The organism is Promicromonospora vindobonensis (genome assembly GCF_042685865.1).
GTDB classification, from domain to species: domain Bacteria; phylum Actinomycetota; class Actinomycetes; order Actinomycetales; family Cellulomonadaceae; genus Promicromonospora; species Promicromonospora vindobonensis.
Genome location: NZ_JBHUOG010000001.1, coordinates 511,820 through 955,737, shown reverse-complemented (window position 1 = coordinate 955,737; position 443,918 = coordinate 511,820). Strand labels below are relative to the sequence as shown.

General features: G+C 71.4%; 443 protein-coding genes, 6 tRNA genes, 1 pseudogene and 1 riboswitch (1 of these 451 cut by a window edge). Of the genes and pseudogenes, 239 read left to right on the top strand and 211 right to left on the bottom strand.

From position 1 onward, the window contains the following. The 6 genes from rsfS to ACFS27_RS04545 form a co-directional block, all read left to right on the top strand. Positions 1-327, top strand: the 3' portion of a protein-coding gene (gene rsfS / locus ACFS27_RS04570; protein ID WP_377180663.1) for a ribosome silencing factor. Its footprint begins 111 nt before the window's first position; only the last 327 of its 438 coding nucleotides appear in the window; the start codon falls outside the window, past its left edge; the stop codon is at positions 325-327. After that, positions 324-989, top strand: a complete 666-nt coding sequence (locus tag ACFS27_RS04565) for a histidine phosphatase family protein (protein WP_377180662.1) — start codon at positions 324-326, stop codon at positions 987-989. Before rsfS ends, ACFS27_RS04565 begins: the two co-directional genes overlap by 4 nt. Positions 990-1,082: 93 nt before the next feature. Continuing rightward, positions 1,083-1,155, top strand: a tRNA-Ala gene (locus tag ACFS27_RS04560). 227 nt (positions 1,156-1,382) lie between these two features. Further along, entirely contained in the window at positions 1,383-1,703 is a 321-nt protein-coding gene (locus ACFS27_RS04555) for a DUF6506 family protein (RefSeq protein ID WP_377180661.1), read from the top strand. Positions 1,704-1,759: 56 nt separating this feature from the next. Then, entirely contained in the window at positions 1,760-2,146 is a 387-nt protein-coding gene (locus tag ACFS27_RS04550) for a VOC family protein (protein WP_377180660.1), read from the top strand. A 138-nt stretch (positions 2,147-2,284) separates the two neighbouring features. Then, a complete protein-coding gene (locus ACFS27_RS04545; RefSeq protein ID WP_377180659.1) occupies positions 2,285-2,656 on the top strand; it encodes a nuclear transport factor 2 family protein in 372 nt (123 codons plus the stop codon). Between the two features lie 21 nt (positions 2,657-2,677). Here the strand turns inward: ACFS27_RS04545 and ACFS27_RS04540 are convergent, their stop codons facing one another. The 3 genes from ACFS27_RS04540 to ACFS27_RS04530 are packed head-to-tail and all read right to left on the bottom strand — an operon-like array spanning position 2,678 to position 5,845. Continuing rightward, positions 2,678-4,189 (bottom strand): multicopper oxidase family protein, encoded by a 1,512-nt coding sequence (locus ACFS27_RS04540; protein WP_377180658.1) that lies wholly within the window; start codon positions 4,187-4,189, stop codon positions 2,678-2,680. 26 nt (positions 4,190-4,215) lie between these two features. Next, positions 4,216-4,641, bottom strand: coding sequence for a hypothetical protein (locus tag ACFS27_RS04535; protein ID WP_377180657.1), 426 nt, complete (start codon positions 4,639-4,641; stop codon positions 4,216-4,218). Next, entirely contained in the window at positions 4,634-5,845 is a 1,212-nt protein-coding gene (locus tag ACFS27_RS04530; RefSeq protein ID WP_377180656.1) for an FAD-dependent oxidoreductase, read from the bottom strand. The genes ACFS27_RS04535 and ACFS27_RS04530 overlap by 8 nt, the downstream gene beginning before the upstream one ends. A gap of 65 nt (positions 5,846-5,910) precedes the next feature. Here ACFS27_RS04530 and ACFS27_RS04525 point away from each other — a divergent pair, with 65 nt between their 5' ends. Both ACFS27_RS04525 and ACFS27_RS04520 read left to right on the top strand, forming a co-directional pair. After that, on the top strand, positions 5,911-6,396 hold the full coding sequence (locus ACFS27_RS04525; RefSeq protein ID WP_377180655.1) for a MarR family winged helix-turn-helix transcriptional regulator: 486 nt from the start codon (positions 5,911-5,913) through the stop codon (positions 6,394-6,396). 40 nt (positions 6,397-6,436) lie between these two features. Further along, positions 6,437-7,006, top strand: a complete 570-nt coding sequence (locus ACFS27_RS04520) for a GNAT family N-acetyltransferase (protein WP_377180653.1) — start codon at positions 6,437-6,439, stop codon at positions 7,004-7,006. Between the two features lie 20 nt (positions 7,007-7,026). Here ACFS27_RS04520 and ACFS27_RS04515 read toward each other — a convergent pair whose 3' ends face one another. Then, complete coding sequence (locus ACFS27_RS04515) at positions 7,027-7,380, bottom strand: winged helix-turn-helix transcriptional regulator (RefSeq protein ID WP_377180652.1); 354 nt, start codon at positions 7,378-7,380, stop codon at positions 7,027-7,029. Positions 7,381-7,491: 111 nt separating this feature from the next. Here ACFS27_RS04515 and ACFS27_RS04510 point away from each other — a divergent pair, with 111 nt between their 5' ends. From ACFS27_RS04510 to ACFS27_RS04495, 4 genes are all read left to right on the top strand, one after another. Further along, a complete protein-coding gene (locus ACFS27_RS04510; RefSeq protein ID WP_377180651.1) occupies positions 7,492-8,331 on the top strand; it encodes an NAD(P)H-dependent oxidoreductase in 840 nt (279 codons plus the stop codon). A 64-nt stretch (positions 8,332-8,395) separates the two neighbouring features. Next, the gene (locus ACFS27_RS04505) at positions 8,396-9,022 is read left to right on the top strand and encodes a superoxide dismutase (RefSeq protein ID WP_377180650.1); all 627 of its coding nucleotides are present in this window, start codon (positions 8,396-8,398) and stop codon (positions 9,020-9,022) included. A 112-nt stretch (positions 9,023-9,134) separates the two neighbouring features. Continuing rightward, positions 9,135-9,207: transfer RNA gene (locus tag ACFS27_RS04500), tRNA-Ala, on the top strand. A gap of 273 nt (positions 9,208-9,480) precedes the next feature. Beyond that, positions 9,481-10,113 (top strand): GyrI-like domain-containing protein, encoded by a 633-nt coding sequence (locus ACFS27_RS04495; RefSeq protein WP_377180649.1) that lies wholly within the window; start codon positions 9,481-9,483, stop codon positions 10,111-10,113. Positions 10,114-10,137: 24 nt separating this feature from the next. Here the strand turns inward: ACFS27_RS04495 and ACFS27_RS04490 are convergent, their stop codons facing one another. After that, positions 10,138-10,521, bottom strand: coding sequence for a VOC family protein (locus tag ACFS27_RS04490; protein ID WP_377180648.1), 384 nt, complete (start codon positions 10,519-10,521; stop codon positions 10,138-10,140). Positions 10,522-10,650: 129 nt separating this feature from the next. Here ACFS27_RS04490 and ACFS27_RS04485 point away from each other — a divergent pair, with 129 nt between their 5' ends. Further along, positions 10,651-11,283, top strand: coding sequence for a DUF6518 family protein (locus ACFS27_RS04485; RefSeq protein ID WP_377180647.1), 633 nt, complete (start codon positions 10,651-10,653; stop codon positions 11,281-11,283). Here ACFS27_RS04485 and ACFS27_RS04480 read toward each other — a convergent pair. After that, positions 11,269-11,898 (bottom strand): TetR/AcrR family transcriptional regulator, encoded by a 630-nt coding sequence (locus tag ACFS27_RS04480; RefSeq protein ID WP_377180646.1) that lies wholly within the window; start codon positions 11,896-11,898, stop codon positions 11,269-11,271. The two genes, ACFS27_RS04485 and ACFS27_RS04480, sit on opposite strands and share 15 nt — an antisense overlap. A 106-nt stretch (positions 11,899-12,004) precedes the next feature. Between ACFS27_RS04480 and ACFS27_RS04475 the strand changes: the two genes are divergently transcribed. From ACFS27_RS04475 to aztD, 3 genes are all read left to right on the top strand, one after another. Next, the gene (locus tag ACFS27_RS04475; protein WP_377180645.1) at positions 12,005-12,433 is read left to right on the top strand and encodes an alpha/beta fold hydrolase; all 429 of its coding nucleotides are present in this window, start codon (positions 12,005-12,007) and stop codon (positions 12,431-12,433) included. Beyond that, on the top strand, positions 12,372-12,893 hold the full coding sequence (locus ACFS27_RS04470) for an alpha/beta fold hydrolase (protein ID WP_377180644.1): 522 nt from the start codon (positions 12,372-12,374) through the stop codon (positions 12,891-12,893). Before ACFS27_RS04475 ends, ACFS27_RS04470 begins: the two co-directional genes overlap by 62 nt. Before the next feature lie 146 nt (positions 12,894-13,039). Continuing rightward, a complete protein-coding gene (gene aztD / locus ACFS27_RS04465) occupies positions 13,040-14,350 on the top strand; it encodes a zinc metallochaperone AztD (protein WP_377180643.1) in 1,311 nt (436 codons plus the stop codon). A gap of 147 nt (positions 14,351-14,497) precedes the next feature. On the opposite strand, the gene ACFS27_RS04460 is transcribed toward aztD, so the two are convergent. After that, positions 14,498-15,664: an epoxide hydrolase family protein gene (locus tag ACFS27_RS04460; protein WP_377180642.1), complete on the bottom strand. Its 1,167-nt coding sequence runs from the start codon at positions 15,662-15,664 to the stop codon at positions 14,498-14,500. Between the two features lie 88 nt (positions 15,665-15,752). Here ACFS27_RS04460 and ACFS27_RS04455 point away from each other — a divergent pair, with 88 nt between their 5' ends. Further along, positions 15,753-16,724, top strand: coding sequence for a helix-turn-helix transcriptional regulator (locus ACFS27_RS04455; protein ID WP_377180641.1), 972 nt, complete (start codon positions 15,753-15,755; stop codon positions 16,722-16,724). 69 nt (positions 16,725-16,793) lie between these two features. Next, the gene (locus tag ACFS27_RS04450; protein WP_377180640.1) at positions 16,794-18,290 is read left to right on the top strand and encodes a mannitol dehydrogenase family protein; all 1,497 of its coding nucleotides are present in this window, start codon (positions 16,794-16,796) and stop codon (positions 18,288-18,290) included. A 75-nt stretch (positions 18,291-18,365) separates the two neighbouring features. Here the strand turns inward: ACFS27_RS04450 and ACFS27_RS04445 are convergent, their stop codons facing one another. Beyond that, positions 18,366-19,298: a sugar-binding transcriptional regulator gene (locus ACFS27_RS04445; protein ID WP_377180639.1), complete on the bottom strand. Its 933-nt coding sequence runs from the start codon at positions 19,296-19,298 to the stop codon at positions 18,366-18,368. A gap of 189 nt (positions 19,299-19,487) precedes the next feature. On the opposite strand from ACFS27_RS04445, the gene ACFS27_RS04440 reads away from it, so the two are divergent. The 10 genes from ACFS27_RS04440 to ACFS27_RS04395 all read left to right on the top strand — a co-directional run bounded on the left by ACFS27_RS04440 (position 19,488) and on the right by ACFS27_RS04395 (position 32,088). Then, positions 19,488-20,837 (top strand): ABC transporter substrate-binding protein, encoded by a 1,350-nt coding sequence (locus ACFS27_RS04440; RefSeq protein WP_449301508.1) that lies wholly within the window; start codon positions 19,488-19,490, stop codon positions 20,835-20,837. After that, positions 20,834-21,781, top strand: coding sequence for a carbohydrate ABC transporter permease (locus ACFS27_RS04435; RefSeq protein WP_377180637.1), 948 nt, complete (start codon positions 20,834-20,836; stop codon positions 21,779-21,781). The genes ACFS27_RS04440 and ACFS27_RS04435 overlap by 4 nt, the downstream gene beginning before the upstream one ends. Before the next feature lie 2 nt (positions 21,782-21,783). Beyond that, on the top strand, positions 21,784-22,653 hold the full coding sequence (locus ACFS27_RS04430; RefSeq protein ID WP_377180636.1) for a carbohydrate ABC transporter permease: 870 nt from the start codon (positions 21,784-21,786) through the stop codon (positions 22,651-22,653). Between the two features lie 406 nt (positions 22,654-23,059). Further along, the gene (locus ACFS27_RS04425; RefSeq protein WP_377180635.1) at positions 23,060-25,393 is read left to right on the top strand and encodes a family 43 glycosylhydrolase; all 2,334 of its coding nucleotides are present in this window, start codon (positions 23,060-23,062) and stop codon (positions 25,391-25,393) included. 169 nt (positions 25,394-25,562) lie between these two features. Beyond that, positions 25,563-26,846 (top strand): ROK family transcriptional regulator, encoded by a 1,284-nt coding sequence (locus tag ACFS27_RS04420; protein ID WP_377180634.1) that lies wholly within the window; start codon positions 25,563-25,565, stop codon positions 26,844-26,846. Further along, on the top strand, positions 26,843-27,655 hold the full coding sequence (locus tag ACFS27_RS04415; RefSeq protein ID WP_377180633.1) for an ABC transporter permease: 813 nt from the start codon (positions 26,843-26,845) through the stop codon (positions 27,653-27,655). Before ACFS27_RS04420 ends, ACFS27_RS04415 begins: the two co-directional genes overlap by 4 nt. Next, on the top strand, positions 27,652-28,458 hold the full coding sequence (locus ACFS27_RS04410) for an ABC transporter ATP-binding protein (RefSeq protein ID WP_377180632.1): 807 nt from the start codon (positions 27,652-27,654) through the stop codon (positions 28,456-28,458). Before ACFS27_RS04415 ends, ACFS27_RS04410 begins: the two co-directional genes overlap by 4 nt. A gap of 64 nt (positions 28,459-28,522) precedes the next feature. Next, positions 28,523-29,542 (top strand): aliphatic sulfonate ABC transporter substrate-binding protein, encoded by a 1,020-nt coding sequence (locus ACFS27_RS04405; protein ID WP_377180631.1) that lies wholly within the window; start codon positions 28,523-28,525, stop codon positions 29,540-29,542. A gap of 4 nt (positions 29,543-29,546) precedes the next feature. Beyond that, the gene (locus ACFS27_RS04400) at positions 29,547-31,079 is read left to right on the top strand and encodes a sulfatase-like hydrolase/transferase (protein WP_377180630.1); all 1,533 of its coding nucleotides are present in this window, start codon (positions 29,547-29,549) and stop codon (positions 31,077-31,079) included. Between the two features lie 214 nt (positions 31,080-31,293). Continuing rightward, positions 31,294-32,088, top strand: a complete 795-nt coding sequence (locus ACFS27_RS04395) for an endonuclease I family protein (RefSeq protein WP_377180629.1) — start codon at positions 31,294-31,296, stop codon at positions 32,086-32,088. 20 nt (positions 32,089-32,108) lie between these two features. On the opposite strand, the gene ACFS27_RS04390 is transcribed toward ACFS27_RS04395, so the two are convergent. Next, positions 32,109-32,513, bottom strand: a complete 405-nt coding sequence (locus tag ACFS27_RS04390) for a PIN domain-containing protein (protein ID WP_377180628.1) — start codon at positions 32,511-32,513, stop codon at positions 32,109-32,111. After that, complete coding sequence (locus ACFS27_RS04385; RefSeq protein WP_377180627.1) at positions 32,506-32,760, bottom strand: type II toxin-antitoxin system Phd/YefM family antitoxin; 255 nt, start codon at positions 32,758-32,760, stop codon at positions 32,506-32,508. The genes ACFS27_RS04390 and ACFS27_RS04385 overlap by 8 nt, the downstream gene beginning before the upstream one ends. A gap of 179 nt (positions 32,761-32,939) precedes the next feature. On the opposite strand from ACFS27_RS04385, the gene ACFS27_RS04380 reads away from it, so the two are divergent. Beyond that, positions 32,940-33,428, top strand: a complete 489-nt coding sequence (locus tag ACFS27_RS04380; protein WP_377180626.1) for a nitroreductase/quinone reductase family protein — start codon at positions 32,940-32,942, stop codon at positions 33,426-33,428. A gap of 3 nt (positions 33,429-33,431) precedes the next feature. On the opposite strand, the gene ACFS27_RS04375 is transcribed toward ACFS27_RS04380, so the two are convergent. The 3 genes from ACFS27_RS04375 to ACFS27_RS04365 are packed head-to-tail and all read right to left on the bottom strand — an operon-like array spanning position 33,432 to position 35,465. Continuing rightward, positions 33,432-34,241 carry an anti-sigma factor family protein gene (locus ACFS27_RS04375; RefSeq protein WP_377180625.1) on the bottom strand — a complete coding sequence of 270 codons (810 nt, stop codon included), beginning with the start codon at positions 34,239-34,241 and terminating at the stop codon, positions 33,432-33,434. Further along, complete coding sequence (locus tag ACFS27_RS04370) at positions 34,238-34,762, bottom strand: sigma-70 family RNA polymerase sigma factor (protein ID WP_377180624.1); 525 nt, start codon at positions 34,760-34,762, stop codon at positions 34,238-34,240. The genes ACFS27_RS04375 and ACFS27_RS04370 overlap by 4 nt, the downstream gene beginning before the upstream one ends. A 19-nt stretch (positions 34,763-34,781) precedes the next feature. Further along, a complete protein-coding gene (locus tag ACFS27_RS04365) occupies positions 34,782-35,465 on the bottom strand; it encodes a YceI family protein (RefSeq protein WP_377180623.1) in 684 nt (227 codons plus the stop codon). Positions 35,466-35,910: 445 nt separating this feature from the next. Here ACFS27_RS04365 and ACFS27_RS04360 point away from each other — a divergent pair, with 445 nt between their 5' ends. Continuing rightward, positions 35,911-37,131: a hypothetical protein gene (locus ACFS27_RS04360; RefSeq protein ID WP_377180622.1), complete on the top strand. Its 1,221-nt coding sequence runs from the start codon at positions 35,911-35,913 to the stop codon at positions 37,129-37,131. Here ACFS27_RS04360 and ACFS27_RS04355 read toward each other — a convergent pair. Together ACFS27_RS04355 and ACFS27_RS04350 are read right to left on the bottom strand one after the other, a co-directional pair. Then, the gene (locus ACFS27_RS04355) at positions 37,121-37,621 is read right to left on the bottom strand and encodes a hypothetical protein (RefSeq protein ID WP_377180621.1); all 501 of its coding nucleotides are present in this window, start codon (positions 37,619-37,621) and stop codon (positions 37,121-37,123) included. The genes ACFS27_RS04360 and ACFS27_RS04355 overlap by 11 nt on opposite strands. Continuing rightward, positions 37,618-38,163 carry an RNA polymerase sigma factor gene (locus tag ACFS27_RS04350; protein WP_377180620.1) on the bottom strand — a complete coding sequence of 182 codons (546 nt, stop codon included), beginning with the start codon at positions 38,161-38,163 and terminating at the stop codon, positions 37,618-37,620. Before ACFS27_RS04350 ends, ACFS27_RS04355 begins: the two co-directional genes overlap by 4 nt. Positions 38,164-38,335: 172 nt before the next feature. Between ACFS27_RS04350 and ACFS27_RS04345 the strand changes: the two genes are divergently transcribed. Further along, positions 38,336-38,713 (top strand): hypothetical protein, encoded by a 378-nt coding sequence (locus tag ACFS27_RS04345; RefSeq protein ID WP_377180619.1) that lies wholly within the window; start codon positions 38,336-38,338, stop codon positions 38,711-38,713. 29 nt (positions 38,714-38,742) lie between these two features. On the opposite strand, the gene ACFS27_RS04340 is transcribed toward ACFS27_RS04345, so the two are convergent. The 4 genes from ACFS27_RS04340 to ACFS27_RS04325 all read right to left on the bottom strand — a co-directional run bounded on the left by ACFS27_RS04340 (position 38,743) and on the right by ACFS27_RS04325 (position 42,157). Continuing rightward, the gene (locus ACFS27_RS04340; protein ID WP_377180618.1) at positions 38,743-39,408 is read right to left on the bottom strand and encodes a class I SAM-dependent methyltransferase; all 666 of its coding nucleotides are present in this window, start codon (positions 39,406-39,408) and stop codon (positions 38,743-38,745) included. A gap of 53 nt (positions 39,409-39,461) precedes the next feature. Continuing rightward, on the bottom strand, positions 39,462-40,025 hold the full coding sequence (gene def, locus ACFS27_RS04335) for a peptide deformylase (RefSeq protein WP_377180617.1): 564 nt from the start codon (positions 40,023-40,025) through the stop codon (positions 39,462-39,464). 207 nt (positions 40,026-40,232) lie between these two features. Continuing rightward, positions 40,233-40,961, bottom strand: coding sequence for an AAA family ATPase (locus ACFS27_RS04330; protein WP_377180616.1), 729 nt, complete (start codon positions 40,959-40,961; stop codon positions 40,233-40,235). Positions 40,962-40,984: 23 nt separating this feature from the next. Next, complete coding sequence (locus ACFS27_RS04325; protein ID WP_377180615.1) at positions 40,985-42,157, bottom strand: UDP-N-acetylglucosamine--N-acetylmuramyl-(pentapeptide) pyrophosphoryl-undecaprenol N-acetylglucosamine transferase; 1,173 nt, start codon at positions 42,155-42,157, stop codon at positions 40,985-40,987. Positions 42,158-42,362: 205 nt separating this feature from the next. On the opposite strand from ACFS27_RS04325, the gene ACFS27_RS04320 reads away from it, so the two are divergent. The 3 genes from ACFS27_RS04320 (at position 42,363) to ACFS27_RS04310 (ending at position 47,562) form a co-directional block, all read left to right on the top strand. Beyond that, a complete protein-coding gene (locus ACFS27_RS04320) occupies positions 42,363-45,047 on the top strand; it encodes a polymorphic toxin-type HINT domain-containing protein (protein WP_377183591.1) in 2,685 nt (894 codons plus the stop codon). Between the two features lie 8 nt (positions 45,048-45,055). Continuing rightward, positions 45,056-45,520, top strand: a complete 465-nt coding sequence (locus tag ACFS27_RS04315) for a hypothetical protein (RefSeq protein WP_377180614.1) — start codon at positions 45,056-45,058, stop codon at positions 45,518-45,520. 800 nt (positions 45,521-46,320) lie between these two features. Continuing rightward, the gene (locus tag ACFS27_RS04310) at positions 46,321-47,562 is read left to right on the top strand and encodes an ISAs1 family transposase (protein WP_377180613.1); all 1,242 of its coding nucleotides are present in this window, start codon (positions 46,321-46,323) and stop codon (positions 47,560-47,562) included. Positions 47,563-47,719: 157 nt separating this feature from the next. Here ACFS27_RS04310 and ACFS27_RS04305 read toward each other — a convergent pair whose 3' ends face one another. After that, on the bottom strand, positions 47,720-48,304 hold the full coding sequence (locus tag ACFS27_RS04305; RefSeq protein ID WP_377180612.1) for a hypothetical protein: 585 nt from the start codon (positions 48,302-48,304) through the stop codon (positions 47,720-47,722). Positions 48,305-48,403: 99 nt separating this feature from the next. Beyond that, positions 48,404-48,808, bottom strand: a complete 405-nt coding sequence (locus ACFS27_RS04300) for a hypothetical protein (RefSeq protein ID WP_377180611.1) — start codon at positions 48,806-48,808, stop codon at positions 48,404-48,406. A gap of 78 nt (positions 48,809-48,886) precedes the next feature. Between ACFS27_RS04300 and ACFS27_RS04295 the strand changes: the two genes are divergently transcribed. Further along, positions 48,887-49,270: a helix-turn-helix domain-containing protein gene (locus ACFS27_RS04295; protein ID WP_377180610.1), complete on the top strand. Its 384-nt coding sequence runs from the start codon at positions 48,887-48,889 to the stop codon at positions 49,268-49,270. 34 nt (positions 49,271-49,304) lie between these two features. On the opposite strand, the gene ACFS27_RS04290 is transcribed toward ACFS27_RS04295, so the two are convergent. From ACFS27_RS04290 to ACFS27_RS04265, 6 genes are all read right to left on the bottom strand, one after another. Then, positions 49,305-49,892 carry a ClpP family protease gene (locus tag ACFS27_RS04290; protein ID WP_377180609.1) on the bottom strand — a complete coding sequence of 196 codons (588 nt, stop codon included), beginning with the start codon at positions 49,890-49,892 and terminating at the stop codon, positions 49,305-49,307. Beyond that, positions 49,889-50,518, bottom strand: a complete 630-nt coding sequence (locus ACFS27_RS04285; protein ID WP_377180608.1) for a ClpP family protease — start codon at positions 50,516-50,518, stop codon at positions 49,889-49,891. The genes ACFS27_RS04290 and ACFS27_RS04285 overlap by 4 nt, the downstream gene beginning before the upstream one ends. Before the next feature lie 114 nt (positions 50,519-50,632). After that, positions 50,633-51,376, bottom strand: a complete 744-nt coding sequence (locus tag ACFS27_RS04280; RefSeq protein ID WP_377180607.1) for a fumarylacetoacetate hydrolase family protein — start codon at positions 51,374-51,376, stop codon at positions 50,633-50,635. 45 nt (positions 51,377-51,421) lie between these two features. Beyond that, positions 51,422-52,792, bottom strand: coding sequence for an MFS transporter (locus ACFS27_RS04275; protein WP_377180606.1), 1,371 nt, complete (start codon positions 52,790-52,792; stop codon positions 51,422-51,424). A gap of 145 nt (positions 52,793-52,937) precedes the next feature. After that, on the bottom strand, positions 52,938-53,738 hold the full coding sequence (locus ACFS27_RS04270; protein ID WP_377180605.1) for an IclR family transcriptional regulator: 801 nt from the start codon (positions 53,736-53,738) through the stop codon (positions 52,938-52,940). A gap of 70 nt (positions 53,739-53,808) precedes the next feature. Beyond that, positions 53,809-54,915 carry a D-2-hydroxyacid dehydrogenase gene (locus ACFS27_RS04265; RefSeq protein WP_377180604.1) on the bottom strand — a complete coding sequence of 369 codons (1,107 nt, stop codon included), beginning with the start codon at positions 54,913-54,915 and terminating at the stop codon, positions 53,809-53,811. 95 nt (positions 54,916-55,010) lie between these two features. Between ACFS27_RS04265 and ACFS27_RS04260 the strand changes: the two genes are divergently transcribed. Continuing rightward, positions 55,011-55,952, top strand: coding sequence for an NAD(P)-dependent oxidoreductase (locus ACFS27_RS04260; RefSeq protein WP_377180603.1), 942 nt, complete (start codon positions 55,011-55,013; stop codon positions 55,950-55,952). An 80-nt stretch (positions 55,953-56,032) separates the two neighbouring features. On the opposite strand, the gene ACFS27_RS04255 is transcribed toward ACFS27_RS04260, so the two are convergent. Together ACFS27_RS04255 and ACFS27_RS04250 are read right to left on the bottom strand one after the other, a co-directional pair. Then, positions 56,033-56,767, bottom strand: coding sequence for a hypothetical protein (locus ACFS27_RS04255; RefSeq protein WP_377180602.1), 735 nt, complete (start codon positions 56,765-56,767; stop codon positions 56,033-56,035). Positions 56,768-56,857: 90 nt separating this feature from the next. Further along, positions 56,858-57,625 carry an IclR family transcriptional regulator gene (locus tag ACFS27_RS04250; protein WP_377180601.1) on the bottom strand — a complete coding sequence of 256 codons (768 nt, stop codon included), beginning with the start codon at positions 57,623-57,625 and terminating at the stop codon, positions 56,858-56,860. Between the two features lie 165 nt (positions 57,626-57,790). On the opposite strand from ACFS27_RS04250, the gene hutH reads away from it, so the two are divergent. The 5 genes from hutH (at position 57,791) to hutI (ending at position 65,418) form a co-directional block, all read left to right on the top strand. Next, positions 57,791-59,470, top strand: a complete 1,680-nt coding sequence (gene hutH / locus ACFS27_RS04245; RefSeq protein WP_377180600.1) for a histidine ammonia-lyase — start codon at positions 57,791-57,793, stop codon at positions 59,468-59,470. Between the two features lie 85 nt (positions 59,471-59,555). Beyond that, positions 59,556-61,229: a urocanate hydratase gene (locus ACFS27_RS04240; protein WP_377180599.1), complete on the top strand. Its 1,674-nt coding sequence runs from the start codon at positions 59,556-59,558 to the stop codon at positions 61,227-61,229. Beyond that, positions 61,226-62,662: an allantoate amidohydrolase gene (locus ACFS27_RS04235; protein WP_377180598.1), complete on the top strand. Its 1,437-nt coding sequence runs from the start codon at positions 61,226-61,228 to the stop codon at positions 62,660-62,662. The genes ACFS27_RS04240 and ACFS27_RS04235 overlap by 4 nt, the downstream gene beginning before the upstream one ends. A gap of 44 nt (positions 62,663-62,706) precedes the next feature. Continuing rightward, positions 62,707-64,140: a formimidoylglutamate deiminase gene (locus ACFS27_RS04230; protein ID WP_377180597.1), complete on the top strand. Its 1,434-nt coding sequence runs from the start codon at positions 62,707-62,709 to the stop codon at positions 64,138-64,140. A gap of 90 nt (positions 64,141-64,230) precedes the next feature. Next, entirely contained in the window at positions 64,231-65,418 is a 1,188-nt protein-coding gene (gene hutI / locus ACFS27_RS04225) for an imidazolonepropionase (protein WP_377180596.1), read from the top strand. A gap of 101 nt (positions 65,419-65,519) precedes the next feature. Here hutI and ACFS27_RS04220 read toward each other — a convergent pair whose 3' ends face one another. From ACFS27_RS04220 to ACFS27_RS04205, 4 genes are all read right to left on the bottom strand, one after another. Continuing rightward, the gene (locus ACFS27_RS04220; protein ID WP_377180595.1) at positions 65,520-67,370 is read right to left on the bottom strand and encodes a glycoside hydrolase family 35 protein; all 1,851 of its coding nucleotides are present in this window, start codon (positions 67,368-67,370) and stop codon (positions 65,520-65,522) included. A gap of 93 nt (positions 67,371-67,463) precedes the next feature. Then, positions 67,464-68,804, bottom strand: coding sequence for an ABC transporter substrate-binding protein (locus tag ACFS27_RS04215; protein WP_377180594.1), 1,341 nt, complete (start codon positions 68,802-68,804; stop codon positions 67,464-67,466). A gap of 64 nt (positions 68,805-68,868) precedes the next feature. Beyond that, positions 68,869-69,798 carry a carbohydrate ABC transporter permease gene (locus ACFS27_RS04210; RefSeq protein ID WP_377180593.1) on the bottom strand — a complete coding sequence of 310 codons (930 nt, stop codon included), beginning with the start codon at positions 69,796-69,798 and terminating at the stop codon, positions 68,869-68,871. Positions 69,799-69,801: 3 nt separating this feature from the next. After that, entirely contained in the window at positions 69,802-70,671 is an 870-nt protein-coding gene (locus ACFS27_RS04205) for a carbohydrate ABC transporter permease (RefSeq protein WP_377183589.1), read from the bottom strand. Positions 70,672-70,851: 180 nt separating this feature from the next. On the opposite strand from ACFS27_RS04205, the gene ACFS27_RS04200 reads away from it, so the two are divergent. The 3 genes from ACFS27_RS04200 to ACFS27_RS04190 all read left to right on the top strand — a co-directional run bounded on the left by ACFS27_RS04200 (position 70,852) and on the right by ACFS27_RS04190 (position 73,408). Next, entirely contained in the window at positions 70,852-71,889 is a 1,038-nt protein-coding gene (locus tag ACFS27_RS04200; protein WP_377180592.1) for a LacI family DNA-binding transcriptional regulator, read from the top strand. A 174-nt stretch (positions 71,890-72,063) separates the two neighbouring features. Beyond that, on the top strand, positions 72,064-72,798 hold the full coding sequence (locus ACFS27_RS04195; protein ID WP_377180591.1) for a phosphatase PAP2 family protein: 735 nt from the start codon (positions 72,064-72,066) through the stop codon (positions 72,796-72,798). A gap of 10 nt (positions 72,799-72,808) precedes the next feature. Then, positions 72,809-73,408, top strand: a complete 600-nt coding sequence (locus ACFS27_RS04190; RefSeq protein ID WP_377180590.1) for a DUF998 domain-containing protein — start codon at positions 72,809-72,811, stop codon at positions 73,406-73,408. A 16-nt stretch (positions 73,409-73,424) separates the two neighbouring features. Here ACFS27_RS04190 and ACFS27_RS04185 read toward each other — a convergent pair whose 3' ends face one another. Both ACFS27_RS04185 and ACFS27_RS04180 read right to left on the bottom strand, forming a co-directional pair. Beyond that, positions 73,425-75,038 carry a glycerol-3-phosphate dehydrogenase/oxidase gene (locus ACFS27_RS04185; RefSeq protein ID WP_377180589.1) on the bottom strand — a complete coding sequence of 538 codons (1,614 nt, stop codon included), beginning with the start codon at positions 75,036-75,038 and terminating at the stop codon, positions 73,425-73,427. Positions 75,039-75,081: 43 nt separating this feature from the next. Continuing rightward, positions 75,082-75,711, bottom strand: coding sequence for a TetR/AcrR family transcriptional regulator (locus ACFS27_RS04180; protein WP_377180588.1), 630 nt, complete (start codon positions 75,709-75,711; stop codon positions 75,082-75,084). Positions 75,712-75,775: 64 nt separating this feature from the next. On the opposite strand from ACFS27_RS04180, the gene ACFS27_RS04175 reads away from it, so the two are divergent. The 4 genes from ACFS27_RS04175 (at position 75,776) to sigJ (ending at position 80,495) form a co-directional block, all read left to right on the top strand. Beyond that, the gene (locus tag ACFS27_RS04175) at positions 75,776-77,407 is read left to right on the top strand and encodes an FAD-binding oxidoreductase (RefSeq protein WP_377180587.1); all 1,632 of its coding nucleotides are present in this window, start codon (positions 75,776-75,778) and stop codon (positions 77,405-77,407) included. A gap of 90 nt (positions 77,408-77,497) precedes the next feature. Beyond that, entirely contained in the window at positions 77,498-78,415 is a 918-nt protein-coding gene (locus ACFS27_RS04170) for a diacylglycerol kinase family protein (protein ID WP_377180586.1), read from the top strand. Between the two features lie 503 nt (positions 78,416-78,918). Next, positions 78,919-79,533, top strand: coding sequence for a carboxymuconolactone decarboxylase family protein (locus tag ACFS27_RS04165; RefSeq protein ID WP_377180585.1), 615 nt, complete (start codon positions 78,919-78,921; stop codon positions 79,531-79,533). After that, positions 79,533-80,495 carry an RNA polymerase sigma factor SigJ gene (gene sigJ, locus ACFS27_RS04160; RefSeq protein ID WP_377180584.1) on the top strand — a complete coding sequence of 321 codons (963 nt, stop codon included), beginning with the start codon at positions 79,533-79,535 and terminating at the stop codon, positions 80,493-80,495. Before ACFS27_RS04165 ends, sigJ begins: the two co-directional genes overlap by 1 nt. Here sigJ and ACFS27_RS04155 read toward each other — a convergent pair. Next, complete coding sequence (locus ACFS27_RS04155) at positions 80,485-81,246, bottom strand: IclR family transcriptional regulator (protein WP_377180583.1); 762 nt, start codon at positions 81,244-81,246, stop codon at positions 80,485-80,487. The genes sigJ and ACFS27_RS04155 overlap by 11 nt on opposite strands. A 323-nt stretch (positions 81,247-81,569) precedes the next feature. On the opposite strand from ACFS27_RS04155, the gene ACFS27_RS04150 reads away from it, so the two are divergent. The 4 genes from ACFS27_RS04150 (at position 81,570) to ACFS27_RS04135 (ending at position 86,520) form a co-directional block, all read left to right on the top strand. Further along, positions 81,570-82,835, top strand: a complete 1,266-nt coding sequence (locus ACFS27_RS04150; protein ID WP_377180582.1) for a cytochrome P450 — start codon at positions 81,570-81,572, stop codon at positions 82,833-82,835. Between the two features lie 65 nt (positions 82,836-82,900). Then, a complete protein-coding gene (locus ACFS27_RS04145; RefSeq protein ID WP_377183587.1) occupies positions 82,901-84,529 on the top strand; it encodes a Re/Si-specific NAD(P)(+) transhydrogenase subunit alpha in 1,629 nt (542 codons plus the stop codon). Beyond that, positions 84,526-85,935 (top strand): Re/Si-specific NAD(P)(+) transhydrogenase subunit beta, encoded by a 1,410-nt coding sequence (gene pntB, locus ACFS27_RS04140; RefSeq protein WP_377180581.1) that lies wholly within the window; start codon positions 84,526-84,528, stop codon positions 85,933-85,935. Before ACFS27_RS04145 ends, pntB begins: the two co-directional genes overlap by 4 nt. A 171-nt stretch (positions 85,936-86,106) precedes the next feature. After that, complete coding sequence (locus tag ACFS27_RS04135; RefSeq protein ID WP_377180580.1) at positions 86,107-86,520, top strand: hypothetical protein; 414 nt, start codon at positions 86,107-86,109, stop codon at positions 86,518-86,520. Between the two features lie 17 nt (positions 86,521-86,537). Here the strand turns inward: ACFS27_RS04135 and ACFS27_RS04130 are convergent, their stop codons facing one another. Beyond that, positions 86,538-87,959, bottom strand: coding sequence for a hypothetical protein (locus ACFS27_RS04130; RefSeq protein ID WP_377180579.1), 1,422 nt, complete (start codon positions 87,957-87,959; stop codon positions 86,538-86,540). A gap of 83 nt (positions 87,960-88,042) precedes the next feature. Here ACFS27_RS04130 and ACFS27_RS04125 point away from each other — a divergent pair, with 83 nt between their 5' ends. Beyond that, entirely contained in the window at positions 88,043-89,335 is a 1,293-nt protein-coding gene (locus ACFS27_RS04125; RefSeq protein ID WP_377180578.1) for a glycosyltransferase, read from the top strand. Positions 89,336-89,343: 8 nt separating this feature from the next. Here the strand turns inward: ACFS27_RS04125 and ACFS27_RS04120 are convergent, their stop codons facing one another. After that, positions 89,344-90,759 (bottom strand): hypothetical protein, encoded by a 1,416-nt coding sequence (locus tag ACFS27_RS04120; RefSeq protein ID WP_377180577.1) that lies wholly within the window; start codon positions 90,757-90,759, stop codon positions 89,344-89,346. A gap of 179 nt (positions 90,760-90,938) precedes the next feature. On the opposite strand from ACFS27_RS04120, the gene ACFS27_RS04115 reads away from it, so the two are divergent. Genes ACFS27_RS04115 through ACFS27_RS04105 form a run of 3 tightly spaced genes read left to right on the top strand, consistent with a single transcriptional unit; the run spans position 90,939 to position 95,348 of the window. Further along, positions 90,939-92,381, top strand: coding sequence for a condensation domain-containing protein (locus ACFS27_RS04115; RefSeq protein WP_377180576.1), 1,443 nt, complete (start codon positions 90,939-90,941; stop codon positions 92,379-92,381). Further along, positions 92,378-93,898 carry a hypothetical protein gene (locus ACFS27_RS04110; RefSeq protein ID WP_377180575.1) on the top strand — a complete coding sequence of 507 codons (1,521 nt, stop codon included), beginning with the start codon at positions 92,378-92,380 and terminating at the stop codon, positions 93,896-93,898. The genes ACFS27_RS04115 and ACFS27_RS04110 overlap by 4 nt, the downstream gene beginning before the upstream one ends. After that, positions 93,879-95,348 carry a hypothetical protein gene (locus ACFS27_RS04105; protein WP_377180574.1) on the top strand — a complete coding sequence of 490 codons (1,470 nt, stop codon included), beginning with the start codon at positions 93,879-93,881 and terminating at the stop codon, positions 95,346-95,348. The genes ACFS27_RS04110 and ACFS27_RS04105 overlap by 20 nt, the downstream gene beginning before the upstream one ends. Positions 95,349-95,450: 102 nt before the next feature. Here ACFS27_RS04105 and mqo read toward each other — a convergent pair whose 3' ends face one another. The 8 genes from mqo to ACFS27_RS04065 form a co-directional block, all read right to left on the bottom strand. Then, positions 95,451-96,938: a malate dehydrogenase (quinone) gene (gene mqo, locus ACFS27_RS04100; protein WP_377180573.1), complete on the bottom strand. Its 1,488-nt coding sequence runs from the start codon at positions 96,936-96,938 to the stop codon at positions 95,451-95,453. Between the two features lie 124 nt (positions 96,939-97,062). Then, positions 97,063-97,740 (bottom strand): maleylpyruvate isomerase family mycothiol-dependent enzyme, encoded by a 678-nt coding sequence (locus ACFS27_RS04095; protein WP_377180572.1) that lies wholly within the window; start codon positions 97,738-97,740, stop codon positions 97,063-97,065. 52 nt (positions 97,741-97,792) lie between these two features. Continuing rightward, positions 97,793-98,311 (bottom strand): pyridoxine/pyridoxamine 5'-phosphate oxidase, encoded by a 519-nt coding sequence (locus ACFS27_RS04090; RefSeq protein WP_377180571.1) that lies wholly within the window; start codon positions 98,309-98,311, stop codon positions 97,793-97,795. Between the two features lie 132 nt (positions 98,312-98,443). Further along, positions 98,444-99,004 carry a TetR/AcrR family transcriptional regulator gene (locus ACFS27_RS04085; protein ID WP_377180570.1) on the bottom strand — a complete coding sequence of 187 codons (561 nt, stop codon included), beginning with the start codon at positions 99,002-99,004 and terminating at the stop codon, positions 98,444-98,446. Between the two features lie 90 nt (positions 99,005-99,094). Then, positions 99,095-99,313, bottom strand: a complete 219-nt coding sequence (locus ACFS27_RS04080; RefSeq protein ID WP_377180569.1) for an SCO4848 family membrane protein — start codon at positions 99,311-99,313, stop codon at positions 99,095-99,097. A gap of 44 nt (positions 99,314-99,357) precedes the next feature. Beyond that, complete coding sequence (locus ACFS27_RS04075) at positions 99,358-100,563, bottom strand: GNAT family N-acetyltransferase (RefSeq protein WP_377180568.1); 1,206 nt, start codon at positions 100,561-100,563, stop codon at positions 99,358-99,360. Positions 100,564-100,701: 138 nt separating this feature from the next. Further along, positions 100,702-101,337, bottom strand: a complete 636-nt coding sequence (locus ACFS27_RS04070; protein ID WP_377180567.1) for a GNAT family N-acetyltransferase — start codon at positions 101,335-101,337, stop codon at positions 100,702-100,704. 110 nt (positions 101,338-101,447) lie between these two features. Next, complete coding sequence (locus tag ACFS27_RS04065) at positions 101,448-101,987, bottom strand: GNAT family N-acetyltransferase (RefSeq protein ID WP_377180566.1); 540 nt, start codon at positions 101,985-101,987, stop codon at positions 101,448-101,450. 86 nt (positions 101,988-102,073) lie between these two features. Between ACFS27_RS04065 and ACFS27_RS04060 the strand changes: the two genes are divergently transcribed. The 4 genes from ACFS27_RS04060 to ACFS27_RS04045 all read left to right on the top strand — a co-directional run bounded on the left by ACFS27_RS04060 (position 102,074) and on the right by ACFS27_RS04045 (position 106,174). Continuing rightward, on the top strand, positions 102,074-103,462 hold the full coding sequence (locus ACFS27_RS04060; RefSeq protein ID WP_377180565.1) for a DHA2 family efflux MFS transporter permease subunit: 1,389 nt from the start codon (positions 102,074-102,076) through the stop codon (positions 103,460-103,462). Between the two features lie 19 nt (positions 103,463-103,481). Beyond that, the gene (locus tag ACFS27_RS04055) at positions 103,482-104,429 is read left to right on the top strand and encodes a siderophore-interacting protein (RefSeq protein WP_377180564.1); all 948 of its coding nucleotides are present in this window, start codon (positions 103,482-103,484) and stop codon (positions 104,427-104,429) included. A gap of 234 nt (positions 104,430-104,663) precedes the next feature. Continuing rightward, complete coding sequence (locus ACFS27_RS04050) at positions 104,664-105,623, top strand: hypothetical protein (protein WP_377180563.1); 960 nt, start codon at positions 104,664-104,666, stop codon at positions 105,621-105,623. Positions 105,624-105,757: 134 nt separating this feature from the next. Then, positions 105,758-106,174 (top strand): VOC family protein, encoded by a 417-nt coding sequence (locus ACFS27_RS04045; RefSeq protein WP_377180562.1) that lies wholly within the window; start codon positions 105,758-105,760, stop codon positions 106,172-106,174. Positions 106,175-106,276: 102 nt separating this feature from the next. Here ACFS27_RS04045 and ACFS27_RS04040 read toward each other — a convergent pair whose 3' ends face one another. The 3 genes from ACFS27_RS04040 to ACFS27_RS04030 all read right to left on the bottom strand — a co-directional run bounded on the left by ACFS27_RS04040 (position 106,277) and on the right by ACFS27_RS04030 (position 110,875). Next, on the bottom strand, positions 106,277-107,200 hold the full coding sequence (locus tag ACFS27_RS04040; RefSeq protein WP_377180561.1) for an NADP-dependent oxidoreductase: 924 nt from the start codon (positions 107,198-107,200) through the stop codon (positions 106,277-106,279). 76 nt (positions 107,201-107,276) lie between these two features. After that, positions 107,277-108,266 carry an SMP-30/gluconolactonase/LRE family protein gene (locus ACFS27_RS04035; RefSeq protein ID WP_377180560.1) on the bottom strand — a complete coding sequence of 330 codons (990 nt, stop codon included), beginning with the start codon at positions 108,264-108,266 and terminating at the stop codon, positions 107,277-107,279. Between the two features lie 122 nt (positions 108,267-108,388). Further along, positions 108,389-110,875, bottom strand: coding sequence for an ATP-dependent DNA ligase (locus tag ACFS27_RS04030; protein WP_377180559.1), 2,487 nt, complete (start codon positions 110,873-110,875; stop codon positions 108,389-108,391). Positions 110,876-110,976: 101 nt separating this feature from the next. On the opposite strand from ACFS27_RS04030, the gene ACFS27_RS04025 reads away from it, so the two are divergent. After that, the gene (locus tag ACFS27_RS04025; protein WP_377180558.1) at positions 110,977-111,300 is read left to right on the top strand and encodes a glutaredoxin family protein; all 324 of its coding nucleotides are present in this window, start codon (positions 110,977-110,979) and stop codon (positions 111,298-111,300) included. A gap of 78 nt (positions 111,301-111,378) precedes the next feature. After that, entirely contained in the window at positions 111,379-112,269 is an 891-nt protein-coding gene (gene ku, locus ACFS27_RS04020) for a non-homologous end joining protein Ku (RefSeq protein WP_377180557.1), read from the top strand. Positions 112,270-112,322: 53 nt separating this feature from the next. Here the strand turns inward: ku and ACFS27_RS04015 are convergent, their stop codons facing one another. After that, positions 112,323-112,928, bottom strand: a complete 606-nt coding sequence (locus ACFS27_RS04015; protein ID WP_377180556.1) for a hypothetical protein — start codon at positions 112,926-112,928, stop codon at positions 112,323-112,325. A gap of 134 nt (positions 112,929-113,062) precedes the next feature. Here ACFS27_RS04015 and ACFS27_RS04010 point away from each other — a divergent pair, with 134 nt between their 5' ends. From ACFS27_RS04010 to ACFS27_RS03995, 4 genes are all read left to right on the top strand, one after another. Beyond that, entirely contained in the window at positions 113,063-114,733 is a 1,671-nt protein-coding gene (locus tag ACFS27_RS04010) for a metallophosphoesterase family protein (protein WP_377180555.1), read from the top strand. Positions 114,734-114,743: 10 nt separating this feature from the next. After that, positions 114,744-115,490 (top strand): metal-dependent transcriptional regulator, encoded by a 747-nt coding sequence (locus ACFS27_RS04005; protein ID WP_377180554.1) that lies wholly within the window; start codon positions 114,744-114,746, stop codon positions 115,488-115,490. Between the two features lie 78 nt (positions 115,491-115,568). Further along, a complete protein-coding gene (locus ACFS27_RS04000) occupies positions 115,569-116,798 on the top strand; it encodes an MFS transporter (RefSeq protein ID WP_377180553.1) in 1,230 nt (409 codons plus the stop codon). Positions 116,799-116,844: 46 nt separating this feature from the next. Beyond that, positions 116,845-117,504 (top strand): vitamin K epoxide reductase family protein, encoded by a 660-nt coding sequence (locus tag ACFS27_RS03995; RefSeq protein WP_377180552.1) that lies wholly within the window; start codon positions 116,845-116,847, stop codon positions 117,502-117,504. A 154-nt stretch (positions 117,505-117,658) separates the two neighbouring features. Here ACFS27_RS03995 and ACFS27_RS03990 read toward each other — a convergent pair whose 3' ends face one another. Continuing rightward, complete coding sequence (locus tag ACFS27_RS03990) at positions 117,659-118,990, bottom strand: alkaline phosphatase family protein (protein ID WP_377180551.1); 1,332 nt, start codon at positions 118,988-118,990, stop codon at positions 117,659-117,661. A 125-nt stretch (positions 118,991-119,115) separates the two neighbouring features. Here ACFS27_RS03990 and leuS point away from each other — a divergent pair, with 125 nt between their 5' ends. Then, positions 119,116-122,055: a leucine--tRNA ligase gene (leuS, locus tag ACFS27_RS03985; protein ID WP_377183585.1), complete on the top strand. Its 2,940-nt coding sequence runs from the start codon at positions 119,116-119,118 to the stop codon at positions 122,053-122,055. 79 nt (positions 122,056-122,134) lie between these two features. Here leuS and ACFS27_RS03980 read toward each other — a convergent pair whose 3' ends face one another. Further along, positions 122,135-123,907, bottom strand: coding sequence for a helicase HerA-like domain-containing protein (locus ACFS27_RS03980; protein WP_377180550.1), 1,773 nt, complete (start codon positions 123,905-123,907; stop codon positions 122,135-122,137). Between the two features lie 93 nt (positions 123,908-124,000). On the opposite strand from ACFS27_RS03980, the gene ACFS27_RS03975 reads away from it, so the two are divergent. After that, on the top strand, positions 124,001-124,894 hold the full coding sequence (locus ACFS27_RS03975) for a DegV family protein (protein ID WP_377180549.1): 894 nt from the start codon (positions 124,001-124,003) through the stop codon (positions 124,892-124,894). A 111-nt stretch (positions 124,895-125,005) separates the two neighbouring features. Here the strand turns inward: ACFS27_RS03975 and ACFS27_RS03970 are convergent, their stop codons facing one another. Then, positions 125,006-125,884 (bottom strand): alpha/beta fold hydrolase, encoded by an 879-nt coding sequence (locus tag ACFS27_RS03970; RefSeq protein WP_377180548.1) that lies wholly within the window; start codon positions 125,882-125,884, stop codon positions 125,006-125,008. Between the two features lie 248 nt (positions 125,885-126,132). On the opposite strand from ACFS27_RS03970, the gene ACFS27_RS03965 reads away from it, so the two are divergent. From ACFS27_RS03965 to holA, 6 genes are all read left to right on the top strand, one after another. Next, entirely contained in the window at positions 126,133-127,296 is a 1,164-nt protein-coding gene (locus tag ACFS27_RS03965; protein ID WP_377180547.1) for a helix-hairpin-helix domain-containing protein, read from the top strand. Next, positions 127,293-129,677, top strand: coding sequence for a ComEC/Rec2 family competence protein (locus tag ACFS27_RS03960; RefSeq protein ID WP_377180546.1), 2,385 nt, complete (start codon positions 127,293-127,295; stop codon positions 129,675-129,677). Before ACFS27_RS03965 ends, ACFS27_RS03960 begins: the two co-directional genes overlap by 4 nt. Before the next feature lie 169 nt (positions 129,678-129,846). Further along, entirely contained in the window at positions 129,847-130,638 is a 792-nt protein-coding gene (locus ACFS27_RS03955; RefSeq protein ID WP_377180545.1) for a hypothetical protein, read from the top strand. Between the two features lie 10 nt (positions 130,639-130,648). Continuing rightward, the gene (locus tag ACFS27_RS03950; protein ID WP_377180544.1) at positions 130,649-131,338 is read left to right on the top strand and encodes a hypothetical protein; all 690 of its coding nucleotides are present in this window, start codon (positions 130,649-130,651) and stop codon (positions 131,336-131,338) included. Then, a complete protein-coding gene (locus ACFS27_RS03945) occupies positions 131,338-132,171 on the top strand; it encodes a neocarzinostatin apoprotein domain-containing protein (RefSeq protein ID WP_377180543.1) in 834 nt (277 codons plus the stop codon). The genes ACFS27_RS03950 and ACFS27_RS03945 overlap by 1 nt, the downstream gene beginning before the upstream one ends. A gap of 78 nt (positions 132,172-132,249) precedes the next feature. Further along, complete coding sequence (gene holA / locus ACFS27_RS03940; protein ID WP_377180542.1) at positions 132,250-133,257, top strand: DNA polymerase III subunit delta; 1,008 nt, start codon at positions 132,250-132,252, stop codon at positions 133,255-133,257. A gap of 68 nt (positions 133,258-133,325) precedes the next feature. Here holA and rpsT read toward each other — a convergent pair whose 3' ends face one another. Next, positions 133,326-133,586: a 30S ribosomal protein S20 gene (gene rpsT / locus ACFS27_RS03935; protein ID WP_357467959.1), complete on the bottom strand. Its 261-nt coding sequence runs from the start codon at positions 133,584-133,586 to the stop codon at positions 133,326-133,328. Between the two features lie 234 nt (positions 133,587-133,820). Here rpsT and ACFS27_RS03930 point away from each other — a divergent pair, with 234 nt between their 5' ends. Continuing rightward, the gene (locus ACFS27_RS03930) at positions 133,821-134,945 is read left to right on the top strand and encodes a calcium:proton antiporter (protein ID WP_377180541.1); all 1,125 of its coding nucleotides are present in this window, start codon (positions 133,821-133,823) and stop codon (positions 134,943-134,945) included. Positions 134,946-134,949: 4 nt separating this feature from the next. Here ACFS27_RS03930 and ACFS27_RS03925 read toward each other — a convergent pair whose 3' ends face one another. From ACFS27_RS03925 to ACFS27_RS03910, 4 genes are all read right to left on the bottom strand, one after another. Next, positions 134,950-135,504: a type II toxin-antitoxin system PemK/MazF family toxin gene (locus ACFS27_RS03925; protein ID WP_377180540.1), complete on the bottom strand. Its 555-nt coding sequence runs from the start codon at positions 135,502-135,504 to the stop codon at positions 134,950-134,952. Positions 135,505-135,566: 62 nt separating this feature from the next. After that, complete coding sequence (locus tag ACFS27_RS03920; RefSeq protein WP_377180539.1) at positions 135,567-135,998, bottom strand: type II toxin-antitoxin system PemK/MazF family toxin; 432 nt, start codon at positions 135,996-135,998, stop codon at positions 135,567-135,569. A gap of 59 nt (positions 135,999-136,057) precedes the next feature. Then, the gene (locus tag ACFS27_RS03915) at positions 136,058-136,846 is read right to left on the bottom strand and encodes an alpha/beta fold hydrolase (RefSeq protein WP_377180538.1); all 789 of its coding nucleotides are present in this window, start codon (positions 136,844-136,846) and stop codon (positions 136,058-136,060) included. A 29-nt stretch (positions 136,847-136,875) separates the two neighbouring features. Next, positions 136,876-137,151: a DUF1905 domain-containing protein gene (locus tag ACFS27_RS03910; protein ID WP_377180537.1), complete on the bottom strand. Its 276-nt coding sequence runs from the start codon at positions 137,149-137,151 to the stop codon at positions 136,876-136,878. 90 nt (positions 137,152-137,241) lie between these two features. Here ACFS27_RS03910 and ACFS27_RS03905 point away from each other — a divergent pair, with 90 nt between their 5' ends. After that, on the top strand, positions 137,242-137,874 hold the full coding sequence (locus ACFS27_RS03905; RefSeq protein ID WP_377180536.1) for a TetR/AcrR family transcriptional regulator: 633 nt from the start codon (positions 137,242-137,244) through the stop codon (positions 137,872-137,874). 107 nt (positions 137,875-137,981) lie between these two features. On the opposite strand, the gene ACFS27_RS03900 is transcribed toward ACFS27_RS03905, so the two are convergent. Further along, positions 137,982-138,722, bottom strand: a complete 741-nt coding sequence (locus ACFS27_RS03900) for a maleylpyruvate isomerase N-terminal domain-containing protein (RefSeq protein WP_377180535.1) — start codon at positions 138,720-138,722, stop codon at positions 137,982-137,984. A gap of 100 nt (positions 138,723-138,822) precedes the next feature. Next, positions 138,823-139,377 (bottom strand): DJ-1/PfpI/YhbO family deglycase/protease, encoded by a 555-nt coding sequence (locus ACFS27_RS03895; RefSeq protein WP_377180534.1) that lies wholly within the window; start codon positions 139,375-139,377, stop codon positions 138,823-138,825. 121 nt (positions 139,378-139,498) lie between these two features. On the opposite strand from ACFS27_RS03895, the gene lepA reads away from it, so the two are divergent. The 4 genes from lepA (at position 139,499) to ACFS27_RS03875 (ending at position 144,999) form a co-directional block, all read left to right on the top strand. Further along, positions 139,499-141,379, top strand: coding sequence for a translation elongation factor 4 (lepA, locus tag ACFS27_RS03890; RefSeq protein WP_377180533.1), 1,881 nt, complete (start codon positions 139,499-139,501; stop codon positions 141,377-141,379). Continuing rightward, positions 141,379-142,728, top strand: a complete 1,350-nt coding sequence (gene hemW / locus ACFS27_RS03885) for a radical SAM family heme chaperone HemW (RefSeq protein ID WP_377180532.1) — start codon at positions 141,379-141,381, stop codon at positions 142,726-142,728. The genes lepA and hemW overlap by 1 nt, the downstream gene beginning before the upstream one ends. Positions 142,729-142,857: 129 nt before the next feature. After that, positions 142,858-143,955: a hypothetical protein gene (locus tag ACFS27_RS03880; RefSeq protein WP_377180531.1), complete on the top strand. Its 1,098-nt coding sequence runs from the start codon at positions 142,858-142,860 to the stop codon at positions 143,953-143,955. Positions 143,956-144,048: 93 nt separating this feature from the next. Next, on the top strand, positions 144,049-144,999 hold the full coding sequence (locus tag ACFS27_RS03875; protein WP_377180530.1) for a hypothetical protein: 951 nt from the start codon (positions 144,049-144,051) through the stop codon (positions 144,997-144,999). A 125-nt stretch (positions 145,000-145,124) separates the two neighbouring features. Here ACFS27_RS03875 and ACFS27_RS03870 read toward each other — a convergent pair whose 3' ends face one another. The 4 genes from ACFS27_RS03870 to ACFS27_RS03855 all read right to left on the bottom strand — a co-directional run bounded on the left by ACFS27_RS03870 (position 145,125) and on the right by ACFS27_RS03855 (position 149,802). After that, positions 145,125-145,661, bottom strand: coding sequence for a DUF4870 domain-containing protein (locus tag ACFS27_RS03870; protein ID WP_377180529.1), 537 nt, complete (start codon positions 145,659-145,661; stop codon positions 145,125-145,127). Between the two features lie 24 nt (positions 145,662-145,685). Beyond that, on the bottom strand, positions 145,686-146,549 hold the full coding sequence (locus ACFS27_RS03865; RefSeq protein WP_377180528.1) for a DUF3097 domain-containing protein: 864 nt from the start codon (positions 146,547-146,549) through the stop codon (positions 145,686-145,688). An 81-nt stretch (positions 146,550-146,630) separates the two neighbouring features. Next, a complete protein-coding gene (locus tag ACFS27_RS03860; RefSeq protein WP_377180527.1) occupies positions 146,631-149,522 on the bottom strand; it encodes a helix-turn-helix transcriptional regulator in 2,892 nt (963 codons plus the stop codon). An 88-nt stretch (positions 149,523-149,610) separates the two neighbouring features. Further along, the gene (locus tag ACFS27_RS03855; RefSeq protein WP_377180526.1) at positions 149,611-149,802 is read right to left on the bottom strand and encodes a hypothetical protein; all 192 of its coding nucleotides are present in this window, start codon (positions 149,800-149,802) and stop codon (positions 149,611-149,613) included. Positions 149,803-150,152: 350 nt separating this feature from the next. Here ACFS27_RS03855 and hrcA point away from each other — a divergent pair, with 350 nt between their 5' ends. Genes hrcA through ACFS27_RS03840 form a run of 3 tightly spaced genes read left to right on the top strand, consistent with a single transcriptional unit; the run spans position 150,153 to position 153,112 of the window. Beyond that, positions 150,153-151,172: a heat-inducible transcriptional repressor HrcA gene (hrcA, locus tag ACFS27_RS03850; protein ID WP_377180525.1), complete on the top strand. Its 1,020-nt coding sequence runs from the start codon at positions 150,153-150,155 to the stop codon at positions 151,170-151,172. Positions 151,173-151,212: 40 nt separating this feature from the next. Continuing rightward, positions 151,213-152,334 carry a molecular chaperone DnaJ gene (gene dnaJ, locus ACFS27_RS03845; protein WP_377180524.1) on the top strand — a complete coding sequence of 374 codons (1,122 nt, stop codon included), beginning with the start codon at positions 151,213-151,215 and terminating at the stop codon, positions 152,332-152,334. A gap of 10 nt (positions 152,335-152,344) precedes the next feature. Beyond that, positions 152,345-153,112 (top strand): 16S rRNA (uracil(1498)-N(3))-methyltransferase, encoded by a 768-nt coding sequence (locus ACFS27_RS03840; RefSeq protein ID WP_377180523.1) that lies wholly within the window; start codon positions 152,345-152,347, stop codon positions 153,110-153,112. An 82-nt stretch (positions 153,113-153,194) separates the two neighbouring features. Here ACFS27_RS03840 and ACFS27_RS03835 read toward each other — a convergent pair whose 3' ends face one another. Both ACFS27_RS03835 and ACFS27_RS03830 read right to left on the bottom strand, forming a co-directional pair. Beyond that, complete coding sequence (locus tag ACFS27_RS03835; protein ID WP_377180522.1) at positions 153,195-154,028, bottom strand: OmpA family protein; 834 nt, start codon at positions 154,026-154,028, stop codon at positions 153,195-153,197. Beyond that, a complete protein-coding gene (locus tag ACFS27_RS03830; RefSeq protein ID WP_377180520.1) occupies positions 154,025-155,536 on the bottom strand; it encodes a helix-hairpin-helix domain-containing protein in 1,512 nt (503 codons plus the stop codon). Before ACFS27_RS03830 ends, ACFS27_RS03835 begins: the two co-directional genes overlap by 4 nt. Before the next feature lie 247 nt (positions 155,537-155,783). Between ACFS27_RS03830 and ACFS27_RS03825 the strand changes: the two genes are divergently transcribed. The 14 genes from ACFS27_RS03825 to ACFS27_RS03760 all read left to right on the top strand — a co-directional run bounded on the left by ACFS27_RS03825 (position 155,784) and on the right by ACFS27_RS03760 (position 170,906). Beyond that, positions 155,784-156,134, top strand: a complete 351-nt coding sequence (locus ACFS27_RS03825) for a histidine triad nucleotide-binding protein (RefSeq protein ID WP_377180518.1) — start codon at positions 155,784-155,786, stop codon at positions 156,132-156,134. Positions 156,135-156,306: 172 nt separating this feature from the next. Further along, the gene (locus tag ACFS27_RS03820) at positions 156,307-157,371 is read left to right on the top strand and encodes a PhoH family protein (protein ID WP_377180516.1); all 1,065 of its coding nucleotides are present in this window, start codon (positions 156,307-156,309) and stop codon (positions 157,369-157,371) included. After that, the gene (gene ybeY, locus ACFS27_RS03815; protein ID WP_377180514.1) at positions 157,368-157,820 is read left to right on the top strand and encodes an rRNA maturation RNase YbeY; all 453 of its coding nucleotides are present in this window, start codon (positions 157,368-157,370) and stop codon (positions 157,818-157,820) included. The genes ACFS27_RS03820 and ybeY overlap by 4 nt, the downstream gene beginning before the upstream one ends. Further along, the gene (locus ACFS27_RS03810) at positions 157,817-159,223 is read left to right on the top strand and encodes a hemolysin family protein (protein ID WP_377180512.1); all 1,407 of its coding nucleotides are present in this window, start codon (positions 157,817-157,819) and stop codon (positions 159,221-159,223) included. Before ybeY ends, ACFS27_RS03810 begins: the two co-directional genes overlap by 4 nt. After that, positions 159,220-160,188, top strand: coding sequence for a GTPase Era (gene era, locus ACFS27_RS03805; protein WP_377180511.1), 969 nt, complete (start codon positions 159,220-159,222; stop codon positions 160,186-160,188). The genes ACFS27_RS03810 and era overlap by 4 nt, the downstream gene beginning before the upstream one ends. A 701-nt stretch (positions 160,189-160,889) precedes the next feature. After that, the gene (locus ACFS27_RS03800; protein ID WP_377180510.1) at positions 160,890-161,999 is read left to right on the top strand and encodes a cytochrome P450; all 1,110 of its coding nucleotides are present in this window, start codon (positions 160,890-160,892) and stop codon (positions 161,997-161,999) included. Positions 162,000-162,105: 106 nt separating this feature from the next. Continuing rightward, positions 162,106-163,632, top strand: coding sequence for a class I adenylate-forming enzyme family protein (locus tag ACFS27_RS03795; protein WP_377180508.1), 1,527 nt, complete (start codon positions 162,106-162,108; stop codon positions 163,630-163,632). Next, positions 163,629-164,390 (top strand): crotonase/enoyl-CoA hydratase family protein, encoded by a 762-nt coding sequence (locus ACFS27_RS03790; RefSeq protein WP_377180506.1) that lies wholly within the window; start codon positions 163,629-163,631, stop codon positions 164,388-164,390. Before ACFS27_RS03795 ends, ACFS27_RS03790 begins: the two co-directional genes overlap by 4 nt. A 264-nt stretch (positions 164,391-164,654) precedes the next feature. After that, the gene (locus ACFS27_RS03785; protein ID WP_377180504.1) at positions 164,655-165,119 is read left to right on the top strand and encodes a hypothetical protein; all 465 of its coding nucleotides are present in this window, start codon (positions 164,655-164,657) and stop codon (positions 165,117-165,119) included. A 132-nt stretch (positions 165,120-165,251) separates the two neighbouring features. Continuing rightward, positions 165,252-165,974 carry a hypothetical protein gene (locus tag ACFS27_RS03780; protein WP_377180502.1) on the top strand — a complete coding sequence of 241 codons (723 nt, stop codon included), beginning with the start codon at positions 165,252-165,254 and terminating at the stop codon, positions 165,972-165,974. Beyond that, positions 165,971-167,350 (top strand): hypothetical protein, encoded by a 1,380-nt coding sequence (locus ACFS27_RS03775; RefSeq protein WP_377180500.1) that lies wholly within the window; start codon positions 165,971-165,973, stop codon positions 167,348-167,350. The genes ACFS27_RS03780 and ACFS27_RS03775 overlap by 4 nt, the downstream gene beginning before the upstream one ends. Before the next feature lie 29 nt (positions 167,351-167,379). After that, entirely contained in the window at positions 167,380-168,120 is a 741-nt protein-coding gene (locus ACFS27_RS03770) for an ABC transporter ATP-binding protein (RefSeq protein ID WP_377180498.1), read from the top strand. Continuing rightward, positions 168,120-169,295 (top strand): ABC transporter permease, encoded by a 1,176-nt coding sequence (locus tag ACFS27_RS03765; RefSeq protein WP_377180496.1) that lies wholly within the window; start codon positions 168,120-168,122, stop codon positions 169,293-169,295. The genes ACFS27_RS03770 and ACFS27_RS03765 overlap by 1 nt, the downstream gene beginning before the upstream one ends. A gap of 36 nt (positions 169,296-169,331) precedes the next feature. Further along, the gene (locus ACFS27_RS03760; RefSeq protein ID WP_377180494.1) at positions 169,332-170,906 is read left to right on the top strand and encodes an alpha/beta hydrolase family protein; all 1,575 of its coding nucleotides are present in this window, start codon (positions 169,332-169,334) and stop codon (positions 170,904-170,906) included. Between the two features lie 38 nt (positions 170,907-170,944). Here ACFS27_RS03760 and ACFS27_RS03755 read toward each other — a convergent pair whose 3' ends face one another. After that, complete coding sequence (locus ACFS27_RS03755; protein WP_377180492.1) at positions 170,945-171,664, bottom strand: 4'-phosphopantetheinyl transferase family protein; 720 nt, start codon at positions 171,662-171,664, stop codon at positions 170,945-170,947. A 303-nt stretch (positions 171,665-171,967) separates the two neighbouring features. Here ACFS27_RS03755 and ACFS27_RS03750 point away from each other — a divergent pair, with 303 nt between their 5' ends. Both ACFS27_RS03750 and leuA read left to right on the top strand, forming a co-directional pair. Beyond that, entirely contained in the window at positions 171,968-174,046 is a 2,079-nt protein-coding gene (locus ACFS27_RS03750) for a DUF7937 domain-containing protein (protein WP_377180490.1), read from the top strand. Positions 174,047-174,328: 282 nt separating this feature from the next. Next, positions 174,329-176,155, top strand: coding sequence for a 2-isopropylmalate synthase (gene leuA, locus ACFS27_RS03745; protein WP_377180488.1), 1,827 nt, complete (start codon positions 174,329-174,331; stop codon positions 176,153-176,155). A gap of 65 nt (positions 176,156-176,220) precedes the next feature. Here leuA and ACFS27_RS03740 read toward each other — a convergent pair whose 3' ends face one another. Next, positions 176,221-177,810, bottom strand: coding sequence for a serine/threonine-protein kinase (locus ACFS27_RS03740; protein WP_377180486.1), 1,590 nt, complete (start codon positions 177,808-177,810; stop codon positions 176,221-176,223). Positions 177,811-177,918: 108 nt separating this feature from the next. On the opposite strand from ACFS27_RS03740, the gene ACFS27_RS03735 reads away from it, so the two are divergent. Continuing rightward, positions 177,919-178,899, top strand: coding sequence for a hypothetical protein (locus tag ACFS27_RS03735; protein WP_377180484.1), 981 nt, complete (start codon positions 177,919-177,921; stop codon positions 178,897-178,899). A 130-nt stretch (positions 178,900-179,029) separates the two neighbouring features. Here ACFS27_RS03735 and ACFS27_RS03730 read toward each other — a convergent pair whose 3' ends face one another. Both ACFS27_RS03730 and ACFS27_RS03725 read right to left on the bottom strand, forming a co-directional pair. Further along, complete coding sequence (locus tag ACFS27_RS03730) at positions 179,030-179,551, bottom strand: SRPBCC family protein (RefSeq protein WP_377180482.1); 522 nt, start codon at positions 179,549-179,551, stop codon at positions 179,030-179,032. After that, the gene (locus tag ACFS27_RS03725; protein ID WP_377180480.1) at positions 179,548-179,928 is read right to left on the bottom strand and encodes an ArsR/SmtB family transcription factor; all 381 of its coding nucleotides are present in this window, start codon (positions 179,926-179,928) and stop codon (positions 179,548-179,550) included. The genes ACFS27_RS03730 and ACFS27_RS03725 overlap by 4 nt, the downstream gene beginning before the upstream one ends. Before the next feature lie 124 nt (positions 179,929-180,052). On the opposite strand from ACFS27_RS03725, the gene ACFS27_RS03720 reads away from it, so the two are divergent. From ACFS27_RS03720 to ACFS27_RS03690, 7 genes are all read left to right on the top strand, one after another. Further along, entirely contained in the window at positions 180,053-181,675 is a 1,623-nt protein-coding gene (locus ACFS27_RS03720) for an FAD-dependent oxidoreductase (protein ID WP_377180478.1), read from the top strand. Continuing rightward, positions 181,672-182,295 (top strand): TetR/AcrR family transcriptional regulator, encoded by a 624-nt coding sequence (locus ACFS27_RS03715; RefSeq protein ID WP_377180476.1) that lies wholly within the window; start codon positions 181,672-181,674, stop codon positions 182,293-182,295. Before ACFS27_RS03720 ends, ACFS27_RS03715 begins: the two co-directional genes overlap by 4 nt. A gap of 37 nt (positions 182,296-182,332) precedes the next feature. Further along, on the top strand, positions 182,333-183,472 hold the full coding sequence (locus tag ACFS27_RS03710) for an amidase family protein (protein WP_377180474.1): 1,140 nt from the start codon (positions 182,333-182,335) through the stop codon (positions 183,470-183,472). Between the two features lie 73 nt (positions 183,473-183,545). After that, a complete protein-coding gene (locus tag ACFS27_RS03705; RefSeq protein WP_377180472.1) occupies positions 183,546-184,052 on the top strand; it encodes a DUF4383 domain-containing protein in 507 nt (168 codons plus the stop codon). 9 nt (positions 184,053-184,061) lie between these two features. Further along, on the top strand, positions 184,062-184,835 hold the full coding sequence (locus ACFS27_RS03700; protein ID WP_377180470.1) for a metallophosphoesterase family protein: 774 nt from the start codon (positions 184,062-184,064) through the stop codon (positions 184,833-184,835). A gap of 92 nt (positions 184,836-184,927) precedes the next feature. Then, positions 184,928-185,446, top strand: a complete 519-nt coding sequence (gene uraD, locus ACFS27_RS03695; protein ID WP_377180468.1) for a 2-oxo-4-hydroxy-4-carboxy-5-ureidoimidazoline decarboxylase — start codon at positions 184,928-184,930, stop codon at positions 185,444-185,446. A gap of 16 nt (positions 185,447-185,462) precedes the next feature. Next, on the top strand, positions 185,463-186,668 hold the full coding sequence (locus ACFS27_RS03690) for an amidohydrolase family protein (protein ID WP_377180466.1): 1,206 nt from the start codon (positions 185,463-185,465) through the stop codon (positions 186,666-186,668). Here the strand turns inward: ACFS27_RS03690 and ACFS27_RS03685 are convergent. Next, positions 186,665-187,636 (bottom strand): DUF2332 domain-containing protein, encoded by a 972-nt coding sequence (locus tag ACFS27_RS03685; RefSeq protein ID WP_377180464.1) that lies wholly within the window; start codon positions 187,634-187,636, stop codon positions 186,665-186,667. The two genes, ACFS27_RS03690 and ACFS27_RS03685, sit on opposite strands and share 4 nt — an antisense overlap. Positions 187,637-187,747: 111 nt before the next feature. Between ACFS27_RS03685 and ACFS27_RS03680 the strand changes: the two genes are divergently transcribed. Beyond that, complete coding sequence (locus ACFS27_RS03680) at positions 187,748-188,227, top strand: nucleoside deaminase (RefSeq protein WP_377183582.1); 480 nt, start codon at positions 187,748-187,750, stop codon at positions 188,225-188,227. A gap of 56 nt (positions 188,228-188,283) precedes the next feature. Here ACFS27_RS03680 and ACFS27_RS03675 read toward each other — a convergent pair whose 3' ends face one another. Beyond that, positions 188,284-189,258 (bottom strand): hypothetical protein, encoded by a 975-nt coding sequence (locus ACFS27_RS03675; protein ID WP_377180462.1) that lies wholly within the window; start codon positions 189,256-189,258, stop codon positions 188,284-188,286. A 185-nt stretch (positions 189,259-189,443) separates the two neighbouring features. Here ACFS27_RS03675 and ACFS27_RS03670 point away from each other — a divergent pair, with 185 nt between their 5' ends. The 4 genes from ACFS27_RS03670 (at position 189,444) to ACFS27_RS03655 (ending at position 192,499) form a co-directional block, all read left to right on the top strand. After that, positions 189,444-190,199: a cytochrome d ubiquinol oxidase subunit II gene (locus ACFS27_RS03670; protein WP_377180460.1), complete on the top strand. Its 756-nt coding sequence runs from the start codon at positions 189,444-189,446 to the stop codon at positions 190,197-190,199. Positions 190,200-190,263: 64 nt separating this feature from the next. Continuing rightward, positions 190,264-190,887 (top strand): hypothetical protein, encoded by a 624-nt coding sequence (locus ACFS27_RS03665; protein WP_377180458.1) that lies wholly within the window; start codon positions 190,264-190,266, stop codon positions 190,885-190,887. A gap of 65 nt (positions 190,888-190,952) precedes the next feature. Continuing rightward, positions 190,953-191,699 carry a DNA repair protein RecO gene (gene recO / locus ACFS27_RS03660; protein WP_377180456.1) on the top strand — a complete coding sequence of 249 codons (747 nt, stop codon included), beginning with the start codon at positions 190,953-190,955 and terminating at the stop codon, positions 191,697-191,699. Then, complete coding sequence (locus tag ACFS27_RS03655; RefSeq protein WP_377180454.1) at positions 191,699-192,499, top strand: isoprenyl transferase; 801 nt, start codon at positions 191,699-191,701, stop codon at positions 192,497-192,499. Before recO ends, ACFS27_RS03655 begins: the two co-directional genes overlap by 1 nt. 639 nt (positions 192,500-193,138) lie before the next feature. On the opposite strand, the gene ACFS27_RS03650 is transcribed toward ACFS27_RS03655, so the two are convergent. The 5 genes from ACFS27_RS03650 to ACFS27_RS03630 form a co-directional block, all read right to left on the bottom strand. Next, the gene (locus ACFS27_RS03650) at positions 193,139-194,188 is read right to left on the bottom strand and encodes an iron-siderophore ABC transporter substrate-binding protein (protein WP_377180452.1); all 1,050 of its coding nucleotides are present in this window, start codon (positions 194,186-194,188) and stop codon (positions 193,139-193,141) included. Between the two features lie 120 nt (positions 194,189-194,308). Beyond that, the gene (locus tag ACFS27_RS03645; protein WP_377180450.1) at positions 194,309-195,100 is read right to left on the bottom strand and encodes an ABC transporter ATP-binding protein; all 792 of its coding nucleotides are present in this window, start codon (positions 195,098-195,100) and stop codon (positions 194,309-194,311) included. Then, positions 195,097-196,131, bottom strand: coding sequence for a FecCD family ABC transporter permease (locus tag ACFS27_RS03640; RefSeq protein WP_377180448.1), 1,035 nt, complete (start codon positions 196,129-196,131; stop codon positions 195,097-195,099). Before ACFS27_RS03640 ends, ACFS27_RS03645 begins: the two co-directional genes overlap by 4 nt. Continuing rightward, positions 196,131-197,177, bottom strand: coding sequence for a FecCD family ABC transporter permease (locus tag ACFS27_RS03635; protein WP_377180446.1), 1,047 nt, complete (start codon positions 197,175-197,177; stop codon positions 196,131-196,133). The genes ACFS27_RS03640 and ACFS27_RS03635 overlap by 1 nt, the downstream gene beginning before the upstream one ends. Before the next feature lie 47 nt (positions 197,178-197,224). Continuing rightward, positions 197,225-197,785, bottom strand: coding sequence for a hypothetical protein (locus ACFS27_RS03630; protein ID WP_377180444.1), 561 nt, complete (start codon positions 197,783-197,785; stop codon positions 197,225-197,227). A gap of 306 nt (positions 197,786-198,091) precedes the next feature. Here ACFS27_RS03630 and ACFS27_RS03625 point away from each other — a divergent pair, with 306 nt between their 5' ends. Then, complete coding sequence (locus ACFS27_RS03625) at positions 198,092-198,835, top strand: helix-turn-helix transcriptional regulator (RefSeq protein ID WP_377180442.1); 744 nt, start codon at positions 198,092-198,094, stop codon at positions 198,833-198,835. A gap of 26 nt (positions 198,836-198,861) precedes the next feature. On the opposite strand, the gene ACFS27_RS03620 is transcribed toward ACFS27_RS03625, so the two are convergent. Then, complete coding sequence (locus ACFS27_RS03620) at positions 198,862-200,274, bottom strand: glycine--tRNA ligase (protein WP_377180440.1); 1,413 nt, start codon at positions 200,272-200,274, stop codon at positions 198,862-198,864. A 147-nt stretch (positions 200,275-200,421) separates the two neighbouring features. Between ACFS27_RS03620 and ACFS27_RS03615 the strand changes: the two genes are divergently transcribed. From ACFS27_RS03615 to amaB, 7 genes are all read left to right on the top strand, one after another. Then, positions 200,422-201,408 carry a metal ABC transporter substrate-binding protein gene (locus tag ACFS27_RS03615; RefSeq protein WP_377180438.1) on the top strand — a complete coding sequence of 329 codons (987 nt, stop codon included), beginning with the start codon at positions 200,422-200,424 and terminating at the stop codon, positions 201,406-201,408. 8 nt (positions 201,409-201,416) lie between these two features. Then, entirely contained in the window at positions 201,417-202,229 is an 813-nt protein-coding gene (locus tag ACFS27_RS03610; RefSeq protein WP_377183580.1) for a metal ABC transporter ATP-binding protein, read from the top strand. Beyond that, positions 202,226-203,161: a metal ABC transporter permease gene (locus tag ACFS27_RS03605; protein ID WP_377180436.1), complete on the top strand. Its 936-nt coding sequence runs from the start codon at positions 202,226-202,228 to the stop codon at positions 203,159-203,161. The genes ACFS27_RS03610 and ACFS27_RS03605 overlap by 4 nt, the downstream gene beginning before the upstream one ends. Further along, positions 203,161-203,559 carry a Fur family transcriptional regulator gene (locus tag ACFS27_RS03600; protein ID WP_377180434.1) on the top strand — a complete coding sequence of 133 codons (399 nt, stop codon included), beginning with the start codon at positions 203,161-203,163 and terminating at the stop codon, positions 203,557-203,559. Before ACFS27_RS03605 ends, ACFS27_RS03600 begins: the two co-directional genes overlap by 1 nt. Positions 203,560-203,754: 195 nt before the next feature. Further along, entirely contained in the window at positions 203,755-204,972 is a 1,218-nt protein-coding gene (locus ACFS27_RS03595; protein ID WP_377180432.1) for an NAD(P)/FAD-dependent oxidoreductase, read from the top strand. A 16-nt stretch (positions 204,973-204,988) separates the two neighbouring features. Continuing rightward, complete coding sequence (gene hglS, locus ACFS27_RS03590) at positions 204,989-206,398, top strand: 2-oxoadipate dioxygenase/decarboxylase (RefSeq protein ID WP_377180430.1); 1,410 nt, start codon at positions 204,989-204,991, stop codon at positions 206,396-206,398. After that, entirely contained in the window at positions 206,395-207,930 is a 1,536-nt protein-coding gene (gene amaB, locus ACFS27_RS03585; protein WP_377180428.1) for an L-piperidine-6-carboxylate dehydrogenase, read from the top strand. Before hglS ends, amaB begins: the two co-directional genes overlap by 4 nt. 85 nt (positions 207,931-208,015) lie before the next feature. Here the strand turns inward: amaB and ACFS27_RS03580 are convergent, their stop codons facing one another. Then, positions 208,016-209,110, bottom strand: coding sequence for a helix-turn-helix domain-containing protein (locus ACFS27_RS03580; protein WP_377180426.1), 1,095 nt, complete (start codon positions 209,108-209,110; stop codon positions 208,016-208,018). Positions 209,111-209,466: 356 nt separating this feature from the next. On the opposite strand from ACFS27_RS03580, the gene ACFS27_RS03575 reads away from it, so the two are divergent. The 4 genes from ACFS27_RS03575 to ACFS27_RS03560 are packed head-to-tail and all read left to right on the top strand — an operon-like array spanning position 209,467 to position 212,882. Further along, entirely contained in the window at positions 209,467-210,234 is a 768-nt protein-coding gene (locus ACFS27_RS03575; protein ID WP_377180424.1) for an ABC transporter ATP-binding protein, read from the top strand. Continuing rightward, the gene (locus ACFS27_RS03570; protein WP_377180422.1) at positions 210,231-211,040 is read left to right on the top strand and encodes an ABC transporter permease; all 810 of its coding nucleotides are present in this window, start codon (positions 210,231-210,233) and stop codon (positions 211,038-211,040) included. The genes ACFS27_RS03575 and ACFS27_RS03570 overlap by 4 nt, the downstream gene beginning before the upstream one ends. Before the next feature lie 10 nt (positions 211,041-211,050). Then, positions 211,051-212,280, top strand: a complete 1,230-nt coding sequence (locus ACFS27_RS03565) for a sensor histidine kinase (protein WP_377180420.1) — start codon at positions 211,051-211,053, stop codon at positions 212,278-212,280. Next, a complete protein-coding gene (locus ACFS27_RS03560; protein WP_377180418.1) occupies positions 212,277-212,882 on the top strand; it encodes a response regulator transcription factor in 606 nt (201 codons plus the stop codon). The genes ACFS27_RS03565 and ACFS27_RS03560 overlap by 4 nt, the downstream gene beginning before the upstream one ends. Before the next feature lie 22 nt (positions 212,883-212,904). Here the strand turns inward: ACFS27_RS03560 and ACFS27_RS03555 are convergent, their stop codons facing one another. From ACFS27_RS03555 to ACFS27_RS03545, 3 genes are all read right to left on the bottom strand, one after another. Next, entirely contained in the window at positions 212,905-214,737 is a 1,833-nt protein-coding gene (locus ACFS27_RS03555) for a serine/threonine-protein kinase (RefSeq protein ID WP_377180416.1), read from the bottom strand. 129 nt (positions 214,738-214,866) lie between these two features. After that, on the bottom strand, positions 214,867-216,087 hold the full coding sequence (dusB, locus tag ACFS27_RS03550; protein WP_377180414.1) for a tRNA dihydrouridine synthase DusB: 1,221 nt from the start codon (positions 216,085-216,087) through the stop codon (positions 214,867-214,869). 119 nt (positions 216,088-216,206) lie between these two features. Continuing rightward, positions 216,207-217,667: an alanine/glycine:cation symporter family protein gene (locus ACFS27_RS03545; RefSeq protein WP_377180412.1), complete on the bottom strand. Its 1,461-nt coding sequence runs from the start codon at positions 217,665-217,667 to the stop codon at positions 216,207-216,209. A 214-nt stretch (positions 217,668-217,881) separates the two neighbouring features. Between ACFS27_RS03545 and ACFS27_RS03540 the strand changes: the two genes are divergently transcribed. Together ACFS27_RS03540 and ACFS27_RS03535 are read left to right on the top strand one after the other, a co-directional pair. Beyond that, positions 217,882-219,318, top strand: coding sequence for a basic amino acid/polyamine antiporter (locus ACFS27_RS03540; RefSeq protein WP_377180410.1), 1,437 nt, complete (start codon positions 217,882-217,884; stop codon positions 219,316-219,318). 49 nt (positions 219,319-219,367) lie between these two features. Next, positions 219,368-220,630, top strand: a complete 1,263-nt coding sequence (locus tag ACFS27_RS03535; RefSeq protein ID WP_377180408.1) for an arginine deiminase — start codon at positions 219,368-219,370, stop codon at positions 220,628-220,630. 97 nt (positions 220,631-220,727) lie between these two features. On the opposite strand, the gene ACFS27_RS03530 is transcribed toward ACFS27_RS03535, so the two are convergent. Both ACFS27_RS03530 and ACFS27_RS03525 read right to left on the bottom strand, forming a co-directional pair. Further along, on the bottom strand, positions 220,728-222,512 hold the full coding sequence (locus ACFS27_RS03530; protein ID WP_377180406.1) for a glycoside hydrolase family 13 protein: 1,785 nt from the start codon (positions 222,510-222,512) through the stop codon (positions 220,728-220,730). A 65-nt stretch (positions 222,513-222,577) separates the two neighbouring features. Continuing rightward, positions 222,578-223,630: a LacI family DNA-binding transcriptional regulator gene (locus tag ACFS27_RS03525; RefSeq protein ID WP_377180404.1), complete on the bottom strand. Its 1,053-nt coding sequence runs from the start codon at positions 223,628-223,630 to the stop codon at positions 222,578-222,580. A 181-nt stretch (positions 223,631-223,811) separates the two neighbouring features. Here ACFS27_RS03525 and ACFS27_RS03520 point away from each other — a divergent pair, with 181 nt between their 5' ends. From ACFS27_RS03520 to ACFS27_RS03510, 3 genes are read left to right on the top strand one after another with little or no spacing between them, the layout of a single operon-like run. Next, entirely contained in the window at positions 223,812-225,035 is a 1,224-nt protein-coding gene (locus ACFS27_RS03520; RefSeq protein ID WP_377180402.1) for a sugar ABC transporter substrate-binding protein, read from the top strand. Between the two features lie 2 nt (positions 225,036-225,037). After that, positions 225,038-226,603, top strand: coding sequence for an ABC transporter permease subunit (locus ACFS27_RS03515; RefSeq protein ID WP_377180400.1), 1,566 nt, complete (start codon positions 225,038-225,040; stop codon positions 226,601-226,603). Further along, positions 226,603-227,508, top strand: a complete 906-nt coding sequence (locus ACFS27_RS03510) for a sugar ABC transporter permease (RefSeq protein WP_377180398.1) — start codon at positions 226,603-226,605, stop codon at positions 227,506-227,508. The genes ACFS27_RS03515 and ACFS27_RS03510 overlap by 1 nt, the downstream gene beginning before the upstream one ends. 84 nt (positions 227,509-227,592) lie before the next feature. Here the strand turns inward: ACFS27_RS03510 and ACFS27_RS03505 are convergent, their stop codons facing one another. The 5 genes and pseudogenes from ACFS27_RS03505 to ACFS27_RS03485 all read right to left on the bottom strand — a co-directional run bounded on the left by ACFS27_RS03505 (position 227,593) and on the right by ACFS27_RS03485 (position 231,367). After that, on the bottom strand, positions 227,593-228,810 hold the full coding sequence (locus ACFS27_RS03505) for a type II toxin-antitoxin system HipA family toxin (RefSeq protein ID WP_377180396.1): 1,218 nt from the start codon (positions 228,808-228,810) through the stop codon (positions 227,593-227,595). Positions 228,811-228,910: 100 nt separating this feature from the next. Continuing rightward, positions 228,911-229,057: pseudogene (locus tag ACFS27_RS03500) on the bottom strand (helix-turn-helix transcriptional regulator); the annotation flags it as partial. Positions 229,058-229,190: 133 nt separating this feature from the next. Continuing rightward, on the bottom strand, positions 229,191-230,483 hold the full coding sequence (locus tag ACFS27_RS03495; RefSeq protein ID WP_377180394.1) for a deoxyguanosinetriphosphate triphosphohydrolase: 1,293 nt from the start codon (positions 230,481-230,483) through the stop codon (positions 229,191-229,193). A 108-nt stretch (positions 230,484-230,591) separates the two neighbouring features. Next, on the bottom strand, positions 230,592-230,765 hold the full coding sequence (locus ACFS27_RS03490; protein ID WP_377180392.1) for a DUF4236 domain-containing protein: 174 nt from the start codon (positions 230,763-230,765) through the stop codon (positions 230,592-230,594). A 149-nt stretch (positions 230,766-230,914) separates the two neighbouring features. Further along, complete coding sequence (locus ACFS27_RS03485; protein ID WP_377180390.1) at positions 230,915-231,367, bottom strand: VOC family protein; 453 nt, start codon at positions 231,365-231,367, stop codon at positions 230,915-230,917. A gap of 43 nt (positions 231,368-231,410) precedes the next feature. Between ACFS27_RS03485 and ACFS27_RS03480 the strand changes: the two genes are divergently transcribed. Beyond that, complete coding sequence (locus tag ACFS27_RS03480; RefSeq protein WP_377180388.1) at positions 231,411-232,292, top strand: AraC family transcriptional regulator; 882 nt, start codon at positions 231,411-231,413, stop codon at positions 232,290-232,292. A gap of 54 nt (positions 232,293-232,346) precedes the next feature. Then, the gene (gene dnaG, locus ACFS27_RS03475; protein WP_377180386.1) at positions 232,347-234,311 is read left to right on the top strand and encodes a DNA primase; all 1,965 of its coding nucleotides are present in this window, start codon (positions 232,347-232,349) and stop codon (positions 234,309-234,311) included. 3 nt (positions 234,312-234,314) lie between these two features. Here dnaG and ACFS27_RS03470 read toward each other — a convergent pair whose 3' ends face one another. The 3 genes from ACFS27_RS03470 to ACFS27_RS03460 form a co-directional block, all read right to left on the bottom strand. After that, on the bottom strand, positions 234,315-235,295 hold the full coding sequence (locus ACFS27_RS03470) for an NAD(P)/FAD-dependent oxidoreductase (protein ID WP_377180384.1): 981 nt from the start codon (positions 235,293-235,295) through the stop codon (positions 234,315-234,317). An 85-nt stretch (positions 235,296-235,380) separates the two neighbouring features. Next, complete coding sequence (locus tag ACFS27_RS03465; protein ID WP_377180382.1) at positions 235,381-236,826, bottom strand: MDR family MFS transporter; 1,446 nt, start codon at positions 236,824-236,826, stop codon at positions 235,381-235,383. 100 nt (positions 236,827-236,926) lie between these two features. Next, positions 236,927-237,478 carry a MarR family winged helix-turn-helix transcriptional regulator gene (locus ACFS27_RS03460; RefSeq protein WP_377180380.1) on the bottom strand — a complete coding sequence of 184 codons (552 nt, stop codon included), beginning with the start codon at positions 237,476-237,478 and terminating at the stop codon, positions 236,927-236,929. Positions 237,479-237,580: 102 nt separating this feature from the next. Here ACFS27_RS03460 and ACFS27_RS03455 point away from each other — a divergent pair, with 102 nt between their 5' ends. The 3 genes from ACFS27_RS03455 (at position 237,581) to ACFS27_RS03445 (ending at position 239,610) form a co-directional block, all read left to right on the top strand. Next, the gene (locus ACFS27_RS03455; protein ID WP_377180378.1) at positions 237,581-239,014 is read left to right on the top strand and encodes an FAD-binding oxidoreductase; all 1,434 of its coding nucleotides are present in this window, start codon (positions 237,581-237,583) and stop codon (positions 239,012-239,014) included. A 117-nt stretch (positions 239,015-239,131) separates the two neighbouring features. After that, positions 239,132-239,455: a hypothetical protein gene (locus tag ACFS27_RS03450; protein WP_377180376.1), complete on the top strand. Its 324-nt coding sequence runs from the start codon at positions 239,132-239,134 to the stop codon at positions 239,453-239,455. Beyond that, a complete protein-coding gene (locus ACFS27_RS03445) occupies positions 239,452-239,610 on the top strand; it encodes a hypothetical protein (protein WP_377180373.1) in 159 nt (52 codons plus the stop codon). Before ACFS27_RS03450 ends, ACFS27_RS03445 begins: the two co-directional genes overlap by 4 nt. A gap of 251 nt (positions 239,611-239,861) precedes the next feature. Here the strand turns inward: ACFS27_RS03445 and ACFS27_RS03440 are convergent, their stop codons facing one another. The 12 genes from ACFS27_RS03440 to ACFS27_RS03385 all read right to left on the bottom strand — a co-directional run bounded on the left by ACFS27_RS03440 (position 239,862) and on the right by ACFS27_RS03385 (position 250,298). Next, positions 239,862-240,161, bottom strand: a complete 300-nt coding sequence (locus ACFS27_RS03440) for a hypothetical protein (RefSeq protein ID WP_377180371.1) — start codon at positions 240,159-240,161, stop codon at positions 239,862-239,864. Between the two features lie 3 nt (positions 240,162-240,164). Continuing rightward, the gene (locus ACFS27_RS03435; protein ID WP_377180369.1) at positions 240,165-240,953 is read right to left on the bottom strand and encodes an N-acetylmuramoyl-L-alanine amidase; all 789 of its coding nucleotides are present in this window, start codon (positions 240,951-240,953) and stop codon (positions 240,165-240,167) included. A gap of 3 nt (positions 240,954-240,956) precedes the next feature. Then, the gene (locus ACFS27_RS03430; protein WP_377180367.1) at positions 240,957-241,316 is read right to left on the bottom strand and encodes a hypothetical protein; all 360 of its coding nucleotides are present in this window, start codon (positions 241,314-241,316) and stop codon (positions 240,957-240,959) included. Between the two features lie 5 nt (positions 241,317-241,321). Further along, positions 241,322-241,891 (bottom strand): hypothetical protein, encoded by a 570-nt coding sequence (locus tag ACFS27_RS03425; protein ID WP_377180365.1) that lies wholly within the window; start codon positions 241,889-241,891, stop codon positions 241,322-241,324. Positions 241,892-241,894: 3 nt separating this feature from the next. Next, complete coding sequence (locus ACFS27_RS03420) at positions 241,895-242,125, bottom strand: hypothetical protein (RefSeq protein WP_377180363.1); 231 nt, start codon at positions 242,123-242,125, stop codon at positions 241,895-241,897. A 10-nt stretch (positions 242,126-242,135) separates the two neighbouring features. Then, a complete protein-coding gene (locus ACFS27_RS03415) occupies positions 242,136-242,993 on the bottom strand; it encodes a hypothetical protein (RefSeq protein ID WP_377180361.1) in 858 nt (285 codons plus the stop codon). Beyond that, complete coding sequence (locus ACFS27_RS03410) at positions 242,990-244,135, bottom strand: DUF5047 domain-containing protein (protein WP_377180359.1); 1,146 nt, start codon at positions 244,133-244,135, stop codon at positions 242,990-242,992. Before ACFS27_RS03410 ends, ACFS27_RS03415 begins: the two co-directional genes overlap by 4 nt. Next, positions 244,135-245,583, bottom strand: coding sequence for a hypothetical protein (locus tag ACFS27_RS03405; RefSeq protein WP_377180357.1), 1,449 nt, complete (start codon positions 245,581-245,583; stop codon positions 244,135-244,137). Before ACFS27_RS03405 ends, ACFS27_RS03410 begins: the two co-directional genes overlap by 1 nt. Beyond that, positions 245,583-248,384 carry a phage tail tape measure protein gene (locus tag ACFS27_RS03400; protein ID WP_377180353.1) on the bottom strand — a complete coding sequence of 934 codons (2,802 nt, stop codon included), beginning with the start codon at positions 248,382-248,384 and terminating at the stop codon, positions 245,583-245,585. Before ACFS27_RS03400 ends, ACFS27_RS03405 begins: the two co-directional genes overlap by 1 nt. 205 nt (positions 248,385-248,589) lie before the next feature. After that, on the bottom strand, positions 248,590-249,090 hold the full coding sequence (locus ACFS27_RS03395) for a DUF7426 family protein (RefSeq protein ID WP_377180351.1): 501 nt from the start codon (positions 249,088-249,090) through the stop codon (positions 248,590-248,592). Continuing rightward, entirely contained in the window at positions 249,090-249,881 is a 792-nt protein-coding gene (locus ACFS27_RS03390) for a phage tail tube protein (RefSeq protein WP_377180349.1), read from the bottom strand. The genes ACFS27_RS03395 and ACFS27_RS03390 overlap by 1 nt, the downstream gene beginning before the upstream one ends. A 3-nt stretch (positions 249,882-249,884) precedes the next feature. After that, positions 249,885-250,298 carry a phage tail terminator protein gene (locus ACFS27_RS03385; RefSeq protein WP_377180347.1) on the bottom strand — a complete coding sequence of 138 codons (414 nt, stop codon included), beginning with the start codon at positions 250,296-250,298 and terminating at the stop codon, positions 249,885-249,887. Between the two features lie 54 nt (positions 250,299-250,352). Here ACFS27_RS03385 and ACFS27_RS03380 point away from each other — a divergent pair, with 54 nt between their 5' ends. After that, a complete protein-coding gene (locus tag ACFS27_RS03380) occupies positions 250,353-250,565 on the top strand; it encodes a hypothetical protein (protein WP_377180345.1) in 213 nt (70 codons plus the stop codon). Here the strand turns inward: ACFS27_RS03380 and ACFS27_RS03375 are convergent. The 42 genes from ACFS27_RS03375 to ACFS27_RS03170 form a co-directional block, all read right to left on the bottom strand. After that, positions 250,562-250,900, bottom strand: a complete 339-nt coding sequence (locus ACFS27_RS03375) for a hypothetical protein (protein ID WP_377180343.1) — start codon at positions 250,898-250,900, stop codon at positions 250,562-250,564. The two genes, ACFS27_RS03380 and ACFS27_RS03375, sit on opposite strands and share 4 nt — an antisense overlap. Next, a complete protein-coding gene (locus tag ACFS27_RS03370; protein WP_377180341.1) occupies positions 250,897-251,211 on the bottom strand; it encodes a hypothetical protein in 315 nt (104 codons plus the stop codon). Before ACFS27_RS03370 ends, ACFS27_RS03375 begins: the two co-directional genes overlap by 4 nt. Then, positions 251,208-251,639, bottom strand: coding sequence for a hypothetical protein (locus ACFS27_RS03365; RefSeq protein ID WP_377180339.1), 432 nt, complete (start codon positions 251,637-251,639; stop codon positions 251,208-251,210). The genes ACFS27_RS03370 and ACFS27_RS03365 overlap by 4 nt, the downstream gene beginning before the upstream one ends. 193 nt (positions 251,640-251,832) lie before the next feature. Next, positions 251,833-252,159 carry a hypothetical protein gene (locus ACFS27_RS03360; protein WP_377180337.1) on the bottom strand — a complete coding sequence of 109 codons (327 nt, stop codon included), beginning with the start codon at positions 252,157-252,159 and terminating at the stop codon, positions 251,833-251,835. 2 nt (positions 252,160-252,161) lie between these two features. Further along, entirely contained in the window at positions 252,162-253,181 is a 1,020-nt protein-coding gene (locus ACFS27_RS03355) for a major capsid protein (RefSeq protein WP_377180335.1), read from the bottom strand. A gap of 18 nt (positions 253,182-253,199) precedes the next feature. Further along, complete coding sequence (locus tag ACFS27_RS03350; RefSeq protein ID WP_377180333.1) at positions 253,200-253,820, bottom strand: hypothetical protein; 621 nt, start codon at positions 253,818-253,820, stop codon at positions 253,200-253,202. Between the two features lie 64 nt (positions 253,821-253,884). Continuing rightward, positions 253,885-255,048: a phage minor capsid protein gene (locus tag ACFS27_RS03345; protein ID WP_377180331.1), complete on the bottom strand. Its 1,164-nt coding sequence runs from the start codon at positions 255,046-255,048 to the stop codon at positions 253,885-253,887. Between the two features lie 3 nt (positions 255,049-255,051). Then, positions 255,052-256,590, bottom strand: coding sequence for a hypothetical protein (locus ACFS27_RS03340; protein WP_377180329.1), 1,539 nt, complete (start codon positions 256,588-256,590; stop codon positions 255,052-255,054). Positions 256,591-256,592: 2 nt separating this feature from the next. Then, a complete protein-coding gene (locus ACFS27_RS03335) occupies positions 256,593-257,840 on the bottom strand; it encodes a PBSX family phage terminase large subunit (RefSeq protein WP_377180327.1) in 1,248 nt (415 codons plus the stop codon). Beyond that, a complete protein-coding gene (locus ACFS27_RS03330; RefSeq protein WP_377180325.1) occupies positions 257,837-258,340 on the bottom strand; it encodes a hypothetical protein in 504 nt (167 codons plus the stop codon). Before ACFS27_RS03330 ends, ACFS27_RS03335 begins: the two co-directional genes overlap by 4 nt. Before the next feature lie 237 nt (positions 258,341-258,577). Continuing rightward, positions 258,578-259,432, bottom strand: coding sequence for a hypothetical protein (locus ACFS27_RS03325; RefSeq protein WP_377180323.1), 855 nt, complete (start codon positions 259,430-259,432; stop codon positions 258,578-258,580). After that, positions 259,429-259,959 carry a hypothetical protein gene (locus ACFS27_RS03320; RefSeq protein ID WP_377180321.1) on the bottom strand — a complete coding sequence of 177 codons (531 nt, stop codon included), beginning with the start codon at positions 259,957-259,959 and terminating at the stop codon, positions 259,429-259,431. The genes ACFS27_RS03325 and ACFS27_RS03320 overlap by 4 nt, the downstream gene beginning before the upstream one ends. After that, complete coding sequence (locus ACFS27_RS03315; RefSeq protein ID WP_377180319.1) at positions 259,956-260,111, bottom strand: hypothetical protein; 156 nt, start codon at positions 260,109-260,111, stop codon at positions 259,956-259,958. The genes ACFS27_RS03320 and ACFS27_RS03315 overlap by 4 nt, the downstream gene beginning before the upstream one ends. After that, positions 260,108-260,638 carry a hypothetical protein gene (locus tag ACFS27_RS03310; RefSeq protein WP_377180317.1) on the bottom strand — a complete coding sequence of 177 codons (531 nt, stop codon included), beginning with the start codon at positions 260,636-260,638 and terminating at the stop codon, positions 260,108-260,110. The genes ACFS27_RS03315 and ACFS27_RS03310 overlap by 4 nt, the downstream gene beginning before the upstream one ends. After that, a complete protein-coding gene (locus tag ACFS27_RS03305; protein WP_377180315.1) occupies positions 260,635-260,898 on the bottom strand; it encodes a hypothetical protein in 264 nt (87 codons plus the stop codon). The genes ACFS27_RS03310 and ACFS27_RS03305 overlap by 4 nt, the downstream gene beginning before the upstream one ends. Beyond that, positions 260,895-261,557: a DNA methyltransferase gene (locus ACFS27_RS03300; protein ID WP_377180313.1), complete on the bottom strand. Its 663-nt coding sequence runs from the start codon at positions 261,555-261,557 to the stop codon at positions 260,895-260,897. Before ACFS27_RS03300 ends, ACFS27_RS03305 begins: the two co-directional genes overlap by 4 nt. Next, positions 261,554-261,997, bottom strand: coding sequence for a hypothetical protein (locus tag ACFS27_RS03295; protein WP_377180311.1), 444 nt, complete (start codon positions 261,995-261,997; stop codon positions 261,554-261,556). Before ACFS27_RS03295 ends, ACFS27_RS03300 begins: the two co-directional genes overlap by 4 nt. Next, positions 261,994-262,473 (bottom strand): hypothetical protein, encoded by a 480-nt coding sequence (locus ACFS27_RS03290; RefSeq protein WP_377180309.1) that lies wholly within the window; start codon positions 262,471-262,473, stop codon positions 261,994-261,996. The genes ACFS27_RS03295 and ACFS27_RS03290 overlap by 4 nt, the downstream gene beginning before the upstream one ends. A gap of 10 nt (positions 262,474-262,483) precedes the next feature. Then, positions 262,484-262,954, bottom strand: coding sequence for a hypothetical protein (locus ACFS27_RS03285; protein WP_377180307.1), 471 nt, complete (start codon positions 262,952-262,954; stop codon positions 262,484-262,486). Continuing rightward, complete coding sequence (locus tag ACFS27_RS03280; RefSeq protein WP_377180305.1) at positions 262,951-265,470, bottom strand: bifunctional DNA primase/polymerase; 2,520 nt, start codon at positions 265,468-265,470, stop codon at positions 262,951-262,953. Before ACFS27_RS03280 ends, ACFS27_RS03285 begins: the two co-directional genes overlap by 4 nt. Continuing rightward, complete coding sequence (locus ACFS27_RS03275; protein WP_377180303.1) at positions 265,467-267,206, bottom strand: DNA cytosine methyltransferase; 1,740 nt, start codon at positions 267,204-267,206, stop codon at positions 265,467-265,469. The genes ACFS27_RS03280 and ACFS27_RS03275 overlap by 4 nt, the downstream gene beginning before the upstream one ends. A 24-nt stretch (positions 267,207-267,230) precedes the next feature. Next, positions 267,231-267,920 carry a hypothetical protein gene (locus ACFS27_RS03270; protein ID WP_377180301.1) on the bottom strand — a complete coding sequence of 230 codons (690 nt, stop codon included), beginning with the start codon at positions 267,918-267,920 and terminating at the stop codon, positions 267,231-267,233. A 47-nt stretch (positions 267,921-267,967) separates the two neighbouring features. Next, positions 267,968-268,807, bottom strand: a complete 840-nt coding sequence (locus tag ACFS27_RS03265; protein WP_377180299.1) for a hypothetical protein — start codon at positions 268,805-268,807, stop codon at positions 267,968-267,970. Beyond that, positions 268,804-269,166 carry a hypothetical protein gene (locus ACFS27_RS03260; protein WP_377180297.1) on the bottom strand — a complete coding sequence of 121 codons (363 nt, stop codon included), beginning with the start codon at positions 269,164-269,166 and terminating at the stop codon, positions 268,804-268,806. Before ACFS27_RS03260 ends, ACFS27_RS03265 begins: the two co-directional genes overlap by 4 nt. Beyond that, on the bottom strand, positions 269,163-269,402 hold the full coding sequence (locus ACFS27_RS03255) for a hypothetical protein (RefSeq protein WP_377180295.1): 240 nt from the start codon (positions 269,400-269,402) through the stop codon (positions 269,163-269,165). Before ACFS27_RS03255 ends, ACFS27_RS03260 begins: the two co-directional genes overlap by 4 nt. Then, positions 269,399-269,563: a hypothetical protein gene (locus ACFS27_RS03250; protein ID WP_377180293.1), complete on the bottom strand. Its 165-nt coding sequence runs from the start codon at positions 269,561-269,563 to the stop codon at positions 269,399-269,401. Before ACFS27_RS03250 ends, ACFS27_RS03255 begins: the two co-directional genes overlap by 4 nt. Positions 269,564-269,727: 164 nt before the next feature. Next, positions 269,728-269,961 (bottom strand): hypothetical protein, encoded by a 234-nt coding sequence (locus ACFS27_RS03245; RefSeq protein ID WP_377180291.1) that lies wholly within the window; start codon positions 269,959-269,961, stop codon positions 269,728-269,730. A 108-nt stretch (positions 269,962-270,069) separates the two neighbouring features. Continuing rightward, entirely contained in the window at positions 270,070-270,231 is a 162-nt protein-coding gene (locus ACFS27_RS03240) for a hypothetical protein (RefSeq protein WP_377180288.1), read from the bottom strand. After that, a complete protein-coding gene (locus ACFS27_RS03235; RefSeq protein WP_377180286.1) occupies positions 270,231-270,524 on the bottom strand; it encodes a hypothetical protein in 294 nt (97 codons plus the stop codon). Before ACFS27_RS03235 ends, ACFS27_RS03240 begins: the two co-directional genes overlap by 1 nt. Next, on the bottom strand, positions 270,521-270,841 hold the full coding sequence (locus ACFS27_RS03230) for a hypothetical protein (protein WP_377180284.1): 321 nt from the start codon (positions 270,839-270,841) through the stop codon (positions 270,521-270,523). The genes ACFS27_RS03235 and ACFS27_RS03230 overlap by 4 nt, the downstream gene beginning before the upstream one ends. Next, complete coding sequence (locus ACFS27_RS03225; protein WP_377180282.1) at positions 270,838-271,173, bottom strand: hypothetical protein; 336 nt, start codon at positions 271,171-271,173, stop codon at positions 270,838-270,840. The genes ACFS27_RS03230 and ACFS27_RS03225 overlap by 4 nt, the downstream gene beginning before the upstream one ends. After that, positions 271,170-271,355 carry a hypothetical protein gene (locus ACFS27_RS03220; protein WP_377180280.1) on the bottom strand — a complete coding sequence of 62 codons (186 nt, stop codon included), beginning with the start codon at positions 271,353-271,355 and terminating at the stop codon, positions 271,170-271,172. Before ACFS27_RS03220 ends, ACFS27_RS03225 begins: the two co-directional genes overlap by 4 nt. Further along, positions 271,352-271,570 (bottom strand): hypothetical protein, encoded by a 219-nt coding sequence (locus ACFS27_RS03215; protein ID WP_377180278.1) that lies wholly within the window; start codon positions 271,568-271,570, stop codon positions 271,352-271,354. The genes ACFS27_RS03220 and ACFS27_RS03215 overlap by 4 nt, the downstream gene beginning before the upstream one ends. Continuing rightward, a complete protein-coding gene (locus ACFS27_RS03210; protein ID WP_377180276.1) occupies positions 271,567-271,692 on the bottom strand; it encodes a hypothetical protein in 126 nt (41 codons plus the stop codon). The genes ACFS27_RS03215 and ACFS27_RS03210 overlap by 4 nt, the downstream gene beginning before the upstream one ends. After that, complete coding sequence (locus tag ACFS27_RS03205) at positions 271,689-271,994, bottom strand: hypothetical protein (RefSeq protein ID WP_377180274.1); 306 nt, start codon at positions 271,992-271,994, stop codon at positions 271,689-271,691. The genes ACFS27_RS03210 and ACFS27_RS03205 overlap by 4 nt, the downstream gene beginning before the upstream one ends. A 1-nt stretch (position 271,995) precedes the next feature. Beyond that, entirely contained in the window at positions 271,996-272,358 is a 363-nt protein-coding gene (locus ACFS27_RS03200; protein WP_377180272.1) for a hypothetical protein, read from the bottom strand. Beyond that, entirely contained in the window at positions 272,355-272,918 is a 564-nt protein-coding gene (locus ACFS27_RS03195; protein ID WP_377180270.1) for a hypothetical protein, read from the bottom strand. The genes ACFS27_RS03200 and ACFS27_RS03195 overlap by 4 nt, the downstream gene beginning before the upstream one ends. Beyond that, positions 272,915-273,109: a hypothetical protein gene (locus ACFS27_RS03190; RefSeq protein ID WP_377180268.1), complete on the bottom strand. Its 195-nt coding sequence runs from the start codon at positions 273,107-273,109 to the stop codon at positions 272,915-272,917. Before ACFS27_RS03190 ends, ACFS27_RS03195 begins: the two co-directional genes overlap by 4 nt. After that, positions 273,109-273,246 carry a hypothetical protein gene (locus tag ACFS27_RS03185; RefSeq protein ID WP_377180266.1) on the bottom strand — a complete coding sequence of 46 codons (138 nt, stop codon included), beginning with the start codon at positions 273,244-273,246 and terminating at the stop codon, positions 273,109-273,111. The genes ACFS27_RS03190 and ACFS27_RS03185 overlap by 1 nt, the downstream gene beginning before the upstream one ends. Before the next feature lie 78 nt (positions 273,247-273,324). Further along, positions 273,325-273,549, bottom strand: a complete 225-nt coding sequence (locus ACFS27_RS03180) for a helix-turn-helix domain-containing protein (protein WP_377180264.1) — start codon at positions 273,547-273,549, stop codon at positions 273,325-273,327. Then, on the bottom strand, positions 273,549-274,322 hold the full coding sequence (locus tag ACFS27_RS03175) for a phage antirepressor KilAC domain-containing protein (protein ID WP_377180262.1): 774 nt from the start codon (positions 274,320-274,322) through the stop codon (positions 273,549-273,551). The genes ACFS27_RS03180 and ACFS27_RS03175 overlap by 1 nt, the downstream gene beginning before the upstream one ends. Positions 274,323-274,387: 65 nt before the next feature. Beyond that, positions 274,388-274,660 carry a helix-turn-helix domain-containing protein gene (locus ACFS27_RS03170; protein WP_377180260.1) on the bottom strand — a complete coding sequence of 91 codons (273 nt, stop codon included), beginning with the start codon at positions 274,658-274,660 and terminating at the stop codon, positions 274,388-274,390. 193 nt (positions 274,661-274,853) lie between these two features. Between ACFS27_RS03170 and ACFS27_RS03165 the strand changes: the two genes are divergently transcribed. After that, a complete protein-coding gene (locus tag ACFS27_RS03165; RefSeq protein ID WP_377180258.1) occupies positions 274,854-275,075 on the top strand; it encodes a helix-turn-helix domain-containing protein in 222 nt (73 codons plus the stop codon). Between the two features lie 54 nt (positions 275,076-275,129). Here ACFS27_RS03165 and ACFS27_RS03160 read toward each other — a convergent pair whose 3' ends face one another. Both ACFS27_RS03160 and ACFS27_RS03155 read right to left on the bottom strand, forming a co-directional pair. Further along, positions 275,130-275,354, bottom strand: coding sequence for a hypothetical protein (locus ACFS27_RS03160; RefSeq protein WP_377180256.1), 225 nt, complete (start codon positions 275,352-275,354; stop codon positions 275,130-275,132). A 152-nt stretch (positions 275,355-275,506) separates the two neighbouring features. Continuing rightward, complete coding sequence (locus ACFS27_RS03155; RefSeq protein WP_377180254.1) at positions 275,507-276,742, bottom strand: tyrosine-type recombinase/integrase; 1,236 nt, start codon at positions 276,740-276,742, stop codon at positions 275,507-275,509. Positions 276,743-277,020: 278 nt separating this feature from the next. Between ACFS27_RS03155 and ACFS27_RS03150 the strand changes: the two genes are divergently transcribed. Next, positions 277,021-277,716, top strand: coding sequence for a lytic polysaccharide monooxygenase auxiliary activity family 9 protein (locus tag ACFS27_RS03150; RefSeq protein ID WP_377180252.1), 696 nt, complete (start codon positions 277,021-277,023; stop codon positions 277,714-277,716). A 188-nt stretch (positions 277,717-277,904) separates the two neighbouring features. Here ACFS27_RS03150 and ACFS27_RS03145 read toward each other — a convergent pair whose 3' ends face one another. The 3 genes from ACFS27_RS03145 to ACFS27_RS03135 all read right to left on the bottom strand — a co-directional run bounded on the left by ACFS27_RS03145 (position 277,905) and on the right by ACFS27_RS03135 (position 281,476). Continuing rightward, entirely contained in the window at positions 277,905-279,470 is a 1,566-nt protein-coding gene (locus tag ACFS27_RS03145) for a hypothetical protein (protein WP_377180250.1), read from the bottom strand. 141 nt (positions 279,471-279,611) lie between these two features. Next, positions 279,612-280,544, bottom strand: a complete 933-nt coding sequence (locus ACFS27_RS03140; protein ID WP_377180248.1) for an aldo/keto reductase — start codon at positions 280,542-280,544, stop codon at positions 279,612-279,614. Between the two features lie 59 nt (positions 280,545-280,603). Continuing rightward, entirely contained in the window at positions 280,604-281,476 is an 873-nt protein-coding gene (locus tag ACFS27_RS03135; RefSeq protein ID WP_377180246.1) for an aldo/keto reductase, read from the bottom strand. Between the two features lie 118 nt (positions 281,477-281,594). Here ACFS27_RS03135 and ACFS27_RS03130 point away from each other — a divergent pair, with 118 nt between their 5' ends. Continuing rightward, positions 281,595-282,464: a LysR family transcriptional regulator gene (locus tag ACFS27_RS03130; RefSeq protein WP_377180244.1), complete on the top strand. Its 870-nt coding sequence runs from the start codon at positions 281,595-281,597 to the stop codon at positions 282,462-282,464. A 129-nt stretch (positions 282,465-282,593) separates the two neighbouring features. Here ACFS27_RS03130 and ACFS27_RS03125 read toward each other — a convergent pair whose 3' ends face one another. After that, positions 282,594-283,481 carry a helix-turn-helix domain-containing protein gene (locus ACFS27_RS03125; protein ID WP_377180242.1) on the bottom strand — a complete coding sequence of 296 codons (888 nt, stop codon included), beginning with the start codon at positions 283,479-283,481 and terminating at the stop codon, positions 282,594-282,596. 130 nt (positions 283,482-283,611) lie between these two features. On the opposite strand from ACFS27_RS03125, the gene ACFS27_RS03120 reads away from it, so the two are divergent. From ACFS27_RS03120 to ACFS27_RS03095, 6 genes are all read left to right on the top strand, one after another. Beyond that, positions 283,612-287,103, top strand: a complete 3,492-nt coding sequence (locus tag ACFS27_RS03120) for a DUF5107 domain-containing protein (protein ID WP_377180240.1) — start codon at positions 283,612-283,614, stop codon at positions 287,101-287,103. A gap of 97 nt (positions 287,104-287,200) precedes the next feature. Next, complete coding sequence (locus ACFS27_RS03115; RefSeq protein WP_377180238.1) at positions 287,201-288,514, top strand: ABC transporter substrate-binding protein; 1,314 nt, start codon at positions 287,201-287,203, stop codon at positions 288,512-288,514. After that, positions 288,511-289,452, top strand: a complete 942-nt coding sequence (locus tag ACFS27_RS03110; RefSeq protein WP_377180236.1) for a carbohydrate ABC transporter permease — start codon at positions 288,511-288,513, stop codon at positions 289,450-289,452. The genes ACFS27_RS03115 and ACFS27_RS03110 overlap by 4 nt, the downstream gene beginning before the upstream one ends. A gap of 1 nt (position 289,453) precedes the next feature. Then, entirely contained in the window at positions 289,454-290,344 is an 891-nt protein-coding gene (locus tag ACFS27_RS03105) for a carbohydrate ABC transporter permease (protein ID WP_377180234.1), read from the top strand. Next, positions 290,341-292,425 (top strand): alpha-galactosidase, encoded by a 2,085-nt coding sequence (locus tag ACFS27_RS03100; protein ID WP_377180231.1) that lies wholly within the window; start codon positions 290,341-290,343, stop codon positions 292,423-292,425. Before ACFS27_RS03105 ends, ACFS27_RS03100 begins: the two co-directional genes overlap by 4 nt. Before the next feature lie 2 nt (positions 292,426-292,427). After that, the gene (locus ACFS27_RS03095; RefSeq protein ID WP_377180229.1) at positions 292,428-293,351 is read left to right on the top strand and encodes a hypothetical protein; all 924 of its coding nucleotides are present in this window, start codon (positions 292,428-292,430) and stop codon (positions 293,349-293,351) included. A gap of 14 nt (positions 293,352-293,365) precedes the next feature. On the opposite strand, the gene ACFS27_RS03090 is transcribed toward ACFS27_RS03095, so the two are convergent. Both ACFS27_RS03090 and ACFS27_RS03085 read right to left on the bottom strand, forming a co-directional pair. Beyond that, positions 293,366-294,715: a carboxylesterase family protein gene (locus tag ACFS27_RS03090; protein WP_377180227.1), complete on the bottom strand. Its 1,350-nt coding sequence runs from the start codon at positions 294,713-294,715 to the stop codon at positions 293,366-293,368. A 105-nt stretch (positions 294,716-294,820) separates the two neighbouring features. Beyond that, complete coding sequence (locus ACFS27_RS03085; protein WP_377180225.1) at positions 294,821-295,684, bottom strand: EamA family transporter; 864 nt, start codon at positions 295,682-295,684, stop codon at positions 294,821-294,823. Between the two features lie 172 nt (positions 295,685-295,856). On the opposite strand from ACFS27_RS03085, the gene ACFS27_RS03080 reads away from it, so the two are divergent. Further along, on the top strand, positions 295,857-296,603 hold the full coding sequence (locus ACFS27_RS03080; protein WP_377180223.1) for a sugar phosphate isomerase/epimerase family protein: 747 nt from the start codon (positions 295,857-295,859) through the stop codon (positions 296,601-296,603). After that, positions 296,600-297,733: a Gfo/Idh/MocA family protein gene (locus ACFS27_RS03075; RefSeq protein WP_377180221.1), complete on the top strand. Its 1,134-nt coding sequence runs from the start codon at positions 296,600-296,602 to the stop codon at positions 297,731-297,733. Before ACFS27_RS03080 ends, ACFS27_RS03075 begins: the two co-directional genes overlap by 4 nt. Before the next feature lie 42 nt (positions 297,734-297,775). Here the strand turns inward: ACFS27_RS03075 and ACFS27_RS03070 are convergent, their stop codons facing one another. Next, on the bottom strand, positions 297,776-298,417 hold the full coding sequence (locus ACFS27_RS03070) for an NADPH-dependent F420 reductase (protein WP_377180219.1): 642 nt from the start codon (positions 298,415-298,417) through the stop codon (positions 297,776-297,778). A gap of 81 nt (positions 298,418-298,498) precedes the next feature. Between ACFS27_RS03070 and ACFS27_RS03065 the strand changes: the two genes are divergently transcribed. Continuing rightward, complete coding sequence (locus ACFS27_RS03065) at positions 298,499-299,176, top strand: TetR/AcrR family transcriptional regulator (protein WP_377180217.1); 678 nt, start codon at positions 298,499-298,501, stop codon at positions 299,174-299,176. Between the two features lie 10 nt (positions 299,177-299,186). Here the strand turns inward: ACFS27_RS03065 and ACFS27_RS03060 are convergent, their stop codons facing one another. Continuing rightward, positions 299,187-299,990, bottom strand: coding sequence for an SDR family NAD(P)-dependent oxidoreductase (locus ACFS27_RS03060; protein WP_377180215.1), 804 nt, complete (start codon positions 299,988-299,990; stop codon positions 299,187-299,189). Between the two features lie 88 nt (positions 299,991-300,078). On the opposite strand from ACFS27_RS03060, the gene ACFS27_RS03055 reads away from it, so the two are divergent. Next, positions 300,079-300,978, top strand: coding sequence for a LysR family transcriptional regulator (locus tag ACFS27_RS03055; protein ID WP_377180213.1), 900 nt, complete (start codon positions 300,079-300,081; stop codon positions 300,976-300,978). A 23-nt stretch (positions 300,979-301,001) separates the two neighbouring features. Continuing rightward, entirely contained in the window at positions 301,002-301,760 is a 759-nt protein-coding gene (locus tag ACFS27_RS03050; protein ID WP_377180211.1) for a class I SAM-dependent methyltransferase, read from the top strand. Positions 301,761-301,782: 22 nt separating this feature from the next. On the opposite strand, the gene ACFS27_RS03045 is transcribed toward ACFS27_RS03050, so the two are convergent. Beyond that, positions 301,783-302,754, bottom strand: coding sequence for an NAD(P)-dependent alcohol dehydrogenase (locus ACFS27_RS03045; protein WP_377180209.1), 972 nt, complete (start codon positions 302,752-302,754; stop codon positions 301,783-301,785). A 143-nt stretch (positions 302,755-302,897) separates the two neighbouring features. On the opposite strand from ACFS27_RS03045, the gene ACFS27_RS03040 reads away from it, so the two are divergent. From ACFS27_RS03040 to ACFS27_RS02975, 14 genes are all read left to right on the top strand, one after another. Continuing rightward, entirely contained in the window at positions 302,898-303,947 is a 1,050-nt protein-coding gene (locus ACFS27_RS03040) for a CobW family GTP-binding protein (protein WP_377180207.1), read from the top strand. Between the two features lie 69 nt (positions 303,948-304,016). Further along, positions 304,017-305,213, top strand: a complete 1,197-nt coding sequence (locus ACFS27_RS03035) for an MFS transporter (protein ID WP_377180205.1) — start codon at positions 304,017-304,019, stop codon at positions 305,211-305,213. A gap of 341 nt (positions 305,214-305,554) precedes the next feature. Continuing rightward, positions 305,555-306,625: a LacI family DNA-binding transcriptional regulator gene (locus ACFS27_RS03030; protein WP_377180203.1), complete on the top strand. Its 1,071-nt coding sequence runs from the start codon at positions 305,555-305,557 to the stop codon at positions 306,623-306,625. Beyond that, the gene (locus ACFS27_RS03025) at positions 306,622-307,590 is read left to right on the top strand and encodes a carbohydrate ABC transporter permease (RefSeq protein WP_377180201.1); all 969 of its coding nucleotides are present in this window, start codon (positions 306,622-306,624) and stop codon (positions 307,588-307,590) included. Before ACFS27_RS03030 ends, ACFS27_RS03025 begins: the two co-directional genes overlap by 4 nt. A 4-nt stretch (positions 307,591-307,594) precedes the next feature. Next, complete coding sequence (locus ACFS27_RS03020; RefSeq protein ID WP_377180199.1) at positions 307,595-308,434, top strand: carbohydrate ABC transporter permease; 840 nt, start codon at positions 307,595-307,597, stop codon at positions 308,432-308,434. A gap of 38 nt (positions 308,435-308,472) precedes the next feature. After that, positions 308,473-309,750, top strand: coding sequence for an ABC transporter substrate-binding protein (locus tag ACFS27_RS03015; RefSeq protein ID WP_377180197.1), 1,278 nt, complete (start codon positions 308,473-308,475; stop codon positions 309,748-309,750). 51 nt (positions 309,751-309,801) lie between these two features. After that, positions 309,802-310,974, top strand: coding sequence for an ADP-ribosylglycohydrolase family protein (locus ACFS27_RS03010; RefSeq protein WP_377180195.1), 1,173 nt, complete (start codon positions 309,802-309,804; stop codon positions 310,972-310,974). Then, positions 310,971-312,362 (top strand): ADP-ribosylglycohydrolase family protein, encoded by a 1,392-nt coding sequence (locus ACFS27_RS03005; RefSeq protein WP_377180193.1) that lies wholly within the window; start codon positions 310,971-310,973, stop codon positions 312,360-312,362. Before ACFS27_RS03010 ends, ACFS27_RS03005 begins: the two co-directional genes overlap by 4 nt. Continuing rightward, positions 312,359-313,294, top strand: a complete 936-nt coding sequence (locus ACFS27_RS03000) for a ribokinase (protein ID WP_377180191.1) — start codon at positions 312,359-312,361, stop codon at positions 313,292-313,294. The genes ACFS27_RS03005 and ACFS27_RS03000 overlap by 4 nt, the downstream gene beginning before the upstream one ends. Then, positions 313,291-315,342, top strand: a complete 2,052-nt coding sequence (locus ACFS27_RS02995; protein WP_377180189.1) for a formylglycine-generating enzyme family protein — start codon at positions 313,291-313,293, stop codon at positions 315,340-315,342. The genes ACFS27_RS03000 and ACFS27_RS02995 overlap by 4 nt, the downstream gene beginning before the upstream one ends. Further along, on the top strand, positions 315,339-316,547 hold the full coding sequence (locus ACFS27_RS02990) for a CaiB/BaiF CoA transferase family protein (RefSeq protein ID WP_377180187.1): 1,209 nt from the start codon (positions 315,339-315,341) through the stop codon (positions 316,545-316,547). Before ACFS27_RS02995 ends, ACFS27_RS02990 begins: the two co-directional genes overlap by 4 nt. Beyond that, a complete protein-coding gene (locus ACFS27_RS02985; RefSeq protein ID WP_377180185.1) occupies positions 316,544-317,392 on the top strand; it encodes an HpcH/HpaI aldolase/citrate lyase family protein in 849 nt (282 codons plus the stop codon). The genes ACFS27_RS02990 and ACFS27_RS02985 overlap by 4 nt, the downstream gene beginning before the upstream one ends. Before the next feature lie 30 nt (positions 317,393-317,422). Then, positions 317,423-318,025 carry an AAA family ATPase gene (locus tag ACFS27_RS02980; RefSeq protein WP_377180183.1) on the top strand — a complete coding sequence of 201 codons (603 nt, stop codon included), beginning with the start codon at positions 317,423-317,425 and terminating at the stop codon, positions 318,023-318,025. A gap of 261 nt (positions 318,026-318,286) precedes the next feature. After that, positions 318,287-319,765, top strand: coding sequence for an HNH endonuclease (locus ACFS27_RS02975; RefSeq protein WP_377183578.1), 1,479 nt, complete (start codon positions 318,287-318,289; stop codon positions 319,763-319,765). Here ACFS27_RS02975 and ACFS27_RS02970 read toward each other — a convergent pair. Beyond that, on the bottom strand, positions 319,738-320,436 hold the full coding sequence (locus tag ACFS27_RS02970) for a CPBP family intramembrane glutamic endopeptidase (protein ID WP_377180181.1): 699 nt from the start codon (positions 320,434-320,436) through the stop codon (positions 319,738-319,740). The two genes, ACFS27_RS02975 and ACFS27_RS02970, sit on opposite strands and share 28 nt — an antisense overlap. A 40-nt stretch (positions 320,437-320,476) precedes the next feature. Further along, positions 320,477-321,439: a zinc-binding dehydrogenase gene (locus tag ACFS27_RS02965; protein WP_377180179.1), complete on the bottom strand. Its 963-nt coding sequence runs from the start codon at positions 321,437-321,439 to the stop codon at positions 320,477-320,479. A 273-nt stretch (positions 321,440-321,712) separates the two neighbouring features. Between ACFS27_RS02965 and ACFS27_RS02960 the strand changes: the two genes are divergently transcribed. Genes ACFS27_RS02960 through ACFS27_RS02950 form a run of 3 tightly spaced genes read left to right on the top strand, consistent with a single transcriptional unit; the run spans position 321,713 to position 323,385 of the window. Further along, positions 321,713-321,835, top strand: a complete 123-nt coding sequence (locus tag ACFS27_RS02960; RefSeq protein ID WP_377180177.1) for a hypothetical protein — start codon at positions 321,713-321,715, stop codon at positions 321,833-321,835. Positions 321,836-321,885: 50 nt separating this feature from the next. Continuing rightward, positions 321,886-322,539, top strand: coding sequence for an NADPH-dependent F420 reductase (locus ACFS27_RS02955; protein WP_377180175.1), 654 nt, complete (start codon positions 321,886-321,888; stop codon positions 322,537-322,539). A 57-nt stretch (positions 322,540-322,596) separates the two neighbouring features. Continuing rightward, on the top strand, positions 322,597-323,385 hold the full coding sequence (locus ACFS27_RS02950) for an isocitrate lyase/PEP mutase family protein (protein WP_377180172.1): 789 nt from the start codon (positions 322,597-322,599) through the stop codon (positions 323,383-323,385). 29 nt (positions 323,386-323,414) lie between these two features. Here ACFS27_RS02950 and ACFS27_RS02945 read toward each other — a convergent pair whose 3' ends face one another. Further along, positions 323,415-323,621, bottom strand: a complete 207-nt coding sequence (locus ACFS27_RS02945) for a tautomerase family protein (RefSeq protein ID WP_377180170.1) — start codon at positions 323,619-323,621, stop codon at positions 323,415-323,417. 135 nt (positions 323,622-323,756) lie between these two features. Between ACFS27_RS02945 and ACFS27_RS02940 the strand changes: the two genes are divergently transcribed. The 9 genes from ACFS27_RS02940 (at position 323,757) to ACFS27_RS02900 (ending at position 336,704) form a co-directional block, all read left to right on the top strand. Then, positions 323,757-324,653, top strand: coding sequence for an aminoglycoside phosphotransferase family protein (locus tag ACFS27_RS02940; RefSeq protein ID WP_377180168.1), 897 nt, complete (start codon positions 323,757-323,759; stop codon positions 324,651-324,653). A gap of 108 nt (positions 324,654-324,761) precedes the next feature. After that, on the top strand, positions 324,762-325,181 hold the full coding sequence (locus ACFS27_RS02935) for a CBS domain-containing protein (protein ID WP_377180166.1): 420 nt from the start codon (positions 324,762-324,764) through the stop codon (positions 325,179-325,181). Between the two features lie 3 nt (positions 325,182-325,184). Then, the gene (locus ACFS27_RS02930) at positions 325,185-326,363 is read left to right on the top strand and encodes an FUSC family protein (protein WP_377180164.1); all 1,179 of its coding nucleotides are present in this window, start codon (positions 325,185-325,187) and stop codon (positions 326,361-326,363) included. 95 nt (positions 326,364-326,458) lie between these two features. Then, entirely contained in the window at positions 326,459-327,064 is a 606-nt protein-coding gene (locus tag ACFS27_RS02925) for a flavodoxin family protein (RefSeq protein ID WP_377180162.1), read from the top strand. Between the two features lie 85 nt (positions 327,065-327,149). Then, positions 327,150-327,392, top strand: coding sequence for a hypothetical protein (locus ACFS27_RS02920; RefSeq protein WP_377180160.1), 243 nt, complete (start codon positions 327,150-327,152; stop codon positions 327,390-327,392). A gap of 97 nt (positions 327,393-327,489) precedes the next feature. Next, positions 327,490-327,906 (top strand): CBS domain-containing protein, encoded by a 417-nt coding sequence (locus tag ACFS27_RS02915; RefSeq protein ID WP_377180158.1) that lies wholly within the window; start codon positions 327,490-327,492, stop codon positions 327,904-327,906. Between the two features lie 114 nt (positions 327,907-328,020). Further along, positions 328,021-329,328 carry a cytochrome P450 gene (locus ACFS27_RS02910; protein WP_377180156.1) on the top strand — a complete coding sequence of 436 codons (1,308 nt, stop codon included), beginning with the start codon at positions 328,021-328,023 and terminating at the stop codon, positions 329,326-329,328. A gap of 56 nt (positions 329,329-329,384) precedes the next feature. Next, positions 329,385-329,816 carry a DUF6098 family protein gene (locus tag ACFS27_RS02905; protein WP_377180154.1) on the top strand — a complete coding sequence of 144 codons (432 nt, stop codon included), beginning with the start codon at positions 329,385-329,387 and terminating at the stop codon, positions 329,814-329,816. Positions 329,817-329,882: 66 nt separating this feature from the next. Next, positions 329,883-336,704 (top strand): DUF2341 domain-containing protein, encoded by a 6,822-nt coding sequence (locus ACFS27_RS02900; protein ID WP_377180152.1) that lies wholly within the window; start codon positions 329,883-329,885, stop codon positions 336,702-336,704. A gap of 76 nt (positions 336,705-336,780) precedes the next feature. Here the strand turns inward: ACFS27_RS02900 and ACFS27_RS02895 are convergent, their stop codons facing one another. After that, entirely contained in the window at positions 336,781-337,998 is a 1,218-nt protein-coding gene (locus ACFS27_RS02895) for an MFS transporter (RefSeq protein WP_377180150.1), read from the bottom strand. Positions 337,999-338,057: 59 nt separating this feature from the next. On the opposite strand from ACFS27_RS02895, the gene ACFS27_RS02890 reads away from it, so the two are divergent. Both ACFS27_RS02890 and ACFS27_RS02885 read left to right on the top strand, forming a co-directional pair. Beyond that, complete coding sequence (locus tag ACFS27_RS02890) at positions 338,058-338,657, top strand: TetR/AcrR family transcriptional regulator (RefSeq protein WP_377180148.1); 600 nt, start codon at positions 338,058-338,060, stop codon at positions 338,655-338,657. Positions 338,658-338,733: 76 nt separating this feature from the next. Then, the gene (locus ACFS27_RS02885) at positions 338,734-339,825 is read left to right on the top strand and encodes an NAD(P)-binding domain-containing protein (RefSeq protein ID WP_377183576.1); all 1,092 of its coding nucleotides are present in this window, start codon (positions 338,734-338,736) and stop codon (positions 339,823-339,825) included. 57 nt (positions 339,826-339,882) lie between these two features. On the opposite strand, the gene ACFS27_RS02880 is transcribed toward ACFS27_RS02885, so the two are convergent. Both ACFS27_RS02880 and ACFS27_RS02875 read right to left on the bottom strand, forming a co-directional pair. After that, positions 339,883-340,110 carry a ferredoxin gene (locus tag ACFS27_RS02880; RefSeq protein ID WP_377180146.1) on the bottom strand — a complete coding sequence of 76 codons (228 nt, stop codon included), beginning with the start codon at positions 340,108-340,110 and terminating at the stop codon, positions 339,883-339,885. Positions 340,111-340,124: 14 nt separating this feature from the next. Continuing rightward, positions 340,125-341,132: a fatty acid desaturase family protein gene (locus ACFS27_RS02875; RefSeq protein ID WP_377180144.1), complete on the bottom strand. Its 1,008-nt coding sequence runs from the start codon at positions 341,130-341,132 to the stop codon at positions 340,125-340,127. A gap of 246 nt (positions 341,133-341,378) precedes the next feature. Beyond that, positions 341,379-341,444: riboswitch (guanidine-III (ykkC-III) riboswitch) on the top strand. A 10-nt stretch (positions 341,445-341,454) separates the two neighbouring features. Between ACFS27_RS02875 and ACFS27_RS02870 the strand changes: the two genes are divergently transcribed. Then, positions 341,455-341,769 (top strand): DMT family transporter, encoded by a 315-nt coding sequence (locus ACFS27_RS02870; RefSeq protein ID WP_377180142.1) that lies wholly within the window; start codon positions 341,455-341,457, stop codon positions 341,767-341,769. Here the strand turns inward: ACFS27_RS02870 and ACFS27_RS02865 are convergent. The 8 genes from ACFS27_RS02865 to ACFS27_RS02830 all read right to left on the bottom strand — a co-directional run bounded on the left by ACFS27_RS02865 (position 341,753) and on the right by ACFS27_RS02830 (position 349,325). Further along, a complete protein-coding gene (locus ACFS27_RS02865; RefSeq protein ID WP_377180140.1) occupies positions 341,753-342,565 on the bottom strand; it encodes an ABC transporter ATP-binding protein in 813 nt (270 codons plus the stop codon). The two genes, ACFS27_RS02870 and ACFS27_RS02865, sit on opposite strands and share 17 nt — an antisense overlap. Then, a complete protein-coding gene (locus tag ACFS27_RS02860) occupies positions 342,562-343,614 on the bottom strand; it encodes a FecCD family ABC transporter permease (RefSeq protein WP_377180138.1) in 1,053 nt (350 codons plus the stop codon). Before ACFS27_RS02860 ends, ACFS27_RS02865 begins: the two co-directional genes overlap by 4 nt. Next, positions 343,611-344,654 (bottom strand): FecCD family ABC transporter permease, encoded by a 1,044-nt coding sequence (locus ACFS27_RS02855; protein ID WP_377180136.1) that lies wholly within the window; start codon positions 344,652-344,654, stop codon positions 343,611-343,613. The genes ACFS27_RS02860 and ACFS27_RS02855 overlap by 4 nt, the downstream gene beginning before the upstream one ends. 10 nt (positions 344,655-344,664) lie before the next feature. Further along, complete coding sequence (locus ACFS27_RS02850; RefSeq protein ID WP_377180134.1) at positions 344,665-345,696, bottom strand: iron-siderophore ABC transporter substrate-binding protein; 1,032 nt, start codon at positions 345,694-345,696, stop codon at positions 344,665-344,667. 153 nt (positions 345,697-345,849) lie between these two features. After that, positions 345,850-346,656 (bottom strand): helix-turn-helix transcriptional regulator, encoded by an 807-nt coding sequence (locus ACFS27_RS02845; RefSeq protein WP_377180132.1) that lies wholly within the window; start codon positions 346,654-346,656, stop codon positions 345,850-345,852. Between the two features lie 43 nt (positions 346,657-346,699). Further along, positions 346,700-348,124 (bottom strand): copper resistance CopC/CopD family protein, encoded by a 1,425-nt coding sequence (locus tag ACFS27_RS02840; RefSeq protein ID WP_377180130.1) that lies wholly within the window; start codon positions 348,122-348,124, stop codon positions 346,700-346,702. A 58-nt stretch (positions 348,125-348,182) separates the two neighbouring features. After that, on the bottom strand, positions 348,183-348,770 hold the full coding sequence (locus ACFS27_RS02835; protein WP_377180128.1) for a DUF305 domain-containing protein: 588 nt from the start codon (positions 348,768-348,770) through the stop codon (positions 348,183-348,185). A 99-nt stretch (positions 348,771-348,869) separates the two neighbouring features. Continuing rightward, positions 348,870-349,325, bottom strand: coding sequence for a DUF6153 family protein (locus ACFS27_RS02830; protein WP_377180126.1), 456 nt, complete (start codon positions 349,323-349,325; stop codon positions 348,870-348,872). 120 nt (positions 349,326-349,445) lie between these two features. Here ACFS27_RS02830 and ACFS27_RS02825 point away from each other — a divergent pair, with 120 nt between their 5' ends. Both ACFS27_RS02825 and ACFS27_RS02820 read left to right on the top strand, forming a co-directional pair. Next, positions 349,446-350,363 (top strand): alpha/beta fold hydrolase, encoded by a 918-nt coding sequence (locus ACFS27_RS02825; protein WP_377180124.1) that lies wholly within the window; start codon positions 349,446-349,448, stop codon positions 350,361-350,363. 25 nt (positions 350,364-350,388) lie between these two features. After that, positions 350,389-351,249, top strand: a complete 861-nt coding sequence (locus ACFS27_RS02820) for an EamA family transporter (RefSeq protein ID WP_377180122.1) — start codon at positions 350,389-350,391, stop codon at positions 351,247-351,249. A gap of 20 nt (positions 351,250-351,269) precedes the next feature. Here the strand turns inward: ACFS27_RS02820 and ACFS27_RS02815 are convergent, their stop codons facing one another. From ACFS27_RS02815 to ACFS27_RS02800, 4 genes are read right to left on the bottom strand one after another with little or no spacing between them, the layout of a single operon-like run. Then, complete coding sequence (locus tag ACFS27_RS02815; RefSeq protein ID WP_377180120.1) at positions 351,270-352,172, bottom strand: GntR family transcriptional regulator; 903 nt, start codon at positions 352,170-352,172, stop codon at positions 351,270-351,272. A gap of 2 nt (positions 352,173-352,174) precedes the next feature. Beyond that, positions 352,175-353,230 carry a 4-hydroxythreonine-4-phosphate dehydrogenase PdxA gene (pdxA, locus tag ACFS27_RS02810; protein ID WP_377180118.1) on the bottom strand — a complete coding sequence of 352 codons (1,056 nt, stop codon included), beginning with the start codon at positions 353,228-353,230 and terminating at the stop codon, positions 352,175-352,177. After that, on the bottom strand, positions 353,227-354,486 hold the full coding sequence (locus ACFS27_RS02805; protein ID WP_377180116.1) for a four-carbon acid sugar kinase family protein: 1,260 nt from the start codon (positions 354,484-354,486) through the stop codon (positions 353,227-353,229). The genes pdxA and ACFS27_RS02805 overlap by 4 nt, the downstream gene beginning before the upstream one ends. Then, the gene (locus ACFS27_RS02800; RefSeq protein WP_377180114.1) at positions 354,483-355,463 is read right to left on the bottom strand and encodes a 2-keto-3-deoxygluconate permease; all 981 of its coding nucleotides are present in this window, start codon (positions 355,461-355,463) and stop codon (positions 354,483-354,485) included. Before ACFS27_RS02800 ends, ACFS27_RS02805 begins: the two co-directional genes overlap by 4 nt. A 198-nt stretch (positions 355,464-355,661) precedes the next feature. Between ACFS27_RS02800 and ACFS27_RS02795 the strand changes: the two genes are divergently transcribed. From ACFS27_RS02795 to ACFS27_RS02780, 4 genes are all read left to right on the top strand, one after another. Beyond that, complete coding sequence (locus ACFS27_RS02795; protein WP_377180112.1) at positions 355,662-356,825, top strand: VanZ family protein; 1,164 nt, start codon at positions 355,662-355,664, stop codon at positions 356,823-356,825. Between the two features lie 175 nt (positions 356,826-357,000). After that, positions 357,001-358,194 (top strand): sensor histidine kinase, encoded by a 1,194-nt coding sequence (locus ACFS27_RS02790; protein ID WP_377180109.1) that lies wholly within the window; start codon positions 357,001-357,003, stop codon positions 358,192-358,194. Beyond that, a complete protein-coding gene (locus ACFS27_RS02785) occupies positions 358,191-358,796 on the top strand; it encodes a response regulator transcription factor (protein ID WP_377180107.1) in 606 nt (201 codons plus the stop codon). Before ACFS27_RS02790 ends, ACFS27_RS02785 begins: the two co-directional genes overlap by 4 nt. A 28-nt stretch (positions 358,797-358,824) precedes the next feature. Beyond that, the gene (locus ACFS27_RS02780; RefSeq protein WP_377180105.1) at positions 358,825-359,484 is read left to right on the top strand and encodes a hypothetical protein; all 660 of its coding nucleotides are present in this window, start codon (positions 358,825-358,827) and stop codon (positions 359,482-359,484) included. A 55-nt stretch (positions 359,485-359,539) separates the two neighbouring features. On the opposite strand, the gene ACFS27_RS02775 is transcribed toward ACFS27_RS02780, so the two are convergent. The 4 genes from ACFS27_RS02775 to ACFS27_RS02760 form a co-directional block, all read right to left on the bottom strand. Next, positions 359,540-360,430 carry a VOC family protein gene (locus ACFS27_RS02775; RefSeq protein ID WP_377180103.1) on the bottom strand — a complete coding sequence of 297 codons (891 nt, stop codon included), beginning with the start codon at positions 360,428-360,430 and terminating at the stop codon, positions 359,540-359,542. Positions 360,431-360,501: 71 nt separating this feature from the next. Further along, entirely contained in the window at positions 360,502-360,996 is a 495-nt protein-coding gene (locus tag ACFS27_RS02770; protein ID WP_377180101.1) for an NUDIX domain-containing protein, read from the bottom strand. Between the two features lie 434 nt (positions 360,997-361,430). After that, positions 361,431-361,506, bottom strand: a tRNA-Asn gene (locus tag ACFS27_RS02765). A gap of 53 nt (positions 361,507-361,559) precedes the next feature. Next, a complete protein-coding gene (locus tag ACFS27_RS02760) occupies positions 361,560-362,129 on the bottom strand; it encodes a hypothetical protein (protein WP_377180099.1) in 570 nt (189 codons plus the stop codon). A gap of 30 nt (positions 362,130-362,159) precedes the next feature. On the opposite strand from ACFS27_RS02760, the gene ACFS27_RS02755 reads away from it, so the two are divergent. The 13 genes from ACFS27_RS02755 (at position 362,160) to ACFS27_RS02695 (ending at position 372,852) form a co-directional block, all read left to right on the top strand. Then, the gene (locus tag ACFS27_RS02755; RefSeq protein ID WP_377180097.1) at positions 362,160-362,459 is read left to right on the top strand and encodes a toxin-antitoxin system YwqK family antitoxin; all 300 of its coding nucleotides are present in this window, start codon (positions 362,160-362,162) and stop codon (positions 362,457-362,459) included. A gap of 93 nt (positions 362,460-362,552) precedes the next feature. Then, the gene (locus tag ACFS27_RS02750; protein WP_377180095.1) at positions 362,553-363,674 is read left to right on the top strand and encodes a M15 family metallopeptidase; all 1,122 of its coding nucleotides are present in this window, start codon (positions 362,553-362,555) and stop codon (positions 363,672-363,674) included. A 218-nt stretch (positions 363,675-363,892) separates the two neighbouring features. Beyond that, positions 363,893-366,607, top strand: coding sequence for a pectate lyase family protein (locus ACFS27_RS02745; RefSeq protein WP_377180093.1), 2,715 nt, complete (start codon positions 363,893-363,895; stop codon positions 366,605-366,607). Between the two features lie 168 nt (positions 366,608-366,775). Next, complete coding sequence (locus ACFS27_RS02740) at positions 366,776-367,456, top strand: hypothetical protein (RefSeq protein ID WP_377180091.1); 681 nt, start codon at positions 366,776-366,778, stop codon at positions 367,454-367,456. 42 nt (positions 367,457-367,498) lie between these two features. Then, a complete protein-coding gene (locus tag ACFS27_RS02735) occupies positions 367,499-368,515 on the top strand; it encodes an SRPBCC family protein (RefSeq protein ID WP_377180089.1) in 1,017 nt (338 codons plus the stop codon). A 33-nt stretch (positions 368,516-368,548) separates the two neighbouring features. Continuing rightward, the gene (gvpJ, locus tag ACFS27_RS29740) at positions 368,549-369,058 is read left to right on the top strand and encodes a gas vesicle protein GvpJ (RefSeq protein ID WP_449301505.1); all 510 of its coding nucleotides are present in this window, start codon (positions 368,549-368,551) and stop codon (positions 369,056-369,058) included. Further along, entirely contained in the window at positions 369,048-369,806 is a 759-nt protein-coding gene (locus ACFS27_RS02725; RefSeq protein ID WP_377180087.1) for a GvpL/GvpF family gas vesicle protein, read from the top strand. The genes gvpJ and ACFS27_RS02725 overlap by 11 nt, the downstream gene beginning before the upstream one ends. A gap of 2 nt (positions 369,807-369,808) precedes the next feature. Further along, positions 369,809-370,057 (top strand): gas vesicle protein GvpG, encoded by a 249-nt coding sequence (locus ACFS27_RS02720; protein WP_377180085.1) that lies wholly within the window; start codon positions 369,809-369,811, stop codon positions 370,055-370,057. Between the two features lie 2 nt (positions 370,058-370,059). Then, positions 370,060-370,413 (top strand): gas vesicle protein GvpO, encoded by a 354-nt coding sequence (gene gvpO, locus ACFS27_RS02715; protein WP_377180083.1) that lies wholly within the window; start codon positions 370,060-370,062, stop codon positions 370,411-370,413. 19 nt (positions 370,414-370,432) lie between these two features. After that, positions 370,433-370,867 carry a gas vesicle protein gene (locus ACFS27_RS02710; protein WP_377180081.1) on the top strand — a complete coding sequence of 145 codons (435 nt, stop codon included), beginning with the start codon at positions 370,433-370,435 and terminating at the stop codon, positions 370,865-370,867. Then, positions 370,857-371,771 (top strand): gas vesicle protein, encoded by a 915-nt coding sequence (locus ACFS27_RS02705; RefSeq protein WP_377180079.1) that lies wholly within the window; start codon positions 370,857-370,859, stop codon positions 371,769-371,771. Before ACFS27_RS02710 ends, ACFS27_RS02705 begins: the two co-directional genes overlap by 11 nt. Next, on the top strand, positions 371,768-372,091 hold the full coding sequence (gene gvpK / locus ACFS27_RS02700) for a gas vesicle protein GvpK (protein WP_377180077.1): 324 nt from the start codon (positions 371,768-371,770) through the stop codon (positions 372,089-372,091). Before ACFS27_RS02705 ends, gvpK begins: the two co-directional genes overlap by 4 nt. After that, complete coding sequence (locus ACFS27_RS02695; protein WP_377180075.1) at positions 372,088-372,852, top strand: GvpL/GvpF family gas vesicle protein; 765 nt, start codon at positions 372,088-372,090, stop codon at positions 372,850-372,852. The genes gvpK and ACFS27_RS02695 overlap by 4 nt, the downstream gene beginning before the upstream one ends. Here the strand turns inward: ACFS27_RS02695 and ACFS27_RS02690 are convergent. Beyond that, complete coding sequence (locus ACFS27_RS02690; protein ID WP_377180073.1) at positions 372,846-374,192, bottom strand: mechanosensitive ion channel; 1,347 nt, start codon at positions 374,190-374,192, stop codon at positions 372,846-372,848. The two genes, ACFS27_RS02695 and ACFS27_RS02690, sit on opposite strands and share 7 nt — an antisense overlap. A gap of 207 nt (positions 374,193-374,399) precedes the next feature. Beyond that, a tRNA-Ile gene (locus ACFS27_RS02685) sits at positions 374,400-374,473 on the bottom strand. Positions 374,474-374,633: 160 nt separating this feature from the next. On the opposite strand from ACFS27_RS02685, the gene ACFS27_RS02680 reads away from it, so the two are divergent. Continuing rightward, entirely contained in the window at positions 374,634-375,872 is a 1,239-nt protein-coding gene (locus tag ACFS27_RS02680) for an RtcB family protein (protein WP_377180071.1), read from the top strand. A gap of 67 nt (positions 375,873-375,939) precedes the next feature. Beyond that, complete coding sequence (locus tag ACFS27_RS02675; RefSeq protein ID WP_377180069.1) at positions 375,940-376,521, top strand: potassium channel family protein; 582 nt, start codon at positions 375,940-375,942, stop codon at positions 376,519-376,521. 74 nt (positions 376,522-376,595) lie between these two features. On the opposite strand, the gene ACFS27_RS02670 is transcribed toward ACFS27_RS02675, so the two are convergent. The 7 genes from ACFS27_RS02670 to ACFS27_RS02640 form a co-directional block, all read right to left on the bottom strand. Continuing rightward, positions 376,596-377,093 (bottom strand): DUF3145 domain-containing protein, encoded by a 498-nt coding sequence (locus ACFS27_RS02670; RefSeq protein ID WP_377180067.1) that lies wholly within the window; start codon positions 377,091-377,093, stop codon positions 376,596-376,598. A 277-nt stretch (positions 377,094-377,370) separates the two neighbouring features. Continuing rightward, complete coding sequence (gene def / locus ACFS27_RS02665; RefSeq protein WP_377180065.1) at positions 377,371-377,856, bottom strand: peptide deformylase; 486 nt, start codon at positions 377,854-377,856, stop codon at positions 377,371-377,373. A 162-nt stretch (positions 377,857-378,018) separates the two neighbouring features. Then, positions 378,019-379,263 (bottom strand): beta-ketoacyl-ACP synthase II, encoded by a 1,245-nt coding sequence (gene fabF, locus ACFS27_RS02660; RefSeq protein ID WP_377180063.1) that lies wholly within the window; start codon positions 379,261-379,263, stop codon positions 378,019-378,021. A 130-nt stretch (positions 379,264-379,393) separates the two neighbouring features. Continuing rightward, entirely contained in the window at positions 379,394-379,642 is a 249-nt protein-coding gene (locus tag ACFS27_RS02655) for an acyl carrier protein (RefSeq protein WP_357465474.1), read from the bottom strand. Between the two features lie 128 nt (positions 379,643-379,770). Further along, positions 379,771-380,772 carry a beta-ketoacyl-ACP synthase III gene (locus tag ACFS27_RS02650; RefSeq protein WP_377180060.1) on the bottom strand — a complete coding sequence of 334 codons (1,002 nt, stop codon included), beginning with the start codon at positions 380,770-380,772 and terminating at the stop codon, positions 379,771-379,773. Beyond that, positions 380,769-381,755 (bottom strand): ACP S-malonyltransferase, encoded by a 987-nt coding sequence (locus tag ACFS27_RS02645; RefSeq protein WP_377180058.1) that lies wholly within the window; start codon positions 381,753-381,755, stop codon positions 380,769-380,771. The genes ACFS27_RS02650 and ACFS27_RS02645 overlap by 4 nt, the downstream gene beginning before the upstream one ends. Before the next feature lie 119 nt (positions 381,756-381,874). Beyond that, the gene (locus tag ACFS27_RS02640; RefSeq protein ID WP_377180056.1) at positions 381,875-383,149 is read right to left on the bottom strand and encodes a PucR family transcriptional regulator; all 1,275 of its coding nucleotides are present in this window, start codon (positions 383,147-383,149) and stop codon (positions 381,875-381,877) included. 99 nt (positions 383,150-383,248) lie between these two features. Here ACFS27_RS02640 and ACFS27_RS02635 point away from each other — a divergent pair, with 99 nt between their 5' ends. Further along, the gene (locus ACFS27_RS02635; RefSeq protein WP_377180054.1) at positions 383,249-383,941 is read left to right on the top strand and encodes a hypothetical protein; all 693 of its coding nucleotides are present in this window, start codon (positions 383,249-383,251) and stop codon (positions 383,939-383,941) included. Between the two features lie 101 nt (positions 383,942-384,042). Here ACFS27_RS02635 and aceE read toward each other — a convergent pair whose 3' ends face one another. Then, positions 384,043-386,793 (bottom strand): pyruvate dehydrogenase (acetyl-transferring), homodimeric type, encoded by a 2,751-nt coding sequence (gene aceE, locus ACFS27_RS02630; RefSeq protein WP_377180052.1) that lies wholly within the window; start codon positions 386,791-386,793, stop codon positions 384,043-384,045. A gap of 438 nt (positions 386,794-387,231) precedes the next feature. Here aceE and ACFS27_RS02625 point away from each other — a divergent pair, with 438 nt between their 5' ends. From ACFS27_RS02625 to ACFS27_RS02615, 3 genes are all read left to right on the top strand, one after another. Continuing rightward, on the top strand, positions 387,232-387,639 hold the full coding sequence (locus ACFS27_RS02625; protein WP_377180050.1) for a DUF3052 domain-containing protein: 408 nt from the start codon (positions 387,232-387,234) through the stop codon (positions 387,637-387,639). 23 nt (positions 387,640-387,662) lie between these two features. Beyond that, positions 387,663-388,151: a peroxiredoxin gene (locus tag ACFS27_RS02620; RefSeq protein WP_377180048.1), complete on the top strand. Its 489-nt coding sequence runs from the start codon at positions 387,663-387,665 to the stop codon at positions 388,149-388,151. Positions 388,152-388,228: 77 nt separating this feature from the next. Continuing rightward, a tRNA-Val gene (locus ACFS27_RS02615) sits at positions 388,229-388,305 on the top strand. Between the two features lie 130 nt (positions 388,306-388,435). Here ACFS27_RS02615 and ACFS27_RS02610 read toward each other — a convergent pair. Together ACFS27_RS02610 and ACFS27_RS02605 are read right to left on the bottom strand one after the other, a co-directional pair. Next, positions 388,436-389,230 (bottom strand): MerR family DNA-binding transcriptional regulator, encoded by a 795-nt coding sequence (locus tag ACFS27_RS02610; RefSeq protein WP_377180045.1) that lies wholly within the window; start codon positions 389,228-389,230, stop codon positions 388,436-388,438. 93 nt (positions 389,231-389,323) lie between these two features. Then, on the bottom strand, positions 389,324-392,158 hold the full coding sequence (locus tag ACFS27_RS02605) for an AAA family ATPase (RefSeq protein WP_377180043.1): 2,835 nt from the start codon (positions 392,156-392,158) through the stop codon (positions 389,324-389,326). A gap of 234 nt (positions 392,159-392,392) precedes the next feature. Here ACFS27_RS02605 and ACFS27_RS02600 point away from each other — a divergent pair, with 234 nt between their 5' ends. Further along, entirely contained in the window at positions 392,393-393,235 is an 843-nt protein-coding gene (locus tag ACFS27_RS02600) for an alpha/beta fold hydrolase (protein WP_377180042.1), read from the top strand. A 170-nt stretch (positions 393,236-393,405) separates the two neighbouring features. Then, entirely contained in the window at positions 393,406-394,266 is an 861-nt protein-coding gene (locus tag ACFS27_RS02595) for an alpha/beta fold hydrolase (protein ID WP_377180041.1), read from the top strand. Positions 394,267-394,420: 154 nt separating this feature from the next. Here ACFS27_RS02595 and ACFS27_RS02590 read toward each other — a convergent pair whose 3' ends face one another. After that, entirely contained in the window at positions 394,421-394,837 is a 417-nt protein-coding gene (locus ACFS27_RS02590; RefSeq protein ID WP_377180040.1) for a CoA-binding protein, read from the bottom strand. A 74-nt stretch (positions 394,838-394,911) separates the two neighbouring features. Next, positions 394,912-395,841 (bottom strand): AraC family transcriptional regulator, encoded by a 930-nt coding sequence (locus tag ACFS27_RS02585; RefSeq protein WP_377180039.1) that lies wholly within the window; start codon positions 395,839-395,841, stop codon positions 394,912-394,914. A gap of 150 nt (positions 395,842-395,991) precedes the next feature. On the opposite strand from ACFS27_RS02585, the gene ACFS27_RS02580 reads away from it, so the two are divergent. Continuing rightward, entirely contained in the window at positions 395,992-396,744 is a 753-nt protein-coding gene (locus ACFS27_RS02580) for an SDR family NAD(P)-dependent oxidoreductase (protein WP_377180038.1), read from the top strand. Positions 396,745-396,852: 108 nt separating this feature from the next. Here the strand turns inward: ACFS27_RS02580 and ACFS27_RS02575 are convergent, their stop codons facing one another. The 3 genes from ACFS27_RS02575 to ACFS27_RS02565 all read right to left on the bottom strand — a co-directional run bounded on the left by ACFS27_RS02575 (position 396,853) and on the right by ACFS27_RS02565 (position 400,084). Continuing rightward, positions 396,853-397,641: a CPBP family intramembrane glutamic endopeptidase gene (locus tag ACFS27_RS02575; RefSeq protein WP_377180036.1), complete on the bottom strand. Its 789-nt coding sequence runs from the start codon at positions 397,639-397,641 to the stop codon at positions 396,853-396,855. 33 nt (positions 397,642-397,674) lie between these two features. Beyond that, positions 397,675-399,459, bottom strand: coding sequence for an amidohydrolase (locus ACFS27_RS02570; RefSeq protein WP_377180035.1), 1,785 nt, complete (start codon positions 399,457-399,459; stop codon positions 397,675-397,677). Positions 399,460-399,574: 115 nt separating this feature from the next. Further along, positions 399,575-400,084, bottom strand: a complete 510-nt coding sequence (locus ACFS27_RS02565; protein ID WP_377180034.1) for a small multidrug efflux protein — start codon at positions 400,082-400,084, stop codon at positions 399,575-399,577. 393 nt (positions 400,085-400,477) lie between these two features. Here ACFS27_RS02565 and ACFS27_RS02560 point away from each other — a divergent pair, with 393 nt between their 5' ends. The 4 genes from ACFS27_RS02560 to ACFS27_RS02545 all read left to right on the top strand — a co-directional run bounded on the left by ACFS27_RS02560 (position 400,478) and on the right by ACFS27_RS02545 (position 405,509). After that, positions 400,478-401,404: an ABC transporter ATP-binding protein gene (locus ACFS27_RS02560; protein WP_377180032.1), complete on the top strand. Its 927-nt coding sequence runs from the start codon at positions 400,478-400,480 to the stop codon at positions 401,402-401,404. Then, complete coding sequence (locus ACFS27_RS02555) at positions 401,401-402,261, top strand: ABC transporter permease (protein WP_377180030.1); 861 nt, start codon at positions 401,401-401,403, stop codon at positions 402,259-402,261. The genes ACFS27_RS02560 and ACFS27_RS02555 overlap by 4 nt, the downstream gene beginning before the upstream one ends. A 412-nt stretch (positions 402,262-402,673) precedes the next feature. Further along, complete coding sequence (locus ACFS27_RS02550; protein WP_377180028.1) at positions 402,674-404,467, top strand: alpha/beta fold hydrolase; 1,794 nt, start codon at positions 402,674-402,676, stop codon at positions 404,465-404,467. Positions 404,468-404,594: 127 nt separating this feature from the next. Beyond that, positions 404,595-405,509: a CPBP family intramembrane glutamic endopeptidase gene (locus ACFS27_RS02545; protein ID WP_377180026.1), complete on the top strand. Its 915-nt coding sequence runs from the start codon at positions 404,595-404,597 to the stop codon at positions 405,507-405,509. A 130-nt stretch (positions 405,510-405,639) separates the two neighbouring features. Here ACFS27_RS02545 and ACFS27_RS02540 read toward each other — a convergent pair whose 3' ends face one another. Continuing rightward, positions 405,640-406,155 carry a carboxymuconolactone decarboxylase family protein gene (locus ACFS27_RS02540; RefSeq protein ID WP_377180024.1) on the bottom strand — a complete coding sequence of 172 codons (516 nt, stop codon included), beginning with the start codon at positions 406,153-406,155 and terminating at the stop codon, positions 405,640-405,642. Between the two features lie 204 nt (positions 406,156-406,359). Here ACFS27_RS02540 and ACFS27_RS02535 point away from each other — a divergent pair, with 204 nt between their 5' ends. The 11 genes from ACFS27_RS02535 (at position 406,360) to ACFS27_RS02485 (ending at position 416,214) form a co-directional block, all read left to right on the top strand. Then, on the top strand, positions 406,360-406,941 hold the full coding sequence (locus tag ACFS27_RS02535; protein WP_377180022.1) for a TetR/AcrR family transcriptional regulator: 582 nt from the start codon (positions 406,360-406,362) through the stop codon (positions 406,939-406,941). 288 nt (positions 406,942-407,229) lie between these two features. Beyond that, positions 407,230-408,795 (top strand): MFS transporter, encoded by a 1,566-nt coding sequence (locus ACFS27_RS02530; protein ID WP_377180020.1) that lies wholly within the window; start codon positions 407,230-407,232, stop codon positions 408,793-408,795. A gap of 428 nt (positions 408,796-409,223) precedes the next feature. Then, entirely contained in the window at positions 409,224-409,979 is a 756-nt protein-coding gene (locus ACFS27_RS02525; RefSeq protein WP_377180018.1) for a helix-turn-helix domain-containing protein, read from the top strand. Positions 409,980-410,085: 106 nt separating this feature from the next. Beyond that, complete coding sequence (locus ACFS27_RS02520; protein WP_377180016.1) at positions 410,086-410,829, top strand: GOLPH3/VPS74 family protein; 744 nt, start codon at positions 410,086-410,088, stop codon at positions 410,827-410,829. A 110-nt stretch (positions 410,830-410,939) separates the two neighbouring features. Beyond that, positions 410,940-411,308, top strand: a complete 369-nt coding sequence (locus ACFS27_RS02515) for a MerR family transcriptional regulator (RefSeq protein WP_377180014.1) — start codon at positions 410,940-410,942, stop codon at positions 411,306-411,308. A 126-nt stretch (positions 411,309-411,434) separates the two neighbouring features. Further along, positions 411,435-413,297 carry a carboxylesterase/lipase family protein gene (locus ACFS27_RS02510; protein WP_377183574.1) on the top strand — a complete coding sequence of 621 codons (1,863 nt, stop codon included), beginning with the start codon at positions 411,435-411,437 and terminating at the stop codon, positions 413,295-413,297. A 218-nt stretch (positions 413,298-413,515) separates the two neighbouring features. Continuing rightward, on the top strand, positions 413,516-413,680 hold the full coding sequence (locus ACFS27_RS02505) for a hypothetical protein (RefSeq protein ID WP_377180012.1): 165 nt from the start codon (positions 413,516-413,518) through the stop codon (positions 413,678-413,680). After that, positions 413,680-414,438, top strand: coding sequence for a DsbA family oxidoreductase (locus ACFS27_RS02500; protein ID WP_377183572.1), 759 nt, complete (start codon positions 413,680-413,682; stop codon positions 414,436-414,438). The genes ACFS27_RS02505 and ACFS27_RS02500 overlap by 1 nt, the downstream gene beginning before the upstream one ends. A 119-nt stretch (positions 414,439-414,557) precedes the next feature. Next, positions 414,558-415,310, top strand: coding sequence for an alpha/beta fold hydrolase (locus tag ACFS27_RS02495; protein WP_377180010.1), 753 nt, complete (start codon positions 414,558-414,560; stop codon positions 415,308-415,310). A 125-nt stretch (positions 415,311-415,435) separates the two neighbouring features. Beyond that, the gene (locus ACFS27_RS02490; RefSeq protein ID WP_377180007.1) at positions 415,436-415,933 is read left to right on the top strand and encodes a DUF2975 domain-containing protein; all 498 of its coding nucleotides are present in this window, start codon (positions 415,436-415,438) and stop codon (positions 415,931-415,933) included. Next, on the top strand, positions 415,933-416,214 hold the full coding sequence (locus tag ACFS27_RS02485) for a helix-turn-helix domain-containing protein (protein ID WP_377180005.1): 282 nt from the start codon (positions 415,933-415,935) through the stop codon (positions 416,212-416,214). Before ACFS27_RS02490 ends, ACFS27_RS02485 begins: the two co-directional genes overlap by 1 nt. 61 nt (positions 416,215-416,275) lie before the next feature. Here the strand turns inward: ACFS27_RS02485 and ACFS27_RS02480 are convergent, their stop codons facing one another. Beyond that, positions 416,276-416,839 carry a TetR/AcrR family transcriptional regulator gene (locus tag ACFS27_RS02480; RefSeq protein ID WP_377180003.1) on the bottom strand — a complete coding sequence of 188 codons (564 nt, stop codon included), beginning with the start codon at positions 416,837-416,839 and terminating at the stop codon, positions 416,276-416,278. Between the two features lie 220 nt (positions 416,840-417,059). Between ACFS27_RS02480 and ACFS27_RS02475 the strand changes: the two genes are divergently transcribed. Continuing rightward, the gene (locus ACFS27_RS02475) at positions 417,060-417,509 is read left to right on the top strand and encodes an LIC_13387 family protein (RefSeq protein ID WP_377180001.1); all 450 of its coding nucleotides are present in this window, start codon (positions 417,060-417,062) and stop codon (positions 417,507-417,509) included. Between the two features lie 120 nt (positions 417,510-417,629). Continuing rightward, a tRNA-Met gene (locus ACFS27_RS02470) sits at positions 417,630-417,703 on the top strand. 84 nt (positions 417,704-417,787) lie between these two features. Here the strand turns inward: ACFS27_RS02470 and ACFS27_RS02465 are convergent. Both ACFS27_RS02465 and ACFS27_RS02460 read right to left on the bottom strand, forming a co-directional pair. Next, complete coding sequence (locus ACFS27_RS02465) at positions 417,788-418,672, bottom strand: cation-transporting ATPase (RefSeq protein ID WP_377179999.1); 885 nt, start codon at positions 418,670-418,672, stop codon at positions 417,788-417,790. A 129-nt stretch (positions 418,673-418,801) separates the two neighbouring features. Beyond that, the gene (locus tag ACFS27_RS02460; protein ID WP_377179997.1) at positions 418,802-419,725 is read right to left on the bottom strand and encodes a sugar-binding transcriptional regulator; all 924 of its coding nucleotides are present in this window, start codon (positions 419,723-419,725) and stop codon (positions 418,802-418,804) included. A gap of 174 nt (positions 419,726-419,899) precedes the next feature. Here ACFS27_RS02460 and ACFS27_RS02455 point away from each other — a divergent pair, with 174 nt between their 5' ends. From ACFS27_RS02455 to ACFS27_RS02425, 7 genes are all read left to right on the top strand, one after another. Further along, complete coding sequence (locus tag ACFS27_RS02455) at positions 419,900-421,333, top strand: sulfatase family protein (protein WP_377179995.1); 1,434 nt, start codon at positions 419,900-419,902, stop codon at positions 421,331-421,333. 68 nt (positions 421,334-421,401) lie between these two features. After that, positions 421,402-422,385: a tripartite tricarboxylate transporter substrate binding protein gene (locus tag ACFS27_RS02450; protein ID WP_377179993.1), complete on the top strand. Its 984-nt coding sequence runs from the start codon at positions 421,402-421,404 to the stop codon at positions 422,383-422,385. Further along, positions 422,378-422,893: a tripartite tricarboxylate transporter TctB family protein gene (locus tag ACFS27_RS02445; protein WP_377179991.1), complete on the top strand. Its 516-nt coding sequence runs from the start codon at positions 422,378-422,380 to the stop codon at positions 422,891-422,893. The genes ACFS27_RS02450 and ACFS27_RS02445 overlap by 8 nt, the downstream gene beginning before the upstream one ends. Positions 422,894-422,954: 61 nt before the next feature. Then, positions 422,955-424,451, top strand: a complete 1,497-nt coding sequence (locus ACFS27_RS02440; protein WP_377179989.1) for a tripartite tricarboxylate transporter permease — start codon at positions 422,955-422,957, stop codon at positions 424,449-424,451. A 179-nt stretch (positions 424,452-424,630) separates the two neighbouring features. Next, the gene (locus ACFS27_RS02435) at positions 424,631-424,768 is read left to right on the top strand and encodes a hypothetical protein (protein ID WP_377179987.1); all 138 of its coding nucleotides are present in this window, start codon (positions 424,631-424,633) and stop codon (positions 424,766-424,768) included. 191 nt (positions 424,769-424,959) lie between these two features. After that, positions 424,960-425,583, top strand: a complete 624-nt coding sequence (locus tag ACFS27_RS02430; RefSeq protein ID WP_377179985.1) for a class I SAM-dependent methyltransferase — start codon at positions 424,960-424,962, stop codon at positions 425,581-425,583. Between the two features lie 364 nt (positions 425,584-425,947). Further along, complete coding sequence (locus tag ACFS27_RS02425; RefSeq protein WP_377179983.1) at positions 425,948-427,126, top strand: NUDIX hydrolase; 1,179 nt, start codon at positions 425,948-425,950, stop codon at positions 427,124-427,126. A 123-nt stretch (positions 427,127-427,249) separates the two neighbouring features. On the opposite strand, the gene ACFS27_RS02420 is transcribed toward ACFS27_RS02425, so the two are convergent. Continuing rightward, the gene (locus ACFS27_RS02420; RefSeq protein WP_377179981.1) at positions 427,250-427,558 is read right to left on the bottom strand and encodes a hypothetical protein; all 309 of its coding nucleotides are present in this window, start codon (positions 427,556-427,558) and stop codon (positions 427,250-427,252) included. Positions 427,559-427,761: 203 nt separating this feature from the next. Further along, entirely contained in the window at positions 427,762-428,595 is an 834-nt protein-coding gene (locus ACFS27_RS02415) for a CPBP family intramembrane glutamic endopeptidase (protein WP_377179979.1), read from the bottom strand. Positions 428,596-428,773: 178 nt separating this feature from the next. Here ACFS27_RS02415 and ACFS27_RS02410 point away from each other — a divergent pair, with 178 nt between their 5' ends. Then, complete coding sequence (locus ACFS27_RS02410; RefSeq protein WP_377179976.1) at positions 428,774-429,364, top strand: uracil-DNA glycosylase family protein; 591 nt, start codon at positions 428,774-428,776, stop codon at positions 429,362-429,364. A 61-nt stretch (positions 429,365-429,425) separates the two neighbouring features. Here the strand turns inward: ACFS27_RS02410 and ACFS27_RS02405 are convergent, their stop codons facing one another. Next, on the bottom strand, positions 429,426-430,043 hold the full coding sequence (locus ACFS27_RS02405) for a VOC family protein (RefSeq protein WP_377179974.1): 618 nt from the start codon (positions 430,041-430,043) through the stop codon (positions 429,426-429,428). 119 nt (positions 430,044-430,162) lie between these two features. Here ACFS27_RS02405 and ACFS27_RS02400 point away from each other — a divergent pair, with 119 nt between their 5' ends. Then, on the top strand, positions 430,163-431,155 hold the full coding sequence (locus ACFS27_RS02400) for a squalene cyclase (RefSeq protein ID WP_377179972.1): 993 nt from the start codon (positions 430,163-430,165) through the stop codon (positions 431,153-431,155). A gap of 766 nt (positions 431,156-431,921) precedes the next feature. On the opposite strand, the gene gdhA is transcribed toward ACFS27_RS02400, so the two are convergent. From gdhA to ACFS27_RS02375, 5 genes are all read right to left on the bottom strand, one after another. Further along, positions 431,922-433,259, bottom strand: a complete 1,338-nt coding sequence (gdhA, locus tag ACFS27_RS02395; RefSeq protein WP_449301527.1) for an NADP-specific glutamate dehydrogenase — start codon at positions 433,257-433,259, stop codon at positions 431,922-431,924. Positions 433,260-433,430: 171 nt separating this feature from the next. Then, positions 433,431-434,066 carry a helix-turn-helix transcriptional regulator gene (locus ACFS27_RS02390; RefSeq protein ID WP_377179968.1) on the bottom strand — a complete coding sequence of 212 codons (636 nt, stop codon included), beginning with the start codon at positions 434,064-434,066 and terminating at the stop codon, positions 433,431-433,433. A gap of 25 nt (positions 434,067-434,091) precedes the next feature. Beyond that, entirely contained in the window at positions 434,092-434,553 is a 462-nt protein-coding gene (locus tag ACFS27_RS02385) for a group III truncated hemoglobin (protein WP_377179966.1), read from the bottom strand. Between the two features lie 89 nt (positions 434,554-434,642). Beyond that, positions 434,643-435,521: a zf-HC2 domain-containing protein gene (locus ACFS27_RS02380; RefSeq protein WP_377179964.1), complete on the bottom strand. Its 879-nt coding sequence runs from the start codon at positions 435,519-435,521 to the stop codon at positions 434,643-434,645. After that, the gene (locus ACFS27_RS02375) at positions 435,518-436,066 is read right to left on the bottom strand and encodes an RNA polymerase sigma factor (RefSeq protein WP_377179962.1); all 549 of its coding nucleotides are present in this window, start codon (positions 436,064-436,066) and stop codon (positions 435,518-435,520) included. Before ACFS27_RS02375 ends, ACFS27_RS02380 begins: the two co-directional genes overlap by 4 nt. A 112-nt stretch (positions 436,067-436,178) precedes the next feature. On the opposite strand from ACFS27_RS02375, the gene ACFS27_RS02370 reads away from it, so the two are divergent. The 3 genes from ACFS27_RS02370 to ACFS27_RS02360 are packed head-to-tail and all read left to right on the top strand — an operon-like array spanning position 436,179 to position 437,558. Further along, positions 436,179-436,655, top strand: a complete 477-nt coding sequence (locus ACFS27_RS02370) for a hypothetical protein (protein ID WP_377179960.1) — start codon at positions 436,179-436,181, stop codon at positions 436,653-436,655. Then, positions 436,645-437,391 carry a cytochrome b/b6 domain-containing protein gene (locus tag ACFS27_RS02365; RefSeq protein WP_377179958.1) on the top strand — a complete coding sequence of 249 codons (747 nt, stop codon included), beginning with the start codon at positions 436,645-436,647 and terminating at the stop codon, positions 437,389-437,391. Before ACFS27_RS02370 ends, ACFS27_RS02365 begins: the two co-directional genes overlap by 11 nt. Next, positions 437,331-437,558 (top strand): hypothetical protein, encoded by a 228-nt coding sequence (locus ACFS27_RS02360; protein WP_377179956.1) that lies wholly within the window; start codon positions 437,331-437,333, stop codon positions 437,556-437,558. The genes ACFS27_RS02365 and ACFS27_RS02360 overlap by 61 nt, the downstream gene beginning before the upstream one ends. Positions 437,559-437,608: 50 nt before the next feature. Here the strand turns inward: ACFS27_RS02360 and ACFS27_RS02355 are convergent, their stop codons facing one another. From ACFS27_RS02355 to ACFS27_RS02345, 3 genes are all read right to left on the bottom strand, one after another. Further along, complete coding sequence (locus tag ACFS27_RS02355; RefSeq protein WP_377179954.1) at positions 437,609-439,339, bottom strand: L-aspartate oxidase; 1,731 nt, start codon at positions 439,337-439,339, stop codon at positions 437,609-437,611. 76 nt (positions 439,340-439,415) lie between these two features. Then, positions 439,416-440,192, bottom strand: a complete 777-nt coding sequence (locus ACFS27_RS02350; RefSeq protein WP_377179952.1) for an SDR family NAD(P)-dependent oxidoreductase — start codon at positions 440,190-440,192, stop codon at positions 439,416-439,418. Between the two features lie 127 nt (positions 440,193-440,319). Next, positions 440,320-440,970: a biliverdin-producing heme oxygenase gene (locus ACFS27_RS02345; RefSeq protein WP_377179950.1), complete on the bottom strand. Its 651-nt coding sequence runs from the start codon at positions 440,968-440,970 to the stop codon at positions 440,320-440,322. Between the two features lie 114 nt (positions 440,971-441,084). Here ACFS27_RS02345 and ACFS27_RS02340 point away from each other — a divergent pair, with 114 nt between their 5' ends. The 4 genes from ACFS27_RS02340 to ACFS27_RS02325 all read left to right on the top strand — a co-directional run bounded on the left by ACFS27_RS02340 (position 441,085) and on the right by ACFS27_RS02325 (position 443,702). After that, positions 441,085-441,432, top strand: coding sequence for an ArsR/SmtB family transcription factor (locus ACFS27_RS02340; protein WP_377179948.1), 348 nt, complete (start codon positions 441,085-441,087; stop codon positions 441,430-441,432). Positions 441,433-441,471: 39 nt separating this feature from the next. Next, complete coding sequence (locus tag ACFS27_RS02335; RefSeq protein WP_377179946.1) at positions 441,472-442,371, top strand: alpha/beta fold hydrolase; 900 nt, start codon at positions 441,472-441,474, stop codon at positions 442,369-442,371. 53 nt (positions 442,372-442,424) lie between these two features. Further along, positions 442,425-443,012 carry an NADPH-dependent F420 reductase gene (locus ACFS27_RS02330; protein ID WP_377179944.1) on the top strand — a complete coding sequence of 196 codons (588 nt, stop codon included), beginning with the start codon at positions 442,425-442,427 and terminating at the stop codon, positions 443,010-443,012. 225 nt (positions 443,013-443,237) lie between these two features. Further along, the gene (locus tag ACFS27_RS02325; RefSeq protein ID WP_377179942.1) at positions 443,238-443,702 is read left to right on the top strand and encodes a hypothetical protein; all 465 of its coding nucleotides are present in this window, start codon (positions 443,238-443,240) and stop codon (positions 443,700-443,702) included. Positions 443,703-443,918: the final 216 nt, after the last annotated feature.

Below are 443,918 nucleotides of genomic sequence, written 5' to 3'. Positions count from 1 at the left end.
ACCGACGTGTTCCTCATCGCGTCCGGCGCCAGCGAACGACAGGTCTCGGCGATCGTCGACGCCGTCGAGGAGTCGCTCTTCAAGGAGGGCGTCAAGCCCATCCGGCGCGAGGGCAAGTCCGAGGCCCGCTGGGTGCTGATCGACTTCGGCGACGTCGTCGTGCACGTGCAGCACGCCGAGGACCGCACGTACTACGCGCTCGAGCGGCTCTGGAAGGACTGCCCGGCGATCCAGCTCCCCGAGGACGCGCGGGGCGGCGGCGACACCGGCGAGTACAGCGACCCCGACGACGGCGCGATCCACCTGGCCGGGGACACGCGCCGGTGACGGCGGGCACGATCGTGCTGCTGCGCCACGCGCGCACGGCATACAACGCGGGGCTGCGCCTGCAGGGCCAGATCGACATTCCCCTCGACGAGGTCGGACGCTGGCAGGCGGAGCAGGGCGCCACGGCGCTCGCGGCATCGCACAAGGGGTCCCTCGTGGTGGCCAGCGACCTGCAGCGAGCGCGGGACACGGCCGTCGCCTACGCCCGGCACGTCGGCCTGGAGGTCGTCACCGACGCCGGGCTCCGTGAGCGCTCGTTCGGCATCTGGGAGGGCCTGACCGACACCGAGATCGCCGAGCGCTGGCCGGAGGAGCACGCGGTCTGGCGGAGCGGCGGCGAGCCCCCGGCCGAGGGCGTCGAGCCGAAGGACGTCGTCGCCCGGCGCATGGAGGAGGCGGTGCTGCGGCACGCCGAAGCGCTGAGTGCGGGGGAGACGCTCGTCGTGGTGTCGCACGGGTCGGCGATCACGCAGGCGGTCATCCGGCTGCTGGGGCTCGACCCGGCGACGTGGCGTGGGCTGCACGGCCTGCACAACGTGCACTGGTCGCACCTGCGTGCGTCCGGGCCGGGCGCGACGCCGGAGTGGCGGCTCGTCGCGCACAACGTGGGGGCGGGCTACCCGCTCGACACCTGGCAGTCCGGGCCGGAAGCACGGCAGTGACGGAACCCTCGGGGTTTTGATTTGGTCCCTGGCGTCGGTCTGCATAGACTAACGACGCTCGCCCAGCTGGAGATGGTTGGGGGAGACCAATTCGGGGCTGTGGCGCAGCTGGTAGCGCACCTGCATGGCATGCAGGGGGTCGGGGGTTCGAGTCCCCCCAGCTCCACCGATGTGATGACGCGGGACATCGTTCACAGATGTCTCGCGTCATTGTCATAGAGGGACCAGTTGTTGCGGGAGTTCGGCCATCGGCTGGGCTCCCGTTCGTCGTTGCGCCGGCAGGTGCGGTCCGGGCCGATGTGCCGGCCGAGCGGGTGGACGCCCCCGCCGTGCGGCGCTTGCGCAGGGGGCGCACCCTCTCCACGATGGGAGTCTCCGACGAGAGGGGACCCGATGGCACATTGGGCGTTCGTCTACGAGCACCCGGGCAGCGACCCGGTCAGGGACCGGCACCGTCTCGGTGGAGGCGGTCAGGACACGGAGCTGATTCCGGTGCCCACGGCGTCGGATGCTGCGGAGATCGCTGCCGACCTCGTCCGTGAGGGGGTGAGCCTGATCGAGCTGTGCGGCGGCTTCGACACCGCGACGGTCGCTGCTGTCGTCGCGGCCGTCGACGGCCGCGCGGCGGTGGGACACGTGACCTACTCGGTCGAGTCGCTCGCCGCCGGCGCGCGCTATGCCGAGGAAGCGGCGGGTGGCGGCGCGAGCCGATGATTTCCGGTGCGTACGGGAGTCGGCCCTGGAAACCGCTCCGACGGAAGGAACCCACGATGGTCACCACGCTCCGCAGCTTCAGCGGCTTCTCGGTGGACGACGCCGACGCCGCACTCCACTTCTATCGCGACACCCTCGGCCTGCCCGCGCGTGAGAACGCCATGGGTGGTCTCGACATCGACCTCGCCGAAGGCGCGTCGGTGTTCGTCTACCCCACGGGGGACGCGCACGCGCCGGCGTCGTACACCGTGCTCAACCTGGTCGTACCCAACATCGACGAGGCGGTGACGGAGCTGGAGTCGGCGGGGGTGAGCCTGATCCGGTACCCCGAGTTCGACCAGGACGAGCGCGGCGTCTCGCGAAGCACCGACCCGAGCAAGGGGCCGACGATCGGCTGGATCGCCGACCCCGCGGGCAACGTCATCGCACTCATCCAGGACTGATCAGACCCTGGTCCAGCAGCTCGGGCCGGTCCACCGCGTTCGCGGGTCCTGGCTGACCCGGCGGTTCACGCTGATCCGGCGGTTGACCGGCGCGAGCCGTCGTGCCTATCGTCCACAGCGGGTGAGGGGAGTGAAGCCGTGGACGTCAACGAGCTGCTGGACCTTGAGCACCAGGGGTGGAAGTCCCTGTGCGACAGCACGGGTGCGGACTTCTACGGGTCGGTCATGACCGAGGACGGAGTCATGGTCCTTGCCAACGGCGTGGTCTTCGACCGGCCGGCGGTCATGGCCTCCCTCGACGCCGCACCGCCCTGGCGGACGTACGAGATCACCGATGAGCGGCTGATCCGGCTCGGCCCCCGCGACGCGATCCTTGTCTACACGGGCCGTGCCTACCGGGACGGCGACGAGCCGGCGTTCGTGGCCCTGATGTCGAGCGTCTACACCCGTCAGGGCGATGCGTGGAGGCTCGCGCTCTACCAGCAGACGCCGGTGCCGCAGGCCGGCTGACCCGGGTCGGGCCGCCGGCGGTCAATGGCTGTGCTGCACGCCGAGGTCCCCGGGCTCCTGGCTCGGCTCGACGACGACGAACTGCCCCATCATGCCCTGGTCCTCGTGCCAGAGCAGGTGGCAGTGATACATGTACGGAACGTCGGGGTCGGCGTAGCGCGTGAACCGCAGGCCCAGCCTCAGCCGGACGTCCGGCGGCAGGTAGACGGTGTCCTTCCAGCCGGACAGCTCCGGTGGCGGCGGGCTGCCGTCGACGGCGAGGACCTGGAACTGGACGTCGTGGACGTGAAAGTTGTGCGGCTGGCGGTGGCCGTTCCACACTTCCCAGAGCTCGGTCGTGTCGACGGTGACGACGTCGTCGATCCGGTTCATGTCCATCGACTCGCGGTTGATCCGGTTGTTGCGCAGCTCGAACTCCCGGGTCTCGGCGACGGAAGCCTCGTCGAAGGGGGCGATGGTCGCGAGCCGCGCCGGCAGGGCTGCCGACGGGTCGAGACGTCCGGCAGCGTCCAGCAGCAGGACGTCGAGCGTGTCGGCGGCGCCGGTGCTGCGGCTGCGGCCGTTCGAGAGGCCGAGGTCCTGGGGGTACGAGCGCAGGGTCGTCGTTTCGCCTGGGTCCATCCGGACCACGATCTCGGCACGCTCGCCGGGAGTGAGCCGCACACGCTTCAGCGCGACGGGTTCCCGGAGGAGTCCGCCGTCACTGGCGATCATGGAGAACTCCCGGTCGTCGGAGAAACCGAAGGAGTAGCTGCGCGCCGTCGAGGCGTTCAGCAGCCTGAGCCGGGTCAGCTGGGACGTGACCTCGAGGATCGGGCCCGCGGTGCCGTTGACCAGGACGGTGTCCCCGATCATGCCGTTGTCCCGGCGGGAGGTGTCGACGAGGCGGCCTCGCCGGTCGAAGGACTTGTCCTGCACGATCACGGGGATGTCGTCGATGCCGTAGCGACGGGGCAGGGGGAGCGCGGACTCGGTGTCGTCGTCGAGGATGAACAGCCCACCGAGGCCGCGGTAGACGTGCCGTTCCGTCGCGCCGTGCGGGTGGGGGTGGTACCAGAGCGTCGCGGCGGGCTGGTCGATCCGCCAGCGCGGCGACCACGTCTCACCTGGCTCGATCATCTGGTGCGGGCCGCCGTCGGCCGCGGCAGGCAGGTGCATGCCGTGCCAGTGCAGGGTGGTGGCCTCGTCGAGCTCGTTCGTCACGTCGATCTGGACGGACTCACCACGTCGAGCGCGCAGCGTCGGCCCGAGAAGCGCCCCGTTCAGGCCCCACGTCTCCGCGTCGCCGCCCGGCACGATGGCCGACCGCCCCACCTGGGCGGTCAGGTCGAAGACCGTGACGCCGTCACGGCGGACCGGCTCGGCCAGCGGCGGTACGTGGAGCCGGTTCCGGAAGTCGACGCGGCCGACGGTGCTGATCGCTCCACGGGGATCCAGGGCGTCGCATCCGGTGAGCGTCATGGTGGCGCCCGTGCCGATGCCGAGGGCAGCGAGCCGGAGAAAGTCGCGGCGGTCGAGCCGGTGCGGGTTCATGCGAGACCTCGTCTCGTCGTGGGCGGTCATGTGGCGGTCGGCTGCCGTCGGCCCGGCTCGGACGAGGGCCGTCGGAGCACCATGACCACGAGGGCCAGAGACCCGATGACGATGGCGACCCCGAGGGGAAGGTGGGCCACGAAGATGCCGGAGTAGCCCACCTGGAGCTGGAAGAACTCTGCGACGAACAGGGACGTCGCCAGCCACGGCGCCCAGACGGTGCGCCGGTCTCTGTGCCACCACAGGACTCCGAGGGGGATCAGGAGCAGCGAGACGGTGAGGAGGATCGACGCATTGGTGCCGTGCAGGTCGATGGCGACACCGGCACCGTCAAGACTCCATCCGGCGAGGACGGGCTGAGCGCAGACGAGTGCGAGATGGAGCAGCGACACGACGACGAGAAGCACGTGGATGGTTCGCCATGTACGGCGGAGGGTGGTGGGCTCAGGCACCTTCCGCCTCCGAGCGTGCCGGGTGCGGGCGGTCCGGCAGTGCGGGGACGCGGTAGCCGTACTGTTCGGCGGCGGCCTTCGCACCCATACGCAGGAAGAAGCCGAGGGTGAGGTCCCGGAAGAGACTTCTGGTCGTCGACGCCACCTTGCGGTCGCCGATCTGGCGCCCGAAGCGCACCACCTTCTCGGCGTGGGACTTGCGCTCGCGGACGAAGCCCTCGAAGGCGGCCGCGGGGGTGGGGGCGTCGCGCAAGAGGCCGGCCAGGACGGCGGCGTCCTCGATGGCGAGGCTCGCGCCCTGCCCACTGGACGGGCTGACCGCGTGTGCTGCGTCACCGATGAGGCACGTGGTGCGGGTCGACCACGTCGCGAGCTCCGGCAGGTCGTAGATCGGCCAGGCCCCCACGGACGCGTCGGCGGCGTCCAGGACCGCCCGGACCGGGGCGGGGTCTTGGGCGTGCAGCTTCCGGATCGTGGCCATCCAGGAAGGCTGGTCGAGGCCGTCGAGCTCCGCCCTCGCCGGCTCGTCGGCTCGCGGAACGTTGGTGAACCAGTAGGCGACCAAGTCCTTGACAGCATGGCCGAAGAACGCTCGGTGGCCGAAGTGCATCTGCTGGCGCGCGCTGTCGGGCAGGTCGACCGTCGCCCAGCCACCACAGTCCACGATGCCGGTGTAGGCGGGCGTGGCCGCGTCCGGCCAGGTGAGCCGCCGGACGGCCGACCAGACGCCGTCGGCGCCGACGATGGCGTCGGCTCTGATGGTGCGTCCGTCGGTGAACACCGCCTCCACCCCGTCCGGGTGCTCGTGGACCGCGCCGAGGTGGGCACCGAACAGGAAGGGCGTGCCGGTCTGCTGCGCGCGGCGGGCGAGCTCCCCGTGCAGGCGGGCGCGCCGGAGCACGACGCTGCGTGCGCCGTAGCGCGCCAGGTCGTCGTCACCGGCCAGCTCGGCGATCTTGCGCCCGCGTGCGTTGTGGAAGTCGATCCCGGACAGCTCGAACCCGCCGGCCGCCTCGGGGACGTCTCCGTGGCCGATCGCGTCGAGGGCGTTCACGCCGTTCGGGGCCAGGGTCAGGAACGCACCTCCGGCGTCGTCGAAGCTGGGACGTGACTCCGCGACGACGACGTCGTCCAGGCCTGCCCGGTGCAGTGCGAGGGCGAGTGCCGATCCGGCGATGCCGCCGCCGACAACGAGAACTCTCATGGCGTTCCACTCCTCTCATAAGTTCGTTCGCACGAACGAACGAAATGCCAGAGTAGCGTTGTGCCATGAGCTGGTCAACGCACGAGGATCCCGCCCGGGCCGAGGCGCTCGGGGCTCTTGCCGACTCGGGTCGGCGCCTGAGCACGGCGATGATCCTGTTCCACACGAACCTCTCTCGGCGGGTGGGGCTCGGCGTGACGGAGGAAAAGCTGCTGGAGCTTGTCCGCAGGTACAGCAGCCCGTCGGTCGGTGACCTGGCCGAGTACGCGGGGATGGCGAAGAACTCGGTCAGCGACGTGCTGGACCGGTTGGAGGCCAAGGGGTTCATCGTCCGTGAGCCGCATCCCAGCGACGGGCGGAAGGTCGCGATCGTCGCAACGGACGAGGGTGCTGCGCGGATCGGCCAGCACTTCGTCGGCATGATGGGCCGCCTCGACGAGCTCAACGCCGGCTACTCCACCGAGGAGGTGGCCCTCATCGCGGAGTATCAGCGACAGGCCGCCGAGATCCAGGTGGCCGAGGCCCGGGCGCTGGCAGAGGGCGCCGACTGAGCTACGGCGCGGCGGGCGCTCCGGGCGGTACGCTCGCCCCGTGCTGGACGGACGGGCAGGCGACCACGAGCTCGGGTTCCGCCGGACGGAGCGCGGCGACCTCCGGCAGATCCAGGCGTGGCTCCGGCACGAGCACGTCGCTCGGTACTGGGCTCATGACACGAGCGACGCGGCGATCGAGCGCGACTTCGCGGGCAGCGTCGACGGTACCGAGCCGTCGGAGGACTTCGTCGTCGAGTACGGCGGCAAGGCTGCCGGGCTCGTGCAGCGCTGCCGGATCCACGACTACCCGGACGGCTTCACGGAGCTCGTCGAGCTCGTCGACGTGCCACCGGGCGCGCTGACCATCGACTACTTCATCGGCGAGCCGGCCATGGTCGGTCGCGGCCTCGGCAGCCGGCTGATCCAGGAGTTCACCGCGGTGTGCTGGCGGGACCACGTGGATGCCCCGGCGATCATCGTCCCCGTGTCGGCGAGCAACGTCGCGTCGTGGGGCGCGCTCCGCTCGGCGGGCTTCACCCGCATCGCCGTCGGGCACATGGAGCCGGACAACCCGCTCGACGACGGGCAGCACGTCGTGTACCGCTGTGACCGCCCTGCCGGAGCCTGACCCGGTCCCCGGTTCAGGCCTCAGTCCACGGGTCGCGGGTACGCGTCGCCCCAGGCGTTGAGCCACCCGACCACCTGGTCGAGGGACCTGCCGAGGTCCGTGAGGGAGTACTCCACACGGGGCGGAACCTCCGCGTAGACGGTGCGGACGACGATGCCGTCCGCCTCGAGGTCGCGGAGCACACGCGTCAGGGTGCGCGGCGTCACCGTGCCGAGGCGACGCTGGAGCTCGCCGAAACGGTGGGTGCGCTCGAGCAGGTACTTGACGGCGCTGAGCTTCCAGGCGCCGCCGAGCACGGCCATCGACACCTCGACAGGGCAGACCTCCATGGCCCGCTGGACGGGGGAGCGCAGGGTCTCGGTGCCGGTCGTCATGGCTCCATAGTATCCAAACCGACAGTATGTGTCATCGATGTGCGTACTTGTGGTATGCGTACCAGGTTTCTAGCGTAAAACGTGTACTGCTCGACGTCGAAGGAGAAGCACATGCATGCGCTGGTCGTCACCGCTCACCCCAGCCCGCGCTCGCTGGTCGCGGAGCTGGCCTGCGTGACCCGCTCCGCGCTGGAGGAATCCGGCTACTCCGTAGAGGCGTCCGACCTCTACGCCATGGGCTGGGACCCCGCGGTCCGCCTGGAGGACTACGGCGACGTCGCGGACACGGGTGAGACCGTCTCGGCACGGTCGAAGCGCGCGTACGAGACCGGGACGCTCGCGCCCGAGATCGTCGCCGAGCAGGACAAGGTATGCCGGGCCGACCTGGTGGTGCTGCTCTTCCCGATGTGGTGGCACGGCATGCCCGCCATGCTCAAGGGCTGGTTCGACCGGGTGTTCGTCAACGGGTTCGCGTTCGGCCTCCAGGACGATGCGGGCCTGCCGCGCAAGTACGGCGACGGCGGCCTCGTCGGGCGGAGGGTGCTGGCGGTCATCACGGCGGGGGACCGGGCCGAGTCGTTCGAGCCGCGCGGTCTGAACGGCGACCTCGAGGAGCTGTTCTTCCCGTTCCTGCACGGGACCGCCTGGTACGCGGGCATGGAGCCGCTGCGGCCGCACCTGGTGTCCGGCGTCGACCGGCCGGGCTGGGAGGACCGGGCTGACCAGGAGATCCAGCGGCTGCGCGATCGGATCGCCGGCCTGGACGCCGAGGTGCGGATCCCGTACCGCGCGCTGGCCGACGGCGACTACGGGCGCGACCGGAAGTTGCGAGTCGAGGTGCTGCCGGGGGAGCGTGGGCTAAGGATCCATGAACGCCGCGTCGGCGAGCGAGAGCCCGGCGAGCAGGGGCCCGCCGAGCACTGTGTCGACGATCACCGTCTCGCCTCGTGACGTTCGTTGACCTCAACTGTGGTTGAGGTTCTAGCGTCGGTAGCAAGCGATGAGAGGACGACCAATGCCCGTCTACACCCTGCCTGAACTGCCCTACGACTACGCGGCGCTCGAGCCGCACATCAGCGGGCGCATCATGGAGCTGCACCACGACAAGCACCACGCCACCTACGTGGCGGGCGCCAATGCCGCGCTCGACGCGCTGGCCGCAGCCCGGGAGAGCGGCGACCTCGCCGCGGTGAACCTGCACGAGAAGAACCTCGCGTTCAACCTGGGCGGGCACACCAACCACACGGTCTTCTGGCACAACCTCTCGCCCGACGGCGGCGGCGAGCCGGACGGAGAGCTCGCGGCGGCGATCGCCGACCAGTTCGGCGGCTTCGCGGCGTTCAAGGCGCACTTCGGCGCCGTGGCCACCGGCATCCAGGGATCCGGCTGGGCGGTGCTCGGCTGGGACAGCATCGGCCAGCGCCTGCTGGTGTTCCAGCTGTTCGACCAGCAGGCGAACGTGCCGCTGGGCGTCACCCCGCTGCTGATGCTCGACATGTGGGAGCACGCGTTCTACCTGGACTACCTCAACGTCAAGGCGGACTACGTCAAGGCGTTCTGGAACCTCGCGAACTGGTCCGACGTCGCGAGCCGGCTCGAGCGCGCACGTGCCGCCACCGGGAGCCTCATCACGGCGGTGTGACGCTGGGAACGTCCGCCCTGGCGGGCAGCGTCCGGCGGGCGGCGGCCCGCTTTGGTCCAGCGGGCCGAATCGGTCTAGACTGGCGGCGCTCGCCCTGATGGGCGGACGTTTCGGGGCTGTGGCGCAGCTGGTAGCGCACCTGCATGGCATGCAGGGGGTCGGGGGTTCGAGTCCCCCCAGCTCCACCGAGGTGATGAGTCGGGACATCGTTGATAGATGTCCCGGCTCATTGCTTTGTGACGGCATCGACTGCGGCCGGGCCTGGAGTCGTCGCCGCACCATGCCATCTTGCGCGTGCCATGCCATCTTCCGCGGTTCGACCGGCTGTCCGGGGGAAGATGGCGTGGCGCGCAGAGGATGGCGTGTGCGGTCGGGTGCAGCGGGCTTATGCTCCTGCGCAACATGCAGCTGCGGGCTGACGGGAGGGTCGTGGCTCGCCGGGCGGGCCCAGGTGACGAATGTCTGACAAGGCCGACTTCAAGAAGAGCCTCGACTCCTACCACGCCAAGCGCGGCCAGTTCCGGATCCTCGACGTGCCCGACCTGCAGTACCTGATGATCGACGGGCACGGGGACCCGAACACCTCGCCCGTCTTCACCGAGGCGGTCGAGACGCTCTACCCGCTGGCGTACACCCTCAAGTTCGCCGGCAAGCGGGAGCTCGGCCGCGACGCCGTCGTCATGCCGCTGGAGGGGCAGTGGTGGGCGGAGGACATGGACTCGTTCACCGCCGCGCGGGACAAGTCGCGGTGGAGCTGGACCCTGATGATCATGCAGCCGGACTGGATCGACCAGGACCTGTTCGGCGCCGCCATCGACCAGGTCCGGGCGAAGAGCAGCCCGGCACGGCTCGACGACGTCCGCCTCGAGCCGCTCTCCGAAGGGCGCTGCGTGCAGACGCTGCACGTCGGCACGTTCGACGACGAGGCTGACGTGCTCGCGCGGATGCATGACGAGTTCATCCCCGGCAACGGGCTCCGGATGGTCGGCAGGCATCACGAGATCTACCTCAGCGACCTCCGCCGGGTCGCACCCGAGAAGCAGCGGACGATCCTCCGGCAGCCGGTCAGCGGCGGGACGGCCGGCCCGTGAGCCGCTGACGGTGGTGACAGGTCCTCAGGCTGGGAACACGCAGAACTCGTTGCCCTCAGGGTCGGCCAGAACCACCCAGCTCTCGTGCCGGCCGACCTCGCTCGCACCCGCAGCGACCAGCCGGGCCACCTCGGCGTCCCGGTCGGCTGCGTGCACGTCGAGGTGCACGCGGTTCTTCACCGTCTTCGGCTCGGGCACCCGGTTGAAGAAGTAGCGAGGGACGCGGCCCGGCGCCTCCACCAGCACGGAGGGGTCGTCCTCGACGTCGTGGACGCCCATGGCGCGCAGCCGGGCCAGCTCCTCGTCGTCGTAGGGCGCCACGGTGTAGCCGTCCAGCACCTCTGCCCAGAACCGGGCCAGCGATGCGGGGTGATGGCAGTCGAAGACGACGTCCCTGAGCACGGCCATGTCCACGACGTTAGCCTCGGTGGCCGCATCGGACCTACCTGATCTGCGGGTGCTGAGTCCACCCTGGGGATGACGCGGTCCGACCAGGGGCCGATGCCCCGGGAGGCGCCGGCTCGTTAGGTTCCTGGCATGATCACGGCACCGAGCACCCAGACGTCGCCCGCCCCGTCGGGCACCTTCCTCCGGGCCATCCGCCTCGGGGCCGTGGTGCTCCTGAGTGTCCTGCTCGGCGGGGCGACCTCCTGGGCGCAGGGATCCCTGCCCAGCGAGCTCAGCTCCTTCGCGAACTCGGCCAGCGGCTGGACGGTGCTGACCGCTCTGCTCGTCTTCTGGTCGCGGGCGCGCACGGCGCCTGCCGCCCTGCTGGGCGCCGTCAGCTTCGTCCTGCTCGTGCTCGGCTATGCGGTCGCGTCGCAGCTGCGGGGGCTCTGGTACGACCCGCTCTTCTTCTCCGCCGTGGGTCTCGCGGCCGGCCCGCTCGTCGGGATCGCCGCGTCGTGGCTGCGCGCGACCGGCGTCCGGGCGGCCCTCGGCGTGGCGATCCTCGCGGGCATCGGTGTCGGCGAGGGCGTCTACGGGCTCACGTTCGTGCGGGAGACGACCAGCCCCGTCTACTGGTCGGTGATCGGCGTAGCCGGCCTCGCGCTGCTGGTCGGCCTGCTCGTGCGCCGGATCCGTGGCACGCTGCCGGTCGTGCTCGCGACCGGCGGCACGGCGGTCGTCGCGATGGCGTTCGTCGTCGCCTACTCAAGCCTGGGCTGACGGCGCCTCGACCGGGTCCCCGACCATCCGGTCGAGGAGCCGGTCGAGCAGCTCGTCCACGCGCTCCACCGAGCCGTCGTCGACGAGGAGCGTCTGGGCCAGCCCGCTGGCGCCGGCCACGATCAGCTCGGCGTCCAGCTCGGCCGCGCGCCCGGCGGACGGCGCCACGTCCCCGCGGGCCCGCCGCAGCTGCTCTGCGATGGCCCGGGCGAGGAAGCGCGGCGCGCCGAGCGTGTCCTCCGCGCCGACGTCGGGGCTGGTGAGCGCCGCGGCGTGGAACGTGTTGAGGACGATGGTGTCCCGCCGCCGGTCGGCGTCCGCCGGGAGCAGCTCCGTGAGGATCGCGCGGATCACCTCGCGGGGGGCGGGCTCGGTGCCGAGGGTGCTGAGGCGACGGGTGAACCGCGCGCCGGCATCGGCAACCACCGCCTCGTGGGTGGCGAGCAGGAACTTCCGCTTGGTGCCGAAGTAGTACTGCACCAGCCGCACCGAGATGCCGGCCTCGGCCGCGACGGACTGGAAGGTGGCAGCTGCCAGGCCGTCCCTGGCGATGACCCGGCGTGCGGCGCTCGTGATCTGCGTTCGCCGCTGATCGTGGTCGGCCAGCTTCGGCATGCGGTCCCGCTCTCTCGTGTGCGCGACCCGTCCGGGCCGTCTTCATGGTACGTCCGAACCATAATAAATGATATGTTCGTACCACCAAGACAACGGAGGTGGCGCGATGGCCCGGATCGGACGGTTCAAGAGCGACGAGGCGCGGGAGGCATACCTGCGCACCTACGACGCGATGGCGGAGCTCTGGCCGGCACCTGCGGTGCTGGCCGACGTCCCGACCTCGTTCGGGTCCACGCACGTGCGCCGGTTCGGCTCAGGTGGCGGCGTGCCGCTCGTGCTGCTGGCCGGTGTGCTCGGCAGCAGCCTGCACTGGCACTCCGTGGTCGAGGACCTGGCACGGGATCGCACCGTCTACGCGCTCGACACGATCGGGGCGGCGGGGCGCAGCGTGCAGACCGCCCCGCTGACCCGGGACGCCGACTACGGCACCTGGTTCGCGGAGGTGCTGGACGGGTTGGGGCTGGACCGGGCTCATGTGCTGGGGGGAGTCGTCGGGCGCCTGGCACGCGACGCTGGCGGGCCTGCACGCGGCTGACCGGGTGGCGAGCGTCTCCCTGATCGAGCCCAACGGGGTGATTGCGAGGACGCCGTGGCGCGCCCTGCTGAAGGTGATCCGGTTCGGCGGGAACACGACCGACGAGGGCTGGCGAAAGATGGCCGAGTGGCTCACGCCCGGCGTCACCATGACCGACGTCGAGCGTGCGACCGCCAAGGCGAGCCAGGGGTACCGGATCGCGGCCGGCTGGGCGCGGCCGCTCAAGGACGCCGAGCTGGAGTCGTTCGCCCCGCCGCTGCTGGCGATCTACGGCGGTGCGTCGGTGGTCTCGGACCCGGTGGCGGCGCGGCGGCGCCTCGCCGAGCGTCTGCCGAGCGCCGAGGTCGAGGTCTACCCCGGGACAGGGCACGGCGTGCGTGGACAGGTCCCGGACGAGGTCATGGCCCGGATCGTGGAGTTCCTGGCCCGGCACGACACGGCGGTGCGGCTCGATCGCTGACCCTTCGGAGCGGTCGGCGCACGCGGCGTCGTCGGCCATGTTTGAGAATCATTCTCATCTCTGGTTCACTCTACCTCGGTAGCGAGAATGATTGTCATTCTAGAAGGAAGGAGCGGGCGGCTGTGACCAGGCCGCCCGACCAAACGATGAGAAACCACACCACGCGCGCCGCGGCAGGCCTCGGCGCAGCACTCTCCCTGCTCCTGCTGACTGCTTGTGCGGCAGAGGACGGGGCCGCGTCGGGCGCTGCCTCGGAGTCCGCCTCGGCAGGGGCCGACGACCACGAAGCGCCCGACGCCACCGAGGCCCAGGCGCGCACGCCGCGCGTCGCCGTCACCTACCAGGGCGGTGTGCTCGTCCTGGACGCGATGAGCCTCGAGCCGGTCGGCGACATCGAGCTGGAGGGCTTCAACCGCCTCAACCCCGCCGGTGACGAGCGTCACCTGATGGTCTCGACGGCAGGGGAGTTCCGCGCCCTCGACCTGGGCACCTGGGCCGAGGCGCACGGTGACCACGCGCACTACTGGACCGCCGAGCCGACGCTCACGGACGTGGCCTACGAGGCGGCGAAGCCCGGCCACGTCGTGGTCCACGAGGGGCGCACGGCGCTGTTCGACGACGGCACCGGCCTGGTCCGCGTGGTCGACTCGGAGCACGTGGCCGACGCCGACGCCGCCGCCCGGGAGTACACGACGCCGTCGGCCCACCACGGGGTGGCGGTCGAGCTGACCGACGACACGCTCGTCGTCTCGGAGGGCACGGAGGAGGGCGCCAACGGCATCCGGGTGCTCGACGGCGACGGCGAGGAGATCGCCGCGTCCGACGACTGCCCCGGCGTGCACGGTGAGGCGGTCGCCGCCGACGAGGCGGTGCTGATCGGCTGCCAGGACGGTGCGCTGCTCTACACGGACGGCAAGATCACCAAGGTGGACGCGCCGGACAGCTACGGCCGCATCGGCAACCAGGCCGGCACCGAGGCGTCGCCGGTCGTGCTGGGCGACTACAAGACGGACAAGGACGCCGAGCTGGAGCGGCCCACGCAGGTCTCGCTGATCGACACGCGGAACGGAGAGCTCGACCTGGTCGAGCTGCCGTCGTCGTACACCTTCCGGTCGCTCGCGCGCGGCGACGACGGCGAGGCGCTGGTGCTGGGCACGGACGGCCAGGTGCACGTGATCGACCCCGAGTCGGCGAAGCTGACGAAGTCGATCCCGGTGATCGACGAGTGGGAGGAGCCGGTCGAGTGGCAGGAGCCGCGGCCCGCGATCCTCGCCCTGGACGGCTCCGTGTACGTCACCGACCCGGCGACCGACTCGATCCACGCGGTCGACGTCGAGTCCGGCGAGGTGTGGAAGTCGGCCGACCTGGGCGTCACGCCCAACGAGCTCAACGGCGTCTCGGGCAACGAGCCCCACACCCACGAGCACGAGGGTGAGCACGAGGACGAGGACCACTGACACCTGGCACCACCGGACTGCCGGCTGGTACCGCCTGACGAGGCGCTTCCCCGCTGGCCGGACTCGTCGAGACCTGGATCTCGGCGAGCCCGACCAGCGGGGAAGCGCCTCTCTCAGTGCCCGGCGGACGTCAGTGCCCGGCGGATCTCAGCGCCCGGCGAAGAAGGCGCGCAGGTCCTGGACCACCAGCTCCGGCACCTCCATGGCCGCGAAGTGGCCGCCCTTCGGGTACTCGGCCCAGTGCTCGATGCGCGCATTGTCGCGCTCGGCCAGCGACCGGATGGTCTGGAAGTCGTCGGCGAAGACGGCGACCCCGATCCGGCCCGTGCTCACCACGGGCTCGGCGCCGGTGCGCTGCTCGGTGTAGTGGTAGCGCACCGCAGTGGCCGCCGTGTTGGTGAGCCAGTAGAGGCTCACCTGGGCGAGCACCTGGTCGAGGGAGACCAGGCTCGTGCCGTTGCCGAAGTTCTCGAACAGCTCGCTGTAGGCGAGCTGGCCGACCGGCGAGTCGCTGAGCCCCGCCGCCACCGTCTGTGGGCGGGAGGCGTTCATCGCGTTGTACCCGCCCACGCTCTGGAACCACTGCATGTGCGCCAGTGCCGCGAACTCCTTGGGACCGAACCCGTCCATCTCGCCCTCCGCTCCCGAGGGGAACGAGAAGAGCTGCAACAGGTGGGCGCCGAGGAAGCCATCGGGGTCCAGCACCGCGAGCTCCCGGCCGATCAGGGTGCCTGCGTCGCTGCCGTGCGTGCCGTAGGACTCGTAGCCCAGCCGGCGCATCAGCGTGTCCCAGGTGCCGGCGACGCGGGCCATGGTCCAGGCCCCGCCGTCCGCCGGTTCGCTGAGCGGGGTGCTGAAGCCGAACCCCGGGATCGACGGGATGACGACGTGGAAGGCGTCCTCCGCGCGGCCACCGTGGGCCACGGGATCGGTGAGCGGCTCGATCAGGTCGAGGAAGTCGAGGAACGAGCCAGGGTAGGTGTGGGTCAGGACCAGGGCGCGCGCGCCCGGCTCGGCCGAGCGGACGTGCAGGAAGTGCACGGTCTGACCGTCGATCTCGGTCAGGTACTGCGGGAACGCGTTGGCGCGCTCCTCGACGGCCCGCCAGTCGAACGTGGTGCGCCAGTGCTCGACGGCGTTGCGCAGATAGGACTCGGGGGTGCCGTACTCCCAGGAGTCGCCGGGCGCGGGCGGGGCGAAGCGGGTGCGGGCGAGGCGGTCGGCCAGGTCGTCCAGGTCGGCCTGCGGGATGTCGATACGGAACGGCCGGATCTCGGTGGTGGTGGGCTCTGGGGTGGTGCTCGTGGTCTCCATGTCTCCGACACTATGGCGGGTTCAGGAACGGTTCTTTCCTCTATTCTGGCTTGTGTTCGAGGAGTTCTCAGCGGCACGAGGAGCCACCATGACCACGACGGCAGGGCGCCTGCTCGCACTCCTCGGGCTGCTGCAGTCCCGTTCGGAATGGTCCGGCGCCGAGCTCGCGGCCCGGCTGGACGTCACCGGCCGCACTGTGCGCAACGACGTCGCGCGCCTACGTGACCTCGGCTACCCGGTCGACGCCGTCCGCGGGCCCGGCGGCCGTTACCGCCTCGGCGTGGGCGGCAAGCTGCCCCCGCTCCTGCTCGACGACGAGGAGGCGGTGGCCGTGGCGGTCGGGCTGCGGACCGCGACCGCCGTCGGCGGGATCGAGGAGAGCAGCGCCCGCGCGCTCGGCAAGCTGGAGCAGGTGCTGCCCGACCGGCTGCGCCGGCAGGTCGCCGCGCTGCGCGACGCCACGAGCACCGGGCCGGTGAACACGGACAGCAACGTCGAGGACCCCGCCGTCGACCCGGCGCTGCTCACCGAGCTGGCCGCCGCGATCCGCGACCACCAGGGGCTGCGCTGCTGGTACCGCGAGGAGCCGCGGGAGGTGGAGCCGGTCCGGCTCGTCGCCTGGCAGCGCCGCTGGTACCTCGTGGGGCGGGACGTCGGCTCGGGCCGGTGGCAGCCGTTCCGCGTGGACTGGCTGGAGCTGCGCACTCCGGGCGGACGGCGGTTCGCGCCCGGCGACCCGCCCTTCGACCTCACCGAGTTCGTGGTCCGCGAGGTGGCGCGGACCGGCTGGGCGGTGCACGCCCGGATCCTCGTGCACGCACCGGCCGCAGAGGTGCTCGCCCGGATCAACCCGGCCGTCGGCACCGTCGAGCCGCGCGACGACGGCACGTGCGTGCTGGTCACCGGCGGGGACAGTCTCGAGACGGTGGCGGTGTGGATCGGCATGCTGGGGCTCGACTTCACGGTGCGGGAGCCGCAAGGGCTGGTCGACCACCTGGCGGAGCTGTCGCGGCGGTACGCGGCGGCGGTCTCGCCGAGCCCGGCCCGCGCTCATCTGTGACTGCACCTACGCTCATCTGTTAATCTGACGACTGGATCAACGGAGTCTGAAGGGCAGCGGAGGAGCACGATGACGGCACTCGACGATGCGACCGTGGGCAGCCTGGTGGCGTCCGCGCCGGCCGGTGCGGAGCTGGCGGTGCCCACCTACGACCGCACCCGGCTCACCACCGGGATCGTCCACCTGGGGGTGGGCGGCTTCCACCGGGCGCACCAGGCCATGTACCTCGACCGGCTGATGGCGGCGGGCAAGGCGACGGACTGGGCGATCTGCGGCGTCGGCGTGCTTCCCGGCGACGCACGGATGCGCGATGCGCTGGCCGCGCAGGACGGCCTCTACACCATGGTCCTCAAGCACCCGGACGGGCGCCTGGAGGCGCGCGTGATCGGGTCGATCAAGGAGTACCTGCTGGCGCCCGACGACCCGGAGGCGGTGCTCGAGAAGATGGCGTCGCCCGAGGTGCGCATCGTGTCGCTCACGGTCACCGAGGGCGGGTACAACATCCACCACGTCACGGGCGAGTTCGACCTGGACAACCCGGCGGTCGCCGCGGACCTGGCCGACGGCGCCGTCCCTGCGACGACGTTCGGGCTGGTCACCGAGGCCCTGCGCCGGCGGAGGGACAGGGGCGTGCCGCCGTTCACCGTGATGAGCTGCGACAACATCCAGGGCAACGGCGAGGTGGCGCGGCGCGCGTTCACCACGTTCGCCCGGGCCAAGGACGCGGAGCTCGCGAGCTGGATCGAGGGCGACGTCGCGTTCCCGAGCTCCATGGTCGACCGGATCACGCCCGTCACCACGGACGCCGACCGTGCGATGGTGGCGACACGCTTCGGCATCGACGACGCCTGGCCCGTGGTGGCCGAGCCGTTCGAGCAGTGGGCGCTGGAGGACAGCTTTCCCACCGGCCGGCCCCCGTTCGAGGACGCCGGCGTGCAGGTGGTGGCCGACGTCGAGCCCTACGAGCTGATGAAGCTGCGCCTGCTCAACGCGAGCCACCAGGCCCTGTGCTACGTGGGCTACCTTGCCGGCTACCGGTACGCGCACGAGGTGGCCGGCCGGGACGTGTTCGCCCGGTTCCTGCGCGGGTACATGGACACGGAGGGCACGCTGACGCTGGAGCCCGTGCCCGGTATCGACCTGGACCTGTACAAGCGCACGCTGATCGAGCGGTTCGCGAACCCGCACGTGGCCGACACCCTCGCGCGGCTGTGCGCCGAGTCGTCGGACCGCATCCCGAAGTGGCTGCTGCCCGTGGTCCGGCACCACCTCGCGAACGGCGGGCCGATCGAGCACGCTGCGCTCGTGGTCGCCTCCTGGGCCCGCTACGACGAGGGCGTCGACGAGGCCGGCGAGCCCATCGAGATCGTCGACCGCCTCGCGGACCGGCTGCACCGGGCGGCGCTCGCGCAGCGCACCGACCCGCTGGCGTTCCTGCGTGACCGCGAGGTGTTCGGCGACCTGGTCGACGACGAGCGGTTCACCGCCGCGTACGCGGCCGCGCTCGCCTCGCTGCACGCCAAGGGCGCCGAGGCCACGGTAGAGGCCCTGGTAGCCCGCTCCTGACCCCTTTGCTGTGGGCGTGATCGTTGCGACTACGCGTCCGTTTTAGGCGCAACGATCACGCCCACAGCCAAGGGGTCAGTCGGGGAGGAGGGTTTCCAGGGCGGTTGCCGCCGTGTCGTCCACCACCAGGGTGTTGGCGACGCCGCCGTGCACCGCTGCTACCAGGCCCGGCGCGACGGCGGCGCCGTAGCCGATGACGATGACCTGGGGCGTCGCGGCGAGCTGCTCGAGGGTCACGCCCACCACCCGCTCGTCGAGGCTCGTCCGGACGGGGCGGCCCTCGGAGTCGAACAGGCGGCCCGAGCACTCTGCGATGGCGCCCGCCTCGGTGGCTGCCTGCTGCTCCTCGGTGCTGATCTGCGGGAACACCGTGGAGGTGCGCTCGGACCAGTGCCCGACGGCGACGACCGCGACGTCCAGGTGGTCGGCCCGGGCCAGCGCGTCCGCGATCTCCGGCTGGCGGCGCATGCCCGCTGCGGTGGCGGCGTCGGCCACGAGGAGCGGCGACCAGACCGGCCAGGTGCGCACGCCAGGCATCTGCTCGAAGGTGTTGATCAGCGCCAGGGAGTTGCCGCTGCCCTCGACGGGCAGGGCCCCGACCAGCTGGACGACGTCGCACTGCGGGAGCTGTCCGATGTGCCGCACCGCTGCTTCCACGGTGCGCGACCAGGAGACGCCGACCGTCGCGCCCTCGGTGATGTGCGCGCGCGCCGCGCGGGCGAGCTCGACGGCGACGTTCTCGCGGGTGGCCCTGGTGTCCTCGCCGCTGGCCGCGATCAGGATCTCGCCCACGCCGAGCCGGGCGGCGAGCCGGGCACCCCGCTCGCCGTCGACCCGCGGCGGCGTGATCTCGATCCGGACCACGCCCTGGTCGCGCGCCTGTGCGAGCAGGCGGGCCACCTGGAACCGGGAGATGCCGCGGTCCCGGGCGATCTCTACCTTCGACTTGCCGTCGAGGTAGTAGTCCGTGCTCACCTCGACCAGGAGGTTCGACTCGTTCTGGGTCACCTGCGTCCTCACTCCCGCAGGCGATGGCGGGAACAGTTGAGCGACTATTGAGCGGAGGGTCTTGCTCACCTGAGCATACCCAACTAGTCTGCGGTTGCAGATGAGCAAGTCGATATTCTCAAATGAGCACGGCGCAGATGCTGTGCCGAGGAGAGGACGAGGATGTTCCGACCTCCGAGGGGTACTTCGGTGAGAGCGAGGCTGGCGGCCGCAGCGGCCGCCGTCGCGCTGGCCCTGACCGGCTGTGCCGGTGCGGGCGCCGTGGGCGGTGGCGACGGCGAGACCATCGTGGTCGCGATCGTGTCCAACCCGCAGATGCAGGACGCGATCTCGCTGCAGGACGAGTTCCGTGCGGCCCACCCCGGTGTGGACGTGCGGTTCGTGTCGCTGCCCGAGAACGAGGCCCGCGCGAAGATCACGGCCTCCGTCGCCACCGGCGGCGGTGAGTTCGACGTCGTCATGATCTCCAACTACGAGACGCCCATGTGGGCAGAGAACGGCTGGATCGAGAACCTGCAGCCGTACATCGAGCGCACCGACGGGTACGACGCAGAGGACTTCGTCCCCAGCGTCCGCGAGGCGCTCTCGAGCGACGGCGACATGTACTCCGTGCCGTTCTACGGCGAGTCGTCGTTCCTGGCCTACCGCACCGACCTGTTCGAGGAGGCGGGGCTCGAGATGCCCGCCAACCCGACGTGGGACGAGGTGCGCGAGCTGGCAGGGGAGCTGCACGAGCCGGCACAGGACTTCTCCGGCATCTGCCTGCGTGGCCTGGCCGGCTGGGGCGAGAACATGGCCCCCATGACCACCGTGCTGAACACGTTCGGCGGTGGCTGGTTCGACGCCGACTGGAACGCGACCCTCAGCTCGCCCGAGAGCCGCGAGGCCATCGAGACGTACATCGACACCCTGCAGACCTACGGGCAGCCTGGCGCGGCGACGTCGGGCTTCGGTGACTGCCTCACGCGCTTCGCCCAGGGCCAGTCGGCCATGTGGTACGACGCGACCTCCATGGTCTCGGCGGTCGAGGACCCCGCGTCGTCGACCGTGGCGGGCAACGTCGGCTACGTGCCGGCGCCGGTCTCGGAGACCGAGTCGGCGGGCTGGCTCTACAGCTGGTCGCTGGCGATCCCGTCCACGAGCGAGCACAAGGACGCCGCCTGGGACTTCGTGTCCTGGATGACCGACAAGGACTACATCGAGCTCGTGGGCGAGGAGATCGGCTGGGAGCGGGTGCCCCCGGGCAGCCGGCTGTCCACCTACGAGATCCCCGAGTACGCCGAGGTGTCGCAGGCCTACGCCGACGCGACCCTGGAGTCGATGAACGGGGCCACCCCGCAGGCCACGATGGCGCACGAGGTGCCGTACCCGGGCATCCAGTTCGTCGGCATCCCCGAGTTCCAGGACCTGGGGACCCGGGTGGGCCAGCAGATGTCCGCCGCCATCGCAGGGCAGGTCACCGTGGACGAGGCCATCGCGCAGTCCCAGCGCTACGCCGAGACCGTGGCGGAGACCTACCGGGCAGAGGAGGGGCAATGAGCACCACGACCGTCGACCGGCTCGAGGGCGCACGCCGGGATGCTCGCAAGGCCGCGTCATCGCGCCCGATCAGCCGTGCGGAAGCGTGGCGTCGTCGCGGCCCGCTGCTGCCCGCGCTGATCTTCACCGTCATCGTCACGCAGCTGCCGTTCCTCCTGACGATCTGGTACTCGCTGCACTCGCGGAACCTGCTGCGACCCGAGTCCGACCTGTTCGTGGGGTTCTCGAACTACCTCGACATCGCGCGCGACTCCACGTTCCGGCAGACCGCCCTCAACTCCGTGGTCATCACCCTCGGCTGCGTGCTGGTGGCGATGGTCCTCGGGATCGTGCTCGCGCTGCTGCTGGACCGCCCGTTCTTCGGGCGCAGCGTGGCCCGCACCATGCTCATCACGCCGTTCCTCGTGATGCCGGTGGCGACGTCGGTGCTGTGGTCGATCGCCCTGCTGAACCCGACCTACGGCCTGTTCAACTGGACCCTCGGCCTGTTCGGCATCGAGGCGGTCGACTGGACGTCGACCTACCCGGTGATCGCCATCCTGATGGCCCTGGTGTGGCAGTGGACGCCGTTCATGATGCTGCTCGTGCTCGCCGGCCTGCAGGCGCAGCCGAAGGACGTGCTGGAGGCGGCCTCCGTCGACGGCGCGAACACCTGGCTCACCTTCCGGCTCATCACGCTGCCGCACCTGCGCCGGTACATCGAGCTGGGCGTGCTGCTCGGGATCATCTACGTGGTCAACACGTTCGACCAGATCTACCTCATGACGGCGGGCGGGCCCGGTACGGCCAGCGCCAACCTGCCGTTCTACATCTACCAGCGTGCGTTCCTCGGGTTCGACATCGGGCAGGCCGCCGCCATGGGTGTCGTCGTCGTGATCGCCACGATCATCGTGGCCTCCGCCGCGCTGCGCCTGATCTTCCGTAGCTTCGAAGTGAAGGAGTGACCATGTCTGTCGCTACCCCCGTGGTCGCCTCCCGCACGACCGACGCTCGGCGGGAGACGAACCGTCGCTTCTCGGGCGGCTTCCTGACCACCGTCACCTGGCTGCTGGCCATCGGGTTCTTCTTCCCGGTCGCCTGGATGGCCATGACGGCGTTCAAGCAGGAGAACCAGGCCGCCTCCGACCCGCCGACCTGGTTCTTCACGCCGACGCTCGACCAGTTCCGCGCCGTGCTCGAGGGCGGCTCCATGGTCTACGTGGGCAACTCGGTGATCGCCACCGGCGTCTCCACCGTCCTGGTGCTGCTGCTCGGCGTCCCCGCCGCGTACGCGCTCTCGATCCGCCCGGTGCAGAAGGTCAGCGACGTGCTGTTCTTCTTCATCTCCACCAAGATGCTGCCGGTCGTGGCCGTCATCGTGCCGATCTACGTGATCGCGGGCCAGCTCAAGGTGCTCGACAACATCTGGACCCTCGTGGTCCTGTACACCGCGATGAACCTGCCGATCGCGGTGTGGATGATGCGGTCGTTCTTCATCGAGGTGCCCGGCGAGGTGCTCGAGGCGGCGGCCATCGACGGCGCGGGGCTGATGCGCACCATGCGGTCCGTGCTCCTGCCGATGGTGGCGCCCGGTATCGCGGCGACGGCGCTCATCTGCGTGATCTTCGCGTGGAACGAGTTCTTCTTCGCGCTCAACCTGACGGCGTCCCAGGCGGCGACCGTTCCGGTGCTCATCGTGTCGACCATGACGAGCGAGGGCCTGTTCCTGGCCCGGCTCAGCGCGGCGGCGCTGTTGGCGTCGCTCCCCGTGATCCTCGCGGGCTGGATCGCGCAGAAGCAGCTGGTGCGCGGCCTCTCGATGGGCGCGATCAAGTAGCCCGCGCGGCGCCGCGCGAGCGCGGCGGGCGAGCGCGGCGGGCCAGCGCCGCGTGGTCGGTAGAACGTCAGGAGATCGGTAACTCGGGTTGCCGATCTCCTGACGTTTTGCCGATCACCTTGACCGGCAAGTACCCTACTTTTTCTGTCGGGTACTTGCCGGAGAAAAACTGTCCTCGTTCGATGGGGGCGGGGCGGGGTGCGCCATCACAGGTGGCCCGGCACCGCCGTCCGCGCGACTGCGCGACGGCCCCGTTCGAGAGGAGCCGGCCCTCATGCGCCTTGGATCAGATCGATGGAGATCAGGTCGACGGAGTCCAGACCGACCCAGCACGGCACGACGCTCGCCAGGACGGATCCGGAGCGGATGGGTCGCTGCGGTCGCTGCGACGGTCCTGGCGGCGGGGATGGTCCCGGCGCAGGGCGCCGACGCGCCCCCTGCGGCTGCACCCACAGCGGCCGCACCCACGGCGGCCGCACCGGCAGACGGACCGGCCGACGTGCCGGCCGGCGCCACCACGTACACGAACCCGGTGTCCGCCGGGGTCACCGACACTTTCCCCGACCCCGCGGTGATCCGCGGCAAGGACGGCGCCTGGTACGCGTACGGCACGCAGAACCCGGTGTTCAACAGTGCGGGCGAGCCGGGGGAGCGGATCCTGCCGATCCTGCGCTCCGAGGACCTGGCGCACTGGGAGTACGTGGGCGAGGTGATCGACGCCGACGACGTCCCGGCCACGTGGCGGGCGAGCTCCCGCGCCTGGGCCCCCGACATCCGCTACCTCAACGGCGAGTACGTGCTGACGTACGGCCTGTCCACGGGCGGTCTCGCGGTGGCCACTGCGCCGACGCCGACCGGCCCGTGGGCCCACCGCGACGAGCTGCTGGTCCCCTCCGCGCCGATCGCCGGCTGCCCGACGGGCAACATCGACCAGGCCCTGTTCACCGACGACGACGGCACCCTCTACCTGTACTGGGGCAGCTACGACGTCGTCTGCGTATCGGAGCTGAGCGCTGACGCCACCGAGCTCACCGGCCCGGTCACCCAGGTGGCGCAGGGCCGCCGGATGGAGGGCGCGTTCGTGGTGCGGCACGACGACCTCTACTACCTGATGTACTCCGACGCGGGCTGCTGCGACGGATCGTTCAGCGGGTACACCGTCAAGGTGGGCCGCGGCGAGAGCCCGCGCGGCCCGTTCGTGGACGACGACGGCACGGACCTCATGGCCGAGTCGAGCAAGGGCGGCTACGTCCTGACGTCGAGCGGCAACGGGTTTGCGGGGCCTGGCCACCACTCGGTGCTCACGGACCTGGCCGGCCAGGACTGGATGGCCTACCACGCCATCCCGACGGACGACCCCGACTTTCCGCCGGTCGACACCCGCAACGGCGTGCTGAACCTGTCGAAGCGGCCGCTCATGATCGACCGGCTCGACTGGATCGACGGCTGGCCGGTCGTCAACGCGGGCGCCGGCCCGTCGTCGGGGCCGCAGCCCGCCCCGGTGACCTCCGGCACGGTCAGCACGACGTTCGCCGACGGCACCCTCGACGGCTGGTCCGCCGACGGCGACGTCACCCTCGCCGAGGAGGCCGACGCGGGCCCGTATGCACGGCTCACCGGGGCGTCGTCCCTCGCGAGCACCGCGGGGCACGACGGCGACCTGCGCGCCCAGGCGGACCTGCGCGTCGCCGGCGCTGCCGGCGCCGTCGGGCTGACCCTCGGGGAGGGCGCGCGCCGTGCTGTCGCCTGGGTCGACCGCGGCGCGGGCGAGCTGCGCCTCGAGGTCGGGCGCGGCGACCGCACGGTACGGACCACCACCGCCCTGCCGGACGGCTTCCCGTACGGGGACTGGAACGTCGTAACCCTCGACCGTGACGTCCGGTCCGGCACGTTCACCGCGACCGTCTCCGCCGACAACCTGAAGGAGCCGCTCGGCACGGCGACCCTTGCGGTGCCTGCGCACCCGTCCAGCAGCAAGGGGAGCGCAGCGGCCCCCGTCGGCGTGACGGCCAGGGGCGGGGCCGACGCCGACAACCTCAGCCTCGTGCCGGCGGCCCGGCCGGTGACCGAGCGCGTCGCCGACCCCGAACCGGGTGCGCCGCTGCCCGGCAGCTCCGACGAGTTCGACGGCGTCGTGCCCGGCGAGGACGGCTCGGGCTGGTCCTGGGTGCGTGGCCCGGCCGACGGCGTCCGCCTGGCTGACGGTGCCCTCACCTGGCCGACCCAGAGGGCGGAGCTGCACCTCGGCACCAACTCGGCCTCCGTGCTGACCCGCGACGCGCCGGAGGGCGACTACCTGGTCGAGACCAAGCTCCAGCTGGACGGCGTCGGGGTGAACAGGCAGGCCGGCCTGGTCCTGTACGGAGACGACGACCAGTTCGTGAAGCTGGTGCACTCCCAGCTCGGGCTCTCCCGCAAGCCGGGCAGCGTCTCGCAGCAGCTGGAGTTCACCAAGGAGGGTCCGCGCCCGACCACCACGCCGCCGAGGGCGGTGGCCGCCGGACCCATGTGGGGCGCCGCACCGGGCGAGACCACGTGGCTCCGGCTGTACGCCCACGAGGACGTCGCGAACGGTGAGCACGAGGTGCGCATGGCCTCGAGCACCGACGGGAAGACGTGGCGGTGGGGCGGCGTCTGGACTCTGCCCAACGACAAGGACCTCCGCATCGGGCTGGTAGCGATGAACACCCCTGGCGCCACGGCGAACTTCGACTACGTCCGCACCTACAAGATGCCGTAGCCCCCGCCCACCCCGGAGTGCTGGGTATTTGTCGGACCGAGCCGTGTCGGCCAACAGATACCCAGCACTCAACGAGGCCGGAGGGGGTTTTGTGGGAGAGCGGCCAAAATGACGCGGCTTTCTGCCGGGTCGTTGACGGAAAAATTGAGAGGTCCTTATGGTCGCTGGTATGTCGACGACGACACCCGGTAGTACCGCGAGACGCGCCCATGAAGGCCGCGTCCTCGGTGCGCTGCGCGACGGACCGCTGAGCCGCGCCGACCTGGCCCGGCGCGTCGGGCTCTCCAGGACCACCCTCTCCGAGACCACCGCGGAGCTCCTGCGGCGCGGCGCCATCGTCGTGCTCGACACCGACGCCGCCACCCGCAGGGGCAGCGGCCGGCCCGCCGAACGGCTGGCCCTCGACCCCGGGTCGGGCCAGTACCTCGGCGTCGACTTCGGCCACCGGCGCGTCCGCGCCGCGGTGGCCGACGCGACCCGCGAGACCGTCGCCTCCGGCGTCGAGCACTACGACGACGACACCGTGGGGGCCGAACGCCTCGAGCTCGCCTTCGGGCTCATCGACCGGCTCGCCCGCGAGCACGGACTGCACTTCGGCGAGCTCCAGGCGGTCGGCATCGGCGTCGCCGGACCGCACGGCGGCCGGCGCCCCGACAGCGAACAGGTGCCCTGGGTACGCCGCACGGCGCCCGACGGCGTGCACGCCGCGTTCGCCGAGCGGTTCGGCGCGCCCGTCGTCGTCGACAACAACACTCGCCTCGCGGCGCTCGCGGAGGCGGTGTCGCAGCCCGAGAGCGCGAGCGACCTGCTGTACGTGCGCCTGTCGGACGGCGTGGGCGGCGGTCTCGTCGTCGGCGGGCGGATCGGCACGGGGGCGCACGGGTACGCCGGCGAGCTCGGCCACGTCTCCGTGGACCCGGCGGGCACCAGGTGCCGCTGCGGCAAGCGCGGCTGCCTCGAGACCGTCGCGTCGGTGCACGCGGTCCTCGCCGCCTGCCGCGAGAAGGGCGTCGAGGTCGAGACCCTCGACGACCTCGCAGCTGCCGTCGCCACCAGCGATCCCGTGGTCGAGGGCGTGCTGCGCGACGTCGGCGCGACCGTAGGGCGCGTGCTCGGCATGGCGGCCCTGACGCTGGACCCGGACGAGATAGTGATCGGCGGCGAGATCACGCGAGTCGCCCCCGTGATCGTCGAGCAGGCCGCCGCCACCCTGCGCTACGAGCTGCACCCGCTGCCTACCGGCGACTCGCTGGTGGTGCGCGCCGGGCGGCTGCGCGACACCGACGGCGCGCTCGGCGCGCTCGCCGCCGCCTTCCATCTTTCCCCGCTGCTGGCCGGATATCCCGAGCCGGAGACCACCCATGCCCCCGGAGAGCTGCGCGGGTCGTTACGCGGGCCACGGCCCGGTACCCCGCCAGAAACTCTGCACGCACGTATGAGGAGAGCCCTGTGACAGCGTCGACCGTGTCGACTCCCACCCCGACGAAGAACGGGTCACCACCCCGTCGTCGCGCTGGGAAAAGAACAACCCTGCTCGTCCTCAACTCCGTCTCGGTGGTGGGCGGTATCGGGATCTGGTGGTTGCTCGCGCTCAGCGGGCTCCAGCTCCCGACGCCGCCGGAGGTGCTCGTCAAGGGCATCGAGCTCTGGAGCGACGGCACCCTGATGGAGGACCTGACGGCCAGCCTCGGCCGCGTCCTCGCCGGGTTCCTGCTCGGTTCGGCCGCCGCGATCCCGGTCGGCTTCCTGATGGGCTGGTACACGCCGGCCCGGGGCCTGTTCGAGCCGTGGATCCAGTTCTTCCGCACCATCCCGCCGCTCGCGCTGCTGCCGCTCGTGCTGGTGCTGATGGGCATCGGCGAGCTGCCGAAGGTGTTCGTCATCTTCCTTGCGGCGTTCCTCGCGTGCGTCATCTCGACGTACCAGGGCGTGGTCAGCGTGGACCGGACGCTCATCAACGCGGCCCGGGTGCTCGGCGCGAAGGACGGCACGATCTTCCTGCGCGTCGTGGTGCCCGCATCGTCGCCGTTCATCCTCGTCGGCATGCGGGTCGGCCTCGGCTCGGCGTGGGCGACCCTCGTGGCCGCCGAGCTGCTCGCCGCACAGGCGGGCCTCGGCTTCCGCATGCAGCAGGCCCAGACCTACTACGACCTCGCGACGATCTTCGTCAGCATCGTCGTCATCGGCATCCTCGGCCTGGCGATGGACAGGCTGCTGCTGCTGGCGGAGACCAGGCTCACCGGATGGCAGGAGCGACGATGACCACCACGCAGGACACCCCGAGGACCATGACAGACACCGCGAAGATCTCCGTCCGAGACACCCGTAAGACGTTCGCCCTGAAGGACGAGGAGTTCGTCGCGCTCGACAGGGTCTCCCTCGATGTCGCCGACAACGAGTTCGTGACCGTCGTCGGCCCGTCCGGCTGCGGCAAGTCCACCCTCATGAACATCGTCGCGGGCCTGGAGACGCCCACGTCCGGCGAGGTGCTCGTCGACGGCAAGGACGTGACCGGCCCGGGGCCGGAGCGCGGCGTCATCTTCCAGCAGTACGCGCTGTTCCCGTGGCTGACCGTGCGCAAGAACGTCGAGTTCGGGCTCAAGGTGGCCGGCCTGCCCGCCGCCGAGCGCCGGGAGCGCGCCGAGCACTACGTGCGGCTCGTCGGCCTGGAGCAGTTCGCGGACGCGCTGCCCAAGACGCTCTCCGGCGGCATGAAGCAGCGCTGCGCCATCGCCCGCGCCTACGCGGTGAACCCGTCGATCCTGCTCATGGACGAGCCGTTCGGTGCGCTGGACGCCCTGACACGTGTGCGCCTGCAGGAGCAGCTGCTCGACACCTGGAGCACCGAGAAGCGCACGGTCCTGTTCATCACGCACGACGTCGACGAGGCGGTGTTCCTCGCCGGCCGTGTCGTGGTCATGGCCGCTCGCCCCGGCCGCATCCAGGAGGTCATCGACGTCGACCTCCCGTACCCGCGCACCGAGGACGTGCGCCTCAGCCCTGAGTTCGGCGAGCTGCGCAACCGCGTGTGGCGCGCTGTCTACCACCAGACCGCCGGCCACTAGTCCCCGAACCGGCCCCCGAACCCGGCCCTGCCCAGAACCCAAGAACCAGTTCTAAGGATCCCCCATGCGACTTTCCAGGCCAATCCCCAGCAAATCTCTCGGTGCGGCGCTCGCCGGCCTCGCCCTCGTGCTGTCCGTGGGTGCCTGCTCCTCCGGCGGCGCCGCCGGCGGGGGAGAGGGCGGCGACACCATCGAGGTGAACTTCGGCTACATCCCCGACTTCAACGGCACCAGCCTCCTGGCGATCGCCGAGGACCAGGGGCTGTGGGAGAAGCACGGCATCGACGCCACCACGTCGTCGTTCACGAACGGGCCGCTGCAGATCCAGGCCCTCGGTACCGGTGACCTCGACTTCGGGTACATCGGCCCCGGCGCGTTCTGGCTGCCGGCCTCCGGGCAGGCGAAGCTCGTCGCGATGAACACGCTCGGCCGGGCGGACCGCGTCGTCGCGCAGCCCGGTATCGAGTCCGTCGAGGACCTCGAGGGCAAGACCGTCGCGGTGCCGGAGGGCACGTCGGGCGACATGATCCTGACGCTCGCCCTCGAGGAGGCGGGCATGACCAAGGAGGACGTCGAGCTCGTCCCGATGGAGCCGCCGGCCATCGTGGCCGCGCTGTCGTCAGGGCAGGTCGACGCCGCCGGCCTCTGGTACCCGTCGCTCGCGACGGTCAAGGAGCAGGTGCCCGACCTGGTCGAGCTCGCGGACAACACCGACTTCGAGGAGACCGTCGCCTTCCCGACGGCGTTCGTCGCAGGCAACGACGTCGTGGCCGACGACGCGGAGAAGGTCGACGCCGTGCTCAAGGTGCTGCGCGAGGCCATCGCCTACCGGGCGGAGAACATGGACGAGACCATCGAGCTGACCGCCGACTTCAACAACCTCGACGTGGCCGACGTCGAGGCGGACGCCGCGAACGTCGAGGTCCTCGACCTGGCGGAGCTCGACAAGATCACCGAGGACGGCACCGTCGACACGTGGCTGTCCGGCATGAACGAGTACTTCGTCCAGGCGGGCACGCTCGACGCACCGGTCGACCCCGCCGAGTACTACACGGGCGACCTGTTCCTCAAGGCAGGTGAGTGACCCGGTGGCAGACGCAGCGACCGAACAGGGCCCCGAGGCGACGCCACGGCGGAACGTCCTGTTCCTCATGACCGACCAGCACCGGGCCGACACGCTGGGCGCCTACGGCAACTCGCACGCATCCACGCCGGTGCTGGACGAGCTGGCCCGCACCGGCACCCGGTTCGACCGGTGGTACACGCCGACGGCGATCTGTACGCCGTCGCGGGCGAGCCTGCTCACCGGGCAGGCACCGTTCCGGCACCAGGTGCTGGCCAACCACGAGCGCAACGTGGGCTACCAGGAGGACCTGGCCGACGGCACCTTCACCTACGTGGAGGCGCTGCGGGAGCACGGGTACAACACCGGGCTCGTGGGCAAGTGGCACGCGGGCACCGTGAAGAACGCCGCGTACTTCGGGTTCGACGGGCCGGACCTGCCGGGCTGGCACAACCCGGTGGAGAACGAGGACTACCTGGCCTACCTGGCCGAGCACGACCTGCCGCCGTACGAGATCAGCGACCGGGTGCGCGGCACGCTGCCCAACGGCGGGCCGGGCAACCTCCTGGCGGCGCGGCTGCACCAGCCGGTGGAGGCCACGTTCGAGCACTACCTGGCGACCCGCACCATCGAGCTGCTGGAGAAGTATGCGGACGACTACCGCAGCGGAGCGCGGCCGTTCTTCCTCGAGCTCAGCTTCTTCGGGCCGCACCTGCCGTACATCGTGCCGGACGAGTACTTCGACATGTTCGACCCGGCCGACGTCGAGCTGCCGGCCTCCATCGCCGAGACGTTCGAGGGCAAGCCGCCGGTCCAGGCCAACTACAGCGCGCACTGGACGTTCGACACGATGCCCATCGAGGTGACGCGCAAGCTGATCGCCGTCTACTGGGGGTACGTGACGCTCATCGACCAGCAGATCGGCCGCGTCATGGACGCGCTCGAGCGGCTGGGCCTGGTGGACGACACCGCCGTGTTCTTCACGTGCGACCACGGCGAGTTCACCGGGGCGCACCGCCTGCACGACAAGGGTCCGGCGATGTACGAGGACATCTACCGCACGCCGGGCCTGCTGCGGGTACCGGGCGGGCCGGCGGGCCAGGTGCGGACCGAGTTCGTGAGCCTGCTGGACTGCACGGCCACGATCCTCGAGCTGGCCGGGATCGACCCGAAGCCGGCCATCGACTCGCGCAGCCTGCTCCCGCTGGTCGAGGGGCGCGAGGTCGAGTGGGAGCAGGACATCGTGTGCGAGTTCCACGGGCACCACTTCCCGTACCCGCAGCGCATGCTGCGGGAGGACCGGTACAAGCTGGTGGTCAACCCGGACTCGGTGAACGAGCTGTACGACCTGCAGACCGACCCGGACGAGCTGACGAACGTCTACGACCGGCCCGCGACGGCGGAGGTGCAGCGCCGCATGATGGGCCGGCTGTACCGGCTGCTCCGCGACCGCGGCGACAACTTCTACCACTGGATGACCACGATGTACGACGTCGGGGAAGTGGACCACGACCCCACCCAGTCGGGCCTTGACGAGACGACGTACGCCGCGCGCTAGGTCCCTTGTTGTGGGCGTGATCGTTGCGGCTACGTGCCCGGTTTAGGCGCAACGATCCCGCCCACAACAAAGTGCTGCGTGGGGTGAAAGCACGTCATAGGCGGAGATTTCACCTAGTGTTTACCAATGGTGGCGGACATCACATCCTTCGCATGTCAGTGTGAATCGCGCACCGTGGCCCGCAGGGGGTCGCGGGCTGACACGGAGGTCGACGATGCGCACACGTCTCGTACGGGCTTGGGGGAGCGGGCTGTCCGCACTCGTGGTTGCCGCAGGGGTGCTGGCGGCGCCCGGCGCGGTCGCGCAGGACGGCGCTGACGTCCCCGCCGGTTACTACGACAGTGCGGAGGGCCTGACGGGTGAGGCGCTGAAGTCGGAGCTGAACGACATCATCAGCGTGGGCGACCAGCTCTCGTACAGCGAGGTGTGGGCAGGGCTCCAGGCCTCGGACGAGGACCCCGCCGACCCGAACAACGTCGTCCTGCTGTACAGCGGCGAGTCGCGTGCCAAGAACCTCAACGGCGGCGATGTCGGTGACTGGAACCGGGAGCACGTCTGGGCCAAGTCGCACGGCGACTTCGGCACGGCGACCGGCCCGGGCACGGACCTGCACCACCTGCGGCCCACGGACGTCCAGGTCAACAGCATCCGCGGCAACAAGGACTTCGACAACGGCGGCAGCCAGGTCAGCGGCGCGCCGGGCAACTACACCGACTCGGACTCCTTCGAGCCGCGCGACGAGGTGAAGGGCGACGTCGCGCGCATGATCCTCTACATGGCGGTGCGCTACGAGGGCGAGGACGGGTTCGCCGACCTGGAGCCGAACGACTCGGTCAGCAACGGCTCGGCCCCGCTGCACGGCCGGCTGTCCGTGCTGCTCGACTGGCACGACGCCGACCCGGTCTCCGCGTTCGAGGCCCACCGCAACGACGTGATCTACGAGCAGTTCCAGCACAACCGGAACCCGTTCGTCGACCACCCGGAGTGGGCGGCCGCGATCTGGGGCTGACCGGGGTCGGGGTGTCCGGGTCAGATAGTCGCGACGTCGATGAGGTCCTCGAGCCCGATGAAGTCGTCCGGGTTGCGTGTGATCACCGGAAGGCCCTCGGTGAGCGCGACGGCGGCGATCAGCAGATCGGCGAGTCGGCGCCGGGGTTTGCGTCCTTGGGCTACGGCCGCGGCGTAGACCCTGGCGTAGCTGCGGGCGGCTTCGATGTCGAACGGGATCGGGTCGAACGCGGCCTCGGTGCGCTGGAGCCGGTCCTGACGGCGAGCACGTTCGGTCGTGTCGGCGGCAGCCGCCGGCGCCGCGGCGAGCTCCGCGAGGGTGATTACGCAGATCGCGACTTCGACGGGCAGGTCGACGGCCGGGATGTTCTCCAGGTCGATCACTACCGACGTGTCGAGGAGCCCCTGAGGTAGGCGCTCAGCCACGGGGTGCGATGTCCTGGTCCACGTACTCGTCGATGTCGGCTCGGACCGAGTCCCAGTCGAGCTTCGGCGCATGCCGGAACATCTCCACGGCGGCCTGGGCGGCGATGAATCGCTGACGGCGCAGCGGGCGCAGCTCGCCGACCGGGTGCCCGTTGCGGCTCACGATGAAGGTGTGTCCATCATCGAGGGCGCGCATGATGCGCCCGCTGTCGTTGCGCAGCTCTCGCTGGCTGATCTGCTCCGCCATGCAACGAATGTAGCATGGCGTGCTACAGCCGGCGAGCGGAGCGACTCGACGATCAGTCTCTTCGTGGGTCTCTGGCCTCCGGCCGGGTGCGCTCCCTATCCTGGTGATGAAGGGTTGCCACCGCTCAGCGAAGGCGGAGCGCCGGGTGGCCGACCCGCACCGAAGGCCGGAGGCTCAGCGTGTCGAACGAGCACAAGTCAGTCGAACGCAACTCTGCTCCGCGGGTTCCACCACGGTGGTTCGTCCGCACCGCATGGGCGGTCCACCGTGCTCTCTACCGCGTCACCGGCGGCAAGGCCGGCCTCCGTCGGCCCCGGGCGCACAGCTGGGGCATGATGCGCGTGACCACCACCGGACGTCGTACCGGGTACGAGCGCAGCGTGATCCTCGCCTACATCGAGGACGGCTCGAACCTCGTCACGATGGCGATGAACGGCTGGGCCGACGGCGACCCGGACTGGTGGCTCAACCTGCAGGCCCACCCGGACGCCACCGTCGACCTGGCCGACGGATCGCGCTTCGTGCGCGCGCACCGCGCTACCGGCGCCGAGCGGGAGCGCCTCTGGGACAGGTGGCGGGAGACCGACCAGAACCTGGACGCCCACGCGGCGCTCCGCTCGACCGAGACCGCGCTGGTGGTCCTGGAGCCGCGGCCCGACCCCGGGTGACCGTCACAGCGTCGCCGACGCGAGTGCCTCCTCCTGTCCGTCGAGAGTGATCTCGATCCGGTCCACGTCGGTCAGCGGTACTGCCGACGACGCGTCGAGGCCCGTCGTCGTGCCGCCCGACCAGGACCAGGTCCCCGCCGTCGTCCGCACGCCGTCCCGGCCGACGAGCACGAGCTCGTACCGGATCGGCTCCGCAGGCGTGTAGCGCCCCTCGGGCTGCTGCCCTGGCTCGGGCGGGTAGTGGCAGCTCCACCGCAGGCTCGTGCCCCAGGTGGTGGGCGTGACGATCAGCTCGGCGCGCATGTCGGCGTCGCCGACGGGGCGCAGCTCGATCGTCCGGGCACCGGCTGCGACGCTGGCGGACGGCGGCGTGCCTGCGCCGTCCGGCCCTCCGAGCAGGTTGCTCCCTGCCAGCATCGATCCGCCGACGGCCCCGACGGCCACCAGGGCCGATGCGGCGACGGCGGTCAGCGACCGGCGTCGGGCACGGGACCTGCGTGCCGCGCCGGCGAGGCTCGCGAGCGAGATCACGGGAGCAGGTTCGGGGCCGTCACCGTACGGTGCGGGCTCGCCGCCGTCCGGCACCTCGGTACGAGGTGCTTCGGCGACGAGCGCCTCCGCGTGCGCCGGAGTCAGGGTGCTCAGCAGACCCGGGATGCCGGCGAGCTCCGCGACGGCGGAGCGGCACGTGTCGCACTCGGCCAGGTGTCGCTCGTAGGCCCGGCGGTCGCTCGGGCTCAGGGCGCCGAGCACGTACGCGGCGTCCCACTCGGCGTACTGGTCGCCGCCGTGTCCTGGGTCTGCCGGGATCATGACGTGACTCCTTTCTCCTGCAGGGCCAGGCGCAGCGCGCGCAGCCCGTAGTGCAGGCGTGACTTCACCGTCCCGGGCGCGATGCCCAGCTCGGCCGCGAGCTCGGCCACCGAGCGGCCGCCGTAGTAGGCGCCCACGACGACCGCCCGGTGCGCCGGCGAGAGGGACACCAGCGCGTCGGCGACGAGCCAGGAGTCGAGCACGGCCTGCGTCGTGTCCCGTTCCTCACGGTCGGGTACGTGCCCGGTGGCGCGCTCGCGGGTGCGCCGGGCGCTGCGGAGGTGGTCGACGGTGAGGTTGCGCGCGACCGTGAACAGCCAGGCCCGCACCGACTCCTCGGACCGTTCGAGCACCTCGGGGTGCCGCCATGCGCGCAGCAGCGTCTCCTGCACGACGTCGCGCGCCTCCTCCTCGTCGCCCGTGCGGCGCACGACGTACCGGTACAGCGCACCGGCGTGCGTGTCGTGCACCGCGGCGAGGAGCTCGTCCTCGGCGCCGGCGGGCGAGTCGCCTCTGGTCACGGTCCGGTCGCCTCCGTCGTTACTGCTCGGGCTGGAGCTGCAGCGAGAACTCGATGCTGCCCTCATCCTCCACCGTCACGAAGCCGAGCGACGGCGCCTCGACGCCGAAGTCCGCGAAAGTGACCGGGACGCTGCCGATGACCTGCACGGGGTCCCCGCTCGTCGCGTCTCCGGCGACCTCCGCCTCGACGGTCGCAGCCTGCGTCACACCGTGGATGGTCAGGTCGCCCGTCAGCTCCACGGCGGTTGCGCCCTCCTCGATGGGGGCCGGCTCGGTGAGCACGAAGGTCGCCGTCGGATAGGTGCCTGCCTCCATCGCCTCGTCCCGGAAGTACGCGTCCCGGTTGGCCTCGTCGGTCGCCACGCTCGCGATGTCCACCTCGACGTCGGCCTCGCTGATGGCGCCGTCGGCGACGGTGACCGAGCCGGTGACGTCCTCGGTGCGCCCCGTGACCGTGACGTCCTCGCCCTGCAGCACCTCGTCGACGCGGTACCCGGCGAACGACCCGTCGCCGACCGTCCAGGTGCCTGCGGCCGCTTCGGCGTCGGGCAGCGGGACTGCCGACTGCTCGAGGGCGGGTGCCTCGGCCGCTGCCTCGTTCGCCCAGTCCGCGTACAGGCCCGGCCCGAAGATCGCCGCCGCCGCACCGATCACGACCACCCCGGCGCCGACACCGACCGCCACCTTTGTCCCTCTGCGCACGCTCCGCCCCTCTCGTTCGCAGGCCGACCCGCTGCCGGCCTCTGCCCCTCACTACGGGTGAAAGGGGAGATCGGTTCAATCGGGCGGGGAACCGGGGCGCGGCCCGGTCGAGCCCGACCGGCGTGAACACCTACTCCGCGGAACGTGTTGCTGTCGGTAGAAGCTGTCTACCTACAGCAACACAGCTCGCCCGCAACGGCTCACCTCGGGCGCCTCGCGGGCTGGCACAACCACTGCCGTCCGTGCCCGTCTGGCCTCCTCTCACATGTGCAGTCGCAGCGGTTGGTGCCGAGTCCATTCAGATCGGTACCGCACGGGGTGAAAGGGCCTGCTCCTGGTCCGTACCGGTGCGACGATCGAATCAGGCCGCAGCATCCCCGGTCGCGGCGACGACGCCGAGGCCCCGGACGACCGCAGCACGGTGGCGCTCAGCCCGGGAGGCATCATGCGTCGTTCCACAGCCGCGATCATCGTGACCGGCGTCCTCCTCGCGGGTGCGGCCGCGCCACCTGCGTCCGCGGCTCCGGGGGATCCGGCACCCGGATGGTCCACCCGGCCGGGGGAGACCCACCGCGACGTCGCGGTCGCCGGGTCTGGCCGGGTGTTCAGCGTGAGCCTGCCCGAGACCGGCACGCTGGACCATTCGGCTCTTGAGCACGGCTACCAGTCCGACTGGTCGCGCATCGAGGTACCACCCAGCTCCCAGGGCGGCGTGATCGCGGGCCCGGGCGACTACGCGATGGCGGTCACCGGAAACGTGTCCCGGGTGTTCAACGGCACGAGCTGGAACGACCCCGTGACGATCTCCCCCGAGATCTGGCGGTCGAAGCTGGTGAGCAACAAGGACGGCGACGCCGCCCTGCTGTGGAGCGGCGGCAGCGGACTGCCCTTCCTGAGCCGCCTGGAGCGGGGCGGGAGCTGGGTGACGGGCCGCGTCACGGGGGCTCCCGCCGACGTGCCGCGCGACGTCGCCATCAACAACGCCGGCAAGGTCACGGTGGTCTGGGCCGCCCCGACGGGTGCGTCGACGGCGGAGATCCGGCGGACCGTGCTCCGACCCGGGGGAACCAGCTGGTTTGCCTCGCGGCGGATCGGCACCGTGAACACCGCGCGGCCGCCGCTCACGCTCGTGGCCGAGGGTGAGGGGCGGGAGACGGTGCTTGCCGGCAACAAGCTGTGGTGGCAGGAGACCGTCACAGAGAAGCCGACCTACCAGTTCCGGACCAGCGTGCGCGCCAAGCTCGCCACCGGTGACACGGCCACGCGCCTGGTCTGGGCCGAGGAGGCGAACACGGAGCACCAGTTCTACACCCGGGCGGCCGGCACCAGCTGGGGTCCCCGGGTAATGCTGTGGGAGCACCCCGGTCCTGCGGATGACTGTGACCAGGGCAACGAGGTCGGCGTCGGCATGGTCCCCGGCGGGCGGGCCTACATCGCCACGGCCATCCGGAGCGAGGTCGGCGAGACGACCGAGGTCTGCGGTGGGCCGTACGCGGCGTTCCAGGCCGTCGACCGGTGGAGCAGGGTCCTGGGCGCCTCGGGCCTCTTCTACTCCAACGCGGGCTCACCGTTCCAGATCGCGACGGGGACGGCGGGTCCCATCGTGCTGGAGTACGAACCGGGCGACTGGTACGTGGACTGGCGGATGCGGTTCTTCAGCCGCTGAGCCCCGGCTGTTCGGAGTCGCCGTCGGCCAGGATGCGTTCGCGGCGTAGCAGGGCGGCTCGCCGGGCGTGGGCCCGGACGAGCAGGACGACGGAGAGAGCCACGAACACCGCCACGACGGCGGCCACGCCCCAGGCCCCGGTTCCGCGCTGGGCGACCACGACGACGAGCAGGCCGCCGACCAGCACCGAGGCCGCCAGACCGATCCACGCGGCCACCACGCGGTCGGCCGCGAACAGCGGGACCCGTGACCGCAGCAGCCAGGCCCCGTAGCCGGCCCAGACGAGGCAGAACACGGTGAGCAGAGCGAACGCCACCTGGGTTCGAACCGGCAGGTCCGGCTCCGTCCACCACAGCGCCCCGATGAATACTGCGCCGGCCAGGCCGAGCACCAGCGTTGCCACCGCCCGCACGCGAGCCCGCACCGACAGCGTCCCGCCGAGCCCGGCGACCACCTCCCGTGCGGAGGCACGGGGTTCCTCGTTCGTCATGTCCGCTCACCCTCTTCCTGGACGTGCTCGCGGAGCATGCGCCGCGCACGATTCAGCCGTGACTTGATGGTTCCGGCCGGGACCCCACAGATCTGCGCGCAGTCCTGGACGGAAAGGTCTTCGAGGTAGTGCAGCACCAGGACTTCGCGCTCCAGCACCGGGAGCCGCGCGAGACGGGCGACCATCTCCGCCCGGTCCGCCAGGCCGTCGACGGGGTCCCGCGCGCCGTCGTCGGACCGGTCAAGGTCGCTCTCGAAGTCACCGACCAGATCGTGCCGGTCGGCGTACTGGCCGCGCAGCCGGTTCAGTGCCGCTCGGCGCACGATCGTGAACAGCCACGGGGCAAACCGGTCGGGCTCGCGCAGCCTCGGCAGCGCTCGCACGACGGCGACCCACGCCTCCTGTGCCACGTCGTCGGCACGCTCGGCGTCGAGCATCCGGCGTACGTACGACCACACAGGCCTCTGCCACCGCGCTACCAGCTCTTCCAGCGCGGACCGGTTACCCAGCTGAGCCCGGACCACCAGCAGCTCGTCGCTCATCTCGCCTCCTCTCACCTGTGCAGTCGTGCGGACGCGCTATGAGGTTCACGGGGCCTGCGTCGTTACACGCTCCCAGGGTCCGGACGCCGTGAAGTGCGAGCACACCGACGAACCCGCCGACCCGGACGGCTACTACTCGATGATCGGCGCGGGGCACCCGTAGGGTCCGCTCATGCTTCGAACTCGATCCGTGGTGAGGGCAGTGGTGGCGCTCGGGGTGGCCGCGGCGGTGGGCCTGGCGCTGCCCCCGCTCTCGCTGGCCCTCGACGAGGGGGCAGTGCCTCCTGCGTCGTCCCTTCCTGCGCTGCCCGACGGCGCGCGGGTGACCGCTGAGGAGATGGGCTGCGGCTCCGGGGGCTGCTGGGTGGAGCTGACGGTCGACGCACCGGCCGGCATGTCGGGCGGGGAGCTGGCGGCCGCGGTGCTACCCGGCCGGACGGAGTGTGCCTTCCGGAGCGTGCTGGACCTGCGGCGGGTGTGTACCGGGGCGATGGACGTAGAGGCCGGATCGGTGCAGTTCTACGTGCAGTACGAACGGTGGGTGCACTAAGTGCTGGCAGGGCAGCCGTCGTCCGGCGGTCACGCCCGATGGAACTCCGCGCGCCAGATTCCGGGCCGGCTCGGGGCTCTCGGGACGGGGAGCTGCTCGATCGACACGGCCGACAGCCCTTCCGCGCCGAACGCCTCGATCTCCTGCCGGGTCAGCGGCCAGGGCGGGCCGTCGTCGTCGCCCTGTTCGGCGATGGCCTGGACGGCGAGCAGGGTTCCGCCCGGCGCCACCAGCGAGCGGACGCCGGCGGTGAGCCCGTCGCGGACGCTGCGGTTCACCGCCTGGACGGTGTAGATCTCGACGACCAGGTCGAAGGCGCCGGTCCACTCGCGCGGCAGGTCGAGCAGGTCTCCGACGGCGTAGGTCACCGCTGAGCCGGGGTTCCGGTCGCGGGCCGCGGCGACAGCGGTGGGGGAGATGTCGAACGCCGTCGTCTCGTAGCCGATCCGCGACAGGTGCTCGGCGTCGGCGCCCAGCCCGCACCCGACGACGACGGCTGTGCCGCTCGCTGTGCCCGAGCTGGGGGCGCCTGCCCAGGTGGCCAGCGCCGGGTGTGGTTCGTCCCGGTCCCACGGCATCGTGACGTCCCCGTCCTTCGCGGACGCCCAGAGCCGCTCGAACCAGCCGGTCGGGTCGGACGGGTCGGCGTTGCCGAGCAGAGCGGTCTCGGACTGCCATGCACGGGGTTCGGTCATGGCGCCGACCCTAATCAGGCGCGGGTTCGTTCACAAGAAAACCGCTGGTGGTCTCAGGCCGACGGCGGCCGGTGGTGGTCGAGATAGTTCTGGGCGGTGGTGAGGCTGGTCAGGTCGGTCATGCGGTCGAGGTACACGACGCCGTCGAGGTGGTCGATCTCGTGCTGGACGACCCGGGCGGGGTAGCCGGTGAACTCCCGCGTGACGGTCTCGCCGGTCTCGGTGGTGTACCGGACGGTGAGGTGCTCTGCCCGCGGCACCTGGCCCATGTAGCCCGGCACGCTGAAGCAGCCCTCCCAGTCCAGCACCGTCGCGTCGGAGCGCCCGACGACGACGGGATCGACCAGCTGGATCAGCCCGGTCTCCGGCCGGTCGGGAAAGACGTCGGTCTTGCGCACCTCGACGACCGCGGCCCTGACCGAGACCCCGATCTGCGGCGCGGCGAGCCCTGCGCCGTGGAGCTCGCGCAACCGGGTGACCAGGGTCTTCAGCAGCTCGCCGGCCTCTGCGGTATCGACCGACGTGGTGGGGGCCTTGAGCCGCGGGTCTCCGATCGTGACGACGCCGTCGTCGGCGACGCCCTTGGCCCAGCTACTGCCGCTCTGCGGTGAGGACATCGGTGCTCCGTTCCTGTTCGGTTGCTTCTGACAGTAGGGCGCCGGAAACCGGTATGAGCCCCTCGCTTGACTACCGGACGCCGGGTCCCGTGGCCGGTCCGCTTCGAGAATGCGATCACGCATGCTTCGAGGCGCTGAACCATGCACGATCGCATTCTCGAAGCGGACTGGACGGTGCCTCACCGCCATCAGCCCCGCTGACCCGCTCTAAGAGGTGGCGTCGAAGAAGGTGTCGGGCCGACCCAGGAATCTCTTCCACAGGCCCACCGACTCCAGCTCTACCCACTCCCGTTCAGTGATCCCCTCGTCGGTCATCTCGAGGATCTGCGCTCCAGGAAGAGCAGCGACCATGGGGGAGTGCGTCGCGTAGATGACCTGGGCGGGGAACTCGGAGACCAGGTCTTGCAGGCGGTACAGCAGCTGCAGCGTCGACTCGAACGACAGCGGCCCCTCGGCCTCGTCCAGGAGGTACAGGCCCGGCCCGTCGAACCGCCCCAGGATCGCCTGGAGGTAGGACTCGCCGTGGCTGACCTCCCAGGACGGCTTGTCGCCGTAGCCGGGCACCCTTGCCCCGGTCATGTATTCGAGCATCCCGAATGCGGTCTCGGCCCGCAGGTAGAAGCCCTTGGCGTTGCGGCGGGTCATCCCCGAACCGGCACGCGTGCGGTCCAGCATGATCGCCTCGCCGAGCGGGCTCGGCTCCAGGGTGCTGGCGTACTTGCGTCCGCCGTGCCCGCCGCGGACGTCCAGGCCGTAGCCCTCGGCGATCGCTTCCAGCAGGGTGGACTTGCCGCTCCCGTTGGCGCCGACGAGGACCACGATGCTGCTGCTCAGCCGGACGCCCCGGGCTGCGAGGTCGCCGATGGCCGGCACGGTCCAGGGCCACTGGCCGTCTTCGACGACTGCCGGCTTGACCCGGACTCGCTCGATGAGCACCGGGACAGCGTAGCGAGGGTTCGTCAGGCTGTGGTGGGCCGCGCAGCCTCCAGCAGCACGTCCACCAGCCGCTCGGCAGCGTCAGGACGCCCGTGCTCCCGGGCCGCGTGGGACATCCGCTCACGCCGTCCGGCGTCGAGCAGCGGTCTGAGCGCCGCCCGGAGGTCCGTCTCGTGGAGGTCGCCCTCCAGGGCGATGGCTGCTCCCAGGTCCTGGAGTCGGCGCGCGTTGTGCGCCTGCTCGTTCCCGGCAGCTGATGCGAGCGGGACCAGGACGGAGGGCTTGCCGAGCGCCGTCAGCTCTGCGATGGTCCCTGCGCCGCTCCGGGAGATGACGACGTCGGCGAGGGCGAGCACGTCCGGCAGCTCGGCGCCGACGAACCCCATGACGCGGTAGCGGGCGCCCAGCTCGGCCGGGAGTGTGGCGGTGCGCTCGAACATGTCCTGGAGGTTGTTCGGCCCGCTCTGGTGGATCACGTTCGCGTGCTGGAGCAGCCACGGCAGTGCCGCGGTGACGAGCGTGTTGATCTGGACGGACCCCTGCGCCCCGCCGGTCACGTACAGGACCGGGAGGTCCGGGTCGAACGAGTCCAGGCCGAGCGCGTCGACGGCCTTGAGCGGCTCCCCGGTCATCACCTCGGCGCGGACCGGGTTGCCGGTCACGACGGCCCGCTCGCGCACGCTCTCGGACAGCAGCTCGAGAGTGGACGGCGAGGAGACGGCGACGCGCGTGGCCCGCTTGGCCAGGAGACGGTTGGCCAGCCCGAGCCGCACGGTCTGCTCGTGCACCACGAGCGGACGCCGCAGCAGGCCGGCGGCGAGCCCGATCGGGACGGCGACGTAGCCACCGGTCGACAGGACGACGTCCGGCTTGAACTCGGCAACGATCGACCGCGCCTGCGCGACGCCGAGCGGCACGCGCGCCATGTCCTTCATGTTGGCGGCCGTCAGCATGCCCAGCGGGTTGCTCGACCGGCGGATCTTGCCCGTGGCGACCGACACGAAGCGGATGCCCTCGGACGCGGCGACCTTGGCCTCCAGGCCCTCGGCGGTGCCCGCCCAGAGGACGCTGACCGCTGTGCCCTCCCTCGCGAGCCTGGCCTGGAGGGCGCGAAGCGTGGTCAGAGCCGGATAGGTATGCCCACCGGTCCCTCCACCGGTGACGAGCAGACGGAACTCGCGCGGGTGTGAACTCACGAAGACATCTCCCAGGACGGCAGGGGTGGTGGGCGCGGGTCAACTGTAGAGGATCGACGGGGGCACAGAACTTCGCGTTCGTGGTCCTGAGCCAACGACGTACCTGGCCCTTCGACGGGCACGCGAACCAGCGGCGTTCAATCAATCGCGGCAGCGGGCCTCCTCCACGCGGTATGACGGCGGCGCGCAGTACACGTCCCAGGTGATGTTCTACGACAAGCTGTATCGGCCGCTGCGCACGGCAGCGGTCATCCCGCCGGCCGAAGGCGAGCTGGCCGGGACCTACATGACGAACACGACCTACACCCCTGCGGGGAACGTCAAGGGGATGGGGTGGGGGGCTACGGGCGGCCTGCCCGGGCAGTCCGTGTCGTACATCTACGACGACGCGACCGGGTGGCTGGAGTCGACGTCGGGCCCGAACGGGCTAGGTAGCGAGCTGACCTACGACAACGTGGGTCGTGTACTGCAGACCGAGATGGCCGCCAACCTCGGCAAGCCGCTGTGGGCCACGAACACCTACGACTCGGCGACCGGACGCCTGGCGACCTACCGGGTGGACCGGCTCGACCAGCCAGGTGTGGACCGGCATGAGACCTACGAGTACGACGAAGCCGGCAACATCCTGTCGTTGGCAGATGTCTCTCGCACGGGTACTGATGTCCAGTGCTTCGACTACGACTACCTGGCCCGGGTCGTGGACGCCTGGACCCAGAAGACGACTGGTGCCGCATGCGCAGCCACGGGTCAGGACGCAGCGGATGCCGCGCTGATCGGTGGGCCCGCTCGGTACTGGCACGAGTACGACTACGACAAGGTCGGCTCGCGTACCAGGGAGGTCCTGCACTCGGGCGGCGGGCAGCGGCTGACTGACCGCACCTACAGCTACGACGCAGGGCAGCCGCACACTGTCACCTCGGTGAACCAGGTCCAGCCGGCCACGAGCACCCTGCCTCGGGTGGAGTCCGTTGAGCAGTACTCCTATGACGCCGTGGGGCGGGCCACCAGCCGACAGATCGGCGGGGACACCCAGACCCTGAGCTGGACTCCGGAGAGCCGCGTGCAGCACGTGGAGGACGCGGACGGCACGGGTGCGGAGTACGTGTACGACGCGGACGGGAACCGGCTCATCTCCCGGACTACCACCGCTGAGGGCACTGAGTCGACGCTGTACCTCGGGCACACCGAGATCACTGTCACTTCGGCAGAGCCGACGGTCGCGAAGGCGACGCGGTACTTCGACGTCGGTGGCGGGCATATGGCTGTCGAGGATGACTCCGCACGGCACACGTTCGTGCTGACCGACCACCACGGCACGGGGCAGCTGTCGGTGTCTGCGGCGGACCTGACGATCGAGCAGCGACGGTCCACACCGTTCGGTGGTGACCGGGGTGCGGTGCCTACCGACTGGGCTGGGTCGCGGGGCTTTGTCGGTGGGTACGACGATCGGGTTACGACCGGTCTGGTCTCGCTCGGTGCACGTGAGTACGACCCTGCGCTGGGCCGGTTCATCTCGTTGGATCCGATCATGGACCTGTCTGATCCTCAGCAGATCCACGGGTACAGCTATGCCTCGAACAGTCCGGTCAGCGTGTCTGATCCGACCGGGCTGATCGAATGGGACGACGCACCTCCTGGGTCAGCACCTCGCGAAGAGGCGCTCGAGCGCGCCAAGCAAGGCGGTAGCTGTTACCAGAACTGCGACCTGGCCGGCTCGACGCGCGGCCCAGGCGTGCCCATCGGGCGTGGCAGCGGAGGGAATGCTGGCGGGTCGGCTGTCGATGGTGCGGGCACGGCAGGGACGGCGACCAGCGGGCCGACTGCGGACGAGATCGCCAGGGCGCAGGCGGTGATGGACAAGTCGATCACTGATGTCGCGCTCGAGCTCGGCTGGGAAGCCCTCAAGGAGTTCGTCGGCTGGAACGACTTGATGGGGTGCCTCAACAAGGACCTCGCCGGCTGCGGGATGCTCGCGGCCGGGATCGTGCCGATCGGCAAGGGCCTGAAGGCAGTCAAGGCGATCTACAAGGTCATCGAAGGCGTCATCGACCTCACCAAGAGGATCAAGTGGGCCCGCGGGGTGATCTCGCGCAGCACACGCGGCGGCCCGAGCGGAGGACCAACGGCGTGTAACAGCTTTGCTCCCGGCACCCTCGTGCTTCTGGCCGACGGTAGCAGGAAGCCAATAGAGGACGTTGAGCTTGGTGATGAGGTCCTTGCGGCGGATGAGGACACCGGCGAAGTAACCGAGGGGCGCGAAGTCACCGCGCTGATCACTGGCGAGGGAGACAAGGCACTCGTCACGGTCACCGTCCGAGTTGCTGACGGCGGTGTGCAGGAGCTCGTCACGACTAACGAACATCCGTTCTGGGCGCCCAACCGAGAGGTGTGGGTCGAGGCGATCGATCTAGCCGTAGGCGACTGGCTGCAGACTTCGGCAGGCACTTGGGTACAGGTCGCGGCGATCGACATCGAGCGCCAGCAGACCGTCGTTCACAATCTCACGATTGCTGCGGACCACACCTACCATGTGGCTGGCAGAAATGACGCCGATCCGCTGCTTGTCCACAACTCCGGCGCCGATCCAACGGGGTACGTTTATCTTCGAACTGATCAGGCCACGGGGCAGGAGTACGTTGGGCAATCGAGAGATAGTGCCACTTTTGAACGCCGACAGCGAGACCACGCTAAGAAGTTCCCGAACGCTCAGTTCGAGTTTGACGTGCTGGGGAGAGCGGTCCCAGGTGCGGACCTCGATAGACTCGAAGAGGATTGGATTCGGGCTGGCGGTGGATCGGTCAGGGACCCTGACAGCATCCTTGCCAATAAGCGTCACCAGATGAACCCAGACCGCTACCTGGCGGCGGGTGGAACGTGTCCATTGAATTAGGGGGCAATGTGAAAGAAGCTGCTGATGAAGGCGATGTAGTCGCAATACCAATTGACGACAAAGTTTCTGTAGGTCAGGTGGTGCGAGCCAGGGGCGGAATTATTCTGCTGTGCGTATTCCCTGACCTGTTCGCGGTCGACGTCGTTTCCGCTATCGAGGACGAGTATTTTTCGACGCCAATCTACTTGGTCGGAACGATGGATAATTGGATCGAGGACGGCAGGTGGCAGATTGTCGGTAGACGGCAGGTGGCCGACACGATTGCGGTCCCGCGCTACAAGGTCGAGATTGGCTCAAGTGGGACGTTTCGTGTGCAAGAGTTCGGCGGCGCTTTAGGTGAAGAGATTAGTCGGGAGGTTGCAGCGTCATTGCGAAGTCCGAAGACATACTCACCGGCGACGGTAGTAAAGGCCATTCGTGCCTATCATGATCTCGATGTCTGGGAAAGGCGTTTCGAAGATTTCGTGATTTGACGCGGTCGGCCTCAGTGCTACTCAGTGCTACTCAGTGTTCGCAACTCGCAAGGAGCGTGATCGGTGGAGAGTCAGGTTGGTGACCATGTGGATCACGCTTGGTGGTTCGGTCAGGTGGCCGCATAGCCTTGCTCCGATCTTGAAGCGGCAGCCGGTCGCAAGTTATTTCGACGCCGGAGATTCATTGGGAACCTCGACTATTCCGTCGAGTATGCTGCCGATAATTGACACGAATCTTCGTTAAATAGGTCGGCCTTAGGGGCGCGGCCTGCGGGAGGGGCAGGGTGTCGGGTAGTGCTTGCCAGGGACCTGGCGGGTGCGTTCTGGTGGGTCGAGAGGGGCAATGCGTCGCGCGGTGCAGCAGACGCGGCGGAACTGGGCGAGCACATACAAAGAGGTAGCACCCGGTCAGCGAGCCCGAACTGAGCGTGTCGAAACGTGCATGGCCCGAAGCCGTTCGAGGCCGGCCCATGAACGAGGTCGCTTTGCTCCTCGCCGCCGCCTTGATACTGGGCTTCGTGCTGTTCGGCGGTGAATCGGCGCCGGGCACCACGCCTGCTCGGGCTGAAGCTCACATCGGGGCGTTCGCCACGAGCGTTCGCCGTCGGGCCTCGGGCGGTGGTTCCGCAGGTCAGCGTCCGGGCTTGGACACCGTTCATGGCCAGGGCTGGTCGGTTCTCGGTGGGCGAGACGTGGGCTTGATCATGGGGCGTGGTGGTCGGTAGCGGGGTCGGGCATGGCCCTGGCCAGGGAGGATGGGAGTTCTCTACGCTGCCGTCTTCCCCGAAGGACCATGCCCGATGTCGCTATCTTCGCTGAGCCCTGCCGTCGACCGCTACCTGCTCCAGCGACCGGACCTGGACGGGATGCTGGAAGCCAGGGCCGCGCTCGGCTCTCTGGTCACGGTGCTCGAGTCGGTCGGGGACCCGCGTCGGCGTGAGGCTCGGCAGTACTCGCTGGCGTCGATGCTCGCGCTGCTGGTCCTGGCCACGCTCGCGGGGTGCCGCAGCCTGCGCTCGGCGGTCGCGTGGGCCGGTGACCTGGCGCCGGCGGTGGTCCTCGGGCTGGGCTTCGGCCGGGGCCGGCTCCCGGTCCGCTCGACGCTGGCGGGTGTGATGGCCGGAATCGACATGGCCGTGGTGGCCGAGGTGATAGCCGGGTGGCTCGCCGACCGGCTGGCCACGGCCACCGGTGAGGGCGGCGCGGGCTGGGTCGAGGAGCCTCTGGTGCATGTGGCGGTGGACGGCAAGGCGTTGCGGGGTGCGCGGCACGACCGGCGCGCGGCGGACGGTGCACCGCCGATGCAGCTGGCGGTGTTCGCCCCGGACCCCGGGGTGGTGCTGGCCACCGCCGAGGTCGACCCCCGGGCGGGCAAGGGCGGGGAGGGCGCCGCGGTGCAGGTCGCGCTGGACCAGGTCGGGTCGATCAGCGGGTGGGTCGTTACCGGCGACGCCGCCCACACCACCAGGTCGACGGCGTCGTATCTGCGCGCCCGGGGCGCGCACTACGTCCTGGCGGTCAAGGCGAACAGGTCGCTGCTGCAGGCCGAGGTCGGTGAGATCCCCTGGGGCCAGGTCCCGGTCACCGTCACCACCAGCGCCACGACGCACGGGCGGGTCGAGTCCCGCGCCTACCAGGTCGTGGAGATCACGACCCCGGCCGGGGTTCTCGGCGGCGGGCTGTCTCTGCCCGGGGCCCGGCAGGCGATCCGCGTCACCGCCACCCGCAAGCCCTCCAGTGGCGGCCGAGCATCGACCACGGTGCTGTTCTACGTCACGAGCCTCGGCCCTGAACAGGCGACGTTCGCCCAGATCGCGCACGTGATCCGCGCCCGGTGGGGCATCGAGAACCGCCTGCACTGGATCCGCGACGTCGTCTTCGACGAGGACCGCCACACCACCCGACGAGCGAACACGACCCGCCTATGGACACTGCTGCGCTCGACCGCGATCAGCCTGATCCACCTCGCCGGGCTACCCGTGACCACCACGACCCAGGCTTGCTACCGCCAGCCCGAGCGAACATTCGCCCTGGTCAGATAACAGAACCGAAACGAACCGACCGGCCCTGGTTCATGGCTCACCCGTGGCGGCTGCTGGTGTTTCCCACGTCATGCCGTGACGGGCTGCGACTTCGCGTGCGTACTTGGGCGGCCCGCGTCGTCGGTGCGGTTCCCCCCAGCAATCGGGGCCGCCCTCATCAGTCCTGTGCGATTACGGCCAGCTCCCGCTCCGGGTACACCGCGACGTCCATCAGGGTCCGGTCACCGAGCGGCTCGTCCAGCTCGATGGTGAACGGCGTCGGCGGGTTGGACGGACAGTTCTGGTCATCCCCCGGCGGGGCTTCGACGCCGATCCCGAGCTCTATCCGGTCCTCCTGCTCGACCAGGTGCCAGCCCTCACCGCCGTCCTCAGTCTGGTCGGTCCATTCGATGCCCAGGAGCTCGTGCGTACGTTGTTCGCCGTCGCTGTCGCGCGGCTCGGGCAGCTCCCGGATCAGGTAGACCTGCGTGCTGGTCTCGGTCAGCACACGCCACTGCTCCGGCTCGATGCCTGGGACGCTCGCCCCGTCCAGGGCCGCGGCGGCCTCGTCACCGAGCTCATCGGCGGTGGCGCCGTCGGCGAGGACCTCCGCTGGGACCGGCGTGCCATGGCAGAGGTATCCGCCCGGCTCCCCGGACGTACCGGCGTCCGGCGTCCCACCTGCGGCACCCGGCTGAGCGCAACCACCGACCAGCATCACCAGGATGACCGCCCAGCCCTGCACCAGCCTGCTCCGTCGCATCTCGGCTCCCCGGGCACGGCCGCGTCGCTCGCGGCGTCTGCCCCGAATCTGTCCCACGCCGGCCCAACCTTGCAGGCCGTCCGGTGTCAGTTCCGGCTCTCAGGGCGCGATCGTCGTCCGACGTCGCACCACGCCCCGCGTGACCGCCGCCACCACCGCCCCGCCCCCGAGAGTCCCAGCCAGCACGAGCACCGCCCCGACCGTCCAGAGCCCGGAGCCGTCGCTCGACGCGGCCTGGATCGTCCAGGCTGCCGTGAACGGCAGGGCAGCCCCGAGCACCGCCAGCCAGGCGGGGAGCAGGAGCGTGCCGATCACGACCAGCCCGACGAGGACGATCACGCACCCGATCACCTGGGGCGCCTCGTAAGGGCCGGTGACCGAGCCCGTAGCGGGGTCGACGTCCTGGGCCGTGTCCCAGCCCAGGAAGCCCCACCACGTGGCAATCGTCAGTGCGACCAGCGCGATCGTGGCGAGAGCGGTGGAGAGACCGGTTCGTGTCGTCATGACCCCACTGTGCCCTGCCCGCCGCTGCTCTCAGCAGAAGCGCCGCCGTCGGCGGAAGGGGCAGTTCTACGCTCAGGTATGACCCAAACCGCTCCGCCCCAGCGCCCAGGGCGCGACGGGGTGCCCGAAGGGCCAGGCACCCCGTCGACGCCGACGAGACGAGAGCCGCTCCTGCGGCACCTGCTCGGCGAACGCCTGCGACAGCTGCGTCACGTGCGCGGCGAGACGCTGGACCAGACCGCCCGCCGCGCCGGGATGTCGCCGCAGTACCTCTCGGAGATCGAGCGCGGCGTCAAGGAGCCGTCGAGCGAGATGATCGCGGCGATCACCGGCGCGCTGGACGTCACCTTGGTCGACCTGGTCGCCGCTGTCGCCGACCGCCTCGTCGCTGACCGCCTCGTCGTCGTCCGCGACACCGCACGCCAGCCGACCTGCCAGGCGGCCTTCGCGCTCGCGGCGTGACGCCCGGGCCCACCGGCCCGGGCATCACACGGCGTCATCGCTGGTCGATCACGTGGTCCAGGAGGCCGTACTCGCGCGCGGCACCGGCCGTGAAGATGCGGTCGCGGTCGGTGTCGGCACGGAGCGTTCCGACGCTCTGACCCGTGTGCTGGGAGAGCGCCTCCTCCATGTCCGCACGGATGCGGACGACCTCGTCGGCCTGCAGGATCAGGTCCGGGATCGCGCCGCGGCCCTGCGCAGCGGGCTGGTGCAGGATGACCCGTGCGTGCGGGAGTGCCGCCCGCTTGCCCTCGGCCCCCGCGGCGAGCAGCACGGCGCCGACGGCGACGGCCTGCCCGACGACCGTCGTCGACACCTGCGGCCGGATGTACCGCATGGTGTCGTAGATGGCCATGCCGGCGCTCGGGTCCCCGCCCTCACAGTTGACGTAGAGCTGGATGTCGCTGTCCGGGTTGCTCGACTCCAGGTGGAGCAGCTGGGCGATCAGCGCGTTGGCGACGCCCGCGTCGATCGCGGTACCGAGGTAGATGATCCGTTCGGAGAGGAGCTGGGAGTAGACGTCCATGATCCGCTCGCCCCGGGGGTGCGACGCGATGACGTTCGGGATGGTGTAGCTGCTCATCGTGCGTCCCTCTCGGCTACGGCGCTGAATCCGGTCTGCTGACGATCGCGCGGCTTGATGCTGTCGAAGCTCCGCACGATCGTGTCGATGAAGCCGAAGTCGAGCGCCTCGTCGGCCGTGTACCAGTGGTCGTGCAGCGAGTCGTCGAAGATCCGCTCGATCGGCTGCCCGGTGTCCTCGGAGACCAGCCGCAGCACGGTGTCTCGCGTGTGCCGCAGGTCGTCCGCCTGCAGCTCGATGTCGACGGCGGTGCCCGCGATCCCCGCGGAGCCCTGGTGCATCAGGACCCGGGAGTTCGGCAGCGCACGGCGCTTGCCGGGAGCGCCCGCGGAGAGCAGGAACTGTCCCGCGCTGTAGGCGATACCCAGTACGAGCGTCGACACGTCGTTGGGGATGGTCCGCATGATGTCGCGGATCGCCAGCATCGCAGGCACGGACCCGCCCGGGGAGTGGATCCACAGGTCGATGTCGGTCGACGAGTCCTCGGTGGCCAGGGCGATCAGCTGGGTCATCAGGAGCGTTCCGTTGTCGTCGTCCAACGCTCCGTCGAGGACCAGGACACGCCGCTCGTACAGCTCGCGTCGTGAGTGTTCGCCGAACATCGGCGCCTTCGGTGATTCCGTCATGAGCCCACCGTGCATCCCGGAACGGGACCCGGACCGCCGGATCTGCCGACAGCAGGCCTGCTCTGAGCAGCGAGGCCAGGCAGGTCGCCGCAGCAGATCAGCCGTGGGCGATGCCTACAGGCACGGGGTGACGAGCCGCGCCCCGGCGACGGTGATCTCCACGAGATCCCCCGGGACGACGGCGAAGTGCGAGTGCGGGGCGCCCGTCATGACGACGTCGCCCGGGCCGAGCTCGACCCACGAGGCGACGTACGCGAGGCACGCCGCGATGGACGACGGCAGCTCGTGGCTCCCGGTCGCGGCCCGCTCCTCACCGTTGATCGCGACGTGCAGGTCCACCCGGTCGAGGTCGATGTCGGTCTCGAGGAACGGGCCGAGCGGGGTGTAGCCCGCGCCGCCCTTCCCCTCGAAGTTCCGGACGTCGACGGCGTTCCGGTCGGGGTTGGTCACGTCGTTCACGGCGGTCACGCCGAGGACGTACTCGTGGGCGTTCCGCACGTCCAGCCCCTCGGTCGGGCGGCCGATCACGACAGCCACCTCGCCCTCGGCGATGACCCGGCCCACGTCCCGCCGCAGCCGTACCCCCGTGCCGCTGGGCACGACCGTGCGTGGGCTCTTCAACCACGCCTGCACCGGCAGTGGGGCGTCCGGGCCGTTCTGGGCGATCCCCACCACGAGTCGCGGCTCGCAGGGGGCCAGCACCTCGGCCTGCGCGGCCGGCACCGGGGCAGCGCCCGTCGGGCGGGGATCGCGACCGGCCGCGAAGGCGACGAAGGGATCCTCGCAGGGCACGTAGCTGTCGCCGTCGGCCCGCACGTAGGTGGGTCCGGTAGTGGTGGCGATCCGGGCGATCCGCATCAGACCACCGCCGTCTTGCCGAAGTGCTTGGTGTCAGTCGTCATGTCAGCGCACTGCTCCTTCTGTGGTCGAGATCCGTACGGCGTCCTCGACCAGCAGCAGATCACGGCCGCGGGTCTCGGGGACGAGGAACGTGGCGGCCGTCGTGATGGTGGCGAGGACCGTCATGTAGATGGCGGGGACCATCCAGTTGCCGTCCGTGATGGCGATCAGCCAGGCACCGAGGACGCCGGCGAGCCCGCCCGCGATCACCGCCGAGAGCTCCCGTGCCATCGCGACGCCCAGGTAGCGGTGCCGGTTGCCGAACATCTCGGGGAGCATGGCGCACTGCGGGCCGAGCATGGTGTTGACGGCGATGCCGATTCCGATCGCGATGGAGGTGATGACGAGCGCCGGGTTGCCGGACTGCAGCATCCACCAGGCGGGGAAAGCGTAGAGCAGCATGAACACCGCACCGGCCCGGTAGACCGGGACGCGGCCGTACCGGTCGGACAGGTGGCCGGTCAGCGGGATCACGGCCATGCCGATCAGCGAGCCGATGGTCACGCCCCAGGTCGCGAGCGACTTGTCGACCGTCGCGGCGGCGGTTCCGGTGGCGAAGCTCAGGGCGAGCGCCTGGAACATGTACGAGCCGCCGTTCTCGGCCATCCGCAGGCCGATGCCGACGACGACGCCGGGGAAGCCTGTGGTGAAGACCCGGCGGATCGGGTGGTCCTCGACCTGCTCGTGCTTCTCGAGCTCCACGAAGGTCGGGGTCTCGCGCAGGCGGGCCCGGATGAACATCGCGACGAGGATCAGCACGAACGAGCAGAGGAACGGGACCCGCCAGGCCCAGGCGAGGAAGACGTCGTCGGGCAGCGACGACAGGAGCGTGAAGACGAGGGCCGCGAGCAGGGTGCCGAGCTGGATGCCGATGAACGGCAGCGACGAGAAGAAGCCGCGGCGCCGGACCGGCGAGTACTCGGCCATGAGCACCGTGGCCCCGGCCTGTTCCGCGCCCGCGCCGAACCCCTGGAGCAGGCGCAGCGTGGTCAGCAGGATCGGGGCCCAGATGCCGATCGACTCGTACGTGGGGAGCACGCCTATCAGGGTGGTCGAGCCGCCCATCAGCGCGATCGTCACCAGGAGCACCCACTTGCGGCCGATCCGGTCGCCGAGCGTCCCGAAGAACAGCCCGCCGAGCGGCCGCGCCACGAAGCCGACGCCGAAGGAGGCGAACGCGGCGACGACGCCCATGGCCGGGTCGAGGTTCGAGAAGAACAGGGTGTTGAAGACCAGGGCTGACGACAGGCCGTAGAGGGCGAAGTCGAAGTATTCGAGGGCGGACCCGACGGAGGAGGCGAGCGTGGCGCGGCGCAGGTTCGCCGCATAGACCGGGTCCTCCGTGTCGACCTGGCGCGGGGTGGTATCAGTCACGAGTCATCTCCTTCGATGGCCGCCCGGTGCCGCAGTGCGCCGGACGGGCTGAACGCGCCTCACTGTAGCCGCTACTGTGAACAGTGTTCAACACTGTGTACAGGTCGCTGGGCTGCGACGGCTGATGAGGTCCGCGCCCCGCGCGTCAGGACGCCCGCTGCTGGCCCGCGCCGCGCGACAGCGGGTTGGTCAGCTCGGCGGCGGCGGCGATCAGGGCCTCGCCGATGCGCGCGATCTGGGCGTCGTCCGCCACCAGCTCCTGGGGCAGCGCCGCGCCGAGGGCGAACGGCGGGTCGCTCGCCTGCCACGGCTCGAGCGGGACGGCGACGCCGACGACGCCTCGCACCGACCCTGCCGGGTCGACCGCGTAGCCGCGTGCGCGGCTTGCCCGGATGCGGGCCAGCAGGTCGTCCAGGTCCCGGATGCTGTGCTCGGTGAGCTGCGGGAACGGCACGGTGGGGCCGACGAGCTCCGTGATCTCCTCGTCGGTGAGTCGCATCAGCAGGGCGTTGCCGGACGCGCTCAGGGCGGCGGGCAGCCGGGAGCCGAGCGGGGTGCCGAGCTGGTACCGCCGTCGGCCCTCGTGCCGTGCGAGGTAGAGGGTGTCCGCGCCTTCGAGCATGGTGATCTGCACGACCTCGGTGCGCAGCACCGGTGACGCGTCGCAGATGCCGTAGAACTCCCTGACCTGGTTGAACTGGATGGCGAACGCGCCGCCGAGCTCTGCCGTGCGGCGCCCGAGCCGGTAGCCCTGCGGGACCCGCTCGATCATCCGGCCCTCCTCGAGCACGGAGACGAGGTTCGCCGTCGACGACTTCGCGATGCCCAGTGCGCGGGCGATGTCGCTGAGCGTCATCGGCGCGCCCTCGGCGTCGGCCAGCAGGTTGAGGATGCGCAACGAGCGGGTGACGGCGGGGGCGGGATCGCGCTCGGGCTGTTCGGGCATTCTGCTCCTTCGCAGTGGTACGTCCGCTGGGTGGTGCGTCAGCAGGGTGGTGCGTCAGCGGGTGTACGGCTCAGTAGAACTCGATCGTATCCATCTGGTTCACGAGCGGTTCGCCGTCCAGGAGGCGGCGGGCGTTGTCGGCGAACAGGCGGGCGATCCGCTCCTCCTCTGCCCCGCTGAGCGCCGCGGTGTGCGGGCTGACGAGCACCTGGGGGTGGTCCCAGAGCGGGCTCGTGGCGGGCAGCGGCTCCACCGCGAAGACGTCGAGCGCCGCGAAGCCGACGCGGCCGTCGTCCAGCGCGGCGACCAGGGCGGGCTCGTCGACGACGGTGCCGCGGCCGACGTTCACCACGATGGTCCCGGGCTTCACGTTCGCGAGGACCGCCTCGCCGACCAGGCCTTCGGTGGCTGCGGTGCCCGGCAGGGTCGCCACTATCGCGTCGGCCTGGCGCACCGCCTCGGCGAGGTCGTCGATCGGCACGAGGCGGTCGACGCCGTCAACGGGCTCGCCGGACCGCGTGGTGCCGTGCACCGTGGCACCCAGGGCGTGGAGCTTCGCGGCGACGGACCTGCCGATGCCGCCGAGGCCGACGACGAGCACCGTCATCTCGTCGAGCTGGCGCATCTCCCAGCGGTCGGTCCACTCGCGGCGCGCCTGCTGCGCGTGCAGGCGGGGGAGGTCCTTCGCTCCCGCGAGCACCCCGAAGACGGCGAACTCGGCGAGCGTGCCGCCGTGCACGCCGGCGCTCGTCGTGAACGCTATGCGTTCGAGCTGTTCCGCGGGCAGCTGTGCGGCCTTGACCTGGCCGCCGCCCCCTGCGGCGGTCGTGTGCACCCAGCGCAGCCGCGGGTTGGCTGCGGCGGTGCGGGCGAGCGCCGCCGGGTCGACGTCGGGGATGCCGAAGAGGGCGTCGGCGCCGTCGACCAGGTGCTCGAACTCCCGCTGCTGGGCCGGTGTGCGCTCGAAGCCGGGGTCGCCGGACCAGTCGGCCGGCCCGCGCATCGGGTGGTACAGCGCGTGGTTCCGGAGCAGCTCGACGCGGGGCTCAAGTTCTTCGATGCGGCGGCACAGGTCCTCGCGGAGATCCACCGCGACGGCGACGCGCAACGTCGCGGTCGTCGGCTCGGTGGCCGGTGTCCCTGTGCCGGTGGTCGCGGGTACGGGGGCAGCAGTCATGGCGCATCCTCTTCGATCGACGTGCCACCATCCTACCCAGGGTTCATCATGTTGAACGCTGTCCCATGGTGTGCGCGCTCGATAGGGTGGGTGCCATGACCAACGACGCTCCTGTCCCTGCCGGCCCCGCGGTGCCCGGTCCTGAGGCACCCGCAACCGACGTCGGCCCCGTCGGCGTGATCGGGATCGGTGCGATCGGGCGGCCGATGGCGCACCGCCTCCTCGCGACCCACGGCGCGCTGACCGTCACCGGACGGACGCGCCGCGACGACGACTCCCTGCCGGCCGCCGGCGCGACCTGGGCCGCGACGCCGCGCGAGCTCGCCGCGACGGCGCGCACGATCCTCCTCATGCTCCCCGACCTGCCCGAGGTCGAGCAGGTCCTCGCCGGCGAGGACGGCCTGCTCGCCGGGGTCGCGGAACCCACGCTTCTCCTGATCGGCAGCACCTCGTCCCCGACCGGGGTCCGCGCGCTCGCCGAGCGGCTCGCCCGCGAGACCGGCGGCCTGGTCCGCGTCGTCGACTGCCCGGTCTCCGGCGGGGTCGACGGCGCCGCCGCGGGCACGCTGGCGATCATGCTGGGCGGCGCGGACGACGACGTCGCGCGGGCCGCCCGGGTCATGGCGGCCTGCGGCAACCCCGTGCACCTGGGTCCGCTCGGCGCGGGCCAGGTGGCGAAGGCGTGCAACCAGATGATCGTGGCGTCCACCATCCTGGCCCTGGGCGAGGCGAGCGTCCTCGCCGACCGCAGCGGCATCGACCTCGGCACGCTGTGGGACCTGCTCGGCGGCGGGTTCGCGGGCAGCAACCTCCTGGCGAGCTGCCGCGACAAGCTCGTCGCCGGTGACGACACCCCGGCGGGCGTCGCCAGGTACATGGTGAAGGACCTACGCTTCGCGGCCGACGTCGCGGAGGCGACCGGCACCAGCCCGGCCCTGCTGCCCGCTCTGCGCGCGTCGTTCGACGAGCTGGTCGCGTCGGGGTACGGCGACCGCGACATCACCGTCACGCGGCGGTTCGTCGCCGAACGAGACTGACGGGCGGCAGACGGCTTGGTGCGCCCCCCGGCCCGTTGAGCTCGGCGGCTCGCAGCACCTGCCGATCATGCTCGCGACCGTCACCGACGCAATCGCCGTGTCACTGCGCGTACGACATAGATGATCGCGACGACCAGTAGGCCGACGATCGTCATTCCACTGAGCGCGAACGGAACATTCCAGTAGTACAACCCCACGTCCGGCACAAACGACCGATGAATGTTGATCCATGCGCCAAGCGCGATGATTGCGACCGCCGCCCAGAATTCCGGGCGTGCGCGGAGCCGGTCTGTTCGTGCCCGGTCAGCTGTGCCACGACTTGTCGCTCCAGCAATCTCGACGTCTACATTCTCGAGCACATCGCTGTACGTGAGGGAGGAGACCCTGCCGTCGGTGACGACGGTGATGGTGAGGCGATTGCCACGCTTGATCAGCTGGGGTGGGAGGAGGACGGTGGGTTGGGCTCCGACCATCGCCGCATGCGCGTTGTCGGAACCGACCGCGACAATTCGCACGGTGCTGCCTTCGAGCCCGTCGATCCCGAGTGCGAGTGGCTGCTCGGCGTCGAATGCCTTGGACGAGATGTCGATCGCGCCGATGTTCCGAATGGCCACGGTCAGCACATGAGGATCACTGACGATCGTGCCCTGGAACGAGACGTCCAGGTCCACGGTCGTGCTGCTGACCAACGGGTTGACAGCCCATTCGATGGCGAGGCGTCCGCGCCTGGCCCCGTACCGCCGTGTCATCGCGAGCGCGGCGACCCCGAACACGACCGCGATGACCACACTGACCCAGCCCGCATCCCAGCTCATGCGCGTACGGTCTCGCACTCGTCGTGACTTGTGGGCCGAGACGCGCGGACAAGTCCGCCTACACCGGTTTCACAGGTTTCACGATGATGCTCACCGCGCCCCCAGCCTCCGGCTGACCTCGCGCGCCGCCCGGGTCGCCTGCTCCGCCAGCTCCGCTCGCCCGGCGTCGTCGTAAGCCTCCGAGCGGAAGGTCACCGCCAGCCCGGCCACGGGCCGTCCCGTGTGGTCGACCACGGCAGCGGCCACGGAGGCGAATCCGGCCGACACCTCGCCGTCCTCCACGGCGAAGCCGCGTGCCCGTGCCTCCCGCAGCACCACCCGTAGCTCGCGCAACGTGCGGGGCCCGGCGCCGGTCAGGTCGGTGAACGAGCCCGGCGTCGGATACAGCGCACGCACCTGCGCCGGGGGCAGCAGCGCGAGCACGGCGCGCCCGCTGGCGGTGAGGTGGCTCGGGAGGTGGACGTCGACGTCGGTCACCAGGGGCGGGCGCCCCGCCGCGCGCTGCTCTACCAGGTACAGGACCTCGCGACCGTTGAGCACCGCGAGGTGCCCGTTCTCACCTGCGGCCTCGACCAGGCGGGCGACGACCGGCGCCGCCAGCCGGGTGAGTGGCGCCTGCCGGGTGTACGCGCTGCCCAGGCCGAGGGCGGCCACGCCGAGGCCGTAACGGCGCTCGTCGGGAAAGTGCCGCACGAACCCCTCGTCGCCCAGCACCGACAGCAGGTGGTAGATGCTCGAGCGTGGCACCCCGATGCCGTGCGCGATGGCGCCGGCGGGCACCGGGCCGGTCTGCGCCGCGAGGAACGTGAGCAGCCGCGCCGTGGTCCGCGCGGCCGGAACGCTGCTGCTGCCCGCCACTGTGTCCTCCCGGTGAACCGGATGATCGGCAGCTCGTCAGATCATCGGCAACTCGGGTTGCCGACCATCTGACGTCTTGCCGATCGCTCGCATCGTCTCGTATCTCAGACTCTATCCATCGTTCCGGCCGCGCCACGGGGCGCACGGCGGGGTTCCATGGGGCCTATGAGCACCCTGCACCACACGGAGCCGACGCCGGCCACCCGCCCGGCCGGCCCGGACCTGCCCGAGCACGTCGTCCTCGACGGGACGCCGCTGACCGTCGACCAGGTCGTCGCCGTCGCCCGCTACGGCGCGCCGGTCGAGATCCACGAGACCGCCGTCGCACGCATGGCCGAGAGCCGCGCCGTGATCGAGGACCTGGCCGACGACTCCGTGCCGCACTACGGCGTCTCCACCGGGTTCGGTGCGCTCGCCCGCCGGCACATTCCCACCGAGATGCGCGCGCAGCTCCAGCTCAGCCTCGTGCGCTCGCACGCCGCCGGGTCCGGCCCCGAGGTCGAGACCGAGGTGGTGCGGGCGTTGCAGCTGCTGCGCCTCGCCACCCTCGTCACCGGCCACACCGGCGCCCGCCCGGTCACCGCGCAGACCTATGCCGCGATGCTCAACGCCGGGATCACGCCGGTCGTGCACGAGTACGGCTCGCTCGGCTGCTCGGGTGACCTGGCGCCGCTCGCGCACGTGGCGCTCGCCGCCATGGGGGAGGGGCAGGTGCGGGTGGTGCCGACCGGGGCCGCGAAGGGCTCGGTCAGCGCGAAGGGCTCGACCAGCGCGTGGGGCTCGACCAGCGCCGGCGAGACGGCCGAGGCAGCGCAGGCGCTCGCCGACGCCGGGATCGACCCCCTGCTGCTCGCCGAGAAGGAGGGGCTGGCCCTCATCAACGGCACCGACGGGATGCTCGGCATGCTCTGCCTCGCCGTCCACGACCTGCGCCGCCTGCTCACCACCGCCGACGTCGCCGCGGCGCTCAGCGTCGAGGCCCTGCTCGGGTCGGACGCCCCGTTCGCCGAGGACCTCGTGGGCATGCGTCCGCACCCTGGCCAGGCGGCGTCGGCGTCGAACATGCGCACCGTGCTCGCGGGCTCACCGCTCATGGCGAGCCACCGCGAGCTGGACGACGCCGGAAATCCCGCGTGCACCCGTGTGCAGGACGCCTACTCGCTGCGCTGCGCCCCGCAGGTGCACGGCGCCGCCCGCGACACCCTCGAGCACGCGGCCACGGTGGCCGGCCGCGAGCTGGCCTCCGCCATCGACAACCCCGTGGTGACGTCCGACGGGCGCGTGGAGTCCAACGGCAACTTCCACGGGGCGCCGGTCGCGTACGTGCTGGACTTCCTCGCCATCGCGGCCGCCGACCTGGCGAGCATGAGCGAGCGCCGCACCGACCGGTTCCTCGACGTCTCCCGGTCCGAGGGGCTGCCCGCGTTCCTCGCGCACGACCCCGGCGTCGACTCCGGGCACATGATCGCCCAGTACACGGCCGCCGGGATCGTCTCGGAGCTGAAGCGCCTGGCCGCACCGGCCAGCGTGGACTCGATCCCGAGCTCCGCGATGCAGGAGGACCACGTCTCCATGGGCTGGTCCGGCGCGCGCAAGCTCCGGCGGTCCGTGGACGGGCTCACCCGCGTGCTCGCCATCGAGGTGCTCACGGCCACGCGGGCGCTGGACTTCCGCGACGAGGCCCCCGCTGCGGGGACGGGCGCCGTGCACGACGCCGTCCGCGCCGTCGTGCCGGGCCCCGGACCCGACCGCTACCTCGCCCCCGAGATCGAGCACGTGGTCCAGCTCGTGGCGACCGGCGCGATCGCGAAGGCGCCGGTATCCGCGGTAGGCCCCCTGCGCTGACCCCCTCTTGTTGTGGGCGCGAATATTGCGCCTACAACGGACAAGAAGTCGCAACCATCACGCTCACAACCAAGGAGAGGCTCGCATGGAGAAGCTCGACCGAGGGACGCCCGTCAGCGTCCGGGCCGCGCGCGGGACCACCCTGACCGCCCGCAGCTGGCAGACCGAGGCGCCGCTGCGGATGCTCATGAACAATCTCGACCCCGAGGTGGCCGAACGGCCCGACGACCTGGTCGTCTACGGCGGCACCGGCCGCGCCGCGCGGGACTGGCCGAGCTACCACGCGATCGTCCGCTCGCTCACCGACCTGCGCGACGACGAGACGCTGATGGTGCAGTCCGGCCGCCCGGTCGGCGTGCTGCGGACCCACGAGTGGGCGCCGCGCGTGCTGATCGCCAACTCGAACCTCGTGGGCGACTGGGCGACGTGGCCGGAGCACCGCCGGCTCGAGCAGCTCGGGCTGACGATGTACGGGCAGATGACCGCCGGGTCGTGGATCTACATCGGGACGCAGGGGATTCTCCAGGGCACCTACGAGACGTTCGCGGCGGTGGCGGCGAAGTCGTTCTCCGGAACCCTTGCCGGCACCCTGACCCTGACCGGCGGGTGCGGCGGCATGGGCGGCGCCCAGCCCCTGGCCGTCACGCTCAACGGGGGCGTGTGCCTGGTGGTCGACGTCGACCCGGCCCGCCTGCACCGCCGCGTCGAGAGCCGCTACCTCGACGTCGTCGCATCCTCCCTGGACGAAGGGGTCGCGCTGGCCCTTGCGGCCAAGAAGGAGCGGCGCGCGCTGTCGGTGGGCGTGGTCGGCAACTGCGCCGACGTCGTGCCGGAGCTGCTGCGCCGCGGCGTCGAGATCGACATCGTCACGGACCAGACCTCCGCGCACGACCCGCTGTCGTACCTGCCGTCCGGCGTCGCGCTGGAGGACTGGGCCGATCTCGCGGAGAAGGACCCGTCAGGGTTCACCGAGCGGGCCAGGGAATCGATGGCCCGGCACGTCGAGGGCATGGTCGGCTTCCAGGACGCGGGCGCCGAGGTGTTCGACTACGGCAACTCGATCCGCGACGAGGCCCGCCAGGGCGGGTACGGCCGGGCGTTCGACTTCCCGGGATTCGTCCCCGCGTACATCCGGCCGCTGTTCGCCGAGGGCAAGGGGCCGTTCCGCTGGGCGGCGCTGTCCGGTGACCCGCGCGACATCGCCGTGACGGACCAGGCGGTGCTCGACCTGTTCCCCGACGACGACCACCTCGGCCGCTGGATCCGCGCCGCCCAGGACCGGGTCGCGTTCCAGGGGCTGCCCGCCCGCATCTGCTGGCTCGGGCACGGCGAGCGGGACGTGGCGGGACTGCGCTTCAACGAGCTCGTCGCGTCGGGGGAGATCTCCGCGCCGCTCGCCATCGGGCGCGACCACCTGGACTCCGGCTCCGTGGCCTCCCCGTACCGGGAGACCGAGTCGATGGCGGACGGCTCGGACGCCATCGCCGACTGGCCGCTGCTGAACGCTCTGATGAACACCGCGTCCGGCGCCACGTGGGTCTCGATCCACCACGGCGGCGGCGTCGGCATGGGGCGGTCCCTGCACGCCGGCCAGGTCTCCGTGGCCGACGGCACGCCGCTCGCCGCGGAGAAGCTGGCCCGCGTGCTCGCGAACGACCCGGCGACGGGCGTGCTGCGGCACGTCGACGCCGGGTACGACGACGCGGCCGCCGCCGCAGAGCGCGGCGGGCTGCGCGTGCCGATGCGGGAGACGCCGTGACAGGTCCGACGTCGGTAGGACGGCTGCTCGGAGCGATCGCCGACGTCGGCCGGGCGCCGTCCGGCGGGTACGAGCGGTTCGCCTGGACCGCGCACGACCTGACCCTGCGCGAGTGGTTCGCCGCGGAGGCGGCTGCCCGCGGCCTCGACCTGGTGGTCGACCGTGCCGGGAACCAGTGGGCGTGGTGGGGAGACCCGGACGCCGACGGGCCGGGGGTGGTGACCGGCAGCCACCTCGACTCAGTGCCCGGCGGCGGCGCGTTCGACGGACCGCTCGGGGTGGCGAGCGCCTTCGCGGCGCTCGACGCCCTGCGCGCCGCGGGCGTGCGCCCGGAACGACCGCTCGGGATCGTGAACTTCTCCGACGAGGAGGGCGCCCGGTTCGGGCTCGCCTGCCTCGGCTCCCGGGCGGTCACCGGGACGGTCGGCGCGGACAAGCTCCTCGCCCTGCGCGACGGTGCGGGGGACAGCCTCGCGGACGTGCTGGCGCGTGGGGCCTCGACGGGCTCGGACGGCGGTGGAGTGCTGGTCGAGCACTACGGCCGGGACCCCGAGGCCCTGGCGCGGGTCGGTGTCTTCGTCGAGCTCCACGTGGAACAGGGGCGCTACCTCGCCGACCTGCCGGCGGACGAGGCGGCCCCGGTAGCGGTCGGCGCCGCGATCTGGCCGCACGGCCGATGGCGCGTCGACCTCGCGGGCGAGGCCAACCACGCAGGTACCACGCCGCTGGCCCACCGCCACGACCCGATGCTCGATCTCGCCCGGCTCATCACCGACGTGCGCGCGGCCGCCGAGCACGCCGGAGCGCTCGCGACGCTGGCCAAGGTCGACGTCGAGCCCAACGGCGTCAACGCGATCCCGTCGCGGGTCCGTGCCTGGATCGACGCCCGCGCGGAGACGGAGGACGCAGTCCACCGGGTACTGACGATGCTGACCACCGGCTCGACTGCAGACTTGGTCGTGGCGGCACCGAGTGCAGAGTTTGCTGCGGTTACAGGCCCTCTAACCGCGACCAACTCTGCACTCGACGTCGCCGCGACCAAGTCTGCAGTCGGGTTGTGGGGGGCCGTGGAGGAGTCCTGGACGCCTGCCACGGTGTTCGACCCGGTGCTCGCCGGTCGGTTGGCCGACGTCGTCGGGCGGCCCGGCTCCGGCCTGCCCGCACCGGTGATCGGGACGGGCGCCGGGCACGACGCAGGCATCTTCGCGGCGGCAGGGTTCCCCACCGCGATGCTGTTCGTGCGCAACCCCACGGGGATCTCGCACTCGCCGGCCGAGCTCGCCGAGGACGCCGACTGCGACGCAGGGGTCAGGGCCCTCACGGCGGTCCTCGCGGACCTGCTCACGCAACCCCAGCTGCCCGCAGGGACCGACCGGCACCCCGTCATCGGTAGATCGTCAGGTAGTCGGCATCCCGAGGAACCGAACACCTGACAGTTTGCCGATCATCCGATGCGACGGAACGAGGGAGGGGCGCGATGAGCTTCTGGTGCGAGCGGGCCTGGCTGGCCCGGCCCGAAGGCGGGCAGCCCGGTGGCGGGCAGTCCGACGTCCGGGTGCCCGGTGGTGGGGCGTCGGGTCACGTCGTCGAGTCGGTGCGGGTCGAGACCGCCGAGGGCCGGATCGTGGCGGTCGAGCCGGGCGTACCGGCGTCGGACGGCGACGTGCGGCTGGGCGGGCTGGTGCTCCCGGGTCTGGCCAATGCGCACTCGCACGCGTTCCACCGCGCGCTGCGCGGGCGGACGCACGGCGACGGCGGATCGTTCTGGACCTGGCGCGCGGGGATGTACGGCCTGGCAGCTGCCCTGACGCCGGAGCTGTACGAGCGGCTGGCGCGCGCCGTCTTCGCGGAGCTGGCGCTGGGCGGGACCACCGCGGTCGGCGAGTTCCACTACGTGCACCACCGCGCGGACGGGACGCCCCACCCGACGGCCCAGGGCGGCCCCAACGCCATGGCAGAGGCCCTGCGCTCCGCCGCGCGGGACGCCGGGGTGCACCTCACGCTCCTCGACACCTGTTACCTGCACGGCGGCCTGGGACCGGCAGGCCACGAGCCGCTCGCGCCGGAGCAGGTGCGGTTCGGCGACGGCACCGTCGAGGCCTGGGTGCAGCGGGTGGACGCGCTGCGCACCGCCTGGGCCGACGACGACCGGGTGCTCGTCGGAGCCGCAGCCCACTCGGTGCGCGCCGTCGCGCCCGACGAGCTGCGGGCCGTCGCGCACTGGGCGCACCAGGCCGGCGCACCGCTGCACGTCCACCTGTCCGAGCAGCCGGGGGAGAACGAGGCGGCGCTCGCCGCCTTCGGCGTCACCCCGACGCGGCTGCTCCAGGACGCGGGGGCGCTCGGCCCCGGCACCACCGCCGTCCACGCGGTGCACCTGACCGACGACGACGTCGCGTTGCTCGGCGCCTCGGGCACCGGCGTCTGCCTCTGCCCGACGACGGAGCGCGACCTCGCCGACGGGATCGCCCCCGGACTGCGGCTGCTGCAGGCGGGCAGTCCGCTGTCGGTCGGCACGGACCAGCACGTGGGCGCCGACGTGCTCGCGGAGGCACGCGGCGTCGAGGAGCACGAGCGGCTGTCCTCCGGGCAGCGCGGTGCGTTCTCGCCCGCGACGCTGATCGAGCTGGCGACGTCGGCCGGGCACGCAGCGCTCGGCAGGCCGGACGCCGGCCGGATCGCCGTCGGCGCGCCAGCCGACCTGGTCGCGGTGCGTCTCGACACGGCGCGCACCGCGGGGACCGACCCGGCGCAGGCAGCCCTGGTGGCGGGCGCTGCCGACGTGTCTGACGTCGTGGCAGGCGGGGAGCTCGTGGTCTGGGACGGCGAGCACTGGCTGGGCGACGTCGCTCGCCTGCTCACAGAGGCGATCGAGGAGATCTGGGCCGCCGCCGGCCCGCCACGCGAGTAGACCCTTGGTTGTGGGCGCGACCGTTGCGCCTATAACGGACTCATAGTCGCAACGGTCGCGCTCACAACAAAGACTTTCAGGGAGCTGAGCATGAGTGTGCTGCTGACGAACATCGGCGAGCTGGTCACGAACGATCCCGAGCACGGTGCTGGGCTCGGCGTCGTGCCCAGGGCCGCCGTCGTCGTGGAGGCCGGCCGCATCGCATGGACCGGGCCGGCCACCCGGGCGCCGGCGGCGGACGTCGCGGTCGACCTCGGGGGGCGGTGCGTGCTGCCCGGCTTCGTCGACTCGCACTCGCACACGGTGTTCGCGGGGGACCGGGCAGCGGAGTTCGCCGCGCGCATGACCGGCGAGCCGTACACCGGGGGCGGGATTGCCACCACGGTCGCCGCAACGCGGGCCGCCGGCGAGGAGACCCTGCGGGCGCGCGGCCAGGCCCTGGTGCGGGAGATGCTCGGGCAGGGCACCACCACCGTCGAGATCAAGAGCGGCTACGGCCAGGACGTCGCCACCGAGGCCCGCATGCTGCGGATCGCACGCGAGCTCACTCCCGAGACGACGTTCCTCGGTGCGCACACCGTCCCCGCCGAGTACGCGGACGACCGCGCCGGCTACGTGGAGCTCGTGACCGGGCCGATGCTCGCCGCCTGCGCGCCGCACGCCCGCTGGATCGACGTGTTCTGCGAGCCCGCTGCGACCACCGCGTTCGACGAGGACGAGGCCCGGACGGTGCTCCTCGCCGGGATGCGGGCCGGGCTGCTCGCCCGGGTGCACGGCAACCAGCTCGCCCCCGGCCCGGGCGTACGGCTGGCGGTCGAGGTCGGCGCCGCGAGCGTGGACCACTGCACCCACCTGTCCGACGCCGACGTCGACGCGCTGGCCGGGTCCTGGACCGAGGGCGCGGCGGGCACCGTCGCGACCCTGCTGCCGGCGGTCGAGTTCTCCACCCGCTCGCCCTACCCCGACGCGCGCCGGCTCCTCGCCGCGGGAGTGCCGGTCGCGCTGGCCACCGACTGCAACCCCGGCTCCGGCTACAGCTCGTCCATGTCGTTCGTGGTCGCGCTCGCGGTGCGCGAGATGCGGATGAGCCCCGCCGAGGCGGTCTGGTCGGCGACGGCGGGCGGGGCGGCGGCGCTCCGCCGGGACGACGTCGGGGACCTGCGGGTCGGCGCCCGCGCGGACCTGACGGTCCTCGACGCCCCGAACCATCTCTACCTGGCTTACCGCCCGGGCGTGCCGCTGGTCCACGAGGTCTGGAAGGACGGCGCCCAGGTCTGACCCGCTGGTGCCCACACTCTTTCGAGACCTAGGTTCCTCCGCTTTCAGGCCGTCGAAAGCAAAGAAACCTAGTCGCGAAGAGAGTCTCGGGTCCGCCCGGCCTACTGCTCCGTGATGCCGAGGGCCGGGCCGCTCACGAACCTCGCCCGCGCGCTCGCCGCACCGTGCAGCTCCAGCAGCACGAGCTCGTTGCCGGTGGAGCGCACCAGCGGTCCGGGGACGTACAGCGTGTGCGTGGGGCCGTGGCTCCAGAAGCGGCCGAGCAGCTCGCCGTTCACCCAGGCCAGACCCTTGGTCCAGCCGTCGAGCCGCAGGAAGTGGTCGGCTCCGGCGACGGAGTCGAACGTGCCCCGGTACAGGCCGGCCCACGCGGCACCCGCGGTCGCGTCCTCGGCCGTGTCCCCTGAGGTGCCCGCCACTGCGGCACCTGCCGCAGCCGCCGCGCCCGCCCCGCTGGGGACGGTCACGTCGAGCGCCCCGCGCAGCAGGTCCGCCGCGTCCTCGACGCGCAGCGCGCCGGCGGTCCACTCGTCCAGCGTGCGCACGGCGGTCCGCACGGCGCCGATCAGCCCCTTGGGCTCACCGATCCGCGGCCCGTAGTTGACGTGCCCCTGGTTCTCGACCAGCAGCGTCAGCTCGCCCGCGCGCGCAGGCAGGGCGACGGCGAACGTGTGCGAGCCACGGTCGAGCACACCCACCGGCTGGCCGTCGAGCAGCACGACGGCGCGGTCGCGCACCTCGCCGACGGTCAGGACGGCGTCGTCGGGCCGGATGCGGGTGCGGTACACGGCGAAGCCCGACCACAGGCCCAGCTCCTCCATCGTCGGCGCGTGGTCGTAGGCACGCAGGGCGCCCCGCACGAGCGAGGACACCGCGTCGGCGAGCGGGACGTGCGCGGTCAGGGGCACGTCCAGCACGGGGGCCGGCTCCGGGGCCACCGGGACGTCGTCGGGCACCGGGAGATGCCGCGCGATCACGTCGCGCATCGCGAAGTACTTGGCGGTCGGGCTGCCGTCCTCGGCGAGCGGTGCGTCGTAGTCGTACGACGTGGTGATGGGCCGGTAGATGCCCTTGTCGTTCGCGCCGCTGGTCAGCCCGAAGTTGGTGCCGCCGTGAAACATGTACAGGTTGACGGACCCGCCGGCGGCGAGCAGCTCGTCCAGGTCGGCCGCGTTCGCCTCGGCGGGCGCCACGTGGTGCTCCAGGCCCCACGAGTCGAACCAGCCGTTCCAGAACTCCATGCACATCAGCGGCCCGGTGGGCTGGTGCCTGCGCAGCACCTCGAACCGCTCCGCCGTGCGCGACCCGAACGTCGCGGTCTTGTGCAGCTCCGGCAGGCCTCCGCGGGCGAGCATCTCGTCGTTCGCCTGGTCGCAGGTGAACAGCGGGACGTCGATGCCCTGGTCACGGACCAGGTCGACGAGCGCGCGCAGGTACCGCTGCCGCTCCGGCAGCGGGTCGTCGCCGTAGGCGCCGTACTCGTTCTCGACCTGCACCATCAGCACCGGGCCGCCGTGCGTCACCTGACGCTCCGCCACCAGCGGCAGCAGGCTCGCGTAGTACTTGCCGATCGCGTCGAGGAACCGCGGCTCGTGGCGCCGCACACCGACTGCGTCGTCGGCGAGCAGCCAGGCGGGCAGGCCACCGCCGTCCCACTCCGCGCAGATGTAGGGCCCCGGCCGCACGATCGCGTGCAGGCCCTCCGCTGCCACCAGGTCGAGGAACCGGCCGAGGTCGCGCCGCCCGTCCAGGTCGAACACCCCGGGCTCGGGCGCGTGGAAGTTCCACGGCACGTACGTCTCGATGGTGTTCAGGCCCATCTGCCGGGCCTTGCGGATGCGGTCGGCCCACTGGTCGGGGTGCACGCGGAAGTAGTGCAGCGCGCCGCTGACGACCTGCATCCGCTCGCCGTCGAGCAGGAAGTCCTCGGGTCCGATGTCGAACGTGGGCATAGGTGTGGTTCCTCGGAGTGCTGTCGTGATGGGGGAAGCGGGACGACGGCGGGGAAGACCCCCGCCGTCGTCACCGGTTGCTTGCCGAACGGCTCACTCGCCGACGGTGAAGCCCTGCTCGTTGCCGTACCCGACGATCGACTGCTGCCAGGCGGCAAGGCCGTCCGCCAGGGGGGTCGAGCCCGTGTACGACTGGCCCACCGTGTCCGGGAACACGCTGTTCGCGTAGACCTGGTACGGCAGGTACTGCCAGCCGGTCACGACGCTCGTGGCCGACTCGGAGAGCACCTCGTTGATCTTCTGCCCACCGAAGTACTCGGACTCCTCCGCGAGGAACTCCTCGTTGGTGAGGTCGGCGAGCGTCGCGGGGAAGTTGCCGCCGTCGAGGCGCGTCGCGACGCCGTCGCCGGCGTTCGCGTACTCCAGGAAGCCGTAGGCCAGCGCCTTCTTCTCGCTCGCCTCGGTGACGGACAGCGCGGAGCCGCCGTTCTCGGCGGTCTCGTTCGCACCGGCGGTCCACTGCGGCATGGGGGCGACGCGCCAGTCGCCCGACGCCGGGGCGGCACCGGACTCGAGGTTCGCCGGCATCCACGCGCCGGTCACGAGCGCGGCGATCTCGCCGTTGCCCAGGCCCTGGAACCACTCGTCGGTCCAGGCGGGGACGGTGGCGACCAGGTCGTCGTCCAGCATCTGCTGCCACATCTCGGTGAACTTCGTCGAGCCCTCGTCGGCGAGGTTCACGGTGACGTCGGTGCCGTCCACCTCGAACGGGTGCCCGCCGGCCTGCCAGATCATCGACGTCGCAAAACCGGCGTCGCCGTTGTCAGCGGTGATGTACGTGTTCGGGTCCGACGCGTGGATCTTCTCCGCCGCGGTGACGAACTCCTCCCACGTCGCGGGGACGTCGACGCCGGCCTTCTCGAACGTCTTCGCGTTGTAGAACAGGGCCATCGGGCCCGAGTCCATCGGCAGGCCGTACACGGCGTCGCCGTCGGTCACCGCGCCCCACGGGCCGGGGGAGTAGGTGCCGTCCAGCTCGCTCGCGCCGAAGGGCGCGAGGTCGGCCAGGGACTCGCCGATGGAGAACTGCGGCAGGGCGTAGTACTCCATCTGCGTGACGTCGGGCACGCCGGACCCCGCGCTGATCGCGTTCTGCAGGGCCACGTAGTGGTCGTTGCCCGTGCCGACGTTCGCGAGCTCGACGTCGACGTTCGGGTACTCGGCCTCGAAGTCCTCGACGACCTTGTCCAGCGTGGGCTCCCAGGCCCAGACCAGCAGGTCGCCGCCCTCCTCGAGCGCCGCGGAGATGTCCTCGGGGGACATCGCCTCCGCGGCGTCTCCGCCGTCGGACCCGGACCCGCACGCGGTCAGGGTGAGCGCCAGGGCGCTCGCCGCGGCGAGCGCACCTACGGCGCGGTGGTGGCGGATGGTCATGGTGGTTCCTCTCACTTCATCGTCAGTCGGATCAGGTCTCTTGAACAGCCGTGCGGGGTGGTGCTCACTCCTTGACGCTGCCGGCGGCAAGACCCGACTGCCAGTAGCGCTGCAGGAGCAGGAAGACCGCGATGAGCGGCAGGATGGTGAGGAGCGAGCCGGTGATGACGAGGTTGAAGATCGCCTCGCCGCCGGCCGTGGTCGCCTGCTCGTTCCACGCGTTCAGGCCGAGGGTGAGCGGGTACCAGTCCGGGTCGCGCAGCATGATGAGCGGCAGGAAGTAGTTGTTCCACGTCGCGACGACGGTGAACAGCAGCACCGTCACGATGCCGGGGGCGAGCATGGGCAGGGCCACCTGGAAGAAGGTGCGCGCCTCGCTGGCCCCGTCGATCCGGGCGGCCTCCATGATCTCGTCCGGGACGGCGTCGGCCGCGAACGTCCACATGAGGTAGAGCCCGAACGGCGAGATGAGCGACGGGATGATCACCGACCATGGCGTGTTGGTGAGCCCCAGGTTGGCGAACATGAGGAACGTGGGCACCGCCAGGGCGGTGCCTGGGACGGCCACCGCGCCGATGACGACGGCGAACACCGCGCGCTTGCCGGTGAAGTTGAACTTCGCCAGGCCGTAGCCGCCGAGCAGGGCCAGCAGCGTGGCGCCGCCGGCGCCCGCCACGACGTACAGCAGGGTGTTCCCGAACCAGCGCAGGAACACGCCGCCGTCGTAGGTGACGACCCCGACGATGTTGTCCCAGAGGGCGAAGTCGCCGCTGAACCAGAGGCCGAACGAGCTGAACAGGTCTGGCTGGGTCTTCGTCGCGTTGAACAGGAGCCAGACCAGCGGGACCAGGGCGTAGATGCCGACCAGGGCCGTGAGGACGGTCAGGAGGACGCTGCGCGTCGGCCGGGCGTGCGAGGTGCGGCGCGACCGGAGACGCGGGCGGGGCCGTCGGGTCCGGACGGTGGGCGCGTTCATCAGGACGTTAGTGCTCATGGCTCAGGCCTCCTTGCGCATGCCGCGCAGCTGCACCACGTAGGCCACGATCATCGTGAGCACGCCCATGATGATCGCCACGGTGGCCGAGTAGTTGTACTGCTGGCCGGAGAAGGACAGCGAGTAGGCGTACAGGTTCGGGGTGTAGTGCGTCGAGATGTAGTTGGGCGACAGCGACTGGAGGATGCTCGGCTCGTTGAAGAGCTGGAACGAGCCGATGATCGAGAAGATCGTCGCCACCACGAGGGCGCCGCGGATGGCGGGCACCTTGATCGCGGAGATGACGCGCCACGGTCCCGCGCCGTCGATCTCCGCCGCCTCGTAGAGCGAGACCGGCACGACCCGGAGCGCCGAGTAGAAGATCAGCATGTTGTAGCCCACGAACTGCCAGGTCACGATGTTGCCGATCGCCGGGAGCAGCAGGACGGACGCCAGCGGGTCGGGGAGGTTGGTGCCGAACAGGTCGTTGAAGTTGCCGACCAGGCCGAACCGGTCGCCGTACATGAAGCCCCACATCAGCGCCGCCACGACTCCCGGTACCGCGTACGGCAGGAAGATCGTGAGGCGGAAGAAGTCCCGCCCGTAGAGGCGGCCGCTGTCGATGGCGAGCGCGACCAGCAGCGAGATGCCCAGCATCACGGGCACCTGGACCAGGAGGAACAGCGTGACGCGGCCGACACCGTCCCAGAACTGCGGGTCGCCGAACGCCCGGGCGTAGTTGTCGAACCCGACGAACGACGTGCCGCCCACGAGCTGCGTCTGGAACAGGCTCAGATAGAGCGAGTACACGATCGGCGCGAGGAAGACCAGGGCGAAGACGGCCATGAACGGGCCGACGAAGCCCCATCCGGCCCAGCGGGAGCGGCGTCGCATCCGTCCCTGGGTCTTGGGCACGGCCGGAGGCGATGCGAGCGTGGTCAAGGGGAGTCGCTCCTTACGCGGGTGAGGTCAGCATGGCGCCGTGTTGACGTAAACATGGTGACGCGGACTAGGGTGCTCGTGAGTTACCCGGAGTGTCAAGCGGGCGCCGGTGCGAGGGCGCATCACGAGGAGGTGGATGCCGTGGAGGGCAGAGGTCCGTCCCTGGCCGACGTGGCGGCGCTCGCCGGCGTGTCGACCCAGACGGTTTCCCGCGTGTCGATGGGTCTGGACAACGTGCGGCCGGCCACGAGGGACCGCGTGCTCGCTGCGATGGCGGAGCTGGGCTACGCGCCCAACACCGCAGCGCGGGCGTTGCGGTACGGCAGCTTCCGGACCATCGGCGTGATCGCCCACCGGCTCGCCCGGACCGGTGAGTCCCGGACGGTCGAGGCCGTGGTCGAGGCGGCGCGCAAGGAGGGTTACACGGTGACGCTGATCGACGTGGAGAGCCCGACGTCCGACGTCGTCTCCGCCGCCGCGACCCGGCTCTCCCACCAGGCCATCGACGGGCTGGTGATCATCAGGGCCGAGACCGCAACGCCGGACACGCTCGCGCTGCCGCCCCGGCTGCCCGTCGTCGTGTCCGACTCCCGGTTCGTCGGCCACCACCCCGCAGTCGGCGCCGACCAGGCCGACGGCGCCCGCCGGGCCACCCAGCACCTCCTGGACCTGGGGCACCGGACCGTGCACCACGTCGCGGGACCGGCCGACTCCGCGCCCGCCCAGATGCGGGCCGAGGCCTGGCGCGTGGCGCTCGGCGAGGCCGGCCGCCCGGTCCCTGAGGTCGTCGAGGGGGACTGGACGGCAGCCTCCGGGTACGCCGCAGGTCGTGGCCCTCTCGCCGACCCCGACGTCACGGCGGTGTTCTGCGCCAACGACGAGATGGCCGCCGGTGTGCTACGCGCCCTGCACGAGGCCGGCCGGGCCGTGCCGCGCGACGTCTCGGTCGTCGGGTTCGACGACATCCTGCTGGCGGAGTACCTCTGGCCGCCGCTGACGACGGTGGTGCAGGACTTCGACGAGATCGGCCGGCGGCTCGTGGCCCGCCTGCTGCACCAGGTGCGGACCGGTGGGATCGAGGACGGCGCCGACTCCGGGGACCTGCACGAGGTGGTCCCGGTGGCGCTCACGGTGCGGGAGAGCACCGCGCCCCCGCGTCCCCAGAGGTAGTACCGGCCTGGCCGGGGCACCGGGCGGGCGGTTACCTTCGTCCTGGGGTTGGTGTGCACATGCCAGGATCGTTACCCGCAGCGTCAACCAGACACCTGGCCGGTGCCGAGCATTCACCCCGAAACCCGTAGGATCGGCTTGATGGCGCAATCAGAGGGCAGGGGTGGAACGCGCGTGGAGTCACCGTCAACCGAGGCTCCGCTCGACCCGTCGACCCGTCCGACGTGGCGCAGCTCGGCGCTCGCGGCAGTCCTCGGTGCGCTGGTGTTCGGTTTCCTGATCTGGCAGGTCGTCGTCCGCGGCCCGTTCATCGCCTGGGACTGGCAGTTCCACTACTACGTGGACGCGCACCACCCCGTGGGGTGGGAGAAGGCCTTCCTCGACATCGTCGCGAGCATCACGGGCGAGCGCCTGTTCACCATCCCGATGGTGGGCGGCACCGCGCTCTACGTGGCCTGGAAGCAGGGCGGCCCAGGATCGCTCTGGAGCATCGGCACCCGGCGGCCGGTGCTTGCCGTGCTCGCCGGCCTCGCCACCATCGCGTCGATCGGTTACGGCACCAAGTTCGGCCTCGGCCGGACCGGCCCGCACCACAACATGGACGTGCTGCACGCCGGTGGTCAGGCCTTCCCGTCCGGCCACGCGGCCAACACGTTCTTCACCGGCTTCTTCATCCTCTGCCTGCTGTTCGCCCAGAGCGGGCTGAGTCCGAACCTCGGCCGGCTGCGCAAGCTGATCCCCGTCGTCGCCGTGATCGTGATGATCGCGGGTGCCCTGATGTCGTGGCTGGACTACCACTGGCTGAGCGACATCCCCGGCGGCTGGCTGCTCGGGTTCATCGCCTGCATGGTGGCGCTGTCCGTGCTCCGAGCCCCGCGCCGCGAACGAGAACGCACGCCTGCCCGATAGGGTCGGCGCCGTGACGTTCCTCCTGTGGTCGGGCGCCGTCGGCTCCTGGCTGTTCATCGTGACGTTCCTGCTGGACGGCTGGACGCGGCCGGGCTACCGGCCGGTGCGTGACCCGGTCAGCGCGTTGGCCCTCGGGTCACGTGGCTGGCTCCAGGGCGCCAACTTCATCCTGTGCGGCCTCGCGATCACGGCCGGCGCGGTGGCGCTGGCCGGTGCGGTGGACAGCGTGCTGCTCGCGCTGGTGGTCGCGGTGTTCGGGCTCGCGCTGGTCGCGTCGGGAGTGTTCCCGATGGACGCCATGCGGGGCTACCCGCCGGGGACTCCCGACGAGACGCCGACGGAGTACTCCAGGCGGCACACGTGGCACGACCGGGCAGGGATGGTCGTGTTCGGCGCGATCCCCGTCGCCGCGATCATCGCGACCTCCGTGCTCCCCGAGATCGGCTGGAAGTGGTACTCGGGGCTCACCGCGGCCGCTGCGGGAGCCGGGTTCCTGGTGTTCGGCCAGGCGTGGGAGGACGACCATCCGCGCGCGGGCCTCGTGCAGCGCGCGACGATCGTCGTCGGCTGGACCTGGCTGGGGCTCCTCTTCGCCCACGCGGCCCGGTAGCTGCCCGCGACGCGCGTCAGAGCCGCGCCAGGGTGTCGGCGACCAGCTCCCCGACGACCTCGTGCACCGCGGCGCGGTCGGCGGGGACCAGCCCGACGCGGGTGCGCCGGTCCAGCACGTCGTCCGCGTCCAGCGCGCCCTCGTGCGTGACCGCCCACTCGATCTCGGCGCGCGTGATGTCCAGGTGCGCGGCAGCCCCGACCCCCTGCCCGACGGCGGACGCCGAGCCCGGCAGCGTGGCGGCGGACAGCACCTGGGCCGCCTCTGCGCCGTACCGCGCCACGAGCGAGGCAGGCAGGGCCCCGGCCGGCGTCGACGGCCTGACCGGCGCTGACCGCCTGACCCGCGTCGACGGCCCGGCCGGCGACGGCGCGCCGACCAGCGGCAGGTCGGCGGTCCAGCACGGCCCGGCGGTGAGCCCGGCGTGCCGGACGGCCAGGTCCACCGCGTCCTCGGCCATGGTCCGGTAGGTGGTCAGCTTGCCGCCCAGCACGTTCACCGCGCCGGTGGCCGGCGACACCTGGACGAGGTGCTTGCGCGAGACGTCGGACGTCACGGCGCGGCCGTCGTCGGCGGGCCCTGCCGTGTCGACCAGCGGCCGCAGCCCCGCGAAGGCGCCCACGACGTCGTCGGGCACGAGGGGGCGGCTCAGCAGGCCGGAGACCGTCTCCAGGAGGAAGTCGACCTCGCCCTGCGTCGGTACCGGCACGTCAGGGACCGGGCCGGGCGCCTCCTCGTCCGTGAGGCCGATGACCACCCGCCCGAGCTGCGTGGGCAGCGCGAAGACGTAGCGCGAGCCGGAGCCGGGCACGGGCACCATGAGTGCGCCCTGCGGATGCCCGAGCCGCGCGGCGGGCACCACGACGTGGGTGCCGCGGCTCGGCCGTAGCCGCACCGACGGGTCGACCGTCCCTGCCCACACGCCCGTCGCGTTCACGACCACGCGGGCGCGCACGGTCAGCGTCGTTCCGGTCAGGGCGTCCTCGAGCGTCGCGCCGTCCGCGCGCAGCCGGGTGGCCCGGACCCGGGTCAGGATCTTCGCCCCGCGCCCCGCAGCGGTCCGGGCCAGCGCCACGACGAGGCGGGCGTCGTCGACGAGCTGGCCGTCGTGCGCTATCCAGGCGCCGTGCAGGCGCGTCCGCGCGACCGCGGGCACCAGCCGGGCAGCCGCACCGGGCCGGGCGAAGCGCGGGGCGGGCAGCACCCGCGACGGCGTCCCTGCGTCGCGGCGCAGCAGGTCGCCGAGCCCGAACCCGATGCCCGCCGTGAAACCCTGCCGCCTGCCCACCCCGGGTGCGAGCGGGAGCACCTGCGGCAGCGCCCGCACCAGGTGCGGCGCGGTGCGGGTCATCAGGACATGGCGCTCCCGTGCGCTCTCGCGGGCCACGCCGACGTCGCCGGTGGCCAGGTACCGCAGCCCGCCGTGCGCCAGCTTGGAGCTCCAGCGGGAGGTGCCCCAGGCAAGGTCGCGCGCCTCGACGAGGGCGACGGACAGGCCACGGGCGGCCGCGTCGAGCGCCACCCCGGTGCCCGTCACCCCACCGCCGACCACGAGCAGGTCGACCGTCTCGGAGGTGAGCTGCTCGAGCTCACGGGCGCGCCGGACGGCGGTCAGGGCGGTGCGCTGCATCGGTCCTGCTTCCATGGGGAGGGGCGACGGGCGGGCCGTCCGGTCAGGGACGGAGGTAGCCGTCGAGGGCGTGTGCGAGCTCTGTGCGCAGGGCTCCGGCGTCGATGACCGTGGTGACCGTCCGGTAGGACAGCACGGTCGACTGGGTGATGAGCAGGACCATGACGGCCAGGTCGGAGGCCGGCCCCTGCCGGACCGTCCCACCCTCCTGGGCGGCGGTGAGCGCCGCGGCGAGCCACTCGAGGCTGACGCGCTGCGAACGGCCGATCCGCTGGAACGCGTACTGGGTGAAGACCTCCGGCTCGTGGGTCAGCAGACGCCCGTACACGGGGTCGGTGCGGAGCAGCTCGCTGAACCGGACCACCTTCTCGACGATGGTGGCCCGGTCGGTGGCGTGGGGGCCGACGGCGGTGATCACGCGCTGCGCGTGGTGCATGAGGAGCGCGCGCAGCACGTCCTCGGCCGACTCCCAGCGCCGGTAGACGGTGGGCCGCGAGACGCCGGCTGCCCTGGCCAGCTCGGTGACGGACAGGCCACGGGTGCCCCGGGTGGCGACCAGCTCGCCGGCCGACGCGAGCAGGCGCGCCTCGATGCCGTCGCGCCCGCTGTCGGGCTCGCCGTCGGGGTGGTCCGGTGACGAGATCGGCCCGGGGGGTGCGTTACGGATTGTCATGTTGTGTCACACTGTAACGCGAACCGGGCCCGACAGCCAGGCCCGCCGACGACCCGGAGGACGCGTGAGCACAGAGCCGCAGCACGGACGCATCGACATGCGGTGGTCGGGCTGGGGCGACCCCGACGCGGCGCACGGGCTCCCCGGCGGCGTGAAGCTGCTGCTCGCAGCGGTGCTCGGCCGGACACCGGCGGGGCGTCCCGCGCCGGACCTCGCGGAGGTCACGGTCACGACCCCGCCCCTTGACGACGCCGACGTGACGGCCCTCGCCGCCATCGTCGGTGCCGCCCACGTCGACGCCGGGCGCGAGGCCCGGATGCTGCACGCGGGCGGGAAGTCCACGCCGGACCTGCTGCGGCGCAGGCAGGCAGAGCAGGTCGCGCCGGGCGTCGTCGTGCTGCCCGGCTCCGAGGAGGAGGTGGCAGGGGTGCTGGCGGTCGCCGGCGAGCTGAGCCTCGCCGTCGTGCCGTTCGGTGGCGGCACCGCCGTGACCGGAGGGCTGGAGCCGGACGCCGGGGCGCACCGGGGCGTCGTCAGCCTCGACCTGCGCCGGCTGGCCGGGCTGGTCACGCTGGACAGCACGGCCCAGGAGGCGACGCTCTGGGCGGGGACCACCGCACCGGCCGCCGAGTCGGCACTGGGGGAGCAGGGCTTCGAGCTGGGCCACTTCCCGCAGAGCTTCGAGTTCGCGACCCTCGGCGGGTTCGCCGCCATGCGCTCCTCCGGCCAGAACTCGGCCGGGTACGGGCGGTTCGACGCCATGGTCACCGGGCTGCGCGTCGTGACGCCGACCGGGACGCTCGACCTGGGCCGCGCGCCCGGGTCGGCCGCGGGTCCTGACCTGGTGCGCTGGTTCCTCGGCTCGGAGGGCGCGTTCGGCGTGATTACGCAGCTGCGGCTGCGGGTGCACCCGGTCCCGGAGGTGCGGCTGTTCGACGCCTGGAGCTTCGGCGACTTCGCGACCGGCGCCGACGCGCTGCGCCGGGTGGCCCAGCTCGGCACCGGTCCAACGGTGCTCCGGCTGTCCGACGAGGACGAGACGGCAGTCTCGCTCGCGCAGGTCGGCAACATCGGCAAGGCACTGGCCAGGGGCTGCTCCGCCGTCGTGCTGCACGAGGGACCTGACGGCCTGGCCCAGGCCCGGCGCGAGGCCACCACGCGGGTGCTGCGGGAGGCGGGCGGAAAGCCTGCCGCCGAGAAGCTGGCGGTGTCCTGGGACCACGGCCGGTTCAAGGCGCCGTACCTGCGCGACGCGCTGCTCGACAACGGTGTCTTCTGCGAGACCCTCGAGACCGCCACCACGTGGTCGAACCTGCACGCGCTGAAGGCCGCTGTCACCGGCGCGCTGGCGGACGGGCTCGCCGCGGAGGGCGCGAAGAGCCGCGTGCTCTGCCACATCTCCCACGTGTATCCGACAGGGGCGTCGCTCTACTTCACGGTGATCGCCGGCCTCGGCGTCGACCCGCTCGTGCCGTGGGAGCGGGTGAAGCGCCGCGTCAACGACGCGATCATGGCGGCGGGCGCCACCATCAGCCACCACCACGGCGTCGGCACGGACCACGCCCCCTGGCTGGAGCAGGAGATCGGCGAGGTCGGGCTCCGGATGCTGCGGGCGGTCAAGGCGGAGCTGGACCCGGCGGGGATCATGAACCCGGGCGCGCTGCTCGGCCCCGACCCTGCTTCCTCGGCCGGCTGACCCCGGCCGGCTGACCAGGTAGGTTGCGGCCCACCACATCTTTCGCAGGTTCGACGACAGGGCGTCCGACGGCGGGCGCGTGGAGCTGACATGACTGAGCAGTTCGGTGGGACCGGGCACATCGCGGTGCTCGTGAACCCCGCGTCAGGGCGCGGTTTCGGCGCGGGAAGCGGTCACGTGGCGGTCGGCCGGCTCAGGGAGCGCGGGGTCGACGTCCGCGTCTACCAGGGCGTCGACGCCGAGGAGACGGTGGCGCTCGGCAGAAAGGCGGTCGACGAGCAGCCGGCCGTCGTGGTGGTCGCCGGTGGTGACGGCACGGTCTCGTCCGTGCTGCAGCCGGTCCTCGAGGCGGGCCTGCCGCTCGCGGTGATCCCCGGCGGAACCGGCAACGACCTGGCCCGCGAGCACGGAATCCCGCTCGACGACCCGGCGGCCGCCGCGGACCTGGCGCTCGACGGAGCCCGCAAGCGCGTCGACACGGGCACCGTCACGGCCGACGACGGCACGGTGCGCCACTTCGTCACCGTCCTGTGCGCAGGCCTGGACTCCCTGACGAACGAGCGCACCAACCGTATGACCTGGCCCACCGGCCCCGCCCGGTACCGGATCGCGGTGTACGCGGAGTGGTTGCGGCTCAAGCGGTTCGGCTACCGCCTCGAACCCGTCGGCGCACCGTCGCTGGCGCGGGACGGGTACCTGCTCGGGATCGGCCTCACCAGGTCCTACGGCGGCGGGGTGCCGATCTGCCCCCGCGCGGACCCGACGGACGGGCTCCTCGACGTCACCCTCGTGCACGCGGTGGGCCGGTTCCGGTTCATGGCGTTCGACAGCCTGATCAAGGTGGGGCGGCACGTCGATCGGCCGGACGTCACCACGCTGCGGGCGCCCGCGATCCGGGTCGGTGCCCCAGCGGGCCTGGTCGCGTACGCGGACGGCGAGTACGTGGGGCCGCTGCCGGTCACGGTCGAGGCTCACCGGGAGGTGCTGACGCTCTGCGTTCCGGCGTGAGGGTCCTGGCCTGGCTCGAGCCGCAAGTTGGACGTCTGGCGGGGCGGTGGCTGGCCTCGAACCGCAGGTTGGGCGTCAGGCGGGGCGGCGGACGGCCTCGAATCGCAAGGTGGACGTCTGGCAGGGCCGTAGCTGGCCTCGAACCGCAAGGTAGACGTCAGGCTCGGCGGCGAGCCGCAAGCTGTTGGTCTTGGGGGCGTCTGATGGACCCGCTTGTTGCGGTTCGGCACGCCGGTGCACGCCCAACTTGCGGTTCGGCACGCCGGTGCGCGTCCAGCCTGCGGTTCGGCCGGCTGAGCACGTTCAACGTGCGGTTCGGCACTCGGCTGGTGATCAACTGTCGGTTCGGCGTAGCCGGCTGGCTCACCCATCCACTCGGCCACCCGCCCGAGACGACCGCCCCGTCCCGGTGTGACCCGGCTCACGGCCGGCCCATGTCATGTCCGGGAGCCGAGTGGTGTCTTGAGGGTGTCCGCCATGGACCGACCGAACGGAGCCCGATCATGTCCCCCACATCGAACGAGCCGGACCGCAGCATCAGCACCCGGATCACCAGCGCCGTGCCGAGCACCCTGACCAACCGGGCCATGGCCGCGTTCTCCCGCCGACGGTACGGCGCGGTGCTGGATCCGCTCGTCGCCGTCGGGCACCACGGGAAGGTGACCAGGACCTACGCGCTCACCGAGCTCGGCGTCAGCGGCTGGAAGGCCCTCGACCCCGGCCTCAAGTCGCTGGCGGTGATGGCCGCCTCCGTGGCGATCGGGTGCACCTGGTGCGTGGACTTCGGCTACTGGGAGGCGCAGCATGAGCACATGGACCCCGGGAAGCTGCACGACGTCCCGGCCTGGCGATCGAGCGAACGCTTCACGGAACTTGAGCGGGACGTGCTGGCGCTCGCGGAGGCCGAGACGGCCACCCCGCCGTCCGTCGACGACGACCTGGTCGCGCGTCTGATCGCCGCCCTCGGCGAGGAGGCCTTCACGGAGCTCGTCGCCATCGTCGCGGTGGAGAACCTGCGCAGCCGGATCAACTCCGCGATGGGACTCGGCGCGCAGGGCTTCAGCGACCGTTGCGAGGTGCCGCTCGGCGGTGCCCTCGCCGAGGTCGGCGAGCAGTAGTGCCCGACGACGTCGCGGCGGGCCCGCGCCCCGAGGTCGCCGAGCACCCGGAGCAACCGGGTCGCCCAGGGCACCCCGAGCGCCCCGATCTCGCCGGCCTCGCCGAGCTGTTCGAGGCCAACCGCCGTCTGCTCTTCACCGTCGCCTACGAGATGCTCGGCGCGGCCGCCGACGCGGAGGACGTGGTGCAGGAGGCATGGCTGCGGTGGTCGGCGGCGGACCGGTCCGACGTCGTCGAGCCCCGGGCCTATCTGGTGCGGATCGCGACGCGGCTGGCCCTGAACCGGCTCCGTGCGCTGCAGCGCGCGCGGGAGACGTATGTCGGCCCGTGGCTGCCCGACCCGCTCCTGACCACGCCCGACGCCGCCCACCCGGTCGAGCGCGCCGAGGAGGTGTCGCTGGCGCTGCTCGTCGTGCTGGAGACGCTGTCACCCCTGGAGCGTGCGGTGTTCGTGCTGCGCGAGGTGTTCGACCTGCCCTACCAGGAGATCGCCGAGGCGCTGGACCGTGACGTCCCGGCGGTGCGGCAGACCGCGCACAGGGCCCGCGAGCACGTCCGGGTCCGGCGCCCGCGCTACACGCCCGCCGGGCCCCAGCACGCCGAGGCCACCGAGCGGTTCCTGACGGCGTGCTTCACCGGCGACCTCGCCGGGGTGCTGGCAGCGCTGGCCCCCGAGGTGGAGCTCGTGACCGACGGCGGCGGCGTCGTCCGCGCGGCCCGACGAATCATCCGCGGCGCCGACAAGGTGTCCCGCGCGCTGATCGCGTTCGCCGGCGACAGCTCGATGGCAGCCCTGGAACGGGTGCCCGCAGAGATCAACGGGGCGCTCGGCACGATAGCCCTGCTCGACGGCGTGCCGACCATGGCGACCGCCGCAGAGTTCGACGGCGACCGGCTGGTGCGGATCATGGTGTTCCGCAACCCGACGCGGCTCGCCGGGCTGGACCGGGTCAGACCGTAGCGAGGTCCCCGGCGACCAGGCCCAGCTCGCGGCGCGCCTGCGCGGGTACCGCCTCGCCGGGGATGCTGAGCCCGACGGCCCACGTGGCGTCGTCGCCGGCCCGGCGAGGGACGAGGTGAGCGGCGCAGGTGATGTCGTCGCGGAACTCGCCGTGCTCCTCGACAACGTTGTCGGGCCGCAAGCGGGCGAGCTGCGCGTCCAGCGACCGGATGTCGGACGCCGTGCGCGTGGTGAACTTGCGCATCCCGGCGTCCAGCACCAGCTCGTAGCGATCCCGGCGGGAGATGCCGAGCAGCAGCGCCTTGCCGAGCGCGGTGGCGTGGGCAGAGACGTCGAGCCCGCGCTCGAGGTCCTCCAGGTACGGCGACCCTGGCGCCTCCGCGTAGTCGACGACGACCACGCGGCCGGCGCTGATGCGGCCGAGGTACGCGCTGTAGCCGGTGCTCTGGGCCAGGTGCCGCAGCACCTCACGGGTGTCCGGGCCACGGCCGAGCGAGCCGAGCTGTTCGTAGAACCGCTGGCTCACCTGTTCGCCGACGTCGTACGTGCCGTCCTTGAGCCGGGTGACGTAGCCCTTGTAGGCCAGCGTGCGCACGAGGTGGTACGTGGTGGAGAGGTTGAGGCCGCTGCGGCGGGCTATCGCCTTGACCGGCAGGCCGGGGGAGCGGGTCACCACCTCGAGCACGCGAAAGGCGCGGGCCACGCTCTGCACCAGGTCGTCCGGGCGTTCCCGGTCGGCGTCCAGAGTCACGTGCCCCCCTCGTTCGCCGGCTCGTGGCCGACGGTCGTTTCGGCTGAAGTGGTCCCGCCCGGATGGGTCTCGACAGGGTCGATCGAGGGTGCGACAGTGTGTGTGCCCTCGCAGTCATCGTAGCCACGGGCGCGGCCGAGGTCACGATGCTAGGTGGGAACACGGGTGGGTTCACCCTGGGCGATCGACGACGATGCACAGATACGGCGAATCAATGAATTTACCTGAACCGGGTCATATCCGGCAAGTACTCGGCATGCTCTCTGCCCGTCGGCACGGGCCGGTCTCGCACTCCGAGAGGGTCGGCCACGTTGCTCGATGACATGCGCGGCACGCAGGACCGTCCCTGGCCCGGCGCGCGGCCGGTCCGGCTCGGCGACGTCTCTCGGCTGAAGCCGCTCGTCCTGGCATCGGCGTTGCAGGACCCGCGCGAGTTCTACGACGAGCTGGAACGCGAGTGGGGCGAGGTCGCCCCCGTCGAGCTCGAGCCAGGTGTCCCTGCCTGGCTGGTGATGGGGCAGCGGCTCGTCTACGACGTCATGCGCAACGAGCAGCTCTTCGCCACCAACCCGCAGACCTGGAACGGGCACGCGCGCGGAGGCCTGCCCGCGACGTCGGGCCTGCGCCCGGTCTTCACGTCACAGCAGCGGTTCGCCGCCAACTACGCCGACGGCGCGCTGCGCCAGCGCCTGCGCGAACCGCTCGACGACGCGTTCGAGCAGCTCTCGGAGGGCATCACCGCCGCAAAGGTGCGCTCCTTCTGCACCCTGCTCATCGACCGCTTCGAGGACCGTGGCCGCGCTGACCTCATGCTCGAGTACGCGTCGGTGATCCCGTTCCTCGTCATCGCCGACATGATCGGGTTCGACCCCGAGGACGGGCAGCGCCTGTTCGACCTGACCCGCAGGGTCGCGGGGGGCGGCACCGACGCGGCGCCCGCCGTGACCGAGGTCGACCGCCTGCTCGGCGACCTCGTGGCGGTCCGTCGCAGGCTCCCGCAGCGTGACCTCGCGAGCTCCCTCGCCGCGCACCCGAACATGCGGGACGACGTCGAGGTGGCCCACACCCTGCTGATCGTCGCCTACTCGGGGAACCTGACGCTGACGGCCTGGGTGGCGCAGACCCTGCTGCTGACCCTCACCGACTCACGGTTCTCCGGCCGGCTGCACGGCGGCCGCATCGACCTGGACAACGCGATGGACGAGGTGCTCTGGCGCTCCACCCCGACCATCAACACCCTGCCCCGCTTCGCCCGCCAGGACATCGTGCTGGACGGCAAGCACATCGCGGCCGGCGACCCGCTCGTCCTGGCGATCCACGCCGCGAACACCGACCCGCGGATGGACACCGGCGACCCGTGGGACCACGTCGGCAGCCGCGCCCACGTGTCGTTCGGCACCGGGCCGCACGCGTGCCCTGCGCCCCGCACGGCCCGCGTGATCGCCCGGATCGCCGTCGAGACGATCCTGCGCCGGCTCGACGTCGTGCTGCGGATCCCCGCCTCCGAGGTCACCTGGGACCAGACGCTGTGGATCCGTCAGCCCGTGCGCCTCCCGGTCACCTTTCCGCCGCCGGTGGTGTCGGCATAGGCGCTGGACGTGCCCGGATCGGCGGGGGCAGGCGGTAGGTTGCGCACGTGAGCGAGGAGGGCCACATGCGCATCGGTATCCCGGACGACGGCGGGCCGCTCGTGCCCGCCACCCCGACGACGACGGCCCGGCTGGTCGGTCTCGGCTACGACGTGTCCGTCGCGGTGGGCGCAGGGGCGGGGGCGGGCTTCCCTGACGCGGCCTACGAGGCCGCCGGCGCCGTCATCGTGTCGGACACCGACGCGTGGTCCGCCGACGTCGTCGCGATCACCCGGGCGCCCGACGTGCTGGCTGCGCCCGGACCGGCAGGGCTGCGCCCTGGTGCGCGCGGCCCGGACGGGCTGCGGATCGGAGCGGTCCTGATCGCTCAGATCGCCCCCGGTGCGCGCCCCGACCTGGTGCGCGCGCTCGCCAACCGCGGCGTCACGGCCTTCGCGCTCGACGCCGTACCGCGCATCTCGCGGGCGCAGTCGCTCGACGTGCTGAGCGCCCTGTCGAACGTCGCCGGGTACCGGGCGGTGGTGGAGGCGGCCGCCGAGTTCGGCGGCATGTTCTCCGGCCAGGTCACCGCCGCGGGCACCACCCCGCCCGCGAACGTCTTCGTGATCGGCGCGGGCGTGGCAGGGCTCGCGGCGATCGGCGCGGCAGGCAGCCTCGGCGCGCGCGTGCGCGCCTTCGACGTGCGGCCGGAGGTCGCGGAGCAGATCGAGTCCATGGGCGCGACGGTCGTCCGGGCCGACGACGCCGCGCAGCAGGTCAGTACCGACGGCTACGCCTCGGCGCTCACCACCGACCAGGAAGCCGCCGCGATGCGCGCCTACGGCGTCGAGACGGCCGCCGCCGACATCGTCGTCACGACGGCGCTGGTGCGCGGAACGGCACCCACGACCATCACCGCGGAGATGGTCGCGGCCATGCGCCCCGGCAGCGTGATCGTCGACCTCGCGGCGCCGGGCGGCGGCAACTGCGAGCTGACCGTGCCGGGGCGGCGGGTCGTCAGCCCCAACGGCGTCGTGATCCTCGGCTACACGGACCTTCCTGACCGCATGCCCCGGCACACCTCCGAGCTGCTCGGTACGGCGGTCGCCAACCTGGTCCAGCTCGGCACGCCGAACCGCGACGGCCGTCTCGGGCTCGACCCGGACGACGTCGTCGTGCGCGGCATGACCGTCGCCGCGGGCGGCGAGGTGCTGTGGCCCCCGCCGCCGGTAGCGGTCTCCTCGCAGGGCGCTCGGCCACCGGCGGTCGCCACGTCGGTGTCCGAGCCCGTGGCCGCCGCGCCAGGGTCGCGTCAGGCCCGAGCGGGAACCGGGCCGCGACGAGCCCACCCGGCGGTGCGGCCGGTGCTGGTGGGCCTCGGCGCGCTCCTGGCCGCGCTCGCCGTGGCCGCGTCGCCCGCCGACCAGATCGCGCACTTCACCGTGCTGGCGCTGGCCGTCGTGGTCGGGTTCTACGTGATCTCGCACGTCAGCCACGCCCTGCACACACCGCTGATGTCCCAGACCAACGCCATCTCCGGGATCATCCTGGTCGGCGGGATGCTGCAGATCGGCTCGTCGGACCCCGTGGTGACGACGTTGGCCGTGCTGGCGTCGGCGGTGGCGAGCATCAACATCTTCGGCGGGTTTCTCGTGACCCACCGCATGCTCGGGATGTTCCGCCGTGGCGCCCCGACCGACGGGAGCAGCCGATGAGCGTCGAGTCCGTGGTCCAGGCCGTCTACCTCGTGGCGGCGGTCCTGTTCGTGCTCTCCCTGGCCGGGCTGTCGAAGCAGGAGACCGCACGGCGTGGGGTGCTGCTCGGCATGGCGGGTATGGGGCTCGCGCTGGCGGCGACCGTAGCGCTCTCGCTCGACCGGTCCGAGCGGCCCGTCGGGCAGACGGCGGGGCTGATCCTCCTGGTGCTCCTGGTGGGCGCCGCCGTGGGCACGTGGCGGGCGCGCACGGTCGAGATGACGCAGATGCCCGAGCTCATCGCGCTGCTGCACTCGTTCGTCGGCGCTGCGGCGGTGCTCGTGGGCTTCGGGTCCTACCTGACCGAGCCCCGCACGACGGGGTCCGGCGGCGGCGTGCACCTCGTCGAGGTGTTCCTCGGCGTGCTGATCGGCGCCGTGACGTTCACCGGCTCCGTGGTGGCGTTCGGCAAGCTGTCGGGGCGCCTGAGGTCGTCGCCGCTCATGCTGCCCGGCCGCAACTGGCTCAACCTGGGCGCTGTCGTGGCGAGCGCCGGTCTGCTCTGGTGGTTCGTCGCGGCAGGCAGCTCTGGCCTCGTCCCCCTGCTGCTGATGACCGCGGTGGCGCTGGCACTGGGCTGGCACCTGGTGGCGGCGATCGGCGGGGGCGACATGCCCGTCGTCGTCTCGATGCTGAACTCCTACTCGGGGTGGGCCGCCGCCGCTGCCGGGTTCATGCTGGGCAACGACCTGCTCATCATCACGGGTGCGCTGGTCGGGTCGTCGGGTGCGATCCTCAGCTATCTCATGTGCCGCGCGATGAACCGGTCGTTCGTGAGCGTGATCCTCGGCGGATTCGGTGCCGGTACCGGCATCGCCGCGGCGGGCGGCGACGCCGAGCAGGGCATCCATCGCGAGACGACGGCGCTCGAGGTCGCCGACCGGCTGACCGCCGCGCGCTCGGTGATCATCGTGCCCGGCTACGGCATGGCCGTTGCGAAGGCGCAGTACCCCGTCGCGGACCTGGTGGCCCGGCTCACGGCCCGTGGCATCGTCGTGCGGTTCGGCATCCACCCGGTCGCCGGCCGGCTGCCCGGTCACATGAACGTGCTGCTCGCCGAGGCCAAGGTGCCGTACGACCAGGTGCTCGGCATGGACGAGATCAACGGTGACTTCCCCGGCACCGACGTCGTGCTGGTGATCGGCGCCAACGACACCGTGAACCCGGCCGCACAGGACGACCCGGCGTCGCCCATCGCGGGCATGCCGGTGCTCGAGGTGTGGCAGGCTCGCGAGGTGGTCGTCTTCAAGCGATCCATGGCGACGGGCTACGCGGGCGTACAGAACCCATTGTTCTTCCGCGAGAACACCGCCATGCTGTTCGGCGACGCGAAGGACCAGGTGGAGCTCATAGTCCAGGCGCTATGACTGCTCTGATCCGTGCGCGAGGCGGGTGCCTTTTGCATTCGGGTCGTCATGTGTGGGTGAATTGAAGGTGACGCGCTGACATGGCGCGGTAACGACTTGGTATAAAGGGGTGCGCCAGGAAAGCCCGGTGTATTCCCTCAGTGCGGAGGCCGAGTGTTGACACGCTCTCTCGTGACCGGAACGGTCACGATCGTGGGGTTCCTGGTGCTTGTCGCGACCACCGAGCTCTTCTACTTCGGGCCCCCCGACGGCGCCCAGAACGCCGGTGAGGTGTTCGCCTCGCTCGGTGGTGCTGCCCTCACGCTGCTCACCTGGGCCGGGGTCGGCTGGTGTGTCGCACGGACGGCGCGAGCCCTCCGCCTGACCCGCTTCTCGGTGCTCGTCGGCATGGTCGGGCCGGTCGCGGCGATCGTCGCCTTCGCCGTGACGGTCGACCTGGACGGCTGGTCCACCGGGTTCGGTGCGCTGGCCTTCGCCGCGGCGTCCGCCGGCGTGCTGGCGACGATGCGGAGCCGGCGGTCCGACGGCTCGACCGCGGTGCCGACGGCCTCGGAGCCCCACCCGCCGATCCACCTCCCCGCCTAGGTTCACGACGAGGTGGGTCACCAGAAGCGGGTCGGGAGGGCGTGGCGGGCGTACACCGCCTCCACCGCCGCTCGTACCTGACCGGGTTCGCCGAGCCGTTCCTCGTCCAGCCCGAGCACCACGAGGGTCGCCACGCCGTCGTGCTCCGACCACCAGGAGTCCAGGCCGCCGCGCATCTGCCGCAGCCGTCCACGGGTCAGGCCCTGCGTGACCCCGCGCATGAGCACGCCGGAGGCCGAGGTGCCGAGCGGCGCCGCGAAGGTCGCGGGCAGCCGGCCCAGGTTCGAGGCGAGGCACAGCGGCGCGGTGGCATCGCGCGCGGCGCGCTTGGCGACGGCGTCGGGCACCATCTGCAGGAGCGGCTTCAGCGGGCCGAGGGCCTCGACCCGGGTGCCGGACGTCAGCGCCCGGAACTCGGCAGCGGCACTGGCCCGGATCTGGGCCAGGTCGGCCACCACCCCTGCCCGCTCCGGCGCGGGCGTCACCGTGGTGTCGACGGCGAGGGAGACGCCCGACGTCGCGTTGGACCGTAGATCCTCCCTGCCGCGGAGGCTGACCGGCACCGAGACGCGCACCGGCATCCCTGCCGTCGCCGCGCCGGCGGCGAGCAGGATCTCCGTGCACACCGCGATCAGCAGGCTGTTCGCCGTGCCGCCCGCCGCGTGGGCCGCGCGGTGCCAGGTGGAGGCGTCGGTGTCGACCACGACGACCGGCGGGCTGGCGGGCTGCGCGTCGTCCGTGCGGGGTTCCGGCCGCGGCCGGTCCGCCGACTGCTGCGCCAGCACCGGGGGCACCGGCCCCTGCCTGGCCACGTCCCGCAGACCGCCCACGGCCGCCCGGGCCTGGCCCGTGGCGTCGCGCAGGTCGGCCACCAGGCCGGTGCGGATGCGCTCACCCTCCCGTGGCAGCCGCCGGGTGCCGGACGCCGAGGCGAACACCCCGGCGTCGTCCGCCCTGAACCCCGCTGCGGCGACCGCTGCCTGGAGCGCGCCGACGTGCATCCCGCCGTCGGCCACCACGTGCGACGTGACGTAGCTGAGCACGCTCCCGCCGCTCGCCGTCGGCGCAGCAGCGAGGGCCCAGGTGGGGCCGCTGACCGGGTCAAGGTTCGCCTGGGCCTGCCGGTCCGCCCAGGTGAGCACGGCGTCGTCGGGCACGGGGGTGGACTCGACGAGCGGGTCGAGCGACACGGTGGAGGTGGCCCAGCGGTCCCGGGCGCCGGGAAGGCGGCCCGGCCGGACCACGCGCTGCAGCGGACCGTCCGCGAGACCGCTGTGCAGGGCGCGCACGGCGGCGGCGTCCAGCGGTGCGGGGAGGCGCCAGACGGTCTGGTTCACCACCGCGACCCCGAGCACGCGCCGGGTGCGCAGGAACAGGTCGTCGTCGTAGGTGAGGCGGTTGCTGGCAGTCGGTTCTCTGGTGGTCGCTGGGCTGGTCACGGGGCCTCCGGTGGCGGGCAGGCGGATGGGTGGCCTGAGGGTGGGTGGCCTGAGGACGGATGGCGGGTCAGTAGAGTGCGCGCGTGCGTCACGTCTTTGCCCTGGTGGGCAGCCGAGGAGATGTCCAGCCGGCCCTCGCCGTCGCCCTGGAGCTGCGTCGCCGCGGGCACGAGGTGGTGACCGGCGTAGCGCCCAATCTCGTGCCGCTGGCCCAGCGGCTGGGCCTGGGCCCGGTGCCGCTCGGCACCGACTCCGCGGCGCTCCTTGGGTCCGACCTGGTCCGGCGGGACATGCGTTCCGCGCACCCCGTGCGGCGGGTGCGGGCGCTGCGGGCGGTCGCGTCGGCGGGCTGGGACGAGCTGCGCACCGGCCTGCTGGCGCTGCTGGACGACGTCGGCGGCGCCGACACGGTGGTGACCGGGCTGCTCGGGCAGGAGGTCGCCGCGGCCGTCGCCGAGCGGCGTGGTCTCGGCATGGCGGCTCTGCACTACTGCCCGGTCCGGGCGAACCACGTGGTGTCGCCGGTGAGCGGGCTGCGCGGGCCGGGCGCCACCCGGGCGGCCTGGGCGCTGGGTGAGCGGGTCCGCTGGGGCCTGACCCGGCGCGCCGAGAACGGCCAGCGCGGCGCGCTCGGCCTGGCGGAGACCCGGGTGCACCTGCCGGCCCGCCTGCGCGACGCCGGGGTGGTGGAGGTTCAGGCCTACGACCCCGCGCTCGTCCCCGGCCTCGCCGACGAGTGGGGACCGCGCCGTCCGGTGACCGGCTTCCTCGCCCTGGACGACGACGCCCGCGCCCGCCTCGGGGAGGCCGGCTCGGGCTCCGGGCTCGACGCTGATCTGGAGGGCTGGCTCGACGACGGCGACCCGCCGGTCTACGTCGGGTTCGGCTCGATGCCCGTGGGGGACCCGACGGCGCTGCTCGCCGCGATCGACGCCACGTGCGCCGATCTCGGGGTGCGGGCGCTGGTCAGCGCGGGGTGGAACGACTTCACGGGGGTTGATGGTGCGGGCGGTGCGACGCAGGACGAGAAGCGCGTACGGGTCGTCGGCGCCGTCGACCACGCGGCGGTGCTGCCCCGCTGCCGCGCCGCCGTGCACCACGGCGGGGCGGGCACCACCGGGGCGGTGCTGCGGGCGGGGCTGCCCGCCGTCGTCGGCTGGTACTCCGCCGACCAGCCGATGTGGGGCGACCTGCTGCGGGGCGCAGGGGTCGGCGTCGCGCGCCGTGCGAACACCCTGACGCGGCCGGGCGTGCTCGCGGGGGCCCTGGCGGAGGTGCTCGACGACGCCACCGCCGTCCGCGCGGCAGCCCTCGGGGCGCGCCTCGTCCCGCCCGACCGGGCGGTCGCGGCCGCCGCCGACGCGATCACCGGCTGAGCCGCCCGTCACCAGGGCACCGCCGGGATCTGCCAGCCGGCGGTCTCGGCGAGCACGAGGCGGCGCAGCGTCTCGGCGTCGGGCACCCGGTCGGGGTCGAGGGCCGCGACGCTCAGTGTCGTCGTCCGTCCAGAGGTGGTGCAGAAGGCGACCAGTCCGCCGCCGGCGGCGCGCAGCTCGGCGGCGGAGGCGCCCTGGTAGTGCGACAGGGTGGCGACGGCACGCACCACGCCGCCCGGCGCCTGCGTGTACCCGTCGGGTGGCGCGCCGAGGTTGGACGCAAGGGCCGCGGCGACCGGCGGCTGCGGCAGGCGGCTCACGACGGGGTCGGGCAGCATCTGCACCAGCTCGAGCGGTACGGGGGCCACCCCGGGCTCGGGCCGCCCGACGGCGGTGTACGCCTCCTTGGCGGCCGCCCGGACCCAGCCGAGGTCGCGCGCGGCGAGCACGTCGGCAGGGACCGTGACCCGGGCGATCTTGGTGGAGTTGGCCCGCGGGTCCTCCGCACCGCGCGTGGACACCGGCAGGGCGACGGGCACCGGCTCGCCAGGGAACCGGCCGGTGGCGTGCACCAGCCGGGCGAGGAACGCCACGAACCAGGTGTTGGGCGTTCCGCCGTGCTCAGCGGCGGCCCTGGCGACGCGGTCGGCCGGGAGCTCGACGTGCAGCACGGGGGCGCGCCAGCCGACGTCGTCCGCGGGGCTGCCGGCCGGGCCTGCGGAGACCGGGGCATCGCCGCCCTCGCCTGCTTCGCCCGCCTCGCCTGCGGGAACCGGGCTCTGCTCGACCGGCGGTGCGGGGGCGCCGCGCTCCCGTGCTGCCTGCCGCGCCCTGGCCTGCGCCCAGCGCGCGACGGCAGCCGCCTGACCGGCGGCGTCGGCCGCGTCGGCCAGGAGTGCCCGGGTCCCGCGTCCGGGCGCCGGCACGACGATCGGGTCTGCGTGCGTCGCGGCGCGTACCAGGGCGTCGATCAGCGCGGCACCGTCCGCGACTGCGTGCGCGCAGGTGAGGGAGACGATCCCGCCGACGACGGTGCTCCCGCCGTCCGCCCCCGCTGCCACGACGTCGGCGGCGGCGAGCCGCCAGGAGCGGCCACGTGCTGGGTCGAGCGGGAGGTCGGCCTGCGCCTGGCCCCACGCCCCGACCGAGCTCTCGGGCACCGCGGCCGTCTGCAGGTCGAGGACGGGCAGGGTGCCCGCCGGCGCCCAGCGGTGCCGCGCACCGGGCACGCGGGCGCGCACCACACGCCGGTGGAGCGCTCCTGCGGCGATGCCGCCGGCCAGGTCACGCAGGCGGTCGGCGTCGTACGGCCCGTCGAGGCGCCACAGCACCTGGTTCACGGCGGGACTCGCCTCGCCGTCGTGCCGGCGCAGGAACATGTCGTCGGCAAACTGCAGCCGTAGTGCGGGCGGCGGGTTCGGCACGCATTCCTCCGTTTCGGGCGCCCCGGGCGCGGGGGGCAGCCGTCGTATTCGGGTGAACCATACCCATGAGGCTGACTTTCACCCGCTATATCCGGTATAAAGGTCGCCGCAAGGGGACCGCGGAACTCGTCCGACGTCGTGCTGGCCGTGCCCACAGATCGATCGAGGGACCCGACCGCATGGAATACACCGAGCTCTCGGCCTACGACCTGCCGGCAGGGACCGTGACGTCGTGGACGCCGCGCGCCGACGCCGGGCGCTGGCAGCAGGACCCGCGTGACCTGTCGCCTGGGCACGAGGCGCACCTGCGCGACTCCGAGCCGGGCTCCTGGATCGGGTCCGTGCTGCGCGTGCCCGGCCCGTACGAGCCGGAGCCGCTGCGCCGCGCGATCCACGCCTGGATGTGCCGCCACGAGGTGCTGCGCACCACGGTCACGCGCGACTCCGGCCAGGGCTGGCGGCGCGTGACCGCTCCCGCAGAGGCCGTCGCCGTCCGGGACCTGGTGGTCGGCGACCTGACCGCCGCCCAGGTGACGGCCCTGCTGCCGAGCCTGCTCGCCGACGTCTCGCCCTCCGCCTGGCCGCACTGCGTCCTGGCGAGCGTCGAGCCGCCCGGCGCCGACCACTTCGTGCTCGCGTTCGGTGCCGACCACTCGGTGATGGACGCCTACTCCCAGCTCCTCTGGTTCGAGGAGATCGTGTCGCTGTACGACGCCGCCCGCAGCGGTGTGGCCGACGCGGAGCTGCGCGCGCTGGAGGTCGGCTCCCACGTGGACTTCTCGGCGGAGGACCGCAAGCTCGCGATGACGCTCGCCGCCGACGGCGAGCCGGTGCGCCGCTGGCTCGACTTCCTCGGGCCGGACACCGCCTTCCCCCGCTACGGTGCGGACGGCGTCACCCGCCCTGCCGCCGACGACGCAGAGGCGAGCCGTCCGCAGGCGTCCCGGTCGTCGTGGCTCGCCACCGTCGACCAGACCGACGACCTGAGCGCCCGCAGCCGGGCCCGCGGTGCCTCGGCGCAGTCCGGGGTCCTGGCCGCGTTCGCCCACGCCGCGCGACAGGTGCACGGCCTCGACCGGCTGCGGTTCGTCCTGCCGATGCACACCCGGTACGCGCCGCAGCACGCGGCGGCCGTCGGCTGGTACGTGGGCCTGTGCCCCGTCGACCTCGACCTCGACGGCGTGGACCCGGTCCTGCGTGACGTCGACTCCGGCCAGGGCGGTCCGGCACGCCTGGTCGACGGCACCGCGCTGACCGCCACCGTCGAGCGCGTGCACGCAGCGGTCCTGGCCGGAAAGCCCCTGGTGCGGTACTCGTTCGCGCGGATCGCGGAGCTGGGCGGCATCACCGACAGCCCGCACTTCGCCGTGTCGTACGTCGACACCCGGTTCGTGCCAGGGGCGGAACGCTGGAGCACCTGGCACGCCAGGACCCTGCGCAGCCCCGCGTACGGCACTGACGAGCTCTACCTGTGGTTCCTGCGCACCCACGACGGGCTCAACGTCTCCACCAGGTACCCGGACACGCCCGAGGCGCACTCCGCGACGGACGCGCTGATCGAGGAGCTGCGCGGGTACTTCCGGGCCTTCGGGTCGGACGGTGTGCGGGAGGCGGTCGCATGATCCTCGGCGCGCTGGGCACGTGGGCCACACGGCCAGGGCAGGTGCTGCACCTGCGGCCGACGGCGGAGGCGCTCGCCGCCGCTGCGTCGGCCCCGGTGGACCCCGGGCCGCCGTCGTTCCTCCAGGGCGACCACCTGCGCGCCTTCGCCGCTCGGCGGGCGGCCGACGGGCGGCACCGCGCCTGGACCGGCACCGCGACCCATCTCGACGGCGTGCTCGACGTGCCCGCCCTCGCCCGCGCGCTGACCCGGCTGGTCCGGCGGCACGAGGGACTGCGCACCTGGTTCGACGTCGACAGCTGCGCCGACGGCGGCGCCCCGGTGCGTCACCTGGTGCCTGCCGAGGCCGTCGGCTTCGAGGCGGTCGAGGTCCCCGCGTCCTCGCCCGCACCCGGTCGCCCGTGGGGCGACTGGGTCACCGCGCACCTGACCGAGACGTTCGACCTCGCGTGCCGTCCCGACTCCTGGGCGCCGTTCGTCCTCGGGGCCGTGGCCGACGACGACGGGTTCGGCCTGTTCTGGGGCTGCGACCACGCGTTCACCGACGGCGCGTCGCAGCTGATGGTGCTCAGCGAGATCGAGGAGCTGTACGCGGAGGAGCGGGTCAGCGGGCAGGGTGGCGCGCCAGGGCAGGGCGGCGGGCGTCGGCCGAGCCCGCCGGAGACCGGACCCGACACCGCCGGCTCGTTCCTCGACCATGCGCGGGCCGAGCACGTCCTCGCCGCGGCGACCCCTGCGGACGCCCCGGAGATCCGGGCATGGGCCGATGCCGTGACCGCGCACGGCGGCCGGCTGCCCGGCTTCGCGCTGGACCTCGGGCTGGCCCCTGGCGAGACGGCGCCCGTGCGGATCCGGTCCACGACCCTGCTCGACGCCGACGGCCTCGCGCGCCTGGACGAGCTGGCCGCCGCCCACGGCGCCCGCTTCACCGGCGCCGTGTTCGCGGGGATCGCGCTCACGGACGCCCGGCTGACCGGTGCCACCGACTGGTTCGGCGTCACCGTGGTCGGCACGCGCGGGCCCGGGTTCGAGACCACGCAGGGCTGGCTGTGCAACTTCGCCCCGGTCACGTTCCCGGTGGCCGACAGCGGTGTCCCGGCGTCCTTCACCGACGTGCTGCCAACGGCGAACGCGGCGTTCCGGCAGGCCAGAAAGGTGGCCGCCGTCCCGGTGCACGCCGCGCTCGGCGTCATGCTGGCCGACGGCGTGCTCGACCCCGCCTCCCTCGGCAGCCCGCAGCTGATCAGCTACCTGGACCTGAGGCGGTTCCCCGGCGTCGGGCGGCCCGCCTACGACAGGGGCCTGCACTTCACCGGGGAGGGCCGGACCGCCAACGCGTCCCTGTGGCTGAACCGCGACCACGAGCGGCTCTACCTCGTCACGCAGACGCCGGACGTCCCAGCGGCGCAGGCCGCCGTCGACCGCTACCTCGCCGAGCTGACCGCCACGTTCGAGGCGGCGGCCGGCGGCGCCGCGCGCGAGCGGCTGGAGGCGACCGGTGCGGGTCGTCTCGGCTGAGCTCTGGGAGCCGGCGCCGGGCCGGGTGGTCACCTGGGACGTGCTGCCGGGCGGGACGCTGCCGCCCGCTCCGGCATCCCTCACCTACAACCAGCGCAACCACCTCCTCGGGGCCGCCGCCGGTGAGCCGAGCGTCTGGATCACCGCCGCGTTCGACGTCGACGGCCCGGTCGACGAGGACGCGTTGGAAGCCGCCTTCCGCGACCTCGTGACCCGGCATGCCGGGCTGTCGGCCGAGGCGGTCCGCCGGCCGGCGGGTGTGGGCCTCGTGCTGCACGAGCCCCGTGCGCTCGTCTGGCTCCGTCAGGACGGCCCGGTCACCGGAACCGTCGAGGCCACCCGCGAGCACCTGGTGGGCGAGCTCGGCCGCCGCTGCGCACCGTTCGGGTACCCGGCGTTCCTGCCGGCGGCGGTCAGCCGCCCCGACCGGTCGACGATCGTGCTCGGCATGGACCACCTGCACACCGACGCCTGGTCGACCACCGTCGTCGTCGACGACCTGGCCGCGCTCTACGGCGAGCACACGGGGCGCGCCGCGGGTCTGCCCGCCCTGCGCTCGGCCGCGCCGGGCGTAGCGGCCCTGGCGAGGGCCACCCTGCCGGCGCGCGGCACAGCCCTCCTGGCAGCGGGCGAACCGGCACCCCCGGCGGCCGCAGGCCGAGCCGCTCCGCAGCGAGCCGAGCCGGCAGGCCCGCCGGCCGTTCCGGCACCCGTCGGCGCCGACGACCCGCGGCTCGCGACCTGGCACGGCTTCCTCCGCGACCGTGGCTGGGCCCTGCCCACGTTCCCGTTGCCGCTCGGTGTGCCCGACGGCGAACGGGTGGCCCAGCGCACCGTCGTGCGCCCGCTCGCCGACGCCTCCGCCGCCGACACGATCGCCGCGCGCGCCAGGTCGGCCGGCGCGTCGACGTCGGCCGCCGTGCTGGCCGCGCTCGCCGCCGCCGTCGCCGACCTCGGGGGGCCTACCGTCCTGGAGACGCTCCTCCCGGTACACACCCGGGCCGACACCGCAGCGCGCCGGAGCGTCGGCTGGCACACGACCACGGTGCCGGTGCGCATCGAGGCCGCCGCCGCAGGGGGCGACACCGTCACGGACGCGGCCCTCGCCGCCACGGGCAAGGCCGTGCGCGCCGCGCGCGAGCTGTCGGCCGTGCCGCTCGAACAGGTGGTGGAGACCCTGCCGCAGCCGCTGCGGTTCCCGCGGGTGGACATCTTCCAGGTGTCGTACCTGGACTACCGGCGGCTCCCGGGACATGCCGCGTCGGCGGGGCGGCGGGCGCACCACGTCTCGGCAGCCACCCGCGCCGACGACCTCCAGCTCTGGGTGTCCCGCACCGACGACGGGGTCGCGGTGCGGGCGCGCATGCCGCGCACCGCGATCGCGATCGAGACGGTCGACGCGCTGCTCGCCCGTTGGGCTGCCCGTCTCGCGGGCCTCGTCACCCGCTGAGCCCGGAGTTGCCCAACGGAGGAGCAGCCGCTCCATCGAGGCCGATGAAGCGACTGCTCCTCCGTTCGTTCGGCGCTGCTGCTTCCCGGGGGAGGGGAGGGGTCAGGCGCCTGCCGCGACACGGTCGGCGGCGAGCTCCGCCGTGTCGTAGTCGACGCCGCCGAGGCTCGGCATCATCGAGGTGAGCTGCGGCTTCCACTCGTCGTACTTGGCGGGGAAGCAGCGCTCCAGCAGCCCGGTCATGGCGGCGACGGCGGTCGAGGCGCCGGGGGACGCGCCCAGCAGGCCGGCGATGGTGCCGTCCTGGGCCGCGACGACCTCGGTGCCGAACTCCAGCACGCCGCCCTTGCCCTTGACCCACTTCATCACCTGGACGCGCTGGCCGGCGGTGATCTGCTCCCAGTCGCCGGGCTGCGCGGTCGGCATGAAGCGCTGCAGCTCGTGGAACTTGGTCTCCGGAGCGGCCACCACCTGGCCGACCAGGTAGCCGGTGAGGTCCATGTTCTTCGCGGCGACGCCGAGCATCGTGCCGATGTTGTGCAGGCGCAGCGACGTGATCAGGCCGAGGTACTTGCCCTTCTTCAGGTAGTTCGGGCTGAACCCGGCGTACGGGCCGAACATGAGGTAGCTCTTGCCGTCGACGATGCGCGTGTCCAGGTGCGGCACCGACATGGGCGGCGCGCCGACGTCGGCCTTGCCGTAGACCTTGGCCTGGTGCTGGGACACGATGGCCGGGTTGTCCGTGCGGAGGAACTCGCCGGAGATCGGGAAGCCGCCGTAACCGCGCGCCTCCTTGATGCCGGAAGCCTGCAGCAGCGGCAGCGCGCCGCCACCGGCGCCGACGAAGACGAACTTCGCCCGGACGGTACGACGGCGGGTGCCGGCGTTCCAGGAACGGTCGTGCAGGTTCAGGCGCCAGCGGCCGTCCCGCAGCTTCTTCAGGCCCCGGACCTCGTGGTTCAGGTGCAGCTCGGTGTTGTGCGCCGTTGCGAACTCGACGAGCTTCTTGGTGAGCGACCCGAAGTCGACGTCGGTCCCCGCTGCGGCGCGCGTGGCCGCGATCGGCTCGTCGGCGTCGCGGTCCTGGGTCATCAGCGGCGTCCACTGCCCGATGACCTCGGGGTCCGAGCTGAACTCCATGTCGCTGAACAGCGGGTGCACGCTCAGCGCCTCGTAGCGGCGGCGCAGGAAGTCCACGTTGTCGGCGCCGCGCACGAACGTCATGTGCGGCGTGACGTTGATGAAGTCCGTGCCCTCCATCAGGCCGGCGGTCAGGAGGTGGTTCCAGAACTCGCGGGAGGTGTGGAACTGCTCGTTGATCGTCACCGCCTTGGAGATGTCGACCGAGCCGTCCTTGCGCTCCGGCGTGTAGTTCAGCTCGCAGAGCGCGGCATGGCCGGTGCCCGCGTTGTTCCACGGGTTCGACGACTCTTGTGCGACCTCGTCGAGACGCTCGTAGATTCCGATACGCCAGGTCGGCTCGAGGATCGTGAGCAGCGCGCCGAGGGTGGCACTCATGATCCCTCCGCCGATCAGCGCGACATCGACCTCTTCGGAGGGACGCGGGGCTGTCTGGAGGTAAGAAGTCACGTCAAGAACATTAGCGGGCTTGTGAAAAGCGGAACGAGCGCTGTGGCACGAATCACGTGGTGCCGTCCGTGACCTCGCTCACGCCGGCGCCCGTCCCGCTCTGCTCACCTGGTGGTGCCCGGGGTCACCGGGCCGGCGCGGCGGACGGCCACGGCCCGAGCTCCGGCAGCTCACCGCGCAGCGGCGCAGCGGGGACACGCCCGGCCAGCCACGCCACGACGTCACGGGGCTCCCCGTCGAGGTCGGCGACGGACACGCCGTCGGGCAGCCGGACGGCCAGGAACTCACGCAGGTGCGCGCACAGGGCGTCGTCCCAGGTCTCGTACCCGAAGGCCTGCGGCGTGCCGGCCAGCGCGTCGACCGAGTGGATCCGGACCTCTCGCCACCAGGCGAGCAGGCAGCCGGACAGCGGCCCGCCGCGGTACCCGCTCGGCGCGTCCCAGAGCGCAGAGCCCGGCTCGGGCCAGGTCCGTGCCAGGTCCCCGCTGAGGCGCTCCAGGACCGCGACGTGCTCGGCGGGCGTGCGCCCGGCGCCCTCCTCGATGATGGCGTTGCGGGCCTCCGGGCTCGCGTAGACGGGCACCACCTCGCCGCGCTCAGCGGCCTGTGCCTGGCCGAGCATCGCGCCGCCGATCCCCGCGATGTGGGACAGGACGTGCCCGCGGGTCCAGCCCGCCAGGGGCGACGGCGCTGCGACGTCCTCCTCGGTCAGGTGCCCGACGGCGGCCAGCAGGGCCTGGAGCCCCGCAGTCGAGTCGGCCAGGGCGTGCGAGATGGTGTCGGTGCTCGTGCTCGTGGTCATCGGTGTCTCTCTCCGTCGAGGAAGTGGTGGTGTGCGGGGTTCAGGGCCGGGTTCAGGGCCACAGCAAGCCCCTGCTCCAGCCGGCGGCGTCCGCGCGGTAGAGCAGGCGGGTGTGGGGGCCGTCGTCGGGCGCCTGCCAGAACTCGACCTCCGTCGGCGTGACCACGTAGGCCGTCCAGTCCGGCGCGGTCAGGTCCCGGTCGGCGCTGACGGCACGCAGGGCCTCGGCGAAGGCCCGGTCATACTCCTGCCGGGAGGCCAGCGGCTCGCTCTGGTGGTTGACCAGGCCGGCGGCACGAGAGGCGTCCGGGCGTGCGAGGAAGTCGGCGCGGCTCGCCTCCGGCCCTGCCGGCGCCGCGCTCCCCGTCACCTTGACCTGGCGGCCCAGCTCCGGCCAGAAGAACGTCAGGGCGGCATGCGGGTTGGCCGCCAGGTCGCGCCCCTTCGGGCTCGTGGACTGCGAGGCGAACCACCAGCCGTCCACCGTCACGTCCTTGACGAGCAGCGTCCGCGCGTGGACGTGCCCGGCGGCGTCGGCGGTCGAGAGGGTCGCGGCGTGCGCGGCGAGCACGTCCGCCTCGATCGCGTCCTCCAGCCAGGCGACGAACAGCTCGTGCGGCGTGGGGGGGCGCGGCGTCCGGGTCGAAGACCGGCAGCCCCGGCCGGGCGAAGGTGGGCAGCGCGCGCAGGCGCTCGCGGAGGGTCATGGGTGCTCCTTCTGGGTCAGCAGGCCCACGAAGCCGCGCACCGCAGCGGCCAGCGCGTCCGGGTCCTGCGTGGCGCGGGCCAGGACGAACCCGCCCTGGATGATCGCGAGGGCGGCGTGCGCGCGGTCGCCGGCGACGTCGTCGGGCAGGCCCGTCTCGCGAAAGATGCCGGTGAGGACCCCGAGCAGCCGCACGAAGTAGGCGTCGACCACGTCGCGCAGGCCCTCGTCGTCCATCACCGCCTGCTCGGCGGTGAGGCGGCCGATCCTGCAGCCGGCGAGCGCGTCGCGTGGCCGCTCGAGGTAGGCGACCAGGCGTTCGATCGCCGGGGCGTCGCTGCCGAGGGTGCGCATCGCCCGGGCGAGCGTCTGGTCGACGGTGGCGCCGACGGCCGCGACGGCGAGGTCGTGCTTGGTGGGGAAGTGGTGGTACAGGCTGCCCTGCCCGACACCGGACGCCGCCAGCACGGCGCGCGGGCTCGTCGGCCCGACGCCCTGGACGGCGAAGAGATCCTGTGCGGCGCCGACGAGGCGGTCGCGTGCGGTGTCCGTGCTCATGGATGCACCATACCTACCTCAAGGTATGGTGGCAATAGGCCGCCGCCCGGAGCAGCCGGCGGGCGCGGCCCGGGGGTGGCCCTGGGCGGCTCAGAGCAGGGTCAGCACGCCCAGCACCCCGACCGCCAGAGCCAGGGCGAGGGACACCGCGATCAGGACGGTGTGCACGGTGAGGAACGTCGTCGCCCTGCCGTTCGCGTCGCGGGACCGGGGGTCGGCGACGATGCGCTGCCAGAACCGCGGCCAGATGAGCAGGTTCCACGCGGCGGTGAGGATCAGGACGACGGACCAGGCGACCGGGATGTTCACGTGCCCAGTATGAAGTTCACGTGCGCGGTACGAACACGTGCGCGTCAGAAGTAGTCGCGGACGTGGACCTGGCGGCCCGAGAACAGCGCGGTCAGGACGGCGTCGTGCTCCGGCGGACCGGTCAGGGCGCCCGCGAACCGCAGGTTGCCCGCCGACTGCGCCCCCGCGTAGAGCAGCGCCAGCCCGTTCGGGCTCAGGACCGGCCGCTCGTGGTGCGCGTCCTCGAGGGCGACGGTGTCGCGCGCGACACGAGTGACGCCGTCGGACACCGTGAGGGTCCAGGCGCCGTCGAGGTCCGGAGCGCCGCGCACCGCGAACGGGACGCGCGCACCCTCGAGGGGCGACCGCACGCCGCCCAGCGCCCCGGCGACGTCCAGCACCCGGAGCATGTAGGGGTGGGCCGAGTGGACCGTCGTGGTCAGGCTGGGCAGCACCAGCCAGGCGGGATCCAGGCCCGACGTCGACACGCGCGCCGTGCCCACCACCGTCGAGAAGCTGCCGAGCGTGCGCCACAGGGCGCGCGCGGCGTCGGGCGTCAGGGCGATGAGGTCGTCGACCTCCATGACGGCGCTCGACGGCGTGAACCCCTCGCCGCGGAGCCAGCTCGCGAAGCCGACCACCTCACCGGAGCCGTCCACGGCCAGCGTGACGCCCGTGTAGTCGGCGAAGAACTTCTCGGGCGGGGTCCAGAAGGGCTTCTCCGCCCGCGAGACCGGGCCGTTCTGCGCGGCGGCCCACGTGCGGTGGACGGCCGTGACGGCGTCGAAGTCGGCGACTCCCGCCCGCCGGGTGACGATGCCGCTGGGCGCCGCCACGCGACCCAGCTCCGGCAGCGGGACGTCGACGTCGTCGAACGAGCCGACCACCTCGTAGCCGAGGCCGCGGTAGATGCCCGGTGCGCTCGGGTAGAGCGTGGAGATCGCCTCGCCGCGCTCGCGCGCTTCGCCGAGGGCCGTGGCGAACAGCCGGCCGAGGTGGCCAGAGCCGCGGCGCTCCGGCTCGACGGCGACCCCCGCGATCCCTGCCGTCGGGACCCGCGCGCCGTGGAACCACGACGTGAACCCGTACACCCGCAGGCGGGCGGCCATGCCGTCGCCGTCGAACGCTGCCCACTCCCGGAAACCGGATGCTGCCCACTCCTCGGGGGTCGGCACGGGGCGCCCGCCCTCCGGCGTACCGAACGCCTCGCTGCCGAGGCGGGTGTAGTCCGGCTGGTCGGCGTACTCGACGGGGCGCACGGTGATACCCATGCAGCCGACCTTAGACGTGTCCGGTGCTGGGGGCGTTGGGCGAACGGGTTCAGGCTCCGTTCATGGCGACTGAGCCTGCGGCTCCGCTCCGGGCGCGTGCCTCGTTCCTCGGCCCCCACCCTCCGCTGCGCCTCCGGCTCAGTCGCCGAAGTAGGCGACCAGTTCCTCCGCCGGGTGGGGCCGGAGCAACGGGGTACGCGTGACCTCGAGCGGCTCGGGCGTGAGCAGGCCTGGCAGCTCGGCGTCAGCGGTGCGGTCGCCGGGGGTGATCCCGTCGTCGGACACGAGGTCGCGCTGGAAGAGCACGGCGTCGTGCCACTGGCCCAGCTTCCAGCCGATCTTCTCGAACGTACCCGCCCGGTGAAAGCCCGCCGCCTCGTGCAGCGCGATGGCGGGGTCGTTCGGCAGCACGATGCTCGCGACGGCGCGGTGGTACCCGCGGTGTGCGAGACGCGCCAGGAGCGTGTCGTAGAGGGCGCGGCCGCCACCACGCCGCTGGTGGTCGGCCGCGACGTAGACGTTGGTCTCGAGAGTCCAGCGGAACGTCGGGCGGTCCGCGAACGGCTTGGCGTAGGCGAAGCCGGCCACGGCGCCCTCCGTCTCGAGCACCAGCCACGTCTCCCGGCCGAAGAACCGTTCGATGCGGCGCGTCATCGCGCGGGCGTCCGGCGGGCTGGTCTCGAAGGTCGCCGCCGAGTCGGCGACGAAGGGTGCGTAGATCGCGGCGCAGGCTGCGGCGTCGTCTGGTGTCGCGACGCGGACGGTGCTGTCCATGGACGGATCCTGCCGTGAACCGGCGGCGCGCGATGATCGCAGCGCGGGCTTGACGACGGCGCCCTGAGCAGGTAGTTCGGGTCAGCGCCTGGTTCAGGCGGGCTCGCTCGTCACGTGGGCTCGCCGGTCGGCGGTGCGCCGTCGAGGCCGGGCACGAGGTCCTTCTGTAGGCGCATGACGTCGTGCCACCGGCCGTGCTTCCAGCCGATCCCCCTGAGCGTGCCCACCACCTCGAAGCCCAGTGCGCGGTGCAGGCCGAGGCTGGCGTCGTTCGGCAGCGCCAGACCCGCCACCAGACGGCGGTAGCCGCGCTCGGCCAGCCGCTCGAAGAGTGCCTCGTACAGCGCCCGGCCGGCCCCCGTCCGGCGTCGGCCGACCTCCAGGTAGACGCTGGTCTCGACCGACCAGCGGTAGGCCTCGCGCGCGGAGTACGGCGCGCCGTAGGCGAAGCCGACGACGTCCTGCCCTGCGGCGTCCTGCGCGACGAGCCATGCGTGACGGGCCGAACAGCTCGCGATACGGCGGGCCATCTCCTCGCTGCTCGGCGGGTCCGACTCGAAGCTGACGTGGGTGTGGCGCACGTAGTGGCCGTAGATGTCGGCGCAGGCTGTCGCGTCGTCGGGGGTCGCAGGCCGGATCGTCAGGTCCATGACCTGATGGTGCCGGATCTTCGGCGAGGGACGAAGCCGCCGGCCGCACCGGGGCGCGTGTCGGTGGCTGGGCATAGCGTGTGGCCGTGACCACGCTCCAGAGACGGGTGCTCCTCGTCGCCATCCTCGGCTCGTTCGTGTCGTTCCTCGACGGCACCGTGGTGAGCGTCGCGCTGCCCGCCATCGCGCGGGAGCTCGGGGGGCCCGGCGTCGCTGGGCTGGCCCTGCAGCAGTGGGTGGTCGACGCGTACCTGGTGACGCTGGGCGCGCTGATGCTCGTGGCCGGCTCGGTGTCCGACGTCTACGGGCGGCGCCGCGTGCTGGCGGTCGGGCTCGTCGGGTTCGCTGCCGCCTCGGTGTTGTGCGCGCTCGCGCCGACCGGTCTGGTCCTCGTCATCGCGCGCGCCCTCCAGGGGGTGGCGGGCGCCCTGCTGGTGCCGAGCTCGCTCGCCCTGATCGTCGCGACGTTCAGCGGCGAGGCGCAGGCTCGTGCGATCGGCCGGTGGACCTCGTGGACGACCGCCGCGATGATCGTCGGCCCGTTCGTCGGCGGCCTCCTGGTCGACTTCGTGTCCTGGCGCTGGGTGTTCTGGATCAACGTGCCCGTCATCGCCGTGACCCTCTGGCTGCTGCGCGGGGTCCCGGCGGCGGCCGGCGAGCCCGGGCGCCGCGTGGACGTTCCCGGTGCGGTGCTGGCCGCGTTCGGCCTGGCGGGTGTCGTGTTCGGGCTCATCGAGGGGGAGCGGCTCGGGTGGACGTCGCCCGGTGTCCTGGTGCCGGTCGTCACGGGCGCCGCGATGCTGGTGGCGTTCGTCCTCTACCAGCGGCGGGCGGCGGACCCGATGCTCCCGCTGAGCCTGTTCCGGGCGCGCAACTTCGCGTGGGGCAACCTTGCCACGACCGCGATCTACGGGGCGCTCTCGCTGGGCGGGTTCGTGCTCACGCTGTTCCTGCAGCAGGTTGCCGGGTACTCCGCGACCTGGTCGGGGGTGGCGCAGCTGCCGACCACGTTCGCGATGATCCTGCTGTCCGCCTGGTTCGGCACGCTGGCGGGCCGCCGCGGGCCGCGGTTGTTCATGACGGTGGGGCCGATCGTGGCGGGGGTCGGGTACCTCCTGATGCTCTCGATCGACGAGACGGCCTTCTACCCCACGCAGGTGCTGCCCGGCCAGCTCGTGTTCGGGCTGGGCCTCGCGATCACGGTGGCGCCCCTGACAGCGGCCATCCTCGGCGCCGTCCCGACCCATGACGCCGGCATCGGCTCAGCGGTGAACAATGCCGTGGCCCGTGTGGCGGGCCTGGTGACCGTCGCGTTCGCCGGCATCATCACCGGCGGTGTGCTCGACGTCGCGTCGTTCCATCGTGCGCTCGTCGTGACGGCTGCGCTCCTCGTGGTCGGTGGGCTGCTGTCCTTCGTGGGGATCCGGAACAGGCGCCGGGTCGATCCGGACCAGACCCTGGTCAAACCGACTTAGGTATGCCTAACCTCAGTGCATGGCACACAAGGGGCGCAAGGCGATCGACCCGCACGTCGTGATGGCCGACGTCGTGAACACCAAGCGGGTCACCCCGAACATGATGCGCGTGACCCTCGGCGGCGCCGAGCTCGCCCGGCTCACACCGGCCGGCTACGACCAGTGGTTCCGCCTGTTTCTGCCGCGCGCCGGCCAGGACATGCTGCGGCTGCCGACGCGCACGTCAGGGCTCTGGTACGCCGAGTACCTCACCACGCCGAAGGCCCGGCGGCCCTGGGTGCGCAACTACACCGTCCGCGCCGCGCGGCCCGACCTGAACGAGATCGACGTCGACTTCGTGCTCCACGGCGGCCCAGAAGAGCTGGCCGAGCACGGCTCCGGCAACGCCGCCGAGCACGGCCCGGGGCCGGGCGCCGGCTTCGCCCAGGCCGCCGAACCGGGTCTGCGGGTCGGCATCCTCGACCAGGGCATCTCCTACGACCCGCGCCACGCGCACGACTGGACACTCCTCGTGGCCGACGAGTCCGGGCTGCCAGCCGTTGCGGGCATCTGCGAGTCCCTCCCCGAGGACGCCCGTGGCATCGCGGTCATCGAGGTCCCCACGGCCGCGGACAGGCAGGAGGTCCGGGCACCGGCCGGCGTCGAGCTGCGGTGGGTGGTCCGGTCCGACGACCCGGGTGATGCTGCGGGCGTCGCGGTGGGTGGCGCTGGTGCGGGTGCCGGTGCTGGTGCTGGTGCCGGTGCTGGTGCTGGCGTAGGCGCGGGCGTTGTCCCGGGTCAGGCGGCGCTCGCGGAGCTGCGGGGCCTGGACCTCGCCGGTCTCGGTCCCGAGGTGTATGCGTTCACGGTCGGTGAGGCGTCGCTGGCCACCGGTGCGCGGCGGTATCTGGTGAATGAGTGCGGAGTGCCCAAGGCGTACGTGGACTTCGTGGGCTACTGGCGCCACGGCCGCTCCTCCCCGGGCTGAGCAAGCCCGCCCGCGCTGCGCCCGGGTAAGAGTGATCGGTAGAAGGTCAGGTGATCGGCAGCCCGGGACTGCCGATCACCTGACGTTCTACCGATCACTCGCCCGGCCTGCTTGCACGGGCCAGCAGCCGGGTGGTCGTCGCGAGTGCGACCACAGGCGCTGATCTCGACGGGTTGTGCACAGGGCGCCCGGCAGGGGCGCCGCGCCGGCTCTGGTCTGAGCGAACCTCGTGGGGTGAACGAAGCCGAGATCGTCCTGGCCCGCGAGCACGATCGCGAGGCGCTGCGCCGCGCCGTGCGGGGCCAGAAGATGGAGAGGATCCGCCGGGGTGCCTATCGCCGTCGCCGGGACCCGACCGGTGACCGGTACGAGGTCGCCCGGGACAGGGCGGTCGCACGCGTCGTCGCCGTGAGCTCCCAGATTCGCCGCGCCGTGGTGAGCCACGAGTCGGCGGCCCTGCTGTACGGGTTACGCCTGTGGCAGCTGCCCGAGCGCGTCCACGTCATCCAGTCGTACCGGGCGTCGTCGGCGTCCGCCAGTGATGTTGCGCGGCATCTTCTGACGCTCGCCGATCACGAACGGACCGTCCTGGGCGGGGTGCCGGTGACCAGTCCGGCGCGTACCGTCGCGGACTGCTGCGTCTCGCTGCACCCGTTGCTCGCGCTCGTCATCGTGGACCACGCGCTCGCCCTCGGGATCGACCTCGGGGCCGTGCGGGAGATCATCACGGGGATGCGGGACGTGCGCGGCCGCCGTCGGGCGCTCCTGGTGCTCGACCTGGCGGACATGGGGGCCGAGTCGGCCTGGGAGACCTGGCTGCGCTACCTGGTCCTGCGGGCCGGTCTGCCCCGACCGACCACGCAGCTGAGGGTACGCACGCCGCACGGTGAGTTCCGGGCCGACCTGGGCTGGGAGGCGTTCCGGCTGCTGGCCGAGTTCGACGGGCGCGTCAAGTACGTCCCCGGGGCGCTGGGGCCTCGGCACGACGCCGGTCGTGCGCTGTTCGACGAGAAGCGCCGCGAGGATCATCTCCGGGAGGAACGCTGGGGCGTGGTGCGGGTGACGTCGTCGGACGGCGCGGGCCCGGCGCTCGCCCGGGTGCTGCGCCATGTGCCGGAGCAGGTTGGTGCCACCCTGACGCCGCGGCGTCTCCTCCTGCCCCCGCCGGCCCGCGGCGGGCTAGGTGGTCGGTAGGCCACCCGAGTACTCGGCAGAAGGTCAGGTGATCGGCAGTCCCGGGCTGCCGATCACCTGACCTTCTACCGACCATCCGGGGGACACGATCCAAATCCCTTGGGTGCGCGATCCGGGTGTGCCAGGGTCCGATGGTGGCTTCCTTCATCTCGCACCTGACCATCGACTGCTCCGACGCCTACTCGCTCTCCGAGTGGTGGAAACCGGTGCTCGGCTACGACGACGTGCCGGGCGACCCGAACCTGCCCGGCCACGACGAGTGCATGATCGCCGACCCGGCGGGCGAGGGCACGAACGTCCTGTTCATCGAGGTCCCGGAGAGCAAGTCGGTGAAGAACCGCCTCCACCTCGACCTGCGCCCGCGCGCGGACCTGCGGGACACCGAGATCGAACGGGTGATCGCGCACGGGGCCACCGTGGTGGCCGACCGGCGCGGCCAGTACGGACCCGGCACGGGCTGGGTGGTGCTCGCCGACCCGGAGGGGAACGAGTTCTGCATCCTCCGTTCGCCCGCCGAGGTCGACAAGCAGTCCACGCCAGCCGGCGAGTGACCGGACGGGCCCGGCGGGTGGTCGGCAGAACGTCAGGTGATCGGCAGCCCGGGAGTGCCGATCACCTGACGTTCTACCGACCACAGTGGGCCCGTCACCCCGTTAGACGCGCACGACCACCTTGCCGCGCGTGTGGCCGGTCTCGTTGGCCCGGTGCGCGGCCGCCGCGTCGGCCAGGTCGAAGACCTGAGCGATCTCGACCGACAGCGTGCCGGCGTCGAAGAGCGCGGTGAGCGCGTCGAGGTCCTCGGTGGAGGGGCGCACCCAGACGTAGTGCCCGCCGTGCTCGGTGCGGGCGGTGGCGTCGGCGATCGAGGCGATGGTGCCGCCGTCGGCCAGGAGCTCCGCGCTGGTGGCGACGGCGTCGCCCCCGGCGAAGTCGAGGGCGACGTCGACGCCGTCCGGCGCGATCGCGCGGACCCGGTCGGCCAGGCCGTCGCCATAGGTAACGGGCTCCGCCCCGAGCGCGCGCAGGAAATCGTGGTTGCCCTCGCTCGCGGTGCCGATGACGCGCGCGCCCAGCGCCTTGGCGAGCTGCACGCCGAACGCGCCGACGCCGCCTGCCGCTGCGTGCACCAGCACGGTCTGGCCCTCCTGGACCCCGGCGCGCCGGATCGCCTGGTAGGCGGTGAGGCCGGCCAGCGGTACCGCTGCCGCCTCCTCGAAGCTCAGGGACGACGGCTTCTTGGCCAGGGTGCGCACGGGTGCGGCGACGAGCTCCGCGAAGGTGCCGCCCTTGACCGTGTCCTTGCGCACGTAGCCGTACACCTCGTCGCCGACCTGGAACTCGGTGGTGTCCAGGCCGACCTGCTCGACGACACCTGCCACGTCCCAGCCCGGGATGGCAGGGAGCTCCGTGTCGATCAGGCCCTCCAGGTAGCCCTGGCGGATCTTCCAGTCGACCGGGTTGACCGAGGCCGCCCTGACGCGGACGAGCAGGGTGTCGGGACCGATGTGCGGGTCCGGCTGCTCGGTGAGCTCCAGGACGTCCGCGCTGCCGAACTCTGAGTACGTGATGGCTCGCATGTCAGCCACAACCCACCCGGCGGACGCCGGTATTCCGCGGCCGCCGGGTGGGCCGGGGCACAGGTCGCCTGGTCGCTCAGTGCAACGGCAGGCGGGTGACCCAGTACTCGGTGTCCTCCTCCGGCGTCGTCGTGAACCGGGCGTTCGGCAGGTAGAGGGCACCGGCGAAGCCCGCGATGGTGGTGGGCGTGTCGAAGTCGTCGCTGGTCCGCGTCTGCACCACCCGCCCTTCCGATGCCGCCCGGTCGAGCCGCACCGTCGCCACCTGGTTGCGGGTGTTCTGCGCGACGTAGAGCGTGCGGCCGGTCCTGAGCATCCCGTCACCGTTGGTGAGCTGGTCGTCGCCGAGATCGACCCGGTAGGCGTGCCCGTTGGTCGGGTCCACCCGGAAGAGACCACCGGTCGTCGAGTTCACGACGAGCAGGGACCTGCCGTCGGGCGACGTCGTGATGCCGTTGGCGTTGAACCCGTCGACCTGCTCCCAGTCGCCGTGCAGCGCCAGCTCGTCGAACGTGCCCGTTGGCGAGCCGCCAGGGCCCAGGTGGAGGCGGTGGACCACGGGGCGCTCGGAGTCGGTGAAGTAGGCGTAGCGCTTCGTCACGACGACGTCGTTCACGAAGCCGCCACCGAAGTCGTATGTCGCGAGGACCTCTCCGGTGCGCCCGTCGACGACACGTGCGTCGCCGCCGGTGCCGCCCGAGACGAACAGGCGGCCCTTGGCGTCCACGGTGAGCCCCACCGACGGCGTGCCTGGTCCCTGGCTGATCACCTCGCCCTCGCCGGTCAGCAGGTCGGCGCGATAGATGTCGCCGTCGGCCAGCGAGCCGAACCAGGCCACAGGGCCCGCCGTCGTGATGCCCTCGGGCTGGAAGGCGTCGGGCAGCTCGATCCGGTCCGGTAGCTCGATCAGGGGAAAGGGGTCACGCAGCGCGTGGCTGACCTGCTGCGCTGGGGAGCTGCTGGGGGTCGCTCCGGGTGCGGCGACTGCTGTCGCCGGGACGGCCGCGAGCGTGAGCGCGGCAAGGATGGCCGTCGGGGCGGCCAGACGCTGGGGGTGTCTGAACATCTCTGTCCTCCGTCCGTCGCAGAACACGGTACGACGATGGTCCGCAAATGGGGAGCAAGGCTGTAAAAGTGTGCCAAGCGGCCATGCCCGCTAGTTCGGCCGGATCGAGGACCAGGCCGGCGTCATCCCTGACCAGGGGCCTCCACCACGACGTCCTCCGGCGACTTGTCCGGCCGCCACCCGCGCCACACCGAGTGGCGCATCCGCCGCTCGCCGGACGCGCTGCCGCTGCCCTCCGCCCAGTCGGCGTACGTCACCTCGCCCACCAGCTTCGGCGTCACCCAGCGGGCGTCGGACGCGTCCTCCGTCGGCACGCCGGATGCGCCGGGGGTCTTGCGCTCCATGGCCTGCAGCCGCGTCGTGATCTCCCGGCGCTCGCGCTCGGTGAAGCCCGTGCCGACCCGTCCCACGTAGCGCAGGCCGCCGCCCGCTTCGCCGTCCTCCGGCACAGCCATGAGCAGGGAGCCCATCACCGAGGTGTTCGCCCGGCCCGGGCGCCAGCCCACGATCACGACCTCCTGCATCGCGCTGTGCTTGAGCTTGAGCCACTCCCGCGAGCGCCGTTCGGCGTAGGTGGAGGTCTGGCGCTTGGCGACGACCCCCTCCAGCCGCAGGGTTCGTGAGGTGCGCATGGCGGCGTCGAGGTCGCCGTCGAACGCAGGCGGGAGGTGGATGGGGGCGCTGGGCGTGAGGAGGGACTCCAGCAGCTCGCGCCGCTCGGTGTAGGGCTGGTCGGTGACGCTGTCGCCGTCGGCCTCCAGGACGTCGAAGAGCATGAGGTCCACCTGGACGCGGGCCCGCGCGCGTGCGACGTCGCGCTCCTTGCGGAGGTTGGCGCGCTGCTGGAGGCGGCGGAAGTCGGGGCGGCCGTCGCGGTCGAGGGCGACGATCTCGCCGTCGAGCACGACCGGCAGCCGGGCAGGGTCGACCTGGCCGGCGAGCGCGGCCAGCTCCGGGAAGGTGACGGTGAGGTCCTGGCCGGAGCGGCTGACCAGGCGCACGGTCTCGGGGTCCTCGACGTGGGCGAGCGCGCGGAACCCGTCCCACTTCATCTCGAACGTCCAGCCGTCGGGCTCGACGAGCTCGCCGGGTGCCGCGTTGGTGGCGAGCATCGGCCGCCGCACCTTCTCTCGTTGCGTGCCGGCTCTCTGCCCCGACCGGGCCTTCTTGGTGGGTGCAGCGCTCGGCGGGGTCGGGGCGCCCGGCTGGGCCTTGGTCAGGTGGATCAGCCAGTTGTTCTCCGCGTCGCCGTCGCGGCCGCCCGTACGGATCAGCGCGAGGCGCCGCGCACCGCGTTCCGCGGAGTGGAGCGTGACGATCACCTCGTCGTCGCGCCACTTCTCCAGGTCGTACGTGCCGGAGTCCCAGATCGTGACCTCGCCGCCGCCGTACTCACCGCTCGGGATGGTGCCCTCGAAGGACCCGTACTCCAGGGGGTGGTCCTCGGTCTGGACGGCCAGGTGGTTCTTCGCGGGATCCGTCGGTTCGCCGCGGGGGAGGGCCCAGCTGACGAGCACGCCGTCGTGCTCGAGGCGGAAGTCCCAGTGGAGGCGGCGGGCGTGGTGCTCCTGGATGACGAACGTGGGTTCCCCGGCGGCTCGTGCGGCGTCGGAGTCGGGGCCGAACGGTTCAGGGGTCCTGGCGGGGTCGCGCTTGGCCCGGTAGGTCTCCAGCTTCTGGAAGGTGGCGAGGCGCTCCGGCGTCGGCTCGAGCGCGGAGAGGTGGCCTTCGAGGAGCGGGGCGAGGAGGTCGCCGTCGGCCTCGACGCGGGCGACCACCTCGTCGGGCGTGAGCTGGGCGAGGTCCGGGTCGTCGAGCTCCGCCCAGGTGCGTGGCGCTGCGACCCACGGCTCCTCGCGGCCGCGCAGGGAGTAGGGAGCGATGGTGGTCTTGTTGCCGTTGTTCTGCGACCAGTCGACGAGCACCTTGCCCGCGCGCAGGCTCTTGCTCATGTCGCTGACGACGAGGTCGGGGTGCTCGGACTCGAGGTAGCGCGCGAGCTCGTGCGCGACGGCGGAGACGGCGTCGGAGTCGAGGCGGGTGTCCTGCGCCTTGCCGAGGGCCGCGTACAGGTGGATGCCCTTGGAGCCGGAGGTCACCGGATACGGCTCCAGACCCATGCCCTGCAGGATCTCGCGGGCCCAGCGGGCGACCTGTGCGCACTCGGGCAGGCCGGCGCCGGGGCCGGGGTCGAGGTCGAGCACCAGGCGGTCGGGGTCGAGGCGTGCGCCGGTGCGGCCGAACTGCCACTGCGGGGTGTGCAGCTCGAGCGTCGCCGTCTGGCCCAGCCAGGTCAGGGTCGCGAGGTCGTTGACCAGCACGTAGTCGTTGGCCGACGTCTTGTGCTGGATCGACCGTCGCTTGACCCAGTCGGGGGTGGAGGCGTCCAGGTTCTTCTGGAAGAACATCTGCCCGCCCGTGCCGTCGGGCCACCTCTTGCGCGTGGCGGGGCGGTTGGCGGCGTGCGGCAGCAGGACGGGCGCCACCTGGGTCAGATAGTGCAGGACCTCGCCCTTGGTGGTCCCGGACGCGGGGAACAGCACCTTGTCGAGATTGCTCAGGCGGAGGCGATGTCCGTCGACCATGACCGTCTGCTGCGTGGACGCCATCACCCCATCGTGCCGCTGGTCCGGTTCTCGTGCCCAGGCGTCGCCGAGATCACGTGCCAGGCGGTCGTGACGGCGGCGGGAACTCCGCTAGGCTCCGGCGAGTGATTTCGGACTACCTCGCGACCGACGCGTTCGCAGCGCCCCTGGCGACTGCAGGCGACGCCCCGTCGGCCGCCCGACCTGAGCAGCTCACCGTCTACGGCGCCGAGTGGTGCCGTGACTGCCGTCGCAGCAAGGCCGTGCTCGACGTGCGCCGCGTCAGCTACGTGTACGTGGACCTCGCCGCTCAGCCAGCCCGTGCCGACGAGGCCGAGGCGCTGACCGGGCGAAAGACCATCCCGGTGCTGGTCTTCCCCGACGGCGAGCAGCTCGTCGAGCCCACCAACGCCGAGCTCTGCGCGAAGCTGGACCGCGCAGGCCTCTGACACCTTCCGCCGCCGCGAGCGGAGTCGGCCCAGACCGAAACCTGGGCATGTGGTGCGCTTGGGGCGCACTATAGATAGATGAGGGCGATCTGGAAGGGCGCCGTGACCTTCGGCCTCGTCAACGTTCCGGTCAAGCTGTACAGCGCGACCGAGGACCACGACGTGTCGCTGCACCAGGTACACGACGCCGACGGTGGACGTATCCGGTACAAGCGCGTGTGCGAGATCGACGGCGAAGTGGTGCCGTACGAGCACATCGACCGCGCCTACGACGACGGTGAGCGCACGGTCGTGCTCACCAAGAAGGACCTCGCCGACCTCCCGGCCGAACGGGACCGTGAGATCTCGGTGGTGGAGTTCGTGCCCAGCGAGCAGATCGACCCGATCATGTTCGACCGGACGTACTACCTCGAGCCGGACTCCAAGTCCACGAAGGCGTACGTGCTCCTGCGTCGCACGCTGGAGGAGACCGAGCGCACTGCCATCGTGAAGTTCGCGCTCCGCCAGCGCACCAGGCTTGCGGCGCTGCGCGTGCGTGACGAGGTGCTGGTGCTGCAGACCCTGCTGTGGGCCGACGAGGTCCGGGAGGCCGCTTTCCCCTCCCTCGACGAGCCGGCGAAGATCTCCGACAAGGAGCTCACGATGTCGGCCCAGCTCGTCAGCAGCTTCGAGGCCGACTTCACACCAGAGGACTACGAGGACGACTACCAGGTGCAGCTGCGCAAGCTCGTCGAGGCGAAGCTCGAGGCGGGCGAGACCGTCGACACGGCGGCGACGTTCGGCGAGGCGGCCGAGGAGGAGGGCGAGGGCGCCGAGGTGGTCGACCTGATGGAGGCGCTCAAGCGCAGCGTCGCGGAGTCCAAGTCCAAGTCGGGATCCGGATCGGGTACGAAGTCCGGGTCGCGGTCGTCGTCTTCCTCGTCCTCCTCGAAGTCGAAGCCGAAGTCGAAGTCCCGGAAGGCAGGCTGACCCGCTCGTCGCGGCGGCGCGGGGCCCCGCGGCACGGATCCCGTCGCGGCGCGTCAGCGGCGCAGCCGCGCCCCCAGGCCGCGCTCGCCCGCTCGCATGACGTGGGCGTGCGCCCAGGCGAGCGGGTGGGGACCGATCCGGGCCGCGGCCCGGAACCAGGCGGGGACGGGGGTGACGTCCCAGCGGAGACGCACCTCGGCGGAACCCGTGCCGCCGCCGGCGGAACCCGCGCCGCCCTCGGCCGAGCCCCGACCGCCCGAGCCTCGGCCGGCTGCCCCCGCCGACACCCTGACCAGCGCAGTCCCGGCCAGATCCCCGGACACCCGCAGCCGCGCCACGCCATCCTCCGCCGTCCACGCCATCCTCCGCGCTTCCGGCGGGTCACACGTGGACGATGACGTGGTCCGCGGACCATGGCGTGGCTCCTGCGCCTCGACCAGGTCCAGCCGGAACCGCAGCGCGTAGCCGAGCGGGCTGCGGACCTGCAGCCGGGCCCAGGCTCCGGGTGCGGCCAGCCCGTCCGGCCCGACGACGGGATGGGTGGCGAGGGCGGTCAGCCCCGGCCACCAGTCGGGCCAGGTGAACCGGGGGTCGGCGAGTACCGACCAGACGCGCGCCACCGGCGCAGGCGGGCGCCAGACCGACTCGAGTACGAACATCAAGGACATCGTGCCGTGTGGCCTGCGGGTTCGCAGGCTGCAGGCCTGCCCTGTCGCGGCCGAACCGCGCATGGGGCACCCGGCACCCCGACGCGCGGCACGCGGCGGCCGTGTCGCATGAAAAGGTAGGTCCGATGAGTCGCACCAACCCGCCCCGCTGGCTGCGCTGGACCCTTGCCGGCGTGGCAGCCGCCGTCGTATGCCTCACGTTCGGGATCACGACGGCGAGGGCCGACCTCAGCCTCGGCCCGCACGAGGCCACGTACGCGGTCACAGCGAACGACCGGCTGCTCGCCGACCTCGGCCCGCTCGGCACCGTCGTGACGGAGTCCCCGCTCCCGCTCAACCTCGGCGTGCGGATCACCGTGCACGAGATCCCCGCTGACCTCTCCGCCGTGGACACGGCCAGCTTCGACGCCCTCTCCGGCGACCTCGACGGGTACCTCCAGTTCTTCGACACCCCGCAGCAGACGGTGCGCACCGTGGCGTGGGCGCTGGTCTGGGACGCGGCTCGGGGGACAGGTGCGGCCGCTCTCGTGCTCGCAGTGGCCGGCTTCGGCCTGTGGGCCCTGCTCGGGGCGGCCCGACGGCGGGACCTCGCCCGCGCCCTGGTGCCCCGCACCTGGGAGATCACGGGCGCCGTGCTCGTCGTCGTGCTGGTGGCCAGCACCGCCACCGCGAGCTCGGGTCCCGAGGAGCGGGCGTCGCTGCCCGCCTCGCCCGTGTTCGAGGGAACTGCCCTGGAAGGCGCGCGCATCACCGGCCGGCTGGCCGGCGTCATCGACACCTACAGCGGCCAGCTGGTGGAGACCTACCAGGCCAACGAGGTGTTCTACGCCGGAGCCCGCGAACGGCTGAACGAAGCGTGGGACGCCCGGGTCGCCGAGCAGGAGGCTGCGGAGGCCGACCAGGGCCCCACGGCGTCGGACAGCCCGGAGAGCACCGACTACGTGACGTTCCTCCTGGTCTCGGACCTGCACTGCAACACAGGCATGACGCCCCTCATCCGGGACCTCGCCGACCGCATGGGACCCGACGTCATGCTCAACGCCGGTGACACCACGATCAACGGCACGAGCGTCGAGTCGGTCTGCGTGGACTCGTTCGCCTCCGCGGTGCCCGACGGCGTGCCGTTCGTGGTCTCCGACGGCAACCACGACTCGCGCCTGACGACGGCGACGGAGCTCGCGAACCGCCAGATCGTGCTCGACGGCAGCGTCGTCGAGGTCGAGGGCGTCCGGATCCTCGGCGACCGGGACCCGCTGGAGACGCGGATCGGCGGCGGCACGGTGATCGCGCGCGAGGAGACGCCCGAGGAGGCCGGCGAGCGTCTGCGGGACGTGGCGTGCGAGGCAGCGGGCGATCCGGGCCTCGGCGGGTACGTCGGGGAGGACCGGGTGGACCTGCTGCTGATCCACCAGCCCGCCGTCGGCGACGCGGCGCTGGAGTCGGGCTGCGTGCCGTTCCAGGTCTCCGGGCACATGCACACGCGGATCGGGCCGGACGTCGTGGGGTACGGCGTGCGGTACGTGAACGCGAGCACCGGCGGCGCGACGAAGGGCAACACGTCGGTGGGTCCGCTGCGGGACTCCTCGGAGATGACGGTGCTGCGGTTCGATCCCGAGCGGCGCCGGTTCGTGGACTGGCAGCTCGTCGAGGTCACGCCGGACGGGGAGGCGTCGGTAGGTGAGCGGCAGATGATCCCTCCGCCGGTGCCGCTGCCCGACGAGGTGCCGGGTGACGCCGAGGAGGGTGTGATGTCCGGCACCGGGTGGACGCCGTCGTCGTCGCCGTCCGGCAACTAGGCTCGGGGGCGTGGAGATCGCAACCGACCCGGCCGAGCTGACGCCCGTCGCCCAGGACTACCTGAAGGCGGTGTGGTCGGCGCAGGAGTGGTCGGACGAGAAGGTGACGACCAAGCATCTCGCCGACCGGCTCGGTGTGGGTGCCTCCACGGTGTCGGAGACGGTGCGTCGCCTGTCCGGGCAGGGGCTGCTGGAGCACGAGCGGTACGGGGCCATCCGGCTGACCGACGACGGCCGCCGTCTCGCCCTGGCGATGGTGCGCAGGCACCGGCTCCTGGAGACGTTCCTGGTGGACCAGCTCGGGTACGGCTGGGACGAGGTGCACGACGAGGCCGAGGTGCTGGAGCACGCGGTCTCGGACGTCTTCGTCGAGCGGATGGCCGAGCGCCTGGGCCACCCGTCGCGGGATCCGCACGGTGACCCGATCCCTGCGGCCGACGGCACGGTGGTGCGGCCCTCCGCCGTACCCCTGTCGTCGATGCACGCGGGGGACGCCGGCACGGTGGTCCGCATCTCCGACGCCGATCCCGACGCGCTGCGCTACCTCGCGGAGCTCGGCCTGGACCTGGACATGCGGGTCGAGGTCACGACGCGGCGCGAGTTCGCAGGCACGGTCGCCGTGTCCTGGACCTGCCCAGCAGCCCTGCCGGAGCAGGACGGCGACGCCTCGGCTTCCGGCGTGCAGCCGGGTGCGGTCGAGCGCGTGGCCGATCTCGGACTGCTGGCGGCTTCCCGCGTGTGGGTGGCGCGGAGGTAGTCTCCTCCCGTTCCCCTCCGCTCGTCGCCGGCGTCGCCGACGGTCACCCGAATCGATACGACGCTCCTGGAGACCCCCATGGCGACCAGCTCTCCTCAGCCTGCCCCCGACGAGGCGGCAGGCACCCGTTCGATGCGCAAGGCCGCACCGGCGCTCGTCGCGCTGGCGGTCGGCGGCTTCACCATCGGCACCACCGAGTTCGCCGCGATGGGCCTGCTGCCCGACGTCGGCGCGGACCTCGGCGCGACCGACCCGCAGGTGGGGCACACCATCACCGCGTACGCGCTCGGCGTGGTCGTCGGGGCGCCGCTGCTGACCGTTGCCGCGGCGCGGATGTCGCGCAAGCGCCTGCTGCTCGTGCTGATGGGTGCGTACACGCTCGCGAACGTGCTGTCGGCGGCGGCGCCGGACATCGGCTGGCTCGTGGTCGGGCGGTTCTTCGCCGGGCTGCCGCACGGGGCGTTCTTCGGCGTCGGCGCCGCGGTGGGTGCCGCTGTCGCGGGGCCGGCCCAGCGGGGGCGCGCCGTCGCGATGATGATGACGGGCCTGACCATCGCGAACGTCATCGGCGTTCCCCTGTCCACCTGGGTGGGGCAGGTCTTCGGGTGGCGCACGTCCTACGTGCTGATCGGCGCGCTCGGTATCGTCACGCTGCTCGGGCTGTGGCGGCTCGTGCCGGATGCCGCCGGCGGTCCCGGGCGTTCCGTGCGCACCGAGCTGGCGACCCTGCGGAACGCGCCCCTGTGGTTCGCGTTCGCGGCGGGCGCCATCGGGTTCGGCGGCATGTTCGCCGTCTACACGTACGTGGCCCCCACGATGACCGGCGTGACCGGCCTGCCCGGCGGCGCGGTGCCGTGGGTGCTCGCCCTGTTCGGCGTCGGGATGACGGTGGGGACGCAGATCGGCGGTCGGCTCGCCGACCACGGGGTGCTGCGCGCGGTGCTGATCGGCTTCGTGGCGACGGCGGCGTCGCTGGCGCTCTTCGCCCTCACCGGCGCCTCGGTGGTGCCCGCCCTGGTCTCCCTGTTCCTGCTCGGCGTCACCTCGCAGATGCTGGGCCTCGCGTTCCAGACCCGGCTCATGGACCTGGCTCCTGGCGCGTCGTCGCTGGGTGCGGCGCTGTGCCATGCCGGGCTCAACGTGGCCAACGGTGCGGGGGCGTTCCTCGGCGGCGTGGTCATCGACGCCGGCTGGGGCTACCTCGCGCCCGCCTGGGCCGGCGTGGGGGTCACCCTGCTGGGCCTCGGCATGATCCTGGCGTTCGGGCGGCAGCGGGTGGCGCACCAGCCGACGGAGACAATTTTGTGACCCAGGACCCAGCAATGTCCCAGTCTCCGCCGGTAGCGTTGGGCAGGTGAATGAGACCGGGGCGACCACGACGTCGTCGGAGAGCTCGATGAACCATGAGAACGACCTCGCCGAGACAGGGCCCAGGCCGTTCGGCGGCCGCACCATGGGGCTGCTCCTGGTGGTGCTGGGCGGGATCGGCTTCGTGGCCTCGTTCGCTCTCGCCTGGGAGAAGTACCTGGCGTTCGTCGATCCGGACCGGACGGCGTCCTGCACCGTCAACCTGTTCGTCACCTGCAGCGCCGCCATGGACTCGTGGCAGGGCGCGCTGCTCGGCTTCCCCAACCCGTACATCGGTGTGGCAGCGTTCCCCGTCGTCGTCACGACGGGCGTGATGCTCCTGCTCGGTACCCGCCTGCCCCGCTGGTACTGGATGTCGCTGCTGGCCGGAACGGTGCTGGGCCAGGCGCTCATCTTCTTCCTGATGTGGACCAGCTTCTACACGATCGTCGCGCTGTGCCCCTACTGCATGGTCGTGTGGACCATCATGTGGCCGCTGCTCTGGTACCAGATCGTGCGGGGCGCACAGTCGGGCGACCTGCCCGTCGGCGCCGGGCTGCGGAACGCGATCGTCGGCAACCACGGCATCATCCTGATCATCGGCTACGTCGCGGCCGTTGCGTGGCTGATGCTGGCGGTGGGCGGGGACCTGGCCGCGTCGTTCTGAGGCTGGTCCCGGCGTCGGCGTGCCGGGGAAACAGGTACCGCGCGGGGTGGGTTGCTGTGCGTAGACACTGTCTACGCACAGCAACCCACCCCGCATTCGTACAGTCACCTCGCGCCGTCGCCCTACCGCCACTACCTCGCGGCGCGGGCGCCGCTCAGCGGCGCAGCGACTCGCGCAGCGCACGGCCCTCGCTGCCCGACGGCGGCGCGTAGCCCAGCAGCGCAGAGATCGTCGGCGCGATGTCGATGTGCCGCGGCGCACGAGGGTGTGCGTCCGGCCGGACCCCCGCTCCGGCCAGGACCAGGGGGACGCGCAGCTCGGTGGTCGAGCCGTGCCGCCCGGACGGGCCCGCCGGCGTCGTGCCGAACGACCAGCCGGGCTCCGGCTCGACGAGCAGGTCGCCGTGGTTCCGGCTCATGTGCATGCGCCGCTGGTCGGCCTTGTCGAAGACGTTCCGCACCTGCGGCAGCGCCGTCAGCGCCTCCTCCAGCCGGCGGACGGAGGCAGGGTCGCCCGCCCGCTCGCCAAGGATCCGCACGTCCGCGACGCCCCCGACGACGATCGCGACGTCGGTGCCAGGAGCCGGCGACTGACCGCTGGTCAGGACCTGCGGGGTGAAGCCCGCCTCCTCGATCGCGGCCAGCCCTTCGGCGCCGAAGCCCTTGTCGAAGGTCGTCATGCCGTGGTCGCCCGTGAGCACGAACGCGGTGCGGCCGTAGATGCCGGCGTCCTTCGTGGCCGCGACGATCCGCCCGATCTGGCGGTCGATCTCCGTCAGGGCGCCGGGGATGCTCGGATTGATGTCACCGCCCTCGTGGCCCAGCGCGTCGAGCGTGTCGCAGTAGACGGTCAGGAGCTCCGGGACGCCGTTCGCCGTCACGAGCTGCCCGCCGGAGCTGACCGGCTCGCCGCGCAGCACGGCGACCGCGTCGTCGGTGCGGCGGGCGCAGTCGCCGCCGGGCTGGGTGTAGAGGCCGTCGGGGTCGCCATACGTGACGCCGTAGTTCTGCAGGATGAACCACTGCGCGGAGAACACGGTGCCCCCCTGCTCGCGGATCGACTGCGCGATGGTGGGCACGGCGAGGTCACGCTGCTGACCGCGTGCCGTGTTCGTCTCGGTGTTGAACCAGTAGGCGGTGTTGCGGTGCGTCTCCGGCCAGGCGCCGGTCGCCACCGAGGACCAGGACGGGTTGGTGATCGAGGTCATCACGCCGGTCGAGGTCGTGACGCTGCCGCGGTGCAGGAGGCGCCGTAGGTTGGGCATCTCCGCGGACCCGTCACGGACCAGGTCGAGATACTCGATGTCGAACCCGTCGAGCGCGAGGAAGACCACGTGGTCGGCGGGGCGGTTGCGGGTGCCGGCGTCGCTGGTGGTGGACGAGCTGGCTTCATCGGTCGGCGACGGTACGGCAACGGCGGTCGGGGCCGTCCACACGACGGTGGCGGCGATGCTGGCGGCGAGGAGCTTTCGCAACGAGGGCATCATGCGGGCAATTCGAGCACTCCGGCGGACAACTTCGGGGGAGGAGCGGGCGAATGTCGGATGAACCTTCACCCTGTGGACGACCGAGAGCCGGGCAGCCGCTCGGTCGGTAGACTCGCCGCGTGACAATGCCCGACGCACCCGAGCGCACCGCGTCTTCGGACGAGCCCCGTTTCCGCTACACACCAGCCCTCGCGCAGCAGATCGAGCTGCGCTGGCAGGACGTCTGGGAGGAGCGCGGAACCTTCCATGCGGCGAACCCGCAGGGGCCGCTTACCGGTCCGGGCGGGCACCCGGCGGAGGGCAACCCGTACTTCATCATGGACATGTTCCCGTACCCCTCGGGTGCGGGCCTGCACGTGGGACACCCGCTGGGCTTCATCGCAACGGACGTGGTCGGTCGGTTCCGTCGGATGTGCGGCGACAACGTGCTGCACACCATGGGCTTCGACGCGTTCGGCCTGCCTGCCGAGCAGTACGCGGTGCAGACGGGCGAGCACCCGCGCCTGGTCACCGAGCGCAACATCGTCACGTACAAGCGGCAGCTCAGGCGGGCCGGCCTCGCGCACGACCCGCGCCGGTCGTTCGCCACGATCGACCCCGAGTACGTCCGCTGGACCCAGTGGATCTTCCTGCAGATCTTCGACTCCTGGTACGACGAGGACGCACAGCGGCCCGACGGCGGGCGCGGGCGTGCCCGGAGGATCAGCGAGCTGCGCGACGAGCTGGCGTCGGGCGCGCGTCCCGTACCCGGCCACGAGGGGGACAACACGGGCGGCGCCGTCTGGTCGGCGCTGAACGAGGGTGAGCAGCGCGATGTCGTCGACGCGCAGCGGCTTGCCTACGTGGACTCCTCGCCGGTGAACTGGGCGCCCGGCCTCGGTACCGTGCTGGCGAACGAGGAGGTCACCAGCGACGGCCGGTCCGAGCGCGGCAACTTCCCGGTGTTCACCAAGAACCTGCGCCAGTGGAAGATGCGCATCACCGCGTACGCGGACCGCCTCACCGACGACCTGGAGCTCATCGACTGGCCGGACAAGGTCAAGTCGATGCAGCGCAACTGGATCGGCCGGTCCACCGGCGCCGCCGTGCGGTTCGACGTGGTCGGCACCGCCGAGTACGACCCGGCCGGTGCGGGCGGCAGCCTCGAGGTGTTCACGACGCGTCCGGACACGCTGTTCGGCGCGACCTTCATGGTCGTGGCCCCCGAGCACCCGCTGCTCGACGAGGTGCCGAGCGCCTGGCCGGAGGGCACGCGCTCGGCGTGGACCGGTGGCTACGAGACGCCGGGCGAGGCGGTCGCCGCCTACCGGCGTGAGTCCGCCGCGAAGACCGCAGTGGAGCGCCAGGCGGACGCCGGCAAGAAGACGGGCGTGTTCACGGGTCACCTGGCCGTGAACCCGGTGACGGGGACGTCCGTCCCGGTGTTCACCGCCGACTACGTGCTCATGGGCTACGGCACCGGCGCGATCATGGCCGTGCCGGGCGGCGACGAGCGTGACTTCGCGTTCGCCGAGGCCTACGACCTGCCGGTGATCAACACGGTGGAGCCAGAGGGCGGCCTCCCCGAGGGACACGTCGGCGCCTACACCGGCGACGGCGTCGCGGTCCGGTCCTCGAACGACGAGATCTCGCTGGACGGGCTCGGCGTGACCGAGGCCAAGGCGCGGATCATCGAGTGGCTCGAGGCCAAGGGCATCGGCGAGGGTACGACCACCTACCGCCTGAACGACTGGCTGTTCTCCCGCCAGCGCTATTGGGGCGAGCCCTTCCCGGTGGTGTGGGACGAGCAGGACCGCCCGATGGCGCTGCCGGACTCGATGCTGCCCGTCGAGCTGCCCGAGGTGCCCGACTTCTCGCCGCGCACGTTCGAGCCCGACGACGCAGCCTCGGAGCCCGAGGCGCCGCTCGGCCGCAACGAGGACTGGGTCAACGTCGAGCTGGACTTCGGCGACGGCGCGAAGACCTACCGTCGCGACACGAACACCATGCCGAACTGGGCCGGCTCGTGCTGGTACTACCTGCGCTACCTCGACCCGACCGACACGGCGCACGCCGTGGACCCGGAGCTCGAGAAGTACTGGCTGGGCCCGCGGCACAACCCGACGTCCGGTCCGGCGGGTGGCGTCGACCTGTATGTCGGCGGTGTGGAGCACGCGGTGCTGCACCTGCTGTACGCGCGGTTCTGGCACAAGGTCCTGTTCGACCTGGGCTTCGTGACGAGTCTCGAGCCGTTCGGCAAGCTCTTCAACCAGGGGTACATCCAGGCGTACGCGTTCACCGACGCGCGCGGTGTGTACGTGCCGGCCGCCGAGGTCGATGGTGACGAGCAGACCGGCTTCACCTGGCGCGGCGAGCCCGTGAACCGCGAGTACGGCAAGATCGGCAAGTCGCTCAAGAACGTCGTCTCGCCGGACGAGATGTACGAGGCGTACGGCGCCGACACGTTCCGGGTCTACGAGATGTCGATGGGTCCGCTCGACCAGTCACGTCCGTGGAACACCCGCGACGTCGTCGGTTCGCAGCGGTTCCTGCAGCGGCTCTGGCGCAACGTCGTCTCGGAGGAGACCGGCGAGCTCACGGTGACCGACGACGAGCCCGACACCGCCACGCTGCGGGCCGTGCACCGCACCATCGCCGACGTCAGCGTCGAGATGGAGAACATGCGGCCCAACACGGCCATCGCCAAGCTCATCACGCTGAACAACCACCTCACGGGCTTGCCGTCCGTGCCGCGCGCCGCCGTCGAGCCGCTGGTCCTGATGACGGCGCCCATCGCGCCGCACATCGCGGAGGAGCTGTGGTCCCGGCTCGGTCACGAGGAGTCGCTGGCGCACGCGCCCTTCCCGGCAGCCGACGAGCAGTATCTCGTGCAGGACACCGTGACCTGCGTCGTCCAGGTGCAGGGCAAGGTGCGCGCCCGGTTCGAGGTCGCTCCGGACATCTCGGCCGAGGACCTGGAGGCGGCGGCCCTCAGCGAGCCGAACGTGGTCAAGTTCCTGGACGGCCGGGGCACCCGCAAGGTCATCGTCCGCGCCCCCAAGCTGGTCAACATCGTCCCGGCCTAACCTCCGCTTCCGTTGAGTGCTGGGTATCTGTGGGGTTCAACCGCCAGAACCCCCAGATGGCCAGCACTCGACGAAGGGGTTAGCGACGGCGGGTGCCGAAGAGCGAGCGGGTCAGCTCACGGACGATCACCGTGCCGGCCGTCCTCGCCAGCGAGCCCACCACACGGTTCCGGTCACGGGTGGACTTCTCCTTGTGCCGGGCCTCCGCCTTCTCGCGTGCGGTGGCGTCCTTCTCGAGCCGGGCGCGTTCCCTGGCGAGCTCCTGCTGGTCTTCGGCCGCGGACGTCTCCCCGTCAGCCGCCGCGCGCCCGGCGGCCTGCTCCTGCGCCTTCGCCTGGAGCAGCTCGAACGCCGATTCCGCGTCGACCGCCGTGCCGTACTTCGCCTGGCCCGGCGACGCCGCCACCACCCGGTCGATCTCGCCGGCGGCCGCCGGTTCCATCGCGGCTTGCGGGGCCCGCACGCGGGTCCATGCCACGGGGGAGGGCGCGCCCCGTTCGGTGAGCACGGTGACCACCGCCTCGCCGGTGCCCAGCTCCTGCAGCAGCCGCTCCAGGTCGTACGGCGACTTCGGGAAGGTGCGGGCGGCGGCACGGAGCGCCGTGGCGTCGTCGGGCGTGAAGGCCCGCAACGCATGCTGCACCCGGTTGCCGAGCTGCGCCAGGACGTCCGACGGCACATCCTTCGGCGACTGCGTGACGAAAAAGACGCCGACGCCCTTGGACCGGATCAGCCGGACGGTCTGGACCACCTGGTGCAGAAAGTCCTTCGAGGCATCCGCGAACAGAAGGTGCGCCTCGTCGAAGAAGAACACGAGCTCGGGCTTGTCGGCGTCGCCCACCTCTGGCAGCTCCTGGAAGAGATCCGCGAGCAGCCACATGAGGAACGTCGAGAACAGCTGGGGCCGGTCCTGGACGGCCGGCAGCTCCAGCACGCTCAGCACCCCGAGGTCGCCCTTGGTCGCGATGAGGTCCGACGTCGAGAAAGCTGGCTCGCCGAAGAAGACGTCGGCGCCCTGCCCCTCCAGGCCGACGATCTCCCGCAGGATGACGCCCGCCGTCGCCGCCGAGACGCCGCCGATGCCCTTGAGCTCCGCCTTGCCCTCGTCCGAGGTCAGGTGGGCGATCACCGACTGCAGGTCCTTGAGGTCCAGCAGGGCCAGACCCTTCTTGTCCGCCCAGTGGAAGATCAGCGTGAGGCTGGACTCCTGCGTCTCGTTGAGGCCCAGCACCTTGGACATCAGCAGTGGCCCGAAGTCGGTGACCGTGGTGCGGATCGGCACGCCCTTGCCGATCCCGCCCAGGGAGTAGAACTCGACCGGATACTGGGTGGGCGTCCAGTCCTGCCCGACGCTCGCCGCGCGCTCCATGATCTTCGGGCTGTCCGGGCCAGGGAGCGCGAGACCGGACAGGTCACCCTTGACGTCCGCGAGAAAGACGGGCACACCGGCAAGGGAGAGCCCTTCGGCCATGCCCTGCAGGGTTTTCGTCTTGCCGGTTCCCGTCGCGCCGGCCACCAGCCCGTGGCGGTTCAGCATCGACAGCGCAAAACCCACCTGGACCTGCGGGTTCGGGGTGGCGTCCCCGCCCGGCTCACCCTCGAGCAGCGCGCCGAGCGGCAGCGTGGCCGCCGCCGCGTAGCCCGCAGCGACCTCGGCGGCGTAACCCTGCGGAGGTGCATCGCCCGCAGCGGCAGCCGGGGAGGCGGCGGGCGCGGGCTCCGGAGCCTCGGGCGCGCCAGGCGCCTGCGGGGCGGCGCTTGCCGCTGTCCGCTCGGCTTCCTCGAGAGCCTTCTGGGCCGCGGCGGCCGCCTCGCGCAGGGCGGCAAGATCAGGCGTCGATGCATCGGGCATGTCTCGGATGCTAAGTCGGGCTCCGGCGCCGCGCGCGGGGAGGCGCCCGTGGTTTACCCGTCCGGTTCCTCGCGCGGATAGAGTGGCGCGGTCATGCGCACCCGACGTCGTTCTTCCAGCCCGGCTCCCCAGGAGGTGCGGGTCGTCACCGACTCGACCGCCTGCTTGCCCGCCGGTCTGCCGGGTGGCCCGGTCGTGGTGCCCCTGCGCGTCCTCGTCGGCGACGAAGACTACGCCGAGGACTACGCCGAGGGTGAGGACATCACTCCCGAGCGGCTCGCGGAGCTGGTCGCTGAGGGTGCGCAGGTGACGACCTCCCAGCCGCCGCCAGAGGCTTTCGCCGCCGTCTACCGACGCCTTGGTGACGAAGGTGCCCGGTCCATCGTCTCGGTGCACCTGTCCGGGGCGCTGTCGGGCACGGTGGGCTCCGCGGGCACGGCTGCCGCGCGGTCGCCCCTGCAGGTGCGCGCCGTGGACTCGCGCACCGGCGCAGCCGGCCTCGGTTTCGCCGCCCGTGCGGCGGCGGAGTGCGCCGCCGCCGGGGCCGACGCCGCCCACGTCGCCGCCCGGGCCATCGAGGTCGCCGGAACGGCGAACGCCGTGTTCGTGGTCGACACCCTCGAGCATCTGCGCCGCGGTGGACGGCTCTCCGGTCCTGCCGCCGCGCTCGGCACCGTCCTGGGGGTCAAGCCGATCCTTCGTCTGGCCGACGGCGCGGTCGAGCTCTCCCAGCGGGTGCGCACCCGCGCCGTCGGTGCCGAACGGCTGCTGGAACAAGCCGCAGGCTTCGTCGCGGAGGCGAAGCGGCCGGTGGTGGCCGTGCACCACTTCGGCGCCTACGACCGGGCACTCGCGCTGGCGGGCCGCCTGCACACGCGTACCCGGGCGGACGTCGAGGTCACACCGCTGAGCGCCGTGCTGGGCGTGCACGTCGGCCCCGGCACGCTCGCCGTCGTCGTCGCGGACCTGGGCGACCACTCGCACTGACCCGGCTCCATGGGTCGATCCACGGAGCCGGGTGGTCGGTAGAACGTCAGGTGTTCGGCATCCCGAGGAGCCGATCACCTGACGTTCTACCGACCATTCGAGCGGGTCGCCTCAGCCGGCGAGCACCTCGCGCAGCCGTGCCCCGAACTCCTCGGGCTTGTCGGCAGGCTGGCCGTACTCGCCGCCGCTGAAACCGCCGTGGCCGCCGGGGAACACGACTGCCTCCGTGCCGAGCCGGGCAGCGGTCCCGCGGGCGGCGCGGCCCGTCATCGCCTCGCCGGTGTCTTCGCCGACGGCGATCACCACTCGCGGAGTACCTGCCGCGATGGTCTCGTAGCCCGGCTCGTACGGCGGCAGGACCAGCATGTTGACGCCCAGCATCAGGTCGTCGCGGGCACCGTCGTCCTCGGTCGGCAGACCGAACATCGCCGGGTCCGGGTCGGGCTGGGCGAGGTAGGCCTCCGTGATCTCGCCCTGGTGGCTGACCAGGGCGATGAACTTCGCCATCGCAGCACCGAACCCCTTGGCCTGGTAGGTGTCGTGCATGCCGGTCATGGCGGCGACCATGGCGTCGCGGTCGGGCAGCACGCTCGCCAGGGGCGGCTCGTGCGCGATGACGGTCCGGACGTCAGCAGGGTGGGTCGCGGCGAGCTCCAGGGCGACGACGGCGCCGCCGCTGGAGGCGAAGAGGTCGACCGGTCCGCCACCTACCGCGCTGATGATGCGGTGCACGTCGTCCGCGTGGGTGGCGATGCCTGGCGGCTCCGTCTCGGTACCCAGGTCTCGCGTGCTGCGCTCGACACCGCGAGGGTCGTACGTCACGACGGTCCGGTCGGTGAAGTGGCGGGCGAGCGTGGTGAAGCCCTCCGCTCCCATCGGGAGGCCGATCAGCACAAGGGGGGCCTCGTCGGTCGGCGCCGCGGCCTCGCGCACGTCATAGGTGAGGACGCCGCTCGGCGCGTCCAGGGTGAAGGTCTTCTTGTCGGTCATCGTGTCGGCTCCTGGTCGTGCGCCTCGGCCCGGCCGGGGTGGCTCAGGCTCTCGCTGCCAGGTCTGACGAAGCTGCCGGGATGAACTCATCGGTGCACGTCGGCGAAACTCGTCGGCGAGCAGACCGACCGTCGACACGGCTTGAGGCGGCGGCGAGCGCGACCACAGGGGACGACTTTCGAGGTCTGTGCACAGACAGCTTTCAGGGGCCGGCGGAGGGGTGCGGCGCCCGCATAGCGTCCTGAGCCATGCAGCCAGAGACCGCTCAACAGCGACTTCCCGACCCGTGGCCGTTCAGCCCTGTGCACGGGTCCGGAGACAGGGGCGACCGGTCGGCCGCACCCGTGTCTGCCACCACCTCGGGAGCCACCGCCGCCTGGGGCACCCAGCCCACGGCCACGGATCCCTGGACCACCGTGTCGACGCCCACCTCCGTGTCGACGCCCGTAGTGCCACCAACGCCAGTGCCACCAACGCCAGCGTTGCCAGCGGCGCCTGCGGGGTCCTCGCCCGCGTCCCGGCCGCCCGCCGCCGCACCGCCCGCCGCGCCCGCAGCCCTGGGCCAGGCCGGGACGGACGCCGACGAGCTGGTGGCCCGGCTGCGTGCCCGGCGGTCCGCCTCCGGGGTGGCGGCGGTGTATGCGGCGGCGCACGGGCACCCGGCCGACCCCCGTGCCGAGCACGGGGCCCGCAGATGGGCCGTGACCGGGACGACGGCGGTGGTGGCCGTCGTGGCCGTGCTCCTGCTCAGCGTGGGCGTGGCGGCGCTCTCCCTGCGTGGTGGCGGCGTCGAGCCGTTGGCGGGGGTGGCCGCGGACGCCGACCCCGCGGGCGACGAGCCCGGCCACGGCCCGCCCGGAGGGGAACCGGAGAGCCCGGCCGCCGCGGGCGGCCCTGTGCCTGCCGCACCGGAGACCGGCGCAGGGCCGGGGTCAGGCCCGGAATCCGGTGCCGCGGGCACGGGGCTGCTCGTGCACGTCGTCGGAGAGGTGGCCGAGCCAGGCCTGGTCACAGTGCCCGACGGCGCACGGGTCGCCGATGCTCTGCAGGCGGCCGGCGGCACCACCGGCAAAGCGGACCTGACGGCCGTGAACCTGGCCCGCACGGTCGTCGACGGCGAGCAGCTGTACGTACCCAGGCCGGGCGAGCGGGTGCCCGGGCCGACACCGGGGGGCGGCACCCCGCCGGACCCGGGCGCCGGGCCGGCGACGGGCGGCACCGTCGACATCAACGGAGCCGACGCGGTCGCGCTGGAGGCGCTTCCCGGCGTGGGGCCGTCGATCGCCCAGGCGATCGTCGAGTGGCGTGACACCAACGGGCCGTTCGCGAGCGTGGACGAGCTCGAGGACGTGCCGGGTATCGGCCCGGCCACGCTCGACGAGATCCGGGACAGCGCACGGGTCGGGCCATGATCGACCTGCGGATGGTGCCTGCGGCGCTGGCCGTCTGGGGCGCGGCATGGCTGCTGACCGGCCCGGCGGCCGCCTGGAGCGGCTCGGCGACGTGGGTCGCGGCGGGCGGGGTGGCAGCAGCCTGTCTCCACCTGGTGGTGACGGCAGCGCTGCTGCGCCGCGCTGCCCGGCCTGCCGTCGCCCACACGGCGCTCGCGGCTGCCTGCGTGCTGGCGGTCACGGTCTCCGCGCACGTCCAGCTGGCCGGCCGGGCGCCGCTTGCCGAGCTCGCCGGGCAGCGGGTGACCGCTACTCTCACCGGCACCGTCGCCTCCCAGCCGGAACCGTTCTCGTTCGCTCCGGGACCGGCCACCCCTGGAGCGGGGCAGCACCGCTGGGTGCTCGCCGCCCGCGCGGTGGAGGCCCGGGGCGTCCGCTCGGCGGCGCGGGCCCACGTCCAGGTCCTGTCGAGCACGGTGCCCCGGTACGGGGCGACCGTGACCGTGTCGGGCGCGCTACGGCCTGCCGACGCCGGTGCCGCGGAGACCGCCCGGCTCGCCGCCGACGGCGCGACCGAGATCCGCGCCCCGCCGTCGGCGCTGCGCGTGCTCGACACCCACCGCACCGCGCTCCTTGAGGTGACCGACCCGCTGCCCGCCCAGGCGCGCGGGCTGGTACCAGGCGCCGCCATCGGCGACACCACCCGCCTTCCGGACGACCTGGCCGAGGACATGAGATCAACCGGGCTGACGCACATCACGGCAGTCTCGGGCGGCCACTTCGCCGTGGTTGTCGCCGTCCTGACCCTGCTCTGCTCGCTGGCCCGCCTCCCGAGGACGGCCAGGGTGGTCCTCGTCGCGCTCGCTTCCCTCACCTTCGTAGCCCTCGTGCGCCCGGAGCCCGCGGTGCTCCGCGCTGCGGTGATGGCCGCGTTCGCACTGACCGGAGTTGCGATCGGCCGGCCGGCACAGTCGGTCCCTGCGCTCGCCGCGTCGGTCGTCGGGCTGCTGGTGGTCGACCCATGGCTTGCCGGCTCCTTCGGGTTCGTGCTCTCGGCCGCGGCGACCGGCGGCCTCGTGCTGCTCGCGGCGCCGCTGGCCGCCCGGCTCGCACCCTGGACGGGCGACGCCGCGGCGTTCGCCCTCGCGGTCCCGATCGCCGCACAGGCGGCGTGCGGGCCGGTGCTGGTGCTGCTCGACCCGTCCGTGTCCACGGTGTCGGTGCTCGCGAACCTGCTGGCCGCGCCGGCGCTGGTACCGGCCACCGTGCTCGGGCTGGTCGCGACGGTCCTCGCGCCAGGGCTGCCGGCCATCGCAGGGCTCGTGGCCTGGGCGGCGAGCGCCGCCACGTGGTGGATCGCTGCGGTCGCGCACTGGTGTGCGGCGCTCCCGGGCGCGATGGTCCCGTGGCTGGGTGGTCTGCCGGGTGCGCTCCTGCTGGCCGCGCTCACCGCGGTGGTGCTGTGGGCGGTGCTGCGGCGAGCCCCGCGCCCGGGGTGGCCCGAGTCGTGGCGGGCGGCCGCGCGGTCGAGCCTGCGTGAAGCGCTCGGCGCGCGACGTCGGAGGCTCAGCGGGGCGCGCCTCGCCGCCGTCCTGGCGGCGGGAGCTGTGGCGGCGCTGGTCGTCGTGGTGGCGGTACCGCGCCTCGCCGCCCGTTCGGGGCTGCCTGCGGACTGGCAGGTCGCGGCGTGCGACGTCGGGCAGGGCGATGCGCTGGCTCTGCGCACGGGGCCGGCGTCGGCGGTGGTGGTGGACGTGGGGCCGGACGGGCCTGCGGCGGGCCGGTGCCTGGATCAGCTCGGTGTCACCCGGGTCGACCTGCTGGTGCTCAGCCACTTCCACGCGGATCACGTCGGTGGCCTCGGGCCGGTGCTGGCGGGCCGCGAGGTCGCTGCCGCGCTCGTCTCCCCGGTGCCGGAGCCCGCGGCGAACGCCGCGGCGACCGGGGCGGCGCTGGCGGCCGCGGGGGTACCGGTGCGAGCCGCGCGGGCCGGCGACCGGGGCACGGCCGGTGCTCTGACCTGGCAGGTGCTGCTGGCGGGCGCCGGCGAGGGGGCGAACGACTCGAGCGTCGTGCTCGCCGCCCGGACCGCCGGGCTCGACGTGCTGACGCTCGGCGACCTGGAGGACGCGGGCCAGGCGGACCTTGTCCCGCTGGTGGGTCCCGCCGACGTCGTCAAGGTTGCCCATCACGGCTCGGCGGTGCAGTCGCGCGCGCTCGCGGAGCGGATCCGCCCGGCGGTCGCTCTCGTCTCGTCGGGCAGGGACAACGAGTACGGTCATCCGACCGACGAGGCCCTCGGTCTGTACGCAGGCGTCGGCGCCGCGGTGGTCCGGACCGACGAGTGCGGCACGGTGGCACTCGTGGTGCGCGGGCAGGAGGTGTCACTGGCGGGATGCTGACCACGGTGCCCCGGACGGCCCCGGTCCGGGTGAGGACAAAGTCTTGGACCAGGTCAGCGTGCCATGTACCGGGCACTCGTGCCACACATCGCGAAACGTTGCGGATCCTGTCCGCGGCCCTACCGTGGGGTATGTCGGAGAGTTCCGTCATCACGTACCAGGGGGCTTCGTGGTTGATCTCAAACGTACGGCCCGGCGGTATCGCCGGACCATCGCGATAACCGCAGCAGCCGCTCTGCTCGTCCCGGTGGCGGCGCTCAGCGCCGTCGGGCGGGACCAGGTAGCCGCACAGGCCCAGCTCCGGCAGGAGCTCCTGTCGGAGTCCGTCGTCACCGACGTCTCCGAGGCCGAACAGGTGGTCCGGGTGGACGTCGCCGAGGACCCGGAGGCCGCTGGGGCCTGGCTCGACGAGTCGGGAGAGGTGCTCGACGGCTGGACCGTCGTCGTCGAGGGCATGGAGGCCAAGGCAGGGGAGGATCGCGCGCGGCTCGACGCCGATGCGGTCGCCGGCGATCCGCCGTCGACCACCGAACCCTGTCCGGAGATCCCAGAGGGGCCGCGCTCCGCCGACGGTGCCACGACCCCCTACCTGGGCTGTGAGCCGGCCGGGGGCGTCCAGTCCACCGCGCGGTCGGTCGAGGAGGGCGCGTCCACCACGACGCTGGCCAAGGCGGTCGACCAGGTGCTCGAGTCCCAGCTTCCGGGCGCGGACCTGGGGCGCACCAAGGTGCGGATCGTCAAGGGCGAGGCGACGGTCGACGTCGCCGCCGGGTTCGAGCAGGCGCTGGTCGACGCGGGGGTGTACCCGGGTGATGTCTGGCAGGCGCTCCTGTTCACCGCGCACAGCAACGGCGCCATCGACTCGGTGAAGTTCACGCTCGACGGGGACTGCCTCGCCTTCGCGTATGCGACGGGCGGCGACATGTGCGCCTCGACCGACCTGCCGATCGACCTGGGCTGAGGGGACGACGATGCATGCAACGCTCCGCAGGTTCCTCGCCCTCTTCGCGACGCTCGCACTGGCCGCGGGCGGGCTGCTCGCCGTGGCGCCGACCGCGGCCGCCGACGTGACATACGTGCCGGACCGCTGGAACGGCAAGGTGGTCTACCTGTCCCAGGCGTGCCACGACCGTGGCGACACGGTGTGCCACACCAACACGGGGTGTGCCGGGTTCAGCGAGAACTCGAACGCCTACCTGGTGGCGGTGTCCGCCACCACCCAGCAGGACCCCGACCACATGAACCTGCTGGAACGGGGCTACAAGGTGGTGCGTGGCAACGGCCTGACCAGATCGAACATCGCGAACTCGAACCGGGTGGGTGCTGACCTGCACGTGCCGATCCACTCCAACGCGATCAGCAAGTCGTGCGAGACCGGCTTCTCGAAGGACCGCTACGGCACCCACGTCATGTACGTGTCGTCGGCGGGCAAGGAGTGCGCGCAGGTCATGAAGACGCGCGTGGGTGCGAGCAGTCCCGGGACGAACGACACCCGGCGTTATCGCACCGACCTGGGCGAGCTCAACCAGACCAACGCCGTGTCCTGCTACCTGGAGCAGGACTACCACGTGTGGGGCCGCGGCGTGCAGTGGATGCGGAACCGCGCCGCCTGGAGCTGGCGGATCGGTCTCAGCGTCGACGTCTACCTGGGCTACCCGTGATGCGCGCGCGCCTGGTCGTCCCGGTCGCCGCCGTCGTGCTCGCCCTGGCCGCGTGCACGGCGGCCCCGGAGAGCCCTGCTCCGTCGGGGTCGCCGCAGGAGACGGGATCGCAGATCACCCCGGGAGCGAGCCCGACGGCGGAGCCCCCTGACGCGAGCGGCGACCCGGCCATCACCGTCCGGGCCGCGGACGGCACCTGGGTGGTGCGCGGCACGGGCTTTACGGGTGGCAACCAGTACCTGGTCCAGTGCGCAGGCGGCACGACGGCGGGCGTGAGTGCCCTCGACGAGTGCGACATGTCGACGAGCGAGCAGGTGGTCGCCGACGAACGCGGCCGTATCTCGGCGACCCGGCCGGCCAGGGCGTTCGTCAACGTCGGCGCGGTGTCCGAGGTGGACTGCACGGAGGACCCGTGCACCTTGGCCGTCGCCGACCTGGCCGACGTCGTGCTCGCGGCGGCCGCAGCCCCGTTGCCCGACGGCTCCGAGCCGCCCGACGCACCCGGTCTCGTGCTGTCCGAGCCGAAGCTCGGTGCTGAGAAGGGCCACGTCACGGTGACGGGCACCGGCTACGCGAAGGGCACGACGGTCCGCATCGTGCAGTGCGCCACCACACCGGGCGGCGGGGTGGACGGGGACAACTGCCTGTACGACGACGGAAAGCGCGTGGTCGCCGATCGTTCGGGCGCCGTGATCGCGCGGCTGCCGGTCCGCCGCGAGATCGAGCTGGTCGGCGGAGGGACGGCCGACTGTGCCGTGGCGGGCGCGTGCGTGGTCGCGAACGCGTGGACCGACGGCGGACGGATGTCCCTGGCCGATCTGCTCTGGGAGTAGGAACCGCGCGGGTGGGTGCCGAGCCGTCGGCACCCTCCCGTGCCGACGGGTGTCGGTGGTGCATGGCAGGCTGTGTCCGTGCCTCCAGCGACCAAGCGCCGTACCGCCTCACCGCCCGCCGGCCGCAGCTGGGACGAGCCCACGCTCGCCCCGGTCGTGCTCGTGCGCGGCGCCGAACCGCTCCTGACCGAGCGCGCGGTGGACGGCGTCGTCGGACTGGCGCGCGCGCGTGACCCAGAGGTCGAGAAGGTCGAGCTGGAGGGCGCCACGTACGGCGCGGGTCAGCTGCTGGTCGCGGCGAGTCCGTCCCTCTTCGGTGAGGCCAAGGTGGTCGTGGTCCGCTCGACGGAGTCCGGCACCGAGGACCTGATGTCCGACCTCATCGCGTACGTCGCCTCGCCGGACGACGAGACCACTGTCGTGGTGGTGCACGGCGGCGGGCAGCGCGGCAAGAAGATGCTCGACACCGTCACGAAGTCGGGCGCGCCCGTGCTGGTGTGCGAGCCGGTGACCAAGGACGCCGAGAAGGCGTCGTTCGTCGTGGGGGAGTTCAAGGCCGCACGCCGCCGGGCCGACGCCGAGGCCGTGCGCGCCCTGGTGGACGCGCTCGGCAGCGACCTGCGTGAGCTCGCGTCGGCCTGCTCGCAGCTGATCGCCGACACGACCGGCACCATCACGGCCGCCACCGTGGACAAGTACTACGGCGGGCGGGTCGAGGCCACGGGATTCCGGGTCGCCGACGCCGCGGTGGCCGGCGACGCGGGTGGTGCGGTCGCACTCCTGCGGCACGCGCTCGACACCGGGCTGGACCCGGTGCCCATCGTCGCGGCCCTGGCACTGCGCCTGCGCAACCTCGCGAAGGTCGCGTCGATGAGGGGCGGCGGGCTCGGGGCACGGGACCTGGGCATGGCGCCGTGGCAGGTGGACCGCGCCCGCAAGGACCTGCGGAGCTGGACGCCGGAGGGGCTGGCGGCGGCGATCTCCGCCGTCGCGCAGGCCGATGCCGACGTCAAGGGCGAAGCCAGGGACCCGGTCTTCGCGGTAGAGCGTGCGGTCATGACCATCGCGCGCTCCCGGCGCTCCTGACCCGTCGGTCCGGGGCACACGAAAGACGCCGCCCGCCCGAGGGGCGAACGGCGTCCGACGAAGTGTGCTCAGAGAGCGGCGACCGACTTCGCGAGGGCCGACTTGCGGTTCGCAGCCTGGTTCGAGTGGATGACGCCCTTGGCGACAGCCTTGTCGAGCTTGCGCGACGCGGTGGCAAGGCTGACCGTCGCGGTCTCCTTGTCGCCGGCTGCGATGGCCTCACGCACCTTGCGCACGTGGGTCTTCAGCTCCGACTTCACGGACTTGTTGCGCAGACGAGCCTTCTCGTTCGTCTTGATGCGCTTCATCTGGGACTTGATGTTTGCCACGAGTGTACTTCCTGGTGTGTTCGCCTGATGGCGAGCGGATAGGTCGTAGAGGGCGGTCACAGCTCCGGGACTGGGGTGGGGACCCGTGGAGAGGAGCTGTGACTGTGCCCGCCGACCTGGGCGGACACGCGACCTCCAAGGCTACCAGAGGGGACGGGGCTCCGTGCGCGGTGCAGGGTGTGACTCCCGCGACGCACGGAAAGGGCCTCTGACATGGGACCTTAGAATTCCTTCATGAGTACCAGGACACTGCGAGGACGTTTCCAGTGGACCGTGGTCGTACCGGTTCTAGCCCTGGTGCTTCTCGTGGCCACGTGGACCAACCATGACCATCCGGTCATCCTGGCGGCCATCGGCGCCGCACTGGTCGGTGCAGTCCTCTCGGCAGTCCACCACGCGGAGGTGGTGGCGCACAAAGTAGGTGAACCGTTCGGCTCCCTCATCCTCGCGGTCGCGGTGACCGTCATCGAGGTAGGGCTGATCCTCATGCTGATGAGCAGCGGCGGCGACGCGGCCAGCACCTATGCCCGCGACACCGTCTTCGCCGCCGTGATGATCACCTTCAACGGGATCGTCGGGCTGTCCCTGCTGGTGGGGGCGAGCAAGCACCATCTGGTCAGCTTCAACGCCTCCGGCACCGGGTCGGCGCTCGCCACCGTGATCGCGCTGGCCGGGGTCACCCTCGTCCTGCCGCGCTTCACGACGTCGGCGGAGGGCGGCGCCTACACCGCCTTCCAGCTGGCCTTCGCGGCGGTGGCGTCGATCGTGCTGTACGGGGCGTTCGTCTTCACGCAGACCGTGCGCCACCGCGACTTCTTCCTGCCGGTGACGAGCGACAAGTACGGCCGGGTCACCGGCGTGATCCGAGACACGGACGGCGACGACCACGCCGACCCGCCGACCGCCAAGCAGGCGTGGTTCAGCGTCGTGCTGCTGCTGATCGCCCTGGTCTCGGTGGTCTTCCTGGCCAAGATGCTCTCCCCGACCATCGAGCACGGGGTCGAGGCGGCCGGTCTGCCCTACACCGTCGTCGGCGTGGTGATCGCGCTCCTCGTGCTCGCGCCCGAGTCGATAGCCGCGGTCCGCAACGCCCTGCGCAACCGGGTGCAGACCAGCCTCAACCTCGCCTACGGCTCCGCGATGGCGTCGATCGGTCTGACCATCCCCACCATCGCCATCGCGATGATCTGGATGGACGGGCCGCTCACCCTCGGCCTCGAGCCGGTCCAGATGGTGCTGTTCGCGGTCTCGGTGGCGGTGGCGATGCTGAGCATCGCCCCCGGCCGGGCCAAGACGCTGCAGGGCGTCGTGCACCTGGTGCTGTTCGCGGCGTTCCTCGTGGTGTCGGTCCAGCCGTAGCCCGTCAGAGGGCCGCGGCGACTTGGTCGAAAACCGCCTTGTCCAGGATGGCTCCCTCGCGGCGCACGGCGTCCGGGTGGATGCGGATCACCCGGTTGAGGCGCACCTCGGACGGGCGGCCCGAGCTGTCCCACGCGCCGGTCCCGATGTCCATCCAGCGACGCCCGGCGCGGCGCTCCTGCTCGGCGTCGCGATCGTGGTCCTGGCTGGTCAGCTGCAGCGCGAGCAGCCAGGGGCCGTCGTTCCCCACCAGGAGAACCGGCCGGTCCTTGCCCTGGTTGTGATCTTCTTCATACGGGACCCAGGACCATACGACCTCGCCGGGGTCGGGCTCGCCGTCCAGCTCGGGGCGGTAGACCGGCGTGACCGTGCCCTCGTAGTCGCCGGGGTAGCGGTCGGTGTCCGGCACCTCCTGGCCCTGCGACGTACGCCGGCCGGCGGGCCGGGGACGCGGGGTGGGCCGGTCGCCGCTCGGGCGGTCGTTGTTCTGGTCGAAGGCGGCGCGCGCCACGGCCTCGACGACGTCGCCGAGCAGCTTGATCCACGGGTTCTGAGTCACGCAGGGCAGGGTAGCCCGGCGCCGTCCCGCGAGCGACGCGGGCCGACGCCGGGCGGCGGGCGTCAGGTCAGGTCGAGCGCCCGGTCCATGTACTTCACGACGTCGTTGAAGATGGCCTCGTCGAGGATGTCCCCCTCGCGGCGCACGTCGTCCGGGTCGATGCGGATGACGCGGTTGATCCGCACCTCGGAGTCACGGCCGGTGCGGTCCCAGGCTCCGGTGCCGACGTCCATCCAGATGCGGCCGGCCCGCGCCTCCTGCAACGCGTCGCGGTCGTGGTCCTGGCTGGTCAGCTGGAGGCCGAGCAGCCACGGCCCGTCCTTGCCCACGAGCAGCACCGGGCGGTCCTTGCCCTGGCTGTGGTCCTCCTCGTACGGGATCCAGGTCCAGACCACCTCGCCGGGGTCCGGGTCACCGTCCAGCTCGGGGTTGTAGATCGGGTGGACATCACCCTCGTAGTCGCCGGGGTAGTTCTTGTCTGATGCGAAGGTCACGCCCGGAACCGTACCGGAACGGGTGAAGCGCGCATCCAGGACATTGATGTGGGCGCCTCTTACCCGGCGCACTGTCGGGCGAACTCGGCGAGCCGGGCCGCCATCGGCGCCGGCTCCCACGAGTGCATGGCGCCCGGCATCTCCTTCTCGGTGCCCTGCGGCACCGCCGTCACGATGCTCGCGGCCGCCACCGGCATCTCCGGGAAGGTCTCGGTCCCGTACATGGCGAGCACGGGGACCGTGACGTCGAGCGTGCTGTCCTCCAGCGCGTGCTGAGCCCAGGCGAGCGACTGAGCGTCGGCGCGGTAGGCGGCGACCGTGCGCGCGATCATGGGCCAGGCCGGCGACGCCTCCATCCCCGCGAGCCACTCCGGCGGCATGTCCTTCATGTAGTGCCGCATGGCGTTCTCGTGGTCGCCGTTGTCGAGCAGGCGCTCGATCTCGTCGGCCCATGCCTGCGTCGTGGCGGCGGGGTCGCCCAGTGGGGCCTCCCAGAGGGCGAGGCCGGCGACCGGCAGGCCCGCGTCGGCGGCCCGCAGGCTCACCGAGCAGCCGGACGAGTGCCCGACCAGCACGGCGGGACCGCCCGCGACCTCGATCATCGCGGCGACGGCCGCGAGCTCGCGGTCCAGGTCGAGCCGACCCTCGGCGGGGCTCTCCCCGCGCCCGAGCCGGTCGAACGTGAGGGCGGTCAGCCCGGCCGCGGCGACGAGCGCGGCGGTCTCCGCGGTCACGGGGTCGTCGGCCCGGTCGGGCCCAGCGCCCGTCACGAAGACGACGGCCGGCCCGGTGCCGCGCAGGTCGTAGGCGACACGGTCGCCGCGAGAGGTGGTGGTGAACTCCGTCATGGTCAGGCTCCTTCTCTGGGGTGTGGCGCTCAGCCGCGCTCGGTGAGCTGGACGGTGACCTGATCTCCGGCGCTCTTGCCGGCGGCGGTGCGCAGGGCAGCCTTCAGGGGCAGCATGTGTGTCCCGTCGCCCATCGGCAGCAGCGTGGCGGCGAACGGGTGCCCGTCCAGGTGGCCCTTGACCTTGACGGGACGCCGGGTGCCGAGGAGGTGTCCGGAGTCGGGCAGGACGGCGATGGTCCATGCGCCCGGTGAATCGTCCGACTGGACCGGGACGGTGAAGGTGAGGTCGATCGGTTCGGACATGAGAGACTCCTCAGAAATTGGACTTGGTAGTCTTGTTTCCTGCAAGATTAGACCGAGTGGTCTAGAAACGCAACGGTCGAGGAGGTTGTCATGGTGGTGGAGGCTCCCAGGCCCAGCTCGCGGCGCAAGCGGGCGGCGATCCTCGAAGCAGCGGAGACAGTGTTCCTCCGCGACGGGTTCGTCGGGGCGAGCGTCGACGAGGTCGTCGCGGTGTCCGGGGTGTCGAAGCAGACGATCTACAACCACTTCGGGAGCAAGGAGCGGCTCTTCGTCGCGGTCGTCTCAGCGAGGACGACTGCGGCGGGCGACGCCGTCCATCCCGACGAGCACGGGCTGCCAGGTCCCGACGAGCTCGCCGGCTACCTCGAGAAGTACTTGTTCCGCCAGGCGACGGTCGTGCTCCGGCCGCGGATCCTGCGTCTGCGCCGCCTGGTGATCGGCGAGGTCGAGCGCTTCCCGGACCTGGCGCGCACGCTCTGGGAGGACGGACCTGCCCGGGCCATCAGCGCGCTGGCGGTGCTCGTCTCGCAGCTGGACGCGGCCGGGCTGGTCCGCGCTCCCGACGCACGGGCGGCGGCGTCGTCCCTGAACTGGCTCGTGATGTCCGGTCCGCTCAACGAGGCGATGCTGCTCGGGGACGGTGCCGTGCCGGACGAGGAAGCGCTACGGCGTCACACCCGTGAGGCGGTTCGTATCTTCCTCACGGCCTACGCGCCGACGTGACCAGCACGTGCCGAACGTAGGCATGGTCGCTCTCAGAGCGCCGATAGGGCGACCAGGCCTACGTTCGCCACCGCCGTAACGGCCACTCGACGCGCGTCGGGTGGCCGTCACGGCACGATCGGCTGGGCCAGCGCCGTCTCGAGGTCGGCACGGTCGCCCTCCACGGTGAGGCCGGCCTCCGCAGGGGAGAGGCGGTGCCACAGCGTCAGCGCGAGCCCCTCGGCAGTTCCGGACACGACGACGTCCGGCGCCACCTCGTCCGCGCGCCCGCCCGCGGCACCGAGCACCCAGACGGGCGTACCACCGACGTCGGTCGCCACGAGGGAGACCGGGTGTCGCACCGGGTCCATCCGGCCCAGGCCCACCTGCCGGGGCTGGAGCACGGTGACCACCTCGTCGACGGTGTCCGCCCACACCTCTGGCTCGGCCCCCACCATCCCGAGGGAGCCCGCGCCGGCCGTCGCGGCCAGCAGGTCGTGCAGGTGCACGAGCGTCTCGTGGACCTGCCGGCGGTGCCAGAACCGCACCGGACCGGGGCCGAGGGGGTGCGGATGGGCCAGCACCCGGCCGATCGTGTCGGGGTCGATCTCGGCGAACGCCGCACGCAGCTCCGCCGCCTGCGCGGCGTAGTGCGGTGCCAGGTCGAACGGTCCGGGGCCGAGAGGCGCGCCCTTGACCCCGCGGACGTTGCCCGCTGCCCAGTGATGGATGTGGGCGAGGTGTTCCACCAGCTCACCTACCGTCCAGTCCCCGCAAGCAGGGATCCGCGCGTCGACGTCGGCGTGGGGCACAGCGGCGAGGAAGCCGCCCTGGAACCGGGCCAGCAGAGACAGGTGGTCAAGGCTCATGTGCCGCAACGTACCGCCTGCCACCCGCACCCAGGCCCGACGCTCCGGATGACGACCGCCGCGCGTCGCGGGCAGGCCGGGCCGGGCCGGCGGAGGCCGGTCAGTCGGCCAGGACGGCGTCGACCTCGCGCAGGAAGTCGGGGATGTCCTGGGGATTGCGGGACGTGATCAGCGGGAAGCCGGCACCGCTGTCCTTGACGACCGGCTCGTCGACCCAGGTGCCGCCGGCGTTGCGGATGTCGGTGGCGAGGGACGGGTAGCTGGTGAGCGTCGCACCGGAGACCTGCCCTGCCTCCACGAGTGCCCACGGGCCGTGGCAGATCGCGGCCACCGGACGCCCGGAGGACGTGAACGCCTCGACGACCTCGACGGCCCTGGCGTGCAGGCGCAGGCTGTCGGCGTTGATCGTGCCACCGGGCACGAGCAGCAGGTCGAACCCGGCCGGGTCGACCTCGTCGATGGTGGTGTCCGGCGCAACGGACTCGCCCGGCTTCTCGTCACCCACCAGGGTGCGGACGTCGTCCCGTGAAACGGCGGCCAGGGTGACTACCGCACCGCGGTCGCGCAGGTGGCGCACGGGCACGAGGAGCTCGTCCTGCTCGACGCCGTAGTTGGTCACGAGTGCCAGCACTTGCTTGCTCTTCAGCTGCGGCATGGCTCTCCTCCTCCGATCGGGATCGCTACGTCACGACAGTAGGCACGACCGTGCCCCGCTCGCACGGGACGTGGGAGAATGGCCGTTGGCCCGCCCACCCTGACAACGGAGCGAGAACGCTTTGCCCATCCCCGGTCCTGCGCTCACCGCGCGCATCCAGCCGAATGCCACCGCGCCGGAGCTGATCCGCAACTTCTGCATCATCGCGCACATCGACCACGGCAAGTCCACCCTGGCCGACCGCATGCTCCAGCTCACCGGCGTGGTCGACTCGCGTGCCATGCGCGCGCAGTACCTGGACCGGATGGACATCGAGCGCGAGCGCGGCATCACCATCAAGTCGCAGGCCGTGCGCATGCCGTGGGCTCTGGCCGACGACGCGGGCGCGCTGACGCCGCACGCGCTGAACATGATCGACACCCCTGGCCACGTCGACTTCACGTACGAGGTCTCCCGGTCGCTCGCCGCGTGCGAGGGCGCGGTGCTGCTCGTCGACGCCGCCCAGGGCATCGAGGCGCAGACCCTGGCGAACCTGTACCTGGCCATGGAGAACGACCTCGAGATCATCCCGGTCCTGAACAAGATCGACCTCCCGGCAGCGCAGCCGGAGAAGTACGGCGAGGAGCTCGCGAAGCTGGTGGGCTGCGAGCCGGAGGACGTCCTCCAGGTCAGCGGCAAGACCGGTGTCGGCGTGGAGGCGCTGCTGGACCGCATCGTGGAGCGCGTGCCGGCCCCGACCGGTGATCCGGACGCCCCGGCCCGCGCCATGATCTTCGACTCCGTCTACGACACCTACCGCGGTGTCGTGACGTACGTGCGGGTGATCGACGGCGACCTGAACCCGCGCGAGAAGATCGTCATGATGTCGACGCGGGCCACCCACGAGCTGCTGGAGATCGGCGTCAGCTCGCCGGAGCCGAACCGGACCAAGGGCCTGGGCGTCGGCGAGGTGGGCTACCTGATCACCGGCGTGAAGGACGTGCGCCAGTCCAAGGTCGGCGACACCGTTACCAACGCGGCCAAGCCCGCCACCACCGCGCTCGCCGGCTACAGCGACCCCAAGCCCATGGTCTTCTCGGGCCTGTACCCGATCGACGGCTCCGACTACCCGGTGCTGCGCGACGCCCTGGACAAGCTCAAGCTCAGCGACGCCGCGCTCAACTACGAGCCGGAGACGTCGGTGGCCCTCGGCTTCGGCTTCCGGGTGGGCTTCCTCGGCCTGCTGCACCTCGAGATCGTGCGCGAGCGCCTCGAGCGCGAGTTCAACCTCGACCTGATCTCCACCGCCCCGAACGTCATCTACGAGGTGACGATGGAGGACAACACGAAGGTCGAGGTGACCAACCCGTCGGAGTTCCCAGGGGGCAAGATCAAGGAGGTCCGTGAGCCGGTCGTCAAGGCCACGATCCTCACCCCGAGCGAGTTCGTCGGCGCGGTCATGGAGCTCGCGCAGTCCAAGCGCGGCGACCTGCAGGGCATGGACTACCTGTCCGAGGAGCGCGTGGAGCTGCGCTACAAGCTGCCGCTCGGCGAGATCGTCTTCGACTTCTTCGACCAGCTCAAGTCCAAGACCCGCGGCTACGCGTCCCTCGACTACGACACGACCGGTGACCAGGTCGCCGACCTCGTGAAGGTCGACATCCTGCTCCAGGGCGAGCACGTCGACGCGTTCAGCGCGATCGCGCACCGCGACAAGGCGTACTCGTACGGCGTCATGATGACGGCCAAGCTCAAGGAGCTCATCCCGCGCCAGCAGTTCGAGGTGCCGATCCAGGCCGCCATCGGCGCGCGGGTGATCGCCCGCGAGACCATCCGCGCCATCCGCAAGGACGTGCTCGCCAAGTGCTACGGCGGCGACATCAGCCGTAAGCGCAAGCTGCTGGAGAAGCAGAAGGAGGGCAAGAAGCGCATGAAGAACATCGGCTCCGTCGAGGTGCCGAAGGAGGCGTTCATCGCTGCGCTCTCCTCCGACTCGGATGCCCCCAAGGACAAGAAGAAGTAGTGCCGGCTCTTCCTTCCGGCATCCCGGTGCCCGACGACGGCGGGCTGCCCGACTGGGTGCACCCGCCGTCCGGGCCCGAGGAGCGTCCGTTCGGGGTCTACGTGCACGTCCCGTTCTGCACGGTGCGCTGCGGCTACTGCGACTTCAACACCTACACGGCGTCCGAGCTGGGCGGCGGCGCGAACCAGGCGCAGTACGCCACGACGGCGCTGCTGGAGGTCGACCTCGCCGCGAAGGTGCTGTCGGACGCCGGGCGTGCACCCGCAGCGGTCTCCACCGTGTTCTTCGGCGGTGGCACGCCCACGATGCTGCCTGCGACGGACCTCGCCAGGGTGCTCGGCGGGATCGAGCGGGCCTGGGGCCTGGCCGGCCCGCCGACAGGTACCGGGCAGGCCGCTGAGGTCACCACGGAGGCCAACCCCGACTCGGTGACGCCCGAGTCGCTGCGGGTCCTTGCCGAGGCCGGGTTCACGCGCGTCTCGTTCGGGATGCAGTCCGCCGTGCCGCACGTGCTGGCGACCCTCGAGCGCACCCATGACCCGCTGCGCATCCCCGACGTCGTCCGGTGGGCCAGGGACGCCGGGCTTGAGGTCTCCCTCGACCTCATCTACGGCACCCCCGGCGAGTCCCTCGACGACTGGCGCACGAGCGTGGAGACGGCGCTGGCCACCGGCGTCGACCACGTGTCCGCGTACGCGCTCGTGGTGGAGGCCGGCACCAAGATGGCCGCCCAGGTGCGCCGCGGCGAGGTCACGCTGCCCGACGAGGACGACCAGGCCGCCAAGTACGAGCTGCTCGACGACCTGCTCACGGAGGCGGGCCTGCGCTGGTACGAGGTGTCCAACTGGGCGCGTGCCGGGCACGAGTGCCGCCACAACATCGGGTACTGGCGCGGCGACGACTGGTGGGGCGTCGGCCCGGGCGCCCACAGCTACGTGTCGGCGCCCGCGCCTCAGGTCTCGACACGCTCGACCGACGACGCCGACGTGGCCACCGACGCCGGCGCGCCCGCCGGGGAGACGCCCGCCGGTGTCCGCTGGTGGAACGTCAAGCACCCCCGCGCCTACGCCACGCGGCTGGAGGCGGGCCAGAGCCCTGGTGCGGGACGTGAGCTGCTCACTCGCCAGGAGGCGCACCTCGAGCGCGTCATGCTCGGGGTGCGGCTGCGCGAGGGCCTTGACCTGCGGGTGCTGTCGGTGGCTGGCCGCACCGCGGTGGCGGGCCTCGTGGCGCGCGGGCTGCTCGACGGCCACGCAGCGGTCGGCGCCGGCGGTGCGCCCGCCCGGGCGGTGCTCACCCGCCGCGGCCGCCTGCTGGCCGACACCGTGGTGCGCGACCTCACCGCGTGACGGCAACGGCCTGAACATTTCGCCGAAGTCCTGAATAGTTTGTTTGCGTAGTGGGCGAAAACGCCGATATCTTGTGCCGATTCACACCGTTACGAGGCGGCACGGGCACGCCTGACGAGGGGCACGCGCATGAGCAACACCTACGGCGGCTGGAACCCAGTGGATCCGTACCGCCGGCAGGACCCCGAGCCCCGGCGGGCGCAGGACGTGAACCCGCACGGGCAGCAGGAGCCGGCCAACGACCCGTACGGTCAGGACCAGCAGCCCCGGGATCCCCAGCCGTTCGACCCCTACGGTCCGCGCGACCCGTACGGCCGCCCCGCCAACCCGTACGGCCGGCCGGACTACCAGCCCCAGCAGCAGCCGGAGCAGCGCGACCCGCAGCCGGGCGTGTGGGGCCAGTTCCAGGGCCGCCCGCAGCCCGCACGGGCGCCGCAGCCGCAGCGGCCGGCACCCGGAGATCCGCAGCAGCACCGGACGCAGACCGTCCAGCCGGAGCTGCCGCGGTACTCCGCCGTCTCGGGGGCCGAGCACCGGCCCGAGGCGGACGGGCCGCCGACGGTCGGCAGCGCGTGGCGCTGGGGCTGGAGCGCGTTCGGCGCGAGCTGGGGCAGCTGGGTGCTGATGAGCCTGCTGCTCGGCCTCGCCCAGCTCGCCGTCATCCTGGCCTTCAGCCCGTCCACCGTGGACGGCGTCCTGAACGCGGCCGACCCGGCAGCGGTCGACGCAGCGCAGGCCGCCGGCCAGACAGTGGCGGCCAAGGGGCTGGCGGCGGCGGGGACGGCCGTCTGCTTCCTGCTGCAGGCGCTCCTGTACTCCGGAGCACTCGCTGCCACGCGGACCCGCAAGGTCCGCCTCCGCGACTTCTTCGCGCTCCGCGGCTTCGGCGGGCTCCTTGCGTACGCCGTGCTGACCGGGATGCTCGGCTTCGTCGGCGTCAGCGTGCCCGTGTTCGGCTGGGTGGCACAGGTGGTCGTCACGCTGCTCCTGCTCCCGGTGCCGTTCCTGCTCCTCAAGGGTGTGGGCTTCGGTACGGCGGTCGCCCGCGGTGTCCGGCTGGTGCTCTCGCACGTCGGCACCGCGCTCGCGGTGTTCGGGATCTTTGCTGGGCTGGCCCTTGCCTCTGCCATCACGTGCGGGATCGGCCTCGTGGTGGTCGCCCCGGCGATGCTGCTGGTGGGGGCGTACCTCGTTCAGCGCTGGACCGGAGAACCGGTCCACGGCTGACCGCCTGGTAACAACTCGGCAATTGCGCATGCGCGAATGCGAAGAAGAGGTGAAGGTGGCTTCGGATCACTGACCAGCCAAGGGGAACTTCACATGAGCGAGAACACACCAGGGGGCCCGTACGGGCCGGGTCCCGACGGGCCGACGCCGCCGCCGTCGAGCGGAGCCACCCCGCCGAATGCAGGTGGCCCGGCGCAGCCCCCTGCCTACGGTGGCGGGAGCCAGCCCCCCGCCTACGGTGGCGGGAGCCAGCCCCCCGCCTACGGTGGCGGGAGCCAGCCCCCTGCCTACGGTGGGCCGGAGGTGCCGTACGGGACGCAGTCGTCCCGCCCGTTCCGGGTCGGCGAGGCGCTGAGCTTCGGGTGGAGCCGGTTCAAGGGGAACTGGCTGTTCTGGGTGCTGTTCGTGCTGCTGACGTTCGTCGTGGGCGCCATCTTCAACGCAGACTCGTTCGCCGACGCCCAGGAGCAGATCAACGCCGCCCAGGCAGGCGGCGAGCTGAGCACCTTGGGTGCGACAGGGATGACCTTCGGCAGCACGCTGCTCCAGCTGATCGGCTCCCTGATCGTCTCGCTGCTCCAGGCGCTCGGGATCAACGCCGCGCTGCGCGAGGTCTCCGGTGAGAAGGCGACCTGGGGCACGCTGTTCAAGGTCAACAGCTACGGCATGATCATCCTGGCCGCCCTGCTGCTGATGGTGGCGAGCTTCGTGGGTGTGCTGCTGTGCGGCATCGGCCTCATCGCGGTCGCGATCTTCGCCGTGTTCACCTACCACAACGTGGTCGACAAGGGCATGAACGCCTGGGCCGCCTTCACCTCGTCGTTCTCCCTGGTGGGCAAGAACTTCGGCCCGGTGTTCCTGCTGGAGCTCGCGCTCTTCGGGATCAACATCGTCGGCGCCCTCCTGTGCGGGCTCGGCCTGTTCATCACGATCCCGCTGTCCCTGCTGGCGATCGCCTACGCGTACCGCCGGCTCACCGGCGGTCCGGTGGCAGCCGGCACGACGGCGTCCGGTCCCGCGGCGTTCGGGCCCAACCCGGCCTGACCGCAGCCGCAGCCGCAGCCGCAGCCGCAGCCGCACCACAGCCGCACCACAGCCGCAGAGACGACCATGCACCTGCTGCCGGATCCAGGACCGGATCCGGCAGCAGGTGCATGGTCGTCCCGCTGCTACTTGATGAAGCGGATGTTCACCGGGTAGCGGTACGGAGCGCCCTTACCGTTCTCCACGGCGGCCAGGATCATGAAGACCAGGGCGGCGACGAACACCAGATACACGATCATGCCGATCCCGAACGTGATCGCCGTGATGATCGCGGCGGCGATGTGCACGATGACCAGCGTGATCTGGAAGTTGAGCGACTCCTTGGCTTCCTGGTCCACGAAGCGGCTGCGGTCCTTGAGCACCAGCCAGATCACCAGCGGCGCGATGAAGGCCAGCAGGAGCGGGCCGACCTGCGCGAAGACGGACCACATGCGCTCGTCGGACGGCGTGAGCGGCTGGGGCTGGTACTGCCCGGGGCCGTAGGGGGAGCCGTACACGGGGCCCTGCTGGGGCTGGCCGGGCTGGGGCTGGCCGGGCTGCGGCTGGGACGGCTGGTCCTGGTACGGCGTCTGCCCGGGCTGGGGAGAGCCGTAGGCAGGGGCCTGCTGCGGCTGCGGGTCGGGCTGCTGCGGCGACTGCGGTTGCTGTGGGTTCTCGGACATGGCCCTAACGGTAGAGGCTGCGCCTCACGACGCGGTCACGAAATCGATAAGTTCCTCCACCCGTCCCAGCAGCGCCGGATCGAGGTCGCGGAAGTCGCGCACGGTGCCGAGGATCCGCTGCCAGCCACGGGCGACGTCGGCCTGCGTCCCGGCAGGCCAGCCGAGGGAACGCAGGATGCCCAGCTTCCACTCCGTACCCCGGTCGATCACCGGCCAGCGGTCCAGCCCGAGCCGCTCCGCACGGACTGCCTGCCACACGTCGACGTACGGATGGCCCAGCACGAGCACGGTGCCCTGCGGGACATGGCGCAGGGCTTCGTCGGTCAGCCGCTGTTCCTTCGAGCCGGGGACCAGGTGGTCCACCAGGACGCCCACGCGCCGCTCGGCGTCGGGCCCGAACTCGGCGAGACGTTCGGCGAGGTGGTCCACGCCGTCGAGCATCTCGACCACGACGCCCTCGATGCGCAGGTCGTCGCCCCAGACCTTCTCGACGAGCTCGGCGTCGTGCTTGCCCTCGACCCAGATGCGGCTGCCGCGCGCCACGCGCGCCCTGGTGCCGTGCACCGCGACCGATCCGGAGGCCGTGCGCGTCGGCTGCGCAGGAGCCCGGTTCAGGACGGGGGCCGTGAGCACGACGGGCTTGCCCTCCACCCAGAAGCCCGGCCCGAGCGGGAAGGTGCGGGTGCGGCCGCGGCGGTCCTCCAGGACCACGACGTGCATGCCGCCCGACTTCTCGACCCGCACGACGGCGCCGACCCAGCCGGTCTCGACCTCTTCGACCACGAGCCCCGGCTCGGCGGGCGTGGGCTGCGACGTCGGACGACGCCCCCGCTGCGCGCCGGGAAACGCGGGGGACAGCACGTCGGGCCCATATCGTTCGTCGAACACCAGCCGAGCCTAGATCCGCCACCCCGTCGAGTGCTGGACCTACGACCTTCCGGAGTGTCATCCGGGGTGAGGACCCAGCACTCAACGAGCGGCGCGGAGAGCAGCCTCCGTGCGGGTCGACACGCCGAGCTTGCGGAGGATCGCCGAGACGTGCACGGACGCCGTCTTGGCCGAGATGAAGAGCCGATCGGCGATCTGCCCGTTGGTCAGCCCTTCCGCGACCAGTGCCAGCACCTGCTGCTCCCGTGCGGTCAGCACGTCCTGCGCACTGCCCGACGCCGGCGCGTCGCCCGGCCCGGCGGGCTCGGCACGGCCCGCCAGCCCCGCGCGATCGATCAGGCCCTTGGCGTGCTGGACCACCAGGCCCGCCCCGATCTGCTCGGCCTCGGCGACCGCCGAGCCAAGAGCCGAGCGTGCCGCGCCCCGGTCCCCGGCCTCCAGCAACCGGGAGCCCTCGCGGTAGAGCGCGTACGGACGCAGGTGCGCGGGCCCCGGCAGGTCGGCCACCGTCGTCCAGGGACCGGTGCCGAGCTCCGCCTCGAACACCGCCGACCACACGGGGAACGTCGGCCAGTGCGAGCACCGGGCCAGGACCGTGCGGTACGGGGCGTCGTCCACGTGCTGCCCGGCCGCACGGACCCGGGAGATCGCCCGGGCGGCCACGGCCAGCGGCGGCAGGTCGTACAGCGGGATCAGGACGTGACCCGGCGCGATCACCGTCGACACGTGCTCGAGGGCCACCGCCGGCTCGTCCCGCAGCAGGGCGAGCTCCGCGAGGGTGACCGCGGTGCGCGACCGGATCTGTGCCTCCAGGCGGCCGAACCGTTCCCAGCCGACGGCCCGGCGGCGCGCCTCGGCCTGCGCCTGCTCCACGTGCCCGCGCCACATCGCGAGCCAGGTGCGGCGCTCGCTGAGGTAGACCGCATAGACGCTGTCGTGGATCAGCGGGACCGTTCGTTCGTACCAGTCGGCCGCCTCGGCCCAGGCGCCCTGACCGATCCAGGCCTCGATGATGTTTCCCTCGATCATGAACCGCGAGCCCTCGGACGCGCCGTACCGGTGGGCCGCCGCCACGCCCTCCTGGGCGATCTTCGCGGCACCGGCCCAGTCGCCGAGGGTGATCCGGGCGTCCGACCCGTTGATGTAGTAGCGGCTCAGGCCCTGCCAGGAGTCTCCCGCCAGCTCGCGCCCGTGCTCGATCTCGGCGAGTCCGTCGGGGTCGCCGAGCTGGATGCGGCCGACACCCCGCAGGTTCAGCGCGACGGACGCGAGCTCGTCGCTGCCGATCGCGGTCCCTGCGTCGTAGGCAGCGGTGGCTGCGGCGATCGCCTCCTCGGACCGGCCGTCGAGCATGGCGTGGCGGGCCCGCAGGACCAGGACCTGGCCGCGCACGGCGTCGTCCCGGCCGGGCTCCACGAGCGCCAGGGCGCGGTCGATCAGCTCCGGACCTTCGTCCGAGCCGCCCTGGCCCGCGACGAGCGCGGTCTCGGCGAGCATGCGGGCGAGCCCCACCGGGTCCTCGGCGGGCCACTCGGCGACCGCCTCGTGCGCCAGCGCGAGGGCGCGAGACGTACGGGTCGCCCCGCGCAGCGCCTCCGCCACGGTGCGCAGCAGCTCGTGGTGCGGCAGGCCTGCCACGGCCTCGGCGTCGGGGACCTGCTCCCAGAGCTCCAGGGCTCGCTCGCCCAGGGTCACCGCGGTGGAGGACGCCGCGCCGTCCGCCGCCGCCTGGTGCCCGACGACGGCCGCCGCCAGCGCCTTGTCGAGCATCCCCGCGCGCCACCAGTGGTCGGCGATGCGGGAGAGCTTCGCCACCGAGCGAGAACGCCGGACGAGGGCGCGCTCCAGCGCCCGTGCGTGCGCCGCGTGCAGCCGCCGGCGCTCCCCGGGCAGCAGCTCCGCGTAGACGGCCTCCTGGACCAGCGCGTGCCGGAACGTGTAGCCGATGTCGGTCGCCACGAGCACCTGCGCGTCGACCGCCTCGCGCGCCGTCTCCTCCGGTTCGGGGCCCACCCCGGCGCCGGCGCGCTGACCCGGCCCGCCGGAGGTGTCCGCAAGGACGTCGTCGAGCACGTCGTGCCACACGCGCGGTCCGGCGGCGGCGACCACCCGGCACAGGGCCTGCGCCTGCCGGCTGAGGTTCCAGTAGCGCAGCAGGAGGATGTCGCGCAGCGTGCCGGGCAGGTCCGTCCCGAGAAAGCCGACGAGCTCCTCGATGTAGAACGGGACACCCTCGCTGCGGTCGGTCAGGTCGGCGAGCGCCTCCCGGTCGAGCCCCGCGTCGTGCCGGCCGTCGAGGTCGGGGGAGGCGCCGAGCAGGTCCTGCGCCATCTCCCGGACCTCTTGCTCGCCCAGCCGGCCCAGGTCGAGGCGGGTCGTGAGCCGGGCCCGGTCGAGCTCTGCCATGACGACGCGCAGGGGGTGCGCGCGGCCGACGTCGTCGCTGCGGTAGGTGAGCAGCAGGAGGAGGCCAGGGGGCGCGGTGCGGGCGAGGCGGAGGGCGACGGCGCGGGTGATGTCGTCGGCCCAGTGGAGGTCCTCCATGATCACGGCGACCGGTCGTTCGGCGGCGAACGTGGTGAGCAGGTCGGCGAAGACCTCGGGGATACGGTCGGTCCCCGCGCCCCGTGCCGGTGTGACGAGCTGGGGTGCGACGGCGGACAGCGCGTCCGCGGCTGGTCCGGCTGCCGCGACGGCGGCCTCGGGTCCGATCGCCCGCACGATCCCGTGCAGCAGGCCGGCGAGGGCGGCGTAGGGGACGGGTCCGGAGCCGGAGTCGGCGCACTGACCGGAGAGGACCGTGACGCCGTCGGCGCGCGAGGTGAGCTCGTCGAGGAGGCGGGTCTTGCCGATCCCGGCCTCGCCTGCGATCACGATGGTGCGGTTGGCCCGCGAGCGGACGTCGTCGAGTGCGGCCTCGAGCTCGCTGAGCTCACGGGCTCTACCCACCAGGCGGGCGCGCGGAACCGGCATGGGGTCATCGTCCCATGCCGGTCCTCTCGGCGGTCCGCTGGTCATCGCTGCTGGTCATGGTCGTCCTGCACGGGTGGGCGCCGGTGCGTCAGGCGACGCGCGGGCGGGCCTGGTCGGTGTCCGTGGCCCTGGCGCTCCGCCGGGCGGTGTGCTCGGCGGAGCGCTGTGCGGCCGCCTGCTGACGGGCGGCGTGCTCGCGTGCCACGCGCGTCTGCTCTGCCCGGCGGTCGATCTCCTGCTCGTTCCTGCGGTACTCGGCGTAGTCGGAAAAGCCGAACATGGTGGTTCCTCCTGGTCGGAGCCGGTCCCTCGCCGGCGGTGATTCCAGGTTCGTCGCTGAGGTAGCCCTTCCGGATCGGTCGGTCGCCGCAACTTGCGGGCCGGTTGTGCCGGGCCGGCCGGGCGCGGCTAAGTCATCGCCCTATACGCCCCGCGCGAACGGTTCAGCAGGGCCGGTCAGGCGGGTGACCTGCGCATCTGACGCAGACCTTGCAGTCCGTTGGCGGGTCGGGGACTTGGCCCCTGGCCTGTGCCGCGTAGGATTGGCACTCGGTTGGCGAGAGTGCTGGAGAGCGGGCCGGAACCCGGGCGTACGTCCCGGACGTTCTACCTGGGACGGAGGTGAGCGCGGTGAGCGAGGAACGCAGGCTCGATGTCTTGCGAGCGATCGTGGAGGACTATGTCCGGACACGGGAGCCCGTCGGATCCCGCATACTCACGGAACGCCACCGGCTCGGTGTCTCTCCGGCCACCGTGCGCAACGACATGGCGGCGCTCGAGGAGGCCGGGCTCATCGCCCAGCCGCACACCTCGGCCGGTCGCATCCCCACGGACAAGGGCTACCGCCTGTTCGTGGACCAGCTCGCCGAGGTGCGGCCGTTGACCGTGCCCCAGAAGCGTGCCATCGAGACATTCCTGTCCGAGGCCGTCGACCTGGACGACGTCGTCGCACGGGCCGGGCGGCTCATCGCACAGCTGACCGGGCAGGTCGCCGTCGTGCAGTATCCGTCGCTGCGCCGTTCCGGGCTGCGGCACCTCGAGCTGGTGCCCACAGCGGAGGGGCGGCTCCTCGTCGTCGTCATCACGGACACGGGGCGGGTGGAGCAGCGCTTCCTCGACGTGCCGGTCGGGATGGACGACGGGACGCTCGGCGAGCTGCGCGCGCGGTTCAACGCCGCGGCCGCCGGCCACCGGCTCACCGAGATCGGCACCGCTTTCGAGCGGGTCACCGAGGCGATGCCGGACGAGCACCGGGCGCTGGCCACGGCCGTGGCCGAGGTCGTGACGGCCGCGCTCGGCGAGGAGAGCGAGGAACGCATAGTGCTGACCGGTCAGGCCAACCTGGCCCGGTCGAGCATGCGGTTCGAACAGGGCCTGCGTCCCGTGCTCGAGGCGCTCGAGGAGCAGGTGGTCCTGCTCGGTCTCCTCACCGACATGACCGACGACGCCGGGGTGGCCGTGAGCATCGGCCACGAGAACCGGTTGGCGGGCCTGTCGGAGACCTCGGTGGTCACGTCCGGCTACGGGTCGTCCGACGGCGACACCGTCGCGATCCTGAGCTCGATCGGCCCCACCCGGATGGATTATCCGGGCACCATCGCAGCGGTACGCGCCGTGGCGCGCTACCTGTCCCGAGTGCTGCCCAGCTGACCTCCCCACCTTCCACAAACCTCCCCACAAAGAGAGACCTGTGACCGACTACTACGAGATTCTCGGTGTTCCGCGCGACGCCTCGCCCGAGCAGATCAAGAAGGCATACCGCAAGCTGGCCCGCGAGCTGCACCCCGACGTGGCAGGAGACGTAGGCGAGGACCGGTTCAAGGACGTGGCGCGCGCCTATGAGGTGCTGTCCAACGCCGACAAGCGCCAGCAGTACGACATGGGGGTCGACCCCACCTCGCCGGGCGGCGGTGCGGGCGGCGGGTTCGGGGCCGGGTTCGGTTTCCAGGACATCTTCGAGACCTTCTTCGGCGGCGGGCAGCCTGCCGGGCCGGTGCCCCGCGCCCGGCGCGGCAACGACGCGCTCGTGCGCCTCGACCTCGAGCTGGCCGAGGCGGTCTTCGGCGCGAAGCGTGAGATCCAGGTCGACACGGCGGTGGCGTGCAACACCTGTGGCGGCGACGGCGCGCGGCCGGGTACCTCGGCGCGCACCTGCGACGTCTGCCACGGCCGTGGCTCAGTGCAGCGGGTGGCCCGCTCGTTCCTCGGCCAGGTCATGACGAACCAGCCGTGCTCCGCCTGCGGCGGCTTCGGCACCGTGATCCCCGAGCCCTGCACCGACTGCTCCGGCGAGGGCCGGGTGCGCTCGCGCCGGACCGTCTCGGTGAACGTGCCGGCCGGTGTCGACACGGGGACGCGCATCAAGCTCTCCGCGCAGGGCGAGGTGGGCCCGGGCGGCGGCCCCGCCGGCGACCTGTACGTCGAGATCCGGGAGCGCGCGCACGACACGTTCGTGCGGCGCGGCGACGAGCTGCACTGCACCCTCCAGGTGCCGATGACGGCGGCAGCGCTCGGCACCGTGCTCGAGCTCGACACGCTGGACGGCCTCCAGGAGATCGACCTGCGCCCCGGCACGCAGCCGGGACAGGTCATGACCATCAAGGGTCTCGGCGTGGGCCACCTGCACTCGACGGGGCGGGGTGATCTCAACGTGCACATCGAGGTCCAGGTGCCCACGGCGCTGGACGAGGAGCAGACGGCACTGCTGCAGCAGCTCGCCGTCCTGCGCGGCGAGGAGCGGCCGGAGTCGCGGCTCGCCTCGGTCCACGGCGGTGTGTTCTCGCGGCTGCGCGACAAGCTGAGCGGGCGCTGACCGCCCACCCATGAGCGCGCCAGTCTTTCTCGCGGAGGCGTCCACCGCCCATCCGCTGTCCGAGTACGTCCCTGGTTCCGTCTACGTGCTCGACGGCGCGGAGGGCCGGCACGCCGGTGTGGTCCAGCGGCGAGGCCCCGGCGAGCGGATCGACGTGGTCGACGGCGCCGGGGTGCGCCTGCGGACCGTCGTCGAGTCGGTGAACGGTGCCGAGGTGCACCTGCGGGTCGACGAGGTCGACGTCGAGCCGGTGCCCGACGTCGTCGTGACGCTCGTCCAGGCCCTCGCCAAGGGCGACCGGGACGAGATGGCCATCGAGGCCGCCACCGAGGTCGGCACGGACGCGATCATCCCGTGGCAGGCGGAACGGTCCGTCGTCGTGTGGCGCGGTGACCGGGCCGCGAAGTCGCGGGCGCGCTGGGTCAGTACCGTGCGGGCCGCGACCAAGCAGGCCCGCCGGTGCCGCATCCCCGGCGTCGAGGTACCGCTGAGCACCAAGCAGCTCGCCGCCAGGACCCGTGAGGTGGTCGCGGCGGGCGGGACGGTGGCCGTGCTGCACGAGGAGGCCACGGCAGCCCTCGCGACCGTGCCGCTGCCCGACGCAGGGGAGGTGCTCGTCGTCGTCGGCCCGGAGGGCGGGATCTCCGATGGCGAGGTGGCCCTGCTGACCGAGGCCGGCGCGGTCACCGCGCGCCTCGGCCCGCACGTGCTGCGCACCTCGACGGCCGGCCCGGTGGCGATAGCCCTCCTGAGCGTGCGCCTGAACCGCTGGTCCTGACCCGCCCACCTCGTTGAGTGCTGGGTATCCGTGCGGTCAGGGCGTCTCGGCCGACACACATCCAGCACTCAACGGGGCGGGGTCAGTTCTGGACCGTGAACTCCACGCGGCGGTTCTTCTCCAGGTCCGCGAAGGTTCGCGGGACGACGCGCGGTTCGCTCTCGCCGAACCCCTTCGACGTCAGCCGGTCCCTGTCGACGCCGAGCTTCGCCAGCCGGTCGAGCACCTCGTCGGCCCGGCGCTCGCTCAGCCGCCGGTTGTGCGCCTCGGAGCCGCGCGAGTCGGTGTGACCCTCGATGCGGACCTCGACCTCCTGGTGCTCCTCGAGCACCTCGGCGGCGTCCCGCACCACCCGGCGGCCGTCCCTGGTCAGCCGCGCGCTGTCCGTGACGAACGTGATGTTCGGGATGTCGACCAGGTCCTCCTGGGCCTGCTCCCGCTCCCGATGCGTCGGACGGCGCTCTGCCTCGTCGGCCTCCGCGTCCTCGCTCGCGCTGTCCGACGCCGGCTCGGTCGGCTCGTCCGCCGGCGTCGCCTCCGCTGACGCAGCGTCGGTGACGTCCACGACCGCCGTCGGGGCCGGGGCGCTCTGCGACAGCGAGCTCTCCGTCTCGCCCGCGTCCGCGGACACCGGGCCGTCCGGCCCGTACGCCACCGCCGCGCGGATGCCCTCGACGCCGCTCACGACGTCGGCGGCCTCGATCGCCTCCACGGCGGTCGGTGCGGTCACGTCAGCGTCGCGACCTGTGACCCTGACGTCCGCCCCGTAGAGCCGGGCTGCGGAGAGGGCCCCCTGCGCGCGCTCCGTCAGGTCCGACTCGATCCGTTCGCGGAATCCCGTGTCCTGCACGCCCGAGAGTGCACCCAGGCCGAGGACCGCGACGATGACCGGTGGGAGCACCGTCCTCAGGTTCATGCCTTCGCCTCGGACCCCGCGGACCCGGTGTCGACGGCGGCCGCCGCCTTCGCCTCGTCCTCCGTGATGGCTGCTGCCTTGGCGTCGGCGCCGTCGATCTCGTCGACGTCGGTGTAGTCGACGTCCTTCTTGAACTTCGCGGCGCGGTCCTGCCCGCCGACCAGGTAGTCCTGGTACTCCCGCAGGCCGTCCTCGTCGCCGTCCGCCAGGTACTGCGCCTGGTCAGCCCAGCTCGCGGCGGCGGGGGCGAACTTGATGCCGCCCGTGGCGAGCGCCTCGCGCAGCTCGGTCTCGGACGCTCCCGCCACCTTGGCGTACGTCGTGTAGCCGGCGGCCTTGAGCGTGGCGTCGATCTTGGGGCCGATGCCCTCGATGCGGCGCAGATCCTGGGGCTCGGGCTCGGGCTCGGGCTCGGGCTCGGCCGTGGCCGCGGCCGCTGCCTCGTCCGCCGCGATCGCGGCGGCCTTGGCGTCGGCGCCCTCGATCTCGTCGACGTCGGTGTAGTCGACGTTCTCCGAGAACTTCCCGCGTCGCTCCTGGCCGCCCACGAGATAGTCCTGGTACTCCTGCAGGCCGTCCGCGTCGCTGTCCACGAGGTACTGCGCCTGGTCGGCCCAGCTCGCGGCCGACGGTGCGAACTTGATGCCCTGCCCGGCGACGGCCTCACGCAGCTCGTCCTCGGTCGCGGCGGCGATCTTTGCGTAGGTCGGGTAGCCCGCTGCGACCAGCGCGGCGGCGATCTTGGGACCGACACCCTCGATGCGCCGCAGGTCGTCGGGGGCGTCGGCGGTGTCCTTCGACTCTGCGGCCGCTGCGGCCTCTGTCTCCTCCGCGGCAGGCACCGCACCGGAGTCCGCCGCAGCGGAGTCCGCTGCGGCAGGGTCCGTCGTACCGGTGTCCGCTGCGGCGGCCGCGTCCGCCTCGGCGGCGCGCCGTGCGACAGCCTCGGCCTCTGCGACGACGTCCGCCTCGGCGGCCTCGGCCTCGGCCTGTGCGACCTCGGCGTCGGTCGCACCGTCCGGGTCCGGACCAGACCCGCTGTCCGCGGCCGGTGCGGCCGTGTCGGCGACGAGCTCGGCACCGGGCGTCTCGCTCGTTGCGGCGTCAGAACCTGACGTGGCGTCAGGGGTGGCGTCGGGCGTGGCGTCGGGCGTGGTGCCGGGCGTGGTGCCGGCGTCTGCCGAGGCGAGGGCGGGAACGGGCTGGGCACCGGTGTCCTCGGTTGCGCTGTCCGGCTCGCCGTCCGCCGCGGGGGCGGCCTCCGTACCGGTGGCCCCAGTACCAGTGCCTTCAGTACCAGTGCCTTCAGTACCGGCGGCCTCAGTACCGGCGCTCGACGCCGACCTCGCGACGGCGTCGGCGCGGGCGGCGGCCTCGGCCTTCTCCGCCGCGTGCTTGCCCTTGGCGCGGCGGCCCCAGACGAGCCAGCCGATCCAGATGCCGATCGCAAGACCGATCAGGGCCGCGATGATGATGAATGCGAGCGATTGGGCGATGAACCAACCCACGCGAACCTCCAGGTGACTACTGCAGTGTGTGGTGTGCGGGCGACGACGAGATTCGCGGGGTGGACAACCGATGAAATGGTGTCGCAGTACGCCAATCTCCATCGAACGCGGCAAACTCTCCCACATCCCATTCACCCAGGCATTACGAACTACGTAACGGTACGGACAACCGTGTCGGAGCCCCGGTCGGGCCACCCCTGGCGCTCCCGGGAGCGGCGTCGCGGGCGCCCCCGGTAGCCTGCGGAACATGACGAGTACCGACAGCCCTGACTGCCTCTTCTGCAAGATCGTGGCGGGGGACATCCCCGCGGATGTCGTGGCGTCGTCGGACACGGCGATCGCGTTCCGGGACATCGCGCCCAAGGCGCCCGTGCACGTGCTCGTGGTGCCGAAGGAGCACTACCCGGACGTGCCCGCGTTCGCCGCGTCGGACCCCGAGGGGCTTGCGGGCGTCGTCGCGCTCGCCGACGGCGTCGCGAGCGACCTCGGCGACGGCCAGCACCGTCTGATCTTCAACACGGGGCCCAAGGCGGGACAGACCGTGTTCCACGTGCACGCGCACCTGCTCGCGGGCGGGGAGCTACCCGGCTTCGCCTGACGGGGCGGACGTGCGGGTCACCTGGGTGGTCGCAACGTCCTACAGTTCCGGAGGGGCACCGCAGGAAAGGCCGTGGCGGTACCCGGGCGGGTCGATAGGATGAGGTGTCGTCACCAGTACCGCACAGCATCCCTACCGCATAAGGAGCGGATCGGCCCCGCGGGGCCGGCTCATGACAACTTCGCCCAGCACACAGTCCCAGACGCGGATCGAGCACAAGATCGTCGTTCCGGCCCACATCCCGACGGTCGCGCTCCTCGGGAGCCGGGACTCGGTGCTGCGGGCCGTCGAAGAGGGCTTCCCCGGCGTCGAAATCCATGCCCGTGGCAACGAGATCGCCGTGAACGGACCGGCGGGCGACGTGGCCCTGGTCACCCAGCTGCTCGACGAGCTGATCGAGGTTGTCGAGGCGGGCACCCAGCTCACTCCCGAGGTCGTGAAGCGCTCGGTGGCGATGCTGAGCGACGCGTCCGCGTCGCGGCCCGCCGAGGTCCTCACGTTCAACATCCTCTCCAGCCGGGGCCGCACCATCCGGCCCAAGACGGTCGGGCAGAAGGCCTACGTCGACGCGATCGACACCAACACCATCACCTTCGGCATCGGGCCGGCCGGTACCGGCAAGACCTACCTCGCCATGGCCAAGGCGGTGCAGGCGCTCCAGGCCAAGCAGGTCAACCGGATCATCCTGACGCGCCCAGCCGTCGAGGCAGGGGAGCGCCTCGGGTTCCTGCCCGGCACGCTGTCCGAGAAGATCGACCCCTACCTGCGGCCGCTGTACGACGCGCTGCACGACATGGTCGACCCCGAGCAGGTGCCCAAGCTGATCGAGGCGGGCACCATCGAGGTGGCGCCCCTTGCCTACATGCGCGGCCGCTCGCTCAACGACTCCTTCATCGTCCTCGACGAGGCGCAGAACACCTCGACCGAGCAGATGAAGATGTTCCTGACCCGGCTGGGGTTCGGCTCCAAGATGGTGATCACGGGCGACGCCACGCAGGTCGACCTGCCCGGCGGCACCACCTCCGGCCTGCGCGTGGTCGAGGACATCCTGCTGGGCGTCGACGACGTCGAGTTCTGCCGCCTCACGTCGTCCGACGTCGTGCGGCACCGGCTGGTCAGCGACATCATCGACGCGTACGCACGGTGGGACGTCCTCACCGACGACCGCCGTCCGGGCCGTCAGCCGCAGGACCACCGTCAGGGCGGCAACCAGGGGAGCAAGAGGCAGCGCCGGTGAGCATCGAGGTCAACAACGAGTCCGGGTTCGAGGTCGACGAGGCGGAGTTCGCCGCGCTCGGCCGGTTCGTCCTGGACGCCATGCGGGTGCACCCGCAGTCGGAGCTGTCGATCATCTTCGTCGACACCACCGTCATGTCGGACCTGCACGTGCAGTGGATGGACGAGCCGGGCCCCACCGACGTCCTCTCCTTCCCGATGGACGAGCTGCGTCCAGGGCGTGACGGCGACGTCACCCCGGCCGGCACGCTCGGCGACATCGTGCTGTGCCCGGAGGTGGCCGTCACCCAGGCGAAGGCCGCCGGCCACTCCACGACCGAGGAGCTCCTGCTCCTGACCACGCACGGAATTCTCCACCTGCTCGGCTACGACCACGCCGAGCCCGAGGAGGAGAAGGAGATGTTCGCGCTCCAGCGCAAGCTCCTTCTGACCTTCCTCGCGACTCGGTGACCGGCGTGATCGTCCTGCTCCTTACCCTCGTGATGCTCGTGGGGCTCTCGCTGGCCGGCATGCTCTCTGCCGGCGAGGCCGCACTCCTGCGCGTCACCCGTGCGTCACTGACGGAGGCGCTCGCGGAGGCGGAGCTGGGACAGTCACCCGAGCCGGAGCGCGCCGCCCGGATCCGGCGCGCCCAGGCGCTCGTCGTCGACCCGACGGCGATCGTCGCCTCCTTCGCGCTCGTGCGCGTCATGTCTGAGGTGGTCGCCATCGCGGCCGGGACCCTGCTGGTACAGCAGGCGATCCCGGGCGAGGGAGTCCCCAACGAGCTCCCGGTCATGCTGATCGCGCTCGTGGTGGGCGTCGTCATCGGCGTCATCTTCGTGCGGGTGTCGCCTCGCGCGCTCGGTTTCCGCAAGCCGGTGGCCGTGCTCCTCGCCCTGGTGGGGCCGTTGACCGGCGTCTCGCGCGCGGTCGCGTGGCTGACCCGGTTCTCGGTGCCGCGGTACGACCCGTCGCCGCCCACCGAGGCCGAGCTGCGCGACATCGCCGACCGGGTGGGGGAGAGCCTCTCGGAGAGCAGCGCGTTCGAGGAGTCCGACCGGGAGCTTATCCGTTCGGTGATCGAGCTGGGCGGCACCATCACGCGGGAGGTCATGGTGCCCCGCACCGACATGGTGACGGTCACCGCCGACACCTCGCTCGACCGGGTGCTGCGGCTGTTCCTCCGGTCCGGGTTCTCCCGGGTGCCGGTGATCGGTGAGTCGGTGGACGACGTCGTCGGCGTCGCCTACCTCAAGGACGTGGTGGCCGCGGTGCACTGGCCGGTGGGCGACGGCGGCCCCGGCGTGCGCGAGCCGTCGCGGCGTCCGGCCTCCGACGTGGCGCGCGACGCCGTCTTCGTACCGGAGTCCAAGCCGATCGACGACCTCCTGCGCGAGATGCAGGCCTCGGCCAGTCACATCGCGCTCGTCGTGGACGAGTACGGTGGCGTCGCGGGCCTGGTGACCATCGAGGACCTCCTCGAGGAGGTCGTCGGTGAGCTCACCGACGAGCACGACACCGTGCCGGTCCAGGAGGTGGAGGACCTCGGTGGCGGCGTGCTCCGGGTTCCGGCCCGCCTCCCGGTGGACGAGCTCGGCGACCTGTTCGACCTGCGCCTGGACGACGACGACGTGGACACCGCCGGTGGTCTGCTCGCCAAGGCGCTGGGGAAGGTGCCGCTGGCGGGCTCGTCCGCCGAGGTGGGCGGGATGCACCTCGAGGCGGAGCGGGTAGAAGGCCGCCGCAAGCAGATCTCCACGATCCTCGTGCACCGCACGGAGCCGGCGGCAGATCCAGATGACAGCAACGGTGGTCCTGAGCAGCACGACCACCGTGATCAGAAGCATGACCAGAAGGAAGTGACCTCGTGAGCGACCAGCCCGCAGTGCATCAGACCGCCACACACCGGAGCGGCTTCGCCTGCCTGGTGGGCCGCCCCAATGCCGGTAAGTCCACACTGACCAACGCGCTGGTGGGGCAGAAGGTCGCGATCATGTCGGCACGGCCGCAGACCACGCGGCACACCATCCGCGGGATCGTGCACCGTGAGGACGCGCAGCTCGTGCTGGTGGACACGCCGGGCCTGCACCGCCCGCGGACCCTGCTGGGCGAGCGCCTCAACGACCTGGTGCGCGACACGCTGTCCGAGGTGGACGTCATCGCGTTCTGCCTGCCGGCCGACCAGAAGGTCGGTCCGGGCGACCGGTACATCGCGGCGCAGCTGGCCGAGCTGATGTCCGGGCGCCGGAAGGTGCCCGTCGTCGCCGTCGTGACGAAGGCCGACCTCGTCCCGCGCGAGGCCCTCATGCAGCACCTCATCTCCGTGGACCAGCTGGCCAGGGCCGTGGACCGGGAGTGGGACGACATCGTCCCCGTCTCCGCGAAGGACGGGTACCAGGTCGAGGAGCTCGAGGCGGTGCTCATCTCGCACCTGCCCGAGGGCCCCGACCTGTACCCGGACGGCGAGCTGACCGACGAGCCGGAGGCCGTCATGGTGGCCGAGCTCGTGCGCGAGGCGGCACTGGAGGGCGTGCGCGATGAACTGCCGCACTCCCTCGCGGTGGTCGTGGACGAGATGGTTCCGCGCGAGGGAACCGGTGATCCCGAGAAGGGCAGGCCGCCGCTCCTGGACGTGCGGGTCAACCTGTTCGTGGAGCGCGACTCTCAGAAGGCGATCATCATCGGGCGCGGCGGGTCCAGGCTGCGCGCGGTGGGCACCGAGGCGCGCCAGGGCATCGAGAAGCTGCTCGGCCAGCGGATCTACCTCGACCTGCACGTCAAGGTCGCCAAGGACTGGCAGCGGGACCCGAAGCAGCTGCGCAAGCTGGGGTTCTAGCCGGGCTGTGCGGGGGTGCCGGTCTTCGGCCGGGGCGGTGTCGAGCCGCACGTTGGGCGTCATCGGCGCCCGGTCGGGTGTCGAACCGCACGTTGGGCGTCCATCTCGACCGGGAGCGGTGTCGAACCGCAAGTTGGGCGTCCATCTCGACCGGGAGCGGTGTCGAACCGCAAGTTGGGCGTCATCGACAGCCACGAACCGAAGGATGCGAGTCCTCCGGCCCTTGTTTGGACGCACAACGTTCGGTTCGGCGACCGCAATGACGTTTGGCTTGCGGTTGGGCGGCTGAGGGTGGCCGGCAGGACGTTTAGGTTGCGGTTGGGCGGCTGAGGGTGGCCGGCAGGACGTCTAGGTTGCGGTTGGGCGGCTGAGGGTGGCCGGCAGGACGTCTAGGTTGCGGTTCGGCGTCCAAGCCCGACCGCCGGGACGTCCAAGTTGCGGTTCGGCGAGTGACCGCGACCTGCGCGACCCGCACGTCCTCGCGGTACCGCATATCTCAGCCACGATTACGGGCAATCCGGACACTGTGCTGAGATGGGGCCATGGAGAGAGTGGCTGCCCGAACGGCGCCCGTCGAGCTCACGAGACTGAATCGGCTCACCCCCCTGTCGGCGACGACCGGTGGTGCGGATTCGCAAGAGATCTACAACGTTCTGCGAGGGAGATGGGGTGTCGTCGCCCCCGTCGACATGGAGCCTGGCGTGCCGGCGTGGCTGGTGATGGGGCATGCCGAGATCTGCGAGATCGCGCGGAACGAGTCTGCGTTCTCCCGGGATCCGCGCAACTGGCGCTGGCACTACGACGGCCTGCTGTCCGAGGGCTCCGCCCTGCTCGGCATCTCGCCGCGCGAGCCGCGCAGCTCCTCCTACCACCACGACGGGGAGAAGCGGCGTCGGCTCCGTGAGCCACTGGACGACGGGCTGGCGGCGCTCTCCGAGAAGACGGTGGTGGCGCAGGTCGAGGAGGTCAGCACGCGGCTGGTCGACGAGTTCGGCCCCAGCGGCGAGGCGGACCTCGTCGCGGACTGGTCCAAGAAGGTCGGCTTCCTCGCCGTCACGGCCCTCTTCGGGTTCGACCAGCGGACCGCCGAGCAGATGATGGTCGACTCTGCGCACATCATGGACCACACGGGTGAGGCGGCCGAGGCGCGCAACCGGATGGGGCGCAACCTGATGGCTCACGTGCAGAACCGGCGTGCCGCCGGCGGGGCCGACCTGACCTCCAGCTTCGTGCGGCACAAGAGCTTCCACGACGACCGCGAGGTCGCCGACTCCATGTCGGTGCCGCTCATCGCGGCGAGCGAGTTCCTCACCGCGTGGATCGCGCTGACCCTGCGGCTCCTGCTCACGGACAAGCGGTTCGCGGCCCGCTGGGCCGGCGGCCGGATCGCGCTGGACGACGCCCTGGACGAGGTCCTGTGGCGCGAGGCGCCCGCCGCCAACCCGCCGCTGCCCCGGTACGCCATGCAGGACCTGGAGCTGGACGGAAAGCTGATCCGCAAGGGCGACGCCCTGATCATGGCGGTGGCCGCGGCGAACCAGGACCCTCTCGTGCACACCGGTGACATGTGGGACGAGGTCGGCAACCGGGCGCACCTCGCCTGGGGCGTCGGGCCGCACCGCTGCCCGGCGTCCCGTCAGGCCCGCATCATCGCGCGGGTCGCCATCAACCGGCTGCTGACCGAGCTGGACCTGGAGCTCGCGGTCGAGGACCACGACCTGGCCTGGGTCCCGTCACCGTGGGTCCGGCACCCGCAGGCGCTGCCGGTCCGGTACGAGCGGGCGCGGTCGTCGGGCACGGAGGTCTACTGACGGGTGCGGCCCGCTGGGGTGTGAGTCAGGTCGCCCTTCCCCGTCGTGCAGCCCGGTAGTACGGTCACGAACCGTACGAATCGGATAATCTGCCGTGGAGGAACGCATGCTCACTGTTGACCTGGTTCGCCGCGGTGCCGCCCGGTTCGGGCCGCGCACCGCAGTCCGCTTCGGCGACGAGACGCTGACATACACGCAGGTGAACGAGGCTGCGAATGCCATGGCGCGCGTGCTGCACGCCCACGGCGCCGAGCCAGGCTCCCGCGTGGCGCTGCTGCTGGGGAACGGCCTCTGGTCCATCGCCATGGACTTTGCTTGCCTCAAGGCTGGTGTCACCCGGGTGCCGCTGAATGCCCGGCTCTCCGCGGCGGAGCAGGGGCGCATGCTCGACGAGACGGGCGTGCGGCTCCTGGTGCACGACGCGGCCCTGGTCGACCGCGCGGCCGAGCTCGCCATGACGCACGGCGTCGGGACGCTCGGCCTCGGCACGCCGGGCGCCGTCGGCGGACCCGACCTGCTGGCGGCCATGCACGAGGTCTCCACCGCGGACCCGAACCTGCCCGCGCGGCCCCAGGACCCGATCCTGCTGCTGTACACGTCCGGCACCACCGGCGTCCTCAAGGCCGTCGAGCACACGCAGGCAAGCTACGCCGCGATCGTGGCCAACATCCTCACCAACCTCGTCGGCCCGGCACGCGACTCGGTGATGCTGCACGCGGCCAGCCTGATCCACGCGAGCGGGACCTTCGTGCTGCCGTACTGGCTGCGCGGTGGTGAGTCGGTGGTGCTGCCGGGGTTCGAGCCGCAGGGCTACGTCGACGCGATCGCCCGGTACCGGGCCACCGAGATCAACCTGGTACCCACGATGCTCGCCATGCTGCTGAACACCGGTGCCGCACAGAGCGCGGACGTGACCTCGCTGCGCACCGCGATCTACGGGGCCAGCCCGATGCCCCGCCCGGTGATCGAGCAGGCCATGGACGTGTGGGGCCGCCGGTTCGCGCAGTACTACGGCCAGACCGAGGCGCCGCTGTGCCTGACGGTGCTCGACGCGGCGGACCACGGCGACGCCTCGCTGCTCGGCTCCTGCGGCCAGCCCGCGCTGGACGCCGACCTCCTGGTGACCGACGACGACGGCGTTCCGGTGGCGCCCGGCGAGATCGGCGAGATCCGTGTGCGCGCGCCGTTCACGATGGCGGGCTACCACGCGGCGCCGGAGCTGAACACCGAGATGTTCGCCCCCGGCGGCTGGCTGCGGACCCGCGACATGGCCCGCGTCGACGAGCGCGGCTACCTCTACCTCGTGGACCGGCGCAGCGACATGATCATCACCGGCGGCTACAACGTCTATCCACGGGAGGTGGAGGACGTGCTGCTCGCCCAGCCGTCGGTGGCGCAGGCAGTGGTGGTCGGCGCCCCCGACGACACCTGGGTCGAGGCCGTCACCGCGTTCGTCGTCCCCGCTCCGGGTGCCTTGGTGGACGAGGCTGCGCTGCAGGCGGCGGTCCGCGACCGGCTGGCCGGCTACAAGGTGCCAAGGACCGTGCGCGTGGTCGACACGGTGCCGCTCTCGCCGGTCGGCAAGGTGCTGCGGCGTGCTCTGCGGGAGCCCCTGTGGGAGGGCCGCCGATGAGCGTCCTGGTCACCCGCGAGGGCCCGGTCACCCTGGTCGGTATCGACCGCCCCGAGCGGCGCAACGCCGTCGACGGTCCGACGGCGGCGGCGCTCGCCGACGCGTTCCGGACCTTCGACGCCGACGAGACGTCCACCGCCGCCGTGCTGTACGGGACGGGCGGCACGTTCTGTTCCGGCGCCGACCTCAAGGCGCTGGGCACGCCGGACGGCAACCGGGCGGCGTCGGACGGCGACGGGCCCATGGGGCCCACCCGGCTGCGGCTGACCAAGCCGGTGATCGCGGCGGTGTCGGGGCACGCCGTGGCCGGTGGGCTGGAGCTGGCGGTCTGGGCCGACCTGCGGGTCGCGGACACGACGGCGGTGTTCGGCGTGTTCTGCCGCCGCTGGGGCGTCCCCCTGGTCGACGGCGGCACCGTGCGCCTGCCCCGGCTGATCGGCCAGTCGCACGCGATGGACCTGATCCTCACGGGCCGCCCGGTCGGCGCGGAGGAGGCGCTGCGCATGGGCCTGGCGAACCGGATGGTGCCGGCGGGGCAGGCGGTTGCTGCCGCGGTGGAGCTGGCGGCGTCGCTCGCGGCGTTCCCGCAGGTGTGCCTGCGGGAGGACCGGGCGTCGGTGCTGGACCAGTGGGGGCTGGAGGAGCCGGAGGCCCTGGCCGAGGAGTGGCGGCACGGCGAGCGCTCGCTGGCCGCCGAGGCCTACGGCGGAGCCGCGCGCTTCGCGTCGGGCGCGGGCCGCCACGGCACGCCGGCCTGACGGGATGGCCCGGTCCGGGTAGCCCGGCCGCGGGGTGCGGGATCCACAACATTCTTGCCCCGTCAGGTCGATCCGGAAGTGGCAGCGAGAAACGTGGTAGGTGAAATCAGAATGGGTGAAATCGTCGTGTGGTGAGGATTGTTTACCTGATGTTTCCCAAGGTGGGTTGCGCCCTTCTCCGCCTCCTCATAGGTTCATTCATCCACCGGCGATTTGGGCGAAATGCCCGGTTGCTGTCCCCAGTCGTGATCGGAGTCTTCAATGGTGGGAAACACGCGATGGTCTCGTGCCAAGGGGCGTGGGGCGGGAGCGTTGGCGGCGCTCCTCCTGCTGTCGGGGACCGGCCTCTTCGGGGCTCCTTCGGTCAGCGCGTCAACCTCAGACTGTGCCAACGGGTTCTCATGCACGTGGATCAACGAGACCTGGTCGGGCGGCCGGACGCAGTTCGAGTTCAACATCTACAACTTCGCGGCCTGGGAGGGGTACGACAACAGCGCCTCGTCTGTCTACAACCACGGGCGGGAGTGCTACGTGTACTACTACCAGTACAAGGGGTACACGAGCGAGGACGGCCTGGACAACGACGGCAAGGCCGAATATCTGCGTGTGCCGCTCCATGCGTCGGGTGAGTTGATCGCCGCACTTCGGCACGTCCCGTTCGACCCGGGCAGCGGTCGGCACTGGGACAATCGGATCAGCAGCGGCCGATTCGACCCCAACTGCGGCTGATCGGGCGGGCCGCGGTCGGGGCAGTGGGAGAGAACCTGCTCCGGCCGCGCACCCGGAACATGTGGATCATGTGGGACATACGACGAGGAACTTTTCATGATCAAGCGGATACGTCTTGTAGCGGTGGCAGTGGTGACGCTCGGCACCCTGAGCGGTTGCTCGGCAGATAACGGGGCCGATGTCGCGTCCATGGGTGGTGGCGGCGAGTCCGTCGACGGGTACGTCAACCAGGCGACGGCCGACTATGCCACGTGCCTGGAAGGCCTCGGACTCGTGGTGGCTGCGATGGAGTTCGACGAGGTCGTCGGCATCGGCGGGTACGCCGAGATCGACGGAGCACAGTTTCTGGTCGGCGAGAGCGGTGTGGTCTCGGACGACACGGACGGCCAGGCGATCGCCGTCGACGGTGAGGACCGGGATGGTGAGATCCGCAGTTGCTATGCCGATCACCCGGGCGCCAAGGACATCCTGATCGACATGCGGGACCTCGGTGTCCCGGCGGAGGCGCCATCTCTGGGCGACGGAATCAGCGAGGCAGGCGCGGCCTGGGCGCAGTGCGCTCGCGACAACGGGGCGTCGGTCATCGAGGATCCCGATGCCGAGGGGTTCCTCATCATTCCCGAGACCGTCACACTTGCCATGGCTGAAGATCTGGCCGAGAAGTGCTCGGCGCCCATGGCGGAGGACAGGTTCCTTCCGCGTTTTGACGTCAGGGCGAGCGTCGAGGCCGAGGTCGACGGACAGACCGTGCGGGATTCGGGACCTTTCCACGAGGCGTTGAACGCCCCCTTCATGGACTCTGAGCAAGCCAAGAAGTACCGCGAGGAGCACCCCGAAGAGTTCGACGGGGAATGAGGCGGAGGACCAAGGTCGTCCTGGCGAGCGCCATAGCCGTGACTGTGGTCGGCGGCGGTGTAGCGGTTCCGTTGTTCGCGGACTTCTCCCGCAACGAGGAGGCGGCGACGGCGGAGACCGGCCTGCGCGCGGAGACGGTCGTGCGTGGCTCGCTGGCCGCCGGGACCGTGATCAGTGGATCCGTCTCACGGGGCGGGGCCGAACCGCTGAACGGCACGGCCGAGGGCATCCTGACGAGCCTGCCGACCCCGGGTGCGGTCATCGAGCCGGGGGACCGGATCTTCGAGTCGAACGGTCTGCCCACATTTCTGCTGCAGGGCAGTGTCCCGCTGTGGCGACCGCTACAGCTGGGCAGCCGAGGCAAAGACGTGCAGTCGTTGAACACATCGTTGTCGGCGGCCGGGCTGCTCGACGGAGCATTGGCCGACGATGTGTTCGGACCGGGAACCTCGGCTGCTGTGGCCGCGCTCTACCGGGCCGCCGGGTATGTTCCGCCGTCCGGGACCGAGGAAGGTGTCGAGCGGATCGAGGCCGCGAGCGAGGCGGTCGACGTGGCACGGGATGCTCTGACCGAGGCGGAGGATGCGCTCGTCCGAGCAGGTGCGCCTGACGCAACCGGGCAGGCCGATGGCGACGATGCGTCGGCGGCGCCGGACCGCGGCGGTCTCGAGAAGGCACTGTCCGAGGCAGCGACAACGTTGGACGAGGCAGAGCAGGACCTTGCGATTGCACAGGCCGAGCACATCTCGCCGTCGGACGTCGTGATCCTGGACGTGCCGCGCCTGCGCGTGGAGGCGGTGCCGGTTCGCGTGGGCGATCCGGCGGGCGGCGAGATCCTGCGCTGGACGGGGACAGGGGTGCATGTGGAGGCAACGATCACGAGGTCGCAGCAGGCGTCCTTGAGCGGGGGCGACGCGGTGAGGATCACCCTGCCGAACGGTGACGGGGTGGAAGGTGTCATCGCGTCGACAGACAGCGGCGGTCGGCCTGACAAGGAAGCCGGCGCCGCCGGTGGCGCCGACGGCGGCGCGGCCGAGGGCGGGGCGGCCGAGGGCGGGGCGGCCGAGGGCGGCGTACCCGGTTCCGACACGGTCGTCGTGCGGATCGACGCCGAGTCGCAGAGTGCGATCTCCGAGCTGGTGGGAGCCGCCGTGCGGGTGGAGGTGACTACCGCGAGTGTCGTGGACGTCCTCGTCGTCCCCGTGACCGCGCTGGTCGCGCTGGCCGAAGGCGGCTATGCGGTGGAGAAGGTGGTGCCCGGTGCGCCGGCGGGTTCCGGCACGTTGGTACCCGTCGAGGTCGGTCTCGTGGCCGAGGCACGAGTCGAGGTCAAGAGTTCGCAGCTGCGTGAGGGTGACGAGGTTCTTGTCCCGTGAGCGGTGGTGTCGCGGAGCGTGACCGGCGAATGCCCGCACTGGAACTGCGTCGTGTGTCGAAGCGTTATCCGTCCGCGGGTGGTGAGCTCACGGTGCTCCGGAGCGTCGACCTTGTGATCGGACGTGGTGAGCATGCAGCCATCGTGGGCCCGTCCGGTTCGGGAAAGTCGACGTTGCTCTCGATCCTTGGCACGCTCGACAGTCCCTCGGACGGAGAGGTGCTGGTGGGTGGGCGGTCCACGGCGCAGATGGCCGATGACGAGCGCTCAGCCGTGCGTTCCAGTCAGCTCGGTTTCGTCTTCCAGCAGTTTCATCTGCTGGCGCACGTGGATGCCGTGGCGAACGTGGAGCTCGGGATGCTGTACTCCGGCCTGGGCCGGGTAGAGCGTCGTCGCCGCGCCGTCGAGGCGCTGACTCGCGTGGGACTCAGCGCCCGGCTGGACCACCGGCCCACCCAGCTCTCGGGTGGCGAGCAGCAGCGGGTGGCGATCGCGCGGGCGATCGCACCGGACCCCGTCGTGCTGCTCGCCGACGAGCCCACCGGTGCACTGGACCAGGCGACCGGCGTCCAGATCATCGACCTGCTTCGGGGACTGGACGACGTCGCGCTCGTTGTGATCACTCACGACCCGCAGATCGCAGAAGGATTCGGCCGGCGGATCCGGATCCGCGACGGCTGCATCGAGGCGGACAGCCGCTGGCCCGGCGAGTCCACGGAGGGCGGGTCGAGCACGTCGGGGACACGCCCGGCAGCCGGGAGCGAGGACTGATGGCCAGGATGTCCGTGCGAGATGCTCTGGCCACCGCATGGCTTGGGCCGAGCGCACGTCTGTCGCGCTCGTTGCTGTCGATATTGGGCGTGGCTATCGGCATCGCAACCCTGGTCGCGATCATGGGGATCACTGCCACCAACGAGGCTCGGCTGCGGACCGAGCTGGAGTCGATGGGCTCCAACGTGCTCGTGGTGACCCCGGGTATCGGCCCGGACCAGGAGCCGGTGCTGCTTCCTGAGGAGGCGGTCCCGATGATCCGCCGGATCGGTCCCGTCGTCGGCGCCGCCGGAGTACGCAGTATCGAGGGCGTCGGCGTCTTCCGCAGCGACCTGGTGCCCGCCTCGATGCACGGAAGTCTGACTGCGCTGGCAGTACAGCCGGAGCTGGCCGAGACGATGGACCTGGTGCTGGCAGAGGGCCGCTGGTTCGATGCTGCCTCGGCCACGGTGCCGACGACGGTGCTGGGTGCACGAGCGGCTGAGCACCTCGGTGTGACCGAGCTCGGTCAGCGCCTCTGGATCGACAACTCGTGGTACGCGGTGATCGGAGTGCTCGAAGCCTCGCGCCTCGCGCCCGACCTGGACTCGGCCGCCCTGCTCGGGGAACAGTGGTCGCTGGAGCAGCGTCCTGACCTGGCGCAGTCCACGATCTACGTCCGTGTCGGATCGGGAGCCGAGGACTCCGTGCGGAGCGTGCTGGACGACACGGTCAACCCGGCGATGCCGCGTGCGGTGAACATCTCGGCACCGTCCCAGCTCGCGGAGGCGCAGGACGTGGTGGACGACACCTTCCAGAACCTTGCTCTCGGCCTTGCTGCCGTGGCGTTGCTCGTCGGCGCGATCGGGATCGTGAACACCATGGTGATCGCCGTTCTGGAGCGCCGTGCCGAGATCGCGCTCCGGCGGGCAGTCGGTGCACGTGCCGGCCAGATCCGTACGCAGTTCATGCTGGAAGCCGGATTCCTTGGGCTGGGTGGTGGTCTCGCGGGGGCGGTCCTCGGCGTCGTCGTGACGTTCGTCTACGGTGCCTGGCAGGGAACACCGTCGCACCCCGACCTTGTCGCGGCGGGTGCGGGGGTCGCGCTCGCCCTGCTCGTCGGCGTCGTCTCAGGGGTCTATCCTGCGCTGCGCGCAGCTCGCCTCTCCCCGGTCGAAGGCTTGCGCAGCGAGTAGCGGGAGCATTCGCCCCACCGGGCGTAGCATCCGAAGGTGTTCTTCCGGACCGTCGCCACCTCCGCCGCGATCCTCGTCGCGCTCGCTCTCACGGGTGCTGTCGCAGGACCGGACTGGGAGCCCGAACCTGTCATCGACCACCTGGAACCGGCCACCGTGTCGACGGCGATCGGTGGTGCCTCGGCGGCCGACGGCGAGCCCGGCGACTACGAGGTGCGGGAGTCCGCCGTCACGATCCCGCTCGCCGACGGGCTCGAGGTGGGCGGGCTGCTCCGCGAGCCGGTCGACGGGGACGGGCCGGGCTCCGACGGGCCGGACTCCACTCCCGCAGCGGGCCGCGCCGGCATCGTGTTCGTGCACGGTGCGGGCACCGGCAAGGCCGCCGACGCGTTCACGCTTGCAGCGACCGCCCTGGCCAGCGCGGGGATCACCACCCTCGTACCCGACAAGCGGCTGGACAACTACTCCACCCGGCACCGCGACTACGAGGCGATGGCGCTCGACTACGCGTACTCGGTCGGCTACCTGCGGGGCATCCCCGGGGTCGACCCCGACGCCGTCGGGCTGTACGCCGAGTCGGAGGGCGCGTGGGTCTCGCCGGTGATGATGGTGGCGGACCCGCGGCTGGCCTTCCAGATCCTGGTCTCGGCCCCGGTGGTCCCGCCACGGCAGCAGGCCGCGTACGCCGTCGACAACTACCTGCGGAACACGGACGTGCCCGCAGGGGTGTTCCGCGCGATCCCGCGCGCGGTGGGCATGAGTCTGCCCGGCGGCGGCTTCGAGTACGCCGACTTCGACGTCCGGCCGTGGCTCAAGGAGCAGACCGCGCCGATCCTCGCCGTCTACGGCACCAACGACGCCTCGATGCCGCTCGAGCAGGGCACGCGCGAGCTCCTGGCGAGCGCCGACGACGTCACCGTGCGCTTCTACGACCGCGCGAACCACGGCATCAACGTCGAGACCCCCGACGGGCTGCTGCTGCACCCCGACTTCGCGGCCGACGTCGCAGGCTGGGTGCTCGGCCTGCCCACGACGGCGTCCGCGCCGCCCCAGGTCGCGGGCGCCCAGCCCGAGCAGCTCTACCGTGCGTCCCCGGTACCGCAGCCGCAGTGGTTCGGCGACGGAGACTGGCTCGTCGGGGTGGTCGTCACCGCCGGGGGGCTGCTCGTCGTCGGACCGCTGCTCGTGGGTGGGGCGGTGCTGAGGGGTCGCCTGGCCCGACGGCGTTCCGGCCGCCCGGGCGTCCGACTCGCCCCTGGCCTGCGGGCGCCGCTGGCGGGACTGGGCGTCGGTGCTACCGCGACGACGGTCGCCCTTGTCGCGTACCTCGCCGTCGTCGCGCGCCTCGCCCTCGACTACGAGAAGGACGCCGTGGTGGTCCAGGGCGGCTGGATCGGCGTGCGGCTGCTCGGGATCGTGGCCGTCGTCGCGGCGGCACTGCTGCTCAACCGGGTCCGCGACCTGCGCGGACGCGTCGCACACACACCAGGGACCGACGCGGGCGGGCGGGCCGCCGCCGTCGTCACGACGGGTTTCTGGCTCACCGTGCTCGGCGCGACGGCGCTTTTGGTCACCCTGGCCTACTGGGGCGCCTACCAGCTGGGGATCTGACCGGGCACCGCTCCGGCCCGGCACCGCTCCGACCCGGCTCAGTAGCGCCTTGGCGCCGCGGCGGCCTCCGGTAGCAGGGACAGCGCCGGTTCGTGGAGTGCCGTCACAGGCGGTGCCGGAGGGTCGGGCTGCGCGTCCGGGAGGCGCAGGTGCCGCACGTGGTCGACGTGCATCGTCGTCGCCAGCGCCGCGCTGTGCCCGGCGGGTGCCGGCACGTGCGTCAGGTACGGCCTGGGGTAGGGGAGCCGCACCGACGGGTCGCGCGTCAGCAGCGTCGGGCGCGGCCCCGTCACGTCCAGGTCGCGGAGCGGGATCGTCAGCCCGTGCCCGGTCAGCTTGGTCGTCGCCTCCTTGCGCGTCCAGTACGCGAGCAGCGCGTCGGCCCGGTCGCGCGCCGGGAGGCGGCGCCAGGTGCGCCGCTCGGCCGGTGTGAGTGCCGCCGCGGCGAGATCGTCCAGGTCGCCCTCCGCCGGCCGGGCGTCGAGGTTGGCGCCCACCCGCCCGTCACCCACCACCGCGACCAGGACCCAGGCCCGCGTGTGCGAGACCGAGTAGTCCAGCGCGGCGCCCGGGACGTGCGGGCGTCCGTGCTGACGGTCACCGCAGCGCTCGCACGACCGGTCGACGACGATCTCGTCGGGAGCGACACCGAGATAGCGCGACAGGATCAGCCGCTGGGCCGCGCGCGACGTCAGGTGGACCGTGGTGGCCACCTCGTCGAGGCCCACGAGGTGCTCTCGATCCGGTACGGTCAGCAAGCGCGTCCAGGCTTCCCGGCGTCTGACCGGAACGAGCCAGACGTCGCAGGTGCGGGATGCTGGTGCGGCAGCTAAGTCCACTGCGTTCTCCTGTGCCCTCGACGTGCTGTCGGCTGCCGCCGACGATGGTGTTCTACCCACGTCGAATGTGATGGACGTGCGCAGAAATGCAGGTGTGACCGGACTCGCCGCCGTTTGGCCTGACAGGGTCCGTTCCGAGCGGGTACAAACGTCGGGGACCCCGCGCCGCCAGCCACACTTCCCCAGTCTCGACCAGCGGCGTTATCGAGGAGTGAACGGATGATGGACCAGCACGCTTCCGAGCGTGACGAGAGAACTTCGGCCGACGGTGCGCAGGACGCGAACGGCGCACCCACGGAGAGTCTCGGCCACGAGTACGTCGCCACGATCTCGCCCGAGATCACGTCCGGGCCCGAGCCCGACAGCCTCGACGCGGGCAGACCCTTCGCGAACGTCGCGGTGGCCGACTACGTGCGGGACGCCATCGCCGCGATCGCGCTGCTCGTGTCGCTCGCGCTGCCGTGGAACCTCGCCGACCGCTCCGCGGACCGGGTAGAGGTGGTCCTGGCCGTCGCGCTGTCCCTCGCCTCGCTGACCCTGCCGTACCTCGCACGCTTCGCCGTGCTGCCGGCGACGTGGACCGTGCACACGACGCGCCGCACACGCCTGCTCGCCGGGCTGCCCCTGGCCGTGATCGGCCTGCTGCACCTCATCTTCGACGTGCGCAGCGGTACGGGCGTCGGTACCGGCCTCGGCCTCGCGCTGGCAGGTGCGGCGCTCGCCGCGACCCCGCGCGACAGCGAGCTCGGCCCCATCGAGCAGGACGGCGCGGTGGTGCGCGGCTGGCGCATCGGGCTGGCCGGTGTCGGCGTGCTGATCGCTGCGGGCGCCGTGACCTCGACGGCGCTCGCGGAGTTCGCCGCCGACGCGACGCTGGGCGACCGGCTGCTCGCGCCCGTGTGGCTCGCGCTCGTCGTCGGCCTGGCGTGGCTCCTGGTGGGCGGCACGGTGCGGCACGACCGCCCCTCACGGCTCGTGCTGGTCGCGGCGGGCCTCATGCTCGCGCTGCTCTTCATCTTCACGGCGGGTGACTCGCTGGCCGGGCTGGAGTCCATGCGCCCCGGCGTGACGGACCCGAGCCGGTTCGGCCTGGTGCTCCTGCCGCTCGCAGCGGCCGTCGCGGGCTCGCCCGCCGTGCGCAGGGACCCGGCGGCCGACGCCGATGCCAGCACCGAGCGCGTCGCGGGTGTCTGGGTGCGAGTGGCCGTCCGCGCGTTCGACGTCATGGTGCTGCTCGCGGTCTGCAGCACGCTTGCCGCGCTCGTGCAGCTCATCGACCCGGGCTTCATCGGGTCGGGCGCCGGCGTGCCGCTGGTGGTACGGCTCGTCCTCGGCGTCGTCGTGGCAGGCATCGCCTGGTTCGCGCGCCGCTCGCTGCAGCGCGACCCCGGCACGGGGCACGTCCCCGCCGTCGGCGCCGCGTGCATCGCGGGTGTCCTCGGGCTCGTCGTGGTCATCGCGACGTCCGGCGCGAGCCTCGGCGTGAACCTGGGCGACCTGCTGATGGCGCTCGGCCTGCCGGTCGTCGCGGCGTCCGCGCTGATGGTCCCCAAGGCGGTGCGCGAGCACTTCCAGACCGCCGGTATCGGTGGTGACACCGACATCGACCGCAGCCAGGCGTACCTGTGGGCCCCGCAGCGACCCAAGGGCGACAAGGCCCCGCCGGCCGCGCTCCCGGAGCAGCCGGTGCGGCAGGCTCCCGAGCTGCGCCGGCCGGCCGAGCCCCGCCGGGTCAGCTCGACGGGTGCCGTGCGGACCGTCGCGGGTGCGGCGGCGGCCGCGCGCGGGGCGACTCCCGTGCAGGCCGTCGAGCCGGAGTCGGGCGAGGTCCCGCTCTCCGCCATGCGCACCGTCGAGAACCTGCCGGCGGCAGGCCCGCCCGCCGGCTCATCGATGGACGAGACGGCGGCGATGCCCCCGATCCGGTCGGGCGCCACACCCGTCGCCCCCGTGCAGCGGCCGGTTTCCGCGCAGCAGCCGGTGGCGCCGGCCCAGCAGACGGCCCAGCAGACGGCGCAGGTCCGGCCGGCGACGAACGGTCAGCCGGTCGCCCAGTCGCCGTCCGCCAACGGGGCAGACGTGGGCCACACCGCGGTCATGCCGCCCGTTGGCGGCAGGTGGAGCGCCGCGCTGGCGCTCGACCCGGCCACCCCGCTGGCCGACCTGGCGAAGATCGTGCAGGAGGCGCCCCACCTGCGCCCGCAGGTCGCCGCCAACCCGTCGACCTATCCGGCGCTGCTCGACTGGCTGGGTGCCCTGGGGGACCCGCAGGTCGACGCGGCGCTGCGCAGCCGCCGCTGAGCCGCTGGTCGCCACGACCGGTGGTCGAGCTCGTCGAGTCCGTGCTCGACGAGCTCGGCCACCGGTCTCGTTCGTCTGCCGGTCTCGCCCGATTGCTCGATGCGCCCGACCGGCGGAGGCCAGGTCACGAGACGGATCTCGACAAGATCGACCAGAGCGGTACAGTGACAGCGTGCGCCCGACGGTGATCCTTCTCCTTCGCTGCCGCGACGAGGCCTAGACAGGTCGGTCCCTCGTCGCGGAGGCTTGGTGTGCCGGCCAACCTCACCGAGCGAAGGACACATGATGGAGAACAGCATCACCGCCACCACCCCCGGCGGAGTTCACGACGTAGCAGTGCACGGCGCAGCAGGCGGGATCATCGACGACAACCCGCAGCAGACGTCGGGCATGCCGATCCAGAAGTACCAGCCCTTCCACGAGCAGATCCACGTGGACATCCCCGACCGCACCTGGCCCAGCAAGCGCATCGAGCAGGCACCCCGCTGGTGCGCGGTCGACCTGCGTGACGGCAACCAGGCCCTCATCGAGCCCATGGACCCGGAGCGCAAGCTCCGGATGTTCGAGCTGCTGGTCTCCATGGGCTACAAGGAGATCGAGGTCGGTTTCCCGTCGGCGAGCCAGACCGACTTCGACTTCGTGCGCAAGCTCATCGAGGAGAACCGGATCCCCGACGACGTCGTGATCCAGGTGCTCACCCAGGCGCGTGCGCACCTGATCGAGCGCACGTACGAGTCGCTGACGGGCGCCAGGCAGGCGATCGTCCACCTGTACAACTCGACGTCCGTGCTGCAGCGCGAGGTCGTGTTCCGGTCCGACCAGGACGGGATCGTCGACATCGCGCTGGACGGCGCCAAGCTGTGCCGCAAGCTCGAGGAGACCATCCCGGACACGCGGATCTACTACGAGTACTCGCCGGAGTCGTACACGGGCACCGAGCTCGAGTTCGCGGCGCGCATCTGCAACGAGGTCATCGAGGTCTTCGAGCCGACGCCGGAGCGCAAGGTCATCATCAACCTGCCTGCGACGGTCGAGATGGCGACGCCCAACGTCTACGCCGACTCGATCGAGTGGATGAGCAGGCACCTGCACCACCGCGAGAACGTCATCCTGTCGCTGCACCCGCACAACGACCGGGGTACCGCCGTCGCGGCCGCAGAGCTGGGCTACCTGGCCGGTGCCGACCGCATCGAGGGCTGCCTGTTCGGCAACGGTGAGCGCACCGGCAACGTCGACCTGGTGACCCTCGGACTGAACCTGTTCTCGCAGGGGATCGACCCGCAGATCGACTTCGGCGACATCGACGAGATCCGGCGCACGGTGGAGCACTGCAACCAGATGCCGGTGCACGAGCGCCACCCGTACGTGGGCGACCTCGTGTTCACGGCGTTCTCCGGCTCGCACCAGGACGCCATCAAGAAGGGCTTCGAGCACATGGCCGGGCGCGCGGAGGCCGCCGGCGTCGGCGTCGACGACCTGCACTGGGGTGTCCCGTACCTGCCGATCGACCCGCGCGACGTCGGACGCTCGTACGAGGCAGTGATCCGGGTCAACTCGCAGTCCGGCAAGGGCGGGGTGTCCTACCTGCTCAAGAGCGAGCACAACCTGGACCTGCCGCGCCGCCTGCAGATCGAGTTCTCCCACGCCGTGCAGAAGGTGACCGAGACCCAGGGCACCGAGGTCACCGGCGAGGACATCTGGCGCATCTTCACGGACGAGTACCTGCCCGTCGAGGAGGGGGCGCCGTCGGGCCTGGAGCACTGGGGGCGGCTCACGCTGCGCGGCACCCGTGCGGTGTCGGCGGAGGGCGAGCAGGACACCCTCGAGGTCGACGTGCTGGACCGCGGTTCCGAGCTCACGCTGACCGGCACCGGCAACGGGCCGGTGGACGCGTTCGTGAACGCGATCGCGCAGGTGGGCGTCGAGGTACGCGTGCTGGACTACGTCGAGCACGCCCTGTCGGAGGGCGGTGACGCCAGCGCTGCCGCCTACGTCGAGTGCGCGGTGGGCGACGACGTCCTGTGGGGCGTCGGCATCGACCCGTCCATCACCCTGTCGTCCCTGAAGGCGATCGTCTCGGCGGTCAACCGCGCGGAGCGAACGGCCTGACCCCACCCCGCTGAGTGCTGGGTATCTGTTGGCCGCGCCGGCCCAGGCCCGCAGATATCCAGCACTCAACGGATCTTGGTGTAGGTGGCCTCGAAGCCGTCCGCCTTCTCCGTGTAGGTCGTCTCGTCGCAGGTGTAGCGCAGCTCCTGCGTCGGGGCGTTCGGCTGGCGCTTGACGCTCTCCCCGGCGAGGGCGATGGTGAGCTCGACGTCCCGGAAGTCCGACCCCGAGGTCGTCAGGATGCCGTCCTCGCTGGTCGAGACGATGTACTTCGCAGTACCCGTCCAGGTCTCCGTGAGCTCCCCGATCGAGGTCTTCGCGCGGGCCGGCTGGGCGTCGTCGTAGTGCACGAGCTGCGTCCCGTCGGCGTGGAACTCGGTCACCCGCCCGTCGAAGCCGCTGGCGTCGACGGTCTCGTCGAGGGCGTCGATGCGCATCTGGGTGGTCAGGCTGTCCAGCCGCCACTCGCCCACCAGGCACTCGTCGATGGCAGCGGGCGACGGCTCCCCGGACGGCGACGCCGACGCCGTGGCGGCGGTGTCCGGGCCGCCTGACGGCATGCCGAGCGCGACCGCTGTGGCTACCGCGCCGACGACGAGCACACCTCCTGCGGCGGCGAGCCAGGTGATCGGCCGGGACAGCAGGCCACGGCGCGGCTGCTCCGGCTCGGCGGCTGCCGGCCCGGGGGCCGGCGTCGGCTCAGCGGTGGACGCGGGCTCCGCCTTCACCACGGTGGCGTCGTCGCGCAGCGCCGTCACGTCGTCCAGCGGGCTGACGGCGGGTCCCGGCGTGATCTTCGTGGTGGCGGTACGGAAGCCGGCGGGCACCTCGTTCAGGAAGTCGAGCACCTCCTGCAGGTCCGGCCGGGCCTCGGGATCCTTGTCGAGGCAGGCCTTGACGAGTGGGAGCAGCCAGGCGGGGCAGGCGCTGAGGTCGGGCTCCTCGTGGACCACGCGGTAGTAGACGACGGTGGTGTCGCCCTCGCCGAAAGCCCGCTGGCCGGTCGCGGCGTAGAGCGCCACGGCGCCCAGCGCCCAGACGTCGGCGGCGGGTGTCGCGACGCTGCCGCGGATCTGCTCCGGCGCCATGAAGGACGGCGTGCCGACCTTCAGCCCGGTGCGCGTGAGCGAGGTCGAGTCCGACGCCTGCGCGATGCCGAAGTCGATGACGAACGGACCGTCCTGGCCGATCAGGATGTTGGACGGCTTGAGGTCGCGGTGCACGATGCCGACCTGGTGCACGGCCCGCAGCGCCTCCGCCACGCCGGCCAGCACGCGGCGCACGTCGGGCTCGGGCAGCGGGCCGCCGGCCTGCACGACGGCGGTGAGGGCTGGTCCCTCCACGTACTCGACGGCGAGCCACGGCTGGGCGCCGTCCGGATCGGCGTCGATCAGGGTGGCGAGATACCGGCCGCGCACCTTCATCGCCGCTGCGGCCTCTCTGCGGAACCGGGTGCGGAACTCCGGATCCTGGACGAACTCCTTCAGGATGGCCTTGAGGGCCAGCTTCCGTCCGGTGCGGGTTTCTGCGAGGTAGACCACTCCCATCCCGCCGGCGCCGATCCGCCCGAGCAGCTGATAGCCACCCAGTTCCTGCGGGTCTGACGGTTCGAGCGGGTGGATCTGCGGGGCTGCCCCTGAGCCTGGCACGATCATGGGGGAAACATACCCGATGTCCTTGAATTCACCCGACATATCAGCCAAGGTAATTCCGCCCTCTGCTCAGAGGGCTAGTACTCGGACATACCAGATACAGGGGGACACATGAAGAGGAAGTTCGTGAGCCGGGCGCTCCCGTCCGCGCTCGTCGCGGGCGGTCTGATCATCGCGGGCGCGACGTCCGCGACGGCGGCCGACGAGTCGCCGAACGCCGAGCAGTCGACGGGCGGACTTGGTGGGCTCCTCACGGGCACCGTCGACTCCGTCGTCGGCAAGGACGGCGCGGTCGACAGCACGCTGAACCAGGTGTCGGACACCGTCGAGCAGGTCACCAAGAAGGACGGCGCGGTGGACGACACCGTGCGCGGTGTCACCGGCGTCGTCGACTCGGCGGCCGGCAAGGACGGTGCGGTCGAGGACGTCGTGAAGGGCGTGACGGGCAGCCGCACGTCGGCGCCGTCCGACGAGGTCGTCGCGACGAAGGCGGCCCCGGCGTCAGCCAACTCGGGCGGTCCCGTCGAGGACGTGGTGAACGGTGTCACCGGCGCGGTCAACGCGGTGGCCGGCGAGAACGGTGCCGTGGACGACGTCCTGGGCGCCGACGCACCCGAGCAGGGCGTGACCGACAACCTGCCCTCCGAGATCATCGACGACATCGGTTCCATCGGCGAGAACGTCGGGAACGCCGACGTGCCTGGCACGGTCGGTGCGGTCGCCGGTCCGGACGGCGTCGTGGACGACCTGCTGGAGAGCCCTGCGTACGCCAGCAACCCGGGCGGAAGCAACCCGGGTGGCGGCAACCCGGGCGGCGACGGTGGCTGGGACGACGGCTCCGGCGACGGTGGCTGGGACGACGGCTCCGGCGACGGGGGCACGCTCCCGATCGGGTACCCGGGCACGGGCGGTTCCGGTGCCGGGACGGCGCCCGTCACACCCATCCAGTCGGCCGGGGAGGCGCAGGCGCCGGGCGCGCTGGCGCAGACCGGTGGCGAGGTCGTCGGCGCGGCTGCTGCCGGCCTCGTCCTCACTGCGGCGGGCGCTGCGCTGGTCCGCGCGCGTCGCCGGATGCTCGAGGTCCAGAGCTGACCTGAGCTCCTTCACCGTGTCGGACGCCCAGGTCACCCGGTGACCTGGGCGTCCGGCACGAGGTGGGCTGGTTCCCGCAGGCGAGCGGGTCGAGTGCCCGGTGGTGCCGGAGTTCTTCGGCAGCCTCTGATCAGCCGACCAGGGCGCGGTAGCGCCCGGACAGTGCCGGGTAGTAGTCGTCGAAGTCGACCGCTTCCGGGTCGCCGCCGGTCTCGGCGGCGACGAGCCGGTCCAGGTAGTACTCCCAGCCGGGCCCGACGTTCTCGGCCATGGCAGGGTCGTCCATCGACTGGGCGAACGTGAGCGTCGTGACACCGTCCGCCTCGGCCAGGTCGAGCTTCAGATGCCAGATCGCCGGCGTCTGCTCGTCGTAGGCCATGTGGGACGTGAGCTCGAGGCGGGCCGGCGCGTCGCACACGTTGATCGTGTACTCCTCGGGTTCGACGCCTTCACCCTCGAAGAGCATCTCGAACTGCACGGTGCCCTGTGCCGGGTCACCCGACCAGCGCCCGATCCAGCGGGCCAGCCGCTCCGGCTCGGTGACCGCCGCCCACACGTCCTCGATCGGGGCGCGGAAGGTGCGGGTGAGGACGACGTACGTGCCGTCGGCGCGCTGCTCTTTGCGGCCGGTGGCCGTCGGGCTGGTGCTCATGCTGTCTCCTCAATGGTGCGGGCCGGGTCGTCGGTGTGTCGTGCTCGCTCCCCCGCCTGGCGGTCACGGCCCGCTCGCCGCACCTCCAGCTCCAGCCCGTCGAGCACCCGCTCGCCGATCGGAGGAGCGGGAGCGAGCTCTGCGAGAAGCGCGGACACCGGCGCGAGCCCGGCTCGGGCGAGCCGGTAGTGGCGCTCGCGGCCGACGTCGTCTGCGTCCACGAGCCCTGCGGAGCCGAGGGCTCGCAGGTGCTTGCTGATGGCCGGACGGCTGATCGGATGAGCGGATGCCATGTCGACGACCCTCGCCGGCCCGGCCGCGAGCTGACGGAGCAGCTCACGGCGGACCGGGTCGGCGAGGGCGGCGAAGACATCCATGCATCATTGGTAACCCGTGGGTTACCAATCTGTCAAGGCCGGGGCGACGCGGGCGCTGTCGGTCAGGGCAGGGGTGGTGCGGTAGTTTGTTAACGGTACCGGTCCGTTAACAAAAGGAGCAGCCATGGCAGACGAGGTCACCGACGTGCTCGTGGTCGGCGCCGGACCCACGGGCCTCGCCCTGGCGTGCGGGCTCCGCCTCCAGGGGGTCGGCGTGCGCGTCGTGGACCGCAGGCCGGCTCCGGCGACGACGTCGCGCGCCAACTTCGTGCACGTGCGCGGGTCCGAGGTGCTCGACCGGCTCGGGGCCCTGGGGGACCTGCCGCAGCGGTCGGTGCGGGCGATGCGGATCACCACCTACCTGGGCGACAGGCCCATGATGCGGATCCGGTTCGGCGACCCAGGGCTCCGGACCGCTGCGCCGCCGATGGTGGTGTCACAGGCCCTCGTGGAGGGCGAGCTGCGCCGGCGCCTCGCGGAGCTCGGCGTGACGCCGGAGTGGGGAGCGTCGCTCGCGGGTCTCGTGCAGGACGACGAGGGCGTAACCGCGGAGCTCGACGACGGGCGGAGCGTGCGGGCGCGCTGGCTCGTCGGCTGCGACGGGACCAGCAGCGCCGTCCGGGGCGCCGCGGGCATCAGGGCGCCCGGCGCGCGCCTGAGCGAACGGTTCCTGCTGGCCGACGTGCACCTGGACTGGGACCTGGACCGGACCGGGACGTCCGGCTGGGTGCACCCGACGGGGATGCTCGGCGCCATGCCGATGCCCGACGACTGCGGGCGGGCCGACCTGTGGCGGCTGATCGCGTACGACCCGCAGGGCCCCGCGTCGGAAGGGCCGGAGGGGTCAGAGCCGGACGCAGCGGAGCCCGACGCAGCGGAGCCGGACGACGCAGAGCCGCGGGCCGCCGACGCCTACGGGAAGCGCAGCCGGCTGACCGAGGCGCAGATCCTCGACCGGTTCCGCGAGATCCTGCCCGAGCGCACCGGCCGCGAGGTGTGGGTCCTCGACAGCGAGTGGCTGTCCGAGTTCACCATCCACCGACGGCTGGCCGACCGGTACCGGCGCGGCCGGGTCTTCATCGCAGGCGACGCCGCGCACGCCCACGCGCCGTTCGGCGGGCAGGGCATGCTGACCGGCCTCGGCGACGCCGAGAACCTGGCCTGGAAGCTGGCCCTCGTGGTGCGCGGCCTGGCGTCCGACGCGCTGCTGGACACCTACGAGGGTGAACGGCGTCCGCTCGCGACCGACGTGCTGCGCGGCACCGCCAACGTGACGCGGATCAACGTGGCGAGCAGCGCCGTCGGCCGGTTCGTGCGGGACCACGTGCTGATCCGGCTCTTCAACCAGCCGTGGATCCAGCGCTGGGCCACGTTCACCACGTCCCAGCTCTGGGTGAGCTACCGGACCGGACCACTCGGGGTCGGGCCGGCCGAGCGGGCCGCCGCCCGGCTCCGGCGTCGTACCTGCGTCGGTGACCGCGTGCCGAACCTCGACTGCGTCCGCGCGGACGGGACCCCGACCCGCCTGCACGGCGAGCTCGGCGGGCGCTGGGCGCTGCTCGCGCCGTCGTCGGACGGCGTGGCCGGTGCGGAGCCTGGCGTCGAGCCCACGCGGCTCACCCGGACGGACGGCGTCGCCGAGGCGTGGCTCGTGCGCCCGGACGGGCACCTGGCCTGGCGCGGCGCGGACGCGGCGGCGTCGGGGCCGTGGCTCGCCGAGGTCCTGCGGACCGGGGCCGCCCGATGACGGCCGCCGACGTGTCGCGCGGCCGCGGGCGGCCACGCGATCCGCGCACCGACCAGGCGATCCTGCGGGCGGCGCTCGAGCTGTTCACCGAGCACGGCCATGCCGGCACCAGCATCGAGCAGATCGCGCGCCGGGCGGGCGTCGGCAAGCTCACCGTGTACCGGCGCTGGGCGAACAAGGACGAGCTCATCGCTGCGGCCGTCGAGTCGGCGCGCGGCGAGATCCCGAACCCTGGCCCGGAGGAGCTGGCGGACCTGTCCTACGCCGAGATCTCCCAGGTGATCGTCGACGCGCTGCCGGTCAGTGCCAGAACCCTCGCCGAGCCCGGCTACCGCGCGATGCTCGCCCAGGTCTTCGGCTCCAGCGTCACCCATCCAGGGGTCATGGCGGCCTTCTGGCAGAACCACCTCCTGCCCCGGCGGCACACCGCGCACCTGGCGCTGTCGCGGGCCGTGGAGGAGGGGGTGCTGCCGGCGGAGACGGACATCGAGGCGCTCATCGACATGGCGGTCGGTGCGGTCGTCTACCGGCTGCTGCGCCCCGATCCCCCCGAAGCGGACGAGCTGCTGGAGTACCTGCGCACCGTCTACGCGCAGGCCGGGATGATCCCGCGGCAGTGACGGCTCCCGGTCCGGCCCGGGCTGGCAGCATGTGCGCATGACTCCCGACCCCCGTGTGTGGCGCGTCCTGCCCCGGTCCGGCCCGCTGACGGCGCCCACGGGCACCGGCGTGCTCGACGGCGAGACCGTGGCGGTCAAGGACCTGTTCGCCGTCGCGGGGCAGCGCATCGGCGCGGGAAATCCCGCCTGGCTCGCGGCCGCCCCGGTCGAGGAGCGGCACGCCGACGCCGTCGGGCGGCTGCTGGACGCAGGGGCCGCGCTCGCCGGCATCGCGCAGGCCGAGGAGTTCGCGTACTCGCTCACCGGAGCGAACGCCCACTACGGCACCCCGCCCAACCCGCGGGCACCCGGCCGGATCAGCGGCGGTTCGACGTCGGGCCCGGCGACGGCGGTCGCGGCAGGCCAGGCGAGCATCGCGCTCGGCACCGACACCGCCGGGTCGGTGCGGGTGCCTGCCGCGTACCAGGGGCTGTGGGGGATCCGGCCCACGCACGGCGCCGTCCCGGACGAGGGGGCGCTGCAGCTCGCGCCGTCGTTCGACACGATCGGGTGGCTCGCCCGCGACGCGGCGACGCTCGCCCGGACCGGGGAGGTGCTGCTCCCCGCCGACACGGCAGGCCTCTCCGACGACGTGCCCCTGCTCAGCCCCGCGCTCCTGGACCTGGCCGCCCCCGAGGTGGGTGCCGCCGTCGGGCAGCTCGCACGCGGCGCCGGGGCCGAGCCCGTCGACTGGGCGCCCGAGCCGACCTGGCTCGCCGCGTTCCAGACGCTCCAGGCCGCAGAGGCCTGGGCCGCCCACGGCGCCTGGCTCGGCGACCGGATGGACACGCTCGGCCCGGACGTCCGCGGCCGCTTCGCACGGGCGCGCTCCGTCGGTGCGGCGGAGGCCAAGGCGGCGCTGACCGTCGTCGTGCGGGCCAGGGCACAGGTCAGGGAACGGCTGGGGGAGCGGGTGCTCCTGCTGCCGTCGGCGGCGACCGTCGCCCCACGGCCCGGCGAGGCCGAGGCAGCCCGCGCGGCGACGATGCTGCTGACCTGTATCGCGGGCATCGGCGGGCTGCCTGCCGTCTCGGTGCCCGTCGCGACGGCGTCGGGCCTCCCGGCGGGCGCGTGCCTGGTCGGCCCGGCCGGAGCGGACCGCGCCCTGCTCGCACGGGCAGGAACGTTCACGGCGTAGCCGGCGTGCGAGTGGTCCCGGACCGCGTGACGGTGGGACCGAGAAGGGGTATCAGACGGACGGGAGAAGCATCATGACGCACGTGACGGCTACTAGGCGCCCCCGCGGCGCCCATCAGTGGCTTGCCCTCGTGGTCGGCGTGGTCTACCTGCTGGTGGGGATCGCCGGCTTCTTCGTGACCGGGTTCGACATGGCCGGGTTCACGGAGCACGACCCCGACCAGATGCTGCTGGGCTTCGCCATCAACCCGCTGCACAACATCGTGCACCTGGTGATCGGAATCCTCGGCATCGGCGCGTGGTCCAGGTCAGCCAGCGCGCGCACCTTCGGCTGGCTCCTCCTGATCGGATACGGCGCGGCCTTCGCCTACGGCCTCTTCGCCGTCAACGACCCGGAGATCAACTTCCTCAACATCAACCAGGCCGACAACTGGCTGCACCTCGGCAGCGCCCTGCTCGGCCTGCTCATCGCCGTGTGGCCCGCCCCGGCACGCGTCGTCGAGCAGCCAGGAAGCACCGAGACGATGCCACCAGACGTCCGGGATCCACGTACCGGTGAAGCGGGGCCGCCGGCCCGCTAACCTCCGTGGATGACCCGCATCGCCGTCCTCTCCGACATCCACGGCAACGCCCCGGCGCTCGCGGCGGTCCTCGCCGTCGTCGACGCCGAGTCGGTCGATCTCGTCCTGAACCTCGGCGACATCGTCTCCGGTGCCGTCGACCCGCGCGGCACCCTCGACCTGCTCGCCGAACGCCCCGACATCGTGACGGTCCGCGGCAACCACGAGCGGCAGCTCCTCACCCTGCCGAACGACGAGATGGGCGGCGCCGACCGGATCGCCTCGGGCGTGCTGACCGACGCCGACCGAGCGTGGCTCGGCTCGCTCCCGCTCACCGCCCGCCCGGTCCCCGGCGTGCTCGCCTTCCACGCCGTGCCCGACGACGACGCGACCTACCTCACCCAGACCGTCGTCGAGCGGACGGCGGAGAACCCGGAGGGAGTGCGCGAGGCGACGGACGACGAGCTCGTCGAGCGGCTGGGTGCTGCCTACGGTGCGTACGGGCTGTACCTGTGCGGGCACACGCACCAGGCGCGCACCCGGCCGCTCCCGGACGGGTCGCTCCTGGTCAACCCCGGCAGCGTGGGCTGGCCCGCGTACGCGGACGATGCGCCGTACCCCCACCGTGTCGAGGCGGGAGTGCCCGACGCCCGGTTCGCGATCCTGTCGCGCACCGGGGACGGCGAGGGCTGGACGGCCGAGCTGCGCGCGGTTCCGTACGACCACGAGGAGGCCGCCGCGTCGGCGGAACGGCTCGGCCGGCCGGACCTTGCGCACATGCTGCGTACGGGCCTGCTGCCCTGACCGACGCCGTTCGCCCGACGGCTGCGTGCGAATTTACGGGCCTGAAACCCAGGCGCCCGCCGCGCACCGCGTCGAAACCATAGATTTGCCCAGTGGACCTCGCGAACTTCAACGCCCTGCCCGCCGCTGACGCCGCTGCGACGGTCCGCCCGTGCGCCGACATCGGCTCATGGGTCGACGACATCGTGTCCGGCCGTCCGTACCGGTGCCGTGACTCTCTGCTGCTGCGCGCGATGCGAGCTGCCGCCGAATGGACGACGGCCGACGTCGACTCGGCGCTCGCGCACCATCCCCGCATCGGTGAGCGCGCCGCCGGCGACACCACCGAAGCGCGCCTGTCCCGCACCGAGCAGCCGACGGCGGCCGAGGCGACGGCCGCCCGGCTCGCCGAGGGCAACGCCGCCTACGAGGCACGGTTCGGCAGGATCTTCCTGGTCCGGGCCGCCGGGCGCACCGCGGAGGACATTCTCGCCAACCTGACCGAACGCCTCGCCAACGATCCAGCCACCGAGTCCCTGGTCACCGCGGAGCAGCTGCGCCAGATTGCGCTCCGGCGCCTGGAGACCCTCATCGAGGAACCCGCTGCGACACCCGTCGGGGCCACGGCGTGACCGGCGGAGGACTCCGATGAGCCTGGACGACGACGTCATCCTCGGCGGGACACCACGAGCGGCGCCCGCGACCCTTGTTCTCTCGTCCGAGCGGGTCCTGATCGAGGGCGAGCTCCAGCCGGCGGTCCTGAGCCTCCAGGACGGCAGGGTCCACCAGGTGTGGTGGGGCTCCGCCGACCCCGCGCGGGCCGGGGTCACCGGGGAGACGGTCGCGCTGGGCAGCCGGGTGGTGCTGCCAGGCATGGTCGACACGCAGGTCCGGGTGGACGAGCCCGGCCAGCACGCGGGCGAAGGGTTCGCGTCCGCGACGCGGGCGGCGGCGCTCGGCGGCGTCAGCACGATCCTGGACCTGTCGCTCGCCGCCCTCCCGCCCACCACCACGGTGCGTGCACTGGACGCCAGGCGCGCGGCGGCCGAGACCGCGCGAGCGCGGGGCGACCTGCACTGCGACGTCGGCTTCTGGGGCGCTGCCGTCCCCGGGAACGCCGAGGACCTCGAGCCGCTGTGGGCCGCCGGCGTGCTCGGCTTCCGGTGTTCCGTCGCAGGCTCGGGCGGGCCGGAGCTCCCGCCGCTCGCGCCGGACGAGCTGCTGGACGCCATGGGCCGGATCGCCTGGTTCGGCGGGCTGCTCGCTGTGCATGCCGAGGGCCCGACGGCGCTGGCCGGCCTGCTCGACGCCGTCCGCGAGACCGGCGCGCGCACCCACGTGCCGCACGTGTCCTCCGCGCGGACACTCGACCTGATCGTCCGGGCCAAGGACGAGGGCCTGCCCGTCACCGCCGAGACCTGCCACCACAACCTGGTCCTCGACGCGAGAGCCCGCTCCGACGGCGCCGCCACCACCGGTACGTGCTGCCCGTCCGGCCGTGACAGAGGCGACCAGGACGCGCTCTGGCAGGGGCTTCGGGAGGGCGTCCTCGACGGCGTGGGCGGCGTCGGCTCGGCCCGGCACGGCGGGCTGGCGGCCCTGGCTGCTGCTGCCCGACGCCGGGACGTGTCCCTGGCGGACGTCTCCCGCTGGACCTCGGCGAACGCCGCAGCGCTCGTGGGCCTGGACCGTGGGCCGCGGCGGAAGGGAGCGATCACCGAGGGCGCCGCAGCGGACCTGATCGTCTACGACCCCGTGGCGGGCACCACGTTCCCGGCGGCTCGGGGCGCGGTCGACCCCTCGCCGGCGGAGTCGGCACCCTGCCTGCTCAGGCGGCCCGACGCCACGCGTTAGAGCAGCCGGACCGACCGGCCGTGCGGGTCGGCGAGTGCCACCGGTTCACCGTCCCGGGCCAGGATGAACTGGGGTGAGAGGCCTTCGGGGAGCTGCGCCGCGACGTCGGGCAGGACGGTCCAGCCCTCGTTGCTGAGCCACACCACGCCGTGGCTCCGGCGCAGGTCGCTCATGGTGGCGGCGAACGCGGACTTCTCTGTCTCCGTGAGATAGCAGAGCACCGCCGAGTGCAGCACCACCACCGTGGCCCCGGCCGGCGCGGCGTCGACGAGGTCGCGCAGGCCGACCAGCAGATCACCCTTGATCACGCGCGGCGGGTCGGTCGCCACCACGCGGGCGGCGGCACGCAACGTCTCGAGCCGGTCGGTGTGCTCGGGCCACACGAGGGCTTCAAGCCAGGCGAGGTCGGCAGGGTCACGCACGTCCAGCGGGTTCAGGTCGAGGCCGGCGCGCCAGATGATCTCGGGCATCCGCACGGGCACCGGGCCCTCGATGGCGCAGGGCAGCAGCACCTCGCTCGGGCCGCCGGCAGGGTCGACGCGGGCCCGGGTGCCGTCCGGTGAGGTGTACTCGTAGGAGTACCGGTCGGGCAAGAGGCACAGCCCCGCTGACGCGCCCACCTCGATCAGCGCGACCGGTGCGTCGAGCGCCGCGAGCGCTGGCAGGAAGGTCGCGCAGCGCCGCGGCTCGTTCGTCTGGGTGGTGCGGGCGCGCATCTCCCGCTCGACGTCGTGCCAGGCGTCCAGCAGCCACGGTCGCACCTCGGCCCAGCGTGCGGACGGTGCTCCGACCAGCCGGGCCGCCGCGAACAGCAGGTTGGGCTGCCGCCTGGCCGGCGGCAACGCGTCGAGCAGGGAGCACAGCTCTGGATCGGCGGCGACGCCCCGCGCCCAGTCCTGGTAGGTCGGTGACCTTCCGTTCAGGGCCTGGCTCTCGGCGAACTTGGCGTAGACGGCAGCTGTGTCCATGCAGGTCACGCTACTCAGTGAGCGTCCGGCCGCTGCTGAAGCGCCGTCGAAACGCTGTGGGAGCATCGAAGGGTGATCAACCCCAGCGACGAGCCCGGTACCAAGCCCAGCATGCCCTCCGAGCCGGACGACGATGCCTGGCTCGCCCGCGCCGTCGATGTCGCCACGCAGAACGTGGCCGACGGCGGTGGCCCCTTCGGGGCCGTCGTCGTGCGAGCGGGAGCCGAGGTGGTGGCCGAAGGGAACCGGGTCACCCGTGACCTCGATCCCACTGCCCACGCCGAGGTGGTGGCGATCCGGGCCGCGTGCCGTGCCCTGAACACGTTCTCCCTGGCCGGGACCACGCTCTACGCATCGTGCGAGCCCTGCCCGCTGTGCCTGTCGGCGGCGCTGTGGGCCCGCGTGGACCGGGTCGTGTTCGCCGCGAACCGTCACGACGCCGACCGGGCAGGCTTCGACGACCGCGAGTTCTACGAGCTGCTCGCGCGTGACCGGTCGACGTGGCCCAGCCCCGTCGTCGAGCACCGGATCCCCCGAGCGGATGCCCCTTTCGAGGCCTGGCGAGCACTCCCGTCACGCGACCAGTACTGACGAGAACGGGGTTGTGTTCGTTGCGCGCGGGGCGGCGCACACAACCCCGTTCTCGGTCACCGGCGTCGGCACCGGGGCGGGATCGGGCGGCCCGGTGACCAACGCTCGCGGTCCAGCACGGACCGGACGGTATCGATCATCATGCTGCCCTCGTGGACCTGCCGGGTGAAGAACCGGAGCAGCACGTGCCGGCCGTCGCGAAGCAGCCCGTTCTGGCGGACGGCGTCCCGGCGCACCTGGTCCGGCGAGGTGTGGAACTCGTCGCTGTCCAGCTCGACCAGCAGCCAGCGGCCGTCCCCGGGGTACCAGGCCAGGTCGGCACGGCCGAGAAACCGGCCCGTGGCATCGAACAGGTCGCGTTGCAGGTCGTCGGGTCCTATCCCGGCGTCCACCAGGCGTAGCCGTGCGGCTGACTCGACCGGCGACTGCGAAAGGCCGGTGGCCTCACCCCACCAGGTGTGCGACACGGTGCAGTGCCGCCGGTTCTCGGCGAGCCGCTGTGCTCTGCGCAGGCCGGACGGCGTGAGGATCCGCTTGTTCAGGAGCGAGTCCATGACCGCCACCCCGTGCGTGCGGCCGAGCATGGGCAGCGCCTGGACAAGGGCATGGGCCGGCTCGGCAGCGAGATGGTCGGCCACGGCCACACGGGGGAACCCCCGGTACTGCCGGAGGAGGATCCCGTCGCGCGGCGCACGACCGGACCCGGTAGGGAACGCGGCTTCTGGCGTGATGTCCGGGGGCAGTCCGGCGACTCCGAGGAGCGCGAGCGCACAGGCGCCGACCGCGGCCGATCCCGGGTAGGCGAGCAGCGCCAGCCAGGCCGAGCGGAGTCGGCTCAGGTCATACGGGTGCAGGTCGGGGTTCGGCCGACCCGTGTCGAAGACCCCACGCGTCGGTCTCTGCCAGCGGCCGGCGGCTATCAGCCGACGCCGGCGCCCGTTGGTCACTCCGTGCACGTCGCACTGTGCGGACGAGACGAGCCCTGCCTGCCGGCGTGCCAGCACAAGGATCCCGTCGGGAAGGTCGTTCACCCCCAGATGACATCACACGACACCAGATGGTGCCGGTTCAAACGGCTAGGTGACAGCGGGGTTGTGTTCGTTGCGCGCGGGGCGGCGCACACAACCCCGTTCTCACCTGCTTTTTTCCTGGTGCTGGTCGCGGGGGTCATGGTTACGCTGGCTGTGCTCGACGAGCCCCAGCCGGAGGTGGCCCGATGAACGCAGCAGCCTGGGCCGTCCTCCTGACCGTTCTGGTGGCCGGGTGGGTGCTGCTCGACGGCGCGGTCCAGGGCGCCGGCGCGACCCTGCTCCAGGAGCGCAACCACGACGGCAGCGACCGGCGGCGCGAACCGGCAGAGCGGCGCGTGGTCCTTGGTGCCGTCGGGCCGCTGCTGCTGCCTGGTGAGGCGTGGCTCGTGGCCGCCGTCGCGGTGCTGGTCGGTGTGCTCCCGCACGCCGGGGCAGAGCTGCTGGACGTCGGGTATCCCGTCACGATCACGTTCGTCGGGTCGTGGGTGCTGCGCGACGCCGGGATCTGGCTGCGCAGCAGGCGGCCGGGTCGGGTCTGGCGGGACGTGTGGGACGTCGTGCTGGTCGTGGCGAGCATCGTGCTCGCCGGGAGCTGGGGCGCTCTGCTCGGCGTCGCATGGGGGAGCGGTCTGGCGGCACTGATCCTCGGCATCGTGGCGGTGGTGGTGACGCGCCTGCACGGCGACGCCGTCGTCGCGTGGCGCCTGCGCCGGACGGGGCTGCTACCGGTGATCGTGACCTCGGTGATGATCACGGCTCCCGTGGTGGGCACTGCCGTCTCGGCGTGGCCACGGCTCGTCGAGGGCGGGCTCTCCGCGGAGGCCACGGCGTCGCTCGGGATCGTGGCGATCGTGGTGCTACCAGTGCTCCTCGCCCTCCAGGGTCTCGCGTGGTGGCTCGTGTCCCGACCTCTGGGCAGCCGGGACACGCTGTTCTTCTGACCGGCCGCCGGATCTTCGCCACAGGCCGGGGTGAGATGCCGGTAAAGTCCTGCACACCATGACGATGAAGAACCGCATAGTCTGCGCGCTGCTCGGTGCGCTGGCTGTTGCCACCGCGACCCTGCTCCTGCCGTGGCTCCCGGACGCGCTCGTTGGGCTGCTCGGCACCGGCGGCGTGCTGCTGTTCCTTGCCGCGCTGGTGCTGCCGACGAACACGCGCCAGCCGCCCGTGCACAGCCTGTCGATCCTCGACAAGGGCTACCTGACGCCCGCCGAGATCCACCAGATCCTCGGGATCTGGCTGCCGTCGGGCAGCTCTGCCCTCGACGCCAGGGACGCGCAGTGGACCGTCGCACGGCACGTCGCCAAGTGGCGCGCCGACCACGTGGTCAACGTGATGGACTACCACGGCGTCGTCGCCGAACGCCGGGTCGAGATGCTGTCGGTGGTGCAGTGGGTCGGCGTGCACCTCCTGCCCGCGTTCCTCGGCCTGATGTTCCTGATTCCCACGCTGGCGCTCAGCGGGTTCGAGAAGATCGGCAACAACTTTCTGCAGACGGTGCTGCTCTTCGCGATCTGGGGCACCGTCGCGCTGATCGCGCGCGGTGTGCTCGAGAAGCACGTGATCCACCGGTTCGTGTGGGAGCCGGAGCTGACGCCGGACGGCACCAGGTTCGTCGAGCGCTGAGCGCTCGCGAAGGTGTCGAGCGCTGAACGTGCCGGAGTGTCGGTGACTAGGGGCAGAATGACCGTGTGCCCCTGTACCGAGACGACGCGATCGTGCTGCGTACCCACAAGCTGGGTGAGGCGGACCGCATCATCACGTTCCTGACGCGGGAGCACGGCAAGGTTCGTGGCGTGGGCAAGGGCGTGCGGCGCACGTCGTCCAAGTTCGGGGCGCGGCTGGAGCCGTTCATGGCCGTCGACGTGCAGTTCCACACGGGCCGTAGCCCGCGGCCCGGCATGGGGCTCGACACCGTGACACAGGTCGAGACCATCGGGGCCTACGCGCGCGCCATCAGCCAGGACTACGGCCTGTACACGGCGGGCACCGTGATGCTGGAGGCGGCCGACCGGCTGGTCGCGCAGGAGCACGAGCCGTCGGTCCAGCAGTACTGGCTGCTCGCCGGCGGACTACGGGCCCTGTCGGAGCGCCACCATGACGCCAACCTCGTGCTGGACTCCTATCTGCTGCGCGCGCTCGCGGTGGCGGGCTGGGCGCCGTCGTTCGAGGACTGCGCGCGCTGCGGCGAGCCCGGGCCGCACCACTCGTTCAACGTTGCGCAGGGCGGCTCCGTCTGCCCACGTTGCCGGCCGCCGGGCTCGACAGCGCCCGCACCGGAGACCTTCGCCCTGTTGTCCTCGCTGCTCGCAGGGGACTGGGTGACCGCCGACGCGTCCGACGCGCGGCACCGCAAGGAGGCGAGCGGCCTCGTCGCCGCCTATGGCCAGTACTACCTGGAGAGAACGTTGCGATCGTTGAAGATGGTGGAGCGCTGATGGCCCGGACCGCGGGCCGCGACCTGGTGGCGCCCTTCCCGCACCCTTCGGGCGCGCGAGCCCCGCGTATCCCGAAGGAGTTCGTGCCGCGGCACGTCGCCGTCGTCATGGACGGCAACGGCCGGTGGGCCAACGCCAGGGGCCTGCCCCGCATCGAGGGGCACCGCGCGGGCGAGAAGTCGCTGCTCGACGTCGTCGCGGGGGCTGTCGACGTCGGCGTCGAGTACATCTCCGCGTACGCGTTCAGCACCGAGAACTGGAAGCGCTCGCCCGAGGAGGTGCGTTTCCTGATGGGCTTCACCCAGGAGGTGATGCGGCGCCAGTGCGACGTCATGGCGTCGTGGGGCGTGCGCATCCGCTGGGCCGGGCGCCGCCCCAAGCTGTGGAAGTCAGTGATCAACGTGCTGCAGGAGGCAGAGGAGCGCACCAAGCACAACGACCTCTGCACCCTGACGATGTGCGTCAACTACGGCGGCAGGGCCGAGCTCGCCGACGCCGCAGCGGCCATGGCCCGGGACGCCGCCGCCGGCACGCTGGACCCGAGGCGCGTCAACGAGAAGACCGTGCAGCGGTACCTGTACCTGGCGGACCTGCCCGACGTGGACCTGTTCCTGCGCTCCTCCGGCGAGCAGCGCACGTCCAACTTCATGCTGTGGCAGGCGGCGTACGCCGAGATGGTGTTCCTCGACGAGCCGTGGCCCGACGTCGATCGTCGCCATCTCTGGCGCGCCGTCGAGGAGTACGCGCGACGCGACCGGCGCTACGGCGGTGCGCTGGACACGCCGCAGGCCGCTCTGTAACGGCAGGGTCCCGACAGGTTCGCCCAGCGAGGGCTGGAGCCGCCTCTGGGTGACTGTACGAATTCGGGGTCGGTTGCCCTGAGTAGATGATGTCTACTCAGGGCAACCGACCCCGAATTCGTAGGCCTACCCCGCCGGCGTTACTCGCCCAGCGTCGTGGCCAGGGAGTCGATCAGCTTCGGCATGCCCTCGGGGTACTGGACCGAGAGGGCGGTGGGCGGCGAGACCGCGGACACCGCGACGTGCTCGACGGGGGCTGGTCAACAAGGGCGCGAGCATTGTTCCCGGGTCGATCAGATGGCGTGTCTGCACCGATCATCCTGCCCGGGCTGCGCACGCCTCATCGCCCCGAACCTCCACCTACCAGGCCGGCGTAACGACGCGCCAGACCCGTCACGTGATTCATTTTGCAACTCCTTGCCGAAATTGGGTCTTGCAGCGCACGCTCACGCGCGAATACCGTTTGGTCGTTTCGAATGGTGCGAATCGAGCACGCAGGTGAATCGGTTAAATAGGGCCGTCTCCGAGTGGCTTCGGGTTCCTGAGATCCCTTAGGGTGCCGCGAAACGGGTTGGAGAACAGGCGGTTGCCGTTGTCCAACCCGCTTCATGTGTGGCAGGTTCGGGCGTGCGCAGCGGATCAGCCCAGAACGTTGGCGAGTTCGTCGACCAGTGCGGGCACACCGTCCGGGTAGTCGTACGAGAGCGCGGTCGGGGGGCCGACCGATGAGACGGGGATCGTGCCGGCGAGCTGGGCGAGCTTGCCTGCCTTGATGGCAGGGATCGCCTGCAGCTCGGGCTTGTCCGGAACCTCCGCGGCGAGCTCTTCAGTCTGGGAGTAGTTGACGACGACGTCCGACTCGAGCTTGTCGAGCTCCTCATAGGACAGGGTGTACGTGAACTCCTTGCCATCGGTGGTGTCGAGCTCGTCGACCGCCGGCGCAGTGGTGAAGCCGAGACGCTCCAGGAAGCCCGCGCGCGCGTCGGACGAGTTGTACACGTACACCGCATCGAGGTCCGGCGAGTCCCAGATCGCCGCGATGGTCTGGCCCTCGAACTCGGGGTGCTCCTCCGCGAGTCCGGCGAGGTACCCGTCGATGTCGGCCAGCACCTGCTCTCCCGCAGCGCTACGGCCGAGTGCCGCGGCGGTCAGTGTGATGGTGTCCTCCCACGACGTCTGCCACGGACCATCCGGGTAGGCGATGACCGGGGCGATCTCGCTGAGCAGGTCGTACTGCGCCTGCGTGATGCCCGAGTAGGTGGCGACGATGACGTCGGGCTCGGCGGCCGCAAACTCCTCGTAGGGCACCGAGGCGCCGGCCTCGGCATCGGTCAGCACGGTGGGGTGCTCGACGCCGGCCTCGTCGTAGGCGTCCTCGACCCACGGCAGGAGGTTGCCTTCGCCGACGGTCCAGGTCTGCTCGGCGACGGCGACGGGGTGGACGCCCGCCGCGATCGCGGCCTCGGTCGAGCCCCATCCCCATGTGGCGACGCGCTCGGGCGCCTCCTCGATGGTGGTCTCGCCGAGGGCGTGCTCGATGGTCAGGGGGAACTCGTCGGTCGCACCGGAAGCGTTGCCCGACGGCGTCGCGCCGTCGGCGGTCGGAGCTTCGGACGCGCAGCCCGACAGGGCGAGGGCGGACGCGGCGACAAGGCCGACGGCCGCCGCGAGGGAACGGCGAGGGCGCACGGTATCTCCAGGATGTTCAGTCGATGACCGGCGGGCGCCGGTCCGGTGTGAGGTAACCCTAACCTCATTAGGTAACGACGATGTTGCGAAATTGTCCAGGTCCGAGGTGAGGAAAACCACTCACTTCGAGTGGTAGCGGCCCACCGGCACCACGAGGGGCGAGCCCGCGACCGGGTCGAGCACGACCTGGGCGCGCAGCCCGAAGGCCTCGTCCACCACCTCGCGCGTGAGCACGTCCGACGGCGCGCCCTCAGCGACGATCCGCCCCTTCGACATCACGACCAGGTGGTCCGCGTAGCGGGCGGCGAGGTTGAGCTCGTGCAGCACCATCGCCACGGTGGTGCCGCGGTCGCGGTTCAGCTCCGTGAGCAGGTCCAGCAGCTCGAGCTGGTGGCGTACGTCGAGGAACGTCGTCGGTTCGTCGAGCAGCACGATGTCCGTCTGCTGCGCCAGGACCATGGCGATCCACACGCGCTGGCGCTGACCGCCCGACAGCTCGGCGACCGGCCGGTCCGCGAGGTCCGCTACCCCCGTCGACTCCAGCGCGGTGGTGACCACGGCGTCGTCGTCGGACGAGTGGCGGCCGAACCAGCCCTGGTGCGGGTACCGGCCGCGGCTCACCAGCTCGGCGACCCGCACGCCGTCCGGCGCGATCGACGACTGCGGCAGCATGCCGACCTTGCGGGCCAGCTCCTTGCGGGGCATCGCCGTGATGTCGGCGCCGTCAAGGGTGATGCGGCCGCCGTCGAGCGGGTGCAGGCGGGCCAGGCCACGCAGCAGCGTGGACTTGCCGCAGGCGTTCGGCCCGACGATCGCGGTGATCTTGCCGTCGGGCAGCGTCAGGTCGAGGCCCTCGATGACACGTAGGCCGTCGTAGCCAAGGCTGACGCTCTCGGCGCGCAGGTTGGTCATCGGCTCCTCTTCTCGGTCGTGGCGAGCAGCCACAGCAGGTAGGGGGCGCCCACGAGCCCCGTGACGATGCCGACGGGCGCGGCGACGCCGAGCAGCGCGTGCTGCCCGACGACGTCTGCCACCAGGGTGAGGGCGGCCCCCGTTGCGGTGGACGCGGCGAGCGCGGCGCCGCCGTCGTTCACCAGCCGGCGGGCGATGGCGGGGGCGACAAGGGCGACGAACGCGATCGGTCCGGCGGCGCTGGTCGCGAGGGCGACGAGCGCCACCGCGAGCAGCAGCGTGCCGATCCGGGCGGCGTCGACGTGCACACCGAGGGAGCGCGCGTTGTCGTCCCCGAGCGAGAGCGGCCCCTGCGTCCGCGCGACGACGACGACCGCGGCGGACAGCACGAGGGTGCCGACGGCGACGAGCGCGAGCTGGTCGCCGCGGATGTCGGACACCGAGCCGACGGTCCAGATGAGGACCCCCGCCGCCTCTTTCTCCTCCGCGCGGGCCATGGACCAGGCGACCAGGGACGAGCAGAGGTAGGCGAACCCGACTCCGACCAGCACGAACCTGATCGAGTGCAGGCCCTTGCGCCAGGCCAGCAGCCAGATCGCCAGCGCGACGAGGCCTGCGCCGCCGAAGGCCATGCCGGACAGCGCCACCCCGCTCATGCCCAGGGCGAGCAGGCCGGTCACGGCGCCGAGGCTCGCGCCGCTCGAGATGCCGAGGATGTCGGGCGAGGCGAGCGGGTTGCGCAGGGTCGACTGGAACAGGGCACCGGCCAGACCGAACGCCGCGCCGACCACGACGGCCGCCTCGATGCGGGGCAGTCGCAGCTTCTGGATGATGAAGACGTCGCCCTTGTCGCCGAGGCCCAGGACGCCGGCGATGGCCTGGCCCGGGGTCAGCCCCGCGGCGCCGACCAGCAGGGCACCGGTCCCGGCGACGAGCACCACCAGGATCATCCCGGCCACGACGAAGACGTGCCGCCGGCGGCGGACGGTGCGCAGGTCGGCGACGACGGTCTCGAGTGCGTCGGTGGTCATCAGGCTCCCACCAGGTTCCTGCTACGGGCGACGGCGATCAGCACCGGGGCGCCGAGGAGCGCGGCGACGACGCCGGCCTCGAGCTCCGAGTTGGGCAGGATGAGCCGGCCGAGGACGTCGGCGGCCAGCAGCATCACGGGGCCGAGGAGCACGGCGATGCCCATGACCCAGCGGTAGTCCGTGCCGACCAGACGGCGTGCCGCGTGGGGCACCACCAGCCCGACCAGCGCGATCGGCCCGGCGAGCGACGTCGCCGTGCCCGCGAGCAGCACGATGGCGATCGCCGAGAGGGTCCGGGTGGTGCCCACCCGTTGGCCGAGTGCCGTCGCGACGTCGTCGCCGAGGGCCAGCATGTTGAGCCGGTGCGAGAGCACGGCGGCGAGGACCACGCCGACCAGGATGAACGGCCACAGCCAGGCGACGGTGTCCAGGCCGCGACCCGTCAGGGAGCCGACCGACCAGAAGCGGTACAGGTTGAACGCCTGCTGGTCCTGCAGCAGGACGAGCGTGATGAGCGGCGTGATGAGCGCGGTCACGGCGGCGCCGACCAGCGCGAGCCGCACGGGCTGGCCGCGGCCCACCGAGAACACGATCGCCGCGGCGCCGGCGGCGCCGAGGAACGCGAACCACACGTAGCCGATCGGCGACGTGATGCCGAACAGCCAGACCGCGCAGACGACGGCGAGCGAGGCGCCGGAGTTCAGGCCCAGCAGACCGGGGTCGGCGATCGGGTTGCGCGTGACGCCCTGGATCAGGGTGCCCGCGGCGCCGAGCGCCACCCCGGCCGCGAGACCGACGATGGTGCGCGGCAGCCGCTGGTCCAGCACGACGGAGTGGTCCATGAACCCGGCGACCGGCGCCGTCAGTGCCCGCCAGACCTCCGCGGGGTTGATGTCGCGGACGCCGAGCGCGAGGCTCGCGAGGATGACCAGCAGCAGGGCGGTGAGCGCCGTGGCCAACGCGAACGTTCTGCGTCGGGCACGGTGGGCTACGGCTTCCGCACCCTCACGGCGTCCCGCGGGCGCTGCCGCAGGTGAGGTAAGCATTGCCTAAGTCTTCCACAATGCCTGGCATGGTCGGTACGCACTCCGGGTCAGGAGTAGGAGTCGCAGCCCCAGCCGTCGCCGTCAGCGTCGAGGCGGTGGTAGTCCTTGGACCCCACCCAGACCGTCTTGCCGATGTCAGGGCAGTCGAGGTCGCGGTTGGTCGACGAGACCGGGCACTGCCACCGGCCCTTGGCGTAGACACAGACGGCGTCGGTGGACCTGTCGGACTGGTTGAAGCTGTTGCCCGCGTACTTGACGATCCACGTGCCCGACCGGGTCGCCGTGAACTGACGGGTGTAGCTGCCGGTGCTGCTGGTCCGGACCGTCGCGACCTTGCGGGCCGAGTCCTGTCCGGCGGGGTCGAAGTGGACGGTGACGATCTTGCGGGGCATGAGGCGCCACTGCCCGCCCCTCTTGTGCTTGAGGGTTCCCTTGACGGTGATGGTCTTCTTCTTGGCGACCGGCTCGGGCTTGGCGTTCGCCGTGAGGCTCGTGTCGTACTTGGCCGTGAGGCCTGGAGCGGGTGCGGACTCCGCGTAGGCGGGGGCGGCTGCCGTCAGGGTGAGCGCGAGAACGCTCACGAGGGCGACGGTGGTTCGGCGGATCATGGGGGTCCAACCTCTTCTGGGGGCTCGTGGTGCCGGGAGCGGCACGCTACGGGCTGGGAGTGCCCCAAGTCGCTCAAACTGGCCCGATTCGGCCGGACCTCACCCGGGTGATCGTCGCGGGGGGTCGGCGGCCGGCGCGCTCCCCTGGGGGAGTGCCTACACCTGCGGGGTCGGTTGCGCGGAGTAGACATAGTCAACGCAGCGCAACTCATCCCGAACTCGTGGTGTCACCCTGGCCGCGAGGTTGTCCACAGGCGAGTGCCGGCACCCCGGCGTTCTCCGGCCGCTCCGGGCACGATGGGGCGCGTGAACAGTGACGGCGCAGAGGTGAACGTGGCACGGCTCGTGAAGGGCGCTCGACACGCCGCGCGGCAGACGCAGGCGGGCCTGGCCAAGCGCGCCGGTGTCTCGCGCGGCACCGTCGCGGCGATCGAGACCGGCGCGCGCTCGCCGTCGTGGGAGATGTTGTCGGTGCTCCTGGCGGCCGCGGGAAAGCAGATGCGGATCGAGCTCGAGCCGCTCGACGACGACGTGCGGCGCGCCGTCAGCGCTCACAGTGGCGACACGAGCGCAGCGGACGACCTGAGCATGACGCTGTCGCTCATGGAAGGGCTGGTCGACCTGGAGTACCGCTTCGAAGGGCTCGCCGCCGCGGCACTGCTCGGTGCGCCGATCTCTCTGGCCGACCCGATCGAGCTCGCGCTGCCCGACGGCCCTGAGGCCGTGGAGTGGCTCGCCGCCCTCGTGCGAACCGGGGCGGCCGCTGTGACGCCTGTGGGCCGAGCGCACCCGTTGGACGGCGTCAGGACCGCCGAAGGGGTCGCTCGGCTCGTCGAGCTCGGCGAGGGCGGACGGTTCACGCTCGAGATCTGGCTCCGCACGTTCCTGGTGCGCTTCGCACCGCCCGAGGTCGCGGGGCGGGCGGTTCTCGTCGTGGGCGAGCAGGCGCCGCTGCGCGCTCAGCCCCTGCACGAGATCGAGACGACCGACCGAGACGCCGCGCGCGTCCTGCGGCTGCTGCGGGAGCAGGCACAGGACGCGCGCGGATAGCCGTCGGTCGAGCCCGTCGAGGTCTCTCAGGCCCCGACGAGGTGACCGGCCAGGTAGCTGACCACCTTGTCCAGCGCCACGCGCTCCTGCTGCATGGAGTCGCGGTGCCGGATGGTGACCGCCTGGTCGTCGAGGGTGTCGAAGTCGACAGTGATGCAGAACGGCGTACCGATCTCGTCCTGTCGGCGGTAGCGCTTGCCGATCGCCTGCGTCACGTCGTAGTCGACGTTCCAGTACTTGCGCAGCTCCGCCGCAAGGGCCTCGGACGCCGGGAGCAGGTCCGCCGTCTTGGACAGCGGCAGCACTGCTGCCTTGACAGGGGCCAGGCGCGGGTCGAGGCGCAGCACCGTGCGCTTGTCGACGCCGCCCTTGGTGTTCGGCGCCTCGTCCTCTGCGTAGGCCTCGACGAGGAAGGCCATGAGGGACCTGGTCAGGCCGGCGGCCGGCTCGATGACGTACGGGTAGTACTTCTCGTTCGACACCGGGTCGCGGTACATCAGGTCCTTGCCGGAGTTCTCCGAGTGGGTCTTCAGGTCGAAGTCGGTCCGGTTCGCGATGCCCTCGAGCTCGCCCCACTCGCTGCCCTGGAAGCCGAAGCGGTACTCGATGTCCACGGTGCGGGTCGAGTAGTGCGACAGCTTGTCCTTGGGGTGCTCGAAGTGGCGCAGGTTGTCGGCAGAGATGCCGAGGTCCGTGTACCAGCTCGTGCGGTGGTCGATCCAGTACTGGTGCCACTCCTCGTCCTCGCCGGGCTTGACGAAGAACTCCATCTCCATCTGCTCGAACTCGCGCGTGCGGAAGATGAAGTTGCCTGGCGTGATCTCGTTGCGGAACGACTTGCCGATCTGGCCGATGCCGAACGGCGGCTTCTTGCGGGCCGCCGCGGCGACGTTGGCAAAGTTCACGAAGATGCCCTGTGCCGTCTCGGGGCGCAGGTAGTGCAGGCCGGACTCGTCCTCGACGGGCCCGAGGTACGTCTTCAGCATCATGTTGAAGTCGCGCGGCTCCGTCCACTGGCCGCGGGTGCCGCAGTTGACGCACACGAGGTCGGTCAGCGGCACGGAGTCGGGGTCGTCGATGCCCTTCTTCTCCGCGTGCGCCTCCTGCATCTGGTCGACGCGGTACCGCTTGTGGCACGAGAGGCACTCGGTGAGCGGGTCGGTGAACACGCCGACGTGGCCGGAGGCCACCCACACCTGGCGGGGCAGGATCACCGAAGAGTCGAGGCCGACGATGTCGTCGCGGCTCGTGACCGTCGAACGCCACCACTGCCGCTTGATGTTCTCCTTGAGCTCCACGCCGAGGGGGCCGTAGTCCCACGCCGAACGCGTTCCGCCGTAGATCTCACCCGACGGGAAGACGAAACCTCGTCGCTTGGCGAGCGAGACGACGGCGTCGAGCTTGGCGGTCTGCGCAGAGCGCACTGACTTGTCGGACACGAGGGCTCTCTCCAGGGGACAGGCGGGAAACAATGTCTGCCAAGCCTACCGTTCGCTCTCGTCGGTCGAGCCTGTCGGGACCCGCGTGACCGACCTCTCGCCAGGGATCTTTGACAACCGTTCTCAACAAGCGTGAGAATCGTTCTCATGACATCGTTCCGCGCCGCCGGCGCCACCCTGACCAGCCTCGCTCTCGCCGCCACGGTGACCCTCGCGGGCTGTTCGACCGAGGGGGCAACCGGCTCCGCCGACGAGTCCGACGGCGTCACCGTCCTCGCGTCGTTCTACCCGCTCCAGTACGTGGCGCAGCAGATCGGCGGCGACCTGGTCACCGTCAGCAACCTCACGCCACCGGCCGCGGAGCCGCACGACCTCGAGCTCTCGCCGGCACAGGTGCGCGAGATCGGCACCGCGGACCTGGTCGTCTACCTGTCCGGCTTCCAGAACGCCGTCGACGAGGGCGTCGACGCCCGCGCGCCCGAGCACGTGATCGACGCGGCGGGACCTGCCGGGCTCGCGGAGCACGCGGAGGAGGAGCACGAGGGCGAGACCGAGGAGGAGCATGCCGAGCACGCCGACGAGGCGGGTGACGGCCACGACCACGGCGCGACCGACCCTCACTTCTGGCTGGACCCGAGCCGGCTCGCCGCCGTCGGGCAGGCCGTGGCGGACGAGCTGGCCGAGGTGGACCCGGAGCACGCGGAGGAGTACGCCGCAGGCGCGCTGCGCCTGGGGCAGCAGCTCGACGAGCTGGACCAGGAGCTCGCGGACGGGCTCGCCGCCTGCCAGGGCGCCACGCTCGTGACGAGCCATGCCGCGTTCGGCTACCTCGCCGACCGGTACGCGCTGGAGCAGGTGGGCATCTCCGAGCTCGACCCCGAGGTGGAGCCCTCCCCGGCCCGCCTGCGCGAGATCGGCGACCTCGTGGAGGAGCGCGGCATCGAGACCCTGTACTCGGAGACCCTCGTGAGCCCCAAGGTCACCGAGACGCTCGCCTCCGACCTGGGCGTCGACACCGCGGTGCTCGACCCGCTGGAGGGCCTGTCCGAGGACGCGACGGCCGCCGGCGACGACTACGTCTCCGTGATGCGGGCCAACCTGGCTGCGCTGGAGGAAGGTCTGGTCTGCGAATGACGGACACTATGCAGGTGACCGAGCCGAGCAAAGCTGTCATCGAGGCCCGCGGCCTGCACTTTCGTGCGGGCGCGAGCCACATCCTGCGCGGGATCGACCTGACGGTGGAGCAGGGCGAGGTCGTCGCGCTCCTGGGCGCCAACGGCTCGGGCAAGTCCACCCTCGTCCGGGCGCTGGTCGGCATCAACACGCCGTCCGAGGGCACCGTGCGACTGCTCGGCGAGCCGCTCGGGACCGGCCGCCGCAGCGCAGCGGTCGACTGGAGCCGGATCGGCTACGTCCCCCAGCGCGCCGGGGCCGGCGGCGGCATCCCGTCCACCGCGCAGGAGGTGGTGGCCTCCGGTCTGCTGCACGGGCGCCGCCTGCGTCTCCCACGTGGCTGGCGCGACCAGGTGGAGCAGGCCCTCGAGCAGGTGGGTCTCGCCGACCGCGTGCGCGACCCGGTGCACCTCCTGTCGGGCGGTCAGCAGCAGCGCATCCTCATCGCGCGCGCCCTCGTCCGCGAGCCCGACCTGCTCGTGCTGGACGAGCCGGTCGCCGGCGTGGACGTCGCCAGCCAGGAGGCGTTCGCCACCACCATGGAGCGGCTGGTCGACGGCGGCCTGACCGTGCTCGTCGTGCTGCACGAGCTCGGCGAGCTCGAGCCGCTCGTCTCCCGCGCCGTCGTGCTGCGGCACGGCAAGGTCGTGCACGACGGCGCCCCGCCGCGGGCCCGCAACGACCACGACCGGGTGGGGCACCGGCACCAGCACCCGCACGCTGACGACAACGCCCTCGATACCGCCGAGACCAGGGCCTTCGACCTGGAGGTGCGCCCATGATCATGCTCATGCTGACCGACCCGTTCATGCAGCGCGCCCTCATCGCCGCGCTCCTCGTCGGCCTGACCGCGCCGGTCGTCGGCACCTACCTGGTGCAGCGCAAGCTCTCCCTGCTCGGCGACGGCATCGGGCACGTCGCCCTGACCGGTGTCGCCCTCGGCTGGCTCGTCGGCGCGGGCATGGGGCTCGCCCCCAGCGACGCCCTCGCCGTCCCCGGCGCCGTCGTCGCTGCGGTGGTCGGTGCTGTCCTCATCGAGGTGGTCCGCCGCCGCGGACGCACCTCCGGCGACCTCGCGCTCGCGATCATGTTCTACGGCGGCATCGCCGGCGGCGTCCTGCTCATCGGGATCGCCGGCGGCTCGTCCGGGAACCTCATGCAGTACCTGTTCGGCTCCATCTCGACGGTGTCCGAGGCCGACCTCTGGCTCACCGTCGTGCTCTCCCTCGTGGTGCTGACCATCGGGGTGGGCCTGCGGCACGCCCTGTTCTCGGTCAGTCACGACGAGGAGTTCGCCATCGCGTCCGGCCTGCCCGTGTGGGCGCTGAACGTCATCGTCGCCGTCGTCTCGGCCCTCACCGTCACGGTCGCCATGCGCGTCGTCGGCCTGCTGCTCGTCAGTGCGCTCATGATCGTGCCGGTCGCCGTGGCCCAGCAGGTCACGCACGCCTTCGGGCGCACCATGTTCACGGCGTGCGTCGTCGGCGTCGTGGTCTGCGTGTCCGGCCTGAGCATCACCTACTGGTACAACGTCTCGCCCGGCGCGACTATCGTGGTGCTCGCCATCGCGGTCTACGCGGTGGTCTCCCTGGTGGCACCGCTCCTGACCCGGCGGCGCCCCACGCACGACCCGCATCCCGATCTGCCCGACGACGTCGACCTGCCGGCTGCCGCAACGGAACGTGCGGCGGCCGCCGCGAAGGAGTGCCGCTGATGGCCGCACGAATGACCCGCCAGCGCACGGCTGTCGTCGAGGCGCTCGACGAGCTCGCCGACTTCCGCTCGGCCCAGCAGCTGCACGAGACCCTGCGGGCGCGCGGTGAGTCCGTCGGGCTGGCGACCGTCTACCGGGCGCTGCAGGCGCTCGCGGAGGCGAGCGAGGTCGACGTCCTGCGTGCCGAGGACGGCGAGAGCCTGTACCGCCGGTGCGCGCGCCGCGAGCACCACCACCACCTGGTGTGCCGCCACTGCGGCCGCACCGTCGAGATCGACGGTCCCACGGTCGAGGCCTGGGCCTCGAAGGTGGCTGCGGCGCAGGGCTTCGACGACATCGAGCACACGATCGAGCTCTGGGGCACCTGCGCGGACTGCCGCGCCGCGGCCGCACGCTGACCCCGGAGCTGCTGTCGGTGGCCGGGCCCTGCGCGGGGAGCGACCACCCGGGCGGGGTGTGTTGCGGTGGGTGGACAGTGTCTACTCCGCGCAACTTGCTCCGCTGACTACCTGTTTCCCCGGAGGCTGCCCGGCTTCGCAGGAAGAGTTCCGGTGGGTGTCCGCATTCGCAGGAGCGCATGGCAGGATGCGTGCATGACCTCAGCACGGCACCCCGCGAACCGGCGGGGCAGGCTCCCCGCGCGGGCTGAGGTGGTGGTGGTCGGCGGCGGCGCGATCGGTGCGTCGGTGGCGTTCCACCTCGCCGAGGACGGCGTCGACGTGCTGCTCCTCGAGGCCGACGAGCTCGCGTCCGGCAGCTCTGGCAAGCCCATCGGGGGAGTGCGGGCGCAGTTCTCCGACCCGGCGAACGTCGACCTCGGCAACCGCAGCCTCGAGCTGTACGAGAACTTCGCGAACCGCCCCGGCGCGGACATCGGGCTGCAGCAGCCCGGCTACCTGTTCCTCCTGCCGGACGCCGACGACGTCACGCTGTTCGAGCAGTCGGTGGCCATGCAGAACGAGCACGGGGTGGCGAGCCGCATGCTCGACCCCGACGCGGTCCGCCGGCTCAACCCGTACGTCGACGTCGACCGCTACGCAGGGGCGGCCTACGCCGCGCGTGACGGGTTCGCCTACCCGCGCGCCGTCGTCGAGGGGTACGCGGAGGGCGTCGAGCGCCTCGGCGGGACCGTCCGCACGCACGTCACCGCCACGGACGTCGAGACGAGGGACGACGCCGTCGTCGCCGTCTGGACCAGCCAGGGCCGGGTGCGCACGGGCGCCGTCGTGCTGTGCGCCGGCGCGTGGACGAGGGACCTGGCGACCAAGGCAGGACTCGACCTGCCCGTCGACCCGTACCGGCGGCAGATCGGCTTCACCCCTGCGCTGGACCCCGCACCGCTGCGCGTCCCGTTCACCATCGACTACGGCACCACGTTCTACTTCCACAACGCGGCGCCCGACGGCCTGCTGCTCGGCATCGCCGACCCCGCTACCCCCATCGCGTTCGAGCGCACCTACGACCCGGCCTGGCTGCCGCTGCTGCGCGGGGCGCTCGGGGCCTGCGCCCCCGACCTCGTGGACGTGCCCGTCGCTCGCGGCTGGGCAGGGCTCTACGAGATGACGCCGGACCACAACGCGCTGATCGGCGAAGCCACCGGCGTGCCAGGACGCGTCCTGTACGCCGCAGGATTCTCCGGCCACGGGTTCCTGCAGGCGCCCGCCGTCGGCGAAGCGGTGCGCGACCTCTATGCGGGCCGCACGCCCCGGATCGACGTGTCCGGGTTCAGCGCGGACCGGTTCGCCCGACCCGCCGCGGACAAGACCACCACAAGCCCAGGGCGACGGGGCCCTGAGGCGAACATCATCTGACGAACAGGAGAGATCGATGTCGGCACCGACGTTCCTCGAGCCCTGGCAGCTGAGGGCAGCGTTCGCACGCAGCCTCTCGGACATGTACGGGAAGGAGGTGCCCGCCTACACCACGCTGCTCGACGTGTCGCACGAGGTCAACGCCGACTTCGTGGCCCAGCACGGAGCGGAGGCGGAGCGGCTCGGGTCCATCGCGCGCGTCACCGCGGAGCGGCACGGCGCCATCCGGGTGGGCACGCCGACGGAGATGTCGCAGGTCGCCAGGATCTTCGGCGCGATGGGCATGTTCCCGGTCGGGTTCTACGACCTGCGCGACGCGTCGTCCAGCGCGGTCCCCGTGATCTCGACGGCGTTCCGCCCGATCGAGCGCGCTGAGCTGGCCCGCAACCCCTTCCGGGTCTTCACGTCGATGCTCGTCACGGCGGACCGCCGGTTCTTCACCGCGGACCTCGAGCGCCGCCTGGAGAGCTTCCTCGGCGCACGCACGCTGTTCGGCCCGGAGCTGCTGGCGCTCGCCGACCGGGCCGAGGCCGACGGAGGCCTGCCCGAGAACGAGGCAGCGGAGTTCCTGCGCCTGGCGACCGAGGCGTTCGAGCTGTCCGACGAGCCGGTGGACCAGGCCTGGTACCGCGAGCTGGAGGCGGTGAGCGCCGTCGCGGCCGACATCGGCGGTATCGCCTCGACGCACATCAACCACCTCACGCCCCGCGTGCTCGACATCGACGACCTGTACGCCCGCATGGAGGCGCGCGGGATCACCATGATCGACGCCGTCCAGGGTCCGCCCCGCTGGGCCGGCCCTGACGTGCTGCTGCGCCAGACGTCGTTCCGCGCGCTGGCCGAGCCGCGAACGTTCCGCACCGCCGACGGCGAGGTCGTGCACGACTCGCTGCGCGTGCGGTTCGGCGAGGTCGAGGCCCGCGGTATCGCGCTCACCCGCGAGGGCCGGGCGGCCTACGACGCCGCGGTGGTCCAGATCGACGAGGCAGCGGCGGCCGCCCGCGTGGAGGACCCCGGCTTCACGGAGGCGCAGCGCCAGGAGCTCGCCCGCGACGTCTGGCAGCAGACCTTCCCCACCACGGAGACGGCGCTCGCCGATCAGGGCCTGGGCTGGTTCACCTACGAGGTGGGTCCGGACGGCTCCGGCGTCGCTCGCGAGCCCGTCGTCTACGAGGACTTCCTGCCCCGCTCCGCTGCCGGCATCTTCCAGTCGAACCTGACCTCCGACGGCGCCAAGGACGTCAGCCAGGAGGGCACGGACCGGGACGCCGACTGGATGGCCGGCGCGCTCGGCCGCGCTCTGTTCGACCCCTTCGACCTGTACGCCGACCAGGTGGACAGGTCGCTCGCCGGCGCCGCCGAGACCCTCGGCGTCGACCCGGCCACCCTCACCACGCCCAACCGCACAACGGGAGCATCGCGATGACCAGCACCACCACCCACACCCCGCTGACGACCGAGCTGCGGGACGCCGCCCTCGCCGCCCTGGAGCGGCTGGGTGCCACCGTCCCCACCGGGACCGGCCTTGCCGTCGTCTCGCCCCTGTCCGGGCAGTCGCTCCTGGAGCTCCGGCGCGCCGGTGCGGCGGAGGCGGCCACCGTCGTCGGGCAGGCCGCGGAGGCCTTCACGACGTGGCGTTCGGTGCCCGCGCCCGTGCGCGGACAGGTCGTCAAGCGCCTGGGCGAGCTGCTCACCGAGCACAAGGCCGACCTGGCCGAGCTCGTCACCATCGAGGCGGGGAAGGTCACCAGCGAGGCCCTTGGCGAGGTCCAGGAGATGATCGACATCTGCGACTACGCCGTCGGGCTGTCGCGGCAGGTCGGCGGCCGCACCATGCCGTCAGAGCGCCCGGGCCACCGCCTCATGGAGACGTGGCACCCGATGGGCGTCGTCGGCGTGATCAGCGCGTTCAACTTCCCGGTCGCGGTCTGGTCCTGGAACACGGCGGTCGCGCTCGTCTGCGGTGACACGGTGGTGTGGAAGCCGAGCGAGAAGACCCTGCTCTCCGCCGTCGGGGCGTCCGCGCTGCTCGACCGGGCGCTCGCCGAGGCCGGCTTCCCCGCCGGAGTCTCGCAGCTGCTCCTCGGGGACCGCGAGGCGGGCGAGGCCCTGGTGGCCGACCCGCGCGTGGCGCTCGTCTCAGCGACCGGCTCGGAGCGGATGGGCCAGCAGGTCGCACCCGTCGTCGCCGCGCGTGGCGGCCGGTACCTGCTGGAGCTGGGCGGCAACAACGCGGCCGTCGTCGCGCCGTCGGCGGACCTCGACCTCGCGGTGCGCGGCACCGTGTTCGCCGCAGCGGGCACGGCGGGGCAGCGCTGTACGTCGCTGCGCCGCCTGATCGTGCACGAGTCGATCGTTGACGACGTCGTGGCCCGGCTCGCCAAGGTCTACACCGGGCTGCCGATCGGCGACCCGCGTGCCGAGGGCACGCTGGTGGGCCCGCTGGTCGACGCCGGCGCGCGCGACCGCATGCTCGCCGCCGTCGAAGAAGCGGTGGCAGCGGGCGGTGAGCTCGTCGTGGGCGGCACCACGGTGACGGTGCCTGGCGCCGAGGACGCGGCGTACGTCCAGCCGGCCATCGTGCGGATGCCGGCGCAGGCCGACGTCGTGAAGCGCGAGACGTTCGCGCCGATCCTGTACGTGCTGACCTACTCGGAGCTCTCTGAGGCCATCGCGGTCCACAACGACGTGCCACAGGGCCTGTCGTCCGCGATCTTCACGCTGGACGTGCGTGAGGCCGAGAGCTTCATGTCGGAGGTCGGTTCCGACTGCGGCATCGTGAACGTCAACATCGGCACCTCCGGTGCCGAGATCGGCGGCGCGTTCGGCGGCGAGAAGTCGACGGGCGGCGGGCGCGAGTCCGGCTCGGACGCCTGGAAGCAGTACATGCGCCGCGCGACGAACACGGTGAACTACTCCACCGAGCTGCCGCTGGCCCAGGGCGTCAACTTCGGCTGACAGACCCTGACAGAGCCTGACCGGGCCACCGCCGGCCGAGCCTGTCCTGCCACCGGGCAGGACGGGCTCGACCAGCAGGGGCGAGTCAGGAGAGGCCTGCCGGGACCGCCATCACCGAGCCGGTCTCGGTGGTCGGCACGTCGGTGCTCGGTGCGTACCTGTTCACGGCGCTGACCGGGACCCCGACCCGCTCCGCGACCTCTTCGAGCGAGAGGTTCTGCTCCCACCTGAGCACGCGGATCTCGCTGATCTGGTGCGTGGTGAGCGCCGGCGCGGCGCTGGTGACCGCTGGCGTCGTCCCGGTGCTGGGGCGCGTGTCCCAGTCCGTGGCCGGCTTCACGGGCGCGTACTTGCGTTCCAGCTGCACGCGCTCGATCTCTCCGGTCAGGGCGGGCTCGGACCCGGCCGGCACGGGCGCCGGCGCGGCGGCCTGCTCCTGCTCGGAGCTGTTGGTCAGAGCCGGCTCGTCGCGCGCGGACCTGTCCTGCTCGCCCCCGTCGGTCACGGTCAGGCCGAGCTGGACGCCGGCGGGAAGGGTCAGCTCTGGCAGGTGCACGCGGGTCAGCGCGCGGTCGGACGCGGTCCGCTCGAGCTCGCTCTGATCGGGCATCCACTCGCCGGCCAACGCCGCGGCCTCCTGGACGACGTCGCGGATCGTGCGCTCCGACTCCAGGTGCGGGCGGGTCACCTCAGCGGTGACGCCGGCCGGCACGTGGCGGTGGACGCGGGTCACCGCGGCATTCACGTCGGCGATGCGGGCGTCACGCTCGTCCTCGGGAGCGATCTGCGCGAGGCGCACCGCGTCGAGCATGTCCAGCACGGCCGTCTCGCGGTCGGTCTCGATCGTGGCCAGCCGATCGAGGTTGCGCGCGCTCGACGCCGACTGGAAGAACAGGTGTACCGCCACGGCGGCCAGGACGGGGGCGACGGCGCGAGACGCGGCGAAGATGCCCTCACCGAGCAGCCAGCCGTGCCAGGCGGCGAGCGCGCCGGACAGGACGCCGACGATGATCGCGCCGCCGAGCCAGCGTCCGTGACCGGACGGCGGACGGCCGCTCTCGAGAGCTCGGTCGGCTCGGCGCCTTCCCTCCCAGGCCAGGCCGATCACCAGTGCCTCGTAGGCGACACCGAGCGCGTAGCCGAGCTCGGGCCCCTCATAGGCGGCGATGGTGTGTGACATGCCGATGTAGGCCCAGGCCGAGAGCCCGAAGGCCCCCAGGAAGAAACCTGGGTTTCTGCGTATATCGGCGATGACCGCAGGAACGCGTCGAGGGCGTTTCTCCGATGCCATGATGGGTGTATGCCTTTCCGTCGGTACGGGTGGGTGAGGCTGGGTGGGGCGCGTGATCGGATCTCGGCCGCCGTTGTGGTGCAAGGCTGATCTTGGACCATGTTGGGCCCTTTGTGCTCTTTACGCAGGAGATCGAGTCAACCGATCGTGGGTGAGTTCGGCCCGGGGGCGAGATGACGGATGTCATGCGGACCTCGTGACACCCGGCAGCGGGCCAGGCGGCGACCCCGCAGCAGAGTGAGGGCATGACATCGACAACTGCCCCAGCGATCGAAGCGACGGGACTCGTCAAGGAGTTCCGCGGCACCGACGGCGTGGTTCGCGCCGTCGGCGGGCTCGACCTGGTGGTTCGGCCCGGTGAGGTGGTGGCCTTCCTCGGCCCGAACGGCGCCGGCAAGACCACCACCCTCGACCTGGTGCTCGGCCTGACGGTGCCGACCTCTGGAACGGTCCGGGTGTTCGGCAAGAAGCCGGCCCGCGCCATCGCGGACGGCCAGGTGGCGGCGGCACTGCAGACCGGCGGACTCCTGCGCGACCTCACCGTCCGCGAGACGGTGGAGCTGACCGCCGCACTGTTCGGCCGGACCACCTCTCCCGTTCCCTTCCTCGAGCGCGCAGGGATCGCCCACCTCGCCGACCAGAAGGTCGGCACGTGCTCCGGCGGCCAGCAGCAGCGCCTCCGGTTCGCCATGGCGCTGGTGTCCGACCCCGACCTCCTGCTGCTCGACGAGCCCACCACGGGCATGGACGTCCGGGGACGTCGCGAGTTCTGGACCGCGATCCGGCACGACGCCGAGGCCGGGCGCACCGTCGTGTTCGCCACGCACTACCTGGAGGAGGCGGACGCTCACGCGGACCGGATCGTTCTGGTCAGCCACGGCCGCGTGGTCGCCGACGGCCCGGTGGCCGAGGTCAAGGCGCTGGCGGCGTCCCGGAACCTCGAGGACGTCTTCCTCGCCCTCACCACGGACCCCGCGACCGCCTCGACGACCACCGAAGGAGCCGGCCGATGACCGCAACACCCCTGCCAGGGACGACCCGGCCGGCGTCGGGCAGCGCCATCCGCTCGACCGCACGCGCCGCCATCCTCCGCACCTACCTGCGGGTCGAGCTGCGCCGCACGCTGCGTGACCGCCGCACCCTGGTGTTCTCGCTCGCGCTCCCGCCCGCCGTCTTCCTGGGGGTCGGCGCCTCGGCCGACGACGGGACCAGCCAGGTCGGTCCGGAGACGAACCTCATGGCTTCCCTCCTGGTGTCCATCGCGTTGTACGGCGCGCTGCTGACGGCGACGTCGGGCGGGGCAAGCGTCGCCGTGGAACGCGCTCAGGGCTGGACAAGGCAGCTGCGCCTCACGCCCCTCGAGCCGTGGGCCTACGTGCTGGTCAAGGTGCTGGCCTCGATGGCGATCGGAGCCGTCTCCGTGCTCCTCACATTCGTTGTCGGGGCCTTCGGCGGCGCGCAGCTGCCCGCGTCCGCCTGGGTCCTGTGCGCGCTCATCGCCTGGAGCGGCTCGCTCGTCTTCGCCGCGTTCGGCCTGTTCCTCGGCTACCTCCTACCCACGGAGAGCGTGGTCAAGGTGCTCGGCCCCGTGCTGACGGTGCTCTCGTTCGCCGGCGGTCTGTTCCTGCCGTTCAGCGACGGCACCGTGTTCGGCGACGTCTCCCGGGTGATGCCGACCTACGGGCTCGCCGAGCTCGCCCGCGCGCCGCTCGGCGGTGCGTCCTTCGAGGCCGTCGCCGTGATCAACGTGGTGGCCTGGGCCGTGATCTTCTTCGCCGGCGCGGTCTGGCGGTTCCGCAAGGACACGGCCCGGGTGTGAGGATGACCGCGTGACGACGCAACAGGAACCCCCGGGCGGGCGGCCAGGGAACCGGGCGCCGAGGCGGGCCTGGCTCGGCCCCCTGCTGGCCGTGATCTGGGTCATCTTCCTCGCCGCACCGCTGCAGGAAGCGGCAGGCGCCGCGACGATCCCGATGCGCCTGCTCGGCGTGGCCGGCGTCGCGGGGCTCGCGGCACTGTTCGCCTGGTCGTTCGTCCGGCACTGGGCTGGCAGGGCCCCGACGCAGCGGACAGCCATGCTGCTCGTCGCCGCCGAGCTCGCGTGCGTCGCGCTGATCACGCTCGCCGCCGGGCAGCAGGGCCTCGCCGGCCTCGTGCTCGTCTGCGCCACGGTGATGATGTTCGCGTCCGCACGGCTCGGCCTCGTCGTCGTGGCCGTCCTCGTCCTCGCCCTGCTGGCACTCCCTCGCATGGTTCCCGGTTGGCAGCCAGACGACGGACTGGTGCTGACCGCCCTGCTCGCGAGCGTCGCCATGTTCAGCTTCCGCCGGGCAGCCGAACGCAACCGCAGCCTGCACCGGGCACAGGAAGAGGTCGCAGCGCTCGCCGTCGCCCAGGAGCGAGACCGGATCTCCCGCGACATGCACGACATCCTCGGCCATTCCCTGACCGTCGTGTCCGTGAAGGGGGAGCTGGCCGCGCGCCTCCTGCGCAGCGGGCACGGGCCGGACGGCGCTCCCGCGTCCGCGCCGGAAACGCAGCGCGCCGAGGCCGAGCTCAGCGAGATCCAGACGCTCGCCCGCTCGGCGCTCGCCGACATGCGGGGGCTGGTGGCAGGCACGCGCCGGCTTACCCTGGCCGGCGAGCTCGCCGCTGCCCGGTCTGCCTTCGACGCCGCCGGGATCGACGCCGACCTGCCCGGCGCTGTGGACGAGGTCGCCGAGCCCTACCGCGCCGTCTTCGCCTGGGCGCTGCGGGAGGGCACCACCAACGTGCTGAGGCACGCGGCCGCGCGACGCGTGGTGGTCAGGCTGACGCCCACTTCGCTCGTGGTCGACGACGACGGGCGTGGTCTGCCCCCGGACCGGGCGGCGTCGTCCGACGGGGGCGGGAACGGGCTGCCTGGGCTGACTGACCGGGCCGAGGCTGTCGGGCTCGTGGTCGAGACCGGGCCGAGCCCGCTGGGCGGCCTGCGGCTCGCGGTGCACGAGCCTGCCGCGGCAGTGCCTGACGACGCCGTGCACGACGGCGATCTGCCCGACGGAAAGGAGCTCGCATGATCCGGCTGCTGCTTGCCGACGACCAGGCGCTCGTGCGCGGCGCGCTCGCCGCACTGCTCGACCTGGAGTCGGACCTGGAGGTCGTGGCGCAGGTGGGCCGCGGCGACGAGGTGGTCCCCGCAGCGCGCGAGGCGCGGGTCGACGTCGCGCTGCTCGACGTCGAGATGCCAGGCCTGGACGGGATCGCCACGGCTGCCGCCCTCGCGACGGAGGTGCCGGGTTGTCGGTCGTTGATCGTGACGACCTTCGGGCGGCCCGGCTACCTGCGCAGGGCGCTGGACGCGGGGGCGAGCGGGTTCGTGGTCAAGGACACGCCCTCAGGGCAGCTGGCCGATGCCGTGCGCCGCGTGCACTCCGGGCTGCGCGTCGTGGATCCGGACCTGGCGGTGGCGTCGCTCGCGGTCGGTTCCAGCCCGCTCACCGAGCAGGAGGCGCGCGTGCTGGTGCTCGCGGCCGACGGGGGGACCGTCGCGCACGTTGCGGCCGAGGCCCACCTGTCGGAGGGCACCGTGCGCAACTATCTGTCCTCGGCGATGGGGAAGTCCGGCGCACGGACGCGGGCCGAGGCCGTGCGGATCGCTCAGGAGAACGGCTGGCTGTGAGGCGCGGCCGCGGTGGGCGGGGTCAGCCGGCCGGGACCCATTCGCCCGGCAGGGTGAAGTTCGTGCCGAACTCGGCGGGACGGTAGCCTTCCCGCTCCGCCGTCACCGTCACTCTGGCCTGGTGGCCGGCACGGCCGCCCCCGATCCAGATCCGCGGGCCGGGCGTGTACTCCGCCCACTTGATGGTCTCGCCGTTGTCGATGTCGTACCAGGCCCACGTGTAGGTGACGTTGGGGTCCTGGTCGACGTCGCAGTGGGCGAACCACCCGGAGTTCACCTTGCCGGGGCTCAGGCGGATCGAGCAGTCCGGCTGCGGCACCGACGGCTGCGGCACCGTGTCGGTGGGGTCGGAGAGCGCCTCGGCCTCGGCGTACCCAGTGCGGGCCGCGGTCAGCCTGACCTGGACGGCCTTGCCGACGTCGTCGAGCGCGACGGTGTAGGTGCACGACCCGAGGTTGTCCCGCTCCTCGCCGCCGATGCTCCACAGGCATGCGGTGGTGTCCGGCTTCGGGGTCCAGCCAGTCGCTTCCGCGGTGATCTTCTGGCCCACCTGGACCTGGGCCGGGATCGTCACGGCGCCCGGCTGGAACCGCGCCGGGCCCGCGTCCTGCTCACCGGCCGGCGTGGCATCCGGCTCGGCGACGGGCGTGCCGACCGGTGCGGGGGTCGCCGACGGCTTCGCCTTGGGCTTCTTCGGGGACGGGCTCGGGCTGGGCCTGCCGGACGGCTCGGCCGACGCCGACACCTCGCCCTGGGGCGTGGCGAGCGCCGCAGGAGTGTCGTCGGGAGCCAGGAAGTGCACGACCGCCGCCGCGCCGCCGCCGCCGGCCAGCACCAGGCCCGTCGCGACCAGACCGGTCAGCACCCTGCGGCGTATCCGGTCCGACGGTGCGGGCACCGCCGGTCGTTCCGGCACGGTCGTGGCGGCCGACGACGGCTCTGCGCGCAGCACCGTGTCCTCGTCCGACATTCCGGGGAAGGCAGGGCCGGTACCGGTGCCGGTGGGCTGGGTGTACGGCGGATCGGCGAGCGACGCGAGCACCGCCGCCGCCGTCGGACGCCCGGCGGGGTCCTTGGCCAGGCAGGCGCCGACCAGGCCACGCAGCCCTGCCGGCAGGGCGTCGAGGGCCGGCGTCTCGTGCACGATCCGGTAGGTGACCGTCGCGAGGCTGCCTGTCCCGAACGGCGGCGACCCGGCCGCCGCGAGGTGGGTGACGGCGCCGAGCGACCACACGTCGGTGGCGGAGGTGACCGTCTCGCCCCTGGCCTGCTCGGGCGACATGAACTGGGGCGTACCCGGCTGCATGCCCGTGGTGGTCAACGACGTGGCATCCGAGTCGGAGACGATGCCCATGTCGATCAGCACCGGCCCGTCGGGGCCGAGCAGCACGTTGGCGGGCTTGACGTCGCGGTGGACGAGCCCTTCCCGATGGACCGCGTCGAGCGCCTCGGACAGACCGGCCACGAGCTCGCGGACCGCCTCCTGGGGCAGGCTCCCCACCTCGGCGATGGCCTGCGCCAGGGTGGGTCCCGGCACGAACTCGGTGGCCAGCCAGGGCATGGGTGCGTCGACGTCGAAGTCGACGACGGCCGCCATGCGGCGGCTGCGCACCTTCGTCGCGGCCGACACCTCGCGGCGGAAGCGCGCCCGGAACTCGCGATCGTCGGTGCGTTCCGGGTGGATCACCTTGATGGCGAGCAGACGACCGCTCCGGGTGGCCCCGAGGTACACCACGCCCATGCCGCCATGGCCCAGCCTGCCGCGGATCTCGTAGCCGCCGAGCTCCGGCGGGTCGTCGGCGGTGGGTGGTGCGATCTCTGGTGTGCGGACATGTCGCGCCACGTCGGACAGCACGGAGAACTCCCTCGGGTCGGATGGGCTCACTCAGGGAGAGCCAGCCGATCGGCGCGCTCGCCGGACGGCGGAAGGAGCGTATCGGACCTGACGCGGGTCCTGGTCCCGTACCCTGCGCTGCACCCTTCGTCAGCCGCCGCTGACGCTCAGCTCGGCCTCGCGCAGCTTGGCCTCGAACTCCTCGGACAGGTCGCGGGAGTCGAGCCAGCCGTACGGCAGGTGCGGCGTCTTGGGCGAACCGGCACGGCCGCGCGGGCCCTCTGCGTCGTCCCCGGGGTACGGCGCGTCCAGGTCGAGGCCATCGAGCCGCTCGCGCAGCTCGGCCAGGGTGTTGATGAGGGCGAGCTCGTGCCGCTTCTCGCCGCCGACCGCGTACCCCTTGAGATACCAGGCCATGTGCTTGCGCAGGTCACGCATGCCCTTGCCCTCGTCGCCGTCGAAGTAGTCGACCATGAGCCTGCCGTGCCGGTAGATCGCGTCCGCGACCTCGCGCAGGCCCGGGCGGACCCTCAGGTCCGAGCCGTTGAACGCGGCGGCCAGGTCGGTGAACAGCCAGGGGCGGCCCTGGCAGCCCCTGCCGACGACGACGCCGTCGGCGCCCGTCTGCTCGACCATGCGCAGGGCGTCCTCGGCGGACCAGATGTCGCCGTTGCCGAGCACCGGAACGGTGCGCACGGCCTCCTTGAGGCGGGCGATGGCCTCCCACTCCGCCTGACCGGAGTAGTGCTCGGCGGCGGTGCGGGCGTGCAGCGCGACGGCGGCGACACCGAGCGACTCCGCGATCCGGCCGGCCTCGAGGTAGGTCAGGTGGTCGTCGTCGATCCCCTTGCGCATCTTGATCGTGACGGGCACGCCGTACGGCGCGGCGGCGTCGACCGCCGCCTTCACGATGTCCGTGAACAGCTGCTTCTTCCAGGGCAGCGCGGCGCCACCACCCTTGCGGGTCACCTTGGGTACCGGGCAGCCGAAGTTGAGGTCGACGTGGTCGGCGCGGTCCTCGCCGGCGATGATCTTCACGGCGGCGCCCACCGTGGCCGGGTCCACGCCGTACACCTGGGCCGAGCGCGGTGTCTCGTCCTCGCCGAACGTCACGATCCGCAGCGCCTCGACGTTGCGCTCCACGAGCGCCCGGCTGGTGACCATCTCGGCGACGTACAGGCCCGGGTCGAACCCGGCCGCGCGCCCTGCCTCGCGGCACAGCGTGCGGAACGCACGGTTGGTCACCCCGGCCATGGGAGCGAGCACCACCGGCGTGGCGACGGTGATGGGGCCGATCTGCAACGGCTTGAGCAGGGGAGCCGTCGGCGCAGGCGGGGCGGGGTGGAGAGCGGTGTCGAGGGCGGTGGTCACGGCCCCATTCTTCCATCTGTGTCGCGTCTGGTGACGGCGTGTGGCGACGTTCACGTCCGCCGTTGCTCTCCGCGCCCTCGTGCGAGGCCCTGTTGCCGGAACGGTGAGCCGACGGCGCGTCAGTCGCGGACGGCCGGGACCTGCCCCGTGACCGACTGCTCGTCCTCCCAGCACTGGACGCCGCCGACGTCGGGCAGCAGGTCCCTGGTGAACACCGGGTCGCGGCCGGCCCGCCGCTGGCGCGAGTAGTCGCGCAGCAGCCGGAACGCGATGCCGGAGAGCAGCGCGATGGCCACGAGATTCACCAGCGCCATCAGGCCCATGATCCCGTCGGCCGTGTTCCAGATCAGGGCGGAGTCAAGCACCGACCCCGCGAAGACGGCCACGACGACGAGCGTGCGGTACCCGGTCAGGACCGTGGGCGAGCTGGTGATGAACTCGATGTTGGACTCGCCGTAGTAGTAGTTCCCGAGGATCGAGCTGAAGGCGAGCAGGAAGATGATCACCGCGAGCAGCCAGGTCGACCAGGAGCCGAGGTTCGTGGCGAGCGCCGCCTGGGTGAGGCCGATCCCAGCGGCGGCGCCGGCCAGGTCAGGGGTGGAGACCAGGATGATGAACGCGGTGATCGAGCAGACGAGGAAGGTGTCGAAGTAGACGCCGAGCGTCTGGACCAGGCCCTGCTTCACGGGGTGGGTCACCGCGGCGCTCGCGCCCGCGTTCGGCGCGGAACCCAGACCGGCCTCGTTCGAGAACATCCCGCGCTTCACGCCCTGCAGGATGACCGTGCCGACAGCGCCGCCGAAGACCTCCTGTGCGCCGAAGGCCTCGGTGAAGATCAGTGCGGTCACCTCGGGAACCCGCTCGACGTTCAGGGCGACGATGACGATCCCGACCGCGAGGTACAGCAGCGCCATCGTCGGCACCACCGCCTGGGTCACCTGGGCGATCCGCCGCACACCGCCGAACACGACGAGGCCGGACAGCACAGCCAGCACCACCGCGACGACCCAGGGCACCGCGCCGCCGGCGGAGCCCTCGCCGACGGCGGCGTCGAGCGTCGCCGCGATCGTGTTGGCCTGCAGCGACGAGAACGCGAACGGGAAGCAGACGATGAGGATGACGGCGAACAGGATGCCCATCCACCGGGCCCCGAGCCCGTGCTGCATGTAGTAGGCGGGGCCGCCGCGGAAGCCGTCGGCGTCGCGGACCTTGAAGAGCTGGCCGAGCGTGGACTCGACGAACGACGACGCGCCGCCGACGAACGCCATGAGCCACATCCAGAACACCGCCCCTGGCCCGCCGAGGGCGATGGCGGTACCGACCCCTGCGATGTTGCCGACGCCGACGCGGGACGCCGCGGAGACGGTGAACGCCTGGAACGCCGACAGCGACTGCGGTCTCCCGTCGGCGTCCTGGGGCGTCTTGTCGGTCAGGGTGCGGAACATCTCCGGGAGGAGCCGGAGCTGGACCACCCTGCTCCGGATCGTGAACCAGAGCCCGAGGACCGCGAGCACGGGGAGTACGGCCCTGGTCCAGAGGATGTCACCGGCAGAGAGGACCCAGGCGTCGAGCATTTCCATCAGGCCAGCATGGGGCCGGTGCCGTCCGTCCGCCTGGTCAACCGGAGCCTTTGCGACGTCCGCGCCGTCGTCGCACGGCCTGGTCCTGCCGCATCTTTTGCCGATCCCCTCTGCGCATGTTTGTAATTGTTCTGCCGGAGCATCGAGGGGCGCGAGGCGACCGGACACGTGGACCGGGGTTCCGGACGCGCCCGATCGCTATGGGGGTCTCGCGATGCAGGCTGAGAACCGCACGGAGCAGCACACGGCAAAGCTCAGCGTCGGCACGCTCACCGCGATGGTCGTCGGGTCGATGGTGGGCGCAGGGGTGTTCTCGCTCCCGAGCCGGTTCGCCGGTGAGACCGGAGTGCTCGGCGCGCTGATCTCCTGGCTGGTGGCGGGCACCGGCATGCTGACGCTGGCCTTCGTGTTCCAGCGGCTCGCGATGCGCAAGCCCGACCTCGACTCGGGTGTCTACGCCTACGCGAAGGCCGGCTTCGGCGAGTATCTCGGCTTCTTCTCGGCGTTCGGGTACTGGGCCAGCGCGTGCGTCGGCAACGTCACCTACTGGATCCTCATCATGTCGACGGTGGGTGCGGTGCTGCCCGCCCTGGGGGAGGGCGACACGCTCGCCGCGTTCGCCGTGTCGACGGTGTGCGTCTGGCTGTTCTACCTACTGGTCCGCCGCGGCGTGAAGGAAGCGGCGACGATCAACCGCATCGTCACCGTCGCCAAGGTGCTGCCGATCATCGCGTTCGTGCTGATCGCGGTCTTCCTGCTGGACGTGCAGGTCCTCATGGACAACTTCGAGGGCTACGGGATCACCGGCCCGCTGTTCGAGCAGGTCCGGGGCACCATGCTCGCCACGGTCTTCGTCTTCCTGGGCGTCGAGGGCGCGAGCGTCTACTCGCGCCACGCGCGCCGCAGGGAGGACGTCGGCAGGGCCACGGTCCTCGGGTTCCTGATGGTGCTGGCAATCTTCGCCTCGGTCACGATCGTCTCGTACGGCATCCTGCCGATGGAGGAGCTCGCCGAGCTGCGCCAGCCGTCGATGGCGGGCGTGCTCGAGGCGGCGGTGGGCGGCTGGGGCGCCGCGTTCGTGAGCGTCGGGCTGATCGTCTCGGTCCTCGGTGCGTACCTCGCCTGGACCCTCATGTCCTCGGAGGTGCTGTACGTCGCCGCGAAGGACGGCGACATGCCGCGCTTCCTCGCACGGTCGGACGCGAACGACGTGCCACGGTCCGCCCTCCTGCTGACGACGATCCTGATCCAGGTGATGCTCCTCGTCACGCTGGTGTCCGACGACGCGTTCACCTTCGCGCTGGACCTCACGAGCGCGCTCTCGCTGATCCCGTTCCTGCTCGCCGCCGGGTACGCGCTCAAGCTGGCGGCCGGCCGCGGCGGGCCCGCGCACGGCAACCCGACGACGCGCGACCTCGTCATCGCGGTGGCCGCAGTGCTCTACACCGCGTTCCTGCTGTTCGCGGCCGGCCTGACGTTCGTGCTGCTGTCGTTCGTGATCTATGCGCCGGCGACGATCCTCTTCGCGATGACCCGCCGCGAGCAGGGCAGACGGGTGTTCAGCAGGGGCGAGCTGGTGATCTTCGTCGTGTCAGTGATCGGCGGGTTGGCCGGCGTCGTCGCGCTCGCGACGGGCGCGATCTCCATCTGACCCGGCCGCGACGCCCAGCGGCCGGTACCCACAGGGAGGAAGGCACACCATGACCATGCAGAGCGGCGACACACCACCACCTTCGGCGGCCTACGGGGTGCACTCAGAGGTGGGACGGCTCCGCAAGGTGCTTGTCTGCCGGCCGGGGCTGGCGCACCGGCGGCTCACCCCCACGACCTCGGACGACCTGCTCTTCGACGACGTGCTCTGGGTGGACAAGGCGATCGAGCACCACGCAGGGTTCGTCGCCGACCTGCGGTCCCGCGGCGTCGACGTCGTCGAGCTGCACGACGTGCTCGCCGAGACCGTGCAGGTGCCCGGGGCGCGGGACTGGTTGCTGGACCGCAAGATCGTCCCGGGGATCGTCGGCACGGGGCTGATCGACGGGACCCGCGGGTTCCTCGAGGGGCTGGTCCCCGAACAGCTCGCCGAGTACCTGATCGGGGGGCTGGCCACCCACGACGTGCCGGACCTGCCTGCGGCGTACCGGTCGCTGGCCGAGTACACGGCCGACTCCCGCGAGTACCTGATGGCCCCGGTGCCCAACACCCTGTTCACCCGCGACACGACCTGCTGGCTGTACGGCGGGGTGACGCTCAACCCCCTGTACTGGCCGGCGCGGCACGACGAGACGCTGCTGATGAAGGCCGTCTACGAGTTCCACCCGGACTTCGTCGGGTCGACGGTCTGGTGGGGCGACCCGGAGACCGACCACCAGCGGGCCACGCTCGAGGGCGGTGACGTGATGCCGGTCGGCAACGGCACGGTGCTGGTGGGGATGAGCGAACGCACGTCACGGCAGGCGATCACCCAGGTCGCCGAGGCGCTGTTCGAGCGAGGCGCGGCCGAGCAGGTGATCGTCGCGGGCATGCCGAAGCTGCGTGCGGCCATGCACCTCGACACCGTCATGACGTTCGCCGACGTCGACACGGTCACCGTCTATCCGCGCATCGTCGGGGCCATCCACCCGTTCGTGCTGCGGCCGGGCACCGGCGGCGGCCTCTCCGTCACCGACGAGGGCAGCGCGACGTTCCTCGAGGTCGTCGCCAGGGAGACCGGTCTTGGCGCGTTGCAGGTCATCGAGACCGGCGGCGACGTCTACGAGTCGGAGCGACAGCAGTGGGACAGCGGCAACAACGCCGTCGCCGTCGAGCCGGGCGTGGTGTTCACCTATGACCGCAACACGACCACCAACGACCTGCTGCGCAAGGCGGGGATCGAGGTGATCGAGATCAACGGCGCGGAGCTCGGCCGCGGCCGGGGCGGCGGCCACTGCATGACGTGCCCGATCATCCGCGACCCGGCAACCTGACCTCTTGGGTGTCTGACCCCTTGGCTGTGGGCGGGATCGTTGCGCCTAAAACGGACTCTTAGCAGCAAAGATCGCGCCCACAACCAACGGGGTGGGGTCAGGCGCGGAGCCAGACCGTCGTGTCCGACGGGAGCGCGACGGCGTCCGGCACCGTGTCGAGGTCGCCCGAGGCCACCAGCACCTCCGCGGTGGCAGGCAGCGTGAGCGGCTCGGCGCCCAGGTTGGCGACCACGACGACGTCGGAGACGCGGAAGGCGACGATGTCGGGGGAGTCGACAAGGGCGTCGACCCACGAGAGCGCGCTCCCGCCGACCTTCTCGGACCTGCGCAGGTCGAGCGCCCTCCGGTACATCTCGAACGTCGAGCCCTCGACGCCGTACTGCCGGTCGGCCGCCAGCTCCGCGTAGACGTCCGGCTGCGGCAGCCAGGTCTTGTCCGTGGAGCCGAACCCGTTGCCCGGCGCACCGCCGACCCACGGCAGCGGCACGCGGCAGCCGTCGCGGCCGGGCTCGGCGCCGTCGGTCCGGAAGAACGAGGGGTCCTGGCGGACCTCTGCGGGCAGCGCGGTGTGGTCCGGCAGGCCGAGCTCCTCGCCCTGGTACAGGTACGCCGAGCCCGGCAGGCCGAGCATCAGCAGGGTCGCGGCGCGGGCGCGGCGCAGGCCGAGCTCCGGGTCGGGCTGCGGGTCGGTCGCCGCGATGCCGTTGAGCTGGCGGCCCCCGATCTCGGCCAGGCCGAAGCGCGAGACGTGCCGCACGACGTCGTGGTTGGACAGCACCCAGGTGGTCGGTGCGCCGACGGCGTCCATCGTGTTGAACGACACGTCGACGACGGTGCGCATCCGCGCGGCGTCCCACGGGGCCGTGAGGAACGAGAAGTTGAACGCCTGGTGCATCTCGTCGGGGCGCACGTAGCGGGCCAGCCGGCTCAGCGGCTCCACCCACGCCTCGGCCACCAGGCAGCGGTCGCCCGGGTACTCCTCGAGGACCCGGTGCCAGGCGCGGTAGATCTCGTGCACGCCGTCCTGGTCGAACATCGGGCCGCTGTGCCCTGCGCCCGTGGAGCCGTCCTCGGGGGCGCCCGGGTCGGTGGCCTGCTCGTCGCTCTCAGCGACGGTGCCCTCGACCATCGACACGTGGCCCTCCCAGTCGGGGAGGCCTTCCGCCTTGACCATGCCGTGCGCGACGTCGACGCGGAACCCGTCGACGCCCCGGTCGAGCCAGAACCGCAGCACCGCCTCGAACTCCTCGCGGACCTCCGGGTTCTCCCAGTTCAGGTCCGGCTGCGAGGTGTCGAACAGGTGCAGGTACCACTGCGGGCCCAGCGGGGCGTCGTCCTCGCGAGGAGCCAGCCGCGTCCAGGCCGGGCCGCCGAAGATGGACTGCCAGTTGTTCGGCGGCTCGTCGCCGGCCGGGCCGCGGCCGTCGCGGAACATGTACCGGTCGCGCGCCGCCGAACCGGGGGCGGCGGCCAGCGCCTCCTGGAACCAGACGTGCTGGTCGGAGGAGTGGTTGGGCACGAGGTCGACGATGATCTTGAGGCCGCGCTCGTGGGCGCCGGCGAGCATCTCGTCGAAGTCCGCGAGGGTGCCGAACAGCGGGTCGATGTCGCGGTAGTCGGCGACGTCGTAGCCCGCGTCCTTCTGCGGGGAGCGGTAGAACGGGCTCAGCCAGACGGCGTCGACCCCCAGCTGCTTCAGGTGGTCCAGCTTGGAGGTGACGCCCGGCAGGTCGCCGATCCCGTCGCCGTCACCGTCCGCGAAGGAGCGCGGGTAGACCTGGTAGATCACCGCGTCGCGCCACCACTCGCCGCTGCCGGCGGGGGTGTGGACGGGGGCTCCGGCGCTGAGGTCATCGGTGGTGAGCGGGGCAGTACGTGTCACGTGTCGCGTCCTCGTGGTCGGGGGTATGTCGGTTGTAACGCTTGCTGCAAGCGTACGGGAGAGTACTAGCTCCGAGGAGCTGCCGGGGCGGCACCCGTGGAGCCGCGCACCACGAGCTCCGGGGTGAACAACAGCTCCGATCGGGGAGCTCGTTCGCCGTGGATCTCGGTGAGCAGGGCGCTGACGGCGGCGTGCGCCATGTCGGCGACCGGCTGACGCACCGTGGTCAGCGGCGGATCGGTGAACGCCACCAGCGGTGAGTCGTCGTATCCGACGACGCTGACGTCGTCGGGCACGGACAGGCCCCGCGAGTGCGCTGCGCGCACCGCGCCGAGCGCCATCAGGTCGGAGCCGCACACGACGGCGGTGTGGCCGGAGTCGAACAGCTCGCCGGCCGCCGCCTGGCCGCCCTCCAGCGTATAGAGGGTCAGGGCCACGTGCTCGCGGGCCTCCTGCTCGGTGGCCGCGAGGCCGTGCCGCACGAGCTGGGTCGCGAACGCCTCGATCTTGCGCTTGGCCGGCACGAACCGGTCGGGCCCGATCGCCATGCCGATGCGGCGGTGGCCCAGGCTCACCAGGTGGCGGACCGAGAGCTCGATGCTCGCGGCGTCGTCGGGCGAGACGAACGGCGCGTCGATGCCTGCCGCGTAGCCGTTGATCATGACGATCGGTAGCCCGCGCCCGCGCAGCCGCTGGTAGCGCTCGGTGGAGGCCCGCGTGTCGGCGTGCTTGCCGGAGACGAAGACGATGCCGTCCACCGCGTGGTCGATCAGGGTCTCGACGTACTCGTCCTCTGTGGTGCCGCCCGGCGACTGGGTGCACAGCAGCGGCGTGTAGCCGCGTGAGGCGAGCTGCGACTCGATGGCCTGCGCGAACGCAGGGAACACCGGGTTGGACAGCTCGGGCACCACCAGGCCGATGAGGCCGGCGGGGCGGGCCCGTAGCGCCGACGGACGCTCGTAGCCGAGCACGTCGAGGGCGGCGAGCACGGCCTGCCGGGTCTCGCCCGCCACGCCTGGCTTGCCGTTGAGCACGCGCGACACTGTCGCGGTGGAGACCCCTGCCTGCTCGGCGAGGTCGGTCAGTCGAGTGCGCACGCCTGGCAGCCTAAGTGACATGTGACCTCCTCGTCCCTGCTGGTGCCGGGTGTCGGCGCCCCGTTGTCGCCGCCGGTGTCCACGACCGGCTGCAAGCGTTGCTGAAAGTTTATCGCAACGGCTTGCAAGATTACCGGACCCGGCCTTACGGTTCGTGGCATCGAACCAGGCCCACCTCGGGCCGCGAACACCGGGAGTGACGATGCGACGGAGCATCCTGACCGCCGCTGCGCTGACCGCGACGCTGGCGCTGGCCGCCTGCTCGGGCGGCGCGGAGGAACCAGCGGGCGAGGAGACCGCGGCTGCACCCGACGGGGCAGGCGCGACCCTCACCGTCTGGGTCGACGAGACCCGCCAGGCCGCCGTGGAGGACGCGGCGGCCGGCTTCGAGGAGTCGACAGGCGCCGAGGTGGAGGTGGTGCTGAAGAACTTCGAGGACATCCGCCCCGACTTCCTGGCCCAGGTGCCCACCGGCAAGGGCCCCGACATCACCGTGGGCGCGCACGACTGGCTGGGTGAGCTCACGACCAACGGCGTCGTGGCCCCGATCGAGCTCGGTGACACCGCTGCCGCGTTCGAGCCGGTCTCCGTCGCGGCCTTCACGCAGGACGACCAGGTGTACGGCCTGCCCTACGCGGTGGAGAACATCGCGCTCATCCGTAACACCGAGCTCGCTCCCGAGGCCCCTGCCACCTGGGACGACGCCATCACGGCCGGCAAGGACGCGGACACCAAGTACCCGCTGCTGATCCAGACCTCCACCGAGGGCGATCCCTACACGTTCTACCCGCTGCAGATGTCGTTCGGCGCCCCGGTGTTCGAGCAGAACGCGGACGGCTCGTACCAGCCGGAGCTCGCGCTCGGCGGCGAGGGCGGCACGAAGTTCGCGCAGTGGCTGGCCGAGCAGGGTGAGGCGGGAGTGCTGAGCACCGACGTCACCTACGACATCGCGGTGGCCGCCTTCGCCAAGGGGGAGTCGCCGTTCATCGTGGGCGGCCCGTGGATGCTGGAGCAGTTCGCGGACCTCGACCTGTCGATCGACCCGGTCCCGAGCGCCGGCGGCGAGCCCGCCCAGCCGTTCGTCGGCGTGGCCGGCTTCTACGTGAGCGCGCAGAGCGAGAACGCGCTGCTCGCCAACGACTTCCTGGTCAACCACATGGCCACCACCGAAGCGCAGCTCGCGCTGTACGAGGCGGGCGACCGGCCGCCGGCCCTGATCGAGGCCGCCGACACCGCATCGGAGGACCCGATCACCGCGGGCTTCCGGGAGATCGGCGCCGAGGCGGTCCCGATGCCGTCGCTGCCAGAGATGGGCGCCGTGTGGGCGTACTGGGGCGTGACCGAGGCTGCGATCGTCTCCGGCAAGTCCGACCCGGCCAAGGCCTGGGACAAGATGGTCGCCGACATCCAGGGTGAGATCGGTTGATGATGTCGCCTGTGACCCGGGGCTCCGGTCGGACCGGCTGGAGCCCCGGGTTTCTCGTCAAGCTCGTCCTGATCGCGCTGGTCGACGCCCTCGGCGTGTACGCGGTCCTCGCCGCGTGGGGTGCCGGGTCGTGGGGCATCCTCTCCGCGATGGTGGCGCTCCTGCTCGTGGCGAACTGGGCGTACTTCAGCAAGCGCGCGCTGCCCCTGAAGTACATCCTGCCCGGCCTCGCGTTCCTGCTCGTCTACCAGGTGTACGTGGTCGCCTACACGGGCTACGTCGCGTTCACCAACTACGGCGACGGGCACAACTCCACCCAGGAGCAGGCCGTCGAGGCGCTCCTGGTGCAGAACGAGCGCCGGGTGGAGGGCTCGCCGTCGTCCCCCCTCACGGTGGTGGCGGACGGCGAGACGCTCGGGTTCGCGATCGTCTCGGCGGAGGGCGAGGTGGAGGCCGGCACCGCCGACGAGCCGCTCACCGCCGTCGACGGCGCCGCGGTGGACGCCGGCCGGATCACCGCGCTGCCGGGGTACGAGGTGCTGGAGTACGCAGAGGTCCTCGAGCGGCAGCAGGAGGTCACCGACCTGCGCGTGCCGGTCTCCGAGGACCCGAACGACGGCTCGGTCCGGACCCAGGACGCCCGCACGGGGTACGTCTTCACGTCCACGCTGACGTACGACGCCGCGTCGGACACCATGACCGACACCACCACCGGAGTGACGTACACGCCCAACGACGACGGCCAGTTCGAGGCCGCAGACGGCACCACCCTGCCGGTGGGCTGGCGCGTGCTCGTCGGCCTGGACAACTTCGTCACCGCGTTCGGCGACGACCGGTACGCGGGCCCGTTCGGCAAGATCCTGCTGTGGACGTTCGCGTTCGCGGTGCTCTCGGTGGCCTCGACGTTCCTGCTCGGCCTGTTCCTCGCGATCGCGTTCAACGACGCGCGCCTGCGCGGGCGGCGGATCTACCGGACGCTGGTGATCCTGCCCTACGCGATCCCCGGGTTCCTCGCGGCCCTGCTGTGGTCGGGCATGCTCAACCGGTCCTACGGGTTCGTCAACGAGGTGCTGCTCGGCGGGGCGTCGATCCCGTGGCTCACCGACCCGGTGCTGGCCAAGCTGGCCGTGCTCGGCGTGAACCTCTGGCTCGGCTTCCCGTACATGTTCCTGATCTGCACGGGCGCGCTGCAGTCCCTGCCTGGCGACGTGCTGGAGGCCGCACGGATCGACGGCGCCGGCCGGTGGCGCACCTGGCGGTCCATCACCCTGCCCCTGCTGCTGGTCGCGACGGCGCCGCTGCTCATCTCGTCGTTCGCGTTCAACTTCAACAACTTCACCTTGATCTACATGCTCACCGGCGGTGGCCCGCGGTTCGACGACGCCTCGGTGCCGCTCGGGCACACCGACATCCTCATCTCGATGGTCTACTCGGTCTCCGGTCTCGACGGGACCGCCGCCAAGGACTACGGCCTGGCCAGCGCCCTGTCGATCGTCATCTTCGTGGTGGTGGCGACCATCTCCGCCCTCGCGTTCCGGCGCACCCGCTCGCTCGAGGAGATCGCCTGATGAGCACGACCACGACGACAGCCCCCGCGCCCAGCCGGGTCGCCCTGCCTCGCCGCACGTCCCCGGCCCGCTGGTTCTCCGACCTCGGGTGGCGGCACCTGGTCGGCGTGCTCGCCGTGGTCTACGCGGGCTTCCCGCTGGTCTACGTCGTGTCGGCCTCCCTGGCCGACGGCGGCACGCTCACCGGCTCCAACGACCTGTTCGCGTCCGTGTCGACCGCCAACTACGTGGCGCTGGGCGACACGAGGTTCTGGACCTGGATGGGCAACACGCTGGTCGTGGCGGTGGTGACAGGGGCAGGCACGGTGCTCATGGGCGCCGCAGCGGCCTACGCCTTCTCCCGGTTCCGGTTCAGCGGACGCCGGGTGGGGCTCACCGCCCTGCTCATCATCCAGATGTTCCCGCAGATGCTCGCGTTCGTGGCGATCTTCCTGCTGTGCATCTCGCTGGGCGAGGTGGTCCCGGTGCTGGGGCTGGACTCCAAGCTCGCGCTGATCTGCGTGTACCTCGGCGGGGCGCTCGGGGTGAACACGTTCCTCATGTACGGGTTCTTCAACACCGTGCCGCGGGAGATCGACGAGGCCGCGAAGATCGACGGCGCCTCCCACGCCCAGATCTACTGGACCATCGTGCTGCGGCTGACCGCGCCGATCCTCGCCGTGGTGGGGCTGCTCAGCTTCATCGCGACGTTCGGCGAGTTCATCATCGCCCGCGTGCTGCTGCAGTCGGAGGAGAGCTGGACGCTCGCCGTCGGCCTCTACGGGTGGGTGTCGTCGCTGCTGGACGCCAACTGGGGCCTGTTCACGGCGGGTGCCGTGCTGTCGGCGCTGCCGGTGCTCGCGCTGTTCCTGTTCCTGCAGAAGTACATCGTGGGCGGCCTGACGGCGGGCTCGGTCAAGGGCTGACCAGCCGGATCCCCGCTGGTCGAGCTTGTCGAGACCCACTTCTCGGCAAGCCCGACCGACGGACGAGTCTGGCGAGTTCGGCCTTCAGTCCCGAACGAGGTCAGCTACCCGGTCGAGCAACTTCTCCCGCACCTTGCATGGATCGTCATCAATGTCCTTCGCAGCTCGACGTACTCGCTCCACGACGTCGTCCACCAGCGCCCTGGACTGCTCGATCGGTCGATGCCACGTCGCTGACTCCGCCGCGAGGTCGCCCGGTTTGATGTATCGCAGCCGCGTCTTGCCGTTCACCGCGAGACCGGAGCGGTCATACCGTGGAACGACCAGATGAACGGCGGCCGCGTCGTACATCGGTGCGGGATGCAGCCGGGCTTGCGCGTCGATGATGTAGGAGTAGTTCTTCGCGTGCGAGTCACCATTGCCGACGATGACGTTGAACGTCACCTGTTCGAGCAGCGCATCGAGGAATGCTTCCGGGTCGGCAGCGTGCTCGGTGGCCTGGTCCGCGAGGGCCGCAAGGTGGCCAGGGCTACGTTCTTGTTCGTACTTGTCTCGCGTTGCGAGCCCCAGGCCCTGCGCCAGATCCTCCTGATGGATCCGCCCGCCGTCGACACGGTCGTAGCGTTCGACGACGATTGCTGTCCGGCCGTCGAACTCTTGAATCTCGGTCGTTGCGGCCGGTATGCCCGCCGCACGGGCAAGGCGCATCGTCCAGTCCTCGAGACGGACGAGGTCGGGAATCACCGCGTCGGAGATCGGCTCGGGCTTCACGATGTGCGTCGACGCTGCCCCAGCGAGCGGCCATGCCCAGCCGTCCGGCGTCGCCGTGAGCAAGACCTTCGCCTGGATCCCGCCCAGTGAAGCGGTCATGGGAAGATCGTTCGCGACCGGCAATGTCGGGAGGTCGGAGACGACGCTGCCGACCTCTGCGTCGGAGAGAAGGCGGAGCGTTCCTGACGGTGGCTCTGTGCCGGACGGCAGAACCTGGACCGCACCGGCGCACTCCGCCCCGAGCGCACGGAGCAGGCCGAACACGTTGTCAGGGGCTACACCGTTCTCCCGTTCGAGCTGTCCGCGAAGTGGCGATTCCGGCAGGAGACCGTCGAAATAGCGTTCCAGGTGCGCCCCCTGGACGCGACGCACCGTGGTCGGCAACGAGAGCGACAACGGACACGCGCCTTCGCCCCAGCGGGCGATCGCCTCGGGCGTCCACACGAGGCGGAGCCGGCCGTTGCGGAGTCGGGTCAGCTCGGCGACGTGGATCCCGTGCAGCCAGACTGCAAGGGTGTTCTCAGTCGGCATCATCGAACGCCACACTGACCTGTGCGTTGCGCGGGATGACATAGATCTCGTAACCGGCACTGGCCAACGTCTTCGTCAGCACGGCGGTGGTGACGGGCACTCCACGCTCAAGTCGTGAGAGCGTCGGCCGCGAGGAGCTGATGAGATCGGCTAGCTCGGACTGGCTGAGACCGGCTGACTCCCGGGCCCCCTTCGTGGCGGCGCCGAGAGCGGTGAGGCCGCGGACGCGGAACCATCGCTGAATCATATGCGATTCATCCTCCCCAGAGATGCGTGGTGAATCAGATATGAGTCATTCTCTGCCATCGGTGACGACGCGTCAAATTTGATTCACGCTGTTCTCGGCGTCTGACCCTCGCAGGGCCTGTCGGCCGAGAGATTCAGGACCCGGGTGTGACCAGCCGGGCGTGCAGCGCCAGCGCCGACAGGTCCGTCAGGGACGCGACCTGGTCGACCACCACGCGCAGGCGCCCGGCGTCGTCGGGTGCGGCGCGCCAGTCCGCGGCGAACGGTGTCTCCAGCTCGTCCGGGGCGCGGTCGGCGAGCACACCGACCAGCTCGGCCAGGATCTCCCGCTCCCGCAGGTAGCGGGGCTCCTGGCCGCGCGGCGCCATGACGTAGGCGACGGCGATGCCCTTGAGCGCGAGGATCTCGTGCTCGAGCTCGGCCGGTACCACGAGCCGGGCGGCATACCGGGTGAGCGCGCCCTCGCCGAACTCGGCCCGCGTCGCGCTGATCGCCGAGCCGATGAACCGGCCGATGAGCTGGCTCGTCATGTCCTTGAGCGAGGCGAGGGACCTGCGCGACCCGTCGAAGGCCCGGACCAGGTGCCCGACGCCGCGCAGGTAGTCCTGCAGGCGTCCGATGGCGTCGTCGATGGCGTCGTGCGTGTACCACTCGCCGTACCAGGCGCGCACGTACTCGGCCACGCGCGCCCGCTCGTCGGCGTCCGCCATGAGGTCGAGGTCGATGCGGCCGGCCACCACGCCGTCCTCGACGTCGTGCACCGAGTAGCTGATGTCGTCGGCGAGGTCCATGACCTGGGCCTCGAGGCACTTCACGCCGTCGGGCGCGTTCTCCCGGAGCCAGGTGAACACGGGGAGGTCGTCGGCGTAGACGCCGAACTTGCGGCTCGCCGTGCCGTCCGGGCGCGCGGGGCCGGCCCCGTAGGCCCACGGGTACTTGACGCTCGCGTCGAGGCTCGCGCGGGTGAGGTTGAGGCCCGCGGGGGTGTCGTCGTCGGCGAGCACCTTTGGCTCGAGCCGCGTCAGCAGGCGCAGGGTCTGCGCGTTGCCCTCGAAGCCGCCGATCGGCTCGGCGATCTCGGCGAGCGCCGTCTCGCCGTTGTGCCCGAACGGCGGGTGGCCGAGGTCGTGGGTGAGGCACGCGGTGTCGACGACGTCGGGGTCGCAGCCCAGCGAGCGGCCCATGCCGCGGCCCACCTGCGCGACCTCGAGGGAGTGGGTCAGCCGGGTGCGTACGAAGTCGTCGTGCCCCGCGCCGAGCACCTGGGTCTTGGCGCCGAGGCGCCGCAGCGCGGACGAGTGCACCACGCGGCCGCGGTCTCGTTCGAAGGGGGTACGGGCCTGCGACTTGGGCGGTTCGGACACCCAGCGTTCGACGTCCTGCGCGCTGTACGACGGCGGGATGCTCTTCCCGAGGGCTTGCTCCACGCGTCCACTCTAGTCACGCTGGCTGACAACCCCGGAATCCGGCCCCGCTGCCGTCGGCCGGTGTGTCAGCGGAGGCAGGTGCTCGGCCCTGCCTCCGCCGCGGCGACCCTACTTGTTGTTGCTGTACCAGCTCAGGCCGCCGGGGAGGTTCAAGGAGTGCTTCTTGGTTCTTGAGTTCCAGGTCCAGGGACCGATCTTGAAGCTCATGGACGACAAGCCCTTCTGGGTGATGTTGAACTTGAGCGGGCCGAGCGACAGCCGCTTGCGATACCGGATTCCCATGTTCCTGACTTTCCTCCTCGGGTCGGGGCAAAGCGTACCGAACTGCGCTAGCCCGGCAAACCGCCTTCGACCCCCCGTTGAATGCTGGATATGTGCCGGTCTCCGGGGGCGAGAACGCGCAGACAGCCAGCACTCAACGAGCCGGGGAGCTAGTCGCGGGCAGCGACCCAGGCGTCGCTCGCGCGCTGGACATCGTCCGGCGTGACCGACTCGGCGACCGTGACGAAGTACCAGCGGTGACCGAAGGGGCAGCGGACGGCGGCCTGCCGGAACCCCTCGAACCAGTCGGCAGGCTCGGCCAGGCTGGTCGCGCCGGCGGCGAGCGCGCGGGCGTGGGCGGCGTCGGTTTCCTCGACCGGGACGGTGAAGCTCGCGTGCGTCGGCGCGCCGGGCTCGGGGGCGACGGAGTCCGGCGGGAACGCGCCGGCGACGGTGAACGTCGACTCGCCCGCGGCGGACCGCAGGACCAGGTCGGAGTGGATCACCGCGTCGCCGGCGGTGATGACGGAGAGCGTCTCCGCGCCGAACGCCGCCTCGTAGAAGGCGATGGCCGCGCGCGCGTCGCTCACGGAGATGTTGGGGTGCAGGGCTGAGTTCTTCATGTCATCGATGCTCCAGCGGCCAGCGTGTGCCAGTCTTGGAAATATGCGACAGGCGTTCGACGGCGAACGGGCGGTCACGCAGGCGCTCGAGTCCGGGCCGACGCACGGCATCGTGAACCCCGCGCGGGCGCGCGACCGGTTCGTGCTGGCGCGCGTCGAGCCGGCCCCCGACCTCGCCGACGTCGTGGACTGGCACTGGGTGATCACCTGGGACCTGTCGCCGGGCAGCACGTTCACCCAGACCGTGATGCCGCACCCCGTCGGCCACGTCGTGGCGGAGGACACCGGTCTTCTCGTCTACGCCATGCCCGCAGGGCTCTTCGAGCGCACCCTGAGCGGCACCGGCGCCGTGGTCGGCACCAAGCTGCGCCCCGGCGGCTACCGGGCGCTGCTCGGGCTCACGCACCCGGGTGAGCGCGGCGCCGTCGGCCCTGCCGGGTTCCTCGGCCCGACGGCGCGGCGTGCGGCGGGCGAGGCGCTCGCCGAGGCGCTGGCAGGCCGGGCGGACGCCGCCGTCGAGACGGTCACCCCGCTGCTCCTCGACGCGGCGGGGCGGGCGAGGACCCAGCGGTCCACCGCGGCGCTGGCCGCGCTCCGCGAGGCGTTCGAGGTCATCGCCGAGGCCGCGCCGGGCACCACCGTCGCTGCGCTCGCCGACCGGCTCGGCACCACCCCGCGCTCGCTGCAGCGGTTGTTCGCCGACTGGGTGGGCGTGAGCCCCAAGTGGGTGCTGCGCAGGCACCGGGTGCACCTCGCCGCCGAGCTGCTCGGCAGGGACCCGCTCCAGGACCTGGCGGGGCTCGCGGCCGCCGTCGGCTATTACGACCAGGCGCACTTCACCGGGGACTTCGTGCGTGCGGTCGGCGTGGCTCCGGGCGAGTACGCCCGCGTCTGCGCACGGGCGCTGGCGACGCAGGGACGCTGAGCGGGCTGTGGACGGCGGCGTCGTGGTCCGGCGCGCGAGCATAGACTTCCAGGCGTGGCCGGGCTGATCAGACGTGAGGATGTGGACCAGGTCCGCGAACGCGCGCGGATCGACGAGATCGTCTCGGCGCACGTGACCCTCAAGCCCGCCGGAGTGGGCGCTCTGGTGGGTCTGTGCCCCTTCCACGACGAGCGCAGCCCCAGCTTCAACGTGCGCCCGAGCGTCGGCCGCTACCACTGCTTCGGCTGCGGCGAGGGCGGCGACGTCATCGAGTTCATCATGAAGATGGACGGGCTGAGCTTCACCGAGGCCATCGAGTACCTCGCGGGCAAGACCGGCGTGCAGCTGCGCTACGAGGAGGGCGGCAACGCCCGTCCCCGCGAGGAGCCAGGCAAGCGGCAGCGCCTGCTGGAGGCCAACCGGGTGGCGGCGGAGTTCTACGCGGAGCAGCTCATGGGCCCTGGGGCAACCGCCGCGCGCACCTTCCTCGCTGAGCGCAGCTTCGACCGGTCCGACGCCGAGCACTTCGGAGTCGGCTTCGCGCCGAAGGGCTGGGACGCGCTGCAGCGTCACCTCCAGGGCAGGGGCTTCACGCAGCCGGAGCTCGTCGCCAGCGGGCTGATGTCGCAGGGGCAGCGCGGCATCTACGACCGGTTCCGCGGCCGGGTCATCTGGCCCATCCGGGACGTGACGGGGGCCGTGATCGGCTTCGGCGCGCGCCGCCTGTTCGACGACGACCAGGGCCCCAAGTACCTCAACACCCCCGAGACGAGCCTCTACAAGAAGTCGCACGTGCTGTACGGGATCGACCTCGCCAAGCGGGAGATCGCCAAGGGCAAGCGCGTGGTGGTGGTCGAGGGGTACACGGACGTCATGGCGGCGCACCTGTCCGGCGTGACGACGGCGGTGGCCACGTGCGGCACCGCCTTCGGCGGCGACCACGCCAAGGTGGTGCGCCGCCTGCTCGGCGACACGACCGCAGGCGGCGGCCTCCAGCTGACGTCGGGCGGGACGGTCGGCGGCGAGATCATCTTCACGTTCGACGGGGACGCGGCAGGGCAGAAGGCCGCGGAGCGTGCGTACGGCGAGGACCAGCGGTTCTTCGCGCAGACCTACGTGGCGGTGGCGGACGGCGGCATGGACCCGTGCGACCTGCGCATGGCCAAGGGCCCCGAGGCCGTCCGTGCGCTGGTCGACGGGCGCAAGCCCCTGTTCGCCTTCGTCATCCAGGCCAAGATCAAGCAGTTCGACCTGAACACCGTGGAGGGTCGCGTGTCCGCCGTGCGGGCCGCTGCACCCGAGATCGTCGGCATCCGTGACCGCAGCCAGCGCGACGGCTACATGCGCGAGGTCGCAGGCTGGATCGGCACGGAGATCGACGAGGTGCGGCGAGAGGTCGGCCGCGCGGCGTCGACACCCTCGTTGCGCCGCGCGCCGGACCGGGCCGACGGCGACCGGCAGCCGGGCACCGCGGCGTCATCCGCAGGGAGCGGGCCGGAGGCGAACGGTCCGCGGTCGGGCGCCGTGCCGCAGGTGTCGGCGCCCGACCTGCGCGACCCGGTGGCACGCGCCGAGTGGCTGGCGCTCGTCGCGGTGCTCCAGTACCCGCAGCACGTACCGGCGTCGTTCGACGACCTGGGCGAGGAGGCGTTCGTCGTGCCCGCGTGGCAGGCGGTGCACACCGCGATCCGGGCTGCCGGGGGTGTGGCTGCCGGGCGCGAGATCTCCACGGCGCTGTGGGTCGCCGCCGTGCTGGACCAGGCTCCCGAGGCCGTGGCGAGCCTGGTCACGCAGCTGGCGGTGGCGGACCTCCCGGAGGACCGGGAGTCCGCGATCGGGGCGGTGGTCGAGGGAGTGGTGCGGAACGTCGTCGACCACGTGCTGGGGCGCCGCGTGGCGGACGCCAAGAGCCGCTTGCGCCGGCTCGATCCCGACACCGAGCACTACCAGGCGGCGTTCGCGGAGCTCCTGACGATCGAGGCCGAGCGCCGCACCCTCCGCGAGAGCGCGGGCACCTAGCCGTCAGGGGTGGTCGCGGGTGAGGAGCTCGCCGTCGGCCGAGGTCGCGGCCATCAGGCCCGACGCCGCCGCCATGAGCACCGACGCGAGCGGCATCGGCGTCGCCGACGTATGGGCCATGTCGCCCGCCGCGAACACCCCCGGTACGCTCGTGCGGCCCATGGCGTCGACGTCGACGGCGCCCGACTCCTGCATCGTCAGACCGAGCTGTTCGGCGAACGGGGCGCGCTGCGCGAACTCGGCCGCCACGAAGATGCCGCCCACCGCATCGTCGGGGCCGTCGGCGAACGACACGGTGGCACCGGCGGCGCTGCGCCTGAGCTCCTTGACGGGCTCGGGGCGGACGGCGACGCCCGCGTCGTCGAGCCGGGCGCGGAGGCCCGGTTCGAGCTCCGCGCCGTCGGTCAGGACGGTGAGGCGGCTCGCGATGCGCTCCAGCAGGAACGCGACCCGTGCCACGTGCGGCCCGTTGCCGAGCACCGCGATGTGCTCGCCGCTCAGCTCGTGCCCGTGGCAGTACGGGCAGACGGCGGCGACCGTGCCGAACAGGGGCGCGAGGCCGGGGACCGCCGGGAGGGTGTCCCGCAGCCCCGTCGCGAGCAGCACCGTGCGGGTGGCGAACGACTCGGGACCGCCGGCACCCTCGGCGCTCGGCTCGGCACCCAGCTCGACCCGGAACCCGTCGCCGTCGGGCACGACGGCGGTCGCTGCCGCCTCGCGGACCGTCACCGTCGCGTAGGCGGCCAGCTCGGCGCGGGCGGCGGCGCGGAACTCGGCCGGCGGCGTGCCGTCCCGCGTCACGAAGTTGTGCAGGTGCTCGGCGGGCGCGTTGCGGTACTCGCCGGAGTCGAGCAGCAGGACGCGCCGGTGCATGCGGCCGAGCGTGAGCGCGGCCTGCAACCCGGCCGGGCCGCCACCGATCACCACGGTGTCGTAGGGCGCGTCGGGGTCGTGAGGGCTGGTCGAGGGGGCTGGTCCGGACATCGCTGGGCTCCGTCTCCTGGGGTGTCGTGCGGTACTGCCCCAGGGTCTGACTTCATGTCGACATGAAGTCAAGCCACGGCCCTCGTTACGGCGCGGCGGACTCGGCTCGCGGGTTGTCGCGGGGGAGCAGCAGCACCGTCACGGCCATCAGGGCCGCGCAGCCCACGACGCACCAGAACACCAGGTGCATGGCGTGCGCCAGGCCGGGGCCCTCGGGGGTGCCGTCCGCCCCGACGGTGGTCACGGCGTTCACCACGGCGCCCAGCGCGGCCACACCGACGGCCTGCCCGATCGACCGGGCGAACATGTTGGTGGCGGTCACCGCTCCACGCTCGTTCCAGCCCACGCTGTGCTGCGCGGCCAGCAGCGTGGGCACGGCCACGAGGCCCATACCCATGCCGATCACGAACACGGCGGCCGAGATGTGCCACACCTCGGAACCGGTGCCGAGGCCGAGCGTGAGCAGGGACCCCGTCAGGACGATTCCCGCGCCGATGATCGCTGTCCAGCGGAACCCGATGGACAGGTAGATCCGGCCGGACAGGGTCGCCGCGAGCGGCCAGCCGACCAGGAGCGCGGCCAGCGCGAACCCGGCCACGAGCGGTCCGACGCCGAGCACGCCCTGCGCGTAGATCGGCACGTACGTGGACAGGCCAAGCGTGATGACGCCTACCCAGAGCCCCGCAGCCGTCGACGCACCGACCACGCGGCGGCGCAGCAACGCCAGGTCGAAGATCGGGTGCGCGCTCCTGCGGGACGTGACCGCGAACGCCGCGAGCAGCACCGCCGAGGCGACGAACATCCCCACCGACTGCAGCGAGACCCAGGCCCAGGCGTGCCCGCCCTCGAGCAGGCCCAGCACCAGCGCCGTGCTGCCACCGGTCAGCAGGGCGGCGCCGAGATAGTCGATGGGTTCACGCTCGCCCTCGCGCTCCTTCTCGTGGAACCGGCGCCAGAGGACCACGGCGGCCACGGCCGCGATCGGCACGTTGACCCAGAAGATCCAGCGCCAGCTCACGAACTGGCTGAACACACCGCCCAGGGTCGGGCCGAGCACGGAGGAGGCGGCCCACACGCTCGCGAGGTACCCCTGGATCTTGGCGCGCTCGGCGAGGGTGTAGATGTCGCCGGCGATGGTCATGGACATCGGCATGATCGCGCCGGCGCCCAGGCCCTGCAGCACGCGGAACCAGATGAGCGCAGGCATGCTCCAGGCGACGGCGCACAGCACCGAGCCGAGCAGGAACAGGCCGATCCCGACCATCATCACGCGCTTGCGCCCGAACACGTCGGCCAGGCGCCCGTACAGGGGGACCGTCACCGCCTGCGCCAGCGTGTACGCGGAGAACAGCCACGGGACCTGCTCGAACGCGCCGAGCTCTCGCGCGACGGTCGTCGACGCGGTGGCCAGGATCGTGACGTCGAGGGCCACGAGCGCCGTGGAGAGCATCAGCGCGCCGAGGATCGGGCCGCGGTCACCGCGCAGGCCGAGCCGCACGTCGACCTCGGCGCCGGAGGGCTGCGCGGTCATGTCCGGGTCTTTCGAGTGTGCTGCACGACACATGCAAAGTTGCCCGGGGCACCGCCTATTCCCGGCGGCTGTTCCTGGCGCCCGGCGCCCGGCGTCGGCGCTAGACCCGGCGGTTACCGGGCCAGCCCTCCGGCACCGCACCGCGGCCGCCGTCGGGCACCGCGTCGGCGAGGCGGCAGAGCGTGCCGGCGAACGCGTCGACGTCGGCCTCGTCGTCCCCGATGGCGTCCCGCAGCGTCCGGTCGAACGCGATCGCCGCGGACTTGAGCCTGCGGTACAGGGCCTCTCCCGCCTCCGTGACCTCGATGCGCTGCACGCGGCGGTTCGACGCCTCCCGGGTACGGAGGACCAGCCCACGGTCCTCCATGCTGCGCAGATGGTGCGTCAGCGTCGCCTCCCTGATGCCGACGGCGCCGGCGAGCTCGCGCTGGGTGGCCGGGGTGCCCTGGTGCAGCGCGAGCAGGATGTGCCAGACCTGCCAGCTCCCTCCCTCCTCGGTCAGCAGCGCGTCGAACGAGCGCATCACCCGCTGCACCGAGTGCCACAAGGTGACCGCCACCGGCACGGGGCCGCCCTGACCCGGCCCTTGTCCTGGCCCGGTTCCGGAGACGCTGCCGACTGGTTCGCCGCTGGGCTGCCCGCTTGGTCGCATGAGCGCAGACTAATTCGAACCTCGCCGAAATGCGTTGACGCCTAATCCTTAGATGCCTAACGTTGGCGGCCGAAGGTACGCGCACCCACTAGGAGACTCGAGATGGCCACGCACGACAGCACCGGCGCCACCGGTACCACCACCCAGCTCTCGCCCGAGGCGCTCGACGGCGTCCTGGCCCCGCTCGCCGCGAGCCTCGGCGACCGCCTGCTCACCCCGTCCGCTGCGACGTTCGCCGAGACGGCTGCCCTGTTCGTGGGCGGCCCGGCGCGGACACCGGCCGCGGTCGCCCGCGTCCGGACCACCGACGAGGTCGTCGAGGCGCTCGCGATCGCGCGCGACGCGGGCCTACCGCTCGCGGTGCGCAGCGGCGGCCACCACCAGGCCAGGCACGGCCTGGTCGACGGCGGTCTCGTGCTCGACCTGCGCCTCCTTGACGGCATCGACATCGACGCGGCGGCCGGCGTCGGGCACGCCCAGGGCGGGGTTGTCGCCGGCGCGTACACCGCCGCGGCGGGGGCGCACGGGCTGGCCACCGGGTTCGGCGACACGGGAAGCGTCGGCGTCGGTGGCATCACGCTCGGCGGTGGCATCGGCTACCTCAGCCGGCACGACGGGCTCACCGTCGACAACCTGCTCGGTGCCGAGGTGGTCCTCGCCGACGGTCGCGTGGTGCGGGCCGACGCCGACGAGAACCCCGACCTCTTCTGGGCGCTCCGGGGCGGCGGCGGCAACTTCGGCGTCGTGACCCGGCTGGACCTGCGCCTGCGGGAGCTGGGCACGGTCACGGGCGGCATGATGATGTGGGTGCCCACCCCTGCCACGCTCGCAGCGGTCCTGCGGGCGTTCGCCGAGGGGCCCGACGAGTTCGCAGGCATGGTGAACGTGATGGTGGCGCCGCCCGTCCCGATGATCCCGGCAGAGTTGCACGGCAAGCCGATCATCATGGCGCTCCTGTGCCACTCGGGCACGGCAGCAGAGGCCGACGAGGTGTTCGCGCCGCTGCGCGCGCTCGGCACGGTGCTCGACAGCGTCCAGGAGATGCCGTACCCGGCGATGTTCGAGGGCGCCGGCGGTCCGCCGCCCGGCGGGATGGGCGACGCGCGGACCGGTTTCCTCGGCCAGGGCGCGTGGGCGCCGGACGAGGCCTGGGCCGCAGAGGTGATCGAGACGGTGTCCCAGGCGGCCGGCCCCGCCGCGGTGAACATCCGTGCCATGGGCGGTGCGATCGGGCTGGTCGACCCGGCGGCGACGGCCTTCGCGCACCGGGACCCGGCCTTCATGGTGACGGTCGGCAAGTTCGCGCCGGCCGTCGAGGCGCTCCCGGCGGCGAGCGAGTGGGTGGAGTCGGCCGCGCAGGCGTTCGGTATCAGCGGGCGCGGCTACGTGAACTTCATGGGGACCGCCACCGAGCAGGACGTGCGCAACGCCTACCCCGAGGCCACGCTGGCCCGCCTGCGCGAGGTGAAGCGGGCGTACGACCCGCAGAACACGTTTGGGTATATTGGCACGTCAGAGGCTGTTTCTGGGCCATAATCGGGCATCCTGGCGGGCGCGGATTGTTGGCGTGTTTTCAACGTCGTGATGGTCCGTGATGTTGGCGGGCCAACATCCGCCAGCTGATCGGGCCCGACCTGTGGAAAGATCTGCCCCATGGCTGCAGAGATGCCCGACGAGTACGCCCCGCGCCTACGGCTCACCGTCACGGGCGGCGACGGTGACGCCGACCGCACCGGGTACTGGATGGCGACGGGGCCGCAGGACCCGAAGGACGCGTACGCGATCATCGAGCGGTCGCGCACCCCGGGCCCTGACGGGTACGTGTTCTACGCGTGGTACCTGAACCGGCGCTCGGTGCCGGAGTACAACGGGCCGACGACGCACATGCTCACGGTCGCCCACGGGTTCCAGCCGACGTACGAGGCGGCGCTGGCCGACCTGACGGACGCGTGGGTGGAAGAGATCGGGACGCGATGACCGGGCACCTGGTCCTCGGCGGCGTGCTGCTCGCCACGGGCGCGCTGCTCGTGCTGGTGTGGCCGGGCTGGCCGACGGCGACCGCGGCCGCGGTGTTCGTCGGTGCCGCGGTCGTCGAGCTCGTGCTCGCCGTGCGTGCGCCGCGGCGCGGCTGACCCCGGACACACGAAACCGCCCCCACCGTCCGGAGACGATGGGGGCGGCTGGCCCGTGCGGGCGGGTGGTAGGTGCACTCCTCGGATTCGAACCGAGTCCTTCCGGCGAACCGGCGGCGAACCTGCGAGCACTTCCCATGGTGGGCGTCCCCTGTATACCCGGCAGCGCCATGGGCTTCGCTGCGTTCGGGCAGTCTGACCCGGAGGCCTACGTTGCCGTTCGAGGAGAGTCTACTCCGAGGGACAGACAGTCAGGCCTTGGGCGTGCTCGACAGCCCGAAACGCCGCAGTGCGGCGTCCACGGCGGGGATCGCCATGATGCGCGTGAGCGCGGCGGCGATCGCGGCCACGGTGGCAGCGGCACCGACGAGCCAGGCGAGCCATGCCGGGGGCAGCACGGCGGCCAGCTCCTCGCCGAGGACGGCCACGGCGGCGGGCAGCACGACGCCGGCCGTCAGGACCACGGCGATGACGGTCTGCACGACGGTGCGCACGGTGGCGCGGCCGGGGAACGCGGTCTGGGACGAGACGGGGGTGGTGTCCTCGAACATGGGTCAGCCTTCCTTGCTGATGGTGATGGTGAGGTTCTCGAACAGGGCGTCGAGTCGCTTGAGGACCTCGTCCGGGTTGACGCTGCCGTTCGCGGCGAGCACCTTGACGGTCTCCAGGAGGGCCCGTTCCCGTGCGGCCGAGGCCGACATGTGCTTGAGGTCGTTCTCCCTCTGAGCCTTGAGGGTCTCCTCGATGCGCTCCAACTTCTCCACGGTCTGTCGGCCGTCGTGGAGAATCTCCTTCTGCTCGGTCTTGGTCAGGTCGCTCATGAATCCTCCAGCTTTGGTCAGGGTTCGGCCCGCGCGGATGGCGGGCAGTTCGGCATACAGGTGCCTACCGGGGCACGCAGTCTGTGACACGTCCCGGTGACCGCGCAGCGGCGCGGAGAGGACCCAGAGGTGCCCCTTGCCCTCGGCGTAGATCACGGCCGCCGTAGCGAGCTGCGCGGCCGTCGGCTCGTGGATCTCGTAGTTGCCGGCGAAGCAGATCGACCGCGCCGTGGAGTTTCGGCCGCCGGTGTGGGTACCGCGACGGTTCCAGGACACACCCTGGTACGCGCGTCCGGACGGGAAGATCACCACGTTGTAGGAGATCCCCGTACCGAACCGGGACTGACCCACGGACTCCAGCGCGCGCATCTGCTCGCACTCGTCCTCGACGCTCGCGTCGGGCGAGAGCTGGGCCGTGACCGAGTGGTGCACGAACACCTCGTCCGCGGGACCGGTCAGGGTCAGGTCGCCGTCGGGGTACCGGGGACCCCACCTCTTGCGGGTGGCGATGGGAATGATCACGGGTCAGCGCCTCCAGGCGAGTAGTGGGCGGCGCAGGCGGGTCAGGTCGTCCTCGACGGAGGTCTGCCACGCGTCGGCCTGGGTGATGTGGTCGGTCAGCCGGGTGTCGGTCGTCTTGGCGATCGTCACCGCGTCCTGTGCGGCACTGGCCGCAGCCTCGGCTGCGACGCGGGTAGCGGTGAGCTCGTCGCGCAGGTTCGGGTAGTCGGCGTCCGCGTGCTCGTTCTCGGTGTGTGTGCGGATCGCCTTGGTGTCGCGGTGGGTGCGGATCGTGGAGACCAGGCTGGGGACCTGGAAGCCGAGCAGGACCAGGGCGAGGGCGGCGACGGCTGGCCAGGAGTCATAGGACGAGAGGTCGGGCATGGCGTTCAGAGCTTGTAGGTGACGCCGTCGAGGTACACGATCGACTGACTCACCAGCGAGGCGTTGTTGGCGGTCAGGATGATGGCGCCCGTGGTCGCGATCTGGATTCCGGAGACGCCGGCGTCGGCGGGGGCCGCTACGCCGATGGCTGCCGTGCTGCGGCGTGCGTCGCTGACGGGGCGGTGCTCGAGTGCCACGGTGCCGATGGTGACTCCGCGCACCAGGTCTCCCGAGACCTTGGTCAGGGTCCCGGACAGGGTGATCCACCCCGCGCTGGAGATCTCGGAGGTGGCGTTGGTGGTGTACCCGGACCCGGCCAGGATCGTGGAGGGGTTGGGCGGAGTCCACAGGGCCACCCAGCCGCCGTAGTAGATGTACAGGGCCTCGTCGGCCCAGGCCATCTGCCCGTCGGCGGGTGCCGGGTAGGCGCCGTCCCGTTCGGCCGTGGTGGTGAACTGGGGGATGCCGCGCGCCAGCAGGAACGCGTACATGTCTGCGATGGTCTGCGGCAGCTGGTAGGCGTCCTGCCAGGACGGAATGAACGTGGCGCCCTGGAGCGGGTCGGTGACGGGCATGGGCTACTCCTGGGGTGTGGTCGGCTCGGGTGCGACCGGTGGCGGGTCGAACTCCGTGGGCGGGTAGGTGCTGGAGATGCCGAGCGCACCAGCCGTGGTGATGACGACGGCGCGGACGGTCGGCGGGTCGAACCCGAGGGCCGTCATGACGGCGAGCGGGTCGGACACGTCGACCTCGCGGATCTCCTGCACGCCGGTGGTCGCGTGGGCGTCGTTGGTGGGCGTCTCGCTCATCGGTCCCCTGTCACGGTGTGCTGTAGACGATGCGGAGCTTGAGGTTCAGCTCGGCCACGAGCTCCCCGCCGTAGGAGCGGTCGGAGAACATGGCGTCGCTGGTGGTGTCGGCCCAGAACCCGATGCCCTGGATCGTCCCCGCGGCGAGCGCGGTGACCCAGGACTCGGGGATGACGTACCGGGCGGTCTCGTGCCGGCCGAGGGCGGGCAGGCGGATCGGCCCGAACCCGGGAGCCCAGACGTGCGCGGCCTCGTCGGGCGGCGGGGTCCCGTTGTTGTACGAGTGTCCGTACATCACGGGGTTGACCAGGTCGGGGCCGCCCGCGTTGCGGCGGATCTGCATGTCGACGAGGTGCACGGTCGCGCCGTCGGCGGCCAGGTCGTCCAGCGTGGCGGGTGCCTGGTGGTTGATGATCGCGCCCGCGTCGTAGTAGATGCGTGGCGCGTCGACGCCGACGGCGCCGGACTGGTTCGGCAGGTGCCCCTGCTCGAAGCTCTGGCCGGTGGTGAACGAACCGGTCGCGTAGTAACCGTGATCCTGGGAGAACCACGAGTCGTCCGCACGGTGGGCGCGGCGCCAGTTGTTGTAGATGTTGAGGTAGGTCTCGAGGTACGGGTTGCTTACGGCGGGGGTGGTGATCGTGGAGGCGAACACCCACCCGGCGTCCGACGGGATCAGGAGGGCCCGCTCGCCGACGACGGGCGCTGGCGCGGAGGACAGCATGATGGGCTGGAACTCCTCGCCGTCGGTCTCGAACTGGCATGTGACCGCGCGCGGGCTGGCCGTGTACGCGGTGACGACGGCGATCCGGGACACGGCCTGACGGCCGCGCAGGATCATGGCGAGGGTTGCGCTGGGGCTCGTCATGACGTCACCTCCCGTAGCTGGCGCGTGCGCACGGGGAACGCACCCGCTGGGGTCAGTGGCAGCGTGAAGCTGTCGACGATGTGGCGGCGCACGACGGCCGCACCCGAGGTGGGGTTGACGGTCTGCACGTCGACGACGTCCAGGGCCTCCAGCCCGGCGTGCGGGATCGCGGACAGGTCGAGCGCGGACGCTGCCCCGGTCCGCTTGCCCAGCTCGGCGTCGGCCACGGTGCGGCACGACCCGAAGTCCTCCAGCTCGGGGAAGGACAAGACCGTCACGCTCTTGCCGTACAGGCCCGCGTCAGGGTCGCCGTACCGGGTGGGGCTGGACGCGGCCGTGTCGGTCGCCATCGCGGAGTAGGTCGTGTTACCAACGGTGGCGCCGATGACGCGCACCCGGTTGTAGACGTTCGCCCGGGAGGACGTCCGGCGGGCGTCGAGGAGGGAGTGGCCGGCGGCGGCGGCGAACGTCCACACGGGGGGTGTGGAGACGGTTGGGGCGTCGGCGATCACGAACCGCCCGGTCGGGTCGGCGTACACCACGGCGCCGATGGACGAGGCGAGGGACTCGATCAGGCCCCACCGGTCACTGTCCTCCGTGCGGGGCAGCACGCGGCCGTCCCTGCTGGCCTGTACGGACACGGACGCCTGCGGCAGGGTCTCGGTGATCAGCGACCGGATGATCGCCGTGGCCGACGGCCCCGACACGGTGCGTGGTGAGGTGAACTGGTCGTCGACGACGTACGCCTCCCGGGACACGCCGGTCACGGTGACGGCGGTGCGCCCGAGGTCGGACCCGTCGGCGTCGTCGATGCGGAACCTGCCGACGGGCACGCGCAGCTGGGGGCCGTCGGGTGCGACGAGGGCGTGGGTGACGCGCAGCTCCTGGCCGTAGTGGCCCAGGATGTCCGTGGACCGTTCCGGCAGTGCGGGGACCTGCGTGTAGCGCCCGGTGGGGATGAAGGGCGGCACGGTGAGGCTGATGCTGCGGCGGGTGGCCGCCTGGGCGTTGACGGTGATGGCGCCGCCCACGACGGGCAGGCCCGCGTGGAGGACCTGCCCGCCTTTGAGGACGTCGACCAGGACGACGAGGCCGTTGCTGGCGCGCACGACGTCGCCGTACCCGTCCGGCACCGACCACATCAGGACCACGCTCCTTGTGCGAGCTCGAGGTGGCTGGCCACGGTCGCGGCGATCTCCGTGTGGGAGGTGAAGCTGGCGGCGATGTCGTCGTGCGTCGCACCGAACACGCCGGTGCCGGACCCGGCTGGGGCGACGGCCTCGGTGATCGGCAGGGAGAAGGGCCGCTTGCCGTACAGGTCGGGCCGGATCGGCAGGGTCCCCTGGCTGGGGTTGACGACCTGGTAGTACCCGGAGGGCAGTTCCTCGGGCTGGGGCACGGTCTGCAGCAGGACGGTCTGTGCGGGTGCCTGGCCGATGATCTGCCACAGGGCGGCCGTCTGCCCCGCATCCTGGGACAGGACGCGCAGGGCGGTGCTGAGGGACCCGAGACCGGCGGACTGCGCGAGGGACGCGGCGGAGGACTGCGCGATCGCGACCCCACCCGGCACCTGCCAGGACCCGCCGAGCGTGGGCCGGGACATCTCGCCCACGTCCTGCACGGCCACGCACGTGGCCATGTCCGCGCGCCCCGGGATCTTGACCCAGAGGCCGTGCGCAGCGCCCGTGGTGGAGACGGTGGCCTCGGTCGGGACCAGGCGGATCGACGTGGACGCGTTCGGTGTGCCGGTCCACTCGGCGCCCGGGGTGTCGCCGTCGAAGTAGTCCGGGACGGTGCTATCCCCGGGCACGCCCAGGGCGAGGGCAACGTCGATGACCTGGTTCACGAACCGGCTCTCCTGCGGGAAGTTCGACCCCAGGCGCAACTGGTCGAAGTCGGCGTTGTTACTGACGACGGCCTCCAGCCGCACCCAGGTGTTCGCCGGGAGGGTGGCGCTGCCGCCGCTCCCTCCCTGCGCGCCACCGGCAGCAGCGCCGTCCAGGTAGGCGTCCTTTCGGACGGTGATGTTGGACACCGCCACCGACGAACGCACGTAGATGGCGAGGGCGAGGGGTGTACCGGCCAGGACGATGGGGAGCGGATTGCCGGGACCCTGGTCGTATCCGTACTGCGCGTTGCCTGTACCGGCAGCAGTGAGCGTGTACCGGGCGTACGTGGTGGATCGTGTCCCGTTTGGCAGGAGTGGGCCATCGAGCGCGCCCGTGACCATACTCTCGTTGGCAGTGGAGCCGCCGAACGCAGCCCACCGCGCTGCTACCGTCGCGCGCGGGTCGGTCACCAGGTTTGTCAGCCCGACCTGCACCTCGTCGCCCGCACTGTCGTACCCGACGCACGAGTACGTCACATCGACACCGAGCGGGGCCTCGTTGTCGACCCAGAGGAGCGTGCCACCAGCGACAGCCCGCCGCTCCAGGTCCCGCACCGGGATCGCACCCTGCCCCGGCGACGTCCGCATGATCGTCACCCGCGACACCGGGGCAGGCCACGCCGACCCGTTCACCTGGATCTGCACCGCAGCGCGCACCGGGTCGAACGTGACCGTGAGAATCCCGTCAGGGCTCGTCGGCATCAGTAGCTCCTCGCGTAACGGGACGCCCGATCCTGGGCGGCCTCATGACCAGCCAGGCCCCGGGCAGCACCACGCTCCAGCGCGGCCTCCAGACGGGCGAACTGACCCTCGGAGAACGTCGCCGCCGGGGACGTCGCGAACGACGGCCCACCGAGCACCGAGCCGTCGGCCTGGGCGACGACGCGCGCACCCATGCGGGACGCGGTCTCCTCGAGGATCTCCATGGACCGCTGGCGCTTGGACGGGGCGAGGGGGATGTACGCCTCGCCGCCGGTCTCCGGCTCCGCCCAGACACGCCAGGCGCCGGCCGGGGCGATCTGCGCGACGTGGTTCTCGTTGAATCCGCCGTCCGCGAACGTCAGACCACCAGCGCCGCCGAGGCCCGTGGCGATGTGGCGCTCCGCCGTGACACCGATGGTTGCGTTCAGGCCATCGATGTAGTTGTAGAGCGCGGTCGCCTGGGTGTACGCGTTGCCCGTGTTCGCCGCGACGTCGATCTCGGCGTGGAGACCGTCGATGTACTGCCGGGTCTCGCGTGCTTCGGCCCGCGCCTGGCGGCCGTCACCACGAATGTCGGTGTCGACGCGCTCAGGGATCAGGCCGTACTCGTCGGCCAGCCGCCCGGCCTCACGCTTCGTCAGACCGAGCGCCGTGACCTGGTCGATGAACGCATCCCTCGCGTCACGGACCCGGCCTCGCAGCTGCTTCTGACTCTCGCCCGCACCCGCGGCGGCCTTGACCTGGCCGTCGAGTGCCTTCGCCACTCCCCTGACCTGCTCGTCCAGGAGACGGCCGGACCTCGTCGAGGTGTCGAACTCGCCGTCGAGCAGCTCCATGCTGACCTTCGACCCGTCCGCCGCGTACCCGACGCCGCCGATCTCACCGGCGAGCCGGTTCGTGGTGTCCGACAGGCGCGCCGCGGCCTCAGCCGGGATACGCATCTCGTTCAGCTTGTCCTGCGTCGGCGTCAGTGCGTTGTCGATCAGCTCCGTACGGATCTGCTCGGCGGTCCGCTCCGTCGACTCGTCGAAGTCGGCGAGGTTCTTCTTCGAGTCCTTGGTGAAGTCGTCGAACTCCTGCGCGCTCTCGTCGGACACGAGGCCGAGGTGCCCCATGCCCTGCACGACGGCGTTGATTCCCTCGATGATGGGCGGCAGCGCGGAGGACGCAAAGTCGCCGAACGCCTCCGTGCCCGACGCGGCGCCCTCGGCGAGCGCGATACCGAACCCGACGGCAGCGTCGGCCGCGTCGAACAGGGTGGTGACGACCGCTTCCCGGTTCTCCGTGACGAAGGTGGCGAAGCCCTCGATCTCGGGGGAGAACGCGATGGCCAGCGACCCCTTGACCTGGGATGCGGCGAGGTCGATGTTGCGTACGGCGCCGTCGAGGATGCCCTTGGCGTTGTCGCCCAGGGTGCTCAGTGCACGGTCTGCGGCGCCCTCGACGGAACCGAACTCGTCGGCCGCGGTGGACAGGTCCATCGCGAACAGGGCCTCGCCGAGGTCCTCCGCCTGGGTGCCGAACAGGGCCACGGCGGCGGCGTCGCGCTTGGCCGGGTCCTCGATCTTGCGCAGCCCGTCGAGCACCTGGTCCAGGCCCTTGGCCGCACCGTCGCCACCCTCGGCGATCTGCGCGGTCATCTTCTCCGCGTTCAGCCCGACAGCCTCGAAGCCCTCCGCGGAGAGCTCGGACCCGTCGACCGCCCTGATCGAGAACTCCTTGATGGCGTCCGCGGCGATGTCGGTGTCGCGGGCGCCGGCCTGCACGGCCTGGGAGATGAGGCCGAACGCCTGCTCGCCGTCGAGGCCGACCTTGCGGAACTGGGTGCCGTACTCGTCGATGACGTCGAGCAGGTCCTCGCTGACGTTCAGTCCGGCCTGCGATCCCTTGACGATCAGGTCGAGGGCGCCGGCCGCGTCCTCGGCGAGCCCGGTTCGGATGGCCGTCGACGCGGCCTTCGACAGGGCGGGGATCTCTTCGCCGATGAGGTCCGAGACGCCGGACAGGGACGCGATGACAGCCTGTGCGTCCCGCTCGGTGGCCTGCGGGTCGAGCAGGCCCGACTCGATGGCGACCCGCGCCGTGTCCATGTTGGCGGCGATCGACTCGCCCCAGTTGGACGCGTACGCCTCGCCAGCGGCACGGCCCAGGCGGGCCACGGTCGCCTCGTCCAGGCCCGTGCGCGCGGCCAGGGTGTCCGCGTTGACCTCGGCGTCCAGGCCCGCGAGCACGGAGTCCGAGACAGCGGTGATGATCCCGACGACGGCGCCCGCGATCGGGATGGTCGCCAGCGCGGCGACGATCTTGCCACCGAGGGCGGCGCCGGCCCGCTCGCCGCCGTCGGCCCCGGCACCTTCGGCCTTGTCGGCCAGGCCGTCGAGGTCGTCCTCAGCCTTCGAGGTGTCGGCCTCGACGACCATGGTGGCGCGTGCGCCGCGCAGCGTGGACAGCTCGGCCTCGACCTGGTCGAGCGCGGCCGTGGCCTTGGCGATGTCGGCCGTGACCTCGGGCGTGGTATCCGACTGACGCAGGGTGTCGAGCTCGGCCGTGATCCGGTCGAAATCGGCCTGCGCCTGGTCGATGTCGGCGTCGACCTTGGCGACCGTCTCGGCCGACGAGATCTTCCGGCCTGCGGCGTCGACCTTGTCCAGGCCGTCGAGCGCGGCCTTGGCGTCCGCGTCGATGGTCGTCGTGACGACGTTGCCGTCGATCGCCTTGCCGCGGGTCTCGACCTTCGTCGCGGTCTGCTCGAACGGTGCCAGGTCGCCGGTGAAGATCGATTCCAGCCGGTTGACGATCATGTGCCACCTCCGAGCGCACGAGCTACCCGCGAGCCGGGCTCGGCAGGCAGGGACAAGATGAGGTCACGCAGGCCGGGCCACGGCTGCCTGGGCAGGTCCGCGGGCAGCAGGTGGTAGTACGCCGCGAGGTCGGCCTTCACAGCCCGCCAGTGGGTCAGCAGGTCCAGCCACCCGACCCGGATGCCCTGCGCGGGCTGCGGGTCGTTCAGCTCGGCCGGGACTCGGTACCCGCCGGACCAGATGCCCGTGTCGGGGTCTTTCGTGCCGACGCCGTACTCGTCCCACTCCTCTTCGGTGACCGGCGGGCGCGTGCTTTTGGGGGCGTGGCCTCCGCCTCGGCCGTCCCGGCGCGCTGCTCGGCGACGGCGGCGACGTACCGGTTGGCGGCGGCCTCACCGTTCACCCAGGCCACCAGGGCCACCCACGCGAGCTGGTGCAGGACCGGGCCGGACAGGTCGCTCATCTCGGCCAGGGCCTCCTCACCGAGGGCGAGGTCGGCCAGGGTGCCACCGTCCAGGGCCTGCATGCGGACTTCCGCGCGCTCCGCCTCGTCCTCGATCTGCCGGGCCGCGAGGTACGTCGCGCACCGCAGCCCGCGGGCCGCCGTCGGCGGACGCACCGTGTAGGTGCGCCCACCGAACGGCAGCTCGAGGGACGAGTCCGCCTCGACGGAGGCGAGGACGTCGGAGAGGCCTTCGAGCCGCATCAGACCACCGTGTAGTCGACGGCGACCGAGGGGCCGTTGGCGTCGGTGACGACGACGGGCGCGGCACCGGCGGCCGTGGCCGGGATGACGGCAACGATCGTCGCGTCGGACACGAGCGTGAACTCCGCCGGGAGGGTGTCGATCGTGACGCCCGTGGTGCCGGAGAAGCCCTGGCCGCTGATCGTGATCTGTTCGCCCACGGTCTGGCCGGCGGGGAGGATGCCTGCGATGACGGGCAGGTCGGTGTCGTCGGCCCAGCCCGTGAACGGGTTGGCGATGCGGGTCGCGTAGCCGACACCGGTGAGGGTGATCCCCCACTGCTCGTTGGTGCCCTCGGGGCCCGCGTTGTTGCGGGTGTACGCGGCGGTCGCGACGCCCTGGAACGCCTCGGCGGGGTCGGGCGTGGAGCCGTCGGCCGGCTTGTGGTAGTACCGGACGCCGACCTTCGCGTTCTCGCCGATCTTGTCGCCGTACCGGTCCTGGATGACCTTGAGCTCCGGGACGGGCTGGCCCGTGGTCGCGGACCGGTTGACGAACGCGGCCAGGGCGAGCACCCAGGACCACGCGGACACGTCGTCGTTCGGGGACCCCTTGTCGTCGTACGTCTGCGCGGGCTGCGTGATCGGCGTCATGGCCGGGACGACGTTCAGGGCGCGGCGGATCGGCAGCCACCGGGGGTCGGTGGCCAGGGCCGTCAGCGACTCGGCGGCGGTGCCGTCGAACACGTCGACGCCGTACTCGAAGCTCTTGCCGAGCGTCGAACCGGCGGGAAGCGTGGGGGAATAGGGCATGGTTCAGTCCTCCAGGGTGACCGAGTAGTTCAGGGAGAGCTCGGACCGCGAGTTGCCGTCCGAGCCGTGCAGGGCTGGCCCGGAGAGGTGCCCCACGTGGTTGATGCCCGACGTGCGGGACAGTGCGAGCAGGGCGTCGTCGACGGCGTCTGCGAGGTCGTCGGCGTCGCCGGTGTCGTGGGGCTTGCCCCGGATCCACGCCTGCACGCGGCGGGTGCGGACGGCGTCGCGGCGCTGCCCGTAGTCGGTGCGGTCGTAGCGCGCGAGGGCGACGCCCCGGTTCGGCTCGGGTCCGATCTGGCCGTAGAACAGGCCGGTCTCGGTGGCGAGGTAGACCGACCCGTCCGTGCGGTACGTGCCGACGCCGCGGGCCTGGAGCCAGGCCAGCAGGGCGACGACCATTTCGCGGTCCGTCACATTCACCCCCGGGTTTGCTGGGCGCACGACGGCGCGGGTGGGACGATCGCGGGCATGAGGATTGACTGGAAGTCGAGGCGCACGCAGGCCGTCATCGCCGCCGTGCTCGCCGTGCTCCTGGCCGTGTCGATCTGGCAGGGCGCGTTCCGCGACTGGATCGCGTGGGACTACATCTGGTGGTGGGTGCTGCTGCCCACGTTCGTGCTGTTCGTCGCGACGATGCTCGCCGTGCTCGTCCGTGCGGTGAGCGGCGGCCGGCGGGACTAGTCGCCGAGGGTGCGGCGGATCGACGCGGCGACAATCTCGTGCACCTCGTTGGTGGACTCGATCGACGCCGACTCGAGGAACTTCGCCTGCCCGGTGGGGTGCCGGGCCGTGAGGTTCTCGTGCACCGGCACCGCATAGTCGAGGTCGGACACGACGGCGGACTCCAGGTCGGCGTCGGTCGCGGGTACGACGGTCTGCGAGGAGCGGAGGTCGCCGTACTGGATGGGGGTGCGGGCGACGGACACGCCGCGGACGCGTTCGGCACCGAGGTTGAGGCCCTCGGCCATGCCCTTGCGGGCCAGTGCGACGAGCTCGGCGGCCGGGGTGACGCTCATTCCAGGCTGATTTCTACGCCGGTGAGGTCGGGGTCGTCGACGGCGGTCGGGGTGCCGACGATGATGACCTTGGAGGTGCGGCCGTCGGGGAGGGTGACGATCGACCCGGGTGGTGCGTCCGCTGCTGACGCGTGGAGCGTGGTGGAGCTGACGACCTCGACGGCCTGCGGGTTGCGCACCAGGCGCACCGTGGCGTCGATGAGGCAGGCCAGGGGGTACGAGGCGCCGTAGACGGGCCCGTTGCCGCCCGCGCCCAGGTACGGCTTCACGGTGACGGTCTGGTCCTCCCAGTCGTCCCAGACGTCGCTCATCCGATCACCCACGGCGCCGACGGCAGGTTCAGGTCGTCGATGTAGCCGGCCGCCTCGTCGGTCAGACCCCGCGTGATCCGTGCCCGCTCGGCGGCGGCAGCCTCGGCGCCCGCGTACCCGACGGCGCGCGGACCCAGGGACTTGTTCGTGACGACGCCGCCCGACGTGGACGCGGCCTCGGCGGCCGGGTCTGTGATCCCCGCGGCGGACCATGCGGCGACCTGGGCGCACACGGCGTCCCGGAACCCGGCGACCACCGTGGTGCCCGTGGGTGCGCCGGTGGTGTCCGTGTCGTACACGGCCGAGCGGGTCGCCTTGCGGACCAGCCGGGACGCGTACGCGAGGAGCCGCCCCACGTTCGCGGGGAGTGGCGTGATCGACCACGGGGCGGCGGAGAGGTCCGCCTCAGTGGCGTAGACGAGAGCCATGCGGGCCTCCAAGGGGGGTGGTGGTGGGCGCAGGCAGGGTCGTGACGGAGCCCGAAAGTACCCGGGGTCGAAAGCTCCTGCCCATGCCTTCGCGGCGTGCACTAGGGGGTTGTGGCCCTTCCCGGGGCCAGACGTTGACGCCTACCACCAAGCTGTGGGGTGCGCGGCGGTAGGGGCCGCCGCGCACCAGGTGTCACTCGACCGGCGGGGCGCCGACCAGGGTGGAGCGGTTCTTACCGTTCCGCTCGGCCTCCAGGACACGCGTCACCTCGGCGGCGTGCGCCTCGGTGTCCGTGTCGTCGAGACCGTCGAGGTAGGCGGTCACCTCGGCGACGGAGTGCTCCGCCGGGTCGAACGGGACGGGGTCGCCCTGGGGCTCGCCGCCACCGTCCGCCTCCGGCTCGGCCTCGACCGTCTCGATCACGTACCCCTTGCGGCGGTAGTACGCGAGACGGCCGACGTTGTCCGTGGCCGGCACGGGGTCGCCGTCCGGCGTCGTGATGCTGATGATGCCCGTCATGGTCACATCACCTTCACGTTGCGCAGGACCGCGGCACCGCGCGTGGACTTCAGCACCGGGGCGACCGGGCCGATCTCCAGCTCGCCGAGCTTGACCGCACCCGGAGCGGTGTAGTCCGGGCGGTAGGTCTTGACGAGCTCGCCGACGGTCGCTACGCCGTGGAACGCGTCCAGGTCGAAGCGCACCGCGTACAGGTCCGTCAGGCCGGTCACGGCGGGCGTGGTGCCGCCGTCGCCGTCCACGTCGCGGGACTCGATCGGCACGATGCGGCTGGTGCCGTCGTTGCCGAAGCCGAGGTCGACGAGGACCGAGTTGCCGAACATCTCCACGACACGGCCGAGGGAGTCCTCGGAGCGCGTGTAGTAGCCGGCACGGCGGGCGATGGACCGCACGCGGGCGATTGAGCGGTCGTTGCCCATGATGGCGTCCGCGCCGCCCTCCACGAGGGAGACGAGCTCGTCGAGCATGTCGAGCGCGGTGTGCGCACCGGACTCGTCGGTGATGCCCGTGGACGTCCAGTTGAGGAACTGGTTGGTTGCCGGGTCGGTACCGTCACCGAACGTCTCGGTGGTGGTGCCCGCGAGGGCCTTGTCGAGGCCGTCGAACCCGTTGGCGTTGACCGCGGTGTCGGCGTTGATGAGCTGGTTCTGCAGCTCGGTGATGGCGCCCTTGTTCAGCTCTGCGAACTGGAACGCCTCCTCGTTGGTCGCTGCCGGGCCGAGGTTGGCCAGGACGCGGTCGACGTTGAACGACCCGCCGAGCGGCTTGAGGTCGACGGTCTCGCGGGTGCGGACGGCCTCCCCCGGGGTGTACTCGGCGTTGATCGCACGGAACGTGGCGGTCGCGGCGGTGACCAGGCGGGTGTACCCGTAGGTCAGGGTCGCGCCGCCGCCGGCCGGGTTGACGGCCTGGTCGAACGTGAGCTGGTCGAACAGCCACGACCGGCGACGCAGGTCGTCGATGATGGCGAAGTCGACGTCGTCCTGGCAGTTGACCTGGGCTTCGGCGAGGGTGATGGGCATGGTGGCCTCCTGTGGGGGCTACTTGTCCGAGGCGCGGGAGAGTGCCTCGGCGATGGATGTGGGACGCTGCGCCCCTTCACCGGACCCGCCGGTGTGCTGGACGCTGGAGCGGACCGCGCTGGGGGCGGCCTTGAGCTCCTGGTGCTCGTCGATGAACGCCTTCACGGCCGCCTCGACTGCCGCCTTGTCGGCGAGGTCGACGTCGGCCAGGACGCCTGCGCCCTTGATCGCGAGCTCGGCGACGCTGTTGCCGCCTGCGGCCTTGATCGCGTCGCCCAGGACCTGGGTGGTGCGGGTGGTCTGCAGGTCGGTCTTGAACGTGTCGCGCTCGGCGGCTGCAGCCTTGGCGTCTGCCTCGGCCTTCTCCGCGCGCAGGCGGTTCGCCTTGGCCTCTTCCCGCAGCTCGGTCACGTACTCCGAGGAGAACGCCTGCCCGGGCTTGGGTGCGGGTGTCGGTGCCGGCACGGGGGCCGGCGGCGTGGGGGCGGGTGCAGGTGCGGGCGGCTCTCCGCCTGCGGGTGCTCCCGGCGCGGGCTCTCCTCCGGCGGGCTCGGACATGAACCGCAGCCGCGTGAAGCGGGGGTGGTCCAGGCCGGGCGTCGGCAGGATGGGCAGGCGCTTGCGCAGTCGTGCGTTCATCGTGGTTGTTCTCCTGACAGTGGCGGGTCTCTACCCAAACCCCCGTCTCTACGGGGGAAATCTGTTACGCGACGTTGCCGAGGTTGGGCTGTTCGCGGTTGCGTTGGCGCACGAGGCCGGTCTCGCGGACGTGGTCGCGGATCTTGGCCTGGTAGGCGCGCACGCGGGCGTTCGCCGCCTTCTTCTCGACGTCGTCGACGGCGGCCATGGCCTCGACCTTGACCTTGCGCAGCTCGCGCTCGAGGTACCGGAGCTTGGCGCGGTCCGCTTCGGCGTCAGGGTCGTAGGTGGTGACGTCCTCGATGACGGACAGGCCGGGCAGGTAGGCGACCGTGCTGCACCGGCAGTTGGGGTGGCGCCACCCGGCGGCCTTGGCCTGGTCGAGTGTCGCCGCGACGTTCACGGTGACCTCGCGGTCCGAGTTGGCGGCCGGGACCTGGATACGCCCGGTCGGGCCGGGTGTGGTCCGGAGGATCTTCCCCGCCCAGCGTGCGCACTTCTCGCACGCGCCGGACCCGACGACGATGGACACCAGCTCGACGCCGTTGTCCTGCATGGACGTGACCTTGGCGTCGTCGTACGCCCGGCGCGTGGCCGAGCGGGTCGCCATCTCAACGTACGAGGACAGGTTCCAGCGCCGGTTCGCCTTGTCGACGAACCCGGTAACGCCCTGACCGAGGAGTCGACCCCATGCCGACTGCTGCGCGGTGCGCGTCGTGCCGAGTCCGAGCACGACGTCGGTGGACGTGGCCGCGATGGCCCGCTGGTACAGGTCCTGCGGGTACCGGAGGATGCGCTGTGTGACGTTCTGCAGGGCGTTCGTGAGGTCCGCGCGGATCAGGACCGCCGGGGCCGCGCCAGGCAGCACACGGGCCAGTGGCGTAACCCGTGGGGCCACTGCCGCGGCGGCCTCCGCGCCGGTCGTGCCGACGACGGCAGACAGCTCCGTCAGGGCGGCGTCCACACCGCGGGTCTGTGCCGTCTCCAGGACGCGCTCCAGGATCTCGGGCGACGTCTGGGACAGCCACCGTGCGATCCGGGCAGACTCGGCCGTCAGGTCACCGAGACGCAGGATGCGCGCGGGTGCGACCTCGCCCGCGTCGAGCCCGGCCCGGACCTGCAGGGCCACGGCCGCGACGAGGCGACGCTCCGCACTGCCGAACAGCTCCACGAGCTCGGCGACGAGGCGGTCGAGACCGTCGCGTGCGTCCGGAATGTACCGGGCCACGGGTCACCCCCCGAACGAGAACGGGTCGGCCAGGGCGGTCGGTGACTCGGCGATGATCCGGGCGACCTCCTCCTCGACCTTGGTGTCGTCCCAGTCGGTGTGCACCATCTCCACGAGCGCCCTGGTCGACGCGGCACCGGCCATCTTGAGGGCCTGCGCGGTGCGTGCCACCGTCTCCGGGGACTCGTTGACACCGTCGGGGAACTCGACCGTGAGACCGGTCGGGTCCACCGTGCCGCCGAACACCGAGGCGTCGACCGTGAGGAGCTTCGGCAGGATCTGCTGGAGCTTCGGTGTCCACCCCCGGATGTTCCGGTTCCGGGTCAGGGTGGACCGGTCACCGCGGGCCACGACCTCGGTCGCGGTCACCGCGGCACCGTCCGCGTCCCGGCCGAACGTGGAGGGCGAGTAGCCGGCCGTCCCGATGATCTGGTCCGTCCACTGGTCGATCGTGGCCTGGTGCTCCGCGAACCGGATGGCGAACTGCTGCGGTGTGATGGGCGGGTCGCCGTCCTCGGTGCCCGCGAGCTTGAGGGGGGCGTACACGTCGCGGTCGAGGTCGAAACCGGCACCCAGGCCGGGGCCGAGGTCGTCGAGCATGTACTTCGCGACGATGATGCGGGCCTTGCCGAGCCGGATGTCCCGCATCCAGGACGCGTACTGCTGGTCGAGGTCGTCGAGGAACGGTTCCGCGCCGTCGTAGTCGGACGCGCCCCACCCGGCAGCGGACGGGACCTTGCGCCACGCCTTGGCCTCGCCGTCGCCCTTGTTCGGGATGTACACGACGTCGAGGCCCTTGGTGATGCCCGCGGTGATGTACCCCTGGTCGTTCACGGACCCGGCCAGTGGTGCGGTCTCGGGGTGCGCTTCGAGCGGGAAGGGGCGGCCGAGGCGGGCGGGGGTGCCGACGTACAGGGAGTGCTGCACGACGCCGTCACCGGCGAGGAGCTCGTGGCGTTCGAGGTGGCGCCAGACCTGCCGGTCGTCGGTGTACAGGACGCGCCAGAACGTGACGGCACGCAGCCGGCCGTGGACGAACTCGGGGATGGCGCGGTCGGCGGGCTCGGTGGCAAGGAACGCGGACTCGGCGACCTCGGTGTCGAACACGGTCTTGAGGTAGACGCCGCCGAGGGCTGCGGTCTTCTCGGCGGCGGAGGTCAGGGTGGACAGGACGTCGCCGGTCAGGACGGCGTCGAGGCGGTCCTGTGCGGCCTGCTGCTCGACGGCGACCTTGAGGGGCTCGGCGAACAGGAGGTCGGCGGACGCGCGCGCGATGTCGGCCGCGAGGGGCACGTGCGTGTCGTCACGGCGCTGCCCGCCCGCGTTGGTGGGGCGGCCCCACCAGAAGCGCGACAGGGCGCCCACGACGCCGCCACGGTGCTGCCCGGGCCGGTCCTCGACCTGGGGGGACGCGGTGCCGTGGTACGCCTTGGACAGGTCGGCAGGGTTGCCGGTCCACCATGCCGCCCACTCGTTCAGCTTCGGGGTGATGTGGGCGAGCTGCGGGGGCGGCCACGCCTGGTCTTGGGTGGGCAGGGGCACGGTCACTCCTCTCCGGGGGTCAGTGGGACGCGGTCGCGCCAGTCCATACGGGACGTGTAGGTGGCGTACCTGAGGCTGTCGACGAAGTCGTCGTTGGCCTTGACGGGGGCGTCCTCGCCGCGCTCGGTGGCGACGGGGTCCCATCGGTAGGACGGGAGCTCGTCGAGGAGGTTGGTGGCCTCGGCGGCGATGATGAGCCGGTCGGCGTCGAGCAAGGCGGCGACGTTGCGGATGCCGGACATCACGGCCTTGTGCGCGGGGCGGACACTCGGGAACCCGTCGGTGCGCAGCTGGTGCCCGAAGCTCGCGGCGGCGTGGTCGTACGCGATCCACTCGGGGGACGGCTGCTCGGTCATCCAGTCCTTGAGGTGCGCGGACATGCCGCCGATGGTGAGAGCGGGTGGGGCCCACTCGGACAGGACGTACAGCCGGTCGCCGCCGCGCGGGTCGGGGCCGAGGCCGAGGAGGACGCCGGCGGTGCGGTGGGTGTCGCCGTAGTCGAGGCCGAGCATGAGCACGCGGTGCATGGCCGGCATGTCGGCCCGCTTCATGACGTGCTTGGCCGGGTCGAACATGCCGTAGATGCTGCCCTCGGCGGCGACCCACAGGCCGCGCACGTTGCGGTCGTAGAACAGGCCGGTGTTCTCGGCCTTGAGGTTGTTCTTGTACTCCTCGGTCAGCGACGGATTGTCATCGAGCTCGAAGTGCAGGTCGACGAGGTCGAGCTCGGCGATGCGGTCGAGGAACTTGACCTTGAGCCAGTGGCGCGGGCTGCCGGGGTTGGTGGTCGCGATGAGGCGGGCACCGGGGACGGACAGGCGGGCGAGGAGCTGGGTCCAGAAGTCCTCGGGGAGCAGCGTGGCTTCGTCGGCCATGGCGAGGCAGGCGGTCAGGCCGCGCAGCTTGCCCTCGGCGCGGGCGTCGTTCGCGCCGACGAGGTGGACCTCGCGGCCGAGGATGGTCGCGGTGGATGCGCCGCGGGTGTGGTGGACGGCCTTGGCGAGGGGGCCGAAGATCGCTTCGTCCATCATCAGCGCGAGGATGTTGCGCTCGATGGTCTGCAGCGTGCGGCCGACGATGAGGATGAGGCCGGAGCGGGGCGCGATGGCGATGGCGAAGAAGAACGCGAGGCAGGCGACGAACGTCTTGCCGGACCGGACGGCGCCCTCGAAGATCGCGATGCGGGCGCGCATGGCGGCGGCGAATGCGGCGTGCTGCTTCGGGGAGAGCAGGTCGGCGGCGTCGGTCATGGTGTCTCGGGTGCGGTCGCGAGGAGCGCTTCGCCGAGCTGGGTGATGAACGCCTTGGCTTCGGCGTGCTCGTCGGCGGCGACCTCGAGCTTGGTGAGGATGCCGGCGGCCTGTGACCTGGCGGCGGCGGCCTCGCGCTGGTCGCGTGCCGGGATCTTCGAGGTGGTGGTCTCGAACTCCACGCCGAGCTCGCCGCGCAGCACGGTGGTCCAGGGCTGGTGGTCGCGCATGGTGGCGAGCACGTCGGCCTGGGCGTGTTCGAGGATTTCGAGTTCGGCGAGGGCGGCGGCGGCGCGGCGTGCCTTGACGTCGAGCACCTTGGCCTGGGTGGCGGCGGCGGTGTCGGTGCGGTCGGAGCGGATGCCGAGCTTCGCGGCCCGGTTGGCGACCGACCCTCGCGTTCGGTCGAGCTGTCTACCGATCTCGGACTGGCTGACGCCCTTGGGGATGAGGTCGCGTAGGACGTCGTCCTCGTCGGGCCGGTACGGGCCGGCGGCCATGCGACCACCTCCGCCTCCGTCCGGGGGCATGCGAAAGGCCCCGAGGGATACACCCTGCGAGGCCTCTTGCTGGCTGAAAGCCAACCCCATCACATTAGCACCGGTCACGCCTGCCTGACCACTATGTGCTCACGGCGCGTCGCGCGCGCCCGCGAGGAGCGGCCGGATCCACTTGACACCAGCGGTTCCACGAACACCCGACACCCGCTCTACAAATGCGGGTGTCGAGTGTGTGGGCTATGCCGCGACCCCGAGCTGGACCCTGGTCTCGCGACGGGCTACGAGGGTGAGTGCGTCGGCGAACCGGTACAGCCCGGTGTCGGGTGTCGGCCAGGGGATGCCGCGCCACGGGCTCCCGTCGTCGTGGCGTTCGTGGAGGCGGGCGGGCAGGCGCCGGCCCCGTGGTGCGTTGCGGGTGCGGGTCCAGGTCCGGACGGTGTCGTACTCGACGACGCGGCCGACGACCTGGGTGAGCGCGGTGGCGAGCTCGGACACCGACATGAGGCGTTCGGCCATGGCGTCGGCCAGGTAGTCCTCCTGCTGCTCCCGGGTGACGAACACGCCGCACTGGGGGCAGACGGCGGCGGTCTGGTCGTCGCCGAGGCGGACGTCGCCGTCGCACTCGGGGACCGCGCAGGGTCCGAGCCACCGTCCCCTGGCGTCGGGTCCCAGGACCCGCTCTGCACGCGCACGCAGCCCGCTGGCGGTGTCCCACCATGCCATGGCGTCCATGTCGGTGTCGATGACCTTGTCGACGACCTGGGCGGCCTGGAGCCACCGCCCTGCCTCGGTCTGGGCGTCGGCCTGCCACCCGACGTCGAGCAGCTCACGCACCAGCTGGTCGAGGTGGCGGGCGATCTCCCCGGACAGGTCGGGGCCGTCGAGCTGGCCGGGCAGCCTGGGCTCGGTCGACTGGTGCACGGGCATGCCGGTCAGGGCGCGCCCTGTGCCTGCCTCGCGGGCTGCGACGTCGCGCTGGTGTCGGGCCAGCCAGCACAGGTCGGCACGCGCTGACGAGGCAGCCAGACCGCCGAGAGCATCGTGTGCGGGGGCGACCGACGGGGCGACCGCTCGGCTACGGCGTCGGCTCACGGGTTCTCCTTGTCGTCGTTCGTCTCGCGGCCGTCGAGGATGTGCAGCAGCGCCGTCCCGTGCCGCACGGTCTTCTCGTCGCTGCTCTTCGTCATCGGGGCGAGCTGGGCCCGCACCCGCTCGCGCTCCAACATGAGCTGCTGATAGGACGCCTCGGACGAGTTCGCCCGGGCGGCGGTGAAGCGCAGATCGTCCTCCATCTGCTCGACCTGCTCGACGATCCCGATGTACTCCGCCTGGGCCGTCAGCACGAGCAGCACGTCGGGGTGCGGACCGGCGACCAGCGCCCGCAGCCGCTCTCCCAGCCCTCCCGACGCCCCACGCCCCGCAGAATCCGCCCGCGCCTCCCCAGCGGGCACGGGGGCGGCGATCTGGGCGTCTTCGGATTCGTCGGCACCAGCCATCTCCAGCAGCGGCCGGAACGCTTCCTCGACGGCGCGGTGGTAGGCCACGGTCGCCTCGGCCCAGACGCGGCCGAACTCCAGCACTCGCGCCACCTCGCTCGTCGTGTCGGTCTGCGCGTTCATGAGTGCTCCTCGGCGTTGTGGTGCATGAGCTCCTTGGCGGCCTTGCCCTCGACGGGCGTCGCGATCGTCCAGGGGCAGCCCTCGTGGTGGCACTGCGCGCGGTGGGTGGTCGCGTCGTGGGTCACGCTGCCGATGCCGGCCGGGGCGGTCATCGGGTCACCTCGGCGGTGACGGGCTCGGTGCAGACGGGGCACTCCGACTCCGGCACGTTCGCCGTCTCCACGAGCGTCCTCCAGCCGCGCTGGTCGGGCTCGGACCAGTGGTCGTGCTTCTGGCGCTCGGCCAGGATCGGGGACGGGCGGATCTGGCGCGGGTCAACGCCGTAGTGCTCGGCGCGCTCCCACAGGGCCTCACCCTCGTAGTCCCAGTGCCGGGCGTCGACCCATGCCCACGCCTCGTCACCGGTCATGCCCTGGTGCAGCGCGTCGGCGAGGAACGCGACGCGGCGGGCCTCGATCATCTGGACCGTGCGCTGTCCGGCCAGCCGGGCCCGCGCCGTGTCACCATCCATCAGCAGCTCGTGCCAGTCGGTCTCGTTGATGTCGAGGCCGTGCGCCACGGCGTACAGGTAGGGCACCTCGACCGACAGAGGGCGCGTCTGGCCCTCCTCGGGGTGCGGGTACAGCTCGTGGGCGTAGCGGCGCTTCGTGCGGCGGGCTGGCGTGGTCTCGGCGCTCATGCGTTCGTTCCTTCGTTCGGGCTGTCGGTCGTGGGCGGGGTGGGGCGGGTGGCGGTCATGCCCGGGATCGCACACCGGTGGCACGTGGCCTCGTGGGAGCCGAACATGTGCGCCCTGTCGTGCTCGGGGCCGGTGTGCTCGAGGTGTTCGGCGTGCTGGGAGTTGATGGTTCGCCGGCCGGAGTGGTCGTAGACGTGCCCGCAGGTGCACGCCCAGACGTAGGCCGCCGTCCAGACGGGCTCGGGGCTGCAGGTGGTCATGACGCCTCCCCGAGGTCGAGGACGCCCTGGGAGAACCGCTTGGCAATGACCTCGCAATAGCGCTCCTCGATCTCCACGCCGACCGCGCGGCGGCCGAGGTTGCGGGCCGCGAGCAGCGTTGCCCCGGACCCCGCGAACGGGTCCGCGACCACACCGGGCGGGCACTTCTCGATCAGGGACTCCAGGAGCGAAACCGGCTTCGCGTGAGGGTGCTCACCGGTGAGGTAGGCACCAATACCGCCCCTCGTCTCGATGACGCCGCTACGTTGCGCCGGAGCCTTCGGCCATGTCCCCAGGAGGTAGATCGCTTCCCAATCGCGCCTCCACCCGGCAACGGCCCCCATGAATCCGGCGTCGGGCGGCTTGCGCCACACGAGCGTCTGGCGGGTCCCTGAAGGCACGGGGAGGATGGGCGACCCGAACGAAACGGCCGGACGCGTCGCCCCCCAGGCCTCGAGCACGGCGTCACGCACCGCGGTAGTCGCATCGTTCGCGATGCCGTCATGCTTCCGGCCGCCGTTGTACGCGGACACCTTCCAGTCGATGCCGTAGGGCGGGTCTGTGACGAGGACGTCGGCCGTGGTCCACACGTCGGCCAGGTCGAGGCAGTCGCCGTGCCAGAGCGTGACGGCGTCGTCCTGGTAGTAGGGGGCGCTCACCACGTCATCGCCTCCCGCACCAGCACGTCGAACTCCCGCACCCAGACACCGTCGGGGGCGTCGAGGTCGACCCCCTGCACACGGACCCGCATGGCGACGTCGGTGCGGTTGTACCCGGTCGTCACGATCGCGTGGTCGAGGCGCTGCGGCATCGTGCCCTCCAGCTCGGCGGCGATGTGCGCGGCCAGGTCCGCCGGGGTGGTCGGGGCGTCGGGCGTGGACGACAGGGGCACGCTGACGACGACCAGCGGGCCCTCGTCGGTCAGGTCGTCGCTGGTGGCCTCAGCGCACCCGGGGGTCAGCCCGGTCCACCCGCGTCGTCCGGGGTGGCTGTTCCGCGCCCAGAGGTCGCCGTCGGCGTCGCGGACGACGGTGCCGACCGGGGCGGCGTCGAGGGTGTCCGGGGTCTTGATCGTGGTTCCGGGGGTGAGGGTGGTCATGCTGCGTTCCTCTCGGTCAGGGGCACGCCGTACCCGCACGCGCGGAGCTGCGCGAGAGCGGCGGCCAGGGTCATGCGGACGACGGCGTCGTCAGCGGTCGCAGGGCTCACGTGCAGGGCACGCAGGTCGAGCAGCTGCCGCACGTGCATGTGCGCCCACCACTGCTCCGCACGGGCGGGCCCGACACCGCGGCGCTGCGTGACGAGGATGGCGACGTCGGCGTGGGCGTTGCGGCGCTCGGTCTCGGTCTCGTCGAGCCAGGACAGGATCTGCAGGTCGGAGGCGTCGCGGGCTGCGTTGCCGCCCTTGACCTCGAGCACGACGCCGGCGGTGAGCCCGGGGGTGAGGCGCACGTCGCCCTGGTCGAGGTTGCCGTGGAGCACGACGCGTTCGGCGTGGGGGAAGCCGAGGCGGCGTGCGGCCTTGACCACGGCGCTCTCGGCGGCGGTCCCGATGGCCTTTGGCTTGTTGGTCACGTGATGCCTTTCAGAACGGGATATCGGTGAGGTCGATACGTTGTTTGGGTGGTGCGGTGCGTATCCATTGATCGGATAGCGGGGGGGAATTGCAGACGTGTGCGGCGATGACGGTGCATTCATTCGCGGTGGGGTATCGGCCGGGAAGGTGGAGGCCGGGGACGTACCGCACGGTGAGCTCGTAGGACCCGGGCCTGCCCCACACCCGGTAGGTGGTGCGCTGGAGGATGAGGGCGGCGGCCTCGAGCTGGGGGGTGAGGGCGGCGGGGGTGGCCCAGGCCTGGAAGGCGCAGAGGTTGGAGTCGTACCCGGTGAGGCACCAGGCCCGGCAGGTGGGGCAGGGACGTGGCAGGGCCTTCCCGCCGGCGAGGGTGGCGGCGCCTCCGGTGGTGGTCTCGTAGGCGGTGACCCAGCACGGGGTGTCGGGTGGGCCGGGAGGAGCGGCGGGGGGGTTCGGGAGCTCAAACAGGGTGTCGGTCATCGGTCGATCACCTCGCCGGTGGCGGGGTCGATGTACAGGCCCGTGGTGGGGTCCTTGATGCCGAAGTTGTTCTTCCGGAAGCGGTCACCGTGCCCTGCCGACTCCACCGCTTCCCCACCCCCTACGGGGGCGGGGTGGTGGGAAGCGGTCGATGACCCATTCCCGAAGGGGTCGGGAAGCGGTGGGAAGTGGTCAGGGTTGACCTGTTCCCGACCCGTTCCGACCTCTTCCGGGGAGCGGTCGGGGTCGGCGGCGATCAGGCCGTCGAGGGGTGCGACGTATGCGTCGGACTCGGGGTCGGTGCGCTGCCGGTACGCGGCGGACGAGCGCAGCAGGCGGGCGTTGCGGGGTCCGGACTCCTCGGTGACGTGCTCGGTGTTGACCAGGAGGTTGACGGCCTCGGCGATCATGGCGGACTTGGCCTTGGTTCCGTCGGCGCGGAGCAGGCCCTGCAGCTTGGTCAGGCTGACGGGCTCACGCATCGACTCGAGCAGCCGGGAGATCCGTTCCATGAGCCCGGTGGGGCGGAAGGGTCCGTCGCCCTTCTCGTCGCCCACGCGGTCGCTCGGGGGCTCGACGGTGACGAGGATGGTGCCGTTGCCGGCAGTGGAGTCGATGGTGATCCGGGCGGCTTCCTGGGTGCGGTCTCCGGCCCGCCACGTGCCGCACTGGGGGCGGATGGACCCGGGACGGTCCTTTCCGATGCGCATTACCACGGTCCCGGCGAGGCCTTTTCCGAGGGGCTTTTCTACCTCGACGAGATAGGACGCCCCGTCGATTGCGGCCATCTTTGTCTGACCGCCGATGGCGAATCTTCCGCGCCCTTCTGTGGCTTTGACGACGTGGTCGACGAGGACGACGGCGGCGCCGGTGCGGGTGGCGAGGGTGCGGGGGACGGCGCGGTGCCAGGCGGCGATGTCGTCGTTCTCCTTGGACGCGGCGCCGAACTGTCCGAGGGCGTCGGTGACACCGTCGAGGACGGCGAGGGTGAAGGGGCGCGCCAGCAGCGTGGCCCAGGCTTCGAGCTCGGCCATGGCGTGCGGGGACATCTCGGGGCGGACGTACGTGAAGTGGGTGCGCAGCTCGTCGGGGGTGCAGCCGAAGGCGAGCATGCGGGCGGTGACCTGGCCGGCGTCGGACTCGAAGTCGACGTAGAGGACGGTCTGGTTCGCCTGGACGCGGGCGGCGGCTTCGGCCTGGATGACGAGGGACTTGCCGGACTCGGACTCGCCGTGGAAGTCGTGGACGAGGCCGGGGTACAGGAGGGCGATGCCGTCGGTGCGCACGAGCATGGTGGGTTCGGCGGGGGTCCATGTGCCGTCGAGGTAGGGGCCGAGGTCGATGGGCTGCCACGACGGCGGCAGGGGCGCGTCGGTGGGGTCGGTGTCGGGGGTGTCGGTGGTCTGCTCGGTGCGGGTGTTCTGCCCGCCGTCTGCGGGCACCGTGGGCATGAGGAGGCCGTCGAGGGTCTCGGCGTCCTGGGGGACGGTCGTGGTGGCGGTGATGGTGGCGGCAGCGATGAGGCCGTCGAGGCCGTGGGGGGTGGCGCTGAGGGTGGCGCGCTTGCCGTACCCGTCGCGGGCGAGCGCCTTGGCTGCGGCACTGTGGTCCCCGCCGTGGTTGAGGAGGGCGTACGCGCCGAGCTTGGTGTAGGGGACCTCCTGCTCGAACTCGGTGGACGACGACCAGACGAAGAGGCGGTCGCGGTCCTGGGCGCGGCCGGTGGACGCGGACCAGAGACCGGTGTCCTTGCCGGGCCGACGCCAGTACCGGGTGCGGCCGCGGGTGGTGACGAGGGTCCAGTCGTGGGGGGTGAGGATGTCGGACCAGTCAGTCTGGTTCTCGTAGTCGTCGCCGGGGGTGAGACCGTCGCGAGGGTCGTGGGGTGCGACGGGCCCGACGTTCGCCGCGGGGTCGGGGGCGGGCATCTCGTCGAGGGTGCGCAGCAGGAGGTGGAACAGGTCGCGCTCCTCAGCGTCGAGCACGGGCGCGGTGGCGGGCCCGCCGGCCAGGCGTGTCCAGGAGCGGCCCGTGGGGTGCACGGTGCCGCCGGACGGCGCGGCGACGACGTACCCGCCTTCGCCGCGGGTCTCGGCGAGGACGACCTTGTCGGCGGCGCGGGCGAGCTTGAGATTGCCGGGAACGGGGGTTCCCACGACGCGGTAGTGGAAGTGGAACCCGCCGGACGGGGACATCTCCAGCCACCCGGTGGTGAGGCGCTGCCACAGGTCGACGAGGTCGAACTCTTCGGCGAGCGCGCGCAGCTCGGTGATGCGGTGGGCGGCACGACCTTCGATCTCGGCGAGCTCCGCGCCACCGGACACGGCGCCCTGGACGACGGCGAGGCCGGTGGTCGGGTCGGCGAACCAGGTGCGGACCTGGGTCTCGTCGGCGGCGGTGGTGATGTAGGGGCGCCAGGTGACGGCAGCCGCCTTGGAGCCGTCAGCGCGGATGGGCAGGACGGAGTATCCGAGCGTGACCAGCTCGAGTGCGGTGTCCAGGACGGTGGTGGTCACGCGGTGAGGTCCTCTCCAGTGATCGAGGCCACGACGGCAGCCATGAGGTCGCGGGCGGCCGGTGGCGTGACGGCGTTGCCTGCGGCCTTGACGAGGTCGCGGTTGTTCGTCGGCTTCTGCTTGTCGGGGTGCCAGTCGTAGTCGGCGGGGAACGCCATGCCGGCGGCGACCTCGTGGGGCCGGAGCATCCGGTACAGGACCTCGGGGACCATGTCCTCGGCGTCACGGAGCTCGGCGGCCGTGGGTCGGCGGCGTCGGGGTGCGGCGTCGAGGCCAAGGTCGAGCTGATCGGGCGCGCCGAGGAGCGACTGGTGCCCCGAGGTGGTGAGCGTGCGCAGCTCCTCGTGCACGGGTGTCGTCATCTCGGCGCCGCCGGTGTTGTTGCGGTGGATCAGGGCGTGCCGGTCCCGGGTGGTGACGGTGCCGAGCGGGTCGCTGGCGGGGTGGGCGCCCATGCTGTTGCCGTAGTAGGACGTCACGAGGGCGTGGTGGTTCCCGCCGGCTGTGAAGGTCGCCGCGGGGTCAGTAGTGGGGTAGGCGACGCCGGTGCCGAAGTTCTTGTCCAGGAGCGGCGTGCACGCGAACCCGTAGGCGTCCCGCGTCATCAGGGTGCGGTGCGGGTCGGTGACCGGGCGCGCGTCCTCGTTCCAGGTGCCACCGGACGGGACGACCAGGGCCTTGGACTCCCGCGTGTGCAGCGTCTTGAGCGGCTCGCCGACGGGCCATGCCCGGTAGTACGCGTTCGGGTCGCCGTGCTGCGGGTGCTTCACGTCGGCCGCGTCGTACTGGTTGCCGGAGGCTTCGATGTGCATGGGGCCCCAGTAGCGGGCGATGCCCCGGGCGATCCGCAGGCGGGTCTTCTCGGCGAGGCGGTCGCCGACGCGGACGCCGGGGATCGACCAGTCGATCGCGGACGCCGCGGGGAGCCAGGCGGGCTCGACGACGGTGCCGCACGCGGGGTCGGTGAACACGTACGCCTGCTTGTACCGCCCGACCTCCTTGCCGTTCTTCCACGACTGGGCGGCGTCGACGGGCCGGTCGCACTTCGGGCACCAGGCCGGCGTGCGGGTGACGCGCTCGAGGTCGGGGGCACGTTCGCCGTCGGGCCACGCCACGATGTAGATGCGGTCCCGGGACTGCGGGGCGGGGTCGCCGAGGAGCTGGGCGTGCATCGAGTTGAGCGACACGACCTGGAACCGATAGCCGAGCGCGCGCAGCTGCTTGCGCCACTCGAACCAGGCGAGGCGGAACTTCTCCTCGGTCGCGATGTTGACGACGTTCTCGACGATGACGGCGCGGTACCGGTGGTGCTCGATGAACTTGAGCACGTCGAACATCAGGAGGCGGGAGCGCGTGGCGACGTCGGACGAGTCCGGGTCCTCGAACAGGCCCTCCTCGATCGCGGGGCGGCCCTTGCCGCTCGCCTGCGACCACTTCGTGCACTCGGGTGACGCCCAGAGGATGTCCGTACGGGCGAAGTAGCGCGGGTCTTCCTCGTGGAGGTCGACGGCGGCGTGGTGGGTGCGGGGGTGGTTCGCGTTGTGGATCGCGACGGCGGGCGCCCAGTGGTTCGCCGCGTACATCACGTGCACGCCGGGAACCTGGATCATGCCGGTAGACGAGCCGCCGGCACCGGCGAACAGGTCTGTGACGGTGAGCGTCAAGGTGGGTGCCTCCTGGGCTTTCGTGGTGGTGTCGTGGTTGGTGCCCCGGCCCGGCTCGAAAGCGGGCAGCACGCCTGTCGTGGCGGGGCTGGTGGGTCAGGCTGCGCGGATCGCCGCGACCACGGCGGGGTCGAGCTGGGTGGCGGCGGCGATGGCCGTGTCGTCGAGGCCGACGCCGATCAGCTGCTTGGCCAAGTCCGCGGGGGACTGCGTGGCAGCGGCGGCAGGTGCCGGTGCGGCGACCGCCACGGGGGCAGGAGCGGCCGGAGCCGGTGCCTGCTGGACGACCGGAGCGGGGGCGGGCGCCGGGGCGGCAGCGGGCTGCCCGCCACCCATGAGGGCGACGTTCGCCGGCCGGACGTACTGCGCGGCGTAGTGCTTGCCGGAGCGGCTGTCGCCCTGCACCTCGTCCTTGGTGTAGGTCAGGGTGACCTGCGCCCCGATCTCCAGGCCGGGCGCGCCGGCACCCTTGATGGCGGCGCGCAGGGCGTCCTGCATACGCCAGGAGTTGACGTCGATCGTCCGCTCGCCATCGTCGTCCGGGTTGAACTGGTCGCGCTCGTCGGTGGCGAGGCTGACGTGGAAGGCGTAGACAGGCTTGCCGGCCTTGGTGAACTTCGGCGGGCCGTCGGAGCGGCTCGTGGCCTGGTTCCACTCGCGGACCTGGTAGGGCTCGCCGACCTGGGTCACGGTCCCGGTGATGGTGTCGCCGTGCTCCTTGAACGAGGCGAATGCGCCGCCGCCGGACATGAGGATGGAGTTGGCGTCGGGGGTCATGGTGCTCATGGGGTTATCTCCTGTGATCTGGGGGTTGGTGGTGGTGCGGTTCCCGGTCACCGGGCGGCGACGGGAAGAACGAGGCCGTCGAGGGTTTCCCCGTCGGCGGTGGTGGTGGGGGCGTCGCGGTACCTGGCGCAGTCCCAGCAGTCCTTGTCGCGCGGCAGCGCGGTGATCCACTGGTCGCGGGCGGCGGCGCTGATGGATGCCAGCGCGGTGAGGTTGGCGTGGAGCCGGTTGGCGCGGGCGAGCGCGTCGAGGGCGACCTGCTCGTCGTAGGGCTCGTGCCACAGCACGCCGCGGGTGATGCCGGCGGCGTCGTTGCGGGGCAGGAACCAGATGGCGACGTCGCGGACCTCGTGGCCGGCCGCCACCCATCCGCGTCCGTACAGGTGCGCCTGGATGCGGTAGACGGCGGAGGCGCCCTTGCTGCGCGCCTTGCGCAGGGTGGACTCGCCGACGATCTTCCAGTCGAAGGTCGCGCCGGCCTGGGTGTCGAACAGGTCCGTGCTGCCCGAGATGTCCACGCCGCCGATCTGGCCGACGGTGACGCGGTTCTCGCAGAGCCACCGCATGCCCGTGGTGTGCAGGGCGTTGCGGTTGATCTCGTGGTCGGTGAGGATCCGCTCGAGCTCGGCGTGCACCGAGGTCCCGATGAACGGCAGCCAGGGGATGCCGTCGTCGGTCTTGGACCACCCGGCGAGCTTCGCCGCGAGGCAGTGGTCGCAGGGGTCGCCGATCTCGGACGGCCCGATCTGCTTCTGCAGGGACCGCGGCGAGTTCACGATGGCGTCCTCGATCACGGCGCGCAGCTCGGTGGCGGCGCCGCCCACCCCTGCCGCCGCGAACGGTGCGGTCCGCGGCGGCAGGGAGGAGAACGTCTGGTCGATCGTCACTTGACGGTGACCTGACGCTGGCCAGCCTTGGCGTACTTGGCGAGGTCGACCGCGGCAATGTTGTCGCGCACCGCGCTCGTGGAGAGCTTCGGCTCGTACAGGTGCGGGTAGGCGGTGACGGGGTAGTCCCGGCCGAGCGCGGCGGCGTCCAGGCGGGCCGGCACGCTGATGATGACCTTGCGGCCGCCGAGCGCCCTGGTGCCGTCGGGGAGCTTCTTGGCGAGGATGGCGCGGATGGCCTTGCGGCGCTGCTCGGCGTGGTCGATGGTCTCGGCCAGCTTGTCGTCCTCGACGAGCAGCTGCTCCAGCTCGAGGATCTCCTCGTCGGTCAGGTCCGGGGTGGTGGGCTCGGTGGTCACGCTGCCTCCTGGGCTGGGGTCTGGGTGGTGGTGGTCTTGCGTCGTGCGGGGCCGGTGGCGACCAGCTCGCCGTTGTCCTCGCGCCAGGTGAGGACGTCGGGGTGGCAGAGCAGTTCCGCGCCGGCTTCCTCGAGCAACTGGTCCAGGTCGCCCTTTGCGACACGTACCCGGGCGGTGAATGGCACACTTTCGGTGCCGGGCTCGATGGGCCAGCGGGCCTCGAATCGGGTGCTCACTTGCCGAAGATGGTTCGTTCGAGGTCGGCCTTGTCGGCGGCGTCCTTCGCCTGCTCGTCGATGTGGCGCTGTACGGACGCGAGCTCCTCCGGGGTGGAGCCGGATCCTGCCTGCCCGGCGGCGAGGCTGGAGTCGAAGTTGCGCTCGGTGGGGGCGTTCATGGTTCGAGTGGTTCCTGTCGTGAGGTGGGTGGGGTGGAGCTGGAAGCTGCCGAACCTGCCGGACCGTTCGCGGGCGGGGATCTTGCCGTAGCAGTCCCGGCATCGGGTGCCGCGTGTGGTCTTTCCGCAGCCGTCGGCGCATGGCTTGCGCCGCTGGTCGCTGGTCACTGATCGGCCCTGTTACGTAAGGAGTTCGCTGCGGTCTTGCACGTGCGGGAGCAGTACTTCTCACGGTCGTGGTGAACGGTGAACTTGCGTTCGCAGCCGGGGCCGGCGCAGTCACGGAGCGGGTTGCGCACGATGGCCTTGAGCTCGTCGACCGTGATGCCCTGCTGGGCGGCGATGTTGCGTCCGGCGATCTGCATGTCATCGGCCGTGATACGTCTCGGGTTAGCCACGGTTGGCCTCCTCAGCGAGTGCGTTACGTATCCGCTCCGCTACCTCGGCGTCGGACTGGCGGCCGTCGAACTCGTCGAGGGCCTGCTGCACTTCGGTGGGCAGGTCGGTCATGACCGCACCGCCTGGACGTCCTGCACGGCCCTGGCGAGGTCCGGGCCGCCGAGCCCGCGGCTGACCTTCTTCTCGGCGACGGCGAGCAGGTTGAGCAGGGCCTGGCGCTCGGCGGTGATCTGGCGGCCGGCGTCGGCCAGGGTGGTCATCTCGCCCATCACCGCCTCACCACCCGGGTGACGGCGTACAGCTCGCGGGCCAGGACGTGGCCGAGCATGGCCTGGGCGACGCGCTCGGCCCTGGCCTCGCTGGTGTGCGTGCCCCACGCGTCGGCCTGCGAGTCGCGGTGCTGGTCGTCCGAGCAAAAGCACACCGTGAACTGCTCGGGGCGGATCTTGCGGGCGTCGTGGATGTCGCCGTGGTCGACGACGTACAGGCCCGCCTTGGGGACCTCGTCGACGTACGCCTGGGGCTCGGGCTCGGTGGGCGCGTAGCCGATCTGCGTGTTCATCGGGCACCGCCCGCCCGGATGTTGAGCGTGGCGACGACGGCGTCCGTGGCCGCGTTCAGCAGCTCGTAGTCGACGGTGGCGCTGGGCAGGACGGTGGCGAGCGCGTCGACGACGGCCTTGCGCGCGGTGGTGGGGTCGAGCGGTGCGGTGGCGTCCTCGACCAGCTCGAAGGCGTCGAGGAACTCAGCGATGGTGAGGATGTGCATGATGCCGCCGACCCACGTGTACTCGACGTGGGCGGGGCGCACGAGGTCGACGCGGAGCCGGTTCCCGTTCTTGTCTGCCCAGGTCTGGCCGGGCTTGATGGTGGTGCTCACGATGAGAGGTCCTTCGCGTAGGCGTGGATGGCGTGGTCCCAGGCGGTGGCGGCCTGGGCGAGTGCGGCGACCTCGGCGGGCGCCCGGCGCAGGTCCGCGCTGAGCGCGTACCGGACGGCGGCGTCGTCGAGCTGGACGCGGGCCCGGCCGACGGCGAGCCCGTGACGGGCGCCGGACCAGAACCGGCCGGCGTCGAGGGCGAGCGCGGGCCGCAGGTCGGGGTGGTCCTCGGACGGGCCCAGGACGATCGGCCGGGACTCCAGCGGCGCGTACCAGGTCAGGCCGGCCGGGTGGGTGCGGTCGGGGTCGGGGATGGTGGTTGCGGTGCTCACGCGGCGGCCCTCCCCGTCAGTACGAGCCCGTACAGCCCGGCCCAGTACTCGTTCTCGTCCCGGATGCGGGCGCGGTACGCCTGGCGGGCAAGCCGTGCCTCAGCGTTCGCGAAGCCGGTGGCCATGCGGTCGTGGTCGGGGAACGCGGCGGCCAGGACGGCGGCGGTGAGGAAGTCGGTCACGCTGCGGCCTCCCGCTCCGTCTTGCCCGCGGCGACCCAGGCGCGCAGGTCCTCGGCGAGGATCAGCGGCTTGCCGACCTGCTTGCCGCTCACGTTCGGGTAGTGCACGACGAGGTCACCGGAGCGCATGGCCCGCTGGACGACGTCGCGCGACACCCCGGTCGCGGCGGACGCGGTGTCGATCGAGTACGACACGGCGGTGATGGGGGTGTTCACGGTCGGTGTCCCTTCATGTGCTGGGTGTAGTGGCGGTCGTCCGCGGTGAGGTGGCGGACGGTCAGGACGAGTACGGCGATGGCGGCCAGGGCGAGCGCGGCGGGCGCCAGGGCGGCGATCACGGGGCACCCACGCAGTCGGCAACGGCGCGGTCGTACTTCGGTGCGACGGCTTCCAGCGACGCCATGAGGTGGTTGACGTCGCCGTCGTGCACGGCGTACGCGTCGGCGCCGAGGGCGTCCCCGCGTTCCCGTGTCGCGCTGGCGAGGTCGGCCCAGAGCTGGAACGCCTCGACGGCGTAGGCCGCCATGGCGTTGCACGCGACCGGCGTGCGGGTGACGGGCTCGCCTGCGGAGGCGGCACCGGACACGAGGCCGACGACGAGCGCGGCGCCGACGGCGAGGGCTGCGGTGGTGGTCTTCATGTCAGACCCCCAGCCCGTGGAGCACCGGCGGCACGGCGATGACGGCCAGGACGGAGACCGTGTACAGCCCGAGGCTGACGACGCGGCGCGCGGCGTGGGCGATGGCCTTGGCGGGCGTGTGCCTCGGGGCGAGGTGCTCGAACACTTCCTGCGTGTTGCGAGGCCCGTTCCCGACGTTGGCCCGGACGGCGCGGAACAGGTCGCCGGACATGTCGTCGAGCATCAGTGCGGTCTGGTCCTCGGTGAGCACCGGCAGCGGCTCATCGAGCACGGGCAGCATGTAGGTGACCTCGCCGAGCGGTGCCCAGGTGCGGCGCGGCTGCCCCTTGGTGTGGGCGTGGCGGCGGGTGACGTTGGCGCTCATCGGACCGCTCCGATCGTCACGGTGATCTGCTGCGGCTCGCCGAGGGCGGTGTACTGCTCGCGGGTGAGCCAGACCGTGGGGCGCTCGTAGCGCTCGACGTCGGCCGTGAAGCCGTACACGGGGTCCAGGTCGCGGGCGTTGGGCTCGCCGGGGAGGCGGTCCAGGAGGTGGGTGCTGTCGTCCGACGGCGCGGGGTTGGGCTGCGTCACCGCGCCGCCGGACGTGATCAGGGAGGCCAGACCGGCCTGCGAGGAGGAGCGGTGCGACGCAGAGTCGATGGCCTCTGTGAGGCCGTCGCCGAGGAGCTCGATGCGGTGCCGCTCGTTGAGTGGTCCCGTGGCGTCCGCCGTCAGGAACACCTGGACCAGCCGCTTCGGGTCCGTCTCGGGGAGGCTCTTGTCCACCTCGACATATGCCGCGCAGAACGCCTCGTGCCCAATCTTCGCGGGGCAGTCATGGATCAGGAGGATCGGCCCGGACCGCATCGCCTCGTCGAACAGCCCCGCGGCGCGGACGTTGTCGCCGACCTGGAACGGGCGGACGGTCGTCGTGGGCCTCATCGGTTCGTCTCCCGCTCGTAGGCCGCGCGCATGTGCTCGCGGTTGGTGATCAGCTGGGCCTGGTCCTCGGGGGTGAGGGTCGCGCCGACCTCGCGCTGCGGAAGGTCGTGCGGCGGGCCCTCGGGGGGCTCGGCCGGGTGGAAGCCGTAGGGCTCGCAGGCCAGGACGCCGGTCAGGTCGTTGGTGCTCATCAGCGAGCCGCCTTCGGGGTGCTGACCTCGGCGCGGGAGTCGGCGGCGAGGTCCTCGGCCGGCTCGGTGTTCAGGGCTGCCTCGACGTGCCGGGCGATGGCCCGGTCGAGTGCGGCGCCCAGGTTGGGGAGCTTCATGGGATGATTCCTCTCGGTGGTGCCGTCCCTGCTTGGGCTCATATCCGGTGGGGGCGGCATTGCTCTTGCCTGAATCCGTCAGGCGGCGGTGGTCTTGCGGCGGTCCTGCGACCGCGTCCAGGGGTCGTGTCGCTCGGCCTCGCGCTGGGCGCGGAACTCGGCCAGGGCCTCCGGGGTGACGCGGTACGGGCCGCCGTCGGCCAGCCGGTACGCGCGCAGCTCGTGGGACTGGATCAGGCCTCGCACCGTCCCCGGCGCGCACTTCAGCTCGACGGCGACGTCCTTCGTCGTTAGGTCGGCCATCAGGCGACCCCCTCGATGTCGAGCTCGAACTGTCCGCTGAGCCCCCGGTCGAGCCGTTCCAGACCCTTGGGCGTGATGCGGACCTGGACGCCGCGCACCTTCTCCTCGCCGGTGTGCGGGTCGGTGTAGGGGGCGTGGGACTTCTCCACGAGGTGGCCGGTGTCGATGCGCTTCTGGTAGGCGCGCTGCCCGCTGTGGTCGCGGTAGGTCCACTTGTGCTCGGCGAGCCACTTCCACAGGCGGGTCTCGCCGATGATGGTTCCGGCGCGGCGGGACAGGACCTTCGCGGACTGGTTGACCGAGTAGTCACCGTTCGCGGAGAGGAAGTCCTCCCACGCCTGGGCCTTGGGTGCCTCGATCGCTCGGGCGGCCTGCTCGGCGGCGAGGGACTCGGCGGTGTCCGCCAGTGCCCGGAGCGCCGAGGGGAAGTCCTGCGGGAGCGCCGCTGCGACCTGGTAGCCGCCGGTCTTCCGGATCGCGGGGAGGACTTCGGTGGCGATCCACCGCTTGAACCGCTCGGCCCCCTCGACCTGTGACCCGAAGATCGCGATGTACAGGCCGGGCTCGGTGATGACGGTCATGTCCTGCTCGCCGCCGGGGGTACCCACTGAACGGGTACCCCTGTCCTCGACGGGCAGGCGTCGGGTCATCTTCTCGGCGTCGCGGTACCCGAGGATCTTCGCGACGTCGGACGCGACGAACCTCGGCTCGCCGTGCTCGTCGGTGATCACCCGGACGGCGTTGCCGTCGAAGGTGAAGGGCGTCAGTTCCACTAGGATGTCTCCTGTCTGTTCGAGGGGCCGGCCGCTGTGAAGGGGGGTCGGCCCCTTGGCTTTGCTCAGGCCGCGTGGGTTCGGCGGTGCTCGCCGAGGGCGACGAGGTCGGACGTGCGAGGCAGGCCGTAGAACTCGGCGAGGGTGACGAGGTGGCCGTACTTCGCGTTGGTCGCGTCGACCTCCAGGCGCTCCAGGACAGTGCGGGGCACGCCGGTTCGCTTGGCGACGGCGTAGAGCGACAGGTCGCGGGCCTTGCGGAGGTCGTGCAGCGCGCCTGCCAGGTCGTCACCGTCACTCGTCCGAGTGTCACGATCCCTCGTATGTGTGATGGGCATGACAGGAACGTACTCGCCCAATTGGGGTACGTCAACACATAGGAGGGATGTCGTCACTCATGCGTGTGCTCTGGCGCGGGGTGAACTGGCGCGAGTCGGGGGCCGCTGGTACCCAAATGGGTGACAGGATCACACAATCGGGGTACGGTCCGGCGATGTGGATACCTCAAGTGGCCGACGTCAGGCTGAAGTTGTGGCGCTAGGACGACAGATCAAGGCCGAGCGAAGTGCCGCCGGCCTCACGCTCGAGGAGCTGAGCGCGCGCATCGGCGTGCACAAGAACACGCTCCACAACTACGAGAAGGGCGAGCGCGAGATGACATACGGCGTGCTCGCAGCTCTGGCTCACGAGTTCGGCCTCGATAGCATCTGGGCGCTGGTGCGCGCGGCAGAGGAGCGTGCCGACCGCGAGTAGTGCCCCAACGCAAAAGGCCCCCGCCTCGACGGCGGGGGCCTTGCTTTTGTGTGCTCAGTTCAGGGCGGTCGATCGGTTTGCCTTGACCAGGTGTACGGCTCCGGCGTCGAGGAGTTCGGCGGCGGCGGCGCTGCCGATCGCGTCGCGGAGACGGTGCCAGAGGTCGAAGGGGGACATGTCCGCCAGGGCTCCGGTGGGGGGTGTGGTGCCCGTGTTGCGGTTGGGCAGGGTGAGAACTTGAGCGGGGGGTTCGGCGTCGCCCCCGTGCATGTCAGTCATGTCATCAGTACCCCATGAATTCGATTTCATGACGCTAAAGCGTCCCGTTATCCCCCCTTCTCACCCCATCGAAACCATGCGCTTTCATCGGATATCACGTATGTCCGGAAGATCCCATGAAAGCGCATGAATGTTCCGTATGGCGAAGAGGGCTAGCCCTCGATCTCCGGCAGGGCCGCGACCAGCTCGACCAGCTCGGGCAGCGACGCCCCCAGGATCACCGCCACCGCGTCCGCGTCGCCCTGCTGGGCGTCCGGCAACAGGTGGCCGTACGTGTCCACCGTCGTGGTGATCTTCTCGTGCCCCAGGCGCGCCTGGATGTAGGGCAACGGCCGTCCAGCGCCGATCAGCGCCGAGGCGTGGAAGTGACGCAGATCATGCACGCGAGGCCGCTTGCCGATCGGTGTCAGGCCAGCAGCCTCGCACGCCTCGGTGCCGTTCGCCCGGGTCAGCGCCGGCGACCAGACGTGAGGGTTGAACGAGGCCGAGAGCAGCGCCTTGCCCGTCCTGGACGGGAAGATCAGCGCATCACCGCGGCCAGGCTTGCCGAGCTGGGACACGAGCGAGTCGGGAACGCTGATGGTGCGCTCGCCCGCGTCAGTCTTCGGCGGGCCGAGCGTCCGCTTCTGTCCGGCCTGCGTCCTCTGCCACGCCTTGTCGATGTGCACGAGCATCGGCCGGGCGTCGCGGTCCAGGTCTCCCCAGGTGAGCGCCGTCGCCTCCCCCCAGCGCATGCCCGTCCCTGCGAGCCACAGCACCAGGGGTCGCCACTGCTCGGGCAGGAAGTGCAGCAGCACCGCGAGCTCGGACGCGGTCAGGACCACCATCTTCCGCTTGCGCTGGCGCGTCAGTTTCGCACCCCTGGCCGGGTTCCCGGTGCGGTGCCCCTTGACGGCTGCGGCGCCCAGGATCTGCGACAGGAGAGTGTGCTTGGACCTCACAGTCTTGGCGGCGAGCGGCTTCCCCTTCCACTGCTGCGCCTCCAGCCACACCACCCAGCGGGCCACCTCGTCGACGTCCACATGGTCGACGGGCAGCTCCCCGAGCCGGGGCACGATGTACCTGTTCGCGTCGCGCCGGTAGTCGGCGCGGGTGGCGTCGGTGATGCCGGCCAGGATGCCGGTGGACTTGTCGAGGTAGGCGTCCGTCCACTCGCCCACGGTCGGGGCGCCGCGGGTGGCGGCGCCGGAGCGCTGGGTCCGAATCCTGGAGGCCTCGGTGATGCCGACTCGGTCGACGAGTCGGGCGAAGGTCCTGGCCGCCTTCTCGACGGCGACGGCGTCGGGGCCGGAGAACGTCTCCTGCTTCATCTTCTTGTGCTCGTCGCGCGCCATGACGCGCCAGGCGTACCCGCCGCGTGCCCGCTTGACCGGGATGACTGCTGCCATGTTTTCGTGCCTCCTGAGTGCTCCCGGTGATGGGTGCTCGCCAACATGTTGGCACGTTCTGTTGGCCTGGTCGATATCGCGAGGTGCCTGTGCAGGTCAGGGCCATAGGTCGAGCGGACGTACGACCCGCAGAACCTCTTCGCGTCGAACCACAACGTGGCGCCGTGACGCGTCGCTGACCGCCGGCGCTTAAACGATACGGAGCGTTGTCCGGCCCGCGTCGGGCTCCGAGGATCGAGCACACCCGATCTCTCGGAGCACCGACGAAGGAGCTGGACGTGACCCTCTACAAGACGCTCGGCCGGGTCCGGACGACGGCGCTGGTCGCCGCGCTGGGCCTGCTCATGGCGGCGGCGATCGTCGTCGTACAGCCCAACCCGCCCGCCGCCTACGCGCACGGCGGGCTCACCTACCCGGCCACCCGCACGTACGCGTGCTACGTGGACGGGATCGAGAACGGCCAGGGTGGGGGCCTGAACCCCCAGAACCCGATGTGCCAGAACGCGTACGCGGTGAACGGCAACTACCCGTTCTACAACTGGTTCGGCAACCTGCTCAGCGACGCCGACGGGCGCCACAGGGAGGTGGTGCCCGACGGGAACCTGTGCGGGCCGCAGGACTCGTTCTCCGCCTTCCGTGAGCCGGGCACCCAGTGGCCGACGACGACCGTCACCGCCGGACAGACGATCACGTTCCGGTACAACGCCTGGGCCAGGCACCCCGGCACCTGGTCGCAGTACATCACCAGGGACGGCTGGGACCCGAGCCAGCCGCTCGGCTGGGACGACCTCGAGCCCGCGCCGTTCGACGAGGTGACCGACCCGCCCCTGCGCCCTGGCGGCCCGCAGGGCGACGAGTACTACTGGGACGCCACGCTCCCGGACAAGACCGGCTACCACATCATCTACTCGATCTGGACGCGGTCGGACAGCCCTGAGGCGTTCTACAACTGCGCCGACGTGGTCTTCGGCTGACCCTCCGCGCTCAGCCGACCCTCCGTGTTGTGAGCGCCGCCGCTGGCCCTGACTGCGGGGTGTGTTGCGCGGGGTAGATGGTGTCTACCCAGAGCAACACACCCCGCAGACCTACACTCACCTCGCCGACGGGCTCGACGTCCGGCGAACAGCGTCACGGAACCGTGCAGTCCGCGGCGAGGCAGCGGTCAGGGGACACTCCGACGAGGAGGCAGGACGGCCGCCGTGATCAGGACGCAGGCCAGGGCGTAGCCGCCGATCCGCAGCACGTTCAGCGCGGCGAGAAGACGCATCCCGTAGGAATCACCCAGCAGCGTGACCATCCCGGTGGCCGCCAGCGCGGCGAGCAGCACGGCTGCCGCGAGCCGGGTGCCGCGGTCCGGGAACCCGATGAGGGCCGCCGCCAGCACGGGCGCGCTGCTCGCCCCGATCGCAGGCAGCAGGTAGAGCTGGAAGAACATCGGGTTCCCTGTCCCGTACATTCCGGAGCTCGGGTCGAGGAGCAGCATCAGCGGTGAGGCGGCAAGCACCAGGAGGGCTACCGCTGCCCACGGCAACCCGGACCGGCCGGCTGCCGCCCGGTGCGTCCCGATCCACGCGACGGCGAGCGCGAGGCCGAGCGCGACGAACGGCACGACGTCGTGCAGGTTCAGTGCCCAGCCGGCCGTGGCGCGGTAGACCAGCAGGACGAGCAGCAGCAGGCCGGAGCAGGCGCTCGCCGCGACCAGCACGCCGCGTGACCCGAGGGTCGCTGCCCCGGCGGCGAGAGTGAATGCCGCGAGGAGGCTCGCGTCGACGAGGAAGCCGGTCAGGTGGAGGATGCCGGCAGCGCCGGGCTGGATGCCGGAGCCGTGCGCGAACAGCTCGAGTGTGTCCAGGGCGACGGTCAGGACCAGCACCGTCAGCGCCGCGACCGGCAGCGCCCGGCTGCGTGCGTCGGGTGCTGATCGGGGTGCGGTGGGCGCTGCGTCCGGCGAGATATCGGGTACGGCACCGTCGTCGGCGCGACGCGGCCGTGCCGCCGCGACCCCGATGACGGCGCACACGAGCGCCAGCCCGATGGCGGCGTACCGCAACGGTTGCGGCTCCGGGCCCCCCGCCAGGAGGCCCAGCCAGTAGAGGTTCAGCCCGGCGAGCGCGACGAGCGCCGTCCCGGCGAGCCGCGCCCCGCGAGCGGGCAGGCACAGGAGCCCCGCCGCGAGGACCGTCAGGAAGACCGGGAGGCGCTGGACGACCAGGAGGCCGACGGCGATCGGCCACCACGACCAGTCGCCGAGCCGGCTCAGGTCGATCACGAGGCCCAGCACCGGCGCCAGCACCACCGGGAGCAGCGCGATCCAGGGCCGGCGTCCGGCGTGCCCGGTGTTCCACCAGGCCATGGCCAGGCCGACCAGGGCGAGCCCGAGCTCGGCGGGGCCCGACAGGAAGAGGGTCGGATCCTTCGGCCCGGCCGACGCGGCTGCCGCGAGCATCACCAGACCCATGAGGTGCAGCACGGCCACCCCGCTGGTCACCAGCAGGAGGACCCGCGACCCGTAGGCGACCGCTGCGGCGGAGAGGACCAGCGTGGGCAGGACCGACGCGGGAGCCGCGATGGTCGCCACATCCCAGCTGTCGCTGTAGTACGCCTGGGAGACGAGGCCTACCGGCAGGGCGAACAGACCCGACAACGCCAGCAGCAGCGCAGCAGCCAGGGGGAGGGGACCCGCGCGGTCGGGGGCCTCGGCGCGCTGGCTCGGTGCGGTCGCGGTCATGGCGCTCACCCTGGCAGAGCCGCGCGGTGCCGGTGACGAAAGACCAGGGGAGGGCCGGAAGTTCACCCGGGATCGGAACCTCGACGGGCTCGACCGGCGACGCCGCGCGCCGCCGGTCGAGCCCGCAGGATGTGCCCGGCGTTACGGCACCGTGTAGCCCGCCGCGCGGAACAGCTCGTACCACTCGGCCCGAGTGAGCGGCACGTCGGAGCCGAGGGCGGCGCCTGCCACCCGCTCGGGGCTGGTGGTGCCGAGCACCACCTGCATCTGCGCGGGGTGGCGCGTGATCCAGGCGGTGGCGATCGCGATGGCAGGTACGTCGTACTTGGCGGCGAGCCGGTCGATGGCGGCGTTCAGCTCCGGGTACTCCGGCGAGCCGAGGAACACGCCGGTGAAGAACCCCGCCTGGAACGGCGACCATGCCTGGACGGTGATGTCGTTCAGGCGGCAGTAGTCGAGCGTGCCGGAGTCGCGGCTGATCGACTGGTCCAGCGCCTGCATGTTCGCGGCCACACCCTGCGCGACGAGCGGGGCGTGCGTCACGGACAGCTGGAGCTGGTTGGCGACGATCGGCTGAGACACGGACTTGCGCAGCAGCTCGATCTGGCCCGGCGTGTGGTTGGAGACGCCGAACGAGCGCACCTTGCCGGCCGCCGACAGCTCGTCGAACGCACGCGCCACCTCGTCCGGCTCCACGAGGGCGTCCGGGCGGTGCAGCAGCAGGATGTCGATGTAGTCGGTGCCGAGCGCGGCCAGCGAGCCGTCCACCGACTCGATGATGTGCTCGTACGAGAAGTCGAAGTACGGCCCCTCGCGCACGATGCCGGCCTTGGTCTGGAGCACGATCTGCTCGCGCTCGGACGACGTCAGCTGCATCGCCTCGGCGAATCGCGTCTCGCACCCGTGCAGGGCGGAGCCGTACACGTCGGCGTGGTCGAAGAACGAGATCCCGGCGTCCCTCGCGGTCTTGACCAGGGTGCGCACCTCCTCGTCCGTCTTCTCCTGGATGCGCATCAGGCCAAGGACGACGTTCGGGACGGTGAGCTGTGTCCCGGGGAGGGTGAAGGTCTTCATGAGGTCCTTTTCTTGTGGGTCTTGCGGGTCGTGTGCGGTCCTGCGAGGCGTCCGGGCGGTCAGGCGCCGGCAGCGCTGAGCCGCGCCACCTCGTCGTCGGTGAGCGTCAGGTCCGCCGCCTGCGCGGAGTCCTGGACGCTCTCCGGCCGCGATGCTCCGGGGATCGGCACGACGACCGGGGCGAGCGCGAGCTCCCACGCGAGCGTCACGCGGAACGGCGAGACCCCGTGCGCCTCGGCCACCTCGAGGAACGCCGCGTACTCCGTGCCGAGCTCGCCCGAGCGCGCCAGCGCGATGCCGCCGAGCGGGCTCCACGGGAGGAACGCGATGCCCAGCTGGGCGCACAGCTCGAGCTCGGGCAGCGAGGAGCGGAACCGCGGCGAGAACTGGTTCTGCACCGAGACGAGGCGCCCGCCCAGGATGTCGTTGGCCTCGCGGATCTGGTCCGGGTTCGCGTTGGAGATGCCTGCCAGCTCGATGACGCCCTCGTCGAGCAGGTCGCGGATCGCGCCCACCGAGTCGCCGTAGGGCACGTTCGGGTCCGGCCGGTGGAACTGGTACAGGCCGATGGCCTCGACCCCGAGCCGCTTGGCCGACGCCTTCACGGCCTCCTTGAGGTACTCGGGCCGCCCGTCCTTGGTCCAGGAACCGTCACCAGGACGCAGGTGCCCGCCCTTGGTGGCGACGAGGACGCCGGAGGTGTCGCCGCCGTAGGAGCGCAGGGCCGCGGCGATGAGCTCCTCGTTGTGGCCCACCTCGTCGGCGTGCAGATGGTAGGCGTCAGCGGTGTCGATGAGCGTGACGCCGGCATCGAGGGCCGCGTGGATCGTGGCGATCGAGCGGTCGCGGTCGGGTCGCCCCTCGATGGACATCGGCATGCCGCCGAGGCCGATCGCCGAGACGGCCCGGCCGCCGATGGTGCGGTGCTGCATGAGTAGCTCCTCGTGTCGCAACGGTTTCGAGCCTGAGACTAGGAAGGGATAACCTAGAAGTCCAACAACTCCCCATCATTATTCCTAGAACTGGTAGTGCTTAATGGAATTGCGTCAGATGGAATACCTCGTCGCCCTCGCGGACGAGCGGCAGTTCACCCGGGCCGCCGAGGTCACCGGCGTCTCCCAGTCCGGGCTGTCCGCCGCGATCCGCAACCTCGAGGTCGAGCTGGGCACCAAGCTGTTCACCCGGACCACGCGCAAGGTCGAGCCGACCGAGGCCGGCCTGGCCCTGCTGCCCTTCGCCCGCACCATGCTCTCCTCCGCGACGGAGGCGCGCGACGCGGTGGTGCAGGTCTCGCATGCGCTCGCGGGGACGCTGCGCGTCGGGTCGGAGCAGTGCCTCGGCGTCGTCGACGTCGCCTCGCTGCTCGAACGCTTCCACCGCCGCTACCCGCTGGTGGAGATCGCGTTCACGCAGGCGGGCTCGCACGAGCTGCTGACAGGGGTGCGCGACGGCGACCTCGACGCCGCGTTCGTCGCCACCTCCGACCACGTCGGCGTGCTGCCGCGCACGGTCCTTGGCCAGGAGCCGGTGGTGCTGCTCTGCCCGCCGGACCACCCGCTCGCGTCGCGCCCGGCCGCCGACCGGGCGGAGCTCGGGGGCGAGAGCTTCATCGACTTCCACCCGTCCTGGGCGGTGCGCCGGCTCAACGACGACGCGTTCACCGCGCGGGGGGTACACCGGCGCGTGCGGTTCACGGTCAACGACGTGCACACGCTGCTCGACCTGGTCGACCGCGGCCTCGGCGTTGCCCTCGTGCCGCGGCACGTCGCCGCCAAGCCGCAGGCAGCTCGCCTCGTGGCGGTGCCGGTCGCGCCGGACGGTGCCGCGGACTGGGTGGTCTCGGTGGTGACGGCCGCGGACCGCCAGGACTCGCCGTCCCCCCACCTCCTCGAGCTCCTGACCGCCGCCCCCTCCTGCTAGCAGCGATCCGACGCGGCGGTTCGCGGGCTGATCGGCAGAATGTCAGGTGATCGGCAGTCCCGGAATGCCGAACACCTGACATTCTGCCGAACACTGCCCCGGGCCCCGGGCCCCGGGCCCCGGGCCCGCTCAGCGCTCGCGGTCGTGGAGGCCGCGCCGGAAGTCCGTGGGGCTGCAGGAATGCACGCTGCGGAACTGGCGCGAGAAGTAGAACGGGTCGGGGTAGCCGACCGAGCGCGCGATGTCCGCCACCGGCAACTCGGTGGTGATGAGCAGCTCGCACGCCCGCGCCATCCGCAGCCGCTTGACGTACTCCACCACGCCGCCGCCCGTCGCCGCCCGGAAGCGTGCGGAGAAGTGCGAGGTGCTCAGGCCGAACCGGCGGGCGAGCGCCGCCACCTCGACCACGGCGTCCAGGTGGGTGCGCAGGTACTCCTGAGCGGCCCGGACCGGCTCGCCCCGGACCGGGCTGCCGGCGGCGGCGTCGGCGCCGACCTGGGCGAGCACCGACCAAGCGGCGCCCGCGCAGCGCAGCAGGCTTGGATAGGTCTCGTCCGTCTCGAGCGCATCGACCACGCGTTCGAGGTCGGCGACGACACGAACCAGGTCGTGCAGCTCGACCACGGCGACGTCGTCCGGCCCGGCGTGCGCCACCAGGTCGCGCTCGAACTCCGCGGCGTCCGGGCCGCGGGCGTGCATCCACCAGATCGTCCATGGGTCGTCGTCGTCCGCCCAGTACTCGTGGGGCACCCCTGCCGGGATGACGAGGGCCTGAGCAGCCCCGATGCGGTGCAGGCCGCCGGGCGTGCGGCACCAGCCGCGCCCGGCGGAGGTGACGATCACGATGGAGCCGATCGCGCCGTGCTTGCGCACCCGGCCGTGGTTCGCCGCGTGGGGGAAATAGCCTGCGTCGGTGACCAGCAGCCGGGAGGTGGGGCCCTGCTTCGCTGCCGCGCGCACCACCGTGGTCGGCAGCACCCGCAGGCGCTGTCCGGGGAAGCCCTCGCGGATCCGCACACCTGGAGGGTAGCGCCACGGGCACCGCCCCGTCAGCAGGTGTCTCCGGAACAGGAATCGTCGGATCGTCCAGGTAAATGAGTCGATACGTCGCTTCCCGGGGCGGGTCCGGGTTCGTAACGTCGGTCACATGCTCGATGTGGAGTCCCTGCCCGACCGGCCCGCCCTGCCCGACCTTCCCGACCGGCCCGACGACCTGGCAGGGAGGGCCGCGGCCGCCTGGGAGGCGCCGCTCACCCTGACGACCTATGAGCCGCTGCCGCCCGACCGGTTCCCCGCCTACCTGGACCGACGGGTGTACCAGGGTTCGTCCGGGCGCGTGTACCCGCTCCCGTTCCACCACCAGATCGCCGACGAGCCTCACCAGCGGGCCTGGCGCGCGGTCCATCTGGAGAACGAGTGGCTGCGGCTGGTCGTGCTGCCGGAGCTGGGCGGGCGCATCCACGTGGCGCGCGAGCGCCGCACCGGCCGGGACTTCTTCTGGACCAACCCGGTGATCAAGCCTGCGCTGGTGGGCCTGGCGGGCCCGTGGGTGGCGGGTGGTGTGGAGTTCAACTGGCCGCAGCACCATCGTCCGGCGACGTATCTGCCGGTGGACGTCGAGATCGAGGAGGAGCCAGACGGCGCCGTGGTCGTCTGGTGCTCGGACCATGACCCGTTCACGCGGATGAAGGGCATGCACGGCGTGCGGCTGCGTCCGGACAGCGCGGTGCTGGAGCTGACGGTGCGGCTGTACAACCGCAGCGAGCTGCCGCAGTCGTTCCTGTGGTGGGCCAACGTGGCGGCGAAGGTGGACGACGACTACCAGTCGTTCTTCCCGCACGACGTCCGGTTCGTGGCCGACCACGCGCGGCGCGCGGTCACCGCGTTCCCGCACGCGGACCGCCCCTACTACGGCGTGGACTACCCGTCACGCGGGGGCGAGGTCCGGACGGCGCACGGTGGCGTGGAGCTCACCGGTGACCAGCTCGACTGGTACCGCAACATCCCGGTGCCGACGTCGTACATGTGCCTGGCGAGCGGCGAGGAGTTCTTCGGCGGTTACGACCATGCGGCGGGGCTCGGGTTCGTACACGTGGCGGACCGCGCGCTCTCGCCCGGCAAGAAGCAGTGGACCTGGGGCAACGCCCCGTTCGGCCACGCGTGGGACGCGAACCTGGCCGACGACGGCTCGCACTACGTGGAGCTGATGGCGGGCGTGTTCACGGACAACCAGCCCGACTTCGCCCACCTCGCCCCCGGCGAGACCAAGGTGTTCTCCCAGTTCTGGTACCCGTTCCGGGACGTGGGGCCGGTGGACCGGGCCACGCTGGACGCCGCGGTCCGGCTGGAGCGCTCCGGCACGACGGCGACCGTCGGTGTCGTCGTGCCGCAGCCGCTGCGCGGGGTGGAGGTCGCGCTGTCGGCCGACGGCGAGGCGCTGGCGACCGACACGGTCGACGTCGACCCGGGCGCGCCCGCGCACCTGGCGCACGAGCTGCCGCCGGGTGCCGGCCCGGTCACGGTGACCGTGACCCACGCGGGCCGGGTCCTGGTGACGTGGGAGGAGCCGGCCGTGCCGGTGGCCGAGCCCGTCGAGACCCCCCGCCCCGCCCAGGAGCCGCCTCCCCCCGAGCAGGTCGGCACCGTCGAGGAACTCGCCCTGATCGCGGCACACCTCGAGCTGTACCGGCACGCCACCCGCGCGCCGGAGCCCTACTGGCGCGAGGCGCTGCGCCGCGACCCCGAGCAGACGGACAGCCTGGCCGGTCTCGCGCGGCGCGCGTACGCGGCGGGCCGCCCGGAGCAGGCCGCCGAGTACCTCGAACGTGCCGTCGGCAGGCTGACCCGGCTGCACCGCAGCCCCCGCGACACCACTGCCGTCTACCTGCTCGGCCTGGCGAGGGAAGCGCTCGGCGACGACGTGGGCGCCTACGACGCCTACGCGCAGGCCGCCTGGTCGCGGGCCTGGCGGGCGGGCGCCGGCTACCGCATGGCGCGCCTCGACGCACGCGCCGGGCGGTACGAGAGCGCTCTGGGGCGGCTCGCCGACGTGCGCCGCACGGAGCCGGAGCACCTGCAGGCGCTCGCCCTCACGGTGGTGTGCCACCGGCGGCTCCGGCAGGACCAGGCGGCGGCGGGCGTGCTGGCCGCCGCGCGGGCGCTCGACCCGCTCGACGCGTGGCTGCGGCACCTGGACGGGCTGCCCGCGAGCGGCGACGCCCAGATCCTCCTCGACGTGGCAGTCGAGCTCGCCGGGGTGGGGGAGCACGAGGCAGCCCTCGCATGCCTGGCCGAGGCCGAGGACCGCGAGGGGCACCGGCCGGCGGGGCAGCCCGCGGCCGGCCCGCTCCTCGCCTACCACCGTGCGCACGTGCTGCGGCTCGCCGGCCGTCCCGCCGAGGCCGCCGCCGAGCGGGCACGGGCCCGCACCGTGGACGCCACCTGGTGCTTCCCCGGCCGGCTCGCCGACGCAGCGGTGCTCCGGGAGGCCGCCGACGCGGAGCCGCGCGACGCCGCCGCCCGGTCGCTGCTGGGGCACTGGGCGTACGCGGTGGGACGCCGGGCCGACGCCCTGCACCTGTGGCGGCAAGCCGTGGCCATCGACCCGGCCGACGCCGTCGCCTGGCGCAACATCGGTCTCGCCGCCGTCAACCACGAGCGCGACCTGGCCACAGCACGCGACGCGTACGACCGGGCCCGCGCGGCCGCCCCTGGCGACGCCCGGCTCCTGTACGAGAGCGACCAGCTCGCCGCGCTGCGGGGCGCAGGCCCAGCCGACCGGCTCGCCGACCTCCTCGACGGGGGCGCCCCCGCCCTGGACCGCGACGACCTGGCGGTCGAGACGCTGCACCTGATGACCACGCAGGGCCGGGCCGACCAGGCCCTGACGATCCTCGGGCGGCGCCGCCTCCACCCGTGGGAGGGCGGCGAGGGCCAGGCCCTGCTGGCCTGGGACCGCGCGCACGCCCACCGCGCCCTCGACGCGCTCGCGGACGCCCGGGCCCAGGACGCCGTCGGGCACGTGCTGGCCGCCCTCGCACCGCCGGACCACCTCGGTGAGGCACGCCATCCGCTGGCCAGCACCGCGTACCTGCACCTCCTGCTCGGGGACGCGCTCGAAGCGGCGGGCGACTCCGACGGCGCCGCGGACGCGTGGCGCACCGCGGCGGCCCAGCGCGGCGACTTCGTCGACATGAGCACCCAGGAGCACGGCGAGCAGACCTTCTGGACGGTCCTCGCCCTGCGCCGCACCGGGCGGCACGACGCCGCCGACGAGCTGACGGCCTCGCTGCGGGCCTACCGCGACCGGTACGCGGCGGAGGTCCCGCGCGTCGACTACTTCGCCACGTCCCTGCCCGACCTCCTGCTGTTCGAGGAGGACCCGGTGCGCGCCCGTGACCGGCGCGTGCTGTTCCTCGACGCCCAGCTCGCCCTCCTGGCCGACCAGGTCCCGGCGGGCGAGGATCTCCTGCGTCAGGGGGCGCTCGCGGCATCGCGTCACGCGGCGGACCTGCGCCATGCCGTGGCCCGGCGGGGCGCGGAGCTGCTGCACGGTCCCGGCGCACGCAGCGGACCGGTCCCGGCCGGCCCACGCCCCGCGGGCCAGGGTCACCTGGCCCCGAAGGAGCACTCAGCATGAAGGAGTGCGCAGCGATCCTGACGGGCGTGGACCTACCCGCACCCGTGATCTAGATGTACCAGGTGCGCCAACGGAGGCGCACGGAGGAGGAACAAAGATGTCCAAGCGAACCACGACCTCCATGCGGGCACTGACCCGCCGCGAGCTGATCGCGGGCGGCATGACGCTCGGCGCGGCCAGCCTGCTGGCTGCCTGTGTCGGTACGACGCCGTCGGGGGGCGGCGGCGGTGGGGGCGCCGCGAGCACCGGCGCAGTGACCCTGCAGAACTCGATCCAGGACGCCGACCCCAAGGCCGCGCTCGAGGCGCTCGTCAAGGCCTACCCGGGCGGCGACGTCACCATGAACTCCGTGGCGACCGAGCAGTTCCGTGCCCAGCTCACCAACTACCTGCGGTCCGGCGACGCACCCGAGGTCCTGAGCTGGTACGCCGGGTCCGTGGCCCGGTCCTACGCCGAGGAGGGCCTGCTGCTCGACGTGTCGTCCCTGTGGGAGGGTGACGGTCCGTGTGCCGGGTACTCCGACGCGCTGCGCAGCCTGTCGTCCGACGCCTCCGGCAACCAGATCTTCGTGCCCACCAACTACTACTGGTGGAGCGTCTTCTACAAGAAGTCGTCGTTCGAGAAGTGGGGCGTCGAGCCGCCGACGTCCTGGGACGAGTTCCACGCCCTGTGCGAGAACCTCAAGGGCCAGGGCGTCAACCCGCTGACGAACGGTCTGTCCTCGACGCCGTGGATGGCGTCGGGCTGGTTCGACTACCTGAACCTGCGGGTCAACGGCGCGCAGTACCACCGGGAGCTCCTGGCGGGCGAGCACGCGTTCAACGACCCCGAGGTCGTCGCCGTCATGGAGGAGTACAAGCGGCTCATCCCGTACTTCGACCCGAACATGGCGTCGTACTCGGCCCAGGAGGCTGCCACGCCGATGGCTCAGGACCAGTCGGCCATGTACCTCGTCGGGGCGTTCGTCACCACGTACTTCCCCGAGGACCAGCGCGACGACCTCGACTTCTTCTCGGTCCCGGTGATCAACGACTCGGTGCCCACCGCCGAGGAGGCGCCGACCGACGGGTTCTTCGCCGCCGCCAAGAGCGACAACCACCAGGGCGCGCTCGACCTCCTGACCTACCTCGCCTCCCCGGAGTCGCAGCAGCAGTACATCGAGCAGTCCAAGTCCGCCAACCTGCCGACCTCGCCGGACGTCGAAACGTCGTCCTTCAGCCCGCTGGTGCAGAAGGGCATCGAGCTGCTCAACAGCACCGAGGAGATCACACAGTTCTTCAACCGGGACTCCTCCGACGCGCTCCAGGCCACCGCCGACACCGCGCTGACCAAGTTCCTCGCGCAGCCGGACTCCATGAAGAGCATCCTCGACGAGTGGCAGACGGCGGCCGAGGGGGTCTTCGCGTCGTGAGCACACTGACGTCCCCTCCGGACACGGAGAAGGGCGGTGGCGCCCGGCCCGGCCGCGCCCGCCGCCGGTCCCGGATCGCGCGCGTTCCGCCGCTCGTCTGGGCGTTCCTGCTGGTCCCGTTCGCGATCGAGCTGTTCTGGGTGTTCTGGCCCGCTGCCAACTCGTTCTCCCTGGCCCTGACCCGCTGGGACGGCATCAGCCTGGCGGAACCGGTCGGCCTGCAGAACTTCCGCGACCTGGCCGCCGACCCGATCTTCCTCACCGCCCTGCGGAACAACGTCGTCTGGGTGCTCGGGTTCGGCGGCCTGTCGGTGGTGGGCGGGCTCGTCCTCGCGGTCACCCTGAACAAGCCGGGCCCCATGGTGAGCCTGTACCGCAGTGCCATCTACCTGCCCATGGTCGTCTCGCTCGCCGTCAGCGGGCTGTTCTGGCGCGTCATGTACGCGCCTGACGGGCCGATCAACGGGACCCTCGGGCTGCTCGGGCTCGAGTCGCTGCAACGCCAGTGGCTCGCCGACCCCACCGTCGCACTGTGGGCCGTGCTGATCGCGGCGGTCTGGCGCCAGGTCGGCTACATCATGGTGCTCTACCTGGCGGGCCTCAAAGGCACCGACCCCACGCTCGAGGAAGCGGCCGCCGTCGACGGCGCGAGCGCGTGGCAGCGGTTCTGGCGCATCGTCATGCCGCAGCTGCGCGGCGTGAACACCGTCGTCTTCGCCGTGACCGTCATCGACTCGCTGCGCACCTTCGACATCGTCTGGGCCATGACGCGCGGCGGCCCCTACAACGAGACCCAGCTGCTGAGCACCTACATGTTCCAGCAGGCGTTCACCACGGGGAATCTCGGCTACGCCTCTGCCATCGCCGTGGTCATCTTCGCGCTGGCCATCGGCTTCATCATCACCTACCTCGCCCGCCAGGCCCGGACGGAGGACTGACATGTCAGCACTCGCCCCACCCGCCCGGGCCGGCGTGCCCGGCCCCGCCCGCACGGGCCGCCGTCGCAGGCCCCGTGCCGCACGCTCCCCGTGGCTGCACGTCGCGATGATCCCGGTCACGCTCCTGTGGCTCAGCCCCATCGTGTTCGTGCTGTTCGTCGCCATCCGTTCCTACGACGACATCGCGGGCCGCGGCCTCGGCGCCTTCCCCGCGTCGTTCAGCACCGAGGGCTTCACCACCGCGCTGACCGACGGCGGCGTGCTCCAGTCGCTCGGCAACAGCGTGCTGGTGACCGCCTGGGCGGTCCTCGCCTCTCTGGCGCTCTCGTCCGTCGCCGCGTACGCGCTCAGCCGGTTCGACATCCCCGGCCGGCGCACCATCCTGCTCACCATGCTCGCAGGGAACCTCCTGCCGCCGCAGATCCTCCTCGTCCCGGTCGCGGCCATCACCGAGGCCTTCGGCATCGCCGACACCCGCACCGCGCTCATCATCGTCCAGGTCGGGTTCGGCATCGGCTTCTACACGTTCGTGCTGCACGGCTTCATGCGCAGCCTGCCCACCGAGGTCTTCGAGGCCGCACGGCTCGACGGCGCCGGCCCCGGCGGCATCTTCTGGCGCATCGTGCTGCCGCTGTCCCGGCCGTCGCTCGCCGCGCTCGCGGCTCTGGCCACCACCTGGATCTTCAACGACCTGATCTGGGCGATGACCGTGCTGCGCACCGAGGACAAGTTCCCGATCACCGCCGCCCTGCTCAACCTCCAGGGCGGCTACGCGAGCGCGTGGAACGTGGTCGCCGCGGGCTCCTTGATCGCGGCGGTCCCTACGGCGATCGTGTTCTTCATGTTCCAGAAGCAGTTCGTGTCCGGACTGCTCGTGGGGGCCAACAAATGACCTGGGTGCTGCCGACACGGTCGGGCCGGTACGTCGTCGGCCCGGCGCCGCGCGGGGCCGGGCTGGTCGCCGTCGGCTGGGGGCCCGACGGCGGCGACGAGCCGGCGCCGGCCGCCGCGACGTCATCGTTCGAGGCCGACCTGGACCTGCTGCCGCTGGAGGCGACGGCGCTCGGTACGCGCAACGTGCACGGCGCCGAGCTCGTCGTGCGGCGGGCGGACGGCCTCCGGGGCGCGCGCCTCACCATGCCCGGCGGGCCGGACGGCGAGGTATCGGTCAGCCGGGACGACGACGGCGCGACGCACCTCGTGTGCCCGCTGGCCGACGGCGTCCTCGGCCTGAGCGTGCGCCTGCACCTGCGTACCCACCTCGGCCACGACGTGGTCGAGAAGTGGGCCGAGGTGCGCAACGTGTCCGACCAGCCGATCGAGCTGCTCCGGGCCTGGGGCGGCGCGTTCGCGATCCCGGCCGGCGCCGGGGCGGCCGTCGGGCTGCTCGGCGGCGCGTGGTCGCGCGAGTTCACACCCTTCGGCGTGACGCTCGGGGCGGGGACGCTGAGCATCGGCAGCCGGCAGGGCATCACGTCGCACACGTACGCGCCGGTGGTCTCGCTGGCGCCTTCCGGGACGGACGGCGAGTCCGGCGTCCGCTACGGCGTCGCGCTCGCGTGGAGCGGCTCGTGGCGCCTGGCGCTGGACGCCGTGCCGTTCGCCGACCACATGCGGGTCGCCGCCGGGCCCGACGACGAGTCGGGCATCCTCACCCTCCGGCCGGGCGAGGGGCTGACCACCCCGGTGCTGGCAGGGGTGCGCGTGGAGGGCGACGCCGACGACCTGGCGCACGCCTGGCACGAGTACCAGGCGACGCTGGCCCGCACCCGCGGCCCGGAGCACCGGCCGGTGGTCTACAACTCGTGGTACGCCACCACGTTCGACGTGCGGGTGGAGCACCAGCTCGAGCTCGCCGCGGTCGCTGCGGAGGTGGGCGCGGAGGTCTTCGTGGTCGACGACGGCTGGTTCCGCGGGCGCACCACGGACCGCGCGGCGCTGGGCGACTGGGACGTGGACCTGCACCGGATCCCTGGTGGGCTCGGGCCGCTCGCGGCCGGCGTCCGCGATCTGGGCATGCGGTTCGGGCTGTGGGTCGAGCCGGAGGCCGTGAGCCCCGACAGCGACCTGTACCGCGCGCACCCGGAATGGGCGCACCAGGCGGCCGGTCGCCCGCTGGAGACCCTGCGCAACCAGTACGTGCTCAATCTGGGCCGGCCTGAGGTCGAGGAGTGGGTGCTCGGCACGCTCCGCCGGCTGCTGGGCGACACGGACATCACCTACCTCAAGTGGGACATGAACCGCTCGATCGCCGACGGCGGCCAGAGCATCCTCGGTGGCGACGACTGGTCCTGGCGGCACACGCAGGCCTATTACCGGGTCCTCGACGCCCTGCGTGCCGAGTTCCCGCAGGTGACGGTCGAGGCCTGCGCGGGAGGTGGCGGGCGGATCGACCACGCCGTGCTCGCGCGGACCGACGTCGTGTGGCCCAGCGACGAGACCGGGCCGCGGGACCGCCTGGCGATCCAGCACGGGTTCCTCGGCGTGCTGCCCGCATGGACCATGAGCTCGTGGGTGACCGACCTGCCCGACCTGCTCGACCGGGACCGGGACGGCGAACCGGTGAGCCTCGAGTTCCGGTTCGTCGTCGCGATGGCCGGGGTGCTCGGCGTCGGGGCCGACCTGCTGGCCTGGGACCGGGCGACGCGGGAACGGGCGGCGGCGCTCGTCGAGCTGTACCGGTCGATCCGGCCCGTCGTCCATACGGGCCGGGTGCGGCGGCACGGTGCGCCCGCGGACGAGGCGTGCGCGGTGCAGTACACGGGCAGGGACACCGTCGTGGTGCTGGCGTGGCGGCGGACCGGTGCCGCGGGGCTCACCGCGCACCTCGGCGACCTCGACCCGGACGCGCGGTACCGGCTGCGCGGCGACTCCCGGAGCAGGACGTTCACCGGCAAGGAACTGACCGCGGACGGGCTTGCGGTCGCGTGGACCTGGGTGGACTGTGACGTCATGATCCTGGACCGGGTGTGACCGTGGCGGGACCTGCTGGTGCAGGGCGCCCCCTGACCGTACGGACGGACCTGGCGCTCGGCGGGCGGTGGACGTCGCTCGCCACGCCCGAGCGCGAGTGGCTCTGGCGCAACCCGCGGATCCCCGACGGCGCACGGGCCGCCGTCGTGCCCGGGGACGCGTTCGTCGACGCCGGCGGTGGTGAGGAGTGCTTCCCCACCCTCAACGGCCCGAGCGACCACGGCGAGGTGTGGTCCCAGCAGTGGGCCGCCGACGCCGATGGCGCGGCGCGGGTCACGACGGGTGACCTCTCCCTCCGCCGTCGTCTCACCGCGGACGACGGCGTCGTGCGCGCGGCCTACACGATCGACGGCCCGCCCGGCGCCGCAGTCCTGCACGCCGTGCACCTGCTGCTCGACGTCGGGCCGGGCGCGCGCCTGGAGGTGCCCGGGCGGCCGGACGTGCTGGTGGTCGAGTGGCCGGAGCGGGGCGCAACGGCGTCGTCCACCTGGCCCGACGGCAGGGGAGTGTCCTTCGACGTCCTCGGCCCCGACGACGGGACCGCCCGCTGCGCCGTCGTCGCGTCCGACCGGGTGGACGTCGTGGACGGCGCCGACCGGCTGTCGCTCCGCTGGGGCGTGGAGCAGGGCTTCGCGGCGCCGGTGTCGTTCGTGGTGTGGCGCAACCTCGGCGGCTGGCCGAAGGGTGCGCCGTACCGCTCGATCGGCGTCGAGCCGCTGCTGGGCGCGGAGTCGAACCTCGACCGGGCTGCTCGGGATCAGCTGGCGCACCTGGACGACGCCGGCCGGATGAGCTGGTGGCTGGAGATTCGGGCCCGCACCGCCGGGATCCGGAGCACCAGCTGGGACGACCTCGAACACGGGGGGCACTGGCGGCAGTACCTCAACCACCCTGGCTCTTATCTGAGGCACCTGCTCGCGGAATGACACGCCCGACCGAGTCAGTCAGGCGGGAACGCGATCGTGTCGTTCGCCGGGACGTTCGGCACCGTGCCGGTTCGGGCGAACTCGGCCCAGATGCGGCGAACGATGCGACCCCGACGCTCGACGTCCGCCCAGTCAGCTGATCCGAGCAGTGGTGCGCCGTCCCAAGCCTGGCGAGAGCCGAGCACGAGCGGCAGGTCAGTGAGGTGCGCGGCCCCGTAGCCGTTGCCGTCCGGCTGCCATGTCATCAGGTACCGATGAGCGCGACCGCCCGCGTCTCGATGTCGAGCGATGAACTGCCGTGCGGGCCTCTCGTACATGCTGCGATTGAGCGGCGTGCCGATCAGCCGCCGAGCGAGGCTACCGAGAACCGGCAGTCGGAACACCCGCTTCAAGGCGGGCACCAGCGCTGCGATCACCCCGGCTTCGTCCTGCGTACAGCCGATCAGCACATCAACGCGCCGGGCTGCTTCTCGCCATGCTGCGTCCCGGTCTGCCTCGTCCGGAAGCGGAGAGAGTCCGTACTGGACCCCGAACGGCTGTCGGCTCGGCTGCCCGAACCGCCGCGCCGCCCGCTCGGCCACCGGCTGCAGGGCGAGGACCTCCTCGACCGGGGCGGTCCGCGACAGCTCGCCGACCGCGGCGAGCATCGCTTCGGTCATGGGGGTTCGGCCTGCCGTGACACCCAGTGGGGCGCTCTGCATGATGGCTCGCTGGAACAGGCCCTCGGCACCGTCGCTGATCATCAGCTGCGCGATCGCGTCCGCGCCCGCAGACTGCCCGAACAGCGTGGTCGAGCTGGGATCACCACCGAAGACCGCGATGTTGTCCCGAACCCACCGCAACGCCATGAGCAGGTCGAGCAAGCCAAGGTTGGCGGGCGCCTCGACGCCGTCGCCGAGGAAGCCGAGCAAACCGAGGCGGTAGGTGACGGCGACGACGATCACTCGCTGCTCGGCTACCAACGCACGCGGATCGTACTGGGCGAGATCACCGGCACCAGCGACGTATCCACCGCCATGGATCCAGACGAGCACCGGCACCCACTCGCCATCACCCAGGTCGGCCGGAGCGGTCACCGACAACCGCTGGCAGTTCTCGTCCATAGCCAGGTCGTCAGGCCCAATGAGCCGGTTGAACAGCCTTGGCGGCAGTTGCGGCGCGGCCGGGGCCCGCTCGAACGCGTCGAGGGGTGCCTCGTACCGAGTGATCCGAACGGGCCGGGCGAACCGTGCCGCCGTCGCGTATGGAATGCCGAGTGCGCGCACCAGATTGCCATCGACCAGGCCAACGATGACTCCCGCGTCGAGCGCGAAGCGTCGCTCGGTCAGGTCATCCTCAGAGTCAGGACCATAACCCGTCGTCATGCGGTCAGCGTAGGCGACCCGGTGCGTTGCGAAACCGAGCCGAATGGCTGGCGGCGCGAGGTCCGGGCGTCCCGCTGACGCCGCGCCACTGCGCTGGCGCTCCCGTCATGCAACCGGGTCGCGACCAGGGTCGAGTGTGCGGATGCCGGTCGCCGACCGGTTCGCGAAGTACGCCAGCACCACCACCGCCCCAGCCAGCAGCAGCGACCACGAGACCTCTACCGAGCCCTGCAGGACCTCGGTGACGTAGCTGATCACGGGCAGCGTGGACAGGATCGCCATCGCGGCGACGGGGCTGGTGCGCGTGAGCCCGATCTGGAGCAGCCACAGCGGCGCGACAACACCGAGCAGCGACAGGACGATCAGGTGGGGCCAGTCGAGCGTCGGCGGCCCGTTCCCGGCCCAGTGCCAGGCGACGCCCACCGCGGCCAGCAGGTAGGTCAGGTGGTAGCGGCACGCGAGGATCGCGCTCGGGGTGTGCCCGAGCCCGGAGAGACGCACCGACTCCGTGGCGATCCCCGCCGCGCCGACCCCGGCGACCGCGGCCAGCGCACCGCCGATCGCGAGGTCCGTGAGTGGCGTGCCGGCCGCGCTGCGGACCAGGCAGAACGCGACCCCCGCACCGAGCACGGCCAGGGCGAGCCAGACGTTCCCCTTGCGCCGGGTGAGCACCCAGGCGGCAAGGGGACCCAGCGCTGTCTCGACGCCGGTCGTCACCGAGCCGGGGACGAAAGCGAGTGACACGTAGAAGCACAGGAAGACGAGCGCCGTGAGCAGGTTGATCCGGACCGTGTCCCGGAGCGGCACGGAGCGGGTCCCGGGCGTGAGTACGAGGCGTACGTTCGCGAGCCCCGCCGCCAGGAGGAATGCCACGAGGGTGTACCAAAGGTTCTCTCCGAGCGAGCCGGACTCCCCGAGAAGCGCTGCCACCGAGCCCTGCAGGACCGTCGCGGCGAGGACGAAGAGCATGACGGGCACCGTACTGGACAGGCGGTGCGGTGCTCCTGAGAGTCCGACCTTCGCGCAAAACCTTCCACTGTAAGAATTTCTGGGTACGATCGTCAGGCGGTGCCTCGGGCGTGAGTGCGACGTAGCGGTCAGGCCGGTGCCGTCTCGTACCCGTGCCGAACGAAGGAGTTCCATGCCGACGAAGCCGACCACCTCAGTACAGCTCTACTCGGTGCAAGATGCGGTCGCCGAGGACCTGGACGGCACCGTGGCCCGCCTGGCCGAGATCGGGCTCCAGCACGTGGAGCCGTACGCCTTCCACGAACGCACGGCGGAGCTCGGCCGCGCGTTCGCGGCGGCCGGCCTGACGGCGCCGTCCGGGCACGCGCCGGTGATCGGCTCGGACACCCCAGAGGCGATCTTCGACGCGGCTGCCACGCTGGGGATCGCCGTCGTGATCGACCCCTTCGTGCCGGCCGAGCACTGGCAGACGGCCGAGCAGGTGGCCGAGCTCGCCGAGCGGGTCAACGGACTGGCGGTGCTGGCCGCCGAGCGAGGTCTGGAGTTCGGCTACCACAACCACAGCTGGGAGCTGAGCACCCGCATCGAGGGCCGGCACGCGCTCGAGCTGTTCGTCGAGCACCTGGACCCCGCGGTGGTACTGGAGGTCGACACCTACTGGACCGGCGTCGGCGGCGCCGACACCCCTGCGCTGCTCGCCGCGCTGGGCGACCGCGTGCGCCTCATCCACGTCAAGGACGGCACGCTCGACGGCGACATCGACGCGCAGCAGCCTGCGGGTTCCGGTGACGTGGACGTGCCGGTGATCCTCGCCGCAGCCCCGCGGGCGACCCGCGTGATCGAGTTCGACGCGTACGCAGGCGACGTGTTCGAGGGCATCGCGCAGTCGTTCGCGTGGCTGTCGGAGAACGACCGATGAGCCCGGCCGAGGCACGGGCGGCGAACCGGCCGGAGGCCGCGGGCGTCGGCATCATCGGCGCGGGCAACATCTCGACGCAGTACCTGGAGCACCTGACCCGGTTCCCGGACGTCGAGGTCCGCTTCGTGGCCGACCTCGACCAGGCCCGCGCCGCCGCACAGGCCCAGGTGTACGGGGTGCGGGCGTCGGGAGGCGTGGACGAGCTGCTGGCCCGCGAGGACATCGACGTGGTCGTGAACCTCACCGTCCCAGCGGTGCACGCCGACGTCGGGCACCGCGTCCTTGCCGCAGGGAAGCACGTGTGGAGCGAGAAGCCGCTGGCCCTCGACCACGACGCGGCGGCAGCGCTGCTGGCCGACGCCGAGGCGCGCGGCCTGCGCGTCGCGTGCGCCCCCGACACGGTGCTGGGCGCCGGCATCCAGACCGCGCTCCGCGCGATCGCGCGCGGTGACATCGGGGAGCCGCTGACGGCGACCACGATGTTCCACGTGCCCGGCCCCGAGTCGTGGCACCCGAGCCCCGACTTCCTGTTCGCGCTGGGCGGGGGACCGCTGTTCGACATGGGCCCCTACTACGTGACCACCCTCGTGCACGTCTTCGGGTCGGCGACGCGGGTCCAGGCGGTCGCCTCCACCTCACGCCCGACCCGGACCATCGGCAGCGGTCCCCGGGCCGGCGAGGTGTTCGACGTGCTGGTCCCGACGCATCACGCCGCGCTGATCGAGTTCGGCCAGGGGCGCTCGGCGCAGTCGACGTTCTCGTTCCAGCACGCGCTGCACCGGAACGGGTTCGTGGAGATCAACGGCACCGAGGGCACGATCAGCCTGCCGGACCCCAACGAGTTCGGCGGGGACTCGACCCTGTGGCGGTACGGGTCCGATGAGCCGACGACGCTCCCCGCGACCGGGCCGGACCTCGGCCGCGGCGCCGGCGTGGTCGACCTGGTGCGCTCGATCCGGGCCGGCGGCACCGAGCGTGCGTCGGGGGCGGTCGCTGCGCACGTCCTGGACATCCTGCTCGCGGTCCGGGACGCGGCGGAGGGCGGCAAGCCCGTGGAGATCGACTCCGCCGTCGGGCCGGTGGCGCCGCTGCCGGAGGGGTGGGACCCGACCGTCGCGACGGCGGGGTAGCGCCAACCGCTGAACTGCGTCCGGACCGGGACCCGTGGGGGTTCAGATGACGCGCGGGGCCCGGGCCAGGTTCGTCCTGAGCTCCTCGGCGTTCTGGCGCGACACATAGGCGGGCCGGTCACGCTCGGCGCGCCAGGACTCGCTGAGCGGTCCGGCGTTGACGGTGTCGAAGCCCGCCTCGTCGTAGAACCGCGTGACGAGCTCGACGGCCTCCGGATAGTCGCTCGCCGTCACGAGGGCCCGACGGTTCTCCGTCCCGGCCTGGGTGCCGTCGGTCGTGATGGACGGGGCGGTGATCTGGTTGAACGCCTTGACGACCTTCGAGGTGGGCAGGTGCTCCTGCAGCAGGCCGGAGACTGTCGCCTCGCCACGGTCGAGCGCCTCGATGTGGCCGTCGCGCTCCCAGTAGTAGTTGTTCGTGTCGAGCACGATCTTCCCCGCCAGGGGCTCGACCGGGACGTCGCGGTAGGCCTTCAGCGGCACCGACACGACGGCGACGTCGGCCGCCGCGGCCGCCTCCTCGGCTGTCGCGGCCCGGGCCTTCGGCCCGAGCTCCGCGACCAGGCCCGCGAGGGTCTCGGGACCGCGCGAGTTCGCGATCACCACCTCGTTGCCCTGTGCGATCGCCAGGCGCGCGACCTGGCTGCCGATGTTTCCTGCTCCGATGATGGCGAATGTGCTCATACGCTCGGCAACCCCCGGGATCTGCTACCCATTCCGTCCGCGCGAGGCTGGTAGGTCACAAGCGTTCGTACGATGACCCCCATGGCGAACGGCGATGCGGGCTCTCACGGACGGTCGTACCGGAAGGGTCCCGAGCGACGCGCCCAGATCCTCCTCAGCGCGATGGAGCTGTTCGCCGAGCGCGGCGTCGGCGCCTCGCTGCGGGCGATCGGCGAGGCGATCGGCGTCTCGCACGCCGCGCTGCGCTACTACTTCGCCAACCGCGACGAGCTGCTCGTCGAGGTCTACCGGACACACGAGGCCCAGGTGCACGAGGTGGAGGCGCGCGAGCCTTCCGCGGGGGGCGAGGAGTCCGCGGTGGCGGCGATGGAGCGGAGCGCCGAGCGGAACCGTTCCATCCCCGGGCTCGTGGAGCTGTATGCGACGCTCACCACCGACGCCCTGCAGGTGCAGCAGCACCCGGCGACGCGCGAGTTCGTGCAGGCGCGGTTCCGGCGGGTGCGGGCAGACCTCGCCGAACGGGTCAGGGCCGGGCAGCGTGCGGGCACGATCGCGGCCGACGTCGACCCGGACGACGCCGCGGCGCTGGTCGCCGCGGCGTCCGACGGGCTGCAGCTGCAGTGGCTGCTCGCCCCCGACACGGTTGACGTCCGCCGCTCGCTGGAGCTGCTGGAACGGTTCCTGCCCGGTGCCGAGCCGACCGGCACCGGGTCGAGCAGCGCCGGACCGGAGCCGCAGGCGGACGCCGGCCGGCCGTAGGAGGCGCGGCTCAGGCCCCGAACGCCTCCAGCGCGACCGGCTCCCACTCGCGCCACGTGCGCAGGCGCTCGGCGTAGATCTGCTCGACGTCGGCGAGGGGCCTGCCGAGGAAGACGTGCAGCGGGGGCCGCTCGGCGTCGGCGATCCGGAGCATCGCGGACCGGGTCGCGTGCGGGTCGCCGATCTGAAAGTCCGGGGCGGTCGCCTCGCGGACCTCGTCGTAGTCGGCGTTCGGGGCGCTGGCGTGCGCCGCGGTGGCGAACCCCGTGGCGTAAGGGCCGGGCTCCACGTTGGTCACGTGGATGCCGAACGCCGCCACCTCCTGGGCCAGCGACTCGGAGATCCCCTCGACCGCCCACTTGGACGCGTGGTACGCGCCGAAGCCGGGGTAGGCGCGGACGCCGCCCTCGCTCGTGACCTGCAGGATCCTGCCGGACCGCTGCGCGCGCATGAGGGGCAGGACGGCCTGGGTGACCCAGACCGTCCCGAAGAAGTTGGTCTCGAGCTGGGCGCGGAGCTCGGCCTCGGTGATCTCCTCGACCATGCCGAGGTGCCCGTACCCGGCGTTGTTGACGACCACGTCGAGCCCGCCGAAGTGCCCGGCGGCGTGCGCCACGGCGTCGAACACCGCTGTGCGGTCGGTGACGTCGAGGGCGATCGGCAGGACGGCGTCGCCGTACTTGCTGGCGAGCGGCTCCAGCGTGGTGGTGTCGCGGGCGGTGGCGGCGACGCGGTCGCCGCGTTCGAGTGCTGCCTCGGCCCACTCGCGGCCGAGGCCCGTTGACGTTCCGGTGATGAACCAGGTCGTGTGCATGCCTCCATCGTGCGGCGCGGCAACCCATTCCACCAGCGACTGTTTGGCACAGTAGACATGCGTTCACCGCATGGCTCATGATGGCCGTATGGCTGAGCTCACCGTCACCGCCCTGCGGGTTGTGCACGCCGTCGTCGGCACCGGGTCCTTCACCGCGACGGCGGACCTGCTGGGGTACACGCAGTCGGCGGTGTCCCGTCAGGTGGCGGCGGCGGAGTCGGCGGCGGGCGCGCCGTTGTTCGTGCGCGGTGCTCGTGGCGTCGTGCCGACGCCGGCCGGCGCGCTGGTCGCGCGCCGCGCCGCGACCGTCCTGGCGGAGCTGGACGCCGTCGGGAAGGACCTCGCGGGACTGGCGGACCGGCTCGGCGGCCGGGTGGTGATCGGCGCATTCCCGACGGCGATGTGGGTGCTCGCGCCACGGGCCGTGGCGGTCGTGCGGCGACAGCACCCCGGCCTGACGATCGAGCTCCGGGAGGCGTCCACCCCCGCCCAGCTCCGCCAGCTGAGCGCGGGGCGCATCGACGTCGCGGTGATCGGAGTGGGCGCAGACCTCCCCGCCTACGACCTGGATGGCCTGCGGCGCGACCACCTCGTGGACGGCCGTTCCCTCCTGGCAGTGCCGAGAGAGCACCGGTTCGCCGACCGCGGGCGGGTTCCGGTGGCCGAGCTGGCCGAGGAGGAGTGGATAGTCGGCAAGGGCCTGCGCGGTGAGCCGCAGTTCGGGGCGTGGCCCACCCTGCTGGAGCCGAAGGTCGCACACGTGGCGCGCGAGTGGCACGCGCGGCTCGGCATGGTCGCCGCAGGGCTCGGCATCACGACGCTTCCGGAGATCGCGGCCCCCGCGATCCCTGCCGGCGTCGTGACGGTCGGTGTCGACGACCCGGCTTGGCTCGGCCGCGCGGCGGTCGCCGTCACGCGGCCCGAGCGTTCCACGAGCGTGGACGCGGTGGTGGCGGTGCTACGGGACGTTGCGCGAGAGCTGCGCTGACCGCGTTCCGATAATCTCCGAGCATGCCGACGACGAGCCCGGACGACCCCTGGTCCTCCGTCGCGGACGACTGGGGCCGCTACTGGGGCACCTTCGCGCGACCCGCGTGGGAGCCCATGCTGCGCACCGCGGCGATCGGCCTCGGGACGCGCGTGCTCGACGTCGGCTGCGGCACCGGCGAGCTGCTCGAACACCTCCAGGAGCTGGGCGCCCGGCCCACCGGCGTCGACCCGGCGGCCCGGATGGTCGAGCTCGCGCGGGCGCGCGCGATCGGCTCGGACGTGCGGCTCGGCGACTTCGAGCAGCTCCCGTTCGACGACGCGGCCTTCGACTCGCTCCTCGCCGTGAACGCCTTCCAGTTCGCCGCGGACGAGGAGCGTGCGCTGGCCGAGGCAGGCCGCGTGCTCGTGCCGGGCGGCACGCTGGGACTCGCCGGGTGGGCCGAACGCGGGCGGAACGACCTGGACGCGATCAACGTGGCTCTCGCGGCGGCCGACGATGAGGAGCCGCCCGACGACGGCCCCCTGCGGGTCGAGGGTGGTCTCGCCGGCGTGCTGCTCGGTGCCGGCTGGGAGGTGCTCGACGACGGCGTCGTGCCGGTCCCGTGGACCGCCCGGCACGACACGGACCTGGTGCGCGGGATCCTCTTCGGCGAGGACGCGTCGACGATCGCCGACCTCGCACCGGTGGTGGTCGCCGCGGCCGCGCCCTTCCGCAGGTCCGACGGCACCTACCGGCTCCTGAACGCTTTTCGCTGGGCCGTGGCGCGCCGTCCCGGCTGATCGGACGACGGCCTGCGGACGGTCAGGCCTGCCGTGCCCGCCCGTCGACGTCGATCACCACCTTGCCGAGGGCGTGGCCCTCGCCGTGGAAGGCCAGAGCCCGGGGCACCTCGTCGAGCGGGAACGTGCGGTCGATGTGGATGTCGACCTCTCCGGCCAGGCACTGCTCGGCCAGCGGCTGGAAGTACTTCGGACCCAGGCTCACGGGCAGGACCCCGATCCGGCGTCCGGTGACGCGGGCTGCGACGGTGCCGACCGTCAGGATCTCCAGCAGCTTCCGCACGGGCCCGCCCACGCAGAGATACCTACCGCCGCGCCCCAGTGCGCGGCGGTAGGCGAACACGGACCTGTGCGCGACCATGTCGAGTATCAGGTCGTACGGTCCGGTCCGGGTGAAGTCCTCGCTGCGGTGGTCGATCACCCGGTCGGCGCCCAGGGACCGCATGTAGCCGAGCTTTGCGGCGTTGTCCACGGCCGTGACGTGGGCGCCGGCGCGCTTGGCGAGCTGGATCGCGAACGATCCCGAGCCACCGCCCGCACCGTTGATCAGCACCCGCCGTTCCGGGCCGGCGTCCGCGGTTCCCTGGAGCGCGATGGCGGCCGCCTGCGGCAGCGTTGAGGCCTCGCCGAACGTCAGACCCGGCGGCTTGTGCGCGAGGGCGGACTCGGGCGCCACCGCAAACTGCGCAAAGCCGCCCTTGTGGATGAGGTTGTCGCCGTACACCTCGTCGCCGGGCCGGAACCGCGTGACGTCGGACCCGACGGCCTCGACGCGGCCGGCGATGTCCGAGCCCAGCACCCGTCGGCCAGGTCTGCGCAGCCCGCCGAACCGGGCGTAGAACGGTGACCCGCGCAGGCTCTCCCAGTCGGAGAGGTTGATCGATGTCGCGATGACCTCGACCAGCACCTGGTCCGGACGCGGAGCCGGCACCGGTATCTCCTCGACCCGCATTCGATCCGGTGGTCCGTACTCGTCGTAGACGACTGCCCGCATCCCGATCTCCCGTCGGCCGGTGTGTGCCTGGTCTACACGGTCCGGGCGCGGGCGACAAGGGTCCCGACCGCCGAGGCCTCAGTGAGAACGGTTATCATCTACCCGGCGGCCGGAACGGGCCGTCGATCATGGAGAGGGGCGCGATGAGCAGGCCTTCCGCGACCGGACGGGTTCCCGTGGTGACGCTGACCGGGCATCTCGGCGCGGGCAAGACCACGCTGCTCAACCACCTGCTGCAGCAGCCCGGCGCGCGGGTCGGCGTGATCGTCAACGACTTCGGCGACGTCAACGTCGACGCGGGCCTGGTCACCGGCCAGATCGACGAGCCGGCGTCCATCGCGGGCGGCTGCCTGTGCTGCCTGCCCGACGCCGGCGGGCTCGACGACGCCCTCGAGAAGCTCACCCACCCTCGGCTGGGGCTGGACGTCGTCCTGGTCGAGGCCAGCGGCATCGCCGACCCGCTGACGCTCGCCCGCATGATCCGGTTCAGCGGCGTCGAACGGGTGCGGCCCGGGGGAGTGGTCGACGTGGTCGACGCCGTCGAGCACTTCGGCACCGTCGACGACGGGGGCGACGCGCCCGCGCGGTACGCGGTGACGTCGCTCGTCGTCGTGAACAAGACCGACCGCCTGCCTGCCGGCGAGGGCGAGCGGACGCTCGCCCGCATCGAGGCCCGTGTCCACGAGCGCAACCCCGCCGCCCAGGTGGTGCGCACCTCGTACGGGCGCGTGGACCCGGCCCTGGTCTACGACGCGGCGTCCGTCGAGGACCCGCCCGACCAGCTCCCGCTGGCCGCACTGCTGCGCGACGGTCGCGAGCACGACCACGAGCACGCCGACGCCGTCACGGTCACCACGGCCGGCCCGGTCGGTCCAGGGCGCCTGGTCGACCTGCTGGAGGAGCCGCCGGCAGGCGCGTACCGGATGAAGGGGCGGGTCGTCGTCGACACCGGCCGCAGCCTGCGCGGCTATGTCGTGAACGTCGTGGGCCGCTCGGTGCACGTGACCAGCAGGCGGGTCGACCCCGCAGCAGGTGGCGGCGGGGCCGACGGCGCCGGCGAGCTCGTGGCCATCGGCATGCACCTCGACGTCGGGCATGTGCGGGACCGGCTCGAACGCGCGCTGGCACCGTCCGCCCACCCGGACGCCCAGGGCTTCGCCCGGCTCCAGCGCTACCGGCGGCTCAGCCGGTGAGCGGTCGGCGCCGGGCTGGCAGGGGGCGTCGTCGTCCGACGGAGTCCGGCGCCCGTAGGGTGAGTTCACGTGAGCACGACGCCGACGGACCACGACCTGCCCATCCTGCGCGTACCCGGGATCCGGGCGCTGGTGCTCATGTCGCTGTTCGGTTTCGCGGGCTATGCGCTGCTGCTCCCGACGGCGCCCCTGTGGGCCACCCACGGTGGAGCGGACGAAGGCGGCGCCGGCCTGGTCAACGCCGTGCTGATGCTCGCGACCGTCGCCGTCCAGACGACCGTGCCGTGGTCGCTGCGTCGGTGGGGCTGGCGCGCCACGCTCATCACCGGGGTGCTGCTGCTCGGTCTGCCCTCGTTCGCGCTCATGCTCACCGACCAGCTCGCGTGGATCCTTGCCGTGTCCGCCGTCCGCGGCGCCGGGTTCGCGATCCTGACCGTGTGCGGCGCGAGCGCCGTCGCCTCGCTGGTCGACGCCACCCGGCGCGGGCGGGCGATCGGCGTCTACGGGCTCGCGGTCGCCGCACCGCAGCTGTTCCTCGTGCCGAGCGCCGCCTGGATCGCCGAGTCGGTCGACTTCCGGGTGGTGTTCGTGCTCGGTGCCGCCCCGGCGCTCGCGGTGCCGTTCGCCGCGGCCCTGGGCCGGCGCCTCGACGACATCGCAGAGGGCGGCCTCGACACCGGTGACGAGCCCCGGCCCGGACGCGGCCGGATGCTCCTGGCCCTCGCACTGCCCTCGCTGGTCCTGCTCGCCGTGACCACCCCCGGCGGGGCCCTGCTCACCTTCGCCCCGCAGTTCCGGCACGGCTCGACGGTCGCGGTGCTCGGCCTGCTCGGGTTCACCGCGGCCGCGGCGCTGTCCCGCTGGCTCGTCGGCGGTCCGGCCGACCGCTTCGGGCCGCGCCGGTTCATCTCGCCGCTGCTCGTCGTCTGCGCCGCCGGTCTCGCGCTGTGTGCCTGGTCGCTCACCGGGACCGGCCCCGGCGCGGCAGTGCTCGTCGCGGGCATGACGGTCGTCGGCGTGGCCTACGGCAGCCTGCAGAACCTGACGCTGGTCACGGCGTTCGCCGCGGTGCCGGACCGCGACCGCAGCATGGCCAGCGCGGTCTGGAACATCGGGTTCGACACCGGGACCGGGCTCGGCTCGCTGGTCGTCGGCTTCATCGCCGCCGGGACCAGCTTCTCCGTCGGCCTGCTGACCACGGCCGCGCTGTGCCTGGTGGTCGCGGTGCTGGCGCTGGTGGGAGGAGCCGGCCGGCGAGTCGCGTGAGTTCGGTCGGTTGTCGTTCTGGTGTGAGTGACTTCGGTCAGTTGTCACGCTGGAGTGAGTGACTTCGGTCGGATGTCACGCTGGTGTGAGTGACTTCGGTCGGATGGGATGAGATCGGTCAGTTGACCGACCGATCTCATCCCATCCGACCGAACTCATGAGCCTGCCGCGAAACCCTGGCCCCTGGCCCCTGGAGAGGGGGCTGCTTGACGGACGCTCCGGGCCGGTGCCACACTGACGGCTATCACCGGAAACGTTTCCAGTCCGGTCTCATCCAGAAATTGGAAACGTTTCCAGAATCAGTTCCAGCGAACCGCAGCTCACGACGAAGTGGAGTGACAGTGTCGTCATCACGCGCCACCCTGATGCAGGTGGCGGAGCGCGCCGGGGTCTCGCTCGCGTCGACGTCGCGGGCGCTGCACGGCACCGGGGCGAGCCAGGCCATGGTGGACCGCGTCCGCGCGGCCGCTGCAGAGCTGGGCTACAGCCCGGATGCGATCGGCCGCTCGCTGCGCATGAAGCGGACCTTCCAGATCGCGTTCGCCGTCGCCGACATCGGTAACCCCGTCTACGTCGAGATGCTGACGGCCATCCACGAGGTGCTCGCTCCCCACGGCTACCGGGTGGTCGTCATGTCCACCGGCCCGACGGTCGGAACCACGGTGGACCTGGTCCGCAGCCTCGGCAGCGGGTTCGTCGACGGGCTGATCGTGAGCCCCCTGCGCACCGACGACGCCCTCGTCGAAGCGATCCGGCAGGCGCCGGTGCCCGTCGTCGTGATCGGCCGTTCGCTCGAGAAGCAGGGCATCGACTCGGTCTCCACCGACTCCGCGGCGGGACTCGGCCAGGCCGTCGCCCACCTCGTGGAGATCGGCCGGCGCCGCATCGGGTTCGTCAACGGACCCCTCGACACCACACCGGGCGCCGCACGCCAGCGCGGGTTCGACGCTGCCACCAGCGCCCCCGCGTTCGCAGGGGAGCACGCCGAGACGGAGCGGGCCGACGACTTCACCGTCACCGCCGGGCTCGCCGCCGCCCGCCGCCTGCTGTCCCGCACCCCTGCGGCCGGCCCGTTCGACGCCGTCGTCGCCGCCAACGACCTGCTCGCCATCGGCGTCATCCGAGCGGCAGGGGAGCTGGGGCTGACCGTGCCCGGCGCGCTCGCGGTCACCGGGATGGACGACACCGAGATCGGCAAGGTCTTCCAGCCGAGCCTGACCAGCGTCTCGCTCGGGTCGGCAGACCGCGGCCGCGCCGCGGCACAGCTCGTCCTCGACCGGGTCGGCGACGTCGTCGAGCCCGCCCAGCAGATCGCCATCGGCCCGCACCTCGTCGTGCGCGAGTCCACCACCACACCGCGCGCCGACGCCGTCGCCGGCCCGCCCGCTTCGAAGGAGAAGAGCGCACGATGACCGTCGTTACCTCGCCCCGGCCGCCGTCGCAGGCGCCCCGACCAGGACGCCGCCGCGGTCCGACCGGGCTGGACCGGGCCCGACGCCGCGAAGCAGCCGCGCTGGTGATGCCGTCGCTGCTGCCCATCCTGGTGCTGTCGGTGGCCCCGCTCCTCATGGGCGTGCTGCTGGCGTTCACCGACGCAGAGCTCGTGCGCCGCCCGGACTACCAGTTCGTCGGCGTCGACAACTTCGTGCGCCTCGCGGGCAACTCGTTCTTCTGGGACTCGTTCCGCATCGGCATGACGTGGGCCATCTGCGTGACGCTGCTCCAGCTGGTCGCGGCCATGGGCCTCGCGCAGCTGCTCAACTCCGGTCTGCGCCTGCAGGCGCTCACCCGGGTGCTCGCGCTCATTCCGTGGGCGATGCCGCCCGTCGTCGTGGCGATCATGTGGAAGATGATCTACTCGCCCAACGCCGGACCGCTCAACGCGTTCCTCGGCTCGCTGGGCCTGCCGGACGACATCAACTGGCTCGCCGACTTCTCCACCGCGCTGCCCGCCGTCATCGTCGTCGGCGTCTGGGTCGGGATGCCGCAGACCACCGTGACGCTGCTGGCAGGGCTGCAGCAGATCCCGGCAGAGCTGCACGAGGCCGCCTCGATGGACGGCGCGGGAGCGTGGCGCCGGTTCACCGCCGTGACGTGGCCGAGCCTTCGACCGATCGTCACGTCGATCACGTCGCTGAACTTCATCTGGAACTTCAACTCCTTCTCCCTTGTCTACGTGCTGACGGAGGGCGGGCCAGGAGGCCGCACCATGCTGCCGATGCTGTTCACCTACCTGGAGGCGTTCAAGAACCGGAACATCGGGTACGCGGCAGCGATGGGCGTCGTGCTCGTCGTCGTGGTCGTCCTCCTCCTCGCGGTCTACCTGCGGTCGCAGTTCCGCGACGACCGCTTCGAGACGAAAAAGAAGGAGGGCTGAGCTGATGCGCGTCTTTGCCCAGCAGCTGGTCCGCCCCGCCCAGTACGTGGCGCTGGCCGGTTACATCCTCTTCCTCGGCTTCCCGCTGCTGTGGCTGGTCTCGGCGTCGGTGAAGTCGTCCGCCGAGCTCAACTCGCTCGTGGTGAGCCTGCTGCCGCAGGAGTGGCACTGGGAGAACTACGCCGACGCGCTCGCCCGCCAGGGTCTCGTGAGCTCGGCGGGGAACAGCGCGCTGGTGGCGCTCGCGTCCACGGCGCTGGTCATCCTCATCGCGCTGCCCGCCTCCTACGTGCTGGCACGGCTCAAGGGCACGATCCGGGTGGCGGGCGTCGGCTGGATCCTCGTGAGCCAGGTGTTCCCCGTGATCCTCGTGATCCTGCCGCTGTTCCTCATCCTGCGGACCATCGGCCTGACGGACAGCCTCGTCGGCCTCACCCTTGTCCACACCACGTACACGATGCCGTTCGCGCTGTGGATGCTGCAGGGCTACGTGGCCGCCATCCCCGTCGACCTCGAGGAGGCGGGGGCGATGGACGGCGGCAACCGCCTGGTCGTGCTCCGCCGCATCGTCTTCCCGCTGCTGGCCCCCGGCGTCGTCGCGACGGCGATGTTCAGCTTCGTCTCCTCGTGGAACGAGTTCTTCTTCGCCCTCGTGCTGCTCCAGTCCCCCGAGAACTACACCCTGCCCATCACGCTGTCGACGTTCATCGGCGGCGAGGGCAAGGTCGCGCTCGGCCCCCTCGCCGCGGGCTCCGTGCTCGCGGCGATCCCCAGCATCGTCTTCTTCTCGATCATGCAGAAGAAGCTCACCGGCGGCCTCATGGCCGGGGCGGTCAAGGGATGACCGCCCACCCTGCAACACCTCTGACGAAAGGTAGACCCATGAAGACTCGTGGAGTGTCCATCGCTGCATGCCTCACGATCACCACCGCGCTGCTCGCGTCCTGCGGGACCGGGGACGCCGGTGAGGACGGCCCGGTGACGCTGAAGTTCCAGGCCCTGTCGGACCAGCCCGCCGCCATCGCCGAGACGGAGTCGATCGTCGCGGACTGGAACGAGGCCAACCCGGACGTCCAGGTCGAGATCGTCCCGGCCGGCTGGGACGGCGTCTACGACAAGCTGATCACGCAGTTCAACGGCGGCGCGGCGCCCGACATCATTCACTACGAGGCCGCGAGCATCGTGTCCTTCGCCCGTGACGGCTACCTCGCCGACCTCACCGACCTCATGTCGGACGAGCGCCGCGAGGACATCCCCGAGGGGATCCTCGACTCGGTGACGGTCGACGACCAGGTGGTCGCTTACCCGACCGAGCTGCAGTCGTACATGGTGTTCGCGAACCGCACCCTGCTGGAGGACGCCGGGGTGGAGATCCCGACCGGCGACACCATGACCTGGGACGAGCTGCGCGAGATCGCCGAGGCAACCACCGACGGCGAGAAGGTCTACGGCCTCGGCTGGGGCCTGTCGAGCCCGACGGCCGCGTTCATGTCGCTCGCCCCGGGGTTCGGTGGCGCCTACTTCGAGGGCACGGGCGAGGACGCCTCCCTGACCGTCGCCGACGGCGAGATGGCCCTGCCAGAGCTGGTTCACGACATGGCGTACGAGGACGAGTCGATCCTGCCGGTGACCCTGACGCAGTCCGGTTCAGAGGCCATCGCCTCGTTCTACGCCGGGCAGACGGCGATGACCGTGCAGGGCTCCTACCAGGCCGCGAACATCACCAAGGACGCGCCGAAGGGCTTCGACTGGGTGGCGTTGCCGCCGCTGGCCGGGCCCGACGGGCCGCAGCAGGCCGCCAACCCGCAGACGCTCTCTGTCAACATCGACTCCGAGCACGTCGAGGAGTCGGCGGAGTTCATCGAGTTCTTCACGCAGACGGAGCACCTTGCCGCGCTCAACGAGGCGGACGCGCTGATCCCGGCGACGACGTCGGCGCAGGAGAGCCTGGCGGAGAAGCTGGGCGACGAGAACGGCTGGGACACGATCCTGGCCTCCGGGCAGAACTTCGTCTCCGCGCCGTACCTGTTCGCCGACTCCTACGCACAGTGGAAGGACACGGTGGCCACCCCGGCCTACCAGCGCTACCTGGCCCAGGAGACCGACGAAGCGGAGCTGGCGGACCAGCTGACAACCGGCTGGACCGAGATCACCCAGTAACCCCCAGTCCGACGAACGACGTGTATCGAGGAACGACGAAGGAGCGTAGCCGTGAGCTGGTTAGAGGATCGGACGGTGGCCGTGATCACCGGTGCCGCCGTAGGAGACGCCCTCGGTGGCGCCACCGAGGGCTGGACACCTGCTGCGATCGAAGAACGGCACGGGGGCCGTGTCCGCGGCATCGTCGGGCCCTGGTACCCGAACTGGCAGGACGCGCGGCCCATCGCGCCGTACCACAAGGGCGACGGGCACATCACCGACGACACCCTCATGACCAGGGCGCTCGTGGAGGTGTACGCGAAGCGTCGCGAGCACCTCGACGCGTACGCGATGGCAGAGGACCTGGTGCCGCTGATGATCGGCGAGCCGCGGTGGATCCCCGAGCTCGAGTCGACGGCGCTGCTGCTCCAGCGAGTCTTCCTCGCCGAGAAGTGGCTGGTGGCCCGGCTGCACTACGGTCACGTCGACCCGCGCGAGGCGGGCGTCGGCAACGTCGTCAACTGCGGGGCCGCCATGTACGCGGCCCCGGTCGGGCTGGTCAACGCGGGCGACCCGCGGGGCGCGTACGCCGAGGCGATCGACCTCACGGGAGCCCACCAGTCCAGCTACGGGCGGGAGGCAGCGGGGGTGTTCGCTGCGATGGTCGCTGCGTCGGTCGCCCCTGGCGCCACGCTCGACGACGTCGTGGCTGCGGCGCTCGACGTCGCGCACGACGGCACCGCCGCGGCGCTCCGCGCGGTGGTGGAAGCCGTGGCGGACTGGCCGGCCGCACCGCAGAACGACGAGGAGGAACGCCGGCTCGCCCGTCTCGTCCGCGAGGTCGTCGCCCCCTACGACTCGGTCGGGCCCGAGTACCGGCAGATGTCGATGGACGCCCGCCGACCCTCGCGGACCAAGTCCATCGAGGAGCTGCCTGCAGCGCTCGGGCTGCTGCTCGGGCACCGTGGCGACTACCGCGGTGCCGTGCTCGCGGCCGTGAACTACGGGCGCGACGCCGACTCGATCGCCGTCATGGCGGGCGCCGTCGCAGCAGGCCTTGGCGGCAGCGGCGTCGTGCCGGCCGAGTGGCTCGACGAGGTCGAGGCCGCCAGCAAGATGGACGTCCGGGAGACCGGGCGGCTCATGGCGTCCGCAGCGGCCGACATCCTCAGCGCCGACCGGGAGCTGGCGCTGGGCCGGCTGAAGGCGATCGACGCGGTGGCCCCGGCGGGTGGCCTCGCATGAGGCTGACCTGGGCCCAGCCGGAGGACCTGCTGGCGCACGAGCTCGTGCAGGCGGCGGACGAGGGCAAGGACGTGGCCGACGTCCGCGACCGCTGGGTGGCCGCAGGCGGCGACCCGACGCCTGCGGTGAGCGGCGCGGGGCCGGTCCCCGCCTCGCCGGAGCTCCGGGCCCTGGCGCGGCTGCTGCTCGAGGAGCTGGACGCCCGGCCCGCGCCGTCGGCCCCCCAGGAGCCGGACGAGTGGGACGAGATCGAGGCCCTGCTGCCGCTCGCCCCGTTGCTGCCCCGCCGGCCGTCCGGCCCGGGCGGACCCGACGCCGCCTACGCCGCGCGCGTGCAGGGCGCCTGGACCGGGCGCGCGGCCGGGTGCCTGCTCGGCAAGCCCGTGGAGAAGATCCCACGGGAGGGCATCGAGGAGATCCTCCGGTCGACCGGCCGCTGGCCGCTGCGGCGGTACTTCACCGCGGCAGGCCTGCCCGACGACGTCGCGGCGCGCTGGCCCTGGAACCGCCGGTCGGCGCCGACGTCGCTCGAGGAGAACATCGACGGGATGCCGGAGGACGACGACCTCAACTACCCGATCCTCGCGCTCGCGCTCCTCGAGCAGCACGGCCGCGGGTTCAGCACCGACGACGTGGCGCAGCTCTGGCTCGACAGCCTGCCCGCCGGCCGCACCTTCACGGCCGAGCGCGCCGCCTACCGGAACATCCTGGATGCGCGCCCCGTGCCCGAGACGGCGACGCACGACAACCCGTTCCGCGAGTGGATCGGTGCGCTCATCCGGACCGACCTGCTCGGCTGGACCGCGCCGGGCGACGTCCGCGAGGCGGCCCGGCTCGCCTGGACCGACGCCCGGCTCAGCCACACCCGCAACGGCACCTACGGCGCCCAGTGGGCGGCGGCGCTGGCCTCGGCGGCGATGGTCGCCGACGGCGTCGACGAGGTGCTCGACGCCGCGGGCTCGGTCGTGCCGCCGGGTAGCCGGCTGGCCGCGGCCGTGCGGCTCGGCCGCGACCTCGGCCGGGACTGCGACGGGAGCGAGGCAGGCGTACGGGCGGGCCTCGACCGGCTGCACGCCGAGTACGGGCACCTGCACTGGGTGCACGTCCTGAACAACGCGGCGGTCATCGCGTTCGCGCTCAGCGCCGGGCGCGGCGAGTTCGGGCCGAGCGTCTCGATCGCCGTCACCGCGGGCTGGGACACCGACTCTGCGGCGGCGACCGTCGGCGGGGTCGTCGGCGCGCTGCGCGGGGTCACCGGTATCGGCGAGCAGTGGACCAGGCCCCTGCAGGGGCGGATCGCCACGTCGCTCCCGGGGGGCGCGCAGCGCATCACCGACCTCGCGGCGCGCACCGTCGCCCTCGCGGGACCTTCCGGCGGCGGCGCATGACCGCCGGACGGGACCCGTCGGCCGGCCGGGTCGTGGTCGTGGGGTCGGCGAACGTCGACCTCGTCGTCGACGTCCCGCGCCACCCAGCGGGCGGCGAGACCATCCTGGGCGGCGACCTGCGCCGCTCGCCGGGCGGCAAGGGCGCCAACCAGGCCGTCGGAGCGGCCCGCGCAGGGGGAGCCGACACCACGTTCGTCGGCGCGCTCGGCAAGGACGAGTCGGCCGAGCTGCTGCTCGCCTCGCTGGACGGCGCGGGCGTACGGACCGACATCGTCGAGCGCGTCGAGTCCCCGACCGGCACTGCACTGATCACCGTGACGTCCGACGGCGAGAACACGATAGTCGTCGCGCCAGGGGCCAACTCGCACGTCCACATCGGTGGGGCGCAGAAGGACCGGATCATCGCCGCCGACGTCGTGCTCGCGCAGCTCGAGATCCCGCTCGACACCGTGCTGGCGGCCGCGAGGGCGCGCCGCGACGGGGCACTCTTCGTGCTCAACGCGGCTCCCTCGCGCGAGCTGCCGGACGAGCTGTGGCACCAGCTCGACGTGCTCGTCGTCAACGAGCACGAGGCCGCAGACCTGGTGGGCGGCCCGCCGTCGGGCGCAGAGGACCTCGCGGCGGCACTGCTCCGCCGGGTGCGCGCCGTTGTCGTCACGCTCGGCGGCGAGGGCAGCCTCGTCGCCCGACGCGGCGTCCCGGCCGTGCGCGTGCCCGCCGCCCAGGTCACGGCCGTCGACACCACGGGAGCCGGCGACACCTACTGCGGCGTCCTGGCGGCGGCCCTCGCCCGGGACGCCGACCTCGGCGACGCCGCACGGCTGGCCGGGGCGGCCGGGGCGCTCGCCGTCACCCGGCCCGGTGCGCAGGACGCCGTGCCGGCGGCCGCCGACGTCGCCGCGCTGGCCGAAGAACTGAGAGAGGCACCATGACGTACACGTTCGACCCGCTCGTCCCGCGGCCGATCGACCGGCCGACCGAGGTCGCCGTCGGGCCGCTGACTCCGCAGGGGAGCGCTGCCCTCGACGAGGCCAAGATCTTCTCCGGTCCGGCCGACCCCGCCGACCGGCCCGCCTGGCGCGAGACGCTGCGGGCCTGGCGGGCGGACGCCCGCGCCCGGCACGGCTACACGGGCGCCGCATACGCCCGGCCCGAGGCCGCCTGGGCGGCGCGCTGCTCCACGGTGGCGCAGGTCTGGCTGTGGGACGAGCTGCTCTACTCGTTCGAGGAGGAGCGGTTCACGCCCGACCGGTTCCTCGCCGACGCCCGCGAGCGCTTCGGCGGGCTCGACGCGGTCGTGCTGTGGCACGCCTACCCGGTGATCGGGCTGGACGACCGCAACCAGTGGGACTTCTACCGCGACGTGCCCGGCCTGACCGGCCTGGTCGACACGCTGCACGAGGCAGGCCTGCACGTGTTCGTCGACTACAACCCGTGGGACGTCGGCACCCGTCGAGGCGACGACGACGTGACCGAGCTGGCCGCGGTGGTCCGCGAGCTGGGGGCGGACGGCGTCTTCCTCGACACCCTGAAGAAGGCCGAGCCGGAGCTCGTCGCCCGGCTGGAGGAGGCGCGCCCGGGAATCGTCCTCGAGGGCGAGTCGAAGCTCGCGGTCGAGCGCATCGAGGACCACTCGTCGTCGTGGGCGCAGTTCTTCGCCGACTCGCCGGTGCCCGGCGTCCTGCGCGCGCACTGGTACGAGCGCCGCCACATGCAGCACCACGTGCGGCGCTGGCACCGCGACCACTCCGAGGAGCTGCAGTCCGCGTGGCTCAACGGGGTCGGCGTCATGGTGTGGGAGGTCGTGTTCGGGGTGTGGGTGGGCTGGTCCCCGCGCGACGCCGGGACCGTGCGCCGACTGGTGACCGTCCAGCGCGCCGCGGGCGACCTGCTGCTCGACGGTGAGTGGACGCCGCTGGCCCCCCTCGCCGCCGAGGCAGAGGCCGCCGGGGTGTACGCGTCGCGCTGGGAGCTCGACGGCGTGACCCTCTGGACGCTCGTGAACCGGGGCGAGCTCGACCACACCGCCCCGGTGCTGGCCGCTGACGCGCCGCAGCGCGCGTCGGGCCGCCTGGTCGCCCTGACCGGCGGTAACGCGTCCGATGGTTCGGACGTCGTGGTGCCAGGTCGCGGGATCGCCGCGCTGCTGCACCTGGCTGACGGCACCGAGGCGCCCGCGTGGCTGCCCGGCTTGCTCACCGCCCTCGCGGACGCGCCACACGACGCCGACGCCCGGTTCCCGCACCGGCTGGCCCGCCGCCTCGCTCCGGCCCGCGACGTGCCGGGCCCGCCGGACCAGGACGTCGTCGTCGTGCCACAGGGGGCCTACGTGCTGACCGTGCGCCACCGCGCGCGAGAGACCGGCATGTACCAGGGCGCGCCGTACGTGGACGAGTGGAAGCCGCTCCCGCCGCGCCTGCACGACGCGCGCACGCTCCAGCGCGACGGCGTCCTCTCCGCGCCCGTCGCCGTCGCGGCGACCGAGGTGACGAACGCGCAGTTCGCCGAGTTCCTCGAGGCGACCGACTACGCGCCCGCCGAGCCGCACCGGTTCCTGCAGCACTGGGCCGACGGCCGCCCCTCCGCGGGCACCGAGGAGCACCCGGTGACCTTCGTGGACCTCGACGACGCCCGCGCGTACTGCGCGTGGCGCGGCGGCCGGCTGCCCAGCGAGGACGAGTGGCAGCTCGCGGGCGAGGCCCGTCCTGCGGCGTTCGGTACCGCGCGCCCCGAGCCGGCCGTGTGGAGCTGGACCGAGAGCGAGCACAGCGACGGCCGTACCCGGTTCGTCATGCTCAAGGGCGGCAGCGACTACCGCGCCGAGAACTCGGACTGGTACATCGAGGGCGGACGGCACGCGCCGGACTACTCGGTCAAGTACCTGCTGCCGGGGCTCGGGCTCGCGCGGAGCGCCACCGTCGGGTTCCGCTGCGCGTGGGACCTGCCGGTCCCGACTGGTCCGGGGGAGGCGACCGCATGAGCGTGTCCCGCGATCCCGCCGACGGCGCCCTGGCCGGGCTGCGTGTCGTGGACGCCTCGACCCTGTTCGCAGGGCCGATGGCGGCCATGCACCTGGGCGACCTCGGGGCCTCGGTGGTCAAGGTGGAGCACCCGGCCAAGCCCGACCCCTCGCGCACGCACGGGGCCGCGAAGGACGGCGTCAACCTCTGGTGGAAGACGCTGGGGCGCAACAAGCGCACGATCACCGCGAACCTCGGCGCGCCGGGTGGGCGCGAGGTGTTCCTGGCGCTCGCCGAGCAGGCGGACGTGGTGATCGAGAACTTCCGGCCCGGCACGCTCGAACGCTGGGGTCTCGGCTACGAGGAGCTGTCGGCCCGCAACCCGCGCCTCGTGCTCGCCCGGGTCTCGGGGTTCGGCCAGGTCGGGCCGTACCGCACGCGCCCGGGGTTCGGCACGCTCGCCGAGGCGATGAGCGGGTTCGCCGCGATGACCGGCGAGCCCGACGGTCCGCCCACCCTGCCGCCGTTCGGCCTGGCGGACGGCGTCGCGTCGCTCGCCACCGCGTTCGCGATCATGACGGCGCTGACGGTGCGTGAGCGCACGGGGCACGGACAGGTGGTCGACACGGCGATCGTGGAGCCGATCCTCGCGATGCTCGGGCCGCAGATCACGCGGTGGGACCAGCTGGGCACCGTGCAGGCGCGGACCGGCAACCGGTCCAGCAACAACGCGCCCCGCAACACCTACCGCACGAGCGACGGGCACTGGGTGGCGGTGTCCACGTCGGCCCAGTCGATCGCCGAGCGAGTGGTGCGCCTCGTGGGCAGGCCAGACCTCGTCGAGGAGCCGTGGTTCGCCCGCGGCGTCGACCGGGCGAAGCACGCCGACGAGCTCGACGAGGCCGTCGGGGGCTGGATCCGGCTCCGGACGCGGGACGAGGTGGTCGCGGCGTTCGAGGAAGCGCAGGCCGCCGTCGCGCCGGTGTACGACGCGGGGGACATCGTGGAGGACCCGCAGTTCCAGGCGCTCGGCACGCTCCACGAGATCGAGGACCCCGAGCTGGGGCCGATGCTGATGCAGGGGCCGCTGTTCCGGCTCTCCGAGAACGACGGCGTCATCCAGTTCACGGGCCGTCCCCACGGCGCGGACACGGACCGTGTGCTTGACGAGCTGGGGTTCTCGCCCGAGCGGGTCGCCCAGCTGCGGGAGGAGGGGGCGGTATGACCGGTGCTGCCGGTGGCGGGCGCACGCCGCCGCTGACCCTGCTGTACGTGCCGGGCGACCGGCCCGACCGGGTGACCAAGGCCCTGGCGTCGTCGGCCGACGCGGTGCTGGTCGACCTCGAGGACGCCGTCGCGCCGTCGCGCAAGGACGAGGCGCGGGACAACGTCGCGCGGATCCTTGCTGACGCGCGCGGCCGGGCCGTCCAGGTGCGGATCAACCATCCCAGCACGCCGTGGCACGCGGCTGACGTCGCGACGGTCGCCGCGCTGCCTGTGGCGGTCGGTGCGCGGGTGCCCAAGGTCGAGTCCGCCGACGAGGTGCGGGCGCTCGCCGCCGCACTGCCCGGCCGGGCGCTGCACCTGCTGGTCGAGTCGGCGCTCGGCGTCGAGCGGGCGTTCGAGCTTGCGACGGCGTCGCCACAGGTCGCCTCGATCGGGCTCGGGGAGGCGGACCTGCGCTCCGACCTGCGGGTCGACGGCGACGAGGGGCTCGCCTGGGCGCGCGGCCGCGTCGTCGTCGCGGCGCGGGCGGCGCGGCTCCCGCCGCCGCACATGTCGGCGTACACCAACGTGCGGGACCTCGACGGACTCGCGGCGTCGTGCCGTGCAGGGCGCGGGCTCGGCTTCTGCGGCCGGACGGCGATCCATCCGGGGCAGCTCGACACGATCCGGGCTGCGTTTCTGCCGTCGACGGCGGACGTCGCCGCGGCGCGCGAGGTGCTGGAGCGGGTCGGGGGCGCCGCCGTCGAAGGCGTGGGTGCCGTGGCGCTGGCGGACGGGACGTTCCTCGACGTCGCGATGGTGGAGCGGGCGCGGTGGGTGCTGGGGCTGGTCTCCGCCGGATAAAGCCTTGATGCGGGATGCAACGGTGGTGGCGTGACTGATGGGAAAGCTCTGGCCGGCTGCCTGCTGATCACCGGGACGCCCGGGGCGGGCAAGACCACCGTGTCGCGCCTGGTGGCCGAGCGGCTGCCACGAGCAGCGCAGGTCGACGGAGACGTGTTCGGGATCATGCTCGTCAGCGGCCGGGCGAACATGCTCGACGACGACGGCCGCTGGGCTCCAGGACCCGAGGGGCAACGCCAGCTACGGCTCCGGATGGTGAACCTGTGCTCAGTGGCCGACAACTTTGCCGAGGCCGGGTTCACGCCGGTCGCCGACTCGGTGGTCGAGATGCGGGCGGAGCTGAGCTTCATCGCGCGGCGCTTGCGGGCGCGGCCCTTGATGCTGGTGGTGCTGTGTCCGCCGTTGGAGGTGGCGCGGCACCGGAACGCTACCCGCGCCGTCGAGACCCGGGTGGACTACGACGTCGCTCCCTTGGCGCGGAACCAGCGGCGGGAGCTCGGTGACCTCGGCTGGTGGCTCGACTCGGGGGAGCAGACGCCGGAGGAAACCGCCGACGCGATCGTTGCGGAGGCCGCACGCCGGGCCGTGGTGCCAGAGGATGCGTTGCGGGCGCAGGACGCCGTCCGGAGGTGACACCCGGTGGCCGGCGGCTCCGCCCTGCGGGTGGTCGGCGGGCCATCCTTTGTCGGCCGGGCTGCCTCGGTTTCTGCTGACGGCAGATGTGGGCCCGCTCGACGAGCGAGGCGAACAGGTGTGCCATAGATTGATGGCATGAGATCGGCAGACAGGGCATCTGAAGCGGGCGGCCAGCCCATCGGGTCCTCGCTGCCTACGGCCGGCGGGGCAGTCGTCCACGCTGCGGACGTTCGGGCGCTGCGCGAGCGCTTGGCCGACATGATCCTGCCAGCGGGTACTGACACGGACGGCCCGGCGGCGAAGCAGGTGCAGGCGGAGTGGGTGGACCTGCTTGGTGAGCTGGAGGCGGTGAAGAACACCGTGGCCGCGGCGCAGGGCCGGTTGGCGGTGGCGCTGGAGGAGGCGACTCGGGCCGATGAGGCCGTGCAGGGGATCCGGGTCGAGCGGCGGGGTCGTGGGGTGTCGAACCAGGTTGGTGCGGCGATGCAGGTCAGCCCGCACGCGGGTGCGGCGTTCCTTGGGACGGCTCGGGCGTGGGTGACGCAGATGCCGCATACGTTCGACGCCTTGCGCACGGGTGTGCTCTCGTCGTGGCGGGCGACGCTGATGGTGCGGGAGACGTCGCACCTCACGCCGGAGCACCGGGCCCGGATCGATGAGGAGATCTGCGGGCCTGCGGGTCTGGCGGAGCTGGCCCGGCTGGGGACCAAGCGGTTGGTCGCCAGGGTCAAGGCGCTCGCTGCGCAGCTGGACGTGCATGCGTGTGTGAAGCGGAACGTGAAGGCTGTGGCGGAGCGGCGGGTCTCGGTGCGTCCGGCTCCGGATCTGATGGTCTACCTGACCGCGCTGGTCCCGATGGCGCAGGGGGTGCAGGCCTATGCGCAGCTCAAGGCGCACGCCGATGCCACCAAGGCTGCCGGTGACGAGCGGGGTGTCGGGCAGATCATGGCTGACACCCTGATCGAGCGGGTCACGGGCCGGGAGCCGGGTAAGGCGGAGGAGGTGCCGGTGACGATCAACCTGCTGGTCTCCGACCAGACGCTGCTGGCCGGTGGAGGCGAGCCCGGTGTGGTGCCGGAGGGCATGTCTGCGGGGGCCGGCACGGTCCCGGCCCCGGTGGCACGGAACCTTGCGGCGCACGGGATCGGCGCCGACACGGCGTGGCTTCGTTCGATCTACGTCGACCCGCGTGGCCGGCTGCTGGCCACAACCTCGACGTCCCGGTTCCACCCGCCCGGTCTGGCCGTGTTGCTGCGCGCGAGGGAGCAGGGCATCTGCGGCACGTCGTGGTGCGACGCCTCGGTGCGGCATATGGATCATGTAGTCCCGCACGGCGAGGGTGGTGCGACGAGCCTGGCCAACGGGCAAGGGCTGTGCGCCCGGTGCAACCATGCGAAGCAGGCACCCGGGTGGGGGCAGAAGGCCACCGAGGTCGACGGCAGGCACGCCGTGGAGACGATCACCCCCACGGGGCACACCCATGCCTCCGTGGCGCCAGCGCCGCCAGAACCGGTTCGCGATCCCGCTCCGGGATGGACACCGGCCGTCGGTATGGACTCGCCCGGCAGTGGCCGTGTCCCGCGCAGCCGGTACTCGATCGGCTGCCATACCGGCCCCCGGGATGCCACGATCGCATACCGGCCCAGATCGCGACGACGAACTCGTCGCCGGAGCGGCCGGGCCGACATCTCCTGGGGGCACAGCCCTGCCTACACGATGCCCGGAACCAGCGCGTAGGCGATCACCGTGATCGAGTTGTTGAACGCGTGCACCACCACGCCCGGCCACACCGAGTCGCTGCGCCGACGGAGCTCAGCGGTGATGATCCCGACGATCAGGGCGGCCGGCAGCACGACGTTGATCCCGTGGAGGAGCGCGAAGATCACTGCGCTGCCGAGCGTCGCGGCCACGGCGCCGTAGCGGAGCAGCCCGGTCGTCACGACGCCGCGGAAGAAGAACTCCTCGCCGATCGGCGTCAGGACGGCCAGCCCGATCGCCGTCACCACCAGGAGCCACGGTCCGCTGCTCGCGCCGGCGGCGTAGCCGGCCTGGGTGTCCGTGGGGACCTCCGCCAGCATGAGGAACAGCGGTGTGAGAAGGCCCTTGGCGAGCAGGGCCAGGACGCCGCCCGCGACGCCCCACCACATCCAGCGGGCACTGGCCCTGCGGATGCCGAAGGACCGCAACGGGCGGCGTCGCACAGCTGCCGCGGCAGCAAATCCGGCGAGCCCTGCCACCCCGGAGAGGCACGCCAGGATGGCGCCACCGACCGGGCTGGTCAGGTCGACCTGCCCCGACGCCGCGATCGGCAGGCCGAGGCCGACCACTGCCATCGCGGCGATTCCCACCACGATCTCGGGCCAGCCGGGCCGGTCGACCTTCGGGACTGTGTCCGTCGTCGTCTCCATGGCAGCAGTACAAACCGTGTGGTTGGCACACGGTCAATCGTCAGGGCACGAGGACGATCCGCCCGAACACCGTCCCGGCATCCATCTGCCGGTGCGCGTCGGCGGCCTGGTCCAGCGGTAGGACGTCGTGCACGACGGCATGCAGTTCGCCGCGTGTCACGGCGGCGAACTGCGCGGTCCGGACGGCGTCCCGGTCAAGGGTGGGAATCGTGTCGAGGCTGAACGTCGCGACGGAGCGGGACTGCTGGAACGCGCTGATGAGCCGCTGGCCGAAGTCTGCGGGCGGCATACCGGCGATCGCCCCGACGACGACCAGGCGCCCGTTCGGCGCGAGCCGGTCGATGAGCTCCGGCGTACCCGGACCGCCGACGATGTCGATGATCACGTCATAGGACGCCTGGGCATCAGTGGCGCCGCCGCCGGAGCGGTCGAGCACCTGCGTCGCTCCGAGCTCACGGAGCCGGCCGCCGCGCTCGGACGACGACGTCGTCACCGCGACGGCGCTCGCACCGCCGCGTGCCGCCAGCTCGACGGCAGGGATCCCGATGCTCCCCGCCGCGCCACGGACGAGCACCGACTCACCGGCCGCGAAGTGCGCGTGAGCAAGTGCGAAGTGCGCGACCGGACCGGAGCTCCCGAGGGTCACCGCGTCGACCGACGAGAGCTCGTCGGGGAGGGCGCCGACGTCGGTAACCTGCGCGAGCGCCTGCTCGGCGTAGCCGCCGCCAGTGCCCGTGAACGCCCACACCCGGCGGCCCAGCCACGAGCTGTCGACGTCCGCGGCGACCGCTGTCACCGTGCCGGCCACCTCGCTGCCTGGGATCAGGCCGGTGGTGAAGCCGTACCCGGCGAGCGTCCCGCGGCGGATGACGGCGTCGACCCCGCCGACCCCGATCGCCTCCGTCTCGATCACCAGCTGTCCGGGCCCTGGGGTCGGCACGGGGACGTCGGCCACCACCATGCCGCTCGGGTCGCCGAATCGCTCGATCTGCACTGCTCGCATCGTTCGTCTCCTGTGCTGTCGCTGTCTTCGCCTTCGGTCGGGACGTTAACGGACGGGGGCGTCCACTTCGGCGAACTGAGAGGGTTGGCCGGTCGATTGCCCCACATGCTGTCGCGGCCGGACGAGCGGCGTCCCGAGGATCCCCTGCTGCACGGCCGAGGGGGCCCTGCCACACCCCGGGCTCAAGGCGGCTCTGGTTGGCTCGGATGACCGCTCGTAGCGTTCGTCACGGCCCGCTTGGACCACAACATCGAGCCCCAAGGAATGGTCCTCATGTTTGACATCGACCTGCGCGCGTTCTACGAGCGCTGCTTCGCAGACGACAACGCCCACCGGTTCGTGCCCATGCCCGCGCTGCACGACGCAGCGACGCTGCGCCAGCAGCTGGTGGCATGATGCCGCGGCCCGGTGTGGTCGACACACCAGGACAGCGTCGGGAGGGGCCCGTGGAAACGATCGGGATGATCGGCGCCGGCGACATGGGCAGCGAGATCGCACGCGTGGCCATCGCGCGCGGTTACCGGGTGGTCATCGCCAACTCGCGGGGGCCGGAGACGCTGCACGGGCTCGTCGACGACCTCGGCCCGTCGGCACGTGCCGCGCATCCGGCGGAGGCAGCGGCGCTGGGCGACTTCGTGATCCTGTCCTTCCCCCTCAAGGTCGCCCACGACCTCCCCGTGGACGAGCTCGCAGGCAAGGTGGTGCTGGACACGAACAACTACATGGTCTGGCGCGACGGCCACATCCCGGTGATCGACTCCGGTGCGAAGACGGTGCACGAGCTGCGCCAGGAACAGCTGCCACGGTCCAAGGTCGCCAAGGCGTTCACCCACATCCAGCACGAACGCCTGCTCAGCGCCGCCCGACCGGCGGGTCATGCCGAGCGGGTGGCGCTGGCGGTGTCGAGCGATCACCCGGAGGCCGTTGTCCTTGTCACCCGCCTCTACGACCTGTTCGGGTACGACACCGTGGACCACAGCCCGTTGAGCGAGTCCTGGCGCAATGCGCCGGGGCAGCCTGCGTGGGTCCGCGCCGGGTGGCAGGGCCGCGAGGAGCTGCTCCGCAACCTCAGGCAGGCGAAGCCGGCCATGCGGGGGTGACGGTTCTCGATCTCAATCGGCGCGCAATCGCGGGACGAACCCTGGGACGCTAAGCCCATGACCTTCGCCGACCTCCACACCGGCCCGCACCCGCTCCTCCTCCCCAACGCCTGGGACGTCGCCTCCGCCCTGGCGTTCGCCGAGGCAGGGTTCCCCGCGGTCGGCACCACGAGCTTCGGCGTCAGCGCCGCCCTTGGTACGCCCGACGCCGGCCGGACGAGCCGCCAGGCCACCACCGAGCTGGTCCGCCGGCTGCTTGCGCTGCCCGCCTACGTCACCGCAGACCTCGAGGACGGCTACAGCGACGACCCGGCCGAGGTCGCCGACCTCGTCGCGTCGCTGGCCGACGCCAACCTCGCGGGCGTCAACATCGAGGACTCCACGTACGGGGAGCTCATCGACCCGGCAGCGCATGTTGCCAAGGTCACCGCGATCAAGGCCGCGGCGCCGGACGTGTTCGTCAACGCGCGCGTCGAGACGTACTGGCTGAACAAGAACGCGACCGTCGACGCCACCCTCGACCGGGCCCGCGCCTACGTCGACGCGGGGGCCGACGGCATCTTCGTGCCCGGCGCGACCGAGCCGGCCGTGCTCGAACGCCTCGCGAGCGCGCTACCGCTCCCGCTCAACGTCCTCGCGGTCCCCGGCCTCTCGCTGGGGCGGCTGGGAGACCTGGGCGTCCGGCGGGTCAGCACCGGGTCGCTGCCCTACCGCGCGGCGCTCGACGCGGCCGTCGCTGTCGCTACCGCCGTCCGGGACGGCGACGAGACGCCGTCGGCCACGCCCTACCCCCAGTCGCAGGCGCGGCTGGAGCGGTACGCGCAGCGGGTGGCGGACCAGGGCTGAGGCTGCCCGATCGGCGACCGCCCACCCGATCAGCTCCGACCGAGAACCTCCGCGTTCAGGATCGTGCCGCCAAGGCTCCAACCGCCGTCGGCGACCTCTTCGAGGATGACGAGCGTGGTCTGGCGTGCCCGCTCGCCGTACACGTCCGCGAAGGCGTCGGTGACGGCGTCCTGCAGCTTCTTCTTCGACTCGGCGGTGAGGGTCTCCGCCGGCACCTTGAGATTGGCGAATGGCATGGTCAGCCCTTTCTGAGTGCGACGGCGGCCACGGTGCGTGCCCGCCGTCCTCCACCCTGCACGGCTCCTGCCGAGAGTGGGAGAGGACTACGGAACGGGGGACCGGCGATCCCTGGCGGGCGATAGCGTGTCGCCGTGATCGAGGTCCCCGAGTCGTTCCGTGCGATGCCCCGGTGGTGGGCCGCGACGCCGTCGGAACGCCGGTGGCTGGCCGACCTCCCGCACCTGGTCCGGCGATGGTGCGAGCGCTGGCACCTGACGGTCGACGGGGCGCCACGGCACGGGTCGAACGCGCTGGTCGTGCCCGTGCGCCGCGAGGAGCAGGCGGCGGCGCTGCGCCTGGCACCCCCGGGGGACGATGTCGCAGCGCTCTCCGCGGCGCTGCGGTTCTGGCGAGGGCGCGGCGTCGTGACGGAGCTCGCCTCGGAGGCCGTGGCGGGTGTGCTGCTGCTGGAGCGGCTCGACGCGGACACCTCTCTCGCCCACGAGCCGCTGCACTTCGCGATGACCGAGATCGGCCGGACCGCCCGTCGCCTCGCCGTCCCCGCCGGAGATGATCGCGCGGCGGGGATCAGGCACACCTCCGACGACGTGGCCGAAGGGACCCCGCAGCTGCGCACGGTGTGGGAACGCCTCGGCAGGCCGTTCGACCGCGGCGTGCTCGACGTCGCGACGGACGCCGCCTCCGTGATCCTGGCCGGCGACCGTGAGCCGGTGGCCGTCAATGCCGACCTGCACTTCGACCAGGTGCTGCGCCACCCGGACGGGCGGTGGTGCGTGGTCGACCCGGTGCTGCGGCGGGGCGACGTGGAGCGGACGGCGGTGGACGCGCTCTGGCACCGCGTGGACGAGCTGGCCGACACCGAGATCCCCGCACAGCTGGACCTGCTGGTCGAGGCAGGGGAGCTCGACGGCGAGCTCGCCCGCGCGTGGGCGTTGTGGCGGATCACGGACTACCGGCTCTGGGGCCTGGAGCACGGGCTGACCGAGGACCCGCCCCGCTGCGCCCGGCTGCTGCGTGCCCTGAGCTGACCCGACAGGATGCGAGCGACACCCCGCCGCGGCACGGTGGGAACGCCGGTGAGGCAGCCTGCCGTCGGCCCCTACCCAGGGACGTCGCACCGAGGGAAGGAGCGCGACATGGTCCAGCAGACCGTCGCCGATGTCATGACCCCCGAGCCGACCACTATCGGCATGTCCGAGACGCTCGAGACCGCCGCCCGGACGATGGCCGCACAGGACGTGGGTGCGCTCGTCGTGCAGGCAGGGAACACGACCGTCGGCATCGTGACCGACCGGGACCTCGTCGTCCGCGGCCTGGCCGAAGGGCTCGGGCTCGACGCGATGGTCGGCGAGGTGGCGAGCGAGGAGCTGGTCTCGGTGGGGCCCGGCGTCCCCGTCGAGGTCGCGGTCGAGCTGATGCGCGTGGCAGCCGTCCGGCGGATCCCCGTCATGGACGAGGACGTACCGGTCGGGATCGTCTCGATCGGCGACCTCGCCGCCGAACGGGACCCGATGTCGGCTCTCGCGGACATCTCCGAAGCGGACCCGAACGACTGAGCCGTGCGAGACAGAACCGGGCAGGACCGAGCCGTGCGAGGCGGTGACGTGGCCGACTTCCGGCAGGCACTGACCGGGGCCCGGCCGCGCGGTGCGGTCTCGGCGGCGCACCGCGCCTGGCTCAGCCACCCGCGCTGGGCGCTCGCCATCAAGGGTGCGCTCGCGGCGAGCCTCGCCTGGTTCGTCGGGCTGATCGCACCCCCGCCGTTCGCGGAGTACCCGTACTACGCGCCGCTCGGAGCCGTGCTCGCCACGACCAGCACCGTGGTGCGCTCCGTCCGGGACTCCCTCCAGTCGGTCGCCGCGGTGCTGGTCGGCGCGATCATCGCCCGCACCGTGGCCTTGCTGCCGCTGCCCGGCCTGCTGGAGCTCGCCGTGGTGGTCGGCCTCGCGCTCCTGTGCGTGGGCTGGCGCATCTTCGGCGAGATGGGCAGCTGGACCGTCATGTCCGCCATCTTCGTGCTCATCATCGGCAGCGGGGACTCCGGGGACTACATCGGTTCCTACGCCGGACTGATCCTCGTGGGCGCTGCGATCGGCATCGGCCTCAACCTGCTGCTCCCGCCCTTGCCGCTCACCCCCTCCGAGCTTGCCCTCGGCCGCCTCCGCGACGGGATCGCCGAGCAGGTCGAGGTGCTGGCCAACTGGCTGGAACGCCGAGGGCCGTTGGACCCCGACGAGTGGGAGAAACGCCGCCAGCAGCTCTTCCCGACGGCCGAGGCTGCGCGCGCCGCGGTCGCGCAGACCCGCGAGGCCTCGCGCGCCAACCTGCGCGTGCGGTACAACGGCAACCACTACTGGGTGGCGTCCCAGACACGGCGAGCCGGCGCTCTCGGCACCTCGGCAGAGGTGGTCGACGAGATAGTCCGCCTGCTGGTCGAGTGGGAACGGGACGGGCTCGACGACGTCGCGCTCGGGAAGGAGCTGAGACCGGAGTTCGCCGGCACGCTGCGAGCGTTCGCGGCGGCCCTGCGTGCCGCCGTGACCCGGGACGCGGCGAACGAGTCCGCCGCCGGCGCGGCCGACTCGGAGGCGGCTGACGCCGTGGACCGGCTCGACCGGTCGATCGAGGAGCTCCAGCAGGCGGTCCGCGAGGCCAGGACCTCGACGCAGCACGACTACTTCGTGGCAGGCACCCTCATCGTCTACCTCGCCCGCGGTGCCCACGCCCTGCACTCCTGAGGGACGCGCACCCGCCGAAGGGCAAGGAATCCAGGTCGGCGTTACGTTGGAAATGGTCGAGAAGCGGCTGCCGTTCACATCTACCGAGGTGTCCCGTGAAGGCCCTGTTCCTCAGCTGCACGCTCAAGCCGTCCCCCGAACCGTCCAACACCGAGGCGCTCGCGTCGGTCGTCGCCGACGCCCTCGAGGAGCGTGACGTGACCGTCGAGCACGTCCGGCTCGCCGATCTCGACGTCCCGCCAGGAGTCGTCACCGACCTGGGCGACGGCGACGCCTGGCCCGGCATCCACGAGAAGCTCCTGGACGCCCAGATCCTCGTGGTCGTCACCCCGACCTGGATCGGACGACCCTCGTCCATCGCCCAGCGCATGCTCGAACGCATGGACGCGATGATCTCCGAGACGGCACCGGACGGCACCCCCGTCGCCTACAACCGGGTGGCCGGAGTGGTCGTCACCGGCAACGAGGACGGCGCGCACCACGTGATCTCCGAGATCAGCGGCGCGCTCGGCGACATCGGGTACACGATCCCCGGCCAGTCGTGGACCTACTGGAACCAGGGCCCCGGTCCCGGCGCCGACTACCCGCAGACGGAGCACGGGCACGAGTGGTCCAACAGCACCGGCCGCCTCATGGCGCACAACCTGTACTCCGTCGCGTCGGCGCTCGCGGCACAGCCGGTGCCGCCACCCAAGAGCTGACGCCCACACGGGCAGACGCCCACAGGCAGACGCCCACAGACAGACGCCCACAGGCAGACGCCCACAGACAGACAAGGAGCAGCACATGGCTACCTGCGAACAGTGCGGCAACGAGTACGCCCACACGTTCACGATCACGAAGGACGACGGGACCTCCGGCGTCTTCGACTCGTTCGAGTGCGCGGCCGCTGCGATGGCCCCACGGTGCGCACACTGCGGCTGCACGGTGCTCGGGCACGGGGTCGAGGCCGACGACACCACCTACTGCTGCAGCCACTGCGCACGGATCAGCACCGGCGCAGAGATCACCGACAGCGTGGGCGTCTGACCCGGACGGACGCGCATGCGAGCGGGAGAGCGCCGAGGCATGGTGGACGTGTCGGTGAAGCAGCCCGCCGTCGGCCCTACCGAGGGAGGAGAGCGACATGGTGCAAACCGTCGCCGATGTCATGACCCCAGCGCCGACCGCCGTCGACGTATCCGATTCGTTCCAGGTCGCCGCTCAGGCGATGGCCGCCGAGGACGTGGGCGCGCTGGTCGTCCAGTCCGAGTCCAAGATCGTCGGGATCGTCACCGACCGAGACCTCGTGATCCGCGGTCTGGCCGAGGGCCTCGGCGTCGACGCGACCGTCGGCCAGGTCGCGAGCGAGCAGCTCGTCACCGTGGGCCCCGGCGACCCCGTGCAGACCGCGGTCGAGGTGATGCGTGACGCCGCCGTCCGGCGAGTCCCCGTGATGGACGGCGACGTCGTCGTCGGCATCGTCGCGATCGGTGACCTCGCCGTCACCAGGGACCCGAGCTCCGCTCTCGCGGACATCTCCGAGGCGGAGCCGAACCGCTGAGCGGGTCGCGGCCGGGCTCGTTCGTCGGCGCTCGGCGAACGAGCCCGGCACGTACCACCTGACGTGAGACGACCTCGGGGCAGACCTCGCGCCGAGTACCGGTGAGGAGACGCCATGAGCCCCACGCCCGTCGATCTGAACGCCGCAGAGAACGCTCGGGTGCTGGGCCGGGTGCTCGCCCCGCTCGTCGCCCAGGGGGCGATCGTGCGTCGGCCCCCGGCCACGGCCTGGGCCGAGCGGCACCAGACCGACCGCACGGCGCGCGCCGTCCTGACGGGCCTGCGCGAGCGGCACGGGGGCGCGCCGCTCGTCGTGCGGATCGGGTCGCGCCGCCTCGTCGTCGTCACGGAGCCCGACGACGTGCGCCGCCTGCTCGAAGGCTCGCCCGAGCCGTTCACGCCCGCCACGAAGGAGAAGCACGCCGCCCTCGCGCACTTCCAGCCCGAGGGCGTGCTGATTTCCTCGACCGCCGAGCGCTGGCACCGCCGGCCGTTCAACGAGGCGGTGCTCCAGACCGACCAGCCGGTGCACGACGACGGGGCCGCCGTCGTCGACGCCGTGCACCGCGGTGCGGCGCAGCTGACCCAGCACCTCGCCCTGACCGGGCGGTTCGACGCCCAGAGCTTCACCGACGCGTGGTGGGGCATCGTGCTGGAGGTCGTGCTCGGCTCGAAGGCCCGCGGGGACCGAGAGCTCGTGGCCGTGCTCAACGCACTGCGCCGCGACGCGAACTGGTCGTGGCTGCGCCCGCGCCGCACGCGGCTCCGCGAGGAGCTGGAGGCCCGCATCGCGTCCTACGTCCAGACGCCCGAGCAGGGATGTCTCGCCGCCGCCGCCCACCGGCGCGGCCCCGCCACCGCGGTGGGCCAGGTGCCGCACTGGCTCTTCGCGTTCGACGCCGCCGGCGCCGCGACCCTCCGGGCGCTCGCGATGGCCGCCGCCCGGCCGACGGTGCGGGAGCGCCTGCTCGCCGAGGCGGAGCCGGCCGGTCCGGCACTCCTGCCCTACGCGCGGGCGTGCGTCCTGGAGTCCCTGCGCCTCTGGCCGACGACGTTCGCCGTGCTGCGCGACTCGACCGGCCCGACGGACTGGGGCGAGCGCACGCTGCCCACCCGCACGGGCTTCGCCGTCGTGAGCTCGTTCTTCCATCGCGACCCGGCCCGGCTCGAGCACGCGGACGCTTTCGTGCCCGAGGCGTGGCTGGACGGCCGCAACAGCGCGGACTGGGGCCTGATCCCGTTCAGCGGCGGGCCCGTCGCGTGCCCCGGACGAAACCTCGTGCTGCTGGTGGCCTCCCACCTGCTCACGCGGCTGGTCGCGCGGGACCTGCGGGTCGCCCGCGGGCGCCACCTGGCCGGCGACCCCGTACCCGCGACCATGGATCACCTGGGGCTGCGCTTCCGCGTCGCCGGCAGCGCCTGACCCGCACGCAAGCTGTGCCCTGACCTGCACACGAGCTGGGAGAGGAAACGAGTGCGATGACCGAGCCAGGGATGCTGCCCGGCGTGCCGCACCTGCGGTCGATCGCCGACCTGGCGCAGCTCGTCGAGGCGGCCTCGCCGCTTTACGTGCGGTTCAGCGCCGGTCCGGTGGCCGACGCCGCCACCGTGAGCAGGGACCACGAGAGCGGGTGCCTGCTGCCGGGACTCAGCGTGAACCCGCTGACGCCGGAGCCGTGGTGGGACCGCCAGGTCGAGCACTGGCTCGCGCGGCAGCTGTGCCAGTACGCGCACCTGCAGTCGCCGGAGCGCTACCCGTGGGTGCTCACAGGCGAGATCGCGGGCCGTGGACCGGACTGCGAGCCGCTGCTGGTCAGGACCACCGCCGTCGCGTCGATCGACCGGTCGGTGGTGGACGAGGCGGCGGCGACGTACGAACGGGTGTTCCGTGCGGGGGCGGACGGAAGGTGACGACTGTTCATCGTGGCTTCACTTGTCGGCCGGGGCGTATTCAGCACCGACAGGTGAACTCGCGGCATGCCTCCACTTGTCCTAGTACGTCCACGTCTGCTGGCGCCTGTCGCCGCGGCGCTCGGCGTCGCCCTCGCCCTCGGATCGGGCCTGCCAGCCGCCCACGCGGCCGACCCTCTGCCCGGGATCGAGGGGGAGGGGTCACCACGTGACCCGTACCAGATCGACTCGGCCGACGACCTGCGTACGGTCGCTGCCGCGATCAACGGCGACCCGGGGGCGTACGGCGGGTCGGCCTACCGGCTGACCGCCGACGTCGACTTCGCCGGGGGCGCGTTCGGAGGCATCAACTCCTTCACCGGCACGCTCGAGGGCGCCGGGCACACGATCAGCGACATCGAGCTCGTACGGGACGCCTCGGCGGGCGGCGAGGCCGACCGGCTGGGCCTGATCCGCCGGCTGGAGGGCGGCACGGTCCGGAACCTCACGCTCGACGGCGTCCGGGCCGACGCCGGGGCCAGCACCAGCGGCTGGATCGGTGCGGTCGCCGTCGTGGCCACCAACGCCACCCTGACCGGGAACGCGGTGACCGACGCGGAGCTCGTCGCGAACAGCGCCGAGAAGGTGGGCGGCATCACCGCCCAGCTGCACGGCGGGACCATCGCGGACAGCTGGGTGACCGGCTCCCTGAGCGCAGGCGAGATGCCTGGCGGCGTCGCGGCCTACGTCAACCAGAACGCCCAGGTGCGCAACAACCTGGTGGCGGCCGACCTGACCATGGTGGTTCCGGGCGGGGCGAACGGCACACGGGGCAACAACGCCGGGCTGATCGCGGGCTACCCGGGCTCGCCCAACGGCAGCACCTTCGCAGGCAACGTCGCGCTGTCCGGCTCGATCGACTACTCGGGCAGGGTCGACGGGTTCGTCGGCCGTGTCATCGGGTTCACCGAGTACGGCGGCTGGACCGCCGAGGACAACCTCGCCAACGGCGCCATCACCATCGGCGGGGACACGGTCGCAGGGCCGGGCACCAAGAACCAGCACGGCACGGACGCCACGGCCGACGAGCTCGCGCAGCAGGCGACCTACGACGAGCTGGGCTGGGACTTCACCAACGCCTGGCGCTGGGACGACACGCTGGGCCACCCTGTCCCGCAGTACACGGCGACGCTGTTCGGCAGCGGCTCGGCCGAGCAGCCCTACGAGATCGGCTCGGCCGACGACCTGGAGCTCCTCACGGCCCAGCTCAACGACGGCAACGCGCGCTACACCGGCGCCAAGCACTTCGTCCTGACCGCCGACCTCGACTTCGCAGGGCGCGATCCGTTCGGCGGCATCAACCGGTTCGAGGGCGTCCTCGACGGTGCGGGGCACACGATCAGCAGCCTCGTCTACGGCACGCAGGAGAGCGCGGGCGGCGAGGCCGAGCGGCTCGGCCTGGTCCGACAGCTCGCCGGCGGCACGATCCGCGGCCTCACGCTGGCGGGCGTCACTGCCGACGGCGGCTCCCGCAGCGGGTTCGTGGCCGGCCTCGCCGTCGTCGCCACCAACGCGACGCTGACCGGCAACACGGTCATCGATGCCGACCTGACCGCCACCAGCGCCGAGAAGGTGGCCGGCCTGGTCGCGGAGCTGCACGGCGGCTCGATCACCGACAACTGGGTGCGTGGTTCCGTCAGCGCGCACAAGATGCCCGCCGGGATCGCCTCCTACACCCGCAACGCCGTGACCGTGCGCAACAACCTCGCCGAGGTGGACCTCACGGTCGCCGCCGACGGTGGCGCTGCCGGTACCCGCGGCATCGACGCAGCGCACGTCGTCGCCTACCCGGGCAACCCGAGCTCCGGCAGCTCGTTCACCGGCAACGTGGCGCTGTCCGGCTCGATCGACTACACCGGCAAGGTCGACGGGTTCGCGGGCCGCGTGATCGGCTACACGGGCTACGACGGCTGGACCGCGCAGGACAACCTCGCCAGCGCCGAGATCACCATCGGCGGCCAGGCCGTCGCAGGCCCGGGCACCAAGAACCAGCACGGCACCGACACGACGCCGCAGGCGCTCGCCCAGCAGGCCACCTACACGGCCCGCGGCTGGGACTTCGCCGAGAAGTGGCGGTTCGACGCCGAGCTCGGCCACCCCGTGCCGAAGTACGTCTCGTCCGCTGAGGCGCCGAACCGCATCACCACCACGTTCTACGGCGACCCGGGCACGCAGCGTGCGTTCACCTGGTACTCGACGCTGGAGACGGGCAGCGCCGTCGCGGTGCTGAGCACCGACCGCGAGTTCCCGGAGGGCTCCGCCACCGTCGAGATCGAGGCGCAGCGCGAGGACAGCGAGGACGGGGAGACGTTCTACCGCGCGATCGCCCGCGACCTGCGGCCAGGCACCACCTACTACTACCGCGTCGGGGACAAGGCCGACCAGGTGTGGAGCGCGACCGGCACGTTCGTCACGGCAGAGGGCGGCGACGAGGACTTCACGTTCGTCGACCTGACCGACACCCAGTCGCAGAACCTGGCCGAGGCCGAGCTCTCGGCGCAGACGATCGCCAAGGCGCTCAAGCACGTCCCGGACGCCGAGTTCGTCATGCACAACGGCGACGTCGTCGAGGACGGCAGCAGGGAGCAGGACTGGAAGGACCTGCTCGACTCCGCCCGCCCGAGCATGCTGAACACGACGTTCGTGCCCGCGTCCGGCAACCACGACCGGCACACCAACGCGTTCACCGACCACTTCACGCTCGAGGGCCCGGAGCAGGACCGGTCCGACGGCGTGTACTACTCGTACACGTACAACCAGGCGCACTTCATGGTCCTCAACACCAACGAGGGCGGTTCGGAGGGCATCTCCAAGGAGCAGCTCGACTGGCTCAGGGCCGATGCGGAGGCCGCCCGCGCCGCGGGTGCCAAGTGGCTGGTCCTGACCATGCACAAGGGCACGTACACGACGGCGACCCATCTGGACGACGAGGACGTGATGGCCATGCGCCGCACCCTCGTGCCGGTGATCGACGAGCTGAACATCGACCTGGTGCTGCAGGGGCACGACCACGTGATGAGCCGGTCGAAGGTCCTGGCCGCCGACGCCGACGGGGTGGCGGGCGCGCGTCCCGTCGAGACGACGAAGATCACCGAGGTCCGGGGCGGCAAGCGCATCGAGTACGCCGTCGACCCGGAGGGCACCATCTACTTCCTGCCCAACACGGCCGGCGCGAAGCACTACACGCAGGCGACCAGCGCGCAGGGCGTGGACCTTGAGCCCTACCTGCGTCTGTTCGACCGCACGGGCGAGCAGGCCGGCGAGAACTTCACGGCCGTCGACGTCACGGCCGACCGCCTCACGGTGAACGTCTACGACATCCGCGACCGCGGCGTGCCGCGCCTGTTCGAGGGCTTCGGCATCGACAGGGAGCTGTCGCCGGTCGGCGCGAAGATCGGCGAGCTGCCCGCCGTCGACGACGTCACGCTCGACGACGCCGACGCGGTGGCCGCCGTGCGTGCAGCCGTGAACGAGCTCACCGAGGCGCAGCGCGGTGCCCTCACGGGGATGCCCCGGCTGGAGGCCGCCGAGCAGCGCCTGCGCGAGCTGGGTGGCCTGGTCTCAACGGACGGCAAGACGGTCGCCTGGGCCGACCCGGACGCGACCGCCCGCCAGGCGGTCACCGTACGGAACGACACCCGGTCCGACTTCACCGGTACGCCGGTGCAGCTCCGCATCCAGTCGGCGCCCGACGTCGAGCGGGACGAGCTGTCGTTCTTCGGCGCCGACGGCGCGCCCGTGCCGTTCGAGGTCGAGACCTGGCAGCCGGGCGGCACCTCGACGGTGTGGGTCCGCGTGCCGCGCCTGGCCGCTGGTTCGGCGCAGCAGGTGTGGGCCTACTTCGGGGGCTCGGCCCCGGCCAACGACCCGACGGCGGTGTGGGGCGAGGACTACACCCTCGTCGAGCACTTCGGCGGCACCACCGCGAGCGGCGACCGGCGGACGGACTCCACCGGCCGGCACTCCGGCCTCCTGGTGGGCGACGACCTCGATACCCGCACGTCGGAGCGGGGCACCGGTCAGGCGCGGTTCGCCGGGTCGCGCCTGCAGTACCCGGACGACGTCGGCGGTCATCACGACCGCATCGCGGTCAGCGGCGTGTACTCGCTCACCGAGGAGGACCTGGCCGAGCTCGGCTCGCCCGCCCCGGTGATCGCGAAGGAGAGCGCGACCGGTGACGGGAAGCCCACCTTCTGGCAGGGCGTGCGACCCGGCGAGCCGCAGGTCGGCACCCGGCTGGCCGGCAACAGCTTCGAGTTCGGCGACGTCGACCTGAGCCACCGGTTCGGCTTCCCTGCCGACGGCGACCCGCACCTGGTCACGCAGACCTACGACGGCATGACGTACTCGGTGTTCGTCGACGGCCGTGAGGTGCACAGCCAGATGGTCGAGTACCGCAGCACGTTCTCCGACCCGGCGGTGCAGACCACGATCGGTGACTACTACACGAACGACGGCAGCCTCCGGTCGCCGTTCCACGGCCTGGTCGACGAGGTACAGATCGCCGGCGTGGCGTTCACCCCGGACTTCGAGGCCTTCCGGTTCGCGAACCTGTTCGGTGACGCCGTGACGTTCGGCGAGCGCGTCGAGCGGGCCGACGAGCCGGTGACCCTGATCGTCGGCACGCCGCACGCGGGCAGCACCCTCGAGGCGGGTCTCGTCAAGGTGACGGGGTCGGTCACCCGCAGCGCGGTGCTCACCGCGGAGGTCGCGGGCAAGAAGGTGCACACCCAGCGGGTCGACGCCGGGCCGTTCACGGTCCAGGTGCCCGTGAACGAGCCGGGGGAGCAGACGCTCACGCTGAGCGCCGCCGCCGTCGGCGGGCCGAGGGACACGGCGGAGCCGGTCGAGGTGCCGGTCACCGTCGAGGACACGGTCGCGCCTGCCGCGCCAGAGGTGAGCGACGACGCCGGGTCGGTCTCGGGGAAGGACCCCAGCGTCACGCTGTCCGCCACGCCGCGCACCGAGGACCGGGAGCGGGTCGAGGCCACCTTCTACGCCGGTCCGACCATCCCGCTCGACGACTCGAACGTCGTGGTGCGCAGCGGCAGCACCCCCGACCGGGTGCCCGACGCCCTGACGCCCGCCAGCGGGAAGGTCGGCGACGAGCTGCTGCCGACCACGGTGGGCGAGGACGAGAACCCGTTCCAGGTCTACGAGGTCTCCCTGACCGGAGAGCAGGCCGCGCAGGACGAGTTCCACCTGACCTGGTCGGGCGCCGGTGACGCCCGCACCGTCTCTGCCCACGTGTACGACCACGCGGCCGGCCGGTGGCTCCTCAAGGACTCCGGGTCCGACCCGGACGGCGCCGCCGTCGCGCTCGACGTGACTGCCCGAGCCGACGAGAACGTCGTCGCGGACGGGAAGCTGCACCTGCTCGTCTGGCGCGGCCTGACGGCCCTGCCCGACGGTGAGGACCGGGACATCGAGGCGCTGCCGACCGCCGACCGGTACGACTGGGCGTTCGACCACGTGCCGGACTCCCAGCTCTACGCGCAGGCGACGCCCGACCTCATGACGCACCAGTTCGAGTACGTCGCCGACGTGGCGGCCGAGCGCAAGACCGAGCTGGTCATCCAGGCCGGCGACTGGGTCAACCGCGAGTACCTCTCGCAGGAGTACCAGTGGGTCAACGCGGAGCCGTCGGCCCGCGCGCTGGAGGAAGCCGGCCTGCCGTACATGATCTCGTGGGGCAACCACGACTACCAGAACAACCGCAACGGCCGCGTCATGCTGCCCAAGTACTTCCCGATGGAGCGGTTCGAGAAGAGCCTCGACGGCAGCCCCTGGCGGTTCGGGGGCAGCGACAACATCGACAACTACTACTACACGGGAGAGATCGACGGGGCGCAGCTCCTGCTGCTGACGGTCGGGTTCTTCTCGGCCGACAACGCGAACGACCCGGGGCTGGCGTGGGCGAAGGACGTCATCGAGGCGCACCCTGACCACTCCGTGATCATCGCCAACCACAACTCGGTGAACCAGGGCGTGGGCGGCTGGTCGAACGACAACGTGACGCGCGAGCTGGTCGACCCGTACTCGAACGTCAAGCTGGTGCTGGGCGGCCACATCGCGGGTACCGGCGTCGCGTCGCGGGAGACCGCGGGCGGTAACCGCGCCTACGGCGTCCTGACCGACTACCAGTCACGCGTCTACGGCGGGCAGGAGTACCTCAAGCACATCAGCGTCGACGCCGAGAACGACCTGATGTACTTCAACACCTGGTCGCCGCTGCTGGAGAAGGCGACCTCCGACCGCAACTGGCACCACGAGGTGCCCCAGGGCGCGATCCCCGGCTTCCACGGCGACGACACCGAGAACTTCGCCCTGGAGATCGACCTCGGTGGGACCACCACCCGGACCCTGGCCGCGGAGTCGCTCACCGTGGCGGCCGGACCGAGGGAGCAGGTCGGCGACCCGCAGACGGCGGTGGGCGCAGAGACCATGTCCGTCCAGCTGGACGGTGTCGAGGGCGGTGTGCAGCACGAGTGGTACGCCGAGCTGCGCGACCAGGCCGGGCACGTGACGCGGAGCACGGTCAGCACGTTCACCCTGCCCGAGGGGCCGGCCGTGCCCGCGTGGGACGCCGGCGCCGTGTACACGGCGGGTGACGAGGTGAGCTACCAGGGCGCCGTCTGGCAGGCGTCGTGGTGGTCCCGGAACCAGGAGCCCGGGGACCCGCACGGGCCGTGGCAGGAGATCGCCACGACCGACGACGGCACCGCCGTCTGGACCCCGACGCGGATCTTCGACGCCGGCGACGTGGTCGAGCACGACGGCCAGCGGTACGAGGCCAGGTGGTGGACCCGCAACCAGGAGCCCGGCCCTCCGTTCTCTCCCTGGCACTGACCCCTTGGTTGTGGGCGTGATCTTTGCGGCTACCTGCCCGGTTTAGCCGCAACGATCACGCCCACAACACAGTGGGTCAGCCGGGGGAGGAGGTGGTGGGCCGGGGCTGGAGGACGCCCGCCAAGAGGACGATCAGGAGGCCGGCCGCCGGCACGACCAGCAGGCCGTAGCGCAGCCCCACCGCGTCGGCGACCACGCCGACCAGCGGCGGTGAGGCAAGGAAACCCAGCCGCATCAGCCACGACACGATGGTCAGCCCGGTGCCGGCCCGCAGGCCGGGCAGCTCGTCGGCCTCGTGCATGGCGGCGGGTACGAGGGTGGCGCTACCCAGCCCCACGGCGGCGAAGCCGATGATCGTGCCCGGCACGGTCGGCACCGCCAGGGCGAGCCCCATCCCGAGCGCGATGATGACGCCGCCGCCGCGCGCGACCGTCCGCTGGCCGAACCGGTCCACCATGCGGTCGCCGAGCATCCGGCCCACGAACTGCGCGCCGACGAGGGCGACGAACCCGGTCGCGGCCAGGGCGGCGGGCGCGCCGAGCGAGCCGGACAGGTACAGCGTCGCCCAGGAGCTGCCTGCGTCCTCCACGAGGGCGCCGCCGATGGCGATGAGGACGAGCGCGGCGACGATCGCCACGGTGCGCGGGCTCAGGGCACCGGCGCGCACGCCGGCGGCCGCCGCCGTCCCGGGCGTGTCCTCGAGGTCGCTGTCGCGTCCCGGGAGCCGGAACCGCAGCGCCACCAGTGCGACGATCGCGAAGATCGTCGTGGAGATGCCGAGGTGCACGCCGAGCGGCAGCCCGATCGCGATGGCGCCGGCCGCCATGGACCCGCCCAGCACCGCGCCGACGGACCACACGGCGTGGAAGCCGTTGATGATCGACCGTCCGTAGCGGCGCTGCACGCGCAGGCCGTGGGCGTTCTGCGCGACGTCGGTCACGGCGTCCATCGCCCCGCCGAGGAGCAGCGCGAGCACCAGGAGGCCGAACGACGGCGCCAGGCCGGCGGCCAGCACGCCCAGACCGGTGAGGATGGTGCCGGCCACCGCCGCCTGCGCCGACCCGAGCCTGCGGACCATGAAGCCCGCACCCAGCCCTGCGATGATCGCCCCGGCGGGGAACGCCGCGACGGCCAGGCCGTAGACGGTGTTGTCCAGGTCGAGGGCTGCCTTGATCTCGGGGTAGCGCGGGACCAGGTTGGCGAACAGGGCGCCGTTGGTCAGGAACATGGCGGCGACGGCGGCGCGGGCACGCCGGTCGGCGGGTTGCGGGCCGGGGCCCGGGATGGGAGGCATGCTCATGAGCGTACCTACCCAGCGTACGGTCGTACACATCGCCCGCTATGGTGGCCCACATGACGGTACGTCGGCACGACCCGGGGCGGAGGAACCGGATCATCGACGCCTGCCTCGACCTCATCACGGAGGTGGGGGTGGCCGGTGTCTCGCACCGCAAGGTGGCGGCCCTCGCCGACGTGCCGCTCGGGTCGATGACCTACCACTTCGCCGGGATGGACGAGCTGCTGCGCGAGGCGTTCGGCCGGTTCTCGCGGAGCGTCAGCGACGGGTTCGAGCAGCGCATGAGCGAGGCCACCGACCTCGCGAGCGCGCGTGCCGCAGTGATCGAGATCATCACGCGGGACGTGTTCGGCAGCCAGCGGGACCTCGTGCTGACGCACGAGCTGTACACGCTGGCCGCTCGGGAGCCGGCATTCCGCGAGCTGACCAACGCGTGGATGGCGCGGTCCCGTGCGGCGCTCGAACGGCACTTCGACCCGGTCACCGCCAGGATGCTGGACGCGCTGATCGAGGGGCTGACCATCCATCGCGCCCTGGACACGGAGCCGCCGCACCGAGACACGATGACGGAGGCGGTACGCCGCATCACGGCGGGTCCCGGCGACGTGATCGGCAGAACGTCAGGTGATCGGCAACCCGAGTTACCGATCGCCTGACGTTCTGCCGATCACACTGCGGGACGGGCCGGAACATCGGCGCTGGCACGTTGTTGTCGGTGGGGTGAGCCAGGAGATGCAGCGGGCGACGGTGATCGTGCTGGGGGGCGGGCAGGCGGGCCTGTCGGCGGCGTACCACCTGCAGCGCAGGGGCTTCGTGAGCGCCGTCGAGCAGCCAGGGGCCGAGCGCACCTACGTGGTGCTCGACGCGAACCCCGCGCCCGGCGGTGCCTGGCAGCACCGCTGGGAGTCGCTGCGGATGGCGACGGTCAACGGCATCTTCGACCTCCCCGGCCTGCCCCAGCCCGCCGTCGACACGACAGAGGCCAGCCGCGTCGCCGTCCCACGGTACTTCGCCGGCTACGAGCAGACGTTCGCGTTCCCCGTCCTGCGCCCGGTCCAGGTGGTGGCGGTGCACCGGGCCGACGGCGACCCGGACGGCGACCTGGTCGTGACGACCGACCGCGGCTCGTGGACCACCCGCTCCGTCATCAACGCGACCGGGACCTGGACCAACCCGGTGCTGCCGCACTACCCGGGGCGGGAGACGTTCGTGGGCCGCCAGCTCCACACCCGCGACTACGTCCGGGCCGAGGACTTCGCGGGGCAGCGGGTGGCCGTCGTGGGCGGCGGGATCTCCGCGCTCCAGCTCCTGGAGGAGATCTCCCGTGTGGCGACCACCCGCTGGTACACGCGCAGGGAGCCCGTCTTCCGCGAGGACGGCTTCGAGCCCGAGACGGCCGGCCGCGAGACCATCGCCAAGGTCATGGCCGACGTCGCGGCGGGCAGGCCCACCGGGAGCGTCGTCTCGTACACGGGGCTGGCCTGGACGCCTTACGCGCTCGCGGCGAGGGACCGTGGCGCTCTGGAGCGGCGGCCGATGTTCACGGCGATCGAGCCCATGGGCGTGCGGGAGGCGGACGCCACCTTCACCCCGGTGGACACGATCCTGTGGGCCACCGGGTTCAAGGCCGACCTGGCGCACCTGGACCCGTTGCGCCTGCGCAACGAGCTGGGCGGTATCGCGATGAACGGCACCCAGGTCGCCGCGGAGCCGCGGGTGCAGCTCATCGGGTTCGGGCCGTCGCAGTCGACCGTCGGCGCCAACCGGGCGGGCCGGGAGGCGGCGGCCGCCGTGGTGCGACGGCTCCGGGTAGCCGTGGCCTGACGGCGGTGACCGGGTAGAGCGGGCCGGGCGAAGCGCGGACGGCGGCCGGCGGCCGGCTCACGTCGGCCCGGGGGCCGGCAGGCCGTCGTCCTTCTCGATGTGGATGGTCGCCGACGGGCACTGCTCCTCGGCCGCGCGGACGGCAGGCCACTCCGACTCGGGCGGGTTCTCGTCGATGATGCTGACGAACCCGCCGTTCTCCTCGAGGTTCGCGAACACCCTCGGCGCCGTCCGGCTGCAGTTGCCGGAGGCGATGCACGTGTCCGGGTTGACGGTGGGCCTCATGAGTCCTCCAAGCCTCAGCCGCGGTACCGGCGAACCAGCGGGCAGGTGTACGGGTCGCGGTTCTTCAGCCCCACCTGGTTGAGGTAGGCGATGATCGTCCGGAACGCTCCGGTGAGCGACGTCTCCGTGTAGGGGATGCCGTTGTCGGCGCAGTACGAGCGGACGAGCCGCTGCACGGCGGGCAGGTTCGGGCGCGGCGCCATCGGGAACAGGTGGTGCTCCACCTGGTACTCCAGACCGCCCATGAAGAAGTGCACCAGCGGTCCGCCGCGGACGTTGCGCGACATGTGGATCTGCCGGCGCAAGAAGTCGAGGTCCGTGTCGTGGGGGACCGTGGGCATCCCGATGTGGTTCGGCGAGAACGCGCCACCCAGCAGAAAGCCGAACACCGCGACCTGCACGGCCGCGAAGGCGACAGCCATCCCGGGCGGAAGCACGACGAACAGGAACGTCAGGTACCCGAGAACCCGGATGCCCACGAAGAGGATCTCGGTCCACCGGTGGGTGACGTCCTTGCCGGTGAGGATGGTCCTGATCGAGTCGACGTGCAGGGAGAACCCCTCGAAGAGGAGCAGCGGCAGGAAGTAGAAGCCCTGGTACCTGGCCAGCCGCGCGGCGAGCCCTGTGCGCTCGTCGGTGCTGTCGGGCGTGAAGGACAGCACCGTGGACCGGACGTCCGGGTCCTCCCGCTCCTTGTTCGGGTTCGCGTGATGCCGGCCGTGCTTGTCCACCCACCAGCCATAGCTGAGCCCGTTGAACAGCCCGGCGATGACGCGGGACGTCCATTCGTTCCAGCTCTTCGAGGCGAACATCTGCTGGTGGGCCGCCTCGTGCCCGAGGAAGGCGAGCTGTGCCATCGCCACGCCGAGCAGGGCCGCCAGGACGAGCTGGTACCAGGTGTCGCCCAAGAGGGCCACGCCGACCAGGATGCCCCCTGCGACCAGCGCCCAGAACAGCATCATCGTCCAGTAGAAGCCGTAGCGACGGCGCATCAGGCCGGCGTCGTTGGCCTCCGTCGTCAACTGATGAAATGCCTCCACATACTGATTTCCAAGCATTGCCACCTCTCGAAAACCAGCGGCCCCCGGGGGTCGGAACCCGGGTGCCGCTCGTACGTTCGCCTCGCAACTGCGAGGGATGCAGGAGCACTGCGTCCCTTTTTCGATGCTAACGAAGGTGCCGGTGGCTCGCTGCTCGCTCGAGACGGGCCGGTGACCCGTACCACCTCGCGCCGCCCTGCCGCAGGGCGGGGGTCTGTGCAAAAATCGGAGCAGGATCCGACGAGATCCCCGGACGAGGGTTGCCGTACCCGGCGCGCGACAAGACGGCAACTAAGGAGCAGTCATGTCCTGGATCGTTCTTGTCGTCTCGGGTCTCCTCGAGGCCGTCTGGGCCACCGCCCTCAGCCGTTCCGACGGGTTCCACAACGTCGGACCGAGCGTCGTCTTCGGCGTGGCGCTCGTCGCCAGCATGGGTGGTCTCGCCTACGCGCTGCGCGACCTGCCGGTGGGCACCGCCTACGCCGTCTGGGTGGGCATCGGGGCGGCGACCACCGTCCTGTGGGCCATGGCCACCGGCGCCGAACCGGTCTCCGTGGTCCGGGTCCTGCTGATCGCCGGCCTCATCGGCTGCGTGATCGGGCTCAAGCTGACGCACTGACCGCGTGATGCCTGCCGAGGGGCAGCATGAGTGGCCTGCCCGACGTCGGGTCGGTGATGACCTGGCTCTCCAGCCCGAACACCGCCCGCACCGTGTCGGTGGTGAGCACGTCGCCGGGGGCGCCGGCGGCGTGCACCCGGCCGTCGGCCAGCGCTACCAGGTGGTCGGCGTACCGCGCGGCGAGGTTGAGGTCGTGCAGCACCATGACGATGGTGGTGCCGCGGGTGTGGTTGAGGTCCGTGAGCAGGTCGAGCACCTCCACCTGGTGGCTGACGTCGAGGAACGTCGTCGGCTCGTCGAGCAGCAGGAGATCGGTCTGCTGGGCCAGCACCATGGCGATCCACACACGCTGCCGCTGGCCGCCGGAGAGCTCGTCGACCGGCCGGTCGCTGAGGTCGAGCGTCCGGGTGGTCTCGAGGGCCTCGGCGACGGCCTCGTCGTCCTGCACGCTCCAGCGTGAGAACGCGCGCTGGTGCGGGTTGCGGCCCCGGCCGACCAGGTCGGCGACGGTGATCCCCTCGGGTGCGACGGGGGACTGCGGCAGCAGGCCGAGGGTGCGCGCGAGCTCCTTGGCGGGTGTTCGGTGCACCTGCCTGCCGTCGAGCAGCACCTGCCCCTCGCGCGGCGTGAGCAGGCGCGACATCGCGCGCAGCAGCGTCGACTTGCCGCACGCGTTCGCGCCGACGATCGCGGTGATCCGTCCGGGCGGCACCGTGAGGTCGAACCCGGAGATGACCGTACGGTCCTTGTACCCGAGGCCGAGGCCGGTGGCCTGGAGCGTATGGGCTGCGGTCACAGCGAGCCTCCCGTGCGGTTGGTGCGGATGATGAGGTAGATGAGGTACGGCGCGCCGAGCGCCCCGGTGACGACGCCCACCGGGTAACGGGTGCCGAACGCGAACTGGCCCACCAGGTCGGCGACGAGCACGAGGAGCGCCCCGACCAGCGCGGCAGGCACCAACGGCGAGCCGTGCGGCCCGGTGACGCGGGCGGCGACGGGACCGGCGAGGAACGCGACGAACGCGATGGGCCCGGTCGCCGCGGTGGCGAACGCGATGAGTCCGACGGCAGTCACGATGAGCAGGATGCGGGTGCGCTCCACGCGCACCCCGAGGGCGGAGGCTGCGTCGTCGCCGAGCTGGAGGCCCGCCAGGTTCCGGGCCTGGCCGAGCAGCGCGGGACCGAGCACGGCGAGCGCGACCAGCAGCGGTACGACGTCGTCCCACGCGGAGCCGTTCAGGCTCCCGGTGAGCCAGCGCATCGCCTCCTGCAGCTCCCACTGGGGCGCATTGCTGAGCACATAGGCCGTGACGCTGTCCAGCATCGCTGCGATGCCGATGCCGATCAGGATGAGCCGGGTGCCGGCTACGCCGTCCCGGTAGGACAGCAGGTAGACCGCGAGGGCCACGCCGAGCCCCGCGACGACGGCGACCACCGAGACCTGTGCGCCGTCAAGGGCCAGCACGACGATCGCGAACGCGGCGGCCGCGCTCGCACCGGAGCTGATGCCGATGATGTCGGGGCTGGCGAGCGGGTTGCGCAGCATCGTCTGGAACGTGACTCCACCCAGCCCGAAGCAGATCCCGGCCAGGACGGCGAGCACGGCCCGCGGCAGCCGCAGCCTGCCCACGGTGAACGAGGCGCCGGGTACGTCGTCGCCGAGGATCACGCGGACGACGTCGGCGGGCGGGTAGACGGTCCTGCCGACCATGAGCGTCACCGCGAACACGGCCACGACGAGCAGCACGAGCGCTGCGATCACGAGACGCCGCCGCCGGCCCCTGCCGGTGCGGCTCCGCCGCACCGCCTCGACAGCGGTGGGCGAGGCCGTGCGGGACGCGGTCACAGCTCCCGCACTTTCTGCCGGCGGACGACGGCGATGAAGAACGGGGCGCCGACGAGAGCCGTGATGATGCCGACCTCGAGCTCGTCCGGGCGTGCCACGATGCGGCCGAGCACGTCGGCGGCGATGAGCAGCCCCGCCCCGGTGAGCGCCGAGAACGGCAGGAGCCACCGGTGGTCGACGCCGACCAGCAGCCGGCACAGGTGCGGCACGACGAGCCCGACGAAGGCGATGGGCCCGGCCACCGCCGTGGCAGCCCCGCACAGGAGGACGGCGCCGAGCGAGGCGAGGCCGCGGCCGAGCGCCACGTGCTCGCCGAGGCCTGTCGCGAGCTCGTCGCCGAGGGCCAGTGCGTTGAGGGTCCGGGCCGCGACGAGGCAGATGGCGGTCCCGACGGCCAGGAACGGCGCAGCCTGGGCGATGCTGTCGAAACCGGCACCCCCGACACCGCCGACCTGCCAGGACCGCACGTTCCCGGCGATGTCCCCGCGCGGCAGCACGACGGCACTGATGAACGACGCGAACGCCGCCGACGTGGCGGCTCCCGCCAGCGCCAGCTTGAGCGGCGTCGCGCCGCCGCGGCCGAGCGAGCCGATGACGTAGACGAACGCCGCCGTCACGCCCGCGCCGAGGACCGCCGTCCAGATGAAGCTGGTGGCCGTCCACATGCCGAACCACGCGATGCCGACCACCACGGCGAGCGAGGCGCCCATGTTCACCCCGAGTATGCCCGGGTCGGCGAGCGGGTTTCGCGTCACGCCCTGCATGACCGCGCCGGCCAGGCCGAGGGCCGCGCCGACGAGCAACGCGAGCACCGTGCGCGGGATGCGCTTCGTCACGGCCGCCTGGTCGAGGCCGTCGGCCGACCCGCCGAGAGCCGCCACGATGTCGGCCCAGGACACGTCACGCGAGCCGATGGCCAGCGACGCGGCCACCAGCAGGAGCAGGACCACTGCGACGGCGAGCAGCCACAGGAGCCGGACCCGCGCCGGGCGCCGCACGATCGCGACGCCCGACGCTCGTCCGGGCAGAACGGTGGTCACTGTGCCGTGGTCACTTTGCCTTCGCGGCGGCGTCGGCGAGCAGCGACGCGTAGTCCTCGAGCACCCACGGGATCGCCAGGGGCGTGGGGTTCGCCGCGGTGCCCAGCGGGCCGTCGCCGTCGAGGAACACGACGGCGTCGTTGGCCACAGCGGGCATCTGCGAGAGCAGCGGGTCGCCCTCGAGGGTGTCGACGAGCCCCTGGTCGCCATACGTGACGATCACGTCGACGTCGTCGAAGCGGTCCACCTGCTCGGCGCTCACGCTGCCGGAGAACTCGCCACCGGCGGAGGCCTCCTCGACGGCGCTGGGCGTGGCCAGGCCGAGGTCGTCGAAGAACGCGGCACGCGTGTCGTTCGCCGTGTAGAAGTTGACGGTGCTCAGGTCGGCGGTGTCGACATGGGTGACGAACATCGCCGTCTTGCCCTCGAGCTCCGGGTGCGCACCGACGGTGTCGGCGATCTCCTGGTCGATGCTCGCGACGAGCTCCTCGCCTTCCTCGGCCAGTCCGAGGCCCTGGCTGTTGAACCGGATGACGTCGCGCCACGACGTGGACCACGGCGCCTCCGGGTACGCCACGACGGGCGCGATCTCGCTGAGCGTGTCGTAGTCCTCCTGCGTGAGGCCGGAGTAGGCCGCGAGAATGACGTCGGGCTGCGTGTCGGCGACCGCCTCGAAGTCGATGCCGTCGGTCTCGTCGAAGAGCACCGGTGCCTCGGCGCCGAGCTCCTCGAGCTCCTCCTCGACCCAGGGGAGCAGGCCGTCGCCGTCGTCGTCCCCGAAGTTGGCTGCGGCCATGCCGACCGGCACGATCCCGAGCGCGAGCGGGACCTCGTGGTTGGCCCAGTTCACGGTGGCGACGCGTTCGGGCTGCTCGGTGATCGTCGTCGTACCGAGCGCGTGCTCGATGACGACGGGGTAGTCGCCGGACGACGCGCCGGTGCTTTCCTCGTCGGTGGCTGCGGGGGCGCTTCCGCCGCAGGCGGACAGGCCGATGGCCACTGATCCGGCCATGGCCAGGGCAAGAAGAAGACGTCGGGGCATGTGCGGGTGACTCACTCTCAAGCTCAGGGATCTCGGCGCGCTCGTGCTCACGAGTTAGGCGAGGTTTACCTAACATCTTACGAATTGCCGGTCGTATGGCGCAATCAAGCGAGAGGGACGGCGGATGTAGCGATTCGGACAGGCGTCCCGCCGTCAGGCGGGCCGGAACTGGCCGGGCGTCCGGCCGGTCGTGCGGCGGAACGCGACGCCGAAGGCGCTCGCCGAGCGGTAGCCCACGCTCTCGGCGGTGCGCTCGACCCCCACACCCTTGGCGAGGAGCAGCACGGCCTGTTGGGCGCGAAGGACCGCCTGCCAGCGCGCGAAGCTCAGACCGGTCTCGGCCCGGAACGCGCGCGTGACCGTGCGCGGGCTGACGCCGAGCTGCTCCGCCCAGGCCGAGAGCGTGCGCGGGTCGGCCGGGTTCGCGGTGAGTGCCGCGGCGATCGGCCGGAGCAGGTCGCTGCGCGGCTGCTGCACGAACAGCTCGTGCGGCGACGGGGCCAGGACGTCGAGGACCATCTGCTCGGTCAGCGAGCGCGACGACGAGCCGAGGTCCCGGTCGGCGAGCCGGTCGAGCAGGAGGGCCAGGAGCGGCGTGATCTCGACGGCCACCGGTCCCGACGACAGCGGCGAGACGGCGTGCGTGCTGAACTGGGCGGCTCGGTACCAGGTCCCTGCGGGCACGCGGCCGGAGTGGGCGACCCCTGCAGGCACCCAGAGCCCGAGCGTCGGCGTGATCGTCCAGGTGCGGGTGTCCGTCGTCGCGCTGGACGCCCCACGGAGGTTCCACAGCAGCTCGTGGGTCGGGTGGGCGTGCGTCTCCCAGACGGTGTCGCGAGCGACGAGCTCGTCCATGCCCTTGATGACCCAGGGGACGTCGACGGCACCGGCGACGTACGTCGGCAGGGTACGGCTCTCGACCGGACCGTGGGGGTCGGGTGCTGCGGCGGCCGGAGGCATGCCCGGAATGTACAGGTCGCCGCAGCGTGTGTCCCGATGAGGGTCAGACCTCGACCGACGCCGCCACCAGCCAGGCCGTGATCAGCACGATCACGACCATGAGCGACGTCTCGCGGAGGGTGCTGCGTCGCAGCAGGTTGTTCGCCTTGCGTGCGCTGCGGACCCTGGACCGTCGCGCCGAGAGCTGAGGGACGACGCGGAAGTGGCTGTACGCGCCGACCGTTCCGACGACCGCCACCACTGCGATCTTGGCGAGCAGGAGTAGCCCCCATGCGCTCTCCCAGATCTGCTCGGGCCTGTCGAGGATCTCGACCGCCAGCACCACCCCGGCTGCGCCCACCACCGCGACCGACACGGCTGCGACGACGGAGAACCGGGCTCCGATCAGCGCGGCGTCGAGGGCTCGTCCCTCCCTGCGGCGGCTGTGCAGCAGGACTCCCATCGCGACGACGCCGCCCACCCACACCGCGGCGGCCGAGAGGTGCGCGACGTCGGCGGTCACGACGACCCACCGCGGTTCGGCGGTGTTGCTGTGCCCGCCGAGCACGTGTCCAGCTCCGACCAGCACGCTGCCGAGGATGGCGAGCCACGAGCCGCGCATCGTGTGCCGGGCTCCTGCCGCGACCGCGACCGCTCCGACGGCCTGGAGGCCGAGGGCCCAGCGGGTCGTGCCGGTCAGTGAGCCGGCGATCGAGGAGGGCGAGACGGCAGCGGCGACGTCGCCGTGCGCCACGAGCACCGACCCGGCCGATATCTGGACGAGCAGCCCGGCCAGGATCAGACCGCCCATCCAGCGGACGAGCCGGAGCACGACCGGGACGTCCTCCCGGTCCGGCCCGCGCAGCACGAGGGCCGCGAACGCGAGGGCGCCGGCGGCGACCAGCCCGCCCCAGAGGGCGGCGGCGGCGCCCAGCCGCGTGAGGACACCCGCGACGTTCGTCGCGGTGCTGTCCATCGCCGCAGCGTCATGGTCCATGTCGTCGTCCATGTCGTCCATGTCATGGGCGGAGTGCCCGGACGCGGCCGACTCCGAAGCGGTGGGCTCGGACGCGGCAGGCTCGGAGGGCACGGGGTCCGGCCCGGCCACCGTGAAGCCGAAGGTGCCCTCCAGCGGGTGACCGTCCTGCGCGGCGGCGGTCCAGCTCACGGTGTAGTTCCCGGCGGTCAGCGGGACGGTAGGCGTCGCGACGAGGACGAGACCGTCCTCGGCCGCGGCGACGTCGGTCGGAACCGTGCCGCCGGGGCCGTCGATGACTATCCCCTCGCCGAGGGTGGTCACGGGAAGGGTGAACGTCAGCGTGACGTCGTCGACGGGGCCGGCCGACGTCGTGCCGTCGGCCGGTGCCGACGACTCGAGCTTGGTGTGGGCGGCGGCGACCGGTGCGCACCACGTCGCGAGCACGAGTGCGGCCAGCAGGCCGGCCGCCAGGCGGATCGAGCTGCGCGCGATCCGGGTGGGTCCGAGCATGGGAGGCTCCTTCAGGGACGAGTGGTGCGCCGGCTCGCGCCGGCGCACCACTCATCGGTCACATCGAGGTGAGCAGGGCTTCCATCGCGTCGATCTCGGCCGCCTGCGTCTCGACGACGGACTGGGCCAGCTCGACCGCGCTCGGGTCGGCACCCGACTCGATCTCGGTCTGCGCCATCTCCACGGCGCCGCGGTGGTGAGCGATCATCTGCTCGAGGAACAGCCGGTCGCTCTCCGGGGCGCTCGCCTCGTCCAGAGCCTGCAGGTCCTCCTCGGTCATCATGCCGCTCATCCCGGCGTGGCCGGAGTGCTCGGCGCTGCGGTCGGCGCCCCAGGCGTCGAGCCACTGGCCGAGCTGTTCGATCTCCGGGGCCTGTGCCGCCTTGACCTCCGCGGCCAGCTCCGTGACCTCGGGGCTCGTCCCGTCCTTCGCCAGGACGACGTCCGCCATCGTGATCGCCTGCTCGTGGTGCGGGATCATCATCTGGGCGAACATGACGTCCGCGTCGTTGTGTGCGGCTGCATCGCCGGCCTCAGCACCGGCCACGGTGGACGTGTCCTGCGGCGTGGGCTCCTCGGAGCCCGAGCAGCCGGTCAGGGCAAGTGCTCCGGCCAGGACAACGACAGACATCAGGGTGCGCTTCATAGGGTCTTCCTCCAGCTCGTCGGGGTAGCACTCACTGGCGCGACCGTGCGTCGGCACGCTCGCGCTGGCAGGGTCGACGCGTGCGCGTCGACGCCGGGGCTACGTCCGGAGGATGCAGAGCTCGTGGAGGGAGGGAGCGGTGACCGCGCGGACATCGACCGCCACCGGCGTCGGGGGCATGGACCACGCGGGCAGGACCCGCCACAGGAGCCGTCGTGCCGGCACGACCAGTGCCAGCAGCGCGACGAGGATCATGAGGCACATCGCCATGGCGGCGTCGTGCCCGCCGCACCCGCCGGCACAGTCGTGGTCGGCCCCGGCCGCTTCCGCCGCGGCATGCTCGTCGGGAGGCGCGGGCAGTGCGATCCCGCCGACCGGCGTGGTGCCCTGCGCGACGACGGCGGACTCGGCGTGCGGCGCATGGTGCGACGTCGGGGACCCGCTCATCGAGTGCATGGTGACGACGCCGACGATCACCGTCAGGATCACCAGCGCGCCGTTCAGCCGTCGCCCGGGACCGGTCAGGGCCGAACGGAGGAACGAGAGCACGCGCACGCCACGGAGGCTATCGCAACGCCGGGGCCTCGCCGTACCACCTGCCGTGTGCCGATGCGGGTCGGCACGGTCGGTGCGAACCTGGGGAAAGACGCAAAGTGGGGCATGCCAATGATTCCGATGACCGATCGAGGCGCCTGGTCGCCGACCGCCTACGCGCGCAACGGTGACGTCCGGATCGCCTACGACCGGTTCGGCCAGGGCGGGGACATTCCCCTCCTGCTGCTGATGGGCCTCGCGATCTCCCGGTTCTGGTGGCCGGACGGGCTGTGCCGGGCCCTGGCGGACCAGGGCTTCGACGTCATCCGGTACGACCAGCGGGACGCAGGGGAGTCCACCCGGTTCGGTCGCGCCGCGCAGCGCGGCCCGTGGGCAGGGTTGCTCGGCCCGCACCGCGTGCCCTACACCGCGGAGGACATCGTCGACGACGCCGCCGCGGTGCTCGACGCCGTCGGGCTGGACCGGGCGGTGGTGCTCGGGCACTCCCTGGGCGGCGTCATGGCGCAACGCTTCGCGCTCCGCCATCCGCAGCGCGTGATGGGGCTCGTCTCCTGTGACGCCCCACCCAGCGACGCCGCCGGGCTCGCCGCGCTGCGCTACCTGCGTCCCGGTCTGCTGGCGCGGCTGGCCCCGAAGCGATTCCCCGTCGGGCGCGAGGGGGACATCGCCGGGTCCCTCGCGGTCGCCAAGCTCATGGCCTCGCGGGCCAACCCGTGCGACGAGCAGGCGGCCCGCGCCCGGATCGAGAGCGGCCTCGACCGCGGGCCGCGCGACACGAAAGGCCTGGGGCGCCAGCTCCGCGCCACGTGGCACGGGCCGTCGTTGCGCGACGTCGAGGCCCCCACGCTCGTGCTGCACGGGGCGGACGACCCCCTCATCCGGAGATCGGCCGGGCGGGCCGTCGCGCGCCGGGTCCCGGGAGCGAAGCTCGTGCTCCTGCCGGGTATCGGCCACGACCTGCCGCCGGTGACCTGGGGGACGATCGCGGAGGAGGTCAGGCGCCTGGTCGCCGTCGACCCCACGCGGGTCGGCCGGTGAGCAGCCAAGGCCGGGAGGCCTGAGCGTGGGGATCGCCCTCGCGCTGCTGTCGGCTCTGAGCTACGGGGTCTCCGACGTTCTCGGAGGCCTCGCCGCGCGCCGTCTGTCGCCGGCGCGGGTCGCCCTCGTCGGGCAGGTCGGCGGCCTGTGCGTGACGGCTGCCGCAGTGCTCCTGGTGCCTGTCGCGCCGCCGCGGATGCCCGACCTCGCCTGGGGCGCCGCCTCGGGGATCGGCACCGGGCTGGGCATGGCGTTCCTCTTCCGGGGCCTGAGCCGCGGGGAGATGTCGGTCGTCGTGCCGCTCAGCGCCGTCGGTGGCGTCGCGCTACCGGTGCTGGTCGGCGCGGCCGTCCTCGGGGAGCGGCTGTCCTGGCCGACGTGGATCGGGGTGGCGATCGCGCTGCCGGCACTCTGGCTGATCAGCAGGGCCCCCGGCGGGTCCGTCCCGCCGTCCCGCGCATCGGTCGTCGACGGGCTCGCCGCCAGCGGTGGCATCGCCGTCCAGTACCTGTGCCTCGCGCAGACCGCAGCCGCCACGGCGGGCCTGTGGCCCGTTCTCAGCGGCCGGGTCGCCGCGATTGCCACCGTCCTGGTCGCCTCGGCGACCCTCGTGCGAGAGTCCGCGGACGACCGACCCGCCGCCGGCGCACCCCCAGGGGTCCTCGCGATGAGCATGGGGGCGGGCGCCCTGGCTGCTGCCGCGCTGGGTGCCTACCTCTTCGCGCTGCGCACCGAGTTCGTGACGGTGGCCGTCGTCCTCTCGTCCCTCTACCCGGTGGTTCCGGTCGTCGTCGGTCTCGTCTTCCTCGGGGAGCGGCTCGGACGCACCCAGGCGCTCGGGCTCGCTGCCGCACTCGGTGCGACGGTCCTCATCGCCACGTCGTGACAGCGAGCCGGCTGCAGGGCTCAGCGAGCCTCGTCGCGTTCGAGCTGCCGCGCCAGCTCGAGCATCTCGCGCCCGAGAGCGTCGAGGCGGGCCCGGAGGTCGGCGCTGCCCGCACCGGCGCCACCGGGCCGCGCATCGAGCGGGCCGGTCGGCGCGGTCTCGGCCCGACGCCCCGTGAAGGTGTCGGCCAGGCCGGCGGCGTCGGGCTCCCGGATGACGTTGATGTCGAAGACGACCCGGTCGGCCCGGTGCCAGGTACGGAACACCTCGACCGGCCGGGCGGCCTCGTCGGTGCTCGTGCCCTCCAGGAGGAGCACGGGGGCGCCGACCGGAACCCGGAGCAGCTCGGCGGTCTCGGTGTCGGCGCCGACCGCCCGCACCTGACGCTTGCCCGCCACGATGCGCGTCCCGAACCGGCGCTGGATCGTGGCGTGCAGCGAGGCGTCGGTCAGCTCGTCCGCCGTCAGGCCGCAGAACTCCTCGGGCAGCCAGGTCTCGATGGCGGCGAGCGGCTCGCCGTCGGTGCTGCGCAGACGCCGCATGCGCAGCACCTGGCCGGAGCCGAGCACGCTGGTGGCCTCGGACGCCGCCTCTGTCCCGAGCTCGAGGACCCGGGTGCCCACGTGCACCCCGCCGTCCTCCACCTGGGTCGACAGGCCCGGGACCCGCTGCACCAGGCGGTGCAGCTCGCCGCGCTCGCGGACGGTGGTGCCCCGGCCGCGGCGTCGCTCCACGAGACCTTCCTGCTCCAGCGCCGCCAGTGCCTGGCGGACCACGGAGCGGGAGACGCCGTAGCGTTCCTGCAGCTCGGCCTCGGTCGGTACGTGCGCACCCGGTGCGAGCGCGCGGCCGAGGATCTGCGCGCGCAGCTCGCTGCTGAGCTTGCGGTGGAGCGGCGTGCCGTCAGGTCCCGGGAGTGCCACGGTCAGCTCGCTGTCTGCTGCGACGTCTGCTGTGCGGTCTTCTGCGCCGTCTGCCAGACGTGGTCCCAGCCGGGGGCGAGCTCGGCCGCCCGCTCGATCGCGAGCACGAGGCTGGCCTCCCGGGCGATGCCCTGGCCGGCGATGTCGAAGGCGGTCCCGTGGTCGACGGAGACGCGCACGACGGGCAGGCCGACGGTGATGTTCACCCCGTCGTCGCCGTAGACCGCCTTGAACGGGGCGTGGCCCTGGTCGTGGTAGCAGGCGATGACCATGTTCCACTTGCCCTTCACCGCGGCAGGGATGAGGGCGTCGGCGGGCAGCGGTCCGTGGGCGTTGATGCCGCGGCCGCGCGCCGCCTCGACGGCGGGAGCCAGGATGTCGGCGTCCTCGTCGCCGAACAGCCGGTTCTCGCCGGCATGCGGGTTGAGGCCCGCGAGGCCGATCGCCTCGTCCGGCCGGCCGAGGGCAGCGGTGAACGCGCCGGCCAGGTCGAGGACGTTGCGGGTGCGCTCAGGGGTGATGTTCTCGATCGCCTGCCGCAGGGAGACGTGCGTGGTGAGGTGGAAGAAGTACAGGTCGCCTGCGGAGAGCACGAGGCTGAAGTTCTCGACCCCGAACTCGTGGGCGAGCAGCTCCGTGTGCCCGGGCCACTTGTGCCCGCCCGCGTGCATCGCAGCCTTGTTCAGCGGCGGGGTGACGATGGCGTCGACCTGGCCGTCGCGAGCCAGGCGGCAGGCTTCGACGACGAACCGGTAGGCGCCGTCGCCGGCCGCGGCGCTGAGCTCCCCGATCGGGACGTCCGCGAGGGAGGGGCCCGTCTGGAGCAGCTCGATGACGCCGGGGGTGTTGGCGGCGTCGGCAGGGGTGTCGATCACCCGGACGGCCGCTGGGTCGCCGCCGGTCGCGGAGACGGCACGCCGCATGGCGCCCTCGTCGCCCACGACCACCGGGACGCACCGGGCGCGCAGCTCGTCGTGGCCGAGCAGGGCCTTGGCCGTGATCTCGGGGCCGATGCCGGCTACGTCGCCGAGGGTGATGGCGAGGGTGGGGATGCTCAAGGGTTTACCTCCTGGTGGGAACAGTACGACCTCAGGTTCGCGAGGACGTCGACAACGGTCCGAGCGGTGCCGAACCCGCCTGCCTTCGTCACGACGACGGTGCCGTCGGCCGAACCGCCTTCGAGATGGCCGAGGGGTACGCCCTCGGCCACGGACCCGGCGATCCGCACGCTGCGGGCGCCGAGGCGGGCGAGGACGGCGCGGCTGCCGTCCCCGCCGATGAGGACTATCGCGTCGGGACGGGTCCGCGCGGTGACCGCTGCGACCAGCTCCGCCAGAGAGCTCGCTGCCTGGGCGGCACGCTCCCGACCCGTGTCGGTGGGCTCAGGGGTGCGGACGAGCACGGTGGCGGGCGGCGTCCGCCGGCCGAGCCCGGCCAGCCACGACGCGACCGCGTCGTCGGCCCCGACCGCGGGGTCAGGCACCAGGACGTGGGTGTCCGGCTGGGAGCGGACGAGCTCGTCCGCCTGCCCGAGCGAGACCTCGTTCAGCGAGCTGAGGACGACGAGCACCCGCTCGACCGCGCCCTGTGCGAGCTCGGGGCTGTCGCCGCCGCCGCCCCAGCGTGGTGCGAGGGCTGCCGCGAGGCCGGCCGAGCCGACCGGGACGGCGTGCGCGCCGAGCAGCGTGACCGCGTCGGCGAGGTGCTCCAGGTCGGAGTCGGCGACGGCGTCGACCACCACGGTGCCCGCGGTCTCGCCGGCCTCGGCGAGGCGGACCGCGAGGGCACGCGCGTCGCCGTCGGCGGGTACCCGGACGGCGCCGGGCAGGAGCACGGTCAGGTCGCTCTCGTGGACGGGGGTGACGGGGTCGCGGCCGGCGGCCGTCGTGGCGACGGGGGCGCCGTCCACCAGGAGGACTGCGTCGCTGACGGTCCGCCGCAGCGCCGGGTAGCTCGGGCAGACGACGGCGAACGCGCCGGGCACCTGCTCACGCCAGGCGGCCAGCGCCCCGGCGATCTGTCCGGCGACGCTGCCCCGCATCGTCGAGTCGATCTTGACGTAGAGCCGCTGCGACCCTGCCGAGACCAGCCCGCGGACGGCGTCGGCGGTGGCTGCGGCCGCTGCGGCGTCGTCGAGGGGGCGGGCGTCGGTGACGACGGCGACCGCCGTCCGCTCGCCGACGGGCAGCGCCGAGCCGAGCGCGAGGTGGCTCCGCCAGCCGGCGCGGGCGAACTGCACCACGCAGTCGCCGGCCCCGGTGAGGTCGTCCGCGACGACCGCGACGGTGTTCTCGCGCATGCCGTGCTCGCTCATGCCGCGCCACGTCCCTCGTCGGCGGGGGCGGGCGCCGGCTCGGCGTCGCTCTCCGTGAGGCCGCCCTGCCGCTTGAGGACGATGGTGGCGATGAGCGGCGCGAGGATGGCGCTGACCAGGACTGCCGAGGCGACCTGGGCCGTCGCCACCGCGACGTACGGCTCGAACGTCGGGTCGATCCCGCCGATGATCGCGGGCGTCGCGACGGCGTTGCCCGCCGTCGTCGCCGCCGAGATGGCGATGCCGGACTTGATGCCCCGGCGCAGGATGAACCGGTAGCCCGAGTAGGTCAGGACGCCGGTCAGGGCGACGGCGAGGACGCCGACGAGGATGCCGCTCGCGCCGCCGGAGACGACGTCCCGCAGGTCGATGCCGGTGCCGAGCGCGAATGCGAAGAACGGGATCACGATGTTCGGGACCGGACGCATGATCTCGGTCCAGCGCGGGTCCAGGTTGCCGACGATGAAGCCGAGCACCAGCGGGATGATCGCCGCGAGGAACGCCGTCAGCGGGATGTCGGCCAGGCCGGAGGCGCCGAGGAAGAGCATGGAGATGAACGGGCCGTCGTTCAGGGCGGAGGCCATGTAGGCACCGCGGTCCCGCTCGTCGCCGTACTTGCCGGTGAAGGCCAGCCACAGGCCACCGTTGCTGTTGTCCATGGTGGCCATGAGGGCGAGGATCGAGACGCCGAGGAAGCCCTCGATGCCGAAGATGCTGCCGGCCAGGGCGACGAGCGCAGCGGGGATCAGGGACTTCGTCAGGAGCAGCGTCCCGGTGGTGGCCAGGACGGGCCCAGAGGTCCTTGCGGTGATCTGCATGCCCGTTGCGAAGATGAGGACGGCGATCAGGGGCAGGGCCGAGTCCTTGAACAGGGCGGTGGTGAACGATCCCAGCTCGAGGAAGCCGGGGAAGAACGTCCCCACCACCGAGCCGAGGACCAGCGGGATGAGCATGAGCCCGCCCGGGACCCTGTTCATCCAGTCGTAGAGGGGAACTGTTGACTTGGGTGAGCGCCCGGCATCCATGGCGAACCTCTCGTTCGTGCGCGGCCGACGACGGCGTCGCAATTGTTAGGACAAGAAAGTACGGACGAAGTTACGCCACTGTCCGGGCGCGGGCAAGTCCCATGACCCCTGCGCGGGCGCCCGGGCTGCCCGGCGCCTACCGTTGCCGCCGTGAGCGACGTGTGGACCTGGCCGGCCCAGGTAGGGGTGCTGTTCGGTGTGCTGCTGTTCGTGGCGCTCCTCGTACCCGTCCTCGCGATCCAGGTACGCCGCTACGGAGCCATCAACCTCGTGCGCCTGGTCGGCGCGGCAGCGCTCGCGATCTACGGCACGGCGCTCGCCGCCTACACCTTGCTCCCGCTGCCGTCGGGTGACCTGGTCGCCTGGTGCGCCGACCACGGTCACGAGGGCGCACAGCTCCGGCCGGGGCAGATCTTCGCGGACATCCGCGAACGCACCGCCGGACTGTCGATCGGCGCAGCGGTCCGGGACGTCTCGGTGCTCCAGGGCGTCTTCAACGTCGTGCTGTTCGTGCCCTGGGGAATCCTCGTGCGCCGCTACCTGGGCTGGGGCCTGCTCGCGTCCGCCGCCTCCGCGCTGGCCGCCTCGCTCCTGATCGAGGTCGTCCAGCTGACGGGCATCTTCGGCCTGATCCCGTGCTCCTACCGGCTGGCCGACGTCGACGACCTCGTCACCAACACCCTCGGGGGCGTGCTCGGAGCCGTCATGGCCCCGTGGGTGCTGCGCTGGATGCCCAGAGCGAAGACCCTGGCGGCCACCCGGGGCGTGCCGCGGCCCGTGACGGTGTGGCGGCGCTGGCTGGGCATGGCGGTGGACGCCGCCGCGTACTCGATCCTCAGCGGGCTGCTCGCCATGGCGTGGGGCCTGGCCGGCTACCTCGGGACGGGCCGGGTCCCGCCCGACACGGTCGCGTTGTGGCTGTTCGCCAGCGCCCTGCCATGGATCGTCGTGTTCGTCCTCCCGCTCGCCACGGGCGCGGGGGAGTCGCTGGGGCAGCGCACCGTGTGGCTCGCGGTGGTGCCAAAGACTTCGCAAGGGGCCGACGGCGGTGCCGGGCTCTCGTGGCAGGCACGCGTGCGACGAGGGCTGGCCGGGGGAGCCCTGTGGGGCCTGCTCCAGGCACTGTCGGGGGCCGCGACGATGTTCGACGTCGGCGTTCTCGCCCCTGCAGCGGGACTTGCCTCCTGGCTCGCAGCGGTGCTCGTCGTGGCCGTGCCGTTCACAGCCGGCAAGCGAGGGCTCTCGGGCAGGGCGGCGCCGTATCGGCTGGTCGACGCGCGGGAGGGGTCGGAAGCCCTCAGCGCCCACCGGTGACATCTGTCATGCCCGGGCCGGGCGCATCGCAGCCAGGCTCATGATCGGTGGCACTGTCCGGCGGGCGAACCACGGCAGAGGCTGGGGGCATGATCAGCACCGAGACCGCCCCGGACGGCGCGCCGACGAGGGGCGCGACCGGACCAGCCAGGGTGCGGACGGCAGAATGAGGCGCATGGGGGATCGGACGACGGCCAGCGCACGTCGGTTCGAGACCTATGTACGCTGGTCCGCCTACACAGCGGCAACGGTGCCGATCCTGTCCCTCGTCGGCGGGGCGCGCGCCGCCGCCGAGGCCGTCGCAGAACATCGCGCTGCGTTCGTCGTGGCCGTCGCGCTGGCGATCGTGCTCGTCGCCGGGAACATCCTGATGTGCCGCTGGAGCGTCGACGTCCTGGTCCGCCGCCCGCGGCGGGTCCCGGTGGCCGTCGTCGTGGTGTGGCTGCTGGCCCTCGCGGGACTCGTCACCGTGACCCTTGCCCTTGCTGCGCCGGTGCTGGGGCTGACGGCGGCGGTAGCCGTCGGTTCGGCCGGGTCGAGCCTCGTGCTGATGCTCGACGCGCGCCGGACGCTGTACCTCAACGCGGTGCTCGTCGTGGTGGCTGTCCCGCTTGCCGCGGTCGCGGACCTCAACCTCCTGGTGACCGGGGTGCTGCTGATCAGCCTTCTGCTGTGGACCTACTGGTCCAGCGGGTGGTTGCTGCGGGTACTGCGTGAGCTCCAGGAGGCGCACGAGGACCGGGCGGCCCTGGAGCTCGCGAACGAGCGCCTGCGCATCTCCCGCGACCTGCACGACGTGTTCGGCCGCACCCTCGCGACCATCGCGGTCAAGAGCGAGCTCGCGTCCGAGCTCGTCCGCCGTGGCGGCAGCGAGCAGGCGGCCGACGAGATCGCGGCGGTCCGACGGCTCGCTCAGGAGGCGGGGAGCGAGGTGCGGCGCGTCGTGCGCGGCGAGGTCCACGTGACGTGGGACGACGAGGTGTCGGGCGCACGCTCGCTGCTCGGATCGGCGGGCATCCGGTGCACCGTGGTGGGCGACCCGGTGCCGGAGGAGTGCGCAGAAGGGCTCGCGTGGGTGGTCAGGGAAGGCGTGACGAACGTGCTGCACCACTCGGTAGCGACCCAGGTCACGCTCGCGACCACCACCGAGGACGGGCAGGTCCTGCTCACCATCGCGAACGACGGCGCGGGCCGTGCCGTCGACGCCGTGCCGGACGGACCAGGCGCGCCGCGGCCCGACGGCGGTACGGGGCTCCGCGCGATGTCCGAGCGGATCGGGGCGCTCGGCGGGCACGTCGCGACGAGCCGCGACGGAGACTGGTTCCTGCTCGAGGCCACGATCCCCCTCCCGGAGAGAGCTCTCGCATGATTCGCATCCTCGTCGCCGACGACGAGCACCTCATCCGCGCCGCCATCGCCGGCCTGCTCGATCTGCAGGACGACTTCGAGGTGGTCGGGCAGGCGGCGTCCGGCGCGGAGGCGATCGCGACAGCACTGCGGCTCCGGCCCGACGTGGCGCTGCTGGACCTCCAGATGCCCGCGCCCGACGGCATCGAGGTGGCGCGCCGGCTCTCCACGGAGCTGCCGGGCTGTCGCTGCATCGTCGTGACGTCCCACGGACGCCCCGGTTACCTGAAGTCGGCGCTGGCCGCGGGCGTGCGGGGCTTCCTCCCGAAGACGGTGTCCTCGACCGGCCTGGCGGAGGTCGTACGGAAGGTCGCGGCCGGCGGCCGGCACGTCGATCCGGAGCTCGCGGCGGAGGCGATCGGCGCGGGCGACTCCCCGCTCACGCCGCGCGAGACCGACGTGCTCGCCCTCGCGCGCGACGGTGCCCCCGTCGACGAGATCGCGCAGCGCGTCTCGCTCTCCCGCGGGACCGTGCGCAACTACCTGGCGGCAGCGATCGCGAAGCTCGGTGGGGCCAACCGGCACGAGGCCGCGCGGATCGCTGCCGATCACGGCTGGATCTGAACTACTTGCTGACGATGGGGAGCCTCGGATGTTCAAGGAGTGGTCGCGGCGCCGGGCCGTGCAGAAGGTCAAGCCGGGCGACGGCCGCCCGCTGAAGCGCTTTCGCTGGTGGCAGCCACTCTCTCGGTCTCTGTTCTACCTTCCGCTGCAGGACGGCGACGGCCGGCAGACGGTCTACGCCGTCGACGTCAGCTACCTCCAGGCGGCACTGGCCGAGGACGGCAAGGGCAAGGCCCATCTGTACCTCGACGGCAGGCACCACGCCGAGTCCACGCTGCCGGCAGCCTTCCCGGTACCCGGAGGCGTGATCGAGGTGGCGTCGACGTCGTTCGGCCTCAAGCGTTGTCACTACGTCACCGACGAGGGGGCCGAGTACCAGCTCCTTCCGGACCGGAGCTCTGCCGAAGGGCGTCGCGAACGGCTCGACCACGAGCGTCCCGAGCTGAGCCGGTGGATCGGGTTCATCTCGCTGCTCCTGCTGGTCGTCCCCGCGCTGCTGGTGATTCCGCAGCTCGTCGAGGTCGTCTTCGAGATCCCTCCGGTGGCCGAGCGTTTCGGCACCTTCACCTCGCCGGTCCATCTGCCGTTCTGGCTCAACGTCGCGCTCGGGCTCGGTGCCGCCGTAGCCAGCACGGAGCGCGCACTGCGCCTGCGATACAGCTGGTTGGACTCCGTGGCGCAGGGGTGACCGCGGGCTGCGGACGACGTGTCCGATCCGGGGGCCCGATCGGTTCTGGGCTGACTCAGTCCCGCTTGACCTGCTCCCCGGACTCGAGGAACTCCTCGGGCGGATCGAACTGCGCCAGGACGAGCTCGGCACCGAACGGGTCGCGGATCGTCGCCTCCTTTGTCCACTCGCCGTCCTCGGTCGCCACTACCGTCGCGCCCGCACGCTCGGCCTCCGTCGCGGACCGGTCCCGGTCGGCGACGGTGAACGCCACGGACCACCGCGCCGGTCCCTCGGCCTGCAGCACACCGGCGACGACGTCGGCGAAGCCAGGCGGCGCCTGCTCCTGACGTTCGTGGATGCCGGGGTCGACCGTGCGGGCCAGGTGGTCGCCGTAGCCGGGGACGCGCGCCATGCCGGCCCCGAGGTCGTCGGTGCGCTCCCAGCCGAGCAGCGGGCCGTAGAACTCCAGAGCGCGGTCCACGTCCGGAGTGAGCAGGCTGCTGAAGTTCCAGGTGCCCGGCGTGTTGACGACCTGGGCACCGGGTCGGGTACCCGCCTGCCACAGACGACTCGGCGCCCCCTGCGCGTCGACGATCCGTGCCATCCGACCCGCAGGCTGTCCCGGCGGCCCGACGGACTCCGGCGGAGAGCTGACGACGCCGCCCAGCCCCGCAACCCGTGCGGCGGTCGCGTCGACGTCGTCCACGGCGAGGTAGGTGTGCCACGCGACCTCCCCGTCGAACCCCGCGGCGGGCGTGGCGATCGCGGCGACCGCCGTCGCGTCCGTGCCGTCCACCGACGCGACGACATAGCGCCCGGCCGCACCGGGCGGCAGCTTCTCGGTGAACCGCCAGCCGAACAGGTGGCCGTAGAACGCGAGTGCCGCGTCGACGTCCTGCGTCTCCAGGTCGATCCAGCTGGGCACGCCGTGCGGGTACGTGTGAGTGGTGCGCGAGTCGGCCATGACGCCCTCCAGATCGGTTCCGTTACCCCGATCCTGCCTCGGACCACTGACACTCGGCCCTGGGGCGACCGTCAGGAGGCCCTCGGCGTCTCGAGGGCGTGCTGCAGGCGGTCGACGAGCTCGGCCTGCGCGCTCACGACCAGGCGTCGTGCGTCGTCGGGCCCGAGCCAGGCGACGCGGTCGATCTCGGGCACCTCGATGCGCAGCCCCGACCGCGGGGGCCACTCGATCTCCACCGTGTTGCTGCTGATCTGCGCCAGTTCGGGCCCATCCTGGGGCCACTCGCGGGCCCAGGCCAGCACCTTCTTGCCCGAGCGCTGACGGACCTCCCCGAGCTCGACGTCCGGGCCCGACGACGGCGGCAGGTCCAGCCCGAGCTCCTCGCTCGCCTCACGCAGCGCCGCGGCGTGCGGGTCCTCGCCGGGGTCGAGCTCGCCCTTGAGGACGGTCCAGGCGCCCGCGTCCTTCCGGGCCCAGAACGGCCCGCCCATGTGCCCGAGCAGCACCTCCAGCCCGCCGTCGGGCAGTCGTCGGTAGGGCAGGAGACCAGCGCTCGTCGTCGGCATGGGTCCAGTCTCACGCTAGCTCGACGACCCGGCTGCCTCGGTGAGTCGGTGAGTCAGTGAGTCGGTACGTCGTTGTCGCCGCGATGAGGTGCGCGGACACGGGCAACCGGGTGTCGCTGGTCGGCGGAGGCCCGCCCCCACCTCCTGCCGAGTGCAGACTTGGTCGCGCCCGGATTCGCCGAGTGCAGAGTTGGTTGCGGGTACGGGGCCGTCATCCGCGACCAACTCTGCAGTCGCCGATCACGAGGGCGACAAACACTGCACTCGGCAGGGGGGGACTGGTCATGGACGCGGGGTGTGGCGACCAACGTGTGGCGTGGGCGGGTTCACTCGGCTGAGCGGCCCAGGTGGCTCGGCAGGTGGTGCGGCCGGTGGCCGCGGCGCCCCGGTGACAGAGACAGCAAGGCCCGGAATCCTAAGGATTCCGGGCCTGGTGGCTCCCGCGGTTGGACTTGAACCAACGACCGTCCGATTAACAGTCGGATGCTCTGCCAGCTGAGCTACGCGGGATCGCGTTCGCCCTACCGGAACCGGTTGGGCGACCGGTGAAAACTCTAACAGGTTCAGCCGGGTAGTCCTGCCGCATTTCGAACTCGCGCCTCAGCGGCGTCGATCACATCCGCTATGTCCGGATCGGTCACGTCCAGGTCGCTCTGACCGATCACCTGGGAGAACAGCTCGCCGTCCGCGCGGCGTCGGACCGCCACGCGGGCGGAACGCCCGTCCGGAAGCTTGACCGGCTCCGCCAGGACCACCGACCACTGCACCCGCTCACGCAGCACCTGCGGCAGCACGGAGCGACGGCCGTCGAGGGGGAGCGCTGTCGGCTCGTCGCCGTCGACCCAGTGCACCCGGATGACGTTGGACTCCATGTCGTAGGTCGCCCGGTCGACGTCGGACCACACCCTGTGCACGACGACGGACGGCGCGCCCCGCGACTCGCCGTCGTCCTGGCCGCTGGGCGCCTCGGCCGCCGAGATCATCAGGAGCTCGGCGCGGGTGGCGAACGCCCACGCCTCACCCGTCGACGTGACCAGCGGCGCTTCGGCCAGCACCGAGTCGGTGCGGTGCGAGCGCACTGCACGGCGGACGGCCTTCTGCGGGCGGTGCCTGGACCACCATCGGAAACCCATGTTCCCACCGTAGTGCCGCAGACTGGAGTTATGAACAAGGCCGATCCCGTGTCTCCCGGGCCCGCAGAGGTGCCGCCCGGTCCGTCCGGCGAACTCACGGAGCGGGTCGAGCACCACCGCAACGGTGTGGTGCATGCCCGGGGGAGCGAGCTCGGCGGTGAACCGCACGGTTACTGGGAGTGGTGGCGTACCGACGGCAGTCGAAAGCGCTCCGGTCACTTCGACCGGGGTCGCCAGGTGGGGGAGTGGACCACGTACGACCGCAACGGTGTGGTCTACAAGGTCACCGCGTTCGGCGACGGAAGCGGCGCGGGCGAGCGCCAGAGCTGATGCGGGACGTGTCGGCCGGGCCTCCTCGTGGCGACGGAGTTCACCCGCTGGCGGGTCGGTCGGAGGGTGGTGGGTGCCGTAGGTTCTGGGCTCGTGACCTCGACGAACGCCATGCCTGCTGTTGATCCCTCAGGCATGAAGGCCGGCGCCACGGCAAGAGACCGCCGCGAGGCGAAGAGCCGCCGCCGCCGCACGCTGCGGGTCGTTGTCGCGACGCTCGTGGTCGTTCTCGTGCTGGGCGGCGGTGGCGTCGCCTGGTGGGTCACGTCGGAGACGGACGCCCTCTCCACGCAGGTCACCGCCGCCAAGCAGCTGATGGTGGCCTCCGACGGCAAGGTCGCGGAGCAGACGACGCGCGTCGGGCTCTCCGCGCAGATCACCGAGGCGGACTCCGTGCTGGACGAGTCGGCCCTCACGCGGCTCACCACGGGGACGGCGGACGCCCGGGAGTCACTTGGCGTGGCGACGGACGCCGTCCGGGGCTCCATGGTCGAGTTCGCCCGTGGCCAGGTCGAGACGGCCCGCCAGGGCTTGGCGGCCGCCCAGGGCCAGGCTGAGAAGGTCTACGCCGCGACGGAGGGCCAGGGTGTCGACGACGGCACACGGGAGCGCCTGCAGTCCGCCCTGGAGGCCGTGGCCACGGCCGACGCCGCCGCGGACAGCAGCGTCGGCGGCGAGGACCTCGCTGTGCTGGAGCAGGCCGCGAACGACCTGAGCACGAACCGTTCGGTCGTCACCGTCGCGACCGCTGCGCTCTCCGAGGCGCAGGACGCGATCACCTGCCCCGCTCCGGACCAGACGTGGGACCCCGACAGCGGCAAGGTGCCGGACTCCGCGCTGGCGGAGATCCCGTGGGCACCCACGCACTTCGTGCGCGCCGACGTGCTGGAGAGCCTGGTCAAGCTCGATGCCGCCTATCAGGAGGCCTTCGGCGAGCACCTGACGATCAACTCGTCGTACCGCTCGTACGAGTCGCAGGAGTCCATCTACGACCCGTCGTCGCCGATCGCGGCACCGCCCGGCTGCTCCAACCACGGGCTCGGGCTCGCTGTCGACATCGGCGGTGGCGTCGAGGCGTTCGGGACGGAGCAGTACGAGTGGCTCAAGGCCAACGCCGAGACCTACTCCTGGACCCACCCGGACTTCGCGGAGCCGAACGGGCGCGTCCCGGAGCCGTGGCACTGGGAGTCAGTGCTCGCGCGCGCCGGCTCCTGAGCCCGCAGCACCCGCCTTCCCCGGTTCACCCCTCTTGGGCACGAGGGGTTGCCATCCGGGAAACCGGTTACTAGGATCCGAGAAACCGGTTACCCGCGAGGTCGAAAATCATCCGGTCGGCTCGTGCCAGCGTCGGCGCGGACGCTTTCGTCGACCCCGCATCGCACGAGGAACCACAGCAATGTCCCGCATTCAACGACGAACGTGAGGCAATGACGATGAGACGACCAAGAGCCATGCAGATCTTCTCGGCGGTGGCGGCGGTGACCCTCGCTGTCACGATCGGGGTGACCGCCCAGTCCATCCCGCAGGCTGCGGCGGCGACGGGCCCCGCCACGGGCTTCGCCACCCAGAACGGTGGGACCACCGGTGGCGCCGGCGGGCAGACGGTGCGAGCCACCACCGGGACGGCGATCCACACGGCCCTGTGCACCCGCGCCAGCAGCAGCACCCCGATCGTCATCGAGGTCGAAGGCACCATCAACCACGGCAACACGAGCCAGGTGTCGGGTGGCAGCTGCAGCACGGCCGACGACGTGATCGAGCTCAAGCAGATCAGCAACGTCACGATCGTCGGCGTCGGCGGCGGTGCCGTGTTCGACCAGATCGGCATCCACATCCGCGAGGCCAGCAACATCATCATCCAGAACGTCACCGTCCGGAACGTGAAGAAGTCGGGCTCGCCCACGTCCAACGGCGGCGACGCCATCGGGATGGAGAGCGGCGTCCGCAACGTATGGGCCGACCACCTCACCCTGGAGGCCTCCGGCGGAGAGAGCGAGGGCTACGACGGGCTGTTCGACATGAAGAACGACACCAAGTACGTCACCCTGTCCTACAGCATCCTGCGCAACTCGGAGCGGGGCGGCCTCATCGGGTCCAGCGAGAGCGACCGGTCGAACGGTTTCGTCACGTTCCACCACAACCTCTACTCGAACCTGAACTCCCGCACGCCGCTGCTGCGCGGCGGCATCGCCCACATGTACAACAACCACTACGTGGGTCTCGTCGAGTCCGGTATCAACTCGCGCGCCGGGGCGAGCGCGAAGGTCGACAACAACTACTTCGAGGACTCCAAGGACGTCCTTGGCACCTTCTACACCGACGAGCGGGGCTCCTGGCAGGTCGACGGCAACATCTTCGACAACGTCACCTGGTCGAGCCAGGGCAGCGAGAACTACCCGGCCGGCCCCGACCCCACGTCGAACACGTCGGTCAGCATCCCGTACCCGTACCCGCTGGACGGGGCGAGCTGCGTGCCCGACGTCGTCAGCGAGACCGCGGGGGCGAACAATGGCCTGCGGGTGTCGGACGGCAGCTGCACGCCGACCGACCCCACCGACCCCCCGACCGACCCGACGGATCCGCCCACCGACCCGACGGATCCGCCGACGGACCCGCCGACCGGTGAGAACCTGAGCGCGGGTGCGGGCGCCGACGGCTCGAGCAAGGCCAGCGGCACCAGCTTCGGCAACGTGGTCGACGGCTCCATGAGCACCTACTGGTCCCCGAGCGGCTCCACCGGCCGGGTCTCGGTCAAGTGGGACGCGGACCGTGCGGTGTCGAGCATCAACATCCGGGAGGCCGCCGGCGCCGTCGGCAACATCGGCTCGTGGCGCGTCGTCAACCACGACACGGGAGCCGTCCTGGCCACCGGCAGCGGCGCAGGGGTCATCTCCTTCGCCACCACCACGCTGGGCAAGATCAACTTCGAGATCACCAGCTCGAGCGGTACGCCGCGCGTCGCCGAGTTCGAGACCTACGCCGGTGCGCCGTCGGACGGTGGAGACCCGGGCGACGGGGACCCCGGTGATGGTGACCCGGGTGATGGTGACCCGGGTGAGCAGCCGGGCGCGGACGCGCTGTTCGTGGCCCCGGGTGGCAGCGACAGCGCCGCGGGCACCGAGTCCGACCCGACGACGCTGGCCGCGGCGATCGACCGGATCGAGCCCGGCGGGACGATCTCCGTGCGCGGTGGGACGTACAACCTCTCGCAGACGGTCGCCATCGAGCCGGGAAACAGCGGAACGTCGGGCAACCGCACCGAGCTGTTCGCCTACCCCGGTGAGACGCCGGTGCTGAACTTCTCCGCGCAGAGCGAGAACTCGGCCAACCGTGGTCTCGCCATCGGCGGCGACTGGTGGCACGTGCGTGGCATCGTCGTCGAGCGCGCCGGCGACAACGGGATCCTGCTGGGGGGCGACAACAACGTCATCGAACGGGTCGTGACCCGGTTCAACCGCGACACCGGCCTGCAGCTCTCCCGCTACACGGCCGGCGCACCGAGCAGCGAGTGGCCGGCGAACAACCTCATCGTGTCGTCGGAGTCGCACGACAACTCCGACTCCGACGGGGAGGACGCCGACGGGTTCGCACCGAAGCTCACGGTGGGCTCTGGGAACGTGTTCCGCTACACGGTCGCCCACAACAACATCGACGACGGCTGGGACCTGTACACGAAGGACGACACCGGCCCGATCGGCGCCGTCACCATCGAGGACTCGCTCTCGTACGAGAACGGGACCCTGTCCAACGGCGGTCAGGCCGGAAACGGTGACCGCAACGGCTACAAGCTCGGCGGCGAGGACATCGCGGTGAACCACGTCGTGAAGCGCAGCATCGCCTACGACAACGGCAAGCACGGGTTCGGCTACAACCGGAACCTCGGTTCGCTGACGGTCGAGAACAACCTGAGCATCGGCAGCACGGAGCGGAACTTCAACTTCGACGGCGGCTCCTCGACCTTCCGCAACAACACCTCCTGCAACAGCGGGTCCAACGACCGGATCATCGGCAACGACGCAGGCGGCAACCAGTGGTGGGCGGGCTCCAACGGCTCCCGGTGCGGGCAGTACTCCGGGTCGCTGGACTGGTCCTTCGCGTCCGACGGTCGCCTCGTCGTGACGATCGGAGGCAACGCCGTCAACCTCTGACAGCGAGCGTGAGCGGACCTCGTTCGCCCCCCGACGCCCCGACCGTTCTCGGTCGGGGCGTCGGTCGTTCTCCCGGTCGCGCGAGTGAGTTGCCCCTGTGGAATCGTGAGATCGGACTTCAGTCGAACAGCCAGCTGGTCAAACCTGACAACGCACATGGAGGCTGTGATGGACGACAAGGTCAAGTTCGCCGGGGTACTGCTCGGCGGATATCTGCTCGGCCGGTCGAAGATGATGAAGACGGCGCTCGTGGTCGCCGGAGCGGTCGCGGCCAAGAGCTCGATGAGCAGCTCGCAAGGGGGCGGGCTGCTCGGTGGGGTGGGTGGCGGGCTTCGCGACTCGGTCCTCTCCTCACCGGAGATCGAGCGGCTCAGGGGCGAGGTCGCCGGAAACCTGGTGGCCGCGGGCAAGGCCGCGGCTCTTGCCGCAGCCACCAAGCGGATCGACGCTCTCAGCTCGACGCTCCAGGACCAGACGGAGCGGCTCCAGGAGGTGCAGTCGGAAGCCGCGCCGGTCCCGGGTGAGGGGCGGACGGAGGAGCACGCCGAGGAACCCGAGGAACCCGAGGAACCCGAGGAACCCGAGGACGAGGCGGAGCCCGCTGCCGACGAGGAGCCGCAGGACGAGGCGGAGCCCGCTGCGGAGGAGGAGCCCGAGGCCGGACCCAAGGAGGAGGAGGAACCCGCCGAGGAGACGTCCGAGCCACCCGCGCGGAGCAGGAGCACGCGGAAGCGCGCCGGGACGACCGGCACAGGCGGCGACACGGGGGCCAAGCCCGCGCGGAGCTCGGCGAAGAAGCCCGCCGCAGCCCGCCAGGGGAGGGCCTCCGGCACCCGCAACCGGGGTTGAGGGGGCCCGGCGCAGAACGGAACTGGCGCAGAGGAGAGTGCAATGAGCAGCAAGACTCCGGCACCACCGGCTGAGGCCCCTGGACTCAGCCCGGCCACCTCGACGCTCAAGGGCTCTCTGGGCGGTCTCGCCCAGGCCCTCGGCGGTCGTGCGGTCGACAAGGTGGCCGAGAAAGCAGGCGGCCTGACGCAGCGCCTCACCGACTACGCGGAGGGAAGACCTTCTCCCGCCGCCGCGGCCGCGGGCAAGGGCGCCGAGGAGATGGTCGACAACGGCTCGCCCCTCAGAGCGGGTCTCGCAGGAGCCGCGACCGGCATCAAGCAGGCCTTCACCGGCGTCAAGGAGTCCGCGTCCGGCGTGACGGACAAGGTCACGGACAAGGTCAAGGAAGCGCTCGGCGGCGGGGGCGGGGGCCGGGGCGGCGGCGACTTCAAGTTCAACAACATCGTCGAGGCGATCGACGTCGGCGCCCCGGTCGACGTCGTCTACGACGCGTGGACCGAGTACGACCGCTGGCCCGATTTCATGAAGAAGGTGGAGCACGCCGAGCTCGACCCGGACGAGGGAAAGGTCTCGTTCAAGGGCCAGGTGTTCTGGTCGCACCGCCAGTGGGACGCGACCATCGTCGACCAGGTCCCGGGCCGGCGGGTCGTGTGGGACTCGACAGGCCCGAAGGGGTACCTCAACGGCGTCGTGACGTTCCATCCTCTCGGCGAGGAGCTGACCCGGATCGTCCTGGCGGTCGAGTACCACCCCATCGGGTTCATGGAGAAGACGGCGAACATCTGGCGGGCCGTGAACCGGCGCCTGCGCCTGGAGCTGAAGCACTTCGTCAGGTACGTCATGACCGACGTCGTGCTCGATCCCGGCGATCTCGAGGGCTACCGGGCGGAGATCCAGGACGCCGACGTCGTGCGTACCCATGACGAGGTGCTCGAGGAGGAGGAGTCCGCGCAGGCGGAGGACCAGGACAGCGAGGAGGACCAGGACAGCGAACCGTACGACGACGAGTCGGAGGAAGAGGAGGTGCCACAGGAGGCTCCGAGCCGCGCTCGGTAAGCAACGGAGCAGGGGGCCCACCAAGGAGGCAGCATGACAGACGTCACCACCACCCGCTCCCGTGGGTATGTCGATCGCCCTACGTCCTCGTCGTTGGCCGACGTCATCGACATCATCCTCGACAAGGGCCTTGTCATCGACGTCTTCGTCCGCGTCTCGCTCGTCGGCATCGAGGTGGTCACCATCGACGCCCGCATCGTGGTCGCGAGCGTCGACACGTACCTCCGTTTCGCGGAGGCCACCAACCGTCTGGACCTGGAGCAGACCGGCGGGCGAGACCTGCCGGAGCTCGTGGAGGACATCAGCGAGGGCGGCAGCAGCGGGAAGACGAAGGGGATGCTCCAGGGCGCGAAGGAGGCGCTGGTCGGCTCGGACGACGACAGGTCGAAGTCCGGGTCGGGCTCCAGGTCCAGGTCCGAGGACGAGAACGACGAGGACAGGGACGAGGCTCACGGCAAGGAGGAGAACCGGCGGACCGCACGGAGGGAACCACCGGAGCGGCCTCGCCGGCGTACGGCGACGAGGAGCAGGCGTGAGCGATGACCGCGACCAGCTCGCCGGGCCCGGTCTCTACCTCTACGGGCTGGTGCAGCTCGACGAGCACGTCCCCGAGGACCTGATCGGGGTCCAGGACGAACCCGTGCGCGGCGAACGCCTCGCGCAGGTCACCGCCCTCGTGTCGCACCTCGACGATGGGGCGGTCGTCGGCCGTCCCGCCGAGGTCCGGGCACACGCGGCCGTCGTCGACACGATGGCGGGCAGGGGGCCGGTGCTGCCGATCCAGTTCGGTACGACCACGGACGACCTCGACGGCATCGGATCGGCACTCCCCGCCGAGCGCCAGCAGGCCTACGTCGACAACCTGCGCAGGCTGGCAGACGTCGTCCAGCTCAGCCTGACCGCCCGCTACGTCCAGGACACCGTCATCGCCGAGCTCGTTCGGGAGGATCCGGAGATCCGGCAGCTCAGGGAGCTGACCCGTGGCCGACCCGAGGTGGTCACGCACGACGCACGGGTCCGGCTGGGCGAGCTGGTCGTCGCCGGGTTCGAACGCAAGCGGGCGGCGGACGCCGACCTCCTCGAACGGGCGGTCGTTCCGCTCGTCGAGGAGCTCCGGCACCGTGAGGTGACGCAGGTCGACGTCGTGCTGGATGCGGCTGTCCTCGTCCGGCGTGATGCCGTGGCTCGCTTCGAGGACGCCCTCGAGGACGTGGCCGCGGGGGTGGTGGGGCGCATCACCCTCCGCCTCGTCGGCCCGCAGGCGCCCTACGACTTCGTCGAGGAGGTCTGAACGTGGGCCTCTTCAGTGCCTTGGTCTCGCTGCCGCTGGCACCGGTGCGGGGCGTCGTCTGGATCGCCGAGCAGGTGCGCGACGAGGCTGAGCGCGAGTACTACGACGCCGACACCATCCGCCGGCAGCTGGAGGACGTGGCCGAGGCCCGGGAGAACGGCTCGATCGACGACGAAGAGGCCGACGCGCTGGAGGAAGCCCTCGTCGCCAGGCTCATCGAGGCGAACCGCCGTCGTCGGGAAGGAGGCTGACCATGAACCAGGCAGAGGCCGAGCCCGAGGAGCAGGACCAGGAGCAGGAGGACCTCGATCAGGACCAGGGCCGGACGTCGCAGCAGCGCGAGGGGACGAGGACGATCGACGCCCGCGCGGCGCTGCGCACGGCCCTGGAGGAGTTCACCGGGCTCACCCAGGGCACCGTGGAGGGCGTGGTCGGCGTCGAGCGGGACGACGACACGTGGAAGGTCATCCTCGAGGTCCTCGAGGATGCGCACATCCCGAGCACCTCCGACATCATGGCCGAGTACCAGGTGCGGCTGGCTGCCGACGGTGAGCTGCTCGGCTACCACCGCGGACGGCGGTACGTCCGCGGCAGGGCAGACGTCTGATGCGTGAGGGGGCGACACGATGACCGCCCGTAGCGGCCCCGGCGACGCCCTCGAACCGCGACGTTCGCGCGAGGGCACGCTGGACAACGTGATCGAGACGGTCCTGGACAAAGGGCTGGTGCTCAACGCCGACATCATGGTGTCGGTCGGCGGCGTCGAGCTGCTCGGTATCCGTATCCGGGCCGCTCTCGCCTCGTTCGACACCGCCGCGCGCTACGGTCTGGAGTTCCCGGCGGGCACGGACCGGGACACGGTGGCCTGGCGGCAGGCACTCGACCGGAAGGAGACCTGCCCGAGCTGCGGCAAGAGCTCCCCGGCGGCCCAGCTGCTCGAGGAGTACTGCCCGTGGTGCGGATGGCAGAGCGCCCAGGCGCTCCGCGCGGCCTCGGCCCAGGGGCTGGAGCCGGCCCAGGGTGCACCGCCGCCGGAGGAGGACGACGACCGTGACGGCTGATCCCATGGAGCCGACCCGGGACCTGCGCGTCACCCTGCCCGACCTCGTGGACGTGCTGCTCGACAAGGGCGTCTACCTCGATCTCGACCTCATCGTGACCGTCGCGGACATCCCGCTGATCGGGGTGAGCCTGCGGGCCATGGTCGGTGGCATCGAGACGATGCTCGAGCACGGCATGATGCAGGCCTGGGACGAACGGACCCGCGAGTGGGTCCGCGGATCGCTCTCGCGCCGGGTCCCGCTCGCCGACGACGAGGACGTCGTCGCCCGCATGGCCGGCGGGCACCATCAGGAAGAGCCGTACGCGACGTGGCGCCCGGGCACCGTCTACCTCACCACCCGCAGGCTCATGGTCTGGCGGGCCGAGCCGCGCGAGCTGCTCTGGCACACGCCGCTCGACGAGGTCACCGACGTCGGCACGCGGACCGAGCGGAGCGCCGGGGGACCGGACCGTACCCGCGTGGCCCTGACCACGCCCACCGGGACGACGCTGCTCTCGGCCGCGGCACCCGAGCGGCTCGTCGCCGCGGTGCGCGCGCACGCACCAGCCTGCGGTGCGCCGGTACCCGCGCGCCGGCGGGAGCCGTTGGAGGCCCGGGTCTGGTACCTGGAGGACCTCGCCGGCGGCTCGGTGTGGCGAGGGGGGACCGGGACGCTCGACCCCGGCACCGGCCTGACCTGGAAGGGGGTCCGCGACGTCCGGCCGGCGGTCCGGCTGGGGCCGGACCGGATCCGGTCGGTCGACCTGGTCCAGGGCCGGACGCCCGTGGGCCGCCAGCTGATCGTCGTGCGGGACGACGCGACAGCCGTGCGTCTCGCCACCGCGGACACGGCACGGTGGGCGACCGCCCTGTCGCACCTCGCCGGTCCCCGCACCCCGTCACGGACAGGAGGATCGACATGACGCTGCGAGTCGACGAGAGCAGCCTCAAGAACGGCGTCCTGACGCTCGTGGTGACGCTCGTCGAGGTGGTCCAGGAAGCGCTCGAGGGCCAGGCAGTGCGTCGCCTCGAGAGCGGCGACCTCACCGAGGAGGAGCAGGAACGGCTCGGCGAGGCGCTGCTGGACCTCGACGAGGCGCTGGAGGCGATCAAGGACGAACACGGCTTGACCACCTCCGTGGCCGACCTGCGGCGCGGGCTCGACGATACGGTCGACGAGCTGATCGACAGGGTCGTCAACCCCGCCCGCTGGTCCGACGACGCCCGGGCGGAGGACCCGTGACCGGCCCCGGCGGACTGTACGTCTACGCCGTCGTGCGGGGCGCGCCGGCCGACCCGGGCACCGGCATCGACGACGCACCGCTGCGCGTCGTCACGGTCGACGGGCTGTCCGCCGTGGTCCACCACCATGACGACGGCCCGCTGACGGGCAGCGACGACGACGTCCGGCGCCGGGTCGTGGAGCACAGTGACGCGGTCGACCGCCTCTGGCAGGGTGGCAGCACGCTCCTGCCGATGACGTTCAACGTGATCGTCGCAGGCACCGAGGACGAGTCCGCGCAGAGCCGCCTCGAGAGCTGGCTCACGAGGCACGCCGAGGAGCTCCTGGCACGGCTCGACCGGGTCGACGGCCGCGTCGAGCTCCGGGTGGAGATCGGGCTCGACCAGCAGGAGGCCGCGCGAGGCGACCCCGACGCCGAGGCCGTCCGCGCGGAGCTGGAGGCACGGCCACCGGGCGTCCAGCGGCTCCTGCGCAAGCGGCTGGACCGGATCGAGCGCGACGTGGCCGGGGCCCTCGCCGACGACCTGTACCAGGGGTACCGCCGTCGGCTCGCAGGGGTGTCCCAGGAGCTGACGGAGAACCGCGGGGCCCGTGCCGAGCCCGGCGTCGTCCCCGTGCTGAGCTTCTCCCTTCTCGTCACGCGGGAGGAGAGCGGAGCCGTCGGACAGGAGCTGGCGGCGATCCGGGACGAACAGCCCGCCGCCCGGATCCGGTACCTCGGGCCGTGGCCCCCGTACTCCTTCGCGGACGTGCCTCAGTAGGTCGGACCGGTCTGTGGCGGCGCGGGCGGCGTCGTCGGGGGAGGCGGCGTCGGGGGCGTCCTCGGGGGCGAGGCCGACGGCGAGGTCTCCATCTTGCGCTCCAGCCGCTCCAGCGACCGGTGCGCGACGTCACGGCCACCCAGCCCGTAGGCCAGGGCGGCGGCCAGGGCGGCACCCACGACGATCGAGCCGAACGCGAGGTTGATGATCGAGTCGGCGAGGCCCATGTACTGGAGGCCGATCGCCAGGAACAGGATGATCGTCGCGTACCGGAAGATCGTGCCGACGGTGCCCTCGCCGATCGCACGCCGGACGAGGTTGGCCATGAAGAAGCCGATGGCGATGATCGCGCCGCCGAACAGCACACGGCCGGCGAGCGCCAGCACCTCGTCGAGGAGGTCGGTGACCGTCGCGAAGCCCAGCAGCTGCGCGGCCATGATCGCGAAGAACACGATGATCGCCACCTGGGCGACCTTCGCGATGATCGTCGACGGGCTGGTGCCGCCGGTCGTGATCCCGGCGTTCTGGATCGCCCGGTCGGTGCCGACGCCCCGCAGCGTGCTCTCCAGGAGGTCGGCGGCGAACCTCGCGATGAGGTAGCCGATACCCAGGACGATCAACGCCGCGATGATCGCAGGGATGGCCCCGAGGATCAGGGAGAGCATGTCCGTGGCCGGGTCGGAGATCGCCGAGATGCCGAGGACCTGCAGCGCCGCGATGGCCACGACGATGATGATCAGGGCGAACGCGAGGTTCCCGAGGACCGAGGCGATACGGGCGTTCGTCTCGCGGGCCTCGACATCGGTGTCGACCGCGGTGGTCCGGCCGGTCGCCGGGCCGTAGGACCCACCGGTCGGGTCGTAGGTCTCGCCGGTCGTGGCGGGCTCGGTACCCGTCTCCCGGGCGGCCGCTGACCTGGCCCTGCCGAGGACACGTGCGAAGTTGACCGTGCCGAGTGCCGCCACGATGATCTGTTTGACGATCTTGGCGATGAGGTAGCCGATGAAGAACACGACCGCCGCACCGATGATGTTCGGCAGGTATTCGAGGATCGTCTCGAGCATGCCCTGGAGCGGGCCCAGCACCTGTTCGAGCTGCAGCACCTGCAGCACCGCGATCAGGCCGAAGAGCCAGATCAGCAGGGCCGCTATCTGCCCGATCGAGGTGCCGACGTCTCGACCGTCAGCGCCTTGACGCTGCAGGAACCCGATCCGCGACACGAGCTTGGCGACCGCCCACCTGACCAACCGGGCGACGATCCACGTGACGACGAGGATCAGCAGGACGATGATGATCGTCCCCAGGATCCCCGGCCAGTCGTAATCTTCTGCGATGTCCATCTCCGGCGTCCTCCTCCGAGCAGATCACGAAGCCGCTCGGCAACGGTGCCTCGCGGCTTGCCCCCGCAATTCGGACGCTACCCACATCCCTCTCACTCGCTACCGGACCGGGTCACGGACTCGGACACGACGATGGCTCGAACCCTCGATCCGTGGGTTCGAGCCATCTCGATGTCCAGCCGTTCCGATGTCCCGGACGTCACACGGTGCCCCGTACAGGACTTGAACCTGTGACCGAGAGATTATGAGTCTCCTGCTCTGACCAGCTGAGCTAACGGGGCCTGCGGCACCAGGCCGCGGGAGGATCTTACTGCGTCGTGCCGGGAATGCAGGTCTCTCCACGCGTCCGTGGGACGGCGACGGTGCCGAAATCTCCTGGCGCCCGCTCGGCGTCGGCCATAGATTCTGCGAGCCATCCCCTCGAAGAACTGGAGCACTCCTATGTCCTCGGCCTTCCCGGTCGCCCTGTCGGGTGCCCGGGCGCAGACCCTCATGTGGGCGCACGAGCACGACGTCGACCACGCCGCGCTGAACCAGCTGCGGAACATCTCTGCCCTGCCGTGGGTCGCGGGCGTACGCGTGATGCCCGACGTTCACCTCGGCAAGGGGGCCACTGTCGGTTCGGTCATCGCCATGCGCGACGCCGTGTCGCCGAACGCCGTGGGTGTCGACATCGGCTGCGGCATGATCGGCGTCCGCACCTCGCTCACCGCTGCCGACCTGCCCGACGACCTCTCCCGCCTGCGGGCGCGGATCGAGGCCGCGATCCCGGTCGGGTTCCATGCGCACGCAGAGCCCGTGGACCTGCGTCGTCTGCGACCCGTCAAGGGGTCCGGTGGGCAGGAGCGCCTGCGTGGCGAGCAGAGGTTCTGGGACCGGTTCGAGACGCTGGACCCGAAGGTCCGGCAGCTCGAGACGCGGGCACGCAAGCAGCTCGGGTCGCTGGGTGGCGGGAACCACTTCGTGGAGCTCTGCCTCGACCAGGACGACCAGGTCTGGCTCCAGCTCCACTCCGGTTCCCGCAACATCGGCAAGGAGCTCGCCGAGCACCACGTCGGCATCGCGAAGCGCCTCGAGCACAACGTGGGCCTCGTGGACCGCGAGCTCGCGGTGTTCCTGTCGGGTACGCCCGAGATGGACGCCTACCTCAACGACCTCTGGTGGGCGCAGGAGTACGCGGCCCGGTCGCGTGCCGTCATGATGGCGCTCACGGTCCAGGCCGTCCGGGACGAGTTCGCGGGGATGCCCGACGGCGGCCGTGAGCTCACCTTCGACGAGGGCGTGAACGTGCACCACAACTACGTGGCGCGGGAGCAGGTCGACGGCGAGGAGCTGATCGTGACCCGCAAGGGCGCGATCAGGGCGGGCCAGGGCGACCTGGGTCTCATCCCGGGTTCGATGGGCACAGGCTCGTACGTGGTGCGCGGCCTTGGCAACCCGGCGTCGTACTGGTCGGCGTCGCACGGCGCTGGTCGGCGAATGTCCCGCACCCGGGCCAAGAAGGAGTTCACGGTCGACGACCTCGCCGCCCAGACCGAGGGCGTCGAGTGCCGCAAGGACCGGGGCGTGCTCGACGAGATCCCCGGCGCGTACAAGGACCTCGACGCGGTGATCGCCGCGCAGTCCGACCTCGTCGAGGTCGTCGCCCGCCTGCGGACGGTGCTCTGCGTCAAGGGCTGACCGCCGCGGTCGCCGTCGCCGGCATCTGGGACCAGAGTGGGGTTCCAGATGCCGGGAGGTGGCCGACGTGCCAGCACACGTACCGCAGCCGGACGGCGAGATCGCCGACGCCGGGCGCGGCAGCCCGAGAGCTCGACCCGGTGGCGCGGGCAACCGGCGTCGCTGGGTGCTCATCGCCCTCGGGCTGCTGCGCGCCGGCGCGACCTCCCTGCTGCTGATCGCGCTCTACTACGTGCTGCCCCTCGACCGGGACACGGTCCGGCACCTGGCCTCGGTGCTGGTCGTCGGCCTCACGGCGCTCACGCTCACGGGGTACTGGCAGATCCGGGCGATCCTCCGGTCCAGGTTCCCGGGCATCCAGGCGATCGAGGCCCTCGCGATGCTCGTCCCGTTCTTCCTGATCCTGTTCGCGTCGACCTACTTCATGATCAGCTTCCAGACCCCGGCGACGTTCAGCGAGCCGCTCACCCGCTCCGACGCCCTCTACTTCACCGTCACCACGTTCGCGACCGTCGGGTTCGGGGACATCGCGCCGCGGGCGGAGCTGGTCCGGCTGCTCGTGTCGGGGCAGGTCCTCCTGGACCTCGTCATCGTCGGGCTGGGGATCCGAGTGATTCTCGGCGCGGTCCAGAAGAGCCGGTCCGGCTAAGCCTGGCCGGGGTGACGTCGCGCTCGGGCACCGGTGTGCTGGGCGCCTACCAGGCTCCCGCTGCCGGACCCTTGCTAACCCACCTGGTGCAGCCAGCGCACCGGTGCGCCGAGGCCGGCGTACCGGAACGGCTCCAGCTCGTCGTCCCAGGCAGCGCCCAGAGCGAGGTCGAGGGCGTCGCGCATGGCACGCGGGTCTGCGAGCTCCAGAGCGGCCCGGACGCGGTCCTCCTGCACCACCACGTTCCCGTGCACGTCGGTCATGGCGTGGAAGATGCCGAGGTCGGGAGTGTGCGACCAGCGGGCGCCGTCGGCCCCGTTGCTCGCGTCCTCAGTGACCTCGTACCGCAGGTGCGACCAGCCCCGCAGGGCGGACGCCAACTTGGCGCCCGTGCCCTGCTGGCCCTGCCACGAGTATTCGGCACGGTACAGACCGCGCCCCGCGGGCTGCGGGGTCCAGTCCATGGATACGCGCACGCCAAGTACGTTCCCCGCTGCCCACTCGATGTGGGGGCACAGGGCACGAGGCGCCGAATGCACAAAAAGCACACCCCGCGTGATGACACCGGCCATGTCTTCCTCCCTGGGTCGAGGTACGTCTTCCCCTACGTCCTCACCAGGGCGGTGACGCTGTGGTCGGCTGCACAGCGGTGCTTCGGACCACATCCTGCCCGATTCGTCGACGAGATGCGAGGCGAAACGGCGCGCAGGCGTCGAATGAATCACCACGTACGACGAGTTCGTGTGGCACATTCTTGCCTAGAACGCCGCTGCACCACTAGTGCCCTTTGGGACTTTCTTGCGATTGATCCCACAGGGGTGGTGCGTACGAAAACCGGCCGTCAGGTCCTCACAGGCGCGCGCGGAGCTCCCGCATGGCCGCGATCCGCGTCTCCTTCTGGAGGCGGTCGAGGTAGACCATGCCGTCCAGGTGGTCGCACTCGTGCTGCAGGGCGCGGGCCATGATCCCGGTGCCCTCGACGGTGACCGGCTCGCCGTTCAGGTCGATGCCCTCGACCCGGGCGTAGTTCGCGCGCACCGTGGGGTACCAGAGCCCGGGGACGGACAGGCAGCCCTCGCCGCCGTCCTGCAGCTCCTCGCCCAGCTCGACGATGCGCGGGTTGAGCACGTAGCCGATGTCGCCCTCGATGTTCCACGAGAAGGCCCGCAGGGAGACGCCGATCTGGTTGGCGGCCAGTCCGGCACGCCCCTCGTCGTCGACCGTCTCGACCAGGTCGGCGACCAGGCCGCGGACGCGGTCGTCGATCGTCGTCACGGTGTCGCACGGGGTGCGCAGCACTGGGTCGGGAACCACACGGATCTCACGCATTGCCATGCGGACATTCTCCCATGTCAGAACGAAGGGTCGCGGGCACGACAGGCCCGGGTGGCGGCATCCGGTCGGTCTCGGCCGGACCGGCCCTCGGTACACACGTCAGACGCTCAGGTCACCTTCGATGACCTGAGCGCTGGACGGACGGGGCCTGCGGGCGTCGGCTCAGTGGTTCTGGATCACCAGGGCGACGTTGTGCCCGCCGAAGCCGAACGAGTTGTTGATCGCGGCGATGTCGCCGCCCGGCAGCTTGTACGGCTCGTCGCGCACGAGCGGAACCTGCAGCTCCGGGTCGGGGTTGTCGACGTTGATCGTCGGCGGTGCGAGGCGCTCGGAGACGGCCTTGACCGCGAACAGCGACTCGATGGCGCCTGCGCCGCCCAGGAGGTGGCCGGTCATCGACTTCGTCGCAGAGAGCTGCACGTGGTCGGCGTCGGGCCCGAAGAGCTTCCGGATGGAGGCGGTCTCGGTGAGGTCGCCCACCTTGGTGGAGGTGGCGTGCGCGTTGACGTGCACGATGTCGGCAGGCGTCACCCCGGCGTCCTGGATCGCGAAGCGCATGGCGGCGACCTGGCCAGTGCCCTCGGGGTCGGGCGAGGTGATGTGGTACGCGTCGGACGACAGCCCGACACCACTGACCTTCGCGTAGACGCGCGCGCCGCGGGCCGCCGCGTGCTCTGCGCTCTCCAGCACCAGGACCGCCGCGCCCTCACCGAGCACGAACCCGTCCCGGTCGACGTCGTACGGTCGCGACGCGCGCTGCGGGTCGTCGTTGCGCAGCGAGAGGGTCCGGGACGCGGCGAACGCGCCGAGCGGCATGGGGTGGATCGCGGCCTCCGTGCCGCCGGCGACGACGACGTCGGCCCGGCCGGAACGGATCATGTCCACGGCGTAGCCGACGGCCTCTGCGCCGGAGGCGCAGGCGGACACCTGGGCGTGCGTGCCGGCGCGGGCGCCCAGCTCGAGCGACACGTAGGCGGCAGGGGAGTTCGGCATGAGCATCGGCACGGTCATCGGCAGCATGCGCCGGGCGCCGCGCTCACGGAGGGTGTCCCAGCCGTCCAGGATGGTCTGGATGCCGCCGATGCCCGACGACACGACGGCACCGAGCCGGTCACCGTCGACCTCGGGGCTGCCCGCGTCGGCCCAGGCCTCGCGGGTCGCCACGACGGCGTACTGCGCGGACGGGTCCATGCGCTTGGTCTCGGGGCGGGAGAGCACCTCCGCCGGGTTCACCTTGATGGTGGCGGCGAAGGTCACGGGGATCCCGTACTTCTCGGCCCAGTCGTTCTCGAGGGTGCGTGCCCCCGATACGCCTGCGAGGGCGGCCTCCCACGTGGATGCCACGTCCCCGCCGAGGGGTGTGGTGGCGCCGAGGCCGGTGACGACGACTTCGCGTGCGGAGGTCATGATGATGCTCCCGAGGGTGGTGGGACGAAGGGGGCAGGTGCAAAGGGTGCTGCCTTGTGGGCAGCGAGTGCCCGACGGCGGCGCGGGCCCGGGTCTCGGCCCGGGCCATGCTGCCGCCGTCGGGGGCGGCTCAGGCCTGGGCGCTCTTGATGAAGCTCACTGCGTCGCCGACGGTCGCGAGGTTCTTGACCTCCTCGTCCGGGATACGAACCCCGAACTTGTCCTCGGCGTGCGTGACGATGGTCATCATCGACAGGGAGTCGATGTCGAGGTCGTCCGTGAAGGACTTCTCGAGCAGGACGTCGGCCTGGTCGAGGCCCGTCTCCTCGGCGACGATCTCGGCGAGGCCCTCGAGGATCTCCTGGTCCGTGTTGGCCATGGGACTTCCTTATCTTTCGTAACGGTCACCGGCGCCGTCGGGCACCGGAGTCTTGCTGGTCAGATCTTGGCGCATCTCGCGACCGGATTGCACGGCGGCCCATTTCCTTACGGCCCGCCGCACCCTGGCTACGGCAGCACCACGACCTGCGCTGCGTAGACGAGGCCCGCGCCGAACCCGATCTGGAGGGCGAGGTCGCCCGACCTGGCCTGCCCCTCCGTCAGGAGGCGCTCTGCGGCCAGGGGGATCGACGCCGCCGACGTGTTGCCGGTCTCGGCGATGTCGCGCGCTATGACCACGGTATCCGGCAGACCGAGCTGCTTCTTCATCTGGTCGATGATCCGCATGTTGGCCTGGTGCGGGATGAAGACCTGGATGTCCTGGGCGGTCACTCCGGCCTCGGCCATCGCCTTCTCCGCGATGGGGGCCATCTGGAAGCCCGCCCACTTGAACACGGTCGGGCCGTCCTGGCGCAGCGTGGGCCAGCCGAGCGACGGGTCCTCGCGCAGCTCGGTCCAGGAGTGCGTCTGGCGGATCGCGGTGGCCTTGGCGCCGTCCGACCCCCAGACTGTCGGGCCGATGCCCGGTGTGTCCGACGGGCCGACGATCGCCGCGCCGGCGCCGTCGCCCAGCAGGAAGGAGATGGAGCGGTCGGTCGGGTCGATGATCTCGCTGAGCTTCTCGGCGCCGATCACGAGCACGTGCCTGGCGAGGCCGGCACGGACCAGGGCGTCCGCCTGGCCGATCCCGTACGCGTAGCCGGCGCAGGCGGCCGACACGTCGTAGGCGGCGGCAGGGGTGGCACCGATGCGCTCGGCCAGGATCGCCGCGCCCGACGGCGTCATGTGCATGTGCGTGATCGTCGACAGGATGACCGCGTCGATGTCGGCCCCGACGAGCCCGGCCGCGTGGAGCGCCTTGTTCGCGGCGGCCTCGGCCAGGTCGAGCACGTCCTTGTCCGCACCGGCCCGGCGGCGGGTGACGATGCCGGTGCGCTGGCGGATCCATTCGTCCGACGAGTCGATCGGGCCCGCGATGTCGTCGTTGGTCACGACGAGCTCGCCGCGCTCCCCGCCGATCGCGAGGATCCGCGAGAACTGCGTGGGCTCGGCCTGCTTGAGGGAAGTCACTGGTCTGCTCCGGTCGCGCTCGTGCCGCTGGAAAGGACGGTGCTGTGTGCCGCGATCAGCTCGCGGGCCTTGTCGAGGTCGGCAGGCGACTTCACCGCGACGGTCTCCACGCCCTTGAGGCCGCGCTTGGCGAGGCCCGTCAGGACGCCGCCGGGGGCGAGCTCGAGCAGGCCGGTGACGCCACGCTCGGCGAGGCCGGACATGATCAGGTCCCAGCGCACGGGTGCCGTGACCTGGCGCGCGAGGTTGCCCAGCACGTCCGCCCCGGTGCCGTGGCCGTTGGCGCCGCCGGTGTAGGCGGTCCCGTCGAGGTCGGCGAGGAAGGGCAGCGTCGGGTCGGTGGCGTCCCAGCCGAGGGCTACGGGCTCGAACTCGGCACGGGCCGCGTCCATGAACGGCGTGTGGAACGCCCCAGCGACCTGCAGCGGGATCACGCGCGCCCGGGTGGGCGGGTTCTCGGCCAGCTTGGCGAGGTCCTCCAGCGCGCCGGCGGCAACGGTCTGGCCGGCGCCGTTGACGTTGGCGGGCCACAGGCCGGCGGCCTCGATCGCGGCCAGGACCTCGTCCGGGTCGCCGCCCACGACGGCGCTCATGCCCGACGGCGCAGCGGCTGCCGCCGTGGCCATCGCCCGGGCACGCCGTGCGACCAGGCCGGCCGCGCCGTCGTCGGACAGGGCGCCTGCCACCGCTGCGGCGGACAGCTCGCCGACCGAGTGGCCTGCGGTGACGTCAACGACCTCCGCGGCAGGGCGCCCGTCCAGCAGCGCACGGAGCGCGAGCAGGGAGGTGGTGACGATCAGCGGCTGGGCGACCGCCGTGTCCCGGATCGTGTCGGCGTCCGAGGTGGTGCCGTGCGCCACCAGGTCCAGCTTCGAGGCCTCGGATGCTGCGGCGAGGCGTTGGTCGGTACCGGGCAGCTCGAGCCAGTCGCTGAGCATCCCGGGGGTCTGAGAGCCCTGTCCAGGGCAGACGACGGCGAGCACGCGTCCACTCTGCCAACCCGCGGCCCCTCCAGGACGTCGCGACCTGTACCAACCTCATCAGGGGGCCTTGTGGGGAACCTACAAGGCGCTGACCTCGCCGAAGAGTTAGTGCGGACTGGTCAGCCCCTGCCGAGCTGGCCGAGCGCCAGCGCCACCTGCAGCACGAACGACTCCCTGGCATCGAGCGGGTCCCAGCCGGTGATCTCCGAGACCTTGCGGAGCCGGTACCGCACCGTGTTGGGGTGAACGTACAGATGGCGTGCGGCGGCCTCGAGGGAGCGGCCGGTGCCGAGGTAGGCCGACAGCGTCTCGAGCACGGCCCCGCCGGCGTCCTGCAAGGGGGTGAACGCCTGGGCGATCAGCGTGGCGCGGGCCGTGTAGTCGCCGGTCAGGACACGCTCGGGCAGCAGGTCGTCGGCCATGACCGGGCGCGGCGCCTGCGGCCACGCCGGGGCGGCGGTCAGGCCGGCGAGCGCCGACCGGGCCGACCTTGCGGCGTCGGTCAGGCTCGGCACCTGGGTGCCGATCACGACCGGGCCGCTGCCGAAGCGGCCGAGGAGCGAGGTGGCGGCGGCCACGAGGTCGCCCTCGCCGCCCAGGACGAGCACCAGACGGTCGCCGTGGATCCCGACGAGGGCGTCGCCGGCCGCGCGCCGGGCGACCCGGCGGATCTCGGCGGTGCGGATCTCGTCGAGCTCCTCGGTGGCGAGCCCGACGACGACGAGCGCGTTCCCGCGGCCGCTCCAGCCGAGCGCCGAGATGCGCGAGCGGAGGGAGTCGTCGCCGTCGCCGCGGACGAGCGCGTCGACCACCAGCGCCTCCAGCCGGGCGTCCCATGCGCCACGCCACTCCGCCGCGCGGGCGTAGACCTCGGCCGCGGAGAACGCGACCTCGCGGGAGTAGCGCAGGACGGCCTCGCGCAGGTCGCGCTCGCCGCCCGGCGCGGCGATCCGGTCGGAGTGCGTCTCGACGACGTCGACCACCACGCGCACGAGCTGCAGCGTGTGCTGCAGCGAGATGGAGCGGGTCAGCTCGGTGGGCGCGGCGGCGAAGATCTCGCTGACGCCGTGCGGTGGCCGGTCGGGGTCGGTGAACCAGGAGGTGAAGGCGTTGATGCCCGCCTGAGCGACGAGGCCGACGTACGAGCGGTCCTCGGCCGGCAGGTCGCGGTACCAGGTGAGGTCCTCGTCCAGCCGGCGCATCGCGGCGGCGGTGAGGAGGCCGCTGGCCTCGCGGACCCGCTGGAGGTTCATCGGGAAGCCCGCTGGGTCGGTTCCGGCCTCCGCGGGCTCTGCCTGACCGGTGTCCTGGCCGGCGCCGGGGTCGGCTGCCGACCCGGCCTCCGGGTCGGTCTTGTGGGCACCCGCTCGCGCGGCCCGTCGAGTTGCTGGCACCCCGGCAGCATACGAGCCCGAGTTGTGGGGAGTCCACAAACGGACTTTCAAGACAGCGTCATTCAAGTGCGACGGTGCGGGAAACTGTAGGGTCGAGGTATGGCCCTGATGCATCGGCTCCGCCGCCTCATCCGTCGGCCCCTGTCTGCGTCCACGGTCGGTGCTCGCCGGCCGTCGCCGTCGGCGCCCCGACGAGGGGACGCGGGACACGAGGACGCGCTGCGCGCCCAGCTGACCGACGATCCCAACAACGAGGAGGCTTTCGGCGCCCTTGCAGAGATCGTTCGCCGTCGGGCCGCCGAGGACCCGACTCTGGAGGACCCGTTGCGGGACTCCGACGAGATCCCGGAGTCGAAGCAGCACGACGCCGACCTGGCGGTCTGGTCCCTCGCCGAGGAGCTGGCCGGGCACCCGCGGGGCTGGTACCCGCTGATCGAGCTGGGCCGCCTGTCGCTCGCCGACGACCCGGACGGCGCGGTGCGGCGGTTCATCACTGCCGCGGAGCGGGACCCCGACGGCCGTGCGCTGGCGGAGGGCCTGGCCATCCTGCGCGACGCGGGGATGCCGGTGGAGGCCCTGGGCCTGGGCGTTGGCCACTGGCGCGTGCGGGAGCACTCGCCGGTCGTCGGCAAGCACCTGGTGCTGGCAGCGCTCGAGGCCGGCCGCGTGTTCGAGGCCCGGCAGCACCTGCGAGCCCTGGAGATGCACCCGGACACGAAGGCCGTCCGTCCGCTGCGGGACGAGCTGGAGAAGGCGATCGCCGCGAGCGAGCCGGAGGCGTCGGGCGCCTGACCGGCCGCTCCGACGAGAGGCACGCTCCACGGACGACCAGAGGTACCGATCCGGTTCGGATCGGTACCTCTGGTCGTTCGCTACGCGGGACTACCCGTCGTTCAGCTCTCGCCGCCCGCGGTGCCGGAGGTGCCTGCGTTGACGTCGAGGAGTCGGTACTTCTCGACGGCCTTGCTGACGACGTCGGCCGGGACCTCGCCGCGACGGGCGAGCACCTGCAGCGTCCGGACCACCATCGACGGACCATCGATGAGGAAGTGCCGCCGTGCGGCGGCCCGGGTGTCCGAGAAGCCGAAACCGTCGGCCCCGAGCACCGCGTAGTCGCCGGGGACCCACGCGCGGATCTGGTCGGGCACCAGGTGGTCGTAGTCGCTGGTGGCGACGAACGGGCCCTGGGCACCGGACAGCTTCTCGGTGACGTACGGCGTGCGCATCGGCGCCGCCGGGTCGATCAGGGAGTCGCGCTCAGCGGCCAGGGCGTCGCGACGCAGCTCGTTCCAGCTGGTCACCGACCACACGTCGGCCGAGACACCCCAGTCCTCCTTGAGGAGCTGCTGCGCCTCGAGCGCCCACGGCACGCCCACGCCTGAGGCGAGGAGCTGGGCCTTGGGGCCTTCGGCGTCCGAGACCGAGATGCGGTGGATGCCGCGCTTGATGCCGTCGATGTCGACGTCCTCCGGCTCGACCGGCTGCACCATCGGCTCGTTGTACACCGTGAGGTAGTACATGACGTCCTGGTCCCGACCGTCGGAGCCGTCGCCGTACATGCGCTCGATACCGTCCCGCACGATGTGCCGGATCTCGTACCCGTAGGCGGGGTCGTACTGCACGACGGCGGTGTTCGTCCCCGCGATGAGCGGCGAGTGCCCGTCGGCGTGCTGCAGGCCCTCACCCGTGAGGGTGGTGCGGCCGGCGGTGGCGCCGATGATGAAGCCACGCGTCATCTGGTCGCCTGCGGCCCAGAACTGGTCGCCCGTGCGCTGGAACCCGAACATCGAGTAGAAGATGTAGAACGGGATCATCGGCTCGCCGTGCGTGGAGTACGACGTGCCCACCGCCTGGAACGCGGCAGCCGAACCGGCCTCGTTGATGCCGGTGTGCATCATCTGGCCCTGCTCGGACTCCTTGTAGCTCAGCATGAGCTCACGGTCAACGGCCAGGTAGTTGTGACCCAGCGTGTTGAAGATCTTCGCGCTCGGGAAGATCGAGTCCAGGCCGAAGGTGCGAGCCTCGTCCGGGATGATCGGCACGATGCGGTTGCCGAAGTCCTTGGCCTTGAAGAGGTCCTTGAGCAGCCGCACGAACGCCATGGTCGTGGCGACCTGCTGCGTGCCGGAGCCCTTCTTCAGCAGCTCGTACGTCTTGTCCTCGGGCAGCTGCAGGGTCGTCTTCGCCGTGGTGCGGCGCTCCGGGACGAACCCGCCGAGCTGACGACGGCGCTCCAGCATGTACTGGATCTCCGGCGCGTCGGCACCAGGGTGGAAGTACGGCGGCAGGTACGGGTCGGCCTCGAGCTCGGCGTCCGAGATCGGGATGCGGAGCGAGTCGCGCAGCGTCTTGAGGTCGTCGCCCTTGAGCTTCTTCATCTGGTGCGTCGCGTTGCGGCCGGCGAAGCCGGAGCCCAGGCCGTAGCCCTTGACGGTGTGCGCAAGGATGATCGTCGGCTGGCCGGTGTGCGCCCGCGCCGCTGAGTACGCCGCGTAGAGCTTGCGGTAGTCGTGCCCGCCGCGCTTCATGTTCCAGATGTCCTCGTCGGTCATGTTCTCGACGAGGGCCTTCGTGCGCGGGTCGCGCCCGAAGAAGTGCTCGCGGATGAACGCGCCCGACTCCGCACGGTAGGTCTGGTAGTCACCGTCGGGGGTGACGTTCATGAGGTTGACCAGCGCCCGGTCCTTGTCGGCGTTGAGCAGGGCATCCCACTCGCGGCCCCACACGACCTTGATGACGTTCCAGCCGGCGCCCTTGAACTGGGCCTCCAGCTCCTGGACGATCTTGCCGTTGCCACGGACCGGTCCGTCGAGGCGCTGCAGGTTGCAGTTCACGACGAACGTCAGGTTGTCCAGCTGCTGCTGGGCGGCGTGCTGGATCATGCCGCGGCTCTCGGGCTCGTCCATCTCGCCGTCGCCGAGGAATGCCCAGACGTCCTGCTGGCTCGTGTCCGTGACCCCACGGTTGTGCAGGTACTTGTTGGTCCAGGCCTGGTAGATGGCCGACGCCGGGCCGAGGCCCATGCTGACGGTCGGGAACTCCCAGAAGTCCTGCATGAGCCGCGGGTGCGGGTAGGACGGCAGGCCGCCACCCGGGTGCGACTTCTCCTGGCGGAACCCGTCGAGCTGGTCCGCGGACAGGCGGCCCTCGAGGTACGCCCGTGCGTAGACGCCGGGGGAGGCGTGGCCCTGGAAGTAGATCTGGTCGCCGCCACCGGGATGGTCCTTGCCCCGGAAGAAGTGGTTCAGACCCACCTCGTAGAGCGTCGCAACAGACGCGTACGAGGAGATGTGCCCGCCGACGCTGAGGCCCTCGCGCTGGGCGCGGGTGACCATGACCGCCGCGTTCCAGCGGATCCACGAGCGATAGCGGCGCTCCATGGCCTCGTCACCCGGGAAGTACGGTTCCTCGTGCACCCCGATGGAGTTCACGTAGGGCGTCGCCATCGACGCGGGGATGCTCACATTCCGCTCTCGCGCCCGCCGCAACAGGTTGAGCATGACGTACCGGGCGCGGGGTCCGCCCTTGTCGTCGATCAGCCCGTCAAATGACTCGACCCATTCCTCGGTCTCGGCCGGGTCGATATCAGGTACGGCGCTGAGCAGACCGTTGATCAGCGGTCCGGTCTCGTCAAACGAAGCCACCAGCAACCTCTCTCGGTGTCGCGCGGCGCGGTCGCGGTTCGCGCTCCCCGCCGCCTCGTCAGGACCCGTCGCGTCGGCGCAGCGTCGCCACAGCTGGGGTTGCGACTGTGCACGCCCACGCACAGGTGGATCTAGCCATTCTGTCCCCTCACAGCGTGCGCTCACACCATAGGGCGGTCAAGAGTGCGTGATCTGCGTTACGTCTGTGTCGGTTCGCACCAGTATTGATACGGGGTATCGCAATGATGAGACTGAGTGCATGACTTCCGCGTTGCCCAGGTCTCATCGATTCATCAAAAAGACACCACGCGTCCTGGTTGCGAGGCATGGCCGCGGTGCGTGCACTACCTTTGGCGACGGAGGGTCCGACGCAGGACCGACAGAAGCGGCATACGACCCGGCAGACAGTGCCGGACAGAGAGAGGGACGATCAACCAAGTGAGCACGGACACCCAGGGCGCGGGGCGCCTCGGTTTCGAGGCCGGCCAGGTGGTGCAGGAGTTCGGCTGGGGCGACGACGTCGACGAAGCACTCCGGGCCGACATCGAAAAGATCATCGGTAGCGAGCTGGAGGACGAGGACTTCGGTGACGTGACCGACGGCGTCATCCTCTGGTGGCGGGAGGACGACGGAGACCTCACCGACGCGCTGGTCGACGTCCAGACCGTCCTCGACGACGGCGGTCTCATCTGGATCTTCACGCCCAAGCCCGGCCGCGACGGCGAGGTCGGCCACAGCGACATCCAGGAGGCTGCCACCACGGCCGGTCTGCAGACCACCAGCACGTTCGCGATCGCGGCGGACTGGTCGGCCACCAGGCTCGCCTACCGGGGCCGCGGTAAGTGAAGGTCTGACAACTGTGGGGAGCTATGACTGAGTCTGCCGCGCCGGGCGCTTCCGTGGTCGCGCTGAAGCCGGGTGACCCCGCACCCGACTTCACGCTCCCCGACACGCACGGCACCCCGACCACGCTGTCGGACCTGCGTGGCGCGCCGGTGCTCGTGGTCTTCGTCCCGTTCGCGTTCTCGGGCACCTGCACCGGTGAGCTGTGCGAGCTGCGCGACAACATCGAGGACTTCGAGACCGCCGGCGTGCGCCTGCTCGTGGTGTCGACGGATGCCGTCTTCACGCTCAAGGCGTGGCAGGCGGCCGAGGGCTACCAGTTCGACCTGCTGTCCGACTTCTGGCCGCACGGCGAGGTCGCGCGCGGCTACGGAGTGCTCGACGAGGATGCCGGGCACGCGCTCCGCGGGACGTTCCTGATCGACGTCGACGGGATCATCCGGTGGTGCGTGGTCAACCCGCGGGGTCAGGCGCGCGACCTCGAGGACTACCGCAGGGCGCTCGCGGAGATCTGACCTGGCCGTCGATACGGACCAGGCTGGAAAAGTAGGCCTCGTCCGGGTCGCGGGCCAGGTATTGTTGTCCGCTGCCGGGGCTCGTAGCTCAGTTGGTTAGAGCGCCACGTTTACACCGTGGATGTCGGGGGTTCGAATCCCTCCGGGCCCACCACCTGCAACATGCCGTCTGGCCTGCGTCGACGCTCCCCCTTCGGGGTAGGAGCCGGACGCCACCGGACATCAGGTGGGCATTGGAATGCCCACCTGATGCCCACGCTGAGAACGAGCTCGGCCGAGGCTCACTAAGGTCGAGGGGATGCAACCAGGGCGTGGCTCCGAACAGGAGACACGCCCGGTCCGGCTCGCCAGGAGCCCGCGGTGCGCCGCTGGGCGCGCAGCGCGACGTCGGCTCGCCGGAGAACGTCTCGCTGAGCGTCGTTGTAGAGGGCGGCGAGCGTTTCGACGAATGCCTGCTCCGTGACGCGCAGGGGGTATGGCGCGTGTGCGCCGGACTCCGTCGGCTCCAACCAGACGGTGGAGCGCCAGTGCGCACCGCCTTGCGCAAGGTCCTCCGCGAGGTGATCCCGGGTCGACTCGCTCGCACCGGGTGTCAGCGCGTGGAACTGGTCTCGCACTTCGGCAGATTCTGCGCAGACCATCAGCTGAAGACGCGAGAGGGCGGCAGGCGGGTGAATCCGCGTGCAGACATGGATGAGAGCACGATCGGACGCCGTCAGGCGCGCGCCGACCTCTTCGAAGCCCGACGGCGTGTCGACCGGGGCGCCTGCGCGGAGCAGCGCCGCAATCCCGGCCCGTGACCGGCGGAAGCGTTCGATCTCCTCCCGCAGCACCGTGTCTGCCCTGCGCAGCGACTCCGTCGTGTCACTCTCGTTCGTCGTGCCGATCTGTGCGAGCGGCAGGCCCAGCCCGGCAAGTCTGCGCAGTCGCAGGAGGCTCACCAGATCGCGGACACCGTACTGCTTGTAGCCGTTGTACGAGCGAGGAGGCTCATCCAGAAGCCCGAGCGCGTGGTAGTGCCGTATGGCGTTCACCGTCGTGCCCGCGAGATCGGCTATTTCGCGCGTGCTCCATGTCATGACTTCATGCTCGCGGTCGAGGTGAGGTCGTCGCGTCGGTAGAAATTACGGATCCGGTACTGAACTGGGATCGGCACCCGGTGACCCGGGCGGTCACGGCAGCGGGACCTGCCTCAGCTCGCGGCGGGACTTGATCCCCAGCTTGCGGTAGATGCTGCGGAGGTGCGATTCGACCGTGCGGGGGCTCAGGAACAACTGTGCGCCGACCTCCCGCGAGGTAGCGCCGGCGGTCACATGCCTCGCGACCTGCAGCTCCTGGGCCGTCAACGCATCGGTCGACTGCGTCATGCGCTTGCGCGGGCGCTCGCCAGTGGCCTGCAACTCACCAGCTGCGCGAGCGGCGAAGGCTCTCGCGCCCATGCCCGACAGCAGGTCGTGAGCGGTTCGGAGCTCGTCGCGAGCATCCTGACGCCGTCCTTCGCGGCGCAGCCACTCTCCGTAGACGAGATGCGCCCGCGCGGCCTCGCCGGCGATCCGTGACGCGTGCAGCTGTGCGATCGCTTCACGATAGTGCGCCTCGGCCGAGGAGTCAGTGATCGTCAGCGCCCGCGAACGAGCTTCCAGACCGCGCGCCCAGGATGTATCGCACGCTGCGGCACGGGCAGCCAGCCGTTCGAGCACGCTCGCGGCGTAGTCCGGATCGCCCGCCCGTACGGACGCCTCGATCAGCTCGGACAGGCCGACCGTGCTCAACGACAGGTCGAGAGCTGCGCATGTCGTCTCCGCAGCACGCTGCGCCTTCGCGTACTCGCCGCGTGCGTTGTAGAGCACGGCCATGGCGTACTCCGCGAGGCCGACCTCCGCACCGCTCGCGGGATGGCTGGAGTCCCGCAGCGTGACGTCGTGCAGCCTGGTCGAGGTCGCCAGGTCCCCGCACCACGCGGCGAGTATGGTCTCGGAGTGACGGCTGGGTAAGGCACCGGTGGCCTCCGATATCGCGATCGACTGGTCGACAAGTTGGCGCGCGCGAGCGAGCTCGCCGCTGATGACCAGCACGTTGGCATGCAGATTCAGTGCCGCAGGGAGCACGGCGAGTGCGCCGGCCGCACGCGCGGAGCGGACGTAGGCTTCGGTGAGGTCGTGAGCGAGCTCATCATCGAGAATCCCGACGGCGACCCTGCCGGCCAGGTCGTGGACGATCCCGACGGTGCTCCTGCCGGCGAACCCCAGACCGGACCGGGGCTGATCGTCCTGGACGCCGTCCTCCCGCGTGGCGTCGCGCAACGATTCCAGCGCGTCCCGCAGGGCGGGGACGCCCTCGGAGAAGTCGCGCACCATCGTGGTGGCGAGTCCGACGAGCAATCTGTCCACGGGCCGCGTAGCTCTTTCGATCGCGGGGTCGTCGAACGTCGCGTGGGCGATGGCCTTGCCGATCGGATCGCCGTAGATCATCGCAAGGTCGAGCGCGTGGAGGCGGATCTCGCGGGCCGGCTCCGGATAGTTCGGGGCTACCAGCGCGGCGGCTTCCGAGAGCATCGCCGGCGCATCGCGATGCCGGGTCAGGTGGTACACGATCTGCGCGCGCAACAGTGCCACTCGGGCGCGCTGGAGCGTGTCGAGCGATCCCGTCTCGGCCATGGCGAGGAGGTGGAGCGCCGGCTCGAGCGCACCGGCCTCCCGCAGCGCGTGTGCTGCTTCCAGTGCTCGCCGTGCGCGGTCGACGGGATCTGGTGTCAGTTGCGTCGATCGCTCAAGAAACGCCCCCGCGGCCGCGTAACCGCCGCGCGCACGTGCCCTCGCCGCCGATCGCTCCAGCTCGGCTGCGATCTGCTCGTCGAGTCCGGACGTCGCCTGAGCGGCGTGCCACGCTCGGCGGTCGGGTTCGAGCGTGGGCTCGGTAGCGGCTGCCAGGGCGGCGTGCGCGCGTTGGCGATCCGCATGCCCGGCGGCGCGATAGACGGCCGAGCGCACCAGGGGATGCCGAAAGCGCACCCGAACGCCGATCTCGATCAACCCGGCAGCTTCCGCAGGCGCCGCCGACTCTGGATCGATGCCGGCACGGGCACCGGCGCGTCCGAGCAGGGACGGGTCTCCTGTCGGATCCGCTGCAGCGATCAGCAGCAGCATCCGGGCCTCGTCGGGCAGCCCGCCCGCACGGTTCTGGAACTCCGTCTCCACGCGACCGGAGACGTCCGAGATGTCGGGGAGCTGGAAGCCGCCGGCGAGTCGCGCGGGCTGCGAGTGCAAGGGAAGCTCGAGCAGCGCAAGCGGATTGCCGCGGGCCTCGGCGATGATCCGATCCCGCACCTCGCCGTCCAGCGGTGCCGCGACGACTGAGTCCAGCAGTTCCCGGGCATCCGTTTCACTCAGTCCGCTCAGGCGCAGCGCAGGCAGGCCGTCGAAGATGGCATGGCCGTCACCGTTGTCGCGGACGCCGAACACCATCGCCACCCGTTCCGCATCGACGCGGCGCGCGACGAAGGCGAGCACCTCGGCCGAGGCACGGTCCAGCCACTGGGCGTCGTCGATGAGACACAGCAAGCCGCTTCTCTCGGCGGCGTCGGAGAAGAGACCGAGGGCCGCCAGGCCCACGATGAACTTGTCGGGGGCGGGACCGGCCTCGCGGCCCAGCGCGACCGCCAAGGCCAGCCGCTGCGGCTCCGGCAGCGCAGGCATCTGGTCGAGCAGCGGAGCGCAGATCTGGTGCAGCCCCGCATAGGCGAACTGCGTCTCCGCCTCGATGCCCGTCGACGTCTCGATGCGGAACCCGAGCGCCTCGGCGCTGGTGCGCAGATGCTCCAAGAGCGCGGTCTTGCCGATGCCGGCCTCACCGTGCACCACGAGGGCGCCGCTGTGCCCGGCGTTCGCCTTGCCCAACAGTTGCTCGACCTGGCTGCGCTCCGCGTGCCGGCCCAGAAGTGTCGACAGTTTCGCTCTCCTCCGGAGTCGCCCTGTCGACCTGAACCATGTGCTTACCACTGCCACCATGGCTGCTCAGGCGCGACCGATGTCTGGTCGGCGGGCTTGACCATGTTCCGACGACAGGGAGTCTACTTGTGAGTGCCCGCCTTGGCTCCGTGCGCGCCTTCACGCCGTCGCACCGCCGGCGCCGCGAGAACTCGACGCATCGACGAGAAATCCCTTGACCGTGTTGCGACCACACGGTGTCTGCTGACGTTCAGCGGTCGGCACCCCGCCGGCCGGGGCTGAAAGGTCAGGATCATGGGCTACATCACCGTCGGCGACGAGAACAGCACGCCGATCGAGCTCTACTACGAGGACCAGGGGTCTGGGCAGCCTGTCGTGCTGATCCACGGGTATCCGCTGAACGGTCACAGCTGGGAGAAGCAGACGCGGGAACTCCTCTCCGCAGGGTATCGGGTGATCACGTACGACCGTCGGGGGTTCGGGCAGTCCTCGAAGGTCGGCTCGGGGTACGACTACGACACCTTCTCGGCAGACCTCAACACGCTGCTCGAGACCCTGGACCTGCGGGACGTGGTCCTGGTCGGATTCTCGATGGGCACCGGCGAACTCGCCAGGTACGTGTCGCGGTACGGGCACGAGCGGGTCGCGAAGCTGGCGTTCCTCGCCTCGCTGGAGCCGTTCCTGGTGCAGCGTGACGACAACCCGGAGGGGCTGCCCCAGGCGGGGTTCGACGAGATCGCAGCGGCCGCGAAAGGCGATCGGTACGCGTGGTACACGCAGTTCTTCAAGAACTTCTACAACCTTGACGAGACGCTCGGGTCGCGGATCAGCGAGGAGGCCGTGGCAGGCAGCTGGAACGTCGCGATCACGAGCGCCCCGGTCGCGGCGTACGCCGTCGTCCCGTCATGGCTCGAAGACTTCCGGAGTGACGTGGAGGCTGTTCGCGCCGCGGGCAAGCCGACCCTGATCCTGCACGGGACGAAGGACAACATCCTGCCCATCGACGCGACGGCCCGCCGGTTCCACGCGGCTTTCCCTGAGGCCGACTACGTCGAGGTCGAGGATGCCCCCCACGGCCTGCTGTGGACCCACGCCGACGAGGTCAACCGGGCGCTCAAGGACTTCCTCGCCAGATGAACACCGGGTGCGGCGGCAGCGACCCTGATCTCACCGAGAGCCGCGCGCGCACCGCTCACCTCAACGATCGTCAGCAACGTCATCGCCGTAGCCGTAGCCGTTCCGCCGCGCGACGAGCGCGACGGGACGGCAACGGCGATGGTGCTGCACAACCACAAGGAGGGTCGATCATGACCACGGTCCACCACAGAACCGTCACCGTCCAGGGACTGGACGTCTTCTACCGCGAAGCAGGCTCTACCGACGCTCCGACGCTGCTCCTGCTGCACGGGTACCCGACGAGCTCGCACATGTTTCGGCACCTCATCCCGGTGCTCGCCGAGCAGTATCGCGTGATCGCTCCGGATCACATCGGCTTCGGCCGCTCCTCGGCGCCCTCGGTCGACGCTTTCGGGTACACCTTCGATGCGTTGGCGCGCGTCACTCGCGGGTTCCTCGACGCGGTCGGCGTGACGAGGTTCACCGTGTACGCGCAGGACTACGGAGCACCGATCGCATGGCGGCTCGCCCTGGGCGATCCGGGTTCCGTAGAGGGAGTGATCTCCCAGAACGGCAACGCGTACGAGGAAGGATTCGTACCCGACTTCTGGGCGCCGATCTGGGCGTACGGGCAGGATTCGTCGCCCGACAACGAGAGCCGACTGAGCCCGGCTCTGGGCAGGGAAGCCGTCGAGTGGCAGTACCTCCACGGGGTTCCGGATCCTTCGGTCGTGGACCCGGACGCCTGGGAGCACGACCTGGCGCTCCTCGACCGCCCCGGCAACGACCTCGCGCAGCTCGCGCTGTTCGGTGACTACCAAACGAACCGGGCGTTGTATCCCAAGGTCCAGGAGTGGCTGCGCACATCCCGGGTGCCGGTGCTGGCGATCTGGGGACGCAACGACGAGATCTTCGGACCGGCCGGAGCCGAGGCCTTCCTCAGCGACGCGCCGCACGCGAGGGTCGAGCTCATCGACGGCGGACACTTCCTGCTCGAGTCGCACCTCGATGACGTGGTCGATGTGATCCTCGAGTGGCGCGCCACCTTCTGACCGGCCCGAGGCCTGCGGTGTCGCGGCGGAGCCGACCCTCGGGTCCGTCTCGTCGCGACTCCGCGGCTTCGGGCGCGGACTGCGGTCCGCGCGTCAGATCCGGTTCACTCCACCGTCCGCCAGCACGTCCGGATCTCCACCGTGACACCCGCCATCATGCGCCTCGTGCTGTGTTCCCGAGCCGGAGCGTTGTCTCCCCGATGCAGGTGTCCTCGACGTAACGGAGCCCTTCGCCCTCGGCCGTCTCGCGAGCCTCGTCGGAGGTCAGCCCGAGCTGCAGCCACAGGGTGCTCGCACCGATATCGACCGACTGGCGGGCGATGCCCGGCGCTTCGTGCGCAGGCCGGAACACGTCGACGATGTCGACAGGGACGGGTATGTCGGCGAGGGTCGGGTAGGCCTTCCGCCCGAGGATCTGTGTGGCGGTCGGATGTACCGGGATCACGTCGTAGCCCGCGTCGAGCAGCACCTTCGCCACCGCGACGGAGGGCTTCTCTGGATTGGTGGAGAGCCCGACGACGGCGACCGTCCGGGCCGTGTCGAGCAACGACTTGAGGGTCGTGTCTTCCATCTGCTTTCCTCCTGGTTTCAAGCGTCCATTGGGGCGGTGCGCAGCTATGTGGCACCCGATCAGGTGGGTGAAGCTCACTGCTGAGCGGGAGTTGCCAGCTCCAGCGTCCGTGCTTGGTTGCGGAACTTCGTGGGTGATGCGCCGACCACGCGGCGGAACGCGGTGCTGAACGCGCTCTCGGACTGGTAGCCCGTGGCTCGTGCGAGCTCGGAGATCGAGAGCGTGTCGCGGGTGAGGGCGTCGCGGGCGAGGTCCATGCGCCATTGGATCAGGTACTCGAGGGGCGGGACCCCGACGTGGTCCTTGAAGGCCCGGGCGAACGCGGAGCGCGACATGTGGCTGATCTCGGCGAGCTCCTTGAGGCTCCAGGAGTGGGCGACGTCCGCGTGCACGGCCCGCAGGGCGGTGCCGATGCCGTCTTCGTTCAGGGCGCCGAGCCAGCCGGTGGGCCGGTCTGTCTGGCCGGCGTGAGCGCGCAGCATGTGCACGAGCAAAACCTGTGCGAGGTGGTTCTGCACGAGCGGGCCGCCGGCGGCGTCGACCCCGACCTCGGTCGCCAGGAGTGCGATCAGCTGCCCGAGCTCCATGCCACGAGGGTCAGCCGCCCGGACGATCACGAGCGGTGGGAGCAGGTCGGTCAGGAGGGCCGCGTTGCTGTCGTCGAACGCGATGTGCCCGACGCAGAGGTAGAGGTCGTCCTCGGACTCCTGGCCGATCCGCACGAACCCGTCGTCGGCTCCCGCCAACACCGGCCGCGCAGGGCGCGGGCTTGCGTCGAGTGTGCTGGCCAGCACGTAGGGCGGCGGGTTGCCCAGCATGAAGGTGTCACCCTCCTGCAGGAGCACCGGCTCGTGCCCTTCGAGGATCAACCAGCACGTGCCGCGCACGAGGCCGCCGATCCGCACGTGCAAGAACGTGTCGAAGCGCAACGCCCACTCGCCCACGGCCCGGAGGTTGGGCCCGACCACCGTGCGGGGCCTGAGCAAGCCGATCGCATCCGCCACTGGATCGTTGAAACCGAGCAACGCTCTTCTCCCTGGACTGTCGGTAAGAAATTGTGGACCATCCGTTATGGAGGATACCTCGGCGCTCGTGCAGGATCGCAGTATCGATGTCGAACGGATCGGCGCCGAGAGAGCAACGGAGAGAGTCACATGGGACAGCTTGAGGGCAAGACAGCGGTCGTGACCGGCGGTAGCAGCGGGATCGGTCTGGCGGCCGCCGTGCGGCTGGCGCACGAGGGTGCGTATGTGTTCGTCACGGGGCGACGTGAGGCCGAGCTGGAGGCCGCAGTCAAGACCATCGGGGAGGAGCGGGCCACGGGAGTGGCGGGCGATATCTCGAAGCTGGAGGACCTGGACCGGCTCTATGACGCCGTCCGGGCGCGGGGCGAGGGGTTGGACGTGCTGGTGGCGAACGCGGGGGTCGGTGCGTTCGTGCCACTGGAGCAGACCACCGAGGAGCACTTCGACCAGACTTTCGGGATCAACGTCCGGGGAACGCTGTTCACGGTGCAGAAGGCGCTGCCGCTGCTCAACGAGGGGGCATCGGTGATCCTGACCGGTTCCACGGCCGCCGACCGCGGCATGGAGGCATTTGGTGCCTATTCCGCGTCGAAGGCGGCGGTGCGGTCGTTCGCGCGGACGTGGTCTACCGAGCTCAAGGGCCGGGGCATCCGCGTCAACGTGGTCTCGCCGGCGTGGATCGTGACCCCCGGAGGCACCGCCTCCTTCGGCGACGACGAGACCGCCCAAGCCATGAAGGACCACGTCGCCGCGACGGTACCCAAGGGTCGTATGGGCCAGCCTGAGGAGGCTGCCGCGGTGGTGGCGTTCCTGGCCTCGGACCAGAGCAGCTATGTCGTCGGCTCGAACCTCTACGTCGACGGCGGCACCAACCAGATCTGAGCGAGGGGCCAGGTAGCGGTCGCGGAGGCGATGAGGTCCGGGCGTAGCACGGGCTCCCCTGGCGCGGCGACGGGTGACACGGCACCCCAAGCCGTCACCCCTTCCTCGTCAGGGGCTGACCTGCTTCAGCGGATCGGGCTCACTCGTCGAGTTCCGCCTTCGTTCCTTCCCCAGGAGGACCACGGCTACGACAACGCCTGCGATCCCAAGGAACGGGGCAACTAGTCCGGCGTAAGGAAGGCTCGATGAGAAGACCGAGAAGTCCCACAGGCCATGCAGGAGCATTGCGGGAACCAGGGACCCCGTCGAGCGGAACGCCAGGTAGTAGACGGATCCAAGCCCGAACTGGATGACGACCTGAAGGAACGCGAGAGAACCAATACCGAAGAAGAAGTTGGGCAGGTGCAGCAGCGAGAACAAGGTGGTGGAGAAAAACCAGACACCTACTTCGCCAAAGCGACTGCGCAGCGCGACGAAGAGCTGACCGCGCGCGACCACTTCTTCGTTGAACCCAACCAGGATGCTGCCGATGATGAGGAGGATCCACATCGTCATCGTCACTCTGGAGAACTCACCGAACACCAGATTGAGGATTGCAACCGCTGCCATGATGGCTGGCACGACGGCGGCACCCTTCGGGAGCCGCCTCGTCTCTCGCAGTGCTGGTCGCCACCATCCGAAGATCGAGATGACGATCAGAAGAACGACGAGACCACCGGCGAGGGGTGCCACGTACCATCTCAGCAGCGTTTCCTCGCTCTCCCCGACCCGGGCGTAGTCGATTCCGTTGACGATCCAGATGGCGTAGAAGACCGCGAGGTAGGCGACGAATACCGAGAGGCCCAGCCAGACCCGAGGACGGATGCGCAAGGCCGTCGTGCCAGAGTTCGTGTGCATGATTGCAGTGAAAACCATGTTGCCTGCACACGGTCAAGTCGCAGACCCGGCCCAGTAGTAGCCACCGAAGTGCTTGACGGGCGACCAGGCGGGCAGGATATCGGGCAGCGGCGGCGTGAGAGAGCTGTACTCCTGCGCCCCGAAAACCACCCTCCCGTCCATGACTGTCAGGACAGCGGAAATATCTTTGATCTGCTCTTCGGGAACAGTGAAGTAATCCCTGTCCAAAAGCACGAGATCTGCCAGATTCCCCGGTGCGATCTTACCCATCTCGGATTCCGTGTTCATGAACCACGCTGGGCCGCTGGTAAAGAGTTTCAGCGCCTCGACGCGGGACAGGCGGTTGCCCTGGGCGAGTACTTCGGACCCGGAGACCGACTTTCCGGAAACCATCCAGCTGACACCGACCCAGGGATTGAAGGTGGCGGCCCGAAAAGCATCGGTGGTCATGGCGAGCGGGATTCCGCTGTCGACAAGCTGGCGCAGTCGCGGAGTTTTCAAGGCCTTCTCGCGGCCATGGGTCTTGACGAACCCGTCGCCGTGCAGCGCCATCTTCGAGTCCAAGGCGATTCCACCACCGAGGTTCTTCACCCTGGCGATGTTCTCGGGACTGATGGTCTCGGCGTGCTCGATACTCCACCTCAGACCGTCGAGCGGCGTTTCCTCGTTCATCTCCTCCAAGGCGTCGAGGAACGGCGTGATGTTCTCGTTGTAACTGATGTGCATACGGAAGGGAATGCGACGCCGGACCAGCTTGACGACGTTCTCCTCGACGTGCCGCCGCATCTGGCCGGGATCGATGATGACCGCCGGGCGATCGAAATTCTCGTGGTCGTGCACCTCCAGCTGCAGCACTTCGCCGGCGCCACGGTACACATGGCCGTGCTCCAGCGTCGGATGCAAGTTCTGACCGGGACTGATAGGTGCTGTTCGGGTGATCGCCTCGATCTGCGCGTCCACCATGTTCATCGGGGTGCCGTCGCCGAACTGCATGTCGACGAAGGGCATCCGCACGTTGAGGCGGTTGTCGCGGGCGAGGACATCCACGGTGGCCTGAGGGCCGGGGTACCCCCTGTTGCCGGCGTCGACGGCAGAGGTGATGCCGAAACGGTTCAGAGCGTGGACGGTATGGACCAGCGAACTGACTTCTTCATCGAATGAAAGCTGCGGGACCATGGTCTCCACGGCGACGAAGGTGAACGTGTACCCGTGAACCACGCCGGTGTAGTTCCCCCGGTCGTCCTTCTCGAACTCGGTTCCGGGCAGGGCGGGAAACTGTTCGGTGCCCACACCGAGCTCTTCCATCGCCTTCTCGTTCAGGAAGGCGCGGTTGTAGGCGTACTGCACGATCAGCGAATGGTTGGGCACTGCCGCACGCAGCTCGTCCATCGTGGGGAACCGGTTCTCCTCGAACTGGTAGGGGGACCAGCCCCCGATCGCCTTGACCCATTGCCCCTCAGGTGTCCGCTCCGCCTGCTCACGCAGCATGGCCAGCGCGGTCCTCAGGGTGGGCACACCGTCCCACCTCACGATGTAGTTGTAGCCACTTTCGTTGAGCACGTGAGTGTGCGCATCGATAATGCCCGGAATAAGAGTGCGGCCGTGCGCGTCGATGACCTGTGTCTCGGAGTTCTTCAGGCTCAGGATTTCCGCATCGGGACCGACTGAGTAGATGCGGCCGTTCTTGACGGCCAGGGCGGATGCTTCGGCCTGCCCGAGGTTATTGGTGAAGATCTTCGCATTGATGATGATCGAATCCGCGCCAGGGCGCAGCTGCGTCGATCGCTCTTGGTCGGCGGGCACTATTTCTCCGGTCATTTTATCCTCGTTCGATCGAAATGTGGGGCGCGCTATGAATATGGATTCGGAGTGAAAGCGAATGGAGGATCGCGAAAGTCAGATCGCCGATGAGGCGCGCAGGTGGTCTCCTGCGCTATACGCCGACGACGAAGGTCAGCGCGGCCCACATCGATACCGTCGAAATCGTCGTCCAGAGGACGATCGCCACGCCCTGCCACAGCAGCACCCAGCCCCGCGGCGTTCCGCTGGCGACGAGCAGCGCGGACGTGAACTGGGTCGGAATCGCTAGCGGGCCGAGGATGCTCGCTCCAGGCACGCCGAATCGCACGAGCCACCTCTTGAACTTCCGCTGTCCCTTCGACTCAGGCTTGGCCGGGCCACGCGGACCCTTCCGATCCATCACCGCGGTACGCGCCCGGGAGCTGAGGAACACCACGAACAGCACGCAGATGAAGTTGCCCGATGCGGCAGCTATGGCCGCGACGACTGGATTGAGCCCGCCAGAGACGCCGATCAGCGCCGCAACCTCCCCCTCGATGAACGGGACCGCGGCGGCGAGCATGATGACGAACGGTTGGAGGATCTCAGGCACCTGAGACACAAGCTCCTGAAAGTTCCGGACAAGGTCCTCGATGGCGGTCATTGAAGCGTCCCTCTCTACGGTCGGCTCGGTTCGCCGACATCACACGTAGTAGAGGCTGTGTTCCTGGAACATGGTCAACCCTGCAGTGGAAGATTGGCTCGACGCCCTTCGCTCCGAACGTTGCCGGTGAGCTTGGGGCGGGCGGTCTCGGCCACGTTGCTGTGGTCGAACCGGTCGCTGACCGGTTGCAGCGATCCGACCGCCCTGTTCATCGCCACGCTGCCCGTGCTCGGTGACGAGCCGACGGGGATCGCAGCGCGGGCACTCCTTGACCGTGTCCCGGCAACACGGTGTCGACTGATTGCACAACGGGGCGCGAGCGTCCATCAGACCTGCCTCACGACACCAGTGGCGCAGGAAGGTATCAGGTTGAGAACAGATGGAGCTCATTTCGTGATTGAAGCCCAGTCGCTCACAAAGCGCTACGGCGCCAAGACTGCAGTCAACAACATCGACTTCACCGTTCGCCCGGGCCAGGTGACTGGTTTTCTTGGTCCGAACGGCGCCGGCAAGTCGACCACGATGCGGATGATCCTTGGCCTCGATCGGCCGTCGGGCGGATTCGTCAGGGTGAACGGCAAGGCATATGCCCGGCATCACGCCCCTCTGCGTCAGGTCGGTGCGCTGCTTGACGCCAAAGCGGTCCATCCAGGGCGCAGTGCGCGCAACCATCTTCTTGCCGTGGCCGCCACACATCGCATTGGCGCCAAGCGCGTCGACGAGGTGATCGGGCTGACAGGGCTCGAGTCGGTGGCCCGCAAGCGCGTGGGCGGCTTCTCGCTCGGGATGGGCCAGCGGCTCGGTCTTGCCGTGGCACTGCTCGGGGACCCCGCCACCCTCATCCTTGATGAGCCGGTCAACGGGCTCGATCCCGACGGAGTGGTATGGCTGCGGCGGTTCGCGCGGAGCCTTGCCGCCGAGGGGCGAACTGTCTTTCTCTCCTCCCACTTGATGAGTGAGATGGCCCAGACGGCTGACCACGTCATCATCCTCGGCCGAGGGCGGATCGTCGCCGACGCTCCCGTGAGTGAGATCCTCGCGGGTGCCGACGGAGACTCGGTGCGGGTGCGCACCCCGCAGGTCGAGCACCTCACCCGTCTGCTCGAAGCCGAGGGCGCGACCGTATCGCGCGCGGAGCCGGACCTGGTCTCGGTGAAGAATCTCGCCGCGTCACGTATCGCCGAGGTCGCTGCTGGCGCGGGGGTCGTTGTCTACGAACTCACTCCGGCTACCCGGTCACTCGAAGAGGCCTACCTGGCGTTGACGCGAGACGACGTCGAGTATCGCACCACGCAGACATCTCCTGAGGTGAACCGATGAGCACCACGAACGTGTCACCCGTCTTCATGCCTGCCGAAGGCGACCTCGACTTCGGCGGCGTCATCCGCTCCGAGTGGGTCAAGTTCCGCAGCGTCCGCTCCACCTGGTGGGTCTATGCCATCCTGCTGACGGTCACCGTCGGGATCGGGGCGCAGATGTCGTCGTCGCTCAGTTTCGACGGTATGCCGGGCGTGCCTACCCAGGACGCGATCCAGGACATGGCTGTGTATGCCGTCACGGTCAGCACCGATTTCGGTGCCCTGATCGTGGGTGTCCTCGGTGTCATCGTCATCGCCGGAGAGTACGGCACAGGCATGATCCAATCGACCGTCACCGCCGTGCCGAGGCGCCTGCCGGTCCTGCTCGCCAAAGCGCTCGTCCTCGCTGTCGCCACCTTCGTCGTGAGTGCCGTCACGTTCGCTATCACGGTTCCGGTCTCCGTCTGGCTGCTTGAGGGCAGCGGTGTCGCAGTCCGCCTCGATGATCCGCAGTACTGGATCGCACTGCTGGGCGGTGCGGGATACCTCGTGCTGGTCGGTCTCATCGCGTTCTCGATCGGCGCGGTCCTGCGAAGCACGGCCGGTGGAATTGGTGCAACGTTCGGCCTCCTCCTTGTGGCACCGCTCGTAGCGAACTTCCTGCCGACCGGGGCACAGAACATCGCCATCCTGTTTCCTTCGGTCGCGGGCGACCTGCTCATGAGTTATCCGACCGAGCAGAGCTGGGTGGACCTGGCCGCGCCGACGGCTGTCAGCGATTGGATCACCGAACCGTGGCAGGCTGGTCTCACTCTCATCGCCTGGGCGGCGGTGCTGTTCACGGCCGCAGCGGTGCTGCTCAAGCAGCGCGATGCGTAGTCGTGCGTAGCCTCACGACGCGACGGTCGGTGGTGAGCCCGTCAAGGGAAGCATTCAGCGAGATATCCCTGGAGAGAGACACTGGGCGCCCCTCCACCCGAATGTATGACGCCGCCGGTGACCGGGCAAGGACTCGATCTCTGTAACACGCCCCAGTGGTCCTGGAACGCCAGGTTTTGATTGCACTGTGCGCTGCCGCCGGTCGTCTGCCAGACCATCAGTGGCTCCCACCACATGGTGAGCATCGTGCGTGTTACGGCTGCGCGTGCCATCGAGCCGCCCGGAGACCATCGGTTACCCATTCACCGTTTGACCATGTGGCAGGAACAGAGGGTGGACTTCTTCGTAGCCGCCGGCCTCGTGCCGACCGGTCACTGCAGCTATGCGGGTAGAGACGAAGAGGAGAACGAACGTGTCCGATCTCGAACCCAGCTCTTCCGGCGCCTTTGGCGCCTGGCGGAGGAAAAGCCTGGGCGTGGCCGTTGCAATTGCCGCCGCAGTAGTCCTCGTCGCGACGCTCCTGGTTGCGTCAGGGATCAACTCCGATGACATAGAGACGCCCGGTGCGCTAGGGCGGGAGACCCCAGAAGTTGCCGCACTTGCAGGACCGCTCGCTGACCAGGAGCTGGACTGGGCGGAGTGTGAGTTCAACGACGACGGGCCCCCCATCCCTGGAGCAGACGTGTCGAATGTCGAGTGCGCCACGATCAAGGTGCCACGGGACTGGCTGGATCCCGATCCGGAACTCACGTGGGATGTGCGTATCTCTCAGGCACACAACATCGATTCCGCGGACCCCGATTACCGCACCACGATCATCGCGCACCCCGGCGGCCCCTACACCTCCGGGCTCTCGTTCAGCACCGCGGTGCAGCTCTACACTCCGGAACTCCGGCCGACAACGAACTACGTCAGTTTCGATCAGCGCGGCCTCGGTCGGTCGAGCCAGGTGGAATGCGAGTACGAGTACGACCCGGCCGGCGGGCCATCGGCTGCCGCAAAGGCGATTGGTGATGCTTGCTCGAATCACCCGGACGTTGCGACGATGACCACCGAGCAGGCTGCTTACGACATGGACTTCATCCGTCACCTCCTCGGACTCGAGACTGTGACCTACATGGGTTACTCCTACGGAACATGGCTCGGCACCTGGTACGGCAGCCTTTTCGCCGACAACATCGAGCGGATGGTCCTCGACTCGTCCACCGACTCGACCCGGGAATCAATCCAGCACAACTACAACGCGGCGCATGACGCTCGTGACCGCCAGTTCCGTCTGCACATGATGAACTGGATCGCCCGGAACGACGCGACTATTGGGCTCGGCGCCGATCCGGAAGCGATCTGGGATCGGTACTTCGCCGCGACAGAGGACCCGGCCAAGTCGCTGGCGGCGCAGTACGCCTGGAACGTAGTCAACGGTTCGGCTGCATTCTCCAGCCCGGTGCTGTACCCCGCCGCGGGAAGCCTGGTGGCAAGCATCATCGACCAGGCCGAGGCGGCGGAAGAGGTCGCCGATCCTGCGGAACTTGCTGCCCGTATCGTCGACCGGACGGAGCTGCCCGAAGCACTTCGTGCCATCGCGGACGAGCGTCTCAAGCAATTGTCAGCACCTCCCGCGACCGAGCCTGGGAAGCTGATCCGCGCGACACACAACTATGTCATCGAGTTCACTGCCTGCACCGACGGACAGTGGACGCAGGGCCTTGAGTTCTGGGACGAGTTCCACGAGAAGACTGCCCGGACGGCACCGTTGTCGGAGCAGTTCGGTCTGCTTGTCACTCCCACGTGCGCGTTCTGGCCGACGGACTCGAAGATGCCGGCTCTGGACGGCAGCTTCCCGGAGAGCGTCGTGCTACAGAGCGAGCTCGATTCGATGACCCCGTACGAGCAGGGCTGGGCAGCCGGGGCCGGCCTGCCCAACACGAGCCTGATCGCCGTCGACAACGAGAGCATCCACGGCGTCTTCCCCTATGGCACGGAGGAAGTGGACCAGCCCGTGATCGACTTCCTGTTGGGCGGAGACAGGCCTACGCGCACGATCGTGGCCCCTGCCAAGCCGCTGCCGCTGGAGCAGACGACGTACGAGTCGTGGACGCCGCTCGATGAGAACGGTGAGCACTCGGGGACATCACAGTTCACGGATCCGACCATCCCGGCGGAGACGGCCAAGCTGAAGGAAGCCGTCGACGAGGGCTCCTCGTAGTCCGGAGAGCTGTCCGTGCAGTGGCACGTTCGTGGGCGACACCCGCCGACGCAAGTTCGATCCATGCAGCTGTGACAGAAACGGAGACGTACCCATGACATCTGCAACATCACGAACCCGGAGCCCGATGCCCGTTCCACCGGGTGTGGAGTACCACCGGGTGCTCGCGGGGGAGAAGCGACGAATCGGTCGCGGCCTGCTCGCGATCCTCCTACTCGTTGGAGGCATGTTCGGCGCGATCCAGGTGTTCTTCCTTCTGGCCGTCTGGATCGAAGGGCTCATCGGCATCGAGTCACAGATGTTGACCCCGCTGACGGTCGGGGCCGGCATGGCCGCCACCGCGCTGGTCATCCCGTGGAGCATGCTCATCCAACGCTGGCTCTACGGCGTGCGCGGCCCGTCGCTGCACTCGGTCGTATCCCGTTTTCGCTTCGACCTGTTCGGGCTCGCGCTGGCGGTTACCGTGCCGCTCTTCGTGATCGCGCTCGCCGTCACCGAGTATCTGGAACCGCGCGCGACTGTCGTGTGGTCGCACGGCGACCTCATCGCGTGGTTCGTCGTGGTAGTGCTGCTGGTACCCCTGCAAGCAGCAGGAGAGGAGTACGGTCTGCGTGGCCTCGTCTTCCGCATCGCGGGGAGCTGGGTGCACGGGCGGTGGGCGTCGCTCATCCTGGGCATCGTGGTTTCCGGGGCGGTATTCGCTGTGATCCATACCGCCGGCGACCCGTGGTGGAACGTGTTCTACGTGGTCTTCGCTGTCTCGACGGCTCTTGTCACCTGGCGCACAGGAGGGGTGGAGGTCGCGGCGGTCATGCACGGTGTCTACAACGTCATGACCTTCACGTTCTGGTTCATCCTGCACGCCGACCTCACCGACAGGTTCGATCGGTCGGCCGGCGCCGTCACCCCGGCGCTGCTCGTCCCCAGCAGCCTCGTCTTCATCGCCATCGCGGTGATCGTGTGGATCCGGACCCGGCGCACGGGCCCCGCGAAGACACCGGCTGCTGGTGTGAGGCACTCAGAGGTGGTTCCAGCATCGTGACGGAACGTATCCCGATCACTCACTGACGAAGACCTCCGGTGCGTGGGGTGGAAACCACGCCAGGCGCCGGAGGGCTCGTACTGTCAGGCAGAGCGCGCAGAGCGCGTTCGACATTGGTCATCGACGTTGGTCATCGAACAAGCTTTCCTGCGATGTCGCGCGGCCGCACCGGGTGCCCACTGAGGATGGAGATCCGGTTGAACGTGTTGATCGCGACCGCTACCCATTCCGCGGCCACGAACGCCTCTTGACCGAGAGTCGATCGGGCGCCAGACAGATCGGCGGCAGACTTCTCGTCGAGCGGGAGCACCGTGCTCGCTTCGGCTACCGCGAGCGCCGCCCTTTCACGCTCGGTGAACGCTTCGGTCGCCCGCCATGCCGGCAGGAGGTCCAGCTTCTGCTGGGGTATGCCTGCCTGTCTCGCCTCGCGTGAATGCAGATCAAGGCAGAACGCGCACCCGTTGATCTGCGACGTGCGCACCTTGATGAGCTCGGACTCCTGGGTCGACAGCCCTCGCTGCGCGGCGGCCTCCCGTATCACGGTCGAGAGGGCGGCCGCAGCCTGCCATGCTTCAGGAATCACCTTGTCCAGGAACGGGCGCGTGCTTCGGGCGCGCGGAGATGACGAGTCGAGGTATCCATCCATACGGAGAGGAAAGACCGTGTTGCCTGCACACGGTCAACCACGGCTTGGCTGGAGGACGAGCGCGCTCGAGGCGCGGCACGGACGGGCAGCCGGGCAGGGCGTCTGCGGTGTGCGGAGACAGGATGGGTGCCTTCGTGTCCACGACTTCAGTGCCGTAGTATCGACCATCTGGTCCGTTCGATCGATGACAGGCAGGTGGGTCTCGTGGCCGAAGGGCGGCAGACGCGCAATACGGAACGCACGCGCCGTGCAGTCCTGGACGCTGCGACCCAGTTGATTCTCGAGAAGGGCACGGCTGTCACGCTGGCCGAGGTCGCCTCGATCGCCGGAGTGTCCAAGAGCGGCCTGATCCACCATTTCGGCAACCGGGACCAGCTGGTGATCGCCGTCGTCGAAGACATGTTCGAGCAGCTCCGAACGGCAGTCCTCGCCCATCTCGACCTCTCGGAGAACTATCCCGGGAAGATGCTTCGCGCCTATGTTCGCGCGCTCTTCGCAGGCAGCACAGAGGCCGCGGCCGTGCGCGACTTCACGTCGGCGTCGAACTGGACCGGCCTGCGTGCCATTCCCGAGGTCGCCAAGGTCATCGACGAGCACAACGCATGGTGGAGCGAGCAGTTCGCCATGGACGGGCTCAGCCCCGAGCTGATCCAGATCGTTCGCCGGGCTGCTGAGGGTGTCGCAGCTGCTGCCCTCCAAGGGGAGGAGGACGGAGCAAGTATCGCGACCGCTCGTCGTCTTCTGCTCGACCTCGCCACCCACGGCACCTTCAGCGCGCCGATCTGACCCCTCGGCAACCTTGTAGGCACAGCGTCGTGCCGCCCTCGCGTTCCGCGCGGGCTTCGGTGATGCCGGGTACCGGCGCCGGTAGTACCCCGACTGAGCGATTTCATCTGCCGGCTGGCCGCCGGCCGCGTCCTGGCGGCTGCTCCCGTGCCCGCACGTCGCCGTGGCCTCGTGCGGCGCGCTCGGGAACAGCCCTGATCAGAGTATTCGTGCTGCTATGCAGACTGCCGCGCTTGCACTACCGACCATGTGGTCCGTACACTCGCACTCCAGATACAGATCTCTCTGATGGGAACCCTCGTGAACAACTCCTCCCCTCCCAAGGCCACGGCCAGGAGCTGGGCCGGTCTTGCCGTGCTGGTGCTGCCCCTGCTGCTGATCACGATCGACAGCACGGTTCTGATCCTTGGCCTCCCTGCCATCTCTGCCGAACTGCGCCCCACCGGCATTGAGCAGCTGTGGATGATCGACATCTACTCACTCGTTCTCGCCGGTCTGCTGGTGGCGATGAGCACCGTGGGTGACCGGTTCGGCCGGCGAAGGAACCTACTCATCGGAGCAGTCATCTTCGCGGCCGCCTCGATGGCCGGTGCACTTGCCACGGCGCCATGGATGCTGATCGGCGCCCGTGCGCTGCTGGGCGTCGGCGGCGCGATCATGATGCCCTCGACGCTGTCGCTCGTGCGCAACATGTTCCTCGACCGGCAGCAGCGTCGGTACGCGATGGCCGTGTGGGCGGCGATGGCATCGGCCGGCGCGGCAGTCGGACCCATCCTCGGTGGCTGGGTCATCGAGACCTTCAGCTGGCAGGCCGCGTTCCTGCTGAACATCCCGGTCATGCTGCTCCTGCTCATCCTCGGCCCGATCCTCTTGCCCGAGAGCCGCAACCCGGCGCTGCGCAGGATCGATATCCCCAGCGTCGTCCTGTCCTTCGCCGGAATGGTCGGTGTGGTCTATGCCGTCAAGTCCCTCACGGGCGGCAAGGACGTCGGACTCGCGATGGCTGCACTTGTCCTCGGCCTGATCGCCATCGTCCTGTTCGTGCGTAGGCAGCTGAGGCTCACTACACCGCTGATGGACGTCAGGCTGTTCAAGGTGCGGTACTTCCGAGGCGCTGTCATCGCCGATCTCCTGTCGATCTTCGCCATGGTCGGTGCGCTGGTCGCTCTCGTCCAGCATCTCCAGCTCGTCCTGGGCCTCAACCCGCTCCAAGCGTCCATCTGGCTGATCCCCCAGGCGATCTTCGCCACGATCGCAGCGTTCCTCGCGGCGGTGCTGGTCAAGCGCATCCTGCCCGCCTACGTCATCACCGTCGGGCTCCTGATCGCGGCCGCCGGCTTCGGGTTGACCATCCTCCTGACGCCCACGTCCAGTCCTGTCCTGATCGCGACAGCGCTCGCGCTCGTCGCGCTGGGAGCGGGCATGGGGCTGTCTCTGAGCAACGACATCATCATGAGCTCCGTCAGGCCCGAGCGTGCCGGACAGGCCGCCGCCACGTCGGAGACCGCGTACGAGATCGGCACGACACTGGGTACGGCGGTGCTGGGCGGGGTCCTCGTCTCCTGGTACACCAGGGTCGTCGCCGCCGAAACCGCCGCGCTCGATCTGACGTCCGGCCATGCCGAGCGGGCGTCCTCGACGATGGCGGAGGCGCTGCTGGTGGCCACCGAGGTCGGCGGCAGCACGGGTGCAGCCGTGCTCGACATCGCCAAGGCCGCCTTCACCGACGCGATCACCATCACCGGCATCGCCGGCGCCGGGGTGATGGCACTTGCTGCGATCTGGGCTCTGGTCATGCTCCGGGGCGCCGCCGCGAACAAGGACCTCGCCGCAGAGCACGAACACGAGCTCTGAACCTCTGTGCCATCTCGACGTCCGGCCCTCAGGAGTGGCGATCCCTTGACACGGTGGCGACCACATAGTTTCTGCTGACACAGATGGTCGACGCGTGGCTGTCCCGTGTCGAGGCGGAGCGCGGTTGCACAACCGGTGGATCGGGGGCTTCAACGATGAGATCGATGCTCAACGCGCCTGTGGAGAGCCGCCGCAGATCGCGCAGGTGGCCAAGCGCCGATGACACTCCCGGCCGAGGGTGTCCCGGCTGCCTCAGCACGCCGACGAGGAGAAGCGCGCCATGAGACGGCAGGGGGCAGCACCCGGACGTCTCCGGTCTCGTGCAGGACCGTACAGGTGCTGTAGCCGTCGTTCAGGCGTAGCACGTGCGGCGTCGGCTTGGAGTTGAGTTTCGTCGGTGCGCTCCGTGAGCGCGGAGAGGACAAGATATGCCGTGGAGTACTCGCGAGCTAGCAGACCTGGCGGGAACAACGGTGAACACGGTTCGTCACTATCACCGTGTCGGGCTGCTCGACGAACCTGAGCGTCGCTCCAATGGATACAAGCTGTACGAGGTCGGGCACCTCGTGAGTCTCCTTCGGATTCGACGCCTCGCCGACCTTGGCGTGCCGCTCTCGGGGATCGGCGATGTCGGCGCAGGAGCCGATCACGCACCGGAGGCTCTCCGTGACCTCGACGCCGAGCTCCGAGCGAGCATCGAACGTTTGACGAAGGCCCGAGGAGAGATCGCCACAATCCTCCGTGAAGAGTCTCCCGCGCACACGCCGGCCGGGTTCGCTTCCGTGGCATCGCGGCTGTCCGAAGCGGATAGCTCGATGATCCACATCTACACCCAGCTGTACGACGAGGAAGCGCTCGCCGATGTTCAGAAGATGGCTGAGGCTGACTCCGACAATCTCAGCGCTGAGATCGACCAGCTTCCAGCCGATGCGGACGAGGAGACACGGCGGGCGCTCGCCGAGCGGCTCGCGAGGACCCTGAGACAGAACTTCATCGACTATCCGTGGTTGACCGATCCTGCCGCACACCTCTCCAAGAGCTTGCTCGTCACGGCGGAGACGTTCGCGGAGGCGGTGGCGGAGCTGTACAGCCCCGCTCAGCTGGATGTCCTCAGCCGCGCTAACGCGCTCGCACGTGGGCAACTGCCCGGTGGACAGGCAGAGAAGCTGCCCAGGAGAAGTTGACCATGTTCCGACGACACACTCTTGAATGGCACCAGGCAGTCGCAGGGACCGATCCGAACAATGCCGACGGCCTGACACCGATAAAGGACGAGGAAGGGATCGAGCAATGACTGAGCAACGACCCGTGCGTGCGGCTGCCTCGAACGACTCTGCCACGCTCCGGCCCCGGACCTTGGCGGAGGACCTTCTCCTACTTCTCTTCCAGCCGAGCTCTGGTCGCCAGGGGGGCGCGGGGAACATCGCCGGCGAGGCCACGCTCTACTGGGTTCTCGCTGGCGCAGTGCTCGCAGACCTCGGGCTCGGCGGCCACGTTCGAACCGGCACCACGCGGATCGGCACGATGACCGTGGGGGCCGTCGCCGACAGCCCTCCGTCCGACCCTCTGCTTCGTTCGAGCTGGGAGTATGTCGCCCGCAAGTCGCGAAGTGTGCAGACGGTCCTCGCTGCGACGGGACCCGCCTTGCGTGAACCGTTGCTGGACCGACTCGTCGAACGCGGAGACCTCCGCCGCCGCACACAGAAGGCACTCGGCCTGTTCCAGACCTCGGTGCTCCAGGAGGGGGACACCGGCCGCCGTGACGGCCTGCTTGCCGAGGTCCGTGCCGTGCTCGTCGACGGTGCGGAGCCCACGGAACGCACCGCGGCGCTTGCAGCGCTCCTTTATGGCAGCGGAACTCTGCCTCAGTTCGACCGCGATATCCCATGGACCTCTCCGGTCATCGCCCGCGCCGAAGAACTCAAGGACGGCAACTGGGGAGCGGACGCCGCGGCAAAGGCCGGGGCGCGCACCGTTACCGCAGCCATCGTGAACAACGTCATCGTCGCCGCGGCCGTCCTACCTCGCGGATAGCGAATCTCGAACCGACTGTTCGGCGCTCACGCCCGCGCATACCGGGTGCGTACCCGAGCGCAGTCACAGGTGCCTGGTCTTCACTCTTCTCAACGACAGGCGGTGGGGCGATGCCCAGGAGTACCCGGCAGCTCGCGGACGTCGCAGGTACGACGGTCAAGGCCGTGCGGCACTACCACGCGCTGGGACTCCTCGATGAGCCGCACCGTGCAGCGAACGGGTACAAGCAGTATGGCGACGCGCATCTCATCCGGCTGCTCCAGATCAAGCGACTGAGGGATCTCGGCGTCTCGCTCTCAGAGATCGCGACGATTGATCGCGCCGACCAGGTGCCGGACGGTGCAATCCGACTCGTTGATGCGGAACTGGCCGCGACCGTCGAAGGGCTGCAGCGTATTCGGACGGAACTTGCCATCATTCTGCGCCACCGCGCTCCGACCGATGTGCTCGGGGAGCTGAACCGGCCGCGCAGTAGCTGAGGCCGCCTACCGAGCCCGCACAGCTGACCTACGACGAAGTGTCCATCCGGAGATGGTGAGCTCTCCTCGTCCTGCGCTCATCGAGTAACGGTGATGAAGAAGGAAGACAAGGAACACATCGTGGAAATGACTACGCAGGCGACCGCCGGCACGCCCCGCCCCGGTCCCTCGCGACGCTCCGCCTGGTTCTGGGTGCCGCTCGCCCTCCTGGTCGCGGTCGTGCTGGTGCTCGGCTGGCTGAACAAGACACCGTGGTGGGGCTGGGGCCTGGTCGCGGTGCTCCTGGTCGCGCTGGTGTTCTCTGCCTCCTGGTGGCTGCGGCGTGGGGTCGCGCTCCGAGTAGGCGCCTGGCTGGTGGCAGGTGCCGTCGTGGCCGGAACGGTCGTGATCGCCCATCCGGGGCCGCAGTTCCGGATGGCAGGAGGCGCGGAGCAGGAGGCGACGCAGCCGGTCGAGACCGCGGAAGGCCCGGTGACCGGCGTGCGCAACGACGCAGGCACTGTCGAGATCTTCGCGGGCGTGCCGTATGCCCAGCCTCCGGTCGGCGACCTGCGGTGGCAGGCGCCCCGACCCCCGGCGCCGAGGTCCGAGGTGCTCGCCGCCGACCGCTTCTCGGCGGCGCCGGTGCAGGGCACCACGACCTTCGCCACCAGGGCGCTGTCCCAGACCCTCGACATCCCCCTTGAGGACACGTTCCTCAACCCCTACCCGGTCAGCGAAGACAGCCTGTACCTCAACATCTGGCGCGCCGCGCGGCCCGCGTCCGCCGAGCTGCCCGTACTCGTCTACGTCCCGGGCGGCGGCTTCGCCACCGGATCGGGTGCCCTGCCCCTGTACGACGGCGAGGCGCTGGCTTCCACCGGTGCGGCGATCGTCATCACGATCAACTACCGGCTGGGTGTCATGGGGTTCCTCTCCCACCCGGAGCTGGCCGCCGAGTCGTCCTACGGCGCGTCGGGCAACTACGGGATCCTGGATCAGATCGCGGCACTGGAGTGGGTGCAGGAGAACATTGCCGCCTTCGGTGGCGACCCTGACCGGGTCACGATCGCAGGCGAGTCAGCGGGCGGCGAGAGCGTGTGCATCCTGGGGGCGACACCCCTGGCGGAAGGGCTGGTCGATGGCATCATCGGCAGCAGCGGCGCCTGCATGGGCACAGAGGGGGACACCGAGGACGGCGACCAGAGCGACTCGCGTGCGGTCGCAGCGGACGCCGGTGAGCGTCTGGCCAGGGAGCTGGGCGTCGGCACAGTCGCGGAGATGCGGGAACTACCGGTCGACCGGATCATCGAGGCCGCCGCGGCCGTCGGACCGCACTGGCGGCCTTCCGTCGACGGGCATGTCCTGGGCCGGAACCCGGCGGACATCTACGCGGCCGGCGACCAGCTCGACGTCCCGACGATGGTGGGCAGCAATGCGGACGAGGTCTCCCTGGTCCGGGCCTTCCCTCCGGAGCCGGTGACTCCCGAGGAGTATCGCGCGACGGTGCAGGAGGACCACGGCGAGGACCTGGAGGCGTTCCTCGACCTGTACCCCGGCGAGACCGAGGAGCAGGTATTCGACTCGATGCTGCAGGCCCAGGTCGACCGCGCCTTCACGCGCGCGACGTACCGATGGGCACGGCTGCAGACGCAGAGCGGCCAGGCGCCCGCCTACCTGTACTTCTTTACACACACCCCGCCGGGCGAGGACCAGGAGGAGTACGGGGCGTACCACGGCGCGGAGCTCATGTACGCCTTCGACAACCTGGGCGTGGACGGCCCGGCGGACTACGGCGAAGCCGACCATCTGCTGCGTGACCACCTCAGCGGCTACTGGCTCAACTTCGTCCGGACCGGCGATCCCAACGGGGCGGAGCTACCCGTGTGGTCCACGTTCGCCGACGTCCCGGAACAGGTCATGCAGTTCGGCGTCCCCAGCGGCATGACGGCCCGTCCACGACCCGATGCGATCGACTACTGGATGAGCTACGGGGGACCGATGGCTTGAGCACTGCCGCTGGCTCACCGCGGGAACCCGCGAAGGAATGAGCTACGGGCCTCGAGTGCCGACGCAAGCGTCCGAGCAGTCCAGGAGTTCCTGGACGACACGTAAAGTATTCGGGACTCGACGCTATGGATCGCGCTCCGCTGACCCCTCAGAATCGATGTAGCAGGGAAAGCATCAGCACACGGGTACAGCCCGGACGCCGGGCAAGAAAGGTAGTCATGTCCGAGTTCAACACGCGCGAGTTCATCCGTTCGGACGGCCGGCAGGCCGCTCACGGGGACGCCGCCGCAGCGCTCAGCGCCCCGGCCCCGTCGTCTCCGTTCGAGCTCATCCCCACGGGCGAGGCATTTGGTGTCTGCGACCTGGATGGGGTGTGCTCCTGATGGCGGGCGAGGGGTTCGGCCCGGCCGCCGGCCAGCTCGTCGTGGACGTGTGGAGCGATGTCGTGTGCCCCTTCTGCTACATGGGCGACACGCTCCTCGACCAGGCGCTGGAGCAGTTCCCGCACGCCGCGCACGTCAAGGTGCGGTACCACAGCTTCCTGCTGATGCCGGAGATGGCAGAGGGCGACGCACCGATCAGCCCGGCCGACCACATCGCGACCAAGCACGGCATGTCCCGAGCGCAGGCGGTGAAGGTGCTCGAGGGCGTGTCGCAGCGCGCGGCGCAGCTCGGCCTGGAGTACCGCCTGGACCGTGCCCAGGGTGTGAGCACGCGCACGGCGCACCAGCTCAGCCACTTCGCCGCCACGCACGGCAAGCAGCGTGAGATGGTCCGGCGCATGTTCCGGGCGTACTTCACCGAGGGCGTCCTGCTCTCCGACCACCAGGTGCTGGCGGACCTGGCCGCCGAGGTGGGCCTGGACCGTGCGGAGGCCCGCGCCGCTCTGGCGAGCGGGGAGTTCGCCGACGCCGTCGAGGCAGACCTGCGCCAGGCCAGGGAGTACGGGATCAGCGGTGTGCCGTTCTTCGTGTTCGCCGGCACGTACGCCGTCTCCGGGGCGCAGCCGGTGGAGGCATTGCTGCAGGTGCTGGACAAGAGCTGGAACGAGACCTCCGGAGCGGCGACGGGGGCATGGCCCGCGCTGCCGGTGTCAGCAAAGGCACGGTCTGCCACCGATTCCGGGGTCGGCAGGGCCTGATCGACGGTCTCCGGCACGCGAGATCCCTGGTGCCGCATGGCACCGGCAACGGCTATGGATCCGCTTGACCGAGACAGCAAATCATTCAGTTCAGTCACCGAGGGAGTGGAAGAATATCCATGGCTGTTGTACTTGTTCACGGTGCCCCCGAGACGTCTGCTGTGTGGGAGCCGCTGGTATCGGAACTCGCGTCGCTCGGCCGGTCCGATGTGGTGCGACTGTCCCCTCCGGGATTCGGCGCGCCGTTGCCCAGCGACTTCGGCGCCACCGTCGACGACTACCGCAACTGGTTGATCGGCGAGCTCTCGGCGTTCGAGGAGCCGGTGGACCTGGTGGGGCATGACTGGGGCGGCCTCCACGTCCTCGGTGTCGCGATGAACCGACCTGATCTGCTGCGCAGCTGGGTGAGCGACGCTGTCGGCGTCTTCGAACCGGACTATGAGTGGCATGCTCAGGCTCAGGTCTGGCAGACGCCCGATGAAGGTGAGCGCGTCGTCGACGAGATCTTCTCCGGCGATGTCGAGGAGCGAACGGCCCGCGTGGCCGGATGGGGGATTCTGCAGCCCGCAGCTGCAGGTGTCGCGGCCGGCCAGGGCGAGGAGATGGGGCGCGCCATGCTGGCGCTCTACCGCTCGACTCCCCAACCGGTGATGGCCGAGATCGGCCGAAACCTCTCCGCGGCGGCAGCTCGACCGGGGTTGGCCATCATTGCAGCCGCGGACGACGTCGTCGGCACCGTCGATCAGCGTCGCAGCGGGGCTGCGCGCGCCGGGGCCCGAGCAGAAGTGCTCGAGGGTCTCAACCACTGGTGGATGCTGGAGGACCCCGCACTGGGTGCCCGCGTGCTCTCGGCGTTCTGGGAGAGCCTGTGACCTGACCAGAAGCTTGGCCAGCACCGCGCGGCTCACAAGGCGGTGGCGTGGTTGCAGCCGAACCATCGATCGACTGCCGCCAATAATCGATTGAATATCGAGCGATTCACAGCGATAATCGCTGCATGAATCGCATAGTCTTCGCCATGCTCACGATGCTGATCCTCGGCGGGATCGCCCTCGGCCTGTTCGCCCAGGCCGTGATCCTGCCGGGGATCGCCGCCGACGAGGTCAGGCACTTTCCGGCGTACGGGCCCTACCGCGCCCCGCTCCTGGCTGTCGGGATCGCGTTCATCGCCTGCGCGCAGGTATCGCTCGCGGCTCTCTGGGCCCTCGTGCTCCGCGCCCAGGCCGGCATCTTCTTCCGGCCGGGCACGCAACCCTGGGTGATCACGATCGGCGCCGCGATCGGCGCCGCGACGCTGCTCACCGGCGGCTTCTTCCTGTACCTGACGTTCGTGGGGATCCCGATGCCCGACGAGGACATGGGGGAGCTGGGGCTATGGATGGCAAGCGGCCTGGGGAGTCTGGTCGGCGTCGCACTGCTCGGTGTCGTGTTCGTGGGCCATCGACTCGTCGAACGAGCGACGGACGCGCAGACGGAGCTGGACGGCGTGCTCTGATGGCTATCGTCGTCGAGATCGACGTGCTCCTGGCGAAGCGGAAGATGTCGGTCGGCGACTTCGCCGATGCGATCGGTCTGAGTCCGGCCAACGTGTCGGTGCTGAAGAACGGCCGCGCGAAGGCGGTCCGGTTCTCGACGCTCGACGCGATCTGCGCGGCTCTTGGTTGCCAGCCGGGAGATGTGCTGCGGTGGGTCCCCGACGACGGCGACGAATCCGGGGCCGCACCTTCCGGAACACGACGACTGGCGGACCCGGTGAGTGACGCGCCCGGTGACTGACACGCGCGCTGCTGACCGCCCCGGCGGCGTGCACCAGCGTGAGACCACTGCCTTCCCGCGTTCAGGTTCCGGTGCGGTCGAGGATGAGGTCGGCGGCCCGTGCAAGCACCTCCGCCCGGGGGTGTTCGCCGTGATCCGCGGCGAGGAAGTGCTCACCGATCGCCACGCAGAAGGCGATCAGGCTGCGCGCCTCGATCTCGACGGGGTCCGAGCAGAAGCTGCCGATCGCCGTGCGCAGCAGGTCCATGCGCCGGTTGTCCACCCGGCGCAGCCGCGCCGCGACATCCTCGTCGCGGCGCGCCCAGTCGCGGATCGCCAGATCGATGGGCAGCAGGTGGTCGTTCGAGAACGTCATCAGGCCGGCGCGGTAGATCTCGGTCTTCGGGTCACCACCGTGGGCCTCGATGTTCTCGATCACGTCGTCGACGCTCTGCCGCTCCCAGGAGTCCAGCATCGCCCGTAGCAGCGCGTCGCGGTCGGCGAAGAACCCGTAGAAGCCGCCCTTCGTCACCCCGAGCCGCTTGGCCAGTACCTCGATGCGGACCGCGTCCGGGCCACCGTCGGCCAGCATCTGCAGGCCCTCTTCGATCCATCGGTCGCGCGGCGTGCGCGTCGTGCCGACCATTCCTCACCGGACCTTTCTCTGCATCTATACGCCTCCGCATAGATGGGTTACTGTCTCTCTGTACGCTACCGTATAGATGGCGAGGTGCCCTGATGGTCCATGAGTTCTCCGCGGTCCGCGGCTTCCGGCGCGCGAAGGTGCTCGGCGTCGACCGCACCAACCGGCAGGTGCTGGTTTGTGCCGGCGACCCGAACCCAACACCTGCTGAGATGAGAGCCTGATGAATCTGACAGCCTTTCGGGTGGGCGCTGCCGCCTGGATGTTCACCGGCGTCGTGCACGACATCCTCGAACTCGTCCTGCAGGCCGATCCAGAGCTGGACGCGGCGATGCGCGCCACGTTCATCGAGATCGGTCCGATCTCCCTCCAGGCGGACCTGTTGAACCGGGGGGTGAGCCTCTCGATGGGGCTGGCGATGTTCGTCGTCGGGCTGCTGCTGTGGATGATCGCCACAGCGCTCGAGGCACCGTCTCGCTGGATGCGCCCCTTCGGAGTCGTGGCGCTCGCCTCGAGTGCAGCAGCCCTCGGCCTGGCCGTGGTGTTCGTCCCCGGGCCGCCCCTGGTGACCTTCGCCGTTGCCACGGTGGCCTTTGCGGTGGCGCTGCTCGCGAAGCCGACGACGCGAACCAGGGCCGCGGCACCTGCTCGACCGCTGTCGCACGGCGCCTGATCATCCGCGTGCCATGCCATCTTCCACCGAACAGCCGGTCGGGCCGCGGAAGATGGCATGGCACGCAGAAGATGGCGTGCCTGAGGGGTGGTAGGTTAGGTCCGCACCTGAGGGTGTCATCGCGGGGTGGAGCAGCTCGGTAGCTCGCTGGGCTCATAACCCAGAGGTCACAGGTTCAAATCCTGTCCCCGCTACGAAACCTGGCCCGGAGATCTGCGGATCTCCGGGCCTGAGTACTTTGTCGAGCGTGAGACCGGAACCCGGTCAGGCGGGGTGGCTCAGAAGAGGTCCCGCGGGTCGAATCCCTTGGCCAGGTCAGAGAGCTGCTCGCCCGCCCCGGAGACCTGGTCCCCGAGTCCGGACACGGCACCGTCGGCCGAGCCGGCGAGCTCCTCGACGCCCGCGGTGGCCTCGTCCAGAGCGCCGGTGCCGAGGTCCCCGACGCCCGCGGCGGCCTCATCGAGAGCACCCGTGCCGAGCTCGCCGACCGACGACGTGAGCCCTTCGACGTCGACGCCCGACGCGAGCGTCTCGAAGTCGACGCCGAGGTTCGACGCGTTCTCCAGGAGCGGGCCGGCCACGCTGCTCACCGCCGCACCGGCCGCGACGGCGCCCAGCACGCCGACCGCGCCGACGGCGACTCCTGCCACTGCTCCGCCGGTGCCGACCTTCGCGAGCACCGACCGCATGGAGCCCGGCCGGCGGGCCTCGGTCCGCGCCGCTGCCCGGGACAGATCGCCGACGTCGGACGAGCGGGGCTGCTCGTGGGCCGGAAGCTCTGTCTGCATGCGCTGCAGCACCGCCTCGCGCTGCGCCGGCGTCAGCCGGGCGAACGACTCGGCGTGGATCTGCTCGATCTGCTGCGGTTCGGCCGTGCGCATGAGGTAGTCGTAGCGGGCGATGGCCTGTCGGTCGGCGTCGGCGGACGCTGACCCGGGCGCCTGCGCGGGCGCGCCCGGCCGCCTCTGCGGGTCGGCTCCGTAGGCCGGCGCTTGCGCAGCCTGGTCCCGTCCGCCCACCGCGGCGGCGACGTCCTCGAGGGTGGATCGCCAGGACTTCTGTCCCGTTGAGCCTCCCTGCGGCGCCCCCTGCTGTGTCTGCTGCCCGGTCTGGGAGTCGAGCACCTTCTTGGCGAGGCCGATCATGTTGGAGAGCTTCGACATGCGGTCCGTTCCTTCCGTCGGGCGGAGGAGCCACGCTTCCACACCAGCATGAGAACTGTGTGAAACCAGGATGAGAGTTTTAACCCGGTGGCCAGCGGAAATGCCCGAGATCTTGGTCGGCGTGCTCGGTCAGGAGTCGAGCAGGGCCTTTGCGAGCGACTCGTCGACGATGAGGACGTCCACGAGGCCCGCACGGATCGCGGCTCGCACGGCGGCCACGCGATGGGCGCCGACGCAGGTGCCGATGATGCTCGGCACGGAGCGCAGCGCGCGGAGCGTGAGGCCGACGATTCGCTCGTCGACGCCGACGTCCAGCGGCTGCCCCTCGTCGTCCATGACGCGCCCGGAGACGACCGCTGCCGCGCCGGCGTCGGCAGTCGCCTTCACGAGGCGGGCGGGGAGCAGTGGCAGGATCGACGAGCCTTCCTTCGTCCAGGTCCCGATGCCCACGACGGCGTGGTCGGCGTGCTCGGCACGCGTCATCACGTCGGCGATCTCGGGTGACGAGAGGAGCGAGGCCGCGATGTCACCGGTGGGGGCGACGAGCGGAGCGTAGACGGGATATGCCGTGCCCCCGGCCGTGCGCGCGACCTGGCGGATCACCTCGACGGATCCGACCCGGTCGCCGGTGAACGTCAGGGCGCCCGCGAGCTGCACGACATCGCAGGGGGCGAGGCGCTGCAGCCGGGCCGGCATGGCCTCGATGACCCGGGACCAGCCGATCGCCAGGGCCTCACCGGGGCCGACCGCCTCGCTCAGGTAGGTGGCGAGTGCCTGCGCCACGGCCTCGACGCCGGAGTCGGGCCGGAGCGCACGGGACGGGGCCACGACCGCGTGCCGGACCCCCAGTGCCTCCTGCAGTCGTCCGGCGAGCCCGCCCTGCGGCGCGTCGTCGTCCTCCACGCGGATCGTGACGACGCCCTCCTCGCGAGCATCGTCGAGGACACGGGCGACCTGCCATCGGCTCAGCCCGGTGTCCTCCGCGATCTGCACCTTCGAGCGGTCCTCGAGGTAATACGCCTTGGCCACCTCGAGCATGACAGCCCTGCTCACTGATTCGGCTCTTCGCCGTGCGTCCACCACGCCGTCAGTATTGCACATCTGAGCGTTGCCATAAGTCACTATTGCGCGATGGGTCATGCGTCCCTACACTCACCTGAACAAACGAGCGTTCCGCCCAGCGCTCTTTTGTGCACTGCTCACCGAGGCGTCCACAGAGGGACATCGATGCCGACAGACCGTCCGAACATCGTCTTCATCATCACCGACCAGCAACGGTTCGACACGATCGCCGCACTCGGCTACGAGCACGCGATCACCCCGAACCTCGACCGTCTCGTGCGGCGCGGCACCACGTTCACCCACACCTACGTGACGGCGCCGTCGTGCGCGCCTTCTCGGGCCAGCCTGTTCACCGGGATGTACCCGCACACGACCGGGGTGCTGAAGAACAACGATCCGTGGAACCACTCGTGGGTGGAGCGGCTCGCCGACTCCGGCTACCGCTGTGTCAACGTGGGCAAGATGCACACGTACCCCTACACCGCGAGCGTCGGGTTCCACGAGCGGCACGTCGTCGAGAACAAGGACCGGTCCAACCCCACGCTGCCCTTCTTCCTGGACGAGTGGGACAAGGCCTTCCGCAGCAGGGGCCTCGTGAAGCCGGACCGGGCGACGAAGTACCGGGCGCTGGACGACTACCGCGAGCGGCTCGGCGCGTTCGAGTGGGAAGCACCCGACGACCTCCACGTCGACAACTTCGTCGGCGACCTGGCGGCCCACTGGCTCGACGTGTACCCCGGCGACGAGCCCTTCTTCCTGCAGGTCGGGTTTCCCGGCCCGCACCCGCCGTACGACCCCACCCCCCAGGCGATCGCGCGCTACGACGGCGTCGAGATGCCGGCGGCGCACGACTCGGCGGAGGACCGCGCCAGCCAGCCGTTCGCCGTGAAGGACCTCATTCGCGACAACCTCGAGGTCGACCACGACGGGATCGTGCACCTCGAGCATCCGACCGCCGACCAGGTGGACAGGCAGCGCAGGTACTACATGGCGAACGTGACGATGATCGACGAGCAGGTCGGGGCCGTCGTCGACGCGCTCGAACGACGAGGCGTGCTCGAGGAGACGGTCATCATCTTCACCTCCGACCACGGCGACTGCCTCAACGATCACGGCCACATCCAGAAGTGGTCGATGTACGAGCCGAGCGTGCGGGTGCCCGCGATCATCGCCGGACCCGGGATCGTCGCGGACCGCCAGCTCGACGGCCTGACGTCCCTGTTCGACCTCGGGCCCACCGTGCTCGAGCTCGCGGAGCTCGCACCGCCGGTATGGATGGAGGCGCGCTCGCTGCTGCCCGCGCTCCGCGGTGAGGACTTCGCGGGCCGGGAGTTCGCGTTCTCCGAGCACGCGCGGGACATGATCCTGCAGCAGACCGCCCTGATGACGATGGTTCGAGATCAGCGGTACAAGCTCGTCGAGTTCGTGGATCACGACGACGGCCAGCTGTTCGACCTGGCGGACGACCCGCACGAGATGGCCAACCTGTGGGACGACCCGCAACACCGCGCGGAGCGCGACCGGCTCTCCCGGGTGATCTCGCGATGGCGCGCCGAGAGCGAGCTGCACACGGCGTCCTGGACCGCCGCGTTCCGCTGACCGCCCCACGACTCGCACGATTTCGACCAGGACCGTGACAAGCAGGACCGTTACAAGGGAGTGACGAGATGAAGAAGCACACGAACAAGACCCTGATCATTGCAGCGGCCACCACCGCCCTCGCGGGCCTGGTCACCGGGTGCGGCACGAGCGGCGCCTCCTCGGCGAGCGGCCTCGACTGCAAGACCATCACCATGGTGGTTCCCTACGCGGCGGGCGGGAGCTCCGACGTCGTCGGGCGAGCCCTGGCCGACAGCGTGAGCAACGCCGAGGGGATCCGCGTCGAGGTGGTGAACCAGACGGGGGCCAACGGCACGGTCGCCGCTACGCAGGTCGCGACGAAACGTCCCGACCCGTGCGAGGTGATCTACCTGCCGAACGGTCCCTTCGCCTCGATGCCGCACTTCCAGGACTTCCAGTTCGGGCCGACGGACTTCCACGGGGTCTCCGCGGTGAACGAGGAGCCGATCCTCCTTCTCGTGAACGCCTCGAGCAGCTGGCAGAGCATCGACGACCTGCGCGCCGACGCCGACCGACGGTTCACCTACGCCAGCTCGGGAACCGGCAGCTACACGCAGATCGCGGTGGCGCAGACGTTCGCGAAGCTCGGCGCCGAGGCCGAGGGCATCCCCTTCGACGGCTCAGCTCCGGCGATCACCGCGCTCCTCGGGGACCAGGTGGACGCTGTCGCCGTGCACCCCGGCGAGGCCATGCAGTACCTCGAGTCCGGTGACCTCCGAGCGATCGCGGTCTACGGCGACGAGCGGCTGGAGAGCCTGCCCGACGTCCCGACGGCGGTAGAGCAGGACGTCGACATCGAGCTCGCGGTATTCAAGGCGCTGTACGCGAACGCGGACATCCCCGACGAGGCGGCCACCGAGCTCGAGCGGATCTTCGGCGAGGCCGTCGAGTCGGAGGAGGTCACGACCACCCTGGCTGCGCTCCACTCGGAGGCGTCGAGCGTGGAGACCGACAAGCTCGTCCCGACGCTCGAGGCCGAGTACGAGGCGAACGGGCCGACGTTCGTCGAGCTGGGACTCATCGATGAGTGACACACACGACGCGGCCTCCGGAAACGGGGGAGAGTCCACCGTCGAGCAGCTGGGTCCGCCCGACGCCGAGGACGCCGTACCGAGCCAGCGCGTCCTCAAGCCGATCGGCGCGGCCGTGTTCGTGCTCCTCGGCGCCGGCGCGATCCTCTCGGGCGTGGCCTTCGGCGTCGGAGCTCCGGACCGTCCTGGTCCCGGGATGTGGCCGGCGGCGCTGGGAGCCGCGCTCGCCGTCGGCGCGGTCGCCTTCTTCGTCTTCAACCGGGACGGCAAGGAGGGCGCCTTCGGACCGGAGGTGTGGAACGCGCTGATCGTCGTCGGGTCGATCGTGACGTTCGTGCTGCTCTTCGAGCACGTGAGCTTCCTGCTCGCCTCGGTCGTGCTCCTCGCAGGCTGTCAGATCGCCGCGGGCGCGACGCGCTGGCCGACGATCGCGATCACCTGCGTCGTGGGGACGGGGGCCGCGTGGCTGCTGTTCTTCGTCGTCCTCGGCGTGACCACGCCGCTCTAGTACTGCACCGGACAGTGCTCCACCGGACCGTCCCGGTCTCTCACCGTTAGGCATCGACACCATGGATGACTTCCTCCTCGGGCTCGAGACAGCCCTCACCTGGCAGAACCTGCTCGTCGTGTTCGTGGGAGTCCTGGTCGGCAACCTCATCGGCGTGCTGCCGGGACTGGGTTCCGCCGGCACGATCGCCCTCCTGCTGCCGATCACGTTCGCCATGCCGCCCGAGTCGGCCATCATCATGCTCGCCGGCATCTACTACGGCTCCGCGTACGGCGGGACCATCACCTCGGTCCTGCTGAAGATCCCCGGCGAGGCGACCACGATCGTCACGACGTTCGACGGCTACCAGATGGCTCGAAAAGGGCTGGGCGGTGTCGCCCTGGGCATCTCCGCGATCGGCTCCTTCATCGGCGGCACCATCGCCATCGTCGGACTGCTGTTCCTCGCCGCGCCCATCGCAGAGCTCGCGCTGGGGTTCGGCCCCGCCGAGTACACGCTCCTCGCGCTGACGGGCATCGTCCTCGTCGCGTACCTCGCCAACGGAGGGCTGCTCCGAGGGCTCGTCGTCGCGGCACTGGGGCTGCTGCTCGCCACGATCGGCACCGACCCCATCACCGGCACCGCGCGCTTCACCTTCGGGATCCCGGAGCTCGGCGGCGGGATCGAGTTCGCCGCTGTCGCGATGGGCCTCTTCGGCATCGGCGAGCTCATGCACACGATCGAGGAGTCCCGGCGGAACCCGTCGACCTCGCTGACCTACGGGCGGGTGCTGCCGAACCGGAAGGAGCTGCGGAGGTCAGCTGCACCTTTCGCCAGGGGATCGGTGATCGGCTTCCTGCTCGGGGTGCTGCCCGGTGGCGGCGCGACGATAGCGTCGATGGCCTCCTACGGCATCGAGAAGCGGGTCTCGAAGACCCCGAACATGTTCGGTCGCGGCGCGATCGAAGGCGTGGCGGGTCCGGAGACCGCGAACAACGCAGCGGCGAACTCCTCGTTCATCCCGTTGCTGAGCCTCGGGATCCCGGCGAACACCACCATGGCCGTCATCTTCGGCGCGCTCATGATCCAGGGCATCACACCGGGCCCCCAGCTCATCGAGACGAACCCGGAGCTGTTCTGGGGCGTCATCGTGTCGATGTTCGTCGGCAACATCGTGCTCCTGGCCCTGAACATCCCCCTGATCCATGTCTTCACCCGGTTGTTGAGCGCCCCGATGCGGTTGCTCGGCCCCCTGACGCTGCTCGTCACCCTCGTCGGCGTCTACAGCATCAACAGCTCCATCTTCGACGTCTGGGTGGCGCTGGCCTTCGGGGTGCTCGGCTACGGCATGAAGAAGTTCGGCTTCGAGGTCGCGCCACTGGCGCTCGCCTTCGTGCTCGGCCCGCTGCTGGAGTCGAACCTCCGGCGAGGCCTCCTGCAGTCGGACGGTTCCTTCTCGATCTTCGTCACCAACCCCGTCTTTCTCATGCTCGTCGTCGGCGCCGTCGCCTGGGCGGTGCTCGGCTGGAAGAGCCGCCGGCGCGCGGCGGCTCACGGCAGGGCGGACGTGATGAGCTGAGGCCAGACCCTGCTCGCACCCCCTTGCGAATATCCGCTTGCCGCCGCGGCCCGACGGTCGTCATCCTTGAGCACGATGCCCACAGATGAAGCGGTCCTTGCCTGGCGCCAACCAGTGTCGGACGACGAGATCGTCGACCTCACCGCGTCCCACGGCGGCACGGCATCGGCACCGCCGTCGTGCGTCGTGCGGTCGAGGGAGCCAGGGCGGCGGGCTGCGAGTGGATGTTCGTCGACTTCGAGCCGCACCTCGAGTCGTTCTATCTCGAGTCGTGCGGGTTCCGTCCGACGTCCGCCGGGCTCGTCCACCTGCGCTAGATGTACTGACTAGACCCGTCCGCCGTCAGCCCGTCGGCAGAACAACGCGAGCGAAGGAATCGAAGCTTGAAGCGCGAACACGCCGAATTGGCCACCAGATCGCTCAGTCCTGGACGTAGGAGCAAGAATCCCGCAGTGCGAGACCGGTTCTGATGGCGTCTCAGAGCCGGCCGACGGGGAAGTACTCCTGGATGTACCGCCTCGGCTACACACCGTGGGAGCGTTATCGTCCTGCAGCTGAGGCGCAGCTCGGTTCCCTGCTTGATCTCGTCGCCGAAGGACGACCTGAAGGCCTGGGGAGGGCGTTGGACGTCGGGTGCGGGCGGGGGCAGTTCACTCCCGGACTCGCCCGGCGCGGGTGGGAAGCGGTAGGCGTCGATATCGTGCCCGAAGCGATTCAGGCCGCTCGGCAGAAGAGTCCCGCAGAGGTCACCTATGTAGTGGGCGACGCCACCGACCTCGAATCTGCAGGACTGGGTCTTTTCGACCTCTTCGTCGATATCGGTTGCTTCCAAGGACTCGATGCCGGGCAACGGGCTGCGGAAGCCCGGGGTGTGACAGCACTTGCGGCACCAGGAGCCAGCATGTTGCTGCTGGCCTTCGGGCAGTCGCGGTATCAGCGGCTGGTTGAGGGAGTCTCGCAGGCGCAGGTCGTCGCAGCGTTCCAGGAGTGGGAGCTCGTCGCGGTCGAGAGTGCGGACACGGCCGGCCTGGGATGGCCGATGAATCGATCCTCGCCGAAGTGGTACCTGTTCCAGCGTCTTGCCCGAGAAGCCACCGAAGCCGGAGCCGCCGATCCCGATCCTTCTCGATGAGGCAGTCGTCGACGGCGACGGCGATGCCGACGCCGCCGACGACGACCCAGATGGGGCCTGATCGTGCCGGGGCAGAACCTTCTGCTGGGTTGCGCAGTGGTTGTCTTCGGGCTGGGCCTCGTCGCCTCCGGGGTCTTCCCGATGGACCCCATGCGCGGTTGTCCGCCGGGTACACGGAGGGCGATCCGGCCGAGCACACCATGCGCCACAAGGTGCACGACCAGATGGGCGCCGTGGTGTTCATGGCGATGGCTGGCGGTACTCCTTCTGCGATATCCGTACGGGTGAGGTGGCGACCGAGGCCGAGACGGGAATTCACGATAACGAATAGGCCCGTTTGCCCGTGTGGCAGATGATGTCTGCCGTGGACCCCATCGCCGACGCCGCCGCCCTGGTCGCTGACCGCTACCCACACGCTCGGTGGGCGCTGCTGGCCGGCAGCGTGCTCGACCCGGGCGCTCGGACGGCGGGATCGGACCTGGACATCGTGGTCTGCGTGCCCGACGACGCCGTCGGGCACCGTGACTCGGTGCGCTGGCGCGGCTGGCCGGCGGAGCTGTTCGTGAACACCGAGGACGGGCACCGCTGGTTCATCGCGCAGGAGATGGCCCGGAGAAAGCCGACGCTGGTCCGGATGATCGCCACGGGTGTGCCGGTGGCAGGTGAGGCCGACGTCGCGGGGCTGAAGGCGGAGTGCCAGGCGATGCTGGAAGCGGGCCCCGGACCGGCGTCGGACAGTGCGCTGGAGGATGCCCGGTACGGCGTGACGGACCTGCTGGACGACCTCGCGTACGCGCGCGACGGCGGCGAGGCCGACGTGGTGCGGTCCGTGCTGTGGGAGCGGGTGGGACACCTTGCCCTGGCAGCGGCCGGCCGGTGGGACGGCGGCGGCAAGTGGCTGCTGCGCGAGCTGCGGGCCTGGGACCCGGGATACGCCGCCCGCTGGGTGGCTGCCCGGCACGACGACGACACGATGGTCGCCGTCGCGCGGGCGACGCTGGACGCCGCGGGCGGGCCGCTGTTCGAGGGCTACCTGCGCCAGGCGCCCGTCGTCGACGAGATCCCCGCGACGTCGACCACGCCGTCGGTGGTGGTGCGGCGCGCGGCGCGGGCGATCCTGCTGGACGAGGAGGGACGGCTCGTGGTGATCAAGCGAACCGTCCGCGGTCGTGCCCCGTACTGGGTGACGCCCGGCGGCGGCGTCGAGCCGGGGGACGCCTCGGTCGAGGACGGGCTGCACCGGGAGCTGTTCGAGGAGCTCGGCGCGACGGCGAAGGTCGTGCGGCAGGTGTTCCTGACGTCCCAGCCCAAGGACGCCGGGGTAGCCGTGCACCACTACTTCCTCGCGCGGGTCGCCTCGATGGATCTGGAGCTCCGGTCGGGCCCGGAGCTCCAGGAGCCGGTCCGTGGCACCTACGCCGTCGAGCACGTGGACCTCCGGGACGACGGCGCCCTCGCCGCCATCGCGCTGGTGCCCGCGGCCCTCAAGGCGTTCATCCGGACCAACCGTGGTGCGCTGCTCGCCGAGGTAGAGGTCTCCTGAGCGAACGCTCGCGCCGCCGTCGCGGCCGGCCGACCTCATGGTCGCCGCCGCGACGGTGAACGCGGAGGTGGCACCACAACGCTGCCGGTCCTGCTGGTCCCCGCCGTGGCGGCGATCGTGATGCTATTCCCCGCCGCCCGCGTTGCCGCGGCAGGCCTCGCCGGGGCTCGGCACGACACCCTTGAGCCCGTGGCTGACGTACTTGCCGTAGCTCTGGACGTGCCCGCCCGTGACGAAGTCGTCGTCGAACTCCGGCGGCTGCTCCTCCTGGTCGTCGGGCACGTCCCGGCCGGAGAACGCGCACGCCGAGCTGGCGTTGAACGCGCCCGGCACTACGGCACCCGTCCCGCTGGTCTCGCCGGCGTGTGCCGACATGGCGCCACCAACGGTCAGCCCCGCGGCGACGACGCACGTCATGAAGACACGCTTCATGTTCACCACCTCCTCGTGGTGAAGGGCGTCCGGGTAGGTTGGGCGAACCCGGCCCGCCCCCCGCTGCCAAGGTACGTCCGGCCTACCACCGGCACAGCACGAGGCGCAGAGATCACCCTGGGGCGCCGAGGCACCATGACAGGTGCCCCGGCGCCGTCGAGCAGGCGGGTCGAGCCGGTGTCACCGGTCCAGGACCTGCTGGATCACCGGGGGAGCGTAGCGGCCGTGCCCGACCGTGCGCTGCGCCGGAGGGGGACCAGGTGGCCACGTCGGCGGGCCAGCCACATGAACACCCCGGCCGCCAGCACGCAGAACACCACGGAGTACACGCTTCCCTCCGGGCCGAAGTCCCCGCCGGTGACCAGCATCGGGCCCGACATCGTGGCGTCCAGCAGACCCTGCGGGGTGTTGTTGCCGGACACCTCGGTGCTGAAGATCGCGCTCCCCGCGATGTTCCAGCCGAAGTGCAGACCGATCGGCACCCACAGCTTGCGGGTCGCGACGTAAGCGGCCGTGAGCATGCCGCCGGCCTCGATGGCGATGGCGAGTGCGCCCCACAGGCTTGCGTTGGCGTTGAAGAGGTGCGCCGCGCCGAACAGCACGCTGGTCAGCGTCAGGGCGATCCAGGTGCCGGTCCAGCCCTCGATGATGCGGAACAGGACGCCGCGGAAGATCAGCTCCTCCGTGACGGCGGCCGCGGCCATGAAGCCGAGCAGGCCGACCGCGCCCGACGTCGTGCCGAGCCCGTTGACCGTGTAGTTCCCGAGGAAGGCGATGTTCAGGATGACGGCGCCGAACAGGCCGATGCCGAGCAGCGTGCCCCAGCCCATCGCGGGTGCGGCGCCCTTGAGCTCCACCTCCACCGGCGCGCGGCGCTCGGTCCGTCGCACCACCCAGGCGTAGACGAGCACCGCGAGCACGGCCGTGGCCACTCCGACGACGAGCTCGAGCCAGTGGTTGCCCTGGACCGCCATGGAACCTTGGTTGCCGACGAAGGCGACCGCCAACACTGCTACGAGCTGCCACACCAGACGCACGATGACTCCCTTGTTCGAGAAGCCGCGGCCGGTGCGCCGCGGGCTACCCCGAACGCTATGGAACCTGGTGTCCGGAATCGTCACCGCGGGGTGGACACTCGTAGGTAGCTCGCACGGGGGACAGACTGGGCTGCACGGGGCAGCCCTGCCCGAGCCTCAGCAGACGTGAAGGAGAGCCGTGCCCAGCACTCTCGACCAGATCCGGGCCGAGATCACCGCGCACCGGTCCAACGCCTGGGCGCGCGACCTCGGCTACGAGCCGCTGTACACCGCCGCGCCGGGCGCCCGGATCGCCGTCGTCGGACAAGCTCCCGGACGCAAGGCCCAGGAGAGCGGCGTGCCATGGAACGACGCCAGCGGTGTGAGGCTGCGGTCCTGGCTCGGCGTCGACGACGAGCAGTTCTACGACCCGAACGTGATCGCGCTCCTCCCGATGGACTTCTACTACCCGGGCAAGGGCGCCTCCGGCGACCTGCCGCCGCGCAAGGACTTCGCCGGGCTGTGGCACCGGCGGATCCTCGCCGAGCTGCCGGACCTCCGGCTCACGATCCTGGTGGGCGGCTATGCCCAGAAGTACTACCTGAGATCCCGGGCGAAGCCGAGCCTGACCGAGACGGTGCGCGCGTACGCGGAGTACCTGCCGACGATGATGCCGCTGGTACACCCGTCACCGCTGAACTTCCGCTGGCAGACGAAGAACCCCTGGTTCGAGGACGAGGTGGTGCCGGCCCTGCGCCTGCTGGTAGCCAGGGCGCGGGACGGGGCGTGACGGCGAGCCCGAGAGAGAGCATCGCGACTGTCATGCCCCCCGCCCGTCGCCGCAGAAAGCCCTACCGGCTCACCCGCACCGGCTCCCATGCGAACCCGTCCGGGTCCGTGAACTCGCCGAGGTCGCTGTTGGCCGCGATCCGGTGCGAGCCCGTTCCCTCTGGTGCCACCCCGCCGTCCTTGGCGAGCGCGGACCGCTTGTACAGGCCGAACCCGATCGGGCTGGACCCCATCTTGAAGTCGACGTACGAACCGAAGCTCTTGCCGACGGTCATCCCGCGCTCGACGTAGAACTTCTTGCTCGCGGACACGTCGTCGGCCCCGATCAGCAGCACGATCTCGTCGACCTTCCGAGAGACGGGAGCGGAGTCCTTCTTGGCGGAGGTCGCGAGCTTCCAGATGGCGCCGTCGGGTGCCTGGACCACGCCGCCGTGGCCCCACATGGACTTTGCCACGGGCTTGAGGACGGTGGCTCCCGCGGCGACCGCGGCGTCGAACAGGGCGTTGACGTCTCCCGGCTGCGAAGCGATGAGGGACAGGTGGTAGCCGCGGAACCCGGAGGTGGGTGCGTCGGTCTCGCGGAGGTGGAGCCGGTCGCCCAGGCCGAAGGCGGCGTCGTAGAAGGAACGTGCGGTGCTGAGGTCGGTCACTTCGAGGGTGACGGAGTCGATGTGTGCCATACCCATCACGTTAGGTTCGGTGCGGCATCGGGTGCTTCTCGATTCCTGACCGGTCCTGGACCGGACTGGACCGGGCCAGAGCCTCGCGGACCGACCCACGGAAAAGTAGCCTTCTCACCATGTCGCCAGAGCTGCTCGACTGGATGCTCGAGACCGACCCGGCCCTGCGCTGGCAGGTCGAGCGTGACCTAGCGGGCGCCCCGGAGGACGTCTGGCGCGCCACGCGGAGCCGCGTCGCCACCGAAGGATTCGGCGCAGGACTGCTCTCGAGGCAGGATCCCGACGGGCAGTGGGCAGGCGGCGCGTACTTCCCCGCCGACTTTCAGGGTGACGAGGAAGGCCAGCCCTGGACCGCGACCACCTGGTCGCTCACCACTCTGCGCGACTGGGGCCTCGACGCCGCCGCGCTGGCCGGCACCGCCGAGAAGCTGGCCGCGAACAGCCGGTGGGAGTACGAAGACCTGCCCTACTGGGGCGGCGAGGTCGACTGCTGCATCAACGGCTACACGCTCGCCAACGGTGCTTGGCTCGGCGCGGACGTCTCGGGCATCGCCCAGTGGTTCGCCGACCATCGTCTCGCCGACGGCGGCTGGAACTGCGAGTGGGTCGAGGGCTCGACGCGCTCGTCGTTCCACTCCACCCTCAACTCCCTGAAGGGCCTCCTGTACTACGAGGTAGCGACGGGCGGCAGCGACGAGCTGCGCGCCGCACGGTGGGCGGGCGAGGAGTATCTCCTGGAGCGACGGCTGCTCCGGGGGCTGTCGACGGGCGAGCTCGTCGGCCCGTGGGCCATCCGGTTCCGGTACCCGTTCCGCTGGGGCTTCAGCGCTCTCAACGCCCTGGACTACTTCCGCGCGGCGGCGCTGCACGACGGTGTCGGGCCCGATCCCCGGCTCGCCGACGCCGTCGACGTGGTCCGCGCCGCCCGCCGCCCGGACGGCACCTGGCTGCAGCAGGGGCGGCATCCGGGGCGGGTCTGGTTCGAGGTGGACGTGCCGCCGGGGGAGTCCTCCCGGTGGCTCACGTTCTACGGCACACGCGTGCTCGACTGGTGGGATGGCGCGAGCGCCGCGCCCTCCGGGACAGATGTTCGGGGCGGATCTCGCGGCTGAGAAGTGGGGCTGTGGGCTGTGGGCGGTTGGCGGCTTTGAGGTGTGTGATTGGGCGGTCGGCGGTGCGGGGGTGTGTCGTGTGGGCTGCCCGGCTCTGTGGTCTGCGGTCTGGTGTGCAGTTGGCTCTGTGGTCTGTGGTCTGTGGTCTGCGGTCCGGCTGGCCGTCGGCTGTGCAGTGTGCGGTCCGGTCCGCCGTCGACTCTGCAGTGTGTGGTTCGGCGTGCCGTCGGCTCTCTGATCTGCGGTCTGGTCCGCCGTCGACTGCAGACTTAGTCGCGACCGTCGACGCCGACTGCAGAGTTGGTTGTGGTGAGAGGCCGAAGAACCGCGACGAACTCTGCAGTCGCCGGTCGAGGCCGCGACTAAGTCTGCAGTCGCCCTCGAGCCGGGCTGATCCCGGGCCGACCGATCCTGACCGAGCCGAGCCGAGCCGATCGACCGATCCGGACCGAGCCGATCCGAGCCGCCCCCGACCGAGCCGATCCGAGCCGCCACCCCGGCCGATCTCAGCCGAGCCGATCCGAGCCGCCCCGGGCTGTGCCCGTCCCGAGCCGCCCCGGGTTGCCCCGCCCCGGCGCGGACGAGCTCGGCCAGGTAGGTCATCCAACACCTGGGCTCTCTGGCCGACGAGCCGCGACCGGATCAGCCGAGCTCGGGCCGCCGCCCCATCCGCACCAGGTGCCCGACGGCGTCGCGGGCTGCGGCGACGTTGTCGATCGCCACCTGGTCGGCGCCCGCAGGCTGCCGGTCCTCGCCGGGGACGTCGTCAGATGAGGCCGAGGTGGAGCATCGCGTCGGCGACCCGGGTGAAGCCGGCGATGTTCGCGCCCGCCACGTAGTCGCCTGGCACGTCGTACTCGTCGGCGGTCTCCAGCGTGCGGTGGTGGACGGACCGCATGATCTCCGCGAGGCGTGCCTCGGTGTGCTCGAAGGTCCACGAGTCGCGCGACGCGTTCTGCTGCATCTCGAGCGCGCTGGTGGCGACACCGCCGGCGTTCGCGGCCTTGCCGGGCGCGAACCGCACGCCCGCGTCCCGGAGGAGCCGGATCGCGTCGGGTGTGGTCGGCATGTTGGCGCCCTCTGCGACGATCTGGCAGCCGTTCTCGACGAGCCCCTTCGCGTCGGCGCCGTCCAGCTCGTTCTGCGTGGCGCAGGGCAGCGCGATGTCGCAGGGCACCTGCCAGATCGACCCGCCCGCGACGTACCGTGCGCTACCGCGCCGCTCGGCGTAGTCGGCGACCCGGCCGCGGTGGCCGTTCTTGATCTCCTTGAGCAGGTCGAGGTCGATACCGGCCTCGTCGACCACGTACCCGTCGGAGTCGGAGCACGCGATCACGCGGCCACCGAGCTGGTGCGCCTTCTCGATCGCGTAGATCGCGACGTTGCCGGAGCCGGACACGACGACCTGCTTGCCGTCGAAGGACTGGCCCGCGTGGGCGAGCATCTCGTTGACGAAGAAGACCGTCCCGTAGCCGGTGGCCTCCGTGCGGACCTGGGACCCGCCCCAGCTGAGGCCCTTGCCGGTGAGGACGCCGGACTCGTACCGGTTGGTGATGCGCTTGTACTGCCCGAAGAGGTAGCCGACCTCGCGTTCGCCCACGCCGATGTCGCCGGCCGGGACGTCGGTGTACTCGCCGAGGTGGCGGTACAGCTCCGTCATGAACGACTGGCAGAACCGCATGACCTCTGCCTCGCTGCGGCCCTTCGGGTCGAAGTCGCTGCCGCCCTTGGCCCCGCCGATCGGCAGCCCACTGAGGGAGTTCTTGAAGATCTGCTCGAAGCCGAGGAACTTCACGATCCCCAGGTAGACGGAGGGGTGGAAGCGCAGGCCGCCCTTGTACGGGCCGAGCGCCGAGTTGAACTCGACCCGGAAGCCGCGGTTCAGCTGCACCCGCCCGGCGTCGTCGGTCCACGGCACCCGGAAGATGATCTGCCGCTCGGGCTCGCACAGCCGGCGGATCACCTCTGCGTCGGTGTACCGGGGGTGCTTCGCCACGACCGGGCCGAGGCTCTCCAGTACCTCGCGGACGGCCTGGTGGAACTCGGTCTCCCCGGGGTTGCGGGTGATGACCTCGTCGAAGACCGGGATGAGGCGCTCGTCCAGGTGGGGCACGCGATTTCTCCGTTCGGGCGGTGCAAGGGCAGCGACACGATACGCATCGGCCGACGTCGGCAGTCCTGGCGTCCCACGGTTCGGCACGACAGGGGTTTCGGACCTGCCTCTTCTCGGTGATGAAAAGGGCAAGAAGTGTTTGTCACCGGAAGCGTCGAGCGGTCAGCGGGTACGTGGCCGGTCGAGGGTGACGAGGCAGAGCTCTGGCTCGACGAAGGGGACGAGCTGGGGTGCCGGCCCGGTGCTCTCGAGCAGCCGCTGGACCAGGCCGCGGTGCACGGAGCACACGACCTCGGGATGCTCCCTGGCAGCGCTGCGGAACGGGCAGGCGTGCAGCCGGATCGTCTTCGCGTCCGGCGTGAGCTCCGGGTCGAAGCCGATCTGGTCGAGCACCTCGACCAGGCCGGCGACAGGCCCGTCGGTGTCCGGTGGGTCGAAGGTGTCGGCCCACCGCCGGCCCGCGCTGGTCGCGTCGGCGGAGGGCTGGTGCTCGCGGGCGAGCGTGTCGGCGAGGACCTCGATGAGCTGCTCCCGGGCGTCGGTGTCATGAGCCGCCCCAGCCGCCGAGTACAGGATCCGTGGCCGTCCGCGTCGCTTCTCCGCACTGGGCCGACGCCGGGCCAGCCCGGCGTCGGTGAGCTGGTCGAGGTGGAAGCGCGCGGTGGTGACGTGCAGCGCGAGCTGCTCGGCGACGCCCGCAGCGTCCATAGGTCCCGGTGCCGCGAGGAGGGCGTCCAGGACCTGCCTGCGGCTGGCCGACGCCAGTGCGGCGTGGTAGTCCTCGCTTCGTCCTGTCATCGGACTGATCCTCACACCTCCCGGCTCATCCGGGACCTTGTCGTTCGGCTCTCGGGTCGAGGTGTGCGGCGGGTGCCATGCCCTCGCGGCGGCCGATCGTCTCGAGCACACTGCCCGAGCGCCCGGCCAGGCGCCGCTGCAGGGACTCGGAGATCCGGCTCGCCTGCAGCTTCGCGCGGTCCGCGATCGGGCCGGAGAACCGGGCGTCGACGGTCGCGGACCACAGCGCCACCCACCGCTCGAAATGGTCCGCACCGAGCGGGTGCCTGGAGTGCAGCGCGACGTGCACCTGCAGCGCGTTGCGCTGGTAGAGGCCGGCATCGAACAGAACCGTCTCCCAGAAGTCGCACATGATCGGGAGGTGGTGGTCGAGGTCCATCTTCGCGATCTCGGTGAACACCGGCCCGATCAGCGGGTCCTGGAACGCCGTCCCGTAGAACGCCGACACCAGTTCCTCGATGTCGGCCCGAACCGCCAGGTCTGCCATGGGCCGAGCATACCGAATAAAAAGGCGCCTGATACTTTTAATGTCGCGGCGGCCTCGGGCGACGGCCGCGCCCGAGGGCCCGGCGCCGGCTACGGCCGGGCCGGGTCCGGCGTCGCGGTCGCCCAGGTCGTCCCGTCCGGGGTCGTCAGCCGGACGGACACGACGTCACGCACTGCGACGTCGAGCACGCCACCTGCCGAGCACTCCTGTGCCACCACGACGCACGACCCGAGTGCGATCTCGCGGGTGCCGGCCGTGCGGTCGGTTCCGGGACTCGCACCCGGGCCTGCGGGGCCGGCCCCGCCGGAGCCCGCTCTGTCGGGGTAGCCCCCGGCGTCCGACCCGGCGCCTGCCCCGGCGTCGACGGTGACGGCGACCTCGTAGGCCGGCGCCGCTCCGGCGCCGCGGACCACCACGTACGCCCAGGACGGGTTGCCCTCGTAGAGGAAGACCGTGCCCACCGACCGAGCGGAGCTTCCCGGTCCCGTGCCGGTCATGAGGTCGGCCGCCGCGAGGTAGCGGCCGTCCGCCGTGTCCAGCGTCGTGCGGTAGGAGGCGGCCAGGTCGCGGTCCGGTTCCGTGGCGACCCACACGCCCGCGCCGCCGATGCCGAGCAGACCCACACCCAGGGCGGGCGCGAGGACGGCGCGTCGCACGCGCTGCCGTCGGACGGTCACCGGTGGGACGGGCTCCGCCGCCGGCTGGTCCGCCCCTGCCGACGAGCGCAGCTCCCGCTCGGGCGCGAGCCGGGCCAGCACGCGACTCTCGAAACCCGCCGAGGGCTCCCGCTCCGGGACGAGGAGCAGCAGCTCGTCGGCCGTCGCGGCAAGCGTCGCGAGGTCGTCCCTGCAGCGCTCGCACGTCGCGAGATGCGCCATCACCACGCCGCGCGTGGTGCCGTCGGCGACCCCGAGGGCCACCTCGGTGAGCGCGTCACGCAGCTCGACGCACTGCTCGGTCGCCGTCATGGGATGTCCACCTCCCGGGTGCTCGCGAGCTCGTCGCGCAGGTGCCGCAACCCGAGGCGGATCCGCGTCTTGGCCGTGCCGAGCGGCACACCGGTCCGCTCGGCGATCTCGGCTCCGCTGAGGCCGAAGACCGCGGCGAGCACGACCGCCGTCGCCTGCTCCCGCGGGACCCGGGCGAGGGCGGCGTGCACCGTCGTGCCGGTCACCACGCGTTCCGCGAGGCGGTCGGGGTCGGCGATCGTCTCCACCATGACCACCGGGTCGACGGGGACGTCACGCCGCACCCGCAGCACGTCGATCGCGGCGTGCCGGGCGATCGCGAGGAGCCACGTCGTCGCGCGCCCCCGCCGCGGGTCGAAGGCGTCGGCATGCCGCCACGCGCGCACGAAGGTCTCCTGGGCCACCTCCTCCGCGACGGCGGGGATGCCGACCACGAAGAGCGCGACGCCGTACACCCGCGCCTGGTGCCGGCGCACGAAGACGGCAGCCGCGTCCGGGTCGTCCGCGGCCATCCCGGCGAGGAGCGCCTCGTCCGATGCCGTCATGTCCTTCCCTACGTGCGAGGCCCGCTCACGGATCTCGCCGGCGGGCGAGAGATCCGTCCGGGTGCCTCGCCACGTAAGGACCTGTGACGGACGACCGGACCGAGGAGGAACCATGTCCAGACTACGAGGAGCGAGGCTCGTCGCGGGAACGGCGCTGACCCTCCTGCTCGCAGCGGGGTGCGGCGAGGGAGGCGGCGGTTCCGGCGGTGGTGGCTACGGTGGCGCCGACGGCGGTGGTGGCGGCGCCGAGCCGGGCGGGATGACCCTGGAGATCACGTCGCCGGAGGACGGCGCGACGGTCGAGACGCCGTTCGCCGTCGAGCTCGACTCGAGCGAGGAGCTCGGCCCGACCGACACCGGCGCACACCACGTCCACGTGTTCTTCGACGACGACGACCGGGAGTACCTGGTGGTCGAGGGCGAGAGCGTCGAGGTCAGCGACCTACCGGAGGGTGAGCACGTCGTCAACGCATCGCTGCGCAACGCCGACCACTCGGCGGCCGGGGTCGAGACCGAGGTCACCGTGACCGTCGGAGCCGGTGCGGAGGGCGACACGAGCAGCGACACGGAAGACGGCGATGGGTACTGAGCCGGACGACGCCGAGCCGGAGGGTGCGCAGACCGACGTGGTCGAGCGCAACACGCGACCGGCCCGGTGGTTCCACGCCGGCGTGTACGCGACGGTCCTCGTGCTGCTGGCCACCGGGTGGTGGCTCGGGCTCGGCCGCGAGGGCAGCCCGAGCGTGCTCGCCCGCGTCACGGGGACGTCGGACGCGGAGCTGCACACCCTCACCGGCTGGGCCCTCGCGGGGCTGACGGCGCTGGCCGCCGTCGTCGGCATGCGGGGGTGGCGCACCTTCTGGCAGGAGTCCGTCCGGTTCCGGCACGGCGACGCGGCGTGGTTCCGGCGCTGGCCGGCGGCCGTCCTCACCGGTCGGTTCGGGCGGCACGAGGGCCGGTTCGACCCGGGGCAGCGCATCGCGAACCTCGTGCTCCTCGTGACGCTGCTCGCCCTCGTCGTCTCGGGGATCGGGCTGGTGCTCGTCAGTGGAGGCCCGGCCTTCGTCTGGTTCCTGCTGGTGCACCGGTGGTCGACGTACGTGGTGACGCCGGTCGTCGTCGGGCACGTGATCATCGCCTCGGGGATCCTGCCCGGGTACCGCGGGGTGTGGCGGGCGATGCACCTGGGCGGCCACCTCCGCCGCGCCGACGCAGAACGCGTCTGGCCTACTTGGACGGAACGGACGAGAACGAAGGAGGAACCATGTCCAGAGTACGAGGGCCCATCTCACGAGGAGCGAAGCTCGTCGCGGGAGCGGGACTGACCGTGCTGCTCCTCGCGACGAGCTGTGGCGGAGGCGGAGGCGGAGACGGCGGTGGTGGTGGCGGTGGCTACAGCCGTGGCGACGCCGGACAGGGGAGCGTCGAGGTCACCACGAACGCCGGGGCCGGTGGTGCGGGGAGCGACACGGAGCACGGCGACGTGTCCTGAACCGGAGGAAGCTCCCCGCGCCCGACGGCTCGGGTGCGGCGCGCGCGCCGCTACTCGACCAGCTTGCCTGCCGTCGAGACCTCCTGGATGAGCTCCGAGAGCTCGTCCGGGACCGGCGGGATCTCCTCGCGCACCACTCCGGTGCGCGGGGACCAGACCAGGTTCACCTGCAGAGCCGGGTCCAGGTCGGGGTAGTCCGAGCGGTTGTGGCACCCGCGGGTCTCGCGGCGCTCGCGGGCGGTCTCCAGCGTGGCCCGCGCCGCGATGAGCGACGCCTTGAGGTCGAAGGCGTGCGCGAGGTCCTGGAACCCCGCGATGTCGGGGTGGACCCCGATCTCCCGGGTGCGCGCCTCGATCTCGTCCAGCTCCCGCAGACCCGCGACCAGCCCCTGCTCGTCCCGCACGACGCCGGCGTACTCCGTCATGGTGTTGCGCACGGCGCGCTGCAGGGCGCGCACGTTCTCGTGCCCGTCGGCGACCAGCAGGTCCGCGACCTCCTTGCGGGCCTGGTCCTCCGCGGCGTGCGAACGACGCTGCGCCTCGAGGCCCGCGGAGTAGGTCGCGGCGGCCCGGCCGACGATCCGGCCGAACACGAGCAGCTCGATCAGGGAGTTGCCGCCGAGGCGGTTGGCGCCGTGCAGGCCGCTGGACGCCTCGCCGATCGCGTAGAGACCGTCGACCTCCGTGCTGTGGTCCTCCGGCCGGACCCACACGCCGCCCATGGAGTAGTGCGCGGTCGGTGCGATCTCGATGGGTTCCGCGGTGATGTCGAGCATCTGCAGCTCGAGCATCGTCTGGTAGACGCGCGGCAGGCGAGACATGATCGTCTCGCGCGGCAGGTGCGAGACGTCGAGCCACACGCCGCCGTTCTCGGTGCCTCGCCCCTCCTTGATCTCGGTGTACGCGGCGAGCGCCACCCGGTCGCGGGTGGACAGCTCCATCCGCTCGGGGTCGTAGTTCTTCATGAACCGCTCGCCCAGACCGTTGCGCAGGATGCCGCCCTCGCCGCGGGCTGCCTCTGAGATCAGGGTGCCCGCCGCGTTCTCGGGCTCGATGATGCCGGACGGGTGGAACTGGACCAGCTCCGGGTCGCGCAGTCGTGCGCCGGCCTCGACGGCGAGGCGGAACGAGTCGCCAGTGTTCTCGTCGCGCCGCGACGACGTGCGCCGCCAGATCCGGTTGTGGCCGCCCGCCGCGAGGATCACGGCGTCGGCGTGGATCAGGTACGGCGTGCCGTCGGTCAGGTCGAACCCGTAGGCGCCGAACACCGCGCCGTCGTGCGTGAGGATCCGGGTCACGTAGACCGAGTCGAGGACCGGGATGTCGAGCTGCACTGCCCGGTTGACCAGCGAGCGCTGGATCTCCAGGCCGGTGTAGTCGCCGGCGAACGCGGTGCGGCGGTACGTGTGCGCGCCGAAGAACCGCTGGGAGATGCGCCCGTCGTCCTCCCGGGCGAAGGCCATGCCGTATCGCTCGAGGTCGGCGATACCCTGGGCTGCCCCCTTGGCGACGATCTCCGCCGTGTGCGGGTTGGCCAGGAAGTAGCTCTCCTTGATGGTGTCGGCGGCATGCTGCTGCCAGCTGTCCTCGGCATCCATCGTGCCGAGCGCGGCGTTGATGCCGCCCGCCGCGAGCGAGGTGTGGGCGTCCATGCGTGGCCGCTTGCCCAGGGCCAGCACGTCGACACCCTGTTCCGCGAGCTCGATCGCGGCCCGTAGGCCCGACCCGCCCGTCCCGATGACCAGCACTGTCGTTGAGATCCGACGTTCGGTGGTGTTCATACTCAATCCGACCACCGGAGGCCGCGATTCGTGACAGGTTCAGGCTGTGAGGATTCTCAACATGTGAGATGAGTCATCAGGTGAGGTGCAGGCCGCCGTCGACCGCGAGGACCTGGCCGGTGAGCCAGGTGGTCGCGGGGTCGGCCAGTCGCACGATCCAGGAGGCGACCTCCTCGGGCTCGCCTCGCCGGCCGAGGGGGATGCGTGCGGCCTCGTCGCGCTTGATCTCCTCGACGGTGGCGTCGGGCAGGCCGGCAGCGGTGAGCGCCTGGCTCTCGGTGGGCCCTGGCGCCACGGCATTGACGCGGACGCCGTCGGCGGCGAGCTCCAGCGCCCAGCTGCGCGTGAGCTGCTCGACGGCGGCCTTGGACGCCGCGTAGTGGGCGGCACCGGGGAGCGGCCGGTGCCCGTAGGTGCTGGAGATGTTGACGATCGATCCCTTGGACCGGAGCAGGTGCGGCAGGGCCGCGCTCGCGAGCAGGCTGGGGGCGGTGACGTTGAGGCTGAGCAGCCCGTCGATGCCGTCGGCGGTGGTGTCGGCGAGCGACATCATCGCGGTGGTGCCCGCGTTGTTGACCAGCACGTCGAGAGTGCCCCACCGGTCGGTCGCGGTATCGACGACGTGCTGCGGCGCGCCGGGTGAGCGGAGGTCCGTCGACAGCGTGGCGATCTCGGCATGCCCGGCCGCGGTCTCGGCGAGGGCTGCTGGGCGGCGCCCGACGCCGAGCACGTGCGCTCCGGCCCGGGCGAACGCACGGGCGGTCGCGCGCCCGATGCCGGAGCCTGCACCTGTGACGATCACGACCTTGCCGGTGAGGGCGGTGGGCGGGCGGACCGTCAGCTGGGCTGTCACGTGGGCTCCTCGTTCGGGGCTCGGGCCGATACGGGGTGATCCACACCCTGCGGCGGCCTTTGTTCGATGTTCGTAGAACGTCGAACAAAGTATCACGCGGCCGCTGCCAGGGCTGGAGCGAGCAGCGTCAGCAGTGGATCTCGGCGAGGGCGGTGAACACGACCCGGTTCAGGTGGAACGCGTGGTGCGCTTCCGCGAGCGTCGCGGCCACCTCCTCGGGGTCCAGGTCGAGGTCGTCGAGCCGGCTGCGGTACGCGTCCTTGAACACCTTGATCTTCGGGATGTCCGGGAACGTGTAGAAGGCCACCCCGTCGCCGTCCAGGCCGTAGTGCTGCTTCATCATGCGCTTGACGATCTGGCCGCCCGACAGGTCGCCCAGGTACCGCGTGTACGAGTGCGCCGCGTAGTGCGGCAGGCTGCCGCTGATCTCGCGCACGCGGTCCGCGTACTCACGAGTCGCGGGCAGGATGCGGATCTCCTCGCGCCAGGCCGGTCCGTACAGGAAGGCGAGGTCCCGCTCGATCGCAGGGACGCGCGTGAGCTCGTTGAAGACGAGGCCCGCGCCCCGCTCGTCGTCGCGCACGGCGGTGCTCGCGCCCTCGAGTGCCTCGTAGACCACGAGCAGCTGGGCCGAGAGGTCGGCGTAGGCGGCCCGGTTCAGCGCGCCGGACATGAGCTGCTCGATGAAGTCCTCGGAGTTGGCGGCGCCGTGGTCGGCACGCGTGCCCTCGCGAAGCAGGGCGGACAGCGGGGTGTCTTCCTCGACGGCCAGGCTCATGAACTCTCCTCCGACGCAGGGGTCAACGTGCTGACAACGTGTCATCACATCGAGAGCATAGCAACCGGCTTAGGTCTACCTAACCTGTGGCTGCTTGCTGGTTACGATGGCGCCATGCGGAACGCCGAACATCCCGACGTCAGCGAGATCACGCTGGCCAGGGTGCTCTCCGCCCTGGCCGACCCGCTCCGCCTCGGCGTCGTCTACCTCCTGGCGGACGGCCAGGAGCGCCAGTGGGGCGAGCTCGATGCGCCGGTGTCGAAGTCGACGCTGAGCCATCACCTGAAGACCCTCCGCAGCGCCGGCGTGACGCGGACCCGCGACGAGGGCACGCGGTGCTACGTGCACCTGCGGGTCGACGACCTGGAGGCCCGCTTTCCCGGCCTCCTCGCCGCGCTGCTCGACGCGGCACCGGCGGACGCGACACCGGTGGGCCTCAAGGCGTCGGCGGGCGTCAAGTAGCCGGTGGACCGCCGGAGCCCGACGTCCTACCGTCGGCGCATGCCCGCACCACAGCCCGCTCCCGTCCGGTCGACCCTGCCTGCGCCCGTCCTCCTCGACCTCGGCGGGGCCGACGGCGCCCGCGTCGCCACGTATGTGCTCGAGCCGACGGACCGGGCGCCGGCCGGCGACGTCGTGCTCTGCCACGGCACCCCGTGGTCGGCGCTCGTGTGGGCGCCCGTGGCGCGTGCGCTGAGTCAGCACTACCGCGTGTTCCTGTGGGACATGCCGGGGTACGGCGCCTCACCGAAGGAGCCGGCGTACCCGGTCGACCTCGTCGCCCAGCGGCAGCGGTTCGCGGCGCTGCTGCGGCACTGGTCGCTGGACCGGCCCCACGTGGTGGCCCACGACATCGGTGGTGCCGTCGCGCTGGGCGCACACCTCCTCGAGGACGTCGAGCTCGCGAGCCTGTTCCTGCTCGACATCGTGACCCTCGATCCCTGGGGGTCGCCGTTCTTCCGGCTCGTGGCCGAGAACGAGTCGGTCTTCGCGGCGTTGCCCGGCCCGCTGCACGCGGCCCTCGTCCGCGAGTACATCGCCGGCGCCGCCAACCACGACCTGCCCGACGACACGGTCGGCGCGCTCGCCGAGCCCTGGCTCGACGAGACCGGGCAGGCCGCGTTCTACCGGCAGATCGCGCAGCTCTCGCCCGCCCACACGGCACCGGTCCTCGACCGTCTCGACCAGGTGCGCTGCCCGGTCCGGGTCGGCTGGGGCGTCGCCGACCCGTGGATCCCGTTCGAGCAGGCCGCGCGGCTCCGGGCGGCCCTCCCCGGCGACCCCGAGGTGGTGGCGTTCGAGAGGCGTGGCCACCTCGCGCCCCTCGAGGACGCCGCCGCCGTCGGGCAGGCTGTGCTGCGGTGGCTCGGGGTGCGAGGGGACGCCGGCGTGCGCGGCTGACGCCGTGCGACGGGCAGGCTGCGGGTGACGGGGCTGCGTGTGAGCCTGGAATCATGAACGGCTTCACGATCATCGGGACGGGGAAGATGGGCAGCGCGATCGCGGCCCTGGCAGAGCGCGGCGGGGCCTCGGTGCAGAGCGTGGCGCACGGCGAGCACGTGGACGTGTTCACGGGCGACGTCGTCGTGCTCGCCGTGCCGTACGAGGCCCTGGGCGAGGTCGCCGCGCGGTTCAGCGAGCAGCTCGCCGGCAAGGTCGTCGTGGACATCACGAATCCCGTCGACCTGGCCGAGGGTCGCCGCCGGGAGATCAAGGCGGGCAGCGCCGCCGCCGAGCTCACTACCCGCCTGCCGCAGTCGCGCGTGCTGAAGGCCTTCAACACCAGCTTCGCCGCCACGCTCGCGTCCGGTGAGCTCACCGCGGACGGAGCCGGGTCTGCGCCGGCGACGGTGCTCGTCGCGGGGGACGACGCCGACGCGAAGTCGGCGCTGCTCGACGTGGTCGAGGCCGCGGGGGCGCAGGGCATCGACGTCGGGCTGCTGGCCAGGGCCAGGGAGCTGGAGGCGACCGGCTACCTGCAGCTCAGCCTCGCGCTGGGTGAGGCGGTGCCGTGGACCGGAGGGTTCACGCTCGTGCGCTGACGGGGCCGAGCGGTGCTCCGGGACGATACTTGCCCCGGGCGAGGAAAACACTGCTGACCTGCACTGACGGAGGGCCCGTCCGGGTTACACCGGGGTAGTTCGAAGTACCTGTGGCGATCCCTCTGCGGCCTGGGTACGTTGCATTTGGGCGCGGGTTTTCACCCGGTCCCGCAGGGGGATGCAATTCGGCACACCTCCGCGCACGCACGCACGCGAGGAGCAGTCATGACTGAGAACTATGGGCAGTCCGAGCAGGGCGACCAGTACGGTCAGGAGCCGACGTCGGAGTTCGGCTCGAGCGAGAACACCTCCGAGGGCTTCGGCTCGCAGGAGGGCGGGGAGAACCTCGGTTCGCAGGGTGCCTCGCAGGGCAGCGAGGGTTCGTCGTACGGCGAGTCGCAGGGTTCGTCCTACGGCCAGCCGGAGCAGTCCGGGTCGTACGGCCAGGGTGAGTCCTCCGCGCAGGGTGGCTCCTACGGTCAGGACGAGTCCTCCGCGCAGGGCGGGTCGTACGGGCAGAGCGAGGGCGGGGCGCCGCAGGGTTCGTCCTACGGCCAGTCCGCGGAGCAGTCCGAGGGCACCACCGAACCGGGATCCGAGTTCGGGACCGAGGGCCAGAGCGGCCAGAGCGGTGAGTACGGCTCGCAGGAGCAGGGCGGCGAGCAGCAGAACGAGCAGGGGTGGGGCTGAACGCCCGACGACCGCACGCCCGGCGGGGCCCTGATCTCGGTCGGGGCCCCGCCGTCGTATCCGTCCGTCTTCGCGGTCCCGGCCTGAGCCCGTGCCCGGTTCCCCCCCAATGGTGTGGCGGACGCACCGCCGTCGGGCATAACGTTTGTCGTGGCGAGCGTGAGGCGTGACGACCCTCGGCCCGGACTGCCGGGCGAGCGCTCCGCCCGCGCGTGC

What these genes read in the sequence shown, in the direction of transcription:
- ACFS27_RS02745 (WP_377180093.1), top strand. Translation starts at nt 363,893, where the DNA reads ATGAGACGACCAAGAGCCATGCAGATCTTCTCGGCGGTGGCGGCGGTG.
- ACFS27_RS03645 (WP_377180450.1), bottom strand. Translation starts at nt 195,100, where the DNA reads ATGACCAACCTGCGCGCCGAGAGCGTCAGCCTTGGCTACGACGGCCTA.
- ACFS27_RS02800 (WP_377180114.1), bottom strand. Translation starts at nt 355,463, where the DNA reads ATGAACAGGGTCCCGGGCGGGCTCATGCTCATCCCGCTGGTCCTCGGC.
- ACFS27_RS02775 (WP_377180103.1), bottom strand. Translation starts at nt 360,430, where the DNA reads ATGGCCGACTCGCGCACCACTCACACGTACCCGCACGGCGTGCCCAGC.
- ACFS27_RS04185 (WP_377180589.1), bottom strand. Translation starts at nt 75,038, where the DNA reads ATGCAGCGCACCGCCCTGACCGCCGTCCGGCGCGCCCGTGAGCTCGAG.
- ACFS27_RS04470 (WP_377180644.1), top strand. Translation starts at nt 12,372, where the DNA reads ATGTGCTGGGGGGAGTCGTCGGGCGCCTGGCACGCGACGCTGGCGGGC.
- ACFS27_RS02540 (WP_377180024.1), bottom strand. Translation starts at nt 406,155, where the DNA reads ATGGATGGATACCTCGACTCGTCATCTCCGCGCGCCCGAAGCACGCGC.
- def (WP_377180617.1), bottom strand. Translation starts at nt 40,025, where the DNA reads ATGTCCTCACCGCAGAGCGGCAGTAGCTGGGCCAAGGGCGTCGCCGAC.
- ACFS27_RS03090 (WP_377180227.1), bottom strand. Translation starts at nt 294,715, where the DNA reads ATGACGACGGGTTATGGTCCTGACTCTGAGGATGACCTGACCGAGCGA.
- ACFS27_RS02620 (WP_377180048.1), top strand. Translation starts at nt 387,663, where the DNA reads ATGACTGAGTCTGCCGCGCCGGGCGCTTCCGTGGTCGCGCTGAAGCCG.
- ACFS27_RS04360 (WP_377180622.1), top strand. Translation starts at nt 35,911, where the DNA reads ATGCGTCGTTCCACAGCCGCGATCATCGTGACCGGCGTCCTCCTCGCG.
- ACFS27_RS03910 (WP_377180537.1), bottom strand. Translation starts at nt 137,151, where the DNA reads ATGTCCGAACCGATCGACCTCACCTTCACCGTCCCGGTCCAGTCGGAC.
- ACFS27_RS02355 (WP_377179954.1), bottom strand. Translation starts at nt 439,339, where the DNA reads ATGAACACCACCGAACGTCGGATCTCAACGACAGTGCTGGTCATCGGG.
- ACFS27_RS04485 (WP_377180647.1), top strand. Translation starts at nt 10,651, where the DNA reads ATGATCACGGCACCGAGCACCCAGACGTCGCCCGCCCCGTCGGGCACC.
- ACFS27_RS03680 (WP_377183582.1), top strand. Translation starts at nt 187,748, where the DNA reads ATGCCCTCCGAGCCGGACGACGATGCCTGGCTCGCCCGCGCCGTCGAT.
- ACFS27_RS02670 (WP_377180067.1), bottom strand. Translation starts at nt 377,093, where the DNA reads ATGGCCGGTGTCATCACGCGGGGTGTGCTTTTTGTGCATTCGGCGCCT.
- ACFS27_RS03730 (WP_377180482.1), bottom strand. Translation starts at nt 179,551, where the DNA reads ATGAGCACCAGCCCGACGGCCACCGGCCGCAAAGAGCAGCGCGCCGAC.
- ACFS27_RS03825 (WP_377180518.1), top strand. Translation starts at nt 155,784, where the DNA reads ATGACGAGTACCGACAGCCCTGACTGCCTCTTCTGCAAGATCGTGGCG.
- ACFS27_RS02380 (WP_377179964.1), bottom strand. Translation starts at nt 435,521, where the DNA reads ATGACGGCGACCGAGCAGTGCGTCGAGCTGCGTGACGCGCTCACCGAG.
- ACFS27_RS02400 (WP_377179972.1), top strand. Translation starts at nt 430,163, where the DNA reads ATGTCGCCAGAGCTGCTCGACTGGATGCTCGAGACCGACCCGGCCCTG.
- ACFS27_RS03640 (WP_377180448.1), bottom strand. Translation starts at nt 196,131, where the DNA reads ATGACCACCGACGCACTCGAGACCGTCGTCGCCGACCTGCGCACCGTC.
- ACFS27_RS04350 (WP_377180620.1), bottom strand. Translation starts at nt 38,163, where the DNA reads ATGAGCGACGAGCTGCTGGTGGTCCGGGCTCAGCTGGGTAACCGGTCC.
- ACFS27_RS02935 (WP_377180166.1), top strand. Translation starts at nt 324,762, where the DNA reads ATGGTCCAGCAGACCGTCGCCGATGTCATGACCCCCGAGCCGACCACT.
- ACFS27_RS02950 (WP_377180172.1), top strand. Translation starts at nt 322,597, where the DNA reads ATGACCTTCGCCGACCTCCACACCGGCCCGCACCCGCTCCTCCTCCCC.
- ACFS27_RS02655 (WP_357465474.1), bottom strand. Translation starts at nt 379,642, where the DNA reads ATGGCCAACACGGACCAGGAGATCCTCGAGGGCCTCGCCGAGATCGTC.
- ACFS27_RS03075 (WP_377180221.1), top strand. Translation starts at nt 296,600, where the DNA reads ATGAGCCCGGCCGAGGCACGGGCGGCGAACCGGCCGGAGGCCGCGGGC.
- ACFS27_RS04270 (WP_377180605.1), bottom strand. Translation starts at nt 53,738, where the DNA reads ATGCCCGAACAGCCCGAGCGCGATCCCGCCCCCGCCGTCACCCGCTCG.
- ACFS27_RS03725 (WP_377180480.1), bottom strand. Translation starts at nt 179,928, where the DNA reads ATGGATGTCTTCGCCGCCCTCGCCGACCCGGTCCGCCGTGAGCTGCTC.
- hglS (WP_377180430.1), top strand. Translation starts at nt 204,989, where the DNA reads ATGTCGGCACCGACGTTCCTCGAGCCCTGGCAGCTGAGGGCAGCGTTC.
- ACFS27_RS03775 (WP_377180500.1), top strand. Translation starts at nt 165,971, where the DNA reads ATGAGGCGGAGGACCAAGGTCGTCCTGGCGAGCGCCATAGCCGTGACT.
- ACFS27_RS04165 (WP_377180585.1), top strand. Translation starts at nt 78,919, where the DNA reads ATGTCCCCCACATCGAACGAGCCGGACCGCAGCATCAGCACCCGGATC.
- ACFS27_RS03950 (WP_377180544.1), top strand. Translation starts at nt 130,649, where the DNA reads ATGCATGCAACGCTCCGCAGGTTCCTCGCCCTCTTCGCGACGCTCGCA.
- ACFS27_RS02995 (WP_377180189.1), top strand. Translation starts at nt 313,291, where the DNA reads ATGACGTACACGTTCGACCCGCTCGTCCCGCGGCCGATCGACCGGCCG.
- ACFS27_RS03880 (WP_377180531.1), top strand. Translation starts at nt 142,858, where the DNA reads ATGAGCAACACCTACGGCGGCTGGAACCCAGTGGATCCGTACCGCCGG.
- ACFS27_RS03000 (WP_377180191.1), top strand. Translation starts at nt 312,359, where the DNA reads ATGACCGCCGGACGGGACCCGTCGGCCGGCCGGGTCGTGGTCGTGGGG.
- ACFS27_RS04505 (WP_377180650.1), top strand. Translation starts at nt 8,396, where the DNA reads ATGCCCGTCTACACCCTGCCTGAACTGCCCTACGACTACGCGGCGCTC.
- ACFS27_RS03285 (WP_377180307.1), bottom strand. Translation starts at nt 262,954, where the DNA reads ATGACCGACACCCTGTTTGAGCTCCCGAACCCCCCCGCCGCTCCTCCC.
- ACFS27_RS03250 (WP_377180293.1), bottom strand. Translation starts at nt 269,563, where the DNA reads ATGAACGCCCCCACCGAGCGCAACTTCGACTCCAGCCTCGCCGCCGGG.
- ACFS27_RS04210 (WP_377180593.1), bottom strand. Translation starts at nt 69,798, where the DNA reads ATGAGCACTAACGTCCTGATGAACGCGCCCACCGTCCGGACCCGACGG.
- ACFS27_RS02970 (WP_377180181.1), bottom strand. Translation starts at nt 320,436, where the DNA reads ATGGAGACGACGACGGACACAGTCCCGAAGGTCGACCGGCCCGGCTGG.
- ACFS27_RS02495 (WP_377180010.1), top strand. Translation starts at nt 414,558, where the DNA reads ATGGCTGTTGTACTTGTTCACGGTGCCCCCGAGACGTCTGCTGTGTGG.
- ACFS27_RS03840 (WP_377180523.1), top strand. Translation starts at nt 152,345, where the DNA reads ATGAGCGCGCCAGTCTTTCTCGCGGAGGCGTCCACCGCCCATCCGCTG.
- ACFS27_RS04170 (WP_377180586.1), top strand. Translation starts at nt 77,498, where the DNA reads ATGACTGAGCAGTTCGGTGGGACCGGGCACATCGCGGTGCTCGTGAAC.
- ACFS27_RS03900 (WP_377180535.1), bottom strand. Translation starts at nt 138,722, where the DNA reads ATGAGCCTTGACCACCTGTCTCTGCTGGCCCGGTTCCAGGGCGGCTTC.
- ACFS27_RS02530 (WP_377180020.1), top strand. Translation starts at nt 407,230, where the DNA reads ATGGGAACCCTCGTGAACAACTCCTCCCCTCCCAAGGCCACGGCCAGG.
- ACFS27_RS02990 (WP_377180187.1), top strand. Translation starts at nt 315,339, where the DNA reads ATGAGCGTGTCCCGCGATCCCGCCGACGGCGCCCTGGCCGGGCTGCGT.
- ACFS27_RS04300 (WP_377180611.1), bottom strand. Translation starts at nt 48,808, where the DNA reads ATGACGACACGAACCGGTCTCTCCACCGCTCTCGCCACGATCGCGCTG.
- ACFS27_RS03005 (WP_377180193.1), top strand. Translation starts at nt 310,971, where the DNA reads ATGAGGCTGACCTGGGCCCAGCCGGAGGACCTGCTGGCGCACGAGCTC.
- ACFS27_RS04010 (WP_377180555.1), top strand. Translation starts at nt 113,063, where the DNA reads ATGAGTCGCACCAACCCGCCCCGCTGGCTGCGCTGGACCCTTGCCGGC.
- ACFS27_RS02885 (WP_377183576.1), top strand. Translation starts at nt 338,734, where the DNA reads ATGCAGCGGGCGACGGTGATCGTGCTGGGGGGCGGGCAGGCGGGCCTG.
- ACFS27_RS02565 (WP_377180034.1), bottom strand. Translation starts at nt 400,084, where the DNA reads ATGACCGCCATCGAGGACCTTGTCCGGAACTTTCAGGAGCTTGTGTCT.
- ACFS27_RS04260 (WP_377180603.1), top strand. Translation starts at nt 55,011, where the DNA reads ATGACCAACGACGCTCCTGTCCCTGCCGGCCCCGCGGTGCCCGGTCCT.
- ACFS27_RS02965 (WP_377180179.1), bottom strand. Translation starts at nt 321,439, where the DNA reads ATGCGAGCAGTGCAGATCGAGCGATTCGGCGACCCGAGCGGCATGGTG.
- ACFS27_RS02985 (WP_377180185.1), top strand. Translation starts at nt 316,544, where the DNA reads ATGACCGGTGCTGCCGGTGGCGGGCGCACGCCGCCGCTGACCCTGCTG.
- ACFS27_RS03945 (WP_377180543.1), top strand. Translation starts at nt 131,338, where the DNA reads ATGCGCGCGCGCCTGGTCGTCCCGGTCGCCGCCGTCGTGCTCGCCCTG.
- ACFS27_RS03915 (WP_377180538.1), bottom strand. Translation starts at nt 136,846, where the DNA reads ATGACGGAGTTCACCACCACCTCTCGCGGCGACCGTGTCGCCTACGAC.
- ACFS27_RS02740 (WP_377180091.1), top strand. Translation starts at nt 366,776, where the DNA reads ATGGACGACAAGGTCAAGTTCGCCGGGGTACTGCTCGGCGGATATCTG.
- ACFS27_RS04075 (WP_377180568.1), bottom strand. Translation starts at nt 100,563, where the DNA reads ATGGGTATCACCGTGCGCCCCGTCGAGTACGCCGACCAGCCGGACTAC.
- ACFS27_RS02475 (WP_377180001.1), top strand. Translation starts at nt 417,060, where the DNA reads ATGAATCTGACAGCCTTTCGGGTGGGCGCTGCCGCCTGGATGTTCACC.
- ACFS27_RS03380 (WP_377180345.1), top strand. Translation starts at nt 250,353, where the DNA reads ATGAGGATTGACTGGAAGTCGAGGCGCACGCAGGCCGTCATCGCCGCC.
- ACFS27_RS02485 (WP_377180005.1), top strand. Translation starts at nt 415,933, where the DNA reads ATGGCTATCGTCGTCGAGATCGACGTGCTCCTGGCGAAGCGGAAGATG.
- ACFS27_RS03405 (WP_377180357.1), bottom strand. Translation starts at nt 245,583, where the DNA reads ATGCCGACGAGCCCTGACGGGATTCTCACGGTCACGTTCGACCCGGTG.
- ACFS27_RS04055 (WP_377180564.1), top strand. Translation starts at nt 103,482, where the DNA reads ATGGCACACAAGGGGCGCAAGGCGATCGACCCGCACGTCGTGATGGCC.
- ACFS27_RS02375 (WP_377179962.1), bottom strand. Translation starts at nt 436,066, where the DNA reads ATGACGGCATCGGACGAGGCGCTCCTCGCCGGGATGGCCGCGGACGAC.
- ACFS27_RS03545 (WP_377180412.1), bottom strand. Translation starts at nt 217,667, where the DNA reads ATGGAAATGCTCGACGCCTGGGTCCTCTCTGCCGGTGACATCCTCTGG.
- ACFS27_RS03120 (WP_377180240.1), top strand. Translation starts at nt 283,612, where the DNA reads ATGCTCGATGTGGAGTCCCTGCCCGACCGGCCCGCCCTGCCCGACCTT.
- ACFS27_RS03610 (WP_377183580.1), top strand. Translation starts at nt 201,417, where the DNA reads ATGCAGGTGACCGAGCCGAGCAAAGCTGTCATCGAGGCCCGCGGCCTG.
- ACFS27_RS03240 (WP_377180288.1), bottom strand. Translation starts at nt 270,231, where the DNA reads ATGGGCGAGATGACCACCCTGGCCGACGCCGGCCGCCAGATCACCGCC.
- ACFS27_RS02385 (WP_377179966.1), bottom strand. Translation starts at nt 434,553, where the DNA reads ATGGCAGACCTGGCGGTTCGGGCCGACATCGAGGAACTGGTGTCGGCG.
- ACFS27_RS04515 (WP_377180652.1), bottom strand. Translation starts at nt 7,380, where the DNA reads ATGACGACCGGCACCGAGACCCTGCGCTCCCCCGTCCAGCGGGCCATG.
- def (WP_377180065.1), bottom strand. Translation starts at nt 377,856, where the DNA reads ATGGCAATGCGTGAGATCCGTGTGGTTCCCGACCCAGTGCTGCGCACC.
- ACFS27_RS04215 (WP_377180594.1), bottom strand. Translation starts at nt 68,804, where the DNA reads ATGACCATCCGCCACCACCGCGCCGTAGGTGCGCTCGCCGCGGCGAGC.
- ACFS27_RS04510 (WP_377180651.1), top strand. Translation starts at nt 7,492, where the DNA reads ATGCATGCGCTGGTCGTCACCGCTCACCCCAGCCCGCGCTCGCTGGTC.
- ACFS27_RS03705 (WP_377180472.1), top strand. Translation starts at nt 183,546, where the DNA reads ATGACGCACGTGACGGCTACTAGGCGCCCCCGCGGCGCCCATCAGTGG.
- ACFS27_RS03100 (WP_377180231.1), top strand. Translation starts at nt 290,341, where the DNA reads ATGACCTGGGTGCTGCCGACACGGTCGGGCCGGTACGTCGTCGGCCCG.
- ACFS27_RS02790 (WP_377180109.1), top strand. Translation starts at nt 357,001, where the DNA reads ATGGGGGATCGGACGACGGCCAGCGCACGTCGGTTCGAGACCTATGTA.
- ACFS27_RS02330 (WP_377179944.1), top strand. Translation starts at nt 442,425, where the DNA reads ATGAACGGCTTCACGATCATCGGGACGGGGAAGATGGGCAGCGCGATC.
- ACFS27_RS02785 (WP_377180107.1), top strand. Translation starts at nt 358,191, where the DNA reads ATGATTCGCATCCTCGTCGCCGACGACGAGCACCTCATCCGCGCCGCC.
- ACFS27_RS03415 (WP_377180361.1), bottom strand. Translation starts at nt 242,993, where the DNA reads ATGACGAGCCCCAGCGCAACCCTCGCCATGATCCTGCGCGGCCGTCAG.
- ACFS27_RS03450 (WP_377180376.1), top strand. Translation starts at nt 239,132, where the DNA reads ATGGCTGCAGAGATGCCCGACGAGTACGCCCCGCGCCTACGGCTCACC.
- ACFS27_RS02610 (WP_377180045.1), bottom strand. Translation starts at nt 389,230, where the DNA reads ATGACATGGAGCACGCGCGAAATAGCCGATCTCGCGGGCACGACGGTG.
- ACFS27_RS03960 (WP_377180546.1), top strand. Translation starts at nt 127,293, where the DNA reads ATGATCGACCTGCGGATGGTGCCTGCGGCGCTGGCCGTCTGGGGCGCG.
- ACFS27_RS03115 (WP_377180238.1), top strand. Translation starts at nt 287,201, where the DNA reads ATGTCCAAGCGAACCACGACCTCCATGCGGGCACTGACCCGCCGCGAG.
- ACFS27_RS03310 (WP_377180317.1), bottom strand. Translation starts at nt 260,638, where the DNA reads ATGAGCGCCGAGACCACGCCAGCCCGCCGCACGAAGCGCCGCTACGCC.
- ACFS27_RS03105 (WP_377180234.1), top strand. Translation starts at nt 289,454, where the DNA reads ATGTCAGCACTCGCCCCACCCGCCCGGGCCGGCGTGCCCGGCCCCGCC.
- ACFS27_RS02915 (WP_377180158.1), top strand. Translation starts at nt 327,490, where the DNA reads ATGGTGCAAACCGTCGCCGATGTCATGACCCCAGCGCCGACCGCCGTC.
- ACFS27_RS02570 (WP_377180035.1), bottom strand. Translation starts at nt 399,459, where the DNA reads ATGACCGGAGAAATAGTGCCCGCCGACCAAGAGCGATCGACGCAGCTG.
- ACFS27_RS03130 (WP_377180244.1), top strand. Translation starts at nt 281,595, where the DNA reads ATGGAATACCTCGTCGCCCTCGCGGACGAGCGGCAGTTCACCCGGGCC.
- ACFS27_RS03750 (WP_377180490.1), top strand. Translation starts at nt 171,968, where the DNA reads ATGGACCAGCACGCTTCCGAGCGTGACGAGAGAACTTCGGCCGACGGT.
- ACFS27_RS03045 (WP_377180209.1), bottom strand. Translation starts at nt 302,754, where the DNA reads ATGCGGGCAGTCGTCTACGACGAGTACGGACCACCGGATCGAATGCGG.
- ACFS27_RS02430 (WP_377179985.1), top strand. Translation starts at nt 424,960, where the DNA reads ATGTACCGCCTCGGCTACACACCGTGGGAGCGTTATCGTCCTGCAGCT.
- ACFS27_RS02840 (WP_377180130.1), bottom strand. Translation starts at nt 348,124, where the DNA reads ATGCTCGGACCCACCCGGATCGCGCGCAGCTCGATCCGCCTGGCGGCC.
- ACFS27_RS04040 (WP_377180561.1), bottom strand. Translation starts at nt 107,200, where the DNA reads ATGCGAGCCATCACGTACTCAGAGTTCGGCAGCGCGGACGTCCTGGAG.
- ACFS27_RS04555 (WP_377180661.1), top strand. Translation starts at nt 1,383, where the DNA reads ATGGCACATTGGGCGTTCGTCTACGAGCACCCGGGCAGCGACCCGGTC.
- ACFS27_RS04550 (WP_377180660.1), top strand. Translation starts at nt 1,760, where the DNA reads ATGGTCACCACGCTCCGCAGCTTCAGCGGCTTCTCGGTGGACGACGCC.
- ACFS27_RS04240 (WP_377180599.1), top strand. Translation starts at nt 59,556, where the DNA reads ATGGAGAAGCTCGACCGAGGGACGCCCGTCAGCGTCCGGGCCGCGCGC.
- ACFS27_RS02575 (WP_377180036.1), bottom strand. Translation starts at nt 397,641, where the DNA reads ATGCACACGAACTCTGGCACGACGGCCTTGCGCATCCGTCCTCGGGTC.
- ACFS27_RS03860 (WP_377180527.1), bottom strand. Translation starts at nt 149,522, where the DNA reads ATGCCGGTTCCGCGCGCCCGCCTGGTGGGTAGAGCCCGTGAGCTCAGC.
- ACFS27_RS02945 (WP_377180170.1), bottom strand. Translation starts at nt 323,621, where the DNA reads ATGCCATTCGCCAATCTCAAGGTGCCGGCGGAGACCCTCACCGCCGAG.
- ACFS27_RS04070 (WP_377180567.1), bottom strand. Translation starts at nt 101,337, where the DNA reads ATGGACAGCACCGTCCGCGTCGCGACACCAGACGACGCCGCAGCCTGC.
- ACFS27_RS03685 (WP_377180464.1), bottom strand. Translation starts at nt 187,636, where the DNA reads ATGGACACAGCTGCCGTCTACGCCAAGTTCGCCGAGAGCCAGGCCCTG.
- ACFS27_RS03970 (WP_377180548.1), bottom strand. Translation starts at nt 125,884, where the DNA reads ATGACCGACAAGAAGACCTTCACCCTGGACGCGCCGAGCGGCGTCCTC.
- ACFS27_RS04480 (WP_377180646.1), bottom strand. Translation starts at nt 11,898, where the DNA reads ATGCCGAAGCTGGCCGACCACGATCAGCGGCGAACGCAGATCACGAGC.
- ACFS27_RS03425 (WP_377180365.1), bottom strand. Translation starts at nt 241,891, where the DNA reads ATGCCCGTCACCGACCCGCTCCAGGGCGCCACGTTCATTCCGTCCTGG.
- ACFS27_RS02520 (WP_377180016.1), top strand. Translation starts at nt 410,086, where the DNA reads ATGACTGAGCAACGACCCGTGCGTGCGGCTGCCTCGAACGACTCTGCC.
- ACFS27_RS03655 (WP_377180454.1), top strand. Translation starts at nt 191,699, where the DNA reads ATGGCCCGGACCGCGGGCCGCGACCTGGTGGCGCCCTTCCCGCACCCT.
- ACFS27_RS03065 (WP_377180217.1), top strand. Translation starts at nt 298,499, where the DNA reads ATGGCGAACGGCGATGCGGGCTCTCACGGACGGTCGTACCGGAAGGGT.
- ACFS27_RS03855 (WP_377180526.1), bottom strand. Translation starts at nt 149,802, where the DNA reads ATGTTCGGCTTTTCCGACTACGCCGAGTACCGCAGGAACGAGCAGGAG.
- ACFS27_RS02600 (WP_377180042.1), top strand. Translation starts at nt 392,393, where the DNA reads ATGGGCTACATCACCGTCGGCGACGAGAACAGCACGCCGATCGAGCTC.
- ACFS27_RS03740 (WP_377180486.1), bottom strand. Translation starts at nt 177,810, where the DNA reads ATGATCGTGCCAGGCTCAGGGGCAGCCCCGCAGATCCACCCGCTCGAA.
- ACFS27_RS03080 (WP_377180223.1), top strand. Translation starts at nt 295,857, where the DNA reads ATGCCGACGAAGCCGACCACCTCAGTACAGCTCTACTCGGTGCAAGAT.
- ACFS27_RS03460 (WP_377180380.1), bottom strand. Translation starts at nt 237,478, where the DNA reads ATGCGACCAAGCGGGCAGCCCAGCGGCGAACCAGTCGGCAGCGTCTCC.
- ACFS27_RS02450 (WP_377179993.1), top strand. Translation starts at nt 421,402, where the DNA reads ATGAAGAAGCACACGAACAAGACCCTGATCATTGCAGCGGCCACCACC.
- gvpO (WP_377180083.1), top strand. Translation starts at nt 370,060, where the DNA reads ATGAACCAGGCAGAGGCCGAGCCCGAGGAGCAGGACCAGGAGCAGGAG.
- ACFS27_RS04290 (WP_377180609.1), bottom strand. Translation starts at nt 49,892, where the DNA reads ATGAGCAGCTACACCATCCCGAACGTCATCGCGTCGCACCCCCGGGGC.
- ACFS27_RS04285 (WP_377180608.1), bottom strand. Translation starts at nt 50,518, where the DNA reads ATGACGGAATCACCGAAGGCGCCGATGTTCGGCGAACACTCACGACGC.
- ACFS27_RS02590 (WP_377180040.1), bottom strand. Translation starts at nt 394,837, where the DNA reads ATGGAAGACACGACCCTCAAGTCGTTGCTCGACACGGCCCGGACGGTC.
- ACFS27_RS02345 (WP_377179950.1), bottom strand. Translation starts at nt 440,970, where the DNA reads ATGAGCCTGGCCGTCGAGGAAGACACCCCGCTGTCCGCCCTGCTTCGC.
- ACFS27_RS03390 (WP_377180349.1), bottom strand. Translation starts at nt 249,881, where the DNA reads ATGCCCTATTCCCCCACGCTTCCCGCCGGTTCGACGCTCGGCAAGAGC.
- ACFS27_RS03160 (WP_377180256.1), bottom strand. Translation starts at nt 275,354, where the DNA reads ATGACTGACATGCACGGGGGCGACGCCGAACCCCCCGCTCAAGTTCTC.
- ACFS27_RS03350 (WP_377180333.1), bottom strand. Translation starts at nt 253,820, where the DNA reads ATGAACGCACGACTGCGCAAGCGCCTGCCCATCCTGCCGACGCCCGGC.
- ACFS27_RS02335 (WP_377179946.1), top strand. Translation starts at nt 441,472, where the DNA reads ATGCCCGCACCACAGCCCGCTCCCGTCCGGTCGACCCTGCCTGCGCCC.
- pntB (WP_377180581.1), top strand. Translation starts at nt 84,526, where the DNA reads ATGAGCGTCGAGTCCGTGGTCCAGGCCGTCTACCTCGTGGCGGCGGTC.
- ACFS27_RS03710 (WP_377180474.1), top strand. Translation starts at nt 182,333, where the DNA reads ATGACTCCCGACCCCCGTGTGTGGCGCGTCCTGCCCCGGTCCGGCCCG.
- ACFS27_RS04305 (WP_377180612.1), bottom strand. Translation starts at nt 48,304, where the DNA reads ATGCGACGGAGCAGGCTGGTGCAGGGCTGGGCGGTCATCCTGGTGATG.
- ACFS27_RS04475 (WP_377180645.1), top strand. Translation starts at nt 12,005, where the DNA reads ATGGCCCGGATCGGACGGTTCAAGAGCGACGAGGCGCGGGAGGCATAC.
- ACFS27_RS02835 (WP_377180128.1), bottom strand. Translation starts at nt 348,770, where the DNA reads ATGAAGCGCACCCTGATGTCTGTCGTTGTCCTGGCCGGAGCACTTGCC.
- fabF (WP_377180063.1), bottom strand. Translation starts at nt 379,263, where the DNA reads ATGACCTCCGCACGCGAAGTCGTCGTCACCGGCCTCGGCGCCACCACA.
- ACFS27_RS02515 (WP_377180014.1), top strand. Translation starts at nt 410,940, where the DNA reads ATGCCCAGGAGTACCCGGCAGCTCGCGGACGTCGCAGGTACGACGGTC.
- ACFS27_RS02845 (WP_377180132.1), bottom strand. Translation starts at nt 346,656, where the DNA reads ATGCCTCCGGCCGCCGCAGCACCCGACCCCCACGGTCCGGTCGAGAGC.
- ACFS27_RS03195 (WP_377180270.1), bottom strand. Translation starts at nt 272,918, where the DNA reads ATGAGGCCCACGACGACCGTCCGCCCGTTCCAGGTCGGCGACAACGTC.
- ACFS27_RS02710 (WP_377180081.1), top strand. Translation starts at nt 370,433, where the DNA reads ATGACCGCCCGTAGCGGCCCCGGCGACGCCCTCGAACCGCGACGTTCG.
- ACFS27_RS03440 (WP_377180371.1), bottom strand. Translation starts at nt 240,161, where the DNA reads ATGTTCGAGGACACCACCCCCGTCTCGTCCCAGACCGCGTTCCCCGGC.
- ACFS27_RS02735 (WP_377180089.1), top strand. Translation starts at nt 367,499, where the DNA reads ATGAGCAGCAAGACTCCGGCACCACCGGCTGAGGCCCCTGGACTCAGC.
- ACFS27_RS02905 (WP_377180154.1), top strand. Translation starts at nt 329,385, where the DNA reads ATGACCGAGCCAGGGATGCTGCCCGGCGTGCCGCACCTGCGGTCGATC.
- ACFS27_RS02505 (WP_377180012.1), top strand. Translation starts at nt 413,516, where the DNA reads ATGTCCGAGTTCAACACGCGCGAGTTCATCCGTTCGGACGGCCGGCAG.
- ACFS27_RS03455 (WP_377180378.1), top strand. Translation starts at nt 237,581, where the DNA reads ATGGCCACGCACGACAGCACCGGCGCCACCGGTACCACCACCCAGCTC.
- ACFS27_RS03895 (WP_377180534.1), bottom strand. Translation starts at nt 139,377, where the DNA reads ATGCCGCAGCTGAAGAGCAAGCAAGTGCTGGCACTCGTGACCAACTAC.
- ACFS27_RS04410 (WP_377180632.1), top strand. Translation starts at nt 27,652, where the DNA reads ATGACCACCACGCAGGACACCCCGAGGACCATGACAGACACCGCGAAG.
- ACFS27_RS02920 (WP_377180160.1), top strand. Translation starts at nt 327,150, where the DNA reads ATGGCTACCTGCGAACAGTGCGGCAACGAGTACGCCCACACGTTCACG.
- ACFS27_RS02340 (WP_377179948.1), top strand. Translation starts at nt 441,085, where the DNA reads ATGCGGAACGCCGAACATCCCGACGTCAGCGAGATCACGCTGGCCAGG.
- ACFS27_RS02900 (WP_377180152.1), top strand. Translation starts at nt 329,883, where the DNA reads ATGCCTCCACTTGTCCTAGTACGTCCACGTCTGCTGGCGCCTGTCGCC.
- ACFS27_RS04265 (WP_377180604.1), bottom strand. Translation starts at nt 54,915, where the DNA reads ATGACTGCTGCCCCCGTACCCGCGACCACCGGCACAGGGACACCGGCC.
- ACFS27_RS02360 (WP_377179956.1), top strand. Translation starts at nt 437,331, where the DNA reads ATGTCCAGAGTACGAGGGCCCATCTCACGAGGAGCGAAGCTCGTCGCG.
- ACFS27_RS03490 (WP_377180392.1), bottom strand. Translation starts at nt 230,765, where the DNA reads ATGGGAATCCGGTATCGCAAGCGGCTGTCGCTCGGCCCGCTCAAGTTC.
- gvpK (WP_377180077.1), top strand. Translation starts at nt 371,768, where the DNA reads ATGACGCTGCGAGTCGACGAGAGCAGCCTCAAGAACGGCGTCCTGACG.
- ACFS27_RS02805 (WP_377180116.1), bottom strand. Translation starts at nt 354,486, where the DNA reads ATGAGCGAGCACGGCATGCGCGAGAACACCGTCGCGGTCGTCGCGGAC.
- ACFS27_RS02760 (WP_377180099.1), bottom strand. Translation starts at nt 362,129, where the DNA reads ATGGGTTTCCGATGGTGGTCCAGGCACCGCCCGCAGAAGGCCGTCCGC.
- ACFS27_RS02770 (WP_377180101.1), bottom strand. Translation starts at nt 360,996, where the DNA reads ATGCCGACGACGAGCGCTGGTCTCCTGCCCTACCGACGACTGCCCGAC.
- ACFS27_RS03185 (WP_377180266.1), bottom strand. Translation starts at nt 273,246, where the DNA reads ATGAAGCTCCCCAACCTGGGCGCCGCACTCGACCGGGCCATCGCCCGG.
- ACFS27_RS03980 (WP_377180550.1), bottom strand. Translation starts at nt 123,907, where the DNA reads ATGCCCGATGCATCGACGCCTGATCTTGCCGCCCTGCGCGAGGCGGCC.
- ACFS27_RS04035 (WP_377180560.1), bottom strand. Translation starts at nt 108,266, where the DNA reads ATGTTCAGACACCCCCAGCGTCTGGCCGCCCCGACGGCCATCCTTGCC.
- ACFS27_RS04425 (WP_377180635.1), top strand. Translation starts at nt 23,060, where the DNA reads ATGGTCCCGGCGCAGGGCGCCGACGCGCCCCCTGCGGCTGCACCCACA.
- ACFS27_RS03335 (WP_377180327.1), bottom strand. Translation starts at nt 257,840, where the DNA reads ATGACCGACGCCGCCGACCTGCTCTCCCCGAAGCAGCACGCCGCATTC.
- ACFS27_RS03180 (WP_377180264.1), bottom strand. Translation starts at nt 273,549, where the DNA reads ATGGCCGACCTAACGACGAAGGACGTCGCCGTCGAGCTGAAGTGCGCG.
- ACFS27_RS04310 (WP_377180613.1), top strand. Translation starts at nt 46,321, where the DNA reads ATGTCGCTATCTTCGCTGAGCCCTGCCGTCGACCGCTACCTGCTCCAG.
- ACFS27_RS03015 (WP_377180197.1), top strand. Translation starts at nt 308,473, where the DNA reads ATGAAGACTCGTGGAGTGTCCATCGCTGCATGCCTCACGATCACCACC.
- ACFS27_RS02635 (WP_377180054.1), top strand. Translation starts at nt 383,249, where the DNA reads ATGGCCCTGATGCATCGGCTCCGCCGCCTCATCCGTCGGCCCCTGTCT.
- amaB (WP_377180428.1), top strand. Translation starts at nt 206,395, where the DNA reads ATGACCAGCACCACCACCCACACCCCGCTGACGACCGAGCTGCGGGAC.
- ACFS27_RS03355 (WP_377180335.1), bottom strand. Translation starts at nt 253,181, where the DNA reads ATGCCCATCACCCTCGCCGAAGCCCAGGTCAACTGCCAGGACGACGTC.
- ACFS27_RS02755 (WP_377180097.1), top strand. Translation starts at nt 362,160, where the DNA reads ATGAACAAGGCCGATCCCGTGTCTCCCGGGCCCGCAGAGGTGCCGCCC.
- ACFS27_RS03395 (WP_377180351.1), bottom strand. Translation starts at nt 249,090, where the DNA reads ATGCGGCTCGAAGGCCTCTCCGACGTCCTCGCCTCCGTCGAGGCGGAC.
- ACFS27_RS04375 (WP_377180625.1), bottom strand. Translation starts at nt 34,241, where the DNA reads ATGATCCCGGCAGACCCAGGACACGGCGGCGACCAGTACGCCGAGTGG.
- ACFS27_RS03375 (WP_377180343.1), bottom strand. Translation starts at nt 250,900, where the DNA reads ATGAGCGTCACCCCGGCCGCCGAGCTCGTCGCACTGGCCCGCAAGGGC.
- ACFS27_RS02500 (WP_377183572.1), top strand. Translation starts at nt 413,680, where the DNA reads ATGGCGGGCGAGGGGTTCGGCCCGGCCGCCGGCCAGCTCGTCGTGGAC.
- ACFS27_RS03190 (WP_377180268.1), bottom strand. Translation starts at nt 273,109, where the DNA reads ATGAGCACCAACGACCTGACCGGCGTCCTGGCCTGCGAGCCCTACGGC.
- ACFS27_RS03700 (WP_377180470.1), top strand. Translation starts at nt 184,062, where the DNA reads ATGACCCGCATCGCCGTCCTCTCCGACATCCACGGCAACGCCCCGGCG.
- ACFS27_RS03615 (WP_377180438.1), top strand. Translation starts at nt 200,422, where the DNA reads ATGACATCGTTCCGCGCCGCCGGCGCCACCCTGACCAGCCTCGCTCTC.
- ACFS27_RS02605 (WP_377180043.1), bottom strand. Translation starts at nt 392,158, where the DNA reads ATGGTGGCAGTGGTAAGCACATGGTTCAGGTCGACAGGGCGACTCCGG.
- ACFS27_RS02405 (WP_377179974.1), bottom strand. Translation starts at nt 430,043, where the DNA reads ATGGCACACATCGACTCCGTCACCCTCGAAGTGACCGACCTCAGCACC.
- ACFS27_RS03505 (WP_377180396.1), bottom strand. Translation starts at nt 228,810, where the DNA reads ATGCCGACTGAGAACACCCTTGCAGTCTGGCTGCACGGGATCCACGTC.
- ACFS27_RS02390 (WP_377179968.1), bottom strand. Translation starts at nt 434,066, where the DNA reads ATGACAGGACGAAGCGAGGACTACCACGCCGCACTGGCGTCGGCCAGC.
- gvpJ (WP_449301505.1), top strand. Translation starts at nt 368,549, where the DNA reads ATGACAGACGTCACCACCACCCGCTCCCGTGGGTATGTCGATCGCCCT.
- ACFS27_RS04490 (WP_377180648.1), bottom strand. Translation starts at nt 10,521, where the DNA reads ATGGCCGTGCTCAGGGACGTCGTCTTCGACTGCCATCACCCCGCATCG.
- ACFS27_RS02890 (WP_377180148.1), top strand. Translation starts at nt 338,058, where the DNA reads ATGACGGTACGTCGGCACGACCCGGGGCGGAGGAACCGGATCATCGAC.
- ACFS27_RS03155 (WP_377180254.1), bottom strand. Translation starts at nt 276,742, where the DNA reads ATGGCAGCAGTCATCCCGGTCAAGCGGGCACGCGGCGGGTACGCCTGG.
- ACFS27_RS03580 (WP_377180426.1), bottom strand. Translation starts at nt 209,110, where the DNA reads ATGTCACACACCATCGCCGCCTATGAGGGGCCCGAGCTCGGCTACGCG.
- leuS (WP_377183585.1), top strand. Translation starts at nt 119,116, where the DNA reads ATGCCCGACGCACCCGAGCGCACCGCGTCTTCGGACGAGCCCCGTTTC.
- ACFS27_RS03905 (WP_377180536.1), top strand. Translation starts at nt 137,242, where the DNA reads ATGGTGGTGGAGGCTCCCAGGCCCAGCTCGCGGCGCAAGCGGGCGGCG.
- ACFS27_RS04180 (WP_377180588.1), bottom strand. Translation starts at nt 75,711, where the DNA reads ATGACAATCCGTAACGCACCCCCCGGGCCGATCTCGTCACCGGACCAC.
- ACFS27_RS03200 (WP_377180272.1), bottom strand. Translation starts at nt 272,358, where the DNA reads ATGAGCGCCAACGTCACCCGCCGCCACGCCCACACCAAGGGGCAGCCG.
- ACFS27_RS03765 (WP_377180496.1), top strand. Translation starts at nt 168,120, where the DNA reads ATGGCCAGGATGTCCGTGCGAGATGCTCTGGCCACCGCATGGCTTGGG.
- ku (WP_377180557.1), top strand. Translation starts at nt 111,379, where the DNA reads ATGAGGGCGATCTGGAAGGGCGCCGTGACCTTCGGCCTCGTCAACGTT.
- ACFS27_RS02420 (WP_377179981.1), bottom strand. Translation starts at nt 427,558, where the DNA reads ATGAAGCGTGTCTTCATGACGTGCGTCGTCGCCGCGGGGCTGACCGTT.
- ACFS27_RS02680 (WP_377180071.1), top strand. Translation starts at nt 374,634, where the DNA reads ATGTCCTCGGCCTTCCCGGTCGCCCTGTCGGGTGCCCGGGCGCAGACC.
- ACFS27_RS02455 (WP_377179995.1), top strand. Translation starts at nt 419,900, where the DNA reads ATGCCGACAGACCGTCCGAACATCGTCTTCATCATCACCGACCAGCAA.
- ACFS27_RS04525 (WP_377180655.1), top strand. Translation starts at nt 5,911, where the DNA reads ATGAGCTGGTCAACGCACGAGGATCCCGCCCGGGCCGAGGCGCTCGGG.
- ACFS27_RS04000 (WP_377180553.1), top strand. Translation starts at nt 115,569, where the DNA reads ATGGCGACCAGCTCTCCTCAGCCTGCCCCCGACGAGGCGGCAGGCACC.
- ACFS27_RS03145 (WP_377180250.1), bottom strand. Translation starts at nt 279,470, where the DNA reads ATGACCGCGACCGCACCGAGCCAGCGCGCCGAGGCCCCCGACCGCGCG.
- ACFS27_RS04340 (WP_377180618.1), bottom strand. Translation starts at nt 39,408, where the DNA reads ATGACCGAACCCCGTGCATGGCAGTCCGAGACCGCTCTGCTCGGCAAC.
- ACFS27_RS02555 (WP_377180030.1), top strand. Translation starts at nt 401,401, where the DNA reads ATGAGCACCACGAACGTGTCACCCGTCTTCATGCCTGCCGAAGGCGAC.
- ACFS27_RS02910 (WP_377180156.1), top strand. Translation starts at nt 328,021, where the DNA reads ATGAGCCCCACGCCCGTCGATCTGAACGCCGCAGAGAACGCTCGGGTG.
- ACFS27_RS04395 (WP_377180629.1), top strand. Translation starts at nt 31,294, where the DNA reads ATGCGCACACGTCTCGTACGGGCTTGGGGGAGCGGGCTGTCCGCACTC.
- ACFS27_RS04150 (WP_377180582.1), top strand. Translation starts at nt 81,570, where the DNA reads ATGCGCGGCACGCAGGACCGTCCCTGGCCCGGCGCGCGGCCGGTCCGG.
- ACFS27_RS03140 (WP_377180248.1), bottom strand. Translation starts at nt 280,544, where the DNA reads ATGAAGACCTTCACCCTCCCCGGGACACAGCTCACCGTCCCGAACGTC.
- ACFS27_RS04085 (WP_377180570.1), bottom strand. Translation starts at nt 99,004, where the DNA reads ATGAGCACGGACACCGCACGCGACCGCCTCGTCGGCGCCGCACAGGAT.
- ACFS27_RS04320 (WP_377183591.1), top strand. Translation starts at nt 42,363, where the DNA reads ATGTTCTACGACAAGCTGTATCGGCCGCTGCGCACGGCAGCGGTCATC.
- ACFS27_RS04230 (WP_377180597.1), top strand. Translation starts at nt 62,707, where the DNA reads ATGAGCTTCTGGTGCGAGCGGGCCTGGCTGGCCCGGCCCGAAGGCGGG.
- ACFS27_RS04280 (WP_377180607.1), bottom strand. Translation starts at nt 51,376, where the DNA reads ATGCGGATCGCCCGGATCGCCACCACTACCGGACCCACCTACGTGCGG.
- ACFS27_RS03420 (WP_377180363.1), bottom strand. Translation starts at nt 242,125, where the DNA reads ATGAGCGAGACGCCCACCAACGACGCCCACGCGACCACCGGCGTGCAG.
- ACFS27_RS02545 (WP_377180026.1), top strand. Translation starts at nt 404,595, where the DNA reads ATGCCCGTTCCACCGGGTGTGGAGTACCACCGGGTGCTCGCGGGGGAG.
- ACFS27_RS04065 (WP_377180566.1), bottom strand. Translation starts at nt 101,987, where the DNA reads ATGGACCTGACGATCCGGCCTGCGACCCCCGACGACGCGACAGCCTGC.
- ACFS27_RS03630 (WP_377180444.1), bottom strand. Translation starts at nt 197,785, where the DNA reads ATGATCCGCCGAACCACCGTCGCCCTCGTGAGCGTTCTCGCGCTCACC.
- ACFS27_RS04385 (WP_377180627.1), bottom strand. Translation starts at nt 32,760, where the DNA reads ATGGCGGAGCAGATCAGCCAGCGAGAGCTGCGCAACGACAGCGGGCGC.
- ACFS27_RS03875 (WP_377180530.1), top strand. Translation starts at nt 144,049, where the DNA reads ATGAGCGAGAACACACCAGGGGGCCCGTACGGGCCGGGTCCCGACGGG.
- ACFS27_RS03040 (WP_377180207.1), top strand. Translation starts at nt 302,898, where the DNA reads ATGAGCAGGCCTTCCGCGACCGGACGGGTTCCCGTGGTGACGCTGACC.
- ACFS27_RS02445 (WP_377179991.1), top strand. Translation starts at nt 422,378, where the DNA reads ATGAGTGACACACACGACGCGGCCTCCGGAAACGGGGGAGAGTCCACC.
- ACFS27_RS02465 (WP_377179999.1), bottom strand. Translation starts at nt 418,672, where the DNA reads ATGTCGAAGCTCTCCAACATGATCGGCCTCGCCAAGAAGGTGCTCGAC.
- ACFS27_RS04345 (WP_377180619.1), top strand. Translation starts at nt 38,336, where the DNA reads ATGCTTCGAACTCGATCCGTGGTGAGGGCAGTGGTGGCGCTCGGGGTG.
- ACFS27_RS04030 (WP_377180559.1), bottom strand. Translation starts at nt 110,875, where the DNA reads ATGGCGTCCACGCAGCAGACGGTCATGGTCGACGGACATCGCCTCCGC.
- ACFS27_RS03135 (WP_377180246.1), bottom strand. Translation starts at nt 281,476, where the DNA reads ATGCAGCACCGCACCATCGGCGGCCGGGCCGTCTCGGCGATCGGCCTC.
- ACFS27_RS03020 (WP_377180199.1), top strand. Translation starts at nt 307,595, where the DNA reads ATGCGCGTCTTTGCCCAGCAGCTGGTCCGCCCCGCCCAGTACGTGGCG.
- ACFS27_RS03410 (WP_377180359.1), bottom strand. Translation starts at nt 244,135, where the DNA reads ATGTGGTCGGTGCCGGACGGGTACGGCGACGTCGTGCGCGCCAGCAAC.
- ACFS27_RS02975 (WP_377183578.1), top strand. Translation starts at nt 318,287, where the DNA reads ATGATCCTGCCAGCGGGTACTGACACGGACGGCCCGGCGGCGAAGCAG.
- ACFS27_RS03715 (WP_377180476.1), top strand. Translation starts at nt 181,672, where the DNA reads ATGACGGCCGCCGACGTGTCGCGCGGCCGCGGGCGGCCACGCGATCCG.
- ACFS27_RS03735 (WP_377180484.1), top strand. Translation starts at nt 177,919, where the DNA reads ATGAAGAGGAAGTTCGTGAGCCGGGCGCTCCCGTCCGCGCTCGTCGCG.
- ACFS27_RS04110 (WP_377180575.1), top strand. Translation starts at nt 92,378, where the DNA reads ATGATCCTCGGCGCGCTGGGCACGTGGGCCACACGGCCAGGGCAGGTG.
- ACFS27_RS04015 (WP_377180556.1), bottom strand. Translation starts at nt 112,928, where the DNA reads ATGTTCGTACTCGAGTCGGTCTGGCGCCCGCCTGCGCCGGTGGCGCGC.
- ACFS27_RS03400 (WP_377180353.1), bottom strand. Translation starts at nt 248,384, where the DNA reads ATGATCGTCAACCGGCTGGAATCGATCTTCACCGGCGACCTGGCACCG.
- ACFS27_RS03270 (WP_377180301.1), bottom strand. Translation starts at nt 267,920, where the DNA reads ATGAGCACCATGACCCCCGACGCCAACTCCATCCTCATGTCCGGCGGC.
- ACFS27_RS03485 (WP_377180390.1), bottom strand. Translation starts at nt 231,367, where the DNA reads ATGAAGAACTCAGCCCTGCACCCCAACATCTCCGTGAGCGACGCGCGC.
- ACFS27_RS03480 (WP_377180388.1), top strand. Translation starts at nt 231,411, where the DNA reads ATGCGACAGGCGTTCGACGGCGAACGGGCGGTCACGCAGGCGCTCGAG.
- ACFS27_RS03560 (WP_377180418.1), top strand. Translation starts at nt 212,277, where the DNA reads ATGATCCGGCTGCTGCTTGCCGACGACCAGGCGCTCGTGCGCGGCGCG.
- ACFS27_RS03525 (WP_377180404.1), bottom strand. Translation starts at nt 223,630, where the DNA reads ATGTCACTTAGGCTGCCAGGCGTGCGCACTCGACTGACCGACCTCGCC.
- ACFS27_RS04405 (WP_377180631.1), top strand. Translation starts at nt 28,523, where the DNA reads ATGCGACTTTCCAGGCCAATCCCCAGCAAATCTCTCGGTGCGGCGCTC.
- ACFS27_RS03795 (WP_377180508.1), top strand. Translation starts at nt 162,106, where the DNA reads ATGCTCACTGTTGACCTGGTTCGCCGCGGTGCCGCCCGGTTCGGGCCG.
- ACFS27_RS03870 (WP_377180529.1), bottom strand. Translation starts at nt 145,661, where the DNA reads ATGTCCGAGAACCCACAGCAACCGCAGTCGCCGCAGCAGCCCGACCCG.
- ACFS27_RS03025 (WP_377180201.1), top strand. Translation starts at nt 306,622, where the DNA reads ATGACCGTCGTTACCTCGCCCCGGCCGCCGTCGCAGGCGCCCCGACCA.
- ACFS27_RS03470 (WP_377180384.1), bottom strand. Translation starts at nt 235,295, where the DNA reads ATGTCCGGACCAGCCCCCTCGACCAGCCCTCACGACCCCGACGCGCCC.
- ACFS27_RS02880 (WP_377180146.1), bottom strand. Translation starts at nt 340,110, where the DNA reads ATGAGGCCCACCGTCAACCCGGACACGTGCATCGCCTCCGGCAACTGC.
- ACFS27_RS03055 (WP_377180213.1), top strand. Translation starts at nt 300,079, where the DNA reads ATGGCTGAGCTCACCGTCACCGCCCTGCGGGTTGTGCACGCCGTCGTC.
- ACFS27_RS03510 (WP_377180398.1), top strand. Translation starts at nt 226,603, where the DNA reads ATGAGCACGACCACGACGACAGCCCCCGCGCCCAGCCGGGTCGCCCTG.
- ACFS27_RS03070 (WP_377180219.1), bottom strand. Translation starts at nt 298,417, where the DNA reads ATGAGCACATTCGCCATCATCGGAGCAGGAAACATCGGCAGCCAGGTC.
- hutI (WP_377180596.1), top strand. Translation starts at nt 64,231, where the DNA reads ATGAGTGTGCTGCTGACGAACATCGGCGAGCTGGTCACGAACGATCCC.
- ACFS27_RS02690 (WP_377180073.1), bottom strand. Translation starts at nt 374,192, where the DNA reads ATGGACATCGCAGAAGATTACGACTGGCCGGGGATCCTGGGGACGATC.
- ACFS27_RS04205 (WP_377183589.1), bottom strand. Translation starts at nt 70,671, where the DNA reads ATGCGACGCCGCTCCCGCTGGGCCGGATGGGGCTTCGTCGGCCCGTTC.
- ACFS27_RS02510 (WP_377183574.1), top strand. Translation starts at nt 411,435, where the DNA reads ATGACTACGCAGGCGACCGCCGGCACGCCCCGCCCCGGTCCCTCGCGA.
- ACFS27_RS03790 (WP_377180506.1), top strand. Translation starts at nt 163,629, where the DNA reads ATGAGCGTCCTGGTCACCCGCGAGGGCCCGGTCACCCTGGTCGGTATC.
- ACFS27_RS04355 (WP_377180621.1), bottom strand. Translation starts at nt 37,621, where the DNA reads ATGACGAACGAGGAACCCCGTGCCTCCGCACGGGAGGTGGTCGCCGGG.
- ACFS27_RS03665 (WP_377180458.1), top strand. Translation starts at nt 190,264, where the DNA reads ATGAAGAACCGCATAGTCTGCGCGCTGCTCGGTGCGCTGGCTGTTGCC.
- ACFS27_RS03170 (WP_377180260.1), bottom strand. Translation starts at nt 274,660, where the DNA reads ATGCCCATCACACATACGAGGGATCGTGACACTCGGACGAGTGACGGT.
- ACFS27_RS04495 (WP_377180649.1), top strand. Translation starts at nt 9,481, where the DNA reads ATGTCTGACAAGGCCGACTTCAAGAAGAGCCTCGACTCCTACCACGCC.
- ACFS27_RS02825 (WP_377180124.1), top strand. Translation starts at nt 349,446, where the DNA reads ATGACCGATCGAGGCGCCTGGTCGCCGACCGCCTACGCGCGCAACGGT.
- ACFS27_RS03360 (WP_377180337.1), bottom strand. Translation starts at nt 252,159, where the DNA reads ATGACGGGCATCATCAGCATCACGACGCCGGACGGCGACCCCGTGCCG.
- ACFS27_RS02960 (WP_377180177.1), top strand. Translation starts at nt 321,713, where the DNA reads ATGTTTGACATCGACCTGCGCGCGTTCTACGAGCGCTGCTTCGCAGAC.
- aztD (WP_377180643.1), top strand. Translation starts at nt 13,040, where the DNA reads ATGAGAAACCACACCACGCGCGCCGCGGCAGGCCTCGGCGCAGCACTC.
- ACFS27_RS03305 (WP_377180315.1), bottom strand. Translation starts at nt 260,898, where the DNA reads ATGACCACCTGCAGCCCCGAGCCCGTCTGGACGGCGGCCTACGTCTGG.
- ACFS27_RS03295 (WP_377180311.1), bottom strand. Translation starts at nt 261,997, where the DNA reads ATGACCACCCTCACCCCCGGAACCACGATCAAGACCCCGGACACCCTC.
- ACFS27_RS02850 (WP_377180134.1), bottom strand. Translation starts at nt 345,696, where the DNA reads ATGCCCCGACGTCTTCTTCTTGCCCTGGCCATGGCCGGATCAGTGGCC.
- ACFS27_RS02580 (WP_377180038.1), top strand. Translation starts at nt 395,992, where the DNA reads ATGGGACAGCTTGAGGGCAAGACAGCGGTCGTGACCGGCGGTAGCAGC.
- ACFS27_RS03515 (WP_377180400.1), top strand. Translation starts at nt 225,038, where the DNA reads ATGTCGCCTGTGACCCGGGGCTCCGGTCGGACCGGCTGGAGCCCCGGG.
- ACFS27_RS04115 (WP_377180576.1), top strand. Translation starts at nt 90,939, where the DNA reads ATGGAATACACCGAGCTCTCGGCCTACGACCTGCCGGCAGGGACCGTG.
- ACFS27_RS03575 (WP_377180424.1), top strand. Translation starts at nt 209,467, where the DNA reads ATGACATCGACAACTGCCCCAGCGATCGAAGCGACGGGACTCGTCAAG.
- ACFS27_RS03835 (WP_377180522.1), bottom strand. Translation starts at nt 154,028, where the DNA reads ATGAACCTGAGGACGGTGCTCCCACCGGTCATCGTCGCGGTCCTCGGC.
- ACFS27_RS04255 (WP_377180602.1), bottom strand. Translation starts at nt 56,767, where the DNA reads ATGAGCTGGGATGCGGGCTGGGTCAGTGTGGTCATCGCGGTCGTGTTC.
- ACFS27_RS03635 (WP_377180446.1), bottom strand. Translation starts at nt 197,177, where the DNA reads ATGCTTACCTCACCTGCGGCAGCGCCCGCGGGACGCCGTGAGGGTGCG.
- ACFS27_RS03820 (WP_377180516.1), top strand. Translation starts at nt 156,307, where the DNA reads ATGACAACTTCGCCCAGCACACAGTCCCAGACGCGGATCGAGCACAAG.
- ACFS27_RS03540 (WP_377180410.1), top strand. Translation starts at nt 217,882, where the DNA reads ATGCAGGCTGAGAACCGCACGGAGCAGCACACGGCAAAGCTCAGCGTC.
- ACFS27_RS02440 (WP_377179989.1), top strand. Translation starts at nt 422,955, where the DNA reads ATGGATGACTTCCTCCTCGGGCTCGAGACAGCCCTCACCTGGCAGAAC.
- ACFS27_RS04455 (WP_377180641.1), top strand. Translation starts at nt 15,753, where the DNA reads ATGACCACGACGGCAGGGCGCCTGCTCGCACTCCTCGGGCTGCTGCAG.
- ACFS27_RS04420 (WP_377180634.1), top strand. Translation starts at nt 25,563, where the DNA reads ATGTCGACGACGACACCCGGTAGTACCGCGAGACGCGCCCATGAAGGC.
- ACFS27_RS04460 (WP_377180642.1), bottom strand. Translation starts at nt 15,664, where the DNA reads ATGGAGACCACGAGCACCACCCCAGAGCCCACCACCACCGAGATCCGG.
- ACFS27_RS04430 (WP_377180636.1), top strand. Translation starts at nt 21,784, where the DNA reads ATGTCTGTCGCTACCCCCGTGGTCGCCTCCCGCACGACCGACGCTCGG.
- ACFS27_RS03085 (WP_377180225.1), bottom strand. Translation starts at nt 295,684, where the DNA reads ATGCTCTTCGTCCTCGCCGCGACGGTCCTGCAGGGCTCGGTGGCAGCG.
- ACFS27_RS03330 (WP_377180325.1), bottom strand. Translation starts at nt 258,340, where the DNA reads ATGGCCGCCGGCCCGTACCGGCCCGACGAGGACGACGTCCTACGCGAC.
- ACFS27_RS02325 (WP_377179942.1), top strand. Translation starts at nt 443,238, where the DNA reads ATGACTGAGAACTATGGGCAGTCCGAGCAGGGCGACCAGTACGGTCAG.
- ACFS27_RS03595 (WP_377180432.1), top strand. Translation starts at nt 203,755, where the DNA reads ATGACCTCAGCACGGCACCCCGCGAACCGGCGGGGCAGGCTCCCCGCG.
- ACFS27_RS03990 (WP_377180551.1), bottom strand. Translation starts at nt 118,990, where the DNA reads ATGATGCCCTCGTTGCGAAAGCTCCTCGCCGCCAGCATCGCCGCCACC.
- ACFS27_RS04435 (WP_377180637.1), top strand. Translation starts at nt 20,834, where the DNA reads ATGAGCACCACGACCGTCGACCGGCTCGAGGGCGCACGCCGGGATGCT.
- ACFS27_RS02595 (WP_377180041.1), top strand. Translation starts at nt 393,406, where the DNA reads ATGACCACGGTCCACCACAGAACCGTCACCGTCCAGGGACTGGACGTC.
- ACFS27_RS02895 (WP_377180150.1), bottom strand. Translation starts at nt 337,998, where the DNA reads ATGCCTCCCATCCCGGGCCCCGGCCCGCAACCCGCCGACCGGCGTGCC.
- ACFS27_RS03050 (WP_377180211.1), top strand. Translation starts at nt 301,002, where the DNA reads ATGCCGACGACGAGCCCGGACGACCCCTGGTCCTCCGTCGCGGACGAC.
- ACFS27_RS03060 (WP_377180215.1), bottom strand. Translation starts at nt 299,990, where the DNA reads ATGCACACGACCTGGTTCATCACCGGAACGTCAACGGGCCTCGGCCGC.
- ACFS27_RS03570 (WP_377180422.1), top strand. Translation starts at nt 210,231, where the DNA reads ATGACCGCAACACCCCTGCCAGGGACGACCCGGCCGGCGTCGGGCAGC.
- ACFS27_RS02370 (WP_377179960.1), top strand. Translation starts at nt 436,179, where the DNA reads ATGTCCAGACTACGAGGAGCGAGGCTCGTCGCGGGAACGGCGCTGACC.
- ACFS27_RS03720 (WP_377180478.1), top strand. Translation starts at nt 180,053, where the DNA reads ATGGCAGACGAGGTCACCGACGTGCTCGTGGTCGGCGCCGGACCCACG.
- ACFS27_RS02480 (WP_377180003.1), bottom strand. Translation starts at nt 416,839, where the DNA reads ATGGTCGGCACGACGCGCACGCCGCGCGACCGATGGATCGAAGAGGGC.
- ACFS27_RS04530 (WP_377180656.1), bottom strand. Translation starts at nt 5,845, where the DNA reads ATGAGAGTTCTCGTTGTCGGCGGCGGCATCGCCGGATCGGCACTCGCC.
- ACFS27_RS04220 (WP_377180595.1), bottom strand. Translation starts at nt 67,370, where the DNA reads ATGCCCACGTTCGACATCGGACCCGAGGACTTCCTGCTCGACGGCGAG.
- hutH (WP_377180600.1), top strand. Translation starts at nt 57,791, where the DNA reads ATGAGCACCCTGCACCACACGGAGCCGACGCCGGCCACCCGCCCGGCC.
- ACFS27_RS03605 (WP_377180436.1), top strand. Translation starts at nt 202,226, where the DNA reads ATGATCATGCTCATGCTGACCGACCCGTTCATGCAGCGCGCCCTCATC.
- ACFS27_RS03535 (WP_377180408.1), top strand. Translation starts at nt 219,368, where the DNA reads ATGACCATGCAGAGCGGCGACACACCACCACCTTCGGCGGCCTACGGG.
- ACFS27_RS02365 (WP_377179958.1), top strand. Translation starts at nt 436,645, where the DNA reads ATGGGTACTGAGCCGGACGACGCCGAGCCGGAGGGTGCGCAGACCGAC.
- ACFS27_RS04295 (WP_377180610.1), top strand. Translation starts at nt 48,887, where the DNA reads ATGACCCAAACCGCTCCGCCCCAGCGCCCAGGGCGCGACGGGGTGCCC.
- ACFS27_RS03465 (WP_377180382.1), bottom strand. Translation starts at nt 236,826, where the DNA reads ATGACCGCGCAGCCCTCCGGCGCCGAGGTCGACGTGCGGCTCGGCCTG.
- ACFS27_RS03445 (WP_377180373.1), top strand. Translation starts at nt 239,452, where the DNA reads ATGACCGGGCACCTGGTCCTCGGCGGCGTGCTGCTCGCCACGGGCGCG.
- ACFS27_RS03965 (WP_377180547.1), top strand. Translation starts at nt 126,133, where the DNA reads ATGCAGCCAGAGACCGCTCAACAGCGACTTCCCGACCCGTGGCCGTTC.
- ACFS27_RS04450 (WP_377180640.1), top strand. Translation starts at nt 16,794, where the DNA reads ATGACGGCACTCGACGATGCGACCGTGGGCAGCCTGGTGGCGTCCGCG.
- ACFS27_RS03600 (WP_377180434.1), top strand. Translation starts at nt 203,161, where the DNA reads ATGGCCGCACGAATGACCCGCCAGCGCACGGCTGTCGTCGAGGCGCTC.
- ACFS27_RS04540 (WP_377180658.1), bottom strand. Translation starts at nt 4,189, where the DNA reads ATGAACCCGCACCGGCTCGACCGCCGCGACTTTCTCCGGCTCGCTGCC.
- ACFS27_RS03690 (WP_377180466.1), top strand. Translation starts at nt 185,463, where the DNA reads ATGAGCCTGGACGACGACGTCATCCTCGGCGGGACACCACGAGCGGCG.
- ACFS27_RS02780 (WP_377180105.1), top strand. Translation starts at nt 358,825, where the DNA reads ATGTTCAAGGAGTGGTCGCGGCGCCGGGCCGTGCAGAAGGTCAAGCCG.
- ACFS27_RS03365 (WP_377180339.1), bottom strand. Translation starts at nt 251,639, where the DNA reads ATGGCTCTCGTCTACGCCACTGAGGCGGACCTCTCCGCCGCCCCGTGG.
- ACFS27_RS03520 (WP_377180402.1), top strand. Translation starts at nt 223,812, where the DNA reads ATGCGACGGAGCATCCTGACCGCCGCTGCGCTGACCGCGACGCTGGCG.
- leuA (WP_377180488.1), top strand. Translation starts at nt 174,329, where the DNA reads ATGATGGAGAACAGCATCACCGCCACCACCCCCGGCGGAGTTCACGAC.
- ACFS27_RS03235 (WP_377180286.1), bottom strand. Translation starts at nt 270,524, where the DNA reads ATGAACACGCAGATCGGCTACGCGCCCACCGAGCCCGAGCCCCAGGCG.
- ACFS27_RS03930 (WP_377180541.1), top strand. Translation starts at nt 133,821, where the DNA reads ATGAGTACCAGGACACTGCGAGGACGTTTCCAGTGGACCGTGGTCGTA.
- ACFS27_RS03770 (WP_377180498.1), top strand. Translation starts at nt 167,380, where the DNA reads ATGCCCGCACTGGAACTGCGTCGTGTGTCGAAGCGTTATCCGTCCGCG.
- ACFS27_RS02490 (WP_377180007.1), top strand. Translation starts at nt 415,436, where the DNA reads ATGAATCGCATAGTCTTCGCCATGCTCACGATGCTGATCCTCGGCGGG.
- ACFS27_RS03430 (WP_377180367.1), bottom strand. Translation starts at nt 241,316, where the DNA reads ATGCCCGACCTCTCGTCCTATGACTCCTGGCCAGCCGTCGCCGCCCTC.
- ACFS27_RS04145 (WP_377183587.1), top strand. Translation starts at nt 82,901, where the DNA reads ATGCGCATCGGTATCCCGGACGACGGCGGGCCGCTCGTGCCCGCCACC.
- ACFS27_RS03670 (WP_377180460.1), top strand. Translation starts at nt 189,444, where the DNA reads ATGAACGCAGCAGCCTGGGCCGTCCTCCTGACCGTTCTGGTGGCCGGG.
- ACFS27_RS03975 (WP_377180549.1), top strand. Translation starts at nt 124,001, where the DNA reads ATGCGCACCCGACGTCGTTCTTCCAGCCCGGCTCCCCAGGAGGTGCGG.
- ACFS27_RS03315 (WP_377180319.1), bottom strand. Translation starts at nt 260,111, where the DNA reads ATGACCGCCCCGGCCGGCATCGGCAGCGTGACCCACGACGCGACCACC.
- ACFS27_RS03370 (WP_377180341.1), bottom strand. Translation starts at nt 251,211, where the DNA reads ATGAGCGACGTCTGGGACGACTGGGAGGACCAGACCGTCACCGTGAAG.
- ACFS27_RS04095 (WP_377180572.1), bottom strand. Translation starts at nt 97,740, where the DNA reads ATGACCACGAGCACGAGCACCGACACCATCTCGCACGCCCTGGCCGAC.
- ACFS27_RS02525 (WP_377180018.1), top strand. Translation starts at nt 409,224, where the DNA reads ATGCCGTGGAGTACTCGCGAGCTAGCAGACCTGGCGGGAACAACGGTG.
- ACFS27_RS03320 (WP_377180321.1), bottom strand. Translation starts at nt 259,959, where the DNA reads ATGAACGCGCAGACCGACACGACGAGCGAGGTGGCGCGAGTGCTGGAG.
- ACFS27_RS02870 (WP_377180142.1), top strand. Translation starts at nt 341,455, where the DNA reads ATGTCCTGGATCGTTCTTGTCGTCTCGGGTCTCCTCGAGGCCGTCTGG.
- ACFS27_RS03205 (WP_377180274.1), bottom strand. Translation starts at nt 271,994, where the DNA reads ATGAAGACCACCACCGCAGCCCTCGCCGTCGGCGCCGCGCTCGTCGTC.